The organism is Cryobacterium arcticum (assembly GCF_003185895.1).
Lineage (GTDB): Bacteria > Actinomycetota > Actinomycetes > Actinomycetales > Microbacteriaceae > Cryobacterium > Cryobacterium arcticum.
In genome coordinates this window covers 1,526,728-1,980,615 of record NZ_QHLY01000012.1, presented here as the reverse complement: position 1 = coordinate 1,980,615, position 453,888 = coordinate 1,526,728, and the positions used below count along the sequence as shown (strand labels likewise).

At 67.6% G+C, this 453,888-nt stretch carries 447 protein-coding genes, 4 tRNA genes, 3 pseudogenes and 1 riboswitch (2 of these 455 cut by a window edge); of the genes and pseudogenes, 288 read left to right on the top strand and 166 right to left on the bottom strand.

Annotated elements, in window-relative coordinates; genetic code table 11:
• Both CTB96_RS19125 and CTB96_RS19120 read left to right on the top strand, forming a co-directional pair.
• Positions 1-300 carry the 3' portion of a hypothetical protein gene (locus CTB96_RS19125; protein WP_110128342.1) on the top strand. The gene continues 291 nt to the left of window position 1, outside the view, so only the last 300 of its 591 coding nucleotides appear in the window; its start codon lies off the left edge, out of view; its stop codon occupies positions 298-300.
• Positions 297-1,163, top strand: a complete 867-nt coding sequence (locus CTB96_RS19120; protein WP_110128341.1) for a hypothetical protein — start codon at positions 297-299, stop codon at positions 1,161-1,163. Before CTB96_RS19125 ends, CTB96_RS19120 begins: the two co-directional genes overlap by 4 nt.
• A 66-nt stretch (positions 1,164-1,229) precedes the next feature.
• Here CTB96_RS19120 and CTB96_RS19115 read toward each other — a convergent pair whose 3' ends face one another.
• Positions 1,230-1,724, bottom strand: a complete 495-nt coding sequence (locus tag CTB96_RS19115) for a hypothetical protein (RefSeq protein WP_146215865.1) — start codon at positions 1,722-1,724, stop codon at positions 1,230-1,232.
• A gap of 235 nt (positions 1,725-1,959) precedes the next feature.
• On the opposite strand from CTB96_RS19115, the gene CTB96_RS19110 reads away from it, so the two are divergent.
• The 14 genes from CTB96_RS19110 to CTB96_RS19045 all read left to right on the top strand — a co-directional run bounded on the left by CTB96_RS19110 (position 1,960) and on the right by CTB96_RS19045 (position 14,058).
• Positions 1,960-2,247 carry a WXG100 family type VII secretion target gene (locus tag CTB96_RS19110; protein ID WP_248283454.1) on the top strand — a complete coding sequence of 96 codons (288 nt, stop codon included), beginning with the start codon at positions 1,960-1,962 and terminating at the stop codon, positions 2,245-2,247.
• Positions 2,248-2,365: 118 nt separating this feature from the next.
• The gene (locus CTB96_RS19105) at positions 2,366-2,854 is read left to right on the top strand and encodes a hypothetical protein (protein WP_110128338.1); all 489 of its coding nucleotides are present in this window, start codon (positions 2,366-2,368) and stop codon (positions 2,852-2,854) included.
• 4 nt (positions 2,855-2,858) lie between these two features.
• On the top strand, positions 2,859-3,821 hold the full coding sequence (locus CTB96_RS19100; RefSeq protein WP_110128337.1) for a hypothetical protein: 963 nt from the start codon (positions 2,859-2,861) through the stop codon (positions 3,819-3,821).
• Positions 3,814-5,445: a hypothetical protein gene (locus CTB96_RS19095; protein WP_110128336.1), complete on the top strand. Its 1,632-nt coding sequence runs from the start codon at positions 3,814-3,816 to the stop codon at positions 5,443-5,445. Before CTB96_RS19100 ends, CTB96_RS19095 begins: the two co-directional genes overlap by 8 nt.
• A 2-nt stretch (positions 5,446-5,447) precedes the next feature.
• On the top strand, positions 5,448-5,975 hold the full coding sequence (locus CTB96_RS19090) for a hypothetical protein (RefSeq protein WP_110128335.1): 528 nt from the start codon (positions 5,448-5,450) through the stop codon (positions 5,973-5,975).
• Positions 5,976-6,034: 59 nt separating this feature from the next.
• Complete coding sequence (locus tag CTB96_RS19085) at positions 6,035-6,676, top strand: YitT family protein (RefSeq protein ID WP_248283453.1); 642 nt, start codon at positions 6,035-6,037, stop codon at positions 6,674-6,676.
• Between the two features lie 267 nt (positions 6,677-6,943).
• The gene (locus tag CTB96_RS19080; protein WP_110128334.1) at positions 6,944-7,588 is read left to right on the top strand and encodes a spermidine/putrescine ABC transporter substrate-binding protein; all 645 of its coding nucleotides are present in this window, start codon (positions 6,944-6,946) and stop codon (positions 7,586-7,588) included.
• A gap of 325 nt (positions 7,589-7,913) precedes the next feature.
• Positions 7,914-8,288, top strand: a complete 375-nt coding sequence (rpsL, locus tag CTB96_RS19075; RefSeq protein WP_055811472.1) for a 30S ribosomal protein S12 — start codon at positions 7,914-7,916, stop codon at positions 8,286-8,288.
• Positions 8,288-8,758 carry a 30S ribosomal protein S7 gene (gene rpsG / locus CTB96_RS19070; RefSeq protein WP_066597688.1) on the top strand — a complete coding sequence of 157 codons (471 nt, stop codon included), beginning with the start codon at positions 8,288-8,290 and terminating at the stop codon, positions 8,756-8,758. The genes rpsL and rpsG overlap by 1 nt, the downstream gene beginning before the upstream one ends.
• A gap of 105 nt (positions 8,759-8,863) precedes the next feature.
• Positions 8,864-10,978, top strand: coding sequence for an elongation factor G (gene fusA / locus CTB96_RS19065; RefSeq protein ID WP_110128333.1), 2,115 nt, complete (start codon positions 8,864-8,866; stop codon positions 10,976-10,978).
• A 126-nt stretch (positions 10,979-11,104) separates the two neighbouring features.
• The gene (gene tuf, locus CTB96_RS19060) at positions 11,105-12,298 is read left to right on the top strand and encodes an elongation factor Tu (protein ID WP_110128332.1); all 1,194 of its coding nucleotides are present in this window, start codon (positions 11,105-11,107) and stop codon (positions 12,296-12,298) included.
• Between the two features lie 360 nt (positions 12,299-12,658).
• Positions 12,659-12,955, top strand: coding sequence for an excalibur calcium-binding domain-containing protein (locus tag CTB96_RS19055; RefSeq protein ID WP_110128331.1), 297 nt, complete (start codon positions 12,659-12,661; stop codon positions 12,953-12,955).
• A gap of 190 nt (positions 12,956-13,145) precedes the next feature.
• The gene (locus CTB96_RS19050) at positions 13,146-13,367 is read left to right on the top strand and encodes an Rv0909 family putative TA system antitoxin (RefSeq protein WP_110128330.1); all 222 of its coding nucleotides are present in this window, start codon (positions 13,146-13,148) and stop codon (positions 13,365-13,367) included.
• A gap of 76 nt (positions 13,368-13,443) precedes the next feature.
• Entirely contained in the window at positions 13,444-14,058 is a 615-nt protein-coding gene (locus tag CTB96_RS19045; protein WP_110128329.1) for a GNAT family N-acetyltransferase, read from the top strand.
• Positions 14,059-14,077: 19 nt separating this feature from the next.
• Here the strand turns inward: CTB96_RS19045 and CTB96_RS19040 are convergent, their stop codons facing one another.
• From CTB96_RS19040 to CTB96_RS19010, 7 genes are all read right to left on the bottom strand, one after another.
• A complete protein-coding gene (locus CTB96_RS19040) occupies positions 14,078-15,199 on the bottom strand; it encodes an alginate O-acetyltransferase AlgX-related protein (protein WP_181397342.1) in 1,122 nt (373 codons plus the stop codon).
• Between the two features lie 36 nt (positions 15,200-15,235).
• Positions 15,236-16,729 (bottom strand): MBOAT family O-acyltransferase, encoded by a 1,494-nt coding sequence (locus tag CTB96_RS19035; RefSeq protein WP_110128327.1) that lies wholly within the window; start codon positions 16,727-16,729, stop codon positions 15,236-15,238.
• Between the two features lie 378 nt (positions 16,730-17,107).
• Entirely contained in the window at positions 17,108-18,421 is a 1,314-nt protein-coding gene (locus CTB96_RS19030) for a UDP-glucose dehydrogenase family protein (protein WP_110128326.1), read from the bottom strand.
• Between the two features lie 373 nt (positions 18,422-18,794).
• Positions 18,795-20,270, bottom strand: coding sequence for a lipopolysaccharide biosynthesis protein (locus CTB96_RS19025; protein ID WP_110128325.1), 1,476 nt, complete (start codon positions 20,268-20,270; stop codon positions 18,795-18,797).
• Positions 20,271-20,304: 34 nt separating this feature from the next.
• A complete protein-coding gene (locus CTB96_RS19020) occupies positions 20,305-21,177 on the bottom strand; it encodes a glycosyltransferase family 2 protein (RefSeq protein WP_110128324.1) in 873 nt (290 codons plus the stop codon).
• Positions 21,177-22,145: a polysaccharide pyruvyl transferase family protein gene (locus tag CTB96_RS19015; protein ID WP_146215863.1), complete on the bottom strand. Its 969-nt coding sequence runs from the start codon at positions 22,143-22,145 to the stop codon at positions 21,177-21,179. Before CTB96_RS19015 ends, CTB96_RS19020 begins: the two co-directional genes overlap by 1 nt.
• A gap of 224 nt (positions 22,146-22,369) precedes the next feature.
• Complete coding sequence (locus tag CTB96_RS19010) at positions 22,370-23,200, bottom strand: polysaccharide pyruvyl transferase family protein (protein ID WP_181397341.1); 831 nt, start codon at positions 23,198-23,200, stop codon at positions 22,370-22,372.
• 266 nt (positions 23,201-23,466) lie between these two features.
• On the opposite strand from CTB96_RS19010, the gene CTB96_RS20405 reads away from it, so the two are divergent.
• Together CTB96_RS20405 and CTB96_RS19005 are read left to right on the top strand one after the other, a co-directional pair.
• Positions 23,467-24,474, top strand: a complete 1,008-nt coding sequence (locus CTB96_RS20405; RefSeq protein ID WP_146215862.1) for a glycosyltransferase family protein — start codon at positions 23,467-23,469, stop codon at positions 24,472-24,474.
• Between the two features lie 199 nt (positions 24,475-24,673).
• A complete protein-coding gene (locus tag CTB96_RS19005) occupies positions 24,674-25,819 on the top strand; it encodes an acyltransferase family protein (RefSeq protein WP_181397340.1) in 1,146 nt (381 codons plus the stop codon).
• Positions 25,820-25,927: 108 nt separating this feature from the next.
• On the opposite strand, the gene CTB96_RS19000 is transcribed toward CTB96_RS19005, so the two are convergent.
• Both CTB96_RS19000 and CTB96_RS18995 read right to left on the bottom strand, forming a co-directional pair.
• Positions 25,928-26,995: a glycosyltransferase family protein gene (locus CTB96_RS19000; protein WP_110128320.1), complete on the bottom strand. Its 1,068-nt coding sequence runs from the start codon at positions 26,993-26,995 to the stop codon at positions 25,928-25,930.
• Entirely contained in the window at positions 26,995-28,323 is a 1,329-nt protein-coding gene (locus CTB96_RS18995) for a hypothetical protein (protein WP_146215860.1), read from the bottom strand. The genes CTB96_RS19000 and CTB96_RS18995 overlap by 1 nt, the downstream gene beginning before the upstream one ends.
• Before the next feature lie 299 nt (positions 28,324-28,622).
• On the opposite strand from CTB96_RS18995, the gene CTB96_RS18990 reads away from it, so the two are divergent.
• Positions 28,623-29,588, top strand: coding sequence for a glycosyltransferase family 4 protein (locus CTB96_RS18990; protein WP_110128318.1), 966 nt, complete (start codon positions 28,623-28,625; stop codon positions 29,586-29,588).
• Between the two features lie 69 nt (positions 29,589-29,657).
• Here CTB96_RS18990 and CTB96_RS18985 read toward each other — a convergent pair whose 3' ends face one another.
• Positions 29,658-31,604 (bottom strand): glycosyl hydrolase, encoded by a 1,947-nt coding sequence (locus tag CTB96_RS18985; protein WP_181397339.1) that lies wholly within the window; start codon positions 31,602-31,604, stop codon positions 29,658-29,660.
• Positions 31,605-31,874: 270 nt separating this feature from the next.
• Positions 31,875-32,984: a glycosyltransferase gene (locus tag CTB96_RS18980; RefSeq protein ID WP_110128316.1), complete on the bottom strand. Its 1,110-nt coding sequence runs from the start codon at positions 32,982-32,984 to the stop codon at positions 31,875-31,877.
• Positions 32,985-33,124: 140 nt separating this feature from the next.
• Here CTB96_RS18980 and CTB96_RS18975 point away from each other — a divergent pair, with 140 nt between their 5' ends.
• Positions 33,125-33,631, top strand: a complete 507-nt coding sequence (locus CTB96_RS18975; protein ID WP_181397338.1) for a VanZ family protein — start codon at positions 33,125-33,127, stop codon at positions 33,629-33,631.
• A 6-nt stretch (positions 33,632-33,637) separates the two neighbouring features.
• Here the strand turns inward: CTB96_RS18975 and CTB96_RS18970 are convergent, their stop codons facing one another.
• Complete coding sequence (locus tag CTB96_RS18970) at positions 33,638-35,314, bottom strand: DUF4012 domain-containing protein (protein ID WP_110128314.1); 1,677 nt, start codon at positions 35,312-35,314, stop codon at positions 33,638-33,640.
• Between the two features lie 359 nt (positions 35,315-35,673).
• Here CTB96_RS18970 and CTB96_RS18965 point away from each other — a divergent pair, with 359 nt between their 5' ends.
• The 24 genes from CTB96_RS18965 to map all read left to right on the top strand — a co-directional run bounded on the left by CTB96_RS18965 (position 35,674) and on the right by map (position 50,146).
• Positions 35,674-37,134, top strand: a complete 1,461-nt coding sequence (locus CTB96_RS18965; RefSeq protein WP_110128313.1) for a sugar transferase — start codon at positions 35,674-35,676, stop codon at positions 37,132-37,134.
• Positions 37,135-37,597: 463 nt separating this feature from the next.
• Entirely contained in the window at positions 37,598-37,906 is a 309-nt protein-coding gene (gene rpsJ, locus CTB96_RS18960) for a 30S ribosomal protein S10 (RefSeq protein ID WP_035834607.1), read from the top strand.
• An 8-nt stretch (positions 37,907-37,914) separates the two neighbouring features.
• Positions 37,915-38,574: a 50S ribosomal protein L3 gene (gene rplC, locus CTB96_RS18955; RefSeq protein ID WP_110128312.1), complete on the top strand. Its 660-nt coding sequence runs from the start codon at positions 37,915-37,917 to the stop codon at positions 38,572-38,574.
• Positions 38,575-38,579: 5 nt separating this feature from the next.
• The gene (gene rplD / locus CTB96_RS18950; protein WP_110128311.1) at positions 38,580-39,230 is read left to right on the top strand and encodes a 50S ribosomal protein L4; all 651 of its coding nucleotides are present in this window, start codon (positions 38,580-38,582) and stop codon (positions 39,228-39,230) included.
• Entirely contained in the window at positions 39,230-39,532 is a 303-nt protein-coding gene (gene rplW, locus CTB96_RS18945; RefSeq protein WP_110128310.1) for a 50S ribosomal protein L23, read from the top strand. The genes rplD and rplW overlap by 1 nt, the downstream gene beginning before the upstream one ends.
• 25 nt (positions 39,533-39,557) lie before the next feature.
• Positions 39,558-40,397 carry a 50S ribosomal protein L2 gene (gene rplB / locus CTB96_RS18940; RefSeq protein WP_110128309.1) on the top strand — a complete coding sequence of 280 codons (840 nt, stop codon included), beginning with the start codon at positions 39,558-39,560 and terminating at the stop codon, positions 40,395-40,397.
• Positions 40,398-40,406: 9 nt separating this feature from the next.
• The gene (gene rpsS / locus CTB96_RS18935; protein ID WP_066597628.1) at positions 40,407-40,688 is read left to right on the top strand and encodes a 30S ribosomal protein S19; all 282 of its coding nucleotides are present in this window, start codon (positions 40,407-40,409) and stop codon (positions 40,686-40,688) included.
• Positions 40,689-40,711: 23 nt separating this feature from the next.
• Positions 40,712-41,077: a 50S ribosomal protein L22 gene (rplV, locus tag CTB96_RS18930; RefSeq protein ID WP_110128308.1), complete on the top strand. Its 366-nt coding sequence runs from the start codon at positions 40,712-40,714 to the stop codon at positions 41,075-41,077.
• Complete coding sequence (gene rpsC / locus CTB96_RS18925; protein WP_066597624.1) at positions 41,077-41,841, top strand: 30S ribosomal protein S3; 765 nt, start codon at positions 41,077-41,079, stop codon at positions 41,839-41,841. Before rplV ends, rpsC begins: the two co-directional genes overlap by 1 nt.
• A complete protein-coding gene (gene rplP, locus CTB96_RS18920) occupies positions 41,841-42,260 on the top strand; it encodes a 50S ribosomal protein L16 (RefSeq protein ID WP_066597622.1) in 420 nt (139 codons plus the stop codon). Before rpsC ends, rplP begins: the two co-directional genes overlap by 1 nt.
• A complete protein-coding gene (gene rpmC / locus CTB96_RS20940; protein WP_066597620.1) occupies positions 42,260-42,598 on the top strand; it encodes a 50S ribosomal protein L29 in 339 nt (112 codons plus the stop codon). Before rplP ends, rpmC begins: the two co-directional genes overlap by 1 nt.
• A gap of 2 nt (positions 42,599-42,600) precedes the next feature.
• Positions 42,601-42,894, top strand: coding sequence for a 30S ribosomal protein S17 (rpsQ, locus tag CTB96_RS18910; RefSeq protein ID WP_110128307.1), 294 nt, complete (start codon positions 42,601-42,603; stop codon positions 42,892-42,894).
• 35 nt (positions 42,895-42,929) lie between these two features.
• Positions 42,930-43,298: a 50S ribosomal protein L14 gene (gene rplN, locus CTB96_RS18905; RefSeq protein WP_066597616.1), complete on the top strand. Its 369-nt coding sequence runs from the start codon at positions 42,930-42,932 to the stop codon at positions 43,296-43,298.
• A 3-nt stretch (positions 43,299-43,301) separates the two neighbouring features.
• Positions 43,302-43,661: a 50S ribosomal protein L24 gene (gene rplX, locus CTB96_RS18900; protein ID WP_066597614.1), complete on the top strand. Its 360-nt coding sequence runs from the start codon at positions 43,302-43,304 to the stop codon at positions 43,659-43,661.
• Positions 43,661-44,248, top strand: coding sequence for a 50S ribosomal protein L5 (gene rplE / locus CTB96_RS18895; RefSeq protein WP_110128306.1), 588 nt, complete (start codon positions 43,661-43,663; stop codon positions 44,246-44,248). Before rplX ends, rplE begins: the two co-directional genes overlap by 1 nt.
• A gap of 106 nt (positions 44,249-44,354) precedes the next feature.
• Positions 44,355-44,753: a 30S ribosomal protein S8 gene (rpsH, locus tag CTB96_RS18890; protein ID WP_066597609.1), complete on the top strand. Its 399-nt coding sequence runs from the start codon at positions 44,355-44,357 to the stop codon at positions 44,751-44,753.
• Between the two features lie 6 nt (positions 44,754-44,759).
• Entirely contained in the window at positions 44,760-45,296 is a 537-nt protein-coding gene (rplF, locus tag CTB96_RS18885) for a 50S ribosomal protein L6 (protein ID WP_088457172.1), read from the top strand.
• Between the two features lie 2 nt (positions 45,297-45,298).
• Positions 45,299-45,670: a 50S ribosomal protein L18 gene (rplR, locus tag CTB96_RS18880; protein WP_088457171.1), complete on the top strand. Its 372-nt coding sequence runs from the start codon at positions 45,299-45,301 to the stop codon at positions 45,668-45,670.
• A complete protein-coding gene (gene rpsE / locus CTB96_RS18875; protein WP_084021204.1) occupies positions 45,667-46,380 on the top strand; it encodes a 30S ribosomal protein S5 in 714 nt (237 codons plus the stop codon). The genes rplR and rpsE overlap by 4 nt, the downstream gene beginning before the upstream one ends.
• Positions 46,380-46,562 (top strand): 50S ribosomal protein L30, encoded by a 183-nt coding sequence (rpmD, locus tag CTB96_RS18870; protein WP_110128305.1) that lies wholly within the window; start codon positions 46,380-46,382, stop codon positions 46,560-46,562. The genes rpsE and rpmD overlap by 1 nt, the downstream gene beginning before the upstream one ends.
• Entirely contained in the window at positions 46,562-47,164 is a 603-nt protein-coding gene (gene rplO, locus CTB96_RS18865; RefSeq protein ID WP_110128304.1) for a 50S ribosomal protein L15, read from the top strand. The genes rpmD and rplO overlap by 1 nt, the downstream gene beginning before the upstream one ends.
• Before the next feature lie 101 nt (positions 47,165-47,265).
• Positions 47,266-48,588, top strand: coding sequence for a preprotein translocase subunit SecY (gene secY / locus CTB96_RS18860; protein ID WP_110128303.1), 1,323 nt, complete (start codon positions 47,266-47,268; stop codon positions 48,586-48,588).
• Positions 48,585-49,196: an adenylate kinase gene (locus tag CTB96_RS18855; protein WP_110128302.1), complete on the top strand. Its 612-nt coding sequence runs from the start codon at positions 48,585-48,587 to the stop codon at positions 49,194-49,196. The genes secY and CTB96_RS18855 overlap by 4 nt, the downstream gene beginning before the upstream one ends.
• A gap of 113 nt (positions 49,197-49,309) precedes the next feature.
• Positions 49,310-50,146 (top strand): type I methionyl aminopeptidase, encoded by an 837-nt coding sequence (map, locus tag CTB96_RS18850; protein ID WP_248283452.1) that lies wholly within the window; start codon positions 49,310-49,312, stop codon positions 50,144-50,146.
• A gap of 152 nt (positions 50,147-50,298) precedes the next feature.
• Here the strand turns inward: map and CTB96_RS20975 are convergent, their stop codons facing one another.
• Together CTB96_RS20975 and CTB96_RS18840 are read right to left on the bottom strand one after the other, a co-directional pair.
• The gene (locus CTB96_RS20975; RefSeq protein ID WP_345788789.1) at positions 50,299-50,745 is read right to left on the bottom strand and encodes a GIY-YIG nuclease family protein; all 447 of its coding nucleotides are present in this window, start codon (positions 50,743-50,745) and stop codon (positions 50,299-50,301) included.
• Positions 50,746-50,826: 81 nt separating this feature from the next.
• A complete protein-coding gene (locus tag CTB96_RS18840) occupies positions 50,827-52,758 on the bottom strand; it encodes a BglG family transcription antiterminator (protein WP_110128301.1) in 1,932 nt (643 codons plus the stop codon).
• 159 nt (positions 52,759-52,917) lie between these two features.
• Between CTB96_RS18840 and CTB96_RS18835 the strand changes: the two genes are divergently transcribed.
• The 12 genes from CTB96_RS18835 (at position 52,918) to rplQ (ending at position 61,748) form a co-directional block, all read left to right on the top strand.
• Positions 52,918-53,235, top strand: coding sequence for a PTS sugar transporter subunit IIB (locus CTB96_RS18835; protein WP_110128300.1), 318 nt, complete (start codon positions 52,918-52,920; stop codon positions 53,233-53,235).
• Between the two features lie 129 nt (positions 53,236-53,364).
• Positions 53,365-53,631 carry an HPr family phosphocarrier protein gene (locus CTB96_RS18830; protein ID WP_110128299.1) on the top strand — a complete coding sequence of 89 codons (267 nt, stop codon included), beginning with the start codon at positions 53,365-53,367 and terminating at the stop codon, positions 53,629-53,631.
• 57 nt (positions 53,632-53,688) lie between these two features.
• Positions 53,689-55,410, top strand: coding sequence for a phosphoenolpyruvate--protein phosphotransferase (gene ptsP, locus CTB96_RS18825; protein ID WP_110128298.1), 1,722 nt, complete (start codon positions 53,689-53,691; stop codon positions 55,408-55,410).
• On the top strand, positions 55,407-56,870 hold the full coding sequence (locus tag CTB96_RS18820; protein ID WP_110128297.1) for a PTS mannitol transporter subunit IIBC: 1,464 nt from the start codon (positions 55,407-55,409) through the stop codon (positions 56,868-56,870). The genes ptsP and CTB96_RS18820 overlap by 4 nt, the downstream gene beginning before the upstream one ends.
• Positions 56,870-57,310, top strand: coding sequence for a PTS mannitol transporter subunit IIA (locus CTB96_RS18815; RefSeq protein ID WP_110128296.1), 441 nt, complete (start codon positions 56,870-56,872; stop codon positions 57,308-57,310). The genes CTB96_RS18820 and CTB96_RS18815 overlap by 1 nt, the downstream gene beginning before the upstream one ends.
• Positions 57,307-58,458, top strand: coding sequence for a mannitol-1-phosphate 5-dehydrogenase (locus CTB96_RS18810; protein WP_110128295.1), 1,152 nt, complete (start codon positions 57,307-57,309; stop codon positions 58,456-58,458). The genes CTB96_RS18815 and CTB96_RS18810 overlap by 4 nt, the downstream gene beginning before the upstream one ends.
• Positions 58,459-58,632: 174 nt before the next feature.
• Entirely contained in the window at positions 58,633-58,854 is a 222-nt protein-coding gene (gene infA, locus CTB96_RS18805; RefSeq protein WP_022883252.1) for a translation initiation factor IF-1, read from the top strand.
• Between the two features lie 67 nt (positions 58,855-58,921).
• The gene (gene rpmJ, locus CTB96_RS18800) at positions 58,922-59,035 is read left to right on the top strand and encodes a 50S ribosomal protein L36 (RefSeq protein WP_035834639.1); all 114 of its coding nucleotides are present in this window, start codon (positions 58,922-58,924) and stop codon (positions 59,033-59,035) included.
• A 174-nt stretch (positions 59,036-59,209) separates the two neighbouring features.
• Positions 59,210-59,584, top strand: coding sequence for a 30S ribosomal protein S13 (gene rpsM, locus CTB96_RS18795; protein ID WP_066597575.1), 375 nt, complete (start codon positions 59,210-59,212; stop codon positions 59,582-59,584).
• A gap of 43 nt (positions 59,585-59,627) precedes the next feature.
• Positions 59,628-60,026 carry a 30S ribosomal protein S11 gene (rpsK, locus tag CTB96_RS18790; RefSeq protein ID WP_055821293.1) on the top strand — a complete coding sequence of 133 codons (399 nt, stop codon included), beginning with the start codon at positions 59,628-59,630 and terminating at the stop codon, positions 60,024-60,026.
• A 167-nt stretch (positions 60,027-60,193) separates the two neighbouring features.
• The gene (locus tag CTB96_RS18785) at positions 60,194-61,183 is read left to right on the top strand and encodes a DNA-directed RNA polymerase subunit alpha (protein ID WP_110128294.1); all 990 of its coding nucleotides are present in this window, start codon (positions 60,194-60,196) and stop codon (positions 61,181-61,183) included.
• Positions 61,184-61,235: 52 nt separating this feature from the next.
• On the top strand, positions 61,236-61,748 hold the full coding sequence (gene rplQ / locus CTB96_RS18780; protein WP_110128293.1) for a 50S ribosomal protein L17: 513 nt from the start codon (positions 61,236-61,238) through the stop codon (positions 61,746-61,748).
• A 214-nt stretch (positions 61,749-61,962) separates the two neighbouring features.
• On the opposite strand, the gene CTB96_RS18775 is transcribed toward rplQ, so the two are convergent.
• Together CTB96_RS18775 and CTB96_RS18770 are read right to left on the bottom strand one after the other, a co-directional pair.
• Entirely contained in the window at positions 61,963-62,526 is a 564-nt protein-coding gene (locus CTB96_RS18775; protein WP_146215858.1) for an RAD23 family protein, read from the bottom strand.
• Between the two features lie 234 nt (positions 62,527-62,760).
• Positions 62,761-64,764, bottom strand: coding sequence for an acyltransferase family protein (locus CTB96_RS18770; protein WP_110128291.1), 2,004 nt, complete (start codon positions 64,762-64,764; stop codon positions 62,761-62,763).
• A 134-nt stretch (positions 64,765-64,898) separates the two neighbouring features.
• Here CTB96_RS18770 and truA point away from each other — a divergent pair, with 134 nt between their 5' ends.
• The 4 genes from truA to glmM all read left to right on the top strand — a co-directional run bounded on the left by truA (position 64,899) and on the right by glmM (position 68,383).
• Positions 64,899-65,813, top strand: coding sequence for a tRNA pseudouridine(38-40) synthase TruA (gene truA / locus CTB96_RS18765; protein WP_427846510.1), 915 nt, complete (start codon positions 64,899-64,901; stop codon positions 65,811-65,813).
• 189 nt (positions 65,814-66,002) lie between these two features.
• The gene (rplM, locus tag CTB96_RS18760) at positions 66,003-66,449 is read left to right on the top strand and encodes a 50S ribosomal protein L13 (protein WP_110128290.1); all 447 of its coding nucleotides are present in this window, start codon (positions 66,003-66,005) and stop codon (positions 66,447-66,449) included.
• Between the two features lie 50 nt (positions 66,450-66,499).
• On the top strand, positions 66,500-66,985 hold the full coding sequence (gene rpsI / locus CTB96_RS18755) for a 30S ribosomal protein S9 (protein ID WP_110128289.1): 486 nt from the start codon (positions 66,500-66,502) through the stop codon (positions 66,983-66,985).
• 24 nt (positions 66,986-67,009) lie between these two features.
• The gene (gene glmM / locus CTB96_RS18750) at positions 67,010-68,383 is read left to right on the top strand and encodes a phosphoglucosamine mutase (protein WP_110128288.1); all 1,374 of its coding nucleotides are present in this window, start codon (positions 67,010-67,012) and stop codon (positions 68,381-68,383) included.
• Between the two features lie 315 nt (positions 68,384-68,698).
• On the opposite strand, the gene CTB96_RS18745 is transcribed toward glmM, so the two are convergent.
• From CTB96_RS18745 to coaA, 3 genes are all read right to left on the bottom strand, one after another.
• Complete coding sequence (locus tag CTB96_RS18745) at positions 68,699-69,610, bottom strand: glucose 1-dehydrogenase (RefSeq protein WP_110128287.1); 912 nt, start codon at positions 69,608-69,610, stop codon at positions 68,699-68,701.
• 106 nt (positions 69,611-69,716) lie between these two features.
• Entirely contained in the window at positions 69,717-70,307 is a 591-nt protein-coding gene (locus tag CTB96_RS18740; protein WP_110128286.1) for a GNAT family N-acetyltransferase, read from the bottom strand.
• Between the two features lie 131 nt (positions 70,308-70,438).
• The gene (coaA, locus tag CTB96_RS18735; protein ID WP_110128585.1) at positions 70,439-71,395 is read right to left on the bottom strand and encodes a type I pantothenate kinase; all 957 of its coding nucleotides are present in this window, start codon (positions 71,393-71,395) and stop codon (positions 70,439-70,441) included.
• A 33-nt stretch (positions 71,396-71,428) separates the two neighbouring features.
• On the opposite strand from coaA, the gene glmS reads away from it, so the two are divergent.
• The 10 genes from glmS (at position 71,429) to CTB96_RS18685 (ending at position 80,733) form a co-directional block, all read left to right on the top strand.
• On the top strand, positions 71,429-73,279 hold the full coding sequence (glmS, locus tag CTB96_RS18730) for a glutamine--fructose-6-phosphate transaminase (isomerizing) (RefSeq protein WP_110128285.1): 1,851 nt from the start codon (positions 71,429-71,431) through the stop codon (positions 73,277-73,279).
• Between the two features lie 100 nt (positions 73,280-73,379).
• The gene (locus CTB96_RS18725; protein ID WP_110128284.1) at positions 73,380-73,736 is read left to right on the top strand and encodes a holo-ACP synthase; all 357 of its coding nucleotides are present in this window, start codon (positions 73,380-73,382) and stop codon (positions 73,734-73,736) included.
• The gene (alr, locus tag CTB96_RS18720) at positions 73,733-74,884 is read left to right on the top strand and encodes an alanine racemase (RefSeq protein WP_110128283.1); all 1,152 of its coding nucleotides are present in this window, start codon (positions 73,733-73,735) and stop codon (positions 74,882-74,884) included. The genes CTB96_RS18725 and alr overlap by 4 nt, the downstream gene beginning before the upstream one ends.
• A 5-nt stretch (positions 74,885-74,889) precedes the next feature.
• Positions 74,890-75,435 carry a tRNA (adenosine(37)-N6)-threonylcarbamoyltransferase complex ATPase subunit type 1 TsaE gene (gene tsaE / locus CTB96_RS18715; RefSeq protein WP_110128282.1) on the top strand — a complete coding sequence of 182 codons (546 nt, stop codon included), beginning with the start codon at positions 74,890-74,892 and terminating at the stop codon, positions 75,433-75,435.
• Positions 75,432-76,238, top strand: a complete 807-nt coding sequence (locus CTB96_RS18710) for a sulfite exporter TauE/SafE family protein (RefSeq protein WP_110128281.1) — start codon at positions 75,432-75,434, stop codon at positions 76,236-76,238. The genes tsaE and CTB96_RS18710 overlap by 4 nt, the downstream gene beginning before the upstream one ends.
• A 225-nt stretch (positions 76,239-76,463) precedes the next feature.
• A complete protein-coding gene (gene tsaB / locus CTB96_RS18705) occupies positions 76,464-77,099 on the top strand; it encodes a tRNA (adenosine(37)-N6)-threonylcarbamoyltransferase complex dimerization subunit type 1 TsaB (RefSeq protein ID WP_110128280.1) in 636 nt (211 codons plus the stop codon).
• A complete protein-coding gene (tsaD, locus tag CTB96_RS21055; RefSeq protein WP_110128279.1) occupies positions 77,099-78,727 on the top strand; it encodes a tRNA (adenosine(37)-N6)-threonylcarbamoyltransferase complex transferase subunit TsaD in 1,629 nt (542 codons plus the stop codon). Before tsaB ends, tsaD begins: the two co-directional genes overlap by 1 nt.
• Positions 78,728-78,933: 206 nt before the next feature.
• Positions 78,934-79,344, top strand: a complete 411-nt coding sequence (locus CTB96_RS18695) for a DUF4190 domain-containing protein (protein WP_110128278.1) — start codon at positions 78,934-78,936, stop codon at positions 79,342-79,344.
• A 72-nt stretch (positions 79,345-79,416) separates the two neighbouring features.
• Positions 79,417-80,127 (top strand): DUF4190 domain-containing protein, encoded by a 711-nt coding sequence (locus tag CTB96_RS18690; protein ID WP_110128277.1) that lies wholly within the window; start codon positions 79,417-79,419, stop codon positions 80,125-80,127.
• Positions 80,128-80,226: 99 nt separating this feature from the next.
• Positions 80,227-80,733, top strand: coding sequence for a hypothetical protein (locus CTB96_RS18685; RefSeq protein WP_110128276.1), 507 nt, complete (start codon positions 80,227-80,229; stop codon positions 80,731-80,733).
• 9 nt (positions 80,734-80,742) lie between these two features.
• Here CTB96_RS18685 and CTB96_RS18680 read toward each other — a convergent pair whose 3' ends face one another.
• A complete protein-coding gene (locus CTB96_RS18680) occupies positions 80,743-81,930 on the bottom strand; it encodes a THUMP-like domain-containing protein (RefSeq protein ID WP_110128275.1) in 1,188 nt (395 codons plus the stop codon).
• A 144-nt stretch (positions 81,931-82,074) separates the two neighbouring features.
• Between CTB96_RS18680 and groES the strand changes: the two genes are divergently transcribed.
• The 3 genes from groES to CTB96_RS18665 all read left to right on the top strand — a co-directional run bounded on the left by groES (position 82,075) and on the right by CTB96_RS18665 (position 84,878).
• Positions 82,075-82,371, top strand: a complete 297-nt coding sequence (gene groES / locus CTB96_RS18675; RefSeq protein ID WP_066597535.1) for a co-chaperone GroES — start codon at positions 82,075-82,077, stop codon at positions 82,369-82,371.
• A gap of 90 nt (positions 82,372-82,461) precedes the next feature.
• Positions 82,462-83,409: an EamA family transporter RarD gene (gene rarD, locus CTB96_RS18670; RefSeq protein WP_110128274.1), complete on the top strand. Its 948-nt coding sequence runs from the start codon at positions 82,462-82,464 to the stop codon at positions 83,407-83,409.
• Positions 83,410-83,579: 170 nt separating this feature from the next.
• Entirely contained in the window at positions 83,580-84,878 is a 1,299-nt protein-coding gene (locus CTB96_RS18665) for an ABC transporter substrate-binding protein (RefSeq protein ID WP_110128273.1), read from the top strand.
• Positions 84,879-85,072: 194 nt separating this feature from the next.
• Here the strand turns inward: CTB96_RS18665 and CTB96_RS18660 are convergent, their stop codons facing one another.
• Positions 85,073-87,223, bottom strand: coding sequence for an alpha-galactosidase (locus CTB96_RS18660; protein ID WP_110128272.1), 2,151 nt, complete (start codon positions 87,221-87,223; stop codon positions 85,073-85,075).
• Between the two features lie 207 nt (positions 87,224-87,430).
• Between CTB96_RS18660 and CTB96_RS18655 the strand changes: the two genes are divergently transcribed.
• The 6 genes from CTB96_RS18655 to CTB96_RS18630 are packed head-to-tail and all read left to right on the top strand — an operon-like array spanning position 87,431 to position 95,176.
• Positions 87,431-89,116, top strand: coding sequence for an ABC transporter substrate-binding protein (locus tag CTB96_RS18655; RefSeq protein ID WP_110128271.1), 1,686 nt, complete (start codon positions 87,431-87,433; stop codon positions 89,114-89,116).
• 54 nt (positions 89,117-89,170) lie between these two features.
• Positions 89,171-90,160: an ABC transporter permease gene (locus tag CTB96_RS18650; protein WP_110128270.1), complete on the top strand. Its 990-nt coding sequence runs from the start codon at positions 89,171-89,173 to the stop codon at positions 90,158-90,160.
• A 13-nt stretch (positions 90,161-90,173) separates the two neighbouring features.
• Complete coding sequence (locus CTB96_RS18645) at positions 90,174-91,205, top strand: ABC transporter permease (protein ID WP_110128269.1); 1,032 nt, start codon at positions 90,174-90,176, stop codon at positions 91,203-91,205.
• Positions 91,202-92,101 carry an ABC transporter ATP-binding protein gene (locus tag CTB96_RS18640; protein WP_110128268.1) on the top strand — a complete coding sequence of 300 codons (900 nt, stop codon included), beginning with the start codon at positions 91,202-91,204 and terminating at the stop codon, positions 92,099-92,101. The genes CTB96_RS18645 and CTB96_RS18640 overlap by 4 nt, the downstream gene beginning before the upstream one ends.
• Positions 92,098-92,997, top strand: coding sequence for an ABC transporter ATP-binding protein (locus tag CTB96_RS18635; protein ID WP_110128267.1), 900 nt, complete (start codon positions 92,098-92,100; stop codon positions 92,995-92,997). Before CTB96_RS18640 ends, CTB96_RS18635 begins: the two co-directional genes overlap by 4 nt.
• A 34-nt stretch (positions 92,998-93,031) precedes the next feature.
• Positions 93,032-95,176 (top strand): glycoside hydrolase family 36 protein, encoded by a 2,145-nt coding sequence (locus CTB96_RS18630; protein ID WP_110128266.1) that lies wholly within the window; start codon positions 93,032-93,034, stop codon positions 95,174-95,176.
• A 98-nt stretch (positions 95,177-95,274) separates the two neighbouring features.
• Here CTB96_RS18630 and CTB96_RS18625 read toward each other — a convergent pair whose 3' ends face one another.
• The 4 genes from CTB96_RS18625 to CTB96_RS18610 are packed head-to-tail and all read right to left on the bottom strand — an operon-like array spanning position 95,275 to position 99,245.
• A complete protein-coding gene (locus CTB96_RS18625; RefSeq protein ID WP_110128265.1) occupies positions 95,275-96,045 on the bottom strand; it encodes an ABC transporter ATP-binding protein in 771 nt (256 codons plus the stop codon).
• The gene (locus CTB96_RS18620; protein ID WP_110128264.1) at positions 96,032-96,907 is read right to left on the bottom strand and encodes an ABC transporter ATP-binding protein; all 876 of its coding nucleotides are present in this window, start codon (positions 96,905-96,907) and stop codon (positions 96,032-96,034) included. Before CTB96_RS18620 ends, CTB96_RS18625 begins: the two co-directional genes overlap by 14 nt.
• A 37-nt stretch (positions 96,908-96,944) precedes the next feature.
• Entirely contained in the window at positions 96,945-97,925 is a 981-nt protein-coding gene (locus CTB96_RS18615) for a branched-chain amino acid ABC transporter permease (RefSeq protein ID WP_110128584.1), read from the bottom strand.
• 12 nt (positions 97,926-97,937) lie between these two features.
• Positions 97,938-99,245 carry a branched-chain amino acid ABC transporter permease gene (locus CTB96_RS18610; protein ID WP_248283450.1) on the bottom strand — a complete coding sequence of 436 codons (1,308 nt, stop codon included), beginning with the start codon at positions 99,243-99,245 and terminating at the stop codon, positions 97,938-97,940.
• Positions 99,246-99,479: 234 nt separating this feature from the next.
• Between CTB96_RS18610 and guaB the strand changes: the two genes are divergently transcribed.
• From guaB to CTB96_RS18595, 3 genes are all read left to right on the top strand, one after another.
• On the top strand, positions 99,480-100,982 hold the full coding sequence (gene guaB, locus CTB96_RS18605) for an IMP dehydrogenase (protein ID WP_110128262.1): 1,503 nt from the start codon (positions 99,480-99,482) through the stop codon (positions 100,980-100,982).
• A gap of 119 nt (positions 100,983-101,101) precedes the next feature.
• On the top strand, positions 101,102-102,211 hold the full coding sequence (locus CTB96_RS18600; RefSeq protein WP_110128261.1) for a GuaB3 family IMP dehydrogenase-related protein: 1,110 nt from the start codon (positions 101,102-101,104) through the stop codon (positions 102,209-102,211).
• A gap of 48 nt (positions 102,212-102,259) precedes the next feature.
• Positions 102,260-103,984, top strand: coding sequence for a glycerol-3-phosphate dehydrogenase/oxidase (locus CTB96_RS18595; protein ID WP_181397337.1), 1,725 nt, complete (start codon positions 102,260-102,262; stop codon positions 103,982-103,984).
• Positions 103,985-104,078: 94 nt separating this feature from the next.
• On the opposite strand, the gene CTB96_RS18590 is transcribed toward CTB96_RS18595, so the two are convergent.
• The gene (locus tag CTB96_RS18590; RefSeq protein ID WP_110128259.1) at positions 104,079-105,053 is read right to left on the bottom strand and encodes a hypothetical protein; all 975 of its coding nucleotides are present in this window, start codon (positions 105,051-105,053) and stop codon (positions 104,079-104,081) included.
• A gap of 287 nt (positions 105,054-105,340) precedes the next feature.
• On the opposite strand from CTB96_RS18590, the gene CTB96_RS18585 reads away from it, so the two are divergent.
• Genes CTB96_RS18585 through guaA form a run of 5 tightly spaced genes read left to right on the top strand, consistent with a single transcriptional unit; the run spans position 105,341 to position 110,190 of the window.
• Positions 105,341-105,868: a cation:proton antiporter regulatory subunit gene (locus CTB96_RS18585; protein WP_110128258.1), complete on the top strand. Its 528-nt coding sequence runs from the start codon at positions 105,341-105,343 to the stop codon at positions 105,866-105,868.
• Between the two features lie 3 nt (positions 105,869-105,871).
• On the top strand, positions 105,872-107,227 hold the full coding sequence (locus tag CTB96_RS18580) for a cation:proton antiporter (RefSeq protein ID WP_110128257.1): 1,356 nt from the start codon (positions 105,872-105,874) through the stop codon (positions 107,225-107,227).
• Positions 107,224-108,066 carry an SURF1 family protein gene (locus tag CTB96_RS18575; protein WP_110128256.1) on the top strand — a complete coding sequence of 281 codons (843 nt, stop codon included), beginning with the start codon at positions 107,224-107,226 and terminating at the stop codon, positions 108,064-108,066. Before CTB96_RS18580 ends, CTB96_RS18575 begins: the two co-directional genes overlap by 4 nt.
• 10 nt (positions 108,067-108,076) lie before the next feature.
• Complete coding sequence (locus CTB96_RS18570; RefSeq protein WP_110128255.1) at positions 108,077-108,514, top strand: DUF3817 domain-containing protein; 438 nt, start codon at positions 108,077-108,079, stop codon at positions 108,512-108,514.
• Positions 108,511-110,190 (top strand): glutamine-hydrolyzing GMP synthase, encoded by a 1,680-nt coding sequence (gene guaA / locus CTB96_RS18565; RefSeq protein ID WP_282433152.1) that lies wholly within the window; start codon positions 108,511-108,513, stop codon positions 110,188-110,190. The genes CTB96_RS18570 and guaA overlap by 4 nt, the downstream gene beginning before the upstream one ends.
• A gap of 477 nt (positions 110,191-110,667) precedes the next feature.
• On the opposite strand, the gene CTB96_RS18560 is transcribed toward guaA, so the two are convergent.
• The gene (locus tag CTB96_RS18560) at positions 110,668-111,483 is read right to left on the bottom strand and encodes a Bax inhibitor-1/YccA family protein (protein ID WP_110128254.1); all 816 of its coding nucleotides are present in this window, start codon (positions 111,481-111,483) and stop codon (positions 110,668-110,670) included.
• A 110-nt stretch (positions 111,484-111,593) separates the two neighbouring features.
• Positions 111,594-112,136, bottom strand: coding sequence for a hypothetical protein (locus CTB96_RS18555; RefSeq protein WP_110128253.1), 543 nt, complete (start codon positions 112,134-112,136; stop codon positions 111,594-111,596).
• A 38-nt stretch (positions 112,137-112,174) separates the two neighbouring features.
• Here CTB96_RS18555 and CTB96_RS18550 point away from each other — a divergent pair, with 38 nt between their 5' ends.
• The 4 genes from CTB96_RS18550 to CTB96_RS18535 all read left to right on the top strand — a co-directional run bounded on the left by CTB96_RS18550 (position 112,175) and on the right by CTB96_RS18535 (position 117,313).
• Positions 112,175-113,212, top strand: coding sequence for a glycerophosphodiester phosphodiesterase family protein (locus tag CTB96_RS18550; RefSeq protein WP_110128252.1), 1,038 nt, complete (start codon positions 112,175-112,177; stop codon positions 113,210-113,212).
• Between the two features lie 45 nt (positions 113,213-113,257).
• The gene (locus tag CTB96_RS18545; RefSeq protein WP_110128251.1) at positions 113,258-115,726 is read left to right on the top strand and encodes an ATP-dependent helicase; all 2,469 of its coding nucleotides are present in this window, start codon (positions 113,258-113,260) and stop codon (positions 115,724-115,726) included.
• Entirely contained in the window at positions 115,723-116,829 is a 1,107-nt protein-coding gene (locus CTB96_RS18540) for an FUSC family protein (RefSeq protein WP_248283449.1), read from the top strand. Before CTB96_RS18545 ends, CTB96_RS18540 begins: the two co-directional genes overlap by 4 nt.
• A gap of 181 nt (positions 116,830-117,010) precedes the next feature.
• A complete protein-coding gene (locus tag CTB96_RS18535) occupies positions 117,011-117,313 on the top strand; it encodes a hypothetical protein (protein WP_110128250.1) in 303 nt (100 codons plus the stop codon).
• Between the two features lie 6 nt (positions 117,314-117,319).
• Here the strand turns inward: CTB96_RS18535 and CTB96_RS18530 are convergent, their stop codons facing one another.
• Entirely contained in the window at positions 117,320-117,724 is a 405-nt protein-coding gene (locus CTB96_RS18530) for a DUF3054 domain-containing protein (RefSeq protein ID WP_110128249.1), read from the bottom strand.
• A 163-nt stretch (positions 117,725-117,887) separates the two neighbouring features.
• Here CTB96_RS18530 and sucC point away from each other — a divergent pair, with 163 nt between their 5' ends.
• From sucC to CTB96_RS18480, 10 genes are all read left to right on the top strand, one after another.
• On the top strand, positions 117,888-119,057 hold the full coding sequence (gene sucC, locus CTB96_RS18525; RefSeq protein ID WP_110128248.1) for an ADP-forming succinate--CoA ligase subunit beta: 1,170 nt from the start codon (positions 117,888-117,890) through the stop codon (positions 119,055-119,057).
• Between the two features lie 19 nt (positions 119,058-119,076).
• Complete coding sequence (gene sucD, locus CTB96_RS18520) at positions 119,077-119,964, top strand: succinate--CoA ligase subunit alpha (protein ID WP_110128247.1); 888 nt, start codon at positions 119,077-119,079, stop codon at positions 119,962-119,964.
• A 120-nt stretch (positions 119,965-120,084) separates the two neighbouring features.
• The gene (locus CTB96_RS18515) at positions 120,085-121,647 is read left to right on the top strand and encodes an APC family permease (protein WP_110128246.1); all 1,563 of its coding nucleotides are present in this window, start codon (positions 120,085-120,087) and stop codon (positions 121,645-121,647) included.
• An 81-nt stretch (positions 121,648-121,728) separates the two neighbouring features.
• Positions 121,729-122,988: a cell division protein PerM gene (locus tag CTB96_RS18510; protein WP_110128245.1), complete on the top strand. Its 1,260-nt coding sequence runs from the start codon at positions 121,729-121,731 to the stop codon at positions 122,986-122,988.
• 9 nt (positions 122,989-122,997) lie between these two features.
• Positions 122,998-123,591: a phosphoribosylglycinamide formyltransferase gene (gene purN / locus CTB96_RS18505; protein WP_110128581.1), complete on the top strand. Its 594-nt coding sequence runs from the start codon at positions 122,998-123,000 to the stop codon at positions 123,589-123,591.
• On the top strand, positions 123,588-125,270 hold the full coding sequence (gene purH / locus CTB96_RS18500) for a bifunctional phosphoribosylaminoimidazolecarboxamide formyltransferase/IMP cyclohydrolase (protein ID WP_110128244.1): 1,683 nt from the start codon (positions 123,588-123,590) through the stop codon (positions 125,268-125,270). Before purN ends, purH begins: the two co-directional genes overlap by 4 nt.
• 152 nt (positions 125,271-125,422) lie before the next feature.
• A complete protein-coding gene (locus CTB96_RS18495) occupies positions 125,423-126,640 on the top strand; it encodes a mechanosensitive ion channel family protein (RefSeq protein WP_248283448.1) in 1,218 nt (405 codons plus the stop codon).
• Between the two features lie 617 nt (positions 126,641-127,257).
• The gene (ddaH, locus tag CTB96_RS18490; RefSeq protein ID WP_110128243.1) at positions 127,258-128,070 is read left to right on the top strand and encodes a dimethylargininase; all 813 of its coding nucleotides are present in this window, start codon (positions 127,258-127,260) and stop codon (positions 128,068-128,070) included.
• 424 nt (positions 128,071-128,494) lie between these two features.
• Complete coding sequence (locus CTB96_RS18485) at positions 128,495-130,345, top strand: ABC transporter ATP-binding protein (protein WP_110128242.1); 1,851 nt, start codon at positions 128,495-128,497, stop codon at positions 130,343-130,345.
• Positions 130,342-132,147, top strand: coding sequence for an ABC transporter ATP-binding protein (locus CTB96_RS18480; protein WP_110128241.1), 1,806 nt, complete (start codon positions 130,342-130,344; stop codon positions 132,145-132,147). The genes CTB96_RS18485 and CTB96_RS18480 overlap by 4 nt, the downstream gene beginning before the upstream one ends.
• 70 nt (positions 132,148-132,217) lie before the next feature.
• On the opposite strand, the gene CTB96_RS18475 is transcribed toward CTB96_RS18480, so the two are convergent.
• A complete protein-coding gene (locus tag CTB96_RS18475) occupies positions 132,218-132,580 on the bottom strand; it encodes a cupin domain-containing protein (protein WP_110128240.1) in 363 nt (120 codons plus the stop codon).
• 344 nt (positions 132,581-132,924) lie between these two features.
• Between CTB96_RS18475 and CTB96_RS18470 the strand changes: the two genes are divergently transcribed.
• Complete coding sequence (locus CTB96_RS18470) at positions 132,925-134,169, top strand: NAD(P)/FAD-dependent oxidoreductase (protein ID WP_110128239.1); 1,245 nt, start codon at positions 132,925-132,927, stop codon at positions 134,167-134,169.
• Between the two features lies 1 nt (position 134,170).
• Here CTB96_RS18470 and CTB96_RS18465 read toward each other — a convergent pair whose 3' ends face one another.
• Both CTB96_RS18465 and CTB96_RS18460 read right to left on the bottom strand, forming a co-directional pair.
• Entirely contained in the window at positions 134,171-134,491 is a 321-nt protein-coding gene (locus CTB96_RS18465) for an MGMT family protein (RefSeq protein WP_110128238.1), read from the bottom strand.
• A gap of 7 nt (positions 134,492-134,498) precedes the next feature.
• A complete protein-coding gene (locus CTB96_RS18460; protein ID WP_110128237.1) occupies positions 134,499-134,951 on the bottom strand; it encodes a GNAT family N-acetyltransferase in 453 nt (150 codons plus the stop codon).
• Positions 134,952-135,105: 154 nt separating this feature from the next.
• Here CTB96_RS18460 and CTB96_RS18455 point away from each other — a divergent pair, with 154 nt between their 5' ends.
• The 5 genes from CTB96_RS18455 to CTB96_RS18435 all read left to right on the top strand — a co-directional run bounded on the left by CTB96_RS18455 (position 135,106) and on the right by CTB96_RS18435 (position 140,997).
• On the top strand, positions 135,106-136,320 hold the full coding sequence (locus tag CTB96_RS18455) for an NADP-dependent isocitrate dehydrogenase (protein WP_110128236.1): 1,215 nt from the start codon (positions 135,106-135,108) through the stop codon (positions 136,318-136,320).
• A gap of 112 nt (positions 136,321-136,432) precedes the next feature.
• Complete coding sequence (locus CTB96_RS18450) at positions 136,433-138,331, top strand: heavy metal translocating P-type ATPase (protein ID WP_110128235.1); 1,899 nt, start codon at positions 136,433-136,435, stop codon at positions 138,329-138,331.
• Positions 138,332-138,355: 24 nt separating this feature from the next.
• Positions 138,356-139,624 (top strand): MFS transporter, encoded by a 1,269-nt coding sequence (locus CTB96_RS18445; protein ID WP_110128234.1) that lies wholly within the window; start codon positions 138,356-138,358, stop codon positions 139,622-139,624.
• Positions 139,625-139,688: 64 nt separating this feature from the next.
• Positions 139,689-140,549 (top strand): helix-turn-helix domain-containing protein, encoded by an 861-nt coding sequence (locus CTB96_RS18440; RefSeq protein ID WP_110128233.1) that lies wholly within the window; start codon positions 139,689-139,691, stop codon positions 140,547-140,549.
• Positions 140,550-140,604: 55 nt separating this feature from the next.
• Entirely contained in the window at positions 140,605-140,997 is a 393-nt protein-coding gene (locus tag CTB96_RS18435) for a DUF1761 domain-containing protein (RefSeq protein WP_110128232.1), read from the top strand.
• A gap of 4 nt (positions 140,998-141,001) precedes the next feature.
• Here CTB96_RS18435 and CTB96_RS18430 read toward each other — a convergent pair whose 3' ends face one another.
• A complete protein-coding gene (locus tag CTB96_RS18430) occupies positions 141,002-141,361 on the bottom strand; it encodes a YrdB family protein (RefSeq protein ID WP_110128231.1) in 360 nt (119 codons plus the stop codon).
• A gap of 21 nt (positions 141,362-141,382) precedes the next feature.
• Entirely contained in the window at positions 141,383-142,258 is an 876-nt protein-coding gene (gene purU / locus CTB96_RS18425) for a formyltetrahydrofolate deformylase (RefSeq protein WP_110128230.1), read from the bottom strand.
• Positions 142,259-142,512: 254 nt separating this feature from the next.
• Between purU and CTB96_RS18420 the strand changes: the two genes are divergently transcribed.
• Both CTB96_RS18420 and CTB96_RS18415 read left to right on the top strand, forming a co-directional pair.
• Positions 142,513-142,944, top strand: coding sequence for a riboflavin kinase (locus CTB96_RS18420; RefSeq protein WP_181397336.1), 432 nt, complete (start codon positions 142,513-142,515; stop codon positions 142,942-142,944).
• 403 nt (positions 142,945-143,347) lie between these two features.
• Positions 143,348-144,613 (top strand): MFS transporter, encoded by a 1,266-nt coding sequence (locus tag CTB96_RS18415; RefSeq protein ID WP_248283447.1) that lies wholly within the window; start codon positions 143,348-143,350, stop codon positions 144,611-144,613.
• 115 nt (positions 144,614-144,728) lie between these two features.
• Here CTB96_RS18415 and CTB96_RS18410 read toward each other — a convergent pair whose 3' ends face one another.
• The gene (locus CTB96_RS18410; protein ID WP_248283506.1) at positions 144,729-146,165 is read right to left on the bottom strand and encodes an amino acid permease; all 1,437 of its coding nucleotides are present in this window, start codon (positions 146,163-146,165) and stop codon (positions 144,729-144,731) included.
• A 242-nt stretch (positions 146,166-146,407) separates the two neighbouring features.
• Here CTB96_RS18410 and CTB96_RS18405 point away from each other — a divergent pair, with 242 nt between their 5' ends.
• The 8 genes from CTB96_RS18405 to CTB96_RS18370 all read left to right on the top strand — a co-directional run bounded on the left by CTB96_RS18405 (position 146,408) and on the right by CTB96_RS18370 (position 155,269).
• Entirely contained in the window at positions 146,408-149,485 is a 3,078-nt protein-coding gene (locus tag CTB96_RS18405; protein WP_110128227.1) for a Na+/H+ antiporter subunit A, read from the top strand.
• Positions 149,482-150,009 (top strand): NADH-quinone oxidoreductase subunit K, encoded by a 528-nt coding sequence (locus CTB96_RS18400; RefSeq protein WP_110128226.1) that lies wholly within the window; start codon positions 149,482-149,484, stop codon positions 150,007-150,009. Before CTB96_RS18405 ends, CTB96_RS18400 begins: the two co-directional genes overlap by 4 nt.
• Positions 150,006-151,565 (top strand): Na+/H+ antiporter subunit D, encoded by a 1,560-nt coding sequence (locus CTB96_RS18395; RefSeq protein ID WP_110128225.1) that lies wholly within the window; start codon positions 150,006-150,008, stop codon positions 151,563-151,565. The genes CTB96_RS18400 and CTB96_RS18395 overlap by 4 nt, the downstream gene beginning before the upstream one ends.
• Entirely contained in the window at positions 151,562-152,191 is a 630-nt protein-coding gene (locus CTB96_RS18390; RefSeq protein WP_219993290.1) for a Na+/H+ antiporter subunit E, read from the top strand. The genes CTB96_RS18395 and CTB96_RS18390 overlap by 4 nt, the downstream gene beginning before the upstream one ends.
• Entirely contained in the window at positions 152,188-152,460 is a 273-nt protein-coding gene (locus tag CTB96_RS18385; RefSeq protein ID WP_110128224.1) for an MrpF/PhaF family protein, read from the top strand. The genes CTB96_RS18390 and CTB96_RS18385 overlap by 4 nt, the downstream gene beginning before the upstream one ends.
• A complete protein-coding gene (mnhG, locus tag CTB96_RS18380) occupies positions 152,457-152,795 on the top strand; it encodes a monovalent cation/H(+) antiporter subunit G (RefSeq protein ID WP_110128223.1) in 339 nt (112 codons plus the stop codon). Before CTB96_RS18385 ends, mnhG begins: the two co-directional genes overlap by 4 nt.
• Before the next feature lie 5 nt (positions 152,796-152,800).
• Positions 152,801-152,891: riboswitch (ZMP/ZTP riboswitch) on the top strand.
• Between the two features lie 30 nt (positions 152,892-152,921).
• Entirely contained in the window at positions 152,922-154,220 is a 1,299-nt protein-coding gene (gene glyA / locus CTB96_RS18375; protein WP_110128222.1) for a serine hydroxymethyltransferase, read from the top strand.
• Positions 154,221-154,384: 164 nt separating this feature from the next.
• Complete coding sequence (locus tag CTB96_RS18370; RefSeq protein ID WP_110128221.1) at positions 154,385-155,269, top strand: bifunctional methylenetetrahydrofolate dehydrogenase/methenyltetrahydrofolate cyclohydrolase; 885 nt, start codon at positions 154,385-154,387, stop codon at positions 155,267-155,269.
• Between the two features lie 88 nt (positions 155,270-155,357).
• Here CTB96_RS18370 and CTB96_RS18365 read toward each other — a convergent pair whose 3' ends face one another.
• On the bottom strand, positions 155,358-155,891 hold the full coding sequence (locus tag CTB96_RS18365; RefSeq protein ID WP_110128220.1) for a gamma carbonic anhydrase family protein: 534 nt from the start codon (positions 155,889-155,891) through the stop codon (positions 155,358-155,360).
• 107 nt (positions 155,892-155,998) lie between these two features.
• Here CTB96_RS18365 and CTB96_RS18360 point away from each other — a divergent pair, with 107 nt between their 5' ends.
• Positions 155,999-156,481, top strand: coding sequence for a YbaK/EbsC family protein (locus tag CTB96_RS18360; RefSeq protein WP_110128219.1), 483 nt, complete (start codon positions 155,999-156,001; stop codon positions 156,479-156,481).
• Between the two features lie 144 nt (positions 156,482-156,625).
• Here the strand turns inward: CTB96_RS18360 and galK are convergent, their stop codons facing one another.
• Positions 156,626-157,786 (bottom strand): galactokinase, encoded by a 1,161-nt coding sequence (gene galK, locus CTB96_RS18355; RefSeq protein ID WP_110128218.1) that lies wholly within the window; start codon positions 157,784-157,786, stop codon positions 156,626-156,628.
• Positions 157,783-158,973, bottom strand: a complete 1,191-nt coding sequence (galT, locus tag CTB96_RS18350; RefSeq protein WP_110128217.1) for a galactose-1-phosphate uridylyltransferase — start codon at positions 158,971-158,973, stop codon at positions 157,783-157,785. Before galT ends, galK begins: the two co-directional genes overlap by 4 nt.
• Positions 158,974-159,058: 85 nt before the next feature.
• On the opposite strand from galT, the gene CTB96_RS18345 reads away from it, so the two are divergent.
• The 5 genes from CTB96_RS18345 to CTB96_RS18325 all read left to right on the top strand — a co-directional run bounded on the left by CTB96_RS18345 (position 159,059) and on the right by CTB96_RS18325 (position 164,038).
• The gene (locus tag CTB96_RS18345; protein WP_110128216.1) at positions 159,059-159,886 is read left to right on the top strand and encodes a DeoR/GlpR family DNA-binding transcription regulator; all 828 of its coding nucleotides are present in this window, start codon (positions 159,059-159,061) and stop codon (positions 159,884-159,886) included.
• Positions 159,887-159,898: 12 nt separating this feature from the next.
• Complete coding sequence (locus CTB96_RS18340) at positions 159,899-160,864, top strand: aldose 1-epimerase family protein (RefSeq protein ID WP_110128215.1); 966 nt, start codon at positions 159,899-159,901, stop codon at positions 160,862-160,864.
• Positions 160,865-160,935: 71 nt separating this feature from the next.
• On the top strand, positions 160,936-162,252 hold the full coding sequence (locus CTB96_RS18335; protein ID WP_110128214.1) for a DUF445 domain-containing protein: 1,317 nt from the start codon (positions 160,936-160,938) through the stop codon (positions 162,250-162,252).
• Between the two features lie 81 nt (positions 162,253-162,333).
• On the top strand, positions 162,334-162,954 hold the full coding sequence (locus CTB96_RS18330) for a hypothetical protein (protein ID WP_110128213.1): 621 nt from the start codon (positions 162,334-162,336) through the stop codon (positions 162,952-162,954).
• Positions 162,955-163,030: 76 nt separating this feature from the next.
• Complete coding sequence (locus CTB96_RS18325) at positions 163,031-164,038, top strand: serine hydrolase domain-containing protein (protein ID WP_110128212.1); 1,008 nt, start codon at positions 163,031-163,033, stop codon at positions 164,036-164,038.
• Positions 164,039-164,222: 184 nt separating this feature from the next.
• On the opposite strand, the gene CTB96_RS18320 is transcribed toward CTB96_RS18325, so the two are convergent.
• A complete protein-coding gene (locus CTB96_RS18320) occupies positions 164,223-164,459 on the bottom strand; it encodes a hypothetical protein (RefSeq protein WP_110128211.1) in 237 nt (78 codons plus the stop codon).
• An 84-nt stretch (positions 164,460-164,543) separates the two neighbouring features.
• Here CTB96_RS18320 and CTB96_RS18315 point away from each other — a divergent pair, with 84 nt between their 5' ends.
• Both CTB96_RS18315 and CTB96_RS18310 read left to right on the top strand, forming a co-directional pair.
• Entirely contained in the window at positions 164,544-164,999 is a 456-nt protein-coding gene (locus CTB96_RS18315) for a MarR family winged helix-turn-helix transcriptional regulator (RefSeq protein WP_248283446.1), read from the top strand.
• Positions 165,000-165,074: 75 nt separating this feature from the next.
• Positions 165,075-165,407 (top strand): cupin domain-containing protein, encoded by a 333-nt coding sequence (locus tag CTB96_RS18310; protein WP_110128209.1) that lies wholly within the window; start codon positions 165,075-165,077, stop codon positions 165,405-165,407.
• 114 nt (positions 165,408-165,521) lie between these two features.
• On the opposite strand, the gene CTB96_RS18305 is transcribed toward CTB96_RS18310, so the two are convergent.
• Together CTB96_RS18305 and CTB96_RS18300 are read right to left on the bottom strand one after the other, a co-directional pair.
• Complete coding sequence (locus CTB96_RS18305) at positions 165,522-165,797, bottom strand: DUF6457 domain-containing protein (protein WP_110128208.1); 276 nt, start codon at positions 165,795-165,797, stop codon at positions 165,522-165,524.
• A gap of 4 nt (positions 165,798-165,801) precedes the next feature.
• The gene (locus tag CTB96_RS18300; protein ID WP_181397334.1) at positions 165,802-166,650 is read right to left on the bottom strand and encodes a HesA/MoeB/ThiF family protein; all 849 of its coding nucleotides are present in this window, start codon (positions 166,648-166,650) and stop codon (positions 165,802-165,804) included.
• 149 nt (positions 166,651-166,799) lie between these two features.
• Here CTB96_RS18300 and fdhD point away from each other — a divergent pair, with 149 nt between their 5' ends.
• Positions 166,800-167,648 carry a formate dehydrogenase accessory sulfurtransferase FdhD gene (fdhD, locus tag CTB96_RS18295; RefSeq protein ID WP_110128206.1) on the top strand — a complete coding sequence of 283 codons (849 nt, stop codon included), beginning with the start codon at positions 166,800-166,802 and terminating at the stop codon, positions 167,646-167,648.
• Between the two features lie 126 nt (positions 167,649-167,774).
• Here fdhD and CTB96_RS18290 read toward each other — a convergent pair whose 3' ends face one another.
• Both CTB96_RS18290 and CTB96_RS18285 read right to left on the bottom strand, forming a co-directional pair.
• On the bottom strand, positions 167,775-170,087 hold the full coding sequence (locus CTB96_RS18290; protein WP_110128205.1) for an FdhF/YdeP family oxidoreductase: 2,313 nt from the start codon (positions 170,085-170,087) through the stop codon (positions 167,775-167,777).
• Positions 170,088-170,169: 82 nt separating this feature from the next.
• Positions 170,170-170,592, bottom strand: coding sequence for a hypothetical protein (locus CTB96_RS18285; RefSeq protein ID WP_181397333.1), 423 nt, complete (start codon positions 170,590-170,592; stop codon positions 170,170-170,172).
• A 237-nt stretch (positions 170,593-170,829) separates the two neighbouring features.
• On the opposite strand from CTB96_RS18285, the gene CTB96_RS18280 reads away from it, so the two are divergent.
• Positions 170,830-171,138, top strand: a complete 309-nt coding sequence (locus tag CTB96_RS18280; RefSeq protein WP_110128203.1) for a hypothetical protein — start codon at positions 170,830-170,832, stop codon at positions 171,136-171,138.
• 472 nt (positions 171,139-171,610) lie between these two features.
• Here CTB96_RS18280 and CTB96_RS18275 read toward each other — a convergent pair whose 3' ends face one another.
• Positions 171,611-171,886, bottom strand: coding sequence for a hypothetical protein (locus CTB96_RS18275; RefSeq protein WP_110128202.1), 276 nt, complete (start codon positions 171,884-171,886; stop codon positions 171,611-171,613).
• 413 nt (positions 171,887-172,299) lie between these two features.
• On the opposite strand from CTB96_RS18275, the gene CTB96_RS18270 reads away from it, so the two are divergent.
• From CTB96_RS18270 to CTB96_RS18215, 11 genes and pseudogenes are all read left to right on the top strand, one after another.
• Positions 172,300-172,614 carry a hypothetical protein gene (locus tag CTB96_RS18270; RefSeq protein ID WP_110128201.1) on the top strand — a complete coding sequence of 105 codons (315 nt, stop codon included), beginning with the start codon at positions 172,300-172,302 and terminating at the stop codon, positions 172,612-172,614.
• Between the two features lie 14 nt (positions 172,615-172,628).
• Positions 172,629-173,177, top strand: coding sequence for a hypothetical protein (locus CTB96_RS18265; RefSeq protein WP_110128200.1), 549 nt, complete (start codon positions 172,629-172,631; stop codon positions 173,175-173,177).
• Positions 173,178-174,111: 934 nt separating this feature from the next.
• Positions 174,112-174,324 carry a hypothetical protein gene (locus tag CTB96_RS18255; RefSeq protein ID WP_110128198.1) on the top strand — a complete coding sequence of 71 codons (213 nt, stop codon included), beginning with the start codon at positions 174,112-174,114 and terminating at the stop codon, positions 174,322-174,324.
• 7 nt (positions 174,325-174,331) lie between these two features.
• The gene (locus CTB96_RS18250; protein ID WP_110128197.1) at positions 174,332-176,437 is read left to right on the top strand and encodes an AAA family ATPase; all 2,106 of its coding nucleotides are present in this window, start codon (positions 174,332-174,334) and stop codon (positions 176,435-176,437) included.
• Position 176,438: 1 nt separating this feature from the next.
• A pseudogene (locus tag CTB96_RS21050) lies at positions 176,439-176,555 on the top strand (hypothetical protein); the annotation flags it as partial.
• Between the two features lie 48 nt (positions 176,556-176,603).
• Positions 176,604-177,104, top strand: a complete 501-nt coding sequence (locus CTB96_RS18245; protein ID WP_146215857.1) for a hypothetical protein — start codon at positions 176,604-176,606, stop codon at positions 177,102-177,104.
• Between the two features lie 342 nt (positions 177,105-177,446).
• Positions 177,447-177,845 carry a hypothetical protein gene (locus CTB96_RS18235; RefSeq protein WP_110128194.1) on the top strand — a complete coding sequence of 133 codons (399 nt, stop codon included), beginning with the start codon at positions 177,447-177,449 and terminating at the stop codon, positions 177,843-177,845.
• Positions 177,842-178,075 (top strand): DUF4314 domain-containing protein, encoded by a 234-nt coding sequence (locus CTB96_RS18230; protein ID WP_110128193.1) that lies wholly within the window; start codon positions 177,842-177,844, stop codon positions 178,073-178,075. Before CTB96_RS18235 ends, CTB96_RS18230 begins: the two co-directional genes overlap by 4 nt.
• The gene (locus CTB96_RS18225) at positions 178,072-178,737 is read left to right on the top strand and encodes a recombinase family protein (protein WP_110128192.1); all 666 of its coding nucleotides are present in this window, start codon (positions 178,072-178,074) and stop codon (positions 178,735-178,737) included. The genes CTB96_RS18230 and CTB96_RS18225 overlap by 4 nt, the downstream gene beginning before the upstream one ends.
• 74 nt (positions 178,738-178,811) lie before the next feature.
• Entirely contained in the window at positions 178,812-179,021 is a 210-nt protein-coding gene (locus tag CTB96_RS18220; RefSeq protein WP_146215856.1) for a hypothetical protein, read from the top strand.
• The gene (locus CTB96_RS18215) at positions 179,021-180,163 is read left to right on the top strand and encodes a tyrosine-type recombinase/integrase (RefSeq protein WP_110128190.1); all 1,143 of its coding nucleotides are present in this window, start codon (positions 179,021-179,023) and stop codon (positions 180,161-180,163) included. The genes CTB96_RS18220 and CTB96_RS18215 overlap by 1 nt, the downstream gene beginning before the upstream one ends.
• On the opposite strand, the gene CTB96_RS18210 is transcribed toward CTB96_RS18215, so the two are convergent.
• Positions 180,155-181,507: a hypothetical protein gene (locus tag CTB96_RS18210; protein ID WP_219993289.1), complete on the bottom strand. Its 1,353-nt coding sequence runs from the start codon at positions 181,505-181,507 to the stop codon at positions 180,155-180,157. The two genes, CTB96_RS18215 and CTB96_RS18210, sit on opposite strands and share 9 nt — an antisense overlap.
• A gap of 83 nt (positions 181,508-181,590) precedes the next feature.
• Here CTB96_RS18210 and CTB96_RS18205 point away from each other — a divergent pair, with 83 nt between their 5' ends.
• Positions 181,591-182,481 (top strand): hypothetical protein, encoded by an 891-nt coding sequence (locus CTB96_RS18205; RefSeq protein ID WP_110128188.1) that lies wholly within the window; start codon positions 181,591-181,593, stop codon positions 182,479-182,481.
• 70 nt (positions 182,482-182,551) lie between these two features.
• Here the strand turns inward: CTB96_RS18205 and CTB96_RS18200 are convergent.
• A tRNA-Lys gene (locus CTB96_RS18200) sits at positions 182,552-182,627 on the bottom strand.
• 156 nt (positions 182,628-182,783) lie between these two features.
• Here CTB96_RS18200 and CTB96_RS18195 point away from each other — a divergent pair.
• The 4 genes from CTB96_RS18195 to CTB96_RS18180 all read left to right on the top strand — a co-directional run bounded on the left by CTB96_RS18195 (position 182,784) and on the right by CTB96_RS18180 (position 186,286).
• A complete protein-coding gene (locus tag CTB96_RS18195) occupies positions 182,784-183,413 on the top strand; it encodes a DNA-directed RNA polymerase subunit beta (RefSeq protein ID WP_110128187.1) in 630 nt (209 codons plus the stop codon).
• Between the two features lie 291 nt (positions 183,414-183,704).
• Positions 183,705-184,286, top strand: a complete 582-nt coding sequence (locus CTB96_RS18190; RefSeq protein WP_248283444.1) for a sigma-70 family RNA polymerase sigma factor — start codon at positions 183,705-183,707, stop codon at positions 184,284-184,286.
• Positions 184,283-185,203, top strand: coding sequence for an anti-sigma factor (locus CTB96_RS18185; protein ID WP_110128185.1), 921 nt, complete (start codon positions 184,283-184,285; stop codon positions 185,201-185,203). Before CTB96_RS18190 ends, CTB96_RS18185 begins: the two co-directional genes overlap by 4 nt.
• A gap of 192 nt (positions 185,204-185,395) precedes the next feature.
• Positions 185,396-186,286 (top strand): aminodeoxychorismate lyase, encoded by an 891-nt coding sequence (locus tag CTB96_RS18180; protein ID WP_110128184.1) that lies wholly within the window; start codon positions 185,396-185,398, stop codon positions 186,284-186,286.
• 275 nt (positions 186,287-186,561) lie between these two features.
• Here the strand turns inward: CTB96_RS18180 and pstB are convergent, their stop codons facing one another.
• From pstB to CTB96_RS18140, 8 genes are all read right to left on the bottom strand, one after another.
• Positions 186,562-187,341: a phosphate ABC transporter ATP-binding protein PstB gene (gene pstB, locus CTB96_RS18175; protein WP_110128183.1), complete on the bottom strand. Its 780-nt coding sequence runs from the start codon at positions 187,339-187,341 to the stop codon at positions 186,562-186,564.
• Between the two features lie 45 nt (positions 187,342-187,386).
• The gene (pstA, locus tag CTB96_RS18170; protein WP_110128182.1) at positions 187,387-188,475 is read right to left on the bottom strand and encodes a phosphate ABC transporter permease PstA; all 1,089 of its coding nucleotides are present in this window, start codon (positions 188,473-188,475) and stop codon (positions 187,387-187,389) included.
• Positions 188,475-189,419 (bottom strand): phosphate ABC transporter permease subunit PstC, encoded by a 945-nt coding sequence (gene pstC, locus CTB96_RS18165; RefSeq protein ID WP_110128181.1) that lies wholly within the window; start codon positions 189,417-189,419, stop codon positions 188,475-188,477. The genes pstA and pstC overlap by 1 nt, the downstream gene beginning before the upstream one ends.
• 140 nt (positions 189,420-189,559) lie before the next feature.
• Positions 189,560-190,657 (bottom strand): phosphate ABC transporter substrate-binding protein PstS, encoded by a 1,098-nt coding sequence (gene pstS / locus CTB96_RS18160; RefSeq protein ID WP_427846498.1) that lies wholly within the window; start codon positions 190,655-190,657, stop codon positions 189,560-189,562.
• 239 nt (positions 190,658-190,896) lie between these two features.
• Positions 190,897-191,838, bottom strand: coding sequence for an NUDIX hydrolase (locus CTB96_RS18155; protein WP_110128179.1), 942 nt, complete (start codon positions 191,836-191,838; stop codon positions 190,897-190,899).
• On the bottom strand, positions 191,835-194,009 hold the full coding sequence (locus CTB96_RS18150; RefSeq protein WP_110128178.1) for an RNA degradosome polyphosphate kinase: 2,175 nt from the start codon (positions 194,007-194,009) through the stop codon (positions 191,835-191,837). The genes CTB96_RS18155 and CTB96_RS18150 overlap by 4 nt, the downstream gene beginning before the upstream one ends.
• 56 nt (positions 194,010-194,065) lie before the next feature.
• Positions 194,066-194,950, bottom strand: a complete 885-nt coding sequence (mshD, locus tag CTB96_RS18145; protein WP_248283443.1) for a mycothiol synthase — start codon at positions 194,948-194,950, stop codon at positions 194,066-194,068.
• On the bottom strand, positions 194,925-195,617 hold the full coding sequence (locus tag CTB96_RS18140; protein WP_110128176.1) for a winged helix-turn-helix transcriptional regulator: 693 nt from the start codon (positions 195,615-195,617) through the stop codon (positions 194,925-194,927). Before CTB96_RS18140 ends, mshD begins: the two co-directional genes overlap by 26 nt.
• A 73-nt stretch (positions 195,618-195,690) precedes the next feature.
• Here CTB96_RS18140 and CTB96_RS18135 point away from each other — a divergent pair, with 73 nt between their 5' ends.
• Positions 195,691-195,954 carry a hypothetical protein gene (locus CTB96_RS18135; protein WP_146215855.1) on the top strand — a complete coding sequence of 88 codons (264 nt, stop codon included), beginning with the start codon at positions 195,691-195,693 and terminating at the stop codon, positions 195,952-195,954.
• Between the two features lie 167 nt (positions 195,955-196,121).
• Positions 196,122-196,763, top strand: a complete 642-nt coding sequence (locus CTB96_RS18130) for a heme-binding beta-barrel domain-containing protein (RefSeq protein ID WP_110128174.1) — start codon at positions 196,122-196,124, stop codon at positions 196,761-196,763.
• On the opposite strand, the gene CTB96_RS18125 is transcribed toward CTB96_RS18130, so the two are convergent.
• Complete coding sequence (locus CTB96_RS18125) at positions 196,760-197,410, bottom strand: Pr6Pr family membrane protein (RefSeq protein ID WP_110128173.1); 651 nt, start codon at positions 197,408-197,410, stop codon at positions 196,760-196,762. The genes CTB96_RS18130 and CTB96_RS18125 overlap by 4 nt on opposite strands.
• A gap of 156 nt (positions 197,411-197,566) precedes the next feature.
• Between CTB96_RS18125 and ygfZ the strand changes: the two genes are divergently transcribed.
• Both ygfZ and CTB96_RS18115 read left to right on the top strand, forming a co-directional pair.
• Positions 197,567-198,739 (top strand): CAF17-like 4Fe-4S cluster assembly/insertion protein YgfZ, encoded by a 1,173-nt coding sequence (gene ygfZ / locus CTB96_RS18120; RefSeq protein WP_110128172.1) that lies wholly within the window; start codon positions 197,567-197,569, stop codon positions 198,737-198,739.
• An 85-nt stretch (positions 198,740-198,824) separates the two neighbouring features.
• The gene (locus tag CTB96_RS18115) at positions 198,825-199,577 is read left to right on the top strand and encodes a phosphoglyceromutase (protein ID WP_110128171.1); all 753 of its coding nucleotides are present in this window, start codon (positions 198,825-198,827) and stop codon (positions 199,575-199,577) included.
• Between the two features lie 136 nt (positions 199,578-199,713).
• Here the strand turns inward: CTB96_RS18115 and phoU are convergent, their stop codons facing one another.
• Entirely contained in the window at positions 199,714-200,376 is a 663-nt protein-coding gene (phoU, locus tag CTB96_RS18110; RefSeq protein WP_110128170.1) for a phosphate signaling complex protein PhoU, read from the bottom strand.
• 183 nt (positions 200,377-200,559) lie between these two features.
• Here phoU and CTB96_RS18105 point away from each other — a divergent pair, with 183 nt between their 5' ends.
• Complete coding sequence (locus CTB96_RS18105; RefSeq protein WP_110128169.1) at positions 200,560-201,714, top strand: sensor histidine kinase; 1,155 nt, start codon at positions 200,560-200,562, stop codon at positions 201,712-201,714.
• Positions 201,711-202,391 (top strand): response regulator transcription factor, encoded by a 681-nt coding sequence (locus tag CTB96_RS18100; RefSeq protein ID WP_110128168.1) that lies wholly within the window; start codon positions 201,711-201,713, stop codon positions 202,389-202,391. Before CTB96_RS18105 ends, CTB96_RS18100 begins: the two co-directional genes overlap by 4 nt.
• Positions 202,392-202,475: 84 nt before the next feature.
• On the opposite strand, the gene CTB96_RS18095 is transcribed toward CTB96_RS18100, so the two are convergent.
• Entirely contained in the window at positions 202,476-203,030 is a 555-nt protein-coding gene (locus CTB96_RS18095) for a DNA modification methylase (RefSeq protein WP_110128167.1), read from the bottom strand.
• Between the two features lie 236 nt (positions 203,031-203,266).
• On the opposite strand from CTB96_RS18095, the gene CTB96_RS18090 reads away from it, so the two are divergent.
• From CTB96_RS18090 to rlmB, 4 genes are all read left to right on the top strand, one after another.
• On the top strand, positions 203,267-203,749 hold the full coding sequence (locus CTB96_RS18090; RefSeq protein WP_110128166.1) for a CarD family transcriptional regulator: 483 nt from the start codon (positions 203,267-203,269) through the stop codon (positions 203,747-203,749).
• A 142-nt stretch (positions 203,750-203,891) separates the two neighbouring features.
• The gene (ispD, locus tag CTB96_RS18085; RefSeq protein ID WP_110128165.1) at positions 203,892-205,115 is read left to right on the top strand and encodes a 2-C-methyl-D-erythritol 4-phosphate cytidylyltransferase; all 1,224 of its coding nucleotides are present in this window, start codon (positions 203,892-203,894) and stop codon (positions 205,113-205,115) included.
• A gap of 9 nt (positions 205,116-205,124) precedes the next feature.
• Positions 205,125-206,540: a cysteine--tRNA ligase gene (cysS, locus tag CTB96_RS18080; protein ID WP_110128164.1), complete on the top strand. Its 1,416-nt coding sequence runs from the start codon at positions 205,125-205,127 to the stop codon at positions 206,538-206,540.
• Positions 206,540-207,631, top strand: coding sequence for a 23S rRNA (guanosine(2251)-2'-O)-methyltransferase RlmB (rlmB, locus tag CTB96_RS18075; protein ID WP_110128163.1), 1,092 nt, complete (start codon positions 206,540-206,542; stop codon positions 207,629-207,631). Before cysS ends, rlmB begins: the two co-directional genes overlap by 1 nt.
• Before the next feature lie 162 nt (positions 207,632-207,793).
• Here the strand turns inward: rlmB and CTB96_RS18070 are convergent, their stop codons facing one another.
• Positions 207,794-209,098, bottom strand: a complete 1,305-nt coding sequence (locus CTB96_RS18070) for a DUF4032 domain-containing protein (protein WP_110128162.1) — start codon at positions 209,096-209,098, stop codon at positions 207,794-207,796.
• A gap of 162 nt (positions 209,099-209,260) precedes the next feature.
• Positions 209,261-210,358 (bottom strand): ABC transporter ATP-binding protein, encoded by a 1,098-nt coding sequence (locus CTB96_RS18065; protein ID WP_110128161.1) that lies wholly within the window; start codon positions 210,356-210,358, stop codon positions 209,261-209,263.
• Positions 210,359-210,652: 294 nt separating this feature from the next.
• Here CTB96_RS18065 and CTB96_RS18060 point away from each other — a divergent pair, with 294 nt between their 5' ends.
• Together CTB96_RS18060 and CTB96_RS18055 are read left to right on the top strand one after the other, a co-directional pair.
• The gene (locus CTB96_RS18060) at positions 210,653-211,570 is read left to right on the top strand and encodes a DsbA family protein (RefSeq protein ID WP_110128160.1); all 918 of its coding nucleotides are present in this window, start codon (positions 210,653-210,655) and stop codon (positions 211,568-211,570) included.
• 101 nt (positions 211,571-211,671) lie between these two features.
• Positions 211,672-211,744: transfer RNA gene (locus tag CTB96_RS18055), tRNA-Thr, on the top strand.
• A 21-nt stretch (positions 211,745-211,765) separates the two neighbouring features.
• Here the strand turns inward: CTB96_RS18055 and CTB96_RS18050 are convergent.
• The gene (locus tag CTB96_RS18050; RefSeq protein WP_110128159.1) at positions 211,766-212,716 is read right to left on the bottom strand and encodes a prohibitin family protein; all 951 of its coding nucleotides are present in this window, start codon (positions 212,714-212,716) and stop codon (positions 211,766-211,768) included.
• A gap of 228 nt (positions 212,717-212,944) precedes the next feature.
• Between CTB96_RS18050 and CTB96_RS18045 the strand changes: the two genes are divergently transcribed.
• Complete coding sequence (locus CTB96_RS18045; protein WP_110128158.1) at positions 212,945-213,442, top strand: nucleoside deaminase; 498 nt, start codon at positions 212,945-212,947, stop codon at positions 213,440-213,442.
• 9 nt (positions 213,443-213,451) lie between these two features.
• Here CTB96_RS18045 and CTB96_RS18040 read toward each other — a convergent pair whose 3' ends face one another.
• The 3 genes from CTB96_RS18040 to CTB96_RS18030 form a co-directional block, all read right to left on the bottom strand.
• Positions 213,452-214,828, bottom strand: coding sequence for a chloride channel protein (locus tag CTB96_RS18040; protein ID WP_110128157.1), 1,377 nt, complete (start codon positions 214,826-214,828; stop codon positions 213,452-213,454).
• Between the two features lie 110 nt (positions 214,829-214,938).
• On the bottom strand, positions 214,939-215,373 hold the full coding sequence (locus CTB96_RS18035) for a hypothetical protein (protein ID WP_146215854.1): 435 nt from the start codon (positions 215,371-215,373) through the stop codon (positions 214,939-214,941).
• Positions 215,366-216,202 carry a ferritin-like domain-containing protein gene (locus CTB96_RS18030; RefSeq protein WP_110128155.1) on the bottom strand — a complete coding sequence of 279 codons (837 nt, stop codon included), beginning with the start codon at positions 216,200-216,202 and terminating at the stop codon, positions 215,366-215,368. Before CTB96_RS18030 ends, CTB96_RS18035 begins: the two co-directional genes overlap by 8 nt.
• A 127-nt stretch (positions 216,203-216,329) precedes the next feature.
• On the opposite strand from CTB96_RS18030, the gene CTB96_RS18025 reads away from it, so the two are divergent.
• The 3 genes from CTB96_RS18025 to CTB96_RS18015 all read left to right on the top strand — a co-directional run bounded on the left by CTB96_RS18025 (position 216,330) and on the right by CTB96_RS18015 (position 217,713).
• The gene (locus CTB96_RS18025; RefSeq protein ID WP_181397332.1) at positions 216,330-216,809 is read left to right on the top strand and encodes a DUF2975 domain-containing protein; all 480 of its coding nucleotides are present in this window, start codon (positions 216,330-216,332) and stop codon (positions 216,807-216,809) included.
• On the top strand, positions 216,809-217,018 hold the full coding sequence (locus tag CTB96_RS18020) for a helix-turn-helix domain-containing protein (RefSeq protein WP_110128154.1): 210 nt from the start codon (positions 216,809-216,811) through the stop codon (positions 217,016-217,018). Before CTB96_RS18025 ends, CTB96_RS18020 begins: the two co-directional genes overlap by 1 nt.
• A gap of 68 nt (positions 217,019-217,086) precedes the next feature.
• Positions 217,087-217,713, top strand: a complete 627-nt coding sequence (locus tag CTB96_RS18015; protein WP_248283442.1) for a sugar O-acetyltransferase — start codon at positions 217,087-217,089, stop codon at positions 217,711-217,713.
• 19 nt (positions 217,714-217,732) lie between these two features.
• Here the strand turns inward: CTB96_RS18015 and CTB96_RS18010 are convergent, their stop codons facing one another.
• Positions 217,733-217,975, bottom strand: a complete 243-nt coding sequence (locus CTB96_RS18010) for an SHOCT domain-containing protein (protein ID WP_110128153.1) — start codon at positions 217,973-217,975, stop codon at positions 217,733-217,735.
• A gap of 100 nt (positions 217,976-218,075) precedes the next feature.
• Between CTB96_RS18010 and CTB96_RS18005 the strand changes: the two genes are divergently transcribed.
• Complete coding sequence (locus CTB96_RS18005) at positions 218,076-219,050, top strand: SDR family NAD(P)-dependent oxidoreductase (RefSeq protein WP_110128152.1); 975 nt, start codon at positions 218,076-218,078, stop codon at positions 219,048-219,050.
• A 31-nt stretch (positions 219,051-219,081) separates the two neighbouring features.
• Here the strand turns inward: CTB96_RS18005 and CTB96_RS18000 are convergent, their stop codons facing one another.
• Both CTB96_RS18000 and msrB read right to left on the bottom strand, forming a co-directional pair.
• Positions 219,082-219,636 (bottom strand): nitroreductase family protein, encoded by a 555-nt coding sequence (locus CTB96_RS18000; RefSeq protein ID WP_110128151.1) that lies wholly within the window; start codon positions 219,634-219,636, stop codon positions 219,082-219,084.
• A gap of 4 nt (positions 219,637-219,640) precedes the next feature.
• Complete coding sequence (msrB, locus tag CTB96_RS17995) at positions 219,641-220,042, bottom strand: peptide-methionine (R)-S-oxide reductase MsrB (protein ID WP_110128150.1); 402 nt, start codon at positions 220,040-220,042, stop codon at positions 219,641-219,643.
• 170 nt (positions 220,043-220,212) lie between these two features.
• Here msrB and CTB96_RS17990 point away from each other — a divergent pair, with 170 nt between their 5' ends.
• The 5 genes from CTB96_RS17990 (at position 220,213) to groL (ending at position 224,465) form a co-directional block, all read left to right on the top strand.
• A complete protein-coding gene (locus CTB96_RS17990) occupies positions 220,213-220,512 on the top strand; it encodes a DUF3263 domain-containing protein (RefSeq protein ID WP_219993288.1) in 300 nt (99 codons plus the stop codon).
• Positions 220,513-220,554: 42 nt separating this feature from the next.
• Positions 220,555-221,115 carry a LytR C-terminal domain-containing protein gene (locus tag CTB96_RS17985; protein WP_110128148.1) on the top strand — a complete coding sequence of 187 codons (561 nt, stop codon included), beginning with the start codon at positions 220,555-220,557 and terminating at the stop codon, positions 221,113-221,115.
• Positions 221,116-221,339: 224 nt separating this feature from the next.
• Positions 221,340-221,543: a cold-shock protein gene (locus CTB96_RS17980; RefSeq protein WP_088457037.1), complete on the top strand. Its 204-nt coding sequence runs from the start codon at positions 221,340-221,342 to the stop codon at positions 221,541-221,543.
• 272 nt (positions 221,544-221,815) lie between these two features.
• Positions 221,816-222,697 (top strand): DUF3048 domain-containing protein, encoded by an 882-nt coding sequence (locus CTB96_RS17975; RefSeq protein ID WP_181397330.1) that lies wholly within the window; start codon positions 221,816-221,818, stop codon positions 222,695-222,697.
• Between the two features lie 139 nt (positions 222,698-222,836).
• A complete protein-coding gene (groL, locus tag CTB96_RS17970; protein WP_110128146.1) occupies positions 222,837-224,465 on the top strand; it encodes a chaperonin GroEL in 1,629 nt (542 codons plus the stop codon).
• Between the two features lie 91 nt (positions 224,466-224,556).
• On the opposite strand, the gene CTB96_RS17965 is transcribed toward groL, so the two are convergent.
• The 3 genes from CTB96_RS17965 to CTB96_RS17955 form a co-directional block, all read right to left on the bottom strand.
• Positions 224,557-224,847, bottom strand: coding sequence for a WXG100 family type VII secretion target (locus tag CTB96_RS17965; RefSeq protein WP_110128145.1), 291 nt, complete (start codon positions 224,845-224,847; stop codon positions 224,557-224,559).
• Positions 224,848-224,981: 134 nt separating this feature from the next.
• Positions 224,982-226,793 (bottom strand): sensor histidine kinase, encoded by a 1,812-nt coding sequence (locus tag CTB96_RS17960; RefSeq protein ID WP_110128144.1) that lies wholly within the window; start codon positions 226,791-226,793, stop codon positions 224,982-224,984.
• Positions 226,794-226,823: 30 nt separating this feature from the next.
• Positions 226,824-227,516: a response regulator transcription factor gene (locus CTB96_RS17955; protein ID WP_110128143.1), complete on the bottom strand. Its 693-nt coding sequence runs from the start codon at positions 227,514-227,516 to the stop codon at positions 226,824-226,826.
• A 190-nt stretch (positions 227,517-227,706) separates the two neighbouring features.
• Between CTB96_RS17955 and CTB96_RS17950 the strand changes: the two genes are divergently transcribed.
• From CTB96_RS17950 to CTB96_RS17940, 3 genes are read left to right on the top strand one after another with little or no spacing between them, the layout of a single operon-like run.
• A complete protein-coding gene (locus CTB96_RS17950; RefSeq protein ID WP_110128142.1) occupies positions 227,707-228,993 on the top strand; it encodes an NAD(P)/FAD-dependent oxidoreductase in 1,287 nt (428 codons plus the stop codon).
• Positions 228,994-229,041: 48 nt separating this feature from the next.
• Positions 229,042-229,950 carry a dihydropteroate synthase gene (folP, locus tag CTB96_RS17945; RefSeq protein WP_110128141.1) on the top strand — a complete coding sequence of 303 codons (909 nt, stop codon included), beginning with the start codon at positions 229,042-229,044 and terminating at the stop codon, positions 229,948-229,950.
• A 3-nt stretch (positions 229,951-229,953) separates the two neighbouring features.
• Entirely contained in the window at positions 229,954-230,685 is a 732-nt protein-coding gene (locus tag CTB96_RS17940) for a pyrimidine reductase family protein (protein ID WP_110128140.1), read from the top strand.
• Positions 230,686-230,731: 46 nt separating this feature from the next.
• Here the strand turns inward: CTB96_RS17940 and CTB96_RS17935 are convergent, their stop codons facing one another.
• The 3 genes from CTB96_RS17935 to CTB96_RS17925 form a co-directional block, all read right to left on the bottom strand.
• Entirely contained in the window at positions 230,732-232,390 is a 1,659-nt protein-coding gene (locus CTB96_RS17935; RefSeq protein WP_110128139.1) for a DNA repair helicase XPB, read from the bottom strand.
• Positions 232,391-232,460: 70 nt separating this feature from the next.
• Positions 232,461-234,308 (bottom strand): helicase-associated domain-containing protein, encoded by a 1,848-nt coding sequence (locus tag CTB96_RS17930; RefSeq protein ID WP_110128138.1) that lies wholly within the window; start codon positions 234,306-234,308, stop codon positions 232,461-232,463.
• 5 nt (positions 234,309-234,313) lie between these two features.
• On the bottom strand, positions 234,314-234,589 hold the full coding sequence (locus CTB96_RS17925; protein WP_146215852.1) for a hypothetical protein: 276 nt from the start codon (positions 234,587-234,589) through the stop codon (positions 234,314-234,316).
• 94 nt (positions 234,590-234,683) lie between these two features.
• On the opposite strand from CTB96_RS17925, the gene CTB96_RS17920 reads away from it, so the two are divergent.
• Both CTB96_RS17920 and CTB96_RS20960 read left to right on the top strand, forming a co-directional pair.
• Positions 234,684-235,064, top strand: a complete 381-nt coding sequence (locus CTB96_RS17920) for a cold-shock protein (RefSeq protein ID WP_110128136.1) — start codon at positions 234,684-234,686, stop codon at positions 235,062-235,064.
• Positions 235,057-235,680, top strand: a pseudogene (locus tag CTB96_RS20960) (DUF3027 domain-containing protein); the annotation flags it as partial. The gene CTB96_RS17920 and the pseudogene CTB96_RS20960, both read left to right, overlap by 8 nt.
• A 177-nt stretch (positions 235,681-235,857) precedes the next feature.
• On the opposite strand, the gene CTB96_RS20635 reads toward CTB96_RS20960, so the two are convergent.
• Complete coding sequence (locus CTB96_RS20635) at positions 235,858-236,091, bottom strand: DUF2530 domain-containing protein (protein ID WP_181397329.1); 234 nt, start codon at positions 236,089-236,091, stop codon at positions 235,858-235,860.
• An 8-nt stretch (positions 236,092-236,099) separates the two neighbouring features.
• Entirely contained in the window at positions 236,100-237,215 is a 1,116-nt protein-coding gene (gene serC / locus CTB96_RS17910; RefSeq protein WP_110128134.1) for a phosphoserine transaminase, read from the bottom strand.
• 74 nt (positions 237,216-237,289) lie between these two features.
• Between serC and CTB96_RS17905 the strand changes: the two genes are divergently transcribed.
• From CTB96_RS17905 to CTB96_RS17885, 5 genes are all read left to right on the top strand, one after another.
• Positions 237,290-237,997, top strand: a complete 708-nt coding sequence (locus CTB96_RS17905) for an iron-dependent transcriptional repressor DtxR (RefSeq protein ID WP_110128133.1) — start codon at positions 237,290-237,292, stop codon at positions 237,995-237,997.
• 336 nt (positions 237,998-238,333) lie between these two features.
• A complete protein-coding gene (locus CTB96_RS20630; RefSeq protein WP_248283441.1) occupies positions 238,334-239,104 on the top strand; it encodes a C40 family peptidase in 771 nt (256 codons plus the stop codon).
• A gap of 363 nt (positions 239,105-239,467) precedes the next feature.
• Positions 239,468-239,971 (top strand): HNH endonuclease, encoded by a 504-nt coding sequence (locus tag CTB96_RS17895; RefSeq protein ID WP_110128132.1) that lies wholly within the window; start codon positions 239,468-239,470, stop codon positions 239,969-239,971.
• A 175-nt stretch (positions 239,972-240,146) separates the two neighbouring features.
• Complete coding sequence (locus CTB96_RS17890) at positions 240,147-241,607, top strand: CHAP domain-containing protein (protein ID WP_110128131.1); 1,461 nt, start codon at positions 240,147-240,149, stop codon at positions 241,605-241,607.
• 65 nt (positions 241,608-241,672) lie between these two features.
• Positions 241,673-241,747: transfer RNA gene (locus CTB96_RS17885), tRNA-Arg, on the top strand.
• A gap of 11 nt (positions 241,748-241,758) precedes the next feature.
• Here the strand turns inward: CTB96_RS17885 and CTB96_RS17880 are convergent.
• Positions 241,759-242,187, bottom strand: a complete 429-nt coding sequence (locus tag CTB96_RS17880) for an SAM-dependent methyltransferase (RefSeq protein WP_110128130.1) — start codon at positions 242,185-242,187, stop codon at positions 241,759-241,761.
• 112 nt (positions 242,188-242,299) lie between these two features.
• Between CTB96_RS17880 and CTB96_RS17875 the strand changes: the two genes are divergently transcribed.
• A complete protein-coding gene (locus CTB96_RS17875; protein WP_110128129.1) occupies positions 242,300-243,283 on the top strand; it encodes a Gfo/Idh/MocA family protein in 984 nt (327 codons plus the stop codon).
• A 283-nt stretch (positions 243,284-243,566) separates the two neighbouring features.
• Here CTB96_RS17875 and CTB96_RS17870 read toward each other — a convergent pair whose 3' ends face one another.
• Positions 243,567-243,833: a hypothetical protein gene (locus tag CTB96_RS17870; protein ID WP_110128128.1), complete on the bottom strand. Its 267-nt coding sequence runs from the start codon at positions 243,831-243,833 to the stop codon at positions 243,567-243,569.
• 415 nt (positions 243,834-244,248) lie between these two features.
• Between CTB96_RS17870 and CTB96_RS17865 the strand changes: the two genes are divergently transcribed.
• On the top strand, positions 244,249-244,521 hold the full coding sequence (locus CTB96_RS17865) for a DUF2277 domain-containing protein (protein WP_110128127.1): 273 nt from the start codon (positions 244,249-244,251) through the stop codon (positions 244,519-244,521).
• A gap of 18 nt (positions 244,522-244,539) precedes the next feature.
• On the opposite strand, the gene CTB96_RS17860 is transcribed toward CTB96_RS17865, so the two are convergent.
• The 3 genes from CTB96_RS17860 to CTB96_RS17850 all read right to left on the bottom strand — a co-directional run bounded on the left by CTB96_RS17860 (position 244,540) and on the right by CTB96_RS17850 (position 248,517).
• The gene (locus CTB96_RS17860) at positions 244,540-245,481 is read right to left on the bottom strand and encodes a S1C family serine protease (protein ID WP_248283440.1); all 942 of its coding nucleotides are present in this window, start codon (positions 245,479-245,481) and stop codon (positions 244,540-244,542) included.
• Positions 245,482-245,753: 272 nt separating this feature from the next.
• Positions 245,754-247,568, bottom strand: a complete 1,815-nt coding sequence (locus CTB96_RS17855) for a helicase HerA-like domain-containing protein (protein WP_110128125.1) — start codon at positions 247,566-247,568, stop codon at positions 245,754-245,756.
• A gap of 64 nt (positions 247,569-247,632) precedes the next feature.
• Positions 247,633-248,517, bottom strand: a complete 885-nt coding sequence (locus tag CTB96_RS17850) for a transposase (RefSeq protein ID WP_110128124.1) — start codon at positions 248,515-248,517, stop codon at positions 247,633-247,635.
• Positions 248,518-248,681: 164 nt separating this feature from the next.
• Between CTB96_RS17850 and CTB96_RS17845 the strand changes: the two genes are divergently transcribed.
• The 4 genes from CTB96_RS17845 to CTB96_RS17830 are packed head-to-tail and all read left to right on the top strand — an operon-like array spanning position 248,682 to position 251,783.
• Positions 248,682-249,191: a hypothetical protein gene (locus tag CTB96_RS17845; RefSeq protein WP_110128123.1), complete on the top strand. Its 510-nt coding sequence runs from the start codon at positions 248,682-248,684 to the stop codon at positions 249,189-249,191.
• Positions 249,188-250,051 carry a DUF4097 family beta strand repeat-containing protein gene (locus CTB96_RS17840; RefSeq protein WP_110128575.1) on the top strand — a complete coding sequence of 288 codons (864 nt, stop codon included), beginning with the start codon at positions 249,188-249,190 and terminating at the stop codon, positions 250,049-250,051. The genes CTB96_RS17845 and CTB96_RS17840 overlap by 4 nt, the downstream gene beginning before the upstream one ends.
• Positions 250,048-250,992, top strand: coding sequence for an ATP-binding cassette domain-containing protein (locus tag CTB96_RS17835; protein WP_110128122.1), 945 nt, complete (start codon positions 250,048-250,050; stop codon positions 250,990-250,992). The genes CTB96_RS17840 and CTB96_RS17835 overlap by 4 nt, the downstream gene beginning before the upstream one ends.
• Positions 250,989-251,783, top strand: coding sequence for an ABC transporter permease (locus CTB96_RS17830; RefSeq protein ID WP_110128121.1), 795 nt, complete (start codon positions 250,989-250,991; stop codon positions 251,781-251,783). Before CTB96_RS17835 ends, CTB96_RS17830 begins: the two co-directional genes overlap by 4 nt.
• Positions 251,784-251,795: 12 nt before the next feature.
• Here CTB96_RS17830 and CTB96_RS17825 read toward each other — a convergent pair whose 3' ends face one another.
• Positions 251,796-252,341: a hypothetical protein gene (locus CTB96_RS17825; RefSeq protein WP_110128120.1), complete on the bottom strand. Its 546-nt coding sequence runs from the start codon at positions 252,339-252,341 to the stop codon at positions 251,796-251,798.
• 143 nt (positions 252,342-252,484) lie between these two features.
• Here CTB96_RS17825 and CTB96_RS17820 point away from each other — a divergent pair, with 143 nt between their 5' ends.
• The 7 genes from CTB96_RS17820 to CTB96_RS17790 all read left to right on the top strand — a co-directional run bounded on the left by CTB96_RS17820 (position 252,485) and on the right by CTB96_RS17790 (position 259,185).
• The gene (locus CTB96_RS17820; RefSeq protein WP_219993287.1) at positions 252,485-253,681 is read left to right on the top strand and encodes a sensor histidine kinase; all 1,197 of its coding nucleotides are present in this window, start codon (positions 252,485-252,487) and stop codon (positions 253,679-253,681) included.
• Entirely contained in the window at positions 253,678-254,340 is a 663-nt protein-coding gene (locus CTB96_RS17815) for a response regulator transcription factor (RefSeq protein ID WP_110128119.1), read from the top strand. The genes CTB96_RS17820 and CTB96_RS17815 overlap by 4 nt, the downstream gene beginning before the upstream one ends.
• A 51-nt stretch (positions 254,341-254,391) precedes the next feature.
• A complete protein-coding gene (locus tag CTB96_RS17810; protein WP_110128118.1) occupies positions 254,392-255,390 on the top strand; it encodes an ABC transporter substrate-binding protein in 999 nt (332 codons plus the stop codon).
• A gap of 90 nt (positions 255,391-255,480) precedes the next feature.
• Positions 255,481-256,530: a FecCD family ABC transporter permease gene (locus CTB96_RS17805; RefSeq protein ID WP_248283439.1), complete on the top strand. Its 1,050-nt coding sequence runs from the start codon at positions 255,481-255,483 to the stop codon at positions 256,528-256,530.
• Positions 256,527-257,573, top strand: a complete 1,047-nt coding sequence (locus CTB96_RS17800) for a FecCD family ABC transporter permease (RefSeq protein ID WP_110128116.1) — start codon at positions 256,527-256,529, stop codon at positions 257,571-257,573. The genes CTB96_RS17805 and CTB96_RS17800 overlap by 4 nt, the downstream gene beginning before the upstream one ends.
• Before the next feature lie 26 nt (positions 257,574-257,599).
• Positions 257,600-258,484, top strand: a complete 885-nt coding sequence (locus tag CTB96_RS17795; protein WP_248283438.1) for an ABC transporter ATP-binding protein — start codon at positions 257,600-257,602, stop codon at positions 258,482-258,484.
• A complete protein-coding gene (locus CTB96_RS17790; protein WP_110128114.1) occupies positions 258,481-259,185 on the top strand; it encodes a GntR family transcriptional regulator in 705 nt (234 codons plus the stop codon). Before CTB96_RS17795 ends, CTB96_RS17790 begins: the two co-directional genes overlap by 4 nt.
• Before the next feature lie 50 nt (positions 259,186-259,235).
• Here CTB96_RS17790 and CTB96_RS17785 read toward each other — a convergent pair whose 3' ends face one another.
• The gene (locus tag CTB96_RS17785) at positions 259,236-260,819 is read right to left on the bottom strand and encodes an MFS transporter (protein WP_110128113.1); all 1,584 of its coding nucleotides are present in this window, start codon (positions 260,817-260,819) and stop codon (positions 259,236-259,238) included.
• Positions 260,820-260,926: 107 nt separating this feature from the next.
• Between CTB96_RS17785 and CTB96_RS17780 the strand changes: the two genes are divergently transcribed.
• Positions 260,927-261,127, top strand: a complete 201-nt coding sequence (locus CTB96_RS17780) for a hypothetical protein (protein WP_110128112.1) — start codon at positions 260,927-260,929, stop codon at positions 261,125-261,127.
• 127 nt (positions 261,128-261,254) lie between these two features.
• Here the strand turns inward: CTB96_RS17780 and CTB96_RS17775 are convergent, their stop codons facing one another.
• The 3 genes from CTB96_RS17775 to CTB96_RS17765 form a co-directional block, all read right to left on the bottom strand.
• Positions 261,255-261,695 carry a hypothetical protein gene (locus CTB96_RS17775; RefSeq protein ID WP_110128111.1) on the bottom strand — a complete coding sequence of 147 codons (441 nt, stop codon included), beginning with the start codon at positions 261,693-261,695 and terminating at the stop codon, positions 261,255-261,257.
• Between the two features lie 65 nt (positions 261,696-261,760).
• Complete coding sequence (locus CTB96_RS17770; RefSeq protein ID WP_110128110.1) at positions 261,761-261,961, bottom strand: hypothetical protein; 201 nt, start codon at positions 261,959-261,961, stop codon at positions 261,761-261,763.
• 145 nt (positions 261,962-262,106) lie between these two features.
• Positions 262,107-263,066 (bottom strand): quinone oxidoreductase family protein, encoded by a 960-nt coding sequence (locus tag CTB96_RS17765; protein WP_110128109.1) that lies wholly within the window; start codon positions 263,064-263,066, stop codon positions 262,107-262,109.
• An 89-nt stretch (positions 263,067-263,155) separates the two neighbouring features.
• On the opposite strand from CTB96_RS17765, the gene CTB96_RS17760 reads away from it, so the two are divergent.
• Complete coding sequence (locus CTB96_RS17760; RefSeq protein ID WP_110128108.1) at positions 263,156-263,605, top strand: MarR family winged helix-turn-helix transcriptional regulator; 450 nt, start codon at positions 263,156-263,158, stop codon at positions 263,603-263,605.
• Here the strand turns inward: CTB96_RS17760 and CTB96_RS17755 are convergent.
• On the bottom strand, positions 263,594-263,896 hold the full coding sequence (locus tag CTB96_RS17755; protein ID WP_110128107.1) for a hypothetical protein: 303 nt from the start codon (positions 263,894-263,896) through the stop codon (positions 263,594-263,596). The genes CTB96_RS17760 and CTB96_RS17755 overlap by 12 nt on opposite strands.
• A 164-nt stretch (positions 263,897-264,060) precedes the next feature.
• On the opposite strand from CTB96_RS17755, the gene CTB96_RS17750 reads away from it, so the two are divergent.
• Positions 264,061-264,756 (top strand): DUF4287 domain-containing protein, encoded by a 696-nt coding sequence (locus tag CTB96_RS17750; protein WP_110128106.1) that lies wholly within the window; start codon positions 264,061-264,063, stop codon positions 264,754-264,756.
• A 15-nt stretch (positions 264,757-264,771) separates the two neighbouring features.
• Here CTB96_RS17750 and CTB96_RS17745 read toward each other — a convergent pair whose 3' ends face one another.
• The 3 genes from CTB96_RS17745 to CTB96_RS17735 form a co-directional block, all read right to left on the bottom strand.
• The gene (locus tag CTB96_RS17745; RefSeq protein WP_110128105.1) at positions 264,772-265,338 is read right to left on the bottom strand and encodes a carboxymuconolactone decarboxylase family protein; all 567 of its coding nucleotides are present in this window, start codon (positions 265,336-265,338) and stop codon (positions 264,772-264,774) included.
• A 46-nt stretch (positions 265,339-265,384) separates the two neighbouring features.
• A complete protein-coding gene (locus CTB96_RS17740) occupies positions 265,385-266,680 on the bottom strand; it encodes an ABC transporter substrate-binding protein (RefSeq protein WP_110128104.1) in 1,296 nt (431 codons plus the stop codon).
• Between the two features lie 117 nt (positions 266,681-266,797).
• Positions 266,798-268,243, bottom strand: a complete 1,446-nt coding sequence (locus CTB96_RS17735; RefSeq protein WP_219993286.1) for an aminotransferase-like domain-containing protein — start codon at positions 268,241-268,243, stop codon at positions 266,798-266,800.
• 70 nt (positions 268,244-268,313) lie between these two features.
• On the opposite strand from CTB96_RS17735, the gene CTB96_RS17730 reads away from it, so the two are divergent.
• The 4 genes from CTB96_RS17730 to CTB96_RS17715 all read left to right on the top strand — a co-directional run bounded on the left by CTB96_RS17730 (position 268,314) and on the right by CTB96_RS17715 (position 275,277).
• Positions 268,314-269,219, top strand: a complete 906-nt coding sequence (locus CTB96_RS17730) for a DMT family transporter (RefSeq protein ID WP_248283504.1) — start codon at positions 268,314-268,316, stop codon at positions 269,217-269,219.
• Between the two features lie 387 nt (positions 269,220-269,606).
• Positions 269,607-273,512 (top strand): Pls/PosA family non-ribosomal peptide synthetase, encoded by a 3,906-nt coding sequence (locus CTB96_RS17725; RefSeq protein ID WP_110128572.1) that lies wholly within the window; start codon positions 269,607-269,609, stop codon positions 273,510-273,512.
• 5 nt (positions 273,513-273,517) lie between these two features.
• Entirely contained in the window at positions 273,518-274,882 is a 1,365-nt protein-coding gene (locus CTB96_RS17720) for a M1 family metallopeptidase (RefSeq protein ID WP_110128102.1), read from the top strand.
• Complete coding sequence (locus tag CTB96_RS17715; RefSeq protein ID WP_181397328.1) at positions 274,819-275,277, top strand: hypothetical protein; 459 nt, start codon at positions 274,819-274,821, stop codon at positions 275,275-275,277. Before CTB96_RS17720 ends, CTB96_RS17715 begins: the two co-directional genes overlap by 64 nt.
• Here CTB96_RS17715 and CTB96_RS17710 read toward each other — a convergent pair.
• A complete protein-coding gene (locus tag CTB96_RS17710; RefSeq protein WP_248283437.1) occupies positions 275,259-275,672 on the bottom strand; it encodes a hypothetical protein in 414 nt (137 codons plus the stop codon). The two genes, CTB96_RS17715 and CTB96_RS17710, sit on opposite strands and share 19 nt — an antisense overlap.
• A 334-nt stretch (positions 275,673-276,006) precedes the next feature.
• On the opposite strand from CTB96_RS17710, the gene CTB96_RS17705 reads away from it, so the two are divergent.
• Positions 276,007-276,513: a hypothetical protein gene (locus CTB96_RS17705; protein WP_110128101.1), complete on the top strand. Its 507-nt coding sequence runs from the start codon at positions 276,007-276,009 to the stop codon at positions 276,511-276,513.
• On the opposite strand, the gene CTB96_RS17700 is transcribed toward CTB96_RS17705, so the two are convergent.
• Positions 276,497-277,207 (bottom strand): 4'-phosphopantetheinyl transferase family protein, encoded by a 711-nt coding sequence (locus CTB96_RS17700; RefSeq protein ID WP_110128100.1) that lies wholly within the window; start codon positions 277,205-277,207, stop codon positions 276,497-276,499. The genes CTB96_RS17705 and CTB96_RS17700 overlap by 17 nt on opposite strands.
• A gap of 185 nt (positions 277,208-277,392) precedes the next feature.
• Between CTB96_RS17700 and CTB96_RS17695 the strand changes: the two genes are divergently transcribed.
• From CTB96_RS17695 to CTB96_RS17680, 4 genes are all read left to right on the top strand, one after another.
• On the top strand, positions 277,393-278,028 hold the full coding sequence (locus tag CTB96_RS17695; protein WP_110128099.1) for a hypothetical protein: 636 nt from the start codon (positions 277,393-277,395) through the stop codon (positions 278,026-278,028).
• 99 nt (positions 278,029-278,127) lie between these two features.
• Positions 278,128-279,144 (top strand): magnesium and cobalt transport protein CorA, encoded by a 1,017-nt coding sequence (locus tag CTB96_RS17690; protein ID WP_110128098.1) that lies wholly within the window; start codon positions 278,128-278,130, stop codon positions 279,142-279,144.
• A 120-nt stretch (positions 279,145-279,264) separates the two neighbouring features.
• Positions 279,265-283,014 (top strand): ATP-binding protein, encoded by a 3,750-nt coding sequence (locus tag CTB96_RS17685; RefSeq protein WP_110128570.1) that lies wholly within the window; start codon positions 279,265-279,267, stop codon positions 283,012-283,014.
• 37 nt (positions 283,015-283,051) lie between these two features.
• The gene (locus CTB96_RS17680) at positions 283,052-283,300 is read left to right on the top strand and encodes a hypothetical protein (RefSeq protein WP_110128097.1); all 249 of its coding nucleotides are present in this window, start codon (positions 283,052-283,054) and stop codon (positions 283,298-283,300) included.
• Positions 283,301-283,730: 430 nt separating this feature from the next.
• Here the strand turns inward: CTB96_RS17680 and mscL are convergent, their stop codons facing one another.
• From mscL to CTB96_RS17665, 3 genes are all read right to left on the bottom strand, one after another.
• Positions 283,731-284,216, bottom strand: a complete 486-nt coding sequence (mscL, locus tag CTB96_RS17675) for a large conductance mechanosensitive channel protein MscL (RefSeq protein WP_110128096.1) — start codon at positions 284,214-284,216, stop codon at positions 283,731-283,733.
• A 41-nt stretch (positions 284,217-284,257) separates the two neighbouring features.
• Positions 284,258-284,614: an FmdB family zinc ribbon protein gene (locus CTB96_RS17670; RefSeq protein ID WP_110128095.1), complete on the bottom strand. Its 357-nt coding sequence runs from the start codon at positions 284,612-284,614 to the stop codon at positions 284,258-284,260.
• Between the two features lie 65 nt (positions 284,615-284,679).
• Complete coding sequence (locus tag CTB96_RS17665; protein ID WP_110128094.1) at positions 284,680-285,258, bottom strand: 5-formyltetrahydrofolate cyclo-ligase; 579 nt, start codon at positions 285,256-285,258, stop codon at positions 284,680-284,682.
• Between the two features lie 51 nt (positions 285,259-285,309).
• Here CTB96_RS17665 and galU point away from each other — a divergent pair, with 51 nt between their 5' ends.
• The 5 genes from galU to CTB96_RS17640 all read left to right on the top strand — a co-directional run bounded on the left by galU (position 285,310) and on the right by CTB96_RS17640 (position 289,088).
• Positions 285,310-286,203 carry a UTP--glucose-1-phosphate uridylyltransferase GalU gene (galU, locus tag CTB96_RS17660; RefSeq protein WP_110128093.1) on the top strand — a complete coding sequence of 298 codons (894 nt, stop codon included), beginning with the start codon at positions 285,310-285,312 and terminating at the stop codon, positions 286,201-286,203.
• Between the two features lie 63 nt (positions 286,204-286,266).
• Positions 286,267-286,926, top strand: coding sequence for a GNAT family N-acetyltransferase (locus CTB96_RS17655; protein ID WP_110128092.1), 660 nt, complete (start codon positions 286,267-286,269; stop codon positions 286,924-286,926).
• A gap of 54 nt (positions 286,927-286,980) precedes the next feature.
• Positions 286,981-287,970, top strand: coding sequence for a hypothetical protein (locus tag CTB96_RS17650; RefSeq protein ID WP_110128091.1), 990 nt, complete (start codon positions 286,981-286,983; stop codon positions 287,968-287,970).
• 54 nt (positions 287,971-288,024) lie between these two features.
• Positions 288,025-288,100, top strand: a tRNA-Ala gene (locus CTB96_RS17645).
• 97 nt (positions 288,101-288,197) lie between these two features.
• Positions 288,198-289,088 (top strand): serine hydrolase domain-containing protein, encoded by an 891-nt coding sequence (locus tag CTB96_RS17640; RefSeq protein WP_110128090.1) that lies wholly within the window; start codon positions 288,198-288,200, stop codon positions 289,086-289,088.
• On the opposite strand, the gene CTB96_RS17635 is transcribed toward CTB96_RS17640, so the two are convergent.
• Genes CTB96_RS17635 through CTB96_RS17620 form a run of 4 tightly spaced genes read right to left on the bottom strand, consistent with a single transcriptional unit; the run spans position 289,085 to position 293,047 of the window.
• A complete protein-coding gene (locus CTB96_RS17635; protein ID WP_110128089.1) occupies positions 289,085-289,912 on the bottom strand; it encodes an ABC transporter ATP-binding protein in 828 nt (275 codons plus the stop codon). The two genes, CTB96_RS17640 and CTB96_RS17635, sit on opposite strands and share 4 nt — an antisense overlap.
• Complete coding sequence (locus CTB96_RS17630; protein WP_110128088.1) at positions 289,909-290,967, bottom strand: FecCD family ABC transporter permease; 1,059 nt, start codon at positions 290,965-290,967, stop codon at positions 289,909-289,911. The genes CTB96_RS17635 and CTB96_RS17630 overlap by 4 nt, the downstream gene beginning before the upstream one ends.
• Positions 290,967-292,031, bottom strand: a complete 1,065-nt coding sequence (locus tag CTB96_RS17625; protein WP_248283436.1) for a FecCD family ABC transporter permease — start codon at positions 292,029-292,031, stop codon at positions 290,967-290,969. The genes CTB96_RS17630 and CTB96_RS17625 overlap by 1 nt, the downstream gene beginning before the upstream one ends.
• A complete protein-coding gene (locus CTB96_RS17620; RefSeq protein WP_110128086.1) occupies positions 292,028-293,047 on the bottom strand; it encodes an iron-siderophore ABC transporter substrate-binding protein in 1,020 nt (339 codons plus the stop codon). Before CTB96_RS17620 ends, CTB96_RS17625 begins: the two co-directional genes overlap by 4 nt.
• Positions 293,048-293,228: 181 nt before the next feature.
• On the opposite strand from CTB96_RS17620, the gene CTB96_RS17615 reads away from it, so the two are divergent.
• The 3 genes and pseudogenes from CTB96_RS17615 to CTB96_RS17605 all read left to right on the top strand — a co-directional run bounded on the left by CTB96_RS17615 (position 293,229) and on the right by CTB96_RS17605 (position 295,132).
• Positions 293,229-293,642, top strand: coding sequence for an ankyrin repeat domain-containing protein (locus CTB96_RS17615; protein WP_110128085.1), 414 nt, complete (start codon positions 293,229-293,231; stop codon positions 293,640-293,642).
• Positions 293,643-293,901: 259 nt separating this feature from the next.
• Positions 293,902-294,168 (top strand): annotated as a pseudogene (locus tag CTB96_RS17610) (DUF6194 family protein); the annotation flags it as partial.
• A 175-nt stretch (positions 294,169-294,343) separates the two neighbouring features.
• Positions 294,344-295,132 (top strand): hypothetical protein, encoded by a 789-nt coding sequence (locus tag CTB96_RS17605; protein ID WP_110128083.1) that lies wholly within the window; start codon positions 294,344-294,346, stop codon positions 295,130-295,132.
• Here CTB96_RS17605 and CTB96_RS17600 read toward each other — a convergent pair.
• On the bottom strand, positions 295,129-296,394 hold the full coding sequence (locus tag CTB96_RS17600; protein WP_110128082.1) for a hypothetical protein: 1,266 nt from the start codon (positions 296,392-296,394) through the stop codon (positions 295,129-295,131). The genes CTB96_RS17605 and CTB96_RS17600 overlap by 4 nt on opposite strands.
• Positions 296,395-296,638: 244 nt before the next feature.
• On the opposite strand from CTB96_RS17600, the gene CTB96_RS17595 reads away from it, so the two are divergent.
• Together CTB96_RS17595 and CTB96_RS17590 are read left to right on the top strand one after the other, a co-directional pair.
• Entirely contained in the window at positions 296,639-297,775 is a 1,137-nt protein-coding gene (locus CTB96_RS17595; RefSeq protein ID WP_110128081.1) for a baeRF11 domain-containing protein, read from the top strand.
• 427 nt (positions 297,776-298,202) lie between these two features.
• A complete protein-coding gene (locus CTB96_RS17590; protein WP_110128080.1) occupies positions 298,203-298,448 on the top strand; it encodes a hypothetical protein in 246 nt (81 codons plus the stop codon).
• A 72-nt stretch (positions 298,449-298,520) separates the two neighbouring features.
• Here the strand turns inward: CTB96_RS17590 and CTB96_RS17585 are convergent, their stop codons facing one another.
• The 3 genes from CTB96_RS17585 to CTB96_RS17575 are packed head-to-tail and all read right to left on the bottom strand — an operon-like array spanning position 298,521 to position 302,230.
• On the bottom strand, positions 298,521-300,050 hold the full coding sequence (locus tag CTB96_RS17585) for a threonine/serine exporter family protein (RefSeq protein WP_181397327.1): 1,530 nt from the start codon (positions 300,048-300,050) through the stop codon (positions 298,521-298,523).
• A gap of 58 nt (positions 300,051-300,108) precedes the next feature.
• Positions 300,109-301,302 carry an acyl-CoA dehydrogenase family protein gene (locus tag CTB96_RS17580; protein ID WP_248283435.1) on the bottom strand — a complete coding sequence of 398 codons (1,194 nt, stop codon included), beginning with the start codon at positions 301,300-301,302 and terminating at the stop codon, positions 300,109-300,111.
• A gap of 10 nt (positions 301,303-301,312) precedes the next feature.
• Entirely contained in the window at positions 301,313-302,230 is a 918-nt protein-coding gene (locus CTB96_RS17575) for a DUF4349 domain-containing protein (protein WP_110128078.1), read from the bottom strand.
• A gap of 155 nt (positions 302,231-302,385) precedes the next feature.
• On the opposite strand from CTB96_RS17575, the gene CTB96_RS17570 reads away from it, so the two are divergent.
• The 3 genes from CTB96_RS17570 (at position 302,386) to CTB96_RS17560 (ending at position 304,595) form a co-directional block, all read left to right on the top strand.
• Positions 302,386-302,598, top strand: a complete 213-nt coding sequence (locus CTB96_RS17570; protein ID WP_110128568.1) for a hypothetical protein — start codon at positions 302,386-302,388, stop codon at positions 302,596-302,598.
• A gap of 23 nt (positions 302,599-302,621) precedes the next feature.
• Positions 302,622-303,530: an alpha/beta fold hydrolase gene (locus tag CTB96_RS17565; RefSeq protein WP_248283434.1), complete on the top strand. Its 909-nt coding sequence runs from the start codon at positions 302,622-302,624 to the stop codon at positions 303,528-303,530.
• Positions 303,531-303,608: 78 nt separating this feature from the next.
• Positions 303,609-304,595 carry an aldo/keto reductase gene (locus CTB96_RS17560; RefSeq protein ID WP_110128077.1) on the top strand — a complete coding sequence of 329 codons (987 nt, stop codon included), beginning with the start codon at positions 303,609-303,611 and terminating at the stop codon, positions 304,593-304,595.
• Between the two features lie 81 nt (positions 304,596-304,676).
• Here CTB96_RS17560 and CTB96_RS17555 read toward each other — a convergent pair whose 3' ends face one another.
• The 3 genes from CTB96_RS17555 to CTB96_RS17545 form a co-directional block, all read right to left on the bottom strand.
• Positions 304,677-305,495, bottom strand: a complete 819-nt coding sequence (locus tag CTB96_RS17555) for an aldo/keto reductase (RefSeq protein WP_427846497.1) — start codon at positions 305,493-305,495, stop codon at positions 304,677-304,679.
• A 66-nt stretch (positions 305,496-305,561) separates the two neighbouring features.
• Entirely contained in the window at positions 305,562-306,470 is a 909-nt protein-coding gene (locus CTB96_RS17550) for an endonuclease domain-containing protein (RefSeq protein WP_110128075.1), read from the bottom strand.
• Between the two features lie 141 nt (positions 306,471-306,611).
• Positions 306,612-307,820 (bottom strand): MFS transporter, encoded by a 1,209-nt coding sequence (locus tag CTB96_RS17545; RefSeq protein ID WP_110128074.1) that lies wholly within the window; start codon positions 307,818-307,820, stop codon positions 306,612-306,614.
• Between the two features lie 74 nt (positions 307,821-307,894).
• On the opposite strand from CTB96_RS17545, the gene CTB96_RS17540 reads away from it, so the two are divergent.
• Positions 307,895-308,779: a sulfurtransferase gene (locus CTB96_RS17540; RefSeq protein WP_110128073.1), complete on the top strand. Its 885-nt coding sequence runs from the start codon at positions 307,895-307,897 to the stop codon at positions 308,777-308,779.
• 142 nt (positions 308,780-308,921) lie between these two features.
• Here the strand turns inward: CTB96_RS17540 and CTB96_RS17535 are convergent, their stop codons facing one another.
• Complete coding sequence (locus CTB96_RS17535; RefSeq protein ID WP_110128072.1) at positions 308,922-309,788, bottom strand: PhzF family phenazine biosynthesis protein; 867 nt, start codon at positions 309,786-309,788, stop codon at positions 308,922-308,924.
• Positions 309,789-310,039: 251 nt separating this feature from the next.
• On the opposite strand from CTB96_RS17535, the gene CTB96_RS17530 reads away from it, so the two are divergent.
• The 4 genes from CTB96_RS17530 (at position 310,040) to CTB96_RS17515 (ending at position 313,844) form a co-directional block, all read left to right on the top strand.
• On the top strand, positions 310,040-310,936 hold the full coding sequence (locus CTB96_RS17530; protein WP_110128071.1) for an ABC transporter substrate-binding protein: 897 nt from the start codon (positions 310,040-310,042) through the stop codon (positions 310,934-310,936).
• Positions 310,937-311,130: 194 nt separating this feature from the next.
• On the top strand, positions 311,131-312,027 hold the full coding sequence (locus tag CTB96_RS17525) for an ABC transporter substrate-binding protein (protein WP_110128070.1): 897 nt from the start codon (positions 311,131-311,133) through the stop codon (positions 312,025-312,027).
• A 3-nt stretch (positions 312,028-312,030) separates the two neighbouring features.
• Positions 312,031-313,053, top strand: coding sequence for an amino acid ABC transporter permease (locus tag CTB96_RS17520; protein WP_427846496.1), 1,023 nt, complete (start codon positions 312,031-312,033; stop codon positions 313,051-313,053).
• Positions 313,050-313,844: an amino acid ABC transporter ATP-binding protein gene (locus CTB96_RS17515; RefSeq protein WP_282433149.1), complete on the top strand. Its 795-nt coding sequence runs from the start codon at positions 313,050-313,052 to the stop codon at positions 313,842-313,844. Before CTB96_RS17520 ends, CTB96_RS17515 begins: the two co-directional genes overlap by 4 nt.
• 89 nt (positions 313,845-313,933) lie before the next feature.
• Here CTB96_RS17515 and CTB96_RS17510 read toward each other — a convergent pair whose 3' ends face one another.
• A complete protein-coding gene (locus CTB96_RS17510) occupies positions 313,934-314,308 on the bottom strand; it encodes a DoxX family protein (protein WP_110128069.1) in 375 nt (124 codons plus the stop codon).
• A 132-nt stretch (positions 314,309-314,440) separates the two neighbouring features.
• Here CTB96_RS17510 and CTB96_RS17505 point away from each other — a divergent pair, with 132 nt between their 5' ends.
• Positions 314,441-314,917 (top strand): MarR family winged helix-turn-helix transcriptional regulator, encoded by a 477-nt coding sequence (locus CTB96_RS17505; protein ID WP_110128068.1) that lies wholly within the window; start codon positions 314,441-314,443, stop codon positions 314,915-314,917.
• Positions 314,918-314,959: 42 nt separating this feature from the next.
• Here CTB96_RS17505 and hrpA read toward each other — a convergent pair whose 3' ends face one another.
• Positions 314,960-318,940: an ATP-dependent RNA helicase HrpA gene (gene hrpA / locus CTB96_RS17500; RefSeq protein WP_110128067.1), complete on the bottom strand. Its 3,981-nt coding sequence runs from the start codon at positions 318,938-318,940 to the stop codon at positions 314,960-314,962.
• Positions 318,941-319,026: 86 nt separating this feature from the next.
• Between hrpA and CTB96_RS17495 the strand changes: the two genes are divergently transcribed.
• The 7 genes from CTB96_RS17495 to pnuC all read left to right on the top strand — a co-directional run bounded on the left by CTB96_RS17495 (position 319,027) and on the right by pnuC (position 324,336).
• Positions 319,027-319,674, top strand: a complete 648-nt coding sequence (locus CTB96_RS17495; protein ID WP_110128066.1) for a hypothetical protein — start codon at positions 319,027-319,029, stop codon at positions 319,672-319,674.
• 2 nt (positions 319,675-319,676) lie between these two features.
• Positions 319,677-319,973, top strand: a complete 297-nt coding sequence (locus CTB96_RS17490) for a transcriptional regulator (protein WP_110128065.1) — start codon at positions 319,677-319,679, stop codon at positions 319,971-319,973.
• Positions 319,970-320,899: an ABC transporter ATP-binding protein gene (locus CTB96_RS17485; protein ID WP_110128064.1), complete on the top strand. Its 930-nt coding sequence runs from the start codon at positions 319,970-319,972 to the stop codon at positions 320,897-320,899. Before CTB96_RS17490 ends, CTB96_RS17485 begins: the two co-directional genes overlap by 4 nt.
• A complete protein-coding gene (locus tag CTB96_RS17480; RefSeq protein WP_248283433.1) occupies positions 320,896-321,723 on the top strand; it encodes an ABC transporter permease in 828 nt (275 codons plus the stop codon). The genes CTB96_RS17485 and CTB96_RS17480 overlap by 4 nt, the downstream gene beginning before the upstream one ends.
• A 190-nt stretch (positions 321,724-321,913) precedes the next feature.
• Complete coding sequence (locus CTB96_RS17475) at positions 321,914-322,747, top strand: aldo/keto reductase (protein ID WP_110128063.1); 834 nt, start codon at positions 321,914-321,916, stop codon at positions 322,745-322,747.
• A gap of 260 nt (positions 322,748-323,007) precedes the next feature.
• On the top strand, positions 323,008-323,589 hold the full coding sequence (gene msuE, locus CTB96_RS17470) for an FMN reductase (protein WP_110128062.1): 582 nt from the start codon (positions 323,008-323,010) through the stop codon (positions 323,587-323,589).
• A gap of 81 nt (positions 323,590-323,670) precedes the next feature.
• Positions 323,671-324,336, top strand: a complete 666-nt coding sequence (gene pnuC / locus CTB96_RS17465) for a nicotinamide riboside transporter PnuC (protein WP_110128061.1) — start codon at positions 323,671-323,673, stop codon at positions 324,334-324,336.
• Between the two features lie 293 nt (positions 324,337-324,629).
• Here the strand turns inward: pnuC and CTB96_RS17460 are convergent, their stop codons facing one another.
• A complete protein-coding gene (locus CTB96_RS17460; RefSeq protein ID WP_110128060.1) occupies positions 324,630-325,319 on the bottom strand; it encodes a hypothetical protein in 690 nt (229 codons plus the stop codon).
• Between the two features lie 226 nt (positions 325,320-325,545).
• On the opposite strand from CTB96_RS17460, the gene CTB96_RS17455 reads away from it, so the two are divergent.
• A complete protein-coding gene (locus tag CTB96_RS17455; RefSeq protein ID WP_110128563.1) occupies positions 325,546-327,381 on the top strand; it encodes a thioredoxin domain-containing protein in 1,836 nt (611 codons plus the stop codon).
• A 392-nt stretch (positions 327,382-327,773) separates the two neighbouring features.
• A complete protein-coding gene (locus CTB96_RS17450; protein ID WP_110128059.1) occupies positions 327,774-329,600 on the top strand; it encodes a stealth family protein in 1,827 nt (608 codons plus the stop codon).
• Here the strand turns inward: CTB96_RS17450 and CTB96_RS17445 are convergent.
• Together CTB96_RS17445 and CTB96_RS17440 are read right to left on the bottom strand one after the other, a co-directional pair.
• Complete coding sequence (locus CTB96_RS17445; RefSeq protein ID WP_110128058.1) at positions 329,530-330,468, bottom strand: phosphodiesterase; 939 nt, start codon at positions 330,466-330,468, stop codon at positions 329,530-329,532. The genes CTB96_RS17450 and CTB96_RS17445 overlap by 71 nt on opposite strands.
• A gap of 165 nt (positions 330,469-330,633) precedes the next feature.
• Entirely contained in the window at positions 330,634-331,065 is a 432-nt protein-coding gene (locus CTB96_RS17440) for an Hsp20/alpha crystallin family protein (RefSeq protein WP_248283432.1), read from the bottom strand.
• Positions 331,066-331,206: 141 nt separating this feature from the next.
• Here CTB96_RS17440 and CTB96_RS17435 point away from each other — a divergent pair, with 141 nt between their 5' ends.
• Complete coding sequence (locus tag CTB96_RS17435; protein ID WP_110128056.1) at positions 331,207-332,124, top strand: NADP-dependent oxidoreductase; 918 nt, start codon at positions 331,207-331,209, stop codon at positions 332,122-332,124.
• Between the two features lie 93 nt (positions 332,125-332,217).
• Here the strand turns inward: CTB96_RS17435 and CTB96_RS17430 are convergent, their stop codons facing one another.
• Positions 332,218-332,448 carry a hypothetical protein gene (locus CTB96_RS17430; protein WP_110128055.1) on the bottom strand — a complete coding sequence of 77 codons (231 nt, stop codon included), beginning with the start codon at positions 332,446-332,448 and terminating at the stop codon, positions 332,218-332,220.
• Positions 332,449-332,571: 123 nt separating this feature from the next.
• Between CTB96_RS17430 and CTB96_RS17425 the strand changes: the two genes are divergently transcribed.
• The 7 genes from CTB96_RS17425 (at position 332,572) to CTB96_RS17395 (ending at position 340,723) form a co-directional block, all read left to right on the top strand.
• Complete coding sequence (locus CTB96_RS17425; RefSeq protein WP_110128054.1) at positions 332,572-333,411, top strand: phosphatase PAP2 family protein; 840 nt, start codon at positions 332,572-332,574, stop codon at positions 333,409-333,411.
• A 153-nt stretch (positions 333,412-333,564) separates the two neighbouring features.
• Positions 333,565-334,803 (top strand): type III polyketide synthase, encoded by a 1,239-nt coding sequence (locus CTB96_RS17420; protein WP_110128053.1) that lies wholly within the window; start codon positions 333,565-333,567, stop codon positions 334,801-334,803.
• A 4-nt stretch (positions 334,804-334,807) separates the two neighbouring features.
• Positions 334,808-335,554 (top strand): class I SAM-dependent methyltransferase, encoded by a 747-nt coding sequence (locus tag CTB96_RS17415; protein WP_248283431.1) that lies wholly within the window; start codon positions 334,808-334,810, stop codon positions 335,552-335,554.
• Positions 335,547-336,719 carry an FAD-dependent oxidoreductase gene (locus CTB96_RS17410; protein WP_110128052.1) on the top strand — a complete coding sequence of 391 codons (1,173 nt, stop codon included), beginning with the start codon at positions 335,547-335,549 and terminating at the stop codon, positions 336,717-336,719. The genes CTB96_RS17415 and CTB96_RS17410 overlap by 8 nt, the downstream gene beginning before the upstream one ends.
• A 168-nt stretch (positions 336,720-336,887) precedes the next feature.
• On the top strand, positions 336,888-338,507 hold the full coding sequence (locus tag CTB96_RS17405; protein WP_248283430.1) for a DUF7059 domain-containing protein: 1,620 nt from the start codon (positions 336,888-336,890) through the stop codon (positions 338,505-338,507).
• 204 nt (positions 338,508-338,711) lie between these two features.
• Entirely contained in the window at positions 338,712-340,154 is a 1,443-nt protein-coding gene (locus CTB96_RS17400) for a flavin monoamine oxidase family protein (protein ID WP_110128051.1), read from the top strand.
• A gap of 326 nt (positions 340,155-340,480) precedes the next feature.
• On the top strand, positions 340,481-340,723 hold the full coding sequence (locus tag CTB96_RS17395) for a hypothetical protein (RefSeq protein WP_181397326.1): 243 nt from the start codon (positions 340,481-340,483) through the stop codon (positions 340,721-340,723).
• A gap of 48 nt (positions 340,724-340,771) precedes the next feature.
• On the opposite strand, the gene CTB96_RS17390 is transcribed toward CTB96_RS17395, so the two are convergent.
• The 3 genes from CTB96_RS17390 to CTB96_RS17380 all read right to left on the bottom strand — a co-directional run bounded on the left by CTB96_RS17390 (position 340,772) and on the right by CTB96_RS17380 (position 343,102).
• Positions 340,772-341,551: a Pr6Pr family membrane protein gene (locus CTB96_RS17390; protein ID WP_146215850.1), complete on the bottom strand. Its 780-nt coding sequence runs from the start codon at positions 341,549-341,551 to the stop codon at positions 340,772-340,774.
• Between the two features lie 76 nt (positions 341,552-341,627).
• Positions 341,628-341,897 (bottom strand): acylphosphatase, encoded by a 270-nt coding sequence (locus CTB96_RS17385; RefSeq protein ID WP_219993284.1) that lies wholly within the window; start codon positions 341,895-341,897, stop codon positions 341,628-341,630.
• A 182-nt stretch (positions 341,898-342,079) separates the two neighbouring features.
• Positions 342,080-343,102 (bottom strand): LacI family DNA-binding transcriptional regulator, encoded by a 1,023-nt coding sequence (locus tag CTB96_RS17380; protein ID WP_110128048.1) that lies wholly within the window; start codon positions 343,100-343,102, stop codon positions 342,080-342,082.
• Between the two features lie 168 nt (positions 343,103-343,270).
• Between CTB96_RS17380 and CTB96_RS17375 the strand changes: the two genes are divergently transcribed.
• From CTB96_RS17375 to CTB96_RS17350, 6 genes are all read left to right on the top strand, one after another.
• Positions 343,271-345,325: a beta-galactosidase gene (locus CTB96_RS17375; RefSeq protein ID WP_110128047.1), complete on the top strand. Its 2,055-nt coding sequence runs from the start codon at positions 343,271-343,273 to the stop codon at positions 345,323-345,325.
• The gene (locus tag CTB96_RS17370; RefSeq protein WP_110128046.1) at positions 345,322-346,275 is read left to right on the top strand and encodes a carbohydrate ABC transporter permease; all 954 of its coding nucleotides are present in this window, start codon (positions 345,322-345,324) and stop codon (positions 346,273-346,275) included. Before CTB96_RS17375 ends, CTB96_RS17370 begins: the two co-directional genes overlap by 4 nt.
• Positions 346,275-347,186, top strand: a complete 912-nt coding sequence (locus CTB96_RS17365) for a carbohydrate ABC transporter permease (protein WP_219993283.1) — start codon at positions 346,275-346,277, stop codon at positions 347,184-347,186. Before CTB96_RS17370 ends, CTB96_RS17365 begins: the two co-directional genes overlap by 1 nt.
• A 103-nt stretch (positions 347,187-347,289) precedes the next feature.
• Positions 347,290-348,627: an ABC transporter substrate-binding protein gene (locus tag CTB96_RS17360; RefSeq protein WP_110128045.1), complete on the top strand. Its 1,338-nt coding sequence runs from the start codon at positions 347,290-347,292 to the stop codon at positions 348,625-348,627.
• 279 nt (positions 348,628-348,906) lie between these two features.
• A complete protein-coding gene (locus CTB96_RS17355) occupies positions 348,907-350,019 on the top strand; it encodes an NmrA family NAD(P)-binding protein (RefSeq protein ID WP_110128044.1) in 1,113 nt (370 codons plus the stop codon).
• A 201-nt stretch (positions 350,020-350,220) separates the two neighbouring features.
• Positions 350,221-350,679: a hypothetical protein gene (locus CTB96_RS17350; RefSeq protein WP_110128043.1), complete on the top strand. Its 459-nt coding sequence runs from the start codon at positions 350,221-350,223 to the stop codon at positions 350,677-350,679.
• 13 nt (positions 350,680-350,692) lie between these two features.
• Here CTB96_RS17350 and CTB96_RS20715 read toward each other — a convergent pair whose 3' ends face one another.
• The 12 genes from CTB96_RS20715 to pdxR all read right to left on the bottom strand — a co-directional run bounded on the left by CTB96_RS20715 (position 350,693) and on the right by pdxR (position 363,939).
• Entirely contained in the window at positions 350,693-351,307 is a 615-nt protein-coding gene (locus CTB96_RS20715) for a PepSY domain-containing protein (RefSeq protein WP_219993282.1), read from the bottom strand.
• Between the two features lie 131 nt (positions 351,308-351,438).
• A complete protein-coding gene (locus CTB96_RS17340; RefSeq protein WP_110128042.1) occupies positions 351,439-352,776 on the bottom strand; it encodes a sensor histidine kinase in 1,338 nt (445 codons plus the stop codon).
• Positions 352,769-353,446 carry a response regulator transcription factor gene (locus CTB96_RS17335; protein ID WP_110128041.1) on the bottom strand — a complete coding sequence of 226 codons (678 nt, stop codon included), beginning with the start codon at positions 353,444-353,446 and terminating at the stop codon, positions 352,769-352,771. The genes CTB96_RS17340 and CTB96_RS17335 overlap by 8 nt, the downstream gene beginning before the upstream one ends.
• 402 nt (positions 353,447-353,848) lie before the next feature.
• A complete protein-coding gene (locus CTB96_RS17330) occupies positions 353,849-355,297 on the bottom strand; it encodes an MFS transporter (RefSeq protein ID WP_146215849.1) in 1,449 nt (482 codons plus the stop codon).
• Positions 355,294-356,649: an NtaA/DmoA family FMN-dependent monooxygenase gene (locus CTB96_RS17325; RefSeq protein WP_110128039.1), complete on the bottom strand. Its 1,356-nt coding sequence runs from the start codon at positions 356,647-356,649 to the stop codon at positions 355,294-355,296. Before CTB96_RS17325 ends, CTB96_RS17330 begins: the two co-directional genes overlap by 4 nt.
• Positions 356,646-357,335 carry a cysteine hydrolase family protein gene (locus tag CTB96_RS17320; RefSeq protein ID WP_110128038.1) on the bottom strand — a complete coding sequence of 230 codons (690 nt, stop codon included), beginning with the start codon at positions 357,333-357,335 and terminating at the stop codon, positions 356,646-356,648. The genes CTB96_RS17325 and CTB96_RS17320 overlap by 4 nt, the downstream gene beginning before the upstream one ends.
• Complete coding sequence (locus tag CTB96_RS17315) at positions 357,332-358,414, bottom strand: LLM class flavin-dependent oxidoreductase (protein ID WP_110128037.1); 1,083 nt, start codon at positions 358,412-358,414, stop codon at positions 357,332-357,334. Before CTB96_RS17315 ends, CTB96_RS17320 begins: the two co-directional genes overlap by 4 nt.
• 182 nt (positions 358,415-358,596) lie before the next feature.
• Positions 358,597-359,697, bottom strand: coding sequence for an ABC transporter substrate-binding protein (locus CTB96_RS17310; RefSeq protein WP_110128036.1), 1,101 nt, complete (start codon positions 359,695-359,697; stop codon positions 358,597-358,599).
• A gap of 136 nt (positions 359,698-359,833) precedes the next feature.
• Complete coding sequence (locus tag CTB96_RS17305; protein WP_248283429.1) at positions 359,834-360,754, bottom strand: ABC transporter permease; 921 nt, start codon at positions 360,752-360,754, stop codon at positions 359,834-359,836.
• Positions 360,751-361,626 (bottom strand): ABC transporter ATP-binding protein, encoded by an 876-nt coding sequence (locus CTB96_RS17300; RefSeq protein WP_110128035.1) that lies wholly within the window; start codon positions 361,624-361,626, stop codon positions 360,751-360,753. The genes CTB96_RS17305 and CTB96_RS17300 overlap by 4 nt, the downstream gene beginning before the upstream one ends.
• Before the next feature lie 4 nt (positions 361,627-361,630).
• Complete coding sequence (locus tag CTB96_RS17295; RefSeq protein ID WP_110128034.1) at positions 361,631-362,188, bottom strand: flavin reductase family protein; 558 nt, start codon at positions 362,186-362,188, stop codon at positions 361,631-361,633.
• Positions 362,189-362,448: 260 nt separating this feature from the next.
• Complete coding sequence (pdxR, locus tag CTB96_RS17290; protein ID WP_110128033.1) at positions 362,449-363,939, bottom strand: MocR-like pyridoxine biosynthesis transcription factor PdxR; 1,491 nt, start codon at positions 363,937-363,939, stop codon at positions 362,449-362,451.
• Between the two features lie 118 nt (positions 363,940-364,057).
• Here pdxR and CTB96_RS17285 point away from each other — a divergent pair, with 118 nt between their 5' ends.
• Positions 364,058-364,822: a pyridoxamine 5'-phosphate oxidase family protein gene (locus tag CTB96_RS17285; RefSeq protein ID WP_110128032.1), complete on the top strand. Its 765-nt coding sequence runs from the start codon at positions 364,058-364,060 to the stop codon at positions 364,820-364,822.
• 219 nt (positions 364,823-365,041) lie between these two features.
• Here the strand turns inward: CTB96_RS17285 and CTB96_RS17280 are convergent, their stop codons facing one another.
• Positions 365,042-365,455: a hypothetical protein gene (locus CTB96_RS17280; protein ID WP_110128031.1), complete on the bottom strand. Its 414-nt coding sequence runs from the start codon at positions 365,453-365,455 to the stop codon at positions 365,042-365,044.
• Between the two features lie 207 nt (positions 365,456-365,662).
• Between CTB96_RS17280 and CTB96_RS17275 the strand changes: the two genes are divergently transcribed.
• From CTB96_RS17275 to CTB96_RS17240, 8 genes are all read left to right on the top strand, one after another.
• On the top strand, positions 365,663-366,697 hold the full coding sequence (locus tag CTB96_RS17275) for a LacI family DNA-binding transcriptional regulator (RefSeq protein WP_110128030.1): 1,035 nt from the start codon (positions 365,663-365,665) through the stop codon (positions 366,695-366,697).
• Between the two features lie 464 nt (positions 366,698-367,161).
• Complete coding sequence (locus tag CTB96_RS17270; protein WP_110128029.1) at positions 367,162-368,331, top strand: sugar ABC transporter substrate-binding protein; 1,170 nt, start codon at positions 367,162-367,164, stop codon at positions 368,329-368,331.
• Entirely contained in the window at positions 368,316-369,923 is a 1,608-nt protein-coding gene (locus CTB96_RS17265) for a sugar ABC transporter ATP-binding protein (RefSeq protein ID WP_219993281.1), read from the top strand. The genes CTB96_RS17270 and CTB96_RS17265 overlap by 16 nt, the downstream gene beginning before the upstream one ends.
• Positions 369,920-370,972 carry an ABC transporter permease gene (locus tag CTB96_RS17260; RefSeq protein ID WP_110128028.1) on the top strand — a complete coding sequence of 351 codons (1,053 nt, stop codon included), beginning with the start codon at positions 369,920-369,922 and terminating at the stop codon, positions 370,970-370,972. The genes CTB96_RS17265 and CTB96_RS17260 overlap by 4 nt, the downstream gene beginning before the upstream one ends.
• A gap of 106 nt (positions 370,973-371,078) precedes the next feature.
• On the top strand, positions 371,079-372,164 hold the full coding sequence (gene rutA, locus CTB96_RS17255) for a pyrimidine utilization protein A (protein WP_110128027.1): 1,086 nt from the start codon (positions 371,079-371,081) through the stop codon (positions 372,162-372,164).
• A 165-nt stretch (positions 372,165-372,329) separates the two neighbouring features.
• Positions 372,330-373,991 (top strand): amidase, encoded by a 1,662-nt coding sequence (locus CTB96_RS17250; protein ID WP_219993280.1) that lies wholly within the window; start codon positions 372,330-372,332, stop codon positions 373,989-373,991.
• Positions 373,988-375,454: an MFS transporter gene (locus CTB96_RS17245; protein ID WP_110128026.1), complete on the top strand. Its 1,467-nt coding sequence runs from the start codon at positions 373,988-373,990 to the stop codon at positions 375,452-375,454. Before CTB96_RS17250 ends, CTB96_RS17245 begins: the two co-directional genes overlap by 4 nt.
• A 43-nt stretch (positions 375,455-375,497) precedes the next feature.
• The gene (locus tag CTB96_RS17240; RefSeq protein WP_110128025.1) at positions 375,498-376,166 is read left to right on the top strand and encodes an isochorismatase family protein; all 669 of its coding nucleotides are present in this window, start codon (positions 375,498-375,500) and stop codon (positions 376,164-376,166) included.
• Between the two features lie 361 nt (positions 376,167-376,527).
• Here CTB96_RS17240 and CTB96_RS17235 read toward each other — a convergent pair whose 3' ends face one another.
• The 3 genes from CTB96_RS17235 to CTB96_RS17225 form a co-directional block, all read right to left on the bottom strand.
• The gene (locus tag CTB96_RS17235) at positions 376,528-377,316 is read right to left on the bottom strand and encodes an alpha/beta fold hydrolase (protein WP_110128024.1); all 789 of its coding nucleotides are present in this window, start codon (positions 377,314-377,316) and stop codon (positions 376,528-376,530) included.
• 52 nt (positions 377,317-377,368) lie between these two features.
• Positions 377,369-378,073, bottom strand: coding sequence for a hypothetical protein (locus tag CTB96_RS17230; protein WP_146215848.1), 705 nt, complete (start codon positions 378,071-378,073; stop codon positions 377,369-377,371).
• 65 nt (positions 378,074-378,138) lie between these two features.
• The gene (locus tag CTB96_RS17225; RefSeq protein ID WP_110128022.1) at positions 378,139-379,401 is read right to left on the bottom strand and encodes a glycosyltransferase; all 1,263 of its coding nucleotides are present in this window, start codon (positions 379,399-379,401) and stop codon (positions 378,139-378,141) included.
• A 373-nt stretch (positions 379,402-379,774) separates the two neighbouring features.
• On the opposite strand from CTB96_RS17225, the gene CTB96_RS17220 reads away from it, so the two are divergent.
• The 3 genes from CTB96_RS17220 (at position 379,775) to CTB96_RS17210 (ending at position 381,492) form a co-directional block, all read left to right on the top strand.
• Positions 379,775-380,365 carry an NADPH-dependent FMN reductase gene (locus tag CTB96_RS17220; RefSeq protein ID WP_110128021.1) on the top strand — a complete coding sequence of 197 codons (591 nt, stop codon included), beginning with the start codon at positions 379,775-379,777 and terminating at the stop codon, positions 380,363-380,365.
• Complete coding sequence (locus CTB96_RS17215; protein ID WP_110128020.1) at positions 380,362-381,018, top strand: flavin reductase family protein; 657 nt, start codon at positions 380,362-380,364, stop codon at positions 381,016-381,018. Before CTB96_RS17220 ends, CTB96_RS17215 begins: the two co-directional genes overlap by 4 nt.
• A gap of 291 nt (positions 381,019-381,309) precedes the next feature.
• Positions 381,310-381,492, top strand: coding sequence for a hypothetical protein (locus CTB96_RS17210; RefSeq protein ID WP_110128019.1), 183 nt, complete (start codon positions 381,310-381,312; stop codon positions 381,490-381,492).
• 41 nt (positions 381,493-381,533) lie between these two features.
• Here the strand turns inward: CTB96_RS17210 and CTB96_RS17205 are convergent, their stop codons facing one another.
• Positions 381,534-382,748, bottom strand: coding sequence for an MFS transporter (locus CTB96_RS17205; RefSeq protein WP_110128018.1), 1,215 nt, complete (start codon positions 382,746-382,748; stop codon positions 381,534-381,536).
• A 177-nt stretch (positions 382,749-382,925) separates the two neighbouring features.
• Between CTB96_RS17205 and CTB96_RS17200 the strand changes: the two genes are divergently transcribed.
• The 3 genes from CTB96_RS17200 to CTB96_RS17190 all read left to right on the top strand — a co-directional run bounded on the left by CTB96_RS17200 (position 382,926) and on the right by CTB96_RS17190 (position 385,938).
• The gene (locus CTB96_RS17200) at positions 382,926-383,642 is read left to right on the top strand and encodes a GntR family transcriptional regulator (RefSeq protein ID WP_110128017.1); all 717 of its coding nucleotides are present in this window, start codon (positions 382,926-382,928) and stop codon (positions 383,640-383,642) included.
• A 55-nt stretch (positions 383,643-383,697) separates the two neighbouring features.
• On the top strand, positions 383,698-384,744 hold the full coding sequence (locus CTB96_RS17195; RefSeq protein ID WP_181397325.1) for an asparaginase: 1,047 nt from the start codon (positions 383,698-383,700) through the stop codon (positions 384,742-384,744).
• A 393-nt stretch (positions 384,745-385,137) separates the two neighbouring features.
• The gene (locus CTB96_RS17190) at positions 385,138-385,938 is read left to right on the top strand and encodes a nuclease-related domain-containing protein (RefSeq protein WP_181397324.1); all 801 of its coding nucleotides are present in this window, start codon (positions 385,138-385,140) and stop codon (positions 385,936-385,938) included.
• A 40-nt stretch (positions 385,939-385,978) separates the two neighbouring features.
• Here the strand turns inward: CTB96_RS17190 and CTB96_RS17185 are convergent, their stop codons facing one another.
• A complete protein-coding gene (locus CTB96_RS17185) occupies positions 385,979-386,467 on the bottom strand; it encodes a ribosomal maturation YjgA family protein (RefSeq protein ID WP_248283428.1) in 489 nt (162 codons plus the stop codon).
• Positions 386,468-386,565: 98 nt separating this feature from the next.
• Here CTB96_RS17185 and CTB96_RS17180 point away from each other — a divergent pair, with 98 nt between their 5' ends.
• Complete coding sequence (locus CTB96_RS17180) at positions 386,566-387,150, top strand: dihydrofolate reductase family protein (RefSeq protein WP_110128014.1); 585 nt, start codon at positions 386,566-386,568, stop codon at positions 387,148-387,150.
• A gap of 250 nt (positions 387,151-387,400) precedes the next feature.
• Positions 387,401-388,291 (top strand): PPK2 family polyphosphate kinase, encoded by an 891-nt coding sequence (locus CTB96_RS17175; protein WP_110128013.1) that lies wholly within the window; start codon positions 387,401-387,403, stop codon positions 388,289-388,291.
• Positions 388,292-388,297: 6 nt separating this feature from the next.
• Here the strand turns inward: CTB96_RS17175 and CTB96_RS17170 are convergent, their stop codons facing one another.
• Positions 388,298-390,628: a putative bifunctional diguanylate cyclase/phosphodiesterase gene (locus CTB96_RS17170; protein WP_110128012.1), complete on the bottom strand. Its 2,331-nt coding sequence runs from the start codon at positions 390,626-390,628 to the stop codon at positions 388,298-388,300.
• A gap of 132 nt (positions 390,629-390,760) precedes the next feature.
• Complete coding sequence (locus tag CTB96_RS20625; protein WP_248283426.1) at positions 390,761-391,471, bottom strand: DUF2510 domain-containing protein; 711 nt, start codon at positions 391,469-391,471, stop codon at positions 390,761-390,763.
• Between the two features lie 236 nt (positions 391,472-391,707).
• Here CTB96_RS20625 and CTB96_RS17160 point away from each other — a divergent pair, with 236 nt between their 5' ends.
• Positions 391,708-392,046 (top strand): hypothetical protein, encoded by a 339-nt coding sequence (locus tag CTB96_RS17160; RefSeq protein ID WP_110128011.1) that lies wholly within the window; start codon positions 391,708-391,710, stop codon positions 392,044-392,046.
• A gap of 159 nt (positions 392,047-392,205) precedes the next feature.
• On the opposite strand, the gene CTB96_RS17155 is transcribed toward CTB96_RS17160, so the two are convergent.
• The gene (locus CTB96_RS17155) at positions 392,206-392,850 is read right to left on the bottom strand and encodes a DUF2510 domain-containing protein (protein ID WP_181397322.1); all 645 of its coding nucleotides are present in this window, start codon (positions 392,848-392,850) and stop codon (positions 392,206-392,208) included.
• A 459-nt stretch (positions 392,851-393,309) separates the two neighbouring features.
• Here CTB96_RS17155 and CTB96_RS20620 point away from each other — a divergent pair, with 459 nt between their 5' ends.
• Positions 393,310-393,477 (top strand): hypothetical protein, encoded by a 168-nt coding sequence (locus CTB96_RS20620; protein WP_181397321.1) that lies wholly within the window; start codon positions 393,310-393,312, stop codon positions 393,475-393,477.
• 36 nt (positions 393,478-393,513) lie between these two features.
• Here the strand turns inward: CTB96_RS20620 and CTB96_RS17150 are convergent, their stop codons facing one another.
• From CTB96_RS17150 to CTB96_RS17105, 10 genes are all read right to left on the bottom strand, one after another.
• On the bottom strand, positions 393,514-393,807 hold the full coding sequence (locus tag CTB96_RS17150) for a DUF4287 domain-containing protein (RefSeq protein ID WP_110128009.1): 294 nt from the start codon (positions 393,805-393,807) through the stop codon (positions 393,514-393,516).
• A gap of 371 nt (positions 393,808-394,178) precedes the next feature.
• Positions 394,179-395,150, bottom strand: a complete 972-nt coding sequence (locus CTB96_RS17145; protein WP_110128008.1) for a hypothetical protein — start codon at positions 395,148-395,150, stop codon at positions 394,179-394,181.
• A gap of 3 nt (positions 395,151-395,153) precedes the next feature.
• Positions 395,154-395,504, bottom strand: coding sequence for a GntR family transcriptional regulator (locus CTB96_RS17140; RefSeq protein WP_110128007.1), 351 nt, complete (start codon positions 395,502-395,504; stop codon positions 395,154-395,156).
• A 44-nt stretch (positions 395,505-395,548) separates the two neighbouring features.
• Positions 395,549-396,490, bottom strand: a complete 942-nt coding sequence (locus tag CTB96_RS17135) for a hypothetical protein (protein WP_146215847.1) — start codon at positions 396,488-396,490, stop codon at positions 395,549-395,551.
• A gap of 89 nt (positions 396,491-396,579) precedes the next feature.
• Entirely contained in the window at positions 396,580-398,103 is a 1,524-nt protein-coding gene (gene arfA / locus CTB96_RS17130; protein ID WP_110128005.1) for an arabinosylfuranosidase ArfA, read from the bottom strand.
• Positions 398,104-398,156: 53 nt separating this feature from the next.
• Positions 398,157-399,443 carry a family 1 glycosylhydrolase gene (locus CTB96_RS17125; RefSeq protein ID WP_110128004.1) on the bottom strand — a complete coding sequence of 429 codons (1,287 nt, stop codon included), beginning with the start codon at positions 399,441-399,443 and terminating at the stop codon, positions 398,157-398,159.
• Positions 399,444-399,491: 48 nt separating this feature from the next.
• A complete protein-coding gene (locus CTB96_RS17120) occupies positions 399,492-400,385 on the bottom strand; it encodes a carbohydrate ABC transporter permease (RefSeq protein ID WP_110128003.1) in 894 nt (297 codons plus the stop codon).
• Complete coding sequence (locus tag CTB96_RS17115; RefSeq protein WP_110128002.1) at positions 400,382-401,335, bottom strand: carbohydrate ABC transporter permease; 954 nt, start codon at positions 401,333-401,335, stop codon at positions 400,382-400,384. Before CTB96_RS17115 ends, CTB96_RS17120 begins: the two co-directional genes overlap by 4 nt.
• Positions 401,336-401,346: 11 nt before the next feature.
• A complete protein-coding gene (locus CTB96_RS17110; RefSeq protein WP_110128001.1) occupies positions 401,347-402,612 on the bottom strand; it encodes an ABC transporter substrate-binding protein in 1,266 nt (421 codons plus the stop codon).
• A 177-nt stretch (positions 402,613-402,789) separates the two neighbouring features.
• Positions 402,790-403,827, bottom strand: coding sequence for a LacI family DNA-binding transcriptional regulator (locus CTB96_RS17105; protein WP_181397320.1), 1,038 nt, complete (start codon positions 403,825-403,827; stop codon positions 402,790-402,792).
• Positions 403,828-404,095: 268 nt separating this feature from the next.
• Between CTB96_RS17105 and CTB96_RS17100 the strand changes: the two genes are divergently transcribed.
• The 5 genes from CTB96_RS17100 (at position 404,096) to CTB96_RS17080 (ending at position 407,896) form a co-directional block, all read left to right on the top strand.
• Positions 404,096-404,524, top strand: coding sequence for an Hsp20/alpha crystallin family protein (locus tag CTB96_RS17100; protein ID WP_110127999.1), 429 nt, complete (start codon positions 404,096-404,098; stop codon positions 404,522-404,524).
• Between the two features lie 31 nt (positions 404,525-404,555).
• Positions 404,556-404,852 (top strand): hypothetical protein, encoded by a 297-nt coding sequence (locus CTB96_RS17095; RefSeq protein ID WP_110127998.1) that lies wholly within the window; start codon positions 404,556-404,558, stop codon positions 404,850-404,852.
• 212 nt (positions 404,853-405,064) lie between these two features.
• Positions 405,065-406,009: an alpha/beta fold hydrolase gene (locus CTB96_RS17090; RefSeq protein WP_110127997.1), complete on the top strand. Its 945-nt coding sequence runs from the start codon at positions 405,065-405,067 to the stop codon at positions 406,007-406,009.
• Between the two features lie 4 nt (positions 406,010-406,013).
• Positions 406,014-407,297: a sensor histidine kinase gene (locus tag CTB96_RS17085; protein WP_110127996.1), complete on the top strand. Its 1,284-nt coding sequence runs from the start codon at positions 406,014-406,016 to the stop codon at positions 407,295-407,297.
• Complete coding sequence (locus CTB96_RS17080) at positions 407,294-407,896, top strand: response regulator transcription factor (protein WP_110127995.1); 603 nt, start codon at positions 407,294-407,296, stop codon at positions 407,894-407,896. The genes CTB96_RS17085 and CTB96_RS17080 overlap by 4 nt, the downstream gene beginning before the upstream one ends.
• 129 nt (positions 407,897-408,025) lie before the next feature.
• Here CTB96_RS17080 and arr read toward each other — a convergent pair whose 3' ends face one another.
• From arr to CTB96_RS17025, 11 genes are all read right to left on the bottom strand, one after another.
• Positions 408,026-408,460 carry an NAD(+)--rifampin ADP-ribosyltransferase gene (arr, locus tag CTB96_RS17075; protein WP_248283425.1) on the bottom strand — a complete coding sequence of 145 codons (435 nt, stop codon included), beginning with the start codon at positions 408,458-408,460 and terminating at the stop codon, positions 408,026-408,028.
• 181 nt (positions 408,461-408,641) lie between these two features.
• Complete coding sequence (locus CTB96_RS17070; RefSeq protein WP_110127993.1) at positions 408,642-410,276, bottom strand: fucose isomerase; 1,635 nt, start codon at positions 410,274-410,276, stop codon at positions 408,642-408,644.
• 27 nt (positions 410,277-410,303) lie between these two features.
• The gene (locus tag CTB96_RS17065) at positions 410,304-411,167 is read right to left on the bottom strand and encodes a dihydrodipicolinate synthase family protein (RefSeq protein WP_110127992.1); all 864 of its coding nucleotides are present in this window, start codon (positions 411,165-411,167) and stop codon (positions 410,304-410,306) included.
• Positions 411,164-412,351, bottom strand: coding sequence for a sialidase family protein (locus CTB96_RS17060; protein WP_110127991.1), 1,188 nt, complete (start codon positions 412,349-412,351; stop codon positions 411,164-411,166). The genes CTB96_RS17065 and CTB96_RS17060 overlap by 4 nt, the downstream gene beginning before the upstream one ends.
• Positions 412,351-413,904: a tripartite tricarboxylate transporter permease gene (locus CTB96_RS17055; protein ID WP_110127990.1), complete on the bottom strand. Its 1,554-nt coding sequence runs from the start codon at positions 413,902-413,904 to the stop codon at positions 412,351-412,353. The genes CTB96_RS17060 and CTB96_RS17055 overlap by 1 nt, the downstream gene beginning before the upstream one ends.
• On the bottom strand, positions 413,901-414,416 hold the full coding sequence (locus CTB96_RS17050) for a tripartite tricarboxylate transporter TctB family protein (protein WP_110127989.1): 516 nt from the start codon (positions 414,414-414,416) through the stop codon (positions 413,901-413,903). The genes CTB96_RS17055 and CTB96_RS17050 overlap by 4 nt, the downstream gene beginning before the upstream one ends.
• 2 nt (positions 414,417-414,418) lie before the next feature.
• A complete protein-coding gene (locus CTB96_RS17045; protein ID WP_110127988.1) occupies positions 414,419-415,393 on the bottom strand; it encodes a tripartite tricarboxylate transporter substrate binding protein in 975 nt (324 codons plus the stop codon).
• A 120-nt stretch (positions 415,394-415,513) separates the two neighbouring features.
• On the bottom strand, positions 415,514-416,188 hold the full coding sequence (locus tag CTB96_RS17040; protein WP_219993279.1) for a GntR family transcriptional regulator: 675 nt from the start codon (positions 416,186-416,188) through the stop codon (positions 415,514-415,516).
• 275 nt (positions 416,189-416,463) lie between these two features.
• The gene (locus CTB96_RS17035) at positions 416,464-417,393 is read right to left on the bottom strand and encodes an alpha/beta hydrolase (RefSeq protein ID WP_110127986.1); all 930 of its coding nucleotides are present in this window, start codon (positions 417,391-417,393) and stop codon (positions 416,464-416,466) included.
• 3 nt (positions 417,394-417,396) lie between these two features.
• On the bottom strand, positions 417,397-418,296 hold the full coding sequence (locus tag CTB96_RS17030; protein ID WP_110127985.1) for an alpha/beta hydrolase fold domain-containing protein: 900 nt from the start codon (positions 418,294-418,296) through the stop codon (positions 417,397-417,399).
• Positions 418,297-418,330: 34 nt separating this feature from the next.
• The gene (locus tag CTB96_RS17025; RefSeq protein ID WP_110127984.1) at positions 418,331-418,642 is read right to left on the bottom strand and encodes an ArsR/SmtB family transcription factor; all 312 of its coding nucleotides are present in this window, start codon (positions 418,640-418,642) and stop codon (positions 418,331-418,333) included.
• Between the two features lie 77 nt (positions 418,643-418,719).
• On the opposite strand from CTB96_RS17025, the gene CTB96_RS17020 reads away from it, so the two are divergent.
• The 3 genes from CTB96_RS17020 to CTB96_RS17010 all read left to right on the top strand — a co-directional run bounded on the left by CTB96_RS17020 (position 418,720) and on the right by CTB96_RS17010 (position 421,292).
• Complete coding sequence (locus CTB96_RS17020) at positions 418,720-419,772, top strand: SDR family oxidoreductase (RefSeq protein WP_110127983.1); 1,053 nt, start codon at positions 418,720-418,722, stop codon at positions 419,770-419,772.
• 69 nt (positions 419,773-419,841) lie between these two features.
• Entirely contained in the window at positions 419,842-420,174 is a 333-nt protein-coding gene (locus CTB96_RS17015) for a PadR family transcriptional regulator (RefSeq protein ID WP_110127982.1), read from the top strand.
• Positions 420,171-421,292 (top strand): hypothetical protein, encoded by a 1,122-nt coding sequence (locus CTB96_RS17010; RefSeq protein WP_110127981.1) that lies wholly within the window; start codon positions 420,171-420,173, stop codon positions 421,290-421,292. The genes CTB96_RS17015 and CTB96_RS17010 overlap by 4 nt, the downstream gene beginning before the upstream one ends.
• 19 nt (positions 421,293-421,311) lie before the next feature.
• On the opposite strand, the gene CTB96_RS17005 is transcribed toward CTB96_RS17010, so the two are convergent.
• Positions 421,312-422,370, bottom strand: a complete 1,059-nt coding sequence (locus CTB96_RS17005) for a magnesium and cobalt transport protein CorA (protein WP_110127980.1) — start codon at positions 422,368-422,370, stop codon at positions 421,312-421,314.
• A gap of 340 nt (positions 422,371-422,710) precedes the next feature.
• On the opposite strand from CTB96_RS17005, the gene CTB96_RS17000 reads away from it, so the two are divergent.
• Together CTB96_RS17000 and CTB96_RS16995 are read left to right on the top strand one after the other, a co-directional pair.
• Positions 422,711-423,409 carry a helix-turn-helix transcriptional regulator gene (locus tag CTB96_RS17000; RefSeq protein ID WP_110128554.1) on the top strand — a complete coding sequence of 233 codons (699 nt, stop codon included), beginning with the start codon at positions 422,711-422,713 and terminating at the stop codon, positions 423,407-423,409.
• 110 nt (positions 423,410-423,519) lie between these two features.
• Positions 423,520-423,927 carry a VOC family protein gene (locus CTB96_RS16995; protein ID WP_110127979.1) on the top strand — a complete coding sequence of 136 codons (408 nt, stop codon included), beginning with the start codon at positions 423,520-423,522 and terminating at the stop codon, positions 423,925-423,927.
• Between the two features lie 12 nt (positions 423,928-423,939).
• Here CTB96_RS16995 and CTB96_RS16990 read toward each other — a convergent pair whose 3' ends face one another.
• A complete protein-coding gene (locus CTB96_RS16990; protein WP_110127978.1) occupies positions 423,940-424,680 on the bottom strand; it encodes an alpha/beta fold hydrolase in 741 nt (246 codons plus the stop codon).
• 73 nt (positions 424,681-424,753) lie between these two features.
• On the opposite strand from CTB96_RS16990, the gene CTB96_RS16985 reads away from it, so the two are divergent.
• On the top strand, positions 424,754-425,452 hold the full coding sequence (locus CTB96_RS16985) for a helix-turn-helix transcriptional regulator (protein ID WP_110127977.1): 699 nt from the start codon (positions 424,754-424,756) through the stop codon (positions 425,450-425,452).
• Positions 425,453-425,576: 124 nt separating this feature from the next.
• Here the strand turns inward: CTB96_RS16985 and CTB96_RS16980 are convergent, their stop codons facing one another.
• On the bottom strand, positions 425,577-425,954 hold the full coding sequence (locus CTB96_RS16980) for an HNH endonuclease (RefSeq protein ID WP_248283424.1): 378 nt from the start codon (positions 425,952-425,954) through the stop codon (positions 425,577-425,579).
• Between the two features lie 52 nt (positions 425,955-426,006).
• Entirely contained in the window at positions 426,007-426,714 is a 708-nt protein-coding gene (locus tag CTB96_RS16975) for a GntR family transcriptional regulator (protein WP_181397319.1), read from the bottom strand.
• 177 nt (positions 426,715-426,891) lie between these two features.
• Here CTB96_RS16975 and CTB96_RS16970 point away from each other — a divergent pair, with 177 nt between their 5' ends.
• From CTB96_RS16970 to CTB96_RS16940, 7 genes are all read left to right on the top strand, one after another.
• Complete coding sequence (locus CTB96_RS16970; protein WP_181397318.1) at positions 426,892-427,809, top strand: ABC transporter permease; 918 nt, start codon at positions 426,892-426,894, stop codon at positions 427,807-427,809.
• Positions 427,806-428,681, top strand: a complete 876-nt coding sequence (locus CTB96_RS16965; protein WP_110127974.1) for an ABC transporter permease — start codon at positions 427,806-427,808, stop codon at positions 428,679-428,681. Before CTB96_RS16970 ends, CTB96_RS16965 begins: the two co-directional genes overlap by 4 nt.
• The gene (locus CTB96_RS16960; RefSeq protein ID WP_110127973.1) at positions 428,678-430,306 is read left to right on the top strand and encodes a dipeptide ABC transporter ATP-binding protein; all 1,629 of its coding nucleotides are present in this window, start codon (positions 428,678-428,680) and stop codon (positions 430,304-430,306) included. The genes CTB96_RS16965 and CTB96_RS16960 overlap by 4 nt, the downstream gene beginning before the upstream one ends.
• A gap of 54 nt (positions 430,307-430,360) precedes the next feature.
• Positions 430,361-431,905, top strand: a complete 1,545-nt coding sequence (locus tag CTB96_RS16955; RefSeq protein WP_181397317.1) for an ABC transporter substrate-binding protein — start codon at positions 430,361-430,363, stop codon at positions 431,903-431,905.
• Positions 431,902-433,116: an amidohydrolase family protein gene (locus tag CTB96_RS16950; RefSeq protein WP_248283423.1), complete on the top strand. Its 1,215-nt coding sequence runs from the start codon at positions 431,902-431,904 to the stop codon at positions 433,114-433,116. The genes CTB96_RS16955 and CTB96_RS16950 overlap by 4 nt, the downstream gene beginning before the upstream one ends.
• On the top strand, positions 433,113-434,093 hold the full coding sequence (locus CTB96_RS16945) for an ornithine cyclodeaminase family protein (RefSeq protein WP_110127971.1): 981 nt from the start codon (positions 433,113-433,115) through the stop codon (positions 434,091-434,093). Before CTB96_RS16950 ends, CTB96_RS16945 begins: the two co-directional genes overlap by 4 nt.
• A 364-nt stretch (positions 434,094-434,457) precedes the next feature.
• Entirely contained in the window at positions 434,458-435,279 is an 822-nt protein-coding gene (locus CTB96_RS16940) for an HNH endonuclease (RefSeq protein WP_146215846.1), read from the top strand.
• A gap of 53 nt (positions 435,280-435,332) precedes the next feature.
• On the opposite strand, the gene CTB96_RS16935 is transcribed toward CTB96_RS16940, so the two are convergent.
• Entirely contained in the window at positions 435,333-435,977 is a 645-nt protein-coding gene (locus CTB96_RS16935) for a hypothetical protein (RefSeq protein WP_110127969.1), read from the bottom strand.
• 103 nt (positions 435,978-436,080) lie between these two features.
• Here CTB96_RS16935 and CTB96_RS16930 point away from each other — a divergent pair, with 103 nt between their 5' ends.
• Entirely contained in the window at positions 436,081-436,401 is a 321-nt protein-coding gene (locus CTB96_RS16930; protein WP_110127968.1) for a nucleotide pyrophosphohydrolase, read from the top strand.
• The gene (locus tag CTB96_RS16925; RefSeq protein WP_110127967.1) at positions 436,388-438,163 is read left to right on the top strand and encodes a DUF2075 domain-containing protein; all 1,776 of its coding nucleotides are present in this window, start codon (positions 436,388-436,390) and stop codon (positions 438,161-438,163) included. The genes CTB96_RS16930 and CTB96_RS16925 overlap by 14 nt, the downstream gene beginning before the upstream one ends.
• A 266-nt stretch (positions 438,164-438,429) precedes the next feature.
• Here the strand turns inward: CTB96_RS16925 and CTB96_RS16920 are convergent, their stop codons facing one another.
• Positions 438,430-438,870, bottom strand: coding sequence for a very short patch repair endonuclease (locus tag CTB96_RS16920; RefSeq protein ID WP_110127966.1), 441 nt, complete (start codon positions 438,868-438,870; stop codon positions 438,430-438,432).
• A gap of 616 nt (positions 438,871-439,486) precedes the next feature.
• Here CTB96_RS16920 and CTB96_RS16910 point away from each other — a divergent pair.
• The 6 genes from CTB96_RS16910 (at position 439,487) to CTB96_RS16885 (ending at position 448,723) form a co-directional block, all read left to right on the top strand.
• Complete coding sequence (locus tag CTB96_RS16910; RefSeq protein ID WP_110127964.1) at positions 439,487-442,144, top strand: Z1 domain-containing protein; 2,658 nt, start codon at positions 439,487-439,489, stop codon at positions 442,142-442,144.
• 23 nt (positions 442,145-442,167) lie between these two features.
• Positions 442,168-443,136 carry a PD-(D/E)XK motif protein gene (locus tag CTB96_RS16905; protein WP_181397316.1) on the top strand — a complete coding sequence of 323 codons (969 nt, stop codon included), beginning with the start codon at positions 442,168-442,170 and terminating at the stop codon, positions 443,134-443,136.
• Positions 443,133-444,974, top strand: coding sequence for a hypothetical protein (locus CTB96_RS16900; RefSeq protein ID WP_146215845.1), 1,842 nt, complete (start codon positions 443,133-443,135; stop codon positions 444,972-444,974). Before CTB96_RS16905 ends, CTB96_RS16900 begins: the two co-directional genes overlap by 4 nt.
• 58 nt (positions 444,975-445,032) lie before the next feature.
• The gene (locus tag CTB96_RS20400; protein WP_146215844.1) at positions 445,033-445,845 is read left to right on the top strand and encodes a hypothetical protein; all 813 of its coding nucleotides are present in this window, start codon (positions 445,033-445,035) and stop codon (positions 445,843-445,845) included.
• Positions 445,845-447,005: a DUF6339 family protein gene (locus CTB96_RS21070; RefSeq protein ID WP_345788788.1), complete on the top strand. Its 1,161-nt coding sequence runs from the start codon at positions 445,845-445,847 to the stop codon at positions 447,003-447,005. The genes CTB96_RS20400 and CTB96_RS21070 overlap by 1 nt, the downstream gene beginning before the upstream one ends.
• Positions 447,006-447,148: 143 nt before the next feature.
• Complete coding sequence (locus CTB96_RS16885) at positions 447,149-448,723, top strand: DNA cytosine methyltransferase (RefSeq protein WP_248283422.1); 1,575 nt, start codon at positions 447,149-447,151, stop codon at positions 448,721-448,723.
• A gap of 355 nt (positions 448,724-449,078) precedes the next feature.
• On the opposite strand, the gene CTB96_RS16880 is transcribed toward CTB96_RS16885, so the two are convergent.
• Complete coding sequence (locus tag CTB96_RS16880; RefSeq protein WP_110127958.1) at positions 449,079-450,830, bottom strand: alpha/beta hydrolase; 1,752 nt, start codon at positions 450,828-450,830, stop codon at positions 449,079-449,081.
• A 482-nt stretch (positions 450,831-451,312) separates the two neighbouring features.
• On the opposite strand from CTB96_RS16880, the gene CTB96_RS20395 reads away from it, so the two are divergent.
• Positions 451,313-452,074 (top strand): hypothetical protein, encoded by a 762-nt coding sequence (locus CTB96_RS20395; RefSeq protein WP_146215842.1) that lies wholly within the window; start codon positions 451,313-451,315, stop codon positions 452,072-452,074.
• Positions 452,075-453,010: 936 nt separating this feature from the next.
• Here the strand turns inward: CTB96_RS20395 and deoC are convergent.
• Positions 453,011-453,706 (bottom strand): deoxyribose-phosphate aldolase, encoded by a 696-nt coding sequence (gene deoC / locus CTB96_RS16875; RefSeq protein ID WP_110127957.1) that lies wholly within the window; start codon positions 453,704-453,706, stop codon positions 453,011-453,013.
• Between the two features lie 11 nt (positions 453,707-453,717).
• Positions 453,718-453,888, bottom strand: partial view of a transketolase gene (gene tkt, locus CTB96_RS16870; RefSeq protein ID WP_110127956.1) — the 3' end only. It continues 1,911 nt past the right edge of the window; only the last 171 of its 2,082 coding nucleotides appear in the window; the start codon falls outside the window, past its right edge; the stop codon is at positions 453,718-453,720.

Here is a 453,888-nt window from a genome sequence, read left to right as displayed (position 1 = left end):
TGGCCGCTGTTCGCCTCGGCGGAGCTCGGCGTGGCCGACAGGTTGCGCGCCGCGCTGCCCGGCGCCGTGCTGCTCGAACAACAGAGCGGCCCGGTGGCCCGCGAGGCCGAAACCGCCAAGCAGCGGGTGGGCGGCGCGACCGTGCCGTCGCTGCGCGTGGTGTACTGGGTTCCTCGCCCGCACCAGGACGACCTGTTGCGCGTGACGATTTCCGCACCCATGGTGGAGAGTCCAGAACTCTTCACCGAACTGTTCGACGCGATCGTTGACTCGATCACCTGGAAGGCCGACTCGCTATGAGCCACAGCACCATCCCGCCCGAAACCACGACCGGCCGCAACACCCGCGGACTGATCTTGCTCTCGATCGGGGTGGTGCTCACCATTGCGGCGATCGTGCTGTTGGTGGTGACGGTGGTGGGCATCTCCTCCCTGCAGTCCGAGGCTCTGGCCCGCATCAACGAGGAGAACCTCTCTTACCGGGCCGAGTTCGGCTTCGTGGAGCGGGAACTCTCCTCACTCTCAGCCATGGTCGCGTTCCCCGCGGTGCTGCTCGTCGCCGCTGCCTGCTTCCTCATTCCCGGCTACTTGCGCCGCCGCGGCGTAATCGCCCAGCGCGACACCACCTTCTGGCGCGGCGGCTCCAACGCCGCCACCTTCAAGCCGCTGCCGCTCGGCCTGCACGCCGCTTGGGCGCTCGTACCGCTGGCCGCCTGGGTGCTGTTGGTGTTCATCCCGGTGCAGAACCTGCTCGGCGGCACCGCCTGGCCGGCCGGCCTGCAAGACGAGAATTCCACGGCTGTGTGGATGCTGCTGGCCTCTTACGGCGGGCTGGCCGCCGGCCTGTTCGCGGTGATCGTGGTGTCGCTGCTCAAGAAGATCGTCTACACCGGCCACCTCAGCCGGCATCCCGACGCCGTGGACGGCAGCGCGGGCAAGCGGACCTGGCGCTGGGTCACCTTCCGCTGGCGCTTCGATCTCTGGCTGGCCGGCCTCGGCGGCGCCTTCGTGGGCCTGTGCTGGATCGCGCTCGGCTTCGAGGACACCCCGTTCTTCGTCACCACCCTGATCATCGGCCTGGCGCTGCTGGCCGCGGGCGTGCTGCTGGCGGTCAACTACTGGCGCGCCGGCGAGCCCCTGGGTAAGGCCGAGTCCTACTCATAGGCCGTGGCCATAGCGTCGGTGCTGCGCGCTCGACGTCGAAGCGCTGCTCGGGGGTGCTGCGCGACGCTACCGCAGTTTCGACGTGGGTCGGAAGTTCGGAGTTGCCCGAGGTGACTCGGGCCTCGGCAGACGGTGCACCGAGTTGAGGTACAAGAACGCGATGGCTCCGAACTGCAGAGTGCCGATTATGGAGTTGACGACAACGATGCCGTGTGGGTCGAGAGTGGGCGCGTCGGGCGCAATCCCGAGCGCGGCGAATGTCGAACCAATGACCCCCAGGGCGAACAACCATGCGAAGAGCACGCCTAGACGCCTGCTCAGCTTTCGGCGTGCGGTCATCTGCCACCAGGGCCGCGCCAGCGGGATTGCTTCACCACGTCCGCGAAAGATGCGCGCACAGAATATGACGCCGCCAAGGGTCAGGATCGATGAGGCGATGTTCACTGCGACTGACCCGGCGCCCGCCACCGTGAGGAGGTCTGATAGAAGCCATCCTGCCGCGAAGACCGCGACGACGAACAGCAGTTTGAACTGCCAGCGGAGAACCCGATACTCACCCATGCGCCACATCAAGCACCCCATCCCGTCAGCTCAGGGTAGACCCTTCGTTCAACGGCATTCCGGCGGGTCGGTGCTGCGGGCCCGGCGAGTGTAGAACGTTCCCGACGATTCGAAACGCATGGGGAGTGCTGCCCATTCCGCCGCGCGGTCCGGGTTCGTTAGGTTATACATAGTCGGTCGGCCTGAGGGGGTTGGCCCCGAACGAACTAACAAGGAGCTGTATCTCATGGCGAATATGAACGTAACTTATAGCGAAATGCGCGACGCGTCCAAGAACCTGATCGCAGGCAAGGACGACCTCACCGCCAAGCTTTCCCAGCTGCAGAGCCTGGTCAACAACCTCGTCGCCGGTGGCTTCGTCACCGACGCCGCGTCGGGTGCATTCCACACCTCGTACGAGCAGTTCACCAAGGGCACCACCGAGGCCGTCAACGGCCTCACCGGCATGTCGGAGTTCCTCATCCGCGCTGCCGACGCCATGGAAAACGTGGACAGCGAGCTCGCTCGCGGCATCAGCGGCTAATTCCGCACGTGTGACCCAAGGCGTGGCCGGTTTCCGGTCACGCCTTTGGTCAATCCACAGGGCATCGCCCGCACCACCATCCAGCACCATCGGCAGCACCCACCACCAGGGAGACCGGATGTACGGCGACATGGCAGCACTCGGGCGGCGATCCGCCGAGCTGCGCATCCTGGCTGAAGACACCCGTACCCGCGCCACGACTCTGCGCGCGGCCGTCGGAACCACCTGGGTCTCCGCCGCAGCGGCCACCTTCATCGAACAGCTGGGCCAGCGTGCCGGTAACCTCGACGCCTCCGCCACCTCGCTCGAAGAGGCGGCCGACGCTATCGATGCGCACATCCGCGCGGTCGAAGCCGTCAAACAGGCCATCGCTGAGGCCGAGCAGTGGATCTCCGATCGGTGGAACGACGCCGCCCGGCTGGTGGGCAATACCGTCGAGGTCATCAGCGAGGGCGCCGAGAACGTCTTCGAATTCTTCGGCACCGAGGTGCCCCGCGCGCTCGTGAGCGAAGCCGACGAACTCGTTCGCACCGTGCGAGAACTGCCGCCCGTTGGCTCGCCCGACTGGCTCGACCTCGCCGACACCTTCCACCGACGGGGCTGGTAAAACCATGGCTTTCACGACCAATGCTCCCCGCACCACTCCCACGACTCCGGCCCGGTTCGGCCTCACCGTCGACCAGCTACAGCTGATGCAGGCCCGCTGCCCTGGCATCACCCTCCCGCCGGAATTCCATTCCGAGTGGGGCACAGCGGTCACCTCAGACGAACGCGCCGAACGGATGCTCGTGGCCGAGTTGGGCCTGATCGACCAGGGCCTGCTCCGTGCGAGCGCCGCCGCTCCGGCCGGCAGCGCCGACGTCGATCCCGACCCTGCCGACGACTTCTCTGCCCGCATGCACCCGGCCGTGCTCGGCTTCCTCGGCCTCTTCACCGAGCCGGCCCTGCTGATGGCGGTGCACTCCTGGGGCGGCGGCCGCACCATCGTGCAGACCATCGCCGTGCGTGCCGGTTTCGCCGCGTCGCTCGTGCGCGGCCAACGCCTCGACGACCACGGCAGCCACCCCGTCAACGAAGACGCCGTCGAGCTCTCCGCCTTCCCGGTCACGGCACTGATCACCGAGACGCTGCGTTCCCTGGTGCGGCTCGAACCGCATGGCACACCCGCACAGCCGGCGCCGTCTCCCGCCGGCGTCGCCGTGCTGCCGCTCACCCTCGCCCAGGGCTTGATCGGCGCCATCCGCACCGGCGACCCCGAGATCATCCACGCCGCCGCCCTGAAGGTCGGGTTGCCGCGCGCCGAGCCCGTCGTTGGGCGCGCAGCGTTCGGTATCGACGCCGGCTACAGCCTCGTTGCCGCATCGCTCACCGGCGACACTCTCGCCGTGCACTGGTTCCGCAGCCCCGGCGGCTGGTTCGAGCTGAGCGCCGACACCCCCCTGGTGGGCCAGATCGAATCCAGCATCGACTTCGTCGACTCCAGCCGGGTGCGCATCGCTACCACGAGTCCGGCCGCCATCGTGGGTCAGGTCACCACCGCGATCGGTTCACTCGTCGGGGTACTCCGTGGCTGACTCGGGCGGCATCACCGTCTCCGGGGGAGCGGGCGGCATCGGCGCGCACCTCGACGACATGCGCACCGAGTCGGCGCAGCTCTGGGCCATGTCGGAGCAGCTCGTCGACCAGGCCACAGCCGCGGCCGGCATCGCCGTCGACGGCAACCTGCTGGCCTCCGCCATCCTCTCGCCGATCACCGCCGCGGCCGCCGAACAAGAGATCATCTTCGCCACCGGCCAGATGCTCCTCTTCGCCACCGACGCCGGCGTCACCGCCGTGTTCCTGGCCGGGGCGGTAGATGCCTATGAGGCCGTCGACGCCAGCCTCACGATCCTCGCCAACGCGGCCGTGAACACCGGCACGCTCTTCCTGGGCGTCATGGCGGTGCCCCTCGCCCTCGGCGCTGGCGTCTTGGCGCTGGCCGATGTGGCCGGAGTCTACGTGGGCGGGTACCTGGCGGAGGGGGTCAACGCCCTCGGCGAGGGGATCGACAAGACCCTCGCCAACCCCGCCACCCTGCTCAACCCCGGCCTCGCACTCGGCACCCTGGCTGCGAACACTATCGAGGCCTACGACGTCGATGCGGCTCAAGACGCGGTCGACGAAACGTTCGCCGATCAACTGGCGCAACTCAACGAGCTCGCCGGCGACAATGCGTGGGTGGTCGACCTCATCGCGCAGGGCGCGCCCGGCCTGCTCACCGGCCTGACCTTGCCGCTCACTGTGATCTTGGGCCTGGCCGGCACCAACGCCCTGCTCGAGAAACTCACCGGGGTGCCGTGGCCGCCGAACACCTACGAAGAGGCGCTCCAGGCCATCATCGGCGCCGGCAACCAGGGCGGGCACTTCAACGACGGCCAGCTGCTCGACCGCGGCGACCTCTTCGAACCGCCTGCGATCGTAGGTGAGGAAGTGGTGTCGCCCACCAATCTGAGCACCCTGTTCGAGGGTTCGGCCCAAATCGACGAATTCGACGCCATCGGTGACGACACAGATAGCTTCGCGCGCATCCGCATCACCGAAGTACCGGGCAACCCGCCCAGCTTCATCGTGCAGATTCCCAGCACCCAGTCCTGGGACCCGACCGCCGGCAGCACCCCGAACGACGTCACCAGCGACACCCACGCCATGCTCGCCCAGCAGACCGCGCTCTCCAGCGCGGTTGATGCCGCGATGAAGGAAGCCGGCATCACCTCGGAAAACCCGGTGATGCTCGAGGGCTTCAGCCTGGGCGGTATCGTCGCCGGCCAGATGGCCGCCGACCCCAGCCTCGATTACAACATCACCCACGTGGCCACCGGCGGTTCGCCCATCGCCAACTTCGACATCCCCAGCGACGTACAGGTGCTTTCGCTCGAATTCGACGAAGACCCGGTGGCCAAACTCGACGGCAACAGCAACCCGGATTCCGCCAACTGGAGCACCGTACATGCCGACGCACCCTCGTTGCCGAGCGACAAGGGCGTTCCCGTGGGCATGGCCGGCGATCAAAGTGCGCACAACTCCAACCGGTACGCGATCACGGCGGCCGAAGTCGACGCATCCACCGACCCCAGCGTCACTGCCTGGTCGGAATCGGCCGACGGATTCTTCAACGGGTCCGGACCCACGACCACCACCGATTACGGAGCACAACGCTAGCCATGGCCCACCCCCAACGCAGATTCAGACGTATCGCCACCGTGCTGTTGTTCGGACTGGCCGGATCGGTAGTGCTCAGTGGATGCCTGGGCCTCGGTCAGAGCGCCGACACCGAGCCGTCCGCTGGTGCGGGCACCGGCGCTGAGCGCAAGGGGTCAGCTGCCGTCGCCGACCTCAAGTCGGTGCCCGGGGTGCTCGACGCGATCGTGACCAGTGGACCCAACGGCCTGCCTTCCCAGATCGAACTCACCACCGGCCTCAACCTCGAGGCCGGCTACGCCGGTGACCTGCCCGCCCTGCTGGACTACACCCTCGCCCAGGCCTGGTCGGTCACGGTGGAAGAACCGACCACCGTGGTCTCGGTCGGCTTCCTCGACGGAGACTCCGCCCTCGACCTCGCGCCGGCCGCCGCCGAACTCGGCTGGACCGACCAGCCCGGCCCGAAGCTCGAACTGTCGGTCGACGACCTCGCCGAGCGGTACGGCGCCTGGCCCGGTCCTGTGCCCGAAAAGCCCGCGGCGTTGGGCTGACCCTGCGCTGAGTACCATGGCGTAATGACCTGTGCCACTTATCTCCTGGAGCTGCGCGCGTGACGCGCACGGTTCCCGCCCCGATCGTCGACCCGTCCGAGGGTCCGCAGCGGGTGCCGCACAGTCGCTTTGAGAACATCGTCGCCCTGTTCATCGGCACGTTCGCCGTCTCCTTCGGCCTCTACCTGCTCAAGGAGGTGGGGGTCGCCACCGGCGGCACCGCCGGCATCGCGCTTCTCGCCAGCTACGTGAGCGGATGGTCGTTCAGCGTCTGGTTCGTGCTCGTCAACATCCCCTTCTTCGTGCTGGCGATCCGCCGCATGGGCTGGCGCTTCACCCTCAAGACCCTCGCCGCCGTGGTGATGGTGTCGCTGTTCTCCGAGGTGCACCCGCTGCTGCTGGAGATCCGGCACATGGACCCGGTCTACGCCACCATCCTGGGCAGCCTGCTCGCCGGAATCGGCCTGATCGTGCTGTTCCGCCACCAGGCCAGCCTGGGCGGGGTCAACATCCTCGCGCTCTACCTGCAGCAGAGCCGCGGCTGGCGTGCCGGCTACGTGCAGCTCGTCGTCGACGTGCTCATCGTGCTCGCTGCCTTCGCCACCCTGCCGGTGCCAATGGTGCTGCTCTCAGTGGTCGGCGCGGTCATCCTGAACATGATCATCGCCATGAACCACCGCCCGGACCGCTACTTCGGCTAGTCCCGCAGAACGCTCCCCACCGCCGGTCGAGCCCACTCCGCTGATCGAGCCCGTTCCGCTGATCGAGCTTGTCGAGATCTCGTGACCATTCCTCCGGATCGCGACCGCTCCGTTGGTTGAGCTTGTCGAAACCTCGTGACGTTCGTTCAGGGGTCGGCTTACGGGGTCTCGACAAGCTCGACCAACGAGATGGTCGTGACCACTCCGTTGGTTGAGCTTGTCGAAATCTGGTGACTGGCCGGCCCTCACGGACTAAACTTGACAGCCATGGATGCATCCATCGAGTCGCGGGTCGGCCGCGAGGTCGAGGCCTGGTTGCGTTGGGTTCCGCGGTGGCGGCCCGGCACGCACCGGGCACGCTCCAGACTCTGCCAGCAGTGCTTCGGCTCCCCGGTGCTCAAGGCCGCCGGCCTCGACACGGATGTGCCGCACGCGGTGCAGCATCCGCTCTCGATGCGAGTGAAGACGCTCATCGAAGACGAGGTCGAAACCTACACCGCGCAGAACCTGCCGATGCTGCACCGCGAACTCGGGCTGATCGAGTTGCGCCGGGCCGCGCAGGCGTACCACCCGTTGGAAGGACTCGGCCCGGAGTTCGACGGCATCGAGCTCGACCCGCCGCCCAGCGAACCGGACTCGCCCTACCTGTTCACCTTCGAAGAGTTCGTGCAGCCGCTCAGCGCCGACGACCCGGAGCTCGTTCCGCCGCCGCTCAGCATCGAAGAGAAGGCGTCGCTGCGAGTGGAGATGCGCCTCGCCGACGACTACGCGCTGATCGTGGGCCGGCGGGTGTGCGCGGTGCTGGCCGGGCACAAAGACGAGCTGCAGAACGCCATCGCCCGGTTCGTGGAACCGCAGGTGCAGGCGCTCCTGGCCGACCTGGGTAGCACGCTTGACCCGCACAGTCGGTGAGTTGCGTCTCGCTCATGTCGCCGGAATCGGATCCGCTTGACCCACACCCCCGGCGGGGTTAGCATTGACCGGTGTGCGCTTTGTCGTGCGCTTCAGTTATGCCGCTTCGTTGTTCCAACATCGGGTTGCACTTCAGACGCCCCGACACTCCACGCAAGCAGGGTTTGCTCTCCGAGCGGCCCCCACGGCATACCCACCAGAACGATCGAACGCGAGTTCGTGATGTCCGGAGGGTCCAGATGAACTCGATGAGCACTGCGAAGTGCGATTCGAATGCTTTGACATCAGTCAGCTGTCACCGTGCAGCAAAAACAAGGAGTTATTAGTGCCCACCATTCAGCAGTTGGTGCGAAAGGGACGCAGCCCCAAGGTCACCAAGACCAAGGCTCCCGCCCTGAAGTCCAACCCCCAGCAGCGCGGCGTTTGCACGCGCGTGTACACGACCACCCCGAAGAAGCCGAACTCGGCTCTCCGCAAGGTTGCTCGCGTCAAGCTGTCCAACGGTACCGAGGTCACCGCCTACATCCCCGGTGAAGGCCACAACCTGCAGGAGCACTCGATGGTGCTCGTTCGCGGCGGTCGTGTTAAGGACCTCCCCGGTGTTCGTTACAAGATCGTTCGTGGCGCACTGGACACCCAGGCAGTCAAGAACCGCAAGCAGGCTCGTAGCCGCTACGGCGCCAAGATGGAGAAGAAGTAATGCCTCGTAAAGGCCCAGCGCCCAAGCGTCCCGTTATCGCTGACCCGGTATACGGCGCCCCCATTGTTAGCCAGCTGGTCAACAAGATCCTCCTCGACGGCAAAAAGGGCCTCGCCGAGCGCATCGTTTACGATGCACTCGAAGGCGTCGTTGCCAAGAACGGTGCGGATGCTGTTGTCACGCTGAAGAAGGCACTCGACAACGTGCGCCCGACCCTCGAGGTGCGTTCGCGCCGCGTCGGTGGTTCCACCTACCAGGTGCCCGTCGAAGTCAAGCCGCACCGCGCGAACACCCTCGCGCTGCGTTGGTTGACCAGCTACGCCAAGGCGCGTCGCGAGAAGACCATGACCGAGCGCCTCACCAACGAGATCCTCGACGCGTCCAACGGCCTCGGTGCCGCTGTGAAGCGTCGTGAGGACACTCACAAGATGGCTGAAGCGAACAAGGCTTTCGCTCACTACCGCTGGTAGTCACTTTCCGCTGGTCGAGCTTGTCGAGACCCTGGTCTCGACACGCTCGACCGGCGCAAGGCCTGTTCAACCTCACCTTTCTTTCAACACTTCCGGAGGACACCCGTGGCACTTGACGTGCTCACCGACCTGAGCAAGGTCCGCAACATCGGCATCATGGCCCACATTGATGCCGGCAAGACCACCGTTACCGAGCGCATCCTGTATTACACGGGTGTCAACCACAAGATCGGTGAGACGCACGATGGCGCCTCCACGATGGACTGGATGGCACAGGAGCAGGAACGTGGCATCACCATCACGTCCGCTGCCACCACGTGTTTCTGGGCCGGTAACCAGATCAACATCATCGACACCCCTGGCCACGTGGACTTCACCGTCGAGGTGGAGCGTTCGCTCCGCGTTCTCGACGGCGCGGTTGCCGTGTTCGACGGCAAGGAGGGCGTTGAGCCCCAGTCCGAAACCGTCTGGCGCCAGGCCGACAAGTACGACGTGCCCCGCATTTGCTTCGTCAACAAGATGGACAAGCTCGGCGCCGACTTCTTCTACACCGTCGACACCATCGTCAAGCGCCTCGGCGCCAAGCCGCTGGTCATCCAGCTCCCGATCGGCGCCGAGAACACCTTCGAAGGTGTTGTCGACCTGGTCGAGATGCGTGCGCTGACCTGGCGCGGCGACTCCAAGGGTGACGTCGAGATGGGCTCCAAGTACGCCATCGAAGAGATCCCCGAAGACCTCGTCGAGCAGGCTGCGGAATACCGCAAGCTGCTTCTCGAGACCGTCGCCGAGACCGACGACGACCTCATGGAGAAGTACTTCTCCGGCGAAGAGCTCACCGTTTCCGAGATCAAGCACGCGATCCGTAAGCTCACCGTCGCCAGCGAGATCTACCCGGTCCTCTGCGGTTCCGCGTTCAAGAACCGTGGCGTGCAGCCGATGCTGGATGCCGTTGTCGACTACCTGCCGACCCCGCTCGACGTGCCGGCCATCGAGGCCCACGACGCGCGTGACGAAGAAATCGTTGTACTGCGCCACCCCACGTCAGAGGAGCCGTTCACGGCTCTCGCGTTCAAGGTTGCCGTGCACCCGTTCTTCGGTCGTCTGACCTACGTTCGCGTCTACTCCGGTCACCTGGACACCGGCGCGCAGGTCATCAACTCCACCAAGGGCAAGAAGGAGCGCATCGGGAAGATCTTCCAGATGCACGCCAACAAGGAAAACCCGGTCAGTTTCGTTACCGCCGGTCACATCTACGCGGTCATCGGCCTCAAGGACACGACCACCGGCGACACCCTGAGCGACCCGCAGCACCAGGTCGTACTCGAGTCGATGACGTTCCCCGACCCGGTGATCGAAGTTGCCATCGAGCCGAAGACCAAGCAGGACCAGGAAAAGCTGGGTCTCGCGATCCAGAAGCTGGCCGAAGAAGACCCCACTTTCCGTACCGAGCAGAACCAGGAAACTGGTCAGACGGTCATCAAGGGAATGGGCGAGCTTCACCTGGACATCCTCGTCGACCGCATGAAGCGTGAATTCAACGTTGAGGCGAACGTCGGCAAGCCCCAGGTTGCTTACCGCGAGACGATCAAGAAGGCCGTCGAGCGTCACGACTACACGCACAAGAAGCAGACCGGTGGATCCGGCCAGTTCGCGAAGATTCAGATCGCGATCGAGCCGCTTGAAATCACTGCCGACAAGTCGTACGAGTTCGTGAACAAGGTCACCGGTGGTCGTATCCCGCGTGAGTACATCCCTTCGGTTGACGCCGGAATCCAGGATGCCCTCCACGTGGGTGTGCTCGCCGGTTACCCGATGGTCGGCGTCAAGGCGAGCCTGCTTGACGGTGCCGCTCACGACGTCGACTCCTCGGAGATGGCGTTCAAGATTGCCGGTTCGATGGGCTTCAAGGAAGCCGTTCGTAAGGCAAACCCCGTTCTTCTCGAGCCGTTGATGGCCGTCGAGGTGCGCACCCCTGAGGAATACATGGGTGACGTTATCGGTGACCTCAACTCTCGTCGTGGCCAGATCCAGACCATGGAGGACGCCCAGGGCGTGAAGGTTATTCGCGCCAACGTTCCGCTGTCGGAGATGTTCGGTTACATCGGCGACCTGAGGTCCAAGACCTCGGGCCGCGCGGTGTACTCGATGACCTTCGAGAGCTACCAGGAGGTCCCGAAGGCTGTTGCCGACGAGATCATCCAGAAGAACAAGGGCGAGTAACCCACCGGCCTTCGGGCCGAATCGCTTAGGCCCCCAGGCCCGAGTAACATAAGTACACAAATCCAGCAGTTCCACCGGGCGTAAACCAACGTCCGGTGGAGCCGAGAGTCCTGAGGAGGACCCACAGTGGCCAAGGCCAAGTTCGAGCGGAACAAGCCGCACGTAAACATCGGAACGATCGGTCACGTTGACCACGGAAAGACCACGCTGACGGCAGCGATCTCGAAGGTCCTCGCCGACACGTTCCCTTCCGCAACCAACGTTCAGCGCGACTTCGCGTCGATCGACTCCGCTCCCGAAGAGCGCCAGCGCGGCATCACGATCAACATCTCGCATGTTGAGTACGAGACCGAGAAGCGTCACTACGCACACGTTGACGCTCCCGGCCACGCTGACTACATCAAGAACATGATCACCGGTGCTGCTCAGATGGACGGCGCGATCCTCGTGGTTGCCGCTACTGACGGCCCGATGGCTCAGACCCGTGAGCACGTTCTGCTCGCGAAGCAGGTCGGCGTGCCGTCCCTGCTCGTCGCACTGAACAAGTCCGACGCGGTTGACGACGAAGAGATCCTTGAGCTCGTTGAGCTCGAGGTTCGCGAACTCCTCTCCGCCCAGGGCTTCGATGGCGACAACGCCCCCGTCGTTCAGGTTTCCGCTCTCAAGGCGCTCGAGGGTGACCCCAAGTGGGTTGCAAAGATCCTCGAGCTCATGCAGGCTGTGGATGACTACTTCCCGGAGCCCGTCCGCGACAAGGACAAGCCCTTCCTGATGCCGATCGAGGACGTCTTCACGATCACCGGTCGTGGAACTGTTGTCACCGGCCGCGCCGAGCGTGGAACCCTCAAGATCAACTCCGAGGTCGAGGTTGTCGGCATCCGCCCGACCATCAAGACCACGGTCACTGGTATCGAGATGTTCCACAAGCAGCTCGACGAGGCTTGGGCCGGCGAGAACTGTGGTCTGCTTCTTCGTGGCACCAAGCGCGAAGACGTTGAGCGCGGCCAGGTTGTCGTCAAGCCGGGTTCGGTTACGCCGCACACCGACTTCGAGGGCACCGCGTACATCCTGTCAAAGGATGAGGGTGGGCGTCACAACCCGTTCTACGCGAACTACCGCCCGCAGTTCTACTTCCGCACCACCGACGTCACCGGCGTCATCACGCTGCCCGAGGGCACCGAGATGGTCATGCCTGGCGACACCGTGGAAATGACTGTCGCGCTGATCCAGCCGATCGCCATGGAAGAGGGCCTCGGCTTCGCTATTCGTGAAGGTGGCCGCACCGTCGGCGCCGGAACCGTCATCACGGTTCTCAAGTAATTCACTAGACCTGCTCACTCGTTGAGCTAGTCCAGAACAACAGGGTCGGTCCTTCGGGACCGGCCCTGTTGCCGTTAAGACCCCCCCCGCGCTGGTCGAGCCTGTCGAGACCCCAGCACCCGTCTCGCTGGTCGAGCTTGTCGAGACCCCCAGACCGTCTCGCTGGTCGAGCTTGTCGAGACCCCGCAACCGTCTCGCTGGTCGAGGCCCCCAGACCGTCTCGCTGGTCGAGCTTGTCGAGACCCCGTGACCCGCTACTGTCTACTAGGGCGCAAACCACCGGCGCCCGTGAGCCCTGGGGGACCCATGCGCAACAGAAACACCAGCCTTGCCATTTCCGGCCGACGTGGAGACCGCCTTATGGTCTTCTCAGTCGGCGTAGTGCTGTGCCTGGGGCTGAGCGCCGGAGCTTCTCCCGCGACTGCCGCCACTCATGCCGGGCCCTCAACAGCAAGCAAGGTCGCCGTCACCGTGTTCAAGAACTGCACCGCCCTGAACGCAAAGTACCCCGGCGGGGTCGCCAGGGCAGGTGTCACCGGTAACCTGGTGAACGGCAAGAAACGAGCCTTCACGAAGCGCCCCGTCTTCTCGACGCCGCTGTACACGGCGAACAAGAAGAGCGACCGCGACAAAGACGGCATCGCCTGCGAGCGCTGAGAATGCGCAGAGAGCTCCGCATTCTGACGTCGCCCTAGTCATGACCTCTGGTCGAGCCCCGCTCGTCACCGGATGAGCCGTGCGTCCGTCGAGCCCTTCCGATCGTCGTGCCCCTGTTCGCTGGTCGAGCTTGTCGAGACCCCGCAACCGGAACTACCCTCGTAACCACATACTCGGATCGGAGACCGACATGAACCTCAACGACATCACCCGCAAAGCACAGGAGTTCCTCAAGTCTGACAAGGGCGAGGAGATCAGCGACAAGGTACTCGACGGCGGCGCGGCCGTGGCGAACAAGGTCACCGGAAACAAGCACGCCGACAAGATCCAGAACGCCCGCGACACGGCCGACAAGCACCTCGGCCGCGACGACGGCCCGGCCGGCCACGACACGCGCCCCGACACCAAGTAGCAGCGGGGCACTGGTCCAGCAGAATCAGTGCCCACTGGCCTCGGCCACACCCGGCGACGTTCGGCAGACTCGAGGGATGACTACCGTTCTGTCGCCCATAACACTCGTGGGCACCCATGTTGTGCTCGAACCGCTCCGCCCCGGCCACCACGACGGCCTCGTCGACGCGGTGCGCGATGGTGAGCTGTGGAAGCTCTGGTACACCAGTGTGCCCGCTCCCGACGAGATGAGCGCCGAGATCGACCGACGCCTGTCTCTGCAAGACGCCGGGTCGATGCTCCCCTTCACAACCCGCCTGCGTGACCCGGCCACCGGGGCAGCGGGCCGGATCATCGGCATGACCACCTACATGAACATCGACGCGGATCTACCGCGGGTGGAGATCGGTTCGACCTGGAACGCGGCGTCGGCGCACGGCAGCGGCACCAACCCGGACTCGAAGTTGCTGCTGCTCGGGCACGCGTTCGAAACGCTCGGCTGCCCGGCCGTCGAGTTCCGCACGCACTGGCTCAACCACCAGTCGCGCGACGCGATCGCACGCCTCGGGGCCAAGCAGGACGGCGTCCTGCGCAGCCATGCGCGGTCCGCGGACGGCACGCTGCGCGACACTGTGGTCTTCTCCATCCTCGCTAACGAATGGCCGATGGTGCAGTCCGCCTTGCAACATCGCATCCGCAAGCCCCGACGCTGATGACAGGTCGGCCGGGCGCCTACTTCAGCGCTGACGCGAGCGAGGGCCAATCCCCGCTGCTGCTGTAGCGCTCAACGCGTTCCACGATCACCCGGTCGTATTCGCCGGCCTGACCCGATTCATTCAGGCCGGTCATCGTCACGTCCGCGAAGAAATTCGACAGCTGGGTCGGGATCTCGTGCATCAGGAAGGAGTCGCCGATCAGCAGGGTCTTGCCGGGCACCAGCGGGCTGGATGACGATTCAGAGGTGAAATGCAGCAGCGGCGAGCCGCCCGCCCCGATGCTCGATGCCGAGGTAGTGATCACGTTCGGCCGGTCGAACGACGCCGAAGTTTTGTAGTCGGTGTCTTCCACCCCCATCATGTGGTTGAGATCGCCCACGTACGGAGCCGGGTCGCTGAAGACGGGATGCGTGAGATCATCCATAATGGCCGGCGGCGCCTGGTGATCCGCGACCAGGCGTTGCATCAGCGCGTTGCTCAGCGCCAGCGAACCGGACGCGCTCCAGTGCGTGTCGTTCCAGAGGTAGGCGGGATCGGCCTTTGTGTCGCGGGCGGCAACGGCCGCGTGCAGGGTGATCAGCGGCAGGCCGCCCTCTGCCTCCCAGTTCTCAAAGTGCTCGCGCACAAAATCGCTGCAGCGCAGCAAGGTCGGCGAGAGACCGTCGATCCCCGTACGACGAACGGATGTCTTGTCCGGCGCCACCATGAACAGCACGTACTTGCCGGCCGCGGCCATCGCCGCCTGGTCCTGTTCGAGCACCGCCTTCACAACGCCCAGAGAATCGGTGGTCTCCCGGCAGGGGCGGAACAAGTCCTCGGTGTAAAACGGTTGGTGGTCGCTGCCGAAGATCACCGAGGCGGTTGGGCTACGCCCGATCCCGTGCACTGTCAGATCGCCCAACGCCTCCGAGACCGCCGCCTGGGCGCCGAGCCGGTCCCGCAGCGCGGCTTCGATGCCCCGATAGGTGGCGGCGTCACCCGCCGACGCCGCGGACAAGACAGGCCAGGGCAGTAGGGTGCGGTTCTCCGCTCCGGCGGTGTTGCCCGGCACCAGCCAGACGGCGAGCAGAGCCACGCTGAACCCAGAGATCAGGGCTGTGAGGCCCCAGCGTCGCCATCCGCGGATGTTGCCGGTCACTGGTGCGGTTTCGTTGGGCTGAGTCACGAGGGCGCCTTAGAACTGGAAGTACAGGAAGGGACTGAAATTGGAGTGCAGCACCATCGACAGGGTCACAACGAGGGTGAGCGGCACGAGCACCCACGCGGTCTTCCACCGGAAGGCGGTGAGGGTGCCGGTTTCGGATTGCCCGAAGACGGTGTGAAAACCGGTGCGACGTGACGGCATCACGAAACTCAGCGCACCTGTCGCCATCGCAGCGATGGTGAACGGGGTGAGCGCGACGAACAGCGTGGGGGAGATGGCATCCCACGGCCCGGCCAGCATCGCCCGCCAGATGGCCATGCTCGTGGGCATCTCGAGCGCCCGGAATGGCACCCAGGCCACGATGACGAACAACAGGGTCACCGCTCGGCGAAGTACCACCAGCGACCGCATATTGCGCAGGCCCGTCACCCGCTCCAGCAGGAGCGCTGCCGAGTGCAGGCCACCCCAGACGAGGAATCCGGCTAGCGCGCCGTGCCATAGCGAGGTGAGTAGGAACACGAGGAGCAGGGCGCCGTATTCCACCCAGACGCCGCGGCGGTTGCCACCGAGCGGGATGTAGACGTAGTCCCTAAACCACTTGGTGAGGGTGATGTGCCAGCGGCGCCAGAAGTCGGTGATGTTGGCCGCGGTGTAGGGGGAGCGGAAGTTCTCCGGGAATTGGAAACCGAACATTTGCGCCAGCCCGATGGCCATGTCGGAGTAGCCGCTGAAGTCAAAGTAGATCTGCAGCGCGTAGGCCACCGCGCCGAGCCAGGCACCCGTTCCCGACATCAGGTTGGGATTGCTCACATTGTCGAACATCGCGTTGGCGACCAGCCCGCAGTTGTCGGCGATGAGCACCTTCTTTGCCAGCCCCCAGGTGAACCGGGTGATGCCGTAGCCCATCTGCTTCGCGGTGATGCGCCGCACGGCCTGGATCTGCGCGCCGATCTCGGCGTACCGCACGATGGGGCCGGCGATTTGGTGCGGGAACACGAACAGGTAGAGCAGGTACGACGGGAACGAGGTCGTGAGTGGCCGGCCGGCCCGGGCGGAGTCGATGACGAATGAGAGCGCGTGGAAGGTGAAGAACGAGATCCCCAGCGGCAGCGCCCAGCTCTGGGCGCCCATATTCATCAACCGGCTCGAGATATGGGGTATGTCCAGGGTCGATATCTGTGGCAGGTATTTGAAGGCGATGAGCGGCACCAGGATGATCAGCAGGGTCACCATTGATGGGATGGTGATCTTGCGGGCTTCCCTATCCCGATAGTTCGGCCGGGCGCGACGCATGATCAGCCAGGCGATGTACGCGCCGCCGAAACTTGACACGCTCACTAACAGAATGGCGAGGATGGCGCTGCCGGCGCCCCACAGGTAGAACAGGCCGCTCGCGGCCAGGAGCCAGGTGTTCCGGCCCCGCCGCCAGTGGACCGGAATGGCATGGTAGCCCAGGAGGGTTAACGGAAGGAAGAGGAACAAAAAGGTAGGACTCGAGAACACCACGAAAAACCAACCCGCCATAAGGAGTCCGGCAGTCGGGCAACGTCAATGTTGCCGTCTGCCGAAGAGCGCTCAGGGACCACCGCCTGGGATGGCCCCTGAACACACTATTGGCGGGTGCGTCGGCGCCGGCGTTGAACGCGGCCGGCGGTCACCCCCACTTCTGGGCACTGCGGGAGACATCCCCAGTTGTTCGCGGCGCTTGCGGACGGGGGAGTCACCGAGGCGGCACCACTGGCAGTGGGCGCGACGCTCCCGCATCGCGTTGCCCGACACGGTAGCCCTTGAGCGGGCGCTCGCCGTGGGCGACGTGTTCGACGAGACTTCCCCGTCGTCCAAGCGGTGAAAAAACGCCGGCCCGGATGATCATCCGGGCCGGCGAGGTACGCGTAACTGTCGTTACGACCGGCCCATTCCGGTGTAGCTCCAGCCGGCGGCGCGCCAGGCGGCGGCATCGAGAGCGTTGCGGCCGTCGATGATGATGCGGGTCTTCACCAGGGTGGCAGCCCAGACCGGGTCGATCTCCACGAATTCGGGCCACTCGGTCACGAGCACCACGAGGTCTGCATCCTGAAGGGTGTCGGCGATGACGTCGGAGTAGCGGAGCTGCGGGTGCTTCGCCTGCGCGTTCTCGATCGACTTAGGGTCGTTCGCGAGCACATCGGCACCGAGGCCGTGCAGCTGCACGGCCACGTCGAGCGCGGGGGAGTCGCGTACGTCGTCGGAGTGCGGCTTGAAGCTCAGGCCCAGCACCGCGACCTTGCCGTCGTGCAGCCGGTCGCCGAGCGCCGTGGTGGCGAGGTCGACCACGTGCGAGCGCCGGCGCAGGTTAATCTGGTCGACCTCTTTCAGGAACGCCACCGACTCGCCCCGGCCGAGTTCTTCGGCCCGAGCGGTGAACGCCCGAATGTCCTTGGGCAGGCAGCCGCCGCCAAAGCCGACCCCCGCGTTGAGGAAACGACGGCCGATCCGCGCGTCGAAGCCGATGGCGTCGGCGAGTTGGGTGACATCGGCGCCGGTGACTTCGGCGATCTCTGCCATGGCGTTGATGAAGCTGATCTTCGTGGCGAGGAAAGCGTTCGCGGCAACCTTGACGAGCTCGGCGGTCGCGTAGTCAGTGACCACCAGTGGGGTCTCAGCGGCGATAGCGGAGGCGTAGACCTCGTTGAGCAGAGCGACGGATCGTTCGCCCGCTTCGCCCGGCGCGACGCCGTAGACAAGGCGGTCGGGGCTGATGGTGTCTTGCACGGCGAAGCCCTCGCGCAGGAACTCAGGGTTCCAGACGAGTGACGCGCCGCTACCCGACTCGGTGATCAAGTCAGCAAGGCGGCTGGCCGTTCCGACCGGCACCGTGCTCTTACCCACGACCAGGTCGCCTTCGGCGAGGTACGGCAGCAGCCCGGTGATGGCGGCATCCACATAGGTGAGGTCCGCCGCGTGGCTTCCTGCCTTCTGCGGGGTCCCCACGCCGATGAAGTGCACCTGTGCGCCGGCAGCGTCGGCGATATCGGTACTGAAGCGCAGTCGGCCGGTGGCGGTCGCGGAGGTCAGGATCTCGGAGAGGCCCGGCTCGAAGAACGGCGGGCGGCCCTGTGCGAGTTGTGCGATCTTGTCGGCGTCCACATCGATGCCCACGACGTCATGACCGAGCTCCACCATGGCCGACGCGTGCACCGCCCCAAGGTAGCCGCATCCAATTACCGATAGCTTCATGCGCTGTGTTCCATAGTACTAACCCTAGGGCCCGACCAAAGCTCCACGATTCCTCGGTAGCAGTTGATGGCTGCTGAGCTAGGTTCCGGTGGATTCGGCGTACTCCCGCCCAGCACCGTGCCACGGCGGAGACACTCGCGTCACGCACTCCGAATTGACGGGATTCATCAACATTCGGTCATGGTTCTGCAATGACTGGGATATGTGTCCGCTGTTCGTCGGCGATGCGCCGGTGAAAAGGGACGTCGTGCATACAACCCGGCAACACGCGGAAGAGGTGGTGCGGTTGTTCAGGAACGAGTCGGAACTAATCCTCTCTAGGGGATAGACGCACTTGGGTGTAACGGACGTTGTCGGTGCACCGTTCGCAGGCTCACCGTCTGCGGACGATTCGATTCTGGATAGGAATTGCAAGCTGTCGCAGGACCATGCGATTTTCGTTGCCCGCGAAGGCCCACAGGAGCAAGGCGTATACCGCAAGGCCGCCGGCTCCGAGGGGCACGGCAAATGTCCAGAACGCGTGGTCGCTGTTGGCCCAAGCGGTACCTTGCAGGAAAGCGATCGCCAGGACGACCGGGATCATCGCCAACACGCATCGAAAGACCTGTCCGAGATACTTCCAAATGGGAAGCCCAATCAAGCGATGAAGCGCCCAAATACGGACCGGCCACGTCGCAATCCTCGACCAGCGAGAGAACGCGACCCCGAATACTCCGAAAGGTACAAATGCGAACACGAGAAGCACGCCAACTATGTTCTGGAGTACGGCCACCCACAGTGCCACATTCGCTCGCCCGATCGCCAAGAAGGCACTGCGATCGAAGTACATCACGGCGCCGAAGGCCCATCCGCCTGCGAGGATCCACATGATCGGTACAGTTTCGTCCCATCCAGTCCCGAAAGCGAAGGGGACGATCTGAGCTGCGAGCACCGCCACGAGTCCGAACATCGGCACACCGATGGCGGCGGATGCGAATGTCATCTGGAGGAAGATGCGATTGAGTCGAGGTAGGTCGTCCTGCACTTTTGAGAAGGTAGTGAGCGTCACTTTGGACATCACTGTCGTGACCAGTTCGATCAGTATCGTACCGATGCGCTGGGCGAGGTAGTAGTAGCCCAGGTCCTGGGCGCTGAAGAATGCGCCGACAATAAGCTTGTCAATGTTCTGCTGGAGGGCGTCCAAAAGCCCGATTCCCATGATGCGAACCCCCATGGTCCACATCGATCGCAAGGAGGCGAAGGAGAATTCCCAGCTCGGGCGCCATGTCGTAGCTGACCACAAAACGACAACGGACGCGGTGTTCGTTACGAGCGCCTGCGCGACGAGAGCCCAAACTCCACCGCCGCTGAAGGCGATAGGAATTGCGACAGCGGCGCCACACAACGCCCCGATGACCTGTCGGATTGCAAGCGACTTGAAACCAAAGGACCTTTCAAGCAGCGCAGCTGGAACCTGGGCCAGCGAAGAGATCGGCAGGCCAAGTCCCATGATTCGCAAGACGCCCGTGAGATCTGGTTCGCCGAACATACCCGCGAGGAGTGGAGCCGTTAGGAACAACGCGGCATACAGGACGACGCTGAGGGTCACCGATGTCCAGAACGCTGTCGAGGAGTCCTTAGGGGAAAGCTCCCTTTTTTGGACCAGGACCGTCACGAATCCTGCTTCGACGAAGACTTGCAATATGGCTGTGACGACCGTTGCCATGGCAACAAGACCGAAATCTTCAGGTGAAAGAAGACGGGTCAAAACGGCGATTACGATGAGCGCCAGCAGCCGAGATGTCCATCGTTCCAGGACGATCCAGCCGATCGACTGCGTGGCTTTTCGGCGGAGGCCGTCGTCAGTCATCGCTTTGTTGCCTGATCGCCAGCGACGTGGAGTGTCACGATCGAGACCTCGCCTTGGTCACTCGCCTTAGCACGCGGTGGCCGAAATGCGCGATCTCCTCCCACACCGATCGTGGGCCAACGGCCGACCAAACTGTCGAGATTGGCCCACGCGTGGGGCGCAGTCCAAACTCCCGTTGGATTTTCGCGTTGAGAGGATGGGCAAGTCCGCGGAGGGTCTTACCGGAGTGATTCTCACCAGTGTCAACATGGTACACAGCCGCCGGATACGGGAAGGGCTCTAACAGCCGCCCGTGCTTCTGGAACCACGTCTCGGCGTTCCGGTGTGCGCCCATAATGGCGTTCAGGCGCTCCCCAAATGCAAGAGCGACTTGCTCTTGCGATGCTGAAATGGTCAAGTTGGCGGGTACGCCATATGCCTCAAAGGGGATGATGAAGGACGTGCCGCAGGCGCGATTGAACTGCCTCTGCGCGACATAGGAATTTCGCGCGCGAGAGTACATCCAGCCTTCTCGAACGACCCAGCCGCTGTGTTCCGGATAGTCGTGAACGGTGCTAGCGAGATCACGATGCACAAAGTCGTCGGCATCGAAGCTCATGACGTGTGTTGGGGAGAACGGCAGCGCGGCGATTAAGCCAATGCCAAGCTTTGTTCCCTTGTCCCAAACGAAGGGTTCCCGCGCAGTGCGCGCACCGGTCGGCGGTGCCGGAGGCGGGAATGAGACCTGCACGAAGTGGGCGCGTTCAGGAAGCGGGAAGCCTGGCCGTTGGTTGCCCACGATGATGATGACGTAATCGTCGGAGGTTTGCTGCGCCACTGATTTCAGTGTGTCGTCCAGAAGGGCCTCTACTCGACCGTAGTCCACCGAGTTTTGTGGGTGCCGGAGGGTGGTGATAAAGGCAAGCACTAGGGCGCTACTAGTTCTTCGACGTAGCCTCGAGCGATGTCGAGGTCCGTGGCGTACTTCGCAGTCGTGAATTTTCCAGTGTAATCCTCGAAAACAGCACCGATTTTCCGGTAGTTGTTGTCCAAAGCAACGTGGTCGATTCCGAGAAGGATTGCCAGCACGTGGGCGTGCAGTCGATCGACCACAACGACGCGCGCCGTCGCGTACAGGCGAAGGGCCCCTTCAATATTGATGTCATTTAGCGAAACGATCAACCGCTGCACAGCCCATTGCGGATAGACCGGGATTAGCCTGATCCGCCGACGGTACCGTACAAGACGATGGTGGAGCTTCATCGCTGTTCGCGCGAAGCGCCACCGAACAGCCAACCAACCCTCGCTATGCCAGTCCGTGTTGGTAGCGTCAAGCCCGGGAACCCAACCGGCACCGACTGTGTGGAGTCCAGACATCGCTTCCTTGTCCTGGCGAGCGATGATGAGGAGGGACTGGCCGGGGGCGGGCTGCAGACCAGCGGGGGGTTCAAAACCCAGAGCCATGTCGTAACAAAAGATCGGAGTCAGGTTGGGCAGAACGTTCTTTGCGCGTTCGATTGACAGCGAATCACGTAGCAGGAGATGAAAATCGGGGTGAGTACCGATAATCGCGTTAGCCAGAGCCGCGCGCTCAGGTGACTGGAAGTAGATCGACTGCGGAAGTTGCACGATTCGATAGTCGGGAAGATCCTTGGCGATTTGTTCCCTGTGGTTCTGGTGTCCGGTCCACAGATCTCCGAAGTTACCCCCGCCGTGAAGGAGCACGACACCGGATGGCATAGCGCGACGCAATTCCGCAGGATCGTAAGTGTTCAAGTCTGAGACATATCGAAGTCTGAGACCCAAACGGCGCAGGTACGCCATTTCCCCAGCCCAGATCAGGGAATCCCCCACATTGGTTTGGTTAGGTGCGTCCAGAAGTGCGACGTCGATCATGTCGCCGATTGCCTCGCGTAAGGTAACTCCCGTGGAGTCCCGAAGGCCGCGAAGATATTCCGAATCGATGTCGCTTAACAGCACACTTTCCTATCCCTAATCGGAGCACTTCTGTCGACAGGCAACAATCTGCATGTCCCACACGGCACTCACTGGGCCCATCCGCGTTCTCATGAACCGTATGCGCAGGGCCAATCCTACTGACAGCCTGTTCGTTGCTGAAACTACGAGCGTTTTTGGACCGCAACTTCAACCCCGTGATCCCAAAGGTCAAACGGAAATGCCCCTAGAAGCGCGGTGGGGTCATAGGCCAAGGGTTCAGCTCCACCTAGCTGGAGGGCTTCGTCGACGCTCAACGCAGTCTTGGGCATGGCGCGACCGGTGCCTAGGTAATAGTCTTCATACTTGAATTCTGACTCGTGACTAGAGCCGACAAGTCGAGCCGCTACGCCGAAAGACTCGGCGACAACTATTCCGTGGAGAGACGATCCCACGACCAGTTCGCTATTGGCAATACGTCTTATGCAGTCCGCGAGCGGAGTCCGCGGATCGAGTACGTTGTCCTGTCGTCTGTATTTTGGGAAGTCGTTGAGGTTCGGCACGATCGTCACGGCATGCTTCTTCTGGCCCGGAACAGGTGACAGCTCGGGGAAGAACTGTGCAGTTAGAACCCCGGGGTCGCCGAATATTGTTGGGACGGATATCCCACGTCCTTGAAGAAATTTCGCCGTGAGTGGTCCACGAACTGCTCTAATATCCAGCTCGGAGAAGTGATGCGTGGCGTTGGTTTCTTTACCATTTCGCCCCGTACCCCAGACGGTGTCTCCGTCGGCTGCGAAGTGCAACACGGAACCGATACTAAAGAGGCGCGAGTTCGCTTGTGCGTCGCCGGCTTCAAGACCCTCGCTCGCCAAGACTCTCTTCACGATTTCGGGGCCGAGTAGATCACCGAAGTTGTTAACAGGAGCACCGGAGTAACCCGCCCTGGCAAGGCGGCGCCCCAAGAGTCCAGGCAGAAGCGGGCGACCCGGATTCCAGGAATACAGCTCAATCAAGTAACTTGCCTTTCGTGCGGGCAGATTCCGATGGGTATCACCGAAGCCCCAATCGGATTCAATTTCAACACTACAACCTGGATTTGGCCGCACATTGTTTACCCTCCGAAAGGCGCAAGGATGCTCGCCGACACCGGGGCAGACCCGCGAGACCGAGATAGTCGAAGACTGACGGCCTCCGGATATGACGCTCCGCTTTCACTGGGAGACTGGAGTTCTCCAGCAATGTATAGCCGCCGTGGGCTGCGGAGAGAGAAGAGGCTCAAGTGAAAGACGTGGTCCGGGTGCTGTTTGACACAAGAGAGACCAACTGGAAGGACAACCCGTACATAGACCTTCTGGCTCAATCTGTGCGCCCGGATATTGTGATTGTCGGTTTCACCTGGCGCGTCCTTCTAACCGGAAAGTACGACGCGTTTCACGTTCACTGGCCGGAACACTTGATTACCCAACCAACGTTTGCTCGGCGACTTGTCGTTCGGACGTTGTTCTTCCTGGCACTTGTCCGGCTGCGATGCAAGCGCGTTCCTGTAGTAAGAACCATGCACAACAGAAACGCCCATTTCCAGGTTGAGCGCATTGACAAGGCTCTTCTGCAGCTGTTCGAAAGGCTCGTCACGGCGCGGATCTGGCTTTCAGATCGTGAAGACGAAGATGGAGTGCGCGGTGACGGCGACGTGGTCATTCCGCATAGTGATTACGCCCCGTGGCTAGAGGCCCTCGGAACTCTAGAGGAGGCACCCTTAGGGATCAACCAGATACTGTGTTTCGGAGTGATCCGTCGGTACAAACGCTTCGACGAGGTCGCGAACGCTGCGGTCAACTTGGGCTATCCTCATCTCACAATTGCTGGAGCCCCGTCTGAACCGGATTACGCTAAGGAGCTTAGGTCGATTGCTGAAGCTCATCCGTCCCGATTGAGCATCATTCTCAAACGGCTGGATTCTGAAGAACTCGTCGAGAGAATCCAGTCCGCCAACCTCGTCGTCGTGCCGTACGCGGACCTCTACAACTCAGGGGTGGTCCTTCTGGCACTCTCGCTACAGCGCCCTGTCGCCTTACGAGAGAGCTCTGCGTCGAGAGCTCTCGCTGCAGAGTACGGAGATTATTGGATTCGCCGATACGAAGGTGAACTCACCGCCTTGTCGTTGGACAGACTGATTGCCGAACCCGATGACGTGCAAGCCCGAGCGTTCTCGGAGCGAAGACAATGGAGTTTTGCTGCACGGGAACATCGCGCAGTCTACCGGCGCGTTACTCGGCGGCCCCACTGAACAGTTTTCAGAATCACTCAGGAAGCGTGCGAGCCGAATGGATCTCTCGACCCTCGGTATGTCTCTGAGCACTATGTTGTCTGTGAGACCCTCTTCCCCACGGCGGGCTGACTCAACGGTTATCGCGCAAGCGCGGCTGGTACCTCTCCCTCGCCTCAGGTGCAATGCTGCGCGCCAGAAGCATGGCAGGCTCTTCTCCATGCAAGAAAACAATCCGCCCGCCCGCCTGGATTTCCAATTCGCGGACGGTTTGAGGGCTATTGCTGCTCTCGGAGTGGCGTTATTCCACACCTACGTATTCACGGGTCTTACGGGATCAACTCAAGCCTTGCCTGATATCTTGGAAGTGTTGCGTCTTGGCAAGTTTGCAGTCCCCGTCTTCATAGTTCTATCGGGCTTTGTGCTGATGCTGCCGGTTGCTCGGCGTGACGATCTGCAGTTCCGTTCCGGTTCCCTGGAATACCTCAAGCGCAGAGCAAAGCGCATCCTGCCGCCTTACTTCGCGGCGATCGCTCTCTTCCTGCTCTTGATATGGGCGGTCCCGCTGCTACAACATCCAGGCGGAACAGTCTGGGACAGCAAGATCCCGGTGACGCCGTGGGGCGTAGTTTCTCACTTCCTACTTCTTCACAATCTTTCCGGGGAAACGGTGTTTCAGATTGATGGCCCTGCTTGGTCGGTAGCCACGGAGTGGCAAATCTATTTCGCCATGCCGTTCCTCCTCTTGCCGATATGGCGCAAATTCGGCGGCGTGGTTGCAGTGGCGGTCGCGGTCATCGCCGGGTGGGGGATCCATCTTTCGGTTCCATCCCTAGATGGTGCGCATTTCTGGTTCCTTGGTCTCTTTGCATTCGGGATGGCGGCTGCCTACATCGTCGTCCGTGGCATCAGAGTTCCCCACCTAGGCTTCTCCGTTGCAGTCCTCAGTATCTCTTCGATCGTAGTAATCATGTTCGCAAACGATATTGCTGAGCGCCGGGCGTGGCTATCTGAGACCGCCCTGGGTGTCGTCGTGGCGCTCGCGCTTGTTTGGCTCTCGCAGAAGAGTCTGAGTGGGTCCAAGACGCCCGCTCACCTCGTGCTGGAATCCCGTCCCCTCGTGTGGATCGGCACCTGGTCCTACAGCGCCTACCTCATTCACAGCCCGCTTCTGGGACTGGGCAACCTTCTGCTGTTGCCGATAGGGCTTCCGATCGGCGTGCATTTCTTGGTAATGGTTGTCGTCGTACTCCCGCTATCGCTGGCGTGTGCGTACGGATTCCATTTGATCGTTGAGAGACGGTTTATGACTAGCCACCAATCCCACGGCACCACTACCCCGAATGAAGAGAGAGCTGTGGCGTAAAGCGCTACAGGATGTAGGGCGCATGACGCGATGAGGTACGCTGAGCGCCACAGTGCCGACGGGCAAGCGATGGCCGCAGCCGATACTCGGCCTGACTTGCACGCTTGCCTAGAGGGAGAGGCAGAACTTCTCGACCGCGTCCGCCTTCGCTGACCAGTCCTGAAGGCGAGCTGCTTCTACACCGGCTGCGTTGGTGCCGTCACGACGGTGCTCTGTAGCGTATATGCGGGCGCCCTCCTCGGCGGTCCGATAGGTTTTCACACCAGGAAGGTTGCGGGCGGCAATTACAGGAGTTTCCTTGGAAACTACTAGAAGGCCCGCGGCAAGGTATTCAAAGAGTTTCATGGGGCTACGGCCACGATTGCTCGGGGAATCCGACAAGGGCAGGAGGCCGACCCGGGCCTGAGCTAACAGCGAGGGAACCTCCGAATACGGAACAGACCCTAAGAGCGCGACATTGGGAGGCAAATCAGAGGGGGCAGAATCGACAGGGCCGGCCAACCTCACTGGAGCATCCGGCGCGGCGAGTGCGAACTGTCTGACAGCGTCCCAGTCAAACCTGTCGTCTAAGGCGCCTACGTACACCGCTCCGGAGCGGCCTGCGGCAGGGGAAACTGCAAATCGCCCGAATTCAACGCCGTTCTCGATAGTCATCCGCGGTATTTGTCTGTCCAGTGGCAGGGCCTGCAGTACCTCATCAGATGTGGCGATTACCCCTGAAGCGAGCCTCAGGAGGGCGCGTTGCTTGGCGGCAGCGGCCCCGTCCAGATACAAGTCAGTGGGCCTGTAGACAACTGTGTCCGCAAAGCGCGTGAGTGGCCCCGCACTCATAAGCGGCTGATCTACGAGCATGAAGCGGGCACCAAGGAATCCGATGTCGCCCAATGCATTCTTGAGGTAGCGAGAGGTGGAAAGTCGTGCGGGAAGCATCGTTCGTGGCACCAGTTGGAGCACCCCGTGCTCATCGCGCAGCGCCCCCAGGAGCGACTGTGCTTCTCGCCCGTCGGCTCCCTTACCTAGCACCGCGTGGGCCGTCGAGAACGGCGTCGATATGTGCGCGACGTTGTACCCGCGTATCGAAAGTTCACGCGCCAGATGATGACTGCCGACCTTGAAAAAACCACCCGCATGAGTATGGCTGATGAATACTATTCGCTTGTCCATCTCGCCGACCACTAGGAGCGCTCAGATGCGTCGGCGGAATCAGAAGGATTAATGGTGTCTGCCCGGCGCAGGGAGGGGGGCCGACTATCGCCGCCCGCCGACTGCACGGTGCGCGCCCTAGTCCCACGGGTTTCACGCCGCTTAAGTGTGAACGGGCGCACTCGGTACTGGGGCCATCGGTCGAGGGCCGCCTTCACTGCTAGAGAGACAATCAAGCCCGCCGCCGTCACCAGAAGCAGGAAAACCAGTATTCCTTGATTGAAAAGGAAGATTCGCCAATACTCCGCGAAGCCGTATAGAAGCACGGCTGCGAAGATCGAAACAACGGATCGGTACCGAGCGAACACGCCGAAGCCGAAGGCCGCTAGTGCGAGCACCAGGAGCGTGTACGTAGCGCCCCACCATCCGTACCTTACATATGTGTCTGCAAAAGCGGAGTTGGTCGTCAGATTGTCCGCAACACTCACTGATCCGTATCGCTCGTCTTTAGTGCCAGTGCCCAGGTTCACCTTCTCGAAATCGACGAACGTCGGGGCGATCGCTTGCAGGGAGAGAAACGGGTCGCCAGCCACCGCCAGTTTCCCAGTAGAAATCTGGTCAGCGACGCCGAGGGACACTTGAATTGGCGTCCCGAGGTACGCAGCGAGCTGGTAGGCATTCATTTCCATTGCATTCTCGACGCCGTGACGCTCGTAGTAGCCCGCATTCCTTGCGTAGTTGAACGCCGTCAATCCTCCAAAGAGAGCGAAGAACGCGATGACGGCAACCCACCACTTGAGACGAAAGCCGCGGTTCGTTCGTACGAAAAGGAACACATATACGAGTAAGGCCAGAATCAACGACAGACGGGAGGCCAGCGCAACATTCGCCAACAGTAGTAAGACATTCCAGAGCACAACAGGAAGCGGAGCGTTCTTTCGTTGCCAGAGATAGACGCCTACTGGTGCTGCCAGAGCTGTCGCATAGCGGAGCGTGGAAATCCCCGTTCCTTCAGGCAAAGCGTGCGCCAGATTATTGAAAGTTTGGTTTTGAATCGCATCAATAATGCTCACGTTCAAAGCAATGTGAACTAAGCAGTAGACCATTCCGACTGAAGCGACTATTGAAATGAACCAAAAGAAGCTTCGCTCAAGGGAGGGGGAGTGATCGAAAGCCGCGAACCGCCCGATGGTGCGTACTTTCGTACCGAGCTTTATGCAAGCCCAGATGACAACCAAGCACAGCGCGTACCAGCCAGCCAACACAAAGGCGCCGCCTGCCCCAACAGTGCTACGTTCAGCGAATCCGCGAAGCTCTTCTGATTGCCCTGGAATTACCCACATGGCGAAGCTGACTGCCACTGAGATTATGAGGAGGCTGGTAGGTCGTAGAAGCCATCCGACTCGCATGTACAGATTCCGCCGTTCACTTCGATCGACACGGGTCTTGTTGCGTGCCTGGCCTTGCCGTTTCGGTCTGAACAAACCTAGCGCAGGTGCGCAGTAGTCTTGGGCAGGTGCGCGTTGCTTCGTGCCGATTCCCCGCAGGGGGTCGTTAGCACAACCCAACGCGACGCTTGAAGATGTCGACATGGAATGGCGATCGCGAAGATCAAGTGGTCTAGTCCAGTCGCGGAAAAGATTGGGACACATTGGGTCAATTGATCGTTGATGACCGCTGGCGCGGTGAACACGGCATCGGTCGATTCGCCACCGAGGTCGTGGCTCGACTGGCCATGCCTTGGCGCGCACTCGGGGGAAACGGATCACCTACGTCCATCTTGGACGTGATCAGTCTGCGACGAACGAAGCTGTCGTCGACCACCGTCCTTTACAGTCCCGGATTCAACGCGGGGTTCACTCGGGCTCGACAGATTCTGACGATTCATGACTTGATTCACCTGCAAATAGCCTCGGAAAAGTCATTCGCCAAGGCGCTTTACTACAACGCGGTTGTAAAGAGAGCCATCAAACAAGCGGGAGTGGTGATGACGGTCTCTGCGACGTCTGCTCGCGCTATCGCCGTCTGGCTGGGTACGGCTTCCGTTGAAATCGTGGTCGTTGGCTGTGGCCGGTCTCGGGCGTTCGCGATTGACGGCCCTACCGCCTCCTTCGATCTGCCGACATTCCTATACGTGGGTAACCTCAAACCGCATAAGAATGTGGGCGTTCTATTCAAGGCGGTGGCAATGCGCCCGAACTTCGACCTCATTGTGGTGACGTCGGATGTCGAGCAGGCGGAGGCGGCAGCGGCGGCAGCGGGAGTCAGCGAACGGGTGAGCATACGAACTGGTCTGAGCGACGACGAGCTGGCCTCGCTATACCGGGGAGCCGCGGGAGCGCTTCAACCATCGATACTGGAAGGGTTCGGCCTTCCGGCGCTAGAGGCAATGGCTTGCGGAACACCTGTCGCGTCGTGGAGTGGGTGTGAGAGCGTGCAAGAAATCCGATCAGGTACAGGGGTCACCGTCGAATCCGCCACTAGCGCAGACGAATGGGCTCGCTCAATGGACACCTTGGTGGAGCAGTCAGCGGCTGGACCGCTGATAATGCCGGTGGCGTGGAATGAGCTGTACAGCTGGGACGGCGTCGGTGACAGGGTTTCGGCGGTCATTGGACGGGCCTGAGGATCGTCCTGGTGGCAACGATGAAGGGCCCGTGCCGCAGCACGGGCCCTTCTCTTATCCTGCGAGCGGCTAGCCGACCACTTGAAGGTCGGAAACCACTCCGTTCAGGTAGCGCGGGTGGCCATCGACCTCGATCGTGATTCGACCATCCACGGGCTTTACAGTGACGGTAGCGCCGAACTGATCAGTCACCGTGATGTCAGTGTCGGCGGAGTAGGTCAAAGTCTTGGCAGTGGTCGCCCAGACTACCCGGGTGACGTCCTTGCCGCTACCGAAAGCGTACGAGTAGACCGACGTATCCGCCTGCTGGTCGCGCGTTGTGTAGGGCTTTCCTGCAACCTGACGGATGAGCACAGCCTGGGCTACCGCGGACGGCTTCGGAGCGAAGGTTGGGACCTTCTCGGTGACCTGACGGACCAATCCAAAGTTGCCTTCATGGTGAGTTATATCGGTTTCGTCGTTGACAAGGTCATACCAGAAGAATTTTTCGACGCCATTGGCGAGCGCGATGGCTTGCGCCCGAACAAGATTGTCAGCTTGTTCTTGCTCGCTGTACCCAGCGGTAGACCAGCCCAATTCCGTTATCCAGATGGGCTTGCTCTCTCCGTTGTTGTACTCCTTGATTTTGGCTACCTGGTTCTGAAGTGATGCTTCGAGGAACTCCGGTCCAATTCCGGGCCCGTAGTCATACGGGTGCCAGCTGACGGCGTCGAGATAGTCGAGGCCGCCCGCCTGATATAGCTCCGTCAGGAAGGCGTCGTCAGTGCGGGCTATCGACGGTCCCACAATGAGGGTTTCGGGATGATCGGCTTTCACGCGCTCGAATGTTGCCTTAAGCAGGGGTAAATAACATGCTGCCGTTGGCCCACAGGCACCCTTGTTCATGGGCGGATTATTGAACTCGTTGTAGACCTCAACCGCGGGGGACCCGTAGTGGGCCACTACGGCGCTCGTGAATGCAGCGTATGCAGCCAATCCCTCGGGGGTGCTTGGCGTCTTATTGTTGTCATAGAACTTATTCACGTAGACGCTCAGGGGAAGCAGGCCCACGCCGTGCGCGGCGTAGTCCTGAATCATGCTCTCCTCAGTGGGCGGGAAGGTGTACTCACCTTTAGTGGTTTCGATGGCTCGCCACACTGTGTCGGTTCTTACGGTTCCGAACCCGATTTCGCCGGCCACCTGGCCGGAATTGAGATGCGGGGGTGCCAGATGCACGCCGACACCGAATCTTTCGTCTGTCGCAGAGGCGTCATTCGCTATCGGGTCAAGAATCGCCAGCGAGGTCTGGAGGTGATCCGAGCCATCATCATTGTTGACGATATCGATCGAGTAGTACCCGGGATTGAGGTCCTGAAGCGAAACTACAGCGAGACCGGGCTGCAAATCGAGGGTGCCAGATGTGACGGGCGCTCCTGTCGCGTCTGTGACAGTCCAAGCGGCTCCGGGCACACGCCATGAAACACCGAGCGTCGCATCGGCTCCGGAGACGAGCATGAGCGAGTCGTTAGTGATGCGGGGGCTGTCGGAGGCGAAGGCCTCGAAAGAAGGGTTTGCCAGCAAGTTTTCATTGGCACCCTCGACAGTCATGCTCAGCGCATCCAGGGTGACGCCGGCGACTGGCCCCACCGTGAGAATACTCACCGGGGTCTCGGTCTCGGCAGCACCAGTCGTGTAGCTCCAGGTCTGTTTGCTCCAGGCGCCGGTCGTGCTGGCAAAATCGTAGCGTCCCTGGCCGTCGGCGCCCATGATGACAGCGATGGGGGGCTTGGCCTTAGAACTTGGCGGCCCCTTGACCGATGCGGTGAAGGAATACGTGGTCGATGGCGAAACTGCGACTACCTGACTGAGTGCGCGGCGAGTCGGATTGGTGGCGGGATTCGTGCTGCCCAACCGCAGCGCGATCGCGCCATCCGCCGGATATCCAGCCTCAGCTGTGAAGGAAGAGGACGAGTCTTGCTCGTTGTCCTGGGACCAACCATCGAATGACGCCGTAGCGTCCGCGCTGGGCAATGCCACGGGTTCTGGGGTCGGCGTGGGCGTCGGTGTGACCACCGGGGTTGAGCTGGGGCCGACGGCCGCTGGCTCCGATGGAACGGATGCGAGAGCGAGAGCCGCAGCTGTTCCCCCGGCCGCGAGTGCGACCACAACCCCTGCTGCCGTGATTATTCGCCAGCGAGGTTGAGCGCGAAGGCGATTGAAGATGTTCATAAGTCTCCTGAAAAGGGATTAACACGAAGCGGAGCGAAGCATGGGGACGCGGCCAAGATCATGGCCGCCTCGATGGGACTAGGCGTGCACTTCGGACTCAACCCATGCCTGTAGTGACGAGTGGAATACCGATTTGTCGAACTGCCAGGCCCGGGCAACGGCGTCCTCTGCACGGAGCCCTGCGGCCAACGCGACGGCCTCCCTGCCGGCCTGGCCAGTGAAGTCATGGAGGTGCACCCCTGTTACGCCGTCGATCACAGACTCGGCCACCCCGCCGAAGTCGCGGGCGATTACGGGCGTACCGGCAGCCATGGCCTCGACAGGCATGATGCCGAAGTCTTCGATGGCTGGGAAGACGTAGGCCAAGGCTCGACGGTAAACAGCGCTCAGCAAAGCACGAGACGGCTTGTTGACGAAGGTGACCCGGCCGGGGTTTTGTGCGGCCAGGTCTTGCAGGTCGGGAAGCGATGGGCCGTCGCCGGCCAGGACCACTGGGATGTCGGATGCGACACCGAGTGCGATCACCAGGTCAAGACGCTTATAGGGGATGAATCGAGACGCCCCCAGCAGGAAGGTGTCTGGCAGCGTGTCAAGGATTCCCTCCTCCTCTGCGGTCAGATGTGCAGCTGGATCCTCGGCGAAGGCCTCGACATCGACTGGCGGGTAGATCACAACGCTGTCGCGATGCCAAGAGTCCTGGATGCGCTTGCGCACGAATTCACTGTTTGCTGCGATGGCTCGGGCCTCTTGGGCACGCTTGCGGTCGAGTCGTTGCAAGGGCGAGCGAGCAGCCTTCGCAAGGATATTGTTGCCGCGGACGTCGAGCTCGGGGTTCCAGATGTACCGTGCGGGGGTGTGCGCGTAGACAAGCTTCGGTGCTTCTCGGGCGGGGCCCGCGAAGCGCGCGTGATGCGAAAAGAGGTGGGAACTGCAGAGGATCCAGTCGGCGTCATTCGAGCCTAAATGACGCCATGTTATTGGCATGAAAGGGAGAGCAAGCGCCTTGGAACTACGTAGGGGGGTGCGGGCAAGCCACGTCTCGGCAACGTTACGGTTGACAAACCGTTGTGGCGCGTCATTCCAGAGTGATTGCAATTGGGCATCCGGAAACGTGGCGACGATTTCTTCGACGACGTTTTCCGAGCCTCCTCGTTTAGCCAACCATTCATGAACGATGATGCCTGCCATTGCGATGTTCCCCCGGGATGTTGTCGGCTGCCTTGGCGTCCAAGGAACCATCTAAAACAGCCTACGTCATCCTTGCTCACTCGCTGTGGCCGAAGGTGCGGCGGCTGGGCATTGGTAGGCCCTCCGCCTACGATGGCCAGATGGAGCAGCAGACTATGACCGACAAGGGTCCGCCGAAGAGCCGAGTACGCCAACACATGGCGATGACACTCGTTCTGGCGTATGGACTCGTAGTCGTCCTTGCCACCATGTGGCCGACGCCCCTCGACCAGGGCTTCGCTGCGTCGATCGACCGCGTCCTGGTGGTGTTGCACCGCAACGGAGTACCGGAGTGGTTCGGCTACTCCAAGCTCGAGTTCAGCGCGAACATCCTTATGTTCGTGCCGCTCGGATTCCTGGTGAGTATGCTCTTGCCCGTCCGTGTTTGGTGGCTGGCGCTGGTAATCTGCCCGGGCCTATCCGTCGGCATCGAACTCACTCAGGCGCTAGCACTGAGTGCGCGATTCGCCACTGTTTCGGATGTCGCGGCGAACTCGATCGGAGCGCTCATCGGGGCGTTGGTCGCAGTCATGTTGCGAGCCGCGATCTATGAACGCGATGAAAAGATTATTGCCAGACGTATGTGGGAACTAGGCGTGAGTCGCTAACCAGCCCTACGGGCACTTCGGGTCGGTGACAGTGACGTCGGTTGGGTGAATCATCGGGGTGCCGCGTACGGTCAGCGGACCAAGGCCGGCCGTCGCGACAGTGAACGAGGTGGTGACCATGGTGGTCTCGCCAGGAGCAAGGTCAGCGACGATGGGGGCGACCGGACGACCGAGGTCGCTTGCGCCGGCCCGGATCGTCGTGTCCAGGCCCTCGGCATCCACTTGTGTCGACGCGAGGGTTGCGCCGACGGGTCCATAGACGTAGACCTCCGTACGGAATTTCTCCGCGCCGAAGTTCTTACTGTTGACGTACTCGGGCAGGTCTTCTGCTTGAGCTTCGGTAAGCCTGGAATGCAATGTCACGGAAGTGGTGATCGTCGTCGTACCCGGAACTGAGCACTTGTCGCTCGTGGTCTGGGTCGACGTATCGAGGTAGTAATCAATCTTGGACGCAGAGGTGTCGCGGTAGTAGACACCCACAACGGTGTCGTCCGCGTTGGACGCGGGAAGAGTGCCCTGGAGGCGACTCCCGTCGAGAGATGACTGCTGTGTCGGGTCTGCCACCCACATCATGATGCTGCCCTTGTTAATGCCATCCGTGACTGCGCTTATCATTGTGTTGATATCGAACTCGCCGCTAATGACCTTGGCAAGGATGGAGGCGGCGGCTTCTTCGAAGAACGCATCAGCCTTGGGAGCGTCTTCGTTGTCCGGATAGCGCATGTAAATGCCGTTGGTGAGCAGTCCTACCGCGTTCTCGTCGGTGAGCACATCGCCCGAGGTCAGCGTGATCGGCCCGGTCGCCTTCAAGACGAGTGCCAGAGCGAGCGGGTCGACCGAAATCACCCCGTCAACGGCTGCGCCTTGGTCTCTGGCCCAGAACGCGCTGATGGTCTTGGCTGCCGTGGGAAAGTCCGGCCGGCTCGTTGACGTGTTGATGTGGTCCACGAGATAGCTGCTGTACAGGTCCAGAGCGCTTTGGTCGACGTCCACGTCGACCGCGGTGCCTTCCTCGAAGTCGCCGCTGTTGGCCTGCGCCGCGATGCTGATCGCACCGTTTTCGGAATGCATGAGCGTGTACGACGCAGCGCTGCCGCCCAACGCTGTGCTCTCAGCATTGTTCTGGAAGGCGAGAAGGTAGTTGCGCGGGCCATCCATGCCGAGCGCGGAGCCTGCCACGTTGAGGAGGGGACCCATGTCCGAGACCATGGCGTCGGCACTGGTCATGAGCCCATCCAGCTTCACCACTGCGGCGGAGACGGGGCCGACAGTGGAGGACACATTGATGGTGTCGATCTTCTCGAGTGAAGTCGAGAAAACGGTTGTTGCGGCTGCGACGATCTCCTGAGCCTTCTTGATCGGAGCGAGGTCGAAACCACCGGTTTCCGGGTCGCGCGCACCAACGTCGAAAGAGCCCAGAAGCGTGACGGCGGGAGCGGCAACGTCAACGACAACGTCGTCGATGCTCTCGGCGACGATTCGGACCGCCTTGAGGTTCTCGCCCACCACGGGCACGAATTCCGCGATTCGCCAGGTGAGGTCGTGAGTGCCGTTGACCGCACTTGACGCTCGATCCTGCAATTCTGCGCTCGTGGCATTCAAGGCCACAAAATCGCCGTCCTTCACCTGCGCCTGCAGTTGGTCCACGAGCTGTTGCGCGGCCTCGAGGTCGGTCTTGACCACGAGGGCTCGTGTTGCCAGCCACGTCACCGAGCCGAGAACGATGATCGCAGCGACGACGATTCCGACTTTGACCCGTCGTTTCGTGGAGGTGCTGCGACGTTCGTGGCGCGCGTTGGCGCGAGAGGAGCGCGCGGGAGCGCGACGAGATGCTCTTGGATTCACAGGTCCACACTAGACGAGCCGACATGGGGCATCCTGAGCGCGTGGTGTGCTCGCAGACACCCATTTTGGGGTGCGGACGCGCTCATCGAGCCTGTCAGAGTTCTGGGTAAGTGTGTCCGTGTGGAATTATGTGAAGGAACGCCTCATCTTTAAGGTGCCCATTAGGGGACTTCTGAGGGGAAGACTCGGGGAGAAATATGGCTATTGGGGACACCCGCACCGCAGGTGTGCTGCGCCGCCGATCATGGCAGCGTGCCTTCGCCGTCCGGCTCTTCAGCAGCGACATTCTCGTGATCCTCTTGGTTGTGTTCGGCGTTCAGCTGATCTGGTTCGGATTCAATACCGTGGCCTTGACGGCCCCATATAACGTGGGTGCGAGTTACACGGTGGTTTCCGTGGTTCTCGTTGTTGCTTGGATGATCATGCTTGACATCTTCGCCACCCGGGACCATAAGGTGATCGGCAGCGGAACCCTGGAGTACAAACGGGTCGCCGACGCGACGATTCGCCTCTTCGGCCTGTTCGCGATCGTGGCGTTCCTGTTCAAGATCGAGGTGGCTCGCGGGTACTTCCTGCTGGCTCTTCCCCTGGGTATGGTTCTGCTGATCGGCACCCGGTGGCAGTGGCGGCAATGGCTGCGCAAACGCCAGGCGCGCGGCTACTACCTCTCCCGCGCCATCCTCATGGGGGAACGCCGTAAGTCCGCGCACGTCGCGGCAACGATCGCTCGCAGCCCCGGCACCGGCTTCTTGCTGGTGGGTGCCTTGACCCGCGAAGGCACCGCAAGCAAGGGGCCGATCAACGGCGTGCCGATCTCGGGCGATTACAACGATCTTCTTGCGGCGGTTGATGCCACGAACGCCGACACCGTGATTCTGACCGGTGCAGACGACATCGACCCGGAGGACATGCGCCGGGTGGGCTGGGAGCTCGAGGCCCGCGACATCGAGCTGATCGTGGCCCCGGCCCTCACCGATATCGCCGGGCCGCGCATCCACTCCCGGCCAGTGGCCGGGCTGCCGCTCATCCACGTGAGTTACCCCTCGTTCGAAGGCGCCAAGCGCGTGACCAAGCGCACCTTCGACATCGTCGGCTCTGCCCTGCTGATTCTGCTGGCGTCGCCCGGCCTCATTTGGGTAGCCATCGCCGTCAAGCGCTCCAGCCCGGGAAACATCGTCTACAAGCAGGAGCGGATTGGCCGGCACGGCGCCACGTTCGGTATGTACAAGTTCCGTTCCATGGTGCAGGACGCCGACGACCAGCTGGAGAGCCTGCTGGATGCGCAGGGTACGTCCGACAAGCCGTTGTTCAAGGTCACGAACGACCCGCGCATCACCCCGGTCGGCAAGATCCTGCGCAAGTACTCCATCGACGAGCTGCCGCAGTTGTTCAACGTGTTCTTCGGCGAGATGAGCCTGGTGGGCCCGCGGCCGCAGCGCGCGGCCGAAGTGGCGCTCTACGACGACGCCGCCCACCGTCGCCTCATCATGAAGCCCGGCATGAGCGGACTGTGGCAGGTGAGCGGCCGGTCGAACCTGAGCTGGGAAGACAGCATCCGCCTCGACCTGTACTACGTGGAGAACTGGTCACTCACCGCCGACATCCTGATTCTGTGGCGCACGGTGCGAGCTGTGGTTACTCCGGATGGGGCTGTTTAGGCGGGTCTGCTTCGACAGGCTCAGCACGGCGTCGACAAGCTCGACCAGCGGGTGGGGGAGCGGGCCCAGTCCCGCGGAATGACGCGGATCCGGGCGACACGCCCAACGCGACACGCCCGGGTTGCACAATGACCCAATCCTGTGGCAGACTCTTCTAGTTCAACATTTCTGGTTCGCGCTGCACGCGAGACCGGAATCACTGCCAGGCAGTGCATAGCTCGCCCCTCGAGGGTCGGAGTTAGGCCGCGGGTAGCAGAACGAAGCTTAAATCAACTCTCTGGATGCCCGGGTAAAACCATGTCATCCGTCGGGCCCCGGCCTGGAGGGAGTTGGCTCGAGAAGGTCGGATCCCCGGCCGGATCGAAATTGACAGATGAACAGTGGTGCGATAGCAGCAGTGCTACTACGGCGTCCAATGCAGCCCTCGGGATGTAAGAAGCCTTGACAAGAAAGAGAGTTCGACATGGCGGGACAGAAGATCCGCATTCGACTTAAGTCGTATGACCACGAGGTCATCGACATCTCGGCGCGCAAGATCGTCGACACCGTGACCCGTGCGGGCGCGACCGTCGTCGGCCCCGTGCCGCTTCCGACCGAGAAGAACGTGGTGTGTGTCATCCGTTCCCCTCACAAGTACAAGGACAGCCGGGAGCACTTTGAAATGCGCACCCACAAGCGTCTGATCGACATCATTGACCCGACGCCGAAGGCCGTCGACTCGCTCATGCGTCTCGACCTCCCGGCAGACGTCAACATCGAGATCAAGCTCTAGGGCCCGCGATGTCGTACGCAGATACCAAGACCACCAAGGGCCTCCTCGGCAAGAAGCTCGGCATGACGCAGGTATGGGACGAGAACAACAAGCTCGTTCCCGTCACCGTCATCGAGATCTCGCCGAACGTTGTGACCCAGATCCGCACGAAGGACATCGACGGCTACGCCGGCGTCCAGATTGCCTCTGGCGCCATCGACCCCCGCAAGGTGAACAAGCCGTCCGCAGGACACTTCGAGAAGGCCGGCGTCACGCCGCGTCGTCACGTTACCGAGCTCCGCACCGCGGATGCCGCTGACTACACCCTGGGCCAGGAGCTCACCGTTGACGGTGTGTTCGTCGCCGGCACCAAGGTCGACGTCATGGGCACTTCCAAGGGCAAGGGCTTCGCCGGTGTTATGAAGCGTCACAACTTCAAGGGTGTGTCGTCTTCCCACGGTTCGCACCGTAACCACCGCAAGCCCGGTTCCATCGGTGCCTCCTCGACCCCCAGCCGTGTCTTCAAGGGCATGCGCATGGCCGGTCGTATGGGTGGCGAGCGCGTGACCGTGCTGAACCTCAAGGTTCACGCGATTGACGCCGAAAAGGGCCTGATCCTGGTCAAGGGTGCCGTTCCCGGCGCCAAGGGCCGCCTCGTATTCGTTCGCACCGCAGTGAAGGGAGCGTAGTTCTTATGGCTACCGCACTCGACCTCATCGACGCCAACGGCAAGAAGGCCGGCTCCGTTGAGCTGCCCGCCGAAATCTTCGACGTCCAGACCAACATTCCCCTGATTCACCAGGTTGTTGTCGCGCAGCTCGCTGCCGCACGCCAGGGAACGCACAAGGTGAAGGGCCGCGGAGAAGTTTCCGGTGCCGGTCGCAAGCCGTTCAAGCAGAAGGGAACCGGTCGCGCTCGTCAGGGCTCGATCCGCGCCCCTCAGATGACCGGTGGTGGCATCGTCCACGGACCGACCCCGCGCAGCTACGACCAGCGCACCCCGAAGAAGATGATTGCCGCCGCGCTCAAGGGTTCACTCTCTGACCGCGCCCGTGGCGACCGCCTCCACGTGGTGACCGCGCTGTTCTCGGACGAGACGCCCAGCACCAAGGGCGCCATCACGCTGCTCACCCAGATCGCCAGCAGCAAGCACGTGCTGGTCGTTCTCGAGCGCACCGACGAGCTGACCCTCCGCAGCATCCGCAACCTCCCGACGGTGCACGTGCTGTCCTGGGACCAGCTGAATGCCTACGACGTTCTCGTCTCTGACGACATCGTCTTCACCAAGGGCGCGTTTGACGCGTTCGTGGCGCACAAGACCAAGAAGGAAGAGGTGTCCGCATAATGGCTACCCCCACTCAAAAGGACCCCCGCGACGTCATCATCGCTCCGGTCGTCTCTGAAAAGAGCTACGGCCTGATCGACGAAGGCAAGTACACCTTCATCGTGGACCCGCGCTCGAACAAGACCGAAATCAAGCTGGCGATCGAGAAGATCTTCAAGGTTGAGGTTGCGTCGATCAACACCATGAACCGCATCGGCAAGACTCGCCGTACGAAGTTCGGCATGGGCAAGCGCAAGGACACCAAGCGTGCGATCGTCACGCTCAAGTCCGGTTCCATCGACATCTTCACGGCCGTCGGCTAAGCGGCCAGGACTAGAGGAATAAGAAATGGCTATTCGTAAGTACAAGCCCACGACCCCCGGTCGTCGCGGTTCTTCTGTTGCGGACTTCGCAGAGATCACCCGTTCGACGCCCGAGAAGTCGCTGCTTCGTCCGCTGTCCAAGACCGGTGGTCGTAACAACCAGGGTCGCATCACGACGCGTCACATCGGTGGTGGCCACAAGCGCCAGTACCGCGTGATCGACTTCCGTCGTAACGACAAAGACGGTGTCAACGCCAAGGTCGCTCACATTGAGTACGACCCGAACCGCACGGCGCGCATCGCGCTGCTGCACTTCCTGGACGGCTCCAAGCGCTACATCATTGCGCCGAACAAGCTGAACCAGGGCGACATCGTCGAGTCGGGCGCCGGCGCTGACATCAAGCCCGGTAACAACCTGCCGCTGAAGAACATCCCCACCGGTACCATCATTCACGCCATCGAGATCCGTCCGGGTGGTGGCGCCAAGCTGGCCCGCTCCGCCGGAGTGTCGGTTCGCTTGGTCGCGAAGGATGGCATCTACGCCCAGCTGCGCCTGCCGTCCGGAGAAATCCGTAACGTCGACGCCCGCTGCCGCGCCACGATCGGCGAGGTCGGCAACGCCGAGCAGTCGAACATCAACTGGGGCAAGGCCGGCCGTATGCGCTGGAAAGGCGTTCGCCCGACCGTTCGTGGTGTTGCCATGAACCCGGTCGACCACCCGCACGGTGGTGGTGAGGGTAAGACGTCCGGTGGACGTCACCCCGTCAGCCCCTGGGGCCAGAAGGAAGGCCGCACCCGGCACCCGAACAAGGAAAGCGACAAGCTCATTGTTCGTCGCCGTACCGTCGGCAAGAAGCGTAAGTAGGAGTAGACGATGCCTCGCAGTCTCAAGAAGGGCCCGTTCGTTGATGACCACCTGCTTCGCAAGGTAGTCAAGGCAAACGAAGCCTCAAGCAAGAACGTAATCAAGACCTGGTCGCGCCGCTCGATGATCATCCCCGACATGCTCGGGCACACCATCGCGGTTCACGACGGTCGCAAGCACATCCCGGTGTTCGTCACCGAGAGCATGGTTGGGCACAAACTCGGCGAGTTTGCTCCCACCCGCACCTTCCGTGGTCACGTGAAGGATGACAAGAAGGGTCGTCGCCGCTAACGCGGTGACGTGAAGGAGGAGAAATGGTGGAGTCGATCGCACGCGTGCGTCACATCCGCGTTACCGCCCAGAAGGCCCGTCGCGTTGTCAACCTGATTCGTGGCAAGCAGGCGCATGAAGCGCTGGGCATTCTGAAGTTCGCGCCCCAGGGCGCATCCGACCCCGTGTACAAGCTGGTGGCCTCGGCCATCGCCAACGCACGGGTCAAGGCAGATGCCGCGAACGAGTTCCTGGACGAACAGGACCTGTTCGTTTCCCAGGCCTTCGTTGACGAGGGCACGACGCTCAAGCGTTTCCAGGCCCGCGCACAGGGTCGCGCATTCCAGATCAAGAAGCGTACGAGCCACATCACTGTTGTGCTCGCCACTCCTGAGGAGGGTACGAAGTAATGGGTCAGAAAGTAAACCCGTATGGCTTCCGTCTGGGAATCACGACCGACCACGTGTCGCGTTGGTTCTCTGACAGCACGAAGCCGGGCCAGCGTTACAGCGACTTCGTCGCTGAAGACGTCAAGATCCGCCGCCTGTTGAGCACCAGCCTCGACCGCGCCGGCGTTTCCCGCATCGAGATCGAGCGCACCCGCGATCGTGTCCGTGTCGACATTCACACCGCCCGTCCGGGCATCGTGATCGGTCGTCGCGGCGCGGAAGCAGAGCGCATCCGGTCCGACCTTGAAAAGCTCACCGCCAAGCAGATCCAGCTGAACATCCTCGAGGTCAAGAACCCCGAGCAGGATGCACAGCTTGTCGCGCAGGGCATCGCAGAGCAGCTCTCCGCTCGTGTGGCTTTCCGCCGCGCGATGCGTAAGGGCCTGCAGGGCGCCCAGCGCGCCGGCGCCAAGGGTGTTCGCATCCAGGTGTCCGGTCGTCTGGGTGGCGCTGAGATGAGCCGTTCGGAGTTCTACCGCGAAGGCCGTGTGCCGCTGCACACCCTGCGCGCGAACATCGACTACGGCTTCTACGAAGCCAAGACCACCTTCGGCCGCATCGGCGTGAAGGTCTGGATCTACAAGGGCGACATCACCAACAAGGAACTCGCTCGCGAGCAGGCCAACGCTAAGTCGTCCCGCCCCGAGCGTCGTGACGACCGTCCCCGCCGTGCGCCTCGCGCAGAGGGCGCGGCTCCGGTTGCAGCAGGAGTTGAGGCTAAATAATGTTGATTCCCCGTAGAGTCAAGCACCGCAAGCAGCACCACCCCGGCCGTACCGGCCACGCAACCGGTGGTACCACTGTTTCGTTCGGCGAGTATGGCATTCAGGCCCTCACCCCCGCGTATGTGACTAACCGTCAGATCGAGTCCGCTCGTATCGCCATGACGCGTCACATCAAGCGTGGCGGCAAGGTCTGGATCAACATCTACCCGGACCGTCCGCTCACCAAGAAGCCGGCCGAAACCCGCATGGGTTCCGGTAAGGGTTCTGTCGAGTGGTGGGTCGCGAACGTCAAGCCGGGCCGCGTGCTCTTCGAGCTCTCCGGTGTCTCTGACACCGTTGCTCGCGAAGCGCTCACCCGCGCAATTCACAAGCTGCCCCTCAAGGCACGCATCATCAAGCGCGAGGAGGGCGACGCATAATGGCGATCGGATCCAAGGAGCTCGCCTCAGTCGAGCTCGATACCTTTGAAAATGAACGACTGTTCGACGAGCTGAAGAAGGCCAAGGAAGAGCTGTTCAACCTGCGCTTCCAGTCGGCCACCGGTCAGCTCGAAAGCCACGGCCGCCTTCGCGCGGTCAAGCGGGACATTGCACGCATCTACACGGTTCTCCGTGAGCGCGAGCTGGGCATTCGTGCCACGCCCGTCGCAGTCGAGGCTCCGGCCAAGGCTGAGAAGAAGACGACCAAGAAGGCCAAGGCCAAGGACGCATCCACGGATGCTCCCGAGGCTGACGCCGTCGAGACGAAGGAGGCCTAATCATGGCGAAGACTGACGAAACGGTCGTCCCCGCCGAGGCTCTCGTGCGCGGCTACCGCAAGACGCTGCGTGGTTACGTGACCAGCGACAAGATGGATAAGACCATCGTTGTCGAGGTCGAAGACCGCGTGAAGCACCCCCTGTACGGCAAGGTCATCCGCCGTACGTCCAAGCTGAAGGTTCACGACGCGGAGAACACCGCCGGTGTCGGCGACCTGGTCCTGATCAGTGAAACTCGACCGCTGAGCGCCACCAAGCGCTTCCGCCTGGTCGAGGTTCTCGAGAAGGCCAAGTAAGCGCCTCGCGCTTACTTGATAGAAGGAGTTAGAAAGTGCTTCAGCAAGAATCACGACTCAAAGTTGCCGACAACACCGGTGCCAAGGTCCTGTTGACGATCCGTGTTCTCGGTGGCTCCGGCCGTCGTTACGCCGGACTGGGTGACGTTATCGTCGCCACCGTCAAGGACGCCATCCCGGGCGGCAACGTCAAGAAGGGTGACGTCGTCAAAGCCGTCATCGTTCGCGTCAAAAAGCAGACCCGTCGTCCAGACGGTTCGTACATCAAGTTCGATGAGAACGCCGCAGTGATCTTGAAGGCTGACGGTGACCCCCGTGGTACCCGTATCTTCGGACCGGTCGGTCGCGAACTCCGCGACAAGAAGTTCATGAAGATCATCTCGCTGGCACCGGAGGTTATCTAAATCATGGCCAGAATCAAGAAGGGTGACCTCGTAGAGGTCATCACCGGCCGCACCCAGGCTCGCGGCGGAGACCGTGGCAAGCAGGGTCGTGTGCTCGAGGTACAGGTTGAGAAGAACCGTGTTCTCGTCGAAGGCATCAACTTCGTCAAGAAGCACGTTCGTGTCGGCCAGACCCAGCGCGGCTCCAAGACCGGCGGCATCGAGACCGTGGAAGCATCGATTCACGCTTCCAACGTCGCGCTCGTCGACCCGGAGACCAAGAAGCCGACCAAGGTCGGATTCCGCCTCGAAGAGGTAACGAAGGACGGCGTCACCAAGACGGTCCGCGTTCGTTACGCCAAGAAGTCAGGTAAGGACCTCTAATGACTGACATCGCAACCGACGCAAAGCCCGTCGTCCTGCCGCGTCTGAAGCAGAAGTACCGCGACGAGATCTCCAAGCAGCTCGCCACGGACCTTGGCTTCACCAACGTTCACCAGGTACCCAACCTGACGAAGATCATCGTCAACATGGGTGTCGGCGAGGCAGCACGCGACGGCAAGATCATGGATGGCGCCGTCGCCGACCTCACCAAGATCACCGGCCAGAAGCCGCAGGTCACCAAGGCACGCAAGTCCATCGCGCAGTTCAAACTGCGTGAAGGACAGCCCATTGGCACGCACGTCACACTTCGTGGCGACCGCATGTGGGAGTTCCTCGACCGGCTGCTCAGCCTCGCACTGCCCCGTATCCGCGACTTCCGCGGTCTCTCGGACAAGCAGTTCGACGGCGCCGGCAACTACACGTTCGGTCTCACGGAGCAGGTTATGTTCCACGAGATCGACCAGGACCGCATCGACCGTCTTCGCGGCATGGACATCACTGTTGTGACTACTGCCAAGAACAACGACGAGGGCCGCGCGCTGCTCAAGGCGCTGGGCTTCCCGTTCAAGACGGCTGAGAACTCCTAAACTAGCTTTACCCTCGGGGGCCGGACATCCGTTCGGCCCCCTCCACCACCACAGGTCGTCATCCGTGTAACGGGTGAACGAAACCAGGCGAGAAAGGCACCACAAAATGACAATGACAGATCCGGTCGCAGATATGCTGACCAGACTGCGCAACGCTAACTCGGCGTACCACGACACAGTGTCGATGCCGCACAGCAAGCTCAAGGCGCACATCGCAGACATCCTCAAGGCTCAGGGTTACATCTCTGCCTGGGATGTCAAGGATGCAGAGGTCGGAAAGACCCTCACGCTGAACCTCAAGTTCGGCCCCAACCGCGAGCGTTCCATCGTCGGCATCAAGCGGGTTTCCAAGCCCGGCCTGCGCGTGTACGCAAAGTCGACTGAGATCCCCACGGTTCTCGGCGGCCTCGGCGTTGCCATCCTGTCCACCTCCAGCGGTCTGCTCACCGACCGCCAGGCCGAGAAGAAGGGCGTAGGCGGAGAAGTTCTCGCCTACGTGTGGTAGCCGACAATGTCACGTATTGGAAGACTTCCGATCGAGATCCCCGCGGGTGTCACGGTCGAAGCTAACGGCCAGGCCGTTAGCGTCAAGGGTCCGAAGGGCGAGCTCGCGCTCACCGTCGCCAACCCCATCGAGGTCCAGGTCACCGATGGCCAGGTTCTGGTCACCCGTCCCGACGACGAGCGCGCTTCGCGTTCGCTGCACGGACTGACCCGTACCCTGATCGCCAACCAGATCATCGGCGTCACCGTGGGTTACACCAAGGGACTCGAGATCGTCGGTACCGGTTACCGCGTCGCGCAGAAGGGCACCTCTGTTGAGTTCGCCCTCGGCTTCTCGCACCCGGTCCTCATCGAGCCGCCCGTTGGTATCTCCCTGACCGTCGAGGGCGTTAACAAGCTCACGGTCAGCGGTATCGACAAGCAGGCTGTCGGCGAGGTTGCCGCAAACATCCGTAAGATTCGCAAGCCTGAGCCTTACAAGGGCAAGGGTGTGCGTTACGCCGGCGAGATTGTTCGCCGCAAGGCCGGAAAGAGTGGTAAGTAACCATGGGTCTCGGAACTAGAGGAAAAAGCAAGTCGGCTGCCCGCGGACGCAGGCACGCACGTCTTCGCAAGAAGATCGAGGGGACCGCGCTTCGTCCGCGTCTCGTCGTCACCCGTTCGGCTCGCCACGTATTCGTGCAGGTCGTTGACGACAGCAAGGGTTTCACCCTCGCGTCGGCGTCGACTCTCGAAACCGGTCTGCGCACCTTCGATGGTGACAAGACCGCCAAGGCGCACAAGGTCGGCGAGCTCGTCGCCGAGCGCGCCAAAGCCGCCGGTATCGAAGCCGTCGTATTTGACCGTGGTGGCAGCAAGTACGCAGGACGCGTCGCAGCCATCGCCGAAGGAGCCCGAAAGGGAGGGTTGGACCTGTGAGCACTGAATCCAGTAGCACCGCAGCAGCGAAGGAAGCTGACGTCGTCACTGAAGTTCCGGTGGAAACCGCAGCTTCGACCACGCCGCCGCAGAACGAGCCTCGTGAGGCTCGCCGTGGTGGCCGCGAGCGCAGCCCGAACCGTGAGCGCGGAAGCCGTGACGCCGAGAAGAGCCAGTTCCTCGAGCGCGTCGTCACGATCAACCGCGTTTCCAAGGTGGTCAAGGGTGGTCGTCGCTTCAGCTTCACCGCTCTGGTCGTCGTCGGAGACGGTAACGGCCTGGTAGGCGTTGGTTACGGTAAGGCCCGCGAGGTCCCGACCGCAATCAGCAAGGGCGTCGAGGAAGCGAAGAAGAACTTCTTCCGCGTTCCCCGCGTCGGCCTCACCATCCCGCACCCCGTTCAGGGTGAAGCAGCTGCCGGAGTCGTTCTTCTCCGTCCGGCCGCAGCAGGTACCGGCGTTATCGCCGGTGGCCCGGTGCGCGCCGTACTCGAATGCGCCGGCATCCACGACGTGCTGAGCAAGTCGCTCGGTTCGTCGAACACCATCAACATCGTGCACGCCACGGTGGAGGCCCTGCACCAGCTCGAAGAGCCTCGTGCAGTCGCGGCTCGCCGTGGCCTCTCCTACGAAGACGTGGCCCCGGCCCGTTTTCTGCGTGCCGACGCAGCTGCAGCAGCAGCCGCAGCAAGCGCGAAGGCAGGTGCCTAATGGCTCAGCTGAAGATTACGCAGATCAAGTCCAAAATTAGTGAGAAGCAGAACCAGCGCGACACGCTTCGCAGCCTGGGCCTGCGGCACATTGGCGCCGTCACGATCCGCGAGGACAACTCGCAGAACCGTGGCTACGTCAACACCGTTGCTCACCTTGTGAAGGTCGAGGAGATTGACTAATGGCTGACGAGAAGGAAGCTACCGAGAAGGTAGCAACCAAGCCCGCCGCTAAGAAGGCCGCCGCTCCCAAGGCGACGACCACGAAGGCTGCTGCAGCCAAGGCTCCGGCCAAGACTGCTGCCGCCAAGAAGGCCGCCGCGCCGACTGAGCCCACTGAGGTCCGTCCGCAGGTGCTGAAGGTTCACCACCTTCGCCCCGCGCCCGGTTCGAAGAAGGACAAGCAGCGCGTTGGCCGTGGTGAAGGATCCAAGGGTAAGACCGCGGGTCGTGGAACCAAGGGCACCAAGGCACGCTACACCGTGCGTATCGGCTTCGAGGGTGGGCAGATGCCGCTGCACATGCGCACCCCGAAACTGCGCGGGTTCAAGAACCCGTTCCGCGTCGAGTACCAGGTTGTAAACCTGGAGCGTCTGGCCGAGCTGTACCCGACCGGCGGCGATGTAACCATCGCTTCGCTGGTTGCCAAGGGTGCCGTTCGTGACAACGAGAAGGTCAAGGTTCTCGGCAATGGTGACATTGCGGTTAAGCTGACTGTTGCAGTCGATAAGGTCTCCCGCTCAGCAGAGCAGAAGATCGTCGCAGCAGGTGGCTCGATCAAGTAGTAAGACCGTAGACGAGATCGAGCTTGTCGAGCCTGCTCAGCGACTAATGCGCTGAAGCTGTCTCGGCAAGCTCGTTCTTTGTTACTAACTGGAGGCCTTTTTTGTTTAGCGCCATTGCGCGGATTTTCCGCACGCCGGACCTTCGTAAGAAGATCGGGTTCACCCTGGGCATCGTCGCCCTGTTCCGACTGGGCTCGTTCATCCCCGCCCCGTTCGTGGACTTCGGCAACGTGCAAGCATGTCTTGCAGCGAACCAGGGAACGAGCGGCCTCTATGAGCTTGTGAACCTGTTCAGCGGTGGCGCCTTGCTGCAGCTGTCCGTCTTCGCGCTGGGGATCATGCCGTACATCACGGCCTCCATCATCGTGCAGCTGCTGCGCGTAGTGATCCCACACTTCGAAACCCTGTACAAGGAGGGTGCGGCTGGCCAGTCCAAGCTCACCCAGTACACCCGTTACCTCACCATCGCCCTCGGCATCCTGCAGTCGACGACGCTGATCACCGTCGCCCGCAGTGGCGCCCTGTTCGGCACCTCCGCATCCAGCGAGTGCTCGCAGCTGATCACCAACGACGCCTGGTACGCCATCATGCTGATGGTCATCACCATGACCGCCGGTACCGGCGTCATCATGTGGATGGGTGAAATGATCACCGAACGCGGCATCGGCAATGGCATGTCGCTCCTCATCTTCACGTCCATCGCCGCGCGCTTCCCGAACTCGCTCTTCGCGATCGGCCAGCAGAACGGCATCGACATCCTGCTCATCGTTCTCGCGATCGGCCTCATTGTCGTGGCCGCCGTGGTGTTCGTCGAACAGTCGCAACGCCGCATCCCGGTGCAGTACGCCAAGCGCATGGTCGGACGCCGCACCTATGGCGGCAACAACACTTACATTCCGATCAAGGTGAACATGGCTGGTGTCGTGCCCGTCATCTTCGCGTCGTCGCTGCTCTACCTCCCGGCGCTGATCGCCCAGTTCAACCAACCCGCAGCGGGCACCGAACCGCTCGCCTGGGTCACCTGGGTCACCAACAACCTCACCAAGGGCGACCACCCGCTCTATATGGCGCTGTACTTCCTGCTCATCGTCGGGTTCACCTACTTCTACGTCGCGATCACCTTCAACCCCGAAGAGGTCGCGGACAACATGAAGAAGTACGGCGGATTCATCCCCGGCATCCGTGCCGGCCGCCCGACCGCCGAATACCTGGACTATGTGCTCACCCGCGTAACCCTGCCCGGTGCGCTCTACCTCGGCTTGATCGCGTTGATCCCGTTGATCGCCTTCTCGGCGATCGGGGCAGACCAGAACTTCCCGTTCGGTGGCGCCAGCATCCTGATCATCGTCGGTGTCGGCCTGGAGACGGTCAAGCAGATCGACTCCCAGCTGCAACAGCGTCACTACGAAGGGCTGCTGCGATGACCCGGCTTCTCGTGATCGGTCCCCCCGGGGCCGGCAAGGGCACCCAGGCCGTGCGCCTGGCCGAAGCCTTCGGCGTTCCGGCCATCTCCACCGGTGACATCTTCCGCCACAACGTGAAGAACGAAACCGAGCTGGGAGTGCAGGTCAAGGCGTTCATCGAGGCCGGCAAGTATGTGCCCGACTCGCTGACGAACGCGATTGTGGCCGACCGGCTGAAGGAGCCGGATGCCGTGTCCGGCTTCCTGCTCGACGGCTACCCGCGCACCACCGACCAGGTGCTCGAACTCGACCGCCTGCTCGACGCCGAGGGCGCATCGCTCGACGCCGTCGTGCAGATCGTCGCCGACACCGACGAGGTCGTCGCCCGGCTGCTCAAGCGCGCCGCAGAGCAGGGCCGCGCCGATGACACCGCCGACGTCATCCGTCACCGCCTCGACGTCTACGAAGAGCAGACCGCGCCGCTGATCGACCTGTACGACAAGCGCGGCGTCGTCGTGACCATCGACGGCCTCGGCGCCGTCGACCAGGTCACCGACCGCATCGTGGCCGCCCTGGCCGAACGTGGCCTGCACGCGGTTGGCCCCGTCGACCAAACCGCTTCGGCCTGACCAACTCCATCGGGGGCATCGGCGTTCGCCGGTGCCCCCGTGTGTTTTTCCGTTTGACTGCGGTGCCGGAATCAGCCGGCGCCCACCCCCGCTCGATGAATTAGTTTGCAGGTATGTCCGTGAGCCTTCGCCGCTCCATTTACAAGTCCCCGGCGCAGATGCGCCTCATGATGGCCCCCGGCCTGGCGACCGCTGCGTCGCTCGTGGCGGCACGCGCGGCCATGCAGGTGGGCGTCACCACGCTCGACCTGGATGCGGCCGCTGAAGCCGCCATCGTGGCCCGCGGCGGCAAGCCCAACTTCAAGCTGGAGCAGGGCTACTTCCACACCGTGTGCGCCTCGGTGAACGACGACGTGGTGCACGGCATCCCGGGCGCCCGGGTTCTGGAGCCCGGCGACATCGTCTCGATCGACAGCGGCGCAATCCTTGACGGCTGGAACGGCGACGCCGCATTCACCTTCGTGCTGCCCGACCCGTCGCGGCCCGAGGTCGTCGCCGAGCGCGAGAAGCTCTCGCACGTGACCGAGCAGTCGCTGTGGCACGGCATCGCCCGGCTGCATGTGGCTCGTCACCTCAACGAGGTCGGCGAAGCCATCGAGGACTACATCGAGTCGCAGGGCAGCTACGGCATCCTCACCGACTACGTGGGCCACGGCATCGGCCGCTCCATGCACGAAGCCCCGCCGGTGTTCAACTACCGGGTGCGGCAGAAGGGCCCGGACGTGAAGCCCGGCCTGGTTGTGGCGATCGAACCGATGGTGGTGCTCGGCGACATCGAGACCTACACCCGCGATGACGACTGGACCGTGGCCACGAGCGACGGCAAGGCCGCCGCGCACTGGGAACACAGCGTCGCCGTGCACAAGGACGGCATCTGGGTGCTCACCGCCGAGGACGGCGGCGCCGCGGGGCTGGCCCAGTTCGGCATCACCCCGACGCCCCCGGCCTAACCCGCCCGCCTCGTCGGTCGAGCTTGTCGAGACCTGGTGACGGGGTCTGAGTTGGTTCCCGTCTCGTCGGTCGAGCTCGTCGAGACCTGGTGACCTTGTCTTCGTCGGTTCCCGTCTCGTCGGTCGAGCTTGTCGAGACCTGGTGACCCTCCTCAACGGTCGTGCGGGCCGCTCAAGCCGGGCAAGTCCTCGCCTCGGCCCTCGATGAGGGCAATTCGTTTCTCACGACCCCAGCCTTGAACCTGCTTCTCGCGAGCGAAGGCATCCCTAATGCTGTCGCTCTGCTCGAAGTACTCGAGTCGCACCGGGCGTCGACGCCGGGTATAGGCGGCGCCCTGGTCGCCAGTGTTGTGGTGCGCGACGCGTCTCTCGAGAGATCCCACGTGCTCCCGACGTAGAACGAGCCGTCGGCGCACTCGAGGATGTACATGAATGGCATGCGATGAGCGTTGCAGGATGCTGAGGGCGCTCTGGATGCTTGGTGCCGGTCTGTGGAGAACTTGGGCGTGCACGAAAGAGTGGAGAGGCGCATCCGTTTGGCGGTTGGGTTGCGGGGTCTCGACGGGCTCGACCGACGGCGTGGGGACCAATGCAGACATGGTCGCGGGGTCTCGACAAGCTCGACCAGCGGGGTGGACTCGACCAGCGAGGCGGGCCGACTGGCGGGATGGGGCTGCGGGCTAGGTGTCCATCACGTGGACGAGCTCGTCGATGAACGAGGCGAAGTCCACCGAGCGCTTGATCAGACGCTGCACCTCGACCCGGTCGGAGAAGACCTCCACGAACTGGTCGAACACCGCCTGGAAGGTGCTCCGGCCGGCGGCGCTGAACGCGATCAGCGCGACCACGTTCACCCGGTTGTCTCCCCAATCCATCGGGGAGTCGTTGATCACGATGGCGATCGAGGTCTGCTTGGCGCTCATCGCCATGGCGTGCGGCACCGCGAGGTTGTCGGTGAACGCGGTGGATGACATCAGCTCACGCTCGATGGCGCCGTCGACGTAGCTCTGGTCGATCAGACCCTTGGTGATCATGCGCTCGCCCAGTGCGGTGATCATGGCGGTCTCGTCGCGGGCGTAGAAGTTGCGGGAGAACAGCGACGCGTCGAAGAACTGGAGCAGGTCTTCCTTCAGGCGCGCGCGCCGGCGCATCCGTCGCACCCGGCTGGCGTGCTGGCGGATGCGGTCGACGTCGTTCTGGGTGAGGAACGGCTGGATGACGATGACCCCGTCTGAGTGCAACTGCGGGTCGATGGTAGTGAGCACCAGGTCGGCGTCGAGTTCGTCCCAGGCCACGTCGGAGCGGGTGATGACCGCCACCACCTCGAGGTCGTCGCCCAGCACCCGTTCGATCCGTTCGCGCAGCAGCACGTGCATGTCGTAGTAGTTGGGGCAGACGATCGCGCAGGTCACCAGATCCACTCGGCGGGTCTGCTGTTCCAGGTGCGCCCCGACGTGCATCGCAATGTAGGCGATCTCGTCGTCGTTGATCGTGATGCCCTCCGCCCGCTGCAGTTCACTGGCGATGTACACCGCCAGTTCGTAGATCAGCGGATACGAGGTCTTGATCGAGCGGGTGAGCGGGTTACGCGAGTAGGACTTGTCGTGTGCCCGGTTGATCAGGTTGCGCACGTGCAGGGTCAGCCGCACGATGAAGTCGTCGTCATCGAGATCGACCAGGTACTCCTGGCTGGCCCGGTCGACGATGGTGCGCATCGCGGCCAGCTCCTCCGGCCGCACGTAACTCTCGATCAGGGTCTCGGCCGGCTTGTCGTGCCCGGGGGTGATCACCCGGGTGGTGAGTAGGAACGCCAGGTAGGCCAGGTCGCCGCTGCCCAACTGCACATCGAAGTGCGTCGTGATCAGTCCCGACAGCGACGTCGCCAGCTCCGACGGCGGTTCGGTCACCGCCGGCGCGGGGGAGAGGTGCTTGCTCACCCGGTCGATGGCGATCGCCACGTGCAGCAGCACATTGTTGATGCCGTACTCGTTCACGAAATAGCCCTGGCCGTCGAGCATGCCGATCAGGTCGGTCTTGAACGCACCCAGGCTGTCGGCGCCGGCCTGCCCCGAGGTGAACTCGCGCTGGATGGTCTCCAGGTCGATCATGCCGCGGGCGCTCTCTTCGCGGAACATGCGGCTGAGCAGTTTGCGCTGGTCGGTCTCCGAGCCGTCGAGAGTGACGATGCTGCCGTGCCGAACCAGGGTGAGCCCGCTGTCGGTCAGCAACTGCCGCACCCGGGCCAGATCGGCCTCGATGGTGGAATCGCTGACGAAGTACTCGGCGGCCAGCCGGTAGACGTCGAGTCCGTCGACGGACTCGGTGAGGTCACGAACCAGATGGTAGAGCCGCTGCTGCGGGGTCTCCGGCTCGCTCTCCCGCGGGCGGGAGCGGTGCTCAGCGGTGAAGGCGGCGAATTCGTCCCGGTTGAGCCGGTACCCGGCGGGGCCGGATTCGATCAGCGTCAACGGATGCGCCGTGGCCTTCACCGCCGTGACGTAACTGCGCACACTGCGCGGCGTGACGCCCAAGCGGTCGGCGAGTTCGCCTGCCGTGATCCAGCTGGGCGACTGGGACAGGAAGTCCAGCATCCGCGTCTGTTTATCACTCATCGTGCGCAACTCCATTGTCTCAAGAGTAGTCAAGCAGAACGCGTGCTCGGCACGGTACTCATCCGACCCGTTTCCGCAGGGTGCGGAAAAAGCTCTGGTGGTGAGCGTGCGGAGGAAAGAGCAGAGTGAATATTGCATTCAAGTGGAAGGAAAGAATCAATGAAGATTCTCGTGGTTTGTGGTGCCGGAGCCTCCAGCGCATTCGTTGCGCACCGGATGCGTGTCACCGGTAAGGAACGTGGGCTCACCCTCACGGTCGTTGCCGGCAGTGAATCGGACCTGCCAGGTTCGCTGGGCACCGTGGATGTGCTTCTGATCGGCCCGCACCTTGCGCCCCGCTACGACCGCCTCAGCGCTCAGGCTAAGAAGCTCGGAGTCGGTGTCGCACTGTTGCCGCAAACTGTGTTCGCGGCGCGGGACGGCATCCAGGCTCTCGACCTCGCCGTGAATGCCGACCACGAACGGTCGTGGGTCTGACTCGCTCAGGCACCCCGTTCCCCAACTCCCGATTGAACCGCCGGCACTTGCTGGCCATCCCCATCACGCCGGGGTTCTCGACTGAGACCCGGCGCTTCCCCCGCACGTTGGAAAGGCAAGGCGCAGACAATGGCTGAACGCACCGTACTGATCGGCTCGACCCACGGGTTGCACGCCCGGCCCGCGAAACTCTTCACCAAGGCCGCCGCGGCCGTCGGCGCACCCGTCACCCTGCAGAAGGGTGACGGCAAGCCGGTCAACGCTGCCAGCATCCTCGGCGTCATCTCCCTCGGCATCAACCACGGCGACAGCGTCACCCTGAACACGGAGGCCGACAACGCCGAATCGGTGCTCGACTCGCTCGCTGAGCTGCTGCTCACCGACCACGACGCGTAGACCTCCCATCCCCACACCCACCGCACCCCACACGACAAGCGCAACGGAGCAGCTCAGATGATGGAATTGCAGGGAATCGGAATCGGCCAGGGAGTGGCCATCGGACGCGTGCTGCGCATGCCCGAACCCCTCCCCGAGCCCGCTGACACCCGCAGCACCCTCGACCCGGCCGCCGAACTGGCCCGGGCGACGGCCTCGATGCACACCGTGGCCGAAGACCTCGAGGCACGAGGCGTTCGCGCCGGCGGCACCGCGCAGGAGGTGCTCGAGGCCCAGGCCATGATGGCCGAGGACCCCACCCTCGTCGAGGAAGTCACCGCCCGGCTGCACAAGCACCAGACGGCCGAACGGGCCGTGTTCGAAGCCTTCGCCGCGTTCCGCGACCAGCTGCTCGCCATGGGCGGCTACCTCGGTGAGCGTGCCGCCGACCTCGACGACGTGGCGCAGCGGGTCATCTCCGACCTCGGCGGCTTCCCCGCCCCCGGCGTGCCCGACCCGGCCGAACCCTTCGTGCTCGTCGCCCGCGACCTCGCTCCGGCTGACACCGCCCTGCTCAACCTGGAGAAGGTGCTCGGCCTCATCACCATCGACGGCGGACCCACCTCGCACACCGCCATCCTGGCTCGCGAGAAGTCCATCGTGGCCATCGTGGGCACCCACGCCGCCTTGCAGCTGGCCGATGGCGACGAAGTCATCATCGACGCCGCCAACGGCATCGTGCTGGTGGCCCCCACAGACAAGCAGCTCGCCGAGGCCCGTGCCCGCATCCTGGCCCGCGCCGCCCGCGCTCTCGCCCCGATCGGCCCCGGCGCGCTCAAGGACGGCACTCGCGTGCCACTCCTGGCCAACCTCGGCTCCGCGGATGGCGCGGCCAAGGCCGTCGCCCTCGGCGCCGAAGGGGTGGGACTGTTCCGCACCGAGTTCCTCTTCCTGGATTCCACCTCCGCACCGACCGTCACGCAGCAGCGAGAGCAGTACGAGCGGATGCTGCGCGAATTCCCCGGCCAGAAGGTCGTGGTGCGCGCACTCGACGCCGGCGCCGACAAGCCCCTCGCCTTCCTCAACGACGCCGACGAGGAGAACCCGGCCCTGGGCCTGCGCGGCCTGCGGGCCCTCCGCGCCAGCGAAGACATCCTCCGAGAGCAGCTCACCGCCCTCGCCGAAGCCGACGCGGCCACAGAGGCCGACCTCTGGGTGATGGCACCGATGGTGTCCACCGTGGAAGAGACTCACTATTTCACCGACCTCGCCCACGAGCTCGGCCTCCAGACCGCCGGCGTCATGATCGAGGTGCCGAGCGCGGCGCTGATGGCCAACCTGATCCTGGAATACGCCGACTTCGCGTCCATCGGAACCAACGACCTCACCCAGTACACCCTCGCGGCCGACCGCATGCTCGGTTCCGTCGCCGGTTTCCAGGACCCGTGGCACCCCGCCGTGCTTCGTCTGGTGGGGGAGGTCGGCGCCGCCGGCCGGGCTCACAACAAGCCCGTCGGCGTCTGCGGTGAGGCCGCGGCCGACCCGCTGCTCGCCGTGGTGCTCGTCGGTCTCGGCGCCACCACCCTGTCGATGTCGGCTTCGGCCCTCGCCGACGTTCGGGCCTCCCTGGCCGACTTCACACTTGAGCAGGCTCGGCACCTCGCCGAAGTTGCTCTGAAAGCCGACGGCGCAGCATCCGCTCGCGCCGCGGCAACCGCAATCGCACACAGTTACACCAGCACCACTGGCGGCACGGCCCCTACCGTGCTCACAACCCCCGAGAGAGGTATACAGAAATGACAACGACGTCTGTCACCGAGAAGAAGGGCGCGAGGGTCCACGTTCAGGCCTTCGGTACCTTCCTGAGCGGCATGATCATGCCCAACATCGCGGCGTTCATCGCGTGGGGCATCATCACCGCATTCTTCATCCCCACCGGCTGGACCCCGAACGAGACCCTGAGCTCGCTCGTGGACCCGATGATCTTGTACCTACTCCCGTTGCTGATCGCCAACACCGGCGGCCGGATGGTCTACGGCACCCGCGGTGGCGTGATCGCCTCGATCGCCACCATGGGTGTCATCGTCGGCAGCTCGATCCCGATGTTCATCGGCGCCATGATTGTCGGCCCGCTGTCCGCCTGGATCCTGATGAAGGTCGACAAGATCTGGGCCGGCAAGATCAAGCCCGGCTTCGAGATGCTGGTGGACAACTTCTCCGCCGGTATCCTCGGCTTCGCCCTGGCCCTGGGTGCGTTCTTCGGAATCGCCCCGCTGGTAACCGGCCTCAGCTCGTTCCTTGAGTCCGTCGTGGACTGGCTGATCACCAACGGCCTGCTGCCGATCGCGTCGATCTTCATCGAACCGGGCAAGATCCTCTTCCTCAACAACGCCATCAACCATGGCGTGCTCACCCCCATCGGTGTGCAGCAGGTGCAGGAGAGCGGCAAGTCCATCCTGTTCCTGCTCGAGGCGAACCCCGGCCCCGGCCTGGGCATCCTGCTCGCGTTCTCGTTCTTCGGCGTCGGCCTGGCCCGCGCGAGTGCACCCGGCGCGATCATCATCCAGTTCCTCGGTGGCATCCACGAGATCTACTTCCCCTACGTGCTGATGAAGCCGATGATGCTGCTCGCCGCCATCGGTGGTGGCATGACCGGTGTTGCCGTGAACGTCGCCTTCCAGACCGGCCTGCGCGCACCCGCCTCGCCCGGCAGCATCCTGGCCGTGTTGGCTCAGACCCCCGGCACCGACTTCGTCGGCGTCATCCTCTCGGTAGTCGCCTCCGCCGGTGTGTCGTTCGCGATCGGTGCGGTCATCCTCCGCGCCAGCCGCAAGAAGGACCTCGCCGCTGAGAACGACAACGAACTGGCCGCGGCCATCGCCAAGACCGAGGCCAACAAGGGCAAGTCCAGCTCCGTGCTGAGCAACCTCGGCGCCTCGGCCGCCACCGGACACGCTGTGAAGAACATCGTCTTCGCTTGCGACGCCGGCATGGGATCGAGCGCCATGGGCGCATCGGTACTGCGCAACAAGATCAAGAAGGCCGGCATCGAAGGGGTTACGGTGACCAACCAGGCCATCGCGAACCTTGACGGAACCGCCGACCTCGTCATCACGCACCAGGACCTCACGGACCGGGCGCGCGGCAAGAGCCCGAAGTCCATCCACGTATCGGTGGAGAACTTCATGAACAGCCCGAAGTACGACGAGGTCGTTTCCTCGCTGCAGACCGAGGGCGCAAGCGAGGAAGTGACCAAGTAATGACCCAGGAAATTCTGGAACAGCAGAACGTGGTGGCCGCGGGTGCGGCCACCACGCGGGACGACGCAATCCGTGAGGCCGGCGCACTGCTGGTCGCCGCCGGAGCGGTCACGCAGGAGTACGTCGACTCGATGTTCGAGCGCGAGAACTCTGTCTCGACCTACATGGGCAACTTCCTGGCGATCCCGCACGGCACCAACGACGCGAAGGAATCGATCAAGCGATCGGCTCTCTCGCTCGTTCGCTACGCGGAGCCGATCGACTGGGACGGGCAGCCCGTCAAGTTCGCGGTCGGCATCGCCGGCCTGAACAACGAACACCTGGAGATCCTCTCCAAGATCGCCATCGTCTTCTCGGACGAAGACGAAGTACAGAAATTGATTGAAGCCGGCACGGCGGAAGACATCTTCGCCCTGCTCGAGGAGGTAAACGCAGAATGAAAGCCATTCACTTCGGCGCGGGCAACATCGGCCGCGGCTTCGTAGGTCTCCTGCTCCACGAGGCCGGTTATGAGGTTGTCTTCGCCGATGTGAATGCTCCTCTCATTGAGGAGTTGCAGCAGGCGCCCTCGTACACGGTGCATGAAGCGGGGGAGACGCCCACCGACAAGGTGGTCGACAACTTCCGCGCTCTCAACAGCGCCACCCACGAGGCCGACCTGATCGAAGAGATCGCCACGGCCGACGCTGTCACCACAGCCGTCGGCCCCACGGTGCTGCGGTTCGTGGCTCCGGTCATCGCGGCGGGCCTCGCCCGCCGCGATCCCGGGCTGCCGCCGCTGGCCGTGATGGCCTGCGAGAACGCGATCAACGCCACCGACGTGCTCGCCGAGCAGGTCTGGGCGAACGTTCCAGAGGGTGACCGTGCGGCGCTGACGAGCCGGGTGGCCTTCGCCAACACGGCCGTCGACCGCATCGTTCCCGGGCAGGCCGCGGATGCCGGCATCGACGTCACCGTCGAGGCGTTCTACGAGTGGGTCATCGAAAGCCCCGCTTTCGGCGGCACCCCGCCCGTGATCCCCGGCGCCACGTTCGTGGAGGACCTCGCGCCCTACATCGAACGCAAGCTCTTCACGGTGAACACCGGCCACGCCACGGTCGCCTACCTCGGCACCCAGGCCGGCGTCTCCAAGCTCTCCGAAGCCCTGCTGGTGCCCTCGGTCGCCGACGGCGCCCGCCGGGTGCTCGAAGAGACCAGCGCCTTGCTGGTGGCCAAGCACGGCCTCGACGAAGCCACCCAGCGCGCCTACCGGGAGAAGATCCTGGGCCGGTTCGCCAACCCGTCGCTGCCCGACACGGTCGAGCGCGTCGGCCGTCAGCCGCTGCGCAAGCTCAGCCGGCACGAGCGTTTCATCGGCCCGGCCGCTGAGATCGCCGAACGGGGCACCCGCCCGGTGGCGCTGCTCGAGGCCATCGGAGCGGCCCTCCGCTTCGACGTGGCCGACGACGAACAGAGCGTCGAACTCCAGCGGATGCTCGGAGCCGACTCGGCCGAGACCATCGTGGCCGAGGTCTGCGGGCTCGATGCGACGCATCCGCTCTATGCCGATGTGCTCGAGGTCGTGCGCGGAGCCGTTCGCGCCTCCTGAACCTCTTAATCCCTCGGCCGCACAGATGCGGCCGGGGGATTATAGGCATGAATTGCCAAATGGCAATCACATAGCATAGGATAAATCCTTGGTGTCTAGCACTGCCTTTGTGGGCGTGTCTAGCTGCCACAATCCACGCACGACCAGCAACCAATACATTAGCGATAGTGAGTTATGGCCAAAAAAGACGGTGTCATCGAGATCGAGGGCGCAGTAGTCGAAGCTCTTCCCAATGCGATGTTTCGCGTTGAGTTGACCAACGGCCACAAAGTTCTTGCCCACATTTCGGGCAAGATGCGTCAGCACTACATCCGCATCCTCCCCGAGGACCGCGTGATCGTGGAACTGAGCCCTTACGACCTGACCCGCGGTCGGATCGTCTACCGCTACAAGTAAACGTTGCTGTAAGTAACGGCCCGCGGCATCCCGAGGGTACGAAGACAGCGATTACAAGGACACACCCATGAAGGTCAAGCCCAGCGTCAAGAAGATCTGTGACAAGTGCAAGGTCATCCGCCGTAACGGCAACGTGATGGTCATCTGCGAGAACCCGCGTCACAAGCAGCGTCAGGGCTAGGTTTCGACTTCAGGGCACGACCCGGCGACAGCCGGTGTCGAGCTTGTCGGAACAGAGCAGTACTACAACTAAATACATAGCAGTACCGGGAACCCTTCGGGGTGACACCATCGGTCGGAGGCCGATGCACAGGTGCTGTTACAGACCTCCACTCATCCCACAGGAGAAGCCACAATGGCACGTCTAGCCGGCGTAGACATTCCGCGCGATAAGCGCGTGGAAGTTGCACTTACTTACATTTTCGGTGTTGGCCGTACGAGGGCACTCAAGACCCTCGCCGACGTCGAGATCGATGGAAACATTCGCGTCAAGGACCTGACCGACGAGCAGCTCGTCCAGCTCCGCGACTACATCGAAGGAACCTTCAAGATCGAGGGTGACCTTCGCCGTGAAATCGCCGCTGACATCCGCCGCAAGGTTGAGATCGGTAGCTACGAAGGTATTCGTCACCGCAAGGGCCTGCCCGTTCGCGGCCAGCGCACCAAGACCAACGCTCGCACCCGCAAGGGCCCGAAGCGCACCGTAGCCGGCAAGAAGAAGGCGCGCTAGGCCTTCGCCTAGCCCGTCTCGCCTTTAGGATTCAGGAGAAATCATGGCAGCACCCAAGTCGGCCGTACGGAAGCCGCGTAAGAAAGAAAAGAAGAACATTGCTGTGGGCCAGGCTCACATCAAGTCCACGTTCAACAACACCATCGTGTCGATCACTGACACCACCGGTGCGGTCATCAGCTGGGCATCCTCAGGTGGAGTCGGCTTCAAGGGTTCGCGCAAGTCGACCCCGTTCGCCGCTCAGCTTGCCGCCGAGTCGGCTGCCCGCCAGGCGCAGGAACACGGCATGAAGAAGGTTGACGTCTTCGTCAAGGGACCGGGCTCAGGCCGCGAAACGGCTATCCGTTCGCTGCAGGCTGCAGGCCTCGAAGTTGGCTCGATCAACGACGTGACCCCCCAGGCCCACAACGGCTGCCGTCCCCCGAAGCGCCGCCGCGTTTAATTCCTTTCAGTGACAGGCGTCTGGGCTTGTTCGGGTCGAAAGATCCGGGCAGGCTCACTCGCCGTTCACCGCGACAGGGCTGCTTCAGCGGCTCCCGTCGAGTCTCACAATTTCACAACTCGCCAACAAGTGTCATATAGCGGACACTTCGCCGAAAGGAATCAATAGTGCTTATCGCACAGCGCCCCACGCTCACCGAAGAGAACATTTCGGAGTTCCGGTCCCGGTTCGTCATCGAACCCCTCGAGCCCGGCTTCGGCTACACCCTCGGTAACTCGATGCGTCGCACCCTGCTTTCCTCGATTCCCGGCGCTGCTGTCACCAGCATCCGTATCGATGGAGTGCTCCACGAGTTCAGCACCGTTCCCGGTGTGAAGGAAGATGTCACTGAGATCATCCTGAACATCAAGGGACTCGTCATCTCGAGCGAGCACGACGAGCCGATCACCGCGTACCTGCGCAAGCAGGGTGCCGGCCAGGTCACCGCCGCCGACATCTCGGCTCCGGCCGGCGTGGAGGTTCACAACCCCGAGCTCGTCATCGCCACCCTGAACGACAAGGCGAAGTTCGAACTCGAGCTGACCATCGAGCGTGGCCGTGGCTACGTGTCGGCTACCCAGAACCGCAACGAGTACTCAGAGGCCGGCCAGATTCCGGTCGACTCGATCTACTCGCCGGTTCTCAAGGTGACCTACCGTGTCGAGGCAACTCGTGCCGGTGAGCGCACTGACTTCGACCGCCTCGTCGTTGACGTGGAGACGAAGTCGGCCATCTCGCCCCGCGATGCCATCGCATCCGCTGGTCGCACCCTGACCGAGCTGTTCGGTCTGGCTCGCGAACTGAACACCGCCGCAGAGGGCATTGAGATCGGCCCCGCGCCGGTTGACGCCGTTCTCTCGACCGAGCTGTCCGTACCGATCGAAGACCTCGACCTGTCGGTTCGCTCGTACAACTGCCTCAAGCGCGAAGGCATCAACAACGTCAGCGAACTGGTCGCCCTCTCGGAGACCCAGCTGATGAACATCCGCAACTTCGGTCAGAAGTCGGTGGATGAGGTCAAGGACAAGCTCGTTGAGCTTGGCCTGTCGCTCAAGGACTCTGTGCCCGGCTTTGACGGTGCGCACTTCTACAGCGGTTACGACGAAGAAACCATCTAAGGCCCGTCGTTCCTCGACTGCCTTTCGACTTTGATACTGGAGATTACCGATAATGCCTAAGCCCACTAAGGGAGCCCGTCTCGGTGGCGGACCGGCGCACGAGCGCCTCATGCTCGCGAACCTGGCTGCTGCCCTGTTCACCCACAAGTCCATCAAGACGACCGAGACGCGCGCCAAGCGCCTGCGTCCGGTTGCCGAGCGCCTGGTGACTTTCGCCAAGCGTGGCGACCTGCACGCTCGTCGTCGCGTTCTCGCGACGATCGGCGACAAGACCGTCGTGCACGAGCTCTTCACCGAGATCGCGCCCCAGGTTGCGCTTCGCGATGGCGGCTACACCCGCATCACCAAGCTCGGCTTCCGCAAGGGCGACAACGCCTCCATGGTGCAGATGGAGCTCGTTCTCGAGCCCGTTTCGCCCAAGGTGAAGTCGAACAAGGCCTCCGCGAAGGCGTCCGCGCCCGTCGTGGAAGAGACCGTCGTTGAAGAGGCACCCGAGGCCGAGGTCGTAGAGACCGAAGCCGTCGAGGCCGACGCTGCCGAGGCTCCCGTTGAGGAAGCCAAGTAGCACCAGCTTCAACTAGTGTGACCCGAAAGGGCCCGACTCCGGTCGGGCCCTTTTTGTGTGCCTGGTGTGCCGGTGGCTGATTCACTGGTCGAGCTTGTCGAGACCCGGTGACGAGTCTCCGGACCGTTGTTGCGGCTCCGGGGTTCGACCTGCGGGGTCTCGACAGGCTCGACCAGCGGACGGCTGGACCCACGGAGCGCTGGGTCGATCGGAATCAGCCGAGCAGCGCCTTCACCGAGCTGAAGTAGTCGGAGTAGCTGGCGTAGTACGTTGTACCGCCGAGGTGCACCACCGCGGGCAGGTAGTTGGGGTCGTGGTCGGCCGGGGCCTGCAGCACGCCTTCGCGAGGAGCATCCGTTTGGGTCCAGCCGTCGTCGATCAGCTGCTGGCGCTGGGCGGCCCAGGCGTCGTCGGATTGCTCGGCCTGGGCGTACCAGACGCGCACATCGCCGCCGCCGCGGGTCCAGTAGCAGCCGAAGCCCTCGTCCATGAGCGACTGCATGGTGTCGTCCAGCACGTAGATGTCCGGGTTCAGGGTCAGCCCTTCGGACTCCAGGGCGGCGTACTCGTCGTCCGTCAGGATGGTGTCGCAGCTGGCCACCACGGCGTCCGTTGGAGTAGCGGATGCGGTGGGAGATGCCGTCGGAGCCACCGTCGGGTTCGCGGTGCCGGTGATCGCCGGGGTCGGCGCGGCCGACGACGTTGGAGCCGCAACGGCGGAGCATCCCGACAGCGTGAGAACGATGACAGCAACTGTGGTGACTACGCATCGTCTCATGCCCTCAACCTAGTTGAGTGACTCCGCGGAGCACGCTCTGGGGCCCACGAGCCACCGGAAGCGGGCAGCCGGTAACGGCCCGCACCGTGCGGGGACGCCCGGCCGGCGGAGCGGTGGAGGGGCTAGCGGGGCCGTCTCGGGCGTGGCGGCGCCCCGTCTGGCTCAATGAGCCCGCTATAGCGGGCTCAGCGGGCCAGAGGTGTAGCAGCGACGAGAGCGGGGGAGGGCCTAGCGCTACGGGGCGCGGAAGGCCTGCATGGTGTCGGCGCCGGGTGCGCGGTTCAGCGGGGCGCCGGCCAGGCCGTCCAGGGCGGTGGCCACGGTGTCGGCATAGATCGCGCCCCCGGTGGGGCCGGGGTGGATGCCGTCGTCGGCGAGCACGTCCACGTGCGGGGCTATCGCGTCGTGCCAATCGGCCAGGGCCACGCGGCTGCGGTGGGCGGCGAAGTCGGCCAGTTCGGCGTTCACTCCGTCGGTCCAGTCCCGGTCGGCGAACGCGTTCACCACGACGAGCTCACGGCCTGGGCCGATCACGCGCATGATCGCGGCCAGGTCGGCCTCGGAGATCTGGCCGTTCGTGCCCAGCCCCACCACGACGATGTCGCGCAGCGTGCCGGCCTGCCGTTGGGCCGCCAGAATATCGGGCGCGGCCCGCATGCCGCGGGAGACCGCGGCGTCGATGGCGATGCCCGGAAACTCATCCTGCAGTTCGGGCGCAGAGGCCAGCATCACCGAGTCGCCGACCGCGGTGATGGTGGAGCCGCGGGTGACCCGGGCGGCCTCCCCGGCGGCTTGTGCCGCGGCATCCTTCGCAGCCTGAGCCGCTGCCGCCTTCTCGGCACGCGCCAGCGCCAGCTGGCCCCGCAGCACCTCCGCCTGGGCGGTGGTGAGCGTTGGCGCCAGAACGACGGATGCCGCCGTGCCGGCCACGAGGGCGAGGGTGACGACGCCCGCAATTGCCAGGAGGGCGATCGGGCGGCGTCGCGAGCGGGAGAGCCCCGCCGTGCCCAGGACCCGGGCGCGCAGCAGGCGGATGGAGGCGCGCAGGCCGGTGCGGCGGATGGGCAGCTCGAGCCACCGGTAGGAGGCCGCCGCAATGGCGACGGTGAGGCCGAGGGTGAGCAGCCCGGTCGCGATGAGGCCGGCGGCGTCTCGGCCGAACGGAGCCACGAGTTGCACGAGCACCAGCAGGGGCCAGTGCCAAAGGTAGAGGCCATAGGAGCGTTCGCCGAGGTAGCGCAGGGGAGTGACGTCGAGCATCCGCCCGAACCGGCCACCGGCCACACCCGCCCAGATCACCACGGCGGCGAGCAGGCTCACCACGGCCAGGCCGCCCCGGTAGGTGAGAGTGCCCGCATTGGGCAGCCAGATCGCGGCGGCGAGGAGGCCGACAACGGCGACGATGCCCCAACTCGGACGGCTGACGGCGAGGGCGCGCTGCACAGGCGTGGTCGGCGAAAGCGCCGTGACGGCGCCGGCGGATGCTGCCGGCGTTACCGGTGCGCCTGGGACGGTTGTGGCGCGCAGCAGCAAGGCCAACGCGGCGCCGATCAGCAGCCCGAAACTGTGCGTGTCTGAGCCGTAGTACACGCGGGTGGGGTCGGCTCCGGGCACGAAGGCCAGGCCCATCCACACCGCGGAGGACGCGGCGAGCACCGCCACCAGGACGAGCCGCAGACGCGGGCGACGCACCAGGAGCAGCAGCAGAAGCAGCAACGGCCAGACCAGGTAGAACTGTTCCTCTACGGCCAGTGACCACAGGTTGCGGAAGAGCTCAGGAGTGCCGGCGCCGAAATAGCTGGTGTCGGAACCGAGGGACACCCAGTTGTAACTGAAGGTGGCGGCACCGAGCATCTTCCAGCCCAAGCCCACCAGCACGTCGCCGCCAATCAGCCAGGCGGCCGTGCAGCAGACCAGGATCAGCGGTACCAGCGCCGGCAGCAGCCGCCGCGCCCGGTGGCGCCAGAACCGGCCCGGTGAGAACCGGCCGGTGCGGTCGTGTTCGGCCACGATCAGGCCGGTGATGAGGAACCCGCTGATGACGAAGAAGATGTCCACGCCGATGAATCCGCCCCCCAGAACGGGTGGGAACAGGTGGAACACCAGCACCAGGGTCACGGCCAGGCCGCGCAACCCGTCGAGTCCGCTCAACCGGCGGGCGGGCCCGGCCGGAGGGGTGCCGCCAGCGGAGACAGCGGTGGCCGGGGAGCTGGGCTGTGGGGGTGAGAAACGGGTCATAACGGGTGCGGGGCCGGTGACGGCCCGTTCAACGATAACCCGGCCCGGCCCCTACACTGACGTCTGTGAGTTTTCCCGAGCCTGTTGACAGCACCCTCCCGTCAGTGCCGGCAGAGCTCAACCCGGATGGCGCGCTGGCCGAGCCGAGCGATTCGCTGCCCCCGGCCGGTTCCACCCGCATCCGCCTCGACGTGGCGTACGACGGCACCGACTTCTTCGGCTGGGCCACCCAGCCGGGTTTCCGCACCGTGCAGGGCCAGATCGAAGAGGGCCTCAGCTCCATCCTCAAGCGGCACCAGCCCACCCCCTCGCTCGTGGTCGCCGGCCGCACCGACTCCGGCGTGCACGCGCTGGGCCAGGTGGCGCACTTCGACCTCAACCCCGACCAGGTGCACAGCCTGGTGCGGGTCAAACGCGGCAAGGGCAAGCCCAAACGGCCCACCGACCTGGCGACGATGGTGCAGCGCCGGCTCGGCGGCATCCTGGTCACCCAGCCCGAGATCGTGATCCGCCGTGCCACCCTGGCCCCGCCCGGCTTCGACGCCCGGTTCTCCGCCCTGTGGCGCCGTTACGAGTACCGCATCTCCGACACCCTGGCGCTGCGTGACCCGTTGCAGCGGATGCGCACCACCTGGCACGGTTTCGCGCTCGACGTTGACGCGATGCAGGCCGCCGCCTCCACCCTGATCGGGCTGCACGACTTCGCCACGTACTGCAAACCGCGCCCCGGCGCCACGACCATCCGCACCCTGCAGTCCTTCGACTGGCGACGCGACCCCGACGGGGTGCTCGTAGCCACCCTGCAGGCGGATGCGTTCTGCCACTCGATGGTGCGCGCCCTGGTCGGCGCCTGCGTGTCGGTGGGGGAGGGCAGGCTGGCCGGGGACCGGCTGGTGGACCTGCGGATCGAACGGGCCCGCACCAGCGAGTTCAAGGTGATGCAGGCGCATGGCCTCACCCTGATGGAGGTGGGCTATCCCGAAGATGCCGGCCTGGCCATCCGCGCCGCCCAGACGCGCGCCCGCCGCGAACTGCCCGAAGACGAGTAGCCGGCGCCCTGCGGATTGCCCGCAGGAGTTGTGCCGGGGCCCGGTCGTGAACTAGTGTTGCTCTTTGGTGTCTGAGCGTTGCAGCCAGGCACACGAACGTGAGCCCTCCATCGATCGTGTTCTCTTCGAGAACACACCCGGAGCGGGATTCACGAACACCTCCGTTCGAAACAAGAAAGCAGCACAACAGTGACGCGCACTTACACTCCCAAGGCAAGCGAACTCCAGCACGACTGGGTCGTTATCGATGCCACCGACATCATTCTGGGTCGGCTCGCCAGCCACGCCGCGATTCTTCTTCGCGGCAAGCACAAGGCGACCTTCTCCCCCCACATGGATGGTGGCGACTTCGTCATCATCATCAACGCCGAGAAGATTGCCCTCACCGGCAAGAAGCTCGACCTCAAGATGGCGTACCGCCACTCCGGTTACCCGGGCGGCCTCACGGCCACGAACTACTCGGAGATGCTCGAGAAGCACCCCACCCGTGCGGTAGAAAAGGCGATTCGCGGCATGCTGCCGAAGAACTCGCTCGGCCGTGCACAGCTGCTGAAGCTCAAGGTCTACGCAGGCCCCGAGCACCCGCACGCTGCGCAGCAGCCCAAGCCGTACACCCTCAGCCAGGTCGCTCAGTAGCGTCGGCCCCCGACTTCTCGATATCTAAGAAAAAAAGGATTCACACCATCGTGGCGAAGATCGCAGACCAGATTGACGCAGCCCCCGAGAGCTACTCCACCGAGACTCCCGCTGAAGCTGCAACCAAGGCGCCTCGCGCCGTACTGAACGTTCCCGGCGCAGCCGTCGGCCGTCGCAAGCAGGCCATCGCCCGCGTGCGCATCGTCCCCGGCTCCGGCACCATCACGGTCAACGGGCGCGAGCTCACCGACTACTTCCCGAACAAGCTGCACCAGCAGCTGATCAACGACCCGTTCAAGGTCCTCGACCTTCTCGGCAGCTACGACGTCATCGCCCGCATCACCGGTGGTGGCCCGTCCGGCCAGGCCGGCGCCCTGCGCCTCGGCATCGCCCGCTCGCTGAACCAGGTCGACGAAGAGAACAACCGCGCCATCCTGAAGAAGGCCGGCTTCCTCAACCGTGACGCTCGCGTCAAGGAGCGCAAGAAGGCCGGACTCAAGAAGGCCCGTAAGGCGCCGCAGTTCTCGAAGCGCTAACCCGTTAGTCGAGTTCACACTCATATGGCTCGACTATTCGGCACGGACGGCGTCCGGGGCCTGGCTAACCGTGATCTCACGGCTGGCCTGGCCCTGGGCCTTGCCCAGGCGAGTGCAGTAGTACTCACCCAGGGCCGCCGCGCAGAACAGCGTCGTGCGCAGGGCCGCCGCCCCGTCGCCGTTGTTGCTCGCGACCCTCGTATTTCCGGTGAATTCATCACCTCCGCCGTTGCAGCAGGCCTCGCCAGCTCCGGTGTCGACGTGTTGGATGCTGGTGTCATCCCGACTCCGGCCGCCGCGTTCCTGATCGCCGATATCGGCGCTGACTTCGGCGTGATGATCTCCGCCTCGCACAACCCCGCCCCCGACAACGGCATCAAGTTCTTCGCCTTCGGTGGCACCAAACTTCCCGACGAGGTCGAGGACCGCATCGAGGCCGTTCTGGCCGGCGAGAAACTCCTCACCCCGATCGGCGGCGACGTCGGCCGCATCCGTCGTTTCGCCGACGCAGAGGACCGCTACGTCGTGCATCTGCTCGGCACCCTGCCGCACCGGCTCGACGGCATCCACGTGGTGCTCGACTGCGCCCACGGCGCGGCGGCCGGCGTGTCTCCGCAGGTCTTCACGGATGCCGGCGCCCGCGTCACCGTGATCGGAGCCGACCCCGACGGCCTCAACATCAATGACGGGGTGGGCTCGACCCACCTCGACAACCTCGCCCGCGCTGTGCTCGAGCACGGCGCCGACGTGGGGATCGCCCATGACGGCGACGCCGACCGCTGCCTGGCCGTGGACCGCGACGGCAACATCGTCGACGGGGACCAGATCATGGCGATCCTGGCCGTGTCGATGGCGGACCGCGGGGTGCTCAAGAACCGCACCCTGGTCGCCACCGTGATGAGCAACCTGGGCCTGAAGAAGGCCATGGCGGCCAACGGCATCTCGATGATCGAGTCCAAGGTCGGCGACCGCTACGTACTCGAGGAACTCGACGCGCACGGGCTCTCGCTCGGCGGCGAGCAGAGCGGCCACGTCATCATGACGAAGTTCGCCACCACCGGCGACGGCATCCTCACCGGCCTGCACCTCGTGGCCGAGATGGCCCGCACCGGCAAGACCCTGGCCGAGCTGGCCAGCGTGATGACGGTGTTCCCGCAGATCCTGGTGAACGTGCGCGGCGTCGACCACCACGCCCTCGCCGGTGACGAGGTCATCGCCCAGGCCGTGCGCGACGCCGAAGCCGAACTCGGCGACACCGGCCGGGTGCTGTTGCGCCCCTCCGGCACCGAGCCGATGGTGCGGGTGATGGTGGAAGCCGCCGACCAGCCCACCGCCGACCGGCTGGCGCACGCGCTGGCCGAGGTCGTGCAGGCCCGCCTGGCCCTGCCCGTCGCCTAAGCACACGCCGCTCGCGCGACTCGGCTCGTGGGATCTCGACAGGCTCGATCGCCGGATGGGTCGCGCCGGGCTCGCCCGTCGCGTCGGTTGATTTTGCCGAGACCTAGTGACCCCGTCTGAGCTCGTTCCCGTCTCGTCGGTCGAGCTTGTCGAGACCCGGTACGGGTTGTCGCGTACTCGTTCGGCTCGCGGGATCTCGACAAGCTCGATCGCCGGATGGGTCGCGCTGGTCTCGGCGGTTGCGTTGGTTCAGCCCTGGAAGCAAGAAAAACGGGCGGCCAGGAGAACCTGACCGCCCGCATCCGTCGTCGTGCGCTACGGCGTGGGCATGCCGCCATTCACGTTGAGGGTCTCCCCGATCACATAACTGGACTCACCGGACGCCAGGAACACGTAGGCCGGTGCGAGCTCGGCGGGCTGGCCTGGGCGACCGAGCGGGGTCTGCTCGCCGAACTCGGGCAGTTCCTCGGTCGGCTGTCCGCCCGCGGTTTGCAGCGGGGTCCAGATCGGGCCGGGTGCCACAGCGTTGACCCGGATACCTTTGGGGGCGAGCTGCTGGCCGAGCGCCTTGGTGAACGCGTTGATGGTGGCCTTGGTCGAGGCGTAGTCGACGAGGTTCTCCGAGGGGGAGTACGCCTGGATCGACGTGGTGTTGATGATGCTCGAGCCGGGCTTGAGGTGCGGCAGCGCGGCCTTGGTGAGCCAGAACATCGCGTAAACATTGGTCTTGAAGGTCTCGTCGAATTGCTCGTCGCTGAGCTCCAGCAGGTCCTCCACGTGCTGCTGCTTGCCGGCGTTGTTCACCAGGATGTCGAGCCCGCCGAGTCCGTCGACGGCGCTGCTGATGATCTTGCGGCAAAGGGCCGCGTCGGTCAGGTCGCCGGGCAGCGCGACCGCGGTGCGTCCGGCCTCCTCGATGAGCGTGACGATCTTCTTGGCGTCCTCTTCCTCCTCGGGGAGGTAAGAGATGGCGACATCCGCCCCTTCGCGGGCGAACGCGATGGCCACGGCGGCGCCGATGCCGGAGTCGCCTCCGGTGACGAGAGCCCTGCGTCCGGTGAGGCGCCCGGAGCCGCGGTAGGAGGTCTCCCCGCGGTCAGCGGTCTCGTTCAGCTTGGCGTCCAGTCCCGCGCCGTCCTGGGACTGCGCGGTGGTGTCGATGTCGGCGTACTTCTTGGACGGGTCTTCGAAGGTGTACTGGTCAGAGGACAATGGTGTACCTTTCATCGGTCGTCGGCGTGCCTTCGCCTGGGGACGGCAGACACGACCAAACAAGCCTAGAACCGCCGGTCTGGGCGCCTCCTAGGAAAATTCTGACGGTTCGTGACGAACGTCAGTTTGTGCCGTCCCGTCCGCCGGACGGGTCGGCGAGGGCGTCTCCGGCGGGCTTTCCGACGGCGGGCAGACGGTACCGCACATGACGGCGAAGGGGCGATCCGAGCGCGAGCCGGGGGTGATCGAACTCATCGACGGGCTGCATCCCGAGCCGCTCCATCACCCGCCGGGAACGGATGTTTACCACGGAGGTGATCGAGTTCACCTCGGTCAGCCCCACGGTGTCGAAGCCGAACCGCAGGGCGGCTGTGGCCGCTTCGGTGGCGAAGCCGTGGCCCCACGCCGCTCGGGCCAGCCGCCACCCCACTTCGACGCCGCCTGAGCCCGGAATTCCCTCGGGCATGGGGGCGAGACCGGTGAATCCGATGAACTCGCCGGTGTCCTGACGCTCAAGTGCCCACAGACCGTAGCCGTACAGGTCGAACAGCGCGTCGGCGCGTGCAGCGAGGCCGTCACTCTGCACGCGGTCAAGCGGGGCCGGGAAGAATCGCATCACCTCGGCATCCGTCGTGAGCCGCGCGAACGGGTCACGGTCGCTGTCGACCCAGCGCCGCAGAAGAAGCCGCTTCGTGCGCACCTCGAAGTCCATGGCTCCACCGTAGCCGGGCGGAGTCATTCGCCGGGGCCGCCGCACAACTGTTGCCCGTGCGGACTTTTGCGCCCGGCGCACCGGACGCAGAAGTCCGTTTCGGGAACAGTTCCACGGGAAGGCGGCGCGGGTCAGACCTTGCGCAGCAGCACCTTGTCGACGGTGTGGTCAGAAGCCTTGCGCAGCACCAGGGTGGCGCGGGAACGGGTGGGGCGGATGTTCTGCAGCAGGTTGGGCTCGTTGATTGTGCCCCAGATGGTGCGGGCGCGCGCCCGGGCCTCGTCTTCGCTCAGCTCGGAGAACCGGTGGAAGAACGACTTGGGGTTGGTGAACGCGCCGCGCTGCAGCCCGAGAAAGCGCTCCTCGTACCAGCGGGAGATGTCGGAGGTCCGGGCATCCACGTAGATGGTGAAGTCGAACAGGTCGCTGACAGCGAGACCGTGGCTGGCCACGGGCGGTTGCAGAACGTTCAGTCCCTCCACGATGAGGATGTCGGGCTGACGCACGATCACCTCGGCGTCGGGCACGATGTCGTAGCTGAGGTGCGAGTAGAACGGGGCGCGCACCTCGGTGGCGCCGCTCTTGATCGCGCTGACGAATCGGAGCAGGGCCCGCCGGTCGTACGACTCGGGGAAACCCTTGCGTTCCATCAGGCCACGGCGGGCGAGTTCGGCGTTGGGAAAGAGGAAGCCGTCGGTGGTGACCAGTTCCACCCGGGGGGTGTCTTCCCACCGGGCGAGGAGCTCGCGCAGCAGGCGGGCGATAGTGGACTTGCCCACGGCCACCGACCCGGCCACACCGATCACGAACGGGGTGCGCTGGGCGCGTTCACCGAGGAAATCACTGGTGTCGCGGTGCAAGCGGCGGGCGCCCGCGGCGTACAGGTTGAGCAGCCGGCTGAGCGGCAGGTAGACATCCTTCACCTCGTTGATGTCGAGCGGCTCGCCCAGGCCGCGCAACTGCACCACTTCGGTTTCCCGCAGCGGCAGCCGGGTGGATGGCGCGAGCGAAGCCCACACTGCACGGTCGAGCTCCACAAAGGGGGTGCTGTGACCGTTGTTACTGGGGCTCACCACCGGCTCGGACATCTTGCCAAGCATAGTGCGACTAAAATCAGGGCCATGTGCGGAATCGTGGGATATGTCGGAGACAACAAAAGCGTCGAAGTCCTCATGGGAGGTCTTCGTCGACTTGAATACCGGGGCTATGACTCCGCGGGAATCGCGGTGATCGACGGCGCCGGGCAGCTGAATACGGCCAAGCGCGCCGGCAAGCTCGCCATGCTCTCCGCGGCGCTCGAAGCGAACCCGATCAACAACGGCGGCACCGGCATCGGCCACACCCGCTGGGCCACCCACGGCGGCCCGACCGACCAGAACGCGCACCCACACCTGGGCGACAACGGCAAGCTCGCCCTCATCCACAACGGCATCATCGAGAACTTCTCGCCGCTCAAAGACGAACTCCTCGCCGAGGGCTACGTCTTCGACAGCGAAACCGACACCGAGGTGGCCGCCGTGCTGCTCGGGCGCGAATACCAGCGCCTCGGCGACCTGGGCGAAGCCTTCCGCACCGTCGTGGCCCGCCTCGACGGCGCCTTCACCCTCCTCGCCGTGCACCAGGACCAGCCCGGCGTCGTCGTCGGCGCCCGCCGCAACTCGCCCCTGGTCATCGGCCTGGGCGACGGCGAGAACTTCCTCGGCTCCGACGTCGCCGCGTTCGTGGAGTACACCCGCCGCGCCGTCGCCATCGGCCAGGACCAGATCGTGACCATCACGCCCGACCTCGTCACCGTCACCGACTTCTTCGGCAACCCGGTCGAGGTCGAAGAGTTCGACATCGCCTGGGACGCCTCCGCCAGTGAAAAGGGCGGCTGGTCCAGCTTCATGGCCAAGGAGATCTCCGAGCAGCCGGATGCCGTCACCAACACACTGCGCGGCCGCATTCACGACGGCCAGGCCGTTGTGCCCGAACTGGTGGCGTTCGGCGACGACGTGCTCGCCGGCATCCGCCGCATCGTGATCGTGGCCTGTGGCACCGCCGCGTACGCCGGCCAGACCGCCAAGTACGCCATCGAGAAGTGGGCCAAGGTGCCGGTGGATGTGGAACTCAGCCATGAGTTCCGTTACCGCGACCCGGTGCTCACCAGCGACACCCTGGTGATCTCGATCAGCCAGTCCGGCGAGACCATGGACACCCTGATGGCCGTCAAGTACGCCCGCGAAGGCGGTGCCAAGGCGATCTCGATCTGCAACACCCAGGGCGCCACCATCCCGCGCGAATCCGACGCCGTGATCTACACCCACGCCGGCCCCGAGGTCGCCGTCGCGTCGACCAAGGGCTTCACCGCCCAGATCGCCGCGCTCTACCTCTTCGCCCTGCACCTGGCCCGGGTGCGCAACTCCCTCAGCCTCGAGGAACTCGCCGAGCAGGTCGCCGAACTGCAGGCCATCCCCGAGAAGCTCGCCACCACGCTGCTGCAGGCCGAGAGCGTGCGCACGCTGGCGACTTGGATGACCGACACCCGCGCGGTGCTCTTCCTCGGCCGCCACGTGGGCTTCCCGATCGCCCTCGAGGGCGCGCTCAAGCTCAAGGAGCTCGCCTACATCCACGCCGAAGGCTTCGCCGCCGGTGAACTCAAGCACGGCCCGATCGCGCTGATCGAACCCGGCCAGCCGGTCTTCGTGGTCGTGCCGAGCCCCCGCGGCTCCGCGCACCTGCACCCCAAGGTGGTCTCCAACATCCAGGAGATCCGCGCCCGCGGTGCCCGCATCATCGCGATCGCCGAACAGGGCGACGCCGCGGTGCTGCCGTTCGCCGATTCCGTGTTCCACATTCCGCTCGCGGCGCCTCTGTTCGAGCCGCTGCTCGCCGTCGTGCCGCTGCAGATGTTCGCCATCGAGCTGGCCACGGCCAAGGGCCTTGACGTGGACCAGCCGCGCAACCTGGCCAAGTCGGTCACGGTCGAATAGGCACGGCTTATACCCGGATGCCCAGGGCGCGTCGCCGCTTCGCCTCGCGGGGCCGCACCCGCCCTGGGTATTCCACTCCCACTGACGAATCGAGCAGACCATGATCAAGGGCATCGGCGTCGATATCGTCGACCTGGCGCGGTTCGACCGGCAGGTGGCCCGCACGCCGGGGCTGGTGCCACGACTGTTCGCGCCGGGGGAGCGTGGTCTGCCGCCGCACTCCCTGGCTGCCCGGTTCGCCGCGAAGGAAGCGCTGATCAAGGCGCTCGGCGACAGCGTTGGTGCCAGTTGGCAGGAGATGGAAGTCGTGTCGGACGCGCACGGCAACCCGTCGTTCACGCTCAGCGGTGTGGTGCAGGAAACGCTCGACGCCCGCGGCATCACCAGCGCGCACCTGAGCCTCACCCACGACGCCGGGGTGGCCTGCGCGTTCGTTGTTCTGGAGGGAACCGCATGACCGCCTTCCGCGAAGCCGTCATCGACCTCGCTGCGGTGCGGGCCAATGTCGCCCACTTGCGCGAGCTGGTCGGCACCCGGCACACCATGGCCGTGGTCAAGGCCAACGGGTACGGCCACGGCGCCGCCCCGGTGGCCCGGGCCGCCCTCGAGGCCGGTGCCGACTGGCTCGGCGTCGCCGACATCGACGAAGCCCTCACCCTGCGTGCGGCCGGCATCGACGCCCCACTGCTGGCCTGGCTGCACGACCCCGACGCCGATTTCGCCGCGGCCATCGCCGCGAACATCGACCTCGGCGTCTCGTCGGTGCAGCAGCTGCGCCAGATCACGGCTGCCGCGACCCGGCTCGACCGCATCGCGCACGTGCAGGTGAAGCTGGAGACCGGCCTCAACCGCAACGGCGTCGACGAAGCGGACTGGGCCGAGGTGTTCGGCCTCGCGGCCGCGTTCGAGCGGGTGGGCCGGCTGCGGGTGCGCGGTGTGTTCAGCCACCTGGCCAACACATCCCCGGCCGACGACCAGGCCGCCATCACCAGCTTCGACCGGGGCCTCGCCGCCGCCGCGACCGCCGGCCTCACCGTGGACCTGGCCCACCTGGCGTCCACCGCCGCCGCGCTGCGGCTGCCCGCCGCCCGCTACACCATGGTGCGACTGGGCATCGGCATCTACGGGCAGTCCCCGTTCAGCGACGCCGACTCCGCCGCCCTCGGCCTCACCCCGGTGATGACCTTGCGGGGCTGCGTCGCCGCGGTGCGACAGATCGCCGCGGGCGATGGTGTCTCTTACGACTTCCTCTGGCGCGCCGCCACCGACACCACCCTCGCCCTGGTGCCGCTCGGCTACGCCGACGGCGTGCCCCGGCAGGCCCTCGACGGCGCCCGCGTGCTGATCAACGGGGTGCAGTTCCCCGTCGTGGGCCGCGTGGCCATGGACCAGTTCCTCGTCGACGTCGGCACCGCTGCCGTGGCCGTGGGCGACGACGTCGTGCTCTTCGGCGACCCCGCCGCCGGAGCCCCGTCCGCCGCCGAGTGGGGAGCCGCGGCCGGCACCATCAACTACGACATCGTCACCCGGGTCGGCGCACGTGTTCCCCGGCGGTACATCGATGCGGACGCCGGCACGGGCGACGCCGCCGGCGGACAGCCATAACCGACATGCGCCGCACTATCCCCGACCCCGACGCCATGCACGCCTTCGGCCAGGAGATGGCCGCCGTGCTGCGCGCCGGCGACCTGATGGTGCTCACCGGGCCGCTCGGCGCCGGCAAGACCACCTTCACCCGCGGCCTCGGCGAGGGCTTGCGCGTGCGCGGCGCCGTCACCAGCCCCACCTTCGTGCTCGCCCGCACGCATCCGAGCACCGTCGGCGGCCCGCCGCTGGTGCACGTGGATGCCTATCGGCTCGCCAGCGCCATGGAACTCGACGACCTCGACATCGACTTCGCCCGCTCCATCGTGGTGGTGGAGTGGGGCAGGGGGCTGCTCGACGGCATCACCGAATCCTGGCTCGACGTGGAGATCGAGCGGCCGCTCGGCGCGTCCCAGGCCGACCCGGCCGAGGATCCCAGCGATGAGCGCGGTGCCGGCGAGATCGGAACAGACGAGACCGTCGCCCTCGACCTGCCCGAACCGCGCACCGTCACGGTGACAGCGCACGGGCCGCGCTGGCAGGCCGGCCTGGGCGACCTCGGTCCGGCATGACCGGCTCAGGCAGTTCCCCCACGCCGCGCCCGGCCCGGGCCTGGTACTGGATCGCCCTGGTGCTCACCGGGGCGCTCGGCGGGCTGCTCTCCGGCCTGTTCGGCGTGGGCGGCGGCATCGTGATGGTGCCCCTGCTCATCTCCCTGTGCGGCATGGACCAGCGCCGGGCGGCGACCACCTCGCTTGCGGCGATCGTGCCCACCTCGATCGTGGGCTCGCTCACCTACCTCGCCAACGGCCACATCGACGTGGTCGCTGGGCTGATCATCGCGGCCGGAGCCGTGGTCGGTTCGATCATCGGCACCAATCTGCTGCGCCGTATCCCTCTGTTCTGGCTGCGTTGGCTGTTCATCCTGCTGCTGGTGGTCGTGGCCGTGCGCATGGTGCTGGTGGAACCCGAGCGCGGCGCCGCCCTGGAGCTGAGTTGGATCGTGGTGCTCGGTTACCTGGCCCTCGGCCTGGCGATGGGCGTCGCGTCGGGCCTGTTCGGCATCGGCGGCGGTGTGATCGCGGTTCCCGCCCTGGTGGCCGTGTTCGGTGTGAGCGACCTCATCGCCAAGGGCACCTCGCTGCTCGTGCTGGTGCCAACGAGCATCGTCGGCACGGTGGCCAACCTGCGCGCCAGGCTCGTGGACCTGCCGGCCGGACTCGTGGTGGGGGTCACCGCCACCATCGCGGCGGTGCCCGGGGTGGCGCTGGCGCTGTTCCTCCCGCCGCGGCTCTCCAGCATCCTCTTCGCCGTGCTCCTCGCGCTCGCCGCGACCCAGCTCACCATCGCCGCCTTGCGCGCCCGCCGCACCTGAGCCCCGCCCGCCCGCCCCAACCCGCCCCCATTCGCGAGGAGGCAGTTGGGGTCAGTTGTGGGCGGCGCGACTAGCCCCAAGTGCCCTCTCGGGAGATGGGGCGTTGGCGAGAAGGCAGTTGGGGTCAGTTGCGGGCCCCGTCACTGGCCCGAAGTGCCCTCTCGCGGACAGGTCTCCCCGGGGCGGGCGGCGGAGGCCCGGCCCGCGGCGTCATAGGCTGGACGGGTGCTTCTCGCCATCGATACCTCCGCCGGAACCAGCGTCGCCGTCGTCGACCTGACCCAGGGTGTGATCGCCGAACGCGGCGTCGCCGACACCATGCGCCACGCCGAGGTGGTCGGCACTCTCATCCAGGAGTGCCTCACCGAAGCCGGAGTAGATGTCGCCGCTCTCTCCGGTGTGGTCGGCGGCATGGGCCCCGGCCCGTTCACCGGTCTGCGGGTCGGCATCGTCGCCGCCCGGGTCTTCGCCCTCGGCATCAATCGACCGCTCGTGCCCGTGGTCAGCCACGACGCCATCGCCTACGGTTCCTACCGCACCGGCCACACCGGCCCGCTGCTCGTGGTCACCGACGCCCGTCGCCGCGAGGTCTACTGGTCCGCTTATAACGGGGCGGATGCCGAGGGGCTGCCGATCCGCCTCGGCCAGCCCGCCCTGGCCAAGCCGGCCGAGCTGCTCGAGGACACCTTCGTGCACGCCGGGCTGCCCCGGCTGGACGCCGCCACGATCTCGGCCGGTGACCTCGGCATGGTCGCCGAGCTGGCGTTCGCGGCCGGGCATCCGTTTGCGGCCGACGAGGCCCTCTACCTGCGCTCGCCCGACGTGACGGTGTCGAAAAACGGCCCGAAGCGGGTGAGCTGATGACCTGGCAACTGCGCCGTGCCACCCTCGCCGACGTCGACGCGATCATGCTGCTGGAGACCCGCATCTTCGAGAACGACGCCTGGTCGACCGAGATGATGGCCCGTGACGTCGGCGACCCCGGCTGTTACTACCTGGTGGCGTTCCCGCCGGACTCGCCGGACCAGATCGTGGCCTACGGCGGGGTGCAGGCCGCGCAGCGCGCGATCGAGAGTGACATCCAGACCATCGCCGTGACCGAAGAGGCCCGCGGCCAGGGCCTCGGCCGGGTGCTCATGCTCAGCCTGATCACCGAAGCCCGCAAGCGTGGCGCCCGAGAGACCTTCCTCGAGGTGCGCGCCGACAACCCCGGCGCCCAGCACCTCTACCGCTCGCTCGGATTCGAAGACCTCGGCGTGCGCCGCGGGTACTACCAACCAGACAACGTGGATGCGATCGTGATGCGCCTGACCATACCGCCCGCCGAGATGCAGTTCACCGGCACGCTCGCCGCCGAATCCGTGGCACTCGATGGCGCCTCCGCTGCCGAGCCGACGCCGGAGCCCGCCCCGGCCCGCCCGCTCAACCGCACCGACCCGCTGGTGCTCGGCATCGAAACCTCCTGCGACGAAACCGGCATCGGCATCGTGCGCGGCACCACCCTGCTCTCCAACACCATCGCCTCCTCCATGGACGAACACGCCCGCTACGGCGGCGTCGTGCCGGAGGTGGCCGCCCGCGCCCACCTCGAAGAGATGGTGCCGGCCATCCACGCCGCCGTCGCCGAGGCCGGCATCCGGCTCGACGAGATCGACGCCATCGCCGTCACCAACGGACCCGGCCTCGCCGGCGCCCTCATGGTCGGCGTCGGCGCCGCCAAATCCCTGGCCGTCGCGCTGAACGTCCCCATCTATGCCGTCAACCACCTCGTCGGCCATGTCGGCGCCGACCTCCTCCGGGGTGAGGGCGTCACCACGGATGCCCCGCTCGAGTACCCCACCATCGCCCTGCTGGTGTCCGGCGGCCACACCTCCCTGCTGCTGGTGCGCGACCTCGTCTCCGACGTGGAACTGCTCGGCGAGACCATCGACGATGCCGCCGGTGAGGCCTTCGACAAGGTGGCACGGGTGCTCGGCCTGCCCTACCCCGGCGGGCCGCAGATCGACCGGGTCGCCGCGACCGGCAGCCCCACCGCCATCCGTTTTCCACGCGGCCTCAGCCACCAGAAAGACGTGGCCAAGCACCGCTATGACTTCTCCTTCTCCGGCCTGAAGACTTCCGTTGCCCGCTGGGTGGAGCAGAAGCAGGACGCCGGCGAGACCGTGCCGATCGACGACGTCGCGGCCAGCTTCCGCGAGGCCGTGGTCGACGTGCTGCTCACCAAGGCCGTGGCCGCCTGCACCGACCTCGGGGTGCCCCGGCTGCTGCTCGGCGGCGGCGTGATCGCCAACGCCAGGCTGCGTCAGGTGGCCCAGGAACGCACGGATGCGGCGGGCATCGCCCTGCGCATCCCGCCGCTGTCGCTCTGCACCGACAACGGCGCCATGATCGCCGCGCTCGGCGCGCAGCTGATCATGGCTGGGCACGAGCCCTCCACGCTCGACTTCGGCGCCGATTCGACCCTGCCGGTGTCGCTCATCCAGAGTTGAAACACCGCCTCACCAAGCGTTTCACGCTGCAACGCGATACGCTGAGTGTGGGGGTTTCGGGCACGATCAACGCGTTGACACCCCCACGGCGCGGGTGCCACTATGGCACCGAGGACGTGACGCTACGGCGGAGAGAAACCCTCTGCTCCGCCCCCGCCCACGCCGTGTGCTTGCCCACTGCTGCACCACCAAAGGAGTCCTGAGCCATGACCGACCCGACGAATCAGCCCCCGGCATCGAACGAGCCGACCCCGCCGCCCGTCTACTCCCCGCCGGCAGCGCCGGCCTACGGTTCACCTGCTCCGGCGTACGGCGCGGCTCCGGCCGCCCCGCAGGCCTACACGTCGCAGGGCTACGGCACGCCGGGCGTGCAGGACAAGTGGAACGTGCTCGCGATCGTCTCCCTGGTCAGCGCGTTCTTCGTTTCGCTCGCGGCCGTCATCTGCGGCCACATCGCGCTCAGCCAGATCAAGAAGACCGGGGAAAAGGGCCGCGGCCTCGCGATCGCCGGCCTGGTGCTCGGCTACCTCGGCATCCTGTCCGGCATCATCATCATCGTCTTCTTCATCATCGTCACCATCGCGGCCGTCAACGATGGGTCATACAGCACCTACTAGTCGCTCGGCAGACTCCGGTATCCGCCACACGGATTCCCCGAGCACAGGTTCACAGGAAAGGAATGACCGGTCATGACTGATCCGAACACCCCTAACCCCGAGGTGCCCCCAGTGCCTCACGTGCCCGACGTGCCCCAGGTTCCCGATGTGCCCCAGGTGCCGGATGTGCCGCAGGTGCCGGACTTCCCGCAGTCGAGCGCGGCGGGTGACCCACCCGCCGCTCCCGGCGACGCCGAGCCGCCCCGCCCACCGAACGCGCCGCCGGCCGGCCCTCCGGTTCCGCCGGCCGGGCCCCCGACCCCGCCGCCGGCCTACGGACCGCCGGAACCGGGGCCGACCACGCCGGCTCCGTACGGCTCCCCGCCGCCGCCCCACGGCGCCCCGCAGGCTCCGTACGGTTCGCCGCCGCCAGGCTCCGGCTCCGGGTACGGGCCGCCGCCGTCCGGCACTCCGGCGCCCGGTTACGCCGGATCGCCCGCGTCGTACACGGCCGGCAAACAGCCGATTCTGAGCATCCTCTCGATGGTCGCCGGTGTTCTCGGCATCCTCGGGTCGCCGGTGGCGTTCCTCCCGTTCTTCGGCGGCATCCTCGCGATCATCCTGCCGGCGGCCGGTGTCGTGCTCGGCTTCATCGCCCGCACCAAGGAACCCAGCGGCAAGGGCTTCTGGCTGACCGGTATCATCACCGGCTTCGTCGGCATCGGGCTGGCGTTACTGAGTATTCTGCTATGGGCGCTGCTCTTCGCGAGCGTGCCGATGGACAACTACAACTACAACTACTGACGTACGGCTAGTGACGCACGACTACTGATGCAGCCCACCGCAGCGGGCTGACCGGCCGGGCGCACCGACCCGGCCGAAACGAGAAATGAGTCTTCACCCATGCCGCAGCCCGGGCAGCCCGACACCCGGGCCCAGCCGCAGCAACCGGCGGCCCCCGCCGGTGCTCCGGCCACGCCTGCGGCCGGCGTGCAGGCCCAATCGCGCGCCCAGGCCCGCGCGCAGGCCGCTCGGGAGAGCGCCGTGCCGACCGGCTTGACCCGGCCGCCGGTGGCCGGTGAACTCGCCTACGAGTCCACGATCACCGCGCCCACCGAGTGGGTGCCGTATGTGTACACCACGGCCGAGATCCAGACCCACGCCGCCCGTCGCGGCTTGAGCGTCGCGGCAGCGGTCTTCGGGCTGGCCGGTGTCGGTGTCGGCATCTTCATGATCTGGGGCGTGCCTCTCAGCCTGGCCGCCGTGGTGCTCGCGCTCGTCGCCCGGTTCGTGGAACGACGCGCAGGCGGCATCTGGATCATCGGCCTGGTCAGCGGCATCGTGGGCATCCTGATGGGCGTGCTCTGGTTCATTGTGAACACCGAACTGCTGCCGGCGTTCTACGGCTGAACCTGCCCCTCAGACCCGCTCGACCAAGAGCGCCACCTTGTGCCCGGCCGCGCGGGTGAGCACGAGCGTGCCGGAGGCAGCGCCCTTGAGCTTCAGCCGGGTGCGCAGGGTCGCCGGGTCCACATCCACCCCGCGCTTCTTGATCTCCAGGGTGCCGATCCGGCGTTCGGCCAGGGCCACCCGCAGTTTCTTCTCGTCGGTCGGGAGCACCTCGAGCACCCGGAAGGCCGTGGCGAACGGGGTGGCGGTGAGCGTGTCGCTGGTGAGATAGGCGAGGCCCTCACTGAGCATCAGGGCGTCCATCGACCGGGCCAGGTCGCCGATCAGCCGGGCGCGGATGATCGCACCGTCGGGCTCGTAGACGTAGGCGCCGAGGTCACCGACGGCCACGTCGTCGCTGTCGGCCGGGGCGGTCAGCTCGGCCACGCCGTCCTTGCTCAGCAGCAGCGCGGCCCGGCGGATGCCCGGGCGGGCGAGGGCGCCGAACCACAGCCCCATCTCCACCAGCTTGCCGTCCACCGACACCCACTGCGCCTCCGCGGTCTCCGGAATCTGGTCGCGGTCGTGGCCGGGGCCGAGCTTGACGCCGACGGGCATCCGGTCGGCGAGGGCATAGACGTCGTTCAGGTTGGGGGAGTAGTCCTCGGCGCGGGTGAGCCGGCTCGTGTTGCCGTGCCCGGCAGTGCGGCGGGCCGGGTCGAACCAGAGCGCGTCGAACTCGGTCGGGTCGACGTCGGCGGCATGGGCGCAGACCACGGAGGAACCGGGGAAGGGGGCGAGGTTGTAACTCGCGACGGTGGCGGTGACCTCGTCGATGTCGATCGCGGTCACGGCGAGTTCCATCGCGGCCATGGCCATGGCGTCGCCGCCGATGCCGCAGCCCACATCGGCCACCCGGGTAAGGCCGGCCTCGACGAATCGGCCGGCGTGCAGCGCTGCCACCCGTAACCGGGTGGCCTGCTCCAGGCCGGCCTCGGTGAACAGCATCCGGTTGGCGAAATCACCGAACTTGCCCGCTGCTTTGGCCCGCAACCGGGATTGGTACAGCACCGCATTGACCAGCGCGGGGGAGTGCCCGGCTTTGCGGAGTGCGCTGACCGTTCGCACCACATCGGCTCCGGCCTCGTAGGCGGGCAGGGAGTCCAACAGGCGCAGGCCTTCGGGTGAGAGCAGCTCAACGAGCTCGGCGCGATCCATCCCGCAAACCTATCAACCGAAACCGGGCCGGAGTCCGGGCACTCTGGCACTCACGTTGCGTGAGTGCCAGTTGCGCCCTAAACTCGACTTAGCACTCTCGCTGTGAGTCTGCTAACTACGTCTTAGCTAAGAAAGAGGTCAACCGTGTCGGTCTCCATCAAGCCGCTCGAAGATCGCATCGTCATCAAGCAGGTGGATGCAGAACAGACCACCGCTTCCGGACTTGTGATCCCGGACACCGCCAAAGAGAAGCCCCAGGAGGGTGAAGTTGTCGCCGTCGGCCCCGGCCGCATTGACGACAACGGCAACCGCATCCCGCTCGACGTCGCCGTCGGCGACAAGGTGATCTACTCCAAGTACGGTGGAACCGAAGTCAAGTTCGGTGGCGAGGACCTCCTCGTTCTGTCGGCTCGCGACGTTCTCGCGGTCGTCGTTCGCTAGTCACACCCCATATCGTTGAATCCCGGATGGCCTCGGCCATCCGGGATTTTTCGCGTCCAGAGGGGTAACAAAGTGCACACCAGTTCGACCATGGGGCCCGGCGAGAGTGGCGCGTCGGGGCGTCCCGCGCGGAGTGCCGCCAGCACGGGCCTGATCTACGCGATCTGCTCCTACGGCATCTGGGGATTCCTACCGCTCTACTTCCTCCTGCTGAAGCCCACCGGCGCGTTCGAGATCGTGGCCTGGCGGGTGCTGTTCTCGCTGGTCTTCTGCGGCGTGCTGATCGGGGCCACCCGGGCCTGGCGCCCGCTGGTCGCCGCCCTTCGCCGCCCGCGGGTGGTGTGGACGATGGGTCTGGCCGGCCTGCTCATCTACATCAACTGGCAGACCTTCATCCTCGCCGCGCTCAGCGGCCACGTCGTCGAGACGGCGCTGGGCTACTTCATCAATCCGATCATCACCGTGCTGCTGGGCGTGCTCGTGTTGCGGGAGCGCTTGCGCTCCGCCCAGTGGGCCGCCGTGGTGATCAGCTTCGTCGCCGTGATCGTGCTCAGCGTCGGCTACGGCACGGTGCCCTGGATCTCCCTCATCCTGGCGTTCTCGTTCGGCTTCTACGGGCTGATCAAGAAGCGGGTCGGTGGCCACCTCGACGCCCTCTCCGGGCTCACGCTCGAAACGATGTGGCTCGCCCCTATCGCGATCGTGCAGCTGGTGGTGGTGTCCCTGCTGACCGGGCTCACCTTCGGCACGGTCTCCCCGGTGCACAGCCTGGCGCTGGTCGGATCTGGAGTGCTCACCGCGGTGCCGCTCCTGTTCTTCGCCGCTGCCTCCCGGCGCCTGCCGCTGACCACGCTGGGTCTGGTGCAGTACCTCGCGCCGGTCTTGCAGCTCATCGTCGGCGTGGCCGTGCTGCACGAGCCGATGCCGCCGGAGCGTTGGCTCGGCTTCGGTCTGGTCTGGCTCGCGCTGATCGTGCTCACCACCGACATGATCGTGCACGGGCGCGCCCAACGACGCTCGTTTATTACGCCACTCTGACGCTCACAGGCAGGGCTTGCTGATCAGCGCGCCGTTCGTAACGATTTGGTCGCGTTACACGGCTGTAACACGACTGTCTTGTTTGATGTCGTTCCGGTGAATACCTTTGCAACACGGCAACGATCGTTTGCCGTGCTCTACCTCTAGATCCCCCTCACCCAAGGAGCACCATGAGCGTATTCGCGAAGGCCTCGGCCTCCCGCTCGGTCCGGGCTGCAGTCACCGGCGTCGCCATTTTCGGCGTCAGCGCACTGCTGCTCACCGGATGCAGCACCGATGCAGCCGAACCGGCAGCATCTGAAGCACCCGCAGAGACCAGCAGCGACGTCAACACCGTCGAGGCCGGCGACCGCGCACTCGACCTCAAGATCGGCACGATCCTCCCGCAGAGTGGTGGACTCGCCTTCCTCGGCCCGCCCGAAGAAGCCGGTGTCAACCTGGCCGTCGAAGAGGTCAACGCAGCCGGACTGGGCATCGACATCGAAGCCATCCTCCGTGACTCCGGCGACACCACGACCGACACCGCCACCGTCTCCGTGACCGACCTCCTCTCGCAGGATGTCTCGGCCATCGTCGGTGCGGCATCCTCGGGTGTCTCCAAGACCGTCATCGACCAGATCACCGGCGCCGGCGTCGTGCAGTTCTCCCCGGCCAACACCTCGGCCGACTTCACGGACTACGCCGACAACAACCTGTTCTGGCGCACCGCCCCGTCCGACATCCTCCAGGGTGAGGTGCTCGGTAACCTGATCGCCGAAGACGGCAACAGCACCCTCGGCCTGATCGTGCTGAACGACTCCTACGGAACCGGCCTGGCCGAGTACACCACCGAAGCCTTCGAGGCTGCTGGTGGAGAAGTCGTCGCGACCTCGCTCTTCAACGAAGGTGACTCGAACTTCGCCGCTCAGATCGCTGAAGTGACCGCAGCCAACCCCGACGCGATCGCACTGATCACGTTCGACCAGGCCAAGGTCATCACCCCCGCCCTCGTCGGCGGCGGCTTCCCGGGCGACAAGCTCTACTTCGTTGACGGCAACCTGGCGGACTACAGCGCCGACTTCAGCGCCGGCCTCGTCGAGGGCTCAAAGGGCACGCTGCCCGGCCTCGACACCGCGACCCTCGGTGACTTCACCGACCGTCTGCTCGAGGTCGACCCGTCGCTGACCGACTTCAGCTACGCAGCTGAGTCGTACGACGCCGTGATCCTGATCGCGCTGGCCGCCTACGCAGCCAACGACACCTCAGGTGAAGCCATCGCCAGCTACCTCCAGCAGGTTTCCGGTGGCACCGGTGAGGGCACCAAGGTCACCACCTTCGCCGATGGCGCAGCTGCGCTGGCCGAGGGCGAGCAGATCGACTACGACGGTTACTCCGGCCCGGTCACGTTCGACGAGAACGGCGACCCGACCGACGCGACCATCGGTATCTACGAGTTCGGTGCAGACAACAAGTACACCCGCATCAACTAGTAACCCCCGCTGACGGCGGCGCACCCACAGCAACCGCGCCGCCACCAGCACCGAGAAGGGCCCCGGCTTCCGCCGGGGCCCTTTTCTGTGCCCACCTCGCCCGTTGACCCACTCCGGACGACTTGCCCGGCTGCGCCGGGGCAGTTCGTCCGCCTGAGGGCACGTCGGAGCGTCAGGCTCGGCCGGCGGGGCGGTCAGGCGCGGGTGAGGTGCAGCACCACGGCCTGGGCGGGCCAGAGCGCCGGGATCTGCAGGCCGACGGTGCCCAGCACGCTGCCGGGCAGGGTGACCTCGCCGGCGCTCAGCCAGGCCGGCGTGACCCAGCCGTGCAGACTGGGGCCGATCTCCCCGCGCACCCGCACGGTGTACCGGGCCGCCGGGTCGAGGCCGTGCAACCTGATGTGCTCCGGTAGTGAGTCTTCCGTGGTGGCCACGCTCGCCACCGTGTAGACCGCGGCGCTCCGGTCGGGCAGCACAGCGCCGGTCAGGCGCAGGGCACGGTCGCGCAGGTCACCGTGCACAGCGGTGCCGGTGTGGATGATGTGGCGCACCTCCTTGTACAGGGCCGAGAACGCCGCGATGGTCGCCAGCTCGTCCGCGGTGCACTCGGCAATGTTCCACTCGAACCCGGCCGAACCCATCAGGCTGGTCGCCAGCCGGTACGACAGGTCGGTCGCCCGGCCCGAGCTGTGCGCCACCGTGGGCCCGACGTGTCCGCCGACCAGCTCGGGCGGCAACAAGAGCTGGGTCCAGCGCTGGATGTCCTGGCGCTCCACCGGGTCGTTGGAGTCGCTGGCCCACATTCGGTCGGCCACGGCCATCACGCCGAGGTCGGAGCGGGCGCCGCCGCTGGAGCAGGACTCGATCTCCAGCTCCTGGTGCCGGCTCTTGAGCTCGGCGAACAGGCGGTAGGCCGCCAGGGTCTGCTCGTGCACGCCGTACCGGCCCGCGTGCACGGCCTCGATCAGGTCGCGGTTGTGGTCCCACTTGATGAAGTCGATGCCGAGCTCGGTCACCAGGGCATCCATCTGGCCGAGCACGTGCGCGTACGCCGCCGGATTAGCGAGGTCGAGCACGAACTGGGTGCGCCAGGACAACCCGGCGGGAAAGTCGATCCTGGCGGGATCGTGCAACAGCCAATCCGGATGCGCCCGGGCCAGGTCGGAGTCCAGGTTCACCATCTCGGGTTCGAACCACAGCCCGAACTCCATGCCGAGGCCGTGCACGTGCGCGGCCAACGGGCCCAGCCCGTCCGGCCAGACCGCCGGGTCGACCACCCAGTCGCCGAGGCCGGTGGTGTCATCCCGGCGGGAGTGGAACCAGCCGTCGTCGAGCACGAAGCGTTCGATGCCCACTGAGGCCGCCACATCCGCCAGGTTGATCAGGTTGGCCTGATCGTGGTCGAAGTAGACCGCCTCCCAGGTGTTCAGCACCAGCGGGCGCGGCCGCACCGGATGCTGCGGCCGGGCGCGCATGTAGCCGTGGAATCGGTCGGACAGGCCGTCGAGCCCGGCGCCGGACCAGGCGAAGAAGACCACCGGGGTGCTGTAGCCATCTCCGGGTGCCAGCACGATTTCGCTCGGTCGCAGCAGCTCGCCCGCGCCCAGGAGGGTCACGAACTCCGGCCCCCGGTCGGTGCGATAGGTGGTGTCGGCGCTCCAGCCGAGGTGCACGGCCCAGAGCTCGCCGTGTCGGTCGGCCGGGCTGTCGATCGAGGCGATGAGCATCGTGGTGGAGTCGTGGCCGCTGCGCCCTCTGCGGGTCTGCCGGGTGACGGTGCCCCGGGGCAGCGCGGTGGTCTGCGGCGTCTTCTCCCGCGTCCAGCGGCCGGAGAACTCGGTGAGATGGTCGACCGTCTTCGGGGCGGGCAGGGTGGGTTCGAGCCACTCCACCACCAGGGAGCCGGGGGCGGCGTTCTGCAGTTCGTGTCGCACGGTGATCACCCCGCCGGCCTCGATGGCGTAGTGAGCGGTCAGCTCCAATCCCGCTTCTTCGTCGGTCGCGGTCACCACGACCCGGTCGGCGGATGCGGCGACGTCGAGCCCGGTCACGCTCCACCGCGGGAAGACCGGAGCGCCATCGCGGGTGACGAGGACGCCGGGGCGACCGGGCCAGCCATCGGACTCCTGCGGCAGGATCGAGATCTGCCAGGCGGCATCCAGGGTGCCCGGCGGGGTCTGCCGGCTGACCGCGGCGGAGAGCTGGGCGCAGTCGGTCTCACTGAGGTCGCCGAGGTCGTCGCCCCAGTGCAGAACCACCGGCAGACCAGTTTCCGGCTGCTCGAACACCAGGGCGGTGCCGTGGTTTCGCAGCGGTACGAATCGGGGGAGAGCGGTGTCGTGCATGTTTGAGCCTTTCGCTGGATCGCCGTTGACCGCCGCGCGGCGCCGGGTACCCCTGCAGCATAACGACCGGGAGGTCATTTTTCCGAGTAACTTGACTAACTAAATTTAAGGAGCTAGGAATGTCTGTAGGTCGTGCCGACGAGCCCGACAACACAGAGAAGGACCGTCTAGGCACAGCGATGTGGCTGGAAAACGAGAGGATCAAAGATGTTCCTGCACAGTTCACGCACGAGGAGCCTGGCGGTGGCGGCCATCGTCGCAACGGCCGCCCTGGCTCTCACCGGATGCACCTCGTCCGGCTCATCGTCATCGTCGTCTTCGGCCGACACCCTGATCGCCTACACGGGCCAGTCCGGCGATTACCAGATCAACTTCAACCCGTATTCCCCGTCGTCCATCGGTGGCATCGGCACCATCTTCGAGGGCCTGTTCTTCATCACCAACGTCAACTCCGCCCCGTACACCCCGCTGCTCGGCACCGACTACACCTGGAGCGATGACGGCACCCAGCTCGACGTGACCCTGCGCGAGGGCGTGACCTGGTCGGACGGCGAGGCGTTCACCGCCGACGACGTGGTCTTCACCTTCAACATGTTGCTCGACACCCCGTCGATCAACACCGGCGGCTTCGATGGCACCGTCACCGCCGCCGACGACACCCACGTCACTTTCACCTGGACCCACCCGGCCTTCGTCGACGGCCCCACCGTGCTCGGCCGCAGCTACATCGTTCCTGAGCACATCTGGAAAGACGTTGACCCCACCACCGACGTGATGGAGAAGCCGGTCGGAACCGGCGCCTTCGCGCTCACCAACTTCAAGGCGCAGGCGTTCACCCTGTCGGCCAACCCCACCTACTGGGACGGTGAACCCAAGGTAAAGGCCGTTCGTTACCTCTCCCTCTCGGGCAACACCGCCGGGGCGGATGCGCTCGCCGCCGGCACCATCGACTGGCAGACCGGCCCGGTTCCCGACATCAAGAACGTGTCGAAGAACTACCAGGGTTATGACGCCATCACCGTGCCGCAGAACCAGATGATCCTGGCCACCTGCTCCAGCGCCGAGCTGGGCTGCACCGGACCGCAGACCGACCCCGCGGTGCGCCAGGCGATCTACTACGCCATGGACCGCGACCAGGCCAACAGCCTGGCCTTCGAAGACACGGCCAGCGAGATCTCGCCGAGCTTCGCCCTCACCACCAGCCAGTCCGACCTCATCTCCAGCTCGCTGGAGGAGCCGATCGCTCCGAGCTCACCCGACGTCGCCACCTCCGACGCGCTGCTCACCGGCGCCGGCTGGGCCAAGGGCGCCGACGGCATCTACGCGAAGGACGGCGAAAAGCTCTCCCTCACGGTCGAGGTCGTCACCGGCTGGACCGACTACATCACCGCGCTGGACACCATCAAGCAGCAGCTGAAGACCGCGGGCATCGACATCACGGTCGCGCAGTCCTCCTGGAACGAGTGGACCGACAAGAAGGGCAAGGGCAACTACCAGCTGGCCATCGACTCGCTCGGCCAGGGCCCGGCATCCGACCCGTACTACCTCTACAACAACTATTTCAGCACCGCGAACACCGCCGCAGTGGGCACCTCCGTCTCGCTCAACATCGGCCGGTTCAGCGACGCGAATGTGGATGCGGCCCTGACCGTGCTGAAGGCCACCAACCCGGCCGACACCGCGACCCGCCAGGCCCAGTTCGACATCATCCAGGCCAGCATCGTGGAGAACATGCCGTACATCCCGATCATGACCGGCGGCACCACCAGTGAGTTCCACTCCGCCAAGTTCAGCGGATGGCCCACCCTCGATGACCTGTACGCCTTCCCGGCCATCTGGGCATCACCGGACAACTCGCAGATCTTCAAGACGCTCGTTCCCACCGGTAAGTAACCCGGCTCCGGCCGTGTCTGAGGAGAAGTCCGTACCGATGAACAAGGGAACCCGATGAATTACTTTCTGCGAAAGCTTGGCTTCTACGCCATCGCGTTGTGGGCCGCGCTCACGTTGAACTTCATGATTCCCCGTCTGCTGCCGGGTAATCCCGTCGACATCCTGCTCGCCAAGCTGCAACAGCGTGGCGGCATCGTGACGGCGGAAACCCGGCGGGCGTACGAACTTCTCCTCGGCGGCAACTCCGACCAACCGTTGATCGCGCAGTACTGGGACTACTTGGTCAACGTCTTCCACGGTGACCTCGGTGTGTCCGTCACCTATTTCCCCGCCCCGGTCAGCGAGGTCATCGCGGCCTCGCTGCCCTGGACGATCATGCTGGTGGGCATCGCCACCATCCTCTCCACCATCCTCGGAGTGGGTCTCGGCGCGATCGTGGGCTGGAAGCCCGGCACCTGGCTCGACTCGCTCGTGCCGGCCACCACGCTGCTGGCCGCAGTGCCGTACTTCTGGCTCGCGCTGATCCTGGTCTACGCCTTCGCCACCACCTGGCGGCTCTTCCCGGGTCAGGGCGGCTACGACGTGGTGCTCGACCCCGGGTGGAGCTGGGAGTTCATCGGCTCCGCGGTGAAGTACGGCTTCCTGCCGGCGCTGACCATCGTCATCGCCTCCATCGGCGGCTGGCTGCTGGGCATGCGCAACATGATGGTCTCCACCCTCAGTGAGGACTACATCCTCACCGCGGAGGCCAAGGGCCTGCGCAACGGCAAGATCCTGCGCAGCTACGCCGCCCGCAACGCGATGCTGCCCTCGATCGCCGGCTTCGCCATCTCGCTGGGCTTCGTGGTCTCGGGCTCGATCGTCACCGAGCAAGTGTTCTCCTACCCCGGCATCGGTTCCAAGCTGCTCACCGCGGTCACCAACAACGACTACGCACTCATGCAGGGGATCTTCCTCTACATCACCCTCGCCGTGCTCGGCGCGAACCTGGTGGTCGACATCCTCTACGGATTCATCGACCCCCGCACCCGGGCCAAGAGCTGAGAGACGGATAATCATGACCAACCTCACACCGACAACGGAACCGTCGATCGGGGACGCCCCCGACCAGTTGGCCGCCGTCGCCGGGGCGCTGGGCGAGAAGCCTCGCTCCGCCCTCCGGGCCATGCTGCCCACCCTCACCCCCTGGCTTGTCACCGGGCTCACCCTGATCGGGCTGATCGCGCTCTTCGGCATTGTCGGGCCGTTCTTCGTGCAGGATCCCACCGTCATCCGCAACATCGGGTTGACCGCGCCGTCGGCCGACCACATCATGGGCACCACGCAGACCGGGCAGGATGTCTTCGCCCAGCTGGCGTACGCCACCAGGGGCTCCCTCGAGATCGGGCTGCTGGTGGGCGTGCTGGCCACCATCCTCTCCGCCTTCTTCGGCATCCTCGGCGCCTACATCGGCGGGTTCGCCGACGAGGCGTTCTCGTTGTTCTCCAACGTGTTCCTGGTGATTCCCGGCCTGCCGCTGGTGATCGTCATCTCCGGGTTCGTTCCGCCCAAGCAGCGCGGTCTCTGGACCATCGCCGTGGTGCTGGCCATCACCGGCTGGGCGGCATCGTCCCGGGTGTTGCGCGCACAGACCCTCTCGATCCGCAACCGCGACTACGTCAACGCGGCCCGGGTCTCCGGCGAACGGTCGTTCCGGGTCATCGCCGTGGAGATCCTGCCCAACCTGTTGCCCGTGCTGGCCTCCCAGTTCGTCTTCGCGGTGATCGCGGCGATCCTCGCCGAGGCGGGCCTGGCCTTCCTCGGCCTGGGCGCGTCGAACTCGTCGACGCTGGGCACCATGCTGTTCTACGCCCAGAACGGCTTCGCGCTTCCCCTCGGCGCCTGGTGGTGGTTCATCCCGCCGGGGTTGATCATCGCCCTATTCGGCACCGGTCTCTCGCTGATCAACTTCAGCATCGACGAGATCATCAACCCGAGGCTGAAGAACGCCCGGCTCTACCGCAAGCGCAACAAGACGGCGCTGAGGAACGAAGCCGCACGACTCACCTCCGCAGCCCGCACCGGGAAGACCCAGAGGAGCGCATCATGACCCTCACCGTGAACCCGGCCTCACCGGCCGTGCCCCCGACACCGCCGCCGGTGGTGCTCACCGTGCAGAACCTCACCGTGGTCTACGAGGTCGAACGCCCCGTCACCGCCGTCAAGAACGTCAGCCTGGAGCTCGCCCGCGGTGAGATCCTGGGCCTGGCCGGGGAATCCGGCTGCGGCAAGACCACCCTCGCCTACGCCATCAACCGGCTGCACAAACCGCCGGCCAGCATCGCCTCCGGTGAGATCACCTTCCACGACAAGGCCGACGGCGACCTCAACCTGCTCACCCTCGGCGCCGAACAGTTGCGGATGTTCCGCTGGGACAAGCTGTCCATGGTGTTCCAGGGCGCCATGAACGCGCTGAACCCCGTGACCACGGTGCGCGCGCAGCTGGAGGACGTGCTCACCACCCACCGGCCCGAGATGAAGAAGGCCGAACGCCGGGAGCTGGCCGCGAGCGTGCTGCAACTGGTGGGGGTGGACCGGTCCCGGTTGGCCTCCTACGCCCACGAACTCTCCGGCGGCATGCGCCAGCGGGTGATGATCGCCATGGCCCTGCTGCTCGAACCGCAGGTGATGATCATGGACGAACCCACCACCGCCCTCGACGTGGTGGTGCAACGGGAGATCCTCCGCGAGATCGTGCGGCTCCGCGACGAGCTGAACTTCGCCGTGATCTTCATCACCCACGACCTGCCGCTGCTCCTGGAGATCAGTGACCGGATCGCGATCATGCTCGCCGGCGAGATCGTGGAGATCGACACCGCGACGAACATCTACCGCAACCCACAGCATCCGTATACCAAGAAGTTGCTCGGTTCCTTCCCCAGCCTCACCGGCGAACGCGGGTCGTTCATCCGGTCCGGTGTCAACAACAGTGCGGAGCTCTCATGACGAGCATCGAAGTGACCAACCTCAGCAAGCACTTCGTGCTGCGCGAGGGGCTCAAGCGCAATACCCTCAAGGCCGTCGACCGGGTCTCTTTCGACCTGACCCCCGGCCGCACCGTGGCGCTGGTGGGCGAGTCGGGGTCGGGCAAGTCCACCATCGCCCGTATGCTCTCCCGGCTGGAGAAGCCCACCTCCGGCCAGATCAAGGTGACCCTCGACGACGGCACCCAGGTGGGCGGGTCGATCTACCGCCGGCACGTGCAGATGGTGTTCCAGGACCCGTTCGCGTCGCTGAACCCGTTCCACTCGATCGAGCACCACATCGCACGCCCCCTGGTGATCCACCACCGCACCAAGGGGCGGGAGCAGACGCACGAGCGCGTGCTGCAGATGCTCGAGCGGGTGAACCTCACCCCGGCCGGCGACATGGCCGCGCGGCGCCCGCACGAGCTCTCGGGCGGGCAACGGCAGCGGGTGGCCATCGCCAGGGCCCTGGCGCCCGGCGCGCAGGTACTCATCGCCGACGAGCCGGTGTCGATGCTCGACGTGTCGATCCGCCTCGAGGTGCTGAACCTGATGGCCCGGTTGCAGCGTGAGGACAACCTCGCCGTGCTCTACATCACCCACGACCTGGCCACGGCCCGGCACTTCTCCGACGAGATCCTGGTCATGTTCCGCGGCCGAATCGTGGAACGCGGACCCGCCGACGATGTGATCCTCGACCCGCAGCATCCGTACACCAAGCTGCTGGCCCTGGCCGCGCCCGATCCCGAACAGGCCGGCAAGGTGATCGCGACCGAGACCACCTTCGACCACAAGTCGTTCGACAACCAGTCGACGTTCAACCACTACACGCGGGAATGGACCTCCGCCGACGGCGAGGTCCTCGAGCGCGTCTAAGCCGCCCGCGACGCACCCGACACGAGGATCCACCATGACCGAGTTCTCCTGGCGCACGGATGCGCTGCAGCTCACCTTCGGCCACGGCGACGAGGCACCCGTCGCCCTCCGCTCCCTCCGGGCGGCGGGCCTCGATACCGCCGTCGTTGCGGATGACACCGTCAGCCGCCTGGACCAGCCCCTGGTCGAGATCTCGGCCACCGGCCACGGCCGGTTCCCGGGCAGTTTCCGGCACGTGGACACCGTGCTCGGCCGGGCCCTGCGCTACGCCGCACACACCGAGACCACCGCTGAGGGGTTCCGCGAGCTGCGCATCGAGCAGGTCGAGCCCGGCACCGGGTTGCGGGTGACCAGCGTGTTCCGGGCGGATGCGGCGACCGCCGCCTTCCAGACCTGGACCGTCGTCGACCTCGACCCGGAGCTGACACCCGTCGGGGGAGCCCGCCCCACCTCGCTCACCCTCGACTTCGTCTCCACCTTCGCCACCGGCGCGTTCCTGGCCGACACCGGCCGCACGGTCGATGAATTCGACCTGCTCAGCGGGGAGAACGACTGGGTGGCCGAGAGCCGGTGGAGCACGAGGCCGCTCCGCGAAGTGGGCCTGGCCCGCATCGACCGCGACGTGCAGCACCACCCGCCGCGCAGCCGCTGCCTGGTCTCCAACCGGGGGTCGTGGTCCACGGGGGAGCGACTGCCCACCGGGGCGCTGCTCTGCCGGGACGCCGACTACGCCCTGTCCTGGCAGGTGGAGCACAACGGGCCGTGGAGCTACGAGGTCGGCGAGACCCGGCACGGCGCCTACCTGCTCCTGGCCGGTCCCACCGACCAGGAGAACCAGTGGTCCACGGTGATCACCCCCGGGCGCGGCTTCACCTCTGTGCCGGCCTCTGTGGGCATCAGCGGCGGGGGAGTGGATGCGGCGCTCGCCGTGCTCACCGACCAACGCCGCGCCATCCGGTTGCCGCGCGCCGCCGACGCGGCCTCCCCGGTGATCTTCAACGACTACATGAACACCCTGATGGGCGACCCCACCACGGCAAAGCTGCTGCCGCTGATCGACGCCGCCGCGGCCGTGGGCGCTGACTACTTCTGCGTCGACGCCGGCTGGTACGCCGAGGGGCACTGGTGGGACACCGTGGGCGCCTGGGAGCCGGCCGCGAGCCGGTTCCCGAACGGCATCACCGAGGTGATCGACCACATCCGGGCCCGCGGCATGGTCGCCGGTCTCTGGCTCGAACCCGAGGTGATCGGCGTGCACTCCCCGCTCGCCCGTTCCCTGCCCGACGACGCGTTCTTCTCCCGCGGCGGCATCCGGGTGGCCGAGCACGGCCGGCACCACCTCGACCTGCGTTCACCTGCCGCGCGCGCCCACCTCGACGCCGTCGTCGACCGACTGGTCTCCGACTACGGCGTGGGCTTCTTCAAGCTGGACTACAACACCATGGCCGGCCCGGGCACGGATGCCGCCGGCCTCGCTCCCGGCGACGGCCTGCTCGGCCACAACCGGGCGCTGCTCGATTGGCTCGACGCCGTCCAGGCCCGGCATCCGCATCTCCTGATCGAGAACTGCGCATCAGGAGCGATGCGGATGGACTACGCCATGATGAGCCGGCTGCACCTGCAGTCCACCTCGGACCAACAGGACCCGGTGATGTACGCGCCGATCGCCGCTGCCGCACCCGCGTCGCTGCTGCCGGAGCAGGCCGGAAACTGGGCCTACCCGCAGGCGGGTATGCCACCGGAACTGTTCACCTTCTCGCTGGTGAACGCCATCCTCGGCCGTATGTACCTCTCCGGGTATATAAACCAGATGAGCCCGGCCGAGGTCGACCTCGTCGCCGCGGCCGTCACCGCGCAGAAGACCGTGGTCGCCGACATCCACACCTCGCACGCCGTGTGGCCGCTCGGCCTGCCCGGATGGGAGGAGCCCTGGGTGGCCCTGGGCCTGACCGCGCCGGAGGACTCGCTGCGGCTATCGCTCTGGCGTCGTCCGGGCTCCGCAGACACCGTGACGGTGCCGTTGCCGGCGTTCGCCGGCCGCGAGATCGAGGTTCTGCCCTTCTTCCCCGCCCAGCAGCACGGCTGGACCTGGGCCTGGGACGCCGCTGCCGGGCTCCTCACCGTCACGGTGACAGTTCCCGCTCCCACCGCGCGGGTGCTCACCCTGCGCCCGCTCTAGCCGCCCCATAAACGCGAGCTGCCCCGTTCCGGTCGAGTTGCCCTGGTCTACCGGGGCAACCCGTCCGCAACGGGGCAGGTGGGTGGTGCAGAAAAGGGCTAGTCGTCCTGACCCAGGGTGCCCAGGTACAGGCCGATCACCTTGGGGTCGTTCAGCAGCTCACGACCGGTGCCGGTGTAGGCATCCCGGCCCTGGTCGAGCACATAGCCGCGGTCGCAGATCTGCAGGCAGCGGCGGGCGTTCTGCTCCACCATGATCGTGGTCACGCCGGCCTTGTTGATCTCCTTCACGCGCAGGAACGCTTCGTCCTGACGCACGGGGGAGAGACCGGCGCTCGGCTCGTCGAGCAGCAGCACGTGCGGGCCCATCATGAGCGCCCGGGACATCGCCACCATCTGGCGTTCACCACCAGAGAGCGAACCGGCCCGCTGGCCGAGTCGCTTGCGCAGCTCGGGGAAGATCTCGGTCACGAACTCGAGCCGTTCGGCCAGGCCCTTGGGCTTCTGGTACATGCCCATTTCCAGGTTTTCCTGGATGGTGAGCGTGGGGAAGACGTTGTTCGTCTGCGGCACGAAGCCCACCCCCTTGGAGACCAGCTTGTTGGCCTTCAGGTTGGTGATGTTGTCGCCACGCAGCCGGATCTCGCCCTCGCGCACCTTGACCAGGCCGAAGATCGACTTGAGCAGCGTGGACTTGCCGGCGCCGTTCGGGCCGATGATGCCGATCAGCTCACCGTCATAGGCGGTCAGTGAACATTCATTGAGGATGTTGACGCCGGGCACGTAGCCGGCGGTCACGTTCTTGACCTCGACGACGGCGTTCCGCACGGGCGGCGGGGTGGCGTCGATCAGCGGGCTAGAGTTCGTCATCGAGCAGCTCCTTAATGGCTCCGACATGTTCCTTCTCGGCGTCGGGGTCCTCGCCGAGGTCTTCGTCGTGGTGCTGGCCGAGGTACGCGTCGATCACGGCCTGGTTGCGCATCACCTCGTGCGGGTCGCCCTCTGCCACGACCTTGCCCTCGGCCATCACGATCACCCAGTCGGCGATGTGACGCACCATGTGCATGTCGTGCTCGACGAAGAGCACGCTCATGCCTTCGGCCTTGAGGCCCAGGATGTGATCGAGCAGCGACTGGGTCAGCGCCGGGTTCACGCCGGCCATGGGCTCGTCGAGCATCACCAGAGTGGGGTCGCTCATCAGCGCCCGCGCCATTTCGAGGAGCTTGCGCTGCCCGCCGGAGAGGCTGGCCGCGTAGTCGTCCTTCTTGGCGTCGAGCTTGAACTTGGCCAGCAGGTCGAGGGCCTTGACCTTGTTGTCGGCCTCCTGCTTGCGCCACATGAAGGGCAGAATGGCGCGGAACAGGTTCTCGCCGATCTGCGCCTTGGCGCCGAGCAACATGTTGTCCATGACGGTGAGCAGGCCCAGCGCCTTGGTCAGCTGGAAGGTGCGCACCTGGCCCATCCGAGCCACCTTGAACGCCGGCACCCCACCGATCGGGGTGCCCTCGAAGGTCCACGAGCCGGTGTCCGGCTTGTCGAACCCGGTGAGCAGGTTGAACAGGGTGGTCTTGCCGGCGCCGTTGGGGCCGATCAGCGCGGTGATCGCGCCGCGGGGAATCTCGAGGTGCTCGACATCCACCGCCTTGAGGCCGCCGAAGGTGCGGCTGACGCCGTCGACGACGAGGATCGGGTCTTTCTTCTTGCACCCGGGAACAGCTTCCCCGATGTGCATGTCAACGGTCTTGACGGGCTTGGCAGTGGGAACGGTGTTATTTGACAAAAGCCAGCTCCTTCTTGTTTCCGAAGATGCCCTGTGGTCTGTAGATCACGATCAGCATGATCGCCACTCCCACCAGGATGAAGCGCAACTGTCCGGCCTGGATGCTCGACATGAACGGCAGCCAGCCCGCCTCGACGGCCCGGGCGATGAACCCGGAGAAGAACGACAGCAGCACCCAGAAGACCATCGAGCCGATGACCGGGCCGAGGATCGTGGCGGCGCCACCGAGCAGCAGGATCGCGTAGACGAAGAACGTGAGGCTGGTCTGGTAGTTCGACGGCACCACAGCACGCGGCAGCACGAAGATCATGCCGGCGATGGTTCCGAAGACGCCACCGAGGATCAGCGACTGCATCTTGTAGAAGTACACGTTCTTGCCGAGCGCGCGCACGGCATCTTCGTCTTCACGGATGCCCTTGATGACGCGGCCCCACGGGCTGCGCATGATCTGCCAGGTGAAGAGGCAGGCCAGCACCACGACGGACCAGGCCACGATGCGCAGCCACCAGTCGTACGCGTTGTACTCGAAGGGACCGAACCCGTAGGTTCCCGGCGGGATCGGGTTGAGGGCGGCGAAACCACCCTTGTACCCGCTGAGCCCGTTGGCCGAACCGGTGAGCGGTTCGAAGGTGTTCGTCGTGAACAGCAGCCGCACGATTTCGGCGGCCGCGATGGTCACGATGGCCAGATAGTCCGCCCGCAAGCGCAGGGTGGGAATACCCAGGATCAGCGCGAAGATCACGGATGCGCCGATACCGACGAGCACCGATGCCCAGACCGGAAAGCCGAAGCTCAGGGTCGAGATGGCGTAGCCGTAGGCGCCGATGGCCATGAAGCCGGCCTGGCCGAAGTTGAGCAGGCCGGTGTAGCCGAAGTGAATTGCCAGGCCCAGCGCCGCGAGGGCGTAGGCAGCAGTGGTCGGGCTGATCAGCTCGACGGCCGCGTTGCTAAAGATTGCTCCCCAGTCGATCATCGTCAGCCCCTAGCCAATTCTCTCTTTGCGACCCAGGATGCCTTGCGGCCGAAGCAGCAGCACCAGGATCAAAACGACAAGTGCGCCGACGTACTTGAGGTCGGACGGAAGCCAGAGCGTCGACAGTTCGACGAACAGGCCCACAATGATGGAGCCCACCAGGGCGCCGAACGCCGTGCCGAGACCACCGAGGGTCGTGGCCGCGAAGACCAGCAGCAGGATCTGGAAGCCCATGTCCCAGCTGACGCCGGGGCGGAAGTAGGCCCAGAGCACACCGGACAGGCCGGCCAGCGAGCCGCCGACGATCCAGACGATGCGGATGACGCCGTCGACGTCGATGCCGCTGGCCGAAGCCAGGCTGGGGTTGTCGGAAACGGCACGGGTGGCCTTGCCGATGCGAGTGCGCAGCAGGAAGTACGAGACTGCGAGGAGCACGACGATCGAGATCGCCATGCTGCCGATGTCGAGCCAGGACAGCGAGATGGGTCCGAACTTCATGTCGGCCATGCCCGAGCCGGGCAGCTGGCTGGTGCCGCCGCCGTAGAACAGCTGGAAGGTGTACCGCAGCGCCAGCGACAGGCCGATGCTGACGATCATCAGGGGGATCAAACCCACCCCCTTCTTCCGCAACGGTTTCCAGATCGCCGCGTCCAGTCCCCAGCCCAGAGCGCCGCTCAACGCGATGGCGACCAGGATGGCGAGCCAGATCGGCACGCCCATGGTCACCGACAGGGTGAGTGTGGCCAGAGCACCGAAGGTGATCATCTCGGCGTGGGCGAAGTTGCTCAGGCCCGTGGTGCCGAAGATGAGCGACATTCCGATCGCGGCCAGGGCGAGCAGCAGGCCGAAGTTGAGGCCGTTGACGAACCGGTTCACGAACTGGTCGAAGAAGCTCACCGTGGTGCGCTCTCCCTCACCGAGGAAGAAGTTCACCGATTTCACCTTGGTCAGGCCGAACTCGGCATCGATGGTCGACCCGCCCTTGGCGACAACGACCCCCTTGGGCAGCGTGTCCTCGTCGAGGGTGACCGTGTAGGCCTCCTTCTCGGGAACACCGATGCGCCACTTGCCGTCGGCGTCGGTGACAACCTCTGCCTCGTAGCCGGAGCCTTCGACCGAGATGAGCACGTCTTCGATGGGTTCACCGTCGAATTGCACGTTGCCGGCGATGACGTAGTCGTATTGGTCCGTGTTGATCTCGTCAGCCTGAGCGGCCCCCGCACCGAGTGTGGAGAAGGTCAGGGCTGTCAGAAGCAGGCCGAGTAGAAGCACCAGCTTCCTCGGCTTGAATTTGCGAACAGCGTATGTATTGTTCACTGCACCTCCATGGCGGCACCGTCGGTGCGTATTCGAGCTGGCACGGACTGACCTGCCAGCGACGTTGCTGACAGTACGTGCCGATTATGTCGCATATGTTTCGTGGGACGTGTTTGCGCCATCGATTTTCGTGCAAGGAATGCGCGGGGCGAGATCTCGCTTAACATTGATTACCGGTTACATCTTTTGGATTTCCGGACTTTTTTCCTTATCCGCGAATGCAAAAGGGGTTTCATGGATCAGCCAGATCCGTTCGGTTTCACTGGACTCACCTACGACGACGTGCTCCTGCTGCCTGGACACACCGACGTAATTCCGAGCGAGGCAGAGACAAAGTCCCGGCTAACCCGCAGAATCAGCGTCGCGACGCCGCTGCTCTCCGCCGCGATGGACACCGTCACCGAGACCCGCATGGCTATCGCCATGGCTCGGGAAGGTGGGCTGGGCATCCTGCACCGCAACCTGTCGATTGCAGACCAGGCCGAGCAGGTCGACCTCGTCAAGCGCAGCGAATCCGGCATGATTACCAATCCGGTAACGACTTCGCCCGATGCCACCGTTGCGGAGGTTGACGCCCTGTGTGGGCAGTTCCGCATCAGTGGGCTCCCGGTCGTGGACAACGACGGTGTGCTCGTCGGCATCATCACCAACCGCGACATGCGCTTCGTCTCCACCGTGCAGAAGCACACCATGAAGGTGCGCGAGGTCATGACCAAGGCTCCGCTCATCACCGGCAAGGTCGGCATGGCGCCGATGGATGCCGTGGCGATCTTCGCCACCCACAAGATCGAGAAGCTGCCGCTTGTCGACGACGCCGGCCGCCTCACCGGCCTCATCACCGTCAAGGACTTCGACAAGAGCGAGGAATACCCCAACGCGACCAAGGACGACGCCGGGCGTCTGCGGGTCGGCGCGGCCATCGGCTTCTTCGGTGACGCCTGGCAGCGTGCCACCACCCTGCTCGACGCCGGTGTGGACGTGCTCGTGGTCGATACCGCCAATGGCGACAGCGCCGGAGTGCTGGAGATCATCCGGCGCCTGAAGAAGGACAAGGCCTTCGCCGACGTCGACGTGATCGGCGGCAACGTCGCCACCCGCTCCGGCGCGCAGGCGCTGGTGGATGCCGGTGCTGACGCCATCAAGGTGGGCGTGGGCCCCGGCTCGATCTGCACCACCCGCATCGTGGCCGGCGTGGGTGTGCCCCAGGTCACCGCGGTGTACCAGGCGTCACTCGCCGCCCGCGAGAGCGGCGTGCCGGTGATCGCGGATGGTGGCCTGCAGTATTCCGGTGACATCGCCAAGGCGCTCGTCGCCGGCGCCGACACCGTGATGCTCGGCTCCCTCCTGGCCGGCTGCGACGAGAGCCCGGGCGAACTGGTCTTCGTGAACGGCAAGCAGTTCAAGACCTACCGTGGCATGGGCTCGCTCGGCGCGCTGCAGACCCGCGGCAACAAGACCTCCTACTCCAAGGACCGCTACTTCCAGTCGGACGTGCCCAGCGACGACAAGCTCATCCCCGAGGGCATCGAGGGCCAGGTGCCTTACCGCGGCCCGGTGTCCGCGGTGGCATACCAGCTCATCGGCGGCCTCCGCCAGTCCATGTTCTACGTGGGTGCCCGCACCATCGAGGAACTGAAGAACAAGGGCAAGTTCGTGCGGATCACCGCCGCCGGACTCAAGGAGAGCCACCCGCACGACGTGCAGATCGTGGTCGAGGCCCCGAACTACCGCCGCTAACCCCCGCGAACCGTGAGTTAAGCCCCGAAAACGTCGAGTTTTCGGGGCTTTTCTCACAGCTCGCGGAGGGTGGGGGCCGCGGGCTGAGGGCGCGCCCAGACTAAACTGGGCTTGTGAGTATGGAAATTGAGATCGGCCGGTCCAAGCGCGCACGGCGTGTATACGCCTTTGACGACATCGCGGTGGTGCCGTCTCGGCGCACCCGTGACCCGGAGGATGTGTCGGTCGGCTGGTCCATCGACGCCTACCAATTCGACATCCCGTTCCTCGCCGCCCCGATGGACTCCGTCGTCTCGCCGACCACGGCGATCATGATGGGCAAGCTCGGCGGACTGGGTGTGCTCGACCTCGAGGGCCTCTGGACCCGGTACGAGAACCCCGAGCCCCTGCTCGCCGAGATTCGCAGCCTGCCCGCCGACAAGACCACCGCGCGCATGCAGGAGATCTACGCCGAGCCGATCAAGCCCAGCCTGGTCACCGAGCGTCTCGCCGAGATCCGCGCTGCCGGAGTCACCGTCGCCGGCGCCCTGTCGCCGCAGCGCACCCAGGAGCTGTACGAGACCGTCGTCGCCGCCGGCGTCGACCTGTTCGTCATCCGTGGCACCACCGTCTCGGCCGAGCACGTCTCCCGCAACCAGGAGCCGCTCAACCTCAAGAAGTTCATCTACGACCTCGACGTGCCCGTGATCGTGGGCGGCGCCGCCACCTACACCGCGGCGCTGCACCTGATGCGCACCGGAGCGGCTGGCGTGCTCGTCGGCTTCGGCGGCGGCGCGGCCTCCACGACCCGCACCAGCCTCGGCATCCACGCCCCGATGGCCACCGCCGTGGCCGACGTCGCCGGCGCCCGCCGCGACTACATGGACGAGTCCGGCGGACGCTACGTGCACGTGATCGCCGACGGCGGCCTCAGCACCTCCGGCGACATCGTCAAGGCGATAGCCTGCGGTGCGGATGCCGTGATGCTCGGCACCGCCCTCGCCCGCGCCACCGACGCCCCCGGCGGCGGCTTCCACTGGGGAGCCGAAGCACACCACTCGCAGCTGCCCCGCGGCAAGCGCGTCGAGGTCGGCACCGTCGCCCCGCTCGAGGCGATCCTCTACGGACCGGCCTCCGCGGCCGACGGCACCGCCAACTTGGTCGGCGCGCTGCGCCGCTCGATGGCCACCACCGGATACAGCGGAATCAAAGAATTTCAGCGGGTAGAGGTAGTTGTCGCGCCGTACTGAGTGAACTAGCGTCGAAGCAAGCACCATCGATGTCGAGGGAGTTTGCAGATGACGCACGATAATTCGGTGACACGGTCCAACAAGCTTGGGCCTGAGGAACGCGCGGCGGCGATCGAGCGGCTGAAGTCCAAGGAAGTCGACATCCTGGTTGTCGGTGGTGGGATCGTAGGCACCGGCGCCGCGCTGGATGCCGTCACCCGCGGCCTCAGCGTCGGCATCCTCGAGGCACGCGACTGGGCATCCGGCACCTCCAGCCGGTCGTCGAAGCTGGTGCACGGCGGCATCCGCTATCTCGAACAGCTCGACTTCCGCCTGGTGCGGGAGGCCCTCACCGAACGTGGCCTGCTGCTGAAGACCATCGCGCCGCACCTGGTCAAGCCCGTGCGTTTTCTCTATCCGCTGAAGAAGCGGGTCACCGAGCGCGCCTATGTGGGTGCCGGCATGCTGCTCTATGACGTACTGAGCTACCTGGGTGGCCGGCCGGGTGTGCCGCACCACCAGCACCTCAGCCGCGGCCAGGTGCAGAAGCTGGTGCCGAGCCTGAACCACAACGCCCTGGTCGGCGGCATCACCTACTACGACGCCCAGGTCGACGACGCCCTCTATGTGGCCTCACTCGCCCGCACTGCCTCCTTCTACGGCGCCCACGCCGCCAGCCGAGTGCGGGTGGAAGGCTTCATCAAGGTGGGCGAACGGGTCGTCGGCGTCCAAGCCCACGACCTGCAGACCGGCGAACGGTTCGAGGTGCGCGCCAAGCAGGTGGTCAACGCCACCGGCGTCTGGACCGACGACACCCAGCGGATGGTGGGGGAGCGAGGCACCTTCAAGGTGCGCGCCTCCAAGGGCATTCACCTGGTCGTGCCGCGAGACCGATTCCAATCCGCGATGGGTTTGCTGCTCCGCACCGAGAAGAGCGTGCTCTTTGTCATCCCCTGGGGTCGGCACTGGCTGATCGGCACCACCGACACCGACTGGCACCTCGACAAGGCGCATCCGGCCGCCACGGCCGCCGACATCGACTACCTGCTCGAGCACGTGAACTCGGTGCTGCAGGTTCCGCTCACCCGGGAAGACGTGGAGGGCGTCTACGCGGGCCTCCGGCCACTGCTGGCGGGGGAGAGCGAGCAGACCTCCAAGCTCTCCCGGGAGCACCTGGTGGGGCACTCGGTGCCCGGCCTGGTCGTGATCGCCGGCGGCAAGTGGACCACCTACCGGGTGATGGCCAAGGACGCGATCGACGCGGCAGTGGATGCGCTCGACGGGCTGGTGCCGCCGTCCACCACCAAGGAGATCCCGCTGCTCGGCGCGGAGGGCTACCGGGCGGCCTGGAACAAGCGCAGCAAGATCGCGCACGCGTTCAACCTGCACACCGTGCGGATGGAGCACCTGCTCAACCGCTACGGCACCCTCACCGACGAGCTCCTCGACCTGATCAAGGAGAACCCCGCGCTCGCCGACCCGCTGCCCGGCGCCGACGACTACATTCAGGCCGAGGTTGTCTACGCGGCCACTCACCTGGGCGCCTTGCACCTCGAGGACGTACTCGCCCGGCGCACCCGCATCTCAATCGAAGCCTGGGACCGCGGGGTGTCCGCGGCCCCGGTCGCGGCCCGCTTGCTTGCCGATGTGCTCGGCTGGGACACCGACCGAGAAGAGCACGAGGTGGCGACCTACCTGCAACGCGTGGCCTCCGAGCGGGAGTCGCAGACCCAGCCCGACGACGAGTCCGCCGACCGGGTGCGGCTGGAGGCACCGGACATCGTCACCAACTGACCGGACGCTGTCGACCGCACCTCGTATGGCTGGATGATCCTCCTATAGCGGGCTCATCCAGCCAGGCGGGGCACACCGGGTGCCTGCGCGAGGTCTAGCGAGCTCGGGGAATACCGTTGCGCGTGAGAAGGTCGCCGAGCGCCGAGAGGGAGGTAGCGACCGGCCAATCCCAGCGGAAGACACCCAGCCCCAGTGCACGCAGCCTGTCTTCCCGGATCTTCTCGGCGATGACGATGTCGGCAGTGGGGCGCCCGCCGGTGAACTCGTCGCGTAGGTACTTGCCGAGCCCGTCGAACTCGCCGACGGAACCCACGCCGCGCCAGAAGAAGTCCGTGAACCCGATCAGGCCGTCGCGATCCCAGTGCGACACCTGCAACTCGGGCAGGAGAAAGCCCAGCATGAAGATGCCGGCCCGGCTGATCGACTCCCCGGGTGAGCCTGATAGCGGCGACGCGAACTCCAGCACCCGCCGCGCCGCCGTTCGGCCGGGAACCCGGCCGAGCTGGCCGAAGGCCCGTTCCAGTTCCGCGATGGTGGTCAGCGCGTGCCCCTCCCGTGGCTCGTGGATCGCCTTATCCATCACCGCAACGGCTTGGCCGAACCGGAGCACTCTGGCCAGCGCCACCGCCGTGGCGGCGACGGACGTCACTCGGAGTCCATCGTGCACGGTGACGTCAAGGTCATGTTCTTGCGTATGGCGCACCACGCCGTGGCGAGTGCGGCCCCCGGCTGCCGCCGCGGTGGACCAATGGATCTCCGGTGGCCAGGCACCGACGATCGGCAAGCCCCAGAGGGCCGCTGCCGACACATGCGAGTACACCACAGGCTCCTCAGCGACTACGGCGTGAGCATGGATGCGCCGGAGGTAGCGCTCATCCGGGCCGAGGGCATCCCACTCGGAGGAGAGCACATACACGCCGCGGCGTAGGCGGACGACGGTGTGACGGTCGAACTCCCGGCGGAGTTCGTGCTGGAGGCCGACCCGCGCCACGTCGCCAGCCAGGATGAGCCCCCTATTGCCGGACAGCGCTGCGAGGACGTGCAAGGTGGTCGTTGATGTGGTGTCCATGCGGACAGATTTCCAGAGCGTGCGGAGAGCGGCGGCGGGCGGGTCGCATCTGTGCACTTCTGCTCACAGGCATGGCCTGTGCAGTGCGCCCGCTCTCGCTGGATGAGCCCCCCATAGCAGGGTCATCGGGCAAGAAGAGGCGCACCCGGCCCCGCGGAGGACATGCACCGAGCACCGGCGCGAGCGGGCACGGGGCGCACCGGATGCGGCGGCGCCGGCCCCAGGTCAACCGGGCGAAACCCTCCGGTAGAATAGATAGACCGCCCACAAGCCTCAGGAGTCGCACCATGGTTGACGTTCGACGGGTCAAGCTCCCCGGTGTCGGTGTGCTGCACACCTTCATCACCGATGACGGCGGCAAGGTGGGCGTGATCGCACACCGCTCCGGCCACAGCGACCTCATCACCTTCGCCGATGACGAGGGCGGCCCCGACGCCAGCAAGGTGTCCCTACGCCTGAGCGAAGACGAGGCGCACACCCTCGCCGAACTGCTCGGCGGCACCCAGATCACCGAGTCGCTCACCGCGCTCGACCAGATCCCCGGGCTCAGCATCGACTGGTTCACGGTCGATTACGAGGACCACATCGCCGGCCAGGCACTCGGCAATCCCGCCGAACGCGGCATCGCTGGGCTCACCGTCGTGGCAGTGGTGCGCGGGGAATCCGCGAACCCGGCCCCGGCTCCCGACTTCAAGGTCTTCCCCGGCGACACCCTCGTCGTGGCCGGCTCGCCCGAGAAGGTGGCGAAGGCGTTCGCCTTCTTCCGCACCGGCGCGATCACCGCGAAGACCGTCGACTCTCCGCCCGGAGGTTGACCGATGCACCTCGGTGAAGACCTCATCACCCTGGGCATCCTGCTGGTGGTTGCCTACGGCTTGGGCCGCCTGGGCAAACTGATCGGCCTGCCGTCGATCCCGATCTACATGATCGTGGGCCTCATGGCCAGCCCGTACAGCGGATGGTTCCCGCTCGACTTCCAATCCGCCGACATCGAACTGATCGCCGTCTTCGGCCTCATCCTGTTGCTGTTCAGTCTGGGCCTCGAGTTTGACCAGGACGCCTTCTTCGGCGACGCCGGAAAACTGTTGATCTCCGGCGGCTCCTACATCCTGATCAACATGGGCGCTGGCTTTGCCTTCGGCATCATGGTGGGCTGGGGAACCCGGGAGGCCCTCGTCATCGCGGGCATGACCGGCACCTCCTCCAGCGCCATCATCACCAAGTTGCTGATCGAACTGCGAAGGCTGGCGAACAAGGAGACCCCGATGATCCTCGGGGTCACCGTGGTCGGTGACATCTTCATCGCCGTCTACCTCGCCATCGTCTCAGTTGTGCTCAGCGGCGAGACCGAGATCTGGCCGATCGTGCTGCAGCTGGCGATCGCGTTCCTGTTCCTGGTGGTGATGTTCTCCGTCGCCCGGTGGGGCGGCCGGGTGGTCTCCAAGCTGATGCGCACCAAAGACGACGAACTGTTCACCATCCTGTTCTTCGGCCTCGCCGTGCTGTTCGCCGGCATCGGCGAGATCATCGGCGTCACCGACGCCATCGGTGCCTTCCTCATCGGCGTGGTGCTCGGCGCCAGCACCTACCGAGGCCGCATCGAACGGGTCGCCGTGCCGCTGCGCGACGTGTTCGGCGCGTTCTTCTTCCTCAACTTCGGCCTGGCGCTCAATGTGGCCGAGTTCGGCTCGGTGATCGGCGTGGTGCTGATCGCCATCGTGCTGACGTTCGTGCTCAGCCTGGGCTCGGGCATGCTGCTGGCCCGGATGCATCAGATGGGCATCCGCGAAGGCCTCAACACCGCCGCGATCTTCGTCAACCGCGGGGAGTTCACCCTGATCCTGGCGACCCTCTCGGTGAGCGCCGGCCTCGATGCGCGCCTGCAACCCTTTGCCGGTCTGTACGTGCTCACCATGGCCATCCTCGGTCCGCTCTTCACCGCCAACTCGGAGAAGATCGGCGCCGCGCTCGGCCGCCGGTCGAAGGCCAAGCATCCGCCGACCCGCTCGCCCGAGCGCGACGCCATGCGTGCGGAGGAGATCGCCCTGGTCGAGGCGGCCACCCAGGAGCAGAAAACCGGAGACCCGATGATGGACTTCATCTCTGACACCTACCCGAAGACCACGAAGCCCGACAAGGCCGACGCCGACGACCGCACCGGGGACTACTCATGATCGGCATGATGCTGCGCCCGCGCTGGATCGCGGCCCTGGTGCTGGCGCTGGCCATCGCCGCCGGTTTCGCCCTGCTCGGCCAGTGGCAGCTGGACCGTGCCATCAGTTCGGGTGAGGTCGTGGAGCGCAGCACCGAGACCGTGCAGCCGCTCACCGAGATCGTGACCCCGGATGGCCCGCCCCGGCAGATCGCGGAAGGCCAGATGGTCGAGACCAGCGGTTCGTTCGTGGCCGGTGACGAGCAGATCATCAGCGGCCGGCACAACGGCGGCGAGACCGGGTACTGGGTGGTCAGCCACTTCGTCACCGCCGAAGGTGCCAGCATCGCGGTCGCCCGCGGCTGGACCGCGGACGCCGATACCGCCGCCGCCGTGCGCGACCGGCTCGCCTCACAAATGAGCATCGCATCGCTGCAGCCGCTGACCGGACGGTTCCTGCCTTCCGAAGCGCCCGAGGTGCCCGCCGATGGCGTCGACCCGCACACGATGACCACCGTCTCCACCGCGGCGCTGATCAACCTCTGGGCCAACTGGAGCGACCAGTCGGTCTACCAGGGCTACATCGTCGACTCCGCCGCGCCCGACGGCCTCGTCGCCATCGACTCCCCGGAGCCCGTGGTCGAGGTGCCCCTGAACTGGCTGAACATCTTCTACGCCCTCGAATGGGCCGTCTTCGCCGGCTTCGCCGTGTTCCTCTGGTACCGCCTGGTGCGGGATGCCTGGGAACGCGAACTCGAGGAAGCCGAACTTGCCGCGGCCGACAGGGATGGCGACAGCGGGGAAGACCCCGCCGGCGGCACCGACGCTCCCGCCGAGCGACCGCACGCGAAGGCCCCGTAGAATTAGCCCTATGCCACTTGAACCCAAGCCTGCCGACCTGCCCAGAATCCCCGGGGCCCTACGGCTGTACCAGGTCTCGTCGATCATCACCGGTGTCTTCCTCCTGCTGCTCTGCGTCGAGGTGATCCTCAAGTTCGTCTTCCAGTACGAGCTCGAGATCGGCGGCCCGAACGGTTTCCTCGCGCTCGTCGCCCGCGACACCGTGACCGCCTTCAACCTGAGCACCGCGATCCTGATCGTGCACGGCTGGTTCTACGTTCTCTACCTGTTTGCCGACTTCCGCCTGTGGAGCATCATGCGCTGGCCGTTCGCGACCTTCCTGCTGATCGCCCTCGGTGGCATCATCCCGTTCCTGTCCTTCTTCCTGGAGGTACGGATCGGCAACCGGGTCAAGTCCTACCTCGCCGCGCATACCGCGGCACCGATCGAAAGCGGAGCCCGAGCATGAGTGTCGTCAACCCGATGGATGTTGTGGGCGCCGACGGCGCAGAAGGTGCGGAAGGTCTCGAGAACCTGCTCGGCACCGAGACCGCGTCTGCCGACGTGGAACCGGCCGGCACCAGCCGCCCGGTGCTCGTGGTGGACTTCGGTGCGCAGTACGCGCAGCTGATCGCCCGACGGGTGCGCGAAGCATCCGTGTACTCGGAGATCGTGGCGCACTCGATCACGGCTGCCGAAGTCGTGGCCAAGAACCCGATCGGCATCGTGCTCTCCGGCGGACCGTCCAGCGTCTACGCGGAGGGCGCGCCGGCATTCGACGCGGCCATCTTCGACCTCGGCATTCCGGTGCTGGGCATTTGCTACGGCTTCCAGGTGATGGCCACCGCCCTCGGCGGCGAGGTCTCGCACACCGGCCAGCGCGAGTACGGCTCCACCCCGGTCGTCGTCGCCGACAGCGTGAACGCGCTGCTCGCCGACCAGCCGGTGGAGCAGACCGTGTGGATGAGCCACGGCGACTCCGTCTCCAAGGCGCCCGACGGCTTCACCGTCCTGGCGTCCACCACGTCTACTCCGGTGGCCGCGTTCGCCAACGACGAGCGCCGCCTCTACGGTGTGCAGTGGCACCCGGAGGTCAAGCACTCCGAGCACGGCCAGCACGTGATCGAGAGCTTCCTGCACCGCGCCGCCGGCATCCCCGCCGACTGGAACAGCGGCAACGTCATCGCCGAGCAGGTCGCCAAGATCCGCGCCCAGGTGGGCACCGGCAAGGTCATCTGCGGCCTGTCCGGCGGCGTCGACTCCGCCGTCGCGGCCGCCCTGGTGCACAAGGCCATCGGCGACCAGTTGGTCTGCGTCTTCGTCGACCACGGCCTGCTGCGCGAAGACGAGCGCCGCCAGGTCGAGGAGGACTACGTCAAGTCCACCGGTGTGCGCCTGGTGACCGTGGATGTGCGCGAGCAGTTCATCCAGGCCCTCGCCGGTGTCAGCGACCCGGAGACCAAGCGCAAGATCATCGGTCGCGAGTTCATCCGCACCTTCGAGCAGGCCCAGGCCGAGCTGATCAAGGAGTCCGCCGAGATCGACGGCGACCCGATCCGCTTCCTGGTGCAGGGCACCCTGTACCCCGACGTGGTCGAGTCCGGCGGCGGCAGCGGCACCGCCAACATCAAGAGCCACCACAACGTGGGCGGGCTGCCCGAAGACCTGCAGTTCGAGCTCGTCGAGCCGCTGCGCGCCCTGTTCAAGGACGAGGTACGTGCCGTCGGCGCCGAGCTGGGCCTGCCGGCCGAGATCGTGCAGCGCCAGCCGTTCCCCGGACCTGGCCTCGGCATCCGCATCGTCGGTGAGGTCACCCAGGAGCGTCTGGACCTGCTCCGCCAGGCGGATGCGATCGTGCGCTTCGAACTGACCGCCGCGGGCCTGGACCGCGAGATCTGGCAGTGCCCGGTGGTGTTGCTCGCCGACGTGCGCTCGGTGGGCGTGCAGGGTGACGGCCGCACCTACGGCCACCCGATCGTGCTGCGCCCGGTGTCCAGCGAAGACGCCATGACCGCCGACTGGACTCGCCTGCCGTACGACCTGCTCGCGAAGATCTCCAACCGCATCACCAACGAGGTCGACGGGGTCAACCGCGTGGTACTCGACGTCACGTCGAAGCCGCCGGGGACCATCGAATGGGAGTAGGCCCCGAGCCGCTCCCGTAGTCGCCGGAAGCACCCTGCCCTCGTGGCCGGGTGCTTCCGTCGTTAAGCGGGGGCGCGGTCTGGTGGCGGCGCCGGGCACCTCATCCGCCGTTGCGCGGGTCTGGCGCCGTTGCGCGGGCTGCGCGCCACCCGCGAAGCGGCGCGGCACCCGTGCACCTTGACTGGTGGCGACGGGCGCGGCCGGCGCGGCGAGGCCAGCCAGAGGGAGCGTCTCGCGCGGCGGCATCCGCTCGACGTGGGGGGCGGATGCAGGTGCGCGGGTCGGGCGCCGTTGCGCGGGCTGCGGGCCACCCGCGAAGCGGCGCGGCACCCGCGCAGCTCGGATGGCGGTGCCGGCGAGGTGACGGCGCGCCGCTACGGAACGGCGCCGTGCCCGCCGCGTACGAAAAGAGGGCCGGCCCGTGGTGGGCCGGCCCTCTCGGGGTCGTGCGGGGTGGCGCTTGAGCGCCGGAGGCCGCTACTCGCGGGCGATCGCGAAGATGCGCAGCAGCTCCACGTAGAGCCACACCACGGTGACCATGATGCCGAAGGCGCCGCTCCAGCCGAACTTGCGGGGAGCGCGGTTGTTCACGCCCTTCTGGATGAAGTCGAAGTCCAGGACCAGGGAGTACGCGGCCATGAGAACCGCGAGGATGCCGATGACCAGGCCGAGCTTGATCTCGAAGCCGGCGATCTCGATGCTGCCGCTGCGCATGCCGAACGCGCCGTCGGTGGCGCCGAAGAGCATCATGCCCACGTTGACGAGGGAGAACACCGCGTAGCCGATCATCGCGATGAGGAAGACCTTGGTGGCCTTCTTCGACGCGCGGATCTTGCCGCTGGTGAACAGCGCCAGGGTGACACCGACCACCACGAGGGTGGCGATGACGGCCTGAACGACCACACCGGGGTAGATCTGCTCGAAGACGCGGGAGATGCCACCGACGAACAGGCCCTCGAGCGCGGCGTAGGCCAGGATCAGGGGCGGCGACGGCTCCTTCTTGAACGCGTTCACCAGGCCGAGCACGAGCCCGCCGATCGCGCCCAGGATGAGCAGGAACGGCATCACCGGGGTGAGCACCCAGGCGGTGGCTGCGGCGGCGAGCAAGAGAACGAAGCACAGCACGGTCTTGCCGATGGTGTCTTCGTACGTCATCCGGTCGGTGTCCTGCGAACCTGCCGACGGCGCGTTGTACAACGCCTGCAGGTCATTGTCGGAGAGCACCTTGGTCGAGGCAACGGCGCCGGGAGCGCCGAACGCGGCGTTTCTAAATGCGGGGTTGGAGGTAGCCATGGTTCCTGCCTAACAATCAGCTGGGTGGAGGGATGCGTCACAGAGGTCGTTCACGCAATATTGCGTGCCTCAAATCTACTGGACCAACCCGTAGTTTGCTGAGAGTCTACTCAGGGTCGATCGGGCGCCATCGCATGCCGGCCTCGCAGGGCCCGGCGCACCCGCCAGGCCGCGATCTGTCGCCGCCGCCACACCGCGAGGCCCCAGCCCAGCCAGGCGCAGGCCACCGTGAGCAGGGCACCGCTGAGCAGTCCGATCCAGTTCTGGCCGTATTCGTTCAGCGCGGCCTTGAGCACGAAGCTGAGCACGATCACCGGCAGCACGGCCAGGTAGCTCAGCAGCGGCCGGTGCCGGGCGAACAGCCATCCGGCCAGCAACGCCGCGTACGCGCCCACAAAATCGGGGCCGGCCAGGAGGACCAGCGCGCCCAGCAGGCAGGGAAGCAGCACCGCCAGCCGACGCCAGAGCGCGCCGGGCAGGATCAGCCAGCCCAGCAGCTGCACGCACGGGCCGATGAGCAGGAACCAGAGGCTGAAAGTGCTGGTCAGGTTCGTCGCGGCCGCGCCGAGCACGATCGTGACCAGGCCAACGACGTACCGCCATCGGGCGTCGCCCCAGCGCACGCGCGGGGTCGGGTCGATCCAGGGGGCCATAACCCCCGATTCTCTCAGCCCGCGGCTAACCTTGGGACATGAAACCACTGGTGATCGGCCATCGCGGAGCCAGCGGCTACCGGCCGGAGCACACGGAAGCCGCCTACCGACTCGCCTTCGCACTCGGCGCCGATGCGGTGGAGCCCGACATCGTCGCCACCCAGGACGGGGTTCTGGTGGTGCGGCACGAGAACGAGATCTCCGGCACCACGGATGTGGCCGAGCACGCCGAGTTCGCGGATCGCCGGGTCGAGAAGGTCATCGACGGACAGGCCCTCACCGGCTGGTTCACCGAGGACTTCACCTGGGCCGAACTGTCCACGCTGCGGGCTCGGGAGCGCATCCCGGCGCTGCGCGGCATGAGCGCCAGCTTCGACGGCCAGTTCCCGATCATGCGGCTGCGCGACCTGTTCCGCCTCGTCGACCTGACCGAGGCTCCGCTCGACCGGGAACTGAGCATCGTTGCCGAGATCAAGCACGCCACCTACTTCGAATCGATCGGGCTGCCGCTCGACGAGCTCTTCGCCGCGGAGGTCAACGAGGCCGGCTGGAACACGGGGGAGGGCCGGCTCACCGTCGAGAGCTTCGAACTGACCGTGCTCGCCCAGGTGCACGCTCGCGGTATCTTCGGCAGCCTGGTGTTCCTGCTCGAGGCTGCAGGCGCCCCGGCCGATCTCGTCGCCAGGTTCGGCGACCGCGCCACTCCGTACGCGTCCTACCTGTCCGATCTGGCCCTGTACCAACTCGGCCACCAGATCGACGGCATCAGCGTGCCCAAATCCCTCATCCTCAACACGGATGCCGAGGGCACTGTCGACGGCGCCTCCGACCTCGTCGACTCCGCCCACGCCGCCGGCCTGGAGATCTACACCTGGACGCTGCGGCCGGAGAACCGGTTCCTGGCCGCGAGCTTCCGGGTCGGCGCCCGCAAGGCCGACATCGGCAACTGGCAAGCCGAGTTCCGCACCATCATGGACACCGGCATCGACGGGGTCTTCGCCGACCACCCCGACCTGGCCGTGTTCGTGCGGGACGGCCTACCGGCCGGACTGCCGAACCCGCTCTACCCGGCCTGACCGTCGGGCGTGGATGTCAGCCGCTGCGCCTAGAATTGGCTGGCCATGACTTTGTCTTCAGACCTGCCCAACACCCCCGCTACCAGGTCGTCGGCGACCCCGATCATCCTCGACGGCCGTGCCGGCCCCGACGCCGGACCGGACGGGCCGCAGAGCCCCCTGTTCGACGGCCTCAACCCGCAGCAGCTCGAAGCGGTCAAATACCGCGGCCCGGCCCTGCTCATCGTCGCCGGCGCCGGCTCCGGCAAGACCAGCGTGCTCACCCGCCGGGTCGCCGGGCTGATCGAGAGCCGGGAAGCCTGGCCCAGCCAGATCCTCGCGATCACGTTCACCAACAAGGCCGCCGCCGAGATGCGGGAGCGCGTGCGCGGGCTCCTCGGCCAGGCGTCCGACGGCATGTGGATCAGCACCTTCCACTCCTCCTGCGTGCGCATCCTGCGCCGCGAGGCCGAGAGCGCGGGCTTGTCCACCAACTTCAGCATCTACGACTCGGCCGACACCAAGGTCACCATCAAGCGCATCATCAAGCAGCTCGACGCCGACACCATGGGCTTCACCCCGGGCAACGTGGCGTCCAAGATCTCCAAGCTCAAGAACGAGCTGGCGGATGTCGATTCCTACGCCCGCAACGCGAACATGAGCGACCCGCAGGAGGTCATGTTCGTCGAGATCTTCCGCCAGTACACCAGACGGCTGCGCGAAGCCAGCGCCCTGGACTTCGACGACCTGATCGGCGAGACGGTGTTCCTGTTCCGCGCCTTCCCCAAGGTCGCGGCGCTGTACCGGCGCAGGTTCCGGCACATCCTGGTCGACGAATACCAGGACACCAACCACGCCCAGTACGCCCTGGTGCGCGAGCTCACCCGCCCGGTCGAGGCTGAACTAGCCGACGACATGGAAGACCAGGGCCTGCACGTCAAGAATCTGCAGGACGCCACCGGCAGGATCCCCGGCGCGTCACTGACCGTGGTGGGCGACTCCGACCAGTCGATCTACGCGTTCCGCGGCGCCTCCAGCCGCAACATCACCGAGTTCGAGCGGGACTTCCCCGGCACCAAGGTGATCCTGCTCGAGCAGAACTACCGCTCCACCCAGAACATCCTCTCGGCCGCGAACGCCGTGATCGGCAACAACTTCGACCGCCGGGAGAAGCGGCTGTGGAGCGCCGGCGGCGACGGCGAGAAGATCGTGGGCTACACCGCCTACAACGGGCACGACGAAGCCCAGTTCGTGGCCGACGAGGTGGAGGCCCTGCACCGCAAGGGAATGGCCTACCGCGACATGGCGGTGTTCTACCGCACCAACGCGCAGACCCGTGCACTGGAAGAGATTCTGGTACGCGCCGCGGTGCCGTACCGGGTCGTCGGCGGCACCAAGTTCTATGAGCGCGCCGAGATCAAGGATGCGTTGGCCTACCTGATCGCGGTCGCCAACCCGCAAGACGAACTGGCGCTTCGCCGCATCCTGAACACCCCCAAGCGCGGCATCGGCCCCGCCACCGAAACCCAGCTGGGCAGCTTCGCCGAAACCAACGGCATCTCGTTCCGCCAGGCCATGCGCGACTCCGGCGGGCTCGGCCTCGGCCCGAAGGTGACCGGCGCCATTCTGAAGCTGGCCACCCTGCTGGACTCGGCCGCACTGATGATGGACCCGCAGAACCCCGCGGGCCCCGCCAACGTCAGCGACCTGCTCACCTACCTGCTCGACGGCAGCGGCCTACTGGCCGTGCTGCGCGGCAGCCGCGACGCGCAAGACGAGGTGCGGGCGGAGAACATCGAGGAGCTCGTCGCCCAGACCAAGGACTTCAACCGGGAGAACCCCGACGCCGGCCTCGTCGACTTCCTCACCCAGGTGTCGCTCGTCGCCGCCGCCGACGACCTCGACGACGCTTCCGGCACGGTGTCGCTGATGACGCTGCACACCGCCAAAGGCCTCGAGTACGAGGCGGTGTTCCTTACGGGTATCGAGGAAGGCCTGCTGCCGCACCAGATGTCGGCCGGCGAGCCCGGCGGCCCCGCCGAGGAACGGCGCCTGTTCTACGTGGGCATCACCAGGGCCAGGCAGCGTCTCTACCTGTCGCTGGCGATGACCAGGGCCCAGTTCGGCGACGTGAACGTGGCCATGCCCAGCCGTTACCTGCAGGAGATCCCGGCCGACCTGATCGACTGGAAGCAGTCACCCGGCATGGCCAACTCCCGCGGCGGCACCCAGTCGCGCGCGCTCAATGCGCGGCCGGGCGGCGGCGGGTTCGGCAGCCGCAGCGGCACCCCCGGGCAGCTGCCGCCGGCGCCCAAACCGAAGACCGAGTGGGCCAACCGGGTCACCGCGCAGGTGCGCGACAACGGCGACCTCACCCTGAACCCTGGCGACCGCATCCGGCACGTCGACTTCGGCGACGGCAGGGTGAACCAGGTCACCGGCGAGGGCACCAAGCGCATCGCGCATGTGCAGTTCGACACCAGCGGGGCGAAGAAGCTCCTGATCAAGATCGCGCCGATCGAGAAAATCGAGTGACCAGGGCACCAGACGACGACTCCGCCCTCGACGGTTCCCGCCCCGAAAGCCTGAGGCAGTGGGCGCGGTCTCTGCGTGCCCTCGATCTGGAGGTCGCCAGCCGGGCGACCCTGGCCATGGTGGTTCCGCTCATCGTGCTGGTCGTCATCGGCCGCGTCGACCTGGCGGTCTACGCCACCTTCGGCGGCATGACGGCGCTGTTCGGACGCAGTGAGCCGTACCGGTTGCGGGCGCGGTCGGTGAGCGTCGCGGCCGTCGGGATGCTCGGCAGCATCGCCTTCGGTCTCGTGATGGCCGCCCTCGGAGCCCCGTTGGCGCTGCTCACGCTCGGCCTGATGCTGCTGATCGTGGTCGGGGTGCTGCTGATCAGCACCATGGGCCTGTTCCCGGGCACGCCGTTGTTCTTCGTCTTCGCCTACACGGTGTGCGCGCAGGTGCCCACCGAACCCGACCAGGTGCTGCCGCGGCTGTTGGTGGGGCTGGCCGGGGCCGGCTTCGCCTGGCTCGTGACCATGTCGGGGTGGCTGCTGCGCCGGGCCGCACCCGAACGCAGTGCACCGATGTTCAAGCAGCTGCCCCGGCAGCCCCGGGTGAATCTGGTGGCCTACCGCGACGGCCGGGTGTGGCTGTCGATCGCGCAGATGCTGGTGGGCGTCGTCGTCGCCGGTGGGCTGGCGATCCTGGTGGGCATCGGGCATCCGTATTGGGCCGTGGTGAGCGTGGTCGCGGTGCTACCGCCGCCCGGCGCCCGGCACTCCACCTCCCGTGCCTTCCACCGCATCTTCGGCACCGCGGCCGGGGTGGTGCTCACGGCGCTGATCCTGCTGCCGGGGCCGCCGATCTGGGTACTCATCCTCACCATCGCGATCGGCCAGTTCGGAGCGGAGATCCTGGTCGGCCGGCACTACGGCGCTGCCCTGTTGTTCATCACCCCGCTGGCGCTGACGGTGTCGCACCTGGGCAGCCCGGCGCCCGTGTCTGTGCTGCTCGTGGACCGGGTGGTGGAGACCGCGCTGGGCGGTGCGGTCGCCCTGGTGATCGTGGTCGTCACCCGCGCCGGACTGGCCCGCGCGGCCCGCCGGCGAGAGGCCCTGCCGGGCTGACCCGACCGGTCTGACCGGCTCGCCGGTGCCTCAGGAACTGACCGTGAGAAAGCTCCCGGGCCGCCTTGTCGTCGACCCCGGACGCAGGTACGGTGTCACCCACTGAGGCCGGCACCGCACCGGCCCGGCCCACCCAGTTAGCGCGTTCCAGCCCAGGCGCACGCCCGAAGGAGGCTCGATCATGACCCAGAACTCCGGCGGCCTCTGGCCGCTCGACCCCGATGCCGTCAACGACAAGCGCACGGTGGACGACCTCGATATTCCCGACGACGACCTGCTCGCCGAGGACGACCCCGGCTACACCATCGACCCCGATGACGAGGTGGCCGCCGAGGCCTCGGAATTCGACGCCGAGAACATCGACGACCTGCTCGCCGACGACTCCGGTGCAGAGGAAACCGTGACCGACGAGTGGGGTGACGACGCCGACAACCGGCTGGTCGACCTCGACGATGACGACGACATCGACGAGCTCGACCGGTAGTCGCAGCTAGCGTGCCCGTTCGAGCGTGGGTCCACTCCGTCGGCGCAGACGCCGCACGAGCACGCCGATGGCGCGCCAGCCGAGCAGGAACACAGCGATCACCGCGATCGTCACGATCACGAAACTCAGCTGCACGCCCTGACCGCTGACGACCCGCAGAAGCAGGCCCACCAGCACGGTGACGGCCACGATGCCCAGACCGGTCCAGCGGATGCCGAGCGGTTCCCGCCACGCCCGCGTCACCAGCCAGCCCACCGCCAGCCCCGCCAGGAACGGCCACCAGGTGGTCAGCACTCCCAGCAGGCTCTCGCCGTGACTGGCCCGGCCGATCAGAACGAACAGGAGTAGCAGGGCCGCGTCGAGGCCGCCCGCGAACGCGATGACGGCGGGGCTGACGCGGCGAGACTGCATGCTCCCAGCGTACGGCCGTCGCGGCGCACACTCAGGCGTTCATCTGAGAAGGTAGAGTTTGAGATGGTCAGTATCTCTCGACGTCGAGCTAGTTTTCGCGCCGGGGAGGCAGATCACCCACACCCCATGCACGGAACGCTATGACGCGGATTGGAAGAGCAGCGTGGATCTTTACGAATACCAGGCCAGAGACCTGTTTGAGCAGTATGGAGTTCCGGTTCTGCCGGGCATCATCGCAGACACGCCCGAGGAGGCGCGCGCCGCAGCCGAGAAGCTCGGCGGTGTCGTCGTCGTCAAGGCGCAGGTGAAGGTCGGTGGTCGCGGCAAGGCCGGCGGCGTCAAGGTTGCCAAGACCCCGGATGAAGCCGAAGCCGCCGGGCGCGCCATCCTGGGCCTGGACATCAAGGGGCACACCGTGCACCGGGTGATGGTCGCCGGGGGAGCCCGCATCAAGCAGGAGTTCTACTTCTCCGTGCTGCTGGACCGCTCCAACCGGTCCTACCTCTCGCTCGCCAGCTACGAGGGCGGCGTGGAGATCGAGGTCCTCGCGGTTGAGAAGCCCGATGCCCTGGCTTACGTGGCCATCGACCCCACCGCCGGCATCGACCTCGCCAAGGCGAAGGAGATCGCCGTGCAGGCGAAGTTCCCGGCCGAGCTGGTCGACAAGGTCGCCCCGGTCTTCGTGCAGCTCTACAGCGTCTTCGCCGGCGAGGACGCCACCCTGGTCGAGGTCAACCCGTTGGTGCTCACCGAAGACGGCGAGATCATCGCCCTCGACGGCAAGGTCACCATCGACGAGAACGCCGACTTCCGTCACCCCGGCCACGCCGCCCTCGAGGACAAGGCCGCGGCCGACCCGCTCGAGGCCAAGGCCAAGCAGAATGACCTCAACTACGTGAAGCTCGACGGCGAGGTCGGCATCATCGGCAACGGTGCCGGACTGGTCATGTCCACGCTCGACGTGGTCGCGTACGCCGGAGAGGACTTCGGCGGCGTCAAGCCGGCCAACTTCCTCGACATCGGCGGCGGAGCATCCGCAGCGGTCATGGCGGCCGGCCTCGACGTGATCCTCGGCGACCCGCAGGTCAAGAGCGTCTTCGTCAACGTCTTCGGCGGCATCACCGCCTGCGACGCCGTCGCCCACGGCATCGTCGGCGCGCTCGCCACCCTCGGCGACGCTGCCAACAAGCCCCTGGTCGTGCGCCTCGACGGCAACAACGTCGAAGAAGGCCGCCGCATCCTCAACGAGGCCAACCACCCGCTGGTCACGCTGGCCGCCACCATGGACGAGGGCGCCGCCAAGGCCGCCGAACTCGCCCACGCCGCCCGCTGAATATTTAAGGACGTCTGATATGTCAATCTTCCTCAACAAGGACTCCAAGGTCATCGTTCAGGGCATCACCGGCGGCGAGGGAACCAAGCACACCGCCCTGATGCTCAAGGCCGGCACCCAGATCGTCGGCGGCGTCAACGCCCGCAAGGCCGGCACCACCGTCACCCACGGCGATGTAGAGCTGCCCGTCTTCGGTACCGTCGCCGAAGCGATCGAGAAGACCGGCGCGGATGTCTCCATCGCGTTCGTGCCGCCGGCCTTCACCAAAGACGCCGTCATCGAAGCGATCGACGCCGAAATCGGCCTGCTCGTGATCATCACCGAGGGCGTGCCCGTGCAGGACTCAGCCGAGTTCTGGGCCTACGCCCAGGAGAAGGGCAACAAGACCCGCATCATCGGGCCGAACTGCCCCGGCATCATCACTCCCGGTGAGGCACTCGTGGGCATCACCCCTGCGAACATCACCGGCAAGGGCCCGGTCGGCCTGGTCTCCAAGTCGGGCACCCTGACCTACCAGATGATGTACGAACTGCGCGACCTCGGCTTCTCCACCGCCATCGGCATCGGCGGCGACCCCATCATCGGCACCACCCACATCGACGCGCTCGCCGCGTTCGAGGCCGACCCGGAGACCCTCGCGATCGTCATGATCGGCGAGATCGGCGGCGACGCCGAGGAGAAGGCCGCCGCGTACATCAAGGAACACGTCACCAAGCCCGTCGTGGGCTACGTGGCCGGGTTCACCGCCCCCGAGGGCAAGACCATGGGCCACGCCGGCGCCATCGTCTCCGACGGAGCCGGAACCGCGCAGGGCAAGAAGGAGGCCCTCGAGGCCGCCGGGGTCAAGGTCGGCAAGACGCCGAGCGAAACCGCGACCCTGCTGCGCGAGGTGCTCGCCGCGCTGTAATCCCCGATCACGACGAAGGGCCCGCCATTCGGCGGGCCCTTTCTCGTGCCCGGTGCGACGAGTACGATGCCCCCAACGAGGCGGCCACCGGCGGATGCCGGGGCCGGCGAAGGGAGAATCATGGCCCGCAAGAACGAGACGGTGCCGGCTCGGCCCGCGCCCTCTGCCCGCTCGGACGGCAAGGGCCTCCGAACCGGGTCGCTGGGCCTGATCGGCTCCACCGTGATCGGGCTGGCCTCCACCGCCCCGGTGTACTCCCTCGCCGCCACTCTGGGTTTCGTGGTCCTCGCCGTCGGCGCCCAGGCTCCGGTGGTGTTCGTCATCGCTTTCATCCCCATGCTCCTGGTCGCATTCGCCTACCGCGAGCTCAACCGCGACATCCCCGATTGCGGCACCACCTTCACCTGGGCCACCAAGGCGTTCGGCCCCTGGGTGGGCTGGATGGGCGGCTGGGGAGTCGCCGTGGCCGGCATCGTGGTGCTCGGCAACCTCGCCCAGATCGGCGGCATCTACTTCTGGCTGCTGGTGGCTCCCGACCTGGCAGAGAACGAACTTGTCGTCACCCTCACCGGGGTCGTCTTCATCGTGCTGATGGTGTGGGTCAGCTACCGGGGGATCGAGATCGGTGAGCGGTTGCAGAACGTGCTGCTCGGCTTCCAGTACCTCGCCCTACTGCTGTTCACGGTCTTCACCCTGTGGGCGGTCTTCGACGGCAGCGCCCCGGCTACCTCCACCCTGCCGCAGGCCGACTGGTTCAACCCGTTCGCGCTGACCTCGTTCCCCGGACTGGTCGAAGGGGTGCTGCTGGCGCTGTTCATCTACTGGGGCTGGGACACCTGCCTCTCGCTGAACGAGGAGACCCGCGACCCCAAGCGCATCCCCGGCCAGGCCGCGATCCTGACCACCGTCATCCTGCTGGTCACCTACGTGGGGGTCGCGGTCGCGGCGATGGCCTACGCCGGCCTCGGCACCACCGGGCTGGGCCTCGGCAACGAAGGCAACGCGGATGACGTCTTCTTCGCCCTGAAAGACGCCGTCTTCGGGCCGTGGGCCTGGCTGCTGGTCGCGGCGGTGATGATCTCCGCGATCTCCTCCACCCAGACCACCATCCTGCCCACCGCCCGCGGCACCCTCGCCATGGCGGTCTACCAGGCCCTGCCGCGCCGGTTCGCCCGGGTGCACCCGCGGTTCCAGACGCCGTCGTTCTCCACCTTCGTGATGGGCGCTGTCGCGGTGGCCTTCTACGTGGGCATGACCCTGGTCAGTTCGAACATCCTCAACGACACCATCCTGTCGCTCGGCCTGGCGATCGCGTTCTACTACGCCATCACGGGTTACTCCTGCGTCTGGTACTTCCGGCACGACCTCTTCACCAGCTGGCGCAACGCCTGGATGCGCTTCGTCTTCCCACTGCTGGGCTCGCTGATACTCACCGCGGCTTTCGTCTTCTCCGTGATCGACATGATCGACCCCGACTACGGCTACACCGTGCTGTTCGGCGTCGGCGGCGTCTTCGTGGTGGGCGTCGGGTCGCTGCTGGTGGGCGTGCTGCTGATGATCGTCTGGTCGTTCTTCCCCGGGTCCCGGCCGTTCTTCCGCGGGGAGTCACTCAACCGCGAGACGCCGGTGCTCGTGCCCGACGAAGACGTGCCCGTGCTCCGATCGGTCGACGGCGGCATCTGAACGATTCCGGCCGGCATTCGGCCGGGCCACGGCGGGGTACGGCGGCCACGCAGCGTGGCCACGGTAGGCTCCCTCTCGGATATGAACCGTATAACGACTGCCCTGCTCGCCGCGCTCGAGGCGCTCATTGTCGTGGCCATCGGCGTGGGCATCGCCCTGGTGCCGCTGACCATCCTGTGGGGCACCCACTACGGACTGAGCATCGACTGGTTCGTGTTCTGGCGGGCCGCCGTGGACGTCTGGCTGCTCGGCAACGGCGTTGACCTGGCGGTACAGCTGCCGGTGGAGGTCACCACCGCCCTCGGCCTCGCCGGGGCTGAGGCGCCGTTCAGCCTCACCATCGCACTGCTCGGCTTCGCCGTGCTCGCCGTGTTGCTGGGCGTGCGCACCGGCCGCCGCGCCGCCGCCACCCGGTATGCCTTCACCGCCGCCGGCGCGGCCGTCGCCGGCTACGCCCTCCTGGCCGCGCTGCTCACCCTCACCGCCGGCCAAACCATCGTCACACCGGCACCGGTGCAGGGCATCCTGCTGCCCACCCTGGTCTTCGCGGCCGGCGTGCTGATCGGCATGACCACCGGCGCGCGCGCGGCCCGCCCCGAACTGCCCGCCTGGCTCTCCCGCCCGGTCGGCGACCAGCTGTCGCGCATCCCCGCCGAAGTGCGCACCCAGCTCACCGCGGCACTGCGCGGCGGCACGGCCGTCACTGCCGCCATCCTCGCCCTGTCAGGGCTGGCCGTGTTCGTCGCCGTGCTGGCCAACTTCGCCACCGTGATCGGCCTCTACGAGACCCTGCAGACCGACGTGATGGGCGGCATCGCCCTCACCATCGGCCAGCTCGCCTTCATCCCCAACCTGGTGATCTGGGCGGCCAGCTGGTTCATCGGCCCCGGCATCGTGCTCGGCACCGGCAGCACGGTCTCCCCGCTCGGCACCTCCCTGGCCACCGTGCCCGGCCTGCCGTTGTTCGGCGTTCTGCCGCAGGGCACCCTCGAATTCGGGTTCCTCGGTCTTCTGGTGCCCGTGCTGGTGGGCTTCGTGCTCGCGGTGATCGTGCGCCAGGGCCTGGACCGCCGGCCCAACGCGCCACACGGCCCGGTGCCGATGCTCGTCACCGGCGTGCTGATCGGCATCGTCGCCGGCATCCTGCTCGGCCTCGCCGCCTGGGCGTCGACCGGGGCGATGGGCCCGGGCCGGCTCGCCGACGTCGGACCAAACCCGCTGCTGGTCGGCTCGCTCGCCGCTCTGGAGGTGGGCGTGGCCGCCGCACTCGGTATGCTCGTCGGTGGCCGACGGGCCCCGGGCTCGATTGATCGCGCCGAGGAAGTCTCAACGAAACGGTAGGCTCGAATGGTGCTGTCACTGGTCGTATTGATCTCCGGCGGAGGATCGAACCTGCGGGCCCTTCTCGAGGCGTCCGGCGACGCCGAGTTCCCCGCCCGGGTGGTCGCCATCGGCGCCGACCGGGACGCCGACGGGCTCGAGCTCGGTGAAGAATTCGGCATCCCCACCTTCACCGTGCCGTTCTCCTCGCACGCCGACCGCGATGCCTGGGGCGACGAACTGCTCGACCAGATCCAGCAGTGGCAGCCCGACCTCACCGTGCTCAGCGGCTTCATGCGCCTGCTGCCGCCCCGGGTGGTCGCCGCGCTCTCGCCGCACCTGATCAACACCCACCCCGCCTACCTGCCCGAGTTCCCCGGCGCCCATGGGGTGCGCGACGCGCTCGCCGCCGGCGCCACGCAGACCGGAGCCAGCATCATCGTGGTCGACAACGGCGTCGACGACGGACCGATCGTGAGCCAGGAACGGGTGCCGGTATTGCCCGGCGACACCCAGGACTCGCTGCACGACCGCATCAAACTCGTCGAACGCCGCCTGCTCGTGCAGGCCGTGCTCGACATCGCCAACGGACACGTCGATCTCAAGGAGCATTCCCCCATATGAGCGGTCACACCAACGCCCGGAGCCTGTACCGCGACCGGGACGTCATTCCCGTGCAGCGCGCGCTGATCTCGGTTTCCGACAAGACCGGCCTGGTCGAGCTGGCCAATGCCCTGGCCGCCGCCGGGGTGGAGATGGTGTCCACCGGCTCCACCGCCGCCACCATCCGCGAGGCGGGTCACGATGTGACGGATGTCTCCGCCGTCACCGGCTTCCCGGAATCGCTCGACGGCCGGGTGAAGACCCTGCACCCGAGCGTGCACGCCGGCATCCTGGCCGACCTCCGCCTCGAGGCGCACGAGAACCAGCTCGCCGACCTGTCGATCGCGCCGTTCCAGCTCGTCGTGGTGAACCTGTACCCGTTCGTCGAGACCGTCGAGTCCGGTGCAGAGCCCGCCGACGTGATTGAGCAGATCGACATCGGCGGCCCCGCCCTGGTCCGTGCCTCCGCCAAGAACCACCCCAACGTGGCCATCGTGGTCGACCCGGAGAACTACCCGGAGATCATCGCCGCGGTCGCCGCCGGCGGCAGCACCCTGCGGCTGCGGCAGAAGCTGGCGTCGCTCGCGTTCGAGCACACCGCCAACTATGACCTGAGCGTGTCGGCCTGGTTCACCGAGAACGTCTACGACCAGTGGCAGGACGACTCCGAGTCGCTCGGCGAAGAGATCCTCGAGGCGTTCGACGCCATCGTCGGTGACGCCGTCGACGAGGCGACCGACGCGATCTTCCCGCAGACCCTGGCGCTGGAGGCCAGCCGCGCCAGCGTGCTGCGCTACGGCGAGAACTCGCACCAGGCCGCCGCGCTCTACCTCGGTGAGGGCGGGCAGGGCATCGCCCAGGCCACGCAGCTGCACGGCAAGGAGATGTCGTACAACAACTACGTCGACGCGGATGCCGCCGTGCGTGCCGCGTTCGACTTCGCCGAGCCGGCCGTGGCGATCATCAAGCACGCCAACCCGTGCGGCATCGCCGTGGCGAACCCCAAGGCACCCGACGCCATCGCCTCCGCGCACCACCGCGCGCACGACTGCGACCCGGTGTCGGCGTTCGGCGGCGTCATCGCCGCCAACCGCGTCGTCACCCTGGGCATGGCCGAGACCGTCAGCCAGATCTTCACCGAGGTGCTCGTGGCCCCCGGATTCGAACCGGCCGCGTTCGAGCTGCTCAGCGCCAAGAAGAACATCCGCCTGCTGCAGCTTCCCGAGGACTACCGTCGCTCCTCGCTGGAGCTGCGCCAAATCTCCGGCGGCCTGCTGGTGCAGGAGACCGACACCTTCGACACCCTCGACACGTCCGAGTGGCGCCTGGTCTCCGGCCCCGAGGTCGATGCGGCCACCCGCGCCGACCTCGAGTTCGCCTGGAAGGCCTGCCGGGCCGTGAAGTCGAACGCGATCCTGCTGGCGCACGCCGGCGCATCCGTGGGCGTCGGCATGGGCCAGGTCAACCGGGTCGACTCCTGCCACCTGGCCGTGAGCCGCGCCGGAGAGCGCGCTGAGGGCGCCGTCGCCGCCTCCGACGCGTTCTTCCCGTTCGCCGACGGCCTCGAAGTGCTGCTGGAAGCCGGCGTCACCGCGGTCGTCCAGCCCGGCGGATCGGTGCGCGACGAGGAAGTCATCGCCGCCGCGACCGCCGCCGGAGTGTCGATGTACTTCACCGGGGAACGGCACTTCTTCCACTAGACCGGTTCCACGAACGCCGGGCGTCGCATCCTGCAGGATGCGCTGCCCGGCGTTTTTTGATGCTCTTCCCAGATGCATCTGCCATGCTGGGAGGTCCAACTCGTGACACCGCCGTTGCAGACCTCTACAGACCTGACACGGAAAGGCCACCTGTGATCGACATTCTCGGACTGTCCCTGCCCGCATTCCCGGTAGCCGCCCTGGCGGCCGTCGTGATCGCCGTGGGCTTCACGGCGATAGCCGCCTTCGCCTTCCGCATGGTCGGCAAGCGCAAGGCCTGGGCGCGGGTACTCGTGCAGCTGATCCGGGTGCCCTTCCGCATGACCGTGCTGATCGGCGCGCTCTGGCTGGCCGTGGCCGGCTACCTCGACGTGCCCGCCGACTGGGACGCCACGGTGGGCTTCATCTTCCGGGCGCTGTTCATCGGATCCGCCACCTGGCTGCTCTGCGCGCTGCTGTACTTCGCCGAGGAGATGGCCGCCAACCGCTACCGCATCGACGTGCGCGACAACCGGGTGGCCCGCCGGGTGCGCACCCAGCTGCGGATGCTGCGCCGCATCGGCATCGTGATCATCATCATCTGCGCCATCGGCACCGTGCTGCTGAGCATCCCCGGCGCCGCCACCGTGGGCGCCAGCCTGTTCGCCTCCGCCGGCCTGCTCAGCGTCGTGGCCGGTCTTGCCGCCCAGTCCACCCTGGCGAACATCTTCGCCGGCATGCAGCTCGCGTTCAACAACGCGCTGCGGGTGGACGACGTCGTGATCGTCGAGGGGGAGTGGGGCAAGATCGAAGAGATCACCCTCACCTACATCGTCGTGCACATCTGGGACGACCGGCGCATGGTGCTGCCGTCCACCTACTTCACCACCACCCCGTTCCAGAACTGGACCCGGCACAACAGCGAGCTGCTCGGCTCGATCGAGTTCGACCTGGACTGGCGCGTCAACCCGGCCGGCATGCGCGAGGAACTCAACCGCATCGTCGCCCAGACCGACCTCTGGGACGGCCGGGCCGTGGTGCTGCAGGTGACCGACGCGATCGGCGGTTACGTGCGGGTACGCGTGCTCGTCACCGCGCAGGACGCGCCGACCCTGTTCGACCTGCGCTGCCTCGTGCGGGAGAACCTGATCGACTGGGTCAACGCCGAGAACCCCGACGCGCTGCCGATGAACCGCGTCGAGGTGCGTCAGGAGCCCGAGGCCAAGCCCGCCCGCACCTCCCGTGCCCGCAAGCCCGAGCGCGAGGTCATCGAGCCCGTCGGCCTGTTCTCCGGCGACGAGGGCGGCAAGGAGCGCGCCCAGCACTTCACCGAGTCCATCGATGTGCAGGACTGGCACGACGCCCCCGAAACCCTCCCCGCCCCGCGTTAACGTCGTTCGCCGGACCACGCGCGCACGATGTGCGCCGAGTCGCCGCAAAGAATCGCTTCGGCCGTCTGAGGGGCGCTTTTGCGGCACCTGACGGCGAGACGTTCGCTGAGTTGCCATTTTTGTGCCCCTTGGGTGGCCGGGAGAGGGCCTCAACTGACTTGTCGGCGGGGGCTGTGTCGATGAGTTGCCAGTCGCGGCCGCTCGGGTGAGCGTGAGAGGGCGCCAAGTGGTATCTCGCCCGGCGCAGCAGCCGGGGGCGCCCGGGCATCCGGCGCATCCGAAGGGCGCTTTGAGGCAACTGACGGATGCGGCGTTCGCCGAGTTGCGGGGAATGGCCTCTTGCAGGCATCCGAGGGGGCACTTTGCGGCAACTGACAGGCGCGACTTTCGCCGAGATGCCACTTTGGGCCCATTGGGCGCCCGGGAAGGGGCCTCAACTGGTATCTCGGCGGGGGCTGCGTCGATGAGTTGCCAGTTCACGCCGCTTGGGCGGGTGCGAAGGGGCATCAAGTGGCAAATCGATGCGGAGGGTGCCGAGGGAGTCACGTGGCAACTCGAATCGGGCAGCGCGGGCCGACCGCGGATCGCGGCGGGCGCAGGTGTTTTAGGCTGTGCGCATGACAACCTCGGGTGACTCAGACCTTCAGACCGGCACGACGTCGACGGGCGCCGCCAAGCGCGCACTTGTGCGCCGGCCCGTCGACATCCTCGCCGAGGGGCAGGTCACCCACATCGACCGCGTGCCGATCGACCTCGAGCTGGCCCGTCGACAGTGGGCCGGGTACGTCGAGGCGCTGCGCGCGGAGGGCTGGGCGGCCACCGAGGTGGAGCCGGCGCCCGACCAGCCCGACTCGGTGTTCATCGAAGACGCCGTGGTGCTGTTCGGTGACACCGCCGTGCTCACCAGTCCCGGTGCGCCCAGCCGGCGCGGCGAAACCCGCGGCGCCGAAGTCGCCCTGGCCGGGCTCGGGCTGACCGTGCACAGGCTCGAGCTGCCCGGCACGCTCGAGGGCGGCGATGTGCTCAAGGTGGGTCGCACGGTCTACGTGGGCCAGACCCTGCGTACCAACGCCGAGGGGTTGCGCCAGCTCGCCGCCATTGTCGAACCGATCGGCTACTCCGTCGTCGCCGTGCCGGTGACCCGCGCCCTGCACCTGAAAACGGCGGTCACGGCGCTTCCCGATGGCACCGTGATCGGGTATCCACCGCTGGTGGATGACCCGGCGCTGTTCGATAAGTTCCTGGCCGTGCCGGAGGCCGAGGGCACGGCCGTGGTCGTGCTCGACGAACATTCCGTGCTGATGTCCTCCTCCGCACCGCAGACCGCCGCCCTGCTCACCGGGCTCGGCTACCGGGTCGTGACGGTCGACGTGACCGAATTCGAGAAGCTCGAAGGCTGCGTCACCTGCCTGAGCGTGCGGGTGCGCTGAGCCCGCCGAGCAGCAGCCGGCCCGTGTGGCCAGGGCAGCACCGATCCGAAATAGTTCTTGCGTTACCCATCAGTCCAGCCCTATTCTGGAAGGCTGCCTGAACAGGGGGGCACAAGACGATGACACGACGCGCTCAGGAGGCCAACATGACACAGACAGCTCGCACCAGGATCGCACGCACTGCGACCGGCGCTGCCTCTGTTCCGGCGCTCCGATTCGCCTCCGCCTAGGCGCCCGGCCCGTCCACCTCAGACCCGCGAGTTCGCGGGCACACATCTCTCCCGGGCTTCTCGCCCATCGTAGGCGCGGTTCGCCGCCCTCACCCCGGTAGCCGACGGCCCCGCCACGGCCATGGCACCCACAGCAGTCATCATTCACCCCGAACGGCAGCACGCTGCCGCCTGGGCCCAGTCAGGAACGATTCATGACCACCACCGCACCACAGCATCCGCCCCACGTCGCGCCCGAACCCGTCGCGCGGCCCAACACTTTCCGCACTCTCCTGCGGCTCTACCCCTACGCCAAACCGGCCCTGCCGCGCATCGGCCTGGGCATGCTGTCGGCACTGCTCGCCTCCCTCGTGGCCCTGGCCATCCCGCAGGTGCTGCAGCGCCTGGTCGACGGCGCCCTCAGCGAGGGCGATACCGCCCCGATCTGGCCCGCCGTGCTGTTGGTGCTCGGTCTCGGTGTGCTCGAAGCCGGCATGATCGCCCTGCGCCGCTGGTTCGTGCTGGTGCCCGGTACCCACATCGAGTCCCGGATGCGCAACGCGCTCTACGCCCGGCTGCAGGACCTGCCCGTGACCTTCCACGACCGCTGGCCGAGCGGGCAGCTGCTCTCGCGCGCCATCAGCGACCTCAACATGATCCGCCGCTGGATCTCCTTCGGCCTGGTGCTTCTGGTGGTCAACTTCCTCACCATCCTCGCCGGCGTGGTGATCCTGGTGTCGATGAACTGGATCCTCGGCCTGATCTTCCTGGTCTGCTCGATCCCGATCTGGATCTACGGCTACGTCTTCGAGGAGAAGTACTCGGTGATCGCCCGGCGCAGCCAGGACCAGTCCGGCGACCTGGCGACCGCCGTGGAGGAATCCGTGCACGGCATCCGGGTGCTCAAGGCTTTCGGCCGCGGCAGCTTCGCGCTGAAAAGCTTCGCCAACCAGGCCGAAGAACTGCGAGGTACCGAAATCGAGAAGGCCCGCGCCATCGCCGGCATCTGGCTGTGGCTGCTGCTGGTGCCCGACGTGGCGTTCGCGCTCTGCCTGGTCTCCGGTGTCTGGCTAACCAGTCAGGGCCAGCTCAGCGTCGGTGAACTGGTGGCGTTCTTCGCCACCGCCACCGTGCTGCGCTTCCCGGTGGAGTCGATCGGGTTCCTGCTCTCGATGACCTTCGACACCCGCACCGCCACCGACAGGTTCTTCGACATCCTCGACACCCCGAACACCATCACCGACCCGCCGCGCCCGGTCACCATCACCAGCCCGCGCGGCCGGCTGGCGTTCGAGAACGTGCACTTCCGCTACGCGGACTCGCCCGAACGCTTCCCCGACCTGCTCGACGGGGTCGACCTCGAACTCGAACCCGGCGAGACCATGGCCCTGGTCGGCCTCACCGGCTCGGGCAAGTCCACCCTGACGGCGCTGACCACCCGGCTCTACGACGTGACGGATGGCTCGGTGACCCTCGATGGGGTCGACGTGCGGGCCCTGCGCCGCGATGAGCTGCGCCGCCACATCGCGATGGCGTTCGAAGACGCCACCCTGTTCTCGGCCTCCGTGCGGGAGAACGTGCTGCTGGGCCGGCCGGAGTTCGCCGAGCGCAGCCCGGAGGCCGACGCGGTGCTCGCCGAGGCGCTGGAGATCGCGCAGGCCGGGTTCGTGCACGACCTGCCCGACGGGGTCGACACCCTCGTCGGCGAGGAAGGCATGAGCCTCTCCGGTGGTCAGCGGCAGCGCGTGGCCCTGGCTCGCGCCGTCGCCGCCGCGCCGGCCGTGCTCGTGCTCGACGACCCGCTCTCAGCGCTCGACGTGAACACCGAATCCCTGGTGGAAGCGGCCCTGCGCCGGGTGCTCGCCTCGACCACGGCGCTGATCGTGGCGCACCGGCCGTCCACGGTGATGCTCGCCGACCGAGTGGCCCTGCTCGAAGCGGGCCGGATCACCGCGGTCGGCACGCACTCCGAACTGCTGGCCACGAGCCCGCACTACAAGTTCGTCATTTCCAGCCTGGAAGACGAAGAACGACGAGAGTCCCAGCGAGCGGAGGAAGCACTGTGAGTGTCACCGGCGTCGAAGGCGAAGAACGCGTCGACTACACCAAGGCGGAGAGCGCCCAGATCCGCCGCCGTTCGCTGCGCCTGCTCGGCTCGCTGTTGTTCCCGGTGCGCTGGTCGGTGGTCGTGGCAATGCTCGTGGTCGTGGTGTCCACCGCCGCCCAGGTGGCCGGACCCGCGCTGATCGCCTACGGCATCGACAAGGGCCTGCCCGCCCTGCTCCAGCAGGACTGGGTGCCGCTGGCCGCGACCGGTGTCGTCTACCTGGTCGCCGGTATCACCGGGGCCCTCCTGATCGCCTGGTACACCGTGCTGTCCGCCCGGATCAGCCAGGCCGTGCTGATCGACCTGCGCAAGCGGGTGTTCCTGCAGACCCAGCGGCTCAGCCTCGAATTCCACGAGTCGTACACCTCCGGGCGCATCATCTCCCGGCAGACCAGCGACCTGGATGCGATCCGCGAACTGCTCGACTCCGGCATCAACCAGCTCGTGCAGGGTCTGCTCTACATGGTGTTCACCGCCATCGCGCTGGTGACCCTCGACGGGGTGAGCGGGCTGGTGCTGCTGGTCGCGCTCGTGCCGCTGCTCGCGCTCACCCGCTGGTTCCAGGTGCGCTCGCAGCACCTGTTCCGCCAGTCCCGCACGGCCTCGGCCAGCCTGATCGTGCAGTTCGTCGAGACCATGACCGGCATCCGCGCGGTCAAGGCGTTCCGCACCGAGCCGCGCAACGAGCGGGTCTTCGGCAAGCTCGTCGAGACCTACCGGCTGGTCAACGCCAGGGTCATCCAGCTGTTCGGGGTTTTCGACCCCGGCCTGATCCTGATCGGCAACGTCACCGTCGCCGCCGTGCTCCTGGTCGGCGGCTTCCGCGTGGCCGACGGCTCGCTGGCGATCGGCGCGCTGCTCGCCGCGCTGCTGTACACCCGTCGGTTCTTCGACCCGATGGAGGAGATGGCGATGTTCTACAACTCCTACCAGTCCGCCGCGGCCGCGCTGGAGAAGATCTCCGGGGTGCTCGAGGAGCAGCCCGGCGTGCCCGACCCGGTCAAGCCGGTGGACCTGTGGACGTCGAAGGGCGCCGTACAGTTCGACCGGGTGCAATTCGAGTACCAGGCCGACCGGGTCATCCTGCCGTACTTCGACCTCACCCTCGAACCCGGGCAGACCATTGCCCTGGTCGGGTCGACCGGCGCGGGCAAGTCGACGCTGGCGAAGCTGATCTCCCGGTTCTACGACCCCTCGCACGGCCGGGTGCTGCTCGACGGCGTCGATCTGCGCGACCTGCACCCGAAGGACCTGCGCCGGGCCATCGTCATGGTCACCCAGGAGGCCTACCTGTTCAGCGGCAGCGTCGCCGACAACATCGCGATCGGCAAGCCCGGAGCAAGCAGGTCGGAGATCGAAGCGGCCGCCCGGGCGGTGGGAGCGCACGAGTTCATCGAGGGGCTGCCCGGCGGCTACGACACCGACGTGAACAAGCGCGGCGGCCGGGTCTCGGCCGGGCAGCGCCAGCTGATCTCCTTCGCGCGGGCGTTCCTGGCCGACCCGGCGGTGCTGATCCTCGACGAGGCCACCTCGTCGCTCGACATCCCCAGCGAACGGTTGGTGCAGGAGGCGTTGCAGACGCTGCTCAGCGACCGTACCGCGGTGATCATCGCGCACCGGTTGTCGACCGTGGCGATCGCCGACCGGGTGCTGGTGATGGAGAACGGCGTGATCGTGGAGGACGGCACGCCCGACATGCTCATCTCGGGCACCGGCCGGTTCTCGCGCCTGCACGCCGCCTGGCGGGAATCCCTGGTCTGACCCCCTCGCGAGCCGTGAGCTAAGCCCCAGAATCCTGCGATTTTGGGTGCTTGTCTCACGGCTCGAAGGGCTAGCTGGGGCCCAGAGGAGACGCATCCGGCTCGAGCGGGGGAGCCTTGAGCTCGACGAAGATCGCCCGGGTGGGGGTGTCGCCGGTGTTCTCGCCGGAATGGCTCTGCGCGGGCAGCCAGCGGGCTTCCCCGGCCTCCAATACCGCGTCGAACACCCGGTCGTCGACCGAGAGCCGGCGCCGGAACGCGCCCAGGGTGACCATCACGCTGTCCGGATGCCGGTGCGGCGTGGTCTCATCGCCCGGCTCATCGCGGTATTCGAGCACCCGCACCCGTTCGTTGTCGAACAACACCCGGTAGTGCTCCGGGTTGGTGCTCACCGGGTCGACGAAATCCTCGTTGGCGTTCTCTGGCGCATCCATGCGGGCACCCTACTCCTGCCGCGAACCGTGAGCTAAGCCCCAGAATCCGGGAACTTTCGGGGCTTTGCTCACGGTTCGCGGAGGGGGGAGGGAAATCCTCGCGACCGGTTGGTTTTCGGGCCCCGATGTGGCATTTTTCGGCGCTTTGAGTCCGCCGTGTTTCAGGCATGTCAAGGGCTTCGAACCACTCGCCGGGAACCCGCCCGGCGCGCTTGACACGCCCCGGGCCGCGAGTGAATCTGGGCTGAACAGAACATCACACGCCCACGAATGAGAACACTCTCGTTCCCGTACCGGCGCCGGGTCCCCACCCGGCGACCAGTCTGATCGGGGGATCACACAGCATGGATTCAGTCACCATCGTGGGCGCGGGGGTGGTCGGCTACGCCAGTGCCGCCGCTCTGCGCGCACACGGCTTCACCGGCCGCATCACCGTGGTCGGCGGCGAACGGCACCGCCCTTACGACCGGCCGCCGCTCGGCCGTGGCTTCCTCACCGGGCAGACCACGATCGGCGAACTGGCTCTCGAGTCGCCCACCGAGGATCTCGACGTGCACTGGCAGCTGGGCGTGGCCGCGGCGGGCCTCGACCCGGCTACGCATCGGGTGACCCTGGTCAACGGTCGCACCATCGACGCCGACGCTGTCGTGATCGCCACCGGTTCGGCTGCCCGCCGGTTCGAGAACATGCCCCGCGGGGTGCACACCCTGCGTACGGTGGAGGACGCGCTCGCCCTGCGGGAAGAGCTGCTGCCCGGCGGCCGTATGGTCGTGGTCGGGTCCGGCGTCGTGGGTCTCGAGGTGGCATCGACCGCGCGGGAACTGGGCATGGACGTGACCGTGATCGGCAGCACGACGGATGCGCTCTGCAGCGCCTTCGGCCGCACCGTCGCCGATGCGGTGCACCGGCTGCACGCCCTGGCCGGCACCGAGGTGCGCACCGACCTGCGCGTGGCCGAACTGATCGGCCCAGGCTGGGTGTCCGGCGTGCGCCTGACCACCGGCGAGGAGATCGGCGCCGATGTGGTGCTGCTCGACATCGGGTCGGTGCCGCTGGTCGGCTGGCTCGGCGATTCCGGTCTCGACCTGCGCGGCGGGGTGGTGTGCGACGAGGTGGGAGCCACCGGCGTACCCGGGGTGGTCGCTGTCGGCGACTGCGCTGCCTGGCTCGACCCGGTGACCGGCGAGCACCGCCGGATCGAGCACTGGAGCGACACCCGCAACCGCCCGGCGATCGCCATGGCGGCGCTGCTCGGCGATCCCGCCGGCGGTCCGCAGCGGCCCAGCCGGCTCGCCTCGGAGCAGGGCGGCAAGCGCCTGCAATTCGCCGGCCGGGTGCACGGCGGCGAGGACGCGACGGTGGAGGCCGGCAGCGTGGACACCAATGATCTGCTCACCGTCTACCGCCGGGGCGGCCGCCCGGTGGCGGTGCTGGGCATCGATCAGCCGGTGCTCGTGAAGGAATGGCAGGGCCGGCTGGCCGGGGCCGAGGCGGCTGCACCGAACGCGGCCACGCCGAGCCCAGAGGCACCGACCGCCGACACTCAGTCCGAGGTGGGCAAGCCCGAACTGGCGGTGCCGCAGGCGTGACTCAGGGGCGCCAGCGGGCCCGGCCGAGGTCGACCCGGTAGGCGCCCTCCGGCTGCGCCGGGGTCACCAATGGTGTCTGTTCGGCCCGGTAGTGCTCGAGGGCCCGGGCCTCATGGCCGATCGGCGGATGCCCGCCGGCCCGGATCACCCGCCACCACGGCGCATCCGCCCCGAACTGGGCCATCACCTGACCCACCACGCGGGCGGCCCGGGATCCCAGGGTGGCGGCCACGTCGCCGTAGGTCATCACCCGGCCGGACGGGATGGCATCGACGATATCGAGCACCGCGGCGACGAAGGCGCTGTTCGGGGACTGGCGCATGAGCCGGTTAGAGCGTGAGCGCGCCGATGACCTCGCCGAATTGGGTCTCGCCGATGTCGACGAAGCCGATGCGGTGGAAGAACGCCTCTGGGCCGTCTTCGCCGGGCTCCCAGATCACGGTGATCCGCTCGAAGCCGCGGTGGCGGGCTTCCTCGGCGAGGGCGTCTGCGGCGAACTTGCCCACACCCATGCCCTGCGCCTCCGCGTCGACGTTGATGCGCCAGATGCAGGCCCGGAATTCTTCCTGCGGGGAATCGGGGTCGAAGTTGCCGTGGATGAACCCGGCGACCTCGCCGTCGAGCAGCACCACCCGTTGCCAGGCTGTGTTGGGGTTGATCACGGATGCCGCGACCGAGTACGAGACCGGCGCAATGAATTGCTCCTGACCGGGCTTGAGGCTCAGGCTGTTGGCCGCGACGATGTTGCGTGCGGACAGGTCTTCGAGTCGCAGTTCAGGCATACCCCAAGGCTATCGCCCGGTCGCGGCCGCTGATAGTCGGAACATAGGGGGACAGCGCGGCCGGCCCGGCCAACTCTCTCGATGTCGAGACAGTTAGGCTCCTCGGCTAGGATTGTTCACGGCCACCATGCCCCGACTCACTGAGGAGAATCCATTGTCGAAGATCAAGGTTGCAGGTACTGTCGTCGAGCTGGACGGGGACGAGATGACCCGCATCATCTGGCAGGCCATCAAGGACTCCCTGATTCACCCGTACCTCGACATCGACCTCGAGTACTATGACCTCTCGATCCAGAAGCGGGACGAGACCGACGACCAGATCACGATCGACGCTGCCCACGCCATCCAGAAGCACGGCGTCGGCGTGAAGTGCGCCACCATCACGCCCGACGAGGCTCGGGTCGAGGAATTCGGCCTGAAGAAGATGTGGGCATCGCCCAACGGCACCATCCGCAACATCCTCGGCGGCACCATCTTCCGTGAGCCGATCATCATCTCCAACATCCCGCGCCTGGTGCCGGGCTGGAACAAGCCGATCATCATCGGCCGCCACGCCTTCGGCGACCAGTACCGCGCCACCAACTTCCGCTTCGAGGGCGAAGGCACCCTCACCATGACCTTCACCCCGAAGGACGGCGGCGACCCGCAGCAGTTCGAGGTCTTCCAGGCCCCGGGCAGCGGCGTGGCGATGGGCATGTACAACCTGGACAAGTCGATCATCGACTTCGCCCGCGCCTCGCTGAACTACGGCCTCGAACGCAACTACCCGGTCTACCTGTCGACCAAGAACACCATCCTCAAGGCCTACGACGGCCGCTTCAAGGACATCTTTCAGGAGATCTTCGACACCGAGTTCAAGGACCGCTTCGAGGCCGCCGGCCTCACCTACGAGCACCGCCTGATCGACGACATGGTCGCATCCGCGATGAAGTGGGAGGGCGGCTACGTCTGGGCCTGCAAGAACTACGACGGCGACGTGCAGTCCGACACCGTGGCGCAGGGCTTCGGTTCGCTCGGCCTGATGACCAGCGTGCTCTCCACCCCCGACGGCAGTGTCGTCGAGGCCGAGGCCGCGCACGGCACCGTGACCCGGCACTACCGCCAGCACCAGCAGGGCAAGCCCACCTCGACCAACCCGATCGCGTCGATCTACGCCTGGACCCGGGGCCTGTCGCACCGCGCCAAGCTCGATGAGAACCCGGCGCTCGCGGAATTCGCGCACACCCTCGAAGACGTGGTCGTGAAGACGGTCGAGAGCGGCAAGATGACCAAGGACCTCGCCCTGCTCGTAGGCCCGGACCAGGGTTACCTCACCACCGAGGAGTTCCTGGCCGCGATCAGCGACAACCTGTCGACCCGCCTGGCCTGACCCTTCGTCTTCCGGCAACGGGCCCCGACCTTTCCGGTCGGGGCCCGTTTTCGTGTCGGGCCGGATTCCCCGGTTGCTGGCGCCGACCCTGCCGCGAGGCGAGAATGGAGCCATGTCGACACTCCGCGGCGCGGCCCTCCGGTTCCCGCTTCTCGCCGCCACGCTGCTAGTGGGCCTGACCGGGCTGCTGCTGTGGGCGGTGGGCCTGCCGGTGGCCGTGCAGTGGCTATTCTCCGGGTTCGGCGTGATCGTGGTGGTGATCGAGGGCGTTGCCATGGTGCGGCGGATGCGTGCCGGCACCGTCGGCCTCGATGTGCTCGCGATCCTGGCGATCATCGCGACGATCCTCGTCGGCGAGTACGTCGCCACCCTGATCATCGTGTTGATGCTGGCCGGCGGGGCAGCCCTGGAGGACTACGCGGACGGGCGGGCGAAACGTGAACTCACCGCCCTGCTCGCCCGCGCTCCGCAGATCGCGCACCGCATCCCCGCCGGCGACGACGAAGCCGAAGACATCCCCGCCACCCAGGTGCAGGTCGGCGACCTGCTGCTGGTGCGCCCGGCCGAAATCGTGCCCGTCGACGGGACCCTGGTCTCGGAGTCCGCCGCCTTCGACGAGGCGTCGCTCACCGGGGAGAGCCTGCCCGTGGAACACCGGGCCGGCGACACGGTGCTCAGCGGGTCGGTCAACGGGCAGGGCGCCGTCACCATTCGCGCCTCGGCCCTGGCCGTGGACAGCCAGTACCAGCAGATCGTGGCGCTGGTGGCCGAGGCGGCGGCCAGCAAGGCGCCGGTCGTGCGGCTCGCCGACCGGTACGCGGTGCCGTTCACCGCTGTGGCCCTGGTCATCGCCGGTGCTGCCTGGTTCGTCTCCGGCGACCCGGTGCGGTTCGCCGAGGTGCTCGTCGTCGCCACGCCGTGCCCGTTACTGTTGGCCGCTCCGGTGGCGTTCCTGGGCGGGATGAGCCGGGCGGCGCGCAACGGCATCATCGTCAAAGGCGGCGGGGTACTGGAGACACTCGGCCGAGCCAGGACCGTGGTCTTCGACAAGACCGGCACCCTCACCTATGGCATGCCCAGCATCAACCGGATCCTGCCCGAGAACGGGTTCGATGCCGACGAGGTGCTCGGCCTGGCCGCATCGGCCGAGCAGTACTCCTCGCACGTGCTCGCGGCATCCGTGCTGGCGGCCGCCCAGACCCGCGGGCTCGACCTGCAGAGCACAGAGACCGCGACGGAGGTGCCCGCGCACGGGGTCACCGCCCGGTTCGGCAGCCGCGAGGTGGTGGTGGGCAAGCTCTCATTCGTCTCCGAGCGCGCACCCGACGCGTACCCGGCCGACCTGGCCGGGGGTGAACTCGCCATCTACCTGGCCGTCGACGGCGAGTATGCCGTATGCATCGTCGCCAGTGACCAGGTGCGCGACAACGCGGCCGCCACAGTGGCCGCCTTCGACCGTCTGGGAGTGCACGAGTCGGTGATGCTCACCGGCGATGCCCGCCCCACGGCGAACCACGTGGCCCGGCAGGTGGGCATCACCCGGGTTCGGGCGGAATGCCTGCCGGCCGACAAGGTGGCCGCCGTCGGCGCCATCCGCGAGCGGCCGGTGATCATGGTCGGCGACGGTGTCAATGACGCGCCCGTGCTGGCCGCGGCCGATGTGGGCATCGCGATGGGCGCCAGGGGTTCCACCGCCGCCAGCGAATCCGCGGACGCGGTGATTTTGCTCGACGACCTGTCCCGGGCGGCGCGGGCGGCGGCCATCGGCCGGGACACGACCCGCATCGCCCTGCAGAGCATCTGGTTGGGCATCGGGCTGAGCGTCGCGCTGATGATCGTGGCCGCGTTCGGGGTCATCCCCGCCACGGTGGGGGCACTGCTGCAGGAACTCGTGGATCTCGCGACCATCCTGAACGCGCTGCGGGCGATCGGCGGTCGGAAGGACGTGCGCGGCCGCGGGGTGGCCGCGCGAATTCCGCTGGCGCCGCGCCCGCAGCCGGCCAGGAGCTAACCCCCGACGGCCTAATCTAAAAGGATGCGACGCATCCGTAGACCGTTCGGCTCTCCCTCCAGCCGACCGGCGAACGAACCGCGGCTGGGCCGGGACGTCTACGTGCTCGGGGTGATCGCGTTCTTCGTGATGGTCGGCTTCGGCGTGGTGGTGCCGGTGCTGCCGGTCTACGTGAAGAGCTTCGGCGTGGGCAACCTCGAGATCGGCGCCGTGGTGTCGGCGTTCGCGCTGATGCGTTTTCTCGCCAGCCCGGTCTGCGGCAAGCTCATCGACTGGGCCGGGGAACGCACCATCCTGGCGGTGGGCATCGGTATCGTCGCCGTCTCCAGCGGGCTGGTCGGCCTGGCCGGCAGCTACCCGCAGCTGTTACTGCTGCGCGGCGCCGGCGGCATCGGCTCGGCGATGTTCTCGGTGGCGGCGATGACGCTGCTGCTGCGCTCCGCCGCCCCTGGCATCCGGGGACGCGCGGTCGGTTTCTACCAGGGCGGCTTCCTCATCGGCGGCATGGCCGGGCCGGCGATCGGCGGACTGCTCGCCACCATCTCACTGACCGCTCCGTTCTTCTTCTACGCCGGCACCCTGGCGGTGGCCGGCGTCATCGGCCTCGTGCTGCTGCAGCCGGCTACCCGTGTCGCGGCCGGCGGTGCCGGTGCGGCCGTACCGTTGCTGCCCCTTCGCACCGTGCTGCGGGACCCCCGGTTCCGGGCCGCCTGCCTGGCGAACTTCTCCCAGGGCTGGTCGTCCTTCGGGGTGCGTGGCGCGCTCGTGCCGGTACTCGTGGTCGAGGTGCTCAAGGGTCCGAGCGCCTGGACCGGCATCGCTTTCGCGATCGCCGCCGTGGCGCAGGCCCTGGCCCTGGCGCCCGCCTCGCGGTTCGTCGACACCGTCGGCCGCAAACCCGCCATCATCGGCGCGTTCCTGGTGGCGGCCGTCACCATCACCGTGATCCCGTTCGCCCCCAACATCTGGCTGCTCACCGGGCTGCTCTGCGTCTACGGGGTGGCCGCGGCGTTCATGGGCACCGCGCCGGCGGCCTCCGTGGGAGACTCGGCCGGCTCCGCGGGCGGACGCCCGGTGGCGATCTTCTCGATGTTCTCCGACTTCGGCGCCATCGTCGGTCCGCTCGTGGCCGGCTTCCTGGCCGATTCGGTCTCCTACCCGGCCGCGTTCCTGCTCGGCGGGCTGCTCTTCCTGGCCACCTCGCTCTACGCCACCCGGATGCCCGGCGGCCTGCCCGCCCAGCCCGCGCCCGAGCTGCCCGCGGCGTCCACCGCCGACCCCGACGCCCGCTGACGCCGGCTCCGGGAGCCGTCCGGCCGGAGTAGCCGCGGGGCGGCGGCGGTTCTACGGTGGGGCCATGGACTACCTCGAGGTGCCCGTTCCGGCCGACCTGACTCCGGAAGTACAACGGCTGTGGTACCTCGAGCAGTCCGCCGAACAGCGTTACGAACGCATCTTCCCGCAGCCCGCCCTGCACCTGATCCTCAACCTCTCCGACCCGTACCGGCTCTTCGACGTGCAGACCGGCGCCGTGCGGGTGCTGCGGGCGGGGTTCCTCTCCGGTCTGCAACCGCGCTACCTGATGAGCCAAAGCCCACCCGCCATCCGTCACGTCGCCGCCGAACTGGCCCCGTTCGCGGCCGCCCGGTTTCTCGACCTGCCCGCCTCCGACCTCACCGGCACTGTGCGGGAGAGCCAGAACCTGCTCGGCGACACCGACGCGCTGCGGGCAGCCGCGCTCGGCGCCACCGACCCGGCCGCGGCGGTGAAGGTGCTGATCGCGCACCTGCGCGCCCAGCGCCGCGCCGGTGCGGCACCGCCGGCCGTCGTGCGGGCCTGGGCGGCCATCCATCACAACCCGGATGCGCCGATCCCCGAGATCGCGGCGCTCGCCGGCACGAGCCACCACCGGTTGATCGACGAGTTCCGCACCTGGTGCGGGGTGACCCCCAAGGCCTACGCCGACATCGTGCGGTTCCGCCAGTTTCTCGCCGCCCTGCCGTTGCAGGGACCGATGCCCACCTGGGCCGACCTGGTGGCCGCATCCGGTTACTACGACCAACCGCACTTCATCCGGGTGTTCCGGGCGTTCACCGGGTTCTCGCCCAGCCGGTATGTGGAGATCGTGGCCCGGTACGGCCCCGACTACGCGGCGTTCGTGCCGCTCGAGGCGCTCGAGGGGGTGCCGGAATTTTCTACAAGGCCGAACGCGAACTGAGCCTTAGCGTGGTGCTGTTCCGGACCGGCCGGAACCCACGGGCTCGGGAGCAGACATGGACGTGTCATTCAACTGGCTGGCGATCGCGCTGGCCGCGGTCTCGTCGTTCGTCATCGGCGGGCTCTGGTACTCGGTGCTCTTCGCCCGGCCCTGGCAACGCACGGCGGGCGTCACCGACGAACAGCTGAAGACCGGTGTGGCCCGGGTCTTCGGCGGTTCGCTGATCCTGGCGATCGTGATGGCGATCAGCCTGGCCGCGTTCATCGGTTCGAACGGGGTGGGGTTCGGTCTCTTCGCCGGTTTCGCCACCGGCTTGACCTTCGTGGCCGCCGCGTTCGGGGTGAACTACCTGTTCGAACGCAGAAGTCCGGTGCTGTTCGCGATCAACGGGTCGTACAACGTGGTCTCGTTCACGGTGATGGGCGCCATCATCGGCGCCCTGCAGTGACCGGCTAGTTGCTGAGCTTTTTGCGGCCGGAGAGCACGCCGCTGACCGTGGCGATGATGGCGAAGACGCCGGCCACGATCGGCTGGCCGAGGTCCCACCAGGCGAGCGCGGCGGCGCCGAAGACGAAGATCTCCACGATGGCCTTGCCGAACGGGTCGAGCTTGAACACAGCCTTGGGGGAGCGGAACAGCGCCCAGACCAGGATCGCGAACGCCGGCGCGAGAATACCCACCAGCACTCCCGGCCACGGCAGCGGCCAGGCCAGGAACCCCCAGAGCGCCAGGCTCACGAAGGCGAAAAGCTCAAGCAGAAAGCGCAGGATGTCGTTGGCGCCGATGGTCGGCGCGGCGGGAGTGTCGTTCACCTGCCAATCCTACCGACCGGCCTACTTGAAGATGATGGTGCGGGCGCCGTCGAGCAGCACCCGGTTCTCGGCGAACCACTTCACCGCCTGGGTGAGGGTGCGGCTCTCCTCGTCCTGACCGATCGCCACGAGCTCGCTCGGGTTGCGGGAATGGTCGACCCGCACCACGTTCTGTTCGATGATCGGGCCCTCATCGAGGTCGCTGGTCACGAAGTGCGCGGTGGCGCCGATCAGCTTCACACCGCGGGCATGCGCCTGCTTGTAGGGGTTCGCGCCCTTGAAGCCGGGCAGGAAGGAGTGGTGGATGTTGATGGCCCGGCCGGTGAGGTACGCGCAGAGTTCGGGGGAGAGGATCTGCATGTACCGGGCGAGCACCACCAGTTCGATGTCGTGCTCCTCGACCGCCTCGACCACGCGCGCCTCGAAGGCGGCCTTGCTGGCGGCATCCGTGATCGGCAGCGACTCGAACGGCACCCCGTAGAACCCGACCAGGTCGCGCAGGGTGCCGTGGTTGCTGAGCACCAACGGCACCTCGACGGCGAGCTGGCCGCCGCGGTGGCGGAAGAGCAGGTCGTTGACGCAGTGGCCGGCGGTGGAGGCGAGCACCAGGGTGCGCAGCGGGCGGCCGACGACGTCGATGACCGAGGTCATGGCGTAGCGCTCGATGATCGGGTCGAGCGCGGCCTGCAGTTCGTCGCGGTCGGCGGGGGACTCCACCTGCAGGCGGATGAAGAACCGGCCGGTGTCGGCGCTGGAGAACTGCTGGCTCTCGGTGATGTTGCCGCGGGCCTCGACGATGGCACCGCTGACGGCGTGCACAATGCCGGGCTGGTCGGGGCAGACGAGGGTGACGACCAGGTGGTGGTGGTGCGCTGGCGTCGGAATGCTGGGGTTCATCGCACCAGATTACCCGGCCACGGCCGCCTCGATGCCGGGCACGCGCCCCGCCCGGCCGTCGGGGCGGGCACCGCCAAACGGCGCGACTGGCGTTATGCCCGGTGAACCGCCCGTGGGGGTGGCGCGTAAAGCGGCGCAATAATCCGGCAACGTTGTGGTCGCCCGGCTGAAACCACTGGATGCTGGAATAGACACCAGGCAGCCAGACTGCCCCAGTTCCTGGAATGAAGCGACGCGGAAGGCAGACACCCACGATGACCGAAGCACACCTGCGGGCCCTCGACACCCGGCCGACGACCATCACCGGTACGGTCATCCACGGTAACGCCTGGGGCCGGGTGATCGGTTTCCCCACCGCGAACATCGAGGTGCCCGGGCTGATGGCGCACTCCGGCATCTGGGCGGCGATCGTGCACGGCGACTCCCTCCCGGCGGAGGGCGTGCTGGCCGCGGTCTCGGTGGGCACTCGCCCCACCTACTACGGTGACGCCGGCTTCCCGCTGCTCGAAGCGCACCTGCTCGACTTCGCCGAGGACCTCTATGACCAGGTGCTTTCGGTGGACCTGCGCCTGTTCCTGCGCGCGGAGGTCGCGTTCGTCGACACTCCGGCCCTAGTCGACCAGCTCGCCATCGACGTGCAGAACACCCGCGACTGGTTCGCCGCCGGGGCCCGCGCCGCGGCCTGATCAACGCATTCGGGAGCGACTGACACCGTGCACTGGAAACAACGGGCCGCTCCCGGCCAGAGGCCAGCGGTCAAACGGGAACCCGCGTCACGGCGCACCGAACGGCAGAGCCGGCGGGAGGATGCCGTACTCGCCGGTTTGCGCGAATTGCGAGGCCGGTGCGGGCAGACGGCCCTGACGCATCAAGCGCTCGCCGAGCAGTGCGGTCTGCCGGTCGGCTGGTTGCGGTGGGCGTACCCCTCACTCGAGGACTTATCCGGCTAGGCTGGTGCATGGTCGGCGGAACGCGCGCGGCCCCGGGCGCGCACGTCGGCGCGCACCGCTTGAAGAACCCCATGCAGCCAGGCCGGAATCCTCGCCGGCGCTGCGGGCAAGCGGATCCAGTCTGTGAGCCACAGCACCCATGTCATTTACCGCGCCCATCTCGCTGCCGTCGACCGGCATGCCCCGTCCAGATCAGAAGGCACCATCCGGCCCGTTCCCGTGGATCGGGCTGATCGCCCTCTCCGCCGCCGTCTTCCTCTCCGTCACCTCCGAAATGCTGCCCACCGGGCTGCTGCCCGAGATGAGCACCTCCCTCGGGGTCAGCCAGGCCGACGTCGGCCTGCTGGTGTCGTGGTTCGCGTTCACCGTGGTGATCACCAGCACTCCGCTTGCGCTGCTCACCAAGCGGATGCCGCGGCACGGCCTCATCGTGATGGTGCTCGTCGTGTTCGCCCTGAGCAACGTGCTCACCGCCTTCGCCCCCGACTACACCTTCGTCGTGGTCTCTCGGGTGATCGGCGGGCTGGCGCACGGACTGTTCTGGGGTGTCGTCGGCGCTTACTCCGCCCACCTGGTGCCCAAGGACCAGATCGCCCGCGCCGTGTCGATCACCATCGCCGGCGGCACCCTGGCGTTCGTGTTCGGGGTGCCGCTGGGCACCTTCGCCGGCCACCTGCTCGGCTGGCGGATGTCGTTCATCGTGCTGGCCGGGCTGATGCTCGTCGGCGCTGTGGTGATCTGGCGGTTCCTGCCCAGGGTCGAGCACTACACCGCGAAGCGCACCGAAGCCGTCACCACCGCGACCGGCACCATCACCATGGTCAAGCTGCCCCGCGACCCCACCATCGGCCCGGTCGCGCTGGTCTGCGTGATCACGGCGCTGACGATGATCGGGCACTACACCTTCTACACCTACATCGCCCCGTTCCTCAGCGACACCCTCGCGGTCGGCAGCGACGCCGTTGCCCCGCTGCTCTTCGCCTACGGCATCGCCGGGGCCGCCGGACTGTTCATCAGCGGCGCGGTGTTCAGCAAGCGGCCGCAGCTCGGCCTGGTGCTCGGCCTGGCCGTCACCGCGGTGAGCGTGAGCGTGCTCGCCGTCTCGACCCAGACCCTGCCGGTCGCGATCGCGGCCTTCCTGGTCTGGGGCCTGGCATTCGGCTCGTTCCCGCCGCTGCTGCAGACCCGGTTGCTGCACACGGCGTCGGTGCGCATCCGCGACACCGCCAGCGCGGTCTACACCACCGCGTTCAACATCGGTATCGGCCTGGGCGCCTTCGTCGGCGCGTTTCTCCTCGACCGGGTGGGGCTGGGCACGGTGCCGTTCGTCTACGTTGGCATCATCCTGGTGGCGCTGGTCCTGGTGCTGGCCAGCGACCTCGTCATCCGCCGCCGCCGGGCCTGACCCGCGAACTGTTGCCGAAGCGGACTTCTGCGCCCGGCGCACCGGCCGCAGATGTCCGCTCGGGGAACAGTTTCACCTCGGGGACACGCTGCCGGCGCGACCGAGCCGCGCGGGGCTAGCGCTGGGCGGTGGGCAGGGGTGGCCGGGCGGCCGCGATGGCGAGGATGCGGCCGCGGCAGACGAACCAGCCCAGGATCAGCGCCGGGATGATCACCACGAGCGAGCTGATGGTGAGCGTGCCGACCGGCCAGTCGAAGGCCATCAGCACGAGCACCGCCGCGAGGAAGACCAGGGTGAGGTAGCCGGTGTACGGCGCCCCCGGCATCCGGAACGCCGGCCGGGTGAGGATACCGGCCTTCGCCCAGGCCTGCAGGCGCAGTTGGCAGAGCACGATCATGCCCCACGCGCTGATGATGCCGATCGCGGCCATGTTCAGCACGATCTCGAACGCCTCGTCGGGCACGATCGCGTTCAGGCCGACGCCGAGCAGGGTGACAACGCCGGTGAGCAGGATGCCGCCGAACGGCACCCCGTTGCGGCTCACCTTCTCGGCGAACCGTGGTGCCGATCCGGCCAATGACATCGACCGCAGGATGCGTCCGGTGGAATACAGTCCGGCGTTCAGCGACGACAGCGCGGCGGTCAGCACGACCAGGTTCATGATCACGTCGACACCCTCGACGCCGATGGAGCCGAAGAAGGTGACGAACGGGCTCACCCCGGCTTCATATGCCGTGTACGGCAACAACAGGGAGAGCAGCAGGATCGAGCCGACGTAGAAGACCGCGATGCGCACGATGACGGTGTTGATCGCCTTGGGCATCACCTTCTCGGGGTGCTCGGTCTCGCCGGCGGCGGTGCCGATCAGCTCGATCGAGGCGTAGGCGAAGACCACGCCCTGTACGACGAGCACCGAGGCGATGATGCCGTTGGGCAGCCAGCCGCCGTTGTCGGCGATCAGGGAGAAGCCCACCTCTGCGCCTTCCACCGGGGTGCCGAAGATGACCATCCAGGTGCCCACGAGCAGGAACGCCACAATGGCGACGACCTTGATCAGCGCGAACCAGAATTCGAGTTCACCGAAGACCTTGACCGAGAGCAGGTTGAGGCTGAGCACCACGGCGAGAGCGATCAGCGCGAACAGCCACTGCGGCACATCACCGAACGGAGCCCAATACTTGCCGAAGAAGTTCATGTACAGCGCCACGGCGGTGACGTCGACGATTGCGGTCATCACCCAGTTGAGCCAGTACAGCCAGCCGGTGACGAATGCTGTCTTCTCGCCGAAGAACTCCCGGGCGTAGGAGACGAACGAGCCCGAGGTGGGCCGGTGCAGCACCAGTTCGCCGAGCGCGCGCAGAATGAGGAACGCGAAGAAACCACAGATGGCATAGACGAACACCAGGGCGGGGCCGGCGCTGGCCAGCCGGCCGCCCGCACCCAGGAACAGGCCGGTGCCGATGGCGCCGCCGATCGCGATCATCTGCACGTGCCGAGCCTTGAGGCCCTTGTGCAGCCCCTCGTCCTCGTGCACGCTCAGGGCGTCGTCGATGTGCTCGAGAGGGGTTTCGTCGTGCGGACCGCGTGGTGCCGGTGCGCCGGTGGTGAGCGAAGAACTCTCCGGCCGGTCCGGCCCGGTGGTGCTGGTTGTCACGTGAAGCATCCGTTCTGGGGGTTGCGGCAACCCTAGTCGACGGCCCTATCACGGTCTGGGACCAAAGACCCCTCCTGTAGACTGGACCCGACACTCTGACCGTAGAGACGACACCCTTGTTCAGGGAGCCGGGAGGCCGCATGGCGACAATCCTCCTGTCATTCCTGCTCCTTTCAGTGCTCACGCCCACGCTGACCCGTCTGATCGGGTTGCGTGTTTTCTATGTCGTGGCCGTGCTGCCCGCGATCGCCTTCGGGTACACCCTCACCCAGACCTCGGTGATCACCGACGGTGGTGCCGTCACCGAGAGCATCCCGTGGATCCCGCAGCTGGGCATCAGCCTGTCGTTCCGGGTGGATGCCCTGGCCTGGCTGCTCGCCCTCGTGGTCACCGGCGTCGGCGCCCTGGTGCTGATCTACTGCGCCCGCTACTTCGATGCCGACGAGCCCAGCCTCGGTCGGTTCGCGGCGCTGCTGCTGGCCTTCGCCGGCACCATGTACGGACTCGTCACCGCCGACGACATCCTGGTGATGTTCATGTTCTGGGAGATCACCAGTGTGCTCTCCTACCTTCTGATCGGGCATTACACCACCCGGCGGGAGAGCCGCGGTGCGGCGCTGCAGGCGCTGCTGGTGACCACCTTCGGTGGTCTGGTGATGCTGGTCGGTGTCGTGATGATCTCCGTCGACGCCGGTACCACCTCGCTGGCCTACATCGTCGCCAACCCCTCCGACACCCCGGTCGCGATCTGGGCGGTGCTGCTGATCCTGGTCGGCGCCCTGTCGAAGTCCGCCCTCATCCCGTTCCACTTCTGGCTGCCGGCCGCGATGGCCGCGCCCACCCCGGTGAGCGCGTACCTGCACGCCGCCGCGATGGTGAAAGCCGGCATCTACCTCACCGCCCGGTTCGCGCCCGGCTACGCCGACTCACCCGGATGGTTGCCGGTACTGGTGACCATCGGCGTCTGGACCATGCTTGTTGGCGCCTGGCGGTCGCTGCGCCAGCACGACATCAAGCTGATGCTCGCCTACGGCACCGTCAGCCAGCTCGGCTTCCTCATGGTGGTCGTGGGCTTCGGCACCCGTGACGCGGCCCTGGCCGGCGTGGCACTGCTTCTCGCCCACGCCCTCTATAAGGCCACCCTGTTCCTCGTGGTGGGCATCATCGACCATCGCGCCGGCACCCGCGACTGGCGCAAGCTCTCCGGCATCGGCCGTCGCGAACCCGCTCTCGCCGCGGTCGCCCTGATCGCCGTCGCGTCGATGGCCGGCCTGCCGCCGCTGCTCGGCTTCGTCGCCAAGGAGGCCGTGTTCACGGCGTTCCTCGAGGCCGGCGTCGCCGGCGACGGCTGGGGCTGGATCGCCTTGGCCGGCACCTCGATCGGCTCGGTGCTCACCGTCGCCTACAGCGTCAAGTTCTTCTGGGGCGCGTTCGGCACCCGCCCCGCCATCAGCGACACCCCGCTGCACCACAGTCGCTGGGACTTCGTGCTCGCCCCCGCCATCCTCTCCGCCGCCACCGTGCTGCTGGGCCCGTTCGTGATGCTGATCGACCCGATGCTCGCCGCCTACGCCGACACCGTGCCCGGCGACGGCGACTACCACCTCGCGCTCTGGCACGGCTTCGAGCCGGCGCTGCTGCTCAGCGCGGTCGTGGTGCTGCTGGGCCTCACCATCTTCGCCAACCGCAAGCAGGTCGCCCGCTGGCAGGCCGCCGTGCCCGCCTGGGTCGACGCCGGCCACGGCTATGGCCACACCGTGCGGTTCATCGACAAGATCGCCGCCCGCACCACGCACCTCGCCCAGCGGGGCGGCCTGCCGCAGTACTTGTCCACCATCCTCGTGGTCTTCGTGCTGGCGCTCGGCGCCGCATCGTTCGTCAATCGCACCTGGCCCGACGCCGTGGTGCTCTGGGACTATCCCGGCCAGGTCATCATCGGACTGATCATGATCATCGCCGCCGTCATGGCCGCCCGGGTGGGGCAGCGGATGACCGCGGTGCTGCTGGCCGGCGTCACCGGCTACGGCATGGTCGCTCTGTTCGCCTTCCACGGCGCCCCCGACTTGGCGCTCACCCAGGCGCTCGTCGAGTCGATCACCCTGGTGGTGTTCGTGCTCGTGCTGCGCCGGTTGCCCAGCCGCATCGCCCAGCACAACCGGCCCATGCACCGCCGCCGCCGGGCCCTGATCGGCGCGCTCGTCGGCCTCACCATGGGCACCATCGCCATCATCGCCCTCGGGGCCCGGCAGGCGCAGAGCATCGCGGCCGAGCTGCCCCGCCTGGCCGTCGAGGAAGGCCACGGCAAGAACATCGTGAACGTGATGCTCGTCGACATCCGCGCCTGGGACACCATGGGCGAGATCTCGGTGCTCATCGTGGTCGCCACCGGTGTCGCGAGCCTGCTGTTCGTGTCCGGCCGCAGCGAGCAGATGCCGAGGCTGAGGGAATCCCGCAAGCGCCGCGCGCCGAAGAACCGTCGCCGCATCGTCGCCGACCCGCACGCGAGCTCCGCCGGGCACGCCGTGACCCGGCAGTCCTGGCTGCTCGGCGGCCGCACCCAGTCGGCGGAGAATCGGTCGATCCTGATCGAGGTGCTGGTGCGCCTGCTGTTCCACCCGGCGATCATCGTGTCGATCTACCTGCTCTTCGCCGGCCACAACCTGCCCGGCGGCGGGTTCGCCGGCGGTCTCCTGGCCGGCTTGGCGCTCGTGGCGCGCTACCTGGCCGGCGGCCGGTACGAGCTCGGCGAAGCGGCGCCCATCGACCCGGGCAAGATCCTCGGCCTCGGCGTGGTCCTCGCCGTCGGCACTGCCGTCGCGTCCCTCTTCGTCACCGGCATCCCGCTGGAATCGGCCTACTTCGAAGCCGACCTGCCCGTGCTCGGCCACCTGTCCTTCGGTACCTCCAGCATCTTCGACATCGGCGTGTACCTCGTCGTTATCGGGCTGAGCCTCGACATTCTGCGCAGCCTCGGCAGTGAGATCGACCGGCAGAGCGAGCTCGACGAACCCGGTGACGACGACCCGGACAGCACCCCGGTACCGCCGATCGGCAACGCCTCCAGCGATGCCGGCGACGCCATCGGCTTCGACGCCTCCTCGGAATGGGTGCCGGCCGAGGCCCCAGCCGTGGGCACCGGGCCGGAGACCGCGCCGATCGACCAGCCCGGTGACAGCGCCGACGACGACGCATCCGCACCGGCGGGGGGAACCCGATGAGCGCCTCCCTGACCCTGGTGATCGTGATGGCCGTGATGTACGCCGCGGGCATCTACATCATGCTCGAGCGCAGCCTCACCCGGGTGCTGATCGGATTCCTACTGGTGGGCAACGCCACCAACCTGCTGATCTTCATCATGAGCGGCCGGCCAGGCAGCTCACCGATCGTCACCGGCACCGCGCTGGACGACACCATGGTCGACCCGGTGCCGCAGGTGCTCATGCTCACCGCGATCGTGATCAACTTCGGGATCACGGCGCTGCTGCTCGCACTGATCTACCGCTCCTGGTGGCTGGCGCAGCTCGGCGACGAGGGCGACACGCTCACGGATGAGCACGCCGCGGAGACCAGCGAAGACTCGGAGATCACCTTCCAGTCCTCCACCGATGACGAAGCCGCCGTGCAGGCGTCGCTCGATGCGAGCGAGCAGGGCAGCGACGACGACAGCTCCGGTACGGATGCCACCGACCGGGCCGACGAGAACCAGCCGTCGACCACCGACCAGGAGGGCGGCACCCGATGAACGTACTCGTGCCCCTCGTGGTCGCCATCCCTCTGCTCGGCGCCGCCCTGGCGCTGGCCCTCGGCCGGCGCTCGCGCTACCAGGTGCTGGTCAGCGTGCTCTCGCTCACCGCCGTCGTCGTGATCAGCGCGGTGCTGCTGGTGCTGGTGGACCAGAACGGTCCGGCCGTGGTGCACGTCGGTGACTGGCAGGCGCCGTGGGGCATCGTGCTCGTGGTGGACCGGTTGTCGGCCATCATGCTGATCATCTCGGCGCTGATGCTGCTCGGCGTTCTGCTCTTCGCCGTCGGCCAGGGCATCGTGGACAGCAACCGGGAAACCCCGGTGTCGATCTTCCACCCGACCTACCTGGTGCTGGCAGCTGGACTGTTCAACGCGTTCATCGCCGGCGACCTGTTCAACATGTACGTGGGCTTCGAGATGCTGCTCTCGGCCAGTTACGTGCTGCTCACCCTCGGCGGCACCGGTGCCCGCATCCGCGCCGGCGTCACCTACATCGTCGTCAGCCTGGTCTCGTCGATCCTGTTCCTCTCGGCCATCGCCCTGATCTACGGCGCCACGGGCACCGTCACACTGGCCCTGCTGGCCGAGCGGATCCCCGAACTGCCCGGGGACGTGCAGCTGATCCTCGGGCTGATGCTCATCGTCGCGTTCAGCGTCAAGGCGGCGGTGTTCCCGCTCTCGTTCTGGCTGCCCGACTCATACCCGACCGCGCCGGCCCCGGTCACGGCGGTGTTCGCCGGGTTGCTCACCAAGGTGGGCGTCTACGCGATCCTGCGCACCCAGACGCTGCTCTTCCCCGACAACCGGCTCTCGGTTCCGTTGATGATCGTGGCGCTGCTCACCATGGTGGTGGGCATCCTCGGCGCCCTCGCCCAAGCCGACATCAAACGCCTGCTCTCCTTCACGCTGGTCAGCCACATCGGTTACATGATCTTCGGCATCGCCCTGGGCACCCAGGCGGCGATCGCGGCGACGATCTTCTACGTGGTGCACCACATCATGATCCAGACCACCCTGTTCCTCTGCGCCGGTCTGGTGGAACGCATCGGCGGCACCACCTCGCTGGCCCGGCTCGGCGGGATGCTCAAGGCGGCGCCCCTGGTCGCCATCCTGTTCTTCATCGGCGCGCTCAACCTCGGTGGCATCCCGCCGTTCTCCGGCTTCCTCGGCAAGGTCGCCCTGTTCGACGCGGGCGTGGAAGTCGGCGGCGCGCTGAGCTACGTGCTGTTGGCCGGGGGAGCGGCGACCTCGCTGCTCACCCTCTATGCGCTGGCCAGGGCCTGGAACATGGCGTTCTGGCGCCCGCGGCGCGACGTGGAGAACTACGACTCCGCCATGCTCAACGCCCTGCAGGACGACCCGCACGACGAGGGCACCGTCACCACCAAGACCACCTCGCCGCTGATGACGGTCGCCACCGCCACCATGCTCGCCCTCACCGTGAGCCTCACCGTCTTCGCCGGGCCGGCATTCGACCTGGCGGCCCGCGCCGCCGCGGACATCGAAGCACCGTCCACCTACATCGATGCGGTCTTCCCGGGAGGCACCCCGTGAGCACCGTGAAGGAACGTCTCGGCGGGTTCATCAGCCAGCTTCCGCTGTTCCTCGGCCTGGTGCTGCTCTGGGCGTTGCTCTGGGGCCGGTTCTCCTGGCTGAACCTGCTCACCGGCGTACTGTTTGCGGCGATCGTGTCGGTGGTGTTCTATCTGCCGGCCGTGCAGTTGAGCGGCCGGATCAACCTCTGGCGCTCCGCCTGGTTGTTCGTGCGGCTGCTCTGGGACATCGTGCGCGCCTCCGTCAACGTCTCCTGGCTCGCCCTCGGCCCCGGCTACACCGCCAGCAACGCGATTCTCGCGGTGCACCTGCGCACCCGCAGCGACCTCATCCTCACCTGGACCGCCGTCGCCACGTCGATCGTGCCGGGCTCGATCGTGGTCGACATCGAACGGGTCGACTCCACCCTGTACCTGCACGTGATCAACATGCACGATGCCGGCGAAACCGAGAAGTTCCGGGCATCCGTGCTCGCCACCGAACGCCGCATCGTGATGGCGTTCGGCTCCCGCGATGACGTCGAGCGGATCCGCCGGGTGCGGGTCGAGGAAGACCGCAGCGACACGGTGGCCGGCGCCCCGCCCGCCCCTAACCCCTCCGACCCCCAGAACGGAGCCACCCCATGACGGCCATGAACATCGTCGCCCTCGTCGCCTCACTGATGTTCGGCGCCGGGGCGCTCTGCGCCATCTACCGCATCATCCGCGGCCCCTCTGTGCTCGACCGGGTGATCGCCTCCGACGTGCTCGTGGCCACCATCATCTGTGCCCTGGGCGCCGAGATGGCATTCAACCGGCATACCGACAACCTGCCGGTGCTGCTCGTGCTGGCGCTGTTCGCGGTGCTCGGCTCGCTCAGCGTGGCCCGGTTCCTGCCCGGGCGGGACCGCGCATGAGCGCCGTCTGGAGTGACGTGGTCACCGCCGTGCTGGTGCTGCTCGCCGCGTTGATGTGCCTCGCGGCCGGCGTGGGCCTGCTGCGCTTCCCCGACGTGCTCACCCGGTTGCACTCCGCCACCAAGCCGCAGATCCTCGGTCTGATGGCCGTCACCCTGGACATCGCGGTGACGAACTTCAGCATCGGCACCGTCACCCTGGTTCTGGCGATCGTGCTCTTCCAAGCGCTCACCGCACCGATGGCGGCGCATCTGGTGGCCCGTGCCGCCTACGTGACCGACCACCTGCGCCCCGATTTACTCGTGCTCGACGAGCTGCGGGATGCACGCGGCTGATAGTATTGCCGGGTCGCGACTGGCGTAGCACGAAAGATGGGTCACCATCGGGGAGCGACTAGACACGGTTAGTGACCGCACGCCTGGGCCACGACACATCCATCGATAATCTCAAGGAGTTTCCCCGTGTCCGACACAGTGCTCACTAGTTCCGTACCCTCCACCTTCAACGAGCCGCTCGAGGTCGTCGACCCCGAGATCGCCGCGATCCTCGAGCTCGAGCTCGGTCGCCAGCGCGACTACCTCGAAATGATCGCCAGCGAGAACTTCGTGCCCCGCGCCATCCTGCAGTCGCAGGGCTCGGTGCTCACCAACAAGTACGCGGAGGGCTACCCCGGCCGCCGCTACTACGGCGGGTGCGAGTACGTCGACGTGGCCGAGCAGCTCGCCATCGACCGGGCCAAGAGCCTGTTCGGCGCCGAGTACGCCAACGTTCAGCCGCACTCCGGCGCCACCGCCAACGCGGCGGTGCTCTCCGCCATCGCCACCCCCGGTGACACCATCCTGGGCCTGGAGCTCGCGCACGGCGGCCATCTCACCCACGGCATGAAGCTCAACTTCTCCGGCAAGCTCTACAACCCGGTCGCCTACGGCGTCGACCCGGAGACCTTCCGCGTCGACATGGACGTAGTGCGCGACAAGGCCCTCGAGCACAAGCCGCAGGTCATCATCGCCGGCTGGTCGGCCTACCCCCGCCAGCTCGACTTCGCCGCGTTCCGCGCCATCGCCGACGAGGTGGGCGCCAAGCTCTGGGTCGACATGGCCCACTTCGCCGGTCTCGTTGCCGCCGGCCTGCACCCGTCGCCGGTGCCCTACGCCGACGTCGTCTCCAGCACCGTGCACAAGACCCTCGCGGGCCCCCGCTCGGGCTTCATCCTCTCCCGCGACACCGCACTGGCGAAGAAGCTCAACTCCAACGTCTTCCCCGGCCAGCAGGGTGGACCGCTCATGCACGTGATCGCCGCCAAGGCCACCGCGTTCAAGCTCGCCGCGCTGCCCGAGTTCAAGGAACGCCAGGAGCGCACCCTCCGCGGCGCCCGCATCCTCGCCGACCGGCTCACCGCCGACGACTCGCGCGCGGCGGGCATCGACGTGCTCACCGGCGGCACCGACGTGCACCTCGTGCTCGCCGACCTGCGCAACTCCGAGATCAACGGCCAGCAGGCCGAGGACGCGCTGCACGAGGTGGGCATCACCGTCAACCGCAACTCCGTGCCGTTCGACCCGCGCCCGCCGATGGTCACCTCCGGCCTCCGCATCGGCACGCCCGCCCTGGCCACCCGTGGCTTCGGCGACGCCGAGTTCACCGTGGTTTCCGACGTAATCGCCGAGGCGCTCAAGCCCGGTGCCGACATCCAGGCGCTCCGCGCCCGGGTGAAGGGCCTCACCGACGCGTTCCCGCTCTACCCCGGCCTCTCCCAGTAGGCCCGTCGGGTGCTGACGGATGCTTAGCCCTCGCGGCCGCATCCGTCGGCACCGCACCGGCATTGCCGTGCCGCCCACACGGGCGTGCTCGCGGTGATCGCCAGATTGGCGCGTGGCCCCGTACCGGGGCATCCGCGCAGCATCACCAACAGATCGGATTCCGCATGACCGCACTCACCCTCGACGGCGTCGCCACCGCGACCCAGGTCAAGCTCGAACTCACCGAGCGCGTGCGCGCGCTGGCCGCCCAGGGCATTGTGCCCGGGCTCGGCACCCTGCTCGTCGGCGACGACCCGGGCTCCCGCTCCTACGTGGCCGGCAAGCACCGCGACTGTGCAGAGGTGGGCATCGAGTCCATCCGCATCGACCTGCCCGGCTCCGCCACCACGGCGGATGTGCGCGCGGCGATTGCCGACCTCAACGCCGCCCGCGAGGTCACCGGCTACATCATCCAGCTGCCGCTGCCCGTTGGCCACAACGAGAACGCGATGCTCGAACTGATGGACCCGGCCAAGGACGCCGACGGCCTGCACCCCACCAACCTGGGCCGCCTGGTGCTCGGCATCGAGGGCGAGCTCACCTCGCCGCTGCCCTGCACCCCGGCCGGCATCGTGGAGCTGCTACGCCGCTACGAGGTGCCGATCGCCGGCAAGAACGTGGTCGTCATCGGCCGTGGCCTCACCGTGGGCCGCCCGCTCGGCTTGCTGTTCACCCGCAAGGGCCTGGACGCCACCGTCACCCTCACCCACTCCCGCACCGTCGACCTGGCCGCCGAGGTGCGCCGCGCCGATATCGTCGTGGCCGCCGTGGGCGTGCCGCACCTGGTGCAGGCCGACTGGATCAAGCCCGGCGCCGCCGTGCTCGACGTGGGCATCACCCGGGTGGAGAACCCGGAGACCGGCAAGGGAGTTCTCACCGGCGACGTGCACCCCGACGTCGCCGAGGTGGCCGGCTTCCTCTCGCCGAACCCCCGCGGCGTGGGCCCGATGACCCGCGCGATGCTTCTCGCCAACGTGGTCAAGGCCTCCGAGCGGCTCCTCAAGCCCTAACCCCCTCCCGTCCCTCTCCCGCGAGCTGTGAGCTAAGCCCCAGAAACCCGAGGATTCTGGGGCTTTTCTCACAGGTCGCGGGGGTTGGTCAGGTCGCGAGGCGGTGCAGGGCTGCGTGACCGAGATACGCCTGGGCGTTGTGGCGGATGCCGTCGATTTCGTCGGCGGTGAGCTCGCGTCGCACCTTGCCGGGCACGCCGGCGACGAGGGATCCCGGCGGCACGATGGTGCCCTCGAGCACCACGGCGCCCGCGGCCACGAGCGACCCGGCACCGATGACGGCTCCGTTCAGCACCGTGGCGGCCATGCCGATCAACGCGCCGTCCTCCACCGTGCAGCCGTGCAGCACGGCGCCGTGGCCCACCGAGACATCCCGGCCCACGATCAAAGGGAAGCCACCGTCGACGTGGCAGGAGACGTTGTCCTGCAGGTTCGAGCCCGCGCCGATGCGGATGGGTTCGGCCTCTGCGCGCAACACCGCGTTGTACCAGACGCTCGCGTGCTCGGCCAGGCTGACGTTGCCCACCAGCACCGCGCCGGCGGCGACGAAGGCGCTCTCGGCCACCTGGGGCCCCGGACGGTCGGGCAGGGTGATCAGGCGGGCGGCGCTGTCGGCGGTCATGGGTCCACCCTAGTTGGGCATCCGCGGCTCGCGAGCCGTGAGCAAAGCCCCGAAAACGCGCGATTTTCGGTGCTCAAGTCACGGTTCGCGGGCTCTAGGATTTGGGAATGGTGAACACCGCGCATCCGGCCGTTGACAGAGTGCGCTTGGCGCTGAACGCTCAAGGGGTCGACCCCGAGATCCGCTGGTTCGACGATGCGGCCACGACCGCGGTCGCCGCAGCTGCTGCGCTGGGCATCGAGGTGGGCGCCATCGCGAACTCGCTGGTCTTCACGCTCGACGGAGAACCGCTGCTGGTGCTCACCTCCGGAGCGCACCGGGTGGACACGGCCTGGCTGGGGGAGCAGCTCGGCGGCACCATCGGGCGAGCATCCAAGGACCTCGTGAAGGAGGCCACCGGCCAGGTCATCGGCGGAGTCGCGCCCGTCGGCCATCCGTCACCGATTCGCACCCTGGTCGACGAGGACCTCGAGGGGTACCCGGTGGTGTGGGCCGCCGCGGGGCACGCTCACACGGTCTTCCCCACCACCTTCACCGAGCTGTTGCGCCTCACCGGGGGCGAGGCCACGCCGGTCGTTCCGCCGGCCTAGCCGGCGCCCTGACGCTGAGCTGCGGACTTCCCGCCTTCGGGTGCAACACGAAGGCGGGAAGTCCGCACACGAGCATGCGCCGACATCCTCACCTCGCGGGGTCTCGACACGCTCGACCAGCGGGATTATGCGGCGGAGCCGGCCTCAGGACAGACGAGCCGCCCCGGCCGCGGCGCGCACGACGAACATGTCGGGCGCGGTGTAGCCGGCGGCCGCGAATGCCTCCGCCACGGCCTCCTGCACGGCTGGGATCAACGCGTGCGGCGTGAGCGCGATGGCCGAGCCGCCGAATCCTCCGCCGGTCATGCGGGCGCCGAGGGCACCGGCCGCGCGGGCCGTCTCCACGGCGAGGTCGAGCTCGGCGACCGAGATCTCGAAGTCGTCCCGCATCGAGGTGTGTGAGGCATCCAGCAACCCACCGATGGCGGAGGGGCCGTCTTCGCGCAGCACTCGCACGGTGTCGAGCACGCGCTGGTTTTCGGTGATGATGTGCCGCACCCGGCGGAAGGTCTCCTCGTCGAGCACCGACGTGGCGCGCGGCAGGTCGTCCACGGTGAGGTCTCGCAGCGACCCGACACCCATCAGGGCGGCACCCTTCTCACAGGAGGCGCGACGGTCGGCGTAGCCGCCGGTGGCGTGCGCGTGGCTCACCTTGGTGTCGATCACGAGCAGCTCGAGGCCGGCGTCGTCGAAGCCGAGCGGAATGATCTCGGACTCGAAGCTGCGGCAGTCCAGGAAGACCGCGGCATCCGTCTGGCCGAGCAGCGATGCGGACTGGTCCAGGATGCCCGTGGGCGCGCCCACGACCCGGTTCTCGGCCAGCTGTCCCACGCGCACGAGCACCTGCTTCTCGAAGCCGAGGTTCCAGACCTCGTTCAGCGCCACGGCGGTGGCGCATTCGATGGCCGCCGAGGAGGAGAGCCCGGCGCCGATCGGAACGTCGGAGTCGATGTAGGCGTCGAAGCCGGTGACGGCCGACAGGTCGGCGCCGTGCTCGCCGAGCGCCCAGGCGACGCCGAGCGGATACGCCGACCAGCCCGACACGGTCTCGGGGGAGAGCTCGTCGAGCGAGATCTCGACCACCTCGTCGGTGAAGGAGCTGGCGACCCGCAGCATCCGGTCGTCGCGCACGGCCAGCGCAACAACGGCGCGGCGGTTGATCGCGAACGGGAAGACGAAGCCGTCGTTGTAGTCGGTGTGCTCACCGATCAGGTTGACCCGGCCGGGCCCGAACCAGAGGCCGTCGGCTTCTGCGGCGAATCGGTCGCGGAATCCGCTCAGGATGGTCTGGGTGGTGTCGCTCACGACTGGGCCTCTCCGGTGGTGCGTTCGGTTGCTGCGGCGTCGGCGGCGTCGGAACGCTCGACCGCGGCGCGGATGTTGGTGGCGGCCTGCTCGGGCGTCACGTCGCCGATCCAGGCGCCCATGGCGGCCTCGGAGCCGGCCAGGAACTTGAGCTTGTCTTCGGCCCGGCGCGGGCTGGTGAGCTGCAGCATCAGGCGGATCTCGTCGCGGTGCGCATTCACCGGCGCCTGATGCCAGGCGGCGATGTACGGCGTCGGGGTGTCGTAGAGCGCGTCGATGCCGCGCAGCAGCCGGCGGTACATCACCGCGAGCTCGTCGCGCTCGGCCAGGGTGGTGCCGGCGAAGTCGGCCACGTGGCGGTGCGGCAGCATGTGCACCTCGACGGGCCAGCGGGCGGCGAACGGCACGAACGCGGTCCAGTGCTCACCACGCAGGATGACCCGGTCGCCGGCCTGTTCGCTCTCCAGGATGTCGGCGAACAGGGTGGGCCCGTAGCTCTCGATCGAGTCGATCAGCCGCTGGGTGCGCGGGGTGACGTACGGGTAGGAGTAGATCTGGCCGTGCGGGTGGTGCAGGGTGACACCGATGGCCTCACCGCGGTTCTCGAACGGGAAGACCTGCTCGATGCCGGGCATCTGGGAGAGCGCGTGAGTGCGCTCGGCCCAGGCTTCGATCACGGTGCGGGCGCGGGTGACCGACAGGCTGCCGAACGAGCCCTCGGTGGCGGGGCTGAAGCAGACGACCTCGCAGCGGCCGACCGAGGTGCGGATGCGTCCCAGCCCGATCGTGCGCAGGTCGTCGAGGCCGGTGGGCGCGTCGGCATCCTCGAGCAGCGGTCCGAACGAGGGCGACTTGTTCTCGAACACGGCAACGTCATAGTTGCTGGGCACCTCCGACGGGTTCTCCGGCGTGGAGGGCGCGAGCGGGTCGAGGTGCGCCGGCGGCAGGAACACCCGGTTCTGGCGGGCAGCGGCGATGGAGACCCATTCGCCGCTGAGCGGGTCCTGACGCATGCGGGCGGTGGCCGGGCGGGGGCCGAGGTCGCGCAGGTCGGGCGCGCGGTCGGGCGACAGCGTGGTGTCGGGGTCATCGAAGTAGATGAGGTCGCGGCCATCGGCCAGGGTGTGCGGGTGACGCGCGATGCCGGCGTCGGCGACGAAGTCTGGGGGAGTGGAGTTCGGTGTCATGGCGGAATCAACGCTAGCCGATTTGCGCAAACGAAACCAGTACTTGCGTATTGAAAAGTCGGAGAAACTAAGTGAAGATCGAACTATGGCTTCAGCCGAACATCTTCCCGACCGCGACGCCCTGCCCGCGCACCAGCGCCGGGAGCAGATTCAGCGCCTCGTCGACGAGCGCGGATTCGTGAAGGTGAGCGAGCTCAGCGACACTTTCGGTGTCTCCGGCGTCACCGCCCGTGCCGACCTCGACCAGTTGGAGAACGCGGGCACACTCACCCGCATCCACGGCGGCGCGGTGCCGGCCGGGATCTCCACCACCAGCCGGCCCGACCGGGAGTTCTCCTTCGAGGAGGCCCTGGCATCCTCCGTGCTGCCCAAACAGCAGGTCGGCGAGCTCGCGGCGTCCCTGGTCTCCAGCGGGCAGAGCATCATCCTTGACGTGGGCACCACCACCCTGGCCGTCGCCCGGGCCCTGCTCGCCCGCACCGACCTCACCGACGTTGTCGTGATCACCAACGGGTTGAGCATCGCGCTCGCCCTCGAGCCGGCCATTCCGCGCTTCACGGTGATCGTCACCGGCGGCTCCCTCCGCCCCCTGCAGCACTCCCTCGTCGACCCGCTAGCGGCCACGGTGCTCAGCCAGGTGCACGCCGATCTCGCCTTCATCGGCTGCAACGGCGTCGACGTGGACGGCGGCGTCACGAACATCAACCTGCCGGAGGCCGGGGTGAAGACCCTCATGCTCGCCGCCGCGGCGCGTGCGATCATCGTGGCCGACGGTGCCAAACTGGGGCAGGTGCACCTGGGCCGGATCGGCCCGCTTGCCGCCTTCGACACCCTGGTGACGGATGCGGCCGCCGACCCGCTCACCCTGGCCCCGCTCCGCGAGGCCGGCCTCGCCGTGCTCCAGCCGTCCTAACGAAAGCCACCCATGCCCATTGCCGCTGCCACCGGAACCCAATACACCCTCATCCGGGAGACGCCCCAGGGCCCGGCTACCGCGACGATCACCGAGGTAGCGGCGGGCATCCGCGAATATGCGTTGAACGGCATAGACCTGGTGGAGGGCTTCGCGGCCGACGTCGTGCCACCACTCGGTGCCGGAACCGTGCTCGTGCCCTGGCCCAACCGGATCCGTGACGCCATCTGGAGCCAGAACGGCGTGCGGCACCTGCTCGCCATCACCGAGCCGGCCCAGATGAATGCCATCCACGGCCTGCTCGCCGTCACGGCCTACCGACTGGTCGAGCAGAGCGCCGACGCGGTCACCCTGGCTGCCACCGTCTATCCGCAGGCCGGCTACCCCTATCAGCTCGACACCACGGTCAGCTACGCCCTCACGGACGAGGGTCTCGCCGTCACCCACACCCTGCGCAACGTCGGCACCGCCGACGCCCCGGTCGCGCTCGGCACCCACCCGTACCTGAAGATCGGCGACGTGCCGACCGGCGACCTCGTGCTGCGCCTGAACGCCACCAGTCACATCGACGTGGACCACCGGCTCAACCCGGTCGGTGAGACCCCGGTCGACGGCACCCGGTTCGACCTGCGCGACGGAGCCAGGGTCGATGATCTCGACCTCGACGACGGCTTCGGCGGTGTGGTGGTGCAGGACGGCCGCGGTGAGCATTCGCTCACCGCACCCGACGGCCGCCGGGTCACCCTCTGGGGCGACACGAATATGGCCTACGTGCAGGCCTTCACCCCGCGGATCTTCCCGGTGCGCGCCCGCGGCACCGACGGCACGACCACCGTGCAGCTCGGCCAGGCAGTGGCGATCGAGCCGATGACCGCACCCGCGGATGCCTTCAACTCCGGCAAGGGCCTGCGCTGGCTCGCCCCCGGCGAGGAATGGGTGGTTCGCTGGGGAATCGCCCCGACGGGTTTCGTCGCCTGAACAACCCGGCTTAGGGTGGCGGGAGCGCCGGATTCGCGGCGCATCCGCGGATGAACGAGGGACGACCGGCCATGTCAGCACCTTCCCTGAGCGCTCCTGCCCCACCCGCGCCCGCGTCGCGCGCACCGCTCAGCCCCTCCGACGAGGCCCGGCGGGTCGCTCTGGTGGGCATGAAACGCCTGGCGCTGGGCCTCCTGCTGGCCATGGCGGTGATCTTCGCCGTCTCGTTCGCGTTGCAGGATCGCTACCCGTGGCTGGAGTATGTGCGCGCCGCCGCCGAGGGCGGCATGGTCGGCGCGATCGCCGACTGGTTCGCCGTCACCGCGTTGTTCCGGTATCCGCTCGGCCTGCGCATCCCGCACACCAACATCATCGCCAACCGCAAGGACGAGATCGGCGCCAGCCTGGGCGAGTTCGTCGAATCCAACTTCCTCTCCGACTCCGTGGTGCGCGGCAAACTGGAGTCCATCGGCATCTCCCGCCGGCTGGGCGCCTGGCTGGTTCAGCCCGCCAACGCGCGCCGGCTCACCGACGAGATCTCCCACGCCGGCACTGGGCTTCTCGACCTGCTCAGCGACGACGACATCAAGGACCTGCTCGAAGGGGTCGCGCGGGAGCACCTGCTCGAACCGACTTGGGGCCCGAGCCTGGGTCGGCTGGGCGAGCACCTGGTCGAGTCCGGCCGGCACCACGCCGCTGTCGACCTGCTGGTCGACAAGGCGCAGAGTTGGCTGCTGGACCACCCGGAGGCGTTCGGCCAGGCGGTCTCCACCCGGCTGCCCCGGTGGGTGCCGGGCTTCGTCGGCGAGATGGTCGACGACCGGGCCTACCGGGAGGTGCTCGGCTTCGTCTCGAACGTGCAGGCCGACCCGCAGCATCCGCTGCGCGAGGCCCTCGATCACTACCTGGCCGAGCTGATGGGCGACCTGCAGCACGACGAGGTCATGGTGGCCCGGGTCGAGGCGCTCAAGCTGGAGCTGGTGGACAACGCCAAGCTGCGCGAATTCGCCAGCGACGCCTGGGAGTCGCTCAAGGAGTCGCTGTTGGCCGCGCTGGCCGATCCGACCAGTGCGCTGCGGGCCGGACTGGAGTCCACCGTGCTCGACGTGGGTGCCCGGTTGGTGGCGGACGAGTCGCTGGGTGCGCGCATCGACCGCTGGCTCGCCGATACCGCCGGCTACGTGCTGCAGAAATACCGGCACGAGATCGCCGGGGTGATCACCGAAACCGTCGAGCGCTGGGACCCGGCCGAAACCACCGAGAAGATCGAGCTGCAGGTGGGCAAGGATCTGCAGTTCATCCGCATCAACGGCACCGTCGTCGGCGCGCTGGCCGGCCTGGTCATCTTCGCATTGGCCCAGGGGGCCGTGGTGCTGTTCGGCGGCTGACCGGCGGGTCCCCGGCTGCGTTCGATCACGGATGAGCCGAAACGCCGGCCGGTGCCAGTGCCGGTGAGTCATACTTAACAGGTGCCAAACGGTTCGCACGACACCGAGGGCGGCTCTGCCGCTGCTGCCGCCGCGCCCTCCACCGGCCGGATCGTCGACGAAGGCATGCTGATCGCGTTGTCGGCCGTGCGGATGGCCCTGAAGAACCGCATCATTGTGGGCGCGCTGCGCGAACACATCGATTATGCCGCCGCCGACTACGCGCGCCTGGCCCGGCAGGAGCTGCTCGAGGTGGCCCGGCAGAACGACGAGGATTCCACCCGGGTGGAACGCCTGGGCTCCTACCTCACCCGCACCACCGGATCGGGCAAGGGACGCGAGCTGGAGAACAAGCGCCGCGACGTGGTGCGGTTGGGCCGGCGCCGCACCCTGCACGACCGGGTGGCCGAACGGCTGCGGGCGATCGCCGAGGACGACGACCAGGTGGCGGAACTGGTCGACAAGGCTCGCGCCGACGCGCTCGCTGAGATCAACGAGGCGCTGTCCACCCGGCTGATCAGTCAGACCATCGACTCGTCCCGCCCCGAGTACGAGGCCGCCAGGGCCGAGCGGATGCGCGCGGTCGGCGCCATCGACCTGGCCGCGCTGGCCAAGCAGACCCGCAAGACTCGCGGCAGCCGCAGCACCCGTAGTACCGACTGACAGTGAGGCGGGCGCGGGCGGCCGGCACCGGAACATCCGGCACCGCGAGGCAGCCGCACTTCGCTACGCTCGAAGGGTGGATACCCAGGCAATTCAGACTTTTCTCGACGACAGCGATTTTTCCGGAGTGGTCCTGGTGCGCGACGGCGACCGCACCATCTTCGAGGCGGCCCGAGGGTTCGCCACCCCGCGGTGGCAGGTGCCGAACACCCTCGACACCCGGTTTGACACCGCGTCGATCACCAAGCTCTTCACCAGCGTCGCCGTGCTGCAGATGGTCGACGCCGGCCGGCTCGATCTCGAGGCCTCGATCCACGAGTACGTCGACCTCGGCGGCAGCAGCATCGGCACCGATGTCACCCTGCTGCACCTGCTCACCCACACGAGCGGTATCGCCGACGACGTGGACGAGGAGGCCGGGGAGGACTACGACGAGTTCTGGGCCGCGACGCCGAGCTACTCGCTGACCGAGACGATCGACTTCCTGCCCCTGTTCGCCGACAAGCCGCGGCTCGCGGCGCCGGGCGTGCAGGTCGAGGACTGCAACGTCGGCTACATCCTGGCCGGCCTCGCGGTGGAACGGGCGTCAGGGCTGACCTACCGCGACTACGTGCGTGAGGAGATCTTCGCCCGCTCCGGTATGGCCGACTCGGGCTTCTTCGACCGCCGCGACGCCGTGGAACGAGTCGCGGAGGGCTGGGACCGACGCGAAGACGGCAGCTGGATCGCCAACATCTACAGCTCCCCGGCAATCGGCTCGCCCGACAGTGGTGCGCACACCACGGCCGGCGACCTGATGAACTTCCTCAACGCGGTTCGGGGTGGGCAGCTGCTCTCCAAGGAGTACACCGAGGAGTTCTTCACCCCGCAGGTGGAGTACGACGAGGACGTGAAGTACGGCTTCGGCCTGGAGTTCGACCTGGACGACAACGGCACGGTGCGTTCGTACTACAAGGACGGCGTCAATGCAGGAGCCAGCGGCATCCTGCGGCACTACCCCAAGAGTGGCCTCGATGTCGTGGTGCTCAGCAACGCTGAAGAGGGCGCCTGGGACCTCGTGGTGGAGATCGACGCCCAGTTCTAGCTTCTGGTCGTGCGGCGACGGATGCCCGAGCGCGGGTCAGGCGCCGCTTCGCGGGTGGCGCGCCGCCAGCGAATCGGCGCGGTGCCCGCGTACCTCGATGCGCGGGTCGGGCGCCGCGTCGCGGGTGGCGCGCTTGGACGAGCGATCGCGGGCTACTCGGCCGAAGCAGGCGCTGCCGGAGGAGCTACGGCGTGGGTGCGGGGCAGCGCAGCTGGGTGCGCTCGCCGCTGCGGTCGATGTCGTGCTCGGTCATCGGCGCTCCGCAGAGCGGGCAACGGGCCACCGGGCGGTCCTGCACCGGCACCTCGTCGTCATACGGACCCAGCGGCGGCGGGCCGATGAACGGCAGCAGCCGAGAATTCAGCCAGCCGCCGAAGCCGCCGGCTTCTTTCATGGTTGGTTTGCGTTTCTTCGCTGTCATACTAGTTAGTGTACTAACTAAATCCCCGAGTGGTTAGGGTACTAACTAGATGGGCTCCGGCCCGTGGCGACCAGAGGAGCTGTGGTGACCGAAACGAACGTGCTCGCCCTGGAGAACCAGGTCTGTTTCGCGATCACCGTTGCCGCGCGCGCGACCGTGGCGCTGTACCGGCCCATCCTGGAGCCACTCGGCCTCACGCATCCGCAATACCTGGTGATGCTGGCGCTCTGGGAAGAGAACCCGCGCACCCTGCGCAGCCTCGCGGATGCGTTGCGGCTGGAGCCGGCGACGCTGTCGCCTCTGGTGAAGCGACTCGAGGCGACGGGCTATCTGCGCCGGGAGCGGTCGACCACCGACGAGCGCGCCCTGCAGGTGACGCTCACTTCGGCTGGCCACGAGCTGCGCCAGATCGCCGAGACCATCCCGGAGCGGGTCGCCCGCACCCTGGACATGACGCCGGCGAGCCTGATCGAGTTGCGCGACACCCTCAACTCGGTCATCCGCGCCACCGAAGCGGCCGGGAGCACGGCACCCCGCTAGCCTCCGTGCGCACCTGCTCCGCTGCGGACCACCGATTCGTGGTGTGACAGATAGGTCGGTGAGTACGCTGGCGTCATGCAGAAGATCTCGATCGAGGCCCTCGCCCGGCAGCAGCTCCTGGCCGCCACCTCCGCCAGCAGCGGCCGCGCCGCCGACACCGTCTTCGGCGGGCACGAGAAGGTGCTGCGCCAGACCGTGGTCGGCATGGCCCGCGGCACCGTGATGGCCGAGCACGAGAGCCCCGGCGACGCCACCGTCTACGTGCTCAGCGGCCGGGTACGGCTGATCGTCGGCGAGAACTCCTGGCAGGCCCGCACCGGCGACCTGTTGATCATGCCCAAGGCCAGGCACAGCCTCGAGGCCGAAGAGGACGCCGCCATCCTCCTCACCGTCGCCAAACTCCCGTAGCCGCGCCCGCTCACGCTGAATTGCCCCGGTGCGGACGAGTTGCTCCCGTGCACCGGGGCAGTTCGTCCGCAGTGGGGCAACACGCTGCGGGTCGCCGCGTGCCAGGGGAGCGGATCAGGCCTGTGTGCCCGGCCAGCCCAGCGCCAGCTCGGTGGCGGCGGCGCTCGCCGCGGCGACGTCCTCGGAGCTGCCGCCGGCGCGGGCCGCCGCCAGGCCCACGAGGAACAGGCTCAGCGGAGCGGCCGGCCGGGCCACGTTGTGCGCGACGTCGCGGGCCACGTCGAGCAGCAGCCCGGTGGGAATCACGTCGGCGTCCAGGCCCAGGTGCTCGGCCAGCGCGGCGACCCAGTCGTCGAGGGCTTCGGGTGGCAGCGGGACGTTCGTGCTCATGGGGTCACTCCTCGGTGGCGGTGGCGGTGGCGGTGGCGGTGGCGGTGGCCGTGAAAGCGGCGGCGGTGCCGGCAGGTACGCCCACGGAGTCTGCGGCGCCGGTCGGCACGGGCTGGAGCACCGGCAAAGGGGCGGCGTCGAACCGGCCGGTCTCGGCGTCGATGGTGAGCACCCGGCCGATCAACGGTTCGCCCGTGCCGGTGATGACCCGGATGGCCTCGGCGGCGAGCAAGGCGCCGGCCTGGCCGCGCAGGGCGCCGAGCACGCCGGGGTCGGCGGGCGCCGCGAGCAGGGCGGAGGGGTCCGCGCCGAAGAAGTCGCGCAGCTGGGTGGAGCGCTGGCCGCTGCGGCGCGGCGGGGTGGACCAGAAGACCGACAGCTCGGCGTTACCACGGGCCACGGAGCCCCAGACCAGCGGCAGGCCGAGGGCAGCGCAGGTGTCGCCCACCAGGAATGGCTGCGGCGAGATGTCGCTGCCGTCGAGGATCAGGTCGTAGCCGCCCAGGATGCGCGCAGCCGACTCAGCGGTGAGCGCTTCGTCGTGCGCCACCACGGCGGTGTCGGGGGAGAGGGTGAGCACGGTGGTGGTGGCCAGCACCAGGGCGTCCACATCCAGTTCGCCCACGTCGCAGAGCCCGATCGTGCCCACGCCGGCCGCGGCCAACGAGCGCAGGGCCGGGGCGCTGAGCCCGCCGGCGCCGAGCACGAGCACCCGGGCGTTCGCGAGCCGGCGGTGGCCCAGCTCGTCGATCGGGGGCAGCCGCAGCTGCGGCAGGCTGCGTACCTGCAGCAGGCGGGCGGTTTCGGTGGGGCTGAGCGGGCCGGAGGGCTCGACGAGAGGGGGAAGTGCCATGGGACCACGGTACGCGCAGAATCGTGCCGACCCCGCCCACGGCACCCCGAACATCCGCACCTCCCGTGGACCGGATCGGAGGTTTAGGCTCGATACCGGGATCGACGACGACCGATGGGGCCGTCGGCGCAGTTTCGAGGAGAGCCATCATGGGCAGAGTCACAGCCAGGCGCAAGATCATCCGGGTGACGGTGGGACAGTCGCCCATCCGCCGGGAAGACGTGCTCGCGGTCGAAGAACCCCTCGAGATGCGGGTGAACGGCCGGTCCCTCGCCGTCACCATGCGCACCCCCGGCCACGACGTCGACCTCGCCGCCGGGTTCCTCGTCTCCGAGGGCATCATCAGCGCGGGCGAGCACCTCGCCACCGCCAGGTACTGCGCCGGCGCCACCGCGGAAGGCGTGAACACCTACAACGTGCTTGACCTGCGCCTGGCCCCCGGCGTTTCCGCGCCCGACCCGAGCACGCAGCGCAATTTCCTCACCACCAGCTCCTGCGGGTTGTGCGGCAAGGAGAGCATCGACGCCGTGCGCACCAAGTCGACCTGGGACGTGAGGGCGGATGCGGCGCGCGTCGACGCGGAACTGCTCACCAGCTTTCCCGACAAGCTGCGCGAGGCGCAGGCGGTGTTCGAGAAGACCGGTGGCCTGCACGCCGCCGCCCTGTTCGACGCAGCCACCGGCGAGATGCTGGTGCTGCGGGAGGACGTGGGCCGGCACAACGCCGTCGACAAGGTGATCGGCTGGGCGGTCAAGGAGAACCTGCTACCGCTGCGCGGAACCGTGCTGATGGTGTCGAGCCGGGCCAGTTTCGAGTTGGCGCAGAAGGCGCTGATGGCCGGCATCCCGGTGCTCGCCGCCGTGTCGGCACCGTCGTCGCTGTCCGCGGAGTTCGCCACCGAGGTGGGCCTCACCCTGGTCGGCTTCCTCCGCGGCGACTCGATGGTGATCTACGCCGGCGAGGAACGCATCACCCAGGGCGCGCTCGCCGCGGTCTAGCTCACCGTCCCGCGCCGCCCGTGCCGTAACTGTTGCCGAAGCGGACTTCTGCGGCCGGCGCACCGGGCGCAATAGTCCGCACGGGCAACAGATGGTGCGGCCGGGCGCCGGGGCCAGCGAGTGCGGTCAGCCGAGAACCGGCACGGATGCCTCGTGCGGGATGAACCGCACGCTCATGGCCTTGTATCCGGGCGTGTTCGACTCCCGGGCCACGAGCTCGCGGTGCATGAGCTGGTTCGCCTCGGGGAAGTACGCCGCCGCGCAGCCTCGCGGGGTGGGGTAGACCACGAGCCGGAACTTGTCGGCCCGGCGTTCCTGCCCGCCGAAGGTGCTGATCACGTCGACCAGGTCCCGGTCGGCGAAGCCCAGCTCGGTGACGTCGTCGGCGTGGATGAGGATCACCCGGCGGCCGTCCTTGATGCCCCGGTAGCGGTCATCCAGCCCATAGAACGTGGTGTTGTACTGGTCGTGGCTGCGCATGGTCTGCAGAATCAGGTGCCCGGGCGGCGGGGTGAGGTACTCCAGCGTGCTCACCGTGAACCGGGCCCGGCCGATGTCGGTGGCGAAGCTGCGGGTATCGCGGGGCGGGTTGGGCAGCACGAAGCCGTTCTTGTCGCGCAACCGCTTGTTGAAGTTTTCGAAGCCGGGCAGCACCCGGGAGATGTGGTCGCGGATGACGTCGTAGTCCTCCGCCATCGCCTTCCAGTCCACCGGGTGGTCGTCGCCGAGCGTGGCCCTGGCCATCCGCGCCACGATCACCGGTTCGGCCAGCAGGTGCTCCGACACCGGGGCGAGCCGGCCCTGGGTGGAGTGCACCATCGACATCGAGTCCTCCACCGACAGAATCTGCCGGCCGGCCGGATGCTTGTCATCGGTGTCGGTGCGGCCGAGGGTGGGCAGAATCAGCGAGGTGACCCCGTGCATCACGTGCGACCGGTTCGGCTTGGTGGAGATGTGCACCGTGAGACCCACTCGCTGCATGGCGGCCTCGAGCGCGTCGGTGTCGCTGCAGGCCAGCGCGAAGTTGCCGCCCATCGACACGAAAACGTCCACGTCGTCGTTCTCGAACGCCTCGACGGTGTTAACCGAGTCGAGGCCGTGCTCGCGTGGGGAGACGATGCCGAACTCGGCATCGAGCGCGGCGAGCATCGGTTCTTTGGGCTTCTCCCAGACCCCCATGGTGCGGTCGCCCTGCACGTTGGAGTGCCCGCGCACCGGGCAGGCGCCGGCGCCCGGCTTGCCGAAGTTGCCCTGCAGCAGGAGCAGGTTGATGATCTCCTTGAGCGTGTTCACCGAGTGCGGCTGCTGGGTGAGGCCCAGCGCCCAGCAGATGATCGTGGCGTTGGAGGCGGCCATCATCTTCGCGACCACGCTGATGTCGAGCCGGGACAGCCCGGTGGCCTTCTCGGTCTCGACCCAGTCGATCTCGGTGCGCGCGGCGCGGTAGGCCTCGATGCCGTCGGTGTTGGCGTCGATGAACTCCTGGTCCACGACGGAGCCGGGCACCCGGGCCTCCTCCTCGAGCAGCAGGTGGCCGAGCGCCTGGAACAGGGCCAGGTCGCCGCCCACCTTGATCTGCAGGAACTCGTCGGCCAGCGGCACCCCGCCGCCGACCAGGCCGGTGGGCGTCTGCGGGTCCTTGAAGTTGAACAGCCCGGCCTCGGGCAGCGGGTTCACGGCGACGACCTTGCCGCCGTTGGCCTTGCACTCGGCCAGGGCCGACAGCATCCGCGGGTGGTTGGTGCCCGGGTTCTGGCCCACGACCAGGATGAGCTCGGCCACGTGGATGTCTTCGAGGGAGACGGTGCCCTTGCCGATGCCGATGGTGGGGTTCAGCGCCGAACCGGAGGATTCGTGGCACATGTTGGAGCAGTCGGGCAGGTTGTTGGTGCCGATCGACCGGGCGAACAGCTGGTAGAGGAACGCGGTCTCGTTGGCGGTGCGGCCCGAGGTGTAGAACACGGTGCGGTCCGGCGTGGTGGCGCGGATCTTCTCGCCGATCAGCGCGAACGCGTCTTCCCAGGCGATGGGGGAGTAGTGGGTGTCGCCGGGGCGCACGACCACGGGCTGGGAGATGCGGCCCTGGTTGCCCAGCCAGTATTCGGTCTTGCCGGCCAGCTCGGCGAGCGAGTGTTCGGCCCAGAACTCGGGTCCGACGGTGCGGAGGGTGTTCTCCTCGGCGACGGCCTTGGCACCGTTCTCGCAGAATTCCGCGGTCTTGCGGTGCCCGGTGGACTCCGGCCAGGCGCAGCCGGGGCAGTCGGTGCCGTTCCGCTGGTTGAGCCGCAACAGCGCCCGCGCGGTGCGGCTCACCCCGGCCTGGGCGATGCCCCGGTCCAGGGCCACGACCACCGCCTCGAGGCCGGCGGCCGCCTTCTTGGGCGTGCTGACCGAGAGGTCGTCTTCGTTGATGTCCGTGACCGGTGCGCGACGTGTCATGACCCCATCCTGCTCCTGTCGCCGGGGCATCCGTCGCAGCACGCCCGGCGCGAGGCCAGACTCGTGTCGGTTTAAGCCCCGGTCAGGCGGCCAGGCCGTGCGCGCGGCGAGCGGATGCGCCCAGGGTCTCGAAGCCCACATCCGTGCTGTCGGGCACCCGGGTGTCGCGCTCGAGGCGCACGTCGGCGCCGATGCGCACGTCGCGGCCGATGCGGGCGTGGCTGCCCAGGTGGGCGCCGCGATCGACCAGGCTGCCCTGGCCGATGTGCACGTTCTGGCCCACGAAAACCCGGTCGAGGATGATCGCGTCGTGGTCGATCCAGCTGCCAGGGCCGACCCAGGCGTCACGGCCCACCTGGGCGCCGGACTCAATGTAGGCGGTCTCCGAGATGAACGCGCTCGGCGCCACGCGCGCCTTGGCCGACACCCAGCCGTTTCCGTTGGGGTGCCTGCGGTACTTCTCGATCACGCCGGTTTCAACCTCGACATCGATGTTCTTGCGCACTAGGGCTCCTCCCATGACGCTCGTTGGTTGCGCCAATCCGCGGCACAAACGCAGATTGCGCGCCCGCGGCTGGAGACCAGCACAACAGTATGAGCGTCAACACAGGGAGAAACACCGCATACTCGCAGCACATTCCGTGCGCACGCCCAGCACAGCAAATTCGAAGTAAGTCGAGGTGCGGGTGGGTTTCGCCCGGTGTCGGCTCTATGCTGCGGGTATCAACCGATTGGGGCTCGCATGTCACTTGAGTCTGGCGCACTGACCCTGGAGCAGCGCACCGAGCTGCTGAACTACGAGGTCGCCCGGTATGCCGCCGACGGCTGGACCGTGAGCAGTGTCGCCGGCAACCAGGCCGTTCTGCAGCGCACCAAGCGGATCCGCTTCTGGCTGAACGTGTTCCTCACGTTCTTCACCTGGGGACTGTGGCTGTTCGTGGTGATCCTGAGCATCCTCAACCGCAAGGTCGAATCGGTGATTCTCACCGTTGACCACTACGGCAAGATCGCCCGCCAGGAGCCGACACCGTGGCGGCCCTGGCGGCGATAACAGCGCTATCGCGCCACAACTGTGGGCCCCGTCGGGCTCGAACCGACGACCCAAGGATTAAAAGAACGTGGGTACACCCAACCGAGGCGGACCGGCGCAGTCCCGGGTAAACCGATCTGAACCGTTCTGCCCAGTGATTTAGCGGGCTGCAGTCGGTTCGGGACGGCAAATCGCGGACGCGTCGGTTCGCTTCGGTTTGCGCCGGTTCAGCGCGGTCGGAGGGGTTTCGGAGGGTTTATGCTCTGGCCATGGAAGGCGAGGACTTCGAGACCCCGAACTCCGGGCGGTGCCTCGTGCGGATGGAAGTCAGCGGTTCCGAGGCACGGCCGCTGTGGCAGTGCCCGGAATGCGGGCTTGTGCGACTCGCCTAGCGTGGCGAGGTTGGCCGAGGACACGCGGACGGGAGCAGAGCGGGCGAGCGGCCCAATCTGTCCGAATCCTGCGTGAGCGGCCATCCTCGCCACGCTCTGGCTCAGTTGCGGCGGAATCCTGGCGTGAGTTGAATCGAGCCGGGGTCCGGATTGGTGGCGTCGTCGTAGTTGACGCGCCGCGACGGTCCGTACGGCGAGCCGGGGCGCATCCCCTCCCGGCGTAGCAACGCGGCGCGTTCCCCGACGGACAGGCCGCGAGGGGCACCACTAGGCGTGGTGTATTGCTGACCGGCGTCGCCTTGGAACTCGCTGCGTTCGGTCGAATTGCTGCCGTTGTGGTTGTACAGGCTGGAGTCTGGGGCTTCGTAGTTGGGCATGGTTTCCTCCTTGTTTACCCTCAAGTCTCCCTCTCTCCGACCTCGTGCCGCTTGACGCTGTGGACTCCAAAAGTGCACTTCATCAGGCATTTGATTCCGGACCTCTGTTGCCATTTGATTCCCGATCAGTTTAAATTAGTGACGTCACTAACCGGCAAGCAACGGAGGAACCCATGGCCAGACCATCTCAGGGCATCACCCGAGGGGTGCGGATCGGACTCATGGTGCCGCCAGAGGTCGACGCGGCGATAACGTCCCTCGTCGCCCTGTCGGGCGGAACCAGTAAGGCGACATTCGTGCGTCAAGCGCTGCTCGCTGGGCTGCAACCGTATGGCCTTGTTTATCCGGAGGTCGCCGCTGCGCTCGCCACCACCAAGCAATCAGGATCTACCCACCGAGAGAGGAAATGAACAATGCCAGGACCCCACTACCAGAGGAGCTTCATCCCAGCTCCAACCGCGCAAGGTAAAGCGGACCCGAGGACGGGACTGCCCGAGTACCCGCGCGACGGTCGGAGCCAGTTTCTCGAAAAGGCTCTCGCTGAGACGTCGACCGACTTTGAGGTCGCAACAGACTCCCTCGCGCAGCGGCTCGACGCGATGGCCGATGAATTCGCCGAGGCCTTCGCTGCGGAGGACAAGCGTCGTGCAACCCTCGCCCGTATCCAGAACACAGCCAACCCCGACATCGAACGTCAGCACCGCGAGCGCATGCAGCGCCGGGGCTAGGAAAGGACGCAATCGTGAGCACGATCCCAGGAATCAAGAAGGTCGACAGTCCCGACGGCAGCGACGTCGAGGAGACCCAGCCAGCAGTCCAGCCGGGTCACTACTTTGTGACGTCCGTCGCGGAAGACGCCCTCGATGCACCTCGCATCGCCGCCCGCAACGCATCGTATCCGAACTCAGAGGTGGAGCGTCGGACCATCGCCGCTGTGGATGACGAGGTGTTTGACCGAGTCCGACCGATGGAGCAGGTGATTGCTGCGCAGGCGGAGGAACACGTTTCTCGCGGCAGGACGAGCGTCGAAGGGGCTTTCGCCCTACTACGAGAACTGGAGGCCGTCCGAGACGATCTGCGGCGCGGACAGGACACGGCTGAACTCACGCGCCGCTACACCAAGCTGCGCCATGAGGTCGACAGGATGCAGGGACTCCAACAGAGCTACGGCAGGAGTGCGGCGTCCTTGCGTGCGAAAATCGCCGACCCGATCGCAGCCGTGCAGAAGACACTCTCGATGATGCCGCGGGAGAACTTTCGGCCCATCGACCTATCGCCGCGCTGGCAGTAAGAGAACAACCCCGGCAGCCGCGCCCGAGTGAGGTGCACGCCTGCCGAGGTCGATCATCCCGGAACAGAATCATCAGGAGGAAACCGAATGTCTGTATCAACGATTGTACCGCGGGCAGCGTTTGTGCCGCTTGTCAGCCCGTTCGAGAACTATCACGAGGTCTTCTGGGATGTGGAGGACGAACCCGACCCAGGCCTCACATCCAAGACGCGAATGCTGGCGCTTCCAGCCGTGTCGCTGGCCACCCTCCGATACGTGTCCGCCCCTGCCGATTGTCTACGCCCGCTCACGCGTGGAACTGTCACGGAGGCGAGTATGCGTCTCGCGAAGTGGAAGGACAACGGCGCTCGGCTGTCCGCCTGGGAAGTAGCGCACAGCTTCCAAATGCTCTACTTCCGAGGACCACTCAGTCGGGGCGCACGCGTTCCCCTCCTGGGCTTGGACCTCATCCGCGCCACGGACGAGTTGGGCTGTGAGGGGTTGGAGTGGTACTGCGATGTTCCGACCACAGTCGATGCATTCGACTTTCAGACGGTGCGTTTGAAATACGCCTTGGAACGCTACGCACCAACTCTCGAACCTTGATGGAAAATGCGTCTCAGATAGCCGTCCGAGCGGCGCCGAACCGCATTGAAGTAAACTAAACCAAGCCGAGTCAATCCGGCTAGAACCAAGATCAAGAAAAGCAGTACCGCTGTTCCGAAAGCGCCCTGAGGGATGACTGGAGGTACGCGGCCAAGCGAAGTTCCCAGTGGAAAGCTGTTACGCCCGGCGACGGTTGTAGCGAAGACGTGTCGGTCTCATGCAGATCTGACAGACGCAGGGAACCGTTTAGCCGAGCAGAGGACCATTTCGACAATTCGTCGGGAGGGTTCCAAGCTCGGCTTTTGTCGTTAATGGACCCCTCCCGGCCACCCGGGACAGGAACTCGCTCATGGCAAGCAAAACGAACAGCAAGCAGGTTTACAGGTTTAGCGAGGTGCCTGAGCACCCGCTGGCTGAGAAGTACGGGATCACAGAACGGCAGGCCCGGCGCGCAGCCCAATCGGGAAGACTGCAGTACGCGCGGCCCGGAGGGCTCGTGGTGTTGATCGCCGCCGAGGACATCGAGAACTGGATTCTCGGCTCCCGCAGCGACGCGAAGTAGGCGCGCTATGGCATCAAAACCGGGGAACGCCCCCGAGATTCCACCACCCCTGAAACGGCTAATCGACCTCCTTGAGGGCGTGACGCACAGCGGCGGGGACCAGTACCAAGCCTTGTGTCCGCACCACGACGATCGTGCAGCTTCTCTTTCCGTCGCTTGGGGCGACACGGGCAAGGTACTTCTGGATTGCAAGGCTGGATGCGACTCGGCCGATGTGATCGCCAGGCTCGGCCTGAAGTGGTCGGACCTCGCCGCACCGAGTACCGAGGAGGCGGTCTATAAGTACGCGGACGAGGACAACAACCTGAAGTACGAAGTTGTCCGTCGGTCCGGGAAGAAGTTCCAGCAGCGCCGACCTGACCCGAAGTTGAAGGGCAAGTGGGTCTACAACATGGAGGGCGTGGAGCCCCTTCCATATCGGCTGCCTGAGCTGGCAGAAGCGCTGAACACTGGCGAGGAGGTGTTGATCGTGGAGGGCGAGAGCGACGTGGAGGCCGCGCGCTCCGCGTATGACAGCGTTGCCACCTGCAATTCCGGCGGAGCTGGCAAATGGACGACTGCGCATTCAGAGCACTTTCGTCACACTTCAAGCTTCATCACGATCATCGCCGACCGCGATCCAGCGGGCTACCGGCACGCCCTCGCGGTTTACCAGTCGTTGCAGTCCGTAGGTGTCGACGCTGAACAACTGGAAATTGTTCATTCTGCAGTGGGTAAGGATCTGCGCGATCACTGTTCAGATCACGGCCTAGAAGACCTCGTTCAGATCGAGCCGGAGGACATCCCGTCGTTGGTTGGAGAGGCGAAGAAGTCGACGCCCAAGTCTGCACCCGAGAGCCGCGTTATTGTCCAGGCCGCTTCGAAAATCCGCTCTCGTCGCCAGCGATTCCTGTGGGAGGACCGCCTGCCGGTGGGCACTCTCACGCTGTTTGCAGGACGCGGCGGAGTCGGGAAATCCACCTTCGCAATCTGGGCGGCGGTTGAGGCGCAATTCGGGCGGCTGCCGGGTGACTTCCAAGACGAGCGCAGTTCGGTTCTGTACGTCAGCGTGGAAGACGATTGGGAGACGCAGATGAAGCCGCGACTCACCGCTGCCGGAGCCGACATGGACGCCTTTTACCGGCTCTCCATCGAGTACACCGAGGACGCCCAAACTGGCGAGCGAATCCCCAATTTCCCAGAGGACATACCGCTCATCGCCGAGGCCATCAAGCAAACCAAAGCTCGGCTCGTCATTCTTGACCCGATCACGTCCACGATCCAGGGCGACGACCACAAGGTGGCAGACGTCCGTGCTGTGCTGGACCCGCTGGCTCGACTGGCATCCGACACCGACACCGTCATCCTCGGGATCATGCACTTCAACAAGGGTGCAGGGCATGTGTCCGACAAGCTCTCCGGAAGTCACGCCTATCGCGATGCAGCCCGCTCGGTCATCTTGTTTGCCCTCGATGAGGACAACGATTCCGTCGTGCTGTCTCAAGACAAGGGCAACTACGCACGCATCGAAGCAGGGTCGCTGGCTTACCGCCTCGTGGACACCGTGGTCGAGCTAGACGACGGGGAAAACGCCCATGTGGCTCAAGTCGAAATGCTCGGAGCGACTTCCGTGTCGGTATCAGAAATCATCAATCGCCCCACCGACGTGGACGAAGTTGTGCGCTGGCTCCAGACGTTCATGGCGGAGAACAACGGGCGTGTTGATGCTGCTGAGGGATTGTCGGTGGGCCTGTCCGAGGGCTTCAGCAAGAGCCAGATCGGGCGCGCTCGAAGTCGGTGCCGGCCGAAGGTCAACTCCAACAAGGGCGGCATGGCAAGCGGGTGGGAGTGGGTCACTGAAGAAACCGCTAACAACCCTGCGTACGGGCAGAGCGGGTTCTTCCCGAAACTCAAGCTCTCCGAGCGGGTTCTTCAGGGGCCCGAGTCGCTCACGGCGGATGGGGCGCTCATCAGGGCCGACGAAGAACTCGCTCTCCCTGAAGAACCCGAGAGAGAACCCAGTAAATCAAGAAGAACCCGCTCTAGGAGCACACAGGGTTCTTCGCCGGGTTCTTCGGGCACCCCGTCAAGGACGAAGACCAGAACTGCACTGACCATTGAAGTGGAGAAATGACATGAGCGGCAAGAGCTTGAACCCCTTACATGGTGTGACCCTATGTAAGGCACGGAGACGCAATGGACAGCCATGTGGGAACCGACCGATCAACGGTGCTGCTGTGTGTCGGATGCATGGCGGCGCTGCCCCGCAGGTACGCGCTGCGGCACAGGTGAGGCTCCTGATGCGCGCGGACGACCTGATGTCCGCACTATTGAGGATCGCTCTGGACGACAAGCAACCCGTGCAGGCGCGCCTGGTCGCCATCCGTGACGGCCTCGATCGGGCAGGCCTCGCGAGCAAGCAGGAGATCGAGATCGGCGTTACTGCAAGACCCACATACGAAGACGTCCTGGAGGGCGTGTTGGTGGACGTGGCAGAAGACAGGGACGAGGACCCCAACGTGCTAGACGCAGAGGTCGTGGACGACACGGAGGAACGCGAGAAGGATCATGACCGACGGGAGGCAGACCGTGCCGAGCGCAAGGCTCTGACTCCACAGCGCACGCGTCCGAAGGTCAGCACCGAGGAGCGTGCAGCGCAGGAGCGGGAACTGCTCGCCCAGTCCCCAGCCGAACCCGAGACACGCGCCTCACAGCTCACCCGCGAGGAGTACATGTTGGCCCGGGACCGTGGAGCCAACTTCTCCAGTCGCGGACTGGGCAGGAACTCGGGTCAGGGCTGATGGACGAGCGCGCTCGCCAGATTCGTCAGGCGCAGGTCTGGTCTCTAGCCGTCGTCAACGTGCTTATCCAGGCGGAAGACCCGGAGCTGTGGCTAGAAGCCTACGATCTGGCTCAGCGGGCGGTGTGGGCAGCCCGGACCAAGGGCCTATCGGACCCGGAGCCACATGAGGATGGCCAGGGCCACACGAACTAGGCGTTCCGTGAGGCCGGTATGGGTCGCCCGATTATCTGCCACCAAATGGCCAGCAGATGCTTTGTTGCCATTTGCAACAAAAGCAGGTTTAACTTCCTCCGAGCGGTGACGAGGATCACCGCTCGGAAACGACCAAGGAGAAACCACAATGTCGAACACCAAAAAGACCCCGGCTCTCGCTCACTACGCGGCCAAGGAAGTAACGCCGGTTATCGCCGCTTACGCAGCTTGGCTGGAGGAGCAGACCGGCTACAAGGTGGACCCGCTGTCGGTCTACCTCGCCTCCGCTCTGCGTGGGACGTTCCAGAAGAGCGACGGCAACCAGAAGCGCATCGCCGACCGTGCAGCCGAACTCGAAGCGGAGACCAAGGCCAAGGCTGCACGTCGCCTCGCCGCCGCAGAGGCTGCCTACGCCAAGGCCACAGCGCCCAAGCCCGAACCCAAGACCAAGGCTGTGCCCAAGGAGACACTCGTTCGTGCCGCAGCGGCCAAGCCTGCCACGCTCAAGGCCACTCCGGCCACGGCCACCGAGCCGGTGCAGGCATGAGCGCCCTTTGCCCCGGCGCGATCCTGCGCCTTGTGAGCACCTCGGACGCGCACACTCGGCTCGCTCCGGGCACGACTGGCACCGTCGAGCACATTGACGACGCAGGCACGGTGCACGTGCAATGGGAGGATGGCTCGACGCTCGGGCTGATCCCGGGTGAGGACGTGTGGGAAGTGGTGCACGAGCGCTGGTGGAATCAGCCCTTCGACGGTCTGGGCGCCGACTCATGAGCAAGCGCATGCTCGGGTATCTGCGCATCAGCCGCGCCGACCGGAGTCGCGACACGTCCCTCGGCATCGACGCGCAGTGTGAAGCGATCCTCTCGGCGGCGACCGTCAAGGGGTGGGAGATTGTCGATTGGTACGTCGACGATGGTGCGTCTGGCAAGGACACCGACCGTCCTGGCCTTCAAGCCGCGCTCGCCGTGCTGCGCACACGGAAGCAGCGTGCTGCCGACGGCCTTGTCGCAGCCAAGCTCGACCGCCTATCTCGCTCGGTCATCGACTTCAGCGGCTTGCTTGCCATTTCCCGACGGCAGCGGTGGGCCATCGCGGTACTGGACTTCGACCTGGATACGGGCAACGCAACAGGGCGTTTCATCGCCGGGGTGCTGATGCAGGTGGCGCAGTTCGAGCGTGAGCTGATCGGCGAGCGAACCTCTGCTGCGCTCGCAGCGCTGAAGGCTGAAGGCGTCCAACTCGGCAAGCCCTCTCAGGTCACGCCCGAGGTGCAGGCCGCGATCCTCGACCACCGCGCCTCTGGACTCAGCTTGTCTGCTATCGCTCGCCAGCTCAACGCCGACGGCGTACCCACCCAGAGCGGTGCCGGCCAATGGACACACACCGTCGTTGGCGGCGTCGTCCGCCGATCCGCAGAGCAGGCAGCAGCATGAGCGTCGCGCCTCGCACCCGTTCCGAACACCAGACCCTCGGAACTGCATACAACCTGCGACCGATCACTACAGGTGTGCCCGCTAGTGAGCTTCGCCCCGGCCACGTGGTGATGGAGTCCGACGACCACCCTGCCGTCGTCGTCCGTATCGTGCAGCTCTACGGCGGGCACGCCGTTCGGATCTATGCCCGTTACATCTGGTCCGCGACCACGGAACCCGACTGGGAACTCGGCACCTTCCGCCCTGATTCCCGAATCCCCACAGCCAAGAAAGGGCAGTACTGATGGCCCACGTACGCGAAGTGGAACGCAAGACAGGCATTGCATACGAGGTTCGGTGGCGTTCCGGGTCTGCATTCAAGCAGCGTTCCTTCAAGGTCAAGCGCGAGGCCGAGAGATTCGCGCTCAAGGTGGAGAACGACCTGGCCGACGGCACAAGCACCGAGCCGCTGGTGAAGAACTCCAAGACACTCGGCGACGTTGTCGCTGCATCCTTGGCCGCCAGCAAACCGGCGTTGAAGCCGCTGTCCTACCGAAGCTCTGAATCCGTTTATCGAAATCACGTCCTACCCGAGTTCGGCCACCGTCGCATCTCCACGATCACGCGAGCAGAGGTCCAAACCTGGATCGTCGCGCTATCTGGCAAGGGGCTCGCTCCTGCGACAGTCCACCACTGCTACGTCGGACTGCGGAAGGCGTTCAAATTCGCCGCTGACGACAGGCTCATCACCTACAACCCCTGCGACGGGGTTCGCCTACCCAAAGCACACACGGCTGATGCGTTCGCTCCAGCATTCCTCACGGCAGCAGATGTGGAGCGTGTCAGCGCGGCGATGGATGCCTCTGCCCCGGGTGGGCTGCTGGTCCGGTTCGCCGCCTTCACAGGCCTACGGGCGGGCGAGTTGATGGGTCTCCGTGTCGGCGACGTCGACCTCGCAGCGGGACACATTCGAGTGCGCCAGACGTTGCACAAGATCGCAGGGGAGTGGGTAGTCGGAACGCCCAAGTCAAGGCGCTCCACCCGCGACGTACCACTCATGCACAGCGGCCTGATTGCTGAGCTACGGAAATACAAGATGATGCACCCGCATTCCGGCGACTCGGCAGCCCTGTTCTGGCCGGGTCGCGCAGTCGGCACCCATGCCGTGGACTTTTTGCGCGTATTGGACGTCGGGAGCTTCCGACGAAACTACTTCCGACCCGCCTTACGCGCAGTCGGTCTGCCTGAGATGCGCGTGCACGACCTGCGCCACACGGCGGCTAGCTTGTGGCTGGCCGCCGGGTTCAAGCCCTACGAGGTGAGCCGCTGGCTCGGACACGCCAGCGTCACCACGACGGACAGCATCTATGCGCACCTGTACCCCAGCGACTACACGGAGCACGTCACCCGCTTCGACGCCTACGTGCGCGATTCAACCTCAGCTTAATTCGAGTTCCGAGATCAGCGCGGCGCGATCTTGGTGCTGCAGCCAGATCATGAAGCTTCTGTCCACCACGGTGAGCCGCCTTGCAGTCTGGTTGTAATCAAGAATGATGGGCTTCAGCTTCATGTGTACGAGCTGCAGGGAAGCCGTGGACTGCAATGCCTGCGTGATGTTTCCTGCGTTAACGGGAGCTGTCGGGTGATGCATGTTGATCGTCTGTGTGAGCCATCCATAGGTCAGTCCTCGGGTCAGATCTTCCAACTCCGCGAGCAATACAGACATCAGAATCCATCGGAACATTTCGAGCCGCGTGTTTTGAATGCCGCCTGCAAAACGGGAGAGAAAGCCCACATAGCGCGCCGTGTCTTGATTAACGACTTGGGTTATCAATGCGGGAACATCGTCATCGATCACTACGCAATTCTCTTGAGTGGCATAGACCCCGGCGCGCTCACACGCGAGCTTGCACACCTCCTGCACAATCCAGACGCTGGAGAGGGAACCGTCGATAAGAGAATCCATAAACTGAGGAGTGAATTTGATATTCAGTTGTGCGCTGCCAACGTTCATGACGGACTTCAGCTCCTCGACAGTCCATTTGTCAGCGTTGACCGACAGGAGCCGTCCCCCGAGATCGCCGTTGTGTTGAAGGAGACGATTCTCGTCCAACCAGACACCGACCACGATGAAGCAGTAAGCCGAATCTTCATGGAATGCCTTGAGCGCGACGGCGAAGTCGGTTTGAGTTTCCTCTGGTAGGTAGTGGAAGTCTTCAAGGACAATTCGTTTCGGTGAATTGGACTTGTCAAGGGCATCGATGATGTCATTCACATCAGCGGCATCCAGTTCAAGGGACGTTTCGGCTTCAGATCGGGCCGTGGCTTCACTCGCTTCAGTGCCAACCTCTGCCCCGGCATCACCGATGAACGGCAATTTGAGTTTTGCGCCCAGTTTGGCGTTCACTTTCAGATCACCGGAGGTGGTACGAATCGTCGTCCCCTCAAGTTTGTAACCGGCGGCCTTGAGTATGGCTGCATGCAGCTCAGCTAAGTTCCATTTGTTAGAGCAGGTGACGATGATGTAATCAGTTGACGGCAACGTGTGCTTGCGAAGGCTCGTCTTCCCCTGCTTCGAGCTCCCATGAATTACAAGGTGCTTGTGCTGTGTAAGCGCATCCAGAAAGACGCCGTCGACCTTCTCTCGTACGACGTAGTTGAGCGGGATTTCGCGGGAGACGCCAAAAACGTCGAATAGAGAAAGTTCCGGTGCGCGCACTGCTGTCCCTTGTTTGTGGAGCTGATCACTGCTCGTCGCCAATCTACCGGTCAGATGCACATTCACCGTCACAACTGGCTGGTCTTGGCAGGACGATAAGGTGAGGCAGCGGACTAGGGGAATGGCGGCCTGAAGTGGGAATCACGATGCAAGGCATGTCGCACCGTACCGGCAATATGACCGATTCTGACGAAACGATTCTCTGCTCGGTCGTAGATGAATTTGCCGAGGCCGTTGAGGTGGCGCTGGAGCGCGAGGGCATCAATATATTCGAATCACCGCTATGGCGGCCTTGGAATCTTTTGGCAATGACCGACCGCAACAAAGCGATCGTCGTTTTCGAAAGGAACTCGGGTGGCTTCACCGAGTTCCATCTCATGCAGGACACTGTCGATCTTTGGTCAATGTCTGAGTTCACCAAGGTGATGAAGCTTGCGCGACAGCGCGACATTGAGGCCACAGTCCAGCTCCCCTGGAAGTCCTCCGGAGCGGCGCGGGCGGCTCAAATCAAGAAGGCGGTGCAATCCCACGTGGACGAAGTAAAACGGTCCCAGACGCTTGGCCGTCTCAGCGGGACGTCCGGACTGGAGCATCTTCAACCGAACTTCGAGAGGTTCTTGCGGGACCATCCAGAGCCATCCAAGAATTTTTTCGTGATGATGAGCTTTAACCCGTCGCCTCAGCTGGAGGAGGTCTATGCCTCCATTGCGGCCGCGCTCCACGACCGTGGACTGCACTGCGTGCGAGCGGACCAAAAGGACTACGCCGACGACCTTTGGGCGAACATCGAGGTCTATCTGACGTGCTGCAACTTCGGCATCGCGGTCTATGAGGACATGCATTCGCGAAGTTCGAATCCGAATGTCGCACTGGAAGTCGGATACATGATGGCCAAGCAAAAAAGAGTTCTGCTCCTGAAGGAAAAGGGCCTTCCCACGATGCCGTCGGATCTCGCGCACAAGCTTTACAAGTCTTTTGATGCGTTCCAGATTCAGAAAACAGTCACCGCTGAGGTGACGCGGTGGGTAGACACTGATCTCGATTAGTAACGAGGGGTTTCGGAGGGGTTTCCCCCGCTGGCAGCCAGCGGTAGAAACCCGCTTCCCAGTGAAACTATGGTGGGCCCCGTCGGGCTCGAACCGACGACCCAAGGATTAAAAGTCCTTTGCTCTACCAACTGAGCTAGAGGCCCGCGGTTAATAACTTAGCGTGGATTGCGCGACGGTTTTTGTGACTAGCGTGGAGGCATCCAGTGATGCAGCCGGCCCGAACACCCGACTCGCACAATCACCACCCCACACCCGGCGCCGCAGCTGCCGCCGACACCGACACAGCCAGGAGGAGCGTGATGGCCGACGATTTCCACAAGCCCACCCAATTTTCCGGCTCGAAGTTCGAGTCGATCAAGGGCGGCGAAGACCCGGCGCAGATTAGCCGCATCGCGCACGAGACGGCGCAGGCGCTGCTCGCACGAGTGCGGGACAGCCCAGACCCCGACGTCGTCGAACGCCTGGTGGGCTACACCGACGAACACGGCATCGACGCCGTCGCCGAACTCTGGTCGCGGGCCACACCGCGCAGCCTGCCCGGCGCGCTCTGGCGCATCTACCTCGTGCGCCTGCTGATCCGGCAGGATGCCGAGGGCACGGCCTACCTGTATCAGCGCGGTATCGACGTGGCCGTGACCATCGACCCGGTCGTCGCGGGCGCCGCGGTGCCCACCGGGCCGGCCGAGATCATCCTGCTGGCCGACGAGATCCTGCGCGGCCTGTTCACCGGCGACTTCGCCATCGCCCTGGACCGGGCAGCCGCGTTCTGCCGGGTAATCGGCGCCGGCTGCGCCAGCGTCGCCGACGACTTCGACACCACCGAGCCCGGCCGATCCAGCGAACTCACCACGCGGGCGCTGCGGTTCTCCACCACCGCCCAGGAATTCGCCTCCTGCGCCCGGTTGTGGCGCAGCGACTCGCTCGAATAGGGCCCCGGCCGAAAAGATCCTGAGTCTCGACACCTGCGGGAATGAACATCCGTCGGTTGTCGTTTACACTTGATGCTGGCCGGACCGCAGTAACCCCGGGCTCCAATATTCGCCGTCTAGAACGGCCTCGCGCCGAGAGGCGTTCTGCGGTCCGGCCTTCATTCTGCCCGCACGTCCCGCGCCCAGCGCAGGTCACAGGCCTACAACATCTTTCGCTCCAGACCAATCCAACGGGGACTCGGTACCGAACCCTCTGCATGGAAGGGAACTGGACCTGACATGCTGGATCTCATGACTGCTGAATTCAACCTCGACGCCGCGTCGACAGCGCCTTCGAAAGAAGAGCTGCTCGCCCGTGTAGCCGGAGGGGACGAGGCGGCGTTCGGAGAGCTGTACGACCAGATCGCTCCGCGGGTGCTTGGCTTGGTCAAGCGCGTGCTGATCGATCACGCCCAGTCGGAAGAAGTGACCCAGGAGATTTTCCTGGAGATCTGGCAGACGGCTTCGCGGTACGAGTCGCAGCGTGGCGGGGCCTCGACCTGGATCATGACCATGGCGCACCGACGTGCGATCGACCGGATTCGGTCGTCGCAGGCCGGCCGCGAACGGGATACCAAAATCGGCATCCGCGACCTTGCGGTGCCGTACGACCACGTCGCCGAAACCGTCGAGGTGCGCATTGAGCACGAAAGGGTGGAGAAGGCGATGTCCAGACTGACCGAACTGCAACGACAAGCCGTGAGCTTGTCGTACTTCAGCGGTTACAGTCACCGTGAGGTCGCCGAGTTCCTCCACATCCCGCTCGGCACCGTGAAAACCCGGTTGCGCGACGGGTTAATCCGGCTGCGAGATGAATTGGGGGTGGCGTCATGACCGACCGCGACCAGTCTGACAACGTGACCGGCAACGGTTCCACCGACAATCCGGCCGACCTGGCCGGTGCCTACGCCCTGCACGCGCTCAGCGCCGAGGAGGCCGCAGAGTACGAGCGCTACCTCGAGCGCTCAGAGCAGGCCCGGATCGAGGCGGCAGAGCTCAGCGACACCGCCGTGGCCCTTGGCCTCTCCGCAGCCCCTGTGCAGCCCTCCAGCGCGCTCAAGGCGAGCCTGATGGCCAAGCTGGCTTCCACCCCGCAGCTGCCGCCGCTGAGCGCTCCGGCGCAACCGGCTGCCGACAGTCCGGCAGTCACGGATGCGCCGCCGGCTCCCGGCGCGCCCCTCACGGCGGTCCCCAAGGCTTCCGACGCCACCGCGCCCACTGCCGCTCCGGCGGCGCCGAACGCGGCTCCACGCACCTCAGCGGGCGAACGCGCCCAGCGTCGCTGGTTCCAGCGCCCGGCGGGCTACCTCGTGGCCGCGGCCGCTGCCGTGGCACTGTTCGTGGGTGGAACCTTCGCCGGGCAGGCCATCTACGGCAACCCGAACGATCAGTTCGCCGATCAGCAGGCCGCCAGCCTGGCCGAGATCAACGCGGCCCCCGACACCCAGCGGGCGTCGACCGAGACCGCCGACGGCCAGGAAGCTACCCTGGTCTGGTCGGGGGAGCTGGGCCTGTCGGCGATCATCGTCGACGACCTGCCTGCCCTGGGCGACGACCAGGACTACCAGCTCTGGTACATCGGCGAGGGCGGCCCGATCTCGGCCGGCACGTTCGACTCCACCGGCTCTGGCACCTCCTGGCGGGTGCTCGACGGCACCATGACGGCGGGTGACACCGTGGGCGTCACCGTCGAGCCGGCGGGCGGTTCCGACCAGCCCACCACCGACCCGATCGTGGCCATCCAGAGCTAGCCAGCGCCTGTTCGCCCCGACGAGAAGGCAGTTGGGGGCAGTAATCCTGCCCCGCACTGTGCCGAACTGTCCTCTCGCTGGGGTCGCTCTCGCCGAGAGGGCAATTGGGAGCAGTTGTACGGCCCGGCACTGCCCCCAACTGCCGGTTCGCGCAGGCTCGTCGAGGACAGGGCCAGTGGGTAGTCTCGGTACATGACCCTGCCGTTCACGCTGCTCATCGACCCGGAGCCGGCCGACTCCACCCGAACCGACTTCGTCGACACGTTCCATGAGATCGACTCCGGCGCCCCGGCGCTGCGGGTCGCCGAGCTGAGCACCCAGCGCGGCGACGGCATCTTCGAGACCCTCAGCGTGGTCAACGGGCACCCGCAGGAGGTGGAGCCGCACATCAGCCGGCTCATCAACTCCGCCCAGATCTGCGACCTGCCGGTGCCCAACCCGGCCCAGTGGCGGGCTGCGATCGCGTACACGGTCGCACGCATTCCCGCCGAGGGCGAGCTGGCGCTCAAGTTCGTACTCAGCCGCGGCGTCGAGCACGGGCCCGCGCCCACCGCCTGGCTGCACGCCACCGGGGCCACCGACTTCACCGCCGTGCGCGAACAGGGCGTGCGCGTGGTCACCCTCGATCGCGGCTACCCGCGTGGTGTGGCCGAGCAGGCACCGTGGCTGCTGATGGGCGCCAAGACGCTGAGCTATGCCATCAACATGGCCGCGCTGAGGGAGGCCAAGCGCCGCGGCGCCGACGACACCATCTTCCTCACCCACGACGGCTACGTGATGGAGGGCCCCACCTCGAGCGTCATCGTGCGCATCGGTGATCGCTACATCACCCCTGCGCCGAGCGGCGCCATCCTGCACGGCACAACCCAGCAGAGCGTGTTCGAGTACCTCGAGGCGCGGGGTGAGACTGTGGAGTACCGCGACGTCACGGTGGACGAACTCCGGGCGGCGGATGCGGCGTGGCTGGTCTCCAGCGTGCGCCTGGCGGTCGCAGTGACCGCTCTGGACGGCCAGGAGTTCCCCAGCGACCTCGCGTTCACCCGCGCCCTGAACGCGTCCCTACTGGCCCGCACCGGCTCCTAACGCCCGCAGCCCGGGCCGAGGACGCCCTCCCGCGAGATGATGCTCTCGCGAAAGCGGCCCCGTGGCTGCTTCGCGGCCTCCGTGGTGACCGTTGGCCCGCTTTCGCGAGGTGAGGTGTTCACGAGAGCGGGGGTGTGGCTGCTTCGAGAGTGCTGTGGTGACCGTTGGGCCGCTTTCGCGGCCCGACTGGGGCCACAGGCGCCAGGGGGAGGGACGAGAACGCCCGGGCGACCTGAGGGGTCGACCGGGCGTTCTGTGTGTACGCGAGTGCGGGTTTAGCCGAAGCGGCCGGAGACGTAGTCCTCGGTGGCCTGCACGGTGGGGTTGGAGAAGATGGTGGTGGTGTCGTCGTACTCGATCAACTTGCCGGGCTTGCCGGTGCCGGCGATGTTGAAGAACGCGGTGCGGTCGGAGACCCGTGAGGCCTGCTGCATGTTGTGCGTCACGATCACGATCGTGTAGTCCACCTTCATCTCTTCGATGAGGTCCTCGATCGCGAGGGTGGAGATCGGGTCCAGCGCCGAGCAGGGCTCGTCCATCAGGATCACGTCGGGCTGCACGGCAATGGCGCGGGCGATGCAGAGGCGCTGCTGCTGGCCGCCGGAGAGGCTGGAGCCGGGCTTGTCGAGGCGGTCCTTGACCTCGTTCCAGAGGTTCGCGCCGCTGAGCGACTTCTCGATCAACGCGTCCGCGTCGCTCTTGGACATGCGCTTGTTGTTAAGCTTCACGCCGGCGAGCACGTTGTCGCCGATCGACATGGTCGGGAACGGGTTGGGGCGCTGGAACACCATGCCCACCTGGCGTCGCACGAGCACCGGGTCCACGCCCGGGCCGTAGAGGTTGTTGCCGTCGATCAGCACCTCACCGTCCACGTGGGCGCCGGGGATGACCTCGTGCATGCGGTTGAGCGTGCGAAGGAACGTGGACTTACCACAACCGCTGGGCCCGATCAGGGCCGTGACGGTGCGTGGTTCGATGGTCAGAGACACGCCCTCGACGGCGAGGAATTTGCTGTAGTAGACGTCGAGGTCGTTGACTTCAATGCGCTTGGACATGTGTTCCTTCGAATCTGGTGAAGCTGGAAAGTCAGGGCGGGCGCGTCAGCGGCCGAGTTTGGGGGAGAAGGTGCGCGCGACGAGCCGGGCAACGAGGTTGAGCAGCATCACGATCACGATCAGGGTGAGCGCCCCGGCCCAGGCCCGATCGATGTAGGCCTGCGAATCGGCGCCCTGGCTGGCGTACTGGTTGTACACGAACACCGGCAGGGTCATCATCCGCTCGCTGAACATGTCGTAGTTCATGCTGGCGGTGAAGCCGGCGATGATCAGCAGGGGAGCGGTCTCGCCGATCACCCGGGAGATCGAGATCATGATGCCCGTCACGATGCCCGCCAACGAGGTGGGCAGCACCACCTTCACGATGGTCAGCCACTTCGGCACGCCAAGCGCGTAAGCGGCCTCACGCAGCTCGTTCGGCACCAGCTTGAGCATCTCCTCGCTGGAGCGCACCACCACGGGAATCATCAGCACCGACAGCGCCACCGACCCACCGAAACCGAACCGGATGCCCGGGTCGTTGAACAGGAGCGAGAACAGCGCGTAGGCGAACAGGCCGGCCACGATCGAGGGGATGCCGGTCATCACGTCGACGAAGAAGGTGATGCCGCGGGCGAGCCGGCCGCGGCCGTACTCGGTGAGGTAGATGGCGGTGAGCAGCCCGATCGGCACCGAGATCAGGGTGGCGAGGCCGGTGACGAACAGGGTGCCCACGATGGCGTGCAGGGCGCCGCCGCCGGCGCCGACGACGTTGCGCTGGGACTCGGTGAAGAAGGTCGGGGTGAGGAAGGCCGGCAGGCCGTTGATGAGCGTGGTGCCCACCAGCGAGACCAGAGGGATCAGGGCCACGACGAACGCAATGGTGACCAGTGCAGTGACCAGGCGGTCCTTGGCCCGGCGCACGCCCTCGACGAAGTACGAGAACAGGTACAGCACCACGCAATACAGCACGGTGCCGAAGAACAGCGTGCCCACCCAGTTGTACGACTCGGTGGCGCCGGACATGAAGACCACGGCGAAAATGGCGCCCACGACAATCCAGCTGGCGGCGAGCACCATCAGCGGAGTGTTCTTGGGCAGTTTGCCGGCGGTGAGGGAGTTGCTCACGGGGGTGGAGACGGTCATGGTGGTCATCAATTCGCTCCAGAGAAGGCCTTGCGGCGGTTGATGATCACGCGCGCGATCATGTTGACGATGAGCGTGATGACGAAGAGCACGAGGCCGGTGGCCAGGAGGATGTTGACGCCGACGCCGTGTGCCTCGGGGAAGTTCAGCGCGATGTTCGCGGCGATCGTCGTGGGGTTCTGGGAGGTGAAGAGCTGGAACAGGATCTGGGGGCTCGGGGAAAGCACCATGGCGACTGCCATGGTCTCACCGAGCGCGCGGCCGAGGCCCAGCATCGCCGCGGAGATGATGCCGGCCCGGCCGAACGGCAGCACGGCCATGGTGATCATTTCCCAGCGGGTGGCGCCGAGGGCCAGCGAGGCCTCCTCGTAGAGCACCGGTGTCTGCAGAAAGATTTCCCGGCAGATGGCGGTGATGATCGGCAGCACCATCACGGCGAGCACGATGGCCACGGTGAAGATGGTGCGGCCGGTGCCTGAAACCGGGCCGGCGAACAGCGGGAACCAACCGAACCACTCGACCAGGCTGGCGTAGAACGGCTGCACGAGGGGTGCCAGGACGCCGATGCCCCAGAGGCCGAAGACCACAGACGGAACGGCGGCGAGCAGGTCGATCAGGTAGCCGAGGCCCTGGGCGAGCTTGCGCGGGGCGAAGTGCGAGATGAACAGTGCTACGGCGATTGCGACCGGAACGGCCATCAGCAGGGCCAGGAAGGCCGACCAGATGGTTCCGAAGGCCAGCGGGGCCACGTAGGACCAGAAGTTGGAGAAGTCGCCCTTGAAGTCGTCTGGGGCCGCCATGAAGGCGGGCACGCTCTGCACGAACAAGAAGATGGCAACGGCGGCCAGGACGGCCAGGATCAGACTGCCTGCCACAACTGTGGCGGTGGAGAAGATGCGGTCGCCCGGTCGTTCCTTGGCCTTGATCGCAATACGGTCAACTGCGGTCGTCATTCCGAGCGTCTCCCTGAAGGGGTGGGTGGTACCGGTAAGGGTGGAACTTGAGCCTCACCACGCCTCAGTGTGCCCGACCGGGCGATTGCGTGCAATCACCCGGCCGGGCACGGAGACTGAGGCAGGCTCAGTGGGAGGTGTTACTTGACGGTCTCGAGGACCGCTGCGACCTTGGCCTGCAGGTCTTCGGACAGCGGGGCGGCGCCGGCGGAAGCCGCAGCCTCAGCCTGACCGTCTGCGCTGGCCATGTAGCTGACGTACTCCTTGACGAGTTCGCCCTGTGCGGCGTCGGCGTACTCCTCGCACACAATCGCGTAGCTGACGAGAACGAGCGGGTAGTGCGTGGCGTCATCGGTCAGGCGGTCGAGCTTGATCGCGAGGTCGTTGTCTGCACGGCCCTCGACCAGCGGCGAGCCGTCAACGACGGCTGCTGCGGCCTCAGCGGTGTACTCGACGAACTCGTCGCCGACCTTGATCTTGGCGACACCGAGGTCACCGGCACGCGAAGCGTCGGCGTAGCCGATGGTGCCGACACCGTTGGTGACAGCGTCGACGACACCGGAGGTGCCCTGGGCGCCCTCACCGGTCTGGTACGGGAACGGGTCGGCCGGCTTCTCGGTCCACACGGTGGGTGCGACCTGGTTGAGGTAGTCGGAGAAGTTCTTGGTGGTACCGGAGTCATCCGAGCGGTGCACGGCGGTGATCGCGGTGGCCGGCAGCGTGGCGTCTGCGTTCAGCGCGGCGATGGCCGGGTCGTTCCAGGTGGTGATGTCGCCCTTGAAGATCTTGGCGAGGGTGTCGGCGTCGAGGTTGAGCTCGTCAACACCGTCGATGTTGAAGATCACGGCGATGGGGGAGATGTAGACCGGCAGGTCAACGGCGAGGGTGTCGGGGGCGCAGGAAGCGAAGGTGCCCGCGAGCTCGTCGTCGTTGAGGTAGGAGTCGGAACCGGCGAAGTCAGAACCGCCGGCGATGAACGTCTCGCGACCGGCGCCGGAGCCCGACGGGTCGTAGTTGATGGTGACGCCGGTGTTGGCGGTCTGGAACGCGGAGATCCACGCTTCCTGGGCCGAGCCCTGCGACGAAGCGCCGGCAGCGTTGAGCGTGCCGGACAGGGTGCTCTCGGCGGGCTCGTCGCTACCCGTGCTGGCGGGAGTTTCGTTCGAGGCGCAGGAGGAAAGAACGAGGGCTGCGGCAATGGCAATGACCGCCGGGCGGCCAATACGCATGAGATTCACAAGGATCCTTTTGAGGTCGAATGCAAGGAAAACGAACGCAGACGAAATTCTGCGCACAAGGGCCGGTGCTGGCCCTCGTCAGAAACTAATCCTCGTGGTTAACGACAATCCTCCCTGATGGTGAACGGGAGGTAAACGGCATCCGACGACTAGTGGCGACCGTTGGCCCTCACCGGGCGCACGACAGCGCCCGCAGACCCGGTGGGATCTGCGGGCGGCGGCCGCATGTGTGCGGTGAGCTAGAGGCGCGGCGAGTGGCTCTCGATGGCCACGATGCCGGCGCTCGGATTGTCGCTGGAGAGGTGCACGACGCTGAAACCGCTGGGCGCCAAGGCGCTGGCGTGCGACAACTTCTGGGTCATCGGTGAGCCGGTCGCCAGGGCGATCTCCCGCAGGATGTCGGGCAGCACCGGTCCGTGGCTGCACAAGACGGCGGTCTTGCGGGCGCGCACCCGTTTGCCCACGGTGTGGCGCACATCCGAGGTGCCCTGCTCCCAGTCGTCCTGGCTGATCAGGTCGGTGCGCTTGAACGGCACGCCGGTCGCCGCAGACAGCGGCGCGACGGTCGTGACACAGCGGGTGGCGGTGCTGGTGAAGATGCGTTGCGGATGCCACGCGCCCACGGTGCCGGCCAGCGCGGCGGCCTGGGCCACACCGCGTTCGGTCAGCGGGCGGGTGGCGTCGGGGCCGGACCAGTTCTGCGGCGGGGTGGCCTTGGCGTGCCGCAGCGCGATGATGGCGAAGGTGCTGGTGATGCCCTGGGCGACGAGCGCGGCGAACGCGTCGATGATTTCCACATCGGGGCTGTAGCTGAGGTAGGTGCGTGCCTTCTTGATGGTGACCCATTCGAGCGCGGCGACCTCGCCGTTGGGCACGAAGGTGGAGTGCAGGATGTGCTCCGGCAGTACCTCGGCGGCCCAGTAGTGCACGATCTTGGTCTTGCCATTGGGCATCGGGTATTCCGATATTCCCAGCGGCACGCCGAGCGCGATGGCGAGCCCGGTCTCTTCCTCGATCTCGCGCACGGCGGTGACCGGCAATGTCTCGCCGGGGTCGACCTTGCCCTTGGGGATGGTGATGTCGCCGTGCACGGTGCGGTGGATCAGCAGCACGTGCATTTTGCCCTCGATGAGGCGCCAGCACACGGCTCCGGCCGCGTAGACGGGAGCGGAATCCGTCATCGTCGGCTCACCGGGCGTTTGCGCTGCCCGATCTGCTGCATCAACCGGTTCTGCATGTCGTCCAGGGGCTTACCGTCGGCGTCCTGGTGGTGCCTCGTCCACTCGCCGGTTTCGTCCAGCCACCACGACGAGGTGCGCTCGTCCATGGCGCGGGTGAACAACGCATCCACCTCGCTGAGGTGCCGCGGGTCGACGAGGCGCACGAGTGCCTCCACCCGGCGGTCGAGGTTGCGGTGCATCATGTCGGCGCTGCCGATGAAGACCTGCGGTTCGCCCAGGGTGTGGAAGCAGAAGATGCGGGAGTGCTCGAGGTAGCGGCCCAGGATGGACCGCACCCGGATGTTCTCGCTCATGCCGGGAACGCCGGGCTTGAGGCTGCAAATGCCCCGCACCCAGATGTCCACTGGCACGCCGGCCTGGCTCGCCCGGTAGAGACCGTCGATGATGTCTTCGTCCACCATCGAGTTGACCTTGATGCGGATGCCGGCGGGCTTGCCGGCCAGCGCGTTCGCGGTCTCGTCGGCGATGCGCTTGAGCAGGGCCTTCCGCAGGTGCAGCGGGGCCACCAGCAGGCGCTTGAACTTCTTCTCGATGGCGTAGCCGGACAGCTCGTTGAACAGCCGGGTGAGGTCCTTGCCCACCTGGTCGTCCGCGGTGAGCAGGCCCATGTCTTCGTAGATGCGGCTGGTCTTGGGGTTGTAGTTGCCGGTGCCGATGTGGCTGTAGTGCCGCAGCACGCCCTTCTCGTAGCGCACCACGAGGGCGAGCTTGCAGTGGGTCTTCAGGCCCACCAAGCCGTAGACCACGTGCACGCCGGCCTTTTCCAGCTTGCGCGCCCAGGAGATGTTGGCCTCTTCGTCGAACCGGGCCTTGATCTCCACCAGCGCCAGCACCTGCTTGCCCGATTCGGCGGCGGCGATCAGCGCTTCCACGATCGGGCTGTCACCGGAGGTGCGGTACAGGGTCTGCTTGATGGCGAGCACGTTGGGGTCGGCCGCGGCCTGCTCGAGGAATGCCTGCACGCTGGTGGCGAAGGACTCATAGGGGTGGTGCAGCAGCACGTCGCCGCGGCTGATCGCGCGGAAGATGTCCGGGGTCTCATTGGGTTCGCCGGTGAGCAGCTGCGCGGCGGTGGTCGGCACGTGCTTCGTGTAGTGCAGGTCGGGCCGGTCGATGCGCAGGTCGAACAGGCCGCCGAGGTCCAGGGGCGCGGGCAGGCGGTAGACCTCCTGCTCGGTGACGTCGAGCTCACGCACTAGCAGTCCGAGGGTCACCTCGTCCATGTCCTCGGTGACCTCGAGGCGGATGGGCGGGCCGAACCGGCGGCGCAGCAGTTCCTTCTCGAGCGCCTTGATCAGGTTCTCGGTGTCGTCTTCCTCGATCACGACGTCTTCGTTGCGGGTGACCCGGAAGACGTGGTGTTCGAGGATGTCCATGCCGGGGAACAGGTCCTCGAGGTGGTTGGCGATGAGGTCTTCGAGGGTGATGAAGCGCACCTTGTCGACCGACTCGGTGCGGTCGACGCGCACGAACCGCGGCAGCATCGAGGGCACCTTGAGCCGGGCGAACTCCTGCTTGCCGGTCTTGGAACTGTGCAGCCGCACCGCCAGGTTGAGCGAGAGCCCGGAGATATACGGGAACGGGTGCGCCGGGTCGACGGCGAGGGGCATCAGCACCGGGAAGATCTGGTTGGAGAAGTAGCCGCGCAGCGACCGGCGGTCCACGTCGGAGAGGCTGTCCCAGGTGACGATGTCCACGCCGTGTTCGGCCAGGGCGGGGCGCACGATCTCCTGGAACGCGTGCGCGTGCCGGTCCTGCAGCACATGGGCGGCCGTGGAGATGTCGGAGAGCGCATCCTGCGGGGCGCGGCCGATGTTGGTCGGCACCGCGAGCCCGGTGAGGATACGGCGCTTGAGGCCGGCGACACGCACCATGAAGAATTCGTCGAGGTTGCTGGCGAAGATGGCGAGGAAGTTCGCCCGCTCGAGCACCGGCAGTGCCGGGTCCTCGGCGAGTTCGAGTACCCGCTGGTTGAACGCCAGCCAGCTCAGCTCTCGGTCGAGGTAGCGCTCGATCGGCAGCGCGGGGTCGTTTTTGCCGACCTGGGGGTCAAAATCGTCGTCAAGGTCACTCACGAGCCCGGAGTCAGTTTGGATGTTATCGGCGTCCATCTGTCCATCTTGACACTCGGCGTCGGCCGGGCGCGACGCTCACGGTGAACGGAACGTTAACGCGGACCGCGGTGGTACTGCACATCCGCCGTGCGGTCGGTGAATCCGAGGCTGCGATACAGCTGAACCGGGCCGGTGCTTTCGCCTTCGACGTAGAGCTCGACGCTGTCGCAGCCGCGTTCGCGGAGCCGGGCCAGGCCCGCCAGCATCAGCGCTCGGCCGAGGCCGGCGCCGGCGGAATCCGGGTGCACTCCGAGCACGTAGATCTCTCCGGTGTGCAAGCCCGGTTCGACCTTCAGCCAGTTGTAGCCGACGATGCGGCCGGTGGTGTCCCGCGCCAGGAGCAGGTCGCCGGCGTCGAACCAGGGTTCGGCCTGCCGGTCGGCGAGGTCGGCTTCGGTGAGTGCGCCCTGTTCCGGATGCGCCTGGAAGATGAGGGCGTTCAGCCGCACCCACTCCGGGCCGTCGGCGTCGGCGAACGAGCTGATCTCGACGCCGGCAGCCAGAACGGGCGTGGCCGTGGCATCGGCATCGCCGAGCGGGCGTTCCAACTGCAACAGGGTGCGGGTGGCGCTGAACCCGAATCGCAGGGCGAGGGCGCGGGCCGCCGGGTGGTCGCCGTGGGCCCAGGCGGTGAGCTCGGCCGACATGCCGCCTTCGGCCGCGAACAGGCGGCGCAGGGCGTTGCCGGCGTGGCCGCGCCCCCGGTAGCGCGGGTGCACGACGAGGTCGATTTCGCCCCCGCCGAGAATGGCGGCGCCGACGGCGTCTTCACCCTCGATCAACAGCTGCGGGGCGCGTCGCCCGCTTCGCACGTCGAGCATTGCCTGCTCGTTGAACGGACGGTAGCCATCCGTGTGCGCGGCCACGTCGGCGACGTCATGGAACCGGGCCGCGAACGCAGAGTCGGAGAGGTCAGGCGCCGACAGAGTGAACGACACGTTCGCCATCCTCTTCGTAGACGTTGAACCGGTAGCCCACGTTGCGCACGGTGCCGATCAGGGATTCCTGGTCGCCGAGCTTGGCGCGCAGGCGACGCACGTGCACGTCGACGGTGCGGGTGCCGCCGAAGTAGTCGTAACCCCACACCTCGCTGAGCAGCTGTTCCCGGGTGAACACCCGCGACGGGTGCGCGGCCAGGAAGCGCAGCAGCTCGAACTCCTTATAGGTGAGGTCGAGCGGCTTGCCGTGCACCTTGGCCGAGTAACTGGCCTCGTCGATGACGACACCGGCGGCTCGGATGGTGGGGGAGGGTTCGTTGTGCGGGGTGCGGCCGGCGGCGAGGCGGATGCGCGCATCCACTTCGGCGGGGCCGGCGGTGTCGAGCACCACGTCGTCGACGCCCCAGTCCGGGCTGACAGCGGTGAGGCCGCCCTCGGTGATCACCAGGAGGAGCGGGACGCTGCTGCCGGTGGTGCGGAGGATCTGGCAGAGCGACTTGGCGGCCATCAGGTTGGACCTGGCGTCGACCAGGATGAGGTCGGAATCGGGCGCGGTGATGAGCTGATCCGGCTGTGCCGGAATGAGTCGTGTGCTGTGAGACAGCAACGCCAGGGCTGGTAGAACTTCGTCGTTCAATGCCGAGGTCAGGATCAACAGCTGCGCCACGCAGGTCCTCCAAGTATCGTGCGGCTAATACTAGCGTGCCACGGAATGAGACTCGGGCGTGCAGAATGGGAGCGTGAGCTGGAAGCAATTGAGTGTCGTGACGATTTGGCTGGTCGCCATCGTCTGTGCCGTACTGACCGGCGTGCTCGTCGCCCCGGAAAACCGGCTGGTTTGGCTGAGCCTGTCGCTCGCCGGCTGCACCATCCTCACCCTCGCCGCCCAGCTGTCCACCGGGCAGAAAGAGGGCTACGTGCACCGGGTCACGCTCAGCCTGGTGGGTGTCGTGGTTGTGCTGGCCCTGGCCACGGGCCTGTTCGCCCTGTTCGGACTCGTCTAACCGGTGCCGCCTGGCCGGTTCCGGCCGCTCAGAGGCTAGAGTTGGGGCATGTCAACGCTCGCACTCGAAATCCTGTTCCTGGGCCTCCTCGCGCTGGCCAGCCTGTCGATCGCCTGGGTCTCCGGCATCGTGCTGTTCAAGCTGTTCCGGGGCCAGCGGTAACCGACGTGATCGAACTTCCGGTCGGTTTGCCGTCCGAGCTCGTTCCGCTGTCGTGGCTGATCGGCGTCTGGGAAGGTTCGGGAATCCTGGACTACACCGTCGACGGCGAAAAGGTCACCCGCGAGTTCGGGCACCGCATCAGCTTCAGCCATGACGGCCTGCCGCACCTGAACTACAGCTCGTACACCTGGCTTGAACCCGAGGTCACGGATGCCGCGGCGACGGATGATTCCGCCCCGGCGGCCGCGCCGCCCATCCCGCTGATGACCGAGACCGGCTACTGGCGGCTCAGCCGCCCGCAGCAGGCCGGCGATCCCGGTCCAGGGCTCCTTCCCGGCGTTGGCGCCGCCCCGTACCAGACCGCTGAAGCCGTGGAGACCCTGCGGAACGCCGACGGCGGCTTCGACATCGAAGTCAGCCTGGTGCACCCCGGCGGTGTGCTCGAGCTCTACCTCGGCCAGGTGAAAGGCCCCCGCATCGACCTCGCCACCGACGCCATCGTGCAGACCAGCGGGGCCAAGCCGTACGCGGCGGCCACCCGGCTCTACGGCCTCGTCGACAGCCACCTGCTCTGGGCGTGGGACATCGCCGCGCTCGGCCAAGACCTGCGCACGCACGCTTCCGGCCGGCTCAGCCGGGCGGCCTAACCGCGGCTTCGCCCGCTCGCGGGTGCGCCCGCCGCGCCGATCAGGCGCAGGCGGCTCAGCCCGAACACCGCCGCCCCGGCGATGATGAAGGCAACAGCGATCAGCAGCACGTAGACGAAGACCGAGCCATACCCGGTGGTCGGGTTGAGGAACGGGTACGGCACCCAGCCATCCGTCGCGCCACGCAGCAGTACCACGGTGGTCCAGAGCACCGGGTAGACCAGCACCAGCCAGAGCTGACGCCAGGGTTGGGCTGCGCGGTCGGCCACGAGCAGCCAGTCCACCAGACAGTAGATCGGCAAGATCACATGCAGCACCGTGTTCGCCCACGGCAGGGCGACTCCGCCGCTGACATTGGTGAGCAGGGTGTTGTAGACGATGCCGACGACGACCATGTACGCCGTCGTCGCCGCCCGGGCGAGGTCCAGCCACGGCGGTGGGCGGCGGCCCTGCAGGCAGAGCACGGCGGTACCGGCCAGCGTTGCCGCGGCCAGGAGATTGGACTGGATGGTGAAGAAGCCGAAGAAGTTGAACGGATTGACCGTGCCGCGCGCGGCAGAGGAGAGGAAGGTGGCGGTGACGGCCACAATCGTGAGCACCGCAGCGAGTAGGCGAAGCACGGCGACATAGCGGGCGGGGATGGTCATCGGTGACTCCAGCGTCAGAGGGTTCCAGGGGCCGGGCGGGAATACCTGATGCCGCACAGGCCGTTGGGTTAGCATATGGGCCGAAGTTCCCGCTGTCGACCGGCCCGCTCGAGGCGCCGATCGGGTGACTCCGACGCCTGATGCAAGGAGAGCCCGATGACCACCCCCGCCGCACCATCCGCATCACCCCTGTTGGCCCTCGACGGTGCCGTCGAGGCTGAGGGCATCGACGCCGGCGTGGCCGCCCACTACGGCAGCCCGAACGCCGAACAGCGCCGCCTGCTGGCCGGTACGGCCGTCGTGGACCTGTCCCACCGGGGTGTGCTGTCCATTTCCGGTCCCGACCGGCTCACCTGGCTCAACTCGATGTCGAGCCAGGAACTGCGCGGCCTCACCCCCGGCCAGTCCACCGAGACCTTGCTGCTCGACCCGGCCGGTCACCTCGAGTACGCCATCGCGCTGATCGACGACGGCGTGGAGAGCTGGCTGCTGATCGAAGCCGCCGAGCTGCCCGGCCTGCACGCCTGGCTCGACCGGATGCGGTTCACCCTGCGGGTGCAGGTCGTCGACCACACCCTCGCCTACGCCACCATCGGCACCATGGCCGTGGACCCGGCCGGTGTCGGCCTTACCCCCTCCAGCCCGAACGGGGTGCCCTTGGTCTGGCACGACCCGTGGACCACAGTGACGCCCGGCGGGTGGCAGTACGCCGCCGAAGCCTCCCACCCCGCCGCAGACTGGCGCTGGTCGGAGGTTCTCATCGACCGGTCCGCACTGCCGGCGCTTCGAGACTCCGCCGCGGCCGGCACCGTCGGCACGGCCGGCCTGCTCGCCCTCGAGGCGTTGCGCATTGCCGCGTGGCGCCCCCGCGGCGCCCTCGACGCCGACGAACGCACCATCCCGCACGAACTGGACTGGCTGCGCACCGCCGTGCACCTGAACAAGGGCTGCTACCGCGGCCAGGAGACCATCGCCAAGGTGCACAACCTCGGCCACCCGCCGCGCCGCCTGGTGCTGCTGCACCTCGACGGCTCGGACTCCGTTCTACCCGCGCACGGCGACGAGGTGCAGGGCGACCGGTTCGTCGCGGGCGGTGAGCCGGAGCGTCGTACCGTCGGCGCCATCACCTCCAGCGCCATCCACTACGAGCTCGGGCCGATCGCGCTCGCCGTGATCAAGCGCACGGTGCCGGGCACCGTCACCCTGCACGTGCTTTCGCAGGGCATCTCGATCACGGCCAGCCAGGAAGTGATCGTGCCGGAGTCCGCGGGATCCACCGCCGACATCCCCCGGTTGCCGCGGCTGGGCGTGCGGGTTCCACGCGGCTGACAGTCCGCTGACGCCGGGTGACGGCGGGACTTTCGTCGCACCCGCCGGTGCGGCACAGCGGCGACCGCCTCGCTAGAGTTGGACCATGTCTGCTCCCTATACCCTCATCCTTCTCCGCCACGGCAACAGCACCTGGAACCAGCAAAACCTCTTCACCGGATGGGTGGATGTGCGTCTGAGCGACCAGGGCCGTGCCGAGGCGCTGCGCGCCGGCGAGCTGCTGGCCGAGTCGGGCCTGCTGCCCGACGTTCTGCACACCTCGCGCCTCACCCGCGCGATCCAGACCGCGAACATCGCCCTCGAAGAGGCCGACCGCCTGTGGATCGACGTCAAGCGCTCCTGGCGCCTCAACGAGCGCCACTACGGCGCCCTGCAGGGCCTGGACAAGGCCGAGACCCTGGCCAAGTACGGTCCGGAGCAGTTCCAGACCTGGCGCCGCTCGTTCGACGTGCCGCCGCCCCTGCTTGACGACTCCTCCGAGTGGTCGCAGGCCGCTGACGCCCGCTACGCCGACCTGGGCGACGACGTGCCGCGCACCGAGAGCCTCAAGGACGTCATTGCACGCATGCTGCCGTACTGGGAGTCCGACATCGCCGCGGACCTCCGCACCGGCAAGACCGTGCTCGTCACCGCGCACGGCAACTCGCTGCGCGCGCTGGTCAAGCACCTCGACGGCATCTCCGACGCCGACATCGCCGAGCTGAACATCCCCACCGGTATCCCGCTGGTCTACCGCCTCGACGAAGACCTCAAGCCGATCGGTGCGGGCGAGTACCTCGACCCCGACGCAGCAGCCGCCGGTGCCGCCGCCGTCGCAGCCCAGGGCGCCAAGAAGTAACAAGCCCCACAAGAAAGGCCCCCGTCAGAGACGGGGGCCTTTCTGGTGCGCTTCGGTGATCGAGCTTGTCGAGATCCGAGCTTGTCGAGATCCCTCACGAGGTCTCGACAGGCTCGACCGGCGGTGGCGTCGAACTCTACGCGTCGGCCGGGGCCGGCTGCTGCCAGTCGCCCGTGCCCAGGTACTGCACCTTCTTGGCGATCGACACGGCGTGGTCGGCGAACCGCTCGTGGTACCGGCTGGCGAGGGTGGCGTCGACGGTGTCGGCGGCCTGGCCCTTCCAGGTCTCGCCGAGCACGGCGTCGAAGACACTGAGGTGCAGGGCGTCGACCTTGTCGTCTTCGTTGCGGATGGCCTCGGCCAGCGCCATGTCCTCGGTGGTGAGCAGTTCGGCGAGCATGTTCGCGATCTTCACGTCGAGGGCGCCCATTTCCGCGAAGGTGGGGCGCAGGCTCTTCGGGATCACCTTGTCGGGGAACCGGTACCGGGCCAGCTGCGAGATGTGGGTGGACATGTCGCCCATCCGCTCGAGCGACGCGCTGATGCGCAGGGCGCTCACCACGATGCGGAGGTCCCTGGCGACGGGCTGCTGCCGGGCGAGGATCGTGATCGCCAGCTCGTCGAGCTGCACGGTGAGCTCGTCGATTTTGTCGTCATCAGCGATGACCTCTTCGGCCAGCGTCACGTCGGACTTGTTGAATGCCCTGGTTGCCTTTTCTATGGAGATGGCCACCAGGCGCGCAATCTCGGCGAGGCGGTCCTGCACCTCGGCGAGCTCCTGCTGAAATACTTCACGCATGTATCTGTGGTCCTTCCTGGTCGCGCCAAAGCGCGCGAACGCGTGAGACCCGCCTGGCCCCCGGCCAATAATGGCGAACGGAGGTTAACGGCAGGTGCCGTTCGATTGAACAGTTCCTAAAGTACCGGGTGCCCACCGACACTGCTGCGAATGGCACTCGCGACTAGTCACTAATCTGGGGAAATGGAATCAACGTGGCTGGTGCTGCTCTCCTTGGCACTGGGCCTCGCCGTGGGGGCCGGGTTCGTCACCCTGCTCTATGTCGCTGAGCGGCACGGCAAGCGGGCGGCCGAAGTCGTCAATCCGGCGGTGCCAGACGGTATCGACCAGGTCTTGGATGCGCTCGAAAGCGCCGGGGTGGTGCTCGACCCGTCGAACAATGTCATCAAGACCTCACCGGGAGCGCTGAGCATGGGCTTGGTGGTCAACGGGCAGCTCGCGCATCCGGAACTCCTCGACCTCGCCAGGGGAGTGCGCCGCACCGGGGAGGCCGTGTCGGAGGACCTGGTCTTGTCCCGCGGTCCGTTCGGCGACGCGAGCATGCACTTGCGGGTGCGGCTGGCCCGGCTGGGCTCCCGCTACGTCCTGATCCTCGCGGAGGACCGCACGGAAGCGTTCCGGCTCGACGAGGTGCGGCGTGACTTCGTGGCGAACATCAGCCACGAACTGAAGACCCCGATCGCCGCGGTCGGCCTGCTCGCTGAGGCGCTCGGCCACGCGGCCGACGAACCCGTCCAGGTGCGCCGCTTCGCCGACCGCCTCACCACGGAGGCCGGTCGGTTGGCCCGGCTCACCCAGGAGATCATCGAACTGTCCAGGCTGCAGGCGCAGGATGCGCTGCGGGAGCCGGAGCTATTGGACATCGACGAGATCGTGGCGGCCGGCATCGACCAGAACCGGGTGGCCGCCGACGCCGACCGGATCACCATCGCCGTGGGCAAGAAGTGTCGCGCCCAGGTCTACGGCGACGAACGGCTGCTCGTGATGGCCGTGCACAACCTCGTCGCCAACGCCGTGCACTACTCCGCACCGGGGTCGCGCGTCGGCATCGGGGCCAGGGCCACCGACGGCGTGGTGCAGATCACCGTCACCGACCAGGGCGTCGGCATCGCCGAAGCCGACCACGACCGCATCTTCGAACGCTTCTTCAGGGTCGACCAGGCCCGGTCGCGCAACACCGGCGGCACCGGCCTGGGGCTGTCCATCGTCAAGCACGTCGTGCAGATCCACGGCGGCGACATTCGAGTCTGGTCGCAACCGGGAAGCGGTTCGACCTTCACCATTCGCCTGCCAGAGGCGAGACACCCCGCGCAAGCGGTGACAGGAGAAACCCCATGAGCCGAATCCTTCTGGTCGAAGACGAGCAGGCACTGAGCGAACCGCTGGCGTTCCTGCTGGAACGTGAGGGCTACGAGGTCACGGTGGCCGAGGACGGGCCCAGCGCCCTGGCCGAGTTCGACCGGGCCGGCGCCGACCTGGTGCTGCTGGACCTGATGCTCCCCGGCATCCCCGGCACCGAGGTGTGCCGGGAGATCCGCACCCGCTCCGCGGTGCCCATCATCATGCTCACCGCCAAGGATTCAGAGGTGGACATCGTCGTGGGACTCGAGCTCGGTGCAGACGACTATGTCACCAAGCCGTATTCCACCCGGGAACTGCTGGCCCGCATCCGCGCCGTCTCGCGCCGGCACACCGACCCGTCCGACGAGGATGACTCTGTGCTGGCCGCCGGAACCGTGCGGATGGACCTGGAGCGGCACACCGTGTCGGTGTCCGGCACCGTCGTGAACATGCCGCTGAAAGAATTCGAACTGCTCGAATACCTGCTGCGCAACGCCGGCCGGGTGCTCACCCGCGGTCAGCTGATCGACCGGGTCTGGGGCACCGACTACTTCGGCGACACCAAGACCCTCGACGTGCACATCAAGCGCATCCGCTCCCGCATCGAGGCCATTCCTTCCGACCCGACCATGCTGGTGACCGTGCGCGGCCTCGGCTACCGCTTCGAGGCCTGACCCGCCCGCAGACCGCAAAAATGCCCCTCGACGTTGATCGAGGGGCATTTCGTGGCTCATCGCGAGTCGCGACTGTGCAGAGCGTTACGGGGCGGTGGTCGCTTCCGGCGTCGCGGTCGGCTCGGCGGGAGCCTCCGTGGCCGGGGTCTCCGTCTCGGCGGGCTGCGGCGTCGGTGTCGGCGACGGGGTGGGCACCAGGGTGGAGTACTCGTTCAGGGTGCCGTCGAGCACCGGAACGAGCAGTTCGATGCCGGTGAGGTCGCCGTACTGGAAGAAGACCGGGAACAGCGACCCGGCCGAGGCGTTCAGGCTCTCGACGCCGACGCTCTGGCCGCCGGGCAGGCCGATCTCGGTCGTGCTGTTCGCTTCGACCTGAATGCTCTTGCTGACCTTCTCGTCCACGCCCTCGTACTGCACGAGCAGGTCGATGTCGTCGTCGCCGTTGTTCACCACGTGCACGACCAGGTTGGCGTTCTCGCCGTCGGCCGTGATCAGCATGGCGTTGCGCACCGCGAGGTTGCCGACGTTGCCGCTGACGCCGTCGCTGGCGTCATAGTGGATGGTCGTCGCCTGGGGGGCGAACAGATTACATCCGCTGGTGCCCAACAGGATGCCGGCCGCCACAACGACGGTTGCCATGGTTCGCGCTCTCACAAGACCTCCACAAGAGTTCAGCGTTCAGCCGAAGTGGCATGAACGCTGCAGATTTTCGTTGAGTTTACCTTACGGAAGTGTCCCGCCTGGGCGGATGGGCCGATCAGGCGTGGCGACCAGGGCAGAGGGGCCGGCCTGCCCGCTGTTCTCCCGCCGAGCAACTCACCGGGCCCGCCCGCGCCGGGGTGGTATCATAGACGTTGCTGAAGGGATATCAATACATGTTATTTGAAGTCGGCGAAACAGTCGTTTATCCCCACCACGGCGCTGCGACGATCACCGAGGTGAAAACTCGCATCATCAAGGGTGAAGAAAAACTGTATTTGAAGCTCAACGTCACCCAGGGCGACCTCACCATCGAGGTTCCCGCAGAGAATGTCGATCTCGTCGGAGTACGCGACGTGATCGGACAAGACGGCCTCGACCGCGTCTTCGAAGTTCTCCGGGCGCCGTTCACCGAAGAACCCACCAACTGGTCACGCCGGTACAAGGCCAACCTGGAAAAGCTGGCCAGCGGCGACGTGATCAAGGTGTCGGAGGTCGTGCGCGACCTGTGGCGCCGCGATCAGGACCGCGGCCTCTCGGCCGGGGAGAAGCGGATGCTCGCGAAGGCGCGGCAAATCCTCATCTCCGAACTCGCCCTGGCCGAAAAGACCGACGAAGACAAGGCCTCGATCGTGCTCGATGAGGTGCTCGCCTCGTAGGATTAGCGTTTCTGTGACAGGCGGCGCCTCTCGGTGCCGCCTTTCGCACGTTCCGCCCCCATCCGCTGTGCCGCACCACCCGCTCCAGCCCCGCCCACTTTTCGCTTACGCTTTACCGCGCCCCACCAGATAGCCTCCAGACATGACTGAATACCCGGATCCCGCGGTCGCGGTCATTGTCGTCGCCGCCGGCAGCGGAAGCCGGCTCGGCCGCGACCAGCCCAAGGCGTTCGTGCCACTGGCCGGACGCAGCATTCTCGAGCACGCCCTGACCGGGATCTTCGGCCTGGCCGAACCCGCCCAGGTGGTCGTGGTGGCGCCGGAGGCGCAGCTGGCCGAAGCTCAGGCCATCGCCGGGCGGGTTGCCGGCGGCGCCGTGGACTACGTCAGCGTGGTGACCGGGGGAGACACCCGGCAGGCCTCCGTAGCCCGGGGCCTGGCCGCGGTGCGCCCCGGTGTGGCCGTGGTGCTCGTGCACGACGCCGCCAGGGCGCTCACCCCGGCCGGCCAGTTCGCCGCCGTGATCACCGCCGTGCGCCAGACCGGGCACGGCATCGTGCCCGGCCTGCCCGTGGTCGACACCATCAAGAGGATCGACGCCGCCAACAGCATCCTGGGCACCGTCGACAGGTCACACCTCTCGGCCGTGCAGACCCCGCAGGGCTTTCCCCGGCCGATGCTCGACGCCGCCTTCGCTTGGGCGGCGAGCCTGCCCGCCACGGATGCCGTCGCCCGCGACCTCACCGACGACGCCGCTCTCGTCGCAGCGGCCGGCGACCCGGTGGGCATCATTCCCGGCGACCCGCTCGCGTTCAAGGTCACCACAGCCTGGGACCTCCGCCGGGCCGAGCTGCTGCTCGGCGAGAGCGAGCCCGCCGCCCTGCCGCGGGTCGGCACCGGCCTGGACGTGCACGCCTTCGACGACACCAGCGCGCTCTGGCTGGCCGGACTGCACTGGCCGGGGGAGCGCGGCCTGTCCGGGCACAGCGACGGCGACGCGGCCGTGCACGCCATCTGCGATGCGCTCCTGGCGGCCGCGGGCCTGGGCGACATCGGCCAGGTCTTCGGCACCGCCGACCCCCGCCTCACCGACGCGCACGGCGAGGTGTTCCTCGCCGAGACCCTGCGCCTAGTCACCGACGCCGGCTTCCGGATCGGCAACGTCACCGTGCAGATCATCGGCAACCGGCCCAAGCTGGCCCCGAGACGCCTCGAAGCGCAAGAGCTGCTCGGGCGCATCCTGCACGCCCCGGTGTCTGTTTCGGCCACCACCACCGACGCGCTCGGCTTCACCGGCCGCGGTGAGGGCATCACCGCGCTGGCTACCGCCGTCATCTACCCGAGCATCCAGCCGGCCCTCGCCTAAACTGAACCAGTGAGCATGCGACTATACGACTCGAAGGCCCAGGCCCTTCGCGATTTCCTGCCGATCGTTCCGGGCAAGGTGGGAATCTACGTCTGCGGACCCACGGTGCAGTCCTCCCCTCACATCGGTCACCTGCGCAGCGCCCTGGTCTACGACCAGTTGCGGCGCTGGCTCAGCTACCGCGGCAACGACGTCACGTTCGTGCGCAACGTCACCGATATCGACGACAAGATCCTGATCAACGCGCAGGGCACCACCGAACAGTGGTGGGCGCTGGCCTACCGCTACGAGCTCGAATTCACCGCCGGCTATCAGCGCCTGGGCATCCTCGCCCCCACCTACGAACCCCGCGCCACCGCCAGCGTGCACGAGATGCAGGACATCGTCGCGCGATTGATCGACAACGGCCACGCCTACCCGGCCGAAGACGGCTCCGGTGACGTCTACTTCGACACCCGCAGCTGGCCGGCCTACGGCGAGCTCACCCGGCAGAACCCCGACAACATGGAAGCGGCCGCCGACGCCGACCCCCGCGGCAAGCGCGACCCCCGCGACTTCGCCCTCTGGAAGGGCCACAAAGACGGCGAACCCGACTCGGCCGCGTGGGTGTCCCCGTGGGGCGACGGCCGGCCCGGCTGGCACATCGAGTGCTCGGCCATGGCCGCACGCTACCTCGGTCCAGAGTTCGACATCCACGGCGGCGGCCTCGACCTGCGCTTCCCGCACCACGAGAACGAACTGGCCCAGTCCACCGCCGCCGGCGACGCCTTTGCGAACTACTGGGTGCACAACGGCCTGGTCAACACCAACGGCCAGAAGATGTCCAAGTCGCTGGGCAACTCGGTCTACGCGGCCGAACTGCTCGACCAGGCCCGCGCGATCGTGGTGCGCTACTACCTGGGCGCCGCGCACTACCGGTCCACCCTCGACTTCCACGAGGGCTCGCTCGGCGAGGCCGAGGCCGCGCTCGAACGTATCGAGAGCTTCCTCGACCGCGCCGACCGCCGCTTGGCCGACACCCGCTTCGCCGGCTCCGGCGTTGAGATCGTGCCGGATGCCTTCGCCGAGGCCATGGACGACGACCTCGCGGTGCCGCAGGCGCTCGGTGTGCTGCACGACACCGTGCGCGCCGGCAACGCGGCCCTCGACGCCGAAGACCTGCACGCCGCCGCCGCCGCCCGCGGTCAGGTCCTCGCCATGAGCGAGGTCCTCGGCATCAACCCCCTGTCGCCCGGCTGGGCCGTGGCAACAGACGAACCCGCCATGGTGGCCCTTACCGCCCTCGTCGAGCGCCTGCTCAACGACCGGCAGGCCGCCAGGCAGGGCCGCGACTACGCGGCCGCAGACCGTATCCGGGACGAGCTCGTCGCCGCCGGCATCACCATCGAAGACACCCCGTCGGGTGCACATTGGAGTTTTGACTGATGAAGAACACAGATCGCAAGTCGCGCACCGGCGCGGTGCGCAAGGGCAGCAGGGGACCCCAGGTCGGCTCCGGCGGCCAGGGCCGCCAGGCGCTCGAGGGCAAGAAGCCCACGCCCAAGGCCGAGGACCGTCCGTACCACCCCGCGGGCAAGGCCAAGGCCGCCAAGGACCGCTTCGCGGCGGCCGGCGGCGGTCGCAGCCGCGCCCCGGGCGGCTCCGGCGCCCCGCGCAGCACGCGCAACACCGGCACCGGCAACACCGGTGGCGGCGGATCGTCCACCCGCAAAGCCAAGTCGGATGCCGAGTTCGAGGTCGTCACCGGCCGCAACTCGGTGCTCGAGGCGCTGCGCGCGAAGATCCCCGCCTCTGCCCTGTACGTGGCCACCCGCATCGAGATGGACGACCGGGTGAAGGAAGTCCTCAAGCTCGCGACGACCCGCAACATCCCGGTGCTCGAGGTCATGCGTCCCGAGATCGACCGGCTCGCCGGTAAGGACGCCGTGCACCAGGGCCTCGCGCTCAAGGTGCCCGCGTACGAGTACGCCCACCCGATCGAACTGCTCGACCTCACCATCAGCCGCGGCCACAAGCCGCTGTTCGTGGCGCTGGACGGCATCACCGACCCCCGCAACCTCGGTGCGATCATCCGCTCCACCGCGGCGTTCGGCGGCCACGGTATCATCGTGCCGCAGCGGCGCTCGGTGGGCGTGACCGCGTCGGCCTGGAAGACCTCCGCCGGTGCCGCCGCGCGCCTGCCCGTCGCCATGGCGAGCAACCTCACCCAGACGCTCAAGCTGCTCAAGGAGCGCGGCGTTCTCGTCATCGGCCTCGACGGCGGCGGCGACACCTTCCTGCCCGAGCTCGGCATCGGCTACGCCGAGCGCCCGATCGTCGTGGTCGTCGGCAGCGAGGGCAAGGGCCTGTCCCGCCTCGTCACCGAGACCTGCGACGCCATCGTGTCGATCCCGATCAACGCGAGCACCGAGTCGCTGAACGCCGGTATCGCCGCCGGTGTCACCCTGTACGAGATCTCCAAGCTGCGCGCCGCAGCCGCGGTCGCGAAGGCCGCAACGAAGGCCGCCCAGGCCTAAGCCGCCCAGAGCGCCCAGGACAACGGCGCAGGTCCTCCCTCGGGAGGACCTGCGCCGTTCTTCATTGCGCGGTGCGCGAGATGTCAGTTGAGGCCAGTCCCAGGCTGCAGGACTGCCCGCAACTGCCCTCTCACGAAGGTTTGCGCGGAGGGTCAGCAGGCGTCAGACGTTGAGGCGCCAGTCCTCGGCATCGGCCTCGTCGGCGTCGATGCCCTCTTCTTCGAGATCCGGCAGGGTGATCGGCGTGGTGGGCGGGTCGATCACGGTGGCCTCGTCGCGGCGGTGACGCAGCACATCCTGCACGTAGCTGGTCACGGCTTCGGCGAGCGGGATGTCCCGGTTCGCGTTCTGCGCCATGTACCAGCGGTGGTCGAGCAGCTGGTGGAACACTTCGGCCGGTTCGAGCTTGCCCTTGAGCTCGCGGGGGATGGCCCGCACGACGGGTTCGAAGACCCGCACCAGCCACTCGTGCGCCATCATCTCTTCGTCGGCGTCGGGGTTGCCGTAGGCGACACCGTAGGAGTCGAGGTCGTTGAGCAGCCGGCGGGCCTGGTTCTCCTCGGCGTCGAGGCCGGTGAGGCGCAGCAGGCGGCGCTGGTGGTGGCCGGCGTCGACGACCTTGGGCTGGATGCGCACCGTCGTGCCGTTCTCGTCGGTTTTGATCGCGAGTTCTTCGATGTCGAAACCGAGGTGGTTGAGGCGTTCCACCCGCTCGGCGATGCGCCAGCGCTCGCTGCTGGCGAACGACTCCGATCCGGTGAGTTCCTTCCAGAGCAGCCGGTAGGCCGCCACAATGCCGTTGCTCACCCGCACCGGGTCGAGCTCGTCGGCGACGCGGCCGCCGGCCTCGAGGTCCATCAGCTCGCCGGCGATGTTCACCCGGGCGATTTCGAGGTCGTTCTCGCGCTGGCCGTTGGAGAGGCCGCCCGGGTAGAGCTGGCCGGTCTCGGCGTCGACGAGGTACGCGGCGAAGGCGCCGGCGTCGCGGCGGAAGAGCGTGTTGGACAGCGACACGTCGCCCCAGAACAGGCCCACCATGTGCACCCGCACGAGCAGCAGCGCCAGCGCGTCCACCAGCCGGGTGGCGGTGTCGGGGCGGAGCGCCTGCGAGTACAGCGCCCGGTAGGGCAGCGAGAACTTGAGGTGCCGGGTGACCAGCACCGAATTCAGCGGGTCGTTGTCGTCGTCGGTGCGGTTGGTGATCACGGCGAGCGGTTCGACGCAGGGAATCTCGAGGCCCTGCAGGGTGCGGAGCATGTCGTACTCCCGCTTGGCCATCTCGCTGGTGGTCTCCTTGATGGCCACGACGCGTCCGCTCAGGTGGGCGAACCGCACGAGGTGGCGGGAGAGGCCCTTGGGCAGAGAGGCGATGTTCTCATTGGGCCAGGCATCCAGCGGCAGTTGCCACGGCAGGTCGAGCAGGGCCGGGTCGGCCGTGGCGGAGGTGATGTTCAGGGAGCCGCTCATGTGGAGCCTAACTGTCGGCGGGGCCGCGAAGCCCCGCGGGTCGCGCGGGCCGGTTCGGCGGCCCGAGCGTGGGATGTGGCGGTGCCGCCCCGCAGAACGGGCGCCGATATGACAAACTCGACCGCCGAAAACTGCCGGCGGTCGAGTTTGTCGTGATGGAACTTAGTCGCTGACGGCGCCGCCGAGACGGGCGCCGGACTCGGCGTCGAACACGTGCAGGTGGTTCGGCGTCGGGGTCAGGTAGACGGTGTCGCCGGCCGACGGGTGCGAGCGGCCATCGACGCGAGCGACGATGTCGGTGCGCTTGCCCTCGACGGTGGAGTGACCGTACAGGTAACCGTCGGCGCCGAGCTCCTCGACCAGGTCGACCTCAACCGCGAGGCCTTCGCCCTGCGCGGTCGCCAGGTGGATGTCCTCGGGGCGAACGCCGATGGTGACCTTCTTGCCGGTGGCGCCGGCGAGGGTGTCGCGCTGCACGGGAACCGTGGCGGTACCGAACTTGATGCCACCGTCGACGGCGTCGGCCAGGAACAGGTTCATGGCCGGGCTGCCGATGAAGCCGGCAACGAAGACGTTGTTCGGCTTGGCGTACAGGTCGCGGGGGGTGCCGACCTGCTGCAGAACGCCATCCTTGAGCACGGCGATGCGGTCGCCCATGGTGAGCGCCTCGGTCTGGTCGTGGGTGACGTAGACCGTGGTGACGCCCAGGCGACGCTGCAGCGATGCGATCTGGGTGCGGGTCTGAACGCGCAGCTTGGCGTCGAGGTTCGACAGCGGCTCGTCCATGAGGAACACCTGGGGCTGACGCACGATCGCGCGACCCATCGCAACACGCTGACGCTGGCCACCGGAGAGGGCCTTCGGCTTGCGGCTGAGGTAGGGCTCGAGGTCGAGCAGCTTGGCGGCTTCGAGAACGCGGGCAGCACGCTCGTCCTTGTTGACGCCGGCGATCTTGAGCGCGAAGCCCATGTTCTCGGCGACGGTCATGTGCGGGTACAGCGCGTAGTTCTGGAAGACCATGGCGATGTCACGGTCCTTCGGGGGAACGTCGGTGACGTTGCGCTCACCGATGAAGATGTCGCCGTCGTTGACCTCTTCGAGGCCGGCGAGCATGCGCAGCGAGGTGGACTTTCCACAGCCGGACGGGCCGACGAGGACGAGGAATTCACCATCGGCGACCGAGAGGTCGAGGTGATCGACTGCCGGGCGGGTAGAGCCCGGGTACAGACGGGTGGCCTTGTCAAAGGTTACTGAAGCCATTATTTCGTTATTCTCCTTCACCGGCAGGTACGTGCCGGACGATCCGTTGTGATGGGATTTATCTGTCCGGCTGACGTAGCACCAGCGCAAGACCTCTCTAGTATGGCATGCCCGACCGCGGGCAGGTGGTAGCACCCGCCTGGGGGTCAGGGGGCCTCGCAGTGTGTCACCGGTGCGTCGGCAGTGAGCGGGCTGTGCGCCTCCGGTTGGTTGTTTCCCAGACTGGGGTCCTACTATTTGGGAAGCAATCGCGTGTTTTTCGCGAGCGCACCCCTCAACTCGGAGCGATCATCCATGACAATTGGCGGCCCAGGCGAATCCCGTCCCTCGAAGAACAAGCGACGCGACGCCGCACGCACCAAGGCTGCACAGCTGCGAGTGGAGCAGAAGAAGCGGGACCGCCGCAACCGGGTGTTCCTGCAGGGTGGCATCGCCGTCGTCCTGGTCGCGATCGTCTCCGTCATCGCCCTCGTCATCGTCAACAACCTGCCCAAGAACGGTCCCGGACCGCGCAACATGGCCAGTGACGGCATCCTCATCGGTGAGGGCCTGACCGCTGTGACCACGCCCGCGCTGCAGCCGGGCGCCGATCCGGTGCCGTCGCCGACGGATGAGACCGGCACTGTCGCCGACATCCGGGTCTACGTCGACTATCTCTGCCCGTTCTGCGGCACCTTCGAAACCACCAACAGCGAGCAGATCGCCAAGTGGGTCGACTCCGGCGCAGCCACCGTCGAGGTGCACCCGATCTCGATCCTCACCAGCAAATCCGCCGGAACCCAATACTCCCTGCGGGCCGCGAACGCAGCCGCCTGTGTGGCCAACTATTCGCCGGATGATTTCCTCGACTTCAGCACAGCGCTGTTCGCCGACCAGCCCGTGGAGGGCACGGCCGGCCTGAGTGACGAGGAGCTCAAGGCCCTGGTCGAGAGCTCGGGCGTGAGCAAGAGCCTGACCGCGATCAACACCTGCATCGACGACACCACGTTCAAGTCCTGGGTGCAGGACGCCACCAACCGGGCGCTGGACGGACCGATCCCGAACTCCACCTCGCTCGAAGCGATCACCGGGACCCCCACGGTTCTTGTGAACGGCAAGCAGTACGTGGGTGCGCTGGAAGACCCCAAGGAATTCGCGGCCTTCGTGCTGCAGACCGCCAGCGAGGCGTACTCCACCGCGACTCCGACGCCGACGCCCACTCCGGCGCCGTAACCCTGCAGACCGGCCCTCCGGCTGCCGACGGGTGCGATTGCGTCGGTATCCGGTCGTCAGGTGATTTAGGATGAATGCTCGAGGCGATTAGTTCGCCTTATGCCGGCCTGGCGCAATTGGTAGCGCACCACTCTTGTAAAGTGGGGGTTACGGGTTCAAGTCCCGTGGCCGGCCCTCTTTTTTCGCCCAGCCGCGCTACTTGCTCACGTTGACCAGGCCGTTGAATCCGTCCGGCACGACCACCAGGTTTCCCTCGGCGGCGAGCTTGCCCAGCGTGTCCAGGTAACGCTGCGAGAGGATGTTCTCGGTGAGCGAGCCGTTCAGGATGGCGTTGGCGTCGGCCTCGGCCTGAGCCTGCACCACCTTCTGCTGTGCGGACACCTGGGCGGCATCGAGGTTGGCCTGCTCCTTCGTCACGTTGATCTGCGCCTGCTGCGCGTCGGCGTAGCTCTCCACCACCGCGGCAGGCGGGCGGATCTCCTGCAGGCTGATCGAGTCCACGATCACTCCGTCGTCCTCCCACCGGTTTTCCAGGGCGTCCAGGATCGCGGCCTCGACGTCGCCGCGCTTGGTGAGCAGGTCGATTGTGGAGAACCCGTTCGGAACCAGCCGCACCACGGAGCGCACGTCCTGCTCGATGAACGATTTCTTGAAGTTGTCCTCGGAGAGGAACTCCTTGTAGATATCGGTGACCGCGTCGGGCCGGATCGAATAGCGCAGCGCGATGTCGACGTTGCTCGACACGCCGTCCTGGTCCTGCACGGTGATCTGCGGTCCGTTCGACACTCCGCCGCTGTTGTCGCTGCCCTCGGACGCGGTGCCGGCGAAGATCACCTGCTGGTTGCGGATGTTGAAGGTGACGGTGTTCACCCACGGTGCCTTCACCTGCAACCCGGTGCTGTTGTTCTGCCCGACGATATTGCCGGTGACGTCCTTGAGCACATTGGCCTCACCGGCATCCTGGGTGTAGAAGGAGCCGAAGGCGAAGAACACGACGGCCAGAGTGAGCACCCCCGCAGACACCCAGCGCACGGTGCGCTTCTGGGTCCCGCCGGTGGTCCCGTCCACGCTGGGTAGTTTCAGCACCGCCGCGATGACGAACCCGATGATGGCGACGACGACCAGCATGACCGCGATAACAAGCATGTTCAGTTCCTCCGAGTGGGTGCTGCCGGCGTGGCCGACCGAGCAGCAGACCGCCCGGTCACGGCGACCGGTGCAGGGCCGCACCCGCAGTTTGCCCGTTCACCGGGCAAAAGCCCGGCAAGCCCGGCCACGGCGGGTCGCGGCGGTGGCCCGGAGGCCGGCGCGCTGGAACGGCACGCCCTACGCCGGTGTTGACAGCGGTGTCTGCGACGGGCACCGTTGACTGTCATGGTCGAACTTTCCACGGTCTCGCATACCGATACCGGGCACCTCGCGCGCGCGATCGAGATGGCGCGGAGCTCGCGTCTGCACGGCAACCATCCGTTCGGCGCGATCCTGGTCACCGGCGACGGCGACGTCATCGAAGCCGAGAACACTGTCGTCACCGAGCACGACCCCACCGGCCACGCCGAGCTCAACCTCGTTCGTCGGGCCGGCGCCCGGCTCCCGGCCGCGACCATGCGCGGGAGCACTCTGTACACCAGCACCGAACCGTGCGCCATGTGCTCCGGTGCGATCTACTGGGCGGGAATCGGCCGGGTCGTCTACGCCCTGCCGGAACAGGACCTCGCCGCGATGGTGCCGGCCCAGGACGGTGCCCCCACAATGGACCTGCCCTGCCGCGAGGTGTTCGCCCGCGGTGGCACCCCGGTGATCGTGGCCGGGCCCGCCCTCGTCGACGAGGCCGCGCAGGTGCACGCGGGGTTCTGGGACGCCAGGGGTTGAGCCTCCCGCTCAGCCCGATGCGACGTTCGCGGCGGGCTGTTTCCGGCTGAGCCCGCGACCGGGCGGCTCGGGCAGCCGGGCGGTGAGCACATGCGCCACCACGACCGCCACGATCACCAGCGGCATCACCGCGGCGGCGTCGCTGGTGAGCAGCACGGTGGCCAGCAGAACGCTGGTGAGCGGCAGCCGCAGCATCGACACGCACATCGCGCCGATCCCCACCCCGATGGCCGGCACCAGAGCCATGCCCGGCAGCTGCGCAGCGGCAATGCCCAGGGCAGCGCCGAGGAACATGACGGGAAAGACCGGCCCGCCCCGGAAGGCGCTCAACGACAGGCCGTAGGCCAGCGCCTTGAAGACCACCAGGAGCGCCAGAGCGCCTACCGGCCAGGCGGCGCCGTCACTGATCAGTCCGGGCAGGGCGGATTGGCCCGAGAACAGCACCTGCGAGCTGTCCTCCCCGGTGATCACCGCGAAGCCGACGGCCAGGGCGGCCACGACCAGACCGAGCACCGGCGTCACGATCAGCCGGTGGGCGTGCACGGCGGGCCGTACCAGCAGGGAGACGGCCTTGATTCCCCAGGCCAGGACGGGGCAGACGATCCCGAGCACGAGTGCCCACCCGAACATGGCCAGGGTCGGGGTGCTGAAGGCAGGCAGATCGGGAATGGCCAGCGAGAACGTGCCCAGCCCGGTCCAGGAATCCAGGCCGACGAAGACCAACGAGCCGATCCCCGCCGCCAGCAGGCCGGGCAGCAACCCCACACCGAGCATCGCCCCGCCCAGCCCGGAGGCTTCCATGAGCAGGAATGCGCCCAGCAATGGCGAGCCGAGCAGCGTGCTCACCGCGGCGAAACTGCCCGCCGCGGCGACCACCGCGACCGCGGAGGGAGGGGAGTCCTTCTTCAGCAGTAGCAGGGCCAGGGCGCCCAGGCCGCCGCCGAGGGCGATCAGCGGGGCCTCAGGGCCGAGCACCGCGCCCAGCGCGAGCGTGGCCAGTGCGGCCAGGGCCACGCCGGGTAATTCCGCCGGGCTGGGAAACCCGCCCGCCTTGAAGCCCTCCGACGGCGAGTGACCCGAGTTGCCCGGCAGGTACCGGATGCTCAGGGCCACCAGTAGGCCAGACAGCGCCAGCAGCGGCAACGGCCACCACACCGGCACCCCGTCGAGGCCCAGGACGCCCGGCAACTCGGTGAACAGGAATTTCTGCAGCCAGCTCACCAGCGCCAAGAACCCGTAGGCCGCCGCCGAAACCGGAATGCCGATGAGCCCCGACAGGAGCAGGATCCGCAGATACCCGCGCGACCGGATGACCGCCAACGGGTCTGCCGGCCCTGCTGCTACCGGCGGGGGCGACGAGGCGGGCGGATCGGTTGGCGCGGGCATGTCGCTGTCCTCCTCGATCGGTCCTGTGCGGTGCCGGAGTTGCACCCCACGCTGGCCCGGCCGCGCGGCCCGCGCAAGGGCCGCTCCCCGCCCCGGTGGTGGTCTGGCCGTCAGGGCGCGTAGAAGCTGACCCCGCCGCCCGTCAACACCGCGTAGACGATCGCGCATCCGCCGACGGCGACCGCGGCCGACCAGACCGTGAGCCCCAGCACCCTGGCAAAACGGAAGCCCGGTCCCCAGGCCAGTTGGCCCAGGAGCGCCGCCGCCAGCCAGAGCACTGCCATGAGCGCCCCCATGCCCAACATCACCCCGTAGTTCGGGTCGGAGCAGTCCGTGGCCGAGCCGCAACTCTTGAACGGTCCGCCGGAGCCCGTGGTGTCGTAGCTTTGCGACGCGGTGAGGAACAGGAACGCCAGAGCGAGATGGATGGGCAGGCAGAAGGCCGTCACCACTGCAGCCGCGAGCGCCGCGAGTGCCGGGCGCCAGGGTCGCGGGGCAGAGCCGGCGACGAGGGCGTAGCTCGGTACCGGCCCGTAGTCAGCCACGGCAGTCCCTGACCACCGTGCGCTGGCCCGACCCGGCCGGTTGCAGCGGATGCTCACGCGGCTCGGCCATCGGCCCCACCGGCGCTACGCGGCGGCTCAGGCGGAACGCGAGCGGGGCCGACCGGCCGAAATGCCCCAGGGCGCGCCGCCAGAAGGTCGACGGTCGCAGCCCGAGTGCACGCAGGGCGGGCCCGTGGTCGATGGCCAGGACCGTGGCCGCGCCGACGGCGACAACCCAGGCGGCCGACGCGGCCACCACCCGGCCGGGGCGCGGCACCCCGGCGAACCCGGCGCGGAGCTGATCGATCTGGAACCGCACGTGTTCGACTTCATCGGTGAGGATGCGCCGGGCCACGCCCTGCACGACCGGGTCGTCAGAGCGCCGCAGGGCCAGGAAGTACTCCATGGCGACGGTCTCGGCGATCAGGAAGAGGGTGATCTCCGTGCGCAGGCCCACCAAGCGGCGCAGCCGCACGAAGGCCGCGTCCGACCAGTGCGAGCCGAGCGGCTCCACGCCCAGGTGACCGAGAGCGGCCAGGAAGAGCGCCGAGTGCTTCTGTTCCTCGGCGATGAAGAGCTTGAGCGCCGCGTCATAGGCCGGGTCGTGCCGGGACCGTGCCCGCGCCAGGAGCCCGGTGCCCTCGCCGCCCTCGCCGAGTTCGAATCGTTGCAGCGATCGGGCGAGTGCTGCGGCATCCCGGTGCGGGAGTGCGCACGGAGTGTCCCACGGAATGAGCGCATCCAGACGCTCGTGCCGGGCGAGGTTCGCGGTGAAATACGACGCCCAGGCCTCGAATTCCACGGTCTGCGGATGCTCCTTCTGGTTCATGCCCACTCCTCGTGTCGAGCGTTCCGGGCCCGCTCAGTGGCGGTCCGAACGCGGTTGCGGTAGTCTTACCGGTGTTAACGTATCGAATAACGATACAAAATGCACGTTATTCGATATGGAGGGCACAATGCCTCGTTCCGTTCTCCTCGCGCTCCGCACGCTCCTCGTGCTGCTCTTCGCCGCCGCCGTCGCCCTGCAGGTCACGTGCGGCGCCTTGTTCGGCACCGTGCCCGGCGCGGCGCGCGGCACTGCGCTCGTGACCCTGGTCGTGGCCGGGGCGCTCTGCGTCGAGGTGGTGCTGATCAGCGTCTGGATGTTGGTTTCGCAGGTGCGCGCGGGCGTGATCTTCGACGAAACCGGCCGGGCCGACGGCTGGGTGAACGCCGCTGTCGGGGCACTGGCTACGGCGGCGGTGATCGCCGCCGGCGGATGCCTCTGGCTCCTGCTGATCGACCTCGCCGCACCCGCGCCGGGCGGAATCGCCCTGGCGCTCCTCGCGGCCACCGCGGCCGGAGTGGCTGCGGCCCTCGCCCTGCTCGTGGCCGTGATGCGCCGGCTGCTGCACGCCGCCATGCGGCTGCAGAGCGAACTCGCCGAGGTTGTCTGATGGCCATTGTGATCAACCTCGACGTCGAACTGGCCAAGAAGAAGATGTCGGTCACCGACCTCGCCGCCGCGATCGGACTGGCGGTCGCGAACGTCTCCATCCTCAAGAACGGCCGCGCGAAGGCGGTGCGGTTCAGCACCCTCGATGCCATCTGCTCGGTGCTGGGCTGCCAGCCCGGAGACATTCTGAGTTACGTCCCCGACGAGTAGGAAAGGGGCGGCGCTGAGGTCGCGCATCCCCTACGCTGGTGTTTGTGGTTATAAACAACAAAACTCCCGTGGACCCTGCCCGCTCCGAGTTCGACAAGATGGTGGCGGGGGAGTGGTATCGGTACCGGTTCGGCCCCGAACTGGCCGAACTGACCACGAGCACCCAGCGCACCTGCCGGCAGATCACCGCCCTCTACGACGATGACAGGGAGGCCGCGCACGCCCTGTTCGCCGACCTGCTCGGCAGCGTGGGCGAGGGGGTCGATTTTCGGCCGCCGCTGTACCTGGACTATGGCTCCCGCCTACACGTGGGCGCCAACACCTTCATCAACGCCGATTTCCTCACCCTGGGCGGCGGAGAGATCACCATCGGTGCGAACGTGCTGGTGGGCCCGAGCGCTCGGCTGTACACCCCCAGCCACGCCCTCGACGTGGCGGAGCGCCGCGCGGGTTACGAGCGGGTCTCGCCGATCGTGATCGAGGACGACGTCTGGTTGGGCGGCAATGTCGTCGTGTGCCCCGGGGTGACCATCGGTGCGGGCAGTGTGATCGGTGCCGGTTCCGTCGTCACCCGGGACGTGCCGGCCGGGGTGATCGCCACCGGCAATCCCGCCCGCGTGGTGCGGGAGATCGGGCCCGGTGACCGCACTGTGCACACGGAGACTGTGCACGCGGAGCGGCCGGAGACGGCCTGACCGCCGGCTGGGGCGGGCGTCAGAGACGGCCGATGATGTCCTGCCGCTTGGCGTCGTACTCGGCCTCGGTGAGCAGGCCCCGGTTGAGCAGTTGGGCCAGCTCCACCAGCTGGTCCGACGGCCGCCCGGGCAGCTGCTCGGTCTCCGCACCGCGGCGGCTGGAGCGCATCACGAGGATCACGATCACGACCACGACGACGGCGACCGCGCACAGCGCGCCGCCGACGATGAGAAGGTGCCAGCCGGACAGGTTGCTGAGCATTCGAATCCCCCAACGCCGGCCTGACGGCCGGACCCCGGCAGTCTAGCCCGACGGCCCGGGCGCTCGCCGAGTCGGGTGCGGCCGAGCGTACGCTGGATCAATGACCATCACAGCCCAGCACGTTCTGCCCTCCGGCTTCACCGCCCGTTCCACCGCGACCGACGTTCTCCAGGAAATCGACCTGACCGGCAAGACGGCCATCGTGACCGGCGGCTACTCCGGCCTGGGTATCGAGACCGTCGCTGCGCTCGCCGCCGCCGGGGCCACAGTGATCGTGCCCGCCCGACGGCCAGAGGTCGCCCAGGCCGCGCTGACTGCGCGTGGACTGGCGGACGTCGAGGTGGACACCCTCGACCTGGCCGACCTGGACAGCGTGCGGGCCTTCGCCGAGAAGTTCCTGGCCACGGGACGCAGCCTCGACATCCTGATCAACAACGCCGCCATCATGGCCTCGCCGGAGGTCAGGGTCCGCGCGGGCTGGGAGTCCCAGTTCGCCACTAACCACCTGGGCCACTACGTGCTCACCAATCTGCTCTGGCCGGCCCTGGTCGCCGGCGACGGCGCCCGCGTGGTGGCCCTGTCGTCGACCGGGCACAAGCTCAGCGGCATCCGCTTCGACGACCCGCAGTTCACGACCGGCTATGACAAGTGGCTGGCATACGGCCAGGCGAAGACCGCCGACAGCCTGTTCGCGGTGCAGCTGGATGCGTTGGGTGCCGAACACGGGGTGCGCGCCTTCGCCGCCCATCCCGGCGGCATCATGACCGAGCTGCAGCGGCACCTGCCGCGCGAAGAGATGATTGCCGCGGGCTGGATGACCGAGGACGGCGTCGTCAACGCACTGTTCAAGTCGCCGGAGCAGGGCGCGGCCACCTCGACCTGGGCCGCAACGTCGCCGCAGCTGGCCGGGATGGGCGGGGTCTACTGCGAGGACTGCGATATCGCCGAGCCCACGGTGCCCGGCAGCGCCACCGCCCGGGTGGCCGGGGTGAACCCGCACGCCATCGACCGGGACGACGCCGCGCGGCTCTGGGCCCTCTCGGCCGAACTCACCGGCGTGAATGCCTTCGCCTAGCCGCCGCGCCCGCGGCCGGGGGAGACCGCCGTCAGGCGGGGAGGGGCGTCAGGTGGGCGGCCGGGTCGATCGGCGGGCGCACGGCTGGTTTCGCGTTGTCGGGGATGCCGCCGACGTAGAGCCAGCCGAGCAGTTCCTCGGTCTCGGCCAGGCCGTGCAGCCGGCGCACCGGTTCGCTCCTGGTGTGGCCCCCGGTGCGCCACATGGCACCCCAGCCGGCATCCTCGAGCAGCAGGCTGAGCAGATGGGCCACACCGGCGGCGGTCGCATCCTGTTCCCAGTGCGGCACCTTCTCGCTCGGCTGGCGGCTGGCCACCACGGCGAGCAGCAGCGACGCGCGCAGCGGCTTGCCGGCCAGCTTGGCGGCGGCGGTGCCCTCGAGCCCGGCGGATGCCGCCAGAGCCGTTCCGAGCGCCACCCGGTCATCACCGCGCAACTCGATCAGCCGCCACGGGCGCAGAGCACCGTGATCGGCGGCCCGGGCGGCCGCGCGCACCAGGGTCAGCAGCTCAGCCCGGCCGGGCGCATCCTTCGTGACAGCGGAGTACGACCGGCGCGAACTGATCGCGTCGAAAACTGCCGACAAGCCGTTACTCGCCGGGCGTGAAGTTGAGCGAGATCGAGTTCATGCAATAGCGGTCGCCGGTGGGTGTACCGAAGCCGTCGTCGAAGACGTGGCCGAGGTGCGACCCGCAGGCGGCGCAGCGCACCTCGGTGCGCACGACGCCGAGGGAGGTGTCTTCGATGAGTTCGACGGCCTCGGGGCGCACCGACTCGTAGAAGCTGGGCCAGCCGCAGCCGGAATCGAACTTCGTGCCGCTCTTGAACAGCTCGGCGTTACAGGCACCACAGGTGTACACACCCGCCCGGCCTTCGTCGAGCAGCTCGCCGGTCCAGGCGCGTTCGGTGGCCGCGCCGCGGAGCACCGCATACTGCTCCTCGGAAAGCTCGGCCTTCCACTCGGCGTCAGACTTGGTGACCTCGTAGTCCATGGTGCGTCCTCTCATTACGTCCTGCGGCAGACGACTGCCCCCAGCCTAAACTCGCCAGACGCTCCCGGCATTCCCGGATGAGGGGTACCCGGCGATTCCCCAGCCGGCCAGGTCGCGACAGGCGGGCCCGGTCAGCGAAAACCCAGAGCCGGGCAAATAGGATGACGCGTATGGCGACCAGCGAGCACGGCGAGAGCGAACGGGGCGCAGACGCCGCCCCCGGGCTCACGCCTCGCGACGAAGCCGTGCTCGCGTTCGAGCGGCGGTGGTGGTCCCACCCCGGCGCCAAGGAGCAGGCCATCCGGTCCGAGTTCGGCCTGTCGGCCGCCCGCTACTATCAGTTGTTGGGTGCCCTGCTTGACTCCCCGCTAGCCCTCGCCCACGATCCCATGCTGGTCAAACGCCTGCAGCGGATGCGTGAAGCCCGGTCGCAGGACCGGTCACGCCGAGCCATCCGCCCCATCGAGTAGCCACCACCTGCTCAGCCAACCGAGGATCGAACCACACTGACGATGCCCACTTCGTACCCGAAAGACCGCTTCGACGACCTACCGCACAAGCTCGACCGGGTGGGGGCACACCGGGCACCCGCCAAGAGGGGGAGCCGATGGGTGGCGTTCTGGTGGGCGCTCGCCGCGACTGCCCTGCTCATCGGACTGGGCGCCGTCGGCCTGTCGGTGCTGAACAACCGGCTCAACTTCACCATCCCCGGAATCGCGTCTGAAACCGCCACCGAGGCCCCGACGGAGACCGCCGTGCCAACGGCGGAGCCCACGACTGACCCCAGTGCTAGTGTCACCGTGCTCAACGGCACCCCCACGACCGGGGTGGCCCGGTCGGTGGGCGACCTGCTCACCGCGAACGGTTGGACCGTCGGCACGACCACCGACGCCGACACGGAAGACATCGCCACGACGACCGTTTACTATGCCGATGCCACTCTGGAAGGCGCTGCACGCGGTGTGGCGGCCTTGCTGCCCGGTTCGGCGATTTCCCTCTCCGTCGACGGCACCGGCTCAGACGCGACCCTGACCGTAGTGGTGGGCAGCGACTACGTGATGCCGGAGGGCTGACCCAGCCGAATCGGCCTGTGACCTAGTGGGATTCCGCTCGCCAGTCAACCCCCTTTTGATCTGCGGTTGTCTCACTAATATCGCCAGTGGTCGCTCATTTTATGCAGGTGCGCTCGGTAATTTGAGAGCGCTCTTTCGCAGACGATGGACGCAGCATCTGCGCCAGGCCCGGTAACACCAACGGGTGATAGCCGAAATACAACACTGCACTAGGGGAGTTTCACATGGCGAACGGAACCGTCAAATGGTTCAACGCTGAAAAGGGTTTCGGCTTCATCACTGTCGATGGAGGTGGGCAGGACGTTTTCGTTCACTACTCCGCCATTGACATGCACGGCTACAAGGTTCTCGAAGAAGGCCAGCACGTCATCTTTGAACTGGGTACCGGAGCCAAGGGGCCGCAGGCAGAGTCTGTCCGCCCGGCCTAATCCAACGCGTCGAACACCACAACTGAATACACACAAGTGAATACCGATTGACCACAGTCACGCCACCACCGACCGCCAGGCAGACATCCCAGGCGGATAAGGTGTGTGGCGTGACTGCGTTACGGATGCCCCTCGGCCGTGCGCGACGACCCCGGGCACGTACCCTGGCTGTCTTGGCCGTGCTCGGCGTGGCCCTGGTCGGCTGCGCGGGTCCGACTGCGGCGCCGACCGCTTCTCCCACGCCACCGCCCAGCGCGGTTCCACAGCCCGGCGTGGCAGCATTGCGGGGCACGCCCGTTGATCCGGCCGCCGCGGACCATCCGGCCCTGGCCGTGAAGATCGACAACCAGCAGTCCGCACGCCCGCAGATCGGGCTGGACCGAGCCGACCTGGTCTTCGAGGAACTCGTGGAGGGCGGCCTGACCCGCTATGCCGCGCTCTGGCATTCGGATGTGCCGGGCGAGGTGGGACCCGTGCGATCCGTGCGTCCGATGGATCCCGACATCCTGAGTTCGTTCGGCGGCATCGTCGCCTACTCGGGCGGCCAGCCCCAGTTCGTCGAAGCGATGCAGAACACACCACTGCTCAATGTGGTCTTCGACACCGACGAGACCGGCCTGTTCCGCCGGGTGGACGAGCGGGAGTCTCCCCATGACGTAGTGCTCTCCGCGGCCGAGGTCGTGCAGCGCAATACCGAGCTCGCCCCGCCCGGGCGGCAGTTCGACTACGCCGACAGCGCGGCCACGAGCGGTGCCGCCCTCACCGGGGACGCCACGGCTGCCATCTTCACCGCGTTTTCTGCCTCGAGCGGGCGCGGCTGGACGTGGGATGCCGCAGCGCGCGCCTACCTGCGCAGCCAGGACGGCGACGTCGACCTGGACGCCGGCGGGGTCCAGCTCGCCGCGACCAACGTCGTGGTCCTGCGCGTCGACGTCGACCGTTCAACCGAGGTGCCGCGCACAGTGTTGTCAGGGTCGGGAGTGGCGTGGGTGTCGTCCAACGGTTCGACGCTGGCCGCCACCTGGTTCAAGGATGCAGCGGTCGCCCCGATCCGGCTGGCCGACGCCGCCGGGGCCACGGTCGACCTGGCGCCGGGCAACACCTGGATCGAACTGGTGCCCACCGACGACGGCAGCGTAGAGCTCGTGCCGTAGCCTCGCCGCCCAACCGGACCACAGCTGATGTTCACTTGCACTCTCAACCCCAGAGTGCCAGAATCGGTTTAGCACTCTGAGCTTTCGAGTGCTAACCCATCATCGTTTTGGTAACGTCCGGGAGGGACGAGAAACACATATGGCAAAGATCATTGCTTTCAATGAAGAGGCCCGTCGCGGCCTTGAGCGCGGCCTCAACATCCTCGCTGACACGGTCAAGGTGACCCTCGGCCCGCGCGGACGCAACGTCGTGCTGGAGAAGAAGTGGGGCGCCCCCACGATCACCAACGACGGCGTGTCCATCGCCAAGGAGATCGAGCTCGACGACCCGTACGAGAAGATCGGTGCGGAGCTCGTCAAGGAGGTCGCCAAGAAGACCGACGACGTCGCGGGCGACGGCACCACCACCGCCACCGTTCTGGCTCAGGCCCTGGTTCGCGAAGGCCTGCGTAACGTCGCAGCCGGCGCCGACCCGATCAGCCTCAAGCGCGGCATCGAGAAGGCCACCGCTGCCGTCATCGCCGAGCTCATCGCCAGCGCCAAGGAGATCGAGACCAAGGAAGAGATCGCGGCCACGGCTTCCATCTCTGCCGGCGACGCCGAAATCGGCGCGATCATCGCCGAGGCCATCGACAAGGTCGGCAAGGAAGGTGTTGTCACCGTTGAGGAGTCGAACACCTTCGGCACCGAGCTGGAGCTCACCGAGGGCATGCGCTTCGACAAGGGTTTCCTGTCGGCGTACTTCGTCACCGACCCCGACCGTCAGGAAGCGGTCTTCGAAGACCCGTACATCCTGATCGTCAACTCCAAGGTCTCCAACATCAAGGACCTGCTGCCGATCGTTGACAAGGTCATCCAGAGCGGCAAGCAGCTGCTCATCATCGCCGAGGACGTCGACGGCGAGGCCCTGGCCACGCTCGTTGTGAACAAGATCCGCGGCATCTTCAAGTCGGTTGCCGTCAAGGCCCCCGGCTTCGGCGACCGTCGCAAGGCGCAGCTGCAGGACATCGCCATCCTCACCGGTGGCCAGGTCATCTCCGAGGAGGTCGGACTCAAGCTCGAGAACGTCACCCTCGACCTGCTCGGTAACGCCCGCAAGGTCGTCATCACCAAGGACGAGACCACCATCGTCGAGGGTGCCGGCGACGCCGAAGCCATCGCCGGTCGCGTTCAGCAGATCCGCAACGAGATCGAGAACACCGACTCCGACTACGACCGTGAGAAGCTCCAGGAGCGTCTCGCCAAGCTCGCCGGTGGCGTTGCCGTCATCAAGGCCGGCGCCGCGACGGAGGTTGAGCTCAAGGAGCGCAAGCACCGCATCGAGGACGCCGTTCGTAACGCGAAGGCAGCCGTCGAAGAGGGCATCGTCGCCGGTGGTGGCGTTGCACTCATCCAGGCCGGCAAGACCGCATTCGAGAGCAAGGCAATCCTTGACCTCGTTGGCGACGAGGCAACGGGCGCGAACATCGTGCGCGTCGCCATCGACGCTCCCCTCAAGCAGATCGCGCTCAACGCCGGCATGGAGCCGGGCGTTGTCGCCGACAAGGTGCGCAACCTGCCCGTCGGATTCGGCCTCAACGCCGCAACCGGTGAGTACGTCGACATGATCGCCGCCGGCATCAATGACCCGGTGAAGGTCACCCGCTCCGCGCTGCTGAACGCATCGTCGATCGCCGGACTGTTCCTCACCACCGAGGCCGTTGTCGCCGACAAGCCCGAGAAGAACCCGGCCCCGGCCGGCGACCCCTCGGGTGGCATGGACTTCTAAGTCCTCGCAGCAGCACCTGTAGTACCTGCACGACGAACTGGGCGTCTCCTTCGGGAGGCGCCCAGTTTTTTGTCCGCCGGGCTCCGGCGCGTCAGCGCGCGAACAGCCTGGCGTTCGCCTGCTCGACCTCGGCGTATTGCTGGCCGGCCTGGCCCAGCGCCTGGTTGAGGGCGTCTGCGCTCTGCTCGACGTGCTGCTGGGTGGTGCGCCAGGCCGACACCGCACCCTGAAAGGTGGTGGAGGCCTGGCCGGTCCACGAGCCCTCCAGCCCGGTGAGCTGGCCCAGCAACGCCGCCACCTCGCCCTGGATGCGCGCCATGGCGGCGCGGGCCGCGCCGGTGGTGCTGATCAACGCTTCGCTGTCTACCTGGAACTGGGTCATGCGGGTTCCCTTCGCTCGGGACGACGCCGGTGCGCGCCGTCAGGGGCGACGGTAGAAGATCGCGGCCCGGCACCAGCAGAGCCGCGAGCGGCTGGGGGAGAACCGGTGCCGGCGCGGGGTGGTGAGGACCGGGCTCAGGCCGTCGAAGAAGCGGCCTGTGCCTGCGGAGCGTTGGGGGAATCAGCCAGGGGGAACCAGACCCGGAAGGTGGCGCCGCCACCCGGGGTCTCGACGACCTCGATCGAACCGTGGTGGCTGGCTACGATGGACGCCACGATCGCGAGCCCCAGGCCGCTGCCACCGGTTTCCCGGGCGCGCGACGTGTCGGCTCGCCAGAAGCGCTGGAAGATCTTGTCGCGGATCTGCGGCGGGATGCCCTCGCCGTGATCGATGATCGAGATGGATGCGCGCTGGTTGCGACGGTCGACGGCCACCTCGAGCTCCACCGGGCTGTCGGCCGGGCTGAAGCGCAGGGCGTTGCCCATCAGGTTGGTGATGACCTGACGAACCTTGTTCTCTTCGGCCATGATCACGGCCTCGAGCGCCGGCGGAGCCTCAACGGTCTGCGGTTCCTCTGCGGCGGGTGCGGACGCATCCGTGCGCTTGGGGCGCCGGGTGCGCAGACGCGCCAGGGTGGCGCCGGCGAAGGAAATGGTGCCGGTGGTGGAGCCGGACGAGTCAGGCTTGCCGGCTGCGGCGGCCTTGGCGGCGGCCGCGGCCGCGGAGGCAGCGGCTTTGTTGGCGGCTGTGACTCTCGCGGCGGCGGCCTTGGTCTCAGCGGCGGTCGGCGGAACGACAGGCTGCGAGGTCGGCGGAGCAACCGGGGCGACCTCGCCGGTGGAGTCGGCCAGGTCGATGGCCGGATTGGTCTTCTCTTCGTCGAATTCGGCGGGGTGGCTGGTGAGCACCGTGATCCGGCGGCTCGGCGCAGAGGCGCCGGCGTCGAGGGCGGCGTCGTAGGCGAGCGGCAGCAGGTCCACCTGGGTGAGGAGCAGCGGCTTCGTCTCGTCGAGCCTGGCCAGTTCGAGCAGGTCTTCGACGAGTCCGCCCATGCGGATCGCTTCCTTCTCGATGCGTTCCATCGCCTGGGCGACGTCTTCGGGGGTCTGCAGCGCGCCCATCCGGTAGAGCTCGGCATAGCCGCGCACCGACACCAGAGGGGTACGCAGCTCGTGGCTGGCGTCACCGACGAAGCGGCGCATCTGGTCGATCGTGCGGGCGCGGTCCTTGAAGGCCCGGTCGATGCGGCTGAGCATGGTGTTCAGGGAGCGATTGAGCCGGCCGACCTCGGTGTTCGGGGTGGCGCCGCCGAGGCGCTGGCTGAAGTCGCCGTCGGCGATGGCCGCCGCGGTGCGTTCGGCCTCGCGCAGCGGAGCGAAGGTGGTGGTGACCAGCAGCCGGGTGAGCATGGCGCCCACGAGCACCACACCGACGCCGAAGCCCAGGAAGATGCTGAGGTAGGTGTTGACGGTGTTCTGCGCCTCTTGCATCGACACCGCCATCAACAGGGTGCCGTAGGTGCCGGTGGAGTTGATCACGAAGGGCACGGCCACGGCGTGGTACTCGGTGTTGCCCTCAGCGTCCCAGACCTTCTGTACCGTGCCGTTCATGCTGATCACGCTGTGCAGGTCGAGCGGCATGGTGATCGCAGGCAGGCTGGCGCGCGGTCGGTCCTGCCAGGTGAACTCCTTGAGCACGCCGTTCTGGTCGAAGACCGCCGCGAAGTAGTCCGCATCGTCGTCGAGGGTGTTGCGGTAGTCCATCACCGTGGTCTGCGCCTCGGTCTGCAGGCTCGCATCGACCTGCTGCACCACGTAGTTGCGCAGGATCACCATGGTGCCCACCCCGGAAACGAGCAGGCCGAGCGTGAGCATCAGCACGGTCACACCGGTGATTTTGGAGCGGAGCGAAATCCGGCTCCAACGGTCCATCAGGGCCACATGCATGGGTACAGTCTAGGAAGCGAAGCTGGGTGTCTAGACCTTGGCGGCTTTGAGCATGTAGCCGAAGCCGCGCTTGGTCTGGATCAGCGGCTCGCTGGAGTGCATGTCGACCTTGCGGCGGAGGTAGGAGATGTAGGACTCGACGATGCCGGCGTCGCCGTTGAAGTCGTACTCCCAGACGTGGTCGAGGATCTGCGCCTTGGACAGGACCCGGTTGGGGTTGAGCATCAGGTAGCGCAGCAGCTTGAACTCGGTGGGGCTGAGCTCGATGGGCTGGTCGCCGACGAGGACCTCGTGGGTGTCCTGGTCCATGGTGAGTTCGCCGGCGCGGATGACGGCATCTTCATCTGCGTGCATCGTGCGGCGCAGGATGGCCTTGATCCGGGCCACGATCTCGTCGAGGCTGAACGGCTTGGTCACGTAGTCGTCGCCGCCGACGGTGAGGCCGGTGATCTTGTCCTCGGTGTCGTCCTTCGCGGTGAGAAAGAGGATCGGGGCGGTGTAGCCGGCCGAGCGGAGGCGCTTGGTCACGCCGAAGCCGTTCATGTCGGGCAGCATCACGTCGAGGATGATGAGGTCGGGCTCTTCCTCGAGCACGGCGGAGATCGCCTGGGCACCGTTGCCGACGGCCCGCACGGCGAAGCCGGCGAAGCGGAGGCTGGTGGTGAGGAGATCCCGAATATTCGGTTCGTCGTCAACGATAAGGATGCGGGGGCCGTCAGTCATGAGTCCAGTATCTGCGCGTTAGCTGGCGCTTTGCTGTGAGCCCGCGGTATGTCTGCAGGTTTGTTCCGGCAGGGGTTCCGGTGCGACCCCGATGCCTCTACCGTCGATTCTGACGGGGATAGTGCCGAGCCGAGCCGGGTCGAGGTCGCGGCGGGATCTCTGACGGTTCGGGACCGGTTGGGAGCCATGGATGGATGACGCAGTGCACGCAGACGCGCCGGGCGACGAACCGGTGGTGATCGTCGGTGCCGGCTTGGCCGGTGCCCGGGCGGCCGAAGCTGTGCGCGCCGGGTCCAATCAGCGGGTCGTGCTGGTGGGGGAGGAAGTCGAACCGCCCTACATCCGCCCGCCGCTGTCGAAGGAGTACCTCACCGGCAGCGCGGACCGGGCCAGCGCGGACGTGCATCCGCTGGCCTGGTACGCGGAACAATCGATCGAACGGATCGCCGGGCACCGGGCGGCGGTGCTGGACCGTGGCGCGCACCGGCTGACCCTCGACGACGGGCGCAGCCTGCGGTATTCGCGGCTGCTGCTGGCCACCGGCGCGTCCCCGCGGCCGTTCCCCGGCCCCGGCGCGAGCCTGCCCGGGGTGCACTACCTGCGCACCGTCGACGACTCCACCCGGCTGCGCACGGCGCTGGCCGAGGGCGGCCGCCGCGTGGTGATCGTGGGCAGCGGCTGGATCGGCCTCGAGGTGGCCGCGGCCGCCAAGGGCTACGGCAACGACGTGATCGTGCTCGGCCACGGCCCGGTGCCCCTGCAGTCCGCGATCGGTGCCGAGCTCGGCGCGGTCTTCGAGCAGCTGCACCGCGACCACGGTGTGCACCTGGGCAACAACACCGAGGTGGTCGAGCTGGAGGGCGAGACCCGCAGCGGCGGCACCCGGGTGACGGGGGTGCGGCTGAGCGACCGCACCCTGGTGCGGGCGGACCTGGTGGTGGTCGGTATCGGTGCGATGCCGAACACCCAGCTGGCGCTGGGGTCGGGCCTCGAGGTGGACAACGGCATCGCAGTGTCGGCAACCTTCACCACCAGCGACCCCGATGTGTTCGCCGTCGGCGACGTGGCCAACGTGTACCACCCGCGGCTCGGCCACCGACTGCGGGTGGAGCACTGGGCCAACGCCGACAGCGCCGGCGCGGCGGCCGGGCGCGCCCTGTTGGGCGACCGCACCGACTACGACGCGATCCCGTACTTCTACACCGACCAGTTCGACCTCAGCATGGAGTACTCCGGCTTCGGCGAACTCGCCAGGAACACTGAGGTCGTCTACCGCGGTGACCGTGCCGCAGGCGAATTCGTGGCGTTCTGGCTCGCCGACGGGCAGGTGGTGGCCGGCATGAACGTGAACGTCTGGGACGTGAACGAGACCGTGCAGCGCCTCATCCGCTCACGGACGCGGGTGGACCCGCGCCGTCTCGCGGATGAGAGCATAGCCTTGGAAGACCTGCTCGACCCGGCCGCCGGCTTGGCCTGAGCGAACACCCGTCGCAGTCGAACGCGACCCAGCACCGCGAGGAGTCAGATGGTCAACTCGACCGCCCAGGCCGGGGTCATCCTGCCCCGGCTGGACGCGCCAGTGCGCCGCCTCAACGGGCGCGACTTCGACTTCGCCCGCGAGGTGGCCGTGATGGCCGTGATCAATCGCACGCCGGACTCGTTCTACGACCGCGGCGCGACCTTCGCGCTGGACCGGGCCGTGGCCGCGGCCCGCCAGGCCATCGACGACGGTGCTGACTGGGTCGACATCGGCGGAGCCAAGTTCGCGCCGGGCCCGGCCATCCCGGTCGCGGAGGAGATCAACCGGGTCGTGCCCGTGGTCGCGGCCCTGCAGGGCTCCGGCGTGGTCATCTCCGTCGACACCTTCGACCCAGACGTCGCCCGGGCGAGCATCCTGGCCGGTGCGCACGTGATCAACGACACCACCGGGGTGCACGACCCGCGGATGGCCGAGGTGGTGGCCGACAGCGACGCCACGCTCGTGATCACACACAGCCTCGCCCGGCCCCGCATGCCGTACCCGGCGCCGCGCTACGGCGATGTGGTTGCCGAAGTGGCGGAGTTCCTGCAGGCCAGGGTGCAGCGCGCCCTCGACCACGGGATGCCCGCCGACCGCCTGGTTATCGACCCGGGGCACGACCTGAACAAGAACACCCTGCACTCCCTGGAGCTGACCCGCCGGCTGGGCGAGATCACCACCCTCGGCCTGCCCACCCTGGTGGCCGTGTCGAACAAGGACTTCATCGGCGAGACCCTCGACCGGGACCGCGATCGCCGGGTGGACGGCACCCTCGCCGCCGCGGTGTTCTGCGTGCTGCAGGGCGCCCGCATCGTGCGGATGCACAACGTGGCGGCCGCCGTCGACGCCGTGCGGATGACCGAGGCGATCCTCGGCTGGCGCGCTCCGGCCTACCTGCGCCACAACCAGGCCTGACCGATGACCGGCCCTGAACTGCCCGATGCGGCCGAGGTGCGCGCCCGGTACGAGGTCACCGACCGCGCCGCCCCGTACCTGCGGGTGAACTTCATCAGCAGCCTCGACGGCGCCGCCACCCACGACGGCCTGAGTGGAGGGCTCGGCGACGCCGCCGACCGGCTGGTCTTCGACACCCTGCGGATGTTCACCGACCTGATCCTGGTGGGCGCCGGCACGGTGCGGGCCGAGGGCTACGGCGGCATCCGGCTCGACGCCGACGCGGTGGCGTGGCGGATCGCACACGGGCTGCCGGAGCAGCCGCCGGTGGCGATAGTGTCCGGCCGGCTCGACCTCGACCCGGCGCACCCGGTGTTCACCCGCGCCGCCACCCGGCCGCTCGTGGTCACGCACGGCGGTGCCCCGGCCGGGAAACGAACGGCGTTGGCGGAGGTGGCCGATGTGCTGGTTTGCGGGGAGGCATCCGTTGACCACGCCCTGATGCTGACCACGCTGGCCGAGCGGGGCTACCCGCAGGTGCTCTGCGAGGGGGGACCGAGCCTGTTCGGGTCGCTGTTGGCCGCCGACCTGGTGGACGAGCTGTGCCTCACTTTGGCCCCGCTGCTCGAGTCCGGCCGGGCTCCGCGCATCGCCGGCGCCCCGGAGGCGTCACCGCGCCCGATGCGCCTGGCACATGCGATCCCGGCCGGAAGCACCCTCCTCCTGCGCTACCTCCGCCCGCGAACTGTGGGCTAAGCCCCGAAAATCGCGGGTTTCAGGTGCTTTGCTCACGGCTCGCGGGCTAGCTGGCGGCTCGGGTGGCCAGGTCGAGGGAGTGGGCGTCGAGGATCGTGTAGGAGTAGCCCTGCTCGGCCAGGAAGCGCTGCCGGTTCTGGGCGAAGTCCTGGTCGACCGTGTCCCTGGCCACGAGCGTGTAGAAACTCGCGGTGAGGCCGGACTCCTTGGGGCGCAGCAACCGGCCCAGACGCTGGGCCTCCTCCTGCCGGGAACCGTACGACCCCGACACCTGGATCGCCACCGAGGCCTCGGGCAGGTCGATGGAGAAGTTCGCCACCTTCGACACCACGAGCAGGTTCTCCTCGCCCACCCGGAAGGCCTGGTAGAGCCGTTCGCGTTCGTCCACCGGGGTGGCCCCGGTGAGTTTGGGCGCCTGCAGCGCCTCGGCGAGCTCGTCGATCTGGTCGAGGTACTGGCCGATCACGAGGATGCGTTCGCCCGGGTGCATCGCCACCAGCTGCTTGACGATGTCGAGCTTGGCGGGGGCGGTGGCGGCCATCCGGTAACGCTCGTCGTCGGGCGCGGCGGCGTAACTGAGCCGTTCGGATTGGGGCAGGTCGATGCGTACCTCGAAGCACGCGGCGGGGGAGATGAAGCCCTGCGCCTCGATCTCCTTCCACGGGGCGTCGAACCGCTTGGGTCCGATCAGGCTGAACACGTCGCCCTCGCGGCCGTCCTCGCGCACCAGCGTGGCGGTGAGTCCGAGCCGGCGGCGGGCCTGCAGCTCGGCGGTGAGTTTGAACACCGGCGCGGGCAGCAGGTGCACCTCGTCGTAGATCACCAGGCCCCAATCCATGGCGTCGAGCAGTTCGAGGTGCGCGTACTCGCCCTTCCGCTTGGCGGTGAGGATCTGGTAGGTCGCGATGGTGACGGGTTTGACCTCCTTCACCTGGCCGGAGTACTCACCGATCTCCTCGGCCGTGAGGGTGGTGCGCTTGAGCAACTCGTCGCGCCACTGCCGGGCCGACACCGTGTTCGTGACGAGGATCAGCGTGTTGGTCTTGGCGGTGGCCATCGCCCCGGCACCCACCAGGGTCTTGCCGGCGCCGCAGGGCAGCACCACCACGCCGGAGCCGGCGTCGAAGAAGTTGGACACGGCCTTGTTCTGGTAGTCGCGCAGCGCCCAGCCGTCTTCGAGCAGGCTGATCTCGTGCGGGGTTCCGGGGGTGTAGCCGGCGAGGTCTTCGGCGGGCCAGCCGAGCTTCACCAGTTCCTGCTTGAGCTGGCCGCGCGCCCACGGCGCCACCAGGAACGAGTCCGGGGTGGGCTGGCCGATCAGCAGCGGGGCGATGCGGCGGGCGGCGGCCACCTCGGTGAGCACCGGAGCGTCGATGCTGCAGAGCACCAGCTGGCCCTCGGCATCACGGTCAATGACCAGCCGGCCGTACCGGCCTACGGTTTCCTGCAGGTCGACCGACACCGTCTGCGGAATCGGGAACTTGGAGTACTTCTCGAGAGTGGCCAGCATATTCGCGGCGTCGTGCCCGGCGGCGCGGGCATTCCACAGCCCCAGCCGGGTGATCCGGTAGGTATGGATGTGCTCCGGCGCGCGTTCCAGCTCGGCGAAGACGGCGAGGTCGTGCCGGGCATCCTCGGCCTGAGGGTGCGCGACTTCGAGCAGAACCGTGCGGTCACTTTGGACGATCAGCGGGCCATCGGACATAAGCGTCAATGCTACGCCCGTGTGCTGCGCGGCTCGGCCCCCGTATTGCGGGGGTTGCGCGAGCCGAGCATCACGGCGCGGGAACGATGCTGACGATGCTGGAGAGCGGCAGGGTGCGTTCGATGTCGGCCTGCCTGTCCCTGGCCCGGAACCGGCCGCCGCCGACACTGGCCGGTTCGAGCAGGTAGTCCACGACGTCGCCGCCGGGCATCTGCACGCTCACCAGCACCGCCTGGCGGTGCTTGATGGCGGAGTCGAGCTGCCGGGCCAGCCAGGCGTGTGCGGCCTTCGCTTCGCCGCCGTCGGTGGCGCGCAGTTCTTCGACGAGCGCGATGGTGGGGTCGGGCGCCTCGGCCCGGCTCGCCTTCGCCAGCGGATGCCGACGTGGGTGCACTACCTCGCCGGCCGCGTTCTCGGCGGCGACGGGGTACCTGGCGTCGGTGAGCGCCCAGTACACGGTGTCGGCTGCGTGAGCGCTGGTGAGCCGGGTGGGCGAGACGTTGACCAGCGCCAGGGACCGGAACGTCTGGTCGACCGCGATGGCGCCGAGCACGGCGGTGTCATCGGACGCGATATAACTCGCGCCGGCCGGGTTCTCCGGGTCGACGCTGCCCACCCGCACCCGCCCGAACCTGTCGGCGGCGTCGCGGATCAGGTAGTCGACCGGCTGCGGAATGCCGCTGAGCGAGATCGATCCGAGAAACGCCAAGAGCGACTCGGCATCGTCGCCGGCGGCGAGGGCGCGGTTGACGGACGGCCCGCTGAGCCGGTAGCTGGATGCCAGTTCCCGACTCTCCACCTCAGCGAAGGTGCGCAGCCGCGCGTCGAGGGCCGCGGAGAGCGGGCCGGGCGCCACGATCGAGAGGTCATGCTGCAGGTACACCGCGCCCACCTCGGCCGGCAACGACGCGGTGATGGTGGCGATGGCGCCGTCGATGTCGCCGATCAGCACGGATGCGCCGGCCGCGCTTGTCGTCTCACGGGCAGTGATGCCGATCAGTTCGCCGTCGCGGGCGAAGTTGGCGATCCGTTCCTCCATCCAGGCCCCGCCGGCCGGGTAGAGCCAGCTGACGAACCTGTGCAGGGCGTCGCCCCAGGCGACCCCGGGGCGTTGGGCGAGGATCTCCCGCACATCGGCCGGGAGCACGGCGAGCCAGGCGCCGGCCAGGATGCCCCACCGGGCGCCGGCGCTTTCGAGCAGCCAGGCGACGCCCGCCGCGGACTGCGCCCAGTAACCGTCGTTGAGCGCGACCAGTTCCGCGCGCGCGGCGATGCTCACGAGCGGAGCGACCGCGTCGATGTCCACGCCCATCGCCGCCGCGAGCCGTTTGGTGTCGGGCAGGCCGAGCCCGCCCCGGCTGAGTTCGCGGGCCGGCTCCTGGCCCACCTCGGTGAGCAGCTCGGCGATCGAGGAGACGGCGGAGAACGCGCGTTCGGCGGCCAGCCGCTCGGTGAACCGGCCGTCCGTGGCCGACAGCGGGGCGAGCGGGGTGGGGGCGGGCACACCGGCCAGCTCGGCGGCGCTGGGCAGGCCCTGCTCCGGCCAGGCCCTGAGGATGGCGACAACGGCCGGATACGGCCGCACGACGTCGTCCACCCGCACCAGCAGCATCAGCTCGGCCAGGTGGTCGACCCTGGCCGTGATGTCTTCTGCGCCCACGGTGTCGTGGCCGAGGTCGGCGAGACGTTCGACCAGGGTGGGGATGCTCGGGGCGCCGAGTTCGCCGGCGACGGCGAGCACGGCCAGGGTGCTGCGGTCCAGGTGCGACAGGGTCGACTGGAGGGCGTCGGGTTCGAGGAGTGCCTCGGCGAGGTCGAAGAAGTCGTGGATTCCCTGCGGGGAGACCGACCGGAGGCCGATCGTTCGGCGCAGTGCTGCGTCGTTCAGTGCGCGGAGGCGTGAGGCGAGCGTCAGCATGCGGCCTACTCCAGCTTCTGACGAGCCTCGCGTGCGCGACGGATTCCACTGACGATCATCAGCGCGATGATCAGCAGGAAACCGATGGGGAGGCCGAACAGGGGCAGGGTGAGCACGGCAGGCCAGACACCGTGGCTGAACCCGTCGTTGTCGCCGGCGCCGGCAGCGGTACCGAGGATCACGGCGAGGAAGGCCAGGATGGAAAGCCCCACCACGCCCGCAACCATGTAGGCCAGGATCTTTTCGATCCGGCTCGGGTCATGTGGAGTTTGAGTGGTCACAGACCAAGGATACGGGGCATAGTCAGCTCCAACGGAATAAGCTGTGTCTGGTTGGCACGCATTCTGCGCGCCCCAAAATCACAGCGAGGTTCAGATGCCCACCGGCAAGGTCAAGTTCTACGACGAGGAGAAGGGTTTCGGCTTCATCAGCTCCGATGACGGCCACGAGGTCTTCCTGCACGCTTCTGCAGTGCCCGCCGGAGTGACGGTGAAGGCCGGGATGAAACTCGAGTTCGGCATCGCAGATGGCAAGCGCGGCGCCCAGGCGTTGTCGGTGCGCGTCATCGAAGCTCCGCCGAGCCTCGCCAAGCTCAGCCGCAAACCGGCCGACGACATGGCGATCATCGTCGAAGACCTGGTGAAGCTCCTCGACGGCATCGGTTCGAGCCTGCGTCGCGGCCGCTACCCCGACAGCTCGCACAGCAAGAAGATCGCAGCCATGCTGCGCAAGGTTGCCGAGGAACTGGATGCTTAATCCGTTCGATCCCACCCCGATCAAGGTGCCGGCGGTAACGGAACCGGCCGTCGAGGAGACCTCGACGGAGCCCGCCTCGACGGAGTCCGCCGAGGCGGCGACCGAGACGACTGTGGTATCGGTCGACGCTGCTGTATCGGCCGACGCTCTGCCGACCGTCGCCGCCGAACCTGCCGTCACCGATGAGGCGCAGGCTTCGTCCGACGAGTCGGTGTCAGACGCCGACGATGACGAGGTGTTCGAGGCCGACGAGGTGCTCATGGCCGCGACCGACCAGGCCAAGGCGGCCCTTGAGCTGATCACCCCCGCCGACACCATCGGCGAGTACCTCGGTTACATCGTGGAAGGTGAGCACGTTTTGTCGCTGCTCTTCGACTGCCTGATGACCGGGTACCCGGGCTGGCGCTGGACGGTCAGCCTGTCCCGCGTCGACAGCGACTCGGAGCCGCAGGTGCTCGAAACCGAGCTCATGCCCGGCGACGATGCGCTGCTCGCCCCGGAGTGGGTGCCGTGGAGCGACCGCCTCGCGGACTCCAAGATCGCCGAGGAACTCGCCGCGGCCGCGCGCGCCGGCGATGTCGAGAGCGACGATGACGACGACTCTGACGATGACGACGAGTCGGACGACGACGAGTCCGACGAGGACGACGACGAGTCCGATGACGACGACGAGTCCGACGACGACGACGAGTCCGACGACGATGACGACGACCACGACGATGAGAGCGCCGAGTCCTTTGACGCAGCCGATGACGGCGTCGACGCGCTCGACAGCATCGACTTCGACGAAGCGCTAACGGCGTCGGAGCTGCACGAAGATGAGGCCGGCGAGGCCGAGGCCGAGACCGATGGCGGCGCACCACAGCCACCAGCCCAGGCCCGCGGCATGCAGTTCAGCGCGGAAGACGATCAGAAGTACCAGGGCGACTAGCCAGCCCACCGAACCCGCTGCCACCGCCTTTCGCGCATTCGCGCGGGCGGGCAGCGGGTCTGGCCGTCGTTCGCTGTCTTTCAGCCAGACCCGCATGATGGCGCCTAGCCCAGGTTGGCCACGACGTACTCGATCGACGAGACGAGCTTCCGCACATCCGCCGGCTCGATGGCCGTGAAGGTCGCGACGCGCAACTGGTTGCGGCCGAGCTTGCGGTACGGCTCGGTGTCCACGATGCCGTTGGCGCGCAGCACCTTGGCGATGGCCGCGGCGTCGATGGCGTCGTCGAAGTCGATCGTGGCGACGACCTGTGAGCGGTGGCTCGGGTCGGTCACGAACGGGGTGGCGTAGTCAACGGTCGCGGCCCAGTCGTAGAGCACCGAGGAGGACTCGGCCGTGCGGGCCGATGCCCAGGCGAGTCCGCCGTTGCCGTTGATCCAGTCGAGTTGGTTCTCCATCAAGAGCAGCGTCGACACGGCGGGCGTGTTCAGCGTCTGGTTGAGGCGGGAGTTGTCGATGGCGTTCTTGAGGCTCAGGAACTCCGGGATGTACCGGCCGCTGGTGGCGATGCGTTCGACCCGCTCGATGGCGGCGGGGGAGAACAGGGCCAACCAGATGCCACCGTCGGAGGCGAGGTTCTTCTGCGGGGCGAAGTAGTAGACATCCGCCTGGTCGGCCTCGAAGTCGATGCCGGCAGCGGCGCTGGTGGCATCGATCACGGTGAGCGCACCCGCGTCGCCCTGCACCCGGGTGACGGGGGCCATGACGCCGGTAGAGGTTTCGTTCTGCGGCCAGGCGTAGACGTCGATGCCCTCGGTGGGAACGGCGGCGGCCCGCGAACCCGGAGCGGCCTTGATCACGTCGGGAGCGGTGAGGAACGGTGCGGCGGCAGCGGCGGCGAACTTGCCACCGAACTCACCGAAGACGAGGTTCTGCGCGCGGCTCTCGATGAGCGAGAACGCGGCGGCGTCCCAGAACGCCGTAGATCCGCCGTTGCCCATGATGAGCTCGTAGCCCTCCGGCGCGCGGAACAGGTCGGTGAGGCCGGTGCGAACGCGCCCGACCAGGTTTTTCACCGGCGCCTGGCGGTGGGACGTACCCAGAATGCTCGCGCCCGCACCAGAGAGGTAGTCAAGCTGCTCCTGGCGAATCTTGGACGGGCCGCAGCCAAAACGTCCGTCGGCGGGCAGCAATTCAGTGGGGATAAGTAGGTCCGGCATATCTGGATTCTAGTTGGCCGTTCCGCACGGGTAGTGTTGTGTCGTTGCACATATGGCCGAGCGGGAGGCTGCGAATGACTGACCTGATCGACACGACCGAAATGTATCTCCGAACGATTCTGGATCTGGAGGAGGAGAACATCGTTCCCCTCCGAGCCCGGATCTCGGAACGCCTGGGTCACTCCGGACCAACCGTGTCCCAGACTGTGGCGCGGATGGAACGTGACGGTCTCGTCGTCGTATCCGGTGACCGCCACCTCGAACTCACCCTGGCGGGACGCACCAAGGCCGTGCACGTGATGCGCAAGCACCGCCTGGCCGAACGACTGCTCAGCGATGTCATCGGACTCGAGTGGGAGTTCGTCCACGACGAAGCCTGCCGCTGGGAGCACGTGATGAGCGAGCAGGTGGAGCGAAAGATCCTGGAGATCCTCGGACACCCCACCGAGTCTCCGTACGGAAACCCGATCCCCGGGCTCGACGAGCTGGGCGACTCGCCCGCCGTAGCGTTCATGGCCGGGGTCACCAACCTGCTGGATGTCGTGGCCGCGTCGGCCGAACCCGTGAGCGCGGTCATCCGTCGCATGGGCGAGCCCGTGCAGTTCGACCCCGAACTCCTGGCCCAGCTCAAGCAGTCCGGCGTGCTGCCGGGCAACACCGGCGTGTTCTCCTCGGCCGGCTCCTACGTGCTGGTGCAGGTGGAGGGCTTCGGCGACGGGCTGGAATTGCCCAACGAAGTGGCCGGTCACATCTTTGTGACGACGCCGGTCGTTGTTGCCTGATTGACCAGGAATTTCTGTAGAAATTCACAGTCTTGTTACCAATTCGTTAGATTAAGCGCGTTCAGGGTGACAAATGCGATTCGGTCACGTAGCCTCAAACCTGCTCACAGATCAGAAATCGGTCGACGAGCCCGCGTAAGACGCCTCTTTAATCCCGTCTCTTACTGCGGAAATTTCACGCGCTCATACGCATTGGACGGGGCAACTACCTAGTGTTGTCGAGGCGCCGGAGGTTAACTTTTGGCTGCATTAGGTAGAAGACTGCCCAGACGCGCCCGACGCGGCACCGCCCTCGTGGGACGCTCCACCCCGACCGATTCGATGCGCACAGACCCGATGCGCGCCTCAGAATCCGAAGTCAGCCCCCGAGTGGTCATGCGACCCGGCACCCCGGTCAAGCGGTCCAAGCGCCGCAGCGCCGCCGGCAGCGTCGTGATGATGACTCTGGCGACCGGCCTCGTCGCCACCCTGGCCCTTCCGGCCTACGCGTTCGCGCCGTCGGACAACGCGGAGACCTTCGCGGCCACCGACGCCACCGCGCTCACCAAGTCCGGGGAGCAGGCCGTGGCCGTTGACGACACTGCCGCCACCGTCACCGTGGCGCAGGACGCCTTCGCGTCGACCCCGCAGGCCGAGATCGACGCGGCCGACGCCGCCGCGGCCGCTGAGGCGACCCGGGTGGCCGCCGCCGCCTCGATGACCACGTACGCGGCCTCGTACAGCGGTCCGTCCGTGGCGGACTACCTGGCCGCCCCGGCGTACCCCAGCTTCGACCTCGCCTCGGTCTACAACGTCGCCCTGCAGTACCAGGGTGTTCCGTATGTCTACGGCGGTGCCACCCCGGCCGGGTTCGACTGCTCCGGCTTCGTCATGTACGTATACGCCCAGTTCGGCATCTCCCTGCCGCACTCGTCCACCGGACAGGGCGCGGCCGGTACGCGCATCGCCCTGGCGGACGCCCAGCCGGGCGACCTGGTGATCATGGACGGCCACGACGGGTTCTATGCCGGCAACGGCAACATCCTGCACGCCCCCTACGAGGGTGCGGCCGTGCGGGTGCAGCCCATCTGGACGAGCGACTACTACATCGTGCGCCTCGGCATCTGAGCCCTGTCCGGGCTCGAAAACGCACCGCCCGGTAAACACTAGGTAACGCATAGCACAAATGGTGCGCCACGTTTCGTGGCGCACCATTTGTGGGTTAACCTGATGCCCTGATGTTCTGCGGGATTTTGGGAGAGCCAATGCGCAAGCTACGCACGATCCACACCATGGATGTGCGCGGACGCTTCGTGCTGCGGCACAGCAGTCAAATTTGTCCGAGTTTCAGTGTGCCCGAGCACACCGAAGCCCACGAGGGCGTTGTCATGATGACGACGCCCTTTTTGTTTGCCCGCACCTCCTTCCCGTCGACGCCAGGCAGCAGTTCGAATGGCTGGAAGCCGTCCAGCCTTTTTCGAAAGGGAGCGCATGCGCACATTGGTCCTCAACGCGGGATATGAACCCCTCGCGGTCGTTTCGTTCAAGCGGGCACTCGTGCTCGTCATGAACCAAAAGGCAACAATCATTCAGGCAGACCAGGGTCACCCGGTCTGGGCGGCGACGGAGTCGTGGGAGCGGCCCAGCGTCATCCTGCTCACTCGCTATGTGCGCCTGCCCCGATCCCGAGCCGTGCCGGTGAGCCGGCGCGGAGTACTGCGGCGCGACGAACACCGCTGCTGCTACTGCGGCAAGTCCGCCAGCACCATCGACCACGTGCAGCCGCGGTCCCGGGGCGGCCGCGACACTTGGGACAACCTGGTGGCCTGCTGCCTGCGTTGCAACAACCTGAAGAGCGACCGCACTCCCGCCGAGATGGGCTGGGACATGCACTTCGACCCCCGGATGCCGCAGGGCACCACCTGGGTGGTCAGCGGAGTCGAGCGGCCGTTGCCGCAGTGGGATGAGTTCCTCGCGCCGGCCGTGGCCGCGTAATCGCCGGCTCACGGCGGAGTGGCAGGGGACGGGTGCTGTGCGGCGCGCGCGAGGCCGTGCACCCCGTTGTAGTGCCATTGTCACGAAAACGTAACGCCCGGCGTGACAGGGCCGTCGCTCATCCCATAAGGTTGGGAAGTCCCCCTCCGGTTGTGGCTGTGCAGAGGATTACCTTGTGACTGTTTCCGGCCCCGCCGGCTCGCCCGAGAGCGACGGCGCGCTACCCACGCGCCGCCAGGCCCGCGCCCTGCGCGACGCCGCTGCCGCACCGGATGCGCTGGTCGTCGCCCGGTCGCACGCGCACTCGATGGCACAGTCCGGCCCTGCCGCGGTTGCCGGAGTGACCCCTGCCGTACCGGTGCCGCCCGTGCCGGTCGCGCTGGTTCTGCCCGACCTCGCGGTCGTCGTTGAGAGCGCGACCACCGAACCGCCCGCCGAGGCGGCTCCGGTGGACCAGATCTCCCTCAGCCGGCCGGACACCGCGCCGCCCGGCACGGCACTGCCTGAGCTGTCGGTTCCCGCGCCGACGGTGGAACCGTCAGTGCTCGTTCCAGCTGTCGCGCCGCTGTCCCGCCGCGAGGCCCGCGCGCAGGCCGCCGCTGCCGAGGCCGCTGCCTCATCGGCCGATGAGGAACCCGCTGCGCCGGAGGCGCCCGTCCTCGTGCTGCCGGCCGCCGCCGAACTGCCGGCCGCCGCCGAGCTGCAGCCGGCCGCTGTGCTGCCGGCCGACCTCGCCCTTCCGGCCACCGCCGCGATCGCCGTCATCGTTCACCCGTTGACCGCCGAGGGGCCCGCCGCCTCCGCGCCGCACGTGCCGAAGCCGACCTCCGGAAGGACCCGGCCGTCGGTCTGGGGCGCCCGCGCCACCGGAGCCACCCGTCCCACCACTCCGGCCCGTCGCTCGGGCCGACAGAAGCTCATGGCCAAGATGGTGACCCTGCTGGCCATTCCGGCCCTCTTCCTTACCGCCGCACTGCCCGCCTACGCGTTCTCCCCGCAGGGCGGCGCCGGCGGTATCAGCGCCCAGGCCGCCGGTGACGCGCAAGCGCTCACCGTGGCATCCGCCGCCGCCGCCGTGACGATCTCGACCGACGGCTTCACCGCCACCAGCCAGGCCGAACTCGACGACATCGAGGCCGGCCTGCTCGTCAGCGCCACCCAGCAGCGCGCGGCCGAAGAGGCCCGCGCCTCGGCCGCCGAGTTCGCCGTCTACGGCATCCGTGCCGAGGGTGACGACTACCCCTGGCCGACCGCTGGCACCGAATCCCAGGGCGGCGGGCTCTCTCCGCTGGGCTACTACTACCGCGAGTGCGTGGACTTCGTGGCCTGGCGGCTCAACCGCGACGCCGGCAGCACCGGCAGCCCGTGGAAGTGGACCTGGCACTCGATGACGCCCGGGGGCGGCGACGGCTCCTCGTGGGCAGGAGCGTGGGCCGCGAAGGGCTGGCCCACAAGCAAGACCCCGATCGTGGGTGCTGTGGCCACCTTCAGCTACAACCACGTGGCCTACGTGCAGTCCGTTCCGGGCGACGGCACCGTGGTGCTCGAGGAATACAACTGGATGGGTTCGCACGCGTACCACACCCGCACCGTGCCGATCGAGGACGTGCCGCTCTACCTCTACCCGCCGACCTAGCCTCGGAGACGCCGCCCGCGAGGCGGTGCGCCCCAACCCGGATAGCGGCTAAACTTTCCCGGTCAGCCTCTGTAGCTCAATGGAAGAGCAGTTCCGTCCTAAGGAAAGGGTTGGGGGTTCGAGTCCCTCCAGGGGCACCATCCGTTGCTCGTCACCGAGCCAGGTCGATCTCGCGCAACGGGTCGCCGCCGTCGACGAACAGCCGGCCCGCCGGTGTGAGGGCGGCGGCGATGCGTCGCGTCGCCAGGACACCGGCTCGCGGGTGCCGCCCGTCCAGGGCACCGACCCGGATCGCGAAGGCCAGGTCGAAGGGTTCCTCGCTGGTCAGAAGCTCGAAGTCCTCGACCGCGACCTGTCGCACGCTGAGGCGTCCGGCAGCGATCTCGTCGGCGGCGTTCCGCCGGATCTGGGCGATTCCGGTGGCAGACCGGTCGATCACGAGAATGTGGCCGTGCCCGATGCGCCGGGCGACCACCCGGGCCGCGGCGCCGGGCGCCCCGCCGATCTCCAGCACCCGCATCCCCGGGCGCAGGGGCAGCGCGTCGACGACCGCGGCGAGCCGCGGGGAGAGCTTGGCCATGATGATGCTCCCGTCTCGTTGTGCCTGCCAGTGTGGCACTCGAGCCCGGAACGGTCATGTTCGGCCGTTCTCGTGGCACGATGCCCGGAGGGGAGCTTGCTAGGTTCGAACAATGACAACAACGCGGTGGGCAATCCTCGGACCGGGCAACATCGGCGGCTGGTTCGCGGCGGCGCTGCCCGCCTCAGCGCACGGCACCCTGCACGCCGTCGCCAGCACGAACGCCGACCGGGCGGCCGCGTTCGCCGCGGCGCACGGAGCCGCTATCACCGGAACGTACGACGAGATCCTCGCCCGGGATGACATCGACGCCGTCTACATCTCCACCGTGCACACCACCCACGTCGACCTGGCTATCGCCGCGCTGAACGCCGGCAAGGCGGTGCTCTGCGAGAAACCGGTAGCGCCGCGCACCGCCGACCTGGAACGGGTGCTGCAGACCGCCGCCGCCCGCGGGCTGCCGTTCGTGGAGGCCTACAAGCACCGCTTCGGTCCGTTCGCCCGGGCACTGGATGCCGCGGTGACTGCCCGCGGGATCGGCGCCCCGTTGCATCTGACCGCATCCTTCGGATTCGCGGCGGGGGAGCGCTCCGGCCGGTTGTTCGATCCCGCCCTCGCGGGTGGGGCGATCCTCGACGTGGGTGGCTACCCGGTCGCGTTCGCGGTGGGGCTCGCCGCTGCCGCGGGCATCGACCCCGCCGACCTCGTCATCTCGCAGATCGTGGGCACCATCGGTGACACCGGAGTGGACGAACACACCACGGCGACGCTCACCGCCGAGGGCTTCAGCGCCGACGTGGCCTGCTCGATCGTGGCGGAGCTGCCCCGGTCGGGGTCGCTCCGCGGCAGCACCGGAATCATCGACCTGCCCGACGCGTTCGGCAGCCGGAATGCCTCTGCCGCGTCGTTCGTCATCCATGCCGAGGGCCGCGACCAGGTCGTGGAACTGCCCACGGTCGACCCGTTCGCTGCCGAAGCCGACGCGGTGTCGCTGGCGCTCCGTGACGGCCGCACCGAGGCGCCCGAGGTGCCGTGGGCGCACAGCCGCAGCACCTCCCGCCTGCTCGAGCAGTGGCGCGCGGGCCTCGACGGCTGAGCTGCCCCGACCGGGTTGCGCTCAGCCGGTGACCTGAGCTCCGGCTCGGATGGCGAAACGCGGGTGAGGCGCCGCTGCGCGCGTGGCGTGCCACCCGCGAACCGGCGCGGTGCGCGCGGAACGGGAAACGCGGGTCGGGCGCCGCTGCGCTGGTGCGGGCTCGACGCTGGAGGGGCGCGTCGGTAGAGGCCTATGCATCCGTTGCCCGTTCGTCAGTCAGCTGGGGTGAGCCGGGCCGTCGCCGCAGCCGGGGCTGCGGTGACGACCCGGTTCGGTGTGTGCCTCATCGGAACTGGGTCAGTTTCAGGACCAAATACTGGTCCCGCACCCGGTCCATTTCACGGCGGGCTTCGATCGACTCCGGCGCGAACGCGGGGCGTTCGCGGCGGGCCTTGACGGGTCGGCGTCCCCAGTGGATGAGGGCGAGGCCGACGTGCATCGCGGCGCGATCGACCAGGCCCACCCGCCGCGTGGAACGCGGCTCGGGGATGCGGACGGGTTGGGGTGGGTGGGACTGGCGGCCGGTCGTGGGCGCCAACTGGGTATTCATCTGGTGGTTTCCTTGGTGTGAGAAAAGCGGGTCGCGAAACCGGGCGCTCTGAAAAGCGCGTTCGGGCTCGCCGAATGAAGGGTGGCCGCGCGGGGCGGCACGAGGCGGTGCGCGGAATGCGCGCCGCTCACGGGGTGAGTGACCCGGGCGAGCCCGCACACGCGGGTGCGGATGCTGCCTGTTCGGGCTTCGAGAGCGTCACCACCGTCTGGACCGGTGGACGAGCTACTGGCCGATCAGGCGGTGAAGACGCCGACGAAGCCGGCGGTGGTGAGGGATGCGATTGCAATCTTCGAAGTAAACACGCTGGGCTCCTTTCGTCTGTGGCGTAGGCAACACCGTACTGCCCTTTGTGTTCGGGGCGCAACACTTTTTCGCTCTTTCGCGGATGTTCCGGCCTGGGTACCCTCGAAGCATGTGTCGGAACATTCATCAACTTCACAATTTCGAGCCCGCCGCCACCGACGACGAGGTGCACGCCGCGGCGCTGCAGTTCGTGCGCAAGATCAGCGGTTCCACCAAGCCGTCGAAGGCGAATGAAGAGGCTTTCAACCGGGCGGTCGAGGAGATCGCGCACATCTCGCGGCACCTGCTCGAGGACCTGGTCACGAGCGCTCCGCCTAAGAACCGCGAGGTCGAGGCCGAGAAGGCCAAGGAGCGTTCGGCGAAGCGGTTCGCTGCCGCCTGAGTCTTCGCGGAGAGCGGCTCAGGAGTCCTGCAACTCCCGCGGAACGGTGATCGCATCGACGAGGGCGCCGTTCCGCCACACGGTGATCTCGATCGGCTTGTCGATCGCGGTCTCCACCATGAGCTGCTGCACCATCGTGGCCGTCACCACCGGTTGACCGGCCAGCTCCACGACGATGTCGCCGCGCAGCAACCCGGCTTCCGCGGCGGGGCTGCCGGGCGAGACGCCGGCCACCTGCAGGCCGGTGGGGGAGCCGACCCGGGCGGCGAGGGCGGGCGACAGCGGCACTTGAGCGCCGGCGATGCCGAGCCAGGCCCGGCGCATCCGCCCGGTGGTCATGAGAGCGGTGATGATTTCCCGGGTGGTGGCGTTGATCGGCACCGCCATGCCCACACCGATGCCAGCTAGGGCGGTGTTCACGCCCACCATGCGGCCGGAGCTGTCGGCGAGCACGCCACCGCTGTTGCCGGGGTTGAGCGCGGCGTCGGTCTGGATCACCTCGTCGACCACCCGCCCGGCCCGGGTGGGCAGTGATCGGCCCAGCGCCGAGACGATGCCGGCGGTGACGCTGCCGGCCAGTCCGAGCGGGTTGCCGAGCGCCACAACCACTTGGCCCACCCGCAGGTGCGCGGCGTCGCCGAGCTGCACCGGATGCGGCGTGGCACTGCGGGCGTGCAGCACGGCGAGGTCGGAGAGCGGGTCGCGGCCGACCACATCCACTCTGCTGCTGGTGCCATCGGCGAATCCCACCTCGGCGGTGTCGGCGCCGGCGACGACATGCGCGCTGGTGAGCAGGAAGCCGTCGGGGGTGATCACGCTGGCGCTGCCGGACCCGGCGCCGCGGTTGCTCTGCACCGTCACGCTGGCCACGCTGGGCAGCACCCGGGTGGCCACGGCCATGACGGTTCTCGAGTAGGCGTCGAGGAGCCCGTCGTCGTCCATCGGTGGCACATCGTTCATGGCACCAGAGCGTACGTCTGTCAGGGTGCAAAGTGGGCGCCGTTCGCTGCCAGCAGACGGGCTGACTGGCTCCGCGCGGGAGAGGTGCGCGTGGGCTCCCGTTGAGCGCGGGGCGCGTGCCGAAATGTCACGGCACGCGTTGTGGTCGGGGGCACGCGTACGAACCAGTGCCGCGGGGCCTGACGCGTGCCGCGGGGACTAACGCGTGCCGCGGGGACTAACGCGCGCCACGAGCGTTCGCCTGCGGGAGCTACGGATGGCGGCGCCCGCGATCAGCGGCGGCGCCGGGTGCCGAAGATGCCCGTGACGATGCCGGTGAGGATGGTCTTGGTGGCGGGGGAGCCGAGCACCTCCTCCAGCACCGACTTCTGCGGCCGGGAGCGCGTTCGGGTGCGGGAGCGGGTCTCGGACTGCTTGCGCAGCCGGTCGTAGTCGGCCTGCGCCTTCTTCTCGGCCTTGGCCTGCTGCGCGTCGGCGGCGGCCTGCTGCTTGGCGAACTCGGCGTCGGCCTTGGCCTGGTCGATGGCACGCTGTTCGGCCTCGGCCACCTGGGCCGCGGCCTCCAGCTTCGCCGCCAGCATCTCCCGGGCGGAGTCCCGGTCGACGGCGGTGCCATAACGCTCCAGCAGCGGGGACGCCGACACCGTGGCCAGGATGTGCTCCGCCGGGGTGGGCGCCATCGACCCCTGCGGGGCTCGCAGCCGGGTCCACGCCACCGGGCTCGGCGCGCCCTTCTCGTTCATCACCGTCACGATGGCCTCCCCGATGCCGAGCCCGGTGAGCACCTCCTCGAGGTCGTAGCCGGAGTTGGGAAAGGTGGAGACCGTGGCCCGCAGCGTCTTGGCGTCATCCGGGGTGAAGGCGCGCAGCTGGTGTTGCACCCGGGAGCCGAGCTGGGCGAGCACGTCGCTGGGCACATCCTTAGGCGTCTGGGTGACGAAGAAGATGCCCACGCCCTTCGAGCGGATGAGCCGCACGGTCTGGGTGATCGCCGCCAGGAAATCCTTCGACGCGTCCCGGAACAGCAGGTGCGCCTCGTCGAAGAAGAACACCAACTTGGGCTTGTCGAGGTCGCCGACCTCGGGCAGGTCGTTGAACAGGTCGGCCAGCAGCCACATCAGAAAGGTGGAGTAGAGCGCCGGCCGGTCCTGCACGCCGGGGACCTCGAGCAGGCTGACCAGGCCGCGGCCGTCGGCGGTGACCCTGAGGAACTCGCGGGTGTCGATCTCCGGCTCGCCGAAGAAGACGTCGGCGCCCTGGTCGGCGAAGGTGATCAGTTCCCGCAGGATGACGCCGACCGTGGCGCTGGACAACCCGCCGAGGCCGGTGAGCTCGCCCTTGCCGGCGTCGCCGATCAGGTAACTGAGCACCGCGCGCAAGTCGGTGAGGTCGAGCAGCGGCAGGCCGGCTTCGTCGGCGTAGTGGAACACCAGGCCGAGGCTGGACTCCTGGGTGTCGTTCAGGCCGAGCACCTTGCTGAGCAGCAGCGGGCCGAACCCGGCGACGGTGGCGCGGATGGGGATGCCCGCGCCGATGCCGCCGAGCGAGAAGTACTCGGTGGGGGAGGCGGCGCCCGCCCAGTCCTGGCCGAGGCCCGTCGTTCGGGCCAGTAGTTTGTCGCTGGGGGTGCCGAGGCTGGCGATGCCGGAGAGGTCGCCCTTGATATCGGCGGCGAACACCGGCACGCCGTGTGCCGAGAGCTGCTCGGCGAGCACCTGGAGGGTCTTGGTCTTGCCGGTTCCGGTGGCCCCGGCCACCAGGCCGTGCCGGTTGGTCATGGCCAACGGGATGCGTACTTGTACGTCGGGCCGGGCGTCGCCGTTCACCAGGGCGCCGAGTTCGAGGGCGGCACTGTCGAAGGCGTACCCCGCCCGAATCGCCTCGACCTGGTCGGCGTCGAGCGGTCCGGCCGGAACGGATGCCGGTGCCGCCTGGTCCGCCGCCGCCCGCTCGTTCTTCTCCTGAGCGGTGCGGAGTTGGGCTTCCGCCTCCTCCGCGTCGGCCTGCGCACGGAGCGCCGCGGCTTTGGCGGCATCCGCCCGCGCCTTGAGTCCGGCCACCGCGTCGACCGCATCGTTCGAAGTCATGGCGGCATCATAGCCACAGTGCCGGCACGCGAGTGAGCGCCCGATCACAGCCCGGTGCGGAAGGTCAGTCGGACAGCTCCAGGGCATCGGCGGCGGCTCTGGCCTCGGCGGCACGGCTGGCGGAGTTCTCGGCGGCCGCTTCGGCCTGTTTCCGGTCGTCGGCCAGGGTGCCGGCGTCACGGTCGACGGCCACGAGCGCGGTCTCGGCCGTGCGCAGTTGCTCCCGGAGGTCACTGATCTCGGCCTCGAGGCTGCTGCGGCGTAAGGCCAGCCGCTCTGCCCGGCGGTCGAGGGCGGCGAGTTCCGCGGTGGCGGCATCGGCGTCGCGCTCGAGCCGCTCGGCTTCCCGCTTGGCCTCCTTGCGCCGGCGCACGTCGGCGAGCTGCACGGGCGACTTCGGCGGGGTGGCGGGGCTGGTGCGCCGCTCCCGCGCCTGCGGCGCGTCCGGCACCGCGACGGCGTCGTCCAGGTCCACCGGCTCGAAGCCCACGGCCAGTAGGGCCTTCACCAGCAGCCCACTGCTCACGGCGGCCGCGGCGGCCTCGTCCGAGGTTGCGGCTTGCAGGGTCTGTTCCACTTCGCCGAGCACGGCGGGCGTGGGCGGGTGGCCGAGACGGGCGGCGAGGTCGGCGCCCGCTCGGGCGAGGGCGGCGACGGCGGTCCGGCGCTCGCCGCCGAGCCGGCGGAGCGCCTCCCGGTCGAGCTGCTCCTGGGCATCCCGCATCTGCTCGCCGAGCTGGAGGAGGGATTCGAGGCCGTCGTCGTCTTCCCGGGCGAGCAGGTTCACCACCCAGGCGGCGGGCGAGGGCTTCCGCAGGGCGCCGATCTGCTTGGCGAGGGTGACGTCGGTGGTCTTGAACTCCTGCGCCCGGGCGTTGCGCGCGGCCGTGAACTCGGCGGGCTGCAGGCCGTAGAGCTCCCGGGCGAGCGCGGCAAGGGAATCGACCATGGCACCATCCTTGCTCCCACCGGTCGCGACCACCAGCGGTGCCGACCGCCGGATGCGTAGCGGCCCGTCCGGCACACCCGTCCACCACGCCCGGCGTCACCCCGTCACCAAAACGGCATCACAAAGGTGTTGCGCTGACGTCATAGTGGCGTCACAATGGTGTCATGGAACTTTTCCCGTACATCCAACACCTGCGCGAGCAGTTCATGGTGGCCGCCGATGTGGGCGGCGACGACACCCGGGCGCTCGCCGAGCGGCTGATCGCGCCGCTCGAATCCGCCACCCGGCTGGTGCTGCTCGACGCCCTGTCGACCGCGGCCGGCGAGATCAGCCAGGACCTGGCTCCCGGCGGTGTCGACGTGCGGCTGCGCGGAACAGACCCGGAATTCGTGGTCACCCCCGGAGCGGCGCCCACCACGTTCGAGAATGCCGGCCCGTGGCAGGCACCCGTCGCCGCGGTCGACGACAGCGACGAGGGCGCCGTCTCGCGCACCACGCTGCGCCTCCCGGAGCAGCTCAAGGCCCGGGTCGAATCGGCCGCCGGCCGGGAGGGGCTCTCGGTCAACACCTGGCTGGTGCGCGCGATCACCGGCGCCCTGGATGCCGAGGGCGGCCGCCGCACTCCGCCGCAGGAGCCCGGCGAGAACAGCTTCACCGGATGGGCCCGCTCATGACCGCGTTCGACACCACCGGCCCGGTCGAGCTCACCGTCGACCTCAGCATCCGCAGCGACATCTGGATCACCGCCGTCGACCGGCCCGAAGCCACGGTAATGATCCGGCCGCGGAACCCCTCCCGGTCGCTCGACGCCACCGCGGCCGCCCAGATCGCGGTGGACTTCGCCGACAACCGGCTGCGCGTCGGGTTCAAGCATCTGCGCCTGCGCAATTGGCTCACCGACGGGGGAGCCGTCGACGTCACCATCGAGGTGCCGATCGGCTCGAGCCTCGACCTCAGTAGCGGCATGGGCACCCTGGATGCCGACGGCGAGTTCGGCGCCGCCGTGCTGCGCAGCGGCATGGGCACCGTGCGGATCGACCAGTGCGGGAGCCTGCGCGCCAAGACCGGCCAGGGCGATGTCACGGTGGGCGGCGCGACCGGCCAGGTGGACATCTCCACCGGCACCGGCAAGGTGCGCATCGGCGCCATCGAGGGGTCAGCGGTGATCAAGAACGCCAACGGCGAGACCCAGATCGGCTCGGTCACCGACACCCTCAAGGTCAGCGCCGCCAACGGCGACATCATCATCGACCGGGCCGACGGTGACATCACCGTGAAGGCCTCCAACGGGTCGGTGCACATCGGTGACATCGGCCGTGGCGCACTCACCCTCGCGACCGCCGCCGGCACCATCGCCGTGGGCATCCGCCCCGGCGCCGCGGCCTGGCTCGACCTCAACACCAAGTTCGGGCGGGTGCGCAACACCCTCGCCGTCGGCGACGGTCCCGGCACCGCCGGCGACACCGTGCAGGTGCGCGCCCGCAGCTCATACGGCGACATCACGGTACATCGATCGGAACGGAGCGACACATGAACACCCCAGCCATCCACGCCATGGGCCTCCGCAAGTCCTATGGCGACCTCACCGTGCTCGACGGCGTCGACCTGCACGTGCCCGCCGGGCAGGTCTTCGCCCTGCTCGGCCCCAACGGTGCCGGCAAGACCACCATCGTGCACATCCTCTCCACCCTTCTTCCCGCCGACGGCGGCCAGGCCAGCGTGGCCGGCCACGACGTGCGAACGGATGCCGACGGCGTGCGCGGGCAGATCGGCCTGACCGGCCAGTACTCGGCCGTCGACGGCCTGCTCTCGGGTCAGGAGAACCTGCAGCTGATGGCCCGGCTGCACCACCTCGGCAAGCGCGAGGCGCGAGCCCGGGTGGCCGACCTTCTCGCCCAGTTCGACCTGACCGAGGCCGCCAAGAAACCCCTCGCCACCTACTCCGGCGGTATGCGCCGCCGGCTCGACCTGGCCATGACCCTGATCGGCGACCCGCGGATCATCTTCCTCGACGAGCCCACCACCGGACTCGACCCCCGCAGCCGGCACACCATGTGGCAGATCATCCGAGACCAGGTGGCGGCCGGCGTCACGGTCTTCCTCACCACCCAGTACCTGGAAGAGGCCGACGAACTCGCCGACCGGATCGCGGTGCTCGATGCCGGCCGGATCGTGGCGGAGGGCACCCCGGCCGAGCTGAAACGGCTCGTTCCCGGTGGGCACATCCGGCTGCAGTTCGCCGATGCCGCCACCCTCGAATCAGCGATTCTTCAGTTGCCGGATGCCTCCCGCAACGGTGACGCCCTGGCGCTGGACGTGCCCAGCGAAGGCGGCATCACCTCGCTGCGGGCCGTGATCGAGCGGCTCGACGCCGCACACCTGGACATCGAGGACCTCAGTATTCACACCCCGGACCTGGACGACGTCTTCTTCGCCCTCACCGGCCACTCCGACACAGAAAGGACCCCATCATGACCACCATGACCCACGTGCTCACCGACTCCGGCACCCTGCTGCACCGCAACCTGCTGCACATGTTGCGCTACCCCGCCCTCACCTACTTCGTCGTCGGCGGCCCGGTCGTGTTCCTGTTCCTGTTCGTCTTCGTCTTCGGCGGCCAGCTCGGGGCGGGGCTGCCCAGCACCGGCGGAAGCGACCGGGCGGCCTACCTGGCCTACGTGGTGCCCGGCATCCTGCTCACCGCGGCGGCGGGCACCGCCGGCGGCACCGCCACCACGGTGGCCATGGACATGACCGAGGGCATCACGGCCCGGTTCCGCACCCTGGCGATCTCCCGGGCGGCCGTGCTCACCGGGCACGTGCTCGGCAACACCATCCAGGGCCTGATCGCCGTCACCCTGGTGCTCGGCGTCAGCGTGCTGATCGGTTTCCGGCCTAACGCGAACCCGATCGAATGGCTCGCCGCGTTCGGCATGACCACCCTGATCCTGCTCGCCATCACCTGGCTGGCGGTGGCGATGGGCATGGCGTCGAAATCGGTGGAGTCGGCGAGCAACCTGCCTACCCTGCTGGTGCTGTTGCCGTTCCTGGGCAGCGGATTCGTGCCTACCGACACGATGCCGGCGGTGGTGCAGGTGTTCGCCGAGTACCAGCCGTTCACCCCGTTCATCGAAACGATCCGCGGGCTGCTGCTCGGCACGCCGATCGGGCTGAGCTGGCTCTGGGCGATCGTCTGGTGCCTGGTCATCAGCGTGATCGGCTATGTCTGGTCGATGCGCATCTACAACCGGCGCTCGGTGGTGTGACTCAGGAGAAGTTCAGGCGGCGAGCAGGTGACTGGCCTGCTCGCCGCTCTGGTACACCACGTCGTACTGCGCCTCGATGAGCGGGATCACCCGGGCGGAGCGCTGCGCCAGCACTCGCCCGTGCACCAGGTAGCCGGCCAACCAGCCGACGAGGCCCACGGCACCGAGCACGATCGACAGCGGCACCAGACCGGCGTCGATGCTGAAGACCGAGCCGGCCAGGAAGGCCGTGCCCACGATGCCGACCCCGATCGACAGCCCGAGGGCGGCGCTGGTCTTGGAGCGCTCGAGCGCGGCGATGCTGACCAGCGCGATGTCGGCTTGGCGCTGCAGCTCCGCCACGAGCGGCCGGTTCTTCAATGCCCGGTCGCGCTTGAGCTTGAGGGTCACCGTGGTGGCGCCGGGCAGGCCGGTCTCGGTGGCTTCGGTGATCCAGCCGAAGTTGCGGTAGCTGTCGGTGTAGATCGACTCCAGGTCGCGCGGCACTCGCACGGTCGTGTACTCGTAGGCCACAAAACCGGTGGGCAGGCTCGGAACGCTTGGGGTTGTCTGGGTCATGATGGTGCTCGCTTTCGAGAGTGTGGTGGGCGGTATGACCCCATCCTGGGTCGGCCCCGACCCGGAATCATCGTGTAACCGGACGGTCATGCACTACTGCAGATGGACTACGTGCCGCCCGACCCACCTGGGAGGATGGGGCTGTGACATCCTCCGAGCATCCGCGCCGAGCGCCGCGAGCCCCGCTCTGGTCGAGGCGAGGGCCCGTCCTGGAACGGGTCACGCTCGTCATCATCTCTCTGGCGATCGCGGTCGAGGGGATCACCGTCGCCCAGGCCGGCTTGCCCATCGGTGCCGTTCTGGCCCTCATCGCCACCACCGCCGGGGTGGCGTTCTGCTATCGGATGCCCTACCTCGGCCTGACCCTGGTGGCCGCCGGTCCGGTGATCGCCGCGCTGTTCGGCTGGGCGCCGATCGCGAACTGGTCGATCGCCTGCTTCGTCGCCTTCCTCCTCGCCCTTCGGGGCGGGTCGGCGCTGGTTGCCGGCGGCGTCATCGCGGCCGCCAACCTGGGGTCGGTGTGGCTCGTCTCCGGCGACCTCAGCATCATCGAGAACCCGGAGGCATCGGTGTCGGCCTTCGCCGCACTCGCGACCGCCGCCGCGGGCAGCGCGATCCGGGAATCCCGGCGGTACTGGCTCGAACTCGAACGCCGCACCGCTGAGGCCATCGCCACCCGGGAGGCTGCGGTGGACCGCAGCGTGGCCGAGGAACGCCTGCGCATCGCCCGCGACCTGCATGACAGCGTGGGGCACGAGATCGCGGTGGTGAACATGCACCTCGGCGCGGCGGACGTGCACCTGCCCGCCGACGCCCACGCGAGCCGTGCCGACCTGGCGGCCGCCCAGCAGAGCGTGCAGGCCGTGCTGCGCGAGACCCAGCAGATTCTGCGCGTGCTGCGGGTGGGAGTCGAGCCGGACACCCTGGCTCCTACTCCGGAGCACGGGCGGATCCCCGCGCTGGTCGACGGCTTCCGCGCCGCCGGCCTGACCATTGAGGCCACCGTGACCGGCCTGGAGACCGACCTGCCCCTGGCGGTGAGCGCGGCGGCGTACCGGATCGTGCAGGAAGCCCTGACGAACGCGCAGCGGCATGGCAGCGGCGACGTGTCGCTACGAGTGCACGTCACCCCAGCGGGCGTCACGCTGGAAGTGGTGAACCTGCGCCGCGTCGGCGCCACCCGGGAAGCCTCCGCCGGCGGAGGCAACGGCCTCGTCGGCATGCGGGAGCGCGCCGCCTCCACCGGCGGCCAGGTGCAGGTGCGCGAGGACGCGCGATTCTTCTGGCTCACGGCAACCCTGCCGGCCGCGCCCCTCTCGAGAACCGGAGCACCCGAATGACCCGCGTGATGATCGTTGACGACCAGGAGATGATCCGGGCGGGCCTGCGCACAATCGTGGAGGCGCACCCCGGCATCGAGATCGTGGCCGAAGCCGGCGACGGCCTCGAGGCCCTCCGGCTGCTGGAAGGGACTCCGGTTGACGTCGTCTTGCTCGACATCCGGATGCCCGGCATCGACGGGGTGGAGACGACCCGCCGGATTCGTGCCGCTCATGCCGCGGAGACCGTGCGCATCCTCATTCTCACCACCTTCGAACAGGACGAGAACGTCGTGAACGCGCTGCGGGCCGGCGCCGACGGGTTCCTCGGCAAGGGGGCCAGTCGCGCCGAACTGACCGACGGCATCCTCCGGGTCTCGGATGGCGGGCACGCGCTGTCGCCCGCCGCCGTGAACGCGCTGGTCGAGCACGTGGCCCTGCCCGTGGTCGTGCCCAGCGACCCTGCCGCGGCCCTGCGATTCGCCGAACTCACCCAGCGCGAGCGGGAAGTCGTAGGGCACATCGTGGCGGGGCTGGACAACGCGACCATCGCAGCCCGCATCTTCGTGTCGCCGTTCACCGTGAAGACCCACGCCAATCGGGCGATGATGAAATCGGGCACCCAGAACCGGGCTCAGCTGGTATCTCTGGCCGTACAGGCGGGTATCCGGGCCGACTGAGGCGAGTGGGCGGCGACGAAACTTGTCGACAACGTAGGTTAGGCTGCCCTTATGTCTCGTCCTTCTGCGGATCGCCGCACCACACGACTCCTGAACGCACTCGCCGCCTCAGCGGCCACGATCGCCCTCCTCGCCGGCTGCACCAGCGGTGCCGCCGCCGACGCCGACGCCGACGCCGACTCCGCTGACCGTGCGGGCCGCACCGTCGACACCATCCTCGGCGAGGTCACCGTGCCCGAGCAGATCGACGCGGTCGTCGTGATCGAGGGTCGCCGCGACCTCGACATCGCCCTCGCGCTCGGGCTGCCCGTTGTGGGCTTCCCGATCGAGGAAGAGGGAGCCCTCGAACTCGAATCGCCGCTGGCCGACGCCCGCGCCGAAGCCGAGGCGAACGGTGCCACCGGGCTGTTCATCGCCGATGAGATCAACATCGAAGCGATCGCCGAGGCGGCCCCGAGCCTGATCATCAGCCGCTCCGACGACGTCGAGCCGATCTTCGACGAGCTCAGCGCGATCGCGCCCGTGCTCGCGATCGGTGAACAGGATGTCTCCACCTGGCAGGACGACCTGCTGCTCGTCGGCGAAGCCACCGGCACCACCGACACCGCGGAGGCCCTGATCGCTGAGTACGAGGCGCGGGTCGCCGAGGTCTCTGCCAGCTACGCCGACGTGATCGCCAGCAAGCTCGTCGTGCCGCTGGGCACCGACGCCGAAGGCTCCCAGGTGCGCCCCAACCGCCTGCTCTCCAACGTGCTGCAGGATGTCGGCGCGCAGCCGAGCGCCGCGTTCGCCGAGTCGATCGAGACCGGTGAGGGCGTCGAATTCGGACCGGAGCAGCTGCTCGACGCCCACAAGGATGCCGACGGCATCGTCGCGCTGGTGAACGTGGCCGACGAGTGGGCCGCCACCCAGGCGAACCCGCTCTGGACGCAGCTGCCCGCCGTCGCCGCCGGCCACGTGGTGCGCTCCGACAAGTCCACGCACGAGGGCGGCCCGATCACGGCTCTGCACGCGCTCGACGTGGTCGAAGCGCTCTACGCCACCTTCTAACCCGCCTGTTCTGCGCCCCTTCTGCCAAGGCTTCTTCTGACTCCCGACACCCTGACCACGACGAGCACCCGCACGCCCAGCGCGCGCGGGGTGCTCGTTGTCGGCGTGCTCGCGCTCGCGGCCGTGCTGGCCGTCGCGACGCTGAGCATCTTCGTGGGCACCCGGCAGTTCGACCCGGCCACGGTGTTCGGCGCGTTCACCGGCACGGCGGGGGAGGAGGCGCACGCGATCATCCTCGGCCAGCGGGTGCCGCGCACGATCCTCGGCATCGTCGGCGGTGCCGCCCTGGCGGTGGGAGGCGCCCTGGTGCAGGCGCACACCCGCAACCCCCTCGCCGACCCCGGGCTGCTCGGCGTCACCGCGGGTTCCGCGCTGGCCGTGGTGCTGGCGATCTCGCTGCTCGGCGTCACCACGCCGGCCGGTTACCTCTGGTTCGCCTTCGCGGGCGCGCTGGTGGGCACCGTGCTGGTGGCCGTCTTCGGATCGGTCGCCACTCGGCGCCGGGATGCCGGACCGGCGTCTTTGGTGCTCGCCGGCGCCGCCGTCTCCGCCCTGCTCGGCGCCGTGACCGGGGTCATGCTGCTGCTCGACACCGCCACCCTCGACGTCTATCGGTTCTGGACCGTCGGCTCCCTCGCCGGAGGCCGCGGCTTCGAGGCGCTCGGTGTGGTCTGGCCGTTCCTGGTACTCGGCCTGCTGCTGGCGCTGGTGCAGGCGCCCGCGCTCAACGCCCTCGCCCTCGGCGACGACATCGCCCAGAGCCTGGGTCGTAATGTCGCCGGCACCCGGATGCTCGGGCTGGCCGCGATCGTGCTCCTGGTCGGCGGGGCCGTCGCCTGCATCGGCTCGCTGGGCTTCGTGGGCCTGGTGGCTCCGCATCTGGTGCGCCGGCTCTGCCGTGATGACCAGCGCGCCCTCGTGCCGCTCGCGGCCGCGGCCGGCGCGCTACTCGTGCTGGTGGCCGATATCCTCGGCCGGGTGGCTGTCGCGCCCAACGAGATTCCGGTGGGCATCACCCTCGGCGTGCTCGGCGGCCCTGCATTCCTGGTGCTCGTGGTGCGCTCGGCGCGCCGCCGGTCCAGCCGCCGCCGGCCGGCGACCCCGCAGGCCACCGCGGCGCGGAGAGTGGTGTCGTCGTGAGTGTGCTGCGGCTCGGCCCGGTCTCTGCGATCGTGCGCCCGCGCACCGCCATCGTCACCGCCGCCGCCATTCTGGTCGCGGTCGGCCTGGCCGTCGTCTCGCTGGGCATCGGCGACTTCAGCCTCACCCCGCCCCGGGTGCTGCAGGTCTTGTTCGGCGGCGGCACCGCCCGCGAAGAGCTCATCGTCAACACCCTGCGGCTGCCCCGCGCCGCCCTCGCCCTGGTGATCGGCGCGGCCCTGGGCATCTCCGGCGCGATCGTGCAGACGACCGCCCGCAACGCCCTAGCCAGCCCCGACCTGCTCGGCATCACCTCGGGGGCGAGCGCCGGGGCCGTGGCCGTGATCGTGCTCGGCGGCACCAGCGGCCAGGCCGCCGGGCTGCTGCGCTCGGTGGGGGTGCCGGTGGCCGCCGTGGTGGGCGGCCTGGTAGCGGCGACTGTCGTGGCGCTCATCCTGCGGGTGGTCGACGCGAACGGGGTGCAGCCGCTGCTGGTGGGGGTGGGCGTCTCCGCGTTCTTCGGCGGGCTGGTGAGCTGGATGATGATCGCCGCGAGCATCGACGATGCCGCCCGCGTCAACGTCTGGCTCACCGGCTCGCTCAACAACCGCTCCTGGCCGGAACTCGCCGCGGCCGGGACCGTGACGATCGTGGGTCTCGCCGCTCTCGTTCCGCTGGCGCCGCGCCTGGCCACGCTCTCCCTCGGACCGGAGACCGCCCGGTCGCTCGGGCTTCGCCCCGGGCCCACCGTCACCGGTCTGCTGCTGATCTCGGTGGTCATGGTCTCCGCGGCGACCGCCGTCGCCGGGCCGATCGCGTTCGTCGCCCTGGTGGCACCGCACCTCGCCCGCATGGCGAGCCGGTCGCCCACCCCACCGCTGCTGGCCTCCGCCACCATCGGGGCGCTCGTGGTGGTGGGCAGCGACCTGGTGGCCCGCACCGTGCTGACCCCGATCATCCTGCCCGTCGGCGCCGTCACCGCCGCCGTCGGCGCCCCGTTCCTGCTCTGGCTGCTCGTGCGCGGCAGAAAGGCCTCCGCCTGATGACCGACGCTTCAAGAGAGCCGATCGTGCACCCTAGTCCGATCCCTGCCGGCCACCCGGCCGAGAACGAGTTCGTGGTGGACGGAGTGAGCGTGTTCTACGGCGACCGGCTCGCCGTCGACGCCGTCAGCACGGTGCTACCGGCGGGCAAGATCACGGCCGTGATCGGCCCGAACGGCTGCGGCAAGTCCACCCTGTTGCGCTCCCTCGCCGGCCTGGTGCGACCGGACGCCGGCACGATTTCGCTCGGCGGAACCGACATCCGTCAGATCCGCACCAAACAGTACGCCCGCCGGGTGGCGGTGCTGCCGCAGTCGCCGCTGGCCCCGGAGGGGCTCACCGTGGCCGATCTCGTCTCCCGCGGCCGTGACCCGTACCGGCGCTGGTACGACCAGTGGTCGCGGGCCGACGAGTCGCTCGTGCACGACACCCTCCGGGCCACCGGGCTGGAACTCCTCGCCGATAGGCCGCTGGACTCGCTATCCGGTGGGCAGCGCCAACGCGCCTGGATCGCGATGGCGGTGGCCCAACGCACCGGGGTGCTACTGCTCGACGAACCCACCAGCTTCCTCGACGTGGCCCACCAGCTCGAGGTGCTGGCCCTCGTGGAGGAGCTGCACGCGAACCTCGGGGTCACGGTGGTGATGGTGCTGCACGAACTCAGCCTCGCCGCCAAGCACGCCGACCACCTCGTGGCCATGAAATCCGGCCGGATCGTCGTCTCCGGCACCCCTGCCGACGTGGTCACCGCACCCGTGCTCGCCGAGGTGTTCGGTATCGAGGCCGACATCCTCAGCGACCGGCGCACCGGCCGGCCCATCGTGATCCCGACCGGCCTGAGCGGCGAGATGCGGCACACTGGCGGTGGGCAAGCATCCGCCCTCACCCCGCCGACAAGGACCGAATCATGACCGAGAGCGCCGTGCCGCCCGCCATCGGTGCGACCACCCGCGCCACCGACGCCGTGCGCCGGATGATCACCTCCGGCGCGCTCGCGCCCGGCAGCCACGTCATCGAGAGCCGCCTCGCCGCCGAACTCGGCCTGTCGCGCTCGCCGCTGCGGGAGGCGCTGCGCGTGCTGGAACAGGAGGGCCTGCTGAGCTCCGTGCCCAACCACGGGGTCACCGTCACCGAGCTCAGCGCCCAGGACATCTACGAGATCTACACCCTGCGCCGCACCCTGGAGGAGATGGCCGTGCGCATCGGCGTGCCGGTCACGGTGCCCGACCGGCTGGACCGGCTGGACCGGGCCTTCGCGCAGATGCTGGAGAACGCCCACCGCGGCGACGACGATGCGGCTGCAGAAGACAGCCACCGGTTCCACCTGGCGCTGGTCGGCCTGGCCGGTCATGGCCGACTCGAGCACGCCTACCGATCGCTTGCCCTGCAACTGACCATGCACCTCAACCGGCGGGCGCGGGCGGCGAACGAGACCCTGGTCGAGCGGGCCGAACGGCACCGGGTGATCGTGGACCTGGTGCGGGCCGGTGACGCGGAGGGCGTGGTCACCGAACTCGCGGATGGTGCCAGCGTCACCCTGGTGCGCCGGCTCGGGCGACCCAGCGTGTTGTCGCCGGAGGCGGAGCGCTGGTACGCGCAGGTGCCCGGCTGAGCCCGGGTGCCGCGACCGATGTGCACACGGCCGGCACTAATGCTGTGGCGTCATCCGGTGCTTGGCTGGGGAAAGTAATGCTGCTCGTCGGAATCGGCGGAGCAGTACCCCCGAACCGTGGCCTGGATCTCGCGGTCGCGGCCGGTGAGCCGCTCAGTGTGCTGTCGGCGGAACTCGCCCCACGAGGGAACCATGAACGTCTCCAGCCACACATCCCGGGCCTCGCCGCTTCGGTACAACCGCCACCGGTAGCCACCGGTGCGCCGGCGGGATGAGCCGACGGCCCGCATCGCCGTCTGGAATTGGTCGACCCGCTGAGGGAGCACCGGGTACGAGATCGTCACGAGAACCGGTCCGTCGGTGGGTTCCGGCTCGAACACCAGGGTGGGCGTGGCCCAGGTGAGGGTGATCGTGCGGTCAATGGTGCCGGTGCCGGGGTGGAGCGGCAGGAGCCGGATGCTGATGCCGACGAGTACCAACAGCGTGGCCGCGATGGCGAGGGCGCCGGTGGTGCCGATCAGCTCTGCAACGAGTCCCCAGAGGATGGAGCCGAGTGCCATCGACCCCATGAACACCAGAATGTACGTCGCCGCGCCGCGCGAGCGCACCCATTGAGGCAGGGTCAGTTGCAGAGCCGTGTTCAAAACCGTGAGCGTGCCGATCCACGCCAACCCGGCTAACACCAACAGCACCAGCGTGGGGATGAACGGCAGGTAGGCCGCGGCCACAGACCCGACCGCAAAAAGCACTGCGCTGCCGGCGATGATGGTGTTGTCCGACATCGTCTTCCGGGCCAGAGGGAGGGCGAAGATGCCGATCACGGCACCGACACCGAGGGCGCCGAGCAAGAAGCCGTACCCGCTCGAGTCCAGGCCGAGGCGCTGCGCGCTGAGCGGCAGCAGGGCCCAGAGCGCGCTGGCCGGTACGGCGAATAACGCCGAGCGCAACAGGATGCGGCGCACGAGGTGTGCGGAAGCGACGTAGCGTACGCCGGCACGCAGGGCTGCGCCGAACTGCTCACGGTCGGCCAACCCCTCCTGCGGCGGTCGGCGCCACCAGGCGAGGGCGAGAGCGGCCGCCACGAAACTCAGCGCGTTGATACCGAAGACCACCGGTGCGCCGAACGTTGAGAGGAGAACGCCGGCCAGGGCCGGACCCACCGCGCGAGCCCCGTTCACCGTGACTCCGCCGAGCGCCGAGGACGCTCCGATCTGTTCCCTGGGCACCAGTTCGGGTTGGATCGCTTGCCAGGCCGGTGAGGTGAGGGTGGAGGTGATGCCCAGCAGGAACGTGAAGCCCAGGAGCAGCGTCGGCGTGAGTGCGTTCGCGGTGGCAACTACGGTGAGAGCAGCCGCGATGGCCGCGCTCGCCACCGATCCCCAGATCAAGAGCTTGCGGCGGTCGAGGGAGTCCGCCAGCACGCCGGCCGGCAGGGAGAACAGCATGGCAGGGGCGAGGCTGGCCGTCTGCACGAGGGCGATGACCGCAGCACTCGCCGCCGCGTCAACGAGGTACCACTGCGCGCCGACGGTTTGCATCCAGGTGCCGATGTTGCTGCCCAGTTGGGCAAACCACAGCACGCGAAACGCAGTGACGGCAAGTGGTGCCCATGGTGACGTGACGTCTCTCGACATGTCGCGAGTATAGGGCCCGCCTACGCGCTGAGCTTTCGGGAGATGCGGAGCATGGCTACTGTGTGTCAGAGCGGGTGCTCGTGACGGGCCCGGGCAGGGAGAGTCTGATGGCGACCGACGGTCGAGGACGGGTGATCGTGCGGGACGGGTCCTGGGGAGTCGTCTTCCTCCTCGCCTACGTCGGTGCTGCGATCTATTTCATCTCCACGTCGGACGGCTCCTTCTGGGGCGTCATCCTCGGCCTGCTCCAGGCGATCGTCTGGCCGGTCTACGTCACCTACTACGTGCTGCTCGGGCTCGGCGCCTGACGACCGCCCGCCGCGGAGCGGGCGGTCGATAAAGCCGTAGACCTGCTCGACGACCGAGCGCACGAGCCGGGTGGCCGGATTTCTACCGCCGGGAGCACCGGGATGGGGGATGCGGTGGCGGCGTGGCTCAGTGCAGGTGTGCGACCAGCAGCACGAGCACCACGAGCGCACAGAAACCCAGCATGACCACGAGCGCGATCAGCTTCTGGGAGAGCCGGAGCCGGGTGCGCCCCACCGCGACGAGGAGCGGGATCGACGCGGATGCGAGCGCGCCGGAGGAGATGCGGGCCATGGTGCGCAGGTCGGCCCGGCTGGGGGTGTCGGTGTGGGTGACCTGATGCGCGATGACCTCGGCGACAAAACCGGCGGCGGCGATACCGATGATGCCCACTGCCAGTGACAGGAACGCATCCAGCGCAGCGGTGTGGTCGACGTCGGAGTAGATCACCACGACGATGGCCAGACCCGTGAAGGAGGCGTAGATGCGTTCCTTGAGCGCGCGGGCCCGTTCCTCGGCCGGTTTCTGCTCCGGCAGGCGTTTGCGCACGGCCTCGATGACAGCGGCCATGGCTACTCCTGTTCGCGCAGCGGCCGGACCGGCCTGCGGGTGTCCGGGACGCCGGGGAGGCGACCTCAGGCGGCCCGGCCGACCGCGGTCGGCTGAGCTGCCCAGAGAGCGATCCTATCGAGCGAATGGGCGGCAGCGCGATCGACGCTGAGCGGCAGGTCGGCGGGGCCGTGGGTACCGGCGGGCACGGCGACCAGGCTGGCGGTCATGACAACCGGCGACAGCGCCCGGTGTGCCGGACGGGTGTGAAGAAGGGTGGTGGGCACAGGGTTCCTCTCGGCGTGTCCTGGGCCAGGGCGGCTTCGGATCGATAGCTCCATCGTGCCGAGTCACGGGCTGCGTTGGCATCGTCTGTTCGGATGAACCCGGGTACCCCGGGCGATGTAGTCCGGGGTAGCCGCCGGCCGGAGCCTAGGGCACGAGCACAATGCGCTGGGCCGAGCGGGGCGCATCCGCCCAGGCCTGTTCGACGTCGGCGAGCGGAACCGGGCGGACGTCGACGGTGAAGGTGCCGGCGATGATCTCCTGCACCAGAGCGGGGAGCACGGCGAGGATGTCGCGGGCGCTGACCGAACCCTGACCGCTGCCGACGAGCTGCAGCGGGATGGAGCGGAACGCGGCAGATGGGATCTGAGTGGTGCTGCCGGCGACCGAACCGATCTCGATCCAGGTGAGGGGGCGGCGCGGGTCGGCCCGGTGGGTGGCCAGGGTGGTCATCGCCGCGCTGGTCGGGGCGCCCCAGAGGTAGTCGAGCACCACATCGACATCGGCGGCGGCGTCGGCCAGCCGGCGGGCGCTCGCCGCGTCGTCAGCGTCGAGCAGCACGGTGGCGGTGGCGCCGAGTGCCGGCAGGGCGGCGAGCCTGGCCGCGTCCCGGCCGACGGCGATGATCTGGCCGGCGCCGAATAGCCGGGCCACCTGCACGGCCATCTGGCCGGCACTGCCGGTGGCGCCGAGGATCAGCACGTTCGCTCCGGCCGGGAAGTGCGTGCGTTGGCGCAAGGCGATCCAGCTCGACATTGCCGGGTTCATCGCGGCGGCGATCAGGACCGGGTCGCACCCCTCCGGCAGCACGATGCTGCGGCGGGTGTCGATCACGGTCTGTTCTGCCATCGCGCCCAGAGCGGTGTCGGGCAGCACGAAGTAGCGCAGCACGCCGTCGCGGCCGCGACCGACGCCGTCGATGCCGGGCACCAGGGGCAGCTCGTCGGTGCTGGTGTAGTGCGACCCGTCCGCCTGCGCCAGCACCCGCGGGTGCAGGCCGGCGGCGAGCACGTCAACGAGGAGGGCGTGCGGTGCGGTGGCATCGGGCGCGGGGAACTCCTCGTAGTGGGGAACGGTATCGAACGAGGAAACGACGGCGGCTTTCATGGCAGCTCCTGGGATGTCCGTGAGTGAGTAGTTGGTAGTACGAACTAAAAGTAGTTGGTAATACGAACTGAGTCAACTAGGCTGAGGGCATGGAAGAATCGCGACCGGCCGGGCCGGCGGTGGAGGTGCAGGACGAGCTGATCGACGCGCTCGTGCAGGCTTCGTTCATGACGATGGCGGTGCTCAGCAAGGTGGCGGCCGAGCACGACCTGTCCCTGACCCAGCTGCGGGTGTTCGCGATTCTGCGGGACCGCCGCCTACGGATGGCCGGGCTCGCCGAGTACCTCGGCCTGGAGAAATCCACCATGACGGGGCTCGTCGACCGGGCCGAGAAACGCGGGCTGCTCGAACGCGCGCCGAGCCCGGCGGACCGCCGAGCCGTGGACGTGTTCCTCAGCGCCGCCGGGATCGACCTCACCGAGCGGCTCTACGCCGAGATTCTGCGCGCTCTCTCGCCGATGACGAGTGCGCTGTCGCCGACCGAGCAGCGAAGGCTGCAGACGCTGATCGAACGGATGCTCGGTGGCTCAGCTGCGTGACTGCAGGAAGACCATGACGACGGTGCCCACACCGTAGAGCAGCAACTTGCCGCGGTAGCCCGCCCACCAGGCGCGAGGAGCGGGCTGCTCGTCATCGGTGTCCGGGGCATCCGGGTCGCGCGGCATGCCGTCGTCGGCGGGGGAGGCGTCGGGCCGGCGATCACCGGTCTGGCCGGCAGGCGCGGCGGGGCTCGGCCTGCTGCCGAGGCGCTCGAACGGCTTGGCGATGAACGCCGGGATCATGATGTGGTCGAACTCGTCGCGCGGTTCGTCGTTGTTCTTGTTTCTCATCCGGTTTTTCTCCCCTGCCATGATTCTACGGTTCCGGTGGGGTGCGGGCAGCGCTCCCGCCGGTTGCCGAGCCGCACAGGCAGGATTCGGGGCGTACTCGCAGTATCCTGAACGCCCGGTCGGGCGCCGCAGGGTGTCCCGGCGATACTCCGATGGGAAGACCGATGATCGCTCACGACACGTTCAGCCGAAGCATCCGGCAACAGCTGGCGACCATCCAGAGCCCGGTGCCCGCGCTGTCGGCCGAGCCGGTCGCAGCAGCGCAACCGCACGCGCGGCGCTGGGCCGCCGAGCCTCTGCACTCCGACGCGAGAATTCTGGAGAACACCGGGCACGGGTGGGACGACTGGGCGGAGCTGATCGAGGCCGGCCCAGGGCGGGACGCCGGGCACACCGCGATCGCGGCCTGGGTGCACGCCGAGCACGGCGTTCCGGGCTGGTGGGCGCAGGGCGTCACGGTGGGCTACGAGCGCATCGCCGGGCTGCGCCTGCCCGGCCAGATGCCCGACGGCAGCTTCAGCGTGAGCCGGTCCCGGGTGCTCGACCTGCCGGCGCCGCTGCTGCGGGCGGCTCTGCTCGACGGCAACAGCCGGGCCGACCTGTTCACCGGGCTCGACACCGAGCTGCGTTCCAAGCCGGCGTCGAAGGCGCTGCGCTACACCGTACGGCGAGCCGGGCATCCGCTGGGCTCGCTCCTGTTCTCGGCCGATCCGGTACCGGATGGCCGGCTGCGCGTGACCGTCACCCACGACAAGCTGCCCACCGTCGACGACGGCGAGCTCTGGAAGCAGTACTGGGCCGACTGGCTGGCCGCCGTGGCCGCCGTCACTGACCCCGCCGCGCAGGCCAAGGTCGACTGAGCCGGTCCAGCCGGGTCAGTCGGCGAGGTCGGGCTCGGTGTAGACGTGGGCGATGTCGGCGAGGTAATGGATGGCCGAACCGGCCACGAGCGCCGCCGCCACCCGCGACGCCTTCGACAGCTCGGCCGCCGTGGCGCCCGCCTGCTCCGCGGCGAGCCGGGCCCGCGTCGTCAGCTCGCCGTGAGACAGCGCCACGGCGGCGGCGAGCACCACCAGCGTCTTCGTCTTCGGGTCGAGGTGCACGACGGTGCCGTCGAATGGCAGCTCGAGGAACGGGTCGGTCGCGGCGGCCGGGTCGAGTAGCACCACCGCCAGGGTCTGCATGGCAGCGGCGAGCACACCGGCCTCGGTGAGCTCGGCGGCCGAGACGCCGAGGGCGCGCGCCTTGCGGGAGTGGAAGTCGACGCAGGTCGAACAGTGCGTGACGTGGGTGACGCCCACCGCCAGGATCTCGGTGGTGCGGGCGTCGATGTCCGGTGAGGCCCAGACCTCGTCGGCGAAACGCCGGTACAGCCGGAAGCTGCGGATGTTGCTGGTGGCCGCTTCGGAGATCTTGACGCGGGTTTCTACATGGTCGGACATACGGGCCTTTCGGGGTACTGGTCGGGTGAGTCAGAGCCGGGCGCGGTTAGGTGATCCGGCTGTAGGTGTTGTCGTCGCCGTACTCGTACACGCCGATGGTGGCTTCGGTGGGGTCGCCGTGTTCGTCGAAGGTGATCAAACCGGATGGGCCGTCGTAGTCGATCTGCTCCCCGGCGGCGAGCGTGGCGGCCGCGTCGGCGAAGTCGGTGACCTTGGTGCCGTCCCCGGTTCCGCCGGACACCTGTCGCAGGTTGTCGGCGATGGCCCGGCCGGAGACATCATTGCCCGCGTATGCGGCCAGGGCCAGCAGGATCACTGCGTCGTAGGATTCGGCGGCGTAGGTGAAGTCGGTGAGGCTCGGATCGAGTTCGAGCAGCCGGTCGGTGAACGCGGTGACCTGCTTGGCGCCGGGACGGGTGCCGGTGGCACCGGTGATGAGTCCGGGTTCGAAGGTGTCGCTGTAGTCGCTGAGGTTGCTGCCCACGAAGTAGAGCTGGTCACCGGGGAAGCCGGTGCCGACCAGCGCCGGGGTGATGACCTGCGCCTGATCGAAGGTGATCAGGGCGATGGCATCCGGTTTGGCCGCCGTGACATCGGCGATCTGGCTGGAGAAGTTGGCCTCGCCCTCATTGAAGAGCGACGTGGCCACGACCTCGCCGCCCGCGCCCTCGAACGCGGCGGTGGTGGCGTCGGCCAGGGCTGTGCCGTAGGAATCGTTGAGCACGATCAGGCCCAGGGTGCTGTTGCCGTCCTCGGCGATCTGGTTGCCGAGGACTTCGCCCTGCAACAGGTCGGACGGGTTGGTGCGCCAGAACAGCCCCTGGTCGGGGTAATCGGTGAAGTCGGGGGAGGTGTTGGCCGGGGAGAAGTGCACGGCGCCGGCGCCGGTGATCTGATCGATGACGCTCATCGAGACGGCGGAAGACGCCGCGCCGACGATGGCCGTGGCGCCGCCGGCGAGCAGGTCGGTCACCGAGACGGTCGCGGTGTCGGTGGTGGTGTCGCCGGAATCGCGGTAGGTGGCGTCGATGGTGAGGCCGGTATTCGCGGCGTTCACGTCGGCGACCGCGAGCTTCACTCCGGCCTCATCCGGCGGGCCGAGGAAGGCCAGGGCGCCGCTCTCGGGCAGGATGCTGCCGATCTTCAGGGTGAGATCGCGCTTGCCGGCATCGATCGGTTGGGCGCCATCGCCGGACTCGGCGGCGACGGCGGATTGAGGCGGAGCGCCCGCCGCATCCGGGCTGCAGCCCGCCAGTACCACGGCCACGATTCCGGCCCAGGCGACCGTGCTGATCACGGTGCGCGAGTGGGGGAAGGCGGTGGCCCTGGTCAAGACGGTCATTGTGCTCCTCGTCGGTGGTCGGTCCTTCGAGTCTTGACGCCGAGCCTTCCGCTATCGAATCGATCGGTCACGGTTCGACACACTCGGCCGGTGAGCGTCGTTTCTTGGCCCAGCCGGTCAGGCCAGGAGCCGGGCCAGGATGCCGACGGCCGGCTCGAACAGTTCGGGGCGGGCGCGGGAGTAGTTGAGCCGAAAGAACGACCCGGTCGGCTCGGCCGGGAACCAGTCACCCCCGGGGGAGAAGAGCACGCCCTCGGCAGCGGCCCGGCGGGCCAGGCCGGCCACGTCCACCCCGTCATTCGTGCGCACCCAGAGGTTGAGGCCGCCGCGGGGAACCAGCTCGAGCGCATCCGCCCCGAGCTGGCCGCGCACCTGGCGGGCCATCTCGTCGCGCCGGCCGCGCAGTGACCCACGCAGCCGGCTGAGGTGGCTGCGCCAACCCGGATCGGTGAGCACGTCGACCGCCGCAGCCTGCAGGATGCCGCTGACGTACAGGTCGTCAACCGTGCGGTCCACCTGGATGCGGGCGAGCGCCGGGCCGCGTGCCACGACCGCCGCCACCCGCACCGCCGGGGAAAGGCTCTTGGTGAGTGAACGCACGTAGACGATGTGGCCGTCGGCGTCATCGGCGGCCAGCGGGGCCGCGTCGGCGTCGATGCCGAAGTCGTGCGCCCAGTCGTCTTCGATCAGGTAGGCGCCGCGCGCGTGCAGCACGGCGGTGATGGCGCTGCGCTCAGAGCTGCTCCAGAGCGCTCCGGTGGGGTTGGCGAAGTGCGGCTGGGCGTAGAACAGGCGCGCCCCGCTGGCGCCGAGGGCGTCGTCGAGGTCGGCGGCAGTGGGGGCCGTCGTGCCGCGGGCGATCGGCACGATGCGCAGGCCGGCCTGCCGGGCCGCGGCCATGGCGCCCCAATAGGTGGGGGATTCCATCACGATGGCGTCACCCGGGTTGGCCAGCGCGCGGAAGATCGACGACAGCGCGCTCTGGCCGCCCGGCGTGATCACCACGTCGTCAGCTGCCGGTGGCGCCGCGACGGATGCGCCGGCCGGCGCCAGCTCCGCCGCGAACCAGCTGCGCAGCTCGGGCAGGCCGGAGATCGGGGCTCGTTCGACCGCGGTATTGGTGCGGGCGGCCCGCACCAGGGCCGAGCGCACCAGCCGGGTGGGCAGGAGTTCCTCGGCCGGGTAGCCGGAGTGCAGCGCGATCACCCCGGGGCCGGCGTTCGCCATGGCCGTGCCGATGGCGTCGGCGCCGGTGCGGGCGGCGCCGAGCGCGGTGGTCTGCCAGCCGAAGTCCGCCCGGTGCACCGAGTGTCGACGGGCCACAAAACTGCCCGCGCCCGGCCGGGTCTCGATCAGGCCCTCGAGCACGAGGCGCTGCAGCGCCCGCTGCACGGTGAGGGGGCTCGCGGCGTGTTCGAGCACCAGGGTGCGGGTGGAGGGCAGCCGGTCGCCGACCGGGCGGGAGGCGACGAGATCGCGCAAGTGGCGCTCGATGGCGAGGTGGGCGGATTCGCCGTCCAGGGGCTTGACGGTTCCGCGGGGCGCGGTGCTATCCTCATTCATGAAATCACAGAATAGCGCTATCGTGTCCGTCCCGCCAGCGCTATCCGGCCAGGAGGCGGGAGCGGCGAGTCTGGCTGCGACCGGCCCAGCGCCGACCGCGCCGCACGGCTCAGCCACGGCTGGCCTGGTCTTCGGGTTCCTCGGCGTGCTGGCGTTCTCGTTCACCCTGCCGCTCACCCGGGTGGCCGTTGCCCAACTCGACCCACTGTTCGTCGGCGCAGGCCGGGCTGTCGTGGCCGGCATCCTCGCGATGATCGTGCTGGCCGTACTGCGCCAACGGCTGCCGCGCGGCGGCCAGTGGCTGCGCCTGGCCGTGGTGGGCGCGGGCGTCATCGCCGGGTTCCCCATCCTCACCTCGTTCGCCCTGCAGACCGTTCCGGCCGCGCACGGCGCCGTCGTGATCGGGCTGCTGCCCGCCGCCACGGCGGTGGTCGCGGTGCTGCGCGCCCGGGAGCGGCCATCCCTGCGGTTCTGGCTCGCCAGCGGGCTCGGGGTGGCGGCCGTGATCGGTTTTGTGGCGCTCACCGCCGGCGGGCTCAGCAGCCTGCACCCGGCCGACCTGCTGCTGGTGTGCGCCGTGGTACTCGCGGCCATCGGCTACGGCGAGGGTGCGCTGCTCTCTCGCGAGCTCGGCTCCTGGCAGACCATCTGCTGGGCGCTCATCGTGGCACTGCCGGTGATGGTGCCGCTGATGCTGGTCGGCCTCGGCTCCGGCTGGCCCCGGGCGGATGCGCCGGCCTGGCTGGCCTTCGCCTATCTCGCCGGGGTGAGCATGTTCCTGGGCTTCTTCGCCTGGTACCGTGGGCTGGCCATCGGACCGATCGCCCGGGTCAGCCAGATCCAGCTGGTGCAGCCGGTGCTCACCATCGTCTGGGCCACCCTGCTCCTCGGTGAGCGGCTGGACCTGATCGTGCTGGTCGGCGCCCTCGCGGTGATCCTCTGCGCCGCCACCGCCGTGCGCGCCCGCATCCGCTGACCCGGGCATCCGCGGCATCGGTTGCCCGCCGCATCCGCCGCCGTGGGTGACGAACGCTGAAAAGGAAATAGTGAGCTAAAAAGGTCCAAATCTGCGATTTCGTCCTTTTTAGCTCACTTTTTCCTTTCTAGCGTGCGCGCGGAGGGACGGAACGGGGGCCGCGGGGGAGAATGAACGGGTGTGACGTGCGTTCACCCGCCGGTTACCTATTGGTTCTACGCTGACGCCGTCGCGGTTTGTCGCGAAAGCCGGACAGGAGCGTGCGTGACCCCGAACCACCCAGAGCCCGATCAGCGCTCAGCCGATTCCCTCGCCCAGACCGTCACCACCCCGGCGACCACCACGCCCGCGCCCGGGACGGGCCGGGCGACCGAGCACGAGCAGGGCATGCTGGATGCCGGCTCCTCGGTGCACCCGGAGCGCACGCTCATCGACATCCTCCTGGCCACGGCCGAGGAGTTCCCCACCGCCCTCGCCCTCGAAGACGCGGCCGGAGCCCTGAGCTACCGGCGGCTGGTGCGACTGGTCAACGACCAGGCGGCGCAGCTGAGCCGGGCCGGCGTGCGCCGCGGCGACACCGTGGGCATCCGCATCCCCTCCGGCACCCGGGAGCTCTACCTCTCGATTCTCGCCACCCTCCGGGTGGGCGCCGCGTACGTGCCCGTCGACGCCGACGACCCAGAGGAACGCGCCCGGCTGGTCTTCGGCGAGGCGGCGGTGGTGGGTGTGATCGGCGCCGGGGGTGTGTTCGCGGTGCGCGATGGCCTGGACGCCGGGGTGCTCGCCGAACGCCCGCTGCCACCGGAGGAGGACCCGTCGCTGGCGCACTGGGCCGAACCGATGCCCAGCCCCGACGACGATGCCTGGATCATCTTCACCTCCGGCTCCACCGGCGTGCCCAAGGGGGTGGCCGTCACCCACCGCTCCGCCGCCGCGTTCGTCGACGCCGAGGCCGGCCTGTTCCTGGCCCGCGAACCGCTCAACCCCACCGACCGGGTGCTGGCCGGGCTGTCGGTGGCATTCGACGCCTCCTGCGAAGAGATGTGGCTGGCCTGGCGCAACGGCGCGTGCCTGGTGCCGGCGCCCCGCTCCCTGGTGCGCAGCGGCGCCGACCTCGGCCCCTGGCTGATCGCACACGGCATCACCGCGGTCTCCACCGTGCCCACCCTCGCCGGGCTCTGGCCGGAGGAAGCGTTGGAGAACGTGCGCCTGGTGATCTTCGGCGGCGAGGCCTGCCCGCCGGAGCTCGCCGCGCGGATCAGCGCCCGCGGCCGCGAGGTCTGGAACACCTACGGCCCCACCGAAGCCACCGTCGTGGCCTGCGGCGCCCTGCTCGACGGCAGCGACCCGGTGCGCATCGGCCTGCCGCTGGACGGCTGGCGGCTCGCCGTGGTCGACGCGGCCGGGCAGCGGGTCGCCGCCGGCGAGACCGGCGAGCTGATCATCGGCGGGGTCGGCCTGGCCCGCTACCTCGACCCGGCCCAGGACGCGGTGAAGTACGCCCCGCACACCGGGCTCGGCTGGCAGCGCGCCTACCGCAGCGGTGACCTCGTGCGCTTCGACCCGGCCGGCCTGGTGTTCGTGGGCCGCGCCGACGACCAGATCAAGCTCGGCGGCCGGCGCATCGAACTCGGCGAGATCGACGCCGCCCTGCAGGCCCTGCCCGGTGTGGCCGGCGCCGCCGCGGTGGTGCAGACCACCCCCGCCGGCAACCAGGTTCTGGTGGGGTACCTCTCCCTTACCGACGCCGCAGCGGCTTTCGACCTGCCCGCTGCCGGCGAGGCGCTCCGCACCGCCCTGCCCGCCGCGCTCGTGCCCCTGCTCACCGTGGTCGACACCATTCCCACCCGCACCTCCGGCAAGGTCGACCGGGCTGCCCTGCCCTGGCCGCTGCCCAGCCTCGCCGGTGACACCGCCGGCACGGATGCGCTCAGTGGCACCGCCGCCTGGCTCGCCGAGCACTGGGCAGCGATCCTTGGCGTGCCGGTGGTCGACGCCGACAGCGACTTCTTCGCCTACGGTGGCGGCTCGCTCTCCGCCGCCCAGTTCGTCTCCGCGATCCGCGAACGCTACCCGGACACCCGTATCAGCGACATCTACGACCACCCGCGCATCGGCTCGCTCGCCGACGAACTCGACAGCCGCATCCCGCCGGTGGCGCGGCAGGGCCGGCAGGTGCTGCCCACCCCCGCGACGTCCGGCCTGCTGCAGAGCCTCCTCAGCGTTCCACTGCACCTGCTCATCGGCGCCCGCTGGCTGGTGTACCTGATGGCGGCCAACAACCTGCTCGCCGCCGCCGGCGCATCCTTCGCCCCCACCGTCTCCTGGTGGTGGGTGCTGGCCGGGTTCATCCTGCTGGTGACGCCGCTGGGCAAGATGGCGATTTCGGTCGCCGCGGCCCGGCTGCTGCTGCGTGGCGTGAGGCCGGGCAACTACCCCCGGGGCGGCTCGGTGCACCTGCGGCTCTGGCTGGCGGAACAGGTGGCCCACTTCGTCGACGCCGCCAGCCTGGCCGGAGCGCCCTGGATCAGCTACTACGCCCGGCTGCTCGGCGCCAGGATCGAACCCGGCGTCGACCTGCACTCGGTGCCCCCGGTCACCGGGATGCTCTCCATCGGCGCCCGCGCCGCCATCGAACCCGAGGTCGACCTGGCCGGCTACTGGCTCGACGGCGACGTGCTGCGGCTCGGCCAGGTGAAGATCGGCGCCGACGCCGTGATCGGCTCCCGCAGCACCCTGCTCGGCGGCGCCAAGATCGGCGCCGGCAGCGAGGTCGAACCGGGCTCCGCCGTCTCCGGCCGGGTGCCCGCCGGCGAACGCTGGGCCGGATCGCCCGCCGCCAGGGTCGGCTCCGCCCGGCACGCCTGGCCGGCCGAACGGCCCGGCAACAAGCGCCGCTGGCTGCTCGCCTACGGCGCCGGTTCGCTGGCCCTCACCGCCATCCCGGCCGCCGCCGTACTGCTGGGCCTGGTGATCGTCGGCGGCGTGATCGGCGACGCGGCCACGCTGGGCAGCGCTGTGGCGCGCGGGGCCGCGGCCGTGCCCCTGGCGGTGCTGGCCGCCGGCCTCTTCTACGCCGGCGCCGTGATCGGTGCGGTACGGCTGCTGGCCGTGCGCCTCACCGAAGGACACCACCCGGTGCGCAGCCGGGTGGGTTGGCAGGTCTGGATGACCGAACGGTTGCTCGACGGCGCCCGCACCCAGCTCTTCCCGGTCTACGCCAGCCTGCTCACCCCGGTCTGGCTGCGACTGCTCGGCGCCAAGGTCGGCCCGGGCGTCGAGGCGTCCACGGTGCTGTTGGTGCCCTCGCTCACCACCATCGCACCGGGCGCGTTCCTCGCCGACGACACCATGGTCGCCTGCTACGAACTCGGCGGCGGCTGGATGCGCATCGGCCGGGCCAAGATCGGCCGTCGGGCGTTCCTGGGCAACAGCGGCATCGCCGGCCCCGGCCGCACCGTGCCGCGCGACGGCCTCGTGGCCGTGCTGTCCTCCACCCCGCGCAAGGCCAAGCGCGGTTCGTCCTGGCTGGGCAACCCGCCCACGCGCCTGCGCCGCCGGATGACCGACATCGACGAGGCCCGCACCTTCCACCCGCCCAAGCGGCTGGTCTGGGCCCGGTCGCTCTGGGAGGTGCTGCGCCTGGTGCCGGTCTTCGTGTCGGCCTGGATCGCCCTCGGGGTGCTCGGCACCCTCGACGCGCTCTGGCTGTGGGCGGGACCGTGGGTCGCGCTCCTCCTCTCCGCGGTGGTGCTCATGCTCGCCGGGGTGGTCGCCGCCGCGGTGACCACGGCGGTCAAGTGGCTGCTGGTGGGACGCATCAAGGCGTTGGAACATCCGCTCTGGTCGTCGTTCATCTGGCGCAACGAGGTTTCGGACACCTTCGTCGAGATGGTGGCCAGGCCCTGGTTCGCCCAGAATGCCGCCGGCACCCCCGCGCTGGCCGTGTGGCTGCGCTCGCTCGGGGCGAAGATCGGCCGGGGGGTGTGGTGCGAGTCGTACTGGCTGCCGGAAGCCGACCTCGTCACCCTCGAGGCCGGCAGCAGCGTCAACCGCGGCTGCGTTGTGCAGACCCACCTCTTCCACGACCGGATCATGCAGCTGGACACCGTGCTGATCGGCGTCGGCGGCACCCTCGGGCCCAACAGCGTGATCCTGCCGGCGGCGCGGATCGACCCGCACGCCACCGTCGGACCGGGCTCCCTGGTGATGCGTGGGGAGCGCGTGCCGACCGACTCGCACTGGTCGGGCAACCCGATTGCGCCGTGGCACCGTCCGCCATGGAAGACTTGACCCCTATGTCGCCGACCACCCCAACACCCCCGATGATCGGCTCCGCCTCCGCGGGAGATCCGTATCTGCCCACCAGCGGCAACGGCGGCTACACCGTGGACCACTACGACCTCGACCTCGACTACCGGGTGAGCACCAACCGGCTCACGGCGACCGCCACGATCACGGGGCGTGCCATCACCGCCCTGAGCCGGTTCAGCCTGGACCTGGCCGGGCTCAGCGTCGACAAGGTCACCGTAGCCGGCCGGGCACCCACCAGGGTGATGCACACCGCCCGCAAACTGCTGGTCACCCCGGCGGAGCCGCTGGTCGCGGGGGAGAGCTTCGAGGTGGTGGTGCGGTACCGCGGGGCGCCGCATCCGGTGCGCAGCCACTGGGGTGAGGTGGGCTGGGAAGAGCTCACCGACGGCGTGCTCGTCGCCGGGCAGCCGAACGGCGCCCCGTCGTGGTTCCCGTGCAACGACCACCCCAGCGACAAGGCCACCTTCCGCATCCAGGTCACCTGCGAGGCACCGTACACGGTGGTCAGCAACGGACCCGTCGTGGCCAAGAACACCCGGTCCGGCCGAACCACCTGGAGCTTCGAGGTGCGCGAGCCCATGGCCGCGTATCTCGCCAGTGTGCAGATCGGCCGGTACCGTCGGCACGATCTCACCGCCGCGCCGGTGGCGCACAGCCTGTTCTTCCCGCCCGCGCTGGCCCGCCAGGTGGCGGTGGACTTCGCTCGGCTGGGCGACATGATCAGTGTCTTCAGCGACGCGTTCGGACCGTACCCGTTCCCGGCCTACTCCGTGGTCGTCACTGCCGATGATCTGGAGATCCCGCTGGAGGCGCACGGCCTGGGCGTGTTCGGCAAGAACCACGTCGACGGCGCGCACGGCAGCGACCGATTGATCGCCCACGAACTGGCGCACCAGTGGTTCGGCAACAGCCTCACCCTCACCCGCTGGGCCGACATTTGGCTGCACGAGGGCTTCGCCTGCTACGCCGAGTGGATCTGGGCCGAGGCCGCCGGAGGACCCACCGCCCACCAGAACGCCCTGCTGCACCGGGTGGACCTCGACAAAGAACCGAAGAACCTCGCCGTGGGCGACCCCGGCCCCCGCGCGATGTTCGACGACCGGGTCTACAAGCGCGGCGCGCTCGCCCTGCACGCCGTACGGCAGGCGCTCGGCGACGAGACCTTCTTCACCGCGCTGCGCGCCTACACCCGCACCCACCGGCACGGCAGCGTCACCACCGACGACCTGCTCGGCTGCTTCCGCGCCGCGTCGGGCAGCCGGGCGGCCGACAAGATCATCGCCCGGTGGATCGACGCCAAGAGCCTGCCCCAGCTGCAGGCCGCCCCGCCGCTGCCCGCCACCCCCTGACCTTCGCGATCCCGGCCGGACTGGTCGTCACCTTCGGGCTCGCCACCTACGCCCGGTTGGCCGCGGATGCCCAGATTCCGGAGGCGGAGATCCGCAGCGGTTCCACGCTCATCCTGACCATCATCGGCCTCTGGATCCTCGTCGTTCTGTCCCGTCCCGTCACCCGGTTCAAGGGGCTCGTCATCGGCGCCATGATGGTCGCGCTCGTGCTGATGTTCGCGGTGCCGATCAGCCGGGACTTCCTGCAGCTCGTGGACCTGACCCTGCTCACCGCGACGCTCGCGCTCGGCGCGTCACTCGTCTGCATCGGCCTCATCGAGGTTGTGCGGTTCGTGCACCGGCGCCTCTTCCGGCGTGATGCGGAACGGGCCGCTCGTCAGCTCACCGCGAAATAACGGCGCCCCGCCCCCACCCACAGCGGCAGGATCACGGCGACCGCGATGGCGGTCTGAATGAGCACGCCCGACCAGTCCCCGTCGGCGCTGATCACCAGGTCGACGATGAAAAGCACCCAGCCCAGAAGGAGCACGATTGTCGCGCTCAGCCGTGATGCCCGGCTTCCCCGGGCCACGCCGGACGCGAGCGAGACGACGAACAGGCCGAAGAGGATGATGCCGACTCCCACCAGCGTGACCGCCAGAGTGATCTCGCCGTCGGTCATGCCGGGCACGTACCGCAAGAACACGATGATGATCCCCAGGCCCATCTGCACGATGCCACCGAGATACATCAGCACCACCGAAAAGGTCACCGACCCCGGTAGCGACGCACGTTCCTCCGGCCCCGCCATGATGTGGCCTCCTTGTCGCTTGGGCCCGGCAGATCATTCGCGGTGGTCGGCGAATGGACCCCATACGGCCATCGTGCAGACAACCTAGCGACGCGGCATCCGTCTGGCAATCCCGTGGTGCCACCCTGCTCACTCGCGGTGCGTGGCCGGTGCGGGATGTCATTCCGGTCCGCATCCTGGTCCTCACGCCGCGGGATCAGCAGGGAAATCGCCCGTGAGACCCACAATCGCCGTTCAAACCGTGCACGTCTGGTCTATTCATCCGATCGGCTGATCGCGGTCACTACGGTGGAGGTAGCGGCCGATCACGGTCGGACCAACGGAGGTACGCACAATGGCGCAGACAAAAACCACGAAGAAGAACATCGCTCTGACACCGGCTCCGGTGAAGAACGCTGACAAGAAGGCCATCAAAGCCCTCGCCCAAGCCGAGAAAGCCGTCGACTCGGCCCGCGAAGCGGTGAAGGCCTCCAGTAAGAAGCTGCGCAAAGAAGCACTGGCGCTTCACAAGAAGACCGAGAAGCTCGCCGCCAAGCTCGCGAAGGCAGCTCAGCAACTGGCCACAGAAGTCGGGCGGGCCAACCAGTCGGTGCTAGCGACGGTGAAGTCGAAGAAGGCCGCTCCCCAGAAGAGTGCCGGAACGGTGATGGCTGAGCACGCTGCCTCCCGGACCGCACTCACGGTGCCACACACCACGGTGAAGACGCCCCTGTCGAGCCCGCCGCGATCCACCACGCCGACCCTGATCGAGCTGCGCAACCGCGCGAAGGAACAGAAGATCACCGGTTACTCGAGGATGAACAAAGCCGCCCTGGTCGCGGCGGTCAATTCGTCGCACTAGTCACCACGGCAGGGCGCTGGGCGCAGACGACCGCGACGGTGACCACGGTTCCCTCAGGAGCAGGCACGGACAGCAGGTGGACGCCATCCAGCTGAAACGGCGCCCGCGGCCAGTGCGCGAGGCGGGGGTCCGCGGCTCCGGTCACGGGCTCGATAGTCAGATCCCGCGGGTCCACCCGCAGGCCCACGCCGGCAGCCTTGAGCACGGCTTCCTTGCTCGTCCAGAGCGAGGCCAGGGCGGTGTCGAGCGCGGCCGGGGCAAGCGTAGACAGCGCCACGGCCTCGACGGGGGAGCACAGCGCGGAGGCGACGGGGGAGGAAGCCAGCGCGGCGACTGACTCCACGTCGATGCCTACCGGCCCGGCGCCGGTGACTGCCACGGCGAGGAACCGGGCGGCACGGGACAGGCTCACGTGGATGCGGCCGGGCAGGGCCGGGGCATCCGCCGGGTCGCTGGCCGCGAGCTCGACGCTCAACGGGCCGTGCCCGGTCTGCCCGCAGTTCGGGCACCGTTGCGCGAGGGTGACAGCAGACGGGCCGACGCCGGTCAGCCGCGCCACCAGATCGCGCAGCAGCAGGTGGTCGCCGGCGGATGTCGCCGCGCGGGGGAGCAGCGCCACGACAACCGTGGATTCCAGCCCCGGCTGGGCTCCGGCCGGCGCAGTCAGTGCGGGCTGTGGCGGGACATCGAGCACGCCCCCACCCTAACCCGGGCGCGCCCCGCAGGTGGTGGGCGCGTGGGCGGTGCCCTTGTCGGGCGCCGACCCGGGTGGAACAATCGACACTGTCAGCCGGAACCAGGCGCACGGGCGCGCGCGGTTGCCGGGTGACGCTGCCCGGGCTCCAGGCACACGTTTCAGGCGCGGTGGGTGAGGTAACGGTGAATCGGTTCGAAGGGCTCACGAAGCCATCCACTCTCACGGCGGGCAGCGCCTTCCTTCTCGGCGGCATCCTCGATCTGGTGTTGCTCACGGTCTCGGATCCGTTCAGCGAGATCGTGCAGACCCCGCTCTACGCCGTGCGCTCGGTTCTGCTGCTCGTGGGCGGGCTGCTGCTGGTGCTGGCGCTGATCTCGGTCTACGAACGCCGCGCCAAGAAGATCGGCCCGTTCGGCTTTTCCGCCGTGATCGTCGCCGGCGCCGGCACGATCCTGATCAGCGGGCTGTTCTGGGCCCAGGCCTTTCTTTATCCCACCCTCGGCCGGGTCGCCCCCGAGCTGCTCGACGGTTTGGTGCGCCCCGGCTCTCTGTCCTTCGGACTGCTGCTCACCGCGGCCGTATTCGGCGTGGGCTGGGCTCTGGTGGGCATCGCGATGCTGCGGGTGCGGGTCTACCAGTTCACGCCGGCCGCGCTGATCCTGCTCGGCGGCCTCGTGTCGCTGCTGCCCACCAACACCCTCGGCCAGGCGGTGCTCGGCATCGGCCTGGTGTTGTTGGCGTTCAGCCCCAGCTACCGCAAGCACGAGGGCCCGCAGCGGCACGGCGACGTCGCGCCGCATCCGCAGCAACAGCCCTGACGACCCGCCCGACCCGCCCGTCCCGGTCTCCCGGCCCGCGCCGCTGCACGACGCACCCCGTTGCCGGTGGCACACTTGTGAGGCGAGTGAGGAGCAGCAGTGGCGCTGATTGATGACGCCATCTACGTAGATGGCAGTCGGGTGGCAACCCCGGAAACGTTGCAAGAGACGTACGACGTGCTCAAGAACAAGCACGGCTTCGCCTGGATCGGGCTGTACCGACCGACGGATGCCGAGGTTCGCAGCGTCGCCGACGAGTTCACGCTGCATCACCTCGCCATCGAAGACGCCCTCAAGGGCCACCAGCGGGCCAAGATCGAGCGCTTCGCCGACAACCTCTTCCTGGTGCTGCGCCCGGCCCGGTACATCGACGCCGACGAGCGGGTGGAATTCGGCGAATTGCACGTCTTCGTCGGCCCGGACTTCGTCGTCACCATCCGGCACGCCGAATCACCCGACCTGGTCTCGGTGCGGAAGCGCCTGGAGAGCACCCCCAAGCTGCTCGCGTTCGGGCCGCAGGCCGTGCTCTACGCCATCCTCGACCAGGTGATCGACGAATACGCGCCGGTCGTGGCCGGCCTGGAGAACGACATCGACGAGATCGAGGACCAGATTTTCGACGGCGACCAGGACGTCTCCCGGCGCATCTACGCCCTCTCCCGCGAGGTGATCGAGTTCCAGCGCGCCACCCAGCCGCTGATCGGCATGCTCGAGCAGCTGCAGGAGGGCTTCGAGAAGCACGGCGTCGACCTGGAACTGCACCGGCACCTGCGCGACGTGCTCGACCACACCATCCGGGTGGTCGAACGCGGCGACGCGTTCCGCCAGCTGTTGCAGAACGCGCTCACCGTGCACAGCACCCTGGTCAACCAGCGGCAGAACGACGAGACCCGGCGGCTCTCCGAAACCGGCCTGGCGCAGAGTGAAGAAGTGAAGAAGATCTCCAGCTGGGCGGCGATCCTGTTCGCCCCCACCCTGGTGGGCACCATCTACGGCATGAACTTCACCCATATGCCGGAGCTAAAATGGCAGTTCGGTTACCCGTTCGCGATCACGCTGATGTTCGCAATGGGTTTCGGGTTGTACGCCGTGTTCAAGCGCAAGGGTTGGCTCTAGCGCCCGAACCCGCGCCAGAAACGCCCCGATCGGCCCCATTGCGCGGAAGAAACCTGCGAATGCGCGAAAAACCCGGGTGGCCTAACCGAGAACCGGGCAGTGGAGAAATAGGGTGTGGGTGTGTGGCGCCTCGATAGAAAACCAGAAGATGACGACTTTGCGTCGGATTACCCCGACGCGCCGTCAGCCGGCTCGCTCGGAGCGACGTCCCCGGATTCGGTGAGCCTGGGTGACCCATCGTTGGTCGCCGGCAACATCGCCGAACCCACCTGGCAACGCTGGCGCGACGAACTCGCCGCCGTCGGCGGGCACTCCCCGCTGCTGCACTTCGGCGACAGCCCGCGCTCCCGCATCGAGCTCTCCGCCACCCACCCCGGCGGGCTGCCCCAGTTCATCACCGGCAAGACCACCCTGCTCTCCAACCTGATCCGCGACGAGCTGGCGCTGCGCAACGCCCGCCTGGCCGCGAACGAGATCACCCAGAAGGGCATCGAGCTGCGATCGATGCGCGGCATCGAATCCGTGCACCTGGCCATCGGCCTGGCCCAGTGGCGCTACGGCGACGTGGAGTTCACCGCGCCGGTGCTGCTGCGCCCCCTCGCCATCCGCCGCTACGGCCGGGACTTCGAGCTCAAGCTCAAGGGCCAGCCGTTCCTCAACCCCGAACTGGCCCGTGCCCTGCACGACCAGTTCCAGATCACCCTCGACGCGGATGCGTTCGTGGCTTTGGCCGTGACCAACGGTGCGTTCAAGCCGCAACCGGTGATCGACCGGCTGCGCGGCCTCACCTCGCACCTGCCCTGGTTCAACGTGGTTCCCCGTCTGGTGGCGTCGTCGTTCGCCGACGTCGGCCGGGCCATGGCCGCCGACGCGCAGAAGCTCACCCACCCGGTGCTCGACGCCGTCGCCGGCAACCCCACCGCCAAGCGCGCCATCGAGATGTCGTACAACCCGGTGCTGCCGATCGCGCAAGACGTGCGCCCGCCTGGCACCGACACGCTACTGCTGGATGCCGATGCCGAGCAGGAGAACGTCGTCGCGCAGATCAGCGCCGGCAACTCCCTCGTGGTGAAGACCCTGCCCGGCACCGGCGGCACCCAGACCATCGTGAACGCGATCGGGTCACTCGTGGCCCAGCACAAGCGCGTGCTCGTGGTCAGCGCCCGCCGCTCCAGCCTCGACGGCATCGCCCACCGCCTGGTGCAGGTGGGCCTGCCCGGCGTGGCCGTCACCCCGCGCACCCTGCGCCGTGACCTGATCCAGTCGATCACCCGCAACGAGAAGACCGCCCAGCCCAAGGTCGGCGACGTCGATGACGCCCTGGTGCGCCTGCGCAAGGTGCTGCTCGACTACCGCTCCGCCCTCACCCGCAAGGACGGCGCCCTCGGCGTCTCGGTGCTCGACGCGCTCGGCGAACTCGCCCGGCTCGCCCAGCTGCCCTCCCCGCCGTCGACAACCGCTCGGCTCGACCGGGTGGCCCTGGAACGCCTCGCCCACGACCGGTCCAGCGCCGCTGCCGTGCTGATCAAGGCGGCCGTGCTCGGCCAGTTCCGCTACGGCCCCGGCGACTCGCCCTGGTACGGCGCCTCCTTCACCTCCACGGCGGATGCCGGCGCCTCGCACGAGCTCGCCAAGCGCCTGAACGCCACCGACCTGCCCCGGCTGCTCGAACGCGCCAACAACCTCGTGGGCCAGACCCGGCTGCGCCCGTACGAGACCGTGCACGAGCTGGGCATCTACCTGCGCCTGCTGCTCGACATCCGCGAGACCCTGGACAAGTTCCAGCCCGCCGTGTTCGACCGGTCGCTGACCGAACTCATCGCCGCCACCTCCGCCCGCCGCGACTCGCCGGAGATGACCAGCACCAACCGTCGCCGGCTGCGGAAGCTCGCCGACGAGTACCTGCGCCCCGGGGTGCACGTGAGCGACATGAACGAGAGCCTGCGCCGCATCCAGCAGCAGCGAACGCTGTGGCAGCGGTACGCCGCCGCCGGCGTCACCCCCGAGGTGCCGGTCGGCATCAACGACGTGCACGTCGCCTTCCAGCGGGTCTCGGAGGACCTCGGCAAGCTCGACGTGCCGCTCGGCAACGCCGGCACCCCGCGCCAGCTGGTCTCCCGGCCCATCCGCGCGCTCAAGTACACCGTCGCCGGCCTGGCCGCCGAGAGCGAGGTGCTCGCCAACCTGCACGAGCGCACCGCGCTGCTGGCCACCCTGCGCGAGCACAACCTCGACCCGCTGATGACCGACCTGTCCCAGCGACACGTCTCCGAAGCGGATGTCGCCGCCGAACTCGAGCTCGCCTGGTGGCAGTCGGTGCTGGAGATCATGCTCAGCGGTGACAAGGCCCTGCTCAACGCCAACACCCAGGTTCTCGACCGGCTCGAAGCCGACTTCAAGCTCGTGGACGAGGCGCACGCCTCCACCACCGGGCAGATTCTGGCCTGGCTGCTCGCCGAGACCTGGAAGATCGGCGTGGTCGACTGGCCGGAAGAAGCCGACCAGCTGCGCCGGCTGCTGCGCGCCGACCGGGCCACCCCCGCCCGCATCAACGAGGTCTCCCCGCACCTGGGCCGCGTGCTCGCGCCGGTGTGGCTCGCCTCGCCGTACGAGGTGGCGGGCCTGGACGACAAGATGACCTTCGACGCCGTGCTGCTCGTCGACGCCGGCGCCACCACGCTGGCCGAGAACGTGGGCGCCATCCGCCGGGCCAAGCAGGTCGTGGCGTTCGGCGACCCGGTCACCCAGACCCCGTCGGGGTTCGAGACCGGCATCGTGGAACCGGCCGAGAACCCGCGGCCGCAGGAGACCAACGTCGACGCCCTGCACGCCGACTCCGCCCTGGCCCGCCTGGGCGAACTGCTGCCCACCCTCACCCTCACCCGCAGCTATCGCGCCGGTGGCGAGGACCTCGCCGAACTGGTCAACCACCGCTTCTACGGCGGCCGGATCGACTCCCTGCCCTGGGCGGGCAGCTTCCTCGGCCACGGCAGCCTCACCCTCAACTACGTCAAGGGCGGCCACGGCATGCCCGACGTCGACAGCGGCGCCGTCGAGAGCGTCGACGCCGAGGTGGCCAAGGTCGTCGACCTGGTGATGGACCACGCCGTCAAGCGACCGCGCGAATCGCTCATGGTGATCACCGCCAGCGCCCGGCACGCCGTGCGTGTGCACCAGGCCGTGCTCGCGGCGTTCTCCAAGCGCACCGACCTCTCCGACTTCATCCTCAAGGACCGCGCCGAACCGTTCACGGTGCTCACCCTCGAGCAGGCCGTGGCGCAGAGCCGCGACCGGGTGATCTTCTCCATCGGCTACGGCCGCACCCCGCACGGCCGGCTACTGAGCAACTTCGGTTCGCTCGGCGAACCCGGCGGCGAACGCCTGCTCGCGATCGGCATGACCCGCGCCCGCCGCGCCATGGACATCGTCTCCTGCTTCCGGCCCGCCGACATCGACGCGGACCGCCAGCGGCACGGCATCCTGGCGCTGTCACAGGTGCTCACCGAGACCGAGGCACGACGCAACGAGGTGGCCGTTCCCGACGCCACCGAGGCCATGCTCGTCGACCTCGCCCGCCGGCTCGAACGCCGCGGCCTCACCGTGTCGCTCGGCCACCGCGGCAAGCTCGCCCTGGCCGCCTCGCACGCCGGTCGCGCCGTGGTCGTCGAGACCGACGCCGTGGTCAACCGGGCGAGCCTCCGCGAATCCCTGCGGCTGCGCCCAGAGGTGCTGCGGCGCCTGGGCTGGCACTACCTGCGCGTTCACAGCTTCGAACTGTTCAGCAACCCGGATGCCGTCGCCGCGCGCGTCGCCGCCCTGGCCGGCGTCACCCCGACCGAGGAGTCGTCCGGTCCGGCGCACCGTGCCTGATCCGGCTGTGCCTGACGGAGCTGGGTCTGACGGAGTCGTGCCTGAGCACGCATCCGCCCTCGACCGGGCTTCTGCTGCCGGCTCAGCCGCCGACCCGGCGACCGAGCCGCGGCAGTCCGTGGTCAAGTCTGCCGGGGCGCGTCGGGCCCGCCTGACGCCGGCGCCGAACACCGACACCAGCCCGGAGCCGCCCGCTCGAGAAGAGGGCGGCCAGACCACCGGGGACGGCTCGTCGACGAGCGCGAACGACGCCCGCCTGCGCCAGGACAAACCCCCGCACTGGTAGCGCCGCACTGGTAGGCCCGCACTGGTAGCCCCCCACCGGTAACCCGTACTGGTCGCCCCTCCCTGGGCCCCTGCAATCCCCGCCGCCACCCGCGCAGCCGCGAGCATCCCGTTCTCGAGAAGTCAGTTGGGGCCAGTGCGCCAGCCTTCAACTGGCCTCAACTGCCTTCTCGGTCGACACCGCGATGCCGAGAGGGCAGTTGGGGCCAGTGTGTGTGAGGGTGCCGCTGGCCTCGAGTGTCCTCCCGGCCGCGCCACCATCAGCCATCGCCAGCTTGCGGCACGCGAGGCGCATGGCGGCGAGAAGGCAGTTGGGGCCAGTGTGTAGGCGCGCAACTGCCCTCAACTGTCCTCTCGTGCGAGGGCTGGCGCGACAATGGCCCCCGGGTTTCCCGGGGGCCATTCGCGTGTCGGCGATCGATCGCCGGAAACTACAGAGTGTGCTTGGGGCCCTCGGATTCGGCGGACGCAGCAAACGGGGCGGGGGCATCCGTGGCGGCAACGGGAGCGACGGCACCGTTCTGGGCGGCGAGCAGGTCGCGGATCTCGGTGAGCAGGTCGAGGTCCGTGACCGGGTTCTTCTTCGGGTCGAGCGGCACGCCGGCCTGACGGCGGCGTGCCTGGTTCTCCTTGAGCTTGTTCAGCGGCATCACGAAGGCGAAGTAGACGACCGCAGCGACCAGCAGGAACTGGATCAGCGCCGCGAGGACCAGGCCGAACGACAGCTCGGCGTCGCCGAGGGGGATCGTCATCGAGTTCTTCAGGGTGTCGGCGTTGAAGATCGCCGCGATCAGGGGGTTGAAGATGCCATCGACGATGGCGTTGACGACAGCGGTGAACGCTGCGCCGATGACAACGGCGACGGCAAGCTCGATGACGTTGCCGCGCATGATGAACTCTTTGAAACCACTGATCATGGCGATACTCCTAGAAATCTGGTCGTTCACGTTCGGCTGGTTCAAGCGGATTTGGGTGCCGGCGTGGGGGAGGAACTCGAACTGGAGCCCGATCCGCTGGACGAGGAGCCGGAGGTCGCCGGCGTTGCCGGGCTGGACTTCTCGGCGGGCTTCGCGGCCGGTGCGGAATCGGCCTTGGCGGCGCTCTTCTCTGCAGAGAGGGAGGACTTGCCGGAGGACTCCGCGCGGGAGTCGTTGCGGTAGAAACCGGAGCCGGTGAAGCTCACTCCGATCGACGAGTAGACCTTGCGCAGCTTGCCGCCGCAGGTGGGGCACTCGGTGAGCGTGTTGTCGGTGAAGGCCTGCTGGATATCGAAGGCCGTGTCGCACTCGGTGCAACGGTAAGAATAGGTAGGCACTGCGTCTTTTCGGATCGGTTGCGGAAACGTCTGCTCAGGCCAGTATGCGCCAGCCGGGGGCAGGTTTAGAAAACGACGATGCGGGTGGGCGTGACGAGACCGTTCACCGGCTGGTCGTGCACCTCACGCGGAACCTCGTCGACATACTCATTGTCATAGACCACGGCATACACCGGTGGGCACTTCTGCATCGACCCGAGAGTCTTGTCGAAGTACCCACGTCCCCAACCCATCCGCAGGCCGGTTTGGTCGATGGCGGCGGCGGGCACGATGATCAGGTCGACATCGTTGATGGCGATCGGGCCGAGCAGTTCACCCTGGGGCTCGGGCGCACCGGAGAGGCCTTTCACCTCGGTTTCCTCTTCGCCCACGGTCCAGTCGAGCAGGCCGTCGTCACGGGACACCGGGAACAACACCCGGATGCCGCGGGCCTCGGCCCAGTTCACGAACGGGCGGGTGTTCGGCTCGGTCGGGCCGGAGAGATAACAGGAGATCGACCGGGCGGACAGGTCGAGAACGATGCTCTGCAGGTTCTCGGTGAATCCCGCGGTGGCGGCGTCGCGCTCGGCGGCGGTCAGGGTGTGGCGTCGCTCCCGAAGCTCTGCGCGGAGCGCCCGCTTTCGGTGCTCGATGTCAGAGTCCATACAAGTCATCCTAGGTGCGTAACCCATTCAGGTTGCCGCTAACCTAAGGCCATGGTTACTCACATTACAAAGGCCGTTATTCCCGCAGCCGGTATGGGAACCCGGTTTCTGCCGGCAACCAAGGCGATGCCCAAAGAGATGCTGCCCGTCGTCGACAAGCCCGCCATCCAGTACGTGGTCGAAGAAGCCGTCGCTGCCGGCCTGACCGACGTGCTGATGATCACGGGCCGCAACAAGAACGCGTTGGAGAACCACTTCGACCGCGTCACCGAGCTCGAGGCGGTGCTCATCCAGAAGGGTGACCGCGACCGCCTGGCCAAGGTGAACGAGTCCACCGACCTCGCCGACATGCACTACGTGCGCCAGGGCGACCCGCTGGGCCTCGGCCACGCGGTGCTCCGGGCCAAGATGCACGTGGGCAACGAGCCCTTCGCGGTGCTGCTCGGTGACGACATCATCGACGCCCGCGACCCGCTGCTCGACAAGATGCTCGCCGAGCAGATCGGCCGCAACACCAGCGTCGTCGCCCTCCTCGAGGTCGACCCGTCGCAGATCCACCTCTACGGCGCCGCCGCGATCGAGAAGACCGACGACCCCGACGTGGTGCGCATCACCGGGCTGGTTGAGAAGCCGTCCGCAGCGGATGCCCCGTCGAACCTGGCCATCATCGGCCGCTACGTGCTGCGCCCGGAGGTGTTCGAGGTGCTCGAGCGCACCGCACCGGGCAAGGGCAACGAGATCCAGCTCACCGACGCCCTGCAGGAAATGGCCGTGAACCCCGAGACCACGGGCGGCGTCTACGGCGTTATCTTCCGCGGCCGTCGGTACGACACCGGTGACCGGCTCGACTACATCAAGGCCATCATCCAGCTCGCCGTCGACCGTGACGACCTGGGCCCGGACCTGCGCCCCTGGTTGCACGACTTCGCCGCAACTCTCGAGTAGTCGGGCCGCGGGCTAAGCTGCGCACCATCATCGGGCCTCGGCCCCCTAGTAGACGGGCTCACTGTGCCGACCGCGATACCTACGCTTCGTGAAGGCGCCGTAACGCTGCGCCCCATCCGGCTGCGCGATGCCAAGGCACTCGAGCGCGAGTTGATGGAGAACCGGTCGTGGCTGCGCACCTGGGAGGCGACCAGCCCGTACGCACCGATGTCGTTCGACACCAGGGCCAGCATCCGCAGCCTGCTCGCGCACTCGCGCACCGGCAGCGGACTGCCGTTCCTGGTGGAGTACAACGGGGAGCTGGCCGGGCAGCTGAACGTGTCATCGATCACCTGGGGGTCGCTGTCCAGCGCGTCGATCGGCTACTGGGTCGGCGAGGAATTCGCCGGCCGGTCGATCACCCCGATCGCGGTCGCACTGGCCACCGACTACTGCTTCGCGCAGCTCGGCCTGCACCGGATGGAGATCTGCATCCGGCCCGAGAACGCGCCGTCGCTTCGGGTGGTCGAGAAACTCGGGTTCCGGTACGAGGGACTGCGCCGCCGGTTCATCCACATCAACGGCGCCTGGCGCGACCACTTCGCCTTCGGCCTGGTGGCCGAGGAGGTGCGCAATGGTGTGCTGCGCCGCTGGCAGGACGGCCTCGTGCCCGCCGGAAACGCCACCGTCAACGAGCACGACCTGGCAGCCGCGCAGCATCCGCTGCAGGTGGCCGACAAGTGACACACCCCCTCGTAATCAGGCACGGAGGGGCCGCGGACTCATACCGTAGGGAGCATGAGTAGCGAAGTCCTGGGTGGGGGAGTTGTGGTGGCGGTTGCCGCCGCGCTCTGGGTGACGTATCTCATGCCCACTTGGGCCAGACGACGGCAGTACCTCGCCACCGAACGAAACGCCGTGCGGTTGCAACAGACCCTGCGCATCTTGGCCGAAACGTCGGAGATTCCCCAGGAGGTGCGCGTGGAAAACACGGCCCGCGGAGTGTCAACCCAGCGCAAACTGCTCGCCCAGGCCGAAGAAGATGCCCGGATCGCCTCGAAGGCCGCCGGCGACGCCGCCACGGCCGCTCGCCGTGCCGCGGTACTGCGTGCCGCCGCCGCCCGCCCCAAGGCGCTCACCCCAGCCGGCAAGGCCAAGCGCCTGCGCGCCATGCGCGCCCTCTCCACGCTGCTTCTGCTGGTCGGCCTGGTGCTCACCGTGGTGGGCGCCACTCTGGTCACTGCGGGCGTCTGGACGCTTCTGGCGGCCGGGCTGGTCGCCGCGGTGACGGCCGTTGCCACCCTCGGCCGGCTGGCCACCGTGAGCCGCTCCGCCCGCGCCCCGCGCGCCGCCACGGATGCTGGCACCGTGACCGCGCGCCGCCGCACCACCACCTCCGGCAGCGCCCCGCAATTCGTGCCGGTGCAGTTCGACGAAGCCCCGGCCGCGCAGCCGACCCCGTGGACGCCGCAGCCGCTGCCGAAGCCGTTGCACCTCTCGCCGGGCTCGATCGCCCAGGCCGCCATGGCGTCGGTGGATGCCGCCGCGCAGCTGCGCCAGGCCGCGGCCGAAGCCGAGCTGCAGCGCCGTGCCGTTGCCCTGGCCGAGGCCATCGCGCCGTCGGAGGTCACCCCGATCACCCGGCCGGTCGCCGCCCGCGCCGCGGCCGCGAAGGCTGCTCCCGCTGCTGCACCGAGCCGGTTCGCCAGCATGGGCATCATTGGCGAGACCGAACCCGGCATGACCGACCTCGACGACGTGCTGCGCCGCCGCCGATCGGTCGGCTGACCTGCTTTCCGGTCGAACGGCCCGCGCTCGCGTGATATTGTAAATACGCAGTCTGGGGCTATGGCGCAGTTGGTAGCGCGTCTCGTTCGCAATGAGAAGGTCAGGAGTTCGAATCTCCTTAGCTCCACCACTGAAACAAAGGGATCGAAGCCGGTTGGCTTCGATCCCTTTGGTTTTCGTAGGGCACATGACGAATGAACGCCTCGCACACGCACCAGAATGGTGGGATGAGTCGAGCGCAAACGATCGTGGACCGCCTTGTCGGGATCGCTGAGGAGGACGGCTTCGACGCGCATGCCGTGCATGTCCTCATCGACGACGAGAGCGCCGAGTACCACTGGAGCGCCGATCATCGCCGGGATGTTCACTCGGCTGCCAAGGGCGTCTGCGTTCTGGCGATCGGGATCGCAGCCGACGACGGGCTGCTCGATGTCGATGCGCCGGTGGGTGCCTACCTGCCGGGCTGCTCACTCGGACAGGGCGTCGAGGACGTCACAGTGCGGCATTTGCTCCAGATGACGAGCGGTATCGACCTTCCGTGGTCGGAGACGATGATGACGGACTGGCCCGACCTCGCGGCTGAGTTTCTCAGCCGTCCCTCACGAGGACGGGTCTTCCAGTACTCCAACGCGAGCACCTACACCGCGATGCGAGCGCTGCAGTCCGTTGTGGGTGACGTACCCCGGTGGCTCGATCAGCGCTTGTTCGCACCGTTGGCGATCGATGCGCCTGTGTGGGAGCGATGCCCGAACGGTTGGATCCTCGCCGGAGGAGGGTTGCACCTGAGCACGGCTGAGCTGGCACGGATCGGGCAGCTCATCCGGGACGATGGAGTGTGGCAGGGGCAGCGCGTCGTATCCTCGCGCTGGGTGCAGGCCATGCACACTGACTGGTTTGAGCGAGGGACCGAGCCTGAGCCCGCGTACCGGCGCTATGCGCTCTCCGGCTGGGACGGGCCCGGCGCCGCATGGCGTCTGCACGGCGCCTACGGACAGCTGCTCATCTTCAGCGACGACGCGGTGGTCACCATCACCGCCAACGATCATTTCAAGGCGGATCGGATGGCCGAGCGCGTCGTCACGACCCTGGAGCAGCGGGAAAGCGAGACCGACGCCTAGGCCGGATGCGTCGCCGCTTCGGTCAAGCGCACGTGATGCCGCCCGATCGGCGTGACCATCGGCTTGCCTGAAACCGGGTCGGTGGTGATGCTGTTGGCGAGGCCGAAGACCTCTTCGATGAGCGCGCAGGTGACGACCTCGGACGGAGCGCCCATGGCGAGCACCTTGCCGTCTTTGACCGCCACGATGGTGTCCGCGTAACGGATCGCGAGGTTCAGATCGTGCAGCACCATGACGATCGTGGTGCCTCGACGGCGGTTGAGGTCGGTGAGCAGGTCGAGGACCTCGATCTGGTGGGCGATGTCGAGGAACGTCGTCGGCTCGTCCAGCAGCAGGATGTCGGTCTGCTGCGCGAGCGCCATGGCGATCCACACCCTTTGGCGCTGGCCGCCGGAGAGCTCGTCGACGCTGCGGTCGGCAAGGTCAGCGACGCCGGTCGCCTCCAGCGCTTCCACGACGGCCCTGTCATCGTCCGTGGTCCAGGAGCGGAACAGCTTCTGGTGCGGATGCCGTCCGCGCCCGACGAGGTCGGCGACGGCAATTCCCTCCGGCGCGATCGGCTGCTGAGGGAGGAGGCCCAGGGTGCGTGCCAGCTGCTTGGTGTGCAGCTCGCTGATCTGTTTGCCGTCGAGCACGACTGCACCGCTGGTCGGTTTGATGAGCCGCGCCAGCGTCTTCAGCAGCGTCGACTTGCCGCACGCGTTCGCCCCGACAATCACGGTGATGCGCCCGGCCGGCAGCTCGAGGTCGACGCCGTCGACGATGGTCGTGCTGCCGTAGCCCGACACCAGGGCTTCTGCGGTCAGTCGATGCTGGGCGCTCATGAGGATCCTCCGCGGCGGGATGTGCGAATCAGTAGGAAGAGTAGATAGGGGGCACCGAGGATGCCGGTGATCACTCCGACCGGGAATCGGGTGTCGAAGGCGAACTGGCCGATGAGATCGGAGGTGAGAACCAGGCAGGCCCCCATGAGGGCCGCGGGGATGGTCAGCGAGGAGCCGTGACCGACCAGCCTGCTCACGATGGGGCCGGCAAGGAACGCCACGAAGGCGATGGGCCCCGTTGTCGCGGTTGCGAAGCAGGTGAGGGCGACCGCGGCGAGAACGAGCAGGATGCGCACGTGGTCCACCCGGACGCCCAGCGACGTCGCCGCGGCGTCCCCGAGTTCCAGCGCTCGCAGTTGCCGCGAGAGCAGGGCGAGGAGGGGCAGCAGCACTGCCACGGCGATGCCGAGCGGAAGGACGTTCTCCCACCGGGAGCCGTTGAGACTGCCGGTGAGCCAGCGCATGGCGACGGCGACATCCCATTCGGCGGCCCGCTGGATCGCGTAGGAGACGACAGCGTCAAGCATCGCCCCGATGCCGATGCCGATAAGAATGAGCCGGCCGCCGGTGGACTCGCCGCCACGGGCGGCGAAGTAGATGGCCGCGGCCGTGGCAACGCCCGCAATGAGAGCGGCGAACATGGTGGCGGTGCCGCTCCAGTGCAGCACGACCAGGCAGAGGACGGCGGCCGCGCTGGCCCCGGCACTGATGCCGATCACATCCGGGCTGGCGAGGGGGTTGCGCAGCATCGTCTGGAACGTCGTGCCGGCGGCGCCGAAGGCGAGTCCGGCCAGGGCTCCGATGAGTGCCCGCGGGATGCGCAGGGTGCCGACGGTGAAGGATGCTCCGGGCACGCTCTCTCCGCGCAGGACGGCGAGCACGTCCGAGACCGGGTAGATCGTGTTGCCCACCATGATCACGGCGGCCACGAGCGCCAGTACAGCCACGGCGAGGCAGCCGATGACGATGACGCGACGGCGGGAGCGGCGGATGCGGCCGGCACGGACCAGCGCAGTGCGCGCGGCGAGATCGGGCGTTGCGGGGAGAGTGGTCATCAGAGTGCCCTCATCCGGCTGCGGCGGGCGATGATGACCAGGACGGGGGCGCCGACGAAGGCGGTGACGATGCCCGCTTCGGTCTCGCCGGGGTAGCCGATGAGTCGTCCGATCGTGTCTGCGAGGGTCAGCAGGATGGCGCCGCCCAGTGCCGAGAGCGGCAGCATCCAGCGCTGATCCGGGCCGACGAGCATTCGCACCACGTGCGGCACCATGAGGCCGACGAAGGCGATGGGACCGGCGACCGCGGTGACCGCGGCGCAGAGCACCACTCCCGCCACGGCGGCGAGCAGCCGGGTGCGACCGATGCGTACGCCGAGCCCCACGGCGACGTCGTCGCCGAGCGCCAGCGCGTTCAGCCCGGGTGCGCAGATGAAGGCGACCAGGGTGCCGGCGATGAGCAGGGGGGCGATGACCGCCATCGTGCCCCAGTCGGCGCCGCCGACGCCGCCGACCTGCCAGAAGCGGAAGGTGTCCATCGCTGCGGTGCGGGGCAGCAGGACCGCACTGACCAGGGAGCCCAGCGCTGCCGTGGTCGCAGCTCCCGCAAGCGCAAGTTTGATGGGGGTGGAGCCGCCGGGTCCGACCGAGCCGACGTTGTAGACGAAGATCGCCGTCAGGACGGCTCCACCCAGGGCGAGCCAGAGGTACTCGTAGGGCGAGGTGATCCCGAAGAATGCGATTCCGCACACGACGGCGAGGGCTGCGCCGGTGTTCACCCCGAGGATGCCGGGGTCGGCGATGGGGTTGCGGGTGATGGCCTGCATCAGCGCCCCCGACAGCGCGAGCGCTGCGCCGGCCATGATGGCGAGCACAGTGCGGGGGATGCGTTCCTGCACCGCGATCGCTCCGATGTCAGCCGCAGTGCGGCCCTGCGCCCAGGAGGTCAATCCATCGACGATCTCCGCCAGCGAGACGGTTCGCGACCCGAACGCCAGCGAGAGGAGGATGGCGATGCCGACGCCGAGGATCAAGCCGGCGATCGTCAAAGCGCGCCGCCGCGCCCCCACCTGCGTGGTGGGGGCACGGCGGCGGTCATCGACCGATGCGTGTACTGAGGTCACTTCGCGAGGGCGACGGCACCGTCCAGGAGGGCGACGTAGTCCGTCAGCATCCACGGGATCGACAGCGCGGTCGGCGTGACGGCGCCGCTGAGCGCATCGCCGGATCCGACCGAGACGACGGCGCCGTTCTGCACAGCCGTCAACGTGTTCCACAGCGGGTCGGCCTGCAGAGCCTTGAGCAGCTCATCGCTGTCGCCGTAGCTGACGATCACGTCGATGTCGGCCAGCTGATCGGCGTTCTCGGCGCTGACGTCCTGGTAGAAGGTGTCGACGTCACCGGCAAGCTCGGGAAGATCGAAGCCGAGGTCGGAGAGGAAGGCCGTGCGCGAGTCACCCTGGCCGTAGATCGAGATCGTGGAGAGGTCGGCTGCGCTCATGTAGAAGAACGCCGCCTTCTTGCCCTCGAATGCGGAGTCTGCCGTGGCGTCCGCGATCTGCTGGTCGAGGTCATCGACCAGAGCCTGGCCCTTGTCGGCGAGCCCGAGAGCAGCGGAGTCGGTGAGGATGACGTCGCGCCACGGGGTGAGCCAGGCGGCGTCGGGGTAGGCGACGGTCGGCGCGATCTCGCTCAGAGTGGAGTACTCCTCCTCGGTGACGCCGGAGTAGCCCGCGAGGATGACGTCGGGCTGGGTGTCGGCAATGGCCTCGAAGTCGGTGCCGTCGGCGGTGGAGAACACCACCGGCTCGTCAGCGCCAAGGTCCTTGTAGGCGTCGAGGGTCCAGTCGTAGACGCCGAGCCCATCGCTGCCGTCCATCGACCAGGTCTGGTCATCGACGCCGACGGGGGCGATGCCGAGCGCGAGGGCGACGTCCTGGTTGCCCCAGCCGATCGTGGTGACCCGTTCGGGCTGCTTCTCGATCACGGTCTCTCCGAGCGCGTGCTCCACGGTCACGGGGAAGTCGCCGCTGGCGGCCCCGGTCGAGTCGGAAGTCTCCGCAGTGGAGGGGGAGCAGGCGGCAAGGCCGATGGTCATGACTGCGGCCGCGCTGAGGCCGAGAAGGCGGGGGAGTGACATAGGATTCCCAATTTTTGTGATTGTGGCGGGGATGGTAGACGCGAGGGCGTCGAGACTTTGGTAAGCCTACCCTAATGTACCGTTCTGCCCGCACGCCACAAGCCTTAGACTTGGGCAATTCACCAGAACCGGCGGGCCCACAGCCTGGCGGTTCTTCTGTTCGAACCAGCGGGAGACGATCATGACAGCGCGCGCCGAGGACCAGGCCACCGACCCGTCGGCGGCGGTTGTCGAGGGAGTCTTCGACCTCGCCCGTGACGGTCGCACCGGCCCGCTGGGCGAGATGCTCGACGCGGGGGTGCCGCTCAACCTGGTCAACGGGCGCGGCGACAGCCTGCTCATCGTGGCCGCGTATGCGCAGCACCGCGAGACCGTACAGGACCTGCTGCGGCGCGGTGCCGACACCGCGATCGTGAACGGGATGGGGCAGACCGCCCTGGCCTGCGCGGTGTTCCGGGGCAACGAGGCGATCCTGCTCGACTTGCTGCAAGCCGGCGCCGACCCCGACCTCGGCAGCCATACCGCCATCCAGATCGCCGACCAGTTCGCCCTGCCGCGGATGCGCGAGGTTCTCGAAACCCACGCCACGGCCTGACCGTCAGGACCGCTGCAGCACCGAGCTGCAGCACGGATCGCAGCACTGACCGCTGGACTGAAACGTGGCCGCGCGGGTAGGGCGCCGCATCGCGGGTGGCACGCCACGGGCGCAGCGGCGCCGTGCCCGCGAATCGGTGTGCGCCCGCCCGCGACCGCCCTACGACCGGTGTGCGGCGGACGGGCGATTGCGCTGCGAGGGCCCAATGACGAGACTGGGCCAATGAGCCAGAGCAGATCATCGTCCTGGTGCGCGGCTCTTCTATTACGCGCCAGACGTGCGGGTGCCGCAGAACCGGCAGCCGTACGCGACGATCATCACCAAGGACTACCCCGGCGACGTGCAGGCGGGCACCGCCGGCGTGCGGGATTCCACCGCGACCGACGCGTTCTTGCCGCATCCGGTCTGCGGAGCGCTGGGCTGGCTCGCGGTGGTGAACCCGGGGGAGCGCACGATTCCCACCGTCGCCGCCCTGCTGCGCGAGGCGCACGACGACGATCAACGGCGGGTCAGCCGCCGCGGTTAGCCTCCACGGCCCCGCTTCGGCGCCTCGTCTCGGCACATCGCACAGTGGATGGAGCCGGTGACTGTGCGAAGTCTGGAATCGAACGATTTCTCCGCCCTTCCACCGCAACGGATGTCAGCGGTCGTTGTTAGCGTCGCGCTCAGTCGACTTCGAAACAAGAGGTGGTGGTGGCACGATGACCGACAGTTCCGGCAGCCCAGGCTCGACGGGCATCGCGGTTCGGTTCCGTTGTGGGCACGGGGCGGATGCCGCCGTCGCCCGTATCACCCTGCAACGGGCCTGTCCGCTGTGCATGCTGCTCGCCGAGACCGCACGCAGCCGGGAGCAACTGCTGCGCCGGGTGGCCCCGGCCGGCCGGGCCGCCCTGGCTCAAGAGACCCGGATCGGCACCGAGTACGAGTGGATCTGCACGCGCGGGCACTCCCGGTACTCGGCGAGCGTGCGGGAGACCCTCACCGGGCCCGGCTGCCCTAGATGCGACCGAAACGCCCAGGCGCCGGCGGCCCGAGGAGAGGGCGGAGTGCCCTTCATGAAGCCGGGCCTGAAGACACGCACCTCGCGCACCGAACAGCGGTTGCGGATGCTGCTGGGCGAACGCATCCGGCTGCCGCACCGTGTGAACGCCATTCGCATCAACCGCAGCTTCTACGGCAAACCGGAGGTGTGGCCGGACATCATCATCCCCGCCCTCAGGGTTGCGATCGAGTACGACTCACCCGGACGGAAGAAGACCTCCCACCGTGGCCTCAACGAGGTGTCGGACCGGGAGAAGGACGCTGCCCTCGAGGAAGTGGGCTGGGCCGTGATCCGGGTGCGCGCCGACGGGCTGGAGCCGGTGGGGCGGTACAGCATCGTGACGTCGGGGGTCACTGATGCCCTCGTCGACGAGATCCTGACTCTGCTCGCCCAGATCCGTGGAGAGACGGCGGTGGCTGCCCTGCTGATCCGGGGCGTAGCTGGTTAGCCCGTCTTCGTTCGGGCGGCCCAGTACGTGTTCAGCTCCGTGATCACTCTGGTGGTCTCCGGCGTCTCGTTGGTCCTCGTCCCCTCGAAGGTATGAGCTCCGGGTGCGGCCGTGACGGTGAAAACAATGGGCTGATCGAAGACCTCGATCACCGTGCTCGAGGTCTGCCAGAGCCCGCCGGCGACGACGGCGTCCACGATCTGCACACCGGCGTCTTCGTCGTAGCTCACGGGTCCGAATTCCAGGGTGCCGTCCGTCTGCGGGGTGAACGAGATCAGGTCGTCGGCGGCTCTCGTGGCGTTCGAAGCGAACATCGATTCGGCGGTGGTCACCTGGGCATCCAGCGTGCCGTCGCCATTGAGGTAGACCGACGCCAGGGCATGCCCCACCCGGATTTCCTCTACGAAGGCGGGCCGGGGCGCGGCATCGATCGTCGACACCGCCTGGCGGAACTGTGCGGGGTCGGAGACGCCGACGCTGATCACATTGCCCGTCATCACCCGGCCGGATACACCGGGGGTGGCGTCGATCAGGGCGAAGAGTGGATCCAGCTGAGGGGTGTCGGCGGTCACCGCATACGGCAGACCCTCATCCGACTCGATGCTGAACTCCACTGCCGCGTGCGCCGGGTCTGAGGCGAACGGCTGGATCTGGGCGATCATCGCGTCCCTGGCCGATTCCTCGGCGACCTCCACCGTGAATGTCGCGCACGGCACCAGTATCAGTGTGGTGACCGAGGGATCACCCAGCAGCTGGTCGAATTCGGCGACGAGAGAGTCCGCAGGCTCGCACGGGTCGGTGCCCTCGCGGATCATGAAGAGGCTCGCGTCATCTTCATCGTCTGACCTGACCGATAGTTCGGGAACGTCGTTGCCGGCGTAGTCGTCGAACAGCGTCGAGACGTCGGCCTTCGCTCCAGACAGTTGGATGAACGCCTGATAGGCGGAGGCGCCCGTCACCCTCTCGTCGTTGAACGCGGTGAGTGCCAAGCCGACCAAGCTGGCCGTCTCGTCCTGCGTCTCGCCGATCTGGAAGCTCACCTTCCCGTAGCTGAGGGACATATCAATGTCGTCACCCTCGTGTGCGGACCGGTAGTCCGTCGCTGCCTCGCCCAGACGGCGGATCTGATCCTCGGTCGCCGCGTCGCTGATAATGCCCTCGACGTTCACATCGCAGGTGCCGAAGCAACCGGTCGCGCTCATGTCCGTGCTGTCGATGATCTGGCTCTGGCCCAGCCAGGTTTCTGCGGCGTTGCCCTGCACCGAACATGCGCTCAGCCCGGCGCTGACCAGTGCAGCCAGAGCTAACGTGCTTGCGAAGTTGACGCTCTTTCGTCTACGGATGGTTCCCCCTCATTCGTATGCAGCCTCCACAGTATCGTCCCGGTGCGCCCGGCGGCCGACCTTATGGGATCAGGGCCGAGTGGATAGAGTGGGCCGGATAAGAGGCTCACGGTCGAGCAAGGGGGTCGGCGCGTGAGGTGTCCGGAGTAAAGGAGCGCGTGCCGTGCTGCACACAGACATACCCACTAGAGACGACGTCGACACCCTGGCCACGGTGCGTGAGCATCCCTGCGTCTCGATCTACCTGAGCACCAGCCCGTTACCGCAAGACGCCGACATGGCCAGGGTGGAACTCAAGAACCTGCTCGCCGACGCCCTGCAGCAACTGCGGGACGCCGGCACCGACCGGCGGCTGGTGGAACGGCAGGAGGAGACGCTCGTCGACCTGATCGAGGACGTCGACTTCTGGCGGCAGCTCTCCTACAGCCTGGCGATCTTCGCCACCCCCGACAGCGTGCGCACCTACCGGCTGCCCAACCGGCTGACCACCGCCCTGGAGGTCTCCGACCGGTTCTACCTCAAGCCGCTGCTGCGCGCGGTCACCTTCCCCCAGTCGGCCTTCGTGCTCGCCCTGGCCCAGAACTCGGTGCGCCTGCTCGAACTCAACGCCGAGAGCCCGGTCTACGCGGTGCCGGTGCCCGGACTGCCCAGCGACGTCGCCAGCGCCGTCGGCCTGGACTCGATCAGCGGTCGCACCCAGGACAAACACATCATGGGCGGGCGCATCCAGGGTGCCGAAGGGCAGAAGGTGCGGATGCGGCAGTACGCGCGCGCCATCGACCGGGCTCTGCGGCCGGTGCTCAGCGGCCTCGACCTGCCGCTGATCCTCGCCGCCGCCGAACCGTTGGCCGGCATCTACCGGTCGGTGAACAGCTACCCCAACCTCACCGAGGCGATCATTCCCGGCAACCCGGAGGAAACCCCCGACGAGGAGCTCGGCCGCGCCGCCCGGGGCATCCTGGACGAGCTGTACGCCGCCGAGCTCGACGCGCTCAAGGACCGGATGGCGCGGCGCGCGGCGCACGGCCGCGCCGTGACCGACCTCAGCGACGTCGCCAGGGCTGCGACCTATGGCGCGGTGGAGACCCTGTTCGTGGACATCGACCAGATCGTGCCCGGCCTGGTGGACGAGGAGACCGGGGCCGTCACCCTGAGCGACACCGAGGACGCCGTGACCTACGGCGTGGTCGACGAGATCCTGCGGCGGGCGCTGCTCTCCGGCGCGGAGATCTTCGCGGTGCGGGCCGACGACATGCCCGGTGGTGGCGCTGTCGCGGCCGGGGTGAGGTTCCTGGTCTGAGCATCCGGCCGTGCCCGCCAGGCGCAAAAAACCGGTGTCGCCTGCGAACAGGCGACACCGGTGCGTCTAGTGATTCCGGGCGGGTGAGCCCGGGAAAGCGAGTTAGCGCTTGCGGGCCTTCTCGGTTTCAGCGGACTTGAGCTGCTTGTCGGCGCGCTTTTCCTTCAGCGACTTGCCGGCGACCTTCTTGGCCGCGTCCTTCTTGGGTGATTTGTCAGCCATGTGTACTCCTTCGACCTGAGCCCGAGCGGCACCGATGCTCTGACCCTACGCGGATTGGCGGCAAAGAGCATCTCGGCACGGCGGTCGCCGCCCTCGTAATCCGCGCCCGGGCGCGCCCCTGTGCCTTTCGGGGGTGCAGACGTAGGCTGTCTGCGATGAGGCGCCCCGTCACTGGGATGGGAAGTCGTCGGAGAGCCGGGAGATCATGAGCGCACAGGAAACGTACAAGGCAGTGCTGTTCGGCCCGAACGTGATCGGGTCGGGCACGGAAGTGGAGTTGCACTACTCGAACGGGGAATACCAGGACGTGGTGGTGCTCGAGGCCGTGGAAGAAGGCCAGACCATCACCCGCACCTATCGCAAGGGCGCGGAGACCGAAGAACCGATCCCGTACCGATTCGTCGAGGAAGACGTGTCGACCGAGACCCCGGAGGGTGAAGTTCCCAACTAGCGCACCGCTCGGCCCCACCGGTGGCCCGGCATCGTTGATGCCGGGCCACCGGTGTCGGCGCCCGTCGGGGCCCTAGATGCGCGGACCGGGGGCGGCCGACTTGCGGCTGAGCCGCACGGGAACGGCCATCAGCGGGCCCACGAAGCGGCGCTGCAGGCGCCGGCCCGGACCCCAGACGTACTGCACGATCAGTTGGGCCAGGATGGCGCTGGCCGCGAGGGCCACGGCGATCGCGCCGGCGGTGAGTAGGTTGAGCAGCCCGTTGATGTCGCCATCCGACATCTGCAGCAGCCCCCGGAACAGTGCCAGGCCCGGCACCAGCGGCACGAGCGCGCAGACGATGATCACCAGGGGCGGGGTGCGCACGATGCGCGCACCAACGGCCGCCAGGAGCCCGGCGCCCATCGCGGCGGCACCGGAGGACCAGACCAGGCCGAACCCGGCGTTGGTGGCGCCGAGGTAGATGACCTCGGCCACCGCGCCGAGCAGGCAGACCACCCAGAGCGCACGCCAGGGCACCTGGGTGCCGAGCGCGAATCCCACCACGATCACCACGGCGGCCACGAGCTGGATGGCCAAGATGCCCAGAGTCGGCGTCACATCGGCGGTGATGCGCAGGTCGAGGCCGAACCGGGCGAGCACCAGCGAGGAACCGGCCACCCCGGCGACCAGCCCGCCGGTGATGAGCAGCGCCTCGATCAGGCGGGCGGTGCCGGTGAGGTAGAACCCCGAGAGCGTGTCGTGCACCGCGCCGAAGGTGGTGACCCCGGCCAGGAGCATGATGATCGTGGCGACCACGACGAGGGACGGCGTGGCGGTGGGATCGACGAGCGGCACGAACGCGGCGAACAGCGGGCCGATCGCCCCGCCGACCACGGTCTGGTAGAACAGCGGCACCCGCCGGTTGTCGAGCGCGGTGGTGAGCAGGTCGATCACGAACGCCGCGATGAAAGCCGCGATCACCACGATCGGGCCACCGCCGATGAGTGCGGCGGCGCCGGCGCCGACGAGGCTCCAGCCGATCCGGCGGTAGAGCAGGGTCACCTGCGGCTTCGACGACACGATCGTGGCCAGACGCTTGCGCGCCTCCGCCACATCCGTGGGCTCTTCGATGAGGTCGGCGATCAGCTCGGAGGTGGCCGTGAGCTTGGCGTAGTTGAGGGTGCGGTACTTCACGTCACGGCTGCGCGAGATGGACTCGTGGGTGGACTGGTCCTCGTGGGTGAGGGTGATGATCGTGTGGGTGATGTTCGCCTCGGTGCCGCGCAGCCCGTAGGCGCGGGTGAGCGCGAGCATCGCCGCCGTCGCGTCCTCCGCGCCAGCGCCGGAGGCGAAGATCACCTCGGCCAGGCGCATGGTGAGGTCGAGCACCGACCGGGTGTACGCGGCGATGTCGATCACCGGAACGGCGATCGTGGAGGTGCTCGGCGCATCCTCGTAGGCCCGCACGGCGGCGATGCCGGTGGCGTCGGCGCGCAGGATCGGGATGCTCGTGGTGACCGGGCGCGGGGTGGTGGGGTGCGGCGCCCGGTAGGGCGTGCGGGCGATGTTCACCGGTTCGGTGGGGGTGGGGTTCGGGGTGGTCGGGGGTACTGCAGTCAACGGGACAACTTCAACACTTCGGGGGTCGGTGATGCGGGTGGGAATAGGGCGGGTGCGCTCAACCATCGAGGGGGCCGAGCCAGGCGGCGGCGACGGTGGCATGGGCGGAATCGGCGTTGGACGGGTGGAACCGTCCGGCCAGCACGTCGCGGTAGAGGCGGCCGAGTTCGTTGCCCGCGAAATAGCTGGCGCCGCCGTTCACCCGCACCATCAGGTCCACCACCTCGGCGGCGCTCTCCACGCTGCGGTGCTTGAGCCCGGCGAGCTTGGCGAACCAGAACGGGCCGTGGTCGGCCAGGGCGTCCACGTCCCGGGCGAGCGCGTCGATCTGCGGGTAGATCGCATCCTGCAGCATGGCCGCCTGCGCGATGCGGCGGCGGATGTCGGGATCCTGCGCGAGCGGGCGACCGTCGTTCTTCGCCGATCGGCGGCGCTGCGCGGCGGCGATACCGAGTTCGAGGGCCCGCTGGGCGATGCCGGTGTACACGGCCGAGAGCAGGATCTCGAAGGTGGCGAAGATGCCGAAGATCAGCGGGTCGCTCACCGGGCCGGGCGGAAGTCTCCGCACCACCCGGTCGGCGGGGGCGTAGGCGCCGTCGAGAACAGTGGTCTGGCTCTGGCTGCCGCGCATGCCCAGGGTGTCCCAGTCGTCCTTCCGGCTGATGCCGGGGTCGGCGCGGTCGAGGAACGCCCACACGATCTGTGGATGCGCGGGGTCGGAGGTGTCGAGCCCCATCGTGCCGAGCTGCGTCCAGACCGGCGAGAGCGAGGTGAAGATCTTGGTGCCGGTGAACCGGTAGCCGCCGTCCGGCTGCGGCTCGGCCGTCGTGGACGACCCGAACAGCACCAGGTCGTTACCGGGTTCGCTCACCCCGAAGCCGAAGATCGCGCCCTGTGCGGCCTCGGTGAGGAGGAAGTCGAGGGCGGAATCGCCGCGGTCGTGCATGGCCTTGGCGACGCCGGTCCAGACCAGGTGCATGTTCACCGCCAGCGCGGTGGCCGGGGCGTGCGCGGCCAACCGGGACTGTTCTGCCGCGACCTGCGCCAGGCTGAGGCCCAGCCCGCCGAACTCCGTGGGCACCAGGGCGCGGAGGTACCCGGCCTCGGCCAGCTCGGTGACGTCGTCGAACGGGAAAGTGTTGGTGGCGTCGTGACCGGCCGCGCGCGAGCAGATGCGGCCGAGCAGAGCGTCGTCGAGAACCGCCGCGACGGCGGGGGCATCGGATGCTGCGGGGCGGGAAATCTCGGTCACACCTGCAAGCCTACGTAGCCTTTCCCTTTCGTGTGGTCAGACGCACGATAAGGAACACGATCCCGCCGGCCACGGCGAGGATCGCCAGCCAGGGAAGCGCGAAGCCGACGCCCACCAGCAGGGCGCCGAGGGTGGTGACAAGTGCGTTCCAGCCGCTCACGATCCCGGTCCAGAAGTTGTCGGGAGCGCCCGGCGCGACGGTGCCGGTGGAGTAGAGGTCGAGTCCGATGGTGGAGTACTCGATCTGGTCGGTGAGGTAGTCCCGCTGGGACTGCATGCTCTCCAACTCGGACTGCCGGGTGGACAGCTCACCCTCGATCGCGATCAGGTCCGTGGTGCTGGTGGCCTGGTCCATCAGGGTCAGCAGCCGGTTCACCGAGGTGGTGAGGGCGGTGATGCGGGCATCCACATCCTGGCTCTGCTGGGTGACGTCGGCGGCACTCAGAGACACGTAGTTGACGGTGCCCAGGGCGCGGAGCTCGTCGAGGGTGCGGTCCAGGTCGCCGGCGGGGATGCGCAGGGACAGGTTCGCGCTGGCCGCTTGGTTGTCGGTCTCGGGGTTCTCGGTGCGGCTGTCGACCCGGCCGCCGGCCTGCTCCACGATGGTGGCGGCATCCTCGGCGGTCTTGATCGGGTCGGTCACGGTAAGCGATACGGACCCGGTGGTGATCACGGCGCGGTCCGCGGCGGTGCTGCCGGCGCTGGCGTCTTGCGGCGCGGCGTCGCCGGGGGCGACCATCTCGTTCGACCGGCTGCCCGCGTCACCGGACTCGGCGGTTGAGCCGGCGCTGTCGCTGCTGGCGGTGCAGCCGGCCAGCAGCAGCGCCGCGAGGGCGATACCGGCGGCCAGGGCGGCCAGCGGCGCCCGGCGACGACGCATCGGAGCGGCGCCGGCGGAGCGGCTGGCGGGGGGAGCGCTGTGGTTCATGGCCCAACTGTAGGGTCGGGCCCAACCCGCAATCTGGGGGATTTCTGAGAGTCGGATCACAATCGAGTCTCGGCCCAGAGCCGGGCCGTACGGTGGAGATGGCGCCGGTTGTGCCGGCACCGCACCCAGTCAGTACCGTGCTCGAGGAGGAATTCATGGGATTCGCAGACGACGCCAAGGACGCGCTTGCCGCAACCGGACAGAAGATCGGCCGCGCCGCCGAAGACGCCAAGGAACGCGTCTCCGACAAGGTCGACGAGGTCAAGGCCGACGCCGAAGTGAAGAAGGCCGAAGGCGACGTGAAGAAGGCCGAGGCTGAGCGCGACGCCACCAAGGCCAAGAACGACTACAAAGAAGACCTGCGCTAGCTCCACCGGAGCCGGCGCACCCCGTGACCGACGTTCCGGGCATCGTGGAGGAGGCGGCGTTGACGAACCAGCTTCGTCAGCGCCGCGTTCGACCAGCCGGGCGCACCCGGCGCGGAGCGCCGCGACTGCACATTCACACCGACACCGGCAGAGGCCCGGTCGTGATCCTGGTGCACGGCATCGCCTCCACCTCGGCCACCTTCCACAAGGTCGTGCCGCGGCTCGTGCCCGGCCACCGGGTGATCACGATCGACATCCTCGGCCACGGCGCCTCACCCCGACCGGCCGACTGCGAGTACACCCTCGACGACCATGTGGCCGCGCTCGCCGCCACCATCCGTTCGTTGCGGTTGCGGGAGCCGTTCGTGCTCGTCGGCCATTCCCTGGGCAGCCTGATCGCCACCCGGTACGCGGCCGAACGGCGCTGGTATGCGCCGCGTGGCACCCGGGTCTCCCGGCTGGTGCTGGTGGGCCCGCCGATCTATCTCTCGCCGTCGGACATCGGCGACCCGTGGGTGCGGGCGCGGGTGTCGGCGTATCTGCGGGCCTACGAGTTCCTGCGCGGAAACAAGGAGTTCACCCTGGGCAACGCGGCCGTCCTCGGCCGGCTGCTGCCCAAAGGTGTGCTGGAACTGACGGATGAGAACTGGGCGCCGTTCGTGAAATCGCTCGAGCATTGCATCGAATCGCAAACCATGGTCAGCGACATCGCCGGCCTGCACCAACCCGTCGACCTGATCTACGGGGCGCTCGACGCGTTCGTAGCACCCGGCAGCCTGCGCGTGGTCGAGCGGATGCGCCACGTCACCACCCACCGGGTGGAGGCGAACGACCACATCGTGCGCAGCCGCATTGCCAAGGTGCTGGTGCGCGTGATCGACGGCACCATCGACGCGGGCCGCCCGGCCAAGTCGCTGTCGCCCGCCCGCTGAGCACCCGGCCCCGATGGTCGGCCGACGCTGCAGACGTGTTCTCCCGCAGCTGCCCGGCGGCGTGGCTAGGCTGGTGGGATGGACACTAGAACACTGGGCAGAACCGGCCGCACCGTCTCCGTCATCGGACTGGGCACCTGGCAGCTGGGCGCCGACTGGGGCGACGTCACCGAGGCCGACGCCACCGCCGTGCTCGCCGCATCCGTTGATGCCGGCGTCACCTTCTTCGACACCGCTGACGTCTATGGCGACGGCCGCAGCGAGCAGATCATCGGGCACTTCCTCGAGCACGGCGCTCCGGGGGTGGACATCACCGTGGCGACCAAGATGGGTCGCCGGGTCGACCAGCTGCCCGAGAACTACGTGCTCGACAACTTCCGCGCGTGGACCGAGCGGTCCCGCCGTAACCTGGGCACCGAGACCCTCGACCTGGTGCAGCTGCACTGCCCGCCGAGCGCGGTCATCGACTCCGGCGAGGTCTACGACGCCCTCGACACCCTGGTCGACGATGGTGTGATCGCCAATTACGGCGTGAGCGTGGAGACCTGTGAGCAGGCGCTGACCGCGATCGCCCGCCCCGGTATCGCGACGGTGCAGATCATCCTGAACGCGTTCCGGCTCAAGCCCCTCGACGAGGTCGTGCCTGCCGCACGCGCCGCCGGGGTGGGCATCATCGCCCGCGTGCCGCTGGCCAGCGGGCTGCTCACCGGCAAATACACCCGCGAGACGGTGTTTGCCGAGAACGACCACCGCAACTTCAACCGCGACGGCAGTGCCTTCGACGTGGGCGAGACCTTCTCCGGCGTGGACTACGAGACCGGCCTGACTGCCGCGAATGAGTTCTCCGCGCTCGTGCCCGAGGGGCTCACCCCCGCGCAGGCCGCGCTGGCCTGGGTGGCTCAGATCGACGGGGTCAGTTCCGTCATTCCCGGCGCTCGGTCAGTGAAGCAGGCGCAGGGCAACGCATCCGCCGGCGCCGTGCCTGCCCTGCCCATCGAGTTCATGGAGGGCGTGCAGTCCATCTACGACCGTCTCCTGCGCGAGTCCATCCACGACCGCTGGTAGCCCCCACCCCCGGTTCCGCGAACTGTGAGCTAAGCACCTTCCCGAGCGCTGGGAAGGTGCTTTTCTCACGGCTCGCGGGGCTTAGCCGAGGTCGTCGGGGTCTTTACCGGTGCGTTCGCCCGCGTCGAGAGCCCGGATGGCCTCGTGGTCGGCGGCATCCAGGGTGAAGTCGAAGACCTCGAGGTTCTGCCGGATGCGCTCCGGCGTGACCGACTTGGGAATCACCACATTGCCCAGCTCGAGGTGCCATCGGATGACGACCTGCGCGGCTGACTTGCCATAGCGGGCGCCGATGGCGCCCAGCACCGGGTTGCCGATCGCGCGGCCCCGGGCCAGCGGCGACCAGGCCTCGGTGACGATCCCGTGCGCGGCGTTGTAGGCGCGCTCCTCGACCTGCTGCAACCACGGCTGCAGCTCGATCTGGTTGACAGCCGGCACGATCTCGGTCTCGGCGAGCAGCCGGTCGAGATGGTGCGGGTGAAAGTTGGAGACGCCGATCGAGCGCGCCCGGCCGTCGGCCTTGAGCGTTTCGAGGGCACGGTAGGTGTCCACGTAGCGGTCCTGCCGGGGCGCCGGCCAGTGGATGAGGTACAGGTCCACCTCGTCGAGGCCGAGCTTGGCCAGGCTGTCGTCGAACGCGCGCAGCGTCTCGTCGTAGCCGTGCTGGGCGTTCCATACCTTCGTGGTGACAAAGACCTCGTCGCGCGGCAACCCCACCCGGGCCAGGCCCTCGCCCACCCCGCGCTCGTTCGCATACAGGGCCGCCGTGTCGACGTGCCGGTAACCCGCCTCGAGCGCGATCTGCACGGTGCTCGCGGCGATCGCCTCGGGAACCTTGTACACACCCAGCCCGAGCTGCGGGATGGTGTGGCCGTCATTCAGCTGTACCTGGTGTTCCATGCTCCCCATGTTAAAGTCGCGAGCTGTGACCTGAGCACCGAAAATCTCGACTTCCTGGTGCTTAGGTCACGGCTCGCGGGAGTGCAGCACGCTGCGCACGCGTCGGAGGAACTCATGTCCGTCGGCGCGCAGATCGTCGTCGGTGATGCGGATGACCCGCCAGCCGTGGTCTTCGAGTCGCTCGCGCCGGGTGATGTCCTTGCGGAACTGCGCACGGTCGGTGCGGTGGCCGTCGCCCTCGTACTCGACGCAGGCGCGCAGGCGCGGCCAGGCGAGGTCGACCCGGGCGATGAAGTTGCCCTCGGCGTCGGTGATCACATAGTTCGTCATCGGTTCGGGCAGCCCGGCATCGACCAGCAGCAGCCGGGTCTCGGTCTCCTTGGGCGACTCCACCCGAGTTCGGGCTAGGGCGGCGGCTGCGCGAAGCCGTTTCACTCCGCGCCGACCCGTGCGGGCCAGGATGGCCCGGTGCAGGTCCTCGGGGGTGAAGGCGGGGTGCTCCCCGCCGAGGAGGACGTCGGCGACGGCGACCAGTGCGGTGCGGGGAAGCACCATGGCGAGGTCGGTCCAGGTCTGTAGCGGTGAGGTGACCGGGATGCCGTCGACGTACTCCACGTTCAGCAACTCGGTACGCAATTCGTGTCCGACCACCCCGGTCATCTGCGGCGGGCGGGTGCCGGCGGGCACGGTGACGTGGATGCGGGTGTCGGCTGCGACCCACGCGGGGAGGGGCAGCCCGAGAATGAGGGCCGCCGTGTGGTGGCTGATCACGTGGGTGGGCGGCATCCGCTCGGCGTAGCTGCGGCTGAGGGCGAGCACGCTGGTGGGTGCGGGCCCGGCAACGCGCACTTCTCGGAAGGGCGCGGACAGGTCACGGCCCTGCAGGCGTCGGCGGGTGAGGCCGAGACTACGTGCCAGGGTCACGGGAAAGGGTTCGCCCAGGAGCTCGGGAGGAAGTGGTGTGTGTCGTGGCATGCAGAGAGGATGCCAAACGCGCACGACCCCCGCGGGATCTCTCCACAGCCGTTCGCGAGCTGTGAGGAAAGCCCCATAAATGCGGAACTTTAGGTGCTTAGGTCACGGCTCGCGAGAGGGAGGGGAGGGGAAACGGAGGGGCTAGGAGACCTGGATGCTGATCGGCTCGGTGTCGGGGATGGGGCTCACGTCGCGCCCGCGCAGGTCGGGGTGCCAGCGTCGGCCGAGCGCGGGGATGATCGTGCCCAGCGCTGCGAAGCCCGCGGCCACGTAGATCGCCGAGGCGGCGCCGGAGTGGTCGATGGCGAAGCCGGCCAGCGAGGAGCCTAGCGCGGCGCCGATGAGCTGGCCGGTGCCGATCCAGCCGTAGGCCTCGGCGGTGTCGCTGAACTTCACGCTCGCCGACACGATGCCGAACAGAACGGCGAACGACGGGGCGATGCCGATACCGGCCAGCAGCAGGGCACCGGAGAGCCACCAGAAGTTGAGCCAGATGGCGGCGACGGCCAGGCCGATCGTGACGATGAGCATCCGCGACGCCAGCGCCCACGGTCCGATCGGCAGGTGCCCAAGGGCCAGACCGCCGATGAGCGAGCCGACCGCGAAGATGCCCAGCACCCAGCCGGCGTTGGCGCTGCCGTGGCCGAACACGGCCACGACGCCGGCCTCCACGGCGGAGCAGGCGGCGACGAGCATGAAACCCACCACGGTGCTGAGCAGCACTTCGGGCTTCTTGAGCACCACGCCGAGCTTGCGGCGGCTGCGGGGGATGCGCACCCGGCCCACCTCGGGCAGCGCCACGAACCAGATTCCACCGGCGACGAGGAAGAACGCGGCGAGCAGGATGCCCGCGGTGGTGCTCACCTGGATGGCGACGAACGTGGCGATGACCGGGCCGAGCACCCAGATGATCTCCTGTGCCGACGCATCCAGCGAGAACAGCGGCGCCAGCTGGCGGGAGTTGACGACCTTGGGGTAGATGGTGCGCACGGCCGGCTGGATGGGCGGCATCGACAGCCCGGCGACGAAGCCGACGACCATCAGGCCCACGATCGGCAGGGGTACGAGGGCCATGACCACGATTGAGGTGGTGCAGATGGCCATGGTGGCGATGATCACCGGGCGCATGCCGAGGCGGCCCATCAGGCGGGAGGTGAGGGGGCCGGCGATGGCCTGGCCGATGCTCATCGCGCCGAGCACGAGGCCGGCGGCGCCGTACGAATCGAAGATGCCCTCGATGTGGATGAGGAACGCCAGGGAGAGCATCCCGAACGGGAATCGGGCGGTGAGCTGGGCTCCGATGAGGCGGGCAACGCCCGGGGTCTTCAATAGGGTCCAGTAGCTGCTCACAACCGTCCAGTCTACGGCCGCTGGGCATCGCGGCGAAAAACGGGAGGGAGCTGGGCTGCGGCTAACGTGGACGGGTGCACACTCTGATCTCGGCGGCCGATCTGGCCGCGCTGCTCGTCGTCGGCCCCGGTCCCCGCATCCTCGACGTGCGCTGGAAGCTCGGCGGCCCTCCCGGCCGCGCCGAGTACCGCGGCGGGCACCTGCCCGGCGCCGTGTACGTGGACCTGGACACCGAGCTGGCCGGGCACGGCGACGCCGCGGACGGCCGGCATCCGCTGCCCGCTGTGGCAAACCTGCAGGCCGCCGCCCGCGGTTGGGGACTGAACGACGGCGACACCGTGGTGGTCTACGACGACCTCGGCAACATGTCGGCCGCCCGGGCCTGGTGGCTGCTGCGGCACGCCGGGGTGGCCGACGTGCGCCTGCTCGACGGCGGCCTGGCCGCCTGGCGTGCAGAGGGCCTGCCCGTGGTGGCGGGGGAGGAGCCCGTGACACAGGGCTCGATCACGCTCACCCCCGGCACCCTGCCGACCCTCGACGCGGATGCCGCCGCCGCGCTGGCGCAGTCCGGCGTGCTGCTCGACGCCCGCGCCGCCGAACGCTACAGCGGCGACACCGAACCGATCGACCCGCGGGCGGGCCACATCCCCGGCGCGATCAACGCTCCCACCGGCGCGAACCTCGACGCCGACGGGCGGTTCCGGCCGGCGGCCGAGCTGCGCGCCCGGTTCGAGGCTCTCGGCGTGCACGCCCGCGGTGTGTCGACCGGTGCGGATGCCGGTCCGCCCGGCTTCGACGTGGGCGTCTACTGCGGCTCGGGCGTGACGGCCGCGCATGAAGCGGTAGCCCTCACCCTGGCCGGGTTCACCCCGGCGCTCTACCCCGGCTCCTGGTCGGCCTGGTCCAACCAGCCCGACCGGCCGGTCGCCACCGGCGACGAGCCGGGCGCGCCCGCCTGACCCGGTGCGCCTGGCTGGCCCCGGCGCGCGAGTCCTTCACGTCGGCGCCCCCCCCGGGTGGCTCGTCGCGCCGGTCATAGCGGGCGCGCTGGGCCAACCGGGGTGCAGCGGACCAGGAACGGACACACAAGGGCGCGCCTGGCTAGGCGATGTCCACGGCGGTGCCGCTCACCACGATGCCGCCCACGGCCGGCACGTCCACGAGCAACAGGCTCGGCCGGCCGACGTGCCGGCCCTGGCGGATGACGACCCGCGCGGGCGGCGCCACCAACCCGAGCTCCCGCAGGTACCCGCCCACCGAGGCCGCGGCCGAGCCCGTTGCCGGGTCCTCGGTGATGGTGCCGACGGGGAACAGGTTGCGCGCCTCGAACTCGGCGGCGCCAGTCGGCACCAGGGTGGTCACGGTGCCGGCCCAGCCCTGCGCATCCATCAGGGCGCGCATCGCTGCCGGGTCGAACGTGAAAGCGTCGAACCCGGCCTGGTCGGCGAACACGATCACCGGATGCCAGTTACCCGCGTAGGCCAGCCGGGGCGGGTAGTCCGGGTGCAGGGCCTCCGCGGTGACGCCGAGCAGACCCAGCAGCGTGCCGAGCACTCCGGGGTCGAGAATGGCCGCCCGCGGGTCGACGCTGGTGAAGGACGCCGTCGTGCCTGCATCCGTCGCCCGGGTGGTGATCGTGATGGCGCCCACGTTGGTCTCGAAGGTGACCGTGCCGGTGCCGTCCCGACCGGCGAGGGCCACGGCGGTGGCGACGGTGGCGTGGCCGCAGAACGGCACCTCGGCGACTGGGGAGAAGAAGCGCAACCGGCTGTGCCGCGGGTCGCCGTCGACCGCCGGCTCGGTGACGAACGCGGTTTCGGCGTAGCCGACCTCCGCCGCGATGGCCTGCATCGCCGCGTCGCCCAGCCCGCTCGCGTGCAGCACGATGCCGGCCGGGTTGCCCCCGGCGGCAGCATCGGCGCGGTCAGGATCGGTGAAGGCGGCGTATCGCAGCACGGTCTCAGTCATCCCACCATGGTGCCAGCATCCGTGCGAGTCCGGAGGTGGCGGGCCGGTCGGTGCGCCCCCTGTGGCCGAGTGTGCCTGCTTGAGCGCGGTAACCTTGAGCTGCTGCGTCCGCTTCGACTGACCCTTCAGCCGATCTCGTACGAGCCGCACCCCAGCGCAGGGGTGTTCAGGCTCGCTCCACTCGTACCGTCAACGGACCGCTCAGTCGACTCGATCCCTTGTGGTCTCGAGACCCACGAAAAGGTTGTGCCATGCGCGCTAAATACGTACTCCCCGCCCTCGCTGCCGTGTCGGCGCTCATGCTCACCGGATGCGTCGACAACTCGACGCCCGCGACATCCGGGTCCGCCGTCAGTACGGCTCCCGCGATCGCGAAGGATGACGCGGCAGCAGCCCTGGTGCCGGCCGAGGTTGCCGATCGTGGCGCCCTGATCATCGGAACCGAACCGACCTACGCGCCGAACGAGTTCAAGAACGAAGCCGGCGACCCGATCGGCTGGGACATCGAGCTTGCCACCGGCATCGCCGCCAAGCTCGGCCTGACTCCGACGTTCCAGGTCGCGAAGTTCGACAACATCATCCCGAGCGTGGCCGGCGGCAAGGCCGACATCGGGGCGTCCTCCTTCACCGACACCGTGGAGCGCGAGCAGCAGGTCGACTTCGTCAACTACTACAACGCCGGCATCCAGTGGGCGTCGGCAGTGGGCACGGACGTCGACCCCGACAATGCCTGCGGCCTCAAGGTGGCCGTGCAGACCGCCACCTATGAGGACACCGATGAGGTGCCCGCCAAGAGCGACGCCTGCTTTGCCGCCGGCAAGCCCGCGATCGAGAAGCTGAAGTTCGACACCCAGGCCGACGTGGCCAACGCGGTTGTGCTCGGCCAGGCCGACGCGCTCAGCGCCGACTCCCCGGTCACCCTGTACGCGATCGCCCAGACCGTCGACAAGTTGCAGCCGGCCGGCGAGACCTTCGACGAGGCCCCGTACGGCATGGTCGTGGCCCAGGGTTCCGAACTCACCGCCGCCGTGCAGGCCGCCCTGCAGTCGATGGTGGATGACGGCAGCTACGCGGCCATCCTCGACGCCTGGGGGGTCACGGACGGTGGCGTCGACGAGATCACGATCAACGCAGCCGCGAACGGCTAGGGCGGCGATACGACCGCAGGAGTAGGCCGCCTGAGGAACACGCTAACCTTGGCGGGCGTCGGTTGGGCTGTTCCCGAACCGATATCGCCAGGCCGTTCCTCCAGCGCAGGGGTGTATTAGGCTCACTGCAGTCGTACCGTCCACTGCCATTCAGTCGGTCCAAAACTCGACGCACTAATGAAGAAGGTCGTGCCATGCGCGCTAGATACGTAGTTCCCGCCCTCGCCGCCGCCGCCGCGCTGATGCTCACCGGCTGCGTCGACAACTCGACGCCCGCTACCAGCAGCACCGATGCCGGCAACACCTCCGCGGTGGAGCAGGACGACGCCGCAACGGCCCTCGTGCCGGCCGAGGTCGCCGACACCGGCACCCTGGTGATCGGTACCGACCCCACCTACGCGCCGAACGAGTTCAAGAACGAAGCCGGCGAGCCGATCGGCTGGGGCATCGAGATCGCCAGCGGCATCGCCGCCAAGCTCGGACTCGAACCCGAGTTCCAGGTGGCCAAGTTCGACAACATCATTCCGAGCGTCAACGGAGGCAAGGCCGACATCGGCGAGTCCTCGTTCACCGACACCGTCGAGCGCGAAGAGCAGGTCGACTTCGTCAACTACTACACCGCCGGCATCCAGTGGGCATCGGCGAAGGGCAAGGACGTCGACCCCGACAACGCCTGCGGCCTCAAGGTGGCCGTTCAGGCCACTACCTACGAGGACACCGACGAGGTGCCCGCCAAGAGCGACGCCTGCGTCGCCGCCGGCAAGCCCGCCATCGAGAAGCTCAAGTTCGACACCCAGGATGCCGCGACCAACGCGGTGGTGCTCGGCCAGGCCGACGCGCTCAGCGCCGACTCCCCGGTGACCCTGTACGCCATCGACCAGACCGACGACAAGCTGCAGCTGGCCGGCGAGACCTTCGACGTGGCGCCCTACGGCATCGTCGTCGCCAAGGGTTCCGAACTCACCAAGGCCGTGCAGGCTGCCCTGCAGTCCATGGTGGATGACGGCAGCTACCAGGCGATCCTCGACGAGTGGGGTGTCGCCGACGGCGGCATCGACGAAATCACGATCAACGCAGCCGCGAACGGTTAACCCGTGAGCACCACGAACGTGAACGGCCCAGCGGCGGTCACGCCGCCGCTGGGCGAACCGGATGCATCGGCGCCGATCAAGGCCATTCGGCTCCGACACCCGTGGCGGATGGTCTTCGCCGTCGTGCTCGTGGCGATCTTCGTGTTCTTCGTCATCGACGCGGCGTTCCGCCCGGCCTTTGACTGGCCGTCGGTGGGCAAGTACCTCTTCGACCGGCGTATCTCGATGGCCGCGCTGGTCACGATCGAACTGACCGTGTTCTCGATGGTGATCGCGATCATCCTCGGCGTGATCCTGGCCGTGATGCGGCTCTCACCCAACCCTGTGGTCAAGAGCGTGGCCTGGTTCTACCTCTGGATCTTCCGCGGCACCCCGGTGTATGTGCAGCTGACCATCTGGGGCCTGATCTCGCTGATTTACACGAGTATCGACATCGGCCTGCCGTTCATGACCCCGTGGTTGTCATTCAGCACCACCGCCGCCCTGAACACCTTCACCCTGGCCGTGATCGGCCTGGCGCTGAACGAGGCCGCGTACATGGCCGAGATCGTGCGCGCCGGCCTGCTCTCGGTTGACAAGGGCCAGGAAGAGGCCTCGATCGCGCTCGGCATGAGCTGGTCGCAGACCATGACCCGGGTCATCCTGCCGCAGTCGATGCGGGTGATCATCCCGCCGACCGGCAACGAGGTGATCTCGATGCTGAAAACCACGTCGCTGGTCACGGCGGTGCCGTTCAGCCTCGAGCTGTTCACCCGGTCCCGGGATATCTCGGCAGAGACCTTCAACCCGATCCCGCTGCTGATCGTGGCGTCGATCTGGTACCTCTTCTTCACGTCGATCCTCATGGTGGGCCAGTACTTCCTCGAGAAGCGCTTCTCCCGCGGTGTGGGCGACCGGCAGGCCAACAAGTCGGATGCCGGCGGTGGCGCAGGCCTCACCGGAGCCGTGCCCATCGTGGGCGCGGGGCAGCCGACCGTTGTGCTGCCCCCGACCCCAGACAAGCCCGGCACCGGAGGAACACGATGAGCGGCACCCTGGCGACAGGCGCATCCGTCGAACCCCCGATGGTGCTGGCCGAGCAGGTCACCAAGAGTTTCGGCGCGCACGAGGTGCTCAAGGGCATCACCCTCGAGGTGAAGCGCGGCGAGGTGATGTGCCTCGTCGGGCCCTCCGGCTCCGGCAAGTCCACCTTCCTCCGCTGCATCAACCACCTCGAGGTGCTCTCGGCCGGCCGGCTCAGCGTGGACGGTGAACTGATCGGCTACCGCGAGGCCAACGGCAAGCTCTACGAGATGGCGCCCAAGGAAGCCGCGAAGCAGCGCCGGGACATCGGCATGGTGTTCCAGCGGTTCAACCTGTTCCCGCACATGACGGCTCTGCAGAACGTGATGGAGGCGCCGCTGCGGGTCAAGGGACTGCCCAAGGCGAAGGTCGAGTCAACTGCTCGCGACCTGCTCGCCCGGGTGGGGCTCGCCGACCGGGCCGACTACTACCCGGCGCACCTCTCCGGCGGCCAGCAGCAGCGGGTGGCGATCGCCCGGGCTCTGGCGATGGAGCCCAAGCTGATGCTGTTCGATGAGCCGACCAGCGCGCTCGACCCCGAGCTCGTCGGCGAGGTGCTCGATGTCATGAAGGGCCTGGCCAAGGAGGGCATGACCATGATCGTGGTCACCCACGAGATGGGCTTTGCCCGCGAGGTCGCCGACTCCCTAGTCTTCATGGATGCCGGCGTTGTGGTGGAGTCCGGGCTTCCGTCAGAGGTTCTCGCGAACCCCCGGCACGCCCGCACCCAGGCGTTCCTCTCCAAGGTGCTCTAGCCCGCTCCTCCTTCCGCGAGCTGTGAGAAAAGCCCCAGAATCTTGACGATTCTGGGGCTTTTCTCACAGGTCGCGGGATGCGCGCGGGGTTAGAACGCCCAGGGGCCGAAGCGGGTGATGGCCACGAGCAGGGCGAGGATGCCGAGGACCGCGCTGGGCAGTGCACCCTTGGTGTCGTTCGCGCGCACGTGCCAGACGACGGCGCCGACCATGATCACGGTGAGGGCGGCCGCGGCGATGGGCACGAGGATCGGCGCGATGCCGGTGACCGCGGGCAGGATCAAGCCCAGGCCACCGAGCAGCTCAGCCAGTCCGACGAGCTTGACGCCGGCATCCGAGTAGTCGTTGGTCCAGGCCATGCCGTTGGCGGCGAGCTTTGTGCGCGGCTGGGCAACCTTCATCAGCCCGGCGCCGATGAAGGCGACGGCGATCAGGGCGGTGATGATCCAGATGGCGATGTTCATGGGGACTCCTGTGTTGATGCCGGCCCCGGAAGACGCCGAACGAGATGATGATTGCAGCGGAAGTAGTTGCCGCGTCAAATAAACTATCGCGAACTACTTTCTCTGTCAAGTAAATCTCGGTAGGGTAGGCACATGGACGAACCGCAGTGGCTGAACGCCGACGAGCTGGAGGCGTGGAAAGCCCTGGCCGGGGTGCTGTTCCTGCTGCCGACCGCCCTCGACTCGCAGTTGCAGCGCGACTCGGACCTGGCCATGGCGGACTACATGGTGCTGGTCATACTCTCGGAAAGAGACGGCCGCAGCATGCGCATGACTGAGCTCGCGACCTCCGCCAACACTTCGCAGTCGAGGCTGTCGCGCATCGTGGCCCGATTGGAGGCCGCCGGGTACGTGACCCGCCAGATGGCGCCGGATGACCGCAGGGCGGTGCTGGCGACGCTCACCGAGGCGGGCATGGCCAAGCTGGTGGCGGCAGCGCCCGGGCACGTCGCCCAGGTGCGCAAGCTCGTCTTCGACCGCTTGAGCCCCGCCCAGGTGGCCTCCCTGAACGAGGTAGCCCGCGCCCTATCGAATCCCGACGACTCCGCGACCTGTGAGATAAGCACCTAAAACCCGCGCGTTTTGGGGCTTAACTCACGGCTCGCGGGCCGGTCAGCTCGCGAGGACCTTCTGGATTCGCTGCAGGGAGACGGACTCCGCCGCCCGCAGTTCCTGGGCGAACAGGCTGATGCGTAGCTCCTCGATCATCCAGCGGGCACGCACGAGGTTCGGCGCGGCATCCGCCGGCAGCGGAATGCGCCCGCCGGCGTCGGTGAACTTGACCGTGGCCGCCTGCACCTCGTTCATCCACACCCGGTCGCGGTTGGGGTTGTCGAGGAGCTTCTCGATGCGGGCAGTGATGCCGCCGAGATACCGTGGCACGTGCCGCAGCTGGGCGAGCCCGGTGGCACTGACGAAACCGGGGTAGACCAGCCCGTTCAGCTGCTCCCGGGCATCCGTGAGCGCGGCCAGCAGGGCCATGCTGGTGGAAGCCTTGAGCGCCTTGTCGGCCGCGCGGGAGGCGGTGAGCACCCGGGCGACGAGCCCGACGGTCTCGAACATCGAGTCCATCACCACGCCGGAGACCCGGTCGCGGATGGTGTCGAACTCGGCCTTCATGAACACCTGGCCGTCGGGGCGCACCCGGTAGAGCACGTCGTCGACGGCGGCCGCGAGGCAGTCGTCGAACAGCGCCTGGGTGGAGCGGTACGGGCTGGTGGCCAGCGACAGTTTCTCGCCGCCCTTGAGGTGCTGTTGCACGTAGGCCACGGGTGATGGCGTCGCCAGCAGCAACAGCCGGCGCACGCCGCCAGGCAGCGTGCGGGCCTGCTCCTCGGCGGTGCTCATCATGCGGATGGCCACCGACGTGCCTTCGTCGATCAGGGTGGGGTAGCCGCGGATGGTGTTGTCGCCCTGCTTGGTGTCGATGAACCGGGGCAGCTCGATGAAGTCCCAGGTGGTGAGGCCGGTGCGTTCGATCGCGTTCTTCGGCGTGGCGGCGGAGGCCTTGGCCACGGACTCGCGCACCTTGTTGCCCAGGCGCCGCTGCAGCTCGGTGAGGTCCTTGCCCGAGGCGACGCTCTTGCCGCGCTCGTCGACGACCCGGAACGTCATGCGCAGGTGCGCGGGCACCCGGGAGAGGTCGAAGTCCTGCACGGTCACGGGCACGTAGGTGAGGCGCTGGATGAGGGCGGCGAGGGTCTCGGCAAAGGAGGGGTCGGCCGGTTCCGCCCCGGCGCCGATGGGGGCACCGCTCGTGGGAGCCACTACGCCGGGTGCGGGCGGCAGCTCGGCGAGGAGGCGCACCGCCCAGTCGGCGGCGGGCACGACGTTGCGGCGGATGGCCTTGGGCAGCGACTTGATCAGCGAGGTGACGAGGTCTGCGCGCAGGCCCGGCACCTGCCAGTCGAAACCGGTGGGGGAGACGCGAGCGAGCAACGCCAGCGGAATCTGCACGGTCACGCCGTCGTCTTCTTCGCCGGGCTCGAACCGGTAGCTCAGTGCGAAGCGCTGGTCGCGCTGCTGCCACGACGGTGGGAAGAGCGACTCGTCGATCTCCGGCGCATCCTCGGGGACGAGCGCCTCGGCGGTCATGGTGAGCAGGTCCGGCGTCTTGACGCGGGCCACACGCCACCAGGTTTCGAAGGTGCGCGTGCTACATACCTCAGCGGGAATACGTCGGTGGTAGAACTCGAAGACAGCCTCGTCGTCGAAGAGGATGTCGCGGCGCCGGGTGCGCTCCTCGAGCTCGGCCAGCTCCTTGCGGAGCGCCGTATTGGCCCGGTCGAACGCGGTGACCCGCTGGTCGACCCGGTCGAGGTCCCACTCGCCGTCGACGAGCGCGTGCCGGATGAACAGCTCGCGAGCGTAGGCCGGGTCGACCTTAGAGAACTGCACTCGGCGGCGCGGCACGATCGGCACGCCGTAGAGGGTGACCCGCTCGTAGGCGACCACGGCGCCCTGCTTCTTCTCCCAGTGCGGCTCGGAATACGAGCGCTTGCAGAGGTCGCCCGCGAGCTGCTCGGCCCAGGCCGGGTCGACGACGGCGTTCATGCGGGCGAACAGCCGGCTGGTTTCCACCAGCTCGGCACTCATCACGGCGTTGGGCTGCTTCTTGGCCAGGGCGGAGCCGGGGAATAGCACGAACCGCTGTTGCCGGGCGCCGATGTAGTCCTTCTTGGCCACGTCCTTGAGGCCGATGTGCGAGAGCAGGCCGGAGAGCATCGAGCGGTGGATGCCGTCGGGGTTCACGCTCGGGTCGCCGATGTGCAGGCCCAGCGGCTTGGCCAGCTGGCGGAGTTGCTTGTAGACGTCCTGCCACTCGCGCACTCGCAGGTAGTTGAGGAACTCGTTCTTGCACAGCCGCCGGAACGCGCTCGAGCCGAGCTCCTTCTGTTGCGTCTCGAGGTAGTTCCAGAGGTTGAGCAGCGAGAGGAAATCGCTGGTGGGGTCGGCGAACCGGGCGTGCTTCTCGTCGGCGGACCCGCGGCGCTCCAGCGGCCGCTCGCGCACGTCCTGGATGGTGAGGCCGGCCACGATGGCCATCACCTCGCGGCTGGTGCCCTGCGTCTTGGACTCGATCACCATGCGGCCGAACCGGGGGTCGATGGGCAGCTGGGCGAGCTGTTGGCCCACCCGGGTGAGGCTGTGTGTGCCGGCCGTCACGGCCATCCGGCCGCCGCTGCGCCCGGAACTGTCCCGCCCGCCGCGCCCGCGCCCACCGTCACGACCGGAGCGGCCGCCGGCCTGGCTCGGGTCTTCGCTGGGGGTGCCGCTCGGCGCCACGATCGCCTTGACAGCGCCGAGCTCGGTGAGCAGGTCGAGGCCGTCCTTGATGTTGCGCGAGTCCGGCGGGGTGAGGAAGGGGAACTGCGCGATGTCGCCCAGGCCCAGCGAGATCATCTGCAGGATGACCGCGGCCAGGTTGGTGCGCAGGATCTCCGGCTCGGTGTACTCCGGCCGGCGGGTGAAGTCTTCTTCGCTGTACAGCCGGATGGCGATGCCGTCGCTGGTGCGGCCGGACCGGCCCGAGCGCTGGTTGGCGGAGGCCTGCGCGATGGCCTCGATCGGCAGCCGCTGCACCTTGGAGCGCACGCTGTACCGGCTGATGCGGGCGGTGCCGGCGTCGATGACGTAGCGGATGCCCGGCACGGTGAGGCTGGTCTCGGCCACGTTGGTGGCCAGCACGATGCGGCGGCGCACCCCGGCCACGGTGGAGGGCTGGAAGACCTTGTGCTGGTCGGCGGAGGAGAGCCGGCCGTAGAGCGGCAGCACCTCGGTGGGGCTGGTGCGGTCGCGGGAGGCGAACTTGCCCTGCAGGGCGTCGGCGGCGTCGCGGATCTCGGTCTCGCCGGAGAGGAACACCAGCACGTCGCCGTTGGACTCCTGCTCGAGCTCGTCGAGCGCGGCGGAGATGCCCTCGATGTAGTCGCGGTCCACGGTGGGAGCGGCATCCGACAGCTCGTCTTCGTCGTCGATCGGGGCCTCGGCCACAAGCGGGCGGTAGCGGATCTCCACCGGGTAGGTGCGGCCGGAGACCTCGATGATGGGCGCCGGGGTGCCGTCGGCGGCGGCGAAGTGCTTGGCGAAGCTGGCCGGGTCGATGGTGGCGCTGGTGATGATCAGCTTGAGCTCTGGGCGCTGGGGGAGCAGCTGCTGCAGGTAGCCGAGCAGGAAGTCGATGTTGAGGCTGCGCTCGTGCGCCTCGTCGATGATGATGGTGTCGTACTTGCGCAGCATCCGGTCGCGGTGGATCTCGTTGAGCAGGATGCCGTCGGTCATCAGCTTGATGCGGGTATCGGCGCCGACCCGGTCGGTGAAGCGCACCTGGTAGCCGACGAGTTCGCCGACCTCCTGGCCGAGTTCCTCGGCGATGCGCTCGGCGATGGTGCGCGCGGCGAGCCGGCGCGGCTGCGTGTGGCCGATCGACTCCCGGCCCAGCTCCAGACAGATCTTGGGCAGCTGGGTGGTCTTGCCCGAGCCGGTCGATCCGGCCACGATCACGACCTGGTTGTCGCGGATGGCGCGCGCGATGTCGTCGCGGCGCTGGCTGATCGGCAACTCGGGCGGGAAGGTGATCTTGACGGGAATCATTAGCCCTCCATGTTATTGCCTCACGGCGTTGCCCCACTTCGAGCCGAACCGTTGTGCTGCAAAGTACTTTGTGTTACAAAGTAGACATGAACAACAACACGATGGATGCCGACGAACCGCTGGGCGACCCCCGGGCCACGCTCGCATTGCTCGAGGGGCAGCAGCGGCAAGTGCTGAACGCCCAACAGACCCCGGTGATCTGGATGTATCTCATCTGGGGCATCACCTGGTTCGTCGGCTTCCTCGCCCTCTGGTCGGGCGACGCCGACGGGAACCCGTGGTTCACCATCCCGGCCTACGTGGCCACACCAGTGTTCATCGTGATGCTGGTGGCGTCGATCGTGGCGTCGGCCGTGCTCGGCGTGCGGATCAACCGTGGGGTGCGCGGCGCCTCGGTGTTCTCCGGCGCGGTCTACGGGCTCTCCTGGACGGCCTGCGGCACCGCGTTCGCGATCCTCGGCACCGGCCTGATCAGCCAGGGCCTCTCGCCCGAGCTGGCAAACCTGTACTTTCCGGCCGCGTACGCCCTGATGTGCGGCACCATCTACCTCGGCGGTGCCGCGCTCTGGCGCAACATCTCCCAGCTGGTGCTCGGGCTGGTGCTGCTCGCGGTCGGCGCGGCTTCCGCCTTCGCCGGGTCGCCCGGCAACGACCTCGTCCTCGCCCTCGGCGTCGGTGGGGCGTTCCTCATCGCCGCCGGCACCCTGGCGGTGCGGCGCCGGCAGGGGCGTTGACCATGGACGAACTCGACCCGGTGATCCACGCATCCGCCCGGCTCAAGATCACCGCCACCCTCGCCACTCTGCCGGTCGGCGACCAGATCGCCTTTCCCCGGTTGCAGGAGCTGCTCGGCATGACCGCCGGCAACCTGTCTACGCATCTGCGCAAGCTCGAAGATGCCGGCTACGTCGACGTCGTGAAGTCGCACCAGGGCCGCACACCGGTCACGTACCTCGCGCTGTCCCGCTCGGGCCGGCGTGCCTTCGAGGACTACCTGGAAGCCCTCCGTGCACTGTTGGGAGAATCCGCATGACCGTTCTCGCCCGGCTCGACGCCGTCACCCGCCGCTTCGGCGAGGTGCTCGCCGTCGACGACGTCACCCTCGACATCCACTCCGGCAGCATCCTGGGCCTGCTCGGCCCCAATGGCGCCGGCAAGTCCACCGTGCTCACCATGCTGCAGGGCCTGCGCCGGCCGAGTTCCGGCACCGTCTCGCTGTTCGGCGGGTCGCCCGGCGACTACCGCACCCGGCAGAAACTCGGCTGCACCCCGCAGGAGACCGCGCTGCCGCCGACCCTTCGGGTGGGCGAGGTCATCGACTTCGTCGGGCGGCACTTCGAGCACCCTCTGACGACCGCGGCCGTGGCCGATGAATTCGGGCTGGGGGAAGTGCTCAAGCGGCAGACCGGGGCCCTCTCCGGTGGGCAGAAGCGCCGGCTCAGCGTGGCGCTCGCGTTCGTGGGCCAGCCCCGTCTGGTGCTGCTCGATGAACCGACCACGGGACTCGACGTGGATGCCCGGCGCACCCTATGGGACGCCGTGCGCCGTCAGCATGACCGGGGCGCCACCGTGGTGGTGACCAGCCACTACCTCGAGGAGATCGAGGCGCTCGCCGAACGCGTGGTGGTGATGGCCCACGGCCGGGTGATCGCCGACGACACCGTGTCGGCCGTGATCAACCAGGTCTCGCTGCGGCAGGTGCGCCTGGTCACCGAGCACCCCGACCGGGTGAGCGGCCTGCCCGGCGTGGTGGCCCGCGAGACCGGCGACGACGGCGCCACCACCTTCTACGCCACCGACAGCGACCGCCTGATCGAGGAGCTGGTGCGCTCCGGCATTCCGTTCGCCGGCCTCACGGTGCGCGGCGCCACCCTCGAAGAAGCCTTCCTCACCCTGACCGGGGCGACGGATGCGGCCGCTTCGTCGACCCAGATCGCCCAGAAGGAGATGCACCGATGAGCACCCTCACCCCCACCCCGGCCGGCACCGCTCCGGGCACGCCCACCCGGCGGCCGACTCTCGGAAGCCGCACGGGCATCCTGGCGCTCACGCTGCTGCACGCCCGGATCATCCTCCTCGAGACGTTCCGCATTCCGGCCGCCCTGATCGGGTCGCTCGTGTTTCCCGGACTATCGCTGCTGTTCTTCGTCGTGCCGCAGCGCGCCATCGCCGACAACCCGGAGTTCGCCACCCAGGCGGTGATCGCGTTGAGCGTGTTCGCGCTGATGTCGAACTCGCTGTTCAGCTTCGGCCTGAACATCGCGGCCAACCGGGAGCAACCGTGGGACCCGTACCTGCGCACCCTGCCGGTGCCGGGCGTCTCCCGCGTGCTCGGGCAGATTTGCTCGACCGGGCTGATGGGCCTCGCGTCGATCCTGCCGGTGATCGCGATCGGTGCTCTGTTCACCGCGGCGGAGGCATCCGTACTGGGTGTTCTTGCGGGGATAGTGGCGCTGGGCATCTCGGCGCTGCCGTTCATGTTCATCGGCATCTCGATCGGCTACTCGATGTCGTCCAAGGCCGCCATCGCCGTGGTGCAGATCGTGATGTTCGGCCTGGCGTTCGCCGGCGGGCTGTTCCTGCCGCCGTACCTCTTCGCCGACTGGCTCGACACCCTGTCGAAGTTCCTGCCCTCCCGGCAGGCCCGGGAGTTCGTGATCTGGGCCGTGCAGGGCGGTGAGCTGGAGCCGTGGGTGTGGATCGGCATCCTGGCCTGGACCGCGGCAACCTTCGCCCTGGCGCTGCTGCTCTTCCGCCGCGACGAGGGCCGCCGCTACCGCTGAGAGGTCGCGCGCTTCGCTGGTCGAGCTAGTCGACGCCGTGCTGAGCCTGTCGAAGTAGACCTCGCGACGTGCATTCGGGTCGTGACCGCCCCGCTGGTCGAACTTGTCGAGACCTCGCGAGCCGTCCTCCGGATTACGCTCTCGGCACGCGTGACGTGCGCCGACGGCGCCGCGTCCCTAGGCTCGGAAGATGACGAAAACAGTTCCCACCCTCACTCTGAACGACGGCAAGACAATTCCGCAGCTCGGTTTCGGTGTGTTCAAGGTCGACCCGACCGAGACCACCCGGATCGTCTCCGACGCGCTCGAGGTCGGCTACCGCCACATCGACACCGCCGCGATCTACGGCAACGAGGAGGGCGTCGGTCAGGCGCTGGCCTCGTCTGGCATCGACCGCTCCGAGCTGTTCGTCACCACGAAGCTCTGGAACGACGAGCAGGGCACCCAGTCCGCGCTGGACGCGTTCGACGCCAGCCTGGAGAAGCTCGGCCTGGACTACGTGGACCTGTACCTCATCCACTGGCCCACCCCCGCCAAGGACAAGTACGTAGACAGCTGGAAAACCCTCGCCCAGATCCGCGAGTCCGGCCGGGCCCGCTCGATCGGCGTCTCGAACTTCCTGGTGCCGCACCTGGAGCGTCTCCTCACCGAGACCGACGTCGTGCCGGCGGTCAACCAGATCGAGCTGCACCCCGCCCACCAGCAGCGCGAGGTCACCGCGTTCGCTCGCGCCAACGGCATCGCGATCGAGGCCTGGGGGCCGCTGGGCCAGGGCAAGTACCCGCTGCTCGAGGAGTCCGTGGTCGTGACCGCGGCCGAGACCCACGGCAAGACACCCGCCCAGGTGATCATCCGCTGGCACCTGCAGACCGGCAACATCGTCTTCCCCAAGTCGAACCGCCGCGAGCGCATGATCGAGAACTTCGACGTCTTCGACTTCGAGCTCAGCCACACCGAGCTGGCCACCATCTCCGCCCTCGAGCGCGGCGGCCGGGTGGGCTCGCACCCCAACGACGTGAACTGACCCTCACGAGCCTCATCGACTTGCCACGAACGGCCCCTTCCGCACCACTGAAGGGGCCGTTTGCGGCAAGTCGGTGCAGTGCGCTGCGCCCACTTGCCGCGAAATGCCCTTTGAGGGAGCCTGAAAGGGCGTTTTGCCGCAACTCGGCGGATGCCCGAGCGGCGCGGGCAGCGGATGCGGTGGCGCAGGGCGCATCCGCCGTCTTACGTCATGTGTCGGCGGGAGTGGCGGCATCCGCAGTGCCCACCTAGCGTCGAAGCATGTCGTACACCCTGAACGTTGTCGCCGTCTCCGGCAGCCTGCACGCGCCCTCGAAGACCACCGCGCTGGTACGGGCGATTCTCGACGCGCTCGAGCGTGAACTCTCGATCAGCGTGCACCTGATCGAGCTGAGCCAGGTGGGCCGCGAATTCAGTGGGGCGCTGCGCCGAGACGAACTCTCGCCGGCAGCCGAGGCCGACCTGCAGCGCATCGAGGGTGCCGACCTGCTCATTGTGGCCTCGCCGGTGTACCGGGCGTCGTTCACAGGGCTGTTCAAGCACGTCTTCGACTTCGTCGAGCAGTACTCCCTGGTGGACAAGCCGGTGCTGCTGGCCGCGACCGGCGGCAGCGACCGGCACGCGCTCATCCTCGAGCACCAGTTCCGGCCCCTGTTCAGCTTCTTCCAGGCGCTCACCCTGCCGATCGGCGTCTACGCCAAGGACAGTGACTTCACCAACTACCAGGTGACCAACGCCGAGCTCAGCGAACGCATCGATCAGGCCATCCGCCGCGGCCTGCCGCTCGTGCGCGCGAGCCTGCCGGCCAACCTCTCCGCCGACTCCGCCGCGATCGTCTGGTAACGCTCCCCGGAATAGAGCGCGCCCCGCACGCCTTACATTGGGACGTGCACGGATGCGACCCATCCGGGAGAGAAGTGAACGATGTCCCTGATCGACTGGCTTTTTGACGCCCAGCTGCAGATCGGTACCCAGACGATTCTCTGGCGGGAGATCATCGGCAACGTCTTCGGCATCCTCAGCGCCATCGGCGGTATGCGCCGCAAGGTGTGGGCGTGGCCGGTCGGCATCCTGGGCAACGCGCTGCTTTTCACCGTCTTCCTCGGCGCCGTCTTCGGCACGCCCAACCCGGTCAACCTGCTCGGCCAGGCCAGCCGCCAGATCATGTTCATCGTGGTGTCCGTCTACGGCTGGGTACAGTGGTCGCGCAGCCGGTCCGCCGGCACGGTGGCCGTGGCCCCGCACTGGGCGAGCAACCGGGCGCGCATCGGCCTGGGCCTGGGCCTCGTCGCCGGCACGCTCATCCTCACCCCGATCTTCCGTGCGCTGGGCTCGTTCGAACCGGTCTGGGCGGATGCCTGGATCTTCACCGGCTCCCTCCTGGCCACCTACGGCATGGCCCGCGGCTGGACCGAGTTCTGGCTGATCTGGGTGGCGGTCGACATCGTGGGCGTGCCCCTCTTGATCAGCGCCGGCTACTATGCCTCGGCCATCCTCTACCTGTTCTATGGTGCCTTCACCATCACCGGCTTCGTCATCTGGAGTCGGTTGCAGCGACGCCAGGCGCTGCTCGCGGTCGCACCGGTCTGACCCGCCCGCGCTCTGCGAGAGCGGCCCTGTGGTTGCCTCGGGTGCGTTTGGTGACCGTTTCGCCGCTTTCGCGAGAGTGCGGTTCTGCGAGAGCGGGGGTGTGGTTGCTTCGGGTGCGCTGTAGCGACCGTTGCGCCGCTTTCGCGAGAGTGCGCTCCGCGAGAGTGCGGCTTCGCGAGGGTGCGGTTCTGCGAGAGCGGGGTGTGGTTGCTTCGGGTGCGTTGTGGCGACCGTTGCGCCGCTTTCGCGAGATGACGGTTCCGCGAGACGCGGGTGCCTCCCCGGTCACCGGGTCAGGCGACCGGATGCGGCGAGCCGGCCGGTCCGCGCCGCTCCGGGCCGCGCTGCCGGCCGATGGACACCAGCCCGAGCACCGGCACTCCGAGCAGGATCATCGACACTAACGGGCCGAACGACGCGAACAGCACCGTGAGCACCGCGGTGAGCGCGCCGAAGGCGACCACCGCCACCAGGAAGCCCGTCCGTGAGGTGCGGGCGAACGCCACCGCGGCGAGGCCGAGCGGCAGCAGGCGCAACCAGAGGTCGACCGCCGAGTGGGGCAGTGGGCCACCGAAGTAGGAGATCACGGCGCCGACCGCATAGAGCCCCACCCACACCCAGAACAACCACGGACCGGCGGGCACCACCGGCTCGTAGGGCTCGTCGGCCGCCCAGTTCGGCGCGGCGCTGCGCGACTGGGTTCCGGGCCGGCCCGGCGGGAATTCGCTTCCGCCCGATTCGGCACCGGTGGCGGCGGTGCCGGGGGAGTGGCGGATCCGCTCGGCCTCGTATTCGCGCAGCACGGCGCGAGCCAGGGTGAACCTGTCGAACCGGGCGGCGGCCTCCGCGCGCTCGGCCGACGTCGCCGCCGGCAACCGGTCGGGATGCGAGCGCTGCGCCTGGAACCGGTAGGCCCGCTCCACCTGCTCGAGTCCCGCATCGAGCGCAACCTCGAGCAGCGCCGCCGCCTCGGCGGGGGTCATCGTGCGCTCCGTCATGCCGGCGGGTCGCTCACGCGGTCTCACGGGTGGGGGTCACTCTGCCTCCGGCTACGAATCGTGCGCTCCGAAGGGTTAAGTCTCACAGCCGCCCGCCCGCTCGGCAAGCCTTCCCAGCGGATGCCGATCTTCGCTGCGCCTGCCGCGGCCGAGAACCGCGGATATCGCCGCGACCAGCCGCAACGCAGGCAGTCGCGGCACAATGGACCGCATGAGCAACCGCCTCGCCGAAGCCATCAGCCCCTACCTGCGCTCGCACGCCGAGAACCCGGTCGACTGGCAGCCGTGGGGCGCCGACGCCTTCGCCGAGGCCCGGAGCCGCGACGTGCCGGTGCTGGTGTCGATCGGGTACGCCACCTGCCACTGGTGCCACGTGATGGCCCGGGAAAGTTTCAGCGACGTAAGTGTCGCGGCGTACCTCAACGAACACTTCGTGAGCATCAAGGTGGACCGCGAGGAACACCCCGACGTGGACGCCAGCTACCTCGCCGCCGCCGGCGCGTTCACCCAGAACCTGGGCTGGCCGCTGAACGTTTTCGTCACCCCGGACGGCAAACCGTTCCACGCCGGCACCTACTCGCCACCCGCGCCGCTGCCCGGGCATCCGGCGTTTCGTGACGTACTCGCCGCGGTGACGGATGCCTGGACCACGCGCCGCGCCGCCGTGGAGGACAGCGCCGCCGGCCTGGCCGAGGCGCTGGCCCAGGCGCGGCCCGCCGGGATGGGCGCGGACCTGCCCGACCAGGCCCGGCTCGCCGAGGTCGTCGACCTGCTCGCGACCGCGGAGGACCCGGTCTACGGCGGTTTCGGCGGTGCCCCCAAATTCCCGGCCTCGCCCACCCTGGCCCTGTTGCTCGACCGTGCCGACGGCCGCGATCTGGCACTGCGCACCCTCAAGGGCCTGGGCGCGTCGCCGCTGCGCGACCCGGTCGAGGGCGGGTTCTTCCGCTACGCCGTGAACCGGGACTGGAGCGACCCGCACTACGAACGCATGCTCTACGACAACGCCCAGCTGCTCGAGCTCTATACCCGGGCCTGGATGCTCACCGGCGAACACTGGGCCCGCATCGTGGCCGACGGGCTGGTGCGGTTTCTCGGTGCGGTGATGGAGTTGCCCGGTGGCGGCTTCGCCAGCGCACAGGACTCGGAGAGCACCGTCGACGGGGCGCGGGTCGAGGGCGGCTACTACGCCCTCGACGAAGACGCTCGCGCCGAGCAGACCCCGCCGGCGTTGGACGCCAAGGTGCTCACCGGCTGGAACGGCCTGGCGATCGGCGCGCTCGCCGTGGCCGGGCTGGCGTTCGCCGACGACACCGCCGTGCAGCTGGCCCGTCGCACCGCCGACCGGCTGCTCGAGCTGCACCGCCGGGCCGACGGCGCCCTGGTGCGCGCCTCGATCGACGGCCGGCTCTCGCCCGCCGTGGCCACCCTGGAGGACTACGGTATGTTCGCCGGCGGCCTGCTGGAGCTGGCCACCGCCACCGGGGAGGTGCGGTACGCGGTCGCTGCCCGCGAACTCGTCGACCGCACCCTGCCCGCCGAGGGCGCCGTCTTCCGCGCGCCCGAGGGCGCCGATCCGGTGCTCACCGGCCAGGGCCTCGACCTGGCCACCGACCCGTCTGAGGGCGCCTACCCGTCCGGCCTCTCGGCCATCGCCGCGGCGGCCTGGCAGCTCTACCTGCTCACCGGGGTCGCCCGGTACCGCGACGCGGCCACCGCCGGCATGGTGCGGCTGGTCGGCACCGGCGACCTCAACCCGTTGGCCTTCGGCGCCGCCCTGCGGCTCGTCAACGCGCTCACCACCCCCATCGAACAGCTGGTCGTGGTCACCCCGGACCGGCCGGCAGGGGATGACGCCCTGGTCGATGCGGCCCGGCGCCGCCAGGGCCTGGTGGCCGTGGTCACCGAGCGGCAGGCCGAGGCCTTCGCCGCCGCCGGCTTCGAGCTCTTCGCCGAGCGCGGCATCCGTCAGGGCCTGCCCACCGCTTACCTCTGCCGCGACTTCGTCTGTCGTCTGCCCACCACGGATGCGGCCGCCCTGGCCTGACCCACCGCATCCACCCCGCCCAGCTGTTGCCCGAGCGGACAACTGTTGCCGGCGCACCGGGCGCAAATGTCCGGAGCGGGAACAGTTGGGCGGGCCAGGCCCACGGCGCGGATCACGAGGGCCGGCCCGCGGCGACGTACACTAAGAACAACGACTCTGTTCAGCGGGAACCACGCCCGGTCTTGATCAGATGTCGTGGCCCGGGAAACCCGGGCGCATACTCCGGGGCCTGGCGCATCGCTGCCCGCTCAGCGGAGTTCCACTTATTGATCTGCCCGCACCACGACAGCACCCGCAGCCCGCGCTGCACAGCCAGGCACCGCTCGACACCCTCACTGTTCAGCACCACTGAACACCGCCACCCGCACACAGTACTTGCTCCAAGGAGGACCATGGCTCGCTTCGACCGCACCGACTCTGCACGACACTCGCGCACCGCCGATGGCCGCGGCTTCTCCGAGGCCGCACCCACGCTCGTCACCGAACCGGCCCCTGACACCGCCTCCATTCCCGTGCTCTCGCTCAGCAACGAACCCGAACTGGTTCTGCTCACCCTCGACACCCGCACCCGCCGGTTCGACCGCGACGACGTCGTCGTGCGCAAGGGCGAGATCGCCCTGATCAACGGACATTTCACCCCGCACGAATCCAGGGTCAGCGACCTGCTCGCCGTGGCCGAGGCGCTCGACACCGCCGGCATCGACTTCCTCCTGGTGCGCGGCGACCACGACCGCCCGGTCATCGCCGTCAACCGCAAGCGTCGCAAGAAGATCAGCCGAGTGCTCGCCGACACCTTCGGCAACACCCCGTTCTACCTCAAGCCGCTCGACGGCGACCCGTCCCGGCCGGCCCTGCTCGCCGACGGCGCCCTCGCCGACCTGCGCACCTCCGACGTCTTCCGGGTCTACCAGCCGCGCATCGAACCGATCGGCCGCCTCCGCTACGGCGCCGAGACCGCATTCCAGCTCGAACTCTGGCGCTTCGGCGAAGACGAGATCGTCGCCCCCGTCGAGAACGCCCTAATGCGCAGGCGCCTGCCCCGCTCCGAGGCCCGCGAAACCACCGTGGAGCTCTTCGGCCGCAGCTGGCGCACCCTGCAGAACATGTTCGACGACCTCGTCAGCGACGTCAGCTTCGACATCGACATGGTCTTTTCCTGGGTCGACGGCTCCTCCACCGACTTCCAGAAGGCCCGCGCCGCGCGCATGGAGAACTACGTCGTCGGCTCCGGCGACGACTCGGATGCCCGGTTCCGGCAGATCGACGAGCTCAAGTACGCACTGCGCAGCGTCTATATGTTCGCGCCCTGGGTGCGCCGCATCTTCATCGCCACCGACTCCCCGGCTCCGGAATGGCTGGTCGACCACCCGCGGGTCACCATCATGAACAGCGAGGACTTCTTCCCCGACACCTCGGCGCTGCCCACCCACAACTCGCACGCCGTGGAGAGCCAGCTGCACCACATCCCGGGCATCGCCGAGCACTTCATCTACTCGAACGACGACATGTTCCTCGGCCGACCGGTCGGCCCGGAGCTGTTCTTCTCACCCGGCGGCATCACCAAGTTCGTCGAGGCAGCCACCCGCATCGGCCTGGGCGACAACGACCCCAGCCGCAGCGGCTTCGAGAACGCCGCCCGGGTGAACCGGGCGCTGCTGCGCGAACGCTTCGGCAAGGTCACCACCCGGCACCTCGAGCACACCCCGGCACCGCTGCGCAAGAGTGTCATGTTCGAGCTCGAAGCCGAATTCCCCGAGGACTTCGACCGCACCATGAAGAGCCGGTTCCGCTCGGCCACCGACATCTCGGTGACCAACTCGCTGTACCACTACTACGCCCTGGCCACCGGCCGGGCTGTGGAGCAGACCCAGGTGCGTTCGCTCTATGTGGAGACCACGCTCAAGCTCGCGCTGCGCCAGATGAACAAGCTGCTCAAGCGCCGCGACCAGGACATGTTCTGCCTCAACGACGGCAGCTTCCCCGAGATCAGTGACGAGGTGCGCACCGAGGCCGTCACCGACTTCCTCGAGCGTTACTTCCCGATCGTGGCCCCGTGGGAACGCGAAAGCGTCATCGCCGAAAGCCAGCACGGCGAGGACACCCTCATCGAGAGTGTCCTCGGCACCAGCAACGGATTGACCGCTGACGTTATCGCAGAACCGGGATCGGCCTGGTCATTGGCGGCTCACGGTACGCGGGGAGACTACCCGCCGGCATGATCTCGATGCCGGAGGCGGCCAGGCGACGGGCGCTTTCGGCCGGGTCGATGTAGTCCAGCGGGGCGAACTCGCCCAGCGGCACCACCGAGTGCAGCACGGTGTCGGCGTAGACGTGTACGAGGTTGAACGCCCGCGCGCCGTCCCGGCCGCGGGTGCCTCCGACGGGCACGTTGAGGTCCTGGGTGTAGCAGGTGGCCGAGGCCACCGACACCGGGATTCCGGCGAAAGTCGCGGTGGAGGAGTAGTGCAGGTGTCCGGCGAGGATGCTGCGCACATCCGTGCCGCGCAGCACCTGCGCCAGGCTGGCCTGGTCGCGCAGCTCCACCGACACGGACAGGTCGAGCATGCTCGGCACCGGCGGGTGGTGCATCGCGAGGATCGTGCCATCCGGCGCCGGAAAACTGAGCTGCTCGCTGAGCCACTCCAGCTGGCGGTCGGAGATCTCGCCGTAGTGGCTGCCCGGCACGGTGGTGTCGAAGGTGATGATGCGCAGGCCACCGACGTAATCGACGTGGTCGATCGGGGCGAGGCTGGGCTCCTGGCCGAGCAACTCGGTGCGGAAGTTCGCCCGGTTGTCGTGGTTGCCCATCACCCAGAGCAGCTTCGCTCCGAGGCGCTCGGCGGCGGGCTCCACAATGCTGCGCAGTTTCGCGTAGGCATCGGGCTCGCCCTTGTCGGCCAGGTCGCCGGTGATGATGATGGCGTCGGGCCTGCCGCCTGACGCCTCCACATCCGCGATCAACCGTTGCACGTGTGCGGTGCTGTCGACGCTGCCGTAGAGACGGTTACCGTCTGCTAGCAGGTGCGTGTCACTGAGGTGGAGAAGGAAATAATCCGGCCTGGGGTATTCGGCCGTTCGAATGCTCACGGAGCTTCCATTCGTTTGGTACTTAGGCACTTTACGGGGATTGCGCTGCGGATGCTACAAATTCAGTCGATCAGAGAAATATGAACTTAGCGTGTACAACACGCAAAAAGACAGGACCCAAGGACCTAATTCCTTGGAATCCTGTCTTTTTCTCGGTTTGCGGCGTCAGGCGTTGAGACGCTTCTCGCCTTCCTTCAGCGTCACCGTTTCCTGCTTTTCGCTGCTGATTTCGATCTTCCGCGGCTTGGCGGCCTCGCTCACCGGAATCGTCACCGAGAGCACGCCGTTGGCGTAGGTGGCGCTGATGTTGTCGAGGTCGATGCCCTGGCCGAGGTTCAGCTGGCGCAGGAACGACCCGGACGTGCGCTCCCGGGTGAGCCACTTCACGTTTTCGTGGTTCGCGAGGGTGCGCTCACCTCGAATGGTGAGCAACTGCCCGTCCACGTCGATGTCGACCGAGCCGGGGTCGATGCCGGGCATGTCGGCGTTCAGTACGTAGACATCACCGGCCCGATAGAGGTCCATCGGCATCACGCGGGGCGCGCGCCGGGTTTTGCGACCCGGCCTGGGTGTCAAACTTGAGTCGGCACGACTCAACTACGATTAATTTTTTGCGATTCGGCGACCGCTCGCAACCGGTCTGGCCGGCCCGGTGTTCGCGGTCAGCGAATCGATATCACGGGGCCTGCACCCGGCCCACCCCTCGACCGGGCGGATGGGCGTGTCTAGGCTGTGACGATGGCGCGCTACGTGAGATTCGACAGGTTCGGTTCCCTCGAGGTCTTGCGGCTCGACACCGCCGAAGCCCCGCAGGCCGGTCCGGGCCAGGTGCGGGTGCGGGTGCACACCGCCGGCCTCAACCCGGTCGACCTGAAGATCCTGGCCGGCGGCCCGGCCGCGGCGCGTTACAACGTGACCCCGCCCAGCGGAAACGGCAACGACTTCGCCGGAGTCATCGACCATGTCGGCCTGGGCGTCACCGGCTTCAGCGCAGGCGATGCCGTCTTCGGCGGTCTGCGGATGGCCGCCCAAGCCGACTACCTGGTCATCGACGCCGACCAGGTGCACGCCAAGCCGCCGAAACTGGGCTTCGTCGAGGCCGGCGCGCTGGACATCGCCGGCCGGGCCGCGTGGGCATCCGTGCACTCGCTGCATCTCACCCCGGCGGACACCGTGCTGGTGAGCGCGGCGGCCGGCGGGGTCGGGGTGCTCGCCGCTCAGCTCGCCCTGCGCGCCGGGGCCACCGTGGTGGGCACGGCCAGCGCCGCGAACCATGACTTCCTGATCGGGCTCGGCGTGGTGCCGGTCGCCTACGGTGACGGCCTCGTCGACCGGCTGCGCGAAGTGGCACCGCGCTACACGGCCGCGCTCGACAACAACGGCCCGGCCACGATCGACGCCGCGCTCGCCCTGGGCGTGCCCGGCCGGCGGATCAACACCATCGCCGCCCGCGGCTACCGGGCGGAGGAAGGCATCGCCGGGGTCGGCGGGCAGAGCGCCGAGCCGGGTGCGTTGGCCGCGCTGGCCGACCTTATCGCGGGCGGCGAGGTGCAGCTGCCGATCGACAGCGTGTACCCGGTGGAACGGGTGCAGGATGCCTACCGGCACCTGGCCGCGGGCCACCTGCGCGGCAAGGTCACTGTGGCGTTGGAATAGCCGGCGCTCGGAGAGCCGGCGCCGGAAAAGGTGTCGGGGCGCACACCGAGATCCCGGTCGCGGAACCCGCGACCGGTTGTGCCGATGGACGCGTCAGGGGTGGGTCTGGCCCGGTTCGGTGACCGGCAACACGGCAGTGGCACCCTCGCCGTGCTCGTAGGGTTCCACCTTCTCGTCGCTGGCGGCGGCCGCACGACGGCGCTCGGACTCGAAGTCGCCCTCGAGTCCGGGGTAGCCGCCGCGGTCGGGCGAACGACTCCACCAAGCGCGATCGACGCTGACCGTGCCCTTCGGGTCATTCGCCCTGCTCTTACGGTTCCTCATAGTGTGAAACTACGCTCCGACATCTCGATGTCAAGACAGATCCGGCGCGGGTTTCCCGCGTTTTTGCACGGCTCGTGCACCGTCCTTTCATGGTTCACCCATGCTGCCGTGGGACAGTAGAGGGTGCACCCGTTCTCCCGCCTCACTCCCACCCGTTATATCGGTGCCGCCGTTTTGTGCATCCTCGCCTTCGTGGGCCTGTACCTCTTCTTCGTGCGCGACGAAACCGGACAGGCCATCGATCAGCTGGCGTTCAACGGCGCCGAGAACGGCACCACCGGTGCCGAAGTCACCCGCAGCCTGCTCGACCTGATCCCGTCCGTGATGGTCGCCGTTGGCGCCATCGTCAGTCTTGTCATCGCCGCCGTGCGGCGGGCCTGGTTCCCGCTCGTGGTGGGTGTGGGTAGCGCTCTGGCCGCGACCGTCACCACCCAGCTGCTTAAAAATGTGTTCCTGACCCGGCCCGACCTGGGCGTGGATGGCTACGTCTCCAATTCATTCCCCTCCGGGCATACGACGGTGGCGGCAGCGTCTGCGCTCATCGTGTTCCTCGTGGCCAGCCCGCACACCCGCTGGTTGGCCGGCACGCTCGGTGCCGCCTTCGCGGTCGCCGCCGGCGTATCCACCCTGGTCAGCCTGTGGCACCGGCCCAGCGACGTGATCGCCGCGCTGCTCGTGGTCTCTTTCTGGGGCTGCGTGGGCGGAGCTGTGCTCACCCGGGCCGGCGGACGGCAACGGGCCCGGCGCACCCCCACTCCGGCGAAGGTCGGCCTGCGCCTGCAGAGCTGGATCGCTGTACTCGCCGCCGTGGTGACCGCCGTCGCCGTGGGCATCGGGGCCACCGGAGCCTTCGGAATGACCTCCGCAGCGCCGATGGCCTACCTCGGCTCGGTCACCGCCATCGTCGCGGTCGGCTTCGCCCTCGCGATCACCGCCACCCGCCTCTTCGACCGCCTGCCCTAACTGTCGCGGCCACCCGTTGCGCGCCCCCGTCCGCGACGGCCGGAGCGGAGAGGCCGCGCCACCCCCTTGTGGGGGTGTGCCACGGGCCGAATACGGCCGCGCCGCGCCGCACAGGGGGGTGTGCCCGGAACACGCTGCGTGTAACACTGGGGCATGGCCGTCACGCTGAGAGCGCTCCAGACCGTGGTTCCACCCACCGTCCTCGTGCAGGACCAAGTGCGCGATATCTTCGCCGCCCAACCCGGGCTGAGTCGATTGGCTCAGCGGCTGGTGACCGCGTCGTTCAACCTGTCGGGCATCGACACCCGGCACACCGTGATCGAAGAGCTCACCCTGGACTCCACCGCTACGGAGCCGCAGTTCTTCGACGCCGCCAACCAGCTACTGCTCGTGCCGGGCACCCGGGTGCGCAACGAGCTCTACATCGAACAGGCCACAAAACTGTTCGTGGAGGCCGGCCGCCGCGCCTTGGCCGCCTGCCCCGGCCTCGACCCGGCCGACATCACCCACGTGGTGACGGTGTCGTGCACCGGGTTCTACGCCCCCGGCCCCGACTACATGTTGGTGCGTGAACTCGGCCTGGCGCCATCCACCCAGCGCTATCACCTCGGCTTCATGGGCTGCTACGCCTCCATGCCGGCGCTCCGCACGGCCAAGCAATTCGTCGAGGCCGACCCCAACGCCGTGGTGCTCGTGGTCAGCGCCGAGCTCTGCTCGCTGCACCTGCGCACCTCCAGCGACCCCGACACCATCGTGGCCTCGTCGCTGTTCTCGGATGGCGCCGCCGCCGGCATCGTGAGCAGCCGGCTGCCGGTCGCCGGTGAGAACGCCCTCAACCTGGACTTCTTCGAGACCGTGATCACCCCGGTCGGGGAGGGCGACATGGCCTGGAAGATCGGCGACGAGGGCTTCGAGATGATCCTCAGCTCGTACGTGCCGCACATCATCGACGAGCACATCGAATCCGCGCTGGCCCCGCTGTTCGCCCGCGACGACGCGCTCACCCGGGCCCTCGCCGCCGGTGTCGTGGCCGAGGCCGACGCGCTGGCCGCGGGCGCGGACCCCGACGGCACCGCCGCGGCCGGGCAGGTACTCACCTCCCTCGCACCGGGCTCGACCCTGAGCACCGCGATCGCACACTGGGCGATCCACCCGGGCGGGCGCAGCATCCTGGACAAGACCGAGGCCAAGCTCGGTCTCACCGAAGCGCAATTGGTGCCCTCGCGGGAAACCCTGCGCACCAACGGCAACATGTCCAGCGCCACCATCCTGTTCGTGATGAAGGAGATCCTCGACGGTGAGAGCACCGCCGAGGGCGACCGGGTCTGCGCGATGGCGTTCGGCCCGGGCCTCACCGTCGAATCCGGACTGATGACAGTGCTGCGCGGCTGAGGCGGTGCTCCCTTCGCTCACAGAACGGGCGATCGGCGCCGTCGAGATCATGGACGATCCCCACTGCGACGCCGAGGCCTTGCGGCGCACCTACGCCAACTTCCGCTACGTCAACGCCGTCGTGTCCGGGCTGCGGCACACCTACCGGCACGACATCCGGCCGCTGCTCTCCGCCACGGCACCGCGCACCCTGCTCGACATCGGCTCGGGCGGCGGCGATGTGGCCCGGTCGCTGGCCCGCTGGGCCGTCAGGGACGGCCTGCTCCTCACCGTGACCGCGATCGACCCGGATGCCCGGGCGCACGCCTACGCCACCGGCCAGCCGGCCATTCCCGGGTTGCAGTTCCGCCGGGCGCACAGCGCCGACCTGGTCGCGGCGGGGGAACGGTTCGACATCGTGCTCTCCAACCACGTGCTGCACCACCTCGGTGCGGCCGAGCTGGGCGCCCTGCTGGTCGACTCCGAACGGCTCAGCCGCTCGGTAGTGCTGCACGGTGACATCGAGCGGCATCCGCTGGCCTATCTCGGCTTCGGGCTGGGCACCTGGCCGTTCTTTCGCCGCTCTTATATTCGGGTCGACGGGCTCACCTCCATTCGGCGCAGCTTCACCTTTCGGGAGCTGGCCGGGGTGGCGCCGCCGGGTTGGAACGTGCGCCGCGAACTGCCCTACCGGCTGATGCTGCGCTGGCAGCCGCCACCCGACAGCACCCGGATCAGCACTGCGGAGAAGGAGCGGCGAGCACATGCGTGACGTGATTGTGGTGGGCGGCGGCCCCGTGGGCATCCTGCTGGGCTGCTTGCTGGCCGAGCGCGGCGTAGACGTGGAGGTGCTGGAACGGCGCACCCGGCCGTCGATGCTGGCGCGGGCCATCGGCATCCACCCACCGTCGATGCGGGTGCTGCGGGAAGCCGGGGTGGCGGAGCGGGTGCTCGAACGGGGCGTGAAGATCGAAACCGGCAGCGTGCAGAGCGGCGGACACACGCTGGGCCGGTTGTCGTTCGCGCAGACCGCCGGCAAATTCCCCTTCGTGGTGGCGTTGCCGCAATACGAGACCGAGGCCGTGCTGCGGGAACGGTACCTGCAGTTGCGGCCGGACGGCCTGCGCTCGGGTGTGGGAGTGGGCATGCTGCAGGACCGCGGCGAGCACGTGGACGTGCTGGCCGAAACCGGGGCCGACCAGGCCGCCGCCGACGTGGCCGGCGACGTGGGAGTGGAGATCGTCGCCAGGGCGCGTTACGTGGTGGTGGCCGACGGCGCCCGCGGGCGACTGCGCGATGCGGTCGGCATCGCCTCCCGGCCGCTCGGCGGGGGAGAGACCTACTTGATGGCCGACTACCCCGACACCGGCGAGCACGGCAGCGAGGCGGTGCTGTTCTTCGAGGAGGCCGGGGTGGTGGAGTCCTTCCCCCTGCCGGATGGCCGGCGACGCTGGGTGGCGATGACGCCGACCCTGCTGACGGATGCGTCGATCGACGACCTCACCGCGCTGGTGCACAGCCGCACCGGCGTGAGCCTGCCGCCCACCGACGGCGAACCGAGCTCGTTCTCGGTGCGGCAACGGCTCGCATCCACGATGGTGCAGGGCCGAGTGCTGCTGGCCGGGGATGCGGCGCACGAGATCAGCCCGATCGGCGGGCAGGGCATGAACCTGGGCTGGCTCGACGCGCTCGCGCTCGCCCCGGCGCTCAAGCACGCGCTCGCCCAACCGATCGAGGCCAGGGTGACGCTCGCCGGCTACGACCGGCGCCGACGCCGGAGCGCGCGGATCGCCGCCCGCCAGGCCGGGTTCAACATGGCGATGGGCCGGCCGGCCCGCGGCATGCGGTTGCAGGCCCGGAACGCCCTGGTGCGCACCCTCGCGGCACCGCCGCTGAACGGGTTGCTCGCCCGTGCGTTCACGATGCGCTGGCTGTAGCGTTCGCGGACCGTTCCTGCTGGGGTCGTGCGTCGGTGATTTACGGACTTCGCCGGGTTTTCGGCCGCGCTGACTGTGCGAAGTCCGTAATTGAGTGCGGCTGGCGACGACTCGGCCCCCGGCGAGAACGGTGCGGGCGAGAACCCTCCCGTGCAGTTGAATAGAGAGGTGACTGCACCTCTGATCGACCTGCTCCGCGCCGACCTCTTCGCCGCCAACTTCTCGGTGACGGCCCTGACCGGGCTGTGGGGCATCGAAGCGGATGCCGCGCTGCACCGCAATCAGCGGGTGCCGGCCCTGCGGGCGCTCGCCCGGCTGCGCGCCACCCTCAACGTGCCGGAGCCGAATGTGGCGCTGGCCCAGCTCTTCGTGCTCGGCCTACCCGTTGATCGCGCCGAGATCGATGCCGCGCTGCCGTCCCTCGGCGTGGATGGGGCCGAGCGGCTCGGCCTCCTCACCGCGCACGACGGCCACGGCGGCACTGTCGACGAACCCACCCTCGACGACGGCGCGCCCCAGGTGAAGCCCGTCGTTGACCTGCGTCCGTACAGCTTCGTCGACGCCCACGGCGCCGGCAGCTGGTGGATCGCCTCCGACCTGGGCGAACTGGCGCTCGGGCATCCGCTCGCCGAGAACCACGTGCTCGGCGTGGGCGGCGCCTCGCTCACCCTCAGCGCCCTGCTCATTCCGGCGCCGGTGGACTCCGCGCTCGACCTCGGCACCGGCTGCGGCATCCAGGCGCTGCACGCGTCCCGGCACGCCCGCCGGGTGGTCGCCACCGACATCTCCGAGCGCGCCCTCGAACTCGCCGCGCTGAACGCCCGGCTGAACGGCATCGACAACATCGAGTTCCGGCTCGGCAGCCTGTTCGACCCGGTGGCCGGCGAACGCTTCGACCACATCATCTCCAACCCGCCGTTCGTGATCACTCCGCGGGTAGAGGGCGTGCCGAACTACGAATACCGCGACGGCGGCATGGTCGGCGACGCCCTGGTGGAAGCCGTGGTGCGCGGCGCCGCCGAGCACCTCACCCCCGGCGGGGTGGCCCAGCTGCTCGGCAACTGGGAGTACCACGCCGAAGCGGAGGCCCTCGACCGGCTCGTCGACTGGCTGGAGCCGGCTCCCACGACCGACCCCGCCGCCCCGCTGGACGCCTGGATCATCGAGCGCGAGGTGCAGCTTCCCACCGGGTACGCCGAGACCTGGATCCGCGACGGCGGCACCCGACCCGACACCCCCGACTTCGACCGGCTCTATGCCGCCTGGCTCGACGACTTCGAGGCCCGCGGGGTGCGGCAGGTGGGCTTCGGCTACATGCTGCTGCGCCGCCCGGCCGCGGATGCGCACGGCCGCACCCGGTTGCTGCGGCTCGAGCGCCTGCCCGAGGCGCTCGGCCACAACGCCGCCGGCATCGGCAGTCACCTCGAAGAGTGCCTGGCCGCCCACGACTGGCAGGCCGGCCTCGACGACGACACCCTGCTGCGGAGCACCCTCACCGTGGGATCCGACGTGACCGAGGAACGGCACTTCTGGCCCGGCCAGGAGGACCCGACGCTGATGACGCTGCACCAGGGCGGCGGGTTCGGCCGCTCCGTGCCACTGGACACCGCCCAGGCCGCGCTCGTGGGCGCCTGCGACGGCGAGCTGCCGGTGGGTGTCATCATCGGCGCCATCGCCCAGTTGCTCGACGCGGACGCGGAGGACCTGCGTGCCGAGCTGCTGCCGCGGGTGCGCGCCCTGCTCGACGACGCCTTCCTCGAGCCGCCCGCGCCCGGCTCCGGCGCCTGACCCGCCGCATCCGCCGCGTGAACTGTTGCCGCTGCGGACTTCTGCGCCCGGTGCGCGGGCAACAGTTGTCCGCCCGGGTAACAGTTGCGCCCGGCGCGCCCACACGGTCGCCGAAAGCTGTCGTCCCCGGGCTGAGGTAGCGTGAGGGGTACCACTTCGAGGGTCGAGAGGAGTGCGTCCCGCACCGGGTGACGCGAGCACACGATGAAACGTCGGACCTTCCTGATCAGCTCCATCTCGGGCCTGTCGCTGCTCGCGCTCACCGGATGCACCCCGCCTGCGCCCACACCCACCGGCACGCCCACCCCGACGGGCACGCCCACGCCGTCCCTGGTGCCGAAGCCCGCCGGCATGCTCCGCTCGTCGTGGTCTGAGGACCCGTTCGCGCAGGGCTCCTACAGTTTCGCGGCTGTGTCCTCCACCCCGCAGCAACGCGACGACCTCGCCGAACCCGTGCTCGACCGGCTCTTTCTCGCCGGTGAAGCCGTCTCCAGCGACGCCCCGGGCACGGTGCAGGGCGCCCGCGCCTCTGGCCAGTCCGCTGCCAGAACCCTCATTGATCTCGCCAAACCGGGGGAGCGGGTCGCCGTGATCGGTGCCGGTGCCGCCGGGCTCGCCGCCGCCCGGCTGCTCGCCGACGCCGGTTTCACCGTGATGGTGATCGAGGCCCGTGACCGGCTCGGCGGCCGCATCGACACTGTCGCCGACAAGGACTGGCCGATGCCGGTGGAGCTCGGCGCGTCATTCATCGTCGGCAGCGGCGGCACCTCCCTCGATGAGGAGTTCACCGGCCTCGAGGTCTCGCACGCACCATTCCCGCCAACGCCGGAGGTCCGCGCCCCCGACGGCACCGTGACCCTGGTCTCGGCGGTCGGCACCGACGCCGTGACTGCCGCCCTCGCCTGGGCGGCCGACCAGGCGCAGGACACCTCGCTGGCGAAGTCCCTGGTGGCCTCCGGCTCCGCCACCCTGTCGCAGACGGATGGCTCCGCCGGGGTCTCCGACGCCGACTGGCTGAATTACCAGCTCGCCACCGCCAACACGCTGGAGTCCGGTGCCCCGACCGACGAGATGAGCGGCTGGTTCAGCCCCACCCCGGCCACGATCGCCGAAGACGACACCCGCATCGTGCTCGGCGGTTACAGCGCACTGCTCGACGAGGACGCGGCCGACCTCGAGGTGCTGTACTCCAGCGTGGTCACCCGCATTGCCTACACCGACGCATCCGTGAGCCTGCGGTTGGGCACGGGGGAATCGCTCACTGTGGATCGCGCGATCGTCACGGTGCCACTGGGTGTGCTCAAGAGTGACGTGATCGAGTTCGACCCGGCCCTGCCGTTTGCGCACCGCGGCGCCATCGCGGCGCTGGGCATGGGCACGCTCGACAAGATCTGGCTGCGCTTCGACGAACCGTTCTGGAACACCGACGCCGCACTGTGGACCACCGTCGGCGACGACACCCTCGAATTCCGGGTGTGGGTGAACATGATGCCGCTCACGAATGAGCCGATCCTGGTCGGTTTTGTCAGCGGCGAGCAGGCGCTCACGCTCGCCACAGTGGACAACTCCGAGTTCACCGCCGCGGCTCTGCGCAGCCTGGAGCCGTTCGCCCTGGGCGCCAGCGCCACGCCGGAGCCCGCGGCGTAACCCGCGGAGAGCCCGCGCAGAGCCCGCCACGGCGCCCGCCGAACAGGTGAAATCCCGACGCGAGAAATTAACGAGCAAAACTCAGAGTCCCGGTGTAAGCTCGCCGAAACGTCTAGTCGGTGAAGGGGCCGTCCGCTTAGGGACACCCCCGTGGGGAGATCCAGTCGTTGTCTGACTGGTCGTGCCGACGGAGTCCAGTCGGGCGTACAGTGTTCCGCCGTCGGCCATCGGGTGCGGTCGCGATCCCGGTTTCCCACGTGTACCGCGGCCGATGCCCCAGCTGATTGACCGAGTGAACCATGTATATTCTGACCAACCTTGACTCCATGTCGCTGCTCGACTTCGACTCGACATTGCCCTGCGAGGGAAGCCACCACCACCGCAGCTTGAGCGGCCACGCCGCCGCCGAGCCCGGCGCCTTCATGGTGATCTCGCCGTGCTGCGGCCCGAAGGTGATTCAGTGCTCGCCGCGCGTGTCGGCCATGCAGGCCTCCGGGGTGCTGTACTGCGGCACCTGCGAGACCGAGCACCTCACCAGCCAGTACACCTTCGTTCCCGTCGAGCAGTAACGGATGCGCCGGCCGGGCCGGCCGCGCATCCGTCGGATGCCGGTGGGCCTAGTTCGGCACCGATGAGCCGCCGGAGCCACGCTCGCGGCGCTCCCGCGGCCGCCAGCTCAACCGGGACGTGGCCACGAGCACGGCCGCGATCCCGGTGAAGAGCAGCACCGCGATCAGACAGTACATCACCGTCTCGAGCGGGCCGCTCACCTGGGCCGGGTCGAGGAAGAAGTACGGGTACCAGCCCACGATCGAGCCGCGCACCAGCGTGAACACGCCCCAGAGCAACGGGTAAGGCAGGATCCAGCGCAGGAAGCGCCAGGAGATCTGGTCTTTGCCGGTGTCGGTCAGCCAGTCCAACAGGGCGATGGTGGGGATGTAGAAGTGCAGCACCTGGCTGGGCCAAGGCACCTCGATCGAGTAGTCGCGCGACGACGACTGGATGACGATCGTGAGGAACACGATGCCGGACACGAGGATGTACGTCGTGACCAGCGCCCGGAACAGGTCGAGCCACTGCGGGTCCTTCGGCTGCCGGAACGCCACGATCGCGCCGAGCACGAATGCCACCACCGCGGCGATCGCGCTCTGCACCGTGAAATAGGTGAAGACGTTGTACGCCGCGAAGGTGGGGAACAGCAGCACGTACTCGTAGTTGCCGATCAGCCCGACAATGCCGGCCACGGCCAGAACCAGCCGGCCGATGCCGTAACTCTGCCGCAGGGTGAGGCGTCGGCGCGCGCGCAACGGCTGACGCGCTTTCGGTGCCTCCCGTGGCCGGGAGGCTTCGCGCACCGTCGGTCCGGTCCGGCCGGGACCGGATGCCTGCGCGCCCATACTTCCACGGTACGCCAGACCACCAGCGCGCGCGGCCACCGGGCGGCGCTGCGGCTGGGGGATCGCCGCGAGAGCGCTAAATCCGGATGCTGAAACTCGCCTCGCCGTGTTCGGCCAGGTCGGTCACCTGCACCGATTCCACGCTCGCGGAGCGCGGTCCTCGACGCAGCCAGGTCAGCATCCGCTCGACGGCGTCATCGTCACCCTCGATCTCGGCCTCGACCGCGCCGTTCGGCATGTTGCGCACGTACCCGCCCAGACCGAGTCCGCTCGCCTGCGCCTCGGTGTAATACCGGAAGCCCACGCCCTGCACCATCCCGTTGACGATCACTCGCTTGCGACTCACGGCACCATTCTGCGCGTCCGCCGCCGCCCCGACAACCCCGCGCTGGCGGTTCGTCGGGGCCGCCGCGTGCCGCAACTGTTGCCGAACCGGACTTCTGCGGCCGGCGCACCGGGCGCAAATGTCCGCACGGGGAATAGTTGAGCCGCGGCCCGCCGCGGCCCGCCGGGGAACAGGTGGGCGGGTCAGGCGGAGTCGCGCCAGACGATTTCGGTGTCGAGCAGGATGCCGCCGAGCACCGGAGGTTCGCCGCGCAGCTGGCTGAGCACCGACTCGGCCGCGCGCTGGCCGAGGCCGTTCGCGGGCTGCCGCACCGTGGACAGCAGCGGTTGGCAGCGGAGGGCCCAGGCGCTGTCGTCGAAGCCGACGATGCCCACGTCCTCGGGCACGCGGCGGCCGGCCTCGCGCAGGGCGTTCAGAGCACCGGCGGCGATGACGTCTGACGCCGCGAAGACGCCGTCGATGAGGGGATCACGGGCCAGCAGGGCGCGCATGCCGTCGCGTCCGTCGGCGTAGGTGTAGAGCGGCACCGGGGCCACCAGGCCGGGGTCGAACCGATCGCCGAGCGCATCGGTGAAACCGGCCAGCCGGTCAGAGCCGGAGTCACGGTCCAGGGCCGCGGCGATCATGCCGATGCGCTGCCGACCGGTGCCGATCAGGCGTTCGGTGATGCCGCGGGCGGCAGCGCGGTTGTTGATGCCCACGTAGGGCAACTCGCGCAGGTCTTGCGGATGCCCGACGAACGCGGCCGGCAGATCCAGCCGTTCGATCACCCGCGTGATCGGGTCTTGTTCCCGGGCGGACACCACGACCACGCCGTCGACGAAGCCGCCGCTGAGGTACCGCGCCACCCGCTCGGTGTCCCGCTCCGACTCGATCACCAGGCTGACCATTTGGTAGTCGGCGCGCGAGAGCGCGGAGTTGGCGCCGAGTAGGATCTCGCCGATGTTGGGGTCTTCGAGAAACAGGGAATGTGGTTCGTGCACGATCAGACCCACCGCCTGCGAACGCTGCATGACGAGGTTGCGGGCGGCAGTGTTCGGCACGTAGCCGACCTTCTCGATGGCCGCCTCGATGGCGATGCGCGCCTCGGCCGAGACGTAGGGTTCGTTGTTCACCACGCGGCTCACCGTGCCGCGGGAGACCCCGGCCTCCGCGGCGACGTCGTGGATCGTCGCGCGCTTGCGCCGCCCCGGATTTGTCACCATTCGATAACTGTACCGGTCGGGTCGCTTGACACGACGGTCGCCCAGTACCTACTCTGTGTACGTTCACAGACACTCAATGAGGAGTTTTTTGCTCCTGCATCTGTGCACGTTCACAGAACGTCGTTATCGAGGCCGTCCCCACGGGCGGCAACGCAGAAACAGGAGCACATGAGCACCCCAGTAGCCACCCCGGCCGTGACGCACCAGGTCACCCGGGCGACCCCGTTCGTGCAGAACGGCATCGCCTACGGCTGCGACTACAACCCCGAACAGTGGGGGCCAGAGGTGTGGGCCGAAGACGTGCTGCTGATGCAGCAGGCCGGCGTCGACCTCGTGGCGATCAACATCTTCGGCTGGAGCGCCCTGGAACCGGCCCCGGGGGAGTACGACTTCACCCTGCTCGACACCATCATCGAGCTGCTGCACAATCACGGCATCCGGGTGAACCTCGGCACCGGCACCTCCTCGCCGCCGCCGTGGCTGACCACGCTGCACCCGGAGATCCTGCCCGAGACCGAAGACGGCACCACCCGCTACTCCGGCGGCCGCCAGGCCTGGTGCCCGAGCTCGCCGGTGTTCCGCGAGCACGCTCTGCGCCTGGTGGAGCAGGTCGCCCAGCGCTACGGCCGCCACCCCGCCGTGGCACTCTGGCATGTCTCCAACGAACTCGGCTGCCACAACGCGCTCTGCTACGACGACGACACCGCCGCCGCTTTCCGCGGCTGGCTCGAGGCGAAATACGGCAGCATGGCCGCGCTCAACACCGCCTGGGGCACGAGCTTCTGGAGCCAGCGTTACACCGCCTGGGCCGAGGTGCACACCCCGCGGCTCACATTGTCCAGCCGCAACCCCGGCCAAGTGCTCGACTTCCACCGGTTCAGCTCCGACGAACTCCTCGGCTACTACCGGGCCGAAGAGGCCGTCATCCGCCGGCACAGCGAGCTGCCCGTCACCACGAACTTCATGGTCGCCGCACACATCAAGAACCTCGACTACTGGCGCTGGGCATCCGCCGTCGACGTGGTCGCCAACGACCACTACCTCGACCACCGGCTGGCCGACCCCACCACCGAGCTCGCCTTCGCCGCCGACCTCACCCGCGGCCTGGCCGGCGGGGATGCCTGGCTGCTGATGGAGCAGTCCACCAGCGCCGTCAACTGGCAGCCGCTCAACCTCGCCAAGGCGCCCGGGGAGATGACCCGCAACTCCCTGGCGCACGTGGCCCGCGGCGCCGAGGCGATCTGCTTCTTCCAGTGGCGCGCCTCGCAGCAGGGGTCGGAGAAGTTCCACTCCGCGCTGGTGCCGCACGCCGGCACCGACACCGTGCTCTGGCGCGAGGTGGTACAGCTCGGCGCCACCCTCGACCGGCTCGACGAGGTCATCGGCACCCGCGTCGTGGCGGATGCCGCGATCCTGTTCAGCTGGGAGGCCTGGTGGGCCGGCGACGGCGAATCCCGGCCGTCCCAGTCGGTGACCTACCTCGAACAGGTGCACGCCGCATACGCCGCGCTGCACCGGCTCGGCGTCACCGTCGATATCGTCTCCCCGGATGCCGACCTCAGCGGCTACCGCCTCGTCGTGGTGCCCGCACTGTACCTGGCCTCCGACGCCCAGGCCGACAACCTCACCGGGTTCGTCGCCGCGGGCGGCCACGCCCTGGTCACGTTCTACAGCGGCATCGTCGACGAAGACGACCGGGTGCGGCTCGGCGGCTACCCCGGCGCGTTCCGCGACCTGCTCGGCATCACGGTGGAGGAGTTCGTTCCGCTCGCCCCCGGCCACACCCTCGGCCTCGACGGAGTCCTCGCCGGCGGCACCGCCACCCTGTGGACCGAACGGCTCCGCCTGGCCGGCGCCGGCGCCGTTGCCCACTACACCGACGGCGCCCTGGCCGGAGTGCCCGCTGTGACCCGGCACACCACCGGAACCGGAACCGCCTGGTACGTCGCCACGGCGCCGCACCCCGACGGCTACCGCGACCTGCTCCGCACCATCGTGGCCGAGGCCGGCGTCACCGCGGCCGGCCCGGAGAACGACGGCCTGCTCGAGGTGGTGCGCCGCGCCGGCGACGGGCGCAGCTACCTCTTCATCATCAACCACGGCGACACCGACGCGGAGGTGAGCGCGACCGGAGTCGAGCTCGTCACCGACGCCGTCATCACCAGCACCCTGCGCGTACCGGCCGGAGCCGTACGCGTCGTCAGAGAGGACACCGCATCATGAGCGCACCAGCCCTACCGGCCGCGGATGCCCGGAGCGCGGCCCGCCGCAGCCCGGCCCCGCAGAACCCGGGGCAGAAGCCCCGCAAGATCAAGGTGGCGCACCCGAGGGCGATCGCGATCTTCATCGTGCCGTTCGCCATCCTCTTCGCCCTGTTCTACCTGCTGCCGATCGGCTACGCGGTCTACCAGTCCCTGCTCGTCGTGGAGCGGGACGGCACCTTCGGCAAGGCCACCGAGGTGTTCGGCGGTCTCACCCAGTACCTGCTGGTGTTCCAGAACGGCCCGTTCTGGGCATCCATCGGCCGGGTGCTCGCCTTCGGCGTGGTGCAGGTGCCGGTGATGCTCGGCCTGGCGCTGCTGTTCGCGCTGCTGCTCGACAGCCCGCTGCTGCGCGGCAAGCGCTTCTTCCGCCTTGCGTTCTTCGTGCCCTACGCCGTGCCCGGGGTGATCGCCGCGATCATGTGGGGCTTCCTCTACTCACCGAACCTGTCGCCGTTCACGGCCATCACGAGCAACATCAGCTTCCTCTCTGCCGACCTAGTGCTGTGGGCGATCGCGAACGTGGTCACCTGGGTCTACGTGGGCTACAACATGCTGATCATCTACTCGGCGTTGCTGGCCATCCCCACCGAGATCTACGAGGCCGCCCGGCTCGACGGCGCCGGCCAGCTGCGCATCGCCTGGTCGATCAAGATTCCGCTGATCATGCCCGCCATCGTGCTCACCGGCATCTTCTCCATCATCGGCACCCTGCAACTGCTCGCCGAACCGCAGGTGTTCCGCTCCTTCAGCTCCGCCGTGACCAGCACGTTCACCCCGAACCTGATGGTCTACTCCACCTCCTCCATCCCCAACGTGAACCTCGCCGCCGCGTTCAGCGTGGTGCTGGCCCTTGCCACGTTCGCGCTGTCGTTCTCGTTCCTCAAGTTCACCCAGCGGAAGGAAGGCTAATGAGCGCCCTCACCGAGACTCCCACCGTCATCCGCCCGGCCAAGCGGGGGAACACCCCGGTCGCGAAGGTCGCCAAGGAGAGCCCGCTCTCCCGCGTCGGCGCGATGACCGTGATGCTGGTCTTCACGCTCTACTTCCTCATTCCGATCTGGTGGCTGTTCATCGCCGGCACCAAGAGCAGCTCGCAGTTCACCACCACCAGCCCGCTCTGGTTCGCCGACTTCAACCTGTTCGCCAACATCGGCAACCTCGTCGCCTACCGCGACGGCGTGTTCCTCAAGTGGATGCTCAACAGCGCCCTCTACGCCGGCGCCGGTGCCCTGCTGGCCACCCTGTTCGCCGCCATGTGCGGCTACGCCCTGGCCAAGTACCGCTTTCCCGGCCGGGAACTGCTGTTCAACATCGTGCTCGGCGGGGTGCTCGTGCCGGCCACCGCACTGGCGCTGCCGTTGTTCCTGATCTTCAGCCAGGTCAGCCTCACCAACACCTTCTGGGCGGTGTTCCTGCCCAGCCTGGTCAGCCCGTTCGGCGTGTACCTCACTCGCATCTTCGCCTCGGCGAGCGTGCCAGACGAACTGATCGAAGCAGCCCGGCTCGACGGCGCCGGCGAGGTGCGCACCTTCTTCACCGTCTCGGTGAAGCTGATGTTCCCCGCCCTGGTCACCGTGTTCCTCTTCCAGTTCGTGGCCATCTGGAACAACTTCTTCCTGCCGCTGATCATGCTCCGCGACGAGACCCTGTTCCCCGTCACCCTCGGCCTCTACGCCTGGAACTCGCAGGTGAACCAGATCCCCGAACTGCGCGGCTACGTGCTCATCGGCGCACTGCTGTCGATCATCCCGCTGATCGTCCTGTTCCTGCTGCTGCAGCGCTTCTGGCGCAACGGCCTCGGCGCCGGCAGCGTCAAATAACCCCCTTCTTCCCGACTGTTCCAGACCGCCTGACCCGCACCATCCGCACCACGCCTCATCCCGCACCACTCCTGTTCAGCACCCACTCCAACGAAGGAAACCAATGCGAATCACGAAACGAGCGGCCACCGTTGCCCTGCTCACCGCGGCCACCGTCGCCCTCACCGGATGCTCCGCAGCCGGCACCTCTGGCGGCTCCGGCGACGGCGACGCTGCCGCCTGCGCCCCGGCGGAGGGCAAGGTCGAGCTGACCTTCACCTCCTGGATCCCCGGCATCGAAGACGTCGTGGACGTCTGGAACGAGGCCAACCCCGACATCCAGGTGGCGGTGCAGACCGGCCCGAACGGCAACGGCGGCACCTACGCCAACTTCTTCAACCAGCTCGAGGCCGGCAACGCGCCCGACCTCGGCCAGATCGAGTACGACGCGCTGCCCAACTTCCGCGTGCAGGACGGCCTGGTCAACCTCGCCTCCTGCGACGGCGTGATGGACGCCAAGGCCGACTTCGTGGACTGGACCTGGGGCCAGGTCAGCTTCAACGAGGACGACGCCGTCTACGCCATCCCGCAGGACTCTGGCCCGATGGCCATGTTCTACCGGGCCGACCTCTTCGAGGCCAACGGCATCGCCATCCCCACCACCTGGGAGGAATACGCCACCGCCGCCGAGCAGGTGCGGGCCACCGGCGCGTACATCACCAACTTCTCGCAGGGTGACATCAACCAGTTCGCCGGACTCGTCTGGCAGGCCGGCGGCACCTGGTTCGGCAACGACGGCGACAACTGGAACGTCGACCTCACCGGCGAAGAGTCGATCAAGGTGGCCGACTACTGGCAGGATCTGATCGACCGCGACCTGGTGTCGACGGTTCCGGCCTGGACCACCGAGTGGGACAACGCCTACAACAGCAGCGCGGCCTGGACCTGGAACTCCGCAGCCTGGGGCGCGAACTCCATCGCCAGCGGCGCGCCCGACACGGCCGGCAAGTGGGCCGTCGCCGAGTCCCCGCAGTGGGAGGCCGGCGATGAGGCCAGCGGCAACTGGGGTGGCTCGTCCACCGCGGTGTTCACCGGCTCCGAGCACCCGTACGAAGCAGCCCAGTTCGCCCTGTGGCTGAACAGCTCCAGCGAGTCGCTGACCATGCTCAACGAGGCGGCGAACCTGTACCCGGCCGCCAAGGCCGGACTGGAACTGCCCGTGCTGAAGGAAGGCGTGGAGTTCTACGGCGACCAGCCGATCTACGACGTCTTCGCGAAGGCATCCAGCGAGGTGTCGGCTGACTTCGTCTGGGGTCCGACCATGACCCAGACGTACAACGACGTCTCCGACGGCTTCAAGGCCGCCGTCAGCGGCAACGGCACCCTCGCCGACGCCCTCACCACCGGCCAGACCGCCACGGTCGACGCCCTCAAGGCGCAGTCCATCCCGGTCAAGGAGTAACACCGGCGTCAAACGGCAGCACCCGCACCATCGCATCCACGGATGCCCGAACCGCCCGTCGCACTCGCGTCGGGCGGTTCGGCCGTTCTCGGGGTCGCGCCCGGGCCGTGCCCGGGCGGCCGTCGCATCCGCCCGCGCAGGCATCCACCGCCAACTGTTGCCGAAGCGGACTTTTGAGGCCGGCGCACCGGGCGTAATAGTCCGTTCGAGGAACAGTTGTGCCGACGCACGCACGTGGATGCAACACGGGAGCAGGGCCCTCGGCGCTAACGTAAAGGCATGACCGACCCTCGCGCCGCCCCGTCCTCGCGCCGCTCCGCCGGCATCCTGGTCACCGGAGCCTCCGGCGCCGTCGGCCGGGCCGTGGTCGACGCGCTCGTGGCGGCCGGCGAGACCGTGGTGGCCGGCGTGCGCGACCCGCGCGCCCGGCTCGCCGACGGCGCCAAATGGGCCAGCGGAACCGCCGCGGCAGCGCGAGGCTCCCGGCCCGGCAGCGCCACGACCGGTGTCGCCCGGCCGACCGGGAAGCCCGACCGGGCACCCAACCAGAAACCTTCCCGCAGCCCGGCGCACAAGCCGGTCACCGTTCCCGCGGGTGCCGCCGCCCGCACGATCGGCAAACCGGCGGCCGGACGGGACGAGCCGGGTGCGGCATCCGCCGACCACGCCGGAGCGAGCGTGCGCGGTTTCGATTTCGCCGACCGAAGCACCTGGGCGTCCGCCCTGGCCGGGGTGGACCGGGTGCTGCTGATCCGCCCACTCGTGGTCACCGACGTGGGCCGCTCGATCATCCCGTTCATCGACACCGCGATGGAGAGCGGGGTGCGGCACGTGGTGTTCGTGTCTCAGCTGTCGCTGCCGTTCGACACCCGCAGCCCGCAGCACATCGTGGAGACCTACCTCAAGCGCACCCGCGCGCCCTACACGGTGCTGCGGCCGAACGAGCTGATGCAGGTGCTCAGCACGGTCTGCAGGGACGACATCCGTCAGCGCGACGAGATCGTGCTGCCCGCCGGCCGCGCCCGCCTGGCCCTGGTGGATGCGCGTGACGTCGCCCGGGTCGCGGCGCGGGTGCTCACCGAGCCAGGGCACCTGCGCAAGACCTACACACTGTCGGGGGAGCAGGCCGTGGGCTACCAGGAGGTCGCCGCCCTGCTCTCGGACGAGCTCGGCCGCCCGATCACCTACAGCTCGCCGTCCGACGAGGAGTACCTGACCCTGCTCGCGAAGCAGGGCACCAAGCCCGACCTCGCAGCGGCGCTGCAGGCGGTGTACCAGGTGGTGCGTGGTCGCGGCGCGATGCGGCCGACCCGCACCATCCGCCGCCTCACCGGCCAACGGCCCGTGTCGGTGCGCCGGTATATCGAGGATCACAGGGACGTTTGGCACTAGCCCGGGGCTGACCGGGCTTTTTCGAACCGGATTGTGACCGGGAGCCCCGAACTGGGGGCGGGGTGCCTGCCGGACTCTGGCACCGTCGTTGATACCTTGTGAGCACGGCGGCCGCCTGGTTCGGCCACAATTCACGCGCTGCCGGTACGACCACCCGAATGTGGTGCAAAACCCGGACCCGCCAACTGCAGGAGTCAGTGCATGGTCATCGATGTTGCCAGCCTTACCGGCGCGCGCCTCGCCCTCCCCGGCGTGGGCCCGATTCTGGCGTACCTGGCCGTGGTGCTGCTCTGCGCACTGCTGCCGTTCGTGCTGTCGTTCGCCGCGGATGCCGGGCTGCTAATGCTGCGCCGCGGCCGGTCGGTGCTGCCGCTATTGCTCACCGCCGCGGTGTGCTCCCTGTTCGTGGCCGCCACCGGGTTCCTGCTCCTGGAATTGGGGCTGTCGCTGGGCGGGAACACCGCGGCCGCCTCGAGCCGCCTGGCTGAGGTGGCCGAGCGGCTGCTGCTGGTCTGCCTGCCTCTCGCGGTGCTGACCGTGGTGGTGCGGCAGTCGATCTCCGGCCTGCGGCACAAGGCCCAGTCGCGCCGGAGCGCCGAGGTGCTGTACTCCGGTACCGAGACCGGCCAACTGGCCGGCAGCTTCGACTACGTGCGGTGAGCCTCCGTCTCCGTTAGGCGGCCGGCACGCCCTCGACCTTGAGCACGGTGAAGGCCTCGTCGAGCTCGACGTCGATGTCCTCGCCGTTCTCGAGGGTGACCTCCACCTCGTAGGCGTGGTCGAAGTCGTCGCTGCGCTCGACCTCGGTGACGGTGCCGACGGTACCGGCGGTCATCGCGGCCAGGGCCGCAGCCGAGGCTGCGGAACGGTCGGCCTCGGTGAGCGGGGCGAGCTCGCCGGAACCGGTGCCGTCGTCGGAGTCGTCGCGGCTGTCGTTCGAGTCGTCGGACCCGCTCCCGGTGGTGGGCGTTGCGGTGGCGCCGGCCGCGGTGAGGCCGTCGATCCAGAGCACCGCGAAGTCCCGGTCGAGGGCGACGTCGACATCGGTGCCGTTGGCGAGGGTGACCTCGACCTCATAGGCCTGGGCGGTGTTGTCGTCGGTGCTCTCGGAGTCGGTGACCGTGCCGCCGCCGACCGCGTCGAGGGCAGCGGTGCTGGCCTGGTCGAGGGTGCTCCCGGTGAGGGGGCCGTCATTGTCGAACGGGTCGGCGATGGCCAGTCCGGCGCCACCGGCCACGAGTACGGCGGCAACGGCGGCGGAGGTGATCCAGATGGTCTTCTTCTTCACGAGGTGTCCCTTGGTCGAGTTCGTCCACGTCGTGCGTGGCTGATGGGATTACTCTGCCCGGGCGGTGCTGAAGCCAGGCTGAAGCCAGCTGAAGCCGATTTCAGGAACGCCGATTACCGGTCTGATCGGGCTCAGAGATCGTCGGTCGCGGGCAGCCGCACCTCGAAGCGCGCGCCGCCGAGTGCGCCGGCCGTCACCTGCACCGTGCCGCCGTGCGCCTGCACGGTCTCCCGCACGATCGCCAGACCCAGGCCGGTGCCGCCGGATGCGCGGGCGCGCGACTCGTCCAGCCGCACGAACCGCTCGAACACCCGGTCGCGCTCGTCGGCCGGCACCCCGTGACCGTCGTCCTCCACCGCCAGTACGGCCTGGCCACCGCTGACGCCGACCGACAGGGTCACCCGGCCGGCGGCGTGCTGGGCGGCGTTGTCGACGAGGTTGCGCACCACCTGCCCGAGCAGGCCCTCATCGCCGTGCACCCGGGCGGGACCCACCTGGGTGGCGTCGATGGTGAGCGCCATGGTGTCGCGCAACCGTCTCGCCTCGGCGAGCACGAGGTCGTCGAGGTCCACCGCGGCGCCGGTGGTGGCGAGGGAGCGTTCGGTCACCTGCGCCAGTAAAAGCATGCCCTTGACCAGCCGCTCCAGCCGGGCGCCCTCGTCGAGTACGGCCTCCGAGAGGTCATCGAGGCTCACCCGGTCGGGGTGCGACTGGGCCACCTCGGCGTACTGCCGCAGTGACGCGAGTGGGGAGCGCAGCTCGTGCGACGCATCCGAGACGAACTGCCGTTGGGCTCGCTGGGACGTGTCGAGCCGGTCGAGCATCTTGTTCATGGTGCCGGCCAGCCGGCCGATCTCGTCGGCCCGGCCGGGGTCGGCCACCCGGCGGTCGAGGTTCGTGGCGGTGACGGCGTCGACCTCGCGGCGCATCCGTTCGACCGGGGCGAGCGCCCGGCCCACCACGATCCAGGTGAGCAGCGCCACGATGCCGATCAGCAGCGGCACGGCGGCGGCGAGCAACCAGGCGACGGTGCCCACGGACTCGTCGATGGTCTCCAGGCTGCGGCCGGCGGCGATGGTGACGTCGCCGTCGACCTCGTCGACCGCCACGAGGTAGGCGGCATCTTCATCGGGTAGCCGCACGGTCTGACTGTCGCTGTCTTTCTCCAGCGGCAGGGGAGTGCCGTCGAGGCTGTCGCTGCCGGCGAGCAGGGCGCCGGATGCGTCGGTGACCTGAACGATGATCTCGTCGTCGTCGGGGTCGAAGCCCGACGCGGTGCCGGTGTTTTCCAGCGCGGTCTCGATCTGCGCCAGGTCGCGCTCGGCGGCGTTGTTCACCTCGTCGAGCAGCACGGTGCGCAGCACGAGTATGAACACCAGCGCGCCGACCACGAGGGTGGCGGCCACGATCGCGGTGGAGACCAGGGTGATACGGCCGCGGAGGGACAGGCCGCGCCGCCGCTCAGCCACCGTTGGCCGCCAACCGGTAGCCGGCGCCGCGCAGGGTCTCGATCGCGGCCCGGTCGAACGGGCGGTCGACCTTGTTGCGCAGGTGCCGCACGTAGACCTCCACGATGTTCGGGTCGCCCTCGAAGTCGAAGTCCCAGACGTTGGCGAGCACGTCGCGTTTGCTCACCACGGAGCCGCGGTTGCGCATCAGGTACTCCAGCACGGCGAACTCGCGGGCGGTGATCTCGATGGCGGTGTCGCCGCGGCTGACCCGGCGGGTGGCCGGGTCGAGGTGCAGGTCGCCGGCGCGGAGCACGGCGGGCCGGGCGGTGCTGCCGCGGCGGATCAGGGCGCGCATGCGGGCGAGCAGCACAGCGGAGGAGAACGGTTTGGTGAGGTAGTCGTCGGCGCCGGTGTCGAGAGCCTCCACCTGGTCCCACTCGCCGTCTTTGGCGGTGAGCATGAGGATCGGGGTCCAGTTCTGTTCGGCGCGCAGGGTCTCGCAGATGCGGTAACCGCTCATGCCGGGCAGCATGATGTCGAGCAGGATCACCGCGTACTCGTTCTCGCGGGCGAGCCACAGGCCGTCCGGGCCGGTGCCGGCGAGGTCGACCGCGAAGCCCTCGGCCTCGAGGCCGTGCCGCAACCCGGTCGCCAGGCGCACCTCGTCTTCAACCACCAAGACTCGCATCCGGCTCCCTTGTCAGTCGGTGGGCCGTCTGGCCGCCGCTGCCAGTCTGGCGAACGCTGCTGAAGGCAAGCTGAAGCTTCGCGGGGAGGACGGCTGCGGGGTGGTCGGCGGTGTGGTGGGCGGTGCCGGCGGCGCTGGGCGCCGGGGCGGCATCCGGGACTTACAGCGCCTCGTTTACGGACTTCGCAGGGTGCGCAGTGCGAATTACCCTGCGAAGTCCGTAAATGAGTGTGCTCCGCTCGGTGTGGCTCGACCTCGAGCTGACGATTGTGGCCGCTTCTTCGTGGGAACGCTTCGTTTACGGACTTCGCAGGGTGCGCAGTGCGAATTACCCTGCGATGTCCGTAAATGAGTGTGCTCCGCGACGCCCTGGCCCCGAAGCAGCCTTCGCGGCGGACGGGGTCAGCGGCGGCGGAGCAGCAGGCGGGCAAGCATGAGGTTCGAGAGGAGGAGCAGACCAACGATCACGAGGATCGCCGGCCAGAGCCCGGTGGAGTCGTACACGGCCAGCGCCACGAGCGGGCCGGCGACGGCGCCGAGGTCACCGGCGGTGCGGGTGATGCCCACCACGAGTCCGCTCTGCCGGGCGGGCAAGGCCTCGCTCATCAGCACGGTGGGCACGATGCCGGCCACGCTGGTCGCCAGCCCATAGAGCACGATCGCGAGGGCGAACAGCCAGGGGCCGTCGGCCACGGGAAAGATCAGCAACGCGGCGGCGGAGGCGAGCACCCCGGGCACAAGGACGGCGAGCCGGTAGCCGCGGTCGATCAGGGAGCCCACGACGGGCAGGGCGGCCAAGGACAGCAGAGTGGATGCGGCCAGGGCCACACCAAGCGTGAGCGGGGTGAGCCCGCCGCTGGCGTAGGCGGCGACCGGCACGAGGCCCTGCTCGCCGCCGAACCGGGCGAAGAAGGTGGCGAACGAGCTCAGCGCGAGGGCGATCACGATCGCGGCGACGCCTAAGCCGGCGTAACTCGGTGCCGGGCGTCTGCGGTGCGTCGTGAGATCGGCTTGCGGGGTCTCGACAAGCTCGACCGGCGGGTGGGGCTGGACCGGTGGGTGGGGCTCGACCGGCGGGTGTGGCGGGTCGGATGCGTCGGCTTGCGGGGTCTCGACAGGCTCGACCAGCGGGTGGGGCTCGACCAGCGGAGCGGGCGCATCCGCACCGGCCCGGCCTCGGGGGAGCCAGTAGTGGGCGGCGGGGCGCACGGCGTCCCAGGCCAGCACCAGGGCGAGCGGCACGCTCGCCACCAGGAACACCACCTCGAGCGGGAACCAGGTGAGCACCAGACCGCCGAGGAAGGATCCGATCGCGCCCGCGGACATCTGCACGGCGGTGACCGTGGCCATCACCCGGCCGCGCCGGGCGGGCGGGGCGCCGGAGACGAGGATCGCGAAGCCGATGGTGATCGCGGCCCCGCCGAGCACGCCGGCGAGTACCCGGGCACCGATCAGCGACTCCGCGGTGGGGGCCAGCCCGGTGAGGCCGGTGACCACGATGAGCAGCAGGCTCACGGCCCACAGGTACGGGCGCGGTTTCCACCAGCGCAACAGGATGCCCGCGGGGATGTTGGCGAGCACCCGGCCGAAGCCGAACGCGGCGATGATTGGCCCGAGCACCAGCGCGGTCGCACCGAACCTGTCCACATAGAGCGGCAGGGCGGGCACGATGGTGCCCCAGGTCATCTGGGTGGCGCCGATCAGGCAGCACAGCAGCAGGGTCTGCTCGCTGAGCGACGGGCGGCGCCGGGCGGACGCGACGGACGCCGCATCCGGTGCGGTCACGGCCGCAGCACCCGGCATGCCGCCCGGGCCGGAGCCGGACCGGCCCCGGCCCGCACGGACGCTCACCGGGAGAGGTTCTCGCGCAGCGTCGTGCCCGGGTAGGCCGGGCCCATCACGCCGCGGCGGCGCAGCTCCGGCACGAGCAGCTCGATGATGTCGGTGTACGAGGCGGGCATGCTCAGCGGGTTGCCGATCATGTAGCCGCCGCGCGACCCGGTGGCCTCGAAGTTCTCCTCCAGCTGGTCGGCCAGCTGCGCGGCGGTACCGCTGAGGGTGTGCTCGTAGCCCACCGCGTGCTCCCAGCCGCGCTCGAAGAACTCGGTGCGGGAGAGCGAGTGGTCGGCGCCGAGCTTCTGTACCAGCTGGCCCACGAACCCCGACGGCGAGGCGTTGCCCGCCACGATCTCGGCCTGCAGCTCGCCGAGCACGATGGTGTCACCGACGGTGGAGAAGTCGTAGCCGGAGTTGTACGACAGGTACGCGCCCACCGCCTCGTCGCCCCAGTACGCGAGCATCTCCTTCTTGCGGGCGGTGGCCTCGTCAACGCTCCGGCCGATGACCAGCTGGGTGGCCCAGAGGATGCCGACATCGGCCGGGTTCCGGCCGTTGGCTGCCAGTTCCAGGTCGAGCTGGGCGCGGTGGCGCTGCTGCCCGGCCAGGTTACCGCCGATGCCGAAGATGAGGTCGGCGAACTTGGCGCTGGTGGCGATGCCCTGCGGCGAGTTGCCGGCCTGCACCAGCACCGGGTGCCCCTGCGGGCTGGGCACGCTGGTGAGCGGACCCTGCACGTCGAAGAATTCGCCGTGGTGCCCGATGGCGTGCACCTTTTTCGGGTCGGCGAACCGGCCGGTCTCCCGGTCCATCACGATCGCGTCGACCTCCACCGAGTCCCAGAGCTGCTGGCAGACGGAGATGAACTCATCCATGCGCTCGTAGCGCTTGCCGTGCTCGAGCAGCTCGTCGAAGCCGTAGTTGGCCGCATCCGCTCGCCGGGTGGAGGCGACCACGTTGAACGCGATGCGTCCGTTGGTCACATGATCGAGCGAGTTGAGCAGCCGGGCAACGTAGAACGGATGCATGAAGGTGGACGAATAGGTGAGGCCGAATCCGATGTGTTCGGTGACGGCGCTCATCGCGGCGATGAACGGGCTCATGTCGTGCCGGGGCCACTGCACGCCCCACTCGACGGCGGCGTCGGGGGAGCCGCGCCAGGTGTCGGGCAAGCCGGTGCCGTCTCCGAAGAAGAGCATGTCGATGCCGCCGCGCTCGGCGGTGATCGCCAGCTCCTGGAACATCTTGACGTCGGGGAAGGTGCGGCCGGTCCACGATCCGGGCCGGGCCCAGCGCCCTTCGGAGTGGGTGAAGGAGAGGTCGAAGGCCAGGTGCAGGTGGCGCGGGTCCTGCTCGGGGCCGGTCATGCCGACACCGCCGAGCCGGTCGAAACGGATGCGGCGGGCGCGGCGGGCGGTGCCGGCAGGAAGCCGACCAGTTCGTCGCTCGAGACGATGTGCGCGGTGGTGAGGCCGAGGATCTCGAGCGCGTTCTCGTGCACCCGCACCTCGTAGGCGGCGGTGGCGTCGCTGGGGATCAGCACCGGGTAGTCCAGCTGGAACGCATCCGTGGCGGTGGCGGCGATGCAGCATTCGGTGGTGAGGCCGGCCACGATCACCCAGACCACGCCGAGCGCCTGCAGCTGGGCGTGCAGGTCGGTGCCCTGGAAGCCGCTGTAGCCGCGCTTCTGCACCCGCACCTCACCGGCGGCCGGGTACACGCCGTACCAGTCGGCGCCCGGGGTGCCGATCACGCAGGGTTCGTCGTCGCCCATCGGCTCGTCGAAGCCCTTGCCGCGCAGCCAGTTGCTGGCGCCCCAGAGCTTGTTGGGGTCGGAGGCCAGCTCCACCCAGACCACCGGCACGCCGGCGGCGCGGGCGGTGTCCACGAGCGAGGCGGTGGTGCGGATGGCGGCGGCGATGGCGTCCTCGGCGGCGGTGTCGAGGCCGTAGTCGCCGAGGTAGGCGAGGTCGGCGAAGGAGCGCTGCACGTCGACGACGATCAGGGCGCCGGCGCCGTTGTGCAGGCCGGCGAAGGGGCTGTCGGCGCTCACGAGCGCACCAGCCCGGTGGTTGTGCGGGCGGCATCCTGGGCGCGGAGGGTGGGCAGCACGGCCTCACCGAACGCGGGCAGGTCGGCATGGTAATCGGGGAAGATCAGCATCAGGCCGTCGAGTTCGGCGCCGTCGACGACGGTGTTGATGTGGTTGAGCACGGTGTCGGGCGAGCCGAACACGTACGGGGTCTGGAAGGCGTCCTGCCCGGTCGCCGAGGCGGTCCAGGAGGTCGCGCGGTCGCGCGGCATGCCCCAGGAGACCCGCATGTTGGCGAGGGCTTCCCGGTCGAGGCCTTCACCGATCACGTCGACGCGCTTCTCGGCGTCGGCATCCGTGTCACCCATGACGACGGTGAGCATGGCGTAGGTCTTGACCTCACGGCCGAGCGCGGCGGCCTGGTCGTGCACGTCGCGAGAGGATTCGAGCAGCTCGGCCATGGTGTCGCCGGAGAGGAACGCGCCGTCGCAGAGTTCGGCCTGGAATTTGCGGCCGCGCGGCGACCGGCCGGCGCTGATGAGGGTGGGCTTCACGCGCGGGTGCGGGCGGGACTGGCAGTCGGTGAGGCTGAAGAACTCGCTCTCCATGGTGACGGAGTCCTCGGTCCAGAGCCGGGTGACGGCGGTGGTCCAGTCCTCCACCATCTGGTAGCGGGCCTCCTTCGACATGTCGGCGTTCCACAGGCCCATCTGCTCGAACTCGTCGGCATAGGAGCCGGAAACGATGTTCATGCCGGCGCGGCCGTTCGAGATCTGGTCGAGGGTGACGAACATCTTGGCGGCGATGGCCGGGCTGTGGATGTTGGCGTGCACGGTGGCCCAGATCTTCACCTTTTCGGTGGCCTCGGCAAGGCCCGCCATCATGGTCATCGACTCCAGGGTGTTGCCCCAGTGGTCGGTCGAGCCGCCGAAACCGCGGAACTTGGCCATCGACATCACGAAGTCGAGGCCGGCCTGCTCGGCGAGCACCGCGGTGGTCTTGTTGTACTCGTAGCTGCCGTCTGGATGCGGCGCGGTGGTGGACACCAACCAGCCGCCGTTGCCGATCGGGAGGAAAACGCCGTACTCGCGTGCTGACATGGGGAGACTCTTTCTCTGAATTCTCTGGTGATGACGAGATTGTGGAGGCTGTGACGGAGTCGAGAACGAGGCGGAAACGAGCCGGGTAAAAAGGAGAGTGCTAGTTCAGGTGGTGAGTTGCAGACATCCGGCCGTCGCGGTGCGAACGACGGCCGGATGTGCGCAACTCAGTGCAGGTCTGGCTAGGGGGCCGGCCAGATCAGTGTGGTGCCGTCGTAGATCGCCTCGACGAAGCTGTTGTCGAAGTAGGCAGTGGGGTCGGCCGGGGCGGCGGCGATCTGCGCGCTCTCCACGAGGAACTCGGACTCGGCGGTGACGTTCTCGAAGTCGATCAGGCCGATCGGCGCATCCGCCGGCTGGTTGTCGGTGACGATGTCGTACTCGGTGGTCCAGACCTTGAGGTTGTGCGCGGCGTCGTAGCCCTCGCCGGAGAGGTCGGAGGCGAACGCGACGCACTCTTCGCCATTCTCGCCGCAGTAGTCGAAGGCGTGCTGGCTGGCGCGCAGGAAGTCCTCGACGGCCGTGGCGTTGTCGGCGGCGAACTCGTTGTTCACGGCCAGACTGCCCAGCGACCCGGCGACGCCGAAGTCGTACGGGCGCCACACGGTGACGTCTTCACCGGCGGCCTCGAGCAGGTTGGGCTCATTGGAGATGAAGCCGGTGAGCGAGTCGACCTGGCCGCGCGGCAGGATGGTGGGGTCGTAACCCACGACGACCTGCTGGATCGAGGCGAGGTCGGCGCCGGCGTTGGTGAGCATGGCGCCCACGGCGGGCGGCAGGTTGCCCTTCTGGCCCAGGATCGTGCCGTCCAGGTCCTTGAGGTCGGTCACGTCGGTGCCGGTCATCAGGATTTCCAGGCCCACGTTGGAGTAGGTGGCAATGCCGGTGACGTCGATGCCGTTGTCCTGGGCGGTGATCAGGTTCTGCTCGTCGACGCTGGTGATGGTGACCTGGCCGGAGGCGAGCAGCTGGGCGTTCTGGCTGGTGTCGCCGGTGCCGGGCTGGATGTCGACGTCGAGGCAGAGGGCGTCGAAGTAGCCCAGCTCGTCGGCGGCGATGATGTTGAGGATCGACACCGACGCCTGGTACTGGTACCCGGTGAGGAAGTTGATCGTGCCGGCGGCCTCGTTGAGGGCGCAGCGTTCTTCGGAGATGGCACTGCCGGCGGCGGCGGTATCGGTGGACGGGGTGTCGCTGTCGGCGGTGGTGCTACAGGCGGCGAGACCGAGGGTGAGGCCGAGGACGGCGAAGGCGGCCACGGCGTGGATGGGGCGGGTGGGCATAACGGTCTCCTGGTGCGGTGGGGGAAGAGGGGACGGGGGATGCAGGGGTGTGGTGCGGGGTTGTGGTGCTGGGTGGTGCGGATAGGGCGGATGGTGCGGGTGACGCGGGGTGGTGCGGCAGATAAGTCGGGGTGGGTCAGCTCTTGGCGGCGACGCGGGATTCGTGCCAGTGCAGCACGCGGTCCTCGATCGCGGTGATAATGAGCAGCAGCAGCGAGCCCATGATCGCCAGGCAGAAGATGGCGGCGTAGACCACGGCGAGGCGGTTGTTCGACGACGCCACGCTGATCACGGTGCCCAGGCCCTCGGCGGCTCCGGGAGCGGAGAGCTCCGCGACCACGGCGCCGATGATCGAGAGCGGGAACACCACGCGCAGGGCGGTGAAGAGGTAGGGCAGGGCGCTGGGGATGCGCACGTGCCAGAGCATCTCCAGCCGGGAGGCGTGCAGGGTGGTGAAGACCTGCAGCACGGCCGGGGACACCGACCGGAGGCCGGTGGAGACGTTGATGAGGATGGGGAAGAAGCAGATCAGCGCTGTGACGATGAGCTTGGGCTCGGGGCCGAAGCCGAATGCCACCACCAGCGCCGGGGCGATCGCCACGAGCGGGGTGACGCTGAGGACCACGGCGATGGGCATGATCGCCCGGCGGGCCACGGGCAGTTCGGACACCAGCACCGCGAGGATGAACGAGCCGACGAAGCCGATGGCCAGGCCCACCAGCGCCACAGCCAGGGTGGCCCAGGCATTGGTGAGGTAGAAGAGGGGGTTGGCGGCGAGGGCCTCGCCCACGGCGGCGAGCGGCGGCAGCAGGTAGGGGCTGTCGTTGGCGGTGACGCTCCAGAGCATGCCGAGCGCCACGAGCAGCACGGCCAGCGGCAACCAGTAGGCGGGTCGGAGGAACCCGAACCGGCCGGTGCTGCCGGAGCGGCGCTTGGTCGCCGGCGGGGTGGCGGGTCGGCTCACGGGGATCTCCTGGCTGGTCTCGCTGGTCGGGTCGGGCTGGTCGGGCTGGTTGCCCGACTGGTTGCTGGGCTGAACGGGGCTGAGAACGCTCACGAGGCGGCTCCGGCGGCGATCGGGGTGGACCCGGTCATCGGGTTCTCCTGCCAGGCGGTTTGCAGGTGGTCGCGAATGACATCTTCGAAGTGGTGGAACTCGGCGCTCTTGAGCATCGCCTGGCTCCGCGGGCGCGGCAGGGTGATGTCCACGGATGCGGTGATGCGGCCCGGACGGGCCGACATCACGAGCACCTTGTCGGAGAGCCGCACCGCTTCGGAGACCGAGTGGGTGACGAAGACCACCGTGGTCTTGTTCTCGTCCCAGATGTCGAGCAGCTGTTCCTGGATCGACTCGCGGGTGAACTCGTCGAGCGCGGAGAACGGTTCGTCCATGAGCAGCACGTCGGGCTGCACGCCGAACGCCCGCACGATGGCGGCCCGCTGCTGCATGCCGCCGCTGAGCTGGGCAGGCAACTTGTGCACAGCATCCGCCAGCCCGGCCTTGTGGAGGAGGTCGATCATGTCGGGGGCGGGGCGTTCGAGGTGGCCGTGGATGCGGCGGCGCAGCTTGTCGGCGCGGCGGTTGATCTTGGCCGGCATGCTCACGTTGCCGAGCACGTCTTTCCACGGCAGCAGGGCGGGCGCCTGCGGCACCAGGCCGATCATCTTGGCCGCGCAAGCCTGCTCGGCGGTGACGCCGAAGACCTCGGCGATGCCCTCGTCGGCGTCTTCCAGGCCGGCGATGAGGCGCAGCAAAGTGGACTTGCCGCAGCCGGACGGGCCGATGATGCTCACGAACTGGCCGCGCTTGATGTCGACGTCGACGTTCTGCAGCGCCACGTGCTGGCTGGCGCCGGAGCCGTAGATCTTGACCGCGCCGCGGATCGAGATCGAGTCGGCGGTGGTGACGGAGGGTGAGGTGAGGGTCATGGGGTCAGACCAGCTTCCTGAACTCGCGGTTCTGATAGACGAGCGGGGTGCGCTCGGAGCGGATGACGTCGTCGACGTGCACGATGATCATGAGGTGGTCGCCCACGGTCCAGCGTTCGTGCACCTGGCCGAGGATCGAGGCCTGGGCGCCGGTGACGACGGGTACGTGGTCGTAGTCGCCGTGCAGCGTGACGGCGGAGAACTTGTCGATGCCCTTGGTGGCGAAGTGCCGGGCCACATCGCCCTGGTCGGCGGCGAGGACGTTGATGGCCACGTGGTCGGTGCGGGCGAACGCCGGGTAGCTCTCGGCGGTCTCGGCCAGGAACACGGCCACCAACGGCGGGCTCACCGAGACACTGGTGAAGCTGTTGGCGGTGAAGCCGTAGGCGGTGCCGGCCACGTTCGTGGTGACGAGGGTGACCGAGGTGGCCATGCCGGCGAGGGCCCGGCGCAGTTCAGCGGGGTCGAAGGCCGTGGCATCGCTGATGTGCTCGGTCGTACTGTCCGTGGGAACGGATGCCGGGGCATCCGTGTCGGCGGAACGAGGGTCGGTCTTCTGCACGCTAGCCTCCAAGGCGCAATTCAGTGGTCGTGAGGAGGAGAGCGAGCGGGTGAAGTGTTCAGCTGGCTAGAGCAGTCAGGTGACAAATGGCCCGCGGAGGTCCGTTGGGTTTCACAGTAGGCGGCGCGTATTTCGCGAAAGTCAGTCTGCTGTTTCGCGCAGGTAAACTCCGGCGCATCGTTGGTCGAGCTTGTGTTAACTCCGGCCCATCGTTGGTCGAGCTTGTCGAGACCCCGGACGTGCGTGCATTCTGCCGCAAGTCAGTGATCGGCAGCCCCTGTGAGGAGCCCCGCCAGTACCTCGAGTGCCCGGGAGAGCTCGAGATCGGTGGGTGCGCCGTAGCCCAGCACGAGGCCGTGCTGCCCGCGGTCGAGAACCGCGTAGTGCGACAGCGGCGCGACCCGCACCCCGCGTTCGGCCGCCTGCGCGACGAGAGCGGATGCATCCGCCCCGGCTGTCGCGTCGAGGTGCACCACCACGTGCAGCCCGCCGTCGAGTCCGGCCAGGCGTACTCCGGGCAGCGCGCCGAGTCGGTCGATCACGAGGGTGCGGCGGTGCGCATACTCGCGGCGGGCCCGGGCGACGTTGCGGGCGAGGCCGCCGGAGCGCAGGTAGTGGGCGAGCGCGAGTTGTTGCACGCCCGAGACGGTCGCGTCGAGGTCGCGGCGCACGGCGCGCAGGCGCTCGCCGAGGTCGCCGGTGGCGACGATGTAGCCGCAGCGGATCCACGGGGTGATGGTCTTGGAGAAGCTGCCGACCAGGGCGACGCGTCCGTCGGTGTCGAGGCTCGCGACGGCGGGCAGCGGCATGGTGTCGTAGCGGAACTCGCTGTCGTAGTCGTCCTCGATCACCATCGCGTCGGTTCGGCGGGCCCAGTCGAGCAGCTCGAGGCGGCTCTGCACGGGCAGGCTGCCGCCGAGTGGATACTGGTGGCTCGGTGTGACGAGCACGGCCTGTGGGGCAGGGTCGAGGGTGGCGAGTTCCGCCAGCTTGATGCCGTTCGCGCCGGTCGCTACGGGCATGAGGTGCGCGCCGACCCGGGTGAGCACGCGGCGGGCGGTGGGGTAGCCCGGGTCTTCGACGGCGATACGCGGGGCGGTGCGGGGGACGCCCGCTGCATCCTGCAGTGCCGGGTTCGGTGAGGCCAGGGCCAGCCCGATACAGGCGAGGGCGTCGCTGGTTCCTGCGGTGACGATCACATCGTCGGCGGTGCAGTTCAGGCCACGTACCCGGCGCAGGTGCTCGGCGATGGCAGCGCGCAGGCCGGGTTCGCCGAGCGCCGGCGGCACGTCGTTGCGCACGGATGCGGCGAGCGCGGCCCGCCACGCGGAGGTCCAGGCGGCGTCGGCGAGGGTGCGCGTGGCCGGACGGCCGGGTGACAGGTCGATCATCGGCAGGGGTGATGCCGGTTGCCCGGCCGGATCCGGACGTGGGGGAGTGGTGCGGGAGATCGGGTCGCGGCGTGCGCGGACGGGCGGGGGTGTGGACGGTGTGGGGCGGTCGACCAGGATGCGGGTGGCCGACCCGGGCCGCGCCAGCAGGTACCCCTCGCCGGCGAGCTGGTCATAGGCCGAGACGACGGTGCCCCGCGACACCTGCACCGAGGCCGCAAGGGTGCGGCTGGACGGCAACGGGTCGTCGTGGCGCAGGGTGCCGTCGAGGATGGCGCCCCGCAAAGCTGCGGCCAGTTGGGCGGCAAGCGGGAGGGGCGAGGCGCGGTCGAGCAGGATGGGCAGCTCGTGGGCGTTCATGGGGGCTCCTTCCCTTGCTTTGGCTTCTGCGGTCTCGGACCGGCTGTCATGACTGGTCTAGTCGAAATGGCTCGGATTGGCACTGTTGATGAACCAGTTACGGCTCGATCCTAGTAGCATGCCCTCCCAGACACCTCCCCCGATTGAACTGCCGCAGCCCTCGGCTTCGGACCCAACTACCGCACACGACGGCGCCGCACTCGACCTGCCAGTGACCGACCGCACCCGGATCACTCGCATGCCCGAGCGCCAGCGCACCGACCGAGCCGAGCTCTACGGCATCCTGGACGACGCGCTCGTCGCCCACGTCGCCCTGGTGCGCGCCGGCCTGCCGCTGGTGCTCCCGATGGGCTTCGGCCGCGGTGGCGACGCCATCTACCTGCACGGCTCGACCGGAAGCGGGATCTTCCGGGCGATGGCATCCGGCACCCCCATCTCGGTGACGGTGACTCACCTCGACGGGCTGGTGTACGCACGCTCCCTGTTCGACAGCTCGATGAACTACCGCAGCGCGGTGGTCTTCGGGGTGCCCACCGTCGTCGCCGGCGCGGATAAAGAGGAGGCCATGCGGATCGTCTCCGCTCACCTCATGCCCGGCCGGTGGGACGAGGTGCGCCCGATGACCAAGCGCGAGTTGGCCGCCACCCTGGTGCTGCGACTACCGCTCGACGAAGCCAGTGTGAAGGTGCGCGCCCACGGTGCCTCCGAGGCGGCGGATGACGACGAGGATCGTTCCGTCTGGGCCGGAGTGGTTCCCCTGCGGGTGACCGCATTGCCGCCCGAGACCTCGGCGCTGACGCCGGCCGGCACGGCGACATCCGCTGCGGCCGCCGCCTACGTGGCCCGCACGCTCGGTGTCGACTCGGGGGAGGCGGCAGGATGATCGCCGTCGGGCTTGTTATCGCTCCGCTCGGAGTCCTGGCGCTGGTGGCGGTGGCCCGCACGCTGGCCGCGGTCGCGACGGATGGCTACCGCCGGGTTCCGCGCCGCTGACTGCACTGGTTTGCGCACTTCGCAGGGTCTGACGGCTTCGGGAAGGTGCTTTCTCCGCAAACGAGTGCCGGATGTGCGCGGCACCCGTGGCAGCCCGGTTGCCGCGGGCTCAGCGGGTGAGCAGCTCCAGCGGGGCATCCGGACGGAAGATGTAGACATCCACGTGCATATCGGCGGCCGCGGCGCTGGGCCAGGAGGCCGGGGTGAAGAAACGGGCCAGGGGCTCGCTGATGCAGATCACCAGGCGTGGCCGGGTGGGGAGGACGCCGCGCAGCCAGACCAGCTTGAGCATGTCGGCGATGGCCTTGTTGCGGTGCGATGACTTGGGAGTGCCGGTATTGGCCACGAGCTGCACGAGCACGCTCGCGGCGGCGTCGATTCCCTCGACCTCGACGCGCAGACCGCCGGGCACGGTGAGGGTGCGCGGCTCGAGGGCCACGCCGAGGCGCTCGCCCAGGGCGCGCAGCATGGCGTGCTCGTCAGACTCGGGCTGGATGCGCCCGGTGGCCCCGATGTGCGTCATGCCGATGATCCTCTCGCCCGGTGTGCTCGAAGGCTCAGTGTACGGGCCGCTCCGGCCGCCAACTGTTCCCCGTTCGGACAAATGGTGCCGGCGCACCGGCCGCACAAGTCCGCAGCGGCAACAGTAAGAGGGGGCGGCGGTGGGAACTACGCCGCATCCGCTCGGCGCGGCGGCCCCCACCCTGCTCGGTGACATAGTCTGTGACTCATGAGTGCAGGCCACGCAACGAGCTACGACGTGGCACGCGCAGCGGGCGTCTCGCAGTCCACGGTGTCGCGCGCGCTGCGTGACGACCCTCGGGTATCGCTGGCCACGCGGGAACGCATCCGCTCGATCGCCACCACCATCAATTACTCGCCCAATCTGATGGCGCAGAGCCTGATCACCGGGGTCAGCCGCTCGATCGCGGTGCTCGTGGCCGACCTGCAGAACCCGGTCTACCCGCAGCTGGTCGACTCGGTGCAGACCACCCTGAACGAGCGCGGCTACCGGATGCTGCTGCTCAGCGACCGCTCCGAAGGTGAACGCGAACGCGACGTCGACGCCCTGCGCGGCGGGCTCGTGGCCGGTGCCATGTTCATGCAGGCCCGGGTGGGCTCGACCCTCGCCGAAGACCTCGTGGCCCGGGGGCTTCCGCTCGTGGTGATCGGCCGTGACGTCACCTCGCCCAACGCCGGCGACATCGACCGGTTCGTGGCCGACGGCAGCCACGGCGGTGTGCTCATCGCCGATTACCTCTATGGACTCGGTCACCGCCGCATCGCCATGATCGGCGGGCCGGAGAACAACCCCAGCATCAACTTTCGTGAGATCGCCTTTCGCGCCCGGCTCGACGAGCTCGGCGTCCCGCTGCAGTCCGATCTGGTGCGCCGCGGCCTGATCGAGCACCAGACCGGCCTGGATATGGGTACCGAACTGCTCACCCTGGCCGACCGGCCCAGCGTGGTCTACTGCGGCACCGACTACATCGCCTACGGGGTGATCGACGCGGCCTCCCGCCTGGGCCTGCGCATTCCCGAGGACGTTCAGGTGATCGGCTACGACGACCTGCGGATGTCGAGCTGGTCGATGTTCGACCTCACCACCGTGCGGCAGCCGCTGCTGGAGATCGCCACGGCAGGCACCAACCGGCTGCTCGACCGCATCGAGGGCCTCTTCGTGGACCCGCCCGAGCGCAACGTCTTCCCGGTGCACCTCGTGGTGCGCGGCACCACCGGCCCCTGGCCCACCCCCGCCGCGTAGTCCACGCGAGGTCGCGCGCATCCGCCCCACTCGTCAGCCGGCCGCCGCAACTGTTGCCGAAGCGGGCTTTTGCGCCCGGTGCGCCGGCCGCAATTGTCCGCACGGGGAACAGTTGGGGGCCCGCGGGGCGGCAGGTGGACATTGTCACGGGGTCTCGACGAGCTCGACCAGCGGATGGCGCGACCAGGTCCCGACACGCGCCGGAGGGCGACACACCGGGGCCTTAACGCGGCCGTAACACTACCGACCAAAGACCGTTACGCCGGGAGCCATTTCGTGCGGTTTCGCGTAATTTACCTCCGCTACATTCGAATGCATTCGGTATCCATTCGAATGCACAGCCCTCCAACCGGCGACACCCACCGTCAACAGGAGCCCTGCTTTTCCAGTCCCGCACCGCCTTCCCGTACTGCCCCCGCACCACCCCAGCATCCTCAAGACGTGCCCGCACCTAGGAGAAACACATGCACACTCGTTCCCGGCAAACCCTCACCTGGTCCGCAATCGGGTTGAGCGCAGCCCTGCTGCTCAGCAGCTGCGCGTCCACCACCGCCGCCTCCACCACCGCCGATTCCAGCGGCACCGCGGATGGCGTCGCGTACGCCACTTCGCAGATCGAAAAGTTCAGCGCCGACCCGGCCTTCACCTTCGACGCCGCACCGTTCGCGATGGCCGACATCGCCGGCAAGACCATCTTCAACATCCCCAACACCAGCGCCATCCCGTTCATCGTCACGGTGAGCGAGGAGACCCAGAAGGTGGCCGAACGTTACGGCGCCACCTGGGTGGAGTACACCAACCAGGGCAGCCCCACCGAGCACACCGCCGGCATCGACCAGGCGATCAGCCAGAAGGCCGACGTCATCCTGCTCTCCCAGGGCATCAACGGCGAACTCCTCGTTCCCGCCCTCGAGCGGGCCAAGGCCGCCGGCATCCCCGTGGTCGTCACCCACACCATCCAGGACGGCGAGGCGATCCCCGACTCGATCGCCGACCTCGTTGCCGCTCAGGTGACCGCCCCGTTCAACGAGTCCGGCCGGCTGAGCGCCGACTGGGCCATCCAGGAGACCGAGGGCAAGGGCAATATCCTCCTCGTCAACACCGCCGAGGTGCCCGTCGCCGGCGGCATCATTGACGCGATGAAAGACGAGATCGCCACGAACTGCCCCGAGTGCACCGTCAAGGAGGTCAACGTTCCGCTGGCCGACTGGGCCACCAAGATCTCCACCAGCGTGCAGTCCGAGATCCAGATCAACCCCGAACTCGACTACGTGCTGCCGGTCTTCGACTCGATGGCCCTGTTCGTGGAAGCCGGAGTGGTCGCCGCCGGCAAGGTCGGCCAGGTCAAGGCCGCATCGTTCAACGGCACGCCCGCCGTGCTCAAGATCATGCAGGAGGGCGAAGTGCTCGCCATGGACGTGGGCGAGTCGATGCCGTGGCTCGGCTGGGCCACCATGGACCAGGTCGGCCGCGTGCTGACCGGTGCCGAGGTTGTCGAAGACGGCTTCGCGCAGACCCCGCTCAAGGTGTTCACCAAGGAGAACGTCGACGAGACCGGCACCCCGCCGGGCTCGACCGAAGGCTACGGCGACGCCTACATCGCCGGCTACGAAGCGCTGTGGGGCCAGCCGTAGTGATTCCCTCCACGTCGACACCGTCAGAGCGCACCCCCGAGGCGCTCGCGCCCCTGCTGAAAATCGAGAACCTGTCGAAGACCTTCGGCGGCCTCACCGCGCTCTCTCACGTCGACCTCGACGTTTTCCCCGGGCAGATCCATGGTCTGCTCGGGGAGAACGGCTCGGGTAAGTCGACGCTGATCAAGATTCTCAGCGGCTTCTACACCTCGGATGCCGGAGCCCGCGCCTGGCTGCGCGGCACCCCGATCACTCTCCCCATCGCCCCCGGCTACTTCCGCCAGCTCGGCATCAGCTTCGTGCACCAGGACCTCGGTCTGGTGCCCGAGCTCAGCGTGGTCGAGAACCTGCGCATCAGCACCATCGTGGCCGGCCGCGGACCCCTGATCAACTGGAAGAAGGAACAGGCCATAGCCGCCGAGACCTTCGCCCGGTTCGGCCTGAGCATCGACCCCCGCGAAACCGTCGACCGGCTCGGCGACACCGACCGGGCCCTCATCGCCATCCTGCGCGCGGTCAGCGAACTCGGCGACCACCGCGCCCTGCTGGTGCTCGACGAACCCACCGTGTTCCTGCCCAAGGAAGACACCGACCTGCTCTTCCGAGTGGTCAAGGAACTCGTCGCCGACGGCGGCATGAGCGCCCTGCTCGTGTCGCACGACATGACCGAGGTGCTCGAACACACCGACCGGGTCACCGTACTGCGGACCGGCGAAGTGCAGGCCCACCTCGACACCGCCGGCACCACCGACGAGCAGCTGGTGCAGCTGATCGTGGGCCGGAGTCTGCGCCCCGCTAAACAGGCCGCCCCCACCAATACCCACCACGCCGGCGCCGTCGCCCGGGTCGACGACCTCGTCACCGGACACGTCGACGGCCTCAGCTTCGACGTCGCCGCGGGCGAGATCGTGGGCCTGACCGGTCTGGCCGGTTCCGGCTTCGAAGACGCCCTCGCCGGCATCTACGGCGCAACGCCCGCCACCGGCCAGCTCACCCTGGTCGGCACCCGTACCAGCCTGAAGGATGCGTCCCCCCGCGACTCGCTCAAAACCGGCATCGTCTACGTGCCGGCCGACCGCAAGACCCAGGGCGGTGTGGGTGAACTCACGGTGGAACAGAACGTGACCCTGCCGGTGATCGGCAAGTTCCGCTCCTGGTTCGGCCTGAACGCCGCCGGCCTCAGCCGTCGCGCCGAGGAGATCGCCGAGAGCTACGACATCCGTCCGCGGAACCCCGGCGCGCTCTTCAGCACCCTCAGCGGTGGCAACCAGCAAAAAGCTGTGCTGGGCAAGTGGCTGCAAGACGACCCGCAGCTGATCCTGCTGCAGGAACCCACCCAGGGCGTGGACATCGGCGCCCGCAGCATCATCTTCGAACTGCTGCGCACGACCGCCGCCGGGGGAGTGCCGATCATTTGCGCCTCCAGCGACTACGACCAACTGGCCGCGGTCTGCGACCGGGTCATCGTGCTCGCCCACGGGCGACCGCACGCCGAATTGACCGGCGCCGATCTCACCCATGAGGCCATCGCCGCATCCGTCATCACAAGCCTGACCGAGACCCCGGCCCTGCTGAAAGAGAGTGTTTCATGACCACCACCACAGCGCCCGTCACGTCGACGGATGCCGCGCCCGGCTCCCCGGCCGGCCCCGGCAAGCCCGGCCGCCCGGCCATGCCCGCCCGCAACTTCTGGCTGCACACCGAGCGCTACGCCCTGCTGATCGCCTGGCTGGTGGTGATCATCGTGTTCAGCATCACCCTGCCCAACACCTTCTTCACCGTGGGCAACCTGCAGAACGTGCTCGGCTCCCAGGCCGTGTTGCTGATCCTCGCCCTCGGCCTGCTGTTCCCGCTGACCGCGGGAGAGTTCGACCTCTCGGTGGCGTCGACCCTGTCGATGTCGTCGATGACCGTGGCCGTGCTCAACGCCCAGATGGGCGTGCCGCTGCTGCCGAGCCTGGCCGCCGCGCTGGTGGTGGGCCTCCTGGTGGGACTGCTCAACGGAGTGCTGGTGGTGAAGTTCAAGATCGACTCCTTCATCGTCACCCTCGGCTCGGCCACCGTGATGCTCGGCCTGGTGCAGTGGATGAGCAACTCCTCCTCGGTCACCGGCATCGACTCGGCGCTGGTGCAGGCCACCGTCGGCTTCCGCGGCATCCTCGGCATGCCGCTGCAGTTCTTCTACGGCCTGATCGCCGCCGCGGTCATCCTGATCATCCTCACCTCCACCCCGATCGGCCGCCGGCTCTTGTTCGTGGGCCGGGGCCGCCAGGTCGCCGAACTCAGCGGCCTGAACGTGAACCGGCTGCGGATCGGCGCGTTCGTCGCCTCCGGCCTCGTCGCCAGCATCGCCGGAATCGTCTACGCCGGCAGCCTCGGCGGCGCCGACCCGTCCAGCGGCCAGTCGTTCCTGCTGCCCGCCTTCGCCGCCTGCTACCTCGGCGCCACCGCCATCGTGCCCGGCCGGTTCAACGCCGTGGGCACCTTCATCGCCGTCTTCTTCCTCTTCACCGGGGTGGTCGGCCTGCAGATGCTCGGTGCGCAGAGCTACGTGCAGCAGCTCTTCTACGGCGGCGCCCTGATCGTGGCCGTCGCACTCTCGCAGGCCATCCGCCGGCAATCCGCCAAGGCGCACAAATAGCTTTCAGACCGCGTGACCAGAATGACCCGCACCATCCGTTTCGCCCGCTCAACCTTCTCGACCCCTACGACCCACAGCACCCGCTCCCGAAGAAAAGGACTCCCTCATGGACATCGGCGTATTCATCCCGATCGGCAACAACGGCTGGCTCATCTCCAACACCTCGCCGCAGTACAAGCCGAGTTATGACTTCAACCTCGAGATCGTGAAGAAGGCCGAGGACTACGGCTTCGAGTTCGCCCTCTCGATGATCAAGTTCCGCGGCTTCGGCGGCGACAGCGAGTTCTGGGACTACAACCTGGAGTCGTTCACCCTCATGGCCGGCCTCGCCGCCGCCACCGAGAAGATCAAGCTCTACGCCTCCGCCGCGGTGCTGGCCCTGCCGCCGGCGGTCGCCGCGCGGATGGCCACCACAGTCGACTCCATCTCGCACGGCCGGTTCGGCGTGAACCTGGTCTCCGGCTGGGCGAAGGACGAATATGCCCAGATGGGCATCTGGCCCGGCGACATCCACTTCGAGCGTCGCTACCGCTACTCCGAGGAGTACGTGCGCGTGATGCAGGACCTGTGGACCACCGGCGTCAGCGACTTCAAGGGTGAGTTCTTCACCATGGAAGACTGCAAGATGCTGCCCATGCCCCAGACGCACATCCCCGTGGTCTCGGCCGGCCAGAGCGCCGTGGGCATCGAGTTCGCCGCCAAGTACGCGGACTACAACTTCGTGATGGGCCTCGGCATCAACACCCCCACCGCGCACGCTTCCGGCGTGACCGCGCTGGCCGTGGCCGCCGAGAAGACCGGCCGTGACGTGGGCGCCTACGTGCTGTTCATGATCATCTCCGGCGAGACCGACGAAGAGGCGCAGGCCCTCTGGAAGAACTACAACGACGGCATCGACATGACGGCCATCGGATGGATGGTCGGCCAGGCCGCCAGTGACACCGGCGACGAGACCAGCACAGCGAAGACCATCGCCGCTCCCGAGGGCGCGGTCAACCTCAACATGGGCACCCTGGTGGGCTCGTACGAGACCGTCGCTCGCCTGCTCGACGAGGCCGCCGAGGTGCACGGCACCAAGGGCATCATGTTGGTCTTCGACGACTTCATCAAGGGCATGGACGACTACGGCACCAAGATCCAGCCGCTGATGACCTCCCGCGCCGACGTGGTGGCCGACCTCTCGGTCTCCTAACCCGCACCCGCACCCCGCATCGCGGTGCCCCGGCTCGCTCTTACTCGAGCGGGCCGGGCACCCCGAGCGATGCGCCCTGCCCACCCCACGGCCGGCGACCTCGTCCCGGCCGCACGGGCCCGACCCGGCTTCACAGTCCCGGCTTCACAGAAAACAGGCTTCGACATGACCCACGCAACGGGAACCCTCCCGGGCAACGCCAATGACCAGGCCCGCCTCACCATCACCCCGCTACTGCAGGCCGGGCTGGAAGAGAGCCGCCGGCACCCGATGCCCGCCTCGCCGTCCGGCGAGAAGAACGAACCCGGCCACGCCGACCTGCTCTTCCGGCAGCTGCTCGCGGCGGATGGCCCCGCCGTTATCCCCGCGGCATTGACGCCGCGCTCCACGGATGCCGCCGCCCTCGACGTCTCCGTCGCCACGGTCACCGAGCTACTCGCCGCGTATCGCACCGGCACCCTCACCCCCTCTGCTGTGCTGGCCGTGCTCGAGCCGCGTTGGGCCGCCGACGGGCCCGCCCCGGCCGCGGTGCTCGCCGCGATCGCCGGCATCCACTTGGCCGCCACCGACAGTGACGCCCGCTATCGCGCCGGCAGCAATCGGCCGCTGGAAGGCATCCCGTTCGCAGTGAAAGACATCATCGACGTGGCCGACACCCTCGTGACCGCCGGGTCGAAGCAGACCGGCGACCGCATCGCCCCCGCCGACGCCACCGTGGTCACCCGGCTGCGCGCCGCCGGGGCGATCCCGGTGTTCATGGCGGCCACCACCGAGTTCGCCTGCGGCGCCCCCGACAACGGACGCTACGGCCCGGTGCCCAATCCCTGGGACGAGGAGCGCTGGACCGGCGGCTCCTCCACCGGCTCGGCCGCCGCGCTGGCCGCCGGCCTGGTGCCGTTCGCGCTCGGCAGCGACACCGGCGGATCGATCCGGGTGCCGTCGGCGCTCTGCGGCCTCACCGGCATCAAGCCCACCTACGGCCTCGTGCCGCGCACCGGCGTCGCCTCGCTCTCGTGGACCATGGACCACGTGGGCCCGATGGCCCGCAGCGCCGCCGACCTCGCCGCACTGCTGCCGCTGATGGCCGGCCCAGACGGCCTCGACCCCACCGCCGGCACCAGCGTTCCCGACCTCACCATTGACCCTGCGATCGTCTCCGGCATGCGCATCGGCGTGCCCCGCGGCTGGTTCACTGAGCGCTGCGACGCCGCCGTGCTCACCGCGTTCGATGATGCTCTGGAGGTATTCCGGGGCCTCGGCGCGGAGATCGTGGCCATCGAATTCGACGGTCTCGAGGCCGTGCACGACGAATCATGGAACGTCTTCTACGGCGAACTCGCCTCCACCCAGGAGGCCAACAATGACCGCCGCGACCTCTTCGACGCCGGCACCAACGCCCGGCTGGACTGCGGCTTCGTGCCGCTCGCGGTGGATTACCTGCGAGCGCTCCGCCGCCGCCCGCTCGTGCAGCAGCACATCCTCGACCGCATGGACGCGGCCCGGGTGGACGTGCTCCTCACCCCCGGTCTCGGTGCCACCGCCCCGCGGCTCGACGACCTCACCATGACCGTCGACGGCGTCGTCTACAACCTGCACGACGTCATCCCGCGCAACACCCGGCTGTGGGACTACACCGGATTCCCGGCGCTGATGGCCCCCGCCGGGCTCGCCCCCGACGGCCTGCCGGTGGGCATCCAGCTCATCGCCCGGCCCTGGCAGGACCGGCTGTGCCTGTCCGCCGCGATCGGCTTCCAGGCCGTCACCGGACACCACCGGCTGCTGCCCGACGTGGCCACGAGCTGGGCGCCGGCGCGCCCCACCGCATGACCGCGGCGAACGACGCCCGCCGGGCCTGGCAGATCCTCTTTGCCACCAGCCTGAGCGTGGTGCTCGTCTTCATCAACTCCAGCGGCCTGGCCATCGCGTTGCCCAGCCTCACCCGCGACCTCGACGCCACGAGCACCCAGACCACCTGGGTACTGCTGGTCTACATGCTGGCCACCACCACCCTGATCTTGGTGTTCGGCCGGGTCGCCGACATCCTCGGCCGGCGCCGGCTCTACCTGGCGGGCATCGTGATCTTCATGATCGCCACGCTGGGCTGTGGCCTGGCCACCGACCCCGGTTTCCTCATCGCCATGCGCCTGGTGCAGGGCGTGGGCGCGGCGGCGATCATCACCAACACCACCGCGCTGCTGACGGATGTCTTTCCATCGCACATCCTCTCCAGCGGTTTGGGCATCAACGCCACTGTCGCTGCCGTGGGGCAGGTGCTCGGCCCGCTGCTCGGTGGCGTGGTCACCGACGTCGTGGGCTGGCGCTGGATCTTCCTCGGTGGCCTGCCGATCAGCCTGATCGGGCTGCTGTTCTCGATGCGGTTGATTCCCCGCTCCGGTCCCAGCGTGCGGCACGAGCGGATGGACTACCTCGGCAGTGTGCTCTCGGTGCTCGGCATCGCGCTGCTGGTGATGGTGGTGTCGTTCGGCGGGGAACTCGGCTGGCGGAGTCCCGCGATCCTCGGCATGGTGGCGGCCTCGATCGTGGTGTGGACCTGGTTCGTGCTGCTGCAGAAGCGGCGCGAGCATCCGCTGATCGACGTCAACTTGTTCAAAAGCCGAACTATCTCGTTTCTCTACCTCGCCGCGTTCTTCAACGCGATCAGTAACTTCGCTATCGTGTTGCTCGCCTCGCTGTACCTGCAGGGGGTGCAGGGGCTCAGCGCGATCGACGCCGGCTTGATGATCCTGCCCGCCCCGATCGGCACCATGCTCGCGGCCGGGTTCGCCGGTCGGCTGGTGCGCACCGTGAATCCGCGTTGGCTCACCTCGCTGGGCATGCTGCTGATCACCGCCGGCGCGCTGTTGTTCGCCGCGACCCTCGGCGCGCACACCGCCTACCCGTTCATCGCCGCGGCGCTGTTCCTGGTGGGGCTCGGCGTGGGGCTGTTCATGACGCCGAACACGTCCGCGCTGATGTCGCGGGTGCCGTCCACCCGGCGCGGCATCGCCAACGCGATCCGGTCAACCTTGCAGAACGCCGGCTACCTGTTCAGCACCGCCATCGCGCTGGCCATCGCCACCGGCGGCCTCACCGCATCGGAGCGAGTCGCCGCCTACAACGGCACCCTGTTCGGCATGGACCCAGCCGGGCTGGATGCGTTCGTCTCCGGCGTGCAGGCCGCGCTCGTGTTGTTCGCGGCGCTGGCGTTGATCGGCGGCATCCTCAGCCTGATCGGCCCGCGGCAGGGCGGCCAGCGCACCATGCCCGTCGTGGTGATCACCGAGCCATGACTTGTACCCTCTCATCAACCCGACTCTCACCTCAGGAGCAGCCATGAGCACCACCCCAGACACCACCCCCGCCGGCCCGGACGCCGTGGCCGAGAACGCGGCCGCCGACTACGCCGCCGCCGGTTACACCGGGGGACTCGAACCCGGCGCCAAGCCCGCGCTCATCATCGTCGACCCGGTGCGCGCCTACATCGACAAGGAGTGCGGCCTGTACGCCGGGGTCGAGGAGCCGGTCGAGCAAATGAAGGTGCTCGCCGCGGCCGCCCGGGCTGCCGGGGTGCCGGTGTTCATCACCTCGGTGGTGCTGGCCGCCGACGGGTCGGATGCCGGGGTGTTCTTCCGCAAGGTGCCCGCCCTGGCGGCGTACCTGCCGGGCAGCCCCTACGGCGAGTTCATCGACGGCCTGGCCCCGCTGCCCGGCGACACCCTGATCACCAAGCAGTACCCGAGCGCGTTCTTCGGCACCACGCTGGCGGCGAACCTGGTGGCGCGCGGCATCGACACCGCGGTGATCGCCGGGCTGAGCACCAGCGGGTGCGTGCGCGCATCCGCCGTGGACGCCATGCAGAACGGTTTCATCCCGATCGTGGTGGAAGACGCGGTGGGCGACCGGCTGCCCGAGGTGCACGCCGCGAACATCTTCGACATCGGCATGAAAACCGGCGAGATCTACTCCACCGCCCAGGTGATCGCCTACTGGGAGTCGCTCTAACCGTTCCCGCTCGGGCCACAATTGCCGCGCCGCGAGGTCGGCTCGCGGGGTCTCGACAGGCTCGACCGGCGGGGTGGCGGGTTTCGCGGGCTGGGTCGCGTCGTGCGTGTGGGTCGTCCCCGTTCGCTGGTCGAGCTTGTCGAGACCTGGTGAGGTGCGTGTGTGTCGCGCCGCGCGTCAGGAGGTCGGCTCGCGGGGTCTCGACAGGCTCGACCAGCGGGGCGGCGGGTTTCGCAGACTGGGTCGCGTCGTGCGTGTGGGTCGTCCGCGTCCGCTGGTCGAGCTTGTCGAGACCTGGTGAGGTGCGTGTGTGTCGCGCCCCTGGGTTGGCTGGCGGGGCGTGACCAGCGGGTTCGCGGGGTCAGTCGGAGCCGGGCAGGCCCAGGAACTCGATCGCGGCATCCCGGAACGCTCGGGAGGTGGGCGCGTTGAAGTGGTTGCGGCCGGGGATCTCGAAGAACGACGCGTTCGGGGTGGCCTCGGCCAACGCCTTCGACGCCGCGAGGATCTTGTCTTCACTGCCGGTGGCGAACAGCACCCGCTGGGTGGGCGCGTTCTCCGCGTGCGGCTGTGGCCCGCCGCGCATGCCCTCGACGAGCGCGATCAGCGCGTCGAGGTCGTTGTTGCGGAACGCGGCGGCCATCTGCAGGTAGGCGGAGGTGATCGCATCCGTCACCGGCACGCCGTCTCGCACGAAGGCCTGCGCCTGGTCGACCCGGAACCGGGTGAGCGGGTCGCCGTCGGGGATGCCGCCGAGCACGGCCCGGTTGATGCGGGTGGGCATGAAGCGGGCGGCGTGCCAGCCGACCCGGGCGCCGAGGGAGTAGCCGACGAAGTCCACCTCGTCGAGCATGAAGGTGTCGAGCACCGTGAGCACGTCGGTGACGAGCAGGTCCATCGTGTACCCGGCCGGAGCGTGCGGCTTGTCGCTCTGGCCGTGGCCGCGTTGGTCGATCGCGATCACGTGGTAGCCCTCGCGCACCAGGTCGCGCACCCAGCCGGTGGCGTGGAAGTTGGCCAGCGCGCTGGACGCGAAGCCGTGCACCGCGAGCACGGTGGGAGCATCGGGGTCGCCGAATTCATAGGTGGCGATCTGCACGTTGTCGGGGGAGATGACCGTGCGGGCGGGCGGGGCTGGGGGAGTATGCATCGGTTCTATTCGACCACACGGCCGGATGCCCCGGCGCCCGCAGGCGCCCCGGCTACAGCTCGTCGACGAACATCTGCGACGCCTGGGGCACGTACTGCTCGGCGGTCTCCGGGTCCCACCCGACCAGGGCGATAACGTTGCCGCCGACCCGGGCCGTCATTCCCACCAGCGCGAACGGTGACCCGCCGACGTCGCCGGTCACCCGGAAGGCCACGGCCTCATCGGTGCCGGTGAGACCGGCGTCGAACTGCTCGACCTGGGTCTGCACGGCCGTGCCCTGCATCTCGAACAGGTCGGTGCCGCTGGCACAGCGCTCAAGCGCATCCGTCGACGCGGCAACGAGGTCAGCGGCCGCGTCGGCGTCGCCGGTGCTGCTGATGACCGCGGTCATCGAACGGTCATTGCTGGTGCCGAACTCCACGGCAGCATTCGTGTCGGTGTCCCAGCCCAGCCCAAACGGGGTGAGGCAGGTGACATCCGAGGTCGTCAGGCCGGGATAGATCGAGTCGACCATGGTGCCGGTGTCGGCGTACTCGTTGGGCACGAACTGCAGGCCGGTGAAGACGCTGGTGAGCTCGGCGTCGGTGAGCTGGGCGAGGGACTCGGGGGTTTCGGTCGGTTCGGGCGTGGCCGTGGGCGCGACCGTCGCCGACGGCGTGGGCGCAACATCCGCCTGCTCACTGCCACCGCTGGTGCAGCCGGCGAGCGCCACCAGCAGCACCCCGGTAACCGCAATTCCGCGTGTCTTTCCCCACATGATCAGCCCCGTCTCTGCCCGCCGTGAGCCGGCGAGCGAATGCTGGGCAGGTTAGCAGACCCGATTTACGCGCCCACCTCGGCCAGAACCTGTTCGACCAGATCGATCGCCCAACCGGTGCCGCCCAACGCGTCGAGCTCCACCGCCACGGATTGCGCCCTCGCCCGGAACCCGGGGTCGTCGGCCACCCGGGCATAGGCCGCCGCGACCGCCCGCGCCGATGGTCGCCCAGTGCGCATGTTCACGCCCGCGCCGCTGAATCCCACCCGGGCGGCCACGTCGGGCTTGTCCCGGTCGCCGCCGGCCACGATCATCGGCACCCCGCGAGCCAGCGACTCGAGCACCCCGCCCCAGCCGCCGTTGCTGATCACCACGCTGGCCACCGCCAGCGCCCGGTCGAACGGCACAAAATCGGCCACCCGGGCATTCGCCGGCGCCGCGAACGGCAGCGGCACCCCGCCGGTGGTGGCCAGCACCGTCACGTCGGCGTCGGCCAGCGCCTCCAACGCCGGCCGCACCAGTTGCCGGGCATCGATGTTGAGGGTGCCCTGCGTCACGAGCACCACCGGTCGGTCGGGCAGGTCGGCCCACCAGCCGGGCAGCGGATGCGCCCCGCCCACGGCCGGCAACCGGCCCACGAACCTTACCGACTCGGGCAGGTCGGTGCGGTGGAAGTCGAGCGAGGCGCATCCGCTGGCCAGGTTGAGCCGCGGCGAATACGGCATCAGCGCGATCGAGGTGGCGCGGGGCGGCAGGCCCAGCCCGGCGCGCTGCTCACCGTAGGCCCGGTCGAGGCCGCGCGCGAACAGGGCGAACGCGCGGCCCAGAACCGAGTCGCGCACCCGGCCGGCCCGGCCGCGCGCCGGGGTGAACCCCATGCCCGGCAGCGGCAGGCTGGCCGTGGGGTAGCTCAGCGGCACGAAGGACACCGTCACCCAGGGCAGGGCGAGCAGTTCGGCGGCGGCCCCGGTGCCGAACGCCATCACGTCGCCGAGGAGCAGATCGATCGGATGTGCCTGATGCAGCTCGCGCAGGTCGCGGGCCTGGCCGCCCACGGTGCGGATGAAGATCTGCTCGAGGTCGGCCCGTACGGCCAACCGGCCGGGCCGGTCGGTGCCGGGGAAGGTGGCGGCCAGGTTGTGCTCGTCGAAGTCGGGCGCGGCCTGCCAGGGGTGCACGGCGGCGCCGAGCGCCTCGAATCGGGTGCGGTAGCGCGACCCGGTGTACACGGTCACGTTGTGGCCGCGCGCTACGAGTTCCGCGGCCAGGCCGGTGGACGGTGCCACGTGCCCGGCGAACGGCATGACGGTGAGCACGATGTGCGCCATTCGGCCATGGTCGCCGGGGTGACGGGGCCGCGCAAGGGGCGCATCCGCTGCGCAATCGGCGGCGTTACACCCTCGAGCCGCAGCAAACTCCCCGGTCAGCGGCGTATGCCGACTCGGCCGGGGCGGCGAAACACAGTTGTAATAAACGAGACACGTCGACGCAATGGAGCACTCGCAGACTATGAGTGCGACGTAAGCCGTTGCTCACCATCTGAGACACCAATCCTCAGTGGCTCACTCATCGAGTTCGATGACGAAGCTATGCATGTTCGTGCCGGCCAGGCGTGCGCTCCACGCACGCACGGCGGCACACTGATTGGTAGCCCCGGCATCGACCTCGTGACCTGATCCAGTGGTTCGATGGAGGAACACGATGCTGAAAATTACAATTCTGGTGGGCAATCCCAAGCCCCAGAGCCGCACCCTCAAACTAGCCGAGACGCTGGTCGACGAGCTGCTCGTCGCCGGCACCTATGATCTGCGGATCATCGATCTGGCCGAGCACTCGAGCCACATCTTCGAGTGGCCGTCCACCGAGATGTCCGAGCTCAACCAGGCCGTCGCCGACAGCGACCTCCTCGTGGTCGCCAGTCCCACTTATAAGGCCACCTACACCGGCCTGCTCAAGGGCTTCCTCGACCGCTACGCCGCCAACGGCCTGCGCGGAGTCACCGCGATTCCGGTGATGACCGGCGCCGACCTCAGCCACTCGATGGGCATGGACGTCAACCTGCGCCCGCTGCTCGTCGAGCTTGGCGCGAGCGTTCCCACCAAGGGCCTCTACTTCGTCACCGGTCAGATGGAGAAGATGGAGGAGATCGTGGCCGCCTGGGCCGCCGAGAACCTCTCCGTGCTCCGCCTGCTACAGCCGCTCGTGATGGGCATGCTCGGCAAGAACCCCGAAACGGATGTGCAAACCGCTTCGGATGCATCCGCCACCGTCTCGAACGGAGCAAGCGCATGAGCCCCCGCGACCTGACCGGAGCGCCGATCGACCTCGACCTCGACGCGCAGACTTCCGTGGACGCGCCCGTGTCGCCTGACAGCGGCCTCACCGTCGACTTCGACCTGGACATCGCCACCGCCCTCAAGCCCTCCGACCAGCACGGCCTGGAGACCATCAGCAGCGACGCGAGCGACATCCGTTCGGCGTTCGGCAAGTTCCCGTCCGGCGTCGCCGCGCTCTGCGCCGAGATCGCGGGGGAGCCCACCGGCCTCGTCGCCTCCTCGTTCTCCGTCGGCGTGTCGTACGAGCCGCCGCTGGTGCTGTTCTCGGTGCAGAACAGCTCCACCACCTGGCCGGTGCTGCGCCAGGGCGAACGCATCGGCGTCTCGATCCTCGGCAGCGACCACGGCCGCGAGTGCTACCAGCTGGCCTCCCGCAAGGGTGACCGGTTCGCGAACATCGACACCCGCACCACCGACCTGGGTGCGCTGTTCATCGAGGGCTCGTCGCTCTGGCTGGACTGCGAAATCTACTCCGAGACCCCGGCCGGCGACCACACGATCGTGCTGCTCGAGGTGAAGTCACTCAAGGTGAGCGACGACCGCGACCCGCTGATCTACCACTCGGCCGCGTTCCGCAGCCTGGTTCCCGCCGAGCCCAAGGCCGCGTAACTCGCGCCTCGGCCCCCGACGGCCGGCGTGGCACCTCACACCTCGTGTCACGCCGGTTCCCCTTTCACGCCGGTGTCGTGCCAGCGCCGCGCCAGCGTTGCCGCGGTTTCAGCACCGGCGTGAGAATCCGTGCCCGGCACATCCGCACGCCGTCACAGGCGGATGCGCTGGGCGCTTTGCTCAGTCACGGCCCCTCCGCCCAATCGGAGGGGCCGTTTCTGCGTGCGGCCCCCGGCGCGGGCGCAGCGCCGTTCGCTAGGGTCGATGGACCGCAGGTGACAAGGAGTGCGTATGAAATTGCCGATCTGCGGTGCAATCGCGAGCATCCTCGTGTTGTTCCTGGCTTTCTTCCTGGCCCGCGGGGGATACCTCGTCGATCCACTCACCGTGGTCTTAGCGGGGTTGGGCGCACTTGGGTTCGCCGGCTGCACGGTCTGGGCCGGCATCCGCTCGCTTCGGCGCGCCAAGAACTAGACCCGGCGACGCCCTCAGGCTGGAGCGGAGCGAGGTCGGTGCTACAGGTGGTCGTGCTCGGCGTGGACGCGGGGCACGATCGGCACTGCGAGGGCCGGGAACACCGCGGCGGCGGCGAAGGTGAGCGGGTAGCCGACCACCCCGATCAGGGCGCCCATCAGCGGACCCACCAGCGACGCGGCGATGAACTGGCCGGTGTTCTGCACGCCGAGGGCCTTGCCCGACCAGCCGGGCCCGGCCATTTCAGCCACCGAGGTGAACGCCAGTCCGTTCGGCGCCACGGTCACCGTGGTCGCGAGCACGAACACCACGGCGGCGACGCCCCAGTGCGCGGCATCCACCGCGGCGAGCACCAGCAGCACGCTGGCCACGCTCACGGCCACCCAGCGCAGCGGGCGCACCCTGCTGCCCACCCGGTCGCTGACCACCCCGATCACGATGCGTCCGATCGCGCCGATGAACTGGGCCGCGCCCACGAGCACGCCGGCGGCGAGCGGCTCCCAGCGCAGCTCGCTCACCAACCAGACCAGGCCGAAGGTGGAGATGGTGAACTGCGGCACCACCAGCAGAACGGATGCCGCGTGGATGCGCCAGAGGAATCCGCTGCTGCGATACGGGTTGACCGTCGGCGCCACGGGCGCACCCGCGGCAGCGGCGACTCGGGGCGGGTTGGCCAGGCCGATCGCGCACGCCACGGCCAACACCGCGGTGAGGGCGAACGGCACGAACAGGGCGGCGCCGACGCCGGCATCCGTTGCGATGACCGGGATGGTGACGGCGGCGACGGTGACGCCGAGCGGCTGCGACATCTGGCGGATGCCCATGGCCAGGCCGCGTTTGTGCTTGGGGAACCAGCCGACCACGATGCGCCCGCTGGCGGAGTTGGTGCTGGCCGAGGCCATGCCGCCGAGCAGCAGGAACAGGCCGAGCATGATGTAGCCGTCGGCGAGGATGGCGCCGTCGGCCGCGAGGGCGGTGAGCAGCAGGCCGCCGGCGATCACCCACTTCTCGCCGATGCGGTCGGCCAGGGCGCCCCAGAGGATGAGCGTGAGCACCATGCCGAAGGTGGGGATGGCGGCCAGCAGGCCGGCCTGAGCCAGCGACAGGCCGCGTTCGGTGTGCAGCAGGGGAATGAGGAACGCCGGGGCGCTGACGAAGACCGTGCCGGCGGTCTGCGCGGCCACCCCGAGGGCGAGCACGACCCAGGCGCGTGCGCTGATGGTCGGTGTCGGTGTCGGGGCGGTGCTGATGGCCATGGTGGTCTCCTCGGGGTACCTGCTAATCTTCTGGTACACCACCTTGGTATACCAAATCGAATCCGATGCCAGCTCGGGCGAAATCCCTCCGCGAGCCGTGAGAAAAGCCCCACAATCCCCGGATTTCTGGGGCTTAGCTCACAGGTCGCGGGATGTGCGCCCCAACGAAAGGCCCCGATGCTCGACACCGCCCCCTCGCAGACCGTGCAGCTCTACGACCGGCTGCGCGCGGCCATCCTGTCGCTCGAACTGGTGCCGGGGGAGCGGCTCACCGAGCGCGGCCTCGAGGCCAGCTTCGACGCCTCTCGCACCCCGGTGCGTGCTGCCCTCGGTCGGCTCGACGCCGAGGGACTCGTGCAGCGCGACGGCCGCGGTTGGATCGTCTCGCCGATCGACCTGGCCGAGATCGGTGCACTTGCCGAGCTGCGCGAGGCTGTGGAGGGAGCGGCGGTGCGACTGGCCGTGCAGCGCGCCACGGATGCTGACATCAATGCCGTCGCCGCCCTGCTCGACGCTGCCCGGCCGGCGAACAACACCAACGCCGACGAGGAGCAGGGCGTGCGGGCCGGCGGGGACTTCCACGTGGAGCTCGCCGCCCTCGCCGGCAACCACGTCATGGTCGATGCCGTGCGCGGTGCCATGACCCGGCTCGCCCGCACCCGCTGGCTGGAGGTGCGCACTCCCGCCGCCCGCGAGCAGGCTTGGCAGGAACACCGCGCCGTGCTCGACGCCCTCACCGCCCGCGACGCCGACACCGCCGCCCGGCTGCTCACCGCCCACATCCGCGGCACCAACGAGCGCCTGCTAGTGGCCCTCAACGCCGACAGTCGCCGGCTGCGCGGCCACGGGCTGGCGATCGTGCCGGATGCGCCCCGCCCGGTGCCACGCCGCTGACGCTGCCCGCCGCCGCGACCACCCGCCCGCCACCCCAGAATCCCCAGGAGCACCGATGACCACGCCAGACCAGCCCCAGTCCGTACCGCCCGCCGACGCCCGGCCCCGCGTGGCCGTGCTGCTCACCGGCGGCACCATCGGCAGCGGCGGGCACGACGACCAGGACCGCCTCGACTACGTCGACCTCGCCAAGGTCCTCACCGATGAGGAGGCCCTGCCGCTCTACCGGTTCCCCGACGACATCACCGTCTACACCCGCCGGTTCTCCCGCATCCGCAGCAACGACGCGTCCGCCGAATTCTGGCTGCGGCTGCGGCAGTCGATTCTCGACACCATCGCCGACGACCCGGATGTGGCCGGCATCGTGATCGCGCACGGCACCGCCACCCTCGAGGAGACGGCCTACTTTCTGCACCTCACCGTGCCCACGGATGTGCCGATCGTGGTCGTCGGGGCGCAGCGCCCGCCCACATCGATGAACTCTGATGCCCAGCTCAACCTGGCCAATGCCGTGCGCGTGGCCGCGTCACCGGCCGCGGTGGGCCACGGCGTGCTCGTGGCGATGGACGACGAGATCCTCTCCGCGCGCGACGTGATGAAAACAGACAACCACCGACTGAGCACCTTCAAGGCCCGCGACCACGGCCGGCTCGGCGACATCGACCCCTACGGCCAGGTCTGGTTCTATCGCAAGCTGCTGCGGCTGCACACCACCGCCAGCCGGTTCGCGGTGGAACTGCCCGAGTACACCACCCCGCTGCCCCGGGTCGACATCGTGACCATGTACTCCGGCGCCGACGAATTCGCCCTCACCGCGGCCATCGCCCACGGCGCCCGTGGCGTGGTGCTCGCGTCGCTGCCGCCGAGCATGAACCCCACCGCCGTGGATGCCGCGATCGACGACGCCATCGCATCCGGGGTCACGATCGTGCAGTCCAGCCGCGCCATCAGCGGCCGGGTGGTGCAGCGGCACGGCTTCGACGATCGCGGTGTGATCGCCAGCGACACCCTCTCTCCCCAGGCCTCTCGTCTGCTGCTGATGCTCTGCCTGGCCGCGGGACTCTCCCGAGCCGAGATCATCGCCGCATTCGCCAGCTACTGAGCCGGGCGGCTCCGCCCCGGGGAGCAGTTGGCGGCGGCCGGGGCGCGGGCAACGGGTGGGAACAATCGGGCAGCCGCACGCGCCAAAAGCCGGCGCGAGAGAGCGCTTCCAGGCCTTGCCAGGCAACGGATGTGCGTGAGCACGCGGGATTGCGGCGCGCGTTGCCCGGCCACGGCCATCCGGTGTGCGACGTCCCCCGTTGTGGGGGTGCCGCCGGAGGTGCCGCGCTCGCTAACCTCAGACCACCGAACGCGGTGGGCGAGACGCCCGCACTGCTCCTCCCGGGTGGCTCCTGACCCCGAACCGAAGCACCTCCGCGTGGTGGACCCGGCACGGCCACCCCCACTCGGTCTTCCGGGCGCAGCCGCGTCTGGACGCGCCCGAAGGAGCAATGTGACCCTGCACCCACCCGCCATGCGCAACCGCATCGCCGCCCAGCTGGTCATCGAGCACCTTCTTTTTCGCCAGACCGCGGTGCCGCCGCGCACCCGGGTGGCCCGGCTGTTCGGCCAGTCGCCGCTCTGCCCCGAGAGCCTGGGCTGGTATCTCGGCGCGCAGGGCGAGATCACCGTGGGCAAGCTCCTCGCCACCCTGCCCGAAGACTGGACCGCCTTCCACGCCGTTCCGATCGGCAAGAACGACACCGACATCGACCACATCCTGGTGGGCCCGGGCGGCATCTTCACCATCAACACCAAGCACCACTGCCGCAAACGCGTCTCGGTCGGCACCCGCACAGTCACGGTCTCCGGCCACAAGCGGGCCTACCTGCCCGCCGCCGAGCACGAGGCTGAACGGGTGAGCACGGTGCTGCGCGAACGGATGCCGCTGGTCACACCCGTGCAACCGGTGGTGGCGCTGGTCGACCCCAAGCAGATCACCTTCCGCGACCGGCCCGCCCAGGTGAAGGTGCTCGACGCCCGGGAACTGCGCCAGTGGCTGCTCAACCTGCAGCCAGTGCTCACTGAACACGAGATCGCCGAGGTGGTGGTGATCCTCGACAGCCCGGCCACCTGGCGCGAGCGCCCCAGCCCCGCCTCCGACGACGTGATGACCCGGTTCGACACGCTCGACGGTCAGGTGCGGCGGGCACGCATCCGTCGGATTCTGTGGCAGGGCGCCGGCGTGCTCAGCCTGTTCTCGGTGGCCGTGGGCGGAGCGATGCTGCTGGAACAGGCCCTGCTCGGCGGATGACCCGGCGCCCGGTCGGCGCGCCCGCAGCCCCGCCACGGCGTCAGTCCAGCCGCCGCCAGGTGTTCACGGCCGCGGCGACGACCACCCCGAAGACGTAGGCCACGAGGTCAACCGGGGTGAAGGTGGTGCCGAGCACCAGCCGTGCGGGTGGGAAAACCTCGGCAAGGTCGGCCGGCACCCCGCTGAGCTGGAACAGCTCGATGCCCACGCAGACCACGATCGCGACGATCGCGACCTGCCAGCTGGGCCGACGCACGAAGACGAACGACAGCATCAGGTAGACCATGACCGCATAGAGCGCATCCGCCACGAAATCGCCGACGACCCCGACGGTGACGAAGTGCACGACCAGCCCGGTCACCAGGATCATGCCCGCCGCGGCCGCCAGCGACAACCGCCGCCGGAAGACCCGATGCTTGTCGAGTGCCCGTGCCGCCGCGATCTCGAGCAGCTCGTGTTCATGCTCGTCGTCAATGCCGGCCCCCGGCCGCAGACTGTCGGCGTTCGATCCGCCGTACATCCGATCCATAGCTGAAACCGTACCGCGCCCGGGGGACACCCCGGTACAGCGGCGGCCACGGATGCGCACCCCTCGCCGAGGTCGGCGGCCGCTGCTAGCGTGCTGGCATGACCTCAGACATCGACCAGACCAGCCCAACGGATGCCCGCACGCCGCTGGTGGGCTGCGTGTTCGTGGGCACCAGCGTGGACGGGTTCATCGCCAGGGAGAACGGCGACTTCGACTGGCTCACCGCCGCCGGCGACGCGCTGGGCGAGACCGGCTACGACGAGTTCTTCGCCGGCGTCGACGCCCTGGTGATGGGACGCGCCACGTTCGACACCGTCAGCGCCTTTCCCGAGTGGCCCTACGCCGGCAAGCGCATGCTGGTGCTCAGCCGCACCCTGGTGGGCACCGCCGGGGCCCTGGCCCAGCCCGACACCACGGCGCACGCCACCCTCGACGACGTGCTCAGAACCCTCGCCGCGGAGGGGCTGCACCGCGTCTATGTGGACGGCGGCCGCACCATCCAGAGCTTTCTGCGCGCGGGGCTGATCCGGGAGATCGTGATCAGCCGGGCACCGGTGCTGATCGGCACGGGCATCCCGCTGTTCGGCCCGTTGGATGCGGATGTGCACCTGCGACACGTGAGCACGCGTGAGCTCGGCGCCGGGTTCACCCAGTCACGGTACGAGGTGCTGGCCGAGGCGTAGGCGCCCGGCCCCGTTCGCCGGTCGAGCTTGTCGAGACTTCGCCCGTTCGCCGGCCGAGACCTCGCCACGATCGTTGGTCGAGCTTATCGAGACCTCGTGAGCCGACCCGCGTTCGCGCACCGGGTCACCGGGTCTCGACAAGCTCGACCAGCGGGGTGGTGCTAGACCAGCGAGTGGGGTGCCCGACCAGCGGGTCGGGTGCTCGACCAGCGGGGTGGCGCGCTCGCCCCGGGGCGGCGGCCGGGGCAGAATGGCCTCCTACGAAGGGAACCCCGTGGCCAAGAACATCAAGTCTGCCCCCACCTGGTCGGACGAGTCCGCGAACCTGCTCAAGGTGGCGCCGGGGTTCGTGCTCGGCACGGTCGACGCGGGGTCGACACCCGGGTTCGCCGGCAACAAGGCGGATGGCCAGGCCGCGCTCGCTGCCGGCGCGGCCGAACTCTCCGCGCTGCAGGAGCAGCTCTTCGCCAACAGCCGCGCGGGCGACAACCGCAAGGTGCTGCTCATCCTGCAGGGCATGGACACCTCGGGCAAGGGCGGCATCGTGCGCCACGTGGTGGGAGCCGTCGACCCACAGGGCGTCAGCCACCACGCGTTCAAGGCACCCACCGAGGCCGAGCTGCGGCACGACTTTCTCTGGCGCATCCGCAAAGAGGTGCCCACGGCCGGCCTGATCGGGGTCTTCGACCGGTCGCACTATGAAGACGTGCTCATCGGCCGGGTCAAGCAGCTCGCCCCGCCGGAGGAGATCGAGCAGCGATACGGCCAGATCCGGGAGTTCGAGGAAGAACTCTTTGACGACAACACCACGGTGATCAAGGTGATGCTGCACATCAGTGCGCCCGAACAGAAGGCGCGCCTGATGGAACGCCTGGAACGGCCCGACAAGTACTGGAAGTACAACCCGGGCGACATCGACGAGCGGATGCTGTGGCCCGGCTACCAGGCCGCGTACCAGACCGCGCTCGAGCGCACCTCGACCGCGTTCGCGCCCTGGTACGTCGTGCCCGCCAACCGCAAGTGGTTCGCCCGGCTGGCGGTGCAGCAACTGCTGCTGAAGGCGCTGCGAGACATGGTGCTCACCTGGCCGGCCGCCGACTTCGACGTGCTCGCCGAGCGGGCCCGGCTGGCGGCGTCGTAGGGACGCTCAGCGGATGTGGCCCCGCTCGGCGAGCGCCAACCAGGCCTGCAGATCGCCGATCGGCACCGCCGGGCAGTAGAGGTGCCCCTGCGCGGCATCGGTGCCGATCTGGGCGAGCAACTCCTGCTGCTCCGGCCGTTCCACACCCTCGGCGATGGTGGTGATACCCAGCTTGTTGCTCATCTGCACGATCGCCTCCACCAGACTGCGATCCACCGGGCTGTTCAGCGCCCCGGCCACGAAGCTCGCGTCGAGTTTCACTACCGAGATCGGCAGAGTGCGCAAGGTGGACAGCGACGAGTAACCGGTGCCGAAGTCGTCGATGGCGATCCTAGTGCCGTGCGCGGCGAGGGTCTTCAACCGTTCCACCGCGGCCACCGACTCCAGCACCACGCTCTCGGTCAGTTCGAGCGTCAGACGCTCGGGCGGCAGCCCGCTGTCGGCTAGGCACCAGAGCACCGAGTCGACGAAGTGATCGCTCTCCAGCTCCCGCGCCGAGATGTTCACCTGCACCGTCATCGGCACGCCCGGTCGCGCCTCGGGCCAGGTCATCGCATCCATACAGGACACCCGCAGCACGAACGTGCCGATGCCCACGATCGCGCCGGTGGACTCGGCCAGCGGAATGAACTCCGTCGGCAGCAGCTGCCCGCGTTCCGGATGCTGCCAGCGCACCAGTGCCTCGGCGCCAGTGCAGTGCAGGTCGGTGAGTGACACGATCGGCTGATAGTGCACCACGAGTTCGTTGCCGCCGGCGGCCCGGTCGAGCTGGCGTTCGAAGGTGAGCACCGACGACTCGCTCTGCAGCAGGCCGGGCCGGAACATCTGCACACGTCCCTTGCCGTTGGCCTTCGCGGCGTACATCGCCACGTCGGCCTGGTGCACGAGGTCATCGATGTCGATGCCGGGGGTGGCGGTGGCCACACCGACGCTCGCGCCGATCCGGCACGGCCGCCCATTCACGAGGATGGGCGCGGCCAGCGAGCCCACCATGCGCTGGGCAATGGCGGAGGCCACGTCATCCGTTGCGCCGGTGAGCACCACGGCGAACTCGTCGCCACCGAGCCGGGCACAGATGTCGTTCGGGCGGATGCAGTGCCGCAGCCGTTCGGCCACCTCGGTGAGTACGGCGTCGCCGGCGCGGTGTCCCATTTGGTCGTTGATGTCCTTGAAGTCGTCCAGGTCGAGGAAGAGCACGTGCAGGCCGTCGGCCGGGTGGCCGGCGAGTTCGACACCCAGCTGCGTGGTGAAAGAGAGGCGGTTGTGGAGGCCGGTGAGGGTGTCGTGCTGCGCCTGCGCCTTGAGCTGTTGGTGGGCGTTGCTGTTGCGCAAGGCCAGGTTCACCTGGTTGATCAGGCTGCGCACCGACAGCACAGTGCCGGTGGGAATCCGTTTGGGAGCACCGATGAGCAGCCAGGCCTCTTCGGTCTGCTCGGTCAGTGAGACGGATTCCCAGACCAGCACGCTGCCGGTCGCCTCATCCAACGATTGCTGGTTCACCACGATGGCGACGCCGTCGGCGGTCGTCGTGTCGAGCATGTCACCCGGCAGCGACACGGGCGGCACGGCGAAGTCGCCGGTGCGGGCGCCCACGGCGTAGCCGGCACCGTTGCACGCCACTTTGAGCACCCGCAGACCGGGAGTGGACGACCCGAGCGCCGCGGCGGTGGTCCAGGCGAGTGTGCGGATCTGGTCGCCGTCGGTCATGCCGAGAAGCTTCGCCCCGGTCTCGGTGAGGGCGGTGTCGCGCTCGATCGCCCAGTCGTGCGCCATCAGCCCGCTGCGCAGCTGGCCGGCCACCAGGATGATGAGCAGAACGACCGAGATCGTGGCGCCCTGCCGGGCCAGATCGGGCGCGATCGCGTGCCCGGGAAATAGCGGCCAGCACACTGTCATGGTCACGACAGCGGCGGTGTACAACACGCCGCGCCCCACCGACTGCCACAGCGAACCGTAGAGGGTTCGCTGCCAGGCGGCCGCGAAGATAAGCGGCGTCGCCGCGGCCGGAACCGGGCCGGCCAGGGCGAAAGCGGTGATCGCGAGGGCGTCGACGATCTCGAGGGCGAAGGGCACGCGCTGCCGCAGGAAGCCGTAGATCAGAGAGCCGCAGAGTGCCAGCGCCGAGACCGTAGCGAGCAGCAGGGAAAGCGGGTGTGCACTGACGGTGGAGACGAGGCCGGGCACGCAGAGCACCAACGACAGCAGAGCCAGCCAGGTGAACAACCAGCGGGTTCCCTGCAGGATGCCGGTGGGCCGGTGCAACAGCGTGGGAATGGCTGCCCGGAGGCGGACGCGCTCGACGCCGTTCGAGCTGGATCGTGCGTCGACTGCGACCATCTGGTGCGTTCCCCCGCTAGCTTGTCGGTGCAGAAGGCCCTGAATCCCGGGGCGACACCGCTTCAACGGTACCAGCGAGCCGCCCCCGCGGCCCAGTGCCTTTGGGCCCGCCGCCCGCTCGTCGCTGGTCGACTAGTTGATCCCCCTCATCGACCGATCGAGCTCCGCGATGACGTAGACCACGAGCGCGCCTGCCGCCAGCAGTGCCAAGCCTGCGGCCACGACCGCGAGCGCGATGTTGATGATCGCGACCCACATCGGCGCCGACCCGAACCGGGCCCGGGGCCGCAGCACCACGTGCCGGGCGATCAGGTACACCGGCGCACCCAGCAGCGCCCACGCCCACGACGCCACGTTGGTGTGCAGCCACTGCTTCAGCCGCTGCACATCGAGCACCGCCAGGAGCACAGTTAGCACCCAGGGCAGCAACAACGCGCTCACCCACCACCAGTCCGGGTTGGCGGGATAGATGCTCATCATGCCGGCCGCGATCAAGCTGATGGTGGAGAGCCAGGGCATGAACGCGAGCAGCCAGACCGATACGGTGCCCCACCGGCTCGAGCCATCCGAAGCCATCGCCGGCACACCTGCCGCCGCCGCATAGGCCGCTGGCGCAGAGGCCGCCGGCGCAGAGGCCGCCGCCACATAGGCCGTCGGCGCATACGCCGCCGGTGCGTACGCATCCGGTACGTCCACCGCGGCCACATCCGTCACCGGCTCCTCCGGGGTCACCGGTGCGACCTCGTCGGTCCATTCCACGCCGTTATACCAGCGCAGCTGGGTGTCGGTGCTCGGGTCGGGGTACCAGCCGGCCGCTGGTGCATCCGTCGTCGGTTCGCTCACGAGATTCCCCCTCATTGTGATCGGTGCAGCGCTTCGCCCGCCCAGCTGCGCCGCCCGATGCCCCAGTGTATTGGCCGCCGTAGGGCGCGCGGCCGTGCAGCTGCTAGGTTTCGACTGTCGCGCTCGCCGCCCGAGAGGAATGCCATGACACCCGGCCCGTGTGCCATCCGCTTCAACCGTTCGGTGCCGCAATAACCGGCGGGTCCCCAGCCCCCGAGCCGCCCGATACTCCGCCTGTGCCCGACCAGCGTGAGCCCTCGTATTACCGGGAGTACCCAGCCCAGCCCACCACGCCGAGCTCGCCCGGTCTACTCACCCGCCTGCGCGGACCGGACGGCCGCATTCCGCCCCGCACCCGCTGGCTGCTTGCGGGCGGCGGCCTGCTCGTGGCCGTTCTGCTCATCCTGGGAGGCGGGTTCTTCAAGCTCCTCGCCGCGGTGGGCGCGGTGATTCTGATCATCGGCGCGATGGCCTTCTACGGAGTGCGGGTGCCTCGACTGCGCACGCGGGGCGCCGGCGCCATCACGTGCGTCGTGGGATTCGCGGTGCTGTTCGTGGCGGCGCTCGGGCGCTAGCCCGGTCGCTGGCCTGCACGGGCCTATCCTCGGTTCGAGGCCGAGACGTCTGGCGCATCGACGGTGCACCTGTTGCCGGTGCGGACATTTGCGCCCGGTGCGCCGGACGCAGAAGTCCGCACTGGGCACAGTTGCGACCGTGCAGCAGACCGCGGGCAGCTAGTTGCCCGAGAAGAACGAGTGCAAGCCCATTAGGACGGTCACAAAATACAGGCCCGCCAATGGGAGGAACGGGGCGAGAGCCACCACCATGTTGACCAGTACCACCCACAGCGGGGCGGTGCCGAATTTGCCTCGCCGCCTGAGTACAACGGTACGCGCGATGATGTAGATCGGCGCGCCGAGCAATGCCCACGTCCAGTGCGCCGCCGTGCCGTGCCACGTGCGCAGCTGCCGCACATCCAGAATGGCGAAAAGCACGGTCAGCGCAAACGGCACCCAAACCTGCGGATACGAGTCCCACGGCGATGCGTCAAGCGGAGAACCAGCAGTGACAAGTGCGAAGAAGCCGGTGAGCGTCCACAGCCATGGCGTAAAGGCGAGCACCCACACCCACACCGTTCCCGATCGGCGTTCGGAGCCCATGGCCGCCGGATCGGCCAGCGCCCTGCTCTCCTGGTCGGCGAGAGCCCCCACGGCGGATGCGGCGGGGAGTCCGCTGAGCGGTCCGGCTACCGGCGTGACCGACGGGAGTGGCGTGACCGGAGTTGCCGGTGCCACGTGCTCTGTCCACCCGGTGCCGCTCCACCACCGCACCTGTGTCTCTTCGCTGGGATCGGCATACCAGCCGGCAGCCACTGCCACCTGGCCATGTTGTTGGTCGCTCACAAGATTCCCCCATTTGTCTAATCGGTCGCCGTCAGCCAGGGATGCCGCCCGATCCGTGCGCGTGGCCTCAGTGTATGGCCGCGGCGCTTCCTGCCCGCGCCGTCAGTACCGCTGATCTGGCGAGGTCGAGACCCTGTGAGCCGACAGAGGCCGCAGAAGAGCGAGGCTAGGCAGGCACCGCCACGTTGTGTCGCCCGATCGGCGGAATCATCGGCCGGTGTACTGCACGGCTGAGCGACGCAAGCTCAGAAGGAAATAGGCGGCAAAAAAGGATCACCCATCGAATTCCGTCCTTTTTAGCTCACGCTTTCCTTCTGAGGTCACTATTTCCGAGGCACGCTGAGGTGTGGGTGCCCAACGCCCATGTGCTCAGGGATTCATCCGGGGGTGGCGTTCGTGCCGCAGGTGAATCTGCCCACCTCCTAAGATCAGCACATGGACACTTTCACCCTCTATTCAGCGGTTTACGTGATCTTTGTGCTGGCGGTGATAGCCCTGCTGGTGCTCGTCTTCATCGTGCTCCTTGCTGCGCTGCGCGCCCTCAAGACCTATGTGCGCATGCAGGAACTCAAGATCGATGTGCTCCTGGCCGACGACGAGTAACCCGTCACCGACAGGCCACCAGCGACGCGGCCTGATTCAGCTCTCGCGCTTGGCGAGGCCGTCGAGTCGCAGGGTCGAGGACTCGTCGCGGTGGCTTCCGGGCGCCCCCACGTGCTTGTCGGGGACCGCGCCGTCCGCACCGTTCTTCAGAACTCCGTAGAGAGCCATGGCGTGACCGCGTCCCACGCCGTAGTCGTCACGGAGCCAGGCGACCACGTCGCCGGCCTTCGTTGTCGAATCGAAGCCGCGGGCGCTGGCTTCGTCGAGCAACTCCTGAGGGGTCTTGCCCGTCTTCGTTTCGATCGCGTCGAGGTAGGCCTGGTACGACATTGTTCTTCCCTTCCGAGCTCTCGGTGTGGTTCGTGTGAACTGTAGCCGCCGATTTGCCGACGGTCGAGTCGCTCCGACGGTTATACGTGAGCTGCCTGATTGCGGAGTTGGAGCGGCTCGACGACCACGCTGGACTGAAGCTCGAGGCGGGAGGGGGTCACACGGCGCCCGCGACGACTCAATTCCGGAAATCGCAGGGTGAAACCGCGCCGTGACTGTGTTCTATTCGGAAATGAGCGCCCACTCGGCAAATGCCGACCGGCGTCCTGACCGCGCTCTGACCGGGCGAATGGCACCCTGGTGAGCGTCTTCCAGCCGGTGACGCCGGCCGCGATCGCCAAGTTCGCACCAGTGTCCTGAGCCGCGATCGGTCAGCGAGCCGCGAGCGCGGTGAGCAGCGCGGCCGGCAGTTCCGGCTCGGGCACCGTCACCGCGAACAGGGTGCCGTTCGTGCGCTGCACCACGATGCCGGGTCCACCGGACACCACGATGGCCGACCGGCCGGGCAGCACCCGGTAGCCCCAGCCGCCCCACTCGGTGGGCCGGATGTGCTCGGCGCGCGCCGACACGATCTGGTCAAGCGGCAGCCGCCGCAGCGGCACCCGCAGCAGGCCGGAGACCACCCGAAGTCCGCGCCGGTCGACGGTCACCCGCAACCGGGCAAACCCCAGGCAGAGCACGGCCACAAAGCCCACCGTCACGGTGGAACCGGCGCCGGCACCGCCCAGGACCACGCTGAGGGCGGCAATTGCCACCGCCATGAGGGCCAGGATTCCCGCCAACCAGAGGAACACCGGCACCTTCACGACGGTGAACCAGGCGCCGGTCTCGCTCGCGCTCAGCGGCATCGAGGTGGGGGAGTGGAGCTCCCGCTCCACCGGCCGGCGCGGTGACAGCGCCAACGGGATCAGCCCGTAGGCGCCGGCCAGCACCCCGAGCAGCGGCCAGGCGCCCGCACTGGGCTCCGACGTACCGGTGACCAGCACGAGCCCGGCGGAGACCAGCCAGACACCGGTGCTGAGGCCGGCGGCACAGCCGGCGGCGAACACCAGACCGCGGCGGATGTCGGCCGCAGCGCCGGCGAGGGCGATGAGCCCGGCCACTGCTGCGACGAGCGCGATGGTTCCGGTGATGCCGATCAGCACCACGGTTGGGGCGGTGGAGGTGACTCCGGTGCCGTCCCACTGGATAGGCAGCATCGCGGGTAGCCGGGGATACCAGAGTGTTGCAGTGACCGACACGATGAGCACCGGCAGCCAGAGTGTGGCCGCCGCAAAGCGCTCTCGTCGGGTGGCGCGTGGGGTGAGCGCGGGCCCGGTCTCGAATAGGGTCTGGTTCGTCATGGCTCAGCCTCTCGTCTGGATCAAAGTCACTACATCGGGCAGGGAGACGCCGAGCTTGCGCGCCTCGGCGAGCAGCGCATCCGCGAGCTCAGCCAGGCGCACCGTGCCGGCACCGGCATCCGCCCGCACCGACGCCCCACGACCCTGGCGCATCTCCAGCAGGCCGTCGTCCCGCAGCTGCGCATAGGCGCGCAGCACGGTGTGCATATTGATGTCGAGGGCGCTGGCCAACTCGCGGGCCGGCGGCAGCCGGGTGCCCGGTGCGAGGGTGCCGTCGGCCACCGCGGCGCGCACCTGCACGGCCAACTGTTCGGCGATCGACACCGTCGACGCCTGGTCTACTCGAAACAACATGTTTGTAATGTTAGTAGAACAATGCCGGTTGGGCGACCCCCAGTTCAGGCTTCAGCTGAGCGCCGCCGCCGTACCGCCAGCAGTGCGAGCCCGGCGGCCGCGACCACGAGCGTCGTCAGCAGCGGGCGCAGTGTGAGCTCCGGGGTGACCAGCACCTGCTGGAACACCTGCGCGCCGTAGTCGAGCATCTCGGCCGGGTAACGCGCGAGCACCCGCGTGCCGGCAGCCGCGGTGACGGCGGTCGCCAGAGCGGGTCCGATCACCACCGCCGTCAGCGCGACCAGCGCCGCGATGATCCGGCCCACGCTGTGGATGCCGCACCAGGCGATCGCGACGCCGCAGAGAATCGCGGGCAGCCACTGCGCCAGCCCGAGCAGCGTCGTTTGCAGCGGCGTGACGAGCCCGGCGCTGGGTGCGATCAACGCGTCTACCCACCAGCCCGCGGCCACGGCCGCCAGGCTCAGCCCGATCAGGGCGCCCGGGCGGGACGTGCGGGCGATCAGCACGAACACGACCGCGCCAACCACGACGGATGCCGCAGCGACCGCGACGACGGCAGCGAGGTAGATCGTCGACTCGGTGCCCGGCCGAAGTCCCGCCCCGACCACCACCGCGGTCTGCACGATCGCGATCAGCTGCGCCCCGAACACTCCCGCGGCCAGGGTCGCGAACCCGTGCCGGCCCAGCCTGTCCCGAAACGACCGACCCACGACGCCGGCGATCGCGGCGCCGATCACGAGAATGCCGGCGATGAGGGTGATGGCGTACTGGCTGAACGGCAGCAACCCGATCGGCATCTGCTCCGGCAGAGTGGCGGCGTCCCACAGGTTCTGCAGCGGCAGGCGCATACCCGTGATGATCCAGGGCAGCAGGCCCACCACCGCCGACCCGGCCCCGATGCCGAGCCACAGCCACACGCCGAGGGGGCGGGGGAGGCTTGTCGTTTGGCCCGCATCAGGTAGTTCGTTCGCGCCCGTCACAGTCATGCCCGAACCCTAGCAGCGGCTGTTTCCGGGCCGGAGGGTGCGAAGCTGCCGCATGGGTTCCTGTCGACGGCGTCGGGCGGCCGATCGGCCTAGGCGATAAGTGGCGCGGTCACCAGAACCTCGGTCCACGACACCGGAGGCAACGTGATCGTGGCGATCCCCGCCACGATGACGACCGTCGGGTTGGCAGCCGGGCGCACCCGGTCCGGGTCGGTCGGGGTGTTGGCCGCGTCCAGGTCGGGGTCGCTCAACGTCTGCGCGGTAATGGACACGTCCGCACCGAGGTGGGAGAGGTCGATGATCACTTCCGCGGCTTCGGTCTCGGACCGATTCACGACGTACACCGCCCCGGTGCCGGCATCGTCGTTCCACGCGCCCACCGCGTCGATGACCGGAACCGTGCCGTACTTCGCCGTGGCGTAGGAGTCGCTCTGCAGCTGCACGTCGATCGCCCGGCCGACGGCGGAGGCCGACGTGGCCGCGAACGGGAAGAAGGTGGTCTGTCGCCAGGCCGGTCCGCCGGGCTCGGTCATGATCGGGGCGATCACGTTGACCAGCTGAGCTAGCGACGCGCTGGTGACCCGGTCGGCGTGCTTGAGCAGCGAGATCATCAGGCTGCCGAAGACCACGGCGTCGGTGACGGTGTAGACGTCTTCGAGTAGCCGGGGAGCCGTGGGCCAGTTGTCGACGCCCGCGATCTTGTCCACATTCTCGAACCGGGTGTTGTACCAGATGTTCCACTCATCGAACGAGAGCTGGATGCGCTTCGAGCTGCCGCGCACCGCGCCCACGTGGTCGGCGGTGGCGACGACCTGCTCGATGAAGCGGTCCATATCGACGCCGGAGGCCAGGAAGCTGGCCCGGTCGCCGAGGTCCTCGTAGTAGGCGTGGCAGGAGATGAAGTCGACGTCGTCGTAGGTGTGCCCCAGCACCACCCGTTCCCACTCGCCGAAGGTCGGCATGGTCGAACTCGACGAGCCGCACACCACCAGCTGCAGGTCGGGGTCGAAGGAGCGCATCGCTCTGGCGGTTTGCGCCGCGAGCTTGCCGTAGTCGTCGGCGGAGCGGTGACCGAGCTGCCACGGGCCGTCCATCTCGTTGCCAAGGCACCACATCCGCACGTCGAACGGGGCTTCCCGGCCGTTCTGCCGACGTTGATCGGCGAGCGCCGTGCCCTGGGCCAGATTGGCGTACTCCAGCAGGTCAAGGGCCTCGGCGGTGCCGCGGGTGCCTAGGTTGACGGCCAGCATCAGCTCGCTGCCGGCCGCGTCGAGCCAGGTCTGGAACTCGTGCAGGCCCACCTCGTTCGACTCGGTGGAGTGCCACGCCAGGTCGAGCCGGGTCGGGCGCTTCTCCACCGGCCCCACGCTGTCTTCCCAGCGGAACCCCGAGACGAAGTTGCCGCCGGGGTAGCGAATCGTGGAGACACCGAGTTCGCGCACCAGCTCCAGCACGTCGCCGCGGAACCCGTTCTCATCGGCGCTGGGGTGGCCCGGTTCATAGATGCCGTCGTAGACGGCCCGGCCGAGGTGCTCGATGAACGAGCCGAATAGTCGGCGATCGATGGGCCCGATGGAGGAGCGCGGGTTCAGGGTCAAGTGGGCGTGCGGCATCGCAGATCCGTTCGTCAGGGAGGTGAAGGGGTAAGTAGGAGCGAAGGTGCAGGTCAGGCGACGACGTCGGCCGGCGCCAGGTCGGCATCGGCGAGGCGGGCCGCCGTCGCGTGCCGCTGAAAGGAGTCGGCGACCGGGTTGCGGCGGCGAGCGAGCGCACCCGCGGGGGTCTCCACGAGATCGTGCAGCCCCATGGTGAGCAGGTGGTCGGCGCGGGGCGCTTGGGTGTGCCGCCAGGTCCACTCGTACATGTCGAACAGCGGCCACCAGGTGTAACCCACCACGTTCACCCCGTCGGCCTTGAGCTCGTGCAACGCGGCGACGGAGGCGTCCAACCAGCCCCGCCGCTGGTCCACCGTGCCGGTCACGCTGGTCTCGGTGAGCATCACGGGTGCGCCGTACCGGTCGGCCCAGGTGGTGAGCACCTCCTTGAGACCCTCCGTGCCGGTGTCCTCGTAGGGGCGCGGGTCGGCGAACCCGCCGCTGTGGTGCACGCCCGCCTCAAACACCTCGGTGGAGTGCAACGGGTAGTAGTTGACCCCCATCACATCGGGTCGCACCGGGTGGGCCCGGAACCAGTCGAGCAGGGTGTCGTCGGCGCCGCCGCGCTCCAGCTGGCCGAGCAGTGGATGGTCCGGCCCTACCGCCCCGGTCACCAGATCTTCCACCAGGAACCCCTGGTGACGCAGCCGGGTCACGGTGTCCGCGTGCTCGGGCGCATCCAGGTCGCCGGAGTAGCGGATGCCCGCATCCACGTGCACGAACGTCGCCCGGTCGCCGAGCACAGAGGCGATCGCGCGTTGCGTCTTGACGAACCCCTCGGCCAGGGACGTGGCGATCGACACCATGCCGGTGGGACCGGACAGGTACGGCGGCCAGTAGGCGTACTCGCCGGAGAACAGGGCGTGGATGACCGGCTCGTTCACCGGGGTGTAATCGGTGGCAACGTCGCCGTATCGCTCGGCGAAACGCTGCGCGTATTCGGTCACGTGGTCGGCGTAGTCGGGGTGGGAGAACTGGCCCTCGAGCCAGAGCGGCGTGCCGTAGTGCAGCAGGTCGATCACCGGGCGGAGGCCCAGCTCGTTGAAGCGGGCCATCACGCCGTCGACCCACGACCAGTCCCAGCGGCCTTGCTCGGCGGCCACCAGGTGCCACGGCACACCCCACCGCACCATCTCGGCGCCCACATCGCTGGCCAGTTGCAGGTCGCCGGCGTACTGCGCGTAGTGCTCGGTGAGTTCGTACTCGTCGATCGCGCGCTCGCCGGGGCGGGACTGCGGCACGAAGGTGTCCTCGATGCCGACCGCGTAGTGCAGTCGGCCGTCGTCAAACCAGGTCATGTTGCTCGATTCGGTGGGAAGTGAAGAAAGAGGGAGGGATGCGGTGGGCTATTTCAGGCCGCTGCTCGCGACGCTTTCGATAAAGCGGCGCTGCACCATCAGGAAGAGAATCGCCAACGGCAGCACGGCGATCAGCGCTCCGGCCATCATCACGCCCTGCGGAATGATGCCGCCGGGCCCGGTCAACAGGGTCAGCCCCGAGGTGATGGTGCCGTGGTCGGATTCGGTGGTGAACACCAACGGCCAGAGCAGGTCATTCCAGTTGTTGACGAAGGTGAAGATGCCCAGCGTGAGCAGTGCGGGGATGGCATTGGGCAGCACCACGCTCCAGAACACCCGGAACTCCGACGCCCCGTCGATGCGGGCGGCATTGTCGAGGTCGCGCGGCAGGGAGAGGAAGAATTGCCGGAGGAAGAAGATGCCGAACGCATCCGCCGCCCGAGGCAGGATCAGGCCGGCGAAGGTGTTCACCCAGCCCAGGTCGGAGACCAGCTGGTAGATCGGAATGAGGGTGGCCTGGAACGGGATCATCAGGCTGGCGATGATCACAATCAAGAGCACCTTGCTGCCGCGGAAATCGAGCCGGGCCAACGCGTACGCGGCGAGCGAGTCGAAGACCAGCGCAAACAGGGTGACCCCGCCTGCGAACACGAAGCTGTTGCCGATCAACCGGGCGAACGGCAACTCGGAGAAGATCGCCCGAAAATTGTCGAGCGTCCAGACGGTGGGAGCGAGGGTGGGCGGGTAGGCGTTGACCTCGGACGCTGGCTTGAACGCCGTGAGCACGATGATGATCACGGGGAGCATGATCGCCGCCGTCACGATCAGGAAGCCGACGAGGTACAGCGCCCGGGAGAGCTTGAAACGCCGGTGACGTCGGGCCGTCGTGCGGGCGGATGCGGCCGGCGGAGTGAGCGCCGGGCGGCTGAGGGTGCTGGTCATGAGCTGGTGTCCTCTCCACGCCGACCGAAGAACAGGAACTGCACGAGGCTGAGCAGCAGGGTCGCCACCAGCAGTACGTAGGAGAGCGCGGAGGCGAAGCCGAGTTCGAGGTCCTTGAACCCGGACTGGTAGATCTCCATCACGATTGTTTGGGTGCTGCGGTACGGCCCGCCGCCGGTGAGCACGTAGATCTGGTCGAAGGCTTGCAGCGCGGCGATCAGGGCGATCACCACCACGAACGCCATGGTGTTGCTGAGCATCGGGAAGGTCACGTTGGTGAACCGGCGCCATCCGTTGGCCCCGTCGAGGGAGGCCGCTTCGTACAGGCTCTTGGGAATGTCTTGCAGGCCGGCCAGGAAGATCACCATGTAGAAGCCGAAGCTCTTCCACACGGCCACGAGCACCACGGTGGGCATGGCGAGCGCCGGGTCTTCCAGAACGTTGCCAATGCGGATGCCCACAGCCTGCAGCCAATAGTTCAGCAGGCCGATCTGCGGGTCGAGCAGGTACGACCAGGCGAACGCGGCCACGGCGAGCGACACGATGAACGGCAGGAACAGGGTGGTGCGGAAGAACTCGCGGAAGGGCAGTTGCGGGCTGTTCACCGCCAGCGCGAGCACGAGCGCCACGACGAGGGCGATCGGGGTGAACAACACCGCATACAACGCGGTGTTGCCGATGGCTTGCAGGATGCTCGAGTCGGTGAAGACCCGGGCGTAGTTCGCCAGGCCCACCCAGGTCTCCTGCCCGAACCCGCTGGCGTCGGTGAAGGAGAGCCGGAGGGCCGAGAGCATCGGCCAGCCCACGAAGGCCGTGAGGATGATCAGGGCCGGGGCCAGGAACCCGACGACGACGGCCCGGCGGCGGAAGCCGTCGTTGAGCGGGCGCCGGCCGCCGAGCTGGCCGGGCGGGCGCCGGGGTCGGCGCCGGTGCAGTGTGGAAGTCGTCATCGGGTTCCTGTTCAGTTGTCCAGCGCCTGCTGCACGGCTGCCTGCGCGGCGGTGAGCAGTTCGGCGGGGTCGCCGCCGGCGAGCGCCTTCTGGGTGGCTTCGTCCACGGCGGTGAGCACATCGGTGCTGTTGACGACGCCGGGCAGGAGGGCGCGGCTGGTGTCGGAGAACTCCGTGAGGGCGGCGACGGTGGCGTTCGCGTTCACGTCTTCCGGGGTCACGTCGGTGCGCAGGGCCGGCCAGCCCGAGCCGAGCGACCACTCGGTCGCGACCTCTTTCTCGTTGAAGTAGGCCAGGAACTTCTCCGCGGCGGCCTGCTCGGCCTCGCTCGCTTGGGCGGTCACGGCCATCGACACGCCGATCGCCGAGGAGGCCTGCGCTTCGGGGCCGGCCGGGATGGGCGCGATGCCGTAGTTGATGCCGGCGTCGGTGGCGAGGCCCGTCATCCACGGTCCGCCGATGTGCATGACGGCCTTGCCCGAGGTGAAGAGGGCGTCGGCGTCGATGCCGTCGAGCCCGGTCGGGGAGATCGCGTCCTTCGCAACGGCATCCGCCCAGTAGGTGAGGGTGTCGATGTTCTCCGCGGAGTCGACCGTGGCTTCGGTACCGTCGTCGTTGGTGATCGAGCCGCCGCCGCCCTCGAACAGGCTGGCCCAGACGCCGTTGCCGACGGTGCCGTGGTCGGGCAGGGCCAGGCCGTACTGCTCCGGGGTGCCGTCACCGTTGGCGTCGATGGTGGTGGCCTTTGCCGCGGCCACCCACTCGTCCCAGGTGGTGGGGAAGGTGCTGATCCCGGCGGCGGCGAGCTTGTCTTTGTCGTAGAAGACCGACAGCGGAACAAAGCCGGTGGGCACGCCGTACTTGGAGCCGTCGACGGTTTCCATCGCCACGGCCTCAGTGTTCAGCTCGGCGGTGTTGCTGGTGTCGTCAGCGTAGAAGTCATCGAGGTTGACGAGGGCCTTCTTCGACGCGTAGACCGGCAGGCGTTCTGCCGGCATGGCGACGATCTGGGGGCCTTCGCCGGAAGAGAGCGCCGTGAGGAGGGTGTCGTCGATCACGGCCCAGGTCTTGGTCTGGGGGGTGACCTTCACGTCATCCTGGGAGGCGTTGAAGTCCTCGACGATGCCGTTGAGCACGTCGCCGTCGGCCTCGGTGTAGCCGTGCCAGAACGTGAGGGCGACGGGGCCGTCGCTGGCGGCGGGGGTGTCGGCGGAGCATCCGGCGAGGCCGGAGACGACGACGGCGGAGACCGCAAAGGCGGCCATCAGCTTCTTCACTGGGTACCTGCTATCTGCTTCCCACGGCGTTGTCGGGAAGCTCTGGAAGGGGACATCCGATGCAATTTACATCGATGTAAATTTGAAGGTACGCCATCGTCCGGATGCTGTCAACACCCGGTGCGAATCGCATGGACCGCGCCCTCGGTGGAGGAGTACGNGGGGGGGGGGGGGGGTCTACGTCGCGGAGGAGACCGAAACGGTGGAGGCGCGCACCTCGAGCGAGTAGCCGACCTCGACGTGCACGGTGGCAGAGGCCTCGCCGCCGGCTTCGATGCGGGCCAGCACGCGGTCCACGGCCAGGCGGGCCAACTCTTCGCGGCCGGGGGAGATGGTGGTGAGCGCCGGGGTGGAGTAGCGCGCGTCTTCGATGTCGTCGAAGCCCACCACGGCGACGTCTTCGGGCACCCGCCGGCCCGCCTGCTGCAGGGCGCTCATGGCGCCCAGGGCCAGGGCATCGTTGAAGCAGACGAGCCCGTCGAACTCGGTGCCGGCATTCAACAGCTGCGTCACGGCGGCCGCACCGTCGGCGCGGTGCCAGAGCGGCACATCCGCCACCAGCTCGGGGCAGACCTCGATACCCCGGGCGGTGAGCGCCTCGGCATAGCCGTTGAACCGCAGGGCGCTGGTGCCCACCGGCCCCTCCGGGTGCGCGCCCACTACGGCGATGCGGCGCCGGCCCAGGTCGAGCAGATGCTCGGTGGCCGTGCGGATTGCGGCGGTGTTGGGCAAGGTCACGTGGTCGGCGGGACTTCCCTCGACCCAGTCGCCGAGCACGACCACGGGGAAGTCCACCGACAGGCCGCTGACGTCGCCCGGGCCCAGCGCGATCGGGCTGAAGATGAGGCCGTCGATGGCGTGCCGGCGCATGGCGGCGACGGTGGCGATCTCGTCGTTGTCGGTGCTGGTCTGTTCGATCAGCACGGTGTAGTCGTGCGCCTTCGCGGCCCGGATGACGGCATCCGCGAGCTCGGCAAAGTAGGCCTGGCTGAGCTCGGGCACGGCCAGCCCGATCACCTTGGTACGGCCCGAGCGCAGGTTGCGGGCCGAGATGTTGATCTCGTAGTCCAGCTCGGTGACGGCGGCCATGACCCGGTCGTGCATGCGGGTGCTGACGTGTTCGTAGCCCGACAGCACGTTGGAGACGGTCTTGACGGAGACCCCGGCGAGGCGGGCGACATCCTGCATCGTCGCGGGCGAACCATTGCCTCTCACCGTTGCCCCATTCCCCACGCGCTCCGTGTCACGGATGTCACCTCGACGGTACCCCACGGCGGCGCCCTCGCGCGGGAGCGACCGCTCTGTACCGAATCATGTGCTCGGCACCGCGGCACCGCCGAGGCATCCGTCATATACGAAAATCGCCGAAAAAGGAACTTGATTCTGCCGCGCCGGCGGAGTTAATATTTTGCCGTCCGGAGCTTCAGGGCTCCGGGAGCCGAAACAATTACACACGCATCAACCAGAAAGGGGACTCCTCATCATGGCTATGACTTTTGATCCTTTCGCCGAGCTGGACCGTCTCACCGGCAGCCTGCTCGGCACCCAGCAGGGCCCGAAGTTCATGCCCGTCGACCTGTATCGCGACGGCGACCGCTATGTGCTGAACGCCGACATGCCGGGGCTCGACCCGGGCAGCGTCGATATCGACATCGACGGTCAGTTGCTCAGCATCCGGGCACGGCGCACCGCCGACAGTCGGGACGGCGTGAGTTGGATTGCCCGAGAACGCCCCTTCGGGTCGTACCTGCGGCAGTTCAACCTCGGCGAGGGTATCGATGCCGAGAACATCTCGGCCCACTACGACAACGGGGTGCTGTCGGTTCTGCTGCCGGTCAGCGAGCGAGCGAAGCCGCGCAAGATCGAGGTGCAGAACAGCAACCAGCAGCAGCAGTCCGTGACCGCTGGTTGACCAGCGGTGGCGCTCGATTCAGGAGGTGACCATGACCTTCGTCGCAGCAGCCGTGCCGCGCACCGAACCGTGGCGTGACCACGATCTACAGGTTCTGGCGGATGCCGAGAACGTGATCGTTGGGGTGTTGTTCGATGACATCGTGCGCACCCTGGTGGGTTCGCCGACAGCGCTCGGTGCGGGGCCGGTGCCGATGGCTGTGCCAAGGCGTGGGCGGATGAGTTCGACGCCGGTGAGGGTGGGGCGCCAGAGCTCCGTCACCGCGTGGGCCCGCTCCCCGCCCTGGATGCGGGCAGACCCGGAAACAGTGAACACCCGAGACGATTGACAAGGAGGACAACTTCTTACCGACACGTGCACTAGTTCGATCCACCGACCGAAGCGGCGCCAGCGAAGTCTGGCGCCGCTTCAGTTTTCCTCGTGACAGGTGTCACGGTTGGCGGTGACACCCGGGCACTTCCGCGCGCATCACCGGCTTGATTGGCTGGTCTCACGCCGCCGAAGCGATCCCATCGCCTGGCCCAACCGAGACGAGTTCCCATGAAGAAACCCCTGCGCATCGCCATCACCACCCTCGGCGTGCTCGTGGCGATTCCGGTGCTGCTCGTCGCCACGACCGCGGTGGTCAATGTCGCTGCCACGGCCTCCGAGGCCTCCTCGATCACCGACTATGGGCAGCGTGTGCCCGTGGACGGCAAGGAGATGAACGTCGTGCAGAGCGGCGACGGCGACCAGACCATCGTGCTGCTGCCCGGCCTCGGCACCGCGGCGCCCGGGCTCGACTTCCAGCCCCTGATCGACGAGCTCGACGACACCTATCGGGTTGTGGCGGTCGAACCCTTCGGGGCCGGCTTGAGCGACCAAACCGATACCCCGCGCACCGCCGCGAACATCACCCGGGAGGTGCACGAGGCGCTCCAGTACCTGGGCGTGGAGCGGTACGTACTGATGGGCCATTCCATCGCGGGCATCTACGCCCTCACCTACAGTGCCGCCTACGCCGATGAGCTCATCGCGTTCGTCGGGATCGACAGCAGCGTGCCCTATCAGCCCGGCGCGGACGAGCCGATCCCGGCCGGCCTGATCGCGACTTTGGGCAACCTGGGGATCACCCGGGCCCTCACCGCTCTGGCGCCCGACCCGTACGCGGGCCTGTCCTTCGACGAGCAGACCGTGACCCAGATGAAGCTGCTCAGCAGCAAGAACGCGTCGGCGCCGACATTGGTGAACGAGATGGAGAACACTCCGGCCAACTTTGCCGCGGTCAGCGGCGCGACCTTCCCCGCCCAGCTACCGGTGCTGCTCTTTGTGCGGTCGAACGACACCGACGTGGCCGGCTGGGTGGCCCTGCACGAGCAGCAGGCGGCGAGCGTCGACACCGGCCAGGTGATCGAGCTCACGGGTGACCACTACTTGCACCACACCCTGTCGCCCGAGATCGCCGCGGGCACCACGGAGTTCCTCGCCGCGCTGTCGATACGCTGAAGTCATGACGCCCACCGAGCAGCCCGCGCCCGGCGGCACCGCGGATCTGCGGATGATGCGCCGCTCCACCGTGCTGACCCTGGGCCTGGTGGTGCTCGTCGGCGGGTTCACGCAACTGCTGTTGGGGGTCACTCTGCCCCTCACCCCGCGGATGATTCTGCTCACGGTCCTCACGCTGGGCGCGGTTGGCGCGGCGCTCGCCGCGATCCCGCTGTTGCTGCGGGTGGCGGGGGAGGCCGCGCCCACGCATCCGCTCGTGCTGGCCCTGTTGGGGCTGGCCGGCGCGGCATGGTTGCTGGCCGTGCCGGCTCCGTTCGCCGGGTGGGGCTGGGCGTTCTTGTTCGCCCTGGCCGGCGGCGTGCTCAGCTGCCTGGTGCACGGGTGGTGGAAGACCACGGTGGTGCTCGGCACCTACCTGGTCATCGCGGGCGGGGGCGTGATCGGCCTTCTCGCCTCGCCGCCCGTGGCCCCGGCCGGCACCGATGACACTGCCGACCTCATCGTGCTCGGCACCCTGGCCGTGTTCACGCTCATGCCATTGAGCGCGGTCTGGGCGCTGCAGGTGGTGCTGCGGCTGGAGACCGCCCGGCAGACCGCGGCCGAGCTCGCGGTGGCCAAGGAACGGCTGCGGTTCGCCACCGATCTGCACGACATCCAGGGCCACAACCTCCAGGTGATCGCGCTGAAGAGCGAACTGGCCGAACGACTGTTGGCCGCCCGCCCGGAGCAGGCCGCCCGCGAGATCGCCGATATCCGCGTGATCGCGCAGGCGGCCCTTGACGATACCCGCGCGGTGGTGAACGACTACCGCACGGTCACCGTGGCCGTGGAGGTGCGGAACGCGGCGGCGGTGCTGCGCTCGGCGGGCATCCGCTGCGAGGCGCACATCGAGACACCGGGCATGTCCACCGCGATCGGCGCCGTGTTCGCGGTCGCGATCCGGGAGGCGGCCACCAACGTGCTGCGGCACAGCAAGGCCACCGAGGCCACGATCGAGCTCGTGCTCGCCGACACCGGGGAGTACCGGTTGACGGTGAGCAACAACGCGGCAGGCCCGGTGCGCCGCGGCGGAACGGGCCTGGCCGGACTGGCGCACCGCGTGGCGGCGCAGCACGGCACGGTCGAGACCAGCCGCACTGACGACACTTTCACGCTGGTGGTGCGGGTGCCGACGACGGATGTCGCTGCCGCGCCAGGTGGTGCGCTGGCCGGTTCTCCGGAAAATGTGCTGCCCGCCGACGGCCGCGCTCCGGTCGCCCCGGCGACCCGATCGGTGGCCGGCCGATGATCCGGGTGGTGATCGCCGATGACGAGGAGCTCATCCGCGGTGCCCTCGTGGCGTTGCTGTCGCTCGAACCTGACCTCGAGGTCGTCGCCGACGTGGCCGACGGCGAGGACGCGGTGGCCGCGGCGATCGAGCACCGCCCGGCGATCATGCTGCTCGACCTGGAGATGCCCCGGCTCGACGGCATCGATGCCGCCCAGCGCCTGCTGCGTCTGGTGGACACGCAGGTGATCATCGTCACCAGGCATGCCCGGCCCGGCACCCTGAAACGTGCCCTCGCCGCCCGGGTGCGCGGTTTCGTGCCCAAGTCCACGCCCGCGTCGGAGCTGGCCACGATCATCCGCTCGGTCGCCGCCGGCGAGCGGTATATCGACGCCCGACTGGCCACGGCGGCGCTGACCGAGGAGGAGAGCCCGCTCACCGCCCGAGAAGTGGATGTGCTCCGGCTGGCCCGGGAGGGACTGCCCACCCGGCACATCGCCAAACAGCTCGGCCTGGCGCACGGCACGGTGCGCAACCACATCTCCTTCGCGATGGCGAAGCTCGCGGCCGACTCCCGCACCGAGGCCGCAGCAACCGCGTGGGAGCGTGGGTGGATCTAGCGGAGCGCTGCTCGGCCCGGAGTGCGCCGGGCTCGTGCTGAAGGAAACCTCGAGGGCATTCCGCCGTCACTGCACCTCGTACCCGCAGGAGGTGCGGTGAGTGGTCCACGCCCCAGGAAGCCCAACGTGTCAGTCGTCGATGACCGCGAGCCCCCGGCGGTTCAGGTCGGCGAGGGCGTCGCGCATGGCCTGCACCTGTTCGGGCGGATGCCCCACCCAATCCAGGAGTTCGCCCACGACCCGCACGGGTTCGCGGGTGCGGTACGACCGGGTGGGATTGCCGGGGAACTTCTTGTCCGTCACATTGGGGTCGTCTTCGAGCGCGCCGGTGGGCTCCACCAGGTAGATCCGCCCGGGGCCCTCGCCCGCGGCCAGCTCGGCGCCCCAGGCCGCGGCATCCAGCGTCAGGGTGACGTAGACATGGTTCGCGGTTCGGCCGTCTTCGAAGTTGGAACCGCGCCCGGGAACCAACAGATCGCCCACGGCCAACTGCGCCTTGGTGCCGTGCAAGAGCGCGCCCGACTCGTGTACTTCAAAGGGTGTGGGACCGTTCGTTGTGCTCACCGCCTCCGACATTCGAATTGACCTCCCAGTATGCCCCGCCCGAAGCGTTCGGTGCTGCCCCACTCGGCGCGCCCCGGCTGGCTGGATGCGCCCGCTATAGCGGGATCATCCAGTCAGACGAGGTGCCGCGAAGCCGCCACGGCGCTCTGGTGCCCGCGTGCAGCGCCGCCGCCTCGAGTAGTTAGAGGGCGACGTCGCCGCAGAGGTGCACGAGCACACCCAGCTCGGCGAATAACGCCGCCTTGGCCGCGAGGGCCTTGTCGGCGGTCTCGACATCGGGGGCGTAGACCACTTGCAGGTGGTTGGCCTTGTGCCGGGCCATCAGCTGGTCGCGCGACACCCCGTGCAGCACGCCGTGCATGATGGGCCACTGCTTGTCGGTGGCGTTCAGTCGTCGCTGCGTTTCTTCCTCGGGCAGGTCGGCCACGTGCCCGCGGCCCAGGTCCACGTGCAGCACGCCGTCCATGATGAACACCCGCGACCAGACGATCTCGCCCGGCTTCGACGTGCCCGAGAGCGTAGAGCCGCCCTTGGGAAAGAACACGGCGGGCTGGCGGTTACCGTGCGACTTGTCGTACCCGCCGTTGTGCGAGGCGGGCACGGCGCCGGAGATCTCGAACACCCAGACGAACTCGTCGCCGTACTGCTCACCCCAACGGATGTCGTGCAGGGTGTTGGCCGGGTCCAGACCCATCGCCGTCCAGATGCGGTTGGTCACCAGTGTGTCAACGGCCACGCCCTCGTCGACCTCGTTGAAGTGCGGCAGCGCGGCGCCGGCGTAGAGCTCGCGCGCGCCGTCGCGGGAGAACACGGGCGGCCGCTCCACGTTGTTGAGCAGCCCCTCCACCAGGTCGGAGGCGGGCACCATGTCTTTGAGACCCTGCTGGTACTGGATGCCGATGGCATCGGCCCCGAAATCATCCGCGATCCGCACCGCCGCCACGTACATCTTCATCTGCTCGTGCACCTGCGCCTCGGTGAGATCGGCGGTGTCGTTTGGCCCGAAGTGGAAGGTGAAGGCCACCCCGTCGAGCCAGTCGCGCACGGCCTGCGCCTCGGCATCCGTCACCGTGTTCATCTCGGCAAGCAGCGCCGACTGGGAGAGCCGCTCCTTATAGATGCCGAGCGCGTTGAGCAGTTCGTCGTCGATGATGGCGTTGTACATGCCCATGCAGCCCTCGTCGAAGACACCGATGATGGCCTTCTCGGTCTGCAGCTGGCGGGCGAGGCCGCGGCCCAGCGCCACCTCGTCGGTGTCGGGCAGGGCGCCCAGGTCACGCACGTGGCTGAGGTCGTGCACGATGCCGCCGGTGGTCAGCCATTCGCCGACCTTCTCCACCGCCCAGTCGTCGCTGAAGTCCTTGCTCCAGAGCGACGAGTAGCCGATGCCCGCCTTGGTGAGCGACCCGGTGAGGTTGAGCAGCCCGACCAGGCCCGGGAAGTCGCCGGCCCAGTTGGCCACGGCCAGGATCGGGCCCTGGTGCGAGCGCAGGCCGGCGAGCGCGTGGTGGCTGTACTGCCAGACCGCGTCGACGACCACGAGCGGGGCGTCGGTGGGGATGCCGCGGAAGACGTCGAGCCCGGCGCGCTGGCTGTCGATGAAGCCGTGCCCGGTGGCGGGGTTCACGTCGTGGGCCCGGTGCACCGCGAACCCGAAGCCGGCGACGGCGCGGGCGAAATCGGCTTCGAGTTGCTGCTGGGTGGCCCAGCCGGCGGTGTTGGCGCTGAGTCGCAGGTCGCCGCTGGCGATGATGTACACGGTCTTCGGTAGCAGGGCCGGGCGCTGCAGGGGCTGGGGAAAGGCGTAGCTGGTCACAGGATCTCCTTGGTTCTCGAAAACGGGTCAGGCGTTGCGGGCGGCCATGTCGAGCAGCTCGCCGTGCAGGGTGTCGTCGATGGCGGCCATCGACATGCGGGAGTCCCAGCCGCCGGGCACATTGCCCGACACCGCGGCCTTCAACCGGATGATGGATGGCCCGGTGAGCGCCACCAACAGCTGCACCGTGGCCTGGAGACTCACGGCGTCGGCGCCGTCGACATCGTCATCCAGGGCCGCGGCCAGGCGGCCGAAGGTCTCTGGGTAGGCCGCGGAAACGCCGGACACCACCCCGGTGCCGCCCTCCCGCAGCACGGTCGGCAGGGTGGAATCGTCGCCGGAGTAGAGCTCCTGCCCCGGCTGCAGCTCGGCGATGTACTCCACCAGAAGGTCGGTGGCGGCGCCGGAGAGTTTGGCCCCGCGCACGCCGGGCAGCGCCATGATCTCGTGGAACGCGGCCGGCGAGACCACGATGCCGGTGCGCTCGGGGAAGAGGTAGACGTAGTGCTCGATGCCGGGCAGCGCGCTGGTGACCCCGCGGTAGAACTCGATCACCGCGGTGTCGTCGGCCGGAAGGTAGTAGGGCGTGAGCGTGGCCATGCGGGTGATGCCGAGGGCCGCGGCGGCCCGCCCCACGCGCACTACCTGGCGCAGGCTGGCGTGCCCGATGTGCGCGATTACCCGTTCGGCGCCGAGCACCCGGCAGGCGCGGAAGAACGCCTCCTGGCGCTCGTCGTCGTCGAGGGCCGGGAACTCGCCGGTGGTGCCGGCGACCAGGGCCGCGTGCACGTGGGGGGAGACCCGGGTGAGGAGCGCATCGAAGGTGTCCCACTCGATGGCGCCGTCGGCACTGAACGGAATGGGCAGGGCGCTGACGATTTGTGCGGTCATGGCTGCATCTTTCGGTTTGATTCGGGCTGGGCAAGCGGGGTGCTGAGCAGAGTGAGGGGCACCGTGGCAGAGGCGATTCCCCGGCGTTGCCAGGTGTAGGTGATGAGGAGATGGTCGCCGTGCACCACCGCGGCCGGGTAGGAGTACTCGCCGGTGCCGTCGGTGCGCACGCCGTCGTCGTGTGGCTCGAACCCGGTGCGGGCGGCCTCGGGCAGGCTGGGTGTGAGCCCGCCGAGCGGCATCCGCCCGTTCTCGATGATCGCTACGGTCTGCCAGTGCCGGCCGTCGCGGGAGACGGAGACGGCGAGCGGGCAGCGGGCGCCCCAGCTGGTGCCGGTGGGATTGTGCACGCAGGCGAGCGAGCCGTCGGGCAGCTGGGCGACGGTGAGGCCGCTGTTGTTGTTGGGCAGGGTGCTGGGCACGGCCGGCGCGAAGGTGCGGCCGTTGTCGGGGGAGAACGCCAGGTAGGCGTGCCCCTCCGACGACCGCAGCAGCGCGCCCACGGTCTCGCCGGTGGCCCACAGGGCGGGCTGGATGACGCCCGCCCCGCGGAGGGTGGACCGGTCGAGTGGGATGTCGACCCGGTTCCAGCTGCGGCCGTCGTCGGTCGAGCGGTCGACGAAGGCGCCCCAGATCGCGCCGGCGGGTGCCCAGCTCTCGGTGGATGCCGGGGCGAGCCAGGCGCCGTCGGCTGCACGCACGGGCGGGTTCTTCACCGGTCCGCGCCCGCCGGTGTCGCCGGGAACCAGTTCTCGCGGTGCAGTCCAGGTGGCCCCGTCGTCGGCGCTGGTGCACAGCCAGGTTGCCCACTCGGAGATGCGCGGCCCGCGTTTGAAGAACAGCCACACGTCACCGTTTGCGGCGTGGGCGAGCACGGGGTTCCAGTGCGCGACGGCGTCGGCCGGGTCGTCGGGGCCGGCGATTTGCCAGGGGTCGCCCCAGCCGCCGCCGGGCTGCCGCACGGCCAGGAAGATGCCGTTGTCGGGGCTGCCCTCCCTGGTGCCCGCGAACCAGGCGCACAGCAGGGAGTCGCCCACGGCCAGCACCGTGGAGGCGTGGCACTGCACGCCGCCGCTGGTGCCGGGCCGGGCCACCCAGTCGCGGGTGACGCCAGCGGTGATGTCGAGGAGCACGGCGGTGTCGAGGTCGGTGTCGAGGCCGGTGGAGACGCCGGTGGCGCCCATCAGCGCTCGGACTTCGACTCGGCGGCCTCACGCTGGGTGCGGTCGGCGAGGCGGTCTTCGAGCGACCCGGGGTCGCCCTTGCCGCGCCGGGCGCCACGCACCTTGGCGATGATCGGCACCGCGATCGCCAGGGCGGCGAGGCTCAGCATAACGGCCGAGATCGGCTCGGTGAAGAAGATCGTCGGTCCGTCGATCAGCAGCGCGCGGCGCAGGTTGGCCTCGGCCAGCGGACCGAGCAACAGCCCGAGCACTACCGGGCCGGCGGGGAAGCCGGTGCGCTTCATCACGAGCCCGATCACGCCGGAGATGAGCATCACGATCACGGTGTACATGTTGTTGGTCACCGTGTAGGTGCCGACCACGCAGAAGATCAGGATGGCCGACCAGATGTAGTAGTTGGGCAGGTCCATCAGCTTCACCATGCCGCGCATCCGTACCAGGCTGATGCCGAGCGACACCACCGTGGCGACGATCATGATCGCCGCGATGGAGACGACCAGATCGGGGTTGTTGGTGAACAGCTGTGGGCCGGGCTGCAGGCCCCAGATGATCATCGAGCCGATCATCACGGCCATCACCGAGTCGCCGGGGATGCCCAGCGCCATGGTGGTGATCAGTGAGCCGCCCAGGGTGGCGCTGGAGGCACCGTCGGCGGCGGTGATGCCTTCGATGGAGCCCTTGCCGAATTTGTCCTTGTTCTTGGAAATGGCCCGGGCACGGTCCCAGCCGATCAGGCCGGCGATGTCGCCACCGGCGGCGGGAACGATGCCGACCACGATGCCGATTCCGGTGCTGAGCGCCATCGGCTTGCCCATCTCCTTGTACTCCTTCTTGTTGGGCCACCAGCGGCCCAGGGAGGAGATCGGCTTGGTCTTCTGCTCGCGGTGGGTGAGCAGCTGGTCGAACAGCTCGGCGATGCCGAACAGTCCGATGATCACGGCGATGAAGTCCAGGCCGCCGGAGAGGTCGTTGATGCCGAAGGTGAACCGTTGATCGCCGGTGATCGGGTCGCGGCCGATGGTGCCCAGCGTCAGGCCCACGGCCCCGGCGAGCACGCCCTTCACGATCGACTTCGACGAGATGGAGATCATGATGGTGAGGCCGAACACCACGAGGGCGAACATCTCCGGCGGCCCGAAGTTGAGCGCCAGCTTGGCCACGGGCTGGGCGGCGATGATGAAGACCACCATCGACACCAGGATGCCCACCGTCGAGGCCAGCGCGGAGATCACCAGGGCGAGCCCGGCCTTGCCCTGCTTGGCCATCGGATAGCCGTCGAAGGTGGTGGCGATGGCGGCGGGGGTACCCGGTGTATTCACCAGGATGGCGGGGATGCGGTCGCCGTAGTTGGCGCCGACGTAGATGCTCAGCAGTACGGCCAGGCCCTGAACGGGTTCGAGGGTGAGGGTGAAGCCGGCGGCCAGGGCCACCGCCATCGATCCGGTGATTCCGGGGAACACGCCGACCAGGGTGCCCACGAGTAGGCCGATGATGAGGCAGAGCAGGGTGACCGGGTCGACGACCGCGGCGAGCCCGGATTCCAGGGGGTTCATAGGGGCACTCTCAGAAGGAGGTTGAACATGGCGTAGAGCGCGCCGGTCATTACGACCGGGTAGATGATCAGGGCGCGGATGCCCCGCCCGCCGCCGATCGCGGTGACCGCGGAGACGAACACCGGTGCCGCCACGACGAAGGCCGTGAGCGGCCACACCACGATGAAGACGATGGTGGCGGCGACCGCGAGCAGGAGCTTGATCCAGCCGGCGCGGGTGGTTGCCTCGTTGTCGTCGCTGGGTCGGGGTGCCTTCACGAGGGCGGTGATCAGCAGGATGAGGGACAAGCCGAGGCCCAGTGCGCCCAGGAAGGTGGGCCAGGAACGCGGGGTCAGCCCCGGCAGCTCCAGCCGCAACTCGATGGCGTTGGCGAGGAGGAGCACCGAGCCGGTCAGGGCCACGGCGGTGAGCGCGATGGTGATCTCGGGCCAGCGGGGCGCCGGGGTCGGGCGCTCGCCGCCCGCATCCGTCGCGCCCGCACGGCCACTCGTGGTGGACGAACTGGGCCTCATGATTACTTGACTTCGAGCAGGCTGGCGAAGCGGGAGTACTCGTCGTCGATGAAGTCGGTGAACTCCGCCGGCGTCTTGTAGACCGACAGGGCGCCGCTCTTGGTGATGGTGTCGACGAACGAGTCCGACTGGGCGGAGGTGGCGATCGCGTCGGCGAGGGCCTCGCGCACGTCATCCGGCAGTCCGGTCGGGGCGTAGACGCCGCCCCAGCCGCCGAAGTTCAGGTCGTAGCCGAGCTCCTCAGCGGTTTCCACGTCGGGCAGCAGCGGGTGGCGCTCGTCGTGCAGCACGGCGAGGGCGCGCAGCTGGCCGCCGTTGTGCGCCGCCGCCGTCTCGGCGGTGCCGCCCACGGCGGCGTCGACCTGGTTGCCCATCACCGCGGCCACGGCCGGGCCGCCGCCGTCGAAGGGCACGGGCACAACGGTGGCGCCGGTGAGGTCGGCCAGGCCCAGCTCGGCGGCCTCCCAGATGGAGCCGGCACCGGAGTTGGCCATGGTGACCGAACCGGACTTGCCGGCGGCAACGAGGTCGTCGAGGGTTTCGAAGGGGCTGTCGTTGGGCACCGAGATCACGCCGGGGGCGAGCATGATCTGGCCGAGGAAGTCGTAGTTGGCCGGGTCGATGTCGAAGCCCTGGTGCGCCAGCATCGAGATCTCCACGGGCACGAAGCCGATGGTGTAGCCATCCGGGTCGGAGTCGGCGATGTACTGCATGGCCGTTGAGCCGGATGCGCCGGGGCGGTTCTCGACGATCACCGAGACACCGAGCTCCTTCTCCAGCTCGCTGGCGAGGGCGCGGGAGGTGAGGTCGGAGCCGCCGCCGGCCGCCGCCTGCACGATGAAGGTGATGTCACCTTCGGGGTAGGCCGAGACTTCTTCGGCGCCGTCGGCGCTGGGGGAGGAGGAGGAGCACGCCGTGAGGGTGAGGGCGGCAGCCGCCAGAACTCCGGTCAGCTTGAGGGTGCGGGGCAGTGTCATTTTTCAACTTCCTTGTTGGAAACGGGGCAGTGCGGAGTGGTGCGGAGTAGTGCGGGGGTGAAACGGGCAGAACGGATTACGGGACGACGCCAGGAATCAGCGGGACAGATAGGGGGAGGGTCAGGCCTCGGCGTGCAGCCGGTTGAAGGCGTTGGTGAGTCGGTCGCGGGAGCCCTGCAGGTGCACGCGCAGCATCTCGACGGCGGTGGGGATGTCGCCGTTGCGGAGCGTCGTGTAGAGGTCGAGGTGGTCCTGGTAGGTGGGGCCGAGGTCGCGGTCTTCGGCATTGGTCAGTTCGAGCATCACCGCGAAGGTGGGCTCGTACATCTTCCACATGCTCTCGAGCCGCTTGCCGCCGGCCACAGAGTAGAACGCGGAGTGGAAGTTGAGGTCGGCGCGGGAGAAGCCGAGCGAGTCGTTGGCCGCCACGCGGTCCTTCATGATGCTGAGGTTGCCCTCCACCAGATCCCACGAGGTGTCGGCGGAGTGCCCGCGAGTGAGTTCGAGTGCCTTCACTTCGAGGATTTCGCGCAGCATGTAGAGCTCGTCCACGTCGGCCGAACGCAGGCCCACGGCGAAGACGCCGCGGCGGTGGCTTTCGACCAGGCCTTCGGACTCGAGCTGGCGCAGGGCGTCGCGGATGGGCCCGCGGCTCACGTCGAACCGAATCGACAGCTGGGACTCAACCAGGTGGGTGTTCGGCGGAATCTCACCGGCGACGATGGCGTGGCGCAACTGGGTGACGACGTGCTCGCCGAGCGCCTGCGCCTGGGGCACGGGGCTTCGTTCATTCACGAAAGACACGCTCGTCATCATTGACTCCTCTTCGCTAACCGATAACGGTTTACCGTAAACCAAAGCTAGAGGGCGTGCGAGAATTCGTCAACCTTTTGCTCCAAATGGATGCCTGGCGACGCACGCTAAAAAGGAGATAGTCGGCTAAAAAGGATCAGATCTCGAATTCCGTCCTTTTTAGCTCACTATTTCCTTTCGAGCTCACCACCTGCTTATGCCAAAGGTGGCCCATCTCTGCCGCCGATGAGGATGCCGACGGGCCACAGCTGCCGCGCCTACACGGGGACGTTCGCCAACGCTGCCCGCAGCCAGGCGTGCGCCCGGCGCATGAGCGCCTGCGCGGGTTCGGTGTCGCGTGCCCAATTCTCGAAACCGTGCGGTGCACCCGGAACGATGTCGAGTTCCACCGGAACCCCGGCCTGCTCAAGCCGGTCGGCGTAGTCCCGATCCTCGGCGTAGAACAACTCGATGTCACCGACCGCGATGAAGGCCGGTGGCAGACCGCGCAGATCGGTGCGACGCGCGGCCGCGGCGTACGGCGGGAGATCGTGCCGCGCGAAGTCGTCGCCCAGGTAGCCGCTCCACCCCACCCGGTTGGCGCGGTTGTTCCACACCCAGTGGTCGACGCTGTCGAGACTCTCGTCGGCGGCGGTGCGGTCGTCGATCATGGGGGCGAACAGCCACTGGGCAACCGGCTGAACCGCGTCGTCGTCGTGCAGCCTTTGCACGAGGGCCGCGGCGAGCCCGGCGCCGGCGCTTTCCCCGCCCACGACGAGTCGAGCCGGGTCGAGGCCGAGCTCCGCTGCGTGCGCGAGCATCCACTGCCACGCGGCGTAGACGTCATTGTGCGCGGCAGGAAACGGGTGCTCGGGAGCGAACCGGTAATTGGCCGAGACGACGACGATGCCCAGATCGCGGGCGGTCTGCGCGCAGAGCGCTTCGTCCTGGCGGGCATCGCCGAAAAGAAGTCCACCGCCGTGGATCCAGAGCAGCCCGCCCTCGTCGAGGCGCGTGTCAGGGACGTAGATCCGCAGCCGCACGCCGCCGGATGTCACGGTCGTGACGGTAACGGATTCCGTGCGGGGCACGGGCATGAGCCGGGTCGCCAGCCGGATGGCGATGCGCACCAGCTTCTTGGAGGCATCGGGTACCGGGAGTTTCTGTGTCGCTGTGCGCAGGTCCGGGTGCACGCGCTCGATGTCCACGGTCTAGCCCTTTCCGAAGGCGTTCGTGATCGCCTGCGCGATGGCTTGGTAGACGGGAAGCACGACCTCGCGGGGCGCGCCGAGGATGTTGAACCCGTGCCCGACTTCGGGCAGGTCGATGTGCGCGATGAGGGCACCCGCATCCTGCAGACGGGCGGAGTAGCGGGCGGCCTCGTCGCGAAGGATGTCCTTCTGACCGGTGATGACCAGGGCGGGCGCGATGCCGGCCAGCGACGTGGTGTCGCTCGGTCCGGCGGGGGAGATGAGCCGGTCGCCGCGTCGGGCCCGGTCGGGACAGTAGGCGGTGTCGAAGATCGGTCCCATCCGCACCAGGAACGTTTCCTTGCCCGCCGCCTTCTTGCTGGCGGCGGAGACCGTCAGATCCAACGGCGGGTACATCAGCACCTGCGCCGCGATTCGAGGGCTGCCGGTTTCGAGCGCGAGGCGTGCCGCGCCGGCGGCGAGGGCACCGCCGGCGGATTGCCCGCCAATGGCCAGCTTGTTGCCATCCCAGGGCCGGTCGGATGCGGCCGCCCAGGCGGCGACGTCGTAGGCCTGCTCCACAGGACCGGGAAAACGCGACTGCGGGGCCGGGGTGTAGTCCACATTCAGCACGGTCACACCAGCGGTGGCCGCGATGAAGCGGCAGAGCGCGTCGTCTTGTTCGGGGTGACGGATGACGAATCCGCCGCCGTGCAGGTTGACGTACACGCCGCGGCCGGCCGCGCCGCCGGGCGGGGAGTACTGCACGGCGGGAATGTCGCCGTGCCGGGTGGGAATCGTGATGTGTTCGGTGAGCGCCGGGATTTCCGCGAAGGCGACCTCCGGTGCCAGTCGGGGAGACCCCGGTGCCTTCTGCACGAGTGTGGCGATCGTATCGGCGAGCCAGAGCGGTAGTGTCACCGGCTCAACCTAACAGTGGACGGACGGACTGACCTCAGGCGGCGGAGACGGATGCAGCGAGCGCCGCTATGGCCTCCTCGTTCCTTCGGTAGTGGGAGAACTGTCCCACCCGCGTGCATGTCACCAGGCCGGCACGTTGCAGGGTCGCCATGAACTGTGACGCCGTGGACTGGGAGACCTCGGCTCGAGCCTGGATGTGCTTCAAGCACACGCCAACCTCGGCGGCCGGGCGATCCTGCGGCGGAAACGACTCCGGCTCCTTGAGCCAACCCAGGATCGCCAGGCGGGTGGGGTGGCCGATCGCCTTGAGCGCGGTCACCACGTCGATCGTGCTCGCATCCGTCATGGTACAAGCGTATCGCCAAATCGCGATTTAACGATATGGTGACGCATCGGCAAATCGCGATCTAACGATGGAGAGTCATGACGGAACGAACTGCACTGGTTGTCGGAGCCCGAGGAGTGATCGGAGGCAACCTGATCAGACACCTCGAGAGCGAGGGGGGATGGACGATCATCGGGCTGTCCCGCCGCGGGGGAGTGGACAGCGCAGCGGTCACGCACCTCTCGGTCGACCTGCTCGACCCGGCGGCGACGAAGGCGGCCCTGGCCGGCCTGACCGGGGTGACCCACATTTTCTACGCCGCATACCAGGACCGCGGGAGCTGGGCAGCGCTGGTCCCGCCGAATCTGGCGATGCTCACCAACGTCGTCGATGCCGTCGAACCGGTGGCGGCGAACCTCGCGCACGTGAGCCTCATGCAGGGGTACAAGGTCTACGGCGCGCATCTGGGTCCGTTCGCGACCCCGGCGCGCGAGGATGACCCGCCGCACATGCCGCCGGAGTTCAATGTGGATCAGCAGCAGTTCCTCGAGCGTCGCCAGGTCGGGGCGCCGTGGACGTGGTCGGCGCTGCGCCCCTCCGTTGTGGCCGGCATCGGCCTCGGCAACCCGATGAATCTCGCGATGGTCATCGCCGTCTACGCCTCCATCTGCCGCGAACTCGGCGTTCCCTTCCGGTTTCCCGGCAAGCCCGGCGCCTACACGAGCCTCATCGAGATGACGGATGCCGACCTCCTCGCCAAGGCCACCGTCTGGGCGGCCACGAACCCGTCGAGTGCGAACGAGGCGTACAACATCACGAACGGCGACCTGTTCCGGTGGCAGGCAATGTGGCCCAAGATCGCCGAGTTCTTCGGCCTCGAGCTGGCCCCGCCGTTACCGATGAGCCTGACGGACGTCATGGCCGACAAGGGCGCCCTCTGGGATTCGATGGTCGAGAAGTATGCGCTGGTGCCCACGCCATATTCCGACGTCTCGTCCTGGGGCTTCGGCGATTTCGTCTTCGGCTGGGACTATGACGTGATCGCCGACACGTCCAAGGCCCGCCGGGCGGGATTCCACGAGTATGTGCAGACCGAGAGCATGTTCATGGGCATCTTCCAAGGCCTTCGGGATGCACGAATCATTCCGTAGAGACCTCGCGAGACACTGCAACCGAGCGCTTTGTTGACGCGCTATCTCTATATAGCTAGATTTAGCCGCATGACTCCGCTTGCGCGCATCACCCCGGCTACCGTCGACGTTTTGCGAGTGCTGCTCGAGGATGGAGCATCCGTGTGGGGGATGCTGGTGATCAAGCGCACGGGGAGGCCGGCCGGTAGCGTGTACCCGATCTTGGAGCGGCTCGAGGGCGCGGGGTGGGTGTCGTCGTCGTGGGAGCCCGAGACTGAACGTTCCGGACCGAGGCGTCGGCTCTACGAACTCACGCACGACGGCGCCGAGGCGGCACGTTCGGCGGTGGCACGGTTCGAGGCCGCGCATCAGGCGCCGGTGCGGGCTGTTCGAGTGGCTCGGATCGCCGGGTCCGTCGCATGAGCGTCGACCCGATGTTGCGGTTGTTGGCGCTGTTTTTGCCGCCCCTGGCGCGGATGCGTTATCTCGAAGAGTGGCGAGCGGATGCGGCCGGTGCCGCCGACGCGGGACTTAGCCGCCGCAGCGTCGTGCTCGGTGCGGCCGTGCTCAGTTTCACGCTCGACCGAGACCTGCCTGCCCATACCGGCGAACCGCGCGGCATGCTGCCGCGGCGGCGTGCCCGGCGCGGACTGGCGTTGCTGTGTGCGGCCGGTGTCATTCTGAGCGGCGCCATCCTCACCGGGGGCGGGATCGTGCCGGAGGGGGTGGCGGCGACGGCGGGGGTGGTCGCGCTTTTCAAGGGCGCAGCCTGGGTCGTAGTGCGGGTGGCGGTTCTGATTGCGGTGCTGGGCGCCGTGTACCTGATCGGAGCCGTGCGCACGGCTGCGACCCGCACCGCCCGGGCCACTCTGGTGGCCGCCGCCGTGGGACCGGCGGCCGTGGTCGCGGGTGTGCTGGTGCCGGGAGCGCCGTGGTGGTTGGCGCCGGTCGGATTCCTCGTGGTGCTGCTGGGGCTTGTCGGCGGGGTTGCCGTACTGGGCGGAACTCGCCCGATCGGCTTGGCGCACCGCAGGGCCCCGCGCAGGACGCGCATCACGGCGGCCGCCCTCGGGGCGCTGGGTGTCATCGCGGTTGTTGTGGTCGGGGGGATCGACATGCTGATCTGGAACCCGCTCGCGAAGGTGCCCGGGATGGAGCTTCAGACCATTTACGCCACGATGGTGTCCCGAGACGGGTTCAACATCGGGGCGAACGTCGGAGCGGTGATGGTCTGGGCGGGCATCTGGATAGCGTTGGCGGTGCTCGTGGTCGGTTTCGCCGCGCTGCGTGACGGCAGGGCGCTGACTCCGCGGCGGCTGGCGATCCTGATGCTCGGTTTCGTCGGCGGAGCCGTGTTCTTCAGGTTCTTCGCCGGGTTCGGCTACGGCATGTCGATCGCCGACACCTTCGGTACGAACGGTGGTGACGCCTCCATAGTGTCGGCCACACTTCCCTACCTCGGCCAGTTCGCCCTTGCTGCCGCCGCCGTGGCGTTCGGTTGGGCGCCCCGCGCCGAACCGCGCCCGGCAGCGGCAGTCTGAGCGGGTTTCCGTCGGTGCTCTACAGCCACTTCCGCCGCTTGAAGATGCCCCATAGGCCGAACCCCATCAGTGCCATCGCCGCCACGGCCACCGGGTAGCCGAACTCCCAGTGCAGCTCCGGCATGTAGTCGAAGTTCATCCCGTAAATGGTGCCCACCAGCGTCGGCGCGAACAGGATCGCCGCCCAGGAGGAGATCTTCTTCACCTCTTCGTTCTGCGCCAGGCTCACTTCCGAGAGCCGCCGGGTCTCCTCGTTCTGCGCCAGGCCGGCCTCCGAGATGCGGCGCATCTCGTCGTTCTGCTGCTGCGTCACCAGGGTGGCGTGCACGGTGAGCGCATTCTCCAGTAGCGCCCTGAACGAGTCGGCCTGCTCGGTGACCCTCAGCACGTGGTCGAGTACGTCCCGGAACGAGCGCTGCAGCTCCACATCCACTTGGTACTTCTCCGAGCCGCGCAGCAGTCCCTCGAGCATGCCCCGCAGCGGGCGGGTGGCGCGCTGAAAGTCGATCACCTCGCTGAGTAGCTGGTAAATGCGCCGGGACACCGACGGGTCGCCGCCGAAGAGCTGGTTCTCGATCTCGTCGATGTCGTTCTCCAGCCCGGCGACCACCGGCGCGTAGGCATCCACGACCTCGTCGAGCACGGCGTGCAGCACGGCTTCGGGCCCGAGCGCGAGCAACGCCGGGTTCTCCTCCATCCGCCGGCGCACGTTGGCCAGGTCGGGCTTCTCGGCGTGCCGCACCGTCACTACGAAGCCGGGACCGATGAACACGTTCACCTCACCGAACTCCACCCGCTCCTCGGCGTCGAGATACCAGGCCGGCCGCAGCACCACGAACAGGGTGTCGCCGAACCGCTCCAGCTTGGCCCGCTGGTGCCCCTTCAGGGCGTCTTCCACGGCCAGCGGATGCAGCGAGAACTCGTCGGCAACGCTGCGGATCTCGCCCGCATCGGGCCGGTACAGCCCGATCCAGGCCATCCCCGCGCACTCGCGTAACTGCTGGTACGTCTCGTCGAGGCTCTGCGGGCTGGAGGTGCGCTGCCCGGTCACGTAGATGCCGTTGTCGATGAGTGCCATGGTCCTACTCCGTCGTTCGGTCGACGAGAGCGCATGAGCAAGCCCAAGGCGGCCACGGGCGCGTCAGGAATCGACGGCACACCAAAGGCCACCTCGCAAAGGAGGTTCAGTAGCGCGCCACTCCCGGCGCGACGCCCGGCCTAGAAGGTCAGGGCGAAAACGACAACCGCGGAGGGAGTGGAGCGCGGACTATCACCAGCCATGGCCGCTCACCCGCCTTCGATCGAAGATTGTCGTGGCCCCGTATGGGCCTCGGATACCGTACCACTCCGCAGAGAACGACGATGTCCCAACTAGGACGCGTTCTGCGCTCTCAGCAATGCCCGTAGTGTCAGAGCACATGAATCGCACCGACCGTTTGTACGCGATCGTGGAAGAGTTGCGAGCGATCGCCCCGCGACCTCGCAGTGCCGCCTGGCTGGCCGGCCGGTTCGAGGTGAGCACCCGCACCGTCGAACGCGACATCAGCGCGCTCCAGCAGACCGGTGTGCCGGTGTGGGCGGAGCCGGGTCGAACCGGAGGGTACTGCCTCGATGCGACGATGACCTTGCCGCCGGTGAACTTCAGCCCGGACGAAGCCGTCGCCCTCGCGGTTGCTTTGCACGGCATCGCGGGCACGCCGTTCCACGAGGCCGGCACTACCGCCCTGCGCAAACTGATGGTGGCCATGCGGGAGTCCGACGCGCACGGCGCGAGCGAGCTGGCGGGCCGCGTTCACTTTGTCGGCGCCGCACCGGAGGCCCCGCCGATCCCGGCGCTGCTCACCCGAGCGGTGACGGCTCGCCGGGTGCTGCGGTTGCGCTACACCGACGCGGCGGGCAATAAAACCGTGCGGGATGTCGAGCCCGTCGGCTACGTCGGCTCCACGGCCGGGTGGTACCTGCTGGGGTGGTGCCGGTTGCGGGCGGGCATCCGCGTCTTCAAGCTCGACCGAATCGACAGTGTCACCGCCACCGCCGAGGCAACAGCCGGGCGTAGCGTGCGGCTCGAGGAGATTCAGGTGCCGGAGGGCGACCTGCTGACCCTCACGCTGCTCTGAGCGCTCCGAGAAAAGAGCGCCGAAACGCCGACATAGGGCTGTCGCGCGCACCAGGCAGCCTGGAGAGTAACGCGGATGCACCGCGCCGACTCCCACCAGAAAGCACCCTCATGAACCTCGTCTCCCTCCGATTGATCACCGATGACGTGGATCGGCTCGTCGCGTTCTACGAAACGATCACCGGACTCACCGCCGACCGACCGAACGCGGAGTTCGCGGAGCTGCGCACTGCCAATGGCACCCTGGCCATCGGCAGCACTCGCACCGTCGCCGTCTTTGGGCCCGGTTCTGCCCGCCCGGCCGACAACCACTCCGCTATCGTCGAGTTCTTGGTGGCCGATGTGGATGCGCTCAGCGCTGCGCTCGCCGGTGCCGGCATCGAGCTACTCGGCGAACCACGCGACCTGCCCTGGGGCAACAGGTCCCAGCTGGTGCGGGACCCCGACGGCACCCTGGTGAATCTCTTCACGCCGGTGACGGCCGCCGCGATCGCCAAATTCGCGGCGGCAGACATCTGACGGACCAGTTGGTCAGTCGGTTCGAGACGCCGCCGACACTATGGCCTTCGCGAGGTCGCCGGGACGGCTCCACATCGGCCAGTGGCCGGTCGGGAGGTCGACGACGTCGAGGTGCTCGAGGTTCGCGACCTCGGCGAACATGGGATGGCCCGCCCGGGCCAGCTCCAGCATCTGCGCGCTCGGGATGGAGCAGCACACCAGGGTGGTCGGAACCGCGCGCCGGGCATCGTCCGTGAGCTCGAGAGGCTGACGAAGAACGGGGCCCGGCTCCGGGACAGCCCGGGCCCGAAACCGCTCGAGGGCCTCGGCGCTCAGCCCTTCGAGGCTCGCCTGCGGGGCCAGAACGTCGAAGGGCGGCAGCGGAAGCTCCTCCACTCCCTCCGGGAGATCGGGAGCGAAGATGCTTCCCGGAGCTACCGGCCCGGAGTCGACCCACACCACTCGCTGCACCAACTCCGGGTGCCGGTCGAGCACGAGGCTGACGGGAAAGTTCGACCCGCTGTGAGCGACGATGATCGCGGGCTGATCCGCGGAGACCCCGAGTCGATCGAACAGGTCCAGGATCGCTGCGGCTTGATCGTCGAGGGTCTTCGTCGTGCGCCCGGGATCGTCGCCGTCGAGACCGGGCAGCGTCATCGCGACGGCCCGAGAGCGGTCGGTGTTCAGGTGGTCAAGGACGTCATCCCACGCCCACGCGCCAAGCCAGTGGCCGGCGATGAGAACGATGGTGGGACTGCTCGTTGTAGGTGTCATGTCACTACTCTCGTAGGCGCTACCGGCAGGTGTGTGTCACTATTTATGTCATGAATTTGCTGCGGGCCGAACGGTGAAACGAACAGAACGACTCCACGCGTTGTCCGAGATGCTACGCCGCAGCGGCTCAAGGGGGTGCTCCGCCGACAGGCTGGCGAGAGAGTTCGACGTCTCCGTGCGCACGGTCAAGCGAGACCTCGCCGCGCTGGAGAGCAGCGGTGCGCCGCTCTGGTCGCGCCCTGGCCCGGGCGGTGGCTACGGGATGGCCGTGGGCGCGTCCCTGCCGCCGGTCAGTCTGTCCCCGGCCCAGGCCGTGGCGCTCCTGGCCGCCGTGTCTGCGGCGCCCGATGCCCCCTACGCCGATCTCGCCGCGGCCGGCATCCAGAAGATCCTGGACGTCCTCGACCCCCGAACCCGAGCACGAGCCGACGAGCTGGCCAGTCGAGTCTGGGTCAACGCGCCGCCCTCCTCGTCACGAGCCATCAGGTCGGCACTGGAGGAGGCGATGGCCGAGCAGCGAGTGCTGCGTCTTCGCTACACGGCGGGGGACGGGACCACCACCACACGCGACGTCGAGCCCGTGCTCTTCGCGTCCAGGAACGGCCAGTGGTACCTGGTCGGCTGGTGCCGACTGCGCGATGCCATGCGATGGTTCACCGTGTCACGCATCGAGCGGGCCAGCGTCACCAAGGCGGTCTGCAGCGGCCATACCCTCCAGGAGGTCGGCGAGCCCCCGGCGAACGCCAGACCGGTGCACGCGCGAGGGCAGTGAAGAGGGAGCCCCTCGGATGCCTGAACCAGTCGGGGCGCCCCCTCTGGCTGGATGCGCCCGCTATAGCGGGATCATCCAGCCACACGAGGTGCAGCGAAGCTCTAATTTGAGCCATGCGTCCAGGTCAGCCCTGATCGGCAGGGCGCAGAGTCGGCAGGATCGTCGCGTATCGGAGCAGGAACGCGCGCTCGTCGAGGTGCTTGCGGCGCAGCCACCCCGTGACCTCGTTGTTAGATTTGCTCGCATTGCAGCTCGGGCAGGCGGGAACCACGTTCTCCAGGGTGTACCGGCCGCCGCGAGAGATCGGCATGATGCAGTCCCGCTGGAGCGCCGGACTCGGCGCTTGGCAGTAGGCGCACCCTCCCCACGCCGTGAGGAGATCGGCCCACTCTGAGGCGGTGAGGTCGTTGTCGACGCGGGAGAGGCGTCCCCGCCGGCGCTTCGCGTATCGAGCGCTCGCAGCCGCCGACACCTTGGCGGGGAACTTACGGGGTGTAGGCACGGCTTTACGTTACGCCGGTATGGGCTGGAAGGCCGGGTGGCCGGCGGCCGGCTTAGCTCGCCTTCCGCCGTCTCCGCGCCACGGGGGCCGCGGAGGGCAGCAGCTCGGCCAGCAGCGGCATCGACTCGAAGCGTCCCCGCTCCACATGGGCCGCGGTGAGAAGTTCGGCGACATCCGCTTGCCCGGCGACGATGGCGTCGACGATCTCGCGGTGTTCGACCCACATCGCCGTGGTGTCGCGCTGCGGAGTGAGCCGGAAGAGCCAGCGCACCCGCCCGCTCATGAGTTTCGTCACGCGCTGCAGCAGGGCGTGATCGGCGAGGGCGATGATCTCCTCGTGCAGATCAGAATTGCGAGTCGACGGTGGGGCACCCTCGCCCGGGAGGTCCAGCGCCGTGACCGGAGCGATCGCACCCCGGGCGGTGCGGAGCGCGGCCAGCATCGGCTCGACATCAGCGCCCGCGGCGGCCCGTCGCGCGGCGAACGCCGACGCCATCGGTTCGAGTTGGCGACGAAGGTCGAAGAGCTCGACGGCATCAGTGAGAGTGAGCGCGTGCACGACCGCTCCGCGCCGCGGTTGTGAACTGATGAACCCCTCCGACTCAAGGATCGGCAGCGCTTCGCGTACGGGAATGCGCGACACCTGCAGGCGCTCGGCGATCTCACGCTCATTGAGCTTCGACCCCATCGTCAGCTCACCCGTGATGATCTGCTCGCGCAAGATGTTGGCGATGCGCGCTGGGGTTTGTTCGAGGCTCATGGTCACCATTCTGGCACGTCCGCTACGTCGCGTTTGGAATACCAAAACAACCTAAGCGAGTGAGAACTGCCGAAATAGGCGTCATTTGGTATGCGAAAGTGACGCTGACGTAAGAAGTATGTGACGAGCGTGTTACACCAGCCCCTGCCGGGCAGAGCGTCACCTAGCGTCGGTGACGTGCTCCTATTCATCGCCCGCCGATTGGCCCTCGCCGTCACCACAGTGCTCGCCGTGGTGACCATCGCCTTCGTGCTCGGCCGTGCCACCGGCGAACCCGGTGCGCTGCTCCTGCCCGATAACGCGACCCAGGCCGACATCCAAGCGCTCAACTCCTCGCTCGGCTTCGACCGCCCCCTCCTCGTGCAGTACCTCGACACCCTCGTCGGTCTCGTCACCGGCGACTTCGGTGATTCCTACCGTCTGCGCGAATCCGCCCTCGGTCTCGTTCTCGAGCGCGTGCCCGCCACCATCGAACTCGCGTTCTGGGCGTTCGTGATCGGCCTCGCCCTCGCGGTCGTCGCGGCCCTCACCATCCAGCTCACCGGCAGCCGGGTGTTGCGGGCCATCGTGGGCTGGGCCGGTGCCCTGCGCCAGTCGGTGCCCGACTTCTTCTTCGCCCTTCTCCTGGTACTGGTGTTCTCGGTTCTGCTCGGCGCCCTCCCGTCGCTGGGTCGCACGAGCTACGCCAGCCTGGTGCTTCCAGTCGCCACCCTGGCCACCGGCCAGTTCGTCATGTACCTGCGCCTGCTGGATGCCGCGCTCAGCGAGCAAGCCGGGCAAGACTACGTGCGCACCGCCATCGCCCAGGGCCAACGCCGCTCCACGGTGCTCTTCACCCGGATGCTGCCGAACGCCATCGTGCCGGTGCTTGGCATGGCCGGCCTCAACCTCGGCGGTCTGCTCGGCGGCACCGTAGTCGTCGAAGTGGTGTTCGCCTGGCCTGGCCTCGGCAAGCTGCTCACGGATGCGGTCAGCCAACGCGACTTCCCCATCGTGCAGGCGGGCCTGGTCTTCGTGGCCCTCGCCTTCGTGATCGTCAACACCGCGGTCGACGTACTCGTGCGCCGCATCGACACCCGGACGGCGGCCGCATGACCACCTCACTCACCCTGGCCACCGCCCCCGTCGTGCGACGCTGGCGGCCCCGCCCCGGCGCCATCGTCGGCGCGTTGATGCTCGGCGCGGTGCTGCTGCTCACCGCCATCGTGCCGCTGCTGCCCGGCTTCGACCCGATGGGCCAAGACCTGCGCGCGGCCTTGCTGCCGCCCTTCGCCGACCCGGCGCATCCGCTCGGCACCGATGCGCTCGGTCGAGACCTGCTCAGCCGCCTCGCGCTCGCCTCGGCCGTGACCTTGGGCATGACCGTGCTGATCGTGATCATGAACGCCGTGCTGGGCAGCCTGATCGGCATCCTCGCCGGGTACTACGGGGGCCGCCTCGAAGCGCTCATCACCCTGGTGAGCAACGTAACCCTGGCCATGCCCGTCGTGCTGCTGCTCATCGCCATCTGCGCGGTGCTGCGACCCAGCGCCGGCCTCACGATCCTGGTGCTCGGCTGCACCTGGTGGGTCGGCTACGCCCGGGTCACCCGCAACATCGCCGCGGCGCTTCGCCGACAGGATTTCGTGGTCTCCCCGCTCACCCAGGGAGCCGACTCCGTGTGGGTGCTCACCCGGCACATCGTGCCCAATGTGTGGCCGCACACCCTCATCATCGCGGCCACCGACGTGGCCACGATCGTGCTCATCACCTCCTCACTCGAGTACCTCGGCCTCGGCGTGCAACCGCCCGTACCCAGCTGGGGCTCGATGATCTTCGACGGCCAACGGCACCTTGCCGGTGACCCGTGGCTGGCCCTGCTGCCCGGCCTGATGATGCTGCTCGCCGTGGGCGGCGTGCAGTTTCTGAGCCAGCAATTCACGGCCGAGACCCGCGGCGGCCTGCTGCGAAAGGGAGGAATGCGATGAGCACCGTGCTGCGGATCGAGAACTTGCGCATCGAGACCGACGGGGACACCCCGCGCACCCTCGTCGACGGCGTCTCGCTGCGGGTCGACCGCGGGGAGTCCCTCGGCGTTGTGGGGGAGTCCGGTTCGGGCAAGAGCCTCACCGTGCTCGCCGCCCTCGGCCTGCTGCCCGTCGGCACCCGCGTCACCGGCGGCCGCATCGTTCTCGACGACCGCGTACTCGTCGACGTCGAAGCGGATGTCTGGGCCGGCGAGCGCGAGCTCCGCGCCCTTCGCGGACGCACCGCCGCCATGGTCTTCCAGGATCCGATGTCCTCCCTCGACCCGCTGCGCGCCGTCGGCGCCCAGGTAGCCTCGGCCGTGCGGGTGCACGCCCCCCGCCTCGGCAGGCGTGCCGCCCGCGAGCGCGCCATCGAGCTACTCACCTCGGTGGGCGTGCGCGACGCCGCCGACCGCGCCGCCACCCGCCCCCACCAGTGGTCCGGCGGCATGCGCCAACGCGCCATGATCGCCATGGCCATCGCGCACGACCCGCTGCTCCTGATCGCCGACGAACCCACCACCGCGCTCGACGTGACCGTGCAGGCCCAGGTCATGGACCTCCTCGCCGAGGTGCGCGAGCGCACCGGCTCGGCCCTCGTGCTGATCACCCACGACCTCGGCCTCGTCGCCGAGAACAGCGACCGCCTCACCGTCATGCACCACGGCCGGGTCGTCGAGACCGGCGCCACCCGGGCGGTGCTCGCGGCCCCGGCCGAGGATTACACCCGGCGCCTCATGGCCGCGATGCCCGCCGAGCAGGAACGCGCCACCCCGGCGGTGCGCACCGGTGAAGCGGATGCGCTGGTCGCCGACAACATCGTCGTCGATTACCGGGTGTCCGGCCGCAAGACCCCGGTGCGAGCCGTCGACGGCGTCTCGGTGCGCATCATGGCCGGGGAGACCGTGGCGGTGGTCGGGGAATCCGGTTGCGGCAAATCCTCGCTCGCCAAAGCCGTGCTCGGCATCCAACCCGCCTCGGCGGGCACGGTCGTGGTCGGCGGCGTCCCGGTGCGCGCCGAACTCACGGGCCGGTCGGCCGCCCAGCGCGAGCTTGCCCAGATCGTCTTCCAAGACCCGTACTCGGCGCTCGACCCACGCCTGACCGTGCACGAGCTCGTGGCGGAACCGTTGCGCATCCGCCGCGCCTACAACAGCGCAGCGGTCGCCACACTGCTCGCCGATGTGGGCCTCGACGAGTCCTACGCCAAGCGGCTGCCCGGTCAGCTCTCCGGTGGCCAACGGCAGCGGGTTGGCATCGCCCGAGCGCTCGCCCTGCGGCCCAAGCTGCTGGTGCTCGACGAACCCGTCTCGGCGCTCGACGTCTCCATACAGGCCCAGGTGCTCACTCTGCTCGACACCCTGCAGCGCGAGCACGGCCTCGGCTACCTCTTCATCTCGCACGACCTCGGCGTGGTGCGCAGCATCGCCGACCGGGTGATCGTCATGCAGCACGGCCGGGTCGTGGAGGAGGCGCCGACCGCGCAGATCTTCAGCGACCCGCAGCATCCGTTCACCCGCCAACTGCTCGCCGCGGTACCGCGCCTCGACGGCCCACGCCGCACCGCGCGCCCGGCCGCCGCCTAACCCCACAGCCCACCCTTCGACTCCCTTGTGTCACCCACCGAAATGAGGATCCCCATGCCCACTTCCACCTTCCGCCGCCGGATGCTCAGCATCGGCGCGCTCGCCGCCACCGGAACACTGATGCTCTCCGGGTGCGCCGGCGGCTTCGACGACAGCGGCGACGCCGGCTCGGGCGACACCCCGACGCGCATCGTCGCCGCGATCCCCACCGACCCCACCTCAATGGACCCGATCAAGTCGGGCGCCCTCGTGGTGCTGTCGGTGTTCTTTCACACCTTCGACCAGCTCGTGACCATCACCGCCGACGGTGAGCTCGCCCCCAAACTCGCCACCGAGTGGACCGCCAACGACGACCTCACCCAGTGGGACTTCACCCTGCAGGAGGGCGTCACGGCCAGCAACGGCGAGGCCATCACCGCCGAAGACGTGGCTTTCTCCTACCAAACCATCCTCGCCGACCCCACCGGCGAGAACTTCGCCTACCTCAGCTCGGTCGCCTCCGTCGAAGCCATCGACGACCTCACCGTGCGCTTCACCCTCAAGTCGCCGTTCTCCGCCTTCCCCCGCAACACCTCGCTGATCTCGATCGTGCCCGCCGACACCTACCAGGAGATGGGAGCCGACGCTTTCGCGCAGGCCCCGATCGGCTCGGGCCCGTACGTCTTCGACAAGATCCAGACCGGCGTCTCCTACGACCTCGTGCGCAACGACGACTACTGGGGTACCGCGCCGGCGATCGAGTCGATCTCGCTGCAGCCGGTTTCCTCCGATGAGTCCCGGGTCAACGGCGTGCTCTCCGGCAGCCTCGATGTGGCGCCCATCGGCCCGACCCAGGTGGAGTCGGTCGAGAGCCAGGACTCCGCCCAGGTGTTCTCGGCACTCTCCAACGGTGTCGTCTTCCTCGGCGTCAATTCCACCAGCGGCGTGCTGACGGATGCGCGCATCCGCGAAGCCATCGGCCTCGCCATCGACAAGGAGGCCATCACCGACGGCCTGCTCTCCGGGCTCGCCGAGCCCGCCAGCACGACCCTCGCCCCGGCCGTGGAGGGCTACAGCGACGACGTGAAGGACCCGGGCTACGACCCCGACCGGGCCCGCGAGCTGCTCGCCGAAGCCGGATACGCCGGTGAGCCGATTCCGTTCGACTACGCGACCGACGGTCGCATCCCGCTCTCGGCCGACGTGGCCCAGACCATCCAGGCCTCCCTCGAGGATGTCGGCTTCACGATCGACCTGCGCGGCGCCGACCAGCAGGCACACACCCTCAAGGTGCGCGGCCGGGAGATGCAGGGAATCTACCTGAACACCTGGGCGCCCTCCACCGTGGACGGCGACCTGCCCCTCACCGACCTCTACGAGCCGGCCGGAAACAACAACTACGCGCAGGACCCCCGCACCACCGAACTGGCCGCCGAACAGCGCGGTGTGGAGGGCGACAGCCGCCTCGACGTGTTCACGGATCTCCTCAGCTACAGCAACGAGCAGGGCTACTACGTGCCGCTCTACGTACCGATGAACAACTACGCCGCCGACCCCGACCTCGACTGGACGCCCCGAGCCGACGGCCTGTTCGACTTCACCCAGACGAGCTTCAAGTGAGTCGCGCGCTGATCACCGACGCCCGCCCCTGGGGCGGCGCCGCAGCCGACATCCGACTGATCGACGGCGTCATCGCCGAGGTCCTCCCACCCGGCACGGTGCCGCAGGCCGGAGAAACGCTGATCGAGGGCCGGGGTCGCATCCTGCTCCCGTCGTTCGCCGACGTGCACGTGCACCTCGACTCCACCCGACTCGGGTTGCCGTTCCGCGAACACACGGGTGTGCCGGGGGTGTGGGGCATGATGCTCAACGACCGGGCCAATTGGCGCAGCGCGGAGACCTCGATCGCCGAGCGCACCACCGAGACCCTGGGCCGCATGGTCGCGCACGGCACCACCAGCGTGCGCAGCTACGCCCAGGTCGACGTGGATGCGGGCCTCGAACGGTTGCACGGTGTGCTCGCGGCCAGGGAAGCGCACCGGGATCGTGCGACGGTCGAGGTGATCGCCTTCCCTCAAGCCGGTCTGCTGCGCGAGGAGGGCTCCTTCGAACTGCTCGAAGAGGCCATGCGCCAGGGCGCCGACGTGGTCGGGGGCATCGATCCCTGCCTGCTCGATCGCGACCCCGCGAAGCATCTCGACCTGGTCTTCGGGCTGGCCGAACGCTTCGACGCTCCCATCGACATCCACCTGCACGAGCCGGACCAACTGGCGAAGTTCTCGGCAGAACTGATCGTGGAGCGCACCCGCGCCCTCGGCATGACCGGCCGGGTCACCATCTCGCACGGCTACGGGCTCGGCCAACTGCCGCACGCCCAGCTGGTGCCCCTGCTCGAGCAGTTCGCCGAACTCGACATCGCGTGGGCGACCATCGCCCCAGCGACGCCGCTGCCGACGCTGCTGATCGCCGAACACGGCATCCGACTGGGACTCGGCGAAGACGGCCAGCGGGATTACTGGTCGCCGTACGGTAACGGCGACATGCTCGACCGCACGTGGCAGCTGGCGTTCACGAACAACTTTCGTCGGGACGAAGACATCGAGCACTGCGTGGCGGTGGCCACGATCGGCGGACGCTCGGTGCTCGGCACCGCCCCGGCGCTGCGGGGGCACCTCGACCGCCCCGGAGTCGCCGTCGGCGACCCCGCCGACCTGCAGCTCATCACCGGCGAAACCGTCACCAGCGCGGTGATGGACCGGCTGCCCGACCGCACCGTGGTGTTCCGCGGCGCGGTCGTGGCCGACGGCCTCGAACTCTCGGCTGCCGCATGATCGTGCTCACCGCGTCGCAACTCGAAGCCCTCGTTGACCGACCGGCCACCGAGCGGGCCGTGGCGCAGATCTTCACCGACATCGCCCGGGGCGCGGCCAACCAGCCGCCGCCCACCTCCATGGGCACCGCCGCGGGCACCGGTCGCTACGTGCTCATGGCGGCGCTGTCGGACACCACCGGCACCGCCGCGGTCAAGCTGCTCGCCGACGTGCCCGACAACTCCGCCCGGGGTCTGCCGACCCAGCGCTCGATGATCGTGGTGCTCGACCGCGAGAACGGCGCCCCGGTGGCCCTTCTGCACGGCGGCGTGCCCACCAGGGTGCGCACCGCGGCGGCCAGCGCGGTCGCCACCCGGGCCCTGGCCCGCGAAGACAGCCGCGTGCTGGGCCTGGTGGGGGCGGGCGGGCTCGCCCGCGAACACGTCGAAGCTCTGCGGGGAGTGCGGGACTGGAACCGGCTCGTCATCTGGTCGCGCACCCCGGTGCGCGCAGCGGCACTCGCCGACTCTCTCGAGTGGGACGGTGCCATCGAGGTGGTGCAGGACTGCGCGTCGGTCTTCGCCCAAGCGGATGCGATCTGCACGCTCACCCCCTCCGTCACCCCGATCATCCGCGGAGACTGGCTCCGACCCGGCCAGCACCTCAACGTCGTCGGCGCCCGCCCCAGGCCGGACGAGCGCGAGGTCGACTCCGCGACGATGGCTCGGTCCTCGGTCTGGGTCGACGACTTGGCCACGGCCGAGACGAAATCGGGTGACCTCATGCTGGCCGTGGCGGAGGGCGCACTCACCCTGCAGGACGTGGTCGGCACCGTCGGCCAGGTTCTCGCGGGCCTCCGCCCGGGCCGCACGAGCGCGGACCAGATCACCCTCTTCGACTCGGTGGGAGTCGGCGCGCAAGACCTGGCGATCGCGGATCTGCTGGTGCGCGAGGCGCGTGCACGTGGCGTGGGGGTGGAGCTCGATTTGAACGGATGAGGGCGCGGCGCGTGACGGCTGAGGCCTTGCGCGAGCAGTTAACGCTGTTCGGCAAGGCCTTGCCCAGTTCGCCTCCCACGAAGCGTCGCAATCATGCGAGACCGACTGCTCACTGAAAAGGCGGTGACGACCCCGAACTGGGGGCGATAAACGCCGTGGGAAGCACGTTCTCCGGGGGGCCTGCGCTGTTAGCTTGTGGTTGCTGCGCCCCTTCTCGCCCGTGAGAGACATATGATCTCGCGGCTCGTGCGCGTGCCTGCTCCATCCATCATCTCAACCGCGAAGGCATCGCTTGCGAACCCTAGGTCACCTGCCCTACTACGAAGTAGACCCTGCAATCCCAGCCGACAGCCTGACTACGGCGTTGACGCTTGTATTTGTTGCCGTCATCATCGTCCTCGCTGTAGCCCTGGCCTGGCTGTTGGTGGCACTCAAGCGACGGCAGCTCGTGCGCGGTTCAAGCGACGCCCTGAACCGGCTCGAAGAGCTCAACTCACGATCTCGATCCCTCGTGCCCAGCGCCAATCCGATTAGTCATGCGTACTCTGTGTCCGTCAATACCAAGGCCAAGTTCGATCGATTCGATCTGCCGTCACGAATGAGCGTGAACGTTCTCGAGAGCGAGCTGTGGTACCTGCAAGAGATCGAAATGCGGCTGGCTCCGACGAGGTTTTTCCGAACGTACAACCTTGATTTCGAGGCAATTGAATTCGGGTCGCTCGGCCGGAGCAGCCATCCGCGTCTGAGGGACGAGAAGTATGCCGCGATCGAAAAGAAGGATTTTCATCGCCGCAAGCTGGCGTACCCGACACCGACCGCCAGGATCATCACGACGGTGAGGTACACCAGCCCAAAGGGACAGAACTCCTACTCAAAGCACGTCGAGTGGAACTTCGAACAGCTTCAGCACGGCCTGCACGCCGCGCAGGCTTCGCGCGCGCGCCAGTCCACAACCGCCGCCCTGCGTCAGCGCGAGCGGAGCCTGATGACCTCAGGGCTCCGCGTGACGATCCTGAAGAGGGATGACTACCGCTGCCGGATGTGCGGCGCATCGGCAGCCGACGGCACCGTCCTGCACATCGATCACATCACCCCGGTGAGCCACGACGGCCTGACCGTGCCGGAGAACCTCCAGACACTCTGCCAGTCATGCAACCTCGGCAAGAGCAACAGGTTCGTCGGCTGAAAGGGCGCATGGCCCTCGGCTCCTGGACGGGCCTGGCCCCGTTGCAGCAACTCCTACAAAGAGCGTTTCCACCAATCGGGGTCGTCATCGTCTCTTGCCTCGCCGACGGCCGCCATAGTGACCTTGGCGGCCAGATCCGCCCAGACTGTCGTGCCCTCGGACAGCTTCCGTACCCTGCCGATGCCTAGGCTCTGAAGACCGGTCGCCGCGAGCGCGCGTCGCCTCACGACATGGAACTCCCATTGAGACACGTCCAGCGGGTTGTAGGCCTCGTGGGTGGTGGCTGTTTGTACGCAGAAGACATAGACCATTGCGTTATACCGCTTGCCCAATGGGTCCTCTCCGCCCAGGGGAGCGCGGGGATTGTAACGGGTCCCCTTCAAGCCGGAAAACGACAGAGTGCTAATTCTCCGTTGGTCCCACGCCTGGAGGTACGCAGATGACTTGACCTCGATTGTGATGTCGCCAAAGAGAAGATCGAATGAGTCCCACTCGATTCGGATCAGCGGTTCAATTCCGAGCGCCTTGCCGACCAAGAATTCAGCGAGATACCCACGAGCGTTATTCATTCGAAGGTCGCCCAAAGCGAACTGCCAGAAGTCTTGAACCCGGGCCTCGCCGGGCATCCCAACGAAGGAGTTATTGCCGATAAGCGGCACTGCCGCAGGTGGAACCAGCCATTCGATCTCGTCGGTCATGTCCGGAGCCTAGTGCCGGAGTGCGATCAGGGTTCTTGAGTTCCCCCGTCGAGTCATCGACGACTCGACGGACCGCCTATTCTCCAACTGCTAGGTTGGCGGCATGGTCGATCAGACACTCCGGCAAGAAATCGCAGCTTTCGTAGCGGAGCGCGATTGGGCGCAGTTTCACACTCCGGAGAACCTCGCAAAGAGCATCTCCATCGAGGCAAGCGAGCTTCTCGAGTGCTTTCAATGGAATGCCGACGGTGACATGGATCGGGTGCGCGAAGAACTCGCCGATGTCCTCACCTACTGCATCATGCTCGCCGACCGTATCGGCGCTGATCCTGATCAGATCGTTCGCGACAAGCTCGTAACAACGAGAGCGAAATACCCTGCCGACAAGGCCCGGGGGCGCAGCACCAAATATGACGCCCTTTAAGATCGAGCATCTGAAATTCACTAGCGAGTCAATCTCGACATGGGCTCCGGGCGACCACCGCAACACAAACTGGCCTGTGGTGTACGTCCTGGACGATGCCACTGCCAGTCGCCCGATCATGCGAGGCGGGCGATTGAACGATGTCTACGTAGGCGAGTCCAGAAATGCTGTCGCGCGTATGCGCCAGCATCTGGTCGCCCCAGACAAGAGACACCTCAGTACCGTCAGGGTCATCGTCGACGAGTCCTTCAACAAGTCTGTCTGCCTCGATCTCGAGTCGTACCTTATTAGGATGCTCGCCGGCGATGGTTCGTACCGGGTCCTGAATCGCAACGATGGAATCACCGAATCTGATTACTTCGATCGAGACCGCTATCAAGCCTCATTTCTGGAGGTGTTTGATCAGCTCAGGCGCGATGGGGTCTTCACTCGGAGTATCCCGGAAATTGAGAACAGCGATCTCTTCAAGCTGTCGCCCTTCAAGGCGCTGACCTTGGACCAGGCAGTCGCGGTTGAGGGCATCCTCGAGGGCCTATTCGAGGACCTGGGTTCTGGAGCCACGAGCACTACAGTCGTGCAAGGCGAACCTGGAACTGGCAAGACCGTTGTCGCCATTTACATGCTGAAGCTGCTCGTGGACATCGCGAATTCTGTTCCGACTGAAGACCTTGATAGCGATTCACTCTTCTCCGAGTTTTTTGGCGGTGAATACAAGCAACGCCTTTCCGGTATCCGAATCGGTCTTGTGGTTCCCCAACAGTCGTTGCGGAACTCGATCAAGAAGGTGTTCAAGAAGACGCCGGGATTGAAGCCCGACATGGTGATGACGGCGTTCGAGGTGGGGGAGTCAAACGAACACTTTGATCTGCTGATTGTCGACGAATCGCATCGTCTGAACCAGCGAGCCAATCAACCGTCAGGCGTGCAGAACAAGAAGTTCCAGATGATCACCGAGAAGCTGTTCGGCACCGATGACACAACGAAGACTCAGCTCGATTGGATCCGGGCCAAGAGCACACACCAGATTCTCCTGCTTGACGCCGCCCAGAGCGTTCGACCCGCGGATCTTCCTCCCGAAGTCCTCTCGCGGCTAGTAGAACGTGCGCGCGCGGCCAATCGCAACTACCCCCTCGCTACCCAAATGCGGGTCCGCGCCGGCGCAGACTATGTGGGCTACGTTCGACTGATACTGGGCCCGGCCGCCGGGGGAGTCTCGCTACCAGTGCGTCCTGAGACTTTTGAAGGGTATGACCTTCGCATGTTCGACAGCGTCGCTGACATGCACGCAGAAATACGCCGCCTGGATGCCGAGGTAGGGCTCTCGCGATTGGTCGCCGGATTCGCTTGGCCTTGGAAGACCAAGACCGATAAAGGCGCCTACGACATCGAATTCGATGACGCAAAGCTCCGTTGGAACAGCACGCAAACTGACTGGATAGCATCGCCGACATCACTTGATGAAGTCGGCTCAATTCACACCGTGCAGGGGTATGACCTCAACTACGCCGGGGTCATCATCGGGCCCGATCTCCGATACGCCGCCGCAGAGGGGCGGCTTACCGTCGACAGGGCACAGTATTTCGATCTAAAGGGCAAGGAGAACAACAAGGTCCTAGGCAAGGTTTACACCGACGAGGACCTCCTGCGTTTCATCACTAATATCTATGCGGTCCTGCTGACACGCGGCATCCGGGGCACCTTCATTTACGTGTGCGATCCGGCTCTTCGTGAGCATTTGCGGCAATTCATACCGCGGAACTAGAGACATCTGGTGCCAATACCGCCGGCCAAGTGGTGCGGCGTGGGATCGGATCGCAGAGAGCGTTGAACAAGGCGCTAATGTCTATGCTGCGGCGCTGCGCTAACTCGGTGCTTAGGTCGTCGCGGTGCCTGGTGGCAAGGACGCCCATCTCTGCTGTGCTCGGCGATAGCGGAATAGGTGTGCCGTCCTGATCGCGGTCGGCCTCGATGGAAATCAAGAACTTTGGCGCCGCGCCCGAGCTTTCGACGCGGGTGCGCTCTCGGAATCTATCTGGACCGGTCCGCCGTCACGGACCCAGCCGTTCCTAGGAATTGGACGATCGAGTCATCTAACCGCGCCAAATCGCGGAGTTCACATTCCCATATGTTGAGGACCGACCAGCCCAGTGCTTCTAGTTCATCGCGTTTCACTGCATCGCGCACGACAGTGCGCCGCCGCTTCTCCTCCCAGAAAGCTGCATTCGTAACGGGCTTCACTAGGCCGAACCGGCATGAGTGGCTGTGCCAAAAACAGCCGTTGACGAATATGACGCATTTCCTTCGAGTGAAAACGATGTCTGGTGTACCAGGTAAGGAACGAACGTGCAACCGGTACCGGTAGCCCGCTGCATGAATCCTTCGACGCAACATCAGCTCCGGCTTGGTATCCGTCGCTCGAATACCAGACATATTCTTGCGACGTTGCTCTGGAGTGAGTACGTCGGCCATCCGTCGAGAATATGTGACTCAAGGCTGGTAAGCCAACGTTCAAGTGCGGGCGAGGGAGTCGACGCAGCGGCGTGTTCGCACCATGGGAGCTCCTGCGCAGCCAGCAGATGGGCGTGGATTACGCCGCAGCTACGAGACAGGCAGACCACCCTTCGACTCGGAGCCGCCCAGCTCGCCGAAGAGGTTGGGGAAGGTGCCTCTGATGACTTTGAGCAGCTCCGAGGCAATGACTTCATCGATCTGCAAAGACTGGCTACTCTTTGGCGCCGAGTGCCGATCATCCGATCCGAAGGTGCTGAGGTGGAGAATTGTGGTGTTCTCCGGGCCCGCCACCATTTGGAAATAGCAGTCGACAGATGAGCCGTGAATTGCAACATTCTGATGGCCTTTACTTAGTGACCGCACACGAGCCATTCTTCCCCCAATTAGCGTAGAGATGCAGAACCACTTCTGGCTCTCATCTGATCCTCAAGTAGCTGTGGCGAACAGCAAGGCCCTCCTGCAGAGGGCCCAGCTCGACAGCGAGACTACACCCGACGGCTCTGTCGTCTGTCGACACTATGTTTAGCAGTGGAGGTCCGTGATGTAGCGGGCGCGGGAGCGGTACGGGGGAAATATGAGCGAAGAGTCCATAGCCGAGGTCGTGGCCGATATCGCAGTGGGTGTGCGGGGCGGACTTTCTATCGACGGGGCCGTTGACCGGCTTAGGCGATGGGTGCCGAATGACGTGCTGGCGAAAGCCCGCATCGACTTCGAAACCTCGGTCGGATTGATCCGCAAGATGGACGATCCAGGAGTTCTGCTCTCCATGGAGACGCGAAAGAATTCTTGGTACCCGGGACCGCAGCCGACAGATTTCTTCTGGCCTCCACTACGAATAGAACTTGAACACAGCCTTGGTGAAAGCCCCGTCATAGGGATTGACTCTGCCTCTTCCGTAGTGCTATCCGCTATGAGGGCACCTGGAGTGCCAGAGTTCTCTACTCGGGGACTCGTCTTAGGTTATGTGCAGAGCGGGAAGACTACGAACTTCATTTCGGTGATCGCGAAGGCTGCGGATTCTGGTTACCGGATTTTCGTTGTTCTCTCTGGCACGACCGAGAATCTGAGGAGTCAGACCCAATCTCGCATCGACCAGAGTCTTGGTTCGCAAGCTTGGTACAAACTCACCTCCATGGACTCAGACTTTTACGAGGCCAAGGAGAATGCGGCTGCCCTACTTAGTGGAACTGACTTGCGATTCATAGCAGTGGTAAAGAAGAACCCGGCCAGACTTCGTCGATTGCGTGACTGGCTCGCCGCGGCCGGGCCGGTGCAGCTCGCCAACAACCCCATCCTTCTCATTGACGATGAGGCGGACCAAGCGAGCATTGATGTCGGACCTCGAGGCAGAGCATCCCGGATAAATGGCTTGATGAAGGAAATTCTTCGCAAACCGAAGGCAGCTTATGTCGCCTATACAGCCACCCCGTTCGCCAACCTTTTGATCAACGCAAATGATCCCCACGATTTCTACCCGAGGGATTTTGTGGTTCCGCTACCACGACCGGTCGGATATTTTGGCGCGGAGGAGCTCTTCGGACTGCCTGAAAAGACGCGACCCGAAGACTCAGATTCCGACGGGCTAAACGTCATTAGAACCATTCCCGACGACGAAGCTGCCGTGATTCGACCACCTTCCGGGAAGGGTGCGGTTTACGGGTGGGATCCAACCGTGGACAGGAGCCTGGGACAGGCAATTGAATGGTTCATCTTGGCAACGGCGGCAAGGCGTCTTCGCGGCACAGGCAACGTCCACTCCACCATGTTGATCCACACTTCGATGCTGGCTGAGGCGCACGTCCGGGTGGCAGGGGCAGTGAGCCAAAAGATACGGGCACTGGTCAAGTCTCTGGAAACTGACGACCGCGAGGCACTCGGACGTTTGGAAACTATTTGGAATAGCGAAGGTGAAAAGCTTCCCTCCTCACTTTTCGACTACCGGTTCTTCTCTTTCGAAGAGATCCGGCCGCTTCTTGGCTCGGTCGCCCGGCAGGTACGCACTGTCGTCGACAACTACCTGTCCACGGATCGGCTGGCCTACGACGACGAGATCCCGTCGGTGTCCGTTGTCATCGGTGGCAACACCTTGTCACGAGGGCTAACTCTCGAAGGACTGGTGTCGAGCTATTTCGTTCGCTCGGCGTCTGCATATGACACATTGCTTCAGATGGGCCGATGGTTCGGCTATCGGAAGGGATACGAGGATTTGGTTCGTATCTGGATGACATCCGAGCTGCATGAGTGGTTCATGGATCTTTCCATGGTGGAAGCTGACATCCGACTTGAAATCTCTCGATTTGAGGCCGAACATCTCACTCCCTCAGAAGTGGCAGTACGTATAAGGTCCCATCCTTCAATGGCAATCACTGCCGCGGCAAAGATGCGACATGCTGTACGAGCGCAGATGAGCTTCAGTGAGAAGCGACCACAAACGATCTTGTTCAATACCGAGGACAAGGCGTGGCTTCAAGGCAATATCGATTCCGTCAGACGCTTTGTCGGAGGACTCCTCCAGTCCGGCTTTGAGGAAAGTACGTTCGGCAAGGACCGTCGAGGGTTCCGGAACGTTCATGCTAGGGACCTTCTGGAGTTCCTGACCGACTACGAGTTCCACGCGAATTCCCAAAGCGTCAAGAGCAAGCTCCTGGTTGATTACATCGAAAACGAAAATCGAGCCGACAGCCTGCTGAACTGGAACATCGTATTTATGGAGCGCCCCGATAGCGAATCCTCCATGTTGGATTTGGGACTGAACGATGATGTCAGGCTCCTCCGAAGAAGCCGACTGAACTTGGCGAACCCGAGGATCGCGAATGTGAAGTCAGTGGTCTCGACGATCGACCGGGTTGCGGACATGGATTGGTCCTACGCTGAAATCCAAGCGGAGCTGGCTCAGAAGTCACAAAAATTGACCGACGCCAACTTGCTTGCTATTCGAGACGATGTGCTGGGCCCTCAAGGGCTTCTTTGCATCTATCCGATAGACAAAGATTCTCAACCCCAGCTCCCTTGGGACGAAAATTCCGCTCGTTCGCCCCTGGGCGCGGCGCTGGACGTGATCGGGATCGCGCTCTTCTTCCCTCGGGCACGCGCGAAGCACTCTGAGGTCGAGTATTGGTCGGCCGACTTGAGTGCAGAGACTTTTGAATCAGCCGAAGACGAAATCGAACAGATCAACAAAGCCGACACCCTGGACGATGGGATTTTGGCGACGCAGTCGGTGAAATTGTGAAGGCATCATCGGACATATTTGAATTGCTGAAGTTCGACGCTCCTGATGAGATGAAGCTGACGCGACGAGACACGGACATAGAAATCGATGGGTCAAACGTCGCTCATGCGCTTGATTCGCTGGGCCGCAGAGCGCTGGTCGTACCGCTTCAAGCGGGAGACCGTGAGGTCTTTGATACGGAGAGCCAGGGAGTTTCTCTCGAGACCTTTGGCATTCGACGCGGCGAAACGACGCACCGAATACTCATAGTGCGTTGCCTAGATCCACGACTCGATAGCGAATTTGGTCTCCTCGTAGACGATGTCATCCGCAACCTTCAGAAAAGCCAGATTCACCCCGGCCAGACCTGCTTGGAAATCCTTCACCGCTGGCGGACCCTGTTCGCGACTTTGGACGGCTCGGCTCTCTCAATTGAGAGTCAAATCGGTTTAATCGCCGAACTTCACTTGTTTGAAGCCATCGCGAGACTCGATCGAGACGCAGTCTTTGCCTGCTGGAGAGGACCTGATCGATCGCGGCACGATTTCGTGTCTCGTGAATGCGCCATCGAGGTCAAGGCCACCACAAAGCGAGACCAGCTCGTGGTTAGCGTGCACGGGGCGTTACAGCTCGAAGCGCCGGAATCTGTACCTCTCTATTTATATATAGAGCAGCTTGAGTTGGCTCCATTCGGCGACAGCGTCACGTCACTGGTGAATCGGATTCTGGGGCTCGGAATCGAGCCGCAGCATTTTCTTCGCGCCTTGGCAAAAGTGGGATTTCACCCCCAAGATTCTTCCCTTTATGCGGGCTTTACATACGTGACACTGCGTCGAAAACTCTGCCTAGTTGACGCGAAGTTCCCGAGAATCGTTCGGGCAGTCTTCACATCACCGGAAATGATCGATCGACTACCCCGCATAGAGTATTCCGTCGACGTTGGGCCCATTTCTGGCGCGGCGGAGGACTCGTCCGCCCTGACAGTTGCTTCAGAAATGTTGGCGAAACGATGAGCCTCGACCTCTACAGCGAGCCCTTCGCCGCCAGCGGTGGCATTGATGCTCGGTCAGCCCGACGCGCCATCGGTAAGCCGAACGTCGGTTTCTGGGAACTCTTTCTTCGAGAGACTCTCCAAAACAGTTGGGATGCCCGCCGCGAGCCCAGAATCACATACGAGGTCAGTGGACGTACGCTAAACCTCCACCAAATGGACCTTCTTCGTGAGGTCGTCTTTCACGCGCTTCCAGCGAACGCGTATTCGTTGCGCTCAAGATTACGTACCAGACGGTTTCGACTGCTGATCGTGGCCGATAGCGGGACTCGAGGCCTCGGCGGAGCGACGCGAGCCGACATCGCACCCCCGGTGGGACAAAGTACGGATTTTGTCGACTTCGTGCGCAACATCGGTCGTGCCGAAACCAAGCGCGTCGGCGGCGGCACGTATGGCTTCGGCAAAGGGGTGTTGTACGACGCGAGCGATGTGGATTGCTGCATGATTTACAGTCAAACGCTGATTGATGGAGAGGTCGAGAATCGCTTCATCTGTGTCTCAGTTGGTGATGAGCTCGTCTCAGACGGTAATCGATTCACCGGACGCCACTGGTGGGGTGCGATGGGGGAGAACGGGATACTAGAGCCAGTGAGGGGCGCAGCCGCCCGGAGCCTCGCAATCGAGCTGGGACTCACGGCATTGGGACCGCACGATACGGGCACCTCGATCGCCGTCATCGACCCGATTCTTACGGGCAGCGTTACCCTTACGGACGTGGTGAAGGCGCTCTCAGAGGCCGCGCTCCTTTGGGCTTGGCCGCACATGCTCGACAAGGATTCGAACGGCCCGACCATACAGTTTCGTTTCTCTGTCGACGACGAGGAAATGTCGGTCCCAGACCCTGCCTCGCATCCTCAGTTCGCTCAATTTACCCGAGCATTTGAACGTGCAACGAACGTACTTACCTCGGGGCGGGCGATTGACGAGTGGCCGTGGGTAGGAAAAGTCCTGCAGAGTCAACGGCCGCCTGTGAAACTGGGAGCGTTAGCTTATCGGAGTTACACGCCGCCGGCAGGCCTGAGCTCAGTACGATTTCCTCGACACATCGCGCTCATGCGCGACCCTCTGTTCATCGTGAAGTACATGGAGGTACAGGAAGACGCGAACGGGCAAGCTCTGGCTGGCGTCTTCGTCGTGGATCCAGAACAGAATCTCTTGTTTTCGAAAGCAGAACCGGTCGCTCACGATGATTGGATCCCAGCTTCCTTAGGGCTCGAGTCAGGCGAAACTAATAAGGTCCGCCTGGCCCTAAACAAGATCAGGGACGAATTTCGGTCCCGGATTTCACACGACGTGGGAGTCGCCGGTGAGGAGCACTCGACGGGCGTCGCCCATCTCTCGCGTCAGATGGGGACGCTACTTGCCTCGGTCTCGGGTTACGGAGCCGAAATCGAGTCGGGACGGGGACGAGTCGCGTCGACTAGGTCTGCAGAAGGGCGCGGCAATGGGATTTCGGTGCATCAAGACCCCGAAATACAGATGATGTCGATGGGGAGTTCTCGGGTCGCGTGTTTCTCCTTCAGTATCTCCACTGTGACTGGAATCGACCTCTCGAAGTTCTCGATCAAGGCCTCGCCCGTTGTCGTCCTGGAGGGGGGATCCGCCGAAGTCGATACACCCGCGGGAGGAGAAGCGCCAGTACTGGTCGGATGGTATTACGACGAGCGGCAGGTTGCGTCGTCCCAATCCGTTCCATTGAGCCAGATAAGAGCAGGGACACATGTCGTGCGAGTGGCTCAACCGCACGGCCTGGCGATCGGGCTCAACTTGAAGGTGGAGTCGGTCGATGAAGTCGGTTAGTCGTGGGTACCTGACACTTAGCGACAGGGACGTCCGCTGCGATCCATGGTCAGTCACGATGAGCGGCGCCTCGCCGCTCGCGGACCCTGTCCAGATCGAAGACTGGTCGTATTTTCAAACCATGGAAATCAGCGTTTCCGTGGAGGTCGACGTCGACAAAGCGCGCGTCGACTTGGGCCTCGGGCCCGACGCAAGACTCGGACTCGTGATTATTTGGACCTGCACAGGAACAAGCCTGCGCGGCAGCTCAACGATTTCCCTATTGGAAGGCGGCCAGACAACCGCACGACTTGTCCTCGACGGCGGTAATCTACGTCGCGACGTGCGACTTGAGTGTCAAGTGGTACTTGTCCAACCCTCGCTTGCTCCGACTTCTCAATTCGCTCCGGACGCTCCGGGTGCCATCCTTTGGGCGGCCGCTCGAGTAGTGAAACTCGAGGGCGATGGCGCCCGCATGCCCATCCTTGCCGTGTCATTTTCGAGATATCTCACCTCCGCAAGCGCTGGTTCCATGTGGTGGTTACGCATCGAAGGGGACGATCTCGACGCTCCTGCGGATTCGGCGCTTTGGCTTTGGATAAATGAAGAAAGCCCGATTGTCATGGAGATGCTCAACAAGCCCAGTTCCGACAAGGCGAAGCTCACATCGCATTTCATGCGACTGGACCTGTATCGCCAGCTTGTTGACTTTGGGCTCAAACACGACTCTTTTGATCTGAACACCGAGTACGAAGAGGGGAGTCTAGGGGCCGTAGTTGCAGGGCCGCTACGCCTGTTCAATGCCGATACAGCGACGCTTCGCGCGCGGTACCGTGACGACCCCCAGAGGCTTGAGGCCGAGCTACAAGCCCGAGTGGGTGGTCTCCAGTGATGGAACCGTCAGCAAGGATAGTTTCTTACCCGAGGCTGCGCATCTCAGAGGCGTCAAAGAGGCTCCAATACCTTTCGTCGCTGGAGCCAGAGGCGCTTTCGTCGTCCATAGTCACAGATACGTCGGGTGCAACGTTTTACCCAATGTCAACCGCGCGCGCTTCTAAGGCCGAATTGGAATCCATACACGACAGCGTGCTTCAGCTTGCCATCGCCCATGGGTTTCCAAGCGCGCGACCGCGTGGTAGCTCACTTCAATTTGATCAACAGCTGGCGGGCCTATTGGTCGACCTGTTGCCAATGCTCCCCGCCGAGGCCGCCGATGAGGGTGTCTGGTCTTTCCTGACTCTAAACGTTTGTCCGGACGTAGCATTTTGGCGATTCCCGAACGCTCGCAGTGATGATGGGTCGTTTCGTACGGACTACGAGCGACTCCTAGGACGGCCACGAAACGTGCTCAGGCGTTCGTGGTGGCGGGGGTACATCCTCGGGGCGGACCTGAGTGGAAGGCTCTTGGAGGATGAGTCTGTTGGCATTATGGAACGCCCCAGTTTGGGCGGCGATCCAACTCTCGCGCGGTCAATCGCACGGGCTCACCTTGCCTATGCGGAGCGCCGCGACTTCGGCCGAAGGCAGGATCTTTTGCGCGAATCTGCTAAGAGACTTCGACGCAGGTTTGCTGTCGTCTCTGTCCATTCGTTGCAGCCCAATCAAGTGGACACTCTCGTGCGGGATGTCTTCGCGGAGACTTTCAGTGCGATGAACGAAGGCTGCGCGACGGCTAGCTCATCTTCTGCTGGAGGTGCGATGGATGTTTTCCAGAAGCTTATTCCGGGCTTTTGGGAGTGTCTTCGTGCCGAGCTGGTAGTACCGGATCAGGCGGAAATCGACAGGCTGAGGGCCTCTGTCCCCACCTACGTGGAGTCTCTCGGTTCGAATCGAGAGTCCGCCATGCGATTGGGGGAAGACCTTGGGCTCCTTCATAGTGGTTGGGAATCTCGTGCAGAAGAGGCGCAGCGGATAGTGCGAGCAGTCACGGTCTATTTTCTTGACACAGAAGACAATGTTCCGGATTACTACCTGAGCGGCCTTAAGGATGACGATCACGTCATTGCGGCTGCTTTCACTGCCCTCGGGCTTGCCCGAGCTGAGAGTGCATGAGGCCCAGTGATTCCGTCGGAGAATGGGCATGGCAAGGATAGACGTGACCTCAAGTTGCGAAGCTCTTCATTGGCAACTAACCTGGCTACTTGCCGGGCGAGACGCTCGAAGCTGAAAGTTGAGATAGAGATTTGATTCCCGTTTTGGATATTTTCGCAGGTCCGGGCGGGTTAAGTGAAGGTTTCAACTCTCTTCGAGACTCGAACGGCCACGCAGTCTTTGAGTCCAAGGCGGCCATTGAGATGGAAGCGTCGGCAGTCAAGACCCTCGTGCTGCGCGGTGCGTTTAGATTGCTGGAGCGCGACGGCTTGGTCCCGGACTCCTACTATGGCTACCTTCGCGGCGAAATCACTAAGGAGGCACTCTTGGCGTCGCGCCTGTTCGGAGAGGCGCACGCAGATGTCGCGGAGGAGACTCACCAAATTGAGCTCGGTCCGGACAATCATGAGTTGACGGATGGAATCATAGCGAAGGCCATCGGGGGATCTGACAATTGGGCCCTCATCGGTGGGCCTCCGTGCCAGGCGTACTCCATTGTCGGGCGATCGCGGCGAAAGCATGATCTTCTATTTGAAGATGACAAGAAGCACTTTCTCTACCGGGAGTACCTTCACACGATCAGGCGATTCAAGCCGAGTGTTTTCGTTATGGAGAATGTGAAAGGTCTCCTTTCGTCGACTCACGATGGCGCGTCGATGTTTGACAGAATCCTCGAGGACCTCCGAACCGCCGATGACGGAGTTGAGTATGACGTGTACTCGCTAGTTCACTCCTCAGCACCTGGCGACCTCAGCCCCAAGGACTTTATTATCCGAGCTGAACTCTATGGAGTGCCCCAGCGCCGTCACCGAGTTATCTTGCTGGGCGTGAGAAGGGACCTAGGCCGAGTTCCCTCTATCCTCAAGCCCTGGTCTATGTTGAACACCGTCGCGACCGCGATTGGAGACATGCCACCGATACGTTCCGTGATTTCAAGGGGAGGCGATTCCGTCGAGAACTGGTTGAAGGTAAGGCAGGGTGCGCAACGAAACGTAGACGACATCGTGGCCGCGAAAACAGATTCCCGTTACTTGGCTCCGGATCAGGGGAACAAGTTCATTAAATCTGGTCAGCCAATGGGTCCCCTCAGTGAGGAGTCTGGTCGGCTGGGTAAGTGGCTGTCGGATGCACGGCTAGGAGGAGTCGCGGACCACGCCTCCCGACGGCACATGACCTCCGATTTGGAGAGATACCACTTCGCAGCCAGCTTTGCTCTCAAGGAAGACCGTTCGCCGCGGTTAAAAGACCTTCCCATAAGCCTGCTGCCCGACCACAAAAGTGCGACTGCCGAGGTCGCGGCATTTGTTGACCGTTTCAACGTTCAGGTTTGGAATAGGCCATCCTCGACGATCGTGTCGCACATGGCGAAGGACGGGCACTACTTCATCCATCCAGATCCAAATCAGATGCGTTCTCTGACGGTCAGAGAAGCAGCTCGCCTGCAGACGTTCCCCGACAACTACGCGTTCGAAGGCAACCAGACGCAAAAATACGTTCAAGTCGGAAATGCCGTCCCTCCCTTGCTCGCGCGTCAAATTGGAGAGATTGTGCGAGACCTCATGAGTCCGCTGCCCACAGATTCCAACGAAGACGATGCGAGGAGGGAGCTGCACGTGGAAGTCGCACAGGCGGAGATCGCTCTAGACCGTATGGCCTTCGCGTCGTCCGCGCCTGCGTGATGGCTCGGCAGTTTGTTCTTCATGCGAGGCGGCCACAAGGCCACGCCTTTTTGAGGGGCTAGCTTCCGAAGCCCGTGAACTGTTCATGCCAACCGAAAGCAGGACGAGCAACCAGCGGCGCAATGCCGCGTTGAGTTTCGACGCGTTTCCGGCGCAGGTCCGTGCATTGCTCGCTACAGCGATGACGATGAAGTCAATCTCTGATAGAGCTACCAGTTAACGCTAGCCTCCCATGCCACCAAAACGAGTACGGGAATTTCTGCCAACAGCCGGCGCCAGGCTGGTGGCACGGGGCCAATGGACTAGTGCACTCCTGCTTAATGGCAAGTGTCCCTCGCGGCACGTTTCGAACGTACTACGGCCTGATCGCCCAGTAAGTCTCTTTCCCACTCTTTCGCTCTTCTAACCGCAGTCTGCAGGAGGGGTCATGGTTCTGGTCGAGGACAGATCTCATGTCGTAGAGAACTGGGCCGGCCTCCGCGTAATATTTGTGTCCCAACAAAGACAGGTCGAACCCCGTTGCCTCAATAGTGTCAATGCCGGAGAGGATCGTTATTGGTGGGGTGAAGCCTGCTCGGTCTGAATCTTGCAGTGACTTTGCCAAAGCAAGCGCGCGATCCCGTTCGGAGACGTACATGGATGTGTTCTTCGAGATGGAGGGGTAGACGGCGGCGAGTGACCGGAAGACATCTACATCCATGTCAGCAGCGGCGAGGATGATTGACCCCAATTTGATGCCTCTCTTGGTCAGCGCTGCGGCGAAATGAGCCGTCGATCGCGCCACGAGGCGATTGCCCATCGAATGGACTATAAGGTCAACCCGGGACGCATCGGTCTTCGCAGCCAAATCCTCCAGAAACTGTGCAAACTGAACTTCACTGGCTTCGGCTCGATCCTTGTCAGCATCGTATCCGAGGAGTTGACCTTTAGACGGCCAACTGTAAAACGCGGTCAGCCCCTGGACCTTCAGGTCGTATCCGATTTGGGCGGCCCTTATTGCGGCTTTGTCGAATGTTGTGTTGTACCCGTGCACGTAGACCAAGACAGAGCGTTCGTTGGCATTCCGCTTTTCGAGCGCCTCGCGTATGGATCCCAGAAAATCATCGTTTGAGCCGAGGGGGGTTCGGGACTCAATCGAAAGTGGCCCGTTCCAAAATTTCTTGGGGAGCAGGAAGGCTAGCTTGTAGCCTAGAGATCCGAACTTGTGTGAGCGGGGAATGTTTACGCTGCACGTGCCGTAGTGCACCGTGCCCGATTTGTCCCGCTCGTTCAGGAAGCCTAAAGACTCGTCGGCTGGATTCTTTGGCTCTCGGTTAGTCCCGTACCAAACCGTATATAACGCAGGCCCTTCGTCAACGTCCGCGATCAGTTCCTGGCGGGGCGTTTGTTCGCTATGGGCAACATAGCGATCCTGTGGCTCGACCGTGGTCTCGCCCTCGGCTCGACGCGCTGAACGATCGCTGAGGAGTGTTTGAAACGGTCGCTCGACCCGCAATTCGAAGGCTTCGATCTCCAGCGTGGAAGTCAACCGAATGGAGCCCCCGGCTAAGGTCTCCGCGCTTGCGGCTAATACCTCGAGGACAGTCCAAACGCGTTGGGCGCGGCTTGCCTCGTCCACCGAGTGATACATGGACGTATCGCTGATCGATCGCGAAAGCCGGTCCAGGTCCGACAGCCGACTGGGGGCGACCACTTTTTTTAGGGCCGCCAGATCTGCAGCGATCTCCCTTGTGGTCTCTACGCGCGGAGAGTGACCCCGTGTCGTATTATCGTCGCGTCCATTCGTATCAACGAAAGCGCTGACTGTTACAAACGACTGTTCCAGCCATCCGAAGAGCGATTCAGGTTGCGCTTCACATGCTGCGGGTTGGTCCCAGAGCTCCTCAATCAAGAATCCAAAATGCATCTTTGCTCGACTGGCGTTAGGGCGTTTAGAAGATTGAACCGCATACTGAGCGATCGTCAGGCCTGACCTGAGGAGCTCCAAGAGAAATCTACTGGCGCTGTCGTCAGCATAGCCATCAGAATTCACTACGACGTCGCGTCGGAACTTCTCTCGGGAGGAGCGATCCCCCAAGTGTGCTTCCAGTTGCGCGAGGACGCTCATATCGACGCACTCGGTCGAGCAGTAGACGGAGATCTTGGCGATAGTCGAACGGTCATACCCGAAGATACCGCTCTGCGAAGCCGCCGAATGCCGTACCGACGGCCGCTAAGGATCCGTGGCTAACCGAATACGAGATCGCGCCGATGAGCACACACTCCACGGACTCGTCGATGTGCTCCGGTGGACATCAACCCTCACATTGGGGGTGGCTGTGGTCAAATGGGCGTCGAACGTACCAATACCGTTAGGGCAATGACCTCTGCCAGCGAACTTGCAGGATCCCCCTCAGCTTGCGCCCCTCGCGCGCATTGCGGCATCCACCCCTGGAATGTTGGACGGGTCTTGGCTGACGGGAATCGCGGGGTTCATGGCAGCCTCCCTATGAGGTCCAGCGCGGCATAGAGCAGATCGACGAGGAATACACCCGCAGAATGCGGCGACTACATCAAATATGCAAATCACTCAGAAACAAGGGGGACTGATTGGAAGGCTTGAAACTAGGAGACATCGCGACGTGGGTAAGTAGCGGGGTAGCGCTCATTGCTTTGATAGTCGCGATCGCGTCCATTAGGAACGCCGGGCGTGCCAATCGGCTGGCGGAATCTGCGAACAAGATCTCCGAGGAGGCAAGCCGTCGTGGCAAAGAAGTCGAATTGAGGCAGATAGAGCGTGTGGACGTGCGCTGGCTGGGGACGATTGACAATCAGGGCTACATGGTTTTCAAGAATGTGGGTCTTGATGTTGCAAAAGACATACGGATTGAGGCCAAGATCTTTCTCAATTCAGATAAGGCGGATTTCATACCTTTCCAAGCCGTCGAGGAAAAGGACTCAGACCCGCGCATTTCGGGATCATGGCTTGCGATTCGGGGGACAAAGAGCGTGCTTCGTCCTAACGAGATACTCGGAATTCCCACTGCTCCGGGTACTCCCTTTGATTTCAGCGGTTTTCATGGAGAAGATCGCTGCTGGGGTCTCAGCGCGTCGATTTGGTGGTCAACCAAACTTGATGCGCCACGCCACTCCAAACTCTTCGAACAGATGCTGACAGTTTCGTGCGTCGCTGATGAATTTCCTCCGTTCATGGAGGGGATCGCCCGTTTCCTGAAACCCGGAGAGTCGTTGGCACACGCGATATCTCCTATCCGATCTGCGGATGAAATTCGCGGCTCTATCCAAGCGGCAACGAGCGCGTTGACCCTAATCGAGATCGAACGGGCGGAAGCTGAAGCGCGCCAAAGCTAGGAATTCGGGAGACACAGGCCACTGAACGGGCGCTTTCAGCGGCCCTCCGAGTCCTTTCGATGGGAACCATTCCAGCGGTGGCTGCGATACCACTGACGTCAATTCCATTGTGTATAGCCGAACCGGTGACCCGTCGGGGCTTAAGCTCATTAACTGGAACGTGGCCGAACCCGGAGCTGGCGAGGTTCGGGTACGGATTCTGATCAGCGGTGTGAGGCCGGCCAAGACAGGGCTGACATTGTGAAAGTGTTCAGTATCGGCGTGCGTCACGTCGCGGTGGGCGAACGGGCGTGGCTGGCGCTCGCCGCATGTGAGCGCGCTAACAGTGGGTCCGCCTAAGGCTCGGCCGTGTGTCCCGCGGAGCGTGTCGGGCTGCCCGCGAACGCTAGCCTCGACCAACGCGCGAGCCTCGGGGCGCCGGCGACTACGGCGCAACACTCGCAGGCGGCTCAGTCATCTTGGAAGAGGTGTCCCTAACCCATCTTGGAACAGGTGTCCCTAACCGTCGTTATATTTCCATTGCCTTTTGAGACCGGCCGTATTGTGGGCAAACTCTCCGAAGTTCTCGATCGGTGCAGTGAATTCGCTCTCGGGTTCGAGATCACACAGCTATCAGCCAGCGGGCTCGCTTTCGTGTCCATCTCGCAGAAATCAGAGGCTGGGGCCCTCTTGCTGTCTAGGCCTCGGTACTCGCAGCTGCGCGGTCGCTCGTTGGGTTTCGGGCAAAGAGGCTGTCCACACGCTCGCGATACCAAGATGGATGGATGAGCACGCCTTGCGCTATCGGACAGGTGGCTGACCTAGGGTGGTTCCGCGACGTGGGACCGGCTTCTGGTGCGAGCCCGGTTAGTCCAAAGCGACATAGGCATCGCTAGTAGGGCTATGCGAATCGCGCCGTGGCGCCTTGCTTGGTCGGTTCGACCGGCGTCGATTGAGCTAGTAACTACTGGAAGCTCCGGCTGAAGTGGCGCCAGAGATCAGCGCGGCGCTGCCCGAGATGCCGAGACGGGTGGCGCCCGCGGCGATCATGGCAACGGCGTCGTCGAAGCTTCGCACCCCTCCTGACGCCTTCACCTGGGCCCGGTCGCCCACGGTCTGCTTCATCAGGCGCACGGCGTGCACGGTCGCGCCGCCGGCAGGGTGGAAGCCGGTGGAGGTCTTGACGAAGTCGGTGCCCGCGGCTACGGCGGCGTTGCAGACGGCGACGATCTCGGCATCCGTCAGCGCCGCGGACTCGATGATCACCTTGAGCACCCTCGGGGCGGGGAGGCTGGCGCGCACGGCGGCGATGTCGGCCTGCACGTCGGCGAAGCGACCGGCCTTGGCGGCGCCGACGTCGATGACCATGTCGATCTCGTCGGCTCCCTGGGCGATGGCGAGGGCGGCCTCGGCGGCCTTGATGCTGCTGTGGTGCTTGCCGCTGGGGAAGCCGCAGACGACCGCGACCTTGAGGTCGGCGCCGGCGGGGATGGTGAGCGGCAGCATCGAGGGGGACACGCAGACCGAGTAGGTGCCCAGCTCAATGGCCTCGGCGATGAGGGCGGTCACGTCGGCGGCGGTGGCCTCGGGCTTGAGCAGGGTGTGGTCGATCATGCGGGCAATGCTGGCGGCGTCGGGGGAGAGGGAAGTCATGGGATGCGTCCTTAGTTGGTGACGAGTTCGGGGGTGCCGTGGGTTGCGGCGGGGGTGCCGGCGGCGGTGGCGAGGGTGGTGTGGGCGGCGGCGAGGACCGCGTCGAGGTGGATGCCGCGGAGACGGAGCACCTCCGGGCCGCTGCCGGACTCGCCGAACTCCTCCACCGAGACCACTTGGCC

Bases quoted from the DNA above. Each gene is read 5' to 3' on its own strand.
- CTB96_RS19120 (WP_110128341.1), top strand. From the start codon at position 297: ATGAGCCACAGCACCATCCCGCCCGAAACCACGACCGGCCGCAACACC.
- CTB96_RS19115 (WP_146215865.1), bottom strand. From the start codon at position 1,724: ATGGGTGAGTATCGGGTTCTCCGCTGGCAGTTCAAACTGCTGTTCGTC.
- CTB96_RS19110 (WP_248283454.1), top strand. From the start codon at position 1,960: ATGAACGTAACTTATAGCGAAATGCGCGACGCGTCCAAGAACCTGATC.
- CTB96_RS19105 (WP_110128338.1), top strand. From the start codon at position 2,366: ATGTACGGCGACATGGCAGCACTCGGGCGGCGATCCGCCGAGCTGCGC.
- CTB96_RS19100 (WP_110128337.1), top strand. From the start codon at position 2,859: ATGGCTTTCACGACCAATGCTCCCCGCACCACTCCCACGACTCCGGCC.
- CTB96_RS19090 (WP_110128335.1), top strand. From the start codon at position 5,448: ATGGCCCACCCCCAACGCAGATTCAGACGTATCGCCACCGTGCTGTTG.
- CTB96_RS19080 (WP_110128334.1), top strand. From the start codon at position 6,944: ATGGATGCATCCATCGAGTCGCGGGTCGGCCGCGAGGTCGAGGCCTGG.
- rpsG (WP_066597688.1), top strand. From the start codon at position 8,288: ATGCCTCGTAAAGGCCCAGCGCCCAAGCGTCCCGTTATCGCTGACCCG.
- CTB96_RS19055 (WP_110128331.1), top strand. From the start codon at position 12,659: ATGGTCTTCTCAGTCGGCGTAGTGCTGTGCCTGGGGCTGAGCGCCGGA.
- CTB96_RS19050 (WP_110128330.1), top strand. From the start codon at position 13,146: ATGAACCTCAACGACATCACCCGCAAAGCACAGGAGTTCCTCAAGTCT.
- CTB96_RS19045 (WP_110128329.1), top strand. From the start codon at position 13,444: ATGACTACCGTTCTGTCGCCCATAACACTCGTGGGCACCCATGTTGTG.
- CTB96_RS19035 (WP_110128327.1), bottom strand. From the start codon at position 16,729: ATGGCGGGTTGGTTTTTCGTGGTGTTCTCGAGTCCTACCTTTTTGTTC.
- CTB96_RS19030 (WP_110128326.1), bottom strand. From the start codon at position 18,421: ATGAAGCTATCGGTAATTGGATGCGGCTACCTTGGGGCGGTGCACGCG.
- CTB96_RS19025 (WP_110128325.1), bottom strand. From the start codon at position 20,270: ATGACTGACGACGGCCTCCGCCGAAAAGCCACGCAGTCGATCGGCTGG.
- CTB96_RS19015 (WP_146215863.1), bottom strand. From the start codon at position 22,145: ATGATCGACGTCGCACTTCTGGACGCACCTAACCAAACCAATGTGGGG.
- CTB96_RS19005 (WP_181397340.1), top strand. From the start codon at position 24,674: ATGCAAGAAAACAATCCGCCCGCCCGCCTGGATTTCCAATTCGCGGAC.
- CTB96_RS18980 (WP_110128316.1), bottom strand. From the start codon at position 32,984: ATGGCAGGCATCATCGTTCATGAATGGTTGGCTAAACGAGGAGGCTCG.
- CTB96_RS18975 (WP_181397338.1), top strand. From the start codon at position 33,125: ATGGAGCAGCAGACTATGACCGACAAGGGTCCGCCGAAGAGCCGAGTA.
- CTB96_RS18965 (WP_110128313.1), top strand. From the start codon at position 35,674: ATGGCTATTGGGGACACCCGCACCGCAGGTGTGCTGCGCCGCCGATCA.
- rpsJ (WP_035834607.1), top strand. From the start codon at position 37,598: ATGGCGGGACAGAAGATCCGCATTCGACTTAAGTCGTATGACCACGAG.
- rplC (WP_110128312.1), top strand. From the start codon at position 37,915: ATGTCGTACGCAGATACCAAGACCACCAAGGGCCTCCTCGGCAAGAAG.
- rplD (WP_110128311.1), top strand. From the start codon at position 38,580: ATGGCTACCGCACTCGACCTCATCGACGCCAACGGCAAGAAGGCCGGC.
- rplW (WP_110128310.1), top strand. From the start codon at position 39,230: ATGGCTACCCCCACTCAAAAGGACCCCCGCGACGTCATCATCGCTCCG.
- rplB (WP_110128309.1), top strand. From the start codon at position 39,558: ATGGCTATTCGTAAGTACAAGCCCACGACCCCCGGTCGTCGCGGTTCT.
- rpsS (WP_066597628.1), top strand. From the start codon at position 40,407: ATGCCTCGCAGTCTCAAGAAGGGCCCGTTCGTTGATGACCACCTGCTT.
- rplV (WP_110128308.1), top strand. From the start codon at position 40,712: ATGGTGGAGTCGATCGCACGCGTGCGTCACATCCGCGTTACCGCCCAG.
- rpsC (WP_066597624.1), top strand. From the start codon at position 41,077: ATGGGTCAGAAAGTAAACCCGTATGGCTTCCGTCTGGGAATCACGACC.
- rplP (WP_066597622.1), top strand. From the start codon at position 41,841: ATGTTGATTCCCCGTAGAGTCAAGCACCGCAAGCAGCACCACCCCGGC.
- rpmC (WP_066597620.1), top strand. From the start codon at position 42,260: ATGGCGATCGGATCCAAGGAGCTCGCCTCAGTCGAGCTCGATACCTTT.
- rpsQ (WP_110128307.1), top strand. From the start codon at position 42,601: ATGGCGAAGACTGACGAAACGGTCGTCCCCGCCGAGGCTCTCGTGCGC.
- rplX (WP_066597614.1), top strand. From the start codon at position 43,302: ATGGCCAGAATCAAGAAGGGTGACCTCGTAGAGGTCATCACCGGCCGC.
- rplE (WP_110128306.1), top strand. From the start codon at position 43,661: ATGACTGACATCGCAACCGACGCAAAGCCCGTCGTCCTGCCGCGTCTG.
- rpsH (WP_066597609.1), top strand. From the start codon at position 44,355: ATGACAATGACAGATCCGGTCGCAGATATGCTGACCAGACTGCGCAAC.
- rplF (WP_088457172.1), top strand. From the start codon at position 44,760: ATGTCACGTATTGGAAGACTTCCGATCGAGATCCCCGCGGGTGTCACG.
- rplR (WP_088457171.1), top strand. From the start codon at position 45,299: ATGGGTCTCGGAACTAGAGGAAAAAGCAAGTCGGCTGCCCGCGGACGC.
- rpmD (WP_110128305.1), top strand. From the start codon at position 46,380: ATGGCTCAGCTGAAGATTACGCAGATCAAGTCCAAAATTAGTGAGAAG.
- rplO (WP_110128304.1), top strand. From the start codon at position 46,562: ATGGCTGACGAGAAGGAAGCTACCGAGAAGGTAGCAACCAAGCCCGCC.
- CTB96_RS18855 (WP_110128302.1), top strand. From the start codon at position 48,585: ATGACCCGGCTTCTCGTGATCGGTCCCCCCGGGGCCGGCAAGGGCACC.
- map (WP_248283452.1), top strand. From the start codon at position 49,310: ATGTCCGTGAGCCTTCGCCGCTCCATTTACAAGTCCCCGGCGCAGATG.
- CTB96_RS20975 (WP_345788789.1), bottom strand. From the start codon at position 50,745: ATGTCTGCATTGGTCCCCACGCCGTCGGTCGAGCCCGTCGAGACCCCG.
- CTB96_RS18840 (WP_110128301.1), bottom strand. From the start codon at position 52,758: ATGAGTGATAAACAGACGCGGATGCTGGACTTCCTGTCCCAGTCGCCC.
- CTB96_RS18835 (WP_110128300.1), top strand. From the start codon at position 52,918: ATGAAGATTCTCGTGGTTTGTGGTGCCGGAGCCTCCAGCGCATTCGTT.
- CTB96_RS18830 (WP_110128299.1), top strand. From the start codon at position 53,365: ATGGCTGAACGCACCGTACTGATCGGCTCGACCCACGGGTTGCACGCC.
- ptsP (WP_110128298.1), top strand. From the start codon at position 53,689: ATGATGGAATTGCAGGGAATCGGAATCGGCCAGGGAGTGGCCATCGGA.
- CTB96_RS18820 (WP_110128297.1), top strand. From the start codon at position 55,407: ATGACAACGACGTCTGTCACCGAGAAGAAGGGCGCGAGGGTCCACGTT.
- CTB96_RS18815 (WP_110128296.1), top strand. From the start codon at position 56,870: ATGACCCAGGAAATTCTGGAACAGCAGAACGTGGTGGCCGCGGGTGCG.
- CTB96_RS18810 (WP_110128295.1), top strand. From the start codon at position 57,307: ATGAAAGCCATTCACTTCGGCGCGGGCAACATCGGCCGCGGCTTCGTA.
- infA (WP_022883252.1), top strand. From the start codon at position 58,633: ATGGCCAAAAAAGACGGTGTCATCGAGATCGAGGGCGCAGTAGTCGAA.
- rpmJ (WP_035834639.1), top strand. From the start codon at position 58,922: ATGAAGGTCAAGCCCAGCGTCAAGAAGATCTGTGACAAGTGCAAGGTC.
- rpsM (WP_066597575.1), top strand. From the start codon at position 59,210: ATGGCACGTCTAGCCGGCGTAGACATTCCGCGCGATAAGCGCGTGGAA.
- rpsK (WP_055821293.1), top strand. From the start codon at position 59,628: ATGGCAGCACCCAAGTCGGCCGTACGGAAGCCGCGTAAGAAAGAAAAG.
- rplQ (WP_110128293.1), top strand. From the start codon at position 61,236: ATGCCTAAGCCCACTAAGGGAGCCCGTCTCGGTGGCGGACCGGCGCAC.
- CTB96_RS18775 (WP_146215858.1), bottom strand. From the start codon at position 62,526: ATGAGACGATGCGTAGTCACCACAGTTGCTGTCATCGTTCTCACGCTG.
- CTB96_RS18770 (WP_110128291.1), bottom strand. From the start codon at position 64,764: ATGACCCGTTTCTCACCCCCACAGCCCAGCTCCCCGGCCACCGCTGTC.
- glmM (WP_110128288.1), top strand. From the start codon at position 67,010: ATGGCTCGACTATTCGGCACGGACGGCGTCCGGGGCCTGGCTAACCGT.
- CTB96_RS18745 (WP_110128287.1), bottom strand. From the start codon at position 69,610: ATGAAAGGTACACCATTGTCCTCTGACCAGTACACCTTCGAAGACCCG.
- CTB96_RS18740 (WP_110128286.1), bottom strand. From the start codon at position 70,307: ATGGACTTCGAGGTGCGCACGAAGCGGCTTCTTCTGCGGCGCTGGGTC.
- coaA (WP_110128585.1), bottom strand. From the start codon at position 71,395: ATGTCCGAGCCGGTGGTGAGCCCCAGTAACAACGGTCACAGCACCCCC.
- glmS (WP_110128285.1), top strand. From the start codon at position 71,429: ATGTGCGGAATCGTGGGATATGTCGGAGACAACAAAAGCGTCGAAGTC.
- CTB96_RS18725 (WP_110128284.1), top strand. From the start codon at position 73,380: ATGATCAAGGGCATCGGCGTCGATATCGTCGACCTGGCGCGGTTCGAC.
- alr (WP_110128283.1), top strand. From the start codon at position 73,733: ATGACCGCCTTCCGCGAAGCCGTCATCGACCTCGCTGCGGTGCGGGCC.
- tsaE (WP_110128282.1), top strand. From the start codon at position 74,890: ATGCGCCGCACTATCCCCGACCCCGACGCCATGCACGCCTTCGGCCAG.
- CTB96_RS18710 (WP_110128281.1), top strand. From the start codon at position 75,432: ATGACCGGCTCAGGCAGTTCCCCCACGCCGCGCCCGGCCCGGGCCTGG.
- tsaD (WP_110128279.1), top strand. From the start codon at position 77,099: ATGACCTGGCAACTGCGCCGTGCCACCCTCGCCGACGTCGACGCGATC.
- CTB96_RS18695 (WP_110128278.1), top strand. From the start codon at position 78,934: ATGACCGACCCGACGAATCAGCCCCCGGCATCGAACGAGCCGACCCCG.
- CTB96_RS18690 (WP_110128277.1), top strand. From the start codon at position 79,417: ATGACTGATCCGAACACCCCTAACCCCGAGGTGCCCCCAGTGCCTCAC.
- CTB96_RS18685 (WP_110128276.1), top strand. From the start codon at position 80,227: ATGCCGCAGCCCGGGCAGCCCGACACCCGGGCCCAGCCGCAGCAACCG.
- CTB96_RS18680 (WP_110128275.1), bottom strand. From the start codon at position 81,930: ATGGATCGCGCCGAGCTCGTTGAGCTGCTCTCACCCGAAGGCCTGCGC.
- rarD (WP_110128274.1), top strand. From the start codon at position 82,462: ATGGGGCCCGGCGAGAGTGGCGCGTCGGGGCGTCCCGCGCGGAGTGCC.
- CTB96_RS18665 (WP_110128273.1), top strand. From the start codon at position 83,580: ATGAGCGTATTCGCGAAGGCCTCGGCCTCCCGCTCGGTCCGGGCTGCA.
- CTB96_RS18660 (WP_110128272.1), bottom strand. From the start codon at position 87,223: ATGCACGACACCGCTCTCCCCCGATTCGTACCGCTGCGAAACCACGGC.
- CTB96_RS18655 (WP_110128271.1), top strand. From the start codon at position 87,431: ATGTTCCTGCACAGTTCACGCACGAGGAGCCTGGCGGTGGCGGCCATC.
- CTB96_RS18650 (WP_110128270.1), top strand. From the start codon at position 89,171: ATGAATTACTTTCTGCGAAAGCTTGGCTTCTACGCCATCGCGTTGTGG.
- CTB96_RS18645 (WP_110128269.1), top strand. From the start codon at position 90,174: ATGACCAACCTCACACCGACAACGGAACCGTCGATCGGGGACGCCCCC.
- CTB96_RS18640 (WP_110128268.1), top strand. From the start codon at position 91,202: ATGACCCTCACCGTGAACCCGGCCTCACCGGCCGTGCCCCCGACACCG.
- CTB96_RS18635 (WP_110128267.1), top strand. From the start codon at position 92,098: ATGACGAGCATCGAAGTGACCAACCTCAGCAAGCACTTCGTGCTGCGC.
- CTB96_RS18630 (WP_110128266.1), top strand. From the start codon at position 93,032: ATGACCGAGTTCTCCTGGCGCACGGATGCGCTGCAGCTCACCTTCGGC.
- CTB96_RS18625 (WP_110128265.1), bottom strand. From the start codon at position 96,045: ATGACGAACTCTAGCCCGCTGATCGACGCCACCCCGCCGCCCGTGCGG.
- CTB96_RS18620 (WP_110128264.1), bottom strand. From the start codon at position 96,907: ATGCACATCGGGGAAGCTGTTCCCGGGTGCAAGAAGAAAGACCCGATC.
- guaB (WP_110128262.1), top strand. From the start codon at position 99,480: ATGGATCAGCCAGATCCGTTCGGTTTCACTGGACTCACCTACGACGAC.
- CTB96_RS18600 (WP_110128261.1), top strand. From the start codon at position 101,102: ATGGAAATTGAGATCGGCCGGTCCAAGCGCGCACGGCGTGTATACGCC.
- CTB96_RS18595 (WP_181397337.1), top strand. From the start codon at position 102,260: ATGACGCACGATAATTCGGTGACACGGTCCAACAAGCTTGGGCCTGAG.
- CTB96_RS18590 (WP_110128259.1), bottom strand. From the start codon at position 105,053: ATGGACACCACATCAACGACCACCTTGCACGTCCTCGCAGCGCTGTCC.
- CTB96_RS18585 (WP_110128258.1), top strand. From the start codon at position 105,341: ATGGTTGACGTTCGACGGGTCAAGCTCCCCGGTGTCGGTGTGCTGCAC.
- CTB96_RS18580 (WP_110128257.1), top strand. From the start codon at position 105,872: ATGCACCTCGGTGAAGACCTCATCACCCTGGGCATCCTGCTGGTGGTT.
- CTB96_RS18575 (WP_110128256.1), top strand. From the start codon at position 107,224: ATGATCGGCATGATGCTGCGCCCGCGCTGGATCGCGGCCCTGGTGCTG.
- CTB96_RS18570 (WP_110128255.1), top strand. From the start codon at position 108,077: ATGCCACTTGAACCCAAGCCTGCCGACCTGCCCAGAATCCCCGGGGCC.
- guaA (WP_282433152.1), top strand. From the start codon at position 108,511: ATGAGTGTCGTCAACCCGATGGATGTTGTGGGCGCCGACGGCGCAGAA.
- CTB96_RS18560 (WP_110128254.1), bottom strand. From the start codon at position 111,483: ATGGCTACCTCCAACCCCGCATTTAGAAACGCCGCGTTCGGCGCTCCC.
- CTB96_RS18555 (WP_110128253.1), bottom strand. From the start codon at position 112,136: ATGGCCCCCTGGATCGACCCGACCCCGCGCGTGCGCTGGGGCGACGCC.
- CTB96_RS18550 (WP_110128252.1), top strand. From the start codon at position 112,175: ATGAAACCACTGGTGATCGGCCATCGCGGAGCCAGCGGCTACCGGCCG.
- CTB96_RS18545 (WP_110128251.1), top strand. From the start codon at position 113,258: ATGACTTTGTCTTCAGACCTGCCCAACACCCCCGCTACCAGGTCGTCG.
- CTB96_RS18535 (WP_110128250.1), top strand. From the start codon at position 117,011: ATGACCCAGAACTCCGGCGGCCTCTGGCCGCTCGACCCCGATGCCGTC.
- CTB96_RS18530 (WP_110128249.1), bottom strand. From the start codon at position 117,724: ATGCAGTCTCGCCGCGTCAGCCCCGCCGTCATCGCGTTCGCGGGCGGC.
- sucD (WP_110128247.1), top strand. From the start codon at position 119,077: ATGTCAATCTTCCTCAACAAGGACTCCAAGGTCATCGTTCAGGGCATC.
- CTB96_RS18515 (WP_110128246.1), top strand. From the start codon at position 120,085: ATGGCCCGCAAGAACGAGACGGTGCCGGCTCGGCCCGCGCCCTCTGCC.
- CTB96_RS18510 (WP_110128245.1), top strand. From the start codon at position 121,729: ATGAACCGTATAACGACTGCCCTGCTCGCCGCGCTCGAGGCGCTCATT.
- purH (WP_110128244.1), top strand. From the start codon at position 123,588: ATGAGCGGTCACACCAACGCCCGGAGCCTGTACCGCGACCGGGACGTC.
- ddaH (WP_110128243.1), top strand. From the start codon at position 127,258: ATGACAACCTCGGGTGACTCAGACCTTCAGACCGGCACGACGTCGACG.
- CTB96_RS18485 (WP_110128242.1), top strand. From the start codon at position 128,495: ATGACCACCACCGCACCACAGCATCCGCCCCACGTCGCGCCCGAACCC.
- CTB96_RS18475 (WP_110128240.1), bottom strand. From the start codon at position 132,580: ATGGATGCGCCAGAGAACGCCAACGAGGATTTCGTCGACCCGGTGAGC.
- CTB96_RS18470 (WP_110128239.1), top strand. From the start codon at position 132,925: ATGGATTCAGTCACCATCGTGGGCGCGGGGGTGGTCGGCTACGCCAGT.
- CTB96_RS18465 (WP_110128238.1), bottom strand. From the start codon at position 134,491: ATGCGCCAGTCCCCGAACAGCGCCTTCGTCGCCGCGGTGCTCGATATC.
- CTB96_RS18460 (WP_110128237.1), bottom strand. From the start codon at position 134,951: ATGCCTGAACTGCGACTCGAAGACCTGTCCGCACGCAACATCGTCGCG.
- CTB96_RS18450 (WP_110128235.1), top strand. From the start codon at position 136,433: ATGTCGACACTCCGCGGCGCGGCCCTCCGGTTCCCGCTTCTCGCCGCC.
- CTB96_RS18445 (WP_110128234.1), top strand. From the start codon at position 138,356: ATGCGACGCATCCGTAGACCGTTCGGCTCTCCCTCCAGCCGACCGGCG.
- CTB96_RS18440 (WP_110128233.1), top strand. From the start codon at position 139,689: ATGGACTACCTCGAGGTGCCCGTTCCGGCCGACCTGACTCCGGAAGTA.
- CTB96_RS18435 (WP_110128232.1), top strand. From the start codon at position 140,605: ATGGACGTGTCATTCAACTGGCTGGCGATCGCGCTGGCCGCGGTCTCG.
- purU (WP_110128230.1), bottom strand. From the start codon at position 142,258: ATGAACCCCAGCATTCCGACGCCAGCGCACCACCACCACCTGGTCGTC.
- CTB96_RS18420 (WP_181397336.1), top strand. From the start codon at position 142,513: ATGACCGAAGCACACCTGCGGGCCCTCGACACCCGGCCGACGACCATC.
- CTB96_RS18415 (WP_248283447.1), top strand. From the start codon at position 143,348: ATGTCATTTACCGCGCCCATCTCGCTGCCGTCGACCGGCATGCCCCGT.
- CTB96_RS18405 (WP_110128227.1), top strand. From the start codon at position 146,408: ATGGCGACAATCCTCCTGTCATTCCTGCTCCTTTCAGTGCTCACGCCC.
- CTB96_RS18400 (WP_110128226.1), top strand. From the start codon at position 149,482: ATGAGCGCCTCCCTGACCCTGGTGATCGTGATGGCCGTGATGTACGCC.
- CTB96_RS18395 (WP_110128225.1), top strand. From the start codon at position 150,006: ATGAACGTACTCGTGCCCCTCGTGGTCGCCATCCCTCTGCTCGGCGCC.
- CTB96_RS18385 (WP_110128224.1), top strand. From the start codon at position 152,188: ATGACGGCCATGAACATCGTCGCCCTCGTCGCCTCACTGATGTTCGGC.
- mnhG (WP_110128223.1), top strand. From the start codon at position 152,457: ATGAGCGCCGTCTGGAGTGACGTGGTCACCGCCGTGCTGGTGCTGCTC.
- CTB96_RS18370 (WP_110128221.1), top strand. From the start codon at position 154,385: ATGACCGCACTCACCCTCGACGGCGTCGCCACCGCGACCCAGGTCAAG.
- CTB96_RS18365 (WP_110128220.1), bottom strand. From the start codon at position 155,891: ATGACCGCCGACAGCGCCGCCCGCCTGATCACCCTGCCCGACCGTCCG.
- CTB96_RS18360 (WP_110128219.1), top strand. From the start codon at position 155,999: ATGGTGAACACCGCGCATCCGGCCGTTGACAGAGTGCGCTTGGCGCTG.
- galT (WP_110128217.1), bottom strand. From the start codon at position 158,973: ATGACACCGAACTCCACTCCCCCAGACTTCGTCGCCGACGCCGGCATC.
- CTB96_RS18345 (WP_110128216.1), top strand. From the start codon at position 159,059: ATGGCTTCAGCCGAACATCTTCCCGACCGCGACGCCCTGCCCGCGCAC.
- CTB96_RS18340 (WP_110128215.1), top strand. From the start codon at position 159,899: ATGCCCATTGCCGCTGCCACCGGAACCCAATACACCCTCATCCGGGAG.
- CTB96_RS18335 (WP_110128214.1), top strand. From the start codon at position 160,936: ATGTCAGCACCTTCCCTGAGCGCTCCTGCCCCACCCGCGCCCGCGTCG.
- CTB96_RS18320 (WP_110128211.1), bottom strand. From the start codon at position 164,459: ATGACAGCGAAGAAACGCAAACCAACCATGAAAGAAGCCGGCGGCTTC.
- CTB96_RS18310 (WP_110128209.1), top strand. From the start codon at position 165,075: ATGCAGAAGATCTCGATCGAGGCCCTCGCCCGGCAGCAGCTCCTGGCC.
- CTB96_RS18305 (WP_110128208.1), bottom strand. From the start codon at position 165,797: ATGAGCACGAACGTCCCGCTGCCACCCGAAGCCCTCGACGACTGGGTC.
- CTB96_RS18300 (WP_181397334.1), bottom strand. From the start codon at position 166,650: ATGGCACTTCCCCCTCTCGTCGAGCCCTCCGGCCCGCTCAGCCCCACC.
- fdhD (WP_110128206.1), top strand. From the start codon at position 166,800: ATGGGCAGAGTCACAGCCAGGCGCAAGATCATCCGGGTGACGGTGGGA.
- CTB96_RS18290 (WP_110128205.1), bottom strand. From the start codon at position 170,087: ATGACACGTCGCGCACCGGTCACGGACATCAACGAAGACGACCTCTCG.
- CTB96_RS18280 (WP_110128203.1), top strand. From the start codon at position 170,830: ATGTCACTTGAGTCTGGCGCACTGACCCTGGAGCAGCGCACCGAGCTG.
- CTB96_RS18275 (WP_110128202.1), bottom strand. From the start codon at position 171,886: ATGCCCAACTACGAAGCCCCAGACTCCAGCCTGTACAACCACAACGGC.
- CTB96_RS18270 (WP_110128201.1), top strand. From the start codon at position 172,300: ATGCCAGGACCCCACTACCAGAGGAGCTTCATCCCAGCTCCAACCGCG.
- CTB96_RS18255 (WP_110128198.1), top strand. From the start codon at position 174,112: ATGGCAAGCAAAACGAACAGCAAGCAGGTTTACAGGTTTAGCGAGGTG.
- CTB96_RS18250 (WP_110128197.1), top strand. From the start codon at position 174,332: ATGGCATCAAAACCGGGGAACGCCCCCGAGATTCCACCACCCCTGAAA.
- CTB96_RS18245 (WP_146215857.1), top strand. From the start codon at position 176,604: ATGCGCGCGGACGACCTGATGTCCGCACTATTGAGGATCGCTCTGGAC.
- CTB96_RS18235 (WP_110128194.1), top strand. From the start codon at position 177,447: ATGTCGAACACCAAAAAGACCCCGGCTCTCGCTCACTACGCGGCCAAG.
- CTB96_RS18230 (WP_110128193.1), top strand. From the start codon at position 177,842: ATGAGCGCCCTTTGCCCCGGCGCGATCCTGCGCCTTGTGAGCACCTCG.
- CTB96_RS18225 (WP_110128192.1), top strand. From the start codon at position 178,072: ATGAGCAAGCGCATGCTCGGGTATCTGCGCATCAGCCGCGCCGACCGG.
- CTB96_RS18215 (WP_110128190.1), top strand. From the start codon at position 179,021: ATGGCCCACGTACGCGAAGTGGAACGCAAGACAGGCATTGCATACGAG.
- CTB96_RS18205 (WP_110128188.1), top strand. From the start codon at position 181,591: ATGTCGCACCGTACCGGCAATATGACCGATTCTGACGAAACGATTCTC.
- CTB96_RS18195 (WP_110128187.1), top strand. From the start codon at position 182,784: ATGGCCGACGATTTCCACAAGCCCACCCAATTTTCCGGCTCGAAGTTC.
- CTB96_RS18190 (WP_248283444.1), top strand. From the start codon at position 183,705: ATGACTGCTGAATTCAACCTCGACGCCGCGTCGACAGCGCCTTCGAAA.
- CTB96_RS18185 (WP_110128185.1), top strand. From the start codon at position 184,283: ATGACCGACCGCGACCAGTCTGACAACGTGACCGGCAACGGTTCCACC.
- CTB96_RS18180 (WP_110128184.1), top strand. From the start codon at position 185,396: ATGACCCTGCCGTTCACGCTGCTCATCGACCCGGAGCCGGCCGACTCC.
- pstB (WP_110128183.1), bottom strand. From the start codon at position 187,341: ATGTCCAAGCGCATTGAAGTCAACGACCTCGACGTCTACTACAGCAAA.
- pstA (WP_110128182.1), bottom strand. From the start codon at position 188,475: ATGACCACCATGACCGTCTCCACCCCCGTGAGCAACTCCCTCACCGCC.
- pstC (WP_110128181.1), bottom strand. From the start codon at position 189,419: ATGACGACCGCAGTTGACCGTATTGCGATCAAGGCCAAGGAACGACCG.
- CTB96_RS18155 (WP_110128179.1), bottom strand. From the start codon at position 191,838: ATGACGGATTCCGCTCCCGTCTACGCGGCCGGAGCCGTGTGCTGGCGC.
- CTB96_RS18150 (WP_110128178.1), bottom strand. From the start codon at position 194,009: ATGGACGCCGATAACATCCAAACTGACTCCGGGCTCGTGAGTGACCTT.
- CTB96_RS18125 (WP_110128173.1), bottom strand. From the start codon at position 197,410: ATGACCATCCCCGCCCGCTATGTCGCCGTGCTTCGCCTACTCGCTGCG.
- ygfZ (WP_110128172.1), top strand. From the start codon at position 197,567: ATGACCACCCCCGCCGCACCATCCGCATCACCCCTGTTGGCCCTCGAC.
- CTB96_RS18115 (WP_110128171.1), top strand. From the start codon at position 198,825: ATGTCTGCTCCCTATACCCTCATCCTTCTCCGCCACGGCAACAGCACC.
- phoU (WP_110128170.1), bottom strand. From the start codon at position 200,376: ATGCGTGAAGTATTTCAGCAGGAGCTCGCCGAGGTGCAGGACCGCCTC.
- CTB96_RS18105 (WP_110128169.1), top strand. From the start codon at position 200,560: ATGGAATCAACGTGGCTGGTGCTGCTCTCCTTGGCACTGGGCCTCGCC.
- CTB96_RS18100 (WP_110128168.1), top strand. From the start codon at position 201,711: ATGAGCCGAATCCTTCTGGTCGAAGACGAGCAGGCACTGAGCGAACCG.
- CTB96_RS18095 (WP_110128167.1), bottom strand. From the start codon at position 203,030: ATGGCAACCGTCGTTGTGGCGGCCGGCATCCTGTTGGGCACCAGCGGA.
- CTB96_RS18090 (WP_110128166.1), top strand. From the start codon at position 203,267: ATGTTATTTGAAGTCGGCGAAACAGTCGTTTATCCCCACCACGGCGCT.
- ispD (WP_110128165.1), top strand. From the start codon at position 203,892: ATGACTGAATACCCGGATCCCGCGGTCGCGGTCATTGTCGTCGCCGCC.
- rlmB (WP_110128163.1), top strand. From the start codon at position 206,540: ATGAAGAACACAGATCGCAAGTCGCGCACCGGCGCGGTGCGCAAGGGC.
- CTB96_RS18070 (WP_110128162.1), bottom strand. From the start codon at position 209,098: ATGAGCGGCTCCCTGAACATCACCTCCGCCACGGCCGACCCGGCCCTG.
- CTB96_RS18065 (WP_110128161.1), bottom strand. From the start codon at position 210,358: ATGGCTTCAGTAACCTTTGACAAGGCCACCCGTCTGTACCCGGGCTCT.
- CTB96_RS18060 (WP_110128160.1), top strand. From the start codon at position 210,653: ATGACAATTGGCGGCCCAGGCGAATCCCGTCCCTCGAAGAACAAGCGA.
- CTB96_RS18050 (WP_110128159.1), bottom strand. From the start codon at position 212,716: ATGCTTGTTATCGCGGTCATGCTGGTCGTCGTCGCCATCATCGGGTTC.
- CTB96_RS18045 (WP_110128158.1), top strand. From the start codon at position 212,945: ATGGTCGAACTTTCCACGGTCTCGCATACCGATACCGGGCACCTCGCG.
- CTB96_RS18040 (WP_110128157.1), bottom strand. From the start codon at position 214,828: ATGCCCGCGCCAACCGATCCGCCCGCCTCGTCGCCCCCGCCGGTAGCA.
- CTB96_RS18030 (WP_110128155.1), bottom strand. From the start codon at position 216,202: ATGAACCAGAAGGAGCATCCGCAGACCGTGGAATTCGAGGCCTGGGCG.
- CTB96_RS18025 (WP_181397332.1), top strand. From the start codon at position 216,330: ATGCCTCGTTCCGTTCTCCTCGCGCTCCGCACGCTCCTCGTGCTGCTC.
- CTB96_RS18020 (WP_110128154.1), top strand. From the start codon at position 216,809: ATGGCCATTGTGATCAACCTCGACGTCGAACTGGCCAAGAAGAAGATG.
- CTB96_RS18010 (WP_110128153.1), bottom strand. From the start codon at position 217,975: ATGCTCAGCAACCTGTCCGGCTGGCACCTTCTCATCGTCGGCGGCGCG.
- CTB96_RS18005 (WP_110128152.1), top strand. From the start codon at position 218,076: ATGACCATCACAGCCCAGCACGTTCTGCCCTCCGGCTTCACCGCCCGT.
- msrB (WP_110128150.1), bottom strand. From the start codon at position 220,042: ATGGACTACGAGGTCACCAAGTCTGACGCCGAGTGGAAGGCCGAGCTT.
- CTB96_RS17990 (WP_219993288.1), top strand. From the start codon at position 220,213: ATGGCGACCAGCGAGCACGGCGAGAGCGAACGGGGCGCAGACGCCGCC.
- CTB96_RS17985 (WP_110128148.1), top strand. From the start codon at position 220,555: ATGCCCACTTCGTACCCGAAAGACCGCTTCGACGACCTACCGCACAAG.
- CTB96_RS17980 (WP_088457037.1), top strand. From the start codon at position 221,340: ATGGCGAACGGAACCGTCAAATGGTTCAACGCTGAAAAGGGTTTCGGC.
- groL (WP_110128146.1), top strand. From the start codon at position 222,837: ATGGCAAAGATCATTGCTTTCAATGAAGAGGCCCGTCGCGGCCTTGAG.
- CTB96_RS17965 (WP_110128145.1), bottom strand. From the start codon at position 224,847: ATGACCCAGTTCCAGGTAGACAGCGAAGCGTTGATCAGCACCACCGGC.
- CTB96_RS17960 (WP_110128144.1), bottom strand. From the start codon at position 226,793: ATGCATGTGGCCCTGATGGACCGTTGGAGCCGGATTTCGCTCCGCTCC.
- CTB96_RS17955 (WP_110128143.1), bottom strand. From the start codon at position 227,516: ATGACTGACGGCCCCCGCATCCTTATCGTTGACGACGAACCGAATATT.
- CTB96_RS17950 (WP_110128142.1), top strand. From the start codon at position 227,707: ATGGATGACGCAGTGCACGCAGACGCGCCGGGCGACGAACCGGTGGTG.
- folP (WP_110128141.1), top strand. From the start codon at position 229,042: ATGGTCAACTCGACCGCCCAGGCCGGGGTCATCCTGCCCCGGCTGGAC.
- CTB96_RS17940 (WP_110128140.1), top strand. From the start codon at position 229,954: ATGACCGGCCCTGAACTGCCCGATGCGGCCGAGGTGCGCGCCCGGTAC.
- CTB96_RS17935 (WP_110128139.1), bottom strand. From the start codon at position 232,390: ATGTCCGATGGCCCGCTGATCGTCCAAAGTGACCGCACGGTTCTGCTC.
- CTB96_RS17930 (WP_110128138.1), bottom strand. From the start codon at position 234,308: ATGCTGACGCTCGCCTCACGCCTCCGCGCACTGAACGACGCAGCACTG.
- CTB96_RS17920 (WP_110128136.1), top strand. From the start codon at position 234,684: ATGCCCACCGGCAAGGTCAAGTTCTACGACGAGGAGAAGGGTTTCGGC.
- CTB96_RS20635 (WP_181397329.1), bottom strand. From the start codon at position 236,091: ATGCGGGTCTGGCTGAAAGACAGCGAACGACGGCCAGACCCGCTGCCC.
- serC (WP_110128134.1), bottom strand. From the start codon at position 237,215: ATGCCGGACCTACTTATCCCCACTGAATTGCTGCCCGCCGACGGACGT.
- CTB96_RS17905 (WP_110128133.1), top strand. From the start codon at position 237,290: ATGACTGACCTGATCGACACGACCGAAATGTATCTCCGAACGATTCTG.
- CTB96_RS20630 (WP_248283441.1), top strand. From the start codon at position 238,334: ATGCGCGCCTCAGAATCCGAAGTCAGCCCCCGAGTGGTCATGCGACCC.
- CTB96_RS17895 (WP_110128132.1), top strand. From the start codon at position 239,468: ATGCGCACATTGGTCCTCAACGCGGGATATGAACCCCTCGCGGTCGTT.
- CTB96_RS17880 (WP_110128130.1), bottom strand. From the start codon at position 242,187: ATGGCCAAGCTCTCCCCGCGGCTCGCCGCGGTCGTCGACGCGCTGCCC.
- CTB96_RS17875 (WP_110128129.1), top strand. From the start codon at position 242,300: ATGACAACAACGCGGTGGGCAATCCTCGGACCGGGCAACATCGGCGGC.
- CTB96_RS17870 (WP_110128128.1), bottom strand. From the start codon at position 243,833: ATGAATACCCAGTTGGCGCCCACGACCGGCCGCCAGTCCCACCCACCC.
- CTB96_RS17865 (WP_110128127.1), top strand. From the start codon at position 244,249: ATGTGTCGGAACATTCATCAACTTCACAATTTCGAGCCCGCCGCCACC.
- CTB96_RS17860 (WP_248283440.1), bottom strand. From the start codon at position 245,481: ATGAACGATGTGCCACCGATGGACGACGACGGGCTCCTCGACGCCTAC.
- CTB96_RS17855 (WP_110128125.1), bottom strand. From the start codon at position 247,568: ATGACTTCGAACGATGCGGTCGACGCGGTGGCCGGACTCAAGGCGCGG.
- CTB96_RS17850 (WP_110128124.1), bottom strand. From the start codon at position 248,517: ATGGTCGATTCCCTTGCCGCGCTCGCCCGGGAGCTCTACGGCCTGCAG.
- CTB96_RS17845 (WP_110128123.1), top strand. From the start codon at position 248,682: ATGGAACTTTTCCCGTACATCCAACACCTGCGCGAGCAGTTCATGGTG.
- CTB96_RS17840 (WP_110128575.1), top strand. From the start codon at position 249,188: ATGACCGCGTTCGACACCACCGGCCCGGTCGAGCTCACCGTCGACCTC.
- CTB96_RS17835 (WP_110128122.1), top strand. From the start codon at position 250,048: ATGAACACCCCAGCCATCCACGCCATGGGCCTCCGCAAGTCCTATGGC.
- CTB96_RS17830 (WP_110128121.1), top strand. From the start codon at position 250,989: ATGACCACCATGACCCACGTGCTCACCGACTCCGGCACCCTGCTGCAC.
- CTB96_RS17825 (WP_110128120.1), bottom strand. From the start codon at position 252,341: ATGACCCAGACAACCCCAAGCGTTCCGAGCCTGCCCACCGGTTTTGTG.
- CTB96_RS17815 (WP_110128119.1), top strand. From the start codon at position 253,678: ATGACCCGCGTGATGATCGTTGACGACCAGGAGATGATCCGGGCGGGC.
- CTB96_RS17810 (WP_110128118.1), top strand. From the start codon at position 254,392: ATGTCTCGTCCTTCTGCGGATCGCCGCACCACACGACTCCTGAACGCA.
- CTB96_RS17790 (WP_110128114.1), top strand. From the start codon at position 258,481: ATGACCGAGAGCGCCGTGCCGCCCGCCATCGGTGCGACCACCCGCGCC.
- CTB96_RS17785 (WP_110128113.1), bottom strand. From the start codon at position 260,819: ATGTCGAGAGACGTCACGTCACCATGGGCACCACTTGCCGTCACTGCG.
- CTB96_RS17780 (WP_110128112.1), top strand. From the start codon at position 260,927: ATGGCGACCGACGGTCGAGGACGGGTGATCGTGCGGGACGGGTCCTGG.
- CTB96_RS17775 (WP_110128111.1), bottom strand. From the start codon at position 261,695: ATGGCCGCTGTCATCGAGGCCGTGCGCAAACGCCTGCCGGAGCAGAAA.
- CTB96_RS17765 (WP_110128109.1), bottom strand. From the start codon at position 263,066: ATGAAAGCCGCCGTCGTTTCCTCGTTCGATACCGTTCCCCACTACGAG.
- CTB96_RS17760 (WP_110128108.1), top strand. From the start codon at position 263,156: ATGGAAGAATCGCGACCGGCCGGGCCGGCGGTGGAGGTGCAGGACGAG.
- CTB96_RS17755 (WP_110128107.1), bottom strand. From the start codon at position 263,896: ATGAGAAACAAGAACAACGACGAACCGCGCGACGAGTTCGACCACATC.
- CTB96_RS17750 (WP_110128106.1), top strand. From the start codon at position 264,061: ATGATCGCTCACGACACGTTCAGCCGAAGCATCCGGCAACAGCTGGCG.
- CTB96_RS17745 (WP_110128105.1), bottom strand. From the start codon at position 265,338: ATGTCCGACCATGTAGAAACCCGCGTCAAGATCTCCGAAGCGGCCACC.
- CTB96_RS17740 (WP_110128104.1), bottom strand. From the start codon at position 266,680: ATGACCGTCTTGACCAGGGCCACCGCCTTCCCCCACTCGCGCACCGTG.
- CTB96_RS17735 (WP_219993286.1), bottom strand. From the start codon at position 268,243: ATGAATGAGGATAGCACCGCGCCCCGCGGAACCGTCAAGCCCCTGGAC.
- CTB96_RS17725 (WP_110128572.1), top strand. From the start codon at position 269,607: ATGCTGGATGCCGGCTCCTCGGTGCACCCGGAGCGCACGCTCATCGAC.
- CTB96_RS17720 (WP_110128102.1), top strand. From the start codon at position 273,518: ATGTCGCCGACCACCCCAACACCCCCGATGATCGGCTCCGCCTCCGCG.
- CTB96_RS17710 (WP_248283437.1), bottom strand. From the start codon at position 275,672: ATGGCGGGGCCGGAGGAACGTGCGTCGCTACCGGGGTCGGTGACCTTT.
- CTB96_RS17705 (WP_110128101.1), top strand. From the start codon at position 276,007: ATGGCGCAGACAAAAACCACGAAGAAGAACATCGCTCTGACACCGGCT.
- mscL (WP_110128096.1), bottom strand. From the start codon at position 284,216: ATGATCAGTGGTTTCAAAGAGTTCATCATGCGCGGCAACGTCATCGAG.
- CTB96_RS17665 (WP_110128094.1), bottom strand. From the start codon at position 285,258: ATGGACTCTGACATCGAGCACCGAAAGCGGGCGCTCCGCGCAGAGCTT.
- galU (WP_110128093.1), top strand. From the start codon at position 285,310: ATGGTTACTCACATTACAAAGGCCGTTATTCCCGCAGCCGGTATGGGA.
- CTB96_RS17650 (WP_110128091.1), top strand. From the start codon at position 286,981: ATGAGTAGCGAAGTCCTGGGTGGGGGAGTTGTGGTGGCGGTTGCCGCC.
- CTB96_RS17640 (WP_110128090.1), top strand. From the start codon at position 288,198: ATGAGTCGAGCGCAAACGATCGTGGACCGCCTTGTCGGGATCGCTGAG.
- CTB96_RS17635 (WP_110128089.1), bottom strand. From the start codon at position 289,912: ATGAGCGCCCAGCATCGACTGACCGCAGAAGCCCTGGTGTCGGGCTAC.
- CTB96_RS17630 (WP_110128088.1), bottom strand. From the start codon at position 290,967: ATGACCACTCTCCCCGCAACGCCCGATCTCGCCGCGCGCACTGCGCTG.
- CTB96_RS17620 (WP_110128086.1), bottom strand. From the start codon at position 293,047: ATGTCACTCCCCCGCCTTCTCGGCCTCAGCGCGGCCGCAGTCATGACC.
- CTB96_RS17615 (WP_110128085.1), top strand. From the start codon at position 293,229: ATGACAGCGCGCGCCGAGGACCAGGCCACCGACCCGTCGGCGGCGGTT.
- CTB96_RS17605 (WP_110128083.1), top strand. From the start codon at position 294,344: ATGACCGACAGTTCCGGCAGCCCAGGCTCGACGGGCATCGCGGTTCGG.
- CTB96_RS17590 (WP_110128080.1), top strand. From the start codon at position 298,203: ATGAGCGCACAGGAAACGTACAAGGCAGTGCTGTTCGGCCCGAACGTG.
- CTB96_RS17575 (WP_110128078.1), bottom strand. From the start codon at position 302,230: ATGAACCACAGCGCTCCCCCCGCCAGCCGCTCCGCCGGCGCCGCTCCG.
- CTB96_RS17570 (WP_110128568.1), top strand. From the start codon at position 302,386: ATGGGATTCGCAGACGACGCCAAGGACGCGCTTGCCGCAACCGGACAG.
- CTB96_RS17560 (WP_110128077.1), top strand. From the start codon at position 303,609: ATGGACACTAGAACACTGGGCAGAACCGGCCGCACCGTCTCCGTCATC.
- CTB96_RS17555 (WP_427846497.1), bottom strand. From the start codon at position 305,495: ATGGAACACCAGGTACAGCTGAATGACGGCCACACCATCCCGCAGCTC.
- CTB96_RS17550 (WP_110128075.1), bottom strand. From the start codon at position 306,470: ATGCCACGACACACACCACTTCCTCCCGAGCTCCTGGGCGAACCCTTT.
- CTB96_RS17535 (WP_110128072.1), bottom strand. From the start codon at position 309,788: ATGACTGAGACCGTGCTGCGATACGCCGCCTTCACCGATCCTGACCGC.
- CTB96_RS17530 (WP_110128071.1), top strand. From the start codon at position 310,040: ATGCGCGCTAAATACGTACTCCCCGCCCTCGCTGCCGTGTCGGCGCTC.
- CTB96_RS17525 (WP_110128070.1), top strand. From the start codon at position 311,131: ATGCGCGCTAGATACGTAGTTCCCGCCCTCGCCGCCGCCGCCGCGCTG.
- CTB96_RS17515 (WP_282433149.1), top strand. From the start codon at position 313,050: ATGAGCGGCACCCTGGCGACAGGCGCATCCGTCGAACCCCCGATGGTG.
- CTB96_RS17510 (WP_110128069.1), bottom strand. From the start codon at position 314,308: ATGAACATCGCCATCTGGATCATCACCGCCCTGATCGCCGTCGCCTTC.
- CTB96_RS17505 (WP_110128068.1), top strand. From the start codon at position 314,441: ATGGACGAACCGCAGTGGCTGAACGCCGACGAGCTGGAGGCGTGGAAA.
- hrpA (WP_110128067.1), bottom strand. From the start codon at position 318,940: ATGATTCCCGTCAAGATCACCTTCCCGCCCGAGTTGCCGATCAGCCAG.
- CTB96_RS17495 (WP_110128066.1), top strand. From the start codon at position 319,027: ATGAACAACAACACGATGGATGCCGACGAACCGCTGGGCGACCCCCGG.
- CTB96_RS17490 (WP_110128065.1), top strand. From the start codon at position 319,677: ATGGACGAACTCGACCCGGTGATCCACGCATCCGCCCGGCTCAAGATC.
- CTB96_RS17485 (WP_110128064.1), top strand. From the start codon at position 319,970: ATGACCGTTCTCGCCCGGCTCGACGCCGTCACCCGCCGCTTCGGCGAG.
- CTB96_RS17480 (WP_248283433.1), top strand. From the start codon at position 320,896: ATGAGCACCCTCACCCCCACCCCGGCCGGCACCGCTCCGGGCACGCCC.
- CTB96_RS17475 (WP_110128063.1), top strand. From the start codon at position 321,914: ATGACGAAAACAGTTCCCACCCTCACTCTGAACGACGGCAAGACAATT.
- msuE (WP_110128062.1), top strand. From the start codon at position 323,008: ATGTCGTACACCCTGAACGTTGTCGCCGTCTCCGGCAGCCTGCACGCG.
- pnuC (WP_110128061.1), top strand. From the start codon at position 323,671: ATGTCCCTGATCGACTGGCTTTTTGACGCCCAGCTGCAGATCGGTACC.
- CTB96_RS17460 (WP_110128060.1), bottom strand. From the start codon at position 325,319: ATGACCCCCGCCGAGGCGGCGGCGCTGCTCGAGGTTGCGCTCGATGCG.
- CTB96_RS17455 (WP_110128563.1), top strand. From the start codon at position 325,546: ATGAGCAACCGCCTCGCCGAAGCCATCAGCCCCTACCTGCGCTCGCAC.
- CTB96_RS17450 (WP_110128059.1), top strand. From the start codon at position 327,774: ATGGCTCGCTTCGACCGCACCGACTCTGCACGACACTCGCGCACCGCC.
- CTB96_RS17435 (WP_110128056.1), top strand. From the start codon at position 331,207: ATGGCGCGCTACGTGAGATTCGACAGGTTCGGTTCCCTCGAGGTCTTG.
- CTB96_RS17430 (WP_110128055.1), bottom strand. From the start codon at position 332,448: ATGAGGAACCGTAAGAGCAGGGCGAATGACCCGAAGGGCACGGTCAGC.
- CTB96_RS17420 (WP_110128053.1), top strand. From the start codon at position 333,565: ATGGCCGTCACGCTGAGAGCGCTCCAGACCGTGGTTCCACCCACCGTC.
- CTB96_RS17410 (WP_110128052.1), top strand. From the start codon at position 335,547: ATGCGTGACGTGATTGTGGTGGGCGGCGGCCCCGTGGGCATCCTGCTG.
- CTB96_RS17400 (WP_110128051.1), top strand. From the start codon at position 338,712: ATGAAACGTCGGACCTTCCTGATCAGCTCCATCTCGGGCCTGTCGCTG.
- CTB96_RS17395 (WP_181397326.1), top strand. From the start codon at position 340,481: ATGTCGCTGCTCGACTTCGACTCGACATTGCCCTGCGAGGGAAGCCAC.
- CTB96_RS17390 (WP_146215850.1), bottom strand. From the start codon at position 341,551: ATGGGCGCGCAGGCATCCGGTCCCGGCCGGACCGGACCGACGGTGCGC.
- CTB96_RS17380 (WP_110128048.1), bottom strand. From the start codon at position 343,102: ATGGTGACAAATCCGGGGCGGCGCAAGCGCGCGACGATCCACGACGTC.
- CTB96_RS17375 (WP_110128047.1), top strand. From the start codon at position 343,271: ATGAGCACCCCAGTAGCCACCCCGGCCGTGACGCACCAGGTCACCCGG.
- CTB96_RS17370 (WP_110128046.1), top strand. From the start codon at position 345,322: ATGAGCGCACCAGCCCTACCGGCCGCGGATGCCCGGAGCGCGGCCCGC.
- CTB96_RS17365 (WP_219993283.1), top strand. From the start codon at position 346,275: ATGAGCGCCCTCACCGAGACTCCCACCGTCATCCGCCCGGCCAAGCGG.
- CTB96_RS17360 (WP_110128045.1), top strand. From the start codon at position 347,290: ATGCGAATCACGAAACGAGCGGCCACCGTTGCCCTGCTCACCGCGGCC.
- CTB96_RS17355 (WP_110128044.1), top strand. From the start codon at position 348,907: ATGACCGACCCTCGCGCCGCCCCGTCCTCGCGCCGCTCCGCCGGCATC.
- CTB96_RS17350 (WP_110128043.1), top strand. From the start codon at position 350,221: ATGGTCATCGATGTTGCCAGCCTTACCGGCGCGCGCCTCGCCCTCCCC.
- CTB96_RS17335 (WP_110128041.1), bottom strand. From the start codon at position 353,446: ATGCGAGTCTTGGTGGTTGAAGACGAGGTGCGCCTGGCGACCGGGTTG.
- CTB96_RS17325 (WP_110128039.1), bottom strand. From the start codon at position 356,649: ATGACCGGCCCCGAGCAGGACCCGCGCCACCTGCACCTGGCCTTCGAC.
- CTB96_RS17315 (WP_110128037.1), bottom strand. From the start codon at position 358,414: ATGTCAGCACGCGAGTACGGCGTTTTCCTCCCGATCGGCAACGGCGGC.
- CTB96_RS17310 (WP_110128036.1), bottom strand. From the start codon at position 359,697: ATGCCCACCCGCCCCATCCACGCCGTGGCCGCCTTCGCCGTCCTCGGC.
- CTB96_RS17300 (WP_110128035.1), bottom strand. From the start codon at position 361,626: ATGACCCTCACCTCACCCTCCGTCACCACCGCCGACTCGATCTCGATC.
- pdxR (WP_110128033.1), bottom strand. From the start codon at position 363,939: ATGAACGCCCACGAGCTGCCCATCCTGCTCGACCGCGCCTCGCCCCTC.
- CTB96_RS17285 (WP_110128032.1), top strand. From the start codon at position 364,058: ATGCCCTCCCAGACACCTCCCCCGATTGAACTGCCGCAGCCCTCGGCT.
- CTB96_RS17280 (WP_110128031.1), bottom strand. From the start codon at position 365,455: ATGACGCACATCGGGGCCACCGGGCGCATCCAGCCCGAGTCTGACGAG.
- CTB96_RS17275 (WP_110128030.1), top strand. From the start codon at position 365,663: ATGAGTGCAGGCCACGCAACGAGCTACGACGTGGCACGCGCAGCGGGC.
- CTB96_RS17270 (WP_110128029.1), top strand. From the start codon at position 367,162: ATGCACACTCGTTCCCGGCAAACCCTCACCTGGTCCGCAATCGGGTTG.
- CTB96_RS17260 (WP_110128028.1), top strand. From the start codon at position 369,920: ATGACCACCACCACAGCGCCCGTCACGTCGACGGATGCCGCGCCCGGC.
- rutA (WP_110128027.1), top strand. From the start codon at position 371,079: ATGGACATCGGCGTATTCATCCCGATCGGCAACAACGGCTGGCTCATC.
- CTB96_RS17250 (WP_219993280.1), top strand. From the start codon at position 372,330: ATGACCCACGCAACGGGAACCCTCCCGGGCAACGCCAATGACCAGGCC.
- CTB96_RS17245 (WP_110128026.1), top strand. From the start codon at position 373,988: ATGACCGCGGCGAACGACGCCCGCCGGGCCTGGCAGATCCTCTTTGCC.
- CTB96_RS17240 (WP_110128025.1), top strand. From the start codon at position 375,498: ATGAGCACCACCCCAGACACCACCCCCGCCGGCCCGGACGCCGTGGCC.
- CTB96_RS17235 (WP_110128024.1), bottom strand. From the start codon at position 377,316: ATGCATACTCCCCCAGCCCCGCCCGCCCGCACGGTCATCTCCCCCGAC.
- CTB96_RS17230 (WP_146215848.1), bottom strand. From the start codon at position 378,073: ATGTGGGGAAAGACACGCGGAATTGCGGTTACCGGGGTGCTGCTGGTG.
- CTB96_RS17225 (WP_110128022.1), bottom strand. From the start codon at position 379,401: ATGGCGCACATCGTGCTCACCGTCATGCCGTTCGCCGGGCACGTGGCA.
- CTB96_RS17220 (WP_110128021.1), top strand. From the start codon at position 379,775: ATGCTGAAAATTACAATTCTGGTGGGCAATCCCAAGCCCCAGAGCCGC.
- CTB96_RS17215 (WP_110128020.1), top strand. From the start codon at position 380,362: ATGAGCCCCCGCGACCTGACCGGAGCGCCGATCGACCTCGACCTCGAC.
- CTB96_RS17210 (WP_110128019.1), top strand. From the start codon at position 381,310: ATGAAATTGCCGATCTGCGGTGCAATCGCGAGCATCCTCGTGTTGTTC.
- CTB96_RS17205 (WP_110128018.1), bottom strand. From the start codon at position 382,748: ATGGCCATCAGCACCGCCCCGACACCGACACCGACCATCAGCGCACGC.
- CTB96_RS17200 (WP_110128017.1), top strand. From the start codon at position 382,926: ATGCTCGACACCGCCCCCTCGCAGACCGTGCAGCTCTACGACCGGCTG.
- CTB96_RS17195 (WP_181397325.1), top strand. From the start codon at position 383,698: ATGACCACGCCAGACCAGCCCCAGTCCGTACCGCCCGCCGACGCCCGG.
- CTB96_RS17185 (WP_248283428.1), bottom strand. From the start codon at position 386,467: ATGGATCGGATGTACGGCGGATCGAACGCCGACAGTCTGCGGCCGGGG.
- CTB96_RS17180 (WP_110128014.1), top strand. From the start codon at position 386,566: ATGACCTCAGACATCGACCAGACCAGCCCAACGGATGCCCGCACGCCG.
- CTB96_RS17175 (WP_110128013.1), top strand. From the start codon at position 387,401: ATGGCCTCCTACGAAGGGAACCCCGTGGCCAAGAACATCAAGTCTGCC.
- CTB96_RS17170 (WP_110128012.1), bottom strand. From the start codon at position 390,628: ATGGTCGCAGTCGACGCACGATCCAGCTCGAACGGCGTCGAGCGCGTC.
- CTB96_RS20620 (WP_181397321.1), top strand. From the start codon at position 393,310: ATGGACACTTTCACCCTCTATTCAGCGGTTTACGTGATCTTTGTGCTG.
- CTB96_RS17150 (WP_110128009.1), bottom strand. From the start codon at position 393,807: ATGTCGTACCAGGCCTACCTCGACGCGATCGAAACGAAGACGGGCAAG.
- CTB96_RS17145 (WP_110128008.1), bottom strand. From the start codon at position 395,150: ATGACGAACCAGACCCTATTCGAGACCGGGCCCGCGCTCACCCCACGC.
- CTB96_RS17140 (WP_110128007.1), bottom strand. From the start codon at position 395,504: ATGTTGTTTCGAGTAGACCAGGCGTCGACGGTGTCGATCGCCGAACAG.
- CTB96_RS17135 (WP_146215847.1), bottom strand. From the start codon at position 396,490: ATGACTGTGACGGGCGCGAACGAACTACCTGATGCGGGCCAAACGACA.
- arfA (WP_110128005.1), bottom strand. From the start codon at position 398,103: ATGCCGCACGCCCACTTGACCCTGAACCCGCGCTCCTCCATCGGGCCC.
- CTB96_RS17125 (WP_110128004.1), bottom strand. From the start codon at position 399,443: ATGACCTGGTTTGACGACGGCCGACTGCACTACGCGGTCGGCATCGAG.
- CTB96_RS17120 (WP_110128003.1), bottom strand. From the start codon at position 400,385: ATGACCAGCACCCTCAGCCGCCCGGCGCTCACTCCGCCGGCCGCATCC.
- CTB96_RS17115 (WP_110128002.1), bottom strand. From the start codon at position 401,335: ATGACGACTTCCACACTGCACCGGCGCCGACCCCGGCGCCCGCCCGGC.
- CTB96_RS17100 (WP_110127999.1), top strand. From the start codon at position 404,096: ATGGCTATGACTTTTGATCCTTTCGCCGAGCTGGACCGTCTCACCGGC.
- CTB96_RS17095 (WP_110127998.1), top strand. From the start codon at position 404,556: ATGACCTTCGTCGCAGCAGCCGTGCCGCGCACCGAACCGTGGCGTGAC.
- CTB96_RS17090 (WP_110127997.1), top strand. From the start codon at position 405,065: ATGAAGAAACCCCTGCGCATCGCCATCACCACCCTCGGCGTGCTCGTG.
- CTB96_RS17085 (WP_110127996.1), top strand. From the start codon at position 406,014: ATGACGCCCACCGAGCAGCCCGCGCCCGGCGGCACCGCGGATCTGCGG.
- CTB96_RS17080 (WP_110127995.1), top strand. From the start codon at position 407,294: ATGATCCGGGTGGTGATCGCCGATGACGAGGAGCTCATCCGCGGTGCC.
- CTB96_RS17065 (WP_110127992.1), bottom strand. From the start codon at position 411,167: ATGACCGCACAAATCGTCAGCGCCCTGCCCATTCCGTTCAGTGCCGAC.
- CTB96_RS17060 (WP_110127991.1), bottom strand. From the start codon at position 412,351: ATGGGCGCCACCGGCGTCTCCACCGGCCTCGACACCGACCTCGACACC.
- CTB96_RS17055 (WP_110127990.1), bottom strand. From the start codon at position 413,904: ATGAACCCCCTGGAATCCGGGCTCGCCGCGGTCGTCGACCCGGTCACC.
- CTB96_RS17050 (WP_110127989.1), bottom strand. From the start codon at position 414,416: ATGAGGCCCAGTTCGTCCACCACGAGTGGCCGTGCGGGCGCGACGGAT.
- CTB96_RS17045 (WP_110127988.1), bottom strand. From the start codon at position 415,393: ATGACACTGCCCCGCACCCTCAAGCTGACCGGAGTTCTGGCGGCTGCC.
- CTB96_RS17025 (WP_110127984.1), bottom strand. From the start codon at position 418,642: ATGACGGATGCGAGCACGATCGACGTGGTGACCGCGCTCAAGGCGATC.
- CTB96_RS17020 (WP_110127983.1), top strand. From the start codon at position 418,720: ATGACGGAACGAACTGCACTGGTTGTCGGAGCCCGAGGAGTGATCGGA.
- CTB96_RS17015 (WP_110127982.1), top strand. From the start codon at position 419,842: ATGACTCCGCTTGCGCGCATCACCCCGGCTACCGTCGACGTTTTGCGA.
- CTB96_RS17010 (WP_110127981.1), top strand. From the start codon at position 420,171: ATGAGCGTCGACCCGATGTTGCGGTTGTTGGCGCTGTTTTTGCCGCCC.
- CTB96_RS17005 (WP_110127980.1), bottom strand. From the start codon at position 422,370: ATGGCACTCATCGACAACGGCATCTACGTGACCGGGCAGCGCACCTCC.
- CTB96_RS17000 (WP_110128554.1), top strand. From the start codon at position 422,711: ATGAATCGCACCGACCGTTTGTACGCGATCGTGGAAGAGTTGCGAGCG.
- CTB96_RS16995 (WP_110127979.1), top strand. From the start codon at position 423,520: ATGAACCTCGTCTCCCTCCGATTGATCACCGATGACGTGGATCGGCTC.
- CTB96_RS16990 (WP_110127978.1), bottom strand. From the start codon at position 424,680: ATGACACCTACAACGAGCAGTCCCACCATCGTTCTCATCGCCGGCCAC.
- CTB96_RS16975 (WP_181397319.1), bottom strand. From the start codon at position 426,714: ATGAGCCTCGAACAAACCCCAGCGCGCATCGCCAACATCTTGCGCGAG.
- CTB96_RS16965 (WP_110127974.1), top strand. From the start codon at position 427,806: ATGACCACCTCACTCACCCTGGCCACCGCCCCCGTCGTGCGACGCTGG.
- CTB96_RS16960 (WP_110127973.1), top strand. From the start codon at position 428,678: ATGAGCACCGTGCTGCGGATCGAGAACTTGCGCATCGAGACCGACGGG.
- CTB96_RS16955 (WP_181397317.1), top strand. From the start codon at position 430,361: ATGCCCACTTCCACCTTCCGCCGCCGGATGCTCAGCATCGGCGCGCTC.
- CTB96_RS16945 (WP_110127971.1), top strand. From the start codon at position 433,113: ATGATCGTGCTCACCGCGTCGCAACTCGAAGCCCTCGTTGACCGACCG.
- CTB96_RS16935 (WP_110127969.1), bottom strand. From the start codon at position 435,977: ATGACCGACGAGATCGAATGGCTGGTTCCACCTGCGGCAGTGCCGCTT.
- CTB96_RS16930 (WP_110127968.1), top strand. From the start codon at position 436,081: ATGGTCGATCAGACACTCCGGCAAGAAATCGCAGCTTTCGTAGCGGAG.
- CTB96_RS16925 (WP_110127967.1), top strand. From the start codon at position 436,388: ATGACGCCCTTTAAGATCGAGCATCTGAAATTCACTAGCGAGTCAATC.
- CTB96_RS16920 (WP_110127966.1), bottom strand. From the start codon at position 438,870: ATGGCCGACGTACTCACTCCAGAGCAACGTCGCAAGAATATGTCTGGT.
- CTB96_RS16910 (WP_110127964.1), top strand. From the start codon at position 439,487: ATGAGCGAAGAGTCCATAGCCGAGGTCGTGGCCGATATCGCAGTGGGT.
- CTB96_RS16900 (WP_146215845.1), top strand. From the start codon at position 443,133: ATGAGCCTCGACCTCTACAGCGAGCCCTTCGCCGCCAGCGGTGGCATT.
- CTB96_RS20400 (WP_146215844.1), top strand. From the start codon at position 445,033: ATGAGCGGCGCCTCGCCGCTCGCGGACCCTGTCCAGATCGAAGACTGG.
- CTB96_RS21070 (WP_345788788.1), top strand. From the start codon at position 445,845: ATGGAACCGTCAGCAAGGATAGTTTCTTACCCGAGGCTGCGCATCTCA.
- CTB96_RS16880 (WP_110127958.1), bottom strand. From the start codon at position 450,830: ATGAGCGTCCTCGCGCAACTGGAAGCACACTTGGGGGATCGCTCCTCC.
- deoC (WP_110127957.1), bottom strand. From the start codon at position 453,706: ATGACTTCCCTCTCCCCCGACGCCGCCAGCATTGCCCGCATGATCGAC.